General features: G+C 57.8%; 419 protein-coding genes, 5 tRNA genes and 42 pseudogenes (2 of these 466 only partly in view). 236 read left to right on the forward strand and 230 right to left on the reverse strand.

Annotation, left to right across the window (positions count from 1 at the left end; all coding sequences use genetic code 11):
• From AC0V6Z_RS10150 to AC0V6Z_RS10160, 3 genes and pseudogenes are all read left to right on the forward strand, one after another.
• Nucleotides 1–355: pseudogene (locus tag AC0V6Z_RS10150) on the forward strand (beta-ketoacyl-ACP synthase III); it begins 624 nt to the left of the window's first position.
• A 129-nt stretch (nt 356–484) separates the two neighbouring features.
• Nucleotides 485–787, forward strand: a complete 303-nt coding sequence (locus AC0V6Z_RS10155; protein ID WP_472638387.1) for an integration host factor subunit alpha — start codon at nt 485–487, stop codon at nt 785–787.
• A gap of 3 nt (nt 788–790) precedes the next feature.
• Nucleotides 791–1,222 carry a MerR family transcriptional regulator gene (locus AC0V6Z_RS10160; RefSeq protein WP_472638388.1) on the forward strand — a complete coding sequence of 144 codons (432 nt, stop codon included), beginning with the start codon at nt 791–793 and terminating at the stop codon, nt 1,220–1,222.
• Between the two features lie 51 nt (nt 1,223–1,273).
• On the opposite strand, the gene AC0V6Z_RS10165 is transcribed toward AC0V6Z_RS10160, so the two are convergent.
• From AC0V6Z_RS10165 to AC0V6Z_RS10185, 5 genes are all read right to left on the reverse strand, one after another.
• The gene (locus tag AC0V6Z_RS10165) at nt 1,274–4,696 is read right to left on the reverse strand and encodes a chromosome segregation SMC family protein (protein ID WP_472638389.1); all 3,423 of its coding nucleotides are present in this window, start codon (nt 4,694–4,696) and stop codon (nt 1,274–1,276) included.
• On the reverse strand, nt 4,678–5,085 hold the full coding sequence (locus tag AC0V6Z_RS10170; protein WP_472638390.1) for a DsbA family protein: 408 nt from the start codon (nt 5,083–5,085) through the stop codon (nt 4,678–4,680). Before AC0V6Z_RS10170 ends, AC0V6Z_RS10165 begins: the two co-directional genes overlap by 19 nt.
• Nucleotides 5,082–5,477 carry a thioredoxin domain-containing protein gene (locus AC0V6Z_RS10175; RefSeq protein WP_472638391.1) on the reverse strand — a complete coding sequence of 132 codons (396 nt, stop codon included), beginning with the start codon at nt 5,475–5,477 and terminating at the stop codon, nt 5,082–5,084. Before AC0V6Z_RS10175 ends, AC0V6Z_RS10170 begins: the two co-directional genes overlap by 4 nt.
• Before the next feature lie 149 nt (nt 5,478–5,626).
• On the reverse strand, nt 5,627–6,400 hold the full coding sequence (locus AC0V6Z_RS10180; RefSeq protein ID WP_472638392.1) for a DsbA family protein: 774 nt from the start codon (nt 6,398–6,400) through the stop codon (nt 5,627–5,629).
• On the reverse strand, nt 6,397–6,975 hold the full coding sequence (locus AC0V6Z_RS10185; RefSeq protein WP_472638393.1) for a DUF721 domain-containing protein: 579 nt from the start codon (nt 6,973–6,975) through the stop codon (nt 6,397–6,399). Before AC0V6Z_RS10185 ends, AC0V6Z_RS10180 begins: the two co-directional genes overlap by 4 nt.
• Between AC0V6Z_RS10185 and AC0V6Z_RS10190 the strand changes: the two genes are divergently transcribed.
• Complete coding sequence (locus tag AC0V6Z_RS10190) at nt 6,975–8,099, forward strand: A/G-specific adenine glycosylase (protein ID WP_472638394.1); 1,125 nt, start codon at nt 6,975–6,977, stop codon at nt 8,097–8,099. The genes AC0V6Z_RS10185 and AC0V6Z_RS10190 overlap by 1 nt on opposite strands.
• A gap of 13 nt (nt 8,100–8,112) precedes the next feature.
• Here the strand turns inward: AC0V6Z_RS10190 and AC0V6Z_RS10195 are convergent, their stop codons facing one another.
• Nucleotides 8,113–8,334: a hypothetical protein gene (locus AC0V6Z_RS10195; protein ID WP_472638395.1), complete on the reverse strand. Its 222-nt coding sequence runs from the start codon at nt 8,332–8,334 to the stop codon at nt 8,113–8,115.
• 114 nt (nt 8,335–8,448) lie between these two features.
• On the opposite strand from AC0V6Z_RS10195, the gene AC0V6Z_RS10200 reads away from it, so the two are divergent.
• Genes AC0V6Z_RS10200 through AC0V6Z_RS10225 form a run of 6 tightly spaced genes read left to right on the forward strand, consistent with a single transcriptional unit; the run spans nt 8,449 to nt 13,080 of the window.
• Nucleotides 8,449–9,756, forward strand: coding sequence for a serine hydrolase domain-containing protein (locus AC0V6Z_RS10200; RefSeq protein WP_472638396.1), 1,308 nt, complete (start codon nt 8,449–8,451; stop codon nt 9,754–9,756).
• Between the two features lie 5 nt (nt 9,757–9,761).
• Complete coding sequence (gene nudC / locus AC0V6Z_RS10205; RefSeq protein ID WP_472638397.1) at nt 9,762–10,694, forward strand: NAD(+) diphosphatase; 933 nt, start codon at nt 9,762–9,764, stop codon at nt 10,692–10,694.
• Nucleotides 10,691–11,014 carry a DsbA family protein gene (locus AC0V6Z_RS10210; RefSeq protein ID WP_472638398.1) on the forward strand — a complete coding sequence of 108 codons (324 nt, stop codon included), beginning with the start codon at nt 10,691–10,693 and terminating at the stop codon, nt 11,012–11,014. Before nudC ends, AC0V6Z_RS10210 begins: the two co-directional genes overlap by 4 nt.
• Nucleotides 11,011–11,388, forward strand: a complete 378-nt coding sequence (locus AC0V6Z_RS10215) for a DsbA family protein (RefSeq protein WP_472638399.1) — start codon at nt 11,011–11,013, stop codon at nt 11,386–11,388. The genes AC0V6Z_RS10210 and AC0V6Z_RS10215 overlap by 4 nt, the downstream gene beginning before the upstream one ends.
• Nucleotides 11,385–12,191, forward strand: a complete 807-nt coding sequence (locus AC0V6Z_RS10220; protein WP_472638400.1) for an SDR family NAD(P)-dependent oxidoreductase — start codon at nt 11,385–11,387, stop codon at nt 12,189–12,191. The genes AC0V6Z_RS10215 and AC0V6Z_RS10220 overlap by 4 nt, the downstream gene beginning before the upstream one ends.
• 13 nt (nt 12,192–12,204) lie before the next feature.
• A complete protein-coding gene (locus AC0V6Z_RS10225; RefSeq protein ID WP_472638401.1) occupies nt 12,205–13,080 on the forward strand; it encodes a DUF1295 domain-containing protein in 876 nt (291 codons plus the stop codon).
• A gap of 19 nt (nt 13,081–13,099) precedes the next feature.
• Here the strand turns inward: AC0V6Z_RS10225 and AC0V6Z_RS10230 are convergent, their stop codons facing one another.
• Both AC0V6Z_RS10230 and mgtE read right to left on the reverse strand, forming a co-directional pair.
• Entirely contained in the window at nt 13,100–13,495 is a 396-nt protein-coding gene (locus tag AC0V6Z_RS10230; RefSeq protein ID WP_472640890.1) for a DUF1489 family protein, read from the reverse strand.
• A gap of 31 nt (nt 13,496–13,526) precedes the next feature.
• Nucleotides 13,527–14,990: a magnesium transporter gene (mgtE, locus tag AC0V6Z_RS10235; RefSeq protein WP_472638402.1), complete on the reverse strand. Its 1,464-nt coding sequence runs from the start codon at nt 14,988–14,990 to the stop codon at nt 13,527–13,529.
• A gap of 436 nt (nt 14,991–15,426) precedes the next feature.
• On the opposite strand from mgtE, the gene AC0V6Z_RS10240 reads away from it, so the two are divergent.
• From AC0V6Z_RS10240 to AC0V6Z_RS10270, 7 genes are all read left to right on the forward strand, one after another.
• Nucleotides 15,427–15,888 carry a peptidylprolyl isomerase gene (locus tag AC0V6Z_RS10240; protein ID WP_472638403.1) on the forward strand — a complete coding sequence of 154 codons (462 nt, stop codon included), beginning with the start codon at nt 15,427–15,429 and terminating at the stop codon, nt 15,886–15,888.
• Nucleotides 15,889–15,910: 22 nt separating this feature from the next.
• Nucleotides 15,911–16,852: an alpha/beta hydrolase family protein gene (locus tag AC0V6Z_RS10245; protein ID WP_472638404.1), complete on the forward strand. Its 942-nt coding sequence runs from the start codon at nt 15,911–15,913 to the stop codon at nt 16,850–16,852.
• 40 nt (nt 16,853–16,892) lie between these two features.
• The gene (miaB, locus tag AC0V6Z_RS10250) at nt 16,893–18,224 is read left to right on the forward strand and encodes a tRNA (N6-isopentenyl adenosine(37)-C2)-methylthiotransferase MiaB (protein WP_472638405.1); all 1,332 of its coding nucleotides are present in this window, start codon (nt 16,893–16,895) and stop codon (nt 18,222–18,224) included.
• Between the two features lie 139 nt (nt 18,225–18,363).
• On the forward strand, nt 18,364–19,410 hold the full coding sequence (locus AC0V6Z_RS10255; protein ID WP_472638406.1) for a PhoH family protein: 1,047 nt from the start codon (nt 18,364–18,366) through the stop codon (nt 19,408–19,410).
• A gap of 12 nt (nt 19,411–19,422) precedes the next feature.
• Entirely contained in the window at nt 19,423–19,911 is a 489-nt protein-coding gene (gene ybeY / locus AC0V6Z_RS10260) for an rRNA maturation RNase YbeY (RefSeq protein WP_472638407.1), read from the forward strand.
• A 33-nt stretch (nt 19,912–19,944) separates the two neighbouring features.
• Nucleotides 19,945–20,868 (forward strand): hemolysin family protein, encoded by a 924-nt coding sequence (locus AC0V6Z_RS10265; protein WP_472638408.1) that lies wholly within the window; start codon nt 19,945–19,947, stop codon nt 20,866–20,868.
• Between the two features lie 81 nt (nt 20,869–20,949).
• Nucleotides 20,950–21,834, forward strand: a complete 885-nt coding sequence (locus AC0V6Z_RS10270; protein WP_472638409.1) for a LysR substrate-binding domain-containing protein — start codon at nt 20,950–20,952, stop codon at nt 21,832–21,834.
• A 30-nt stretch (nt 21,835–21,864) separates the two neighbouring features.
• On the opposite strand, the pseudogene AC0V6Z_RS10275 reads toward AC0V6Z_RS10270, so the two are convergent.
• The 7 genes and pseudogenes from AC0V6Z_RS10275 to AC0V6Z_RS10305 form a co-directional block, all read right to left on the reverse strand.
• Nucleotides 21,865–22,708 (reverse strand): annotated as a pseudogene (locus AC0V6Z_RS10275) (lysophospholipid acyltransferase family protein).
• A gap of 67 nt (nt 22,709–22,775) precedes the next feature.
• Nucleotides 22,776–23,198, reverse strand: coding sequence for a Fur family transcriptional regulator (locus tag AC0V6Z_RS10280; protein ID WP_472638410.1), 423 nt, complete (start codon nt 23,196–23,198; stop codon nt 22,776–22,778).
• A gap of 219 nt (nt 23,199–23,417) precedes the next feature.
• The gene (locus AC0V6Z_RS10285; protein ID WP_472638411.1) at nt 23,418–23,852 is read right to left on the reverse strand and encodes a Ros/MucR family transcriptional regulator; all 435 of its coding nucleotides are present in this window, start codon (nt 23,850–23,852) and stop codon (nt 23,418–23,420) included.
• A 129-nt stretch (nt 23,853–23,981) separates the two neighbouring features.
• Nucleotides 23,982–24,461 carry a GNAT family N-acetyltransferase gene (locus AC0V6Z_RS10290; RefSeq protein WP_472638412.1) on the reverse strand — a complete coding sequence of 160 codons (480 nt, stop codon included), beginning with the start codon at nt 24,459–24,461 and terminating at the stop codon, nt 23,982–23,984.
• Complete coding sequence (gene tsaB, locus AC0V6Z_RS10295; protein WP_472638413.1) at nt 24,458–25,081, reverse strand: tRNA (adenosine(37)-N6)-threonylcarbamoyltransferase complex dimerization subunit type 1 TsaB; 624 nt, start codon at nt 25,079–25,081, stop codon at nt 24,458–24,460. Before tsaB ends, AC0V6Z_RS10290 begins: the two co-directional genes overlap by 4 nt.
• A 67-nt stretch (nt 25,082–25,148) precedes the next feature.
• Entirely contained in the window at nt 25,149–25,757 is a 609-nt protein-coding gene (locus tag AC0V6Z_RS10300; RefSeq protein WP_472638414.1) for a malonic semialdehyde reductase, read from the reverse strand.
• A 34-nt stretch (nt 25,758–25,791) separates the two neighbouring features.
• Nucleotides 25,792–26,370 (reverse strand): NifU family protein, encoded by a 579-nt coding sequence (locus AC0V6Z_RS10305; RefSeq protein ID WP_472638415.1) that lies wholly within the window; start codon nt 26,368–26,370, stop codon nt 25,792–25,794.
• Between the two features lie 147 nt (nt 26,371–26,517).
• On the opposite strand from AC0V6Z_RS10305, the gene AC0V6Z_RS10310 reads away from it, so the two are divergent.
• From AC0V6Z_RS10310 to AC0V6Z_RS10340, 7 genes and pseudogenes are all read left to right on the forward strand, one after another.
• On the forward strand, nt 26,518–29,574 hold the full coding sequence (locus tag AC0V6Z_RS10310) for a M16 family metallopeptidase (protein WP_472638416.1): 3,057 nt from the start codon (nt 26,518–26,520) through the stop codon (nt 29,572–29,574).
• A gap of 213 nt (nt 29,575–29,787) precedes the next feature.
• Nucleotides 29,788–31,161, forward strand: a complete 1,374-nt coding sequence (locus AC0V6Z_RS10315; protein WP_472640891.1) for a class II 3-deoxy-7-phosphoheptulonate synthase — start codon at nt 29,788–29,790, stop codon at nt 31,159–31,161.
• 196 nt (nt 31,162–31,357) lie between these two features.
• Nucleotides 31,358–32,404 carry a GGDEF domain-containing protein gene (locus AC0V6Z_RS10320; protein WP_472638417.1) on the forward strand — a complete coding sequence of 349 codons (1,047 nt, stop codon included), beginning with the start codon at nt 31,358–31,360 and terminating at the stop codon, nt 32,402–32,404.
• Nucleotides 32,405–32,602: 198 nt separating this feature from the next.
• Nucleotides 32,603–33,828, forward strand: a pseudogene (egtB, locus tag AC0V6Z_RS10325) (ergothioneine biosynthesis protein EgtB).
• 15 nt (nt 33,829–33,843) lie between these two features.
• Nucleotides 33,844–34,830: an L-histidine N(alpha)-methyltransferase gene (gene egtD, locus AC0V6Z_RS10330; protein WP_472638418.1), complete on the forward strand. Its 987-nt coding sequence runs from the start codon at nt 33,844–33,846 to the stop codon at nt 34,828–34,830.
• Between the two features lie 64 nt (nt 34,831–34,894).
• Nucleotides 34,895–35,845, forward strand: coding sequence for an NAD(P)/FAD-dependent oxidoreductase (locus tag AC0V6Z_RS10335; protein WP_472638419.1), 951 nt, complete (start codon nt 34,895–34,897; stop codon nt 35,843–35,845).
• A 67-nt stretch (nt 35,846–35,912) separates the two neighbouring features.
• Entirely contained in the window at nt 35,913–36,590 is a 678-nt protein-coding gene (locus AC0V6Z_RS10340; RefSeq protein ID WP_472638420.1) for a retropepsin-like aspartic protease family protein, read from the forward strand.
• A 71-nt stretch (nt 36,591–36,661) separates the two neighbouring features.
• On the opposite strand, the gene AC0V6Z_RS10345 is transcribed toward AC0V6Z_RS10340, so the two are convergent.
• Nucleotides 36,662–36,736, reverse strand: a tRNA-Gln gene (locus AC0V6Z_RS10345).
• 90 nt (nt 36,737–36,826) lie between these two features.
• Nucleotides 36,827–37,681, reverse strand: a complete 855-nt coding sequence (gene yghU, locus AC0V6Z_RS10350) for a glutathione-dependent disulfide-bond oxidoreductase (protein WP_472638421.1) — start codon at nt 37,679–37,681, stop codon at nt 36,827–36,829.
• A gap of 258 nt (nt 37,682–37,939) precedes the next feature.
• Here yghU and AC0V6Z_RS10355 point away from each other — a divergent pair.
• Nucleotides 37,940–39,987, forward strand: a pseudogene (locus AC0V6Z_RS10355) (NAD(+) synthase).
• A 77-nt stretch (nt 39,988–40,064) separates the two neighbouring features.
• The gene (locus tag AC0V6Z_RS10360) at nt 40,065–42,350 is read left to right on the forward strand and encodes a methyl-accepting chemotaxis protein (RefSeq protein WP_472638422.1); all 2,286 of its coding nucleotides are present in this window, start codon (nt 40,065–40,067) and stop codon (nt 42,348–42,350) included.
• A 79-nt stretch (nt 42,351–42,429) separates the two neighbouring features.
• On the opposite strand, the gene AC0V6Z_RS10365 is transcribed toward AC0V6Z_RS10360, so the two are convergent.
• Nucleotides 42,430–43,023, reverse strand: a complete 594-nt coding sequence (locus AC0V6Z_RS10365; protein ID WP_472638423.1) for an FMN-dependent NADH-azoreductase — start codon at nt 43,021–43,023, stop codon at nt 42,430–42,432.
• 82 nt (nt 43,024–43,105) lie between these two features.
• Nucleotides 43,106–43,820 (reverse strand): annotated as a pseudogene (locus tag AC0V6Z_RS10370) (pirin family protein).
• Nucleotides 43,821–43,974: 154 nt separating this feature from the next.
• On the opposite strand from AC0V6Z_RS10370, the gene AC0V6Z_RS10375 reads away from it, so the two are divergent.
• Complete coding sequence (locus tag AC0V6Z_RS10375) at nt 43,975–44,868, forward strand: LysR family transcriptional regulator (protein WP_472638424.1); 894 nt, start codon at nt 43,975–43,977, stop codon at nt 44,866–44,868.
• A gap of 9 nt (nt 44,869–44,877) precedes the next feature.
• Here AC0V6Z_RS10375 and AC0V6Z_RS10380 read toward each other — a convergent pair whose 3' ends face one another.
• The 3 genes from AC0V6Z_RS10380 to trhO form a co-directional block, all read right to left on the reverse strand.
• On the reverse strand, nt 44,878–45,261 hold the full coding sequence (locus AC0V6Z_RS10380) for a hypothetical protein (RefSeq protein ID WP_472638425.1): 384 nt from the start codon (nt 45,259–45,261) through the stop codon (nt 44,878–44,880).
• A gap of 79 nt (nt 45,262–45,340) precedes the next feature.
• Nucleotides 45,341–45,994: a glutathione S-transferase gene (locus AC0V6Z_RS10385; protein ID WP_472638426.1), complete on the reverse strand. Its 654-nt coding sequence runs from the start codon at nt 45,992–45,994 to the stop codon at nt 45,341–45,343.
• Entirely contained in the window at nt 45,991–47,025 is a 1,035-nt protein-coding gene (gene trhO, locus AC0V6Z_RS10390) for an oxygen-dependent tRNA uridine(34) hydroxylase TrhO (RefSeq protein ID WP_472638427.1), read from the reverse strand. The genes AC0V6Z_RS10385 and trhO overlap by 4 nt, the downstream gene beginning before the upstream one ends.
• A gap of 54 nt (nt 47,026–47,079) precedes the next feature.
• Here trhO and AC0V6Z_RS10395 point away from each other — a divergent pair, with 54 nt between their 5' ends.
• Entirely contained in the window at nt 47,080–47,703 is a 624-nt protein-coding gene (locus AC0V6Z_RS10395; RefSeq protein WP_472638428.1) for a hypothetical protein, read from the forward strand.
• Between the two features lie 21 nt (nt 47,704–47,724).
• Here the strand turns inward: AC0V6Z_RS10395 and AC0V6Z_RS10400 are convergent, their stop codons facing one another.
• The gene (locus AC0V6Z_RS10400; protein ID WP_472638429.1) at nt 47,725–48,816 is read right to left on the reverse strand and encodes a branched-chain amino acid aminotransferase; all 1,092 of its coding nucleotides are present in this window, start codon (nt 48,814–48,816) and stop codon (nt 47,725–47,727) included.
• Nucleotides 48,817–48,950: 134 nt separating this feature from the next.
• Here AC0V6Z_RS10400 and AC0V6Z_RS10405 point away from each other — a divergent pair, with 134 nt between their 5' ends.
• Nucleotides 48,951–49,094, forward strand: coding sequence for a hypothetical protein (locus tag AC0V6Z_RS10405; protein WP_472638430.1), 144 nt, complete (start codon nt 48,951–48,953; stop codon nt 49,092–49,094).
• A gap of 332 nt (nt 49,095–49,426) precedes the next feature.
• Here AC0V6Z_RS10405 and AC0V6Z_RS10410 read toward each other — a convergent pair whose 3' ends face one another.
• Nucleotides 49,427–50,011 carry a hypothetical protein gene (locus AC0V6Z_RS10410; RefSeq protein ID WP_472638431.1) on the reverse strand — a complete coding sequence of 195 codons (585 nt, stop codon included), beginning with the start codon at nt 50,009–50,011 and terminating at the stop codon, nt 49,427–49,429.
• A 34-nt stretch (nt 50,012–50,045) separates the two neighbouring features.
• Between AC0V6Z_RS10410 and AC0V6Z_RS10415 the strand changes: the two genes are divergently transcribed.
• Nucleotides 50,046–50,873: a TlyA family RNA methyltransferase gene (locus AC0V6Z_RS10415; RefSeq protein ID WP_472638432.1), complete on the forward strand. Its 828-nt coding sequence runs from the start codon at nt 50,046–50,048 to the stop codon at nt 50,871–50,873.
• Nucleotides 50,874–50,973: 100 nt separating this feature from the next.
• On the opposite strand, the gene AC0V6Z_RS10420 is transcribed toward AC0V6Z_RS10415, so the two are convergent.
• A complete protein-coding gene (locus tag AC0V6Z_RS10420) occupies nt 50,974–51,558 on the reverse strand; it encodes a DUF6969 family protein (RefSeq protein ID WP_472638433.1) in 585 nt (194 codons plus the stop codon).
• 133 nt (nt 51,559–51,691) lie between these two features.
• Nucleotides 51,692–51,898: a hypothetical protein gene (locus tag AC0V6Z_RS10425; protein WP_472638434.1), complete on the reverse strand. Its 207-nt coding sequence runs from the start codon at nt 51,896–51,898 to the stop codon at nt 51,692–51,694.
• Nucleotides 51,899–52,231: 333 nt separating this feature from the next.
• On the opposite strand from AC0V6Z_RS10425, the gene AC0V6Z_RS10430 reads away from it, so the two are divergent.
• The 8 genes and pseudogenes from AC0V6Z_RS10430 to AC0V6Z_RS10465 all read left to right on the forward strand — a co-directional run bounded on the left by AC0V6Z_RS10430 (nt 52,232) and on the right by AC0V6Z_RS10465 (nt 58,576).
• Entirely contained in the window at nt 52,232–52,879 is a 648-nt protein-coding gene (locus AC0V6Z_RS10430; RefSeq protein WP_472638435.1) for a TspO/MBR family protein, read from the forward strand.
• Between the two features lie 176 nt (nt 52,880–53,055).
• Nucleotides 53,056–53,307 (forward strand): accessory factor UbiK family protein, encoded by a 252-nt coding sequence (locus AC0V6Z_RS10435; protein WP_472638436.1) that lies wholly within the window; start codon nt 53,056–53,058, stop codon nt 53,305–53,307.
• A gap of 90 nt (nt 53,308–53,397) precedes the next feature.
• Nucleotides 53,398–55,083: a S9 family peptidase gene (locus AC0V6Z_RS10440; protein WP_472638437.1), complete on the forward strand. Its 1,686-nt coding sequence runs from the start codon at nt 53,398–53,400 to the stop codon at nt 55,081–55,083.
• Complete coding sequence (locus AC0V6Z_RS10445; RefSeq protein WP_486176477.1) at nt 55,028–55,390, forward strand: alpha/beta hydrolase family protein; 363 nt, start codon at nt 55,028–55,030, stop codon at nt 55,388–55,390. Before AC0V6Z_RS10440 ends, AC0V6Z_RS10445 begins: the two co-directional genes overlap by 56 nt.
• A gap of 28 nt (nt 55,391–55,418) precedes the next feature.
• Complete coding sequence (gene recO, locus AC0V6Z_RS10450) at nt 55,419–56,021, forward strand: DNA repair protein RecO (RefSeq protein ID WP_472638439.1); 603 nt, start codon at nt 55,419–55,421, stop codon at nt 56,019–56,021.
• Between the two features lie 10 nt (nt 56,022–56,031).
• Nucleotides 56,032–57,105 carry a 3-isopropylmalate dehydrogenase gene (leuB, locus tag AC0V6Z_RS10455; RefSeq protein WP_472638440.1) on the forward strand — a complete coding sequence of 358 codons (1,074 nt, stop codon included), beginning with the start codon at nt 56,032–56,034 and terminating at the stop codon, nt 57,103–57,105.
• Nucleotides 57,106–57,126: 21 nt separating this feature from the next.
• Nucleotides 57,127–58,237 (forward strand): annotated as a pseudogene (locus AC0V6Z_RS10460) (glycosyltransferase).
• A 33-nt stretch (nt 58,238–58,270) separates the two neighbouring features.
• The gene (locus AC0V6Z_RS10465; protein ID WP_472638441.1) at nt 58,271–58,576 is read left to right on the forward strand and encodes a GIY-YIG nuclease family protein; all 306 of its coding nucleotides are present in this window, start codon (nt 58,271–58,273) and stop codon (nt 58,574–58,576) included.
• A 106-nt stretch (nt 58,577–58,682) separates the two neighbouring features.
• On the opposite strand, the gene AC0V6Z_RS10470 is transcribed toward AC0V6Z_RS10465, so the two are convergent.
• Nucleotides 58,683–59,900, reverse strand: a complete 1,218-nt coding sequence (locus tag AC0V6Z_RS10470; RefSeq protein WP_472638442.1) for a phospholipid carrier-dependent glycosyltransferase — start codon at nt 59,898–59,900, stop codon at nt 58,683–58,685.
• A 61-nt stretch (nt 59,901–59,961) separates the two neighbouring features.
• Complete coding sequence (locus AC0V6Z_RS10475; RefSeq protein WP_472638443.1) at nt 59,962–60,372, reverse strand: hypothetical protein; 411 nt, start codon at nt 60,370–60,372, stop codon at nt 59,962–59,964.
• 75 nt (nt 60,373–60,447) lie between these two features.
• Here AC0V6Z_RS10475 and AC0V6Z_RS10480 point away from each other — a divergent pair, with 75 nt between their 5' ends.
• The 10 genes and pseudogenes from AC0V6Z_RS10480 (at nt 60,448) to AC0V6Z_RS10525 (ending at nt 69,113) form a co-directional block, all read left to right on the forward strand.
• Nucleotides 60,448–61,008, forward strand: a complete 561-nt coding sequence (locus AC0V6Z_RS10480; protein ID WP_472638444.1) for a TetR/AcrR family transcriptional regulator — start codon at nt 60,448–60,450, stop codon at nt 61,006–61,008.
• 10 nt (nt 61,009–61,018) lie between these two features.
• A pseudogene (locus AC0V6Z_RS10485) lies at nt 61,019–62,237 on the forward strand (trans-sulfuration enzyme family protein).
• 7 nt (nt 62,238–62,244) lie between these two features.
• A complete protein-coding gene (locus tag AC0V6Z_RS10490; RefSeq protein ID WP_472638445.1) occupies nt 62,245–62,373 on the forward strand; it encodes a hypothetical protein in 129 nt (42 codons plus the stop codon).
• A 109-nt stretch (nt 62,374–62,482) separates the two neighbouring features.
• A complete protein-coding gene (locus AC0V6Z_RS10495; RefSeq protein WP_472638446.1) occupies nt 62,483–63,946 on the forward strand; it encodes a SulP family inorganic anion transporter in 1,464 nt (487 codons plus the stop codon).
• A 344-nt stretch (nt 63,947–64,290) separates the two neighbouring features.
• Nucleotides 64,291–64,920, forward strand: coding sequence for a 2-hydroxychromene-2-carboxylate isomerase (locus AC0V6Z_RS10500; RefSeq protein WP_472638447.1), 630 nt, complete (start codon nt 64,291–64,293; stop codon nt 64,918–64,920).
• Between the two features lie 34 nt (nt 64,921–64,954).
• Nucleotides 64,955–66,034 carry a phosphotransferase family protein gene (locus AC0V6Z_RS10505; protein WP_472638448.1) on the forward strand — a complete coding sequence of 360 codons (1,080 nt, stop codon included), beginning with the start codon at nt 64,955–64,957 and terminating at the stop codon, nt 66,032–66,034.
• A 1-nt stretch (nt 66,035) separates the two neighbouring features.
• A complete protein-coding gene (locus AC0V6Z_RS10510; protein ID WP_472638449.1) occupies nt 66,036–67,106 on the forward strand; it encodes an Rv3169 family protein in 1,071 nt (356 codons plus the stop codon).
• 114 nt (nt 67,107–67,220) lie between these two features.
• Nucleotides 67,221–67,625 carry a Co2+/Mg2+ efflux protein ApaG gene (apaG, locus tag AC0V6Z_RS10515; RefSeq protein WP_472638450.1) on the forward strand — a complete coding sequence of 135 codons (405 nt, stop codon included), beginning with the start codon at nt 67,221–67,223 and terminating at the stop codon, nt 67,623–67,625.
• A 74-nt stretch (nt 67,626–67,699) separates the two neighbouring features.
• Nucleotides 67,700–68,496 (forward strand): annotated as a pseudogene (locus tag AC0V6Z_RS10520) (LysR family transcriptional regulator).
• Nucleotides 68,497–68,579: 83 nt separating this feature from the next.
• Nucleotides 68,580–69,113, forward strand: a complete 534-nt coding sequence (locus AC0V6Z_RS10525) for a GNAT family N-acetyltransferase (protein WP_472638451.1) — start codon at nt 68,580–68,582, stop codon at nt 69,111–69,113.
• Here AC0V6Z_RS10525 and AC0V6Z_RS10530 read toward each other — a convergent pair.
• Nucleotides 69,094–70,143 (reverse strand): alcohol dehydrogenase catalytic domain-containing protein, encoded by a 1,050-nt coding sequence (locus tag AC0V6Z_RS10530; RefSeq protein ID WP_472638452.1) that lies wholly within the window; start codon nt 70,141–70,143, stop codon nt 69,094–69,096. The genes AC0V6Z_RS10525 and AC0V6Z_RS10530 overlap by 20 nt on opposite strands.
• Before the next feature lie 221 nt (nt 70,144–70,364).
• Between AC0V6Z_RS10530 and AC0V6Z_RS10535 the strand changes: the two genes are divergently transcribed.
• Both AC0V6Z_RS10535 and AC0V6Z_RS10540 read left to right on the forward strand, forming a co-directional pair.
• Nucleotides 70,365–72,164: an SLC13 family permease gene (locus AC0V6Z_RS10535; protein WP_472638453.1), complete on the forward strand. Its 1,800-nt coding sequence runs from the start codon at nt 70,365–70,367 to the stop codon at nt 72,162–72,164.
• Nucleotides 72,165–72,448: 284 nt separating this feature from the next.
• Nucleotides 72,449–73,735, forward strand: a complete 1,287-nt coding sequence (locus tag AC0V6Z_RS10540) for an amidohydrolase (protein ID WP_472640892.1) — start codon at nt 72,449–72,451, stop codon at nt 73,733–73,735.
• Between the two features lie 223 nt (nt 73,736–73,958).
• Here the strand turns inward: AC0V6Z_RS10540 and AC0V6Z_RS10545 are convergent, their stop codons facing one another.
• Nucleotides 73,959–74,138 (reverse strand): hypothetical protein, encoded by a 180-nt coding sequence (locus AC0V6Z_RS10545; protein ID WP_472638454.1) that lies wholly within the window; start codon nt 74,136–74,138, stop codon nt 73,959–73,961.
• A 22-nt stretch (nt 74,139–74,160) separates the two neighbouring features.
• Nucleotides 74,161–75,760, reverse strand: a pseudogene (locus tag AC0V6Z_RS10550) (isocitrate lyase).
• Between the two features lie 156 nt (nt 75,761–75,916).
• On the opposite strand from AC0V6Z_RS10550, the gene AC0V6Z_RS10555 reads away from it, so the two are divergent.
• From AC0V6Z_RS10555 to AC0V6Z_RS10580, 6 genes are all read left to right on the forward strand, one after another.
• The gene (locus tag AC0V6Z_RS10555) at nt 75,917–77,254 is read left to right on the forward strand and encodes a helix-turn-helix domain-containing protein (RefSeq protein ID WP_472638455.1); all 1,338 of its coding nucleotides are present in this window, start codon (nt 75,917–75,919) and stop codon (nt 77,252–77,254) included.
• Between the two features lie 167 nt (nt 77,255–77,421).
• Complete coding sequence (locus AC0V6Z_RS10560; RefSeq protein WP_472638456.1) at nt 77,422–78,807, forward strand: TIGR03013 family XrtA/PEP-CTERM system glycosyltransferase; 1,386 nt, start codon at nt 77,422–77,424, stop codon at nt 78,805–78,807.
• Entirely contained in the window at nt 78,807–80,939 is a 2,133-nt protein-coding gene (gene prsK, locus AC0V6Z_RS10565) for an XrtA/PEP-CTERM system histidine kinase PrsK (RefSeq protein WP_472638457.1), read from the forward strand. The genes AC0V6Z_RS10560 and prsK overlap by 1 nt, the downstream gene beginning before the upstream one ends.
• The gene (prsR, locus tag AC0V6Z_RS10570; protein ID WP_472638458.1) at nt 80,939–82,303 is read left to right on the forward strand and encodes a PEP-CTERM-box response regulator transcription factor; all 1,365 of its coding nucleotides are present in this window, start codon (nt 80,939–80,941) and stop codon (nt 82,301–82,303) included. Before prsK ends, prsR begins: the two co-directional genes overlap by 1 nt.
• 34 nt (nt 82,304–82,337) lie before the next feature.
• Complete coding sequence (locus AC0V6Z_RS10575) at nt 82,338–83,816, forward strand: tetratricopeptide repeat protein (protein WP_472638459.1); 1,479 nt, start codon at nt 82,338–82,340, stop codon at nt 83,814–83,816.
• Between the two features lie 49 nt (nt 83,817–83,865).
• Entirely contained in the window at nt 83,866–84,840 is a 975-nt protein-coding gene (locus AC0V6Z_RS10580) for a bile acid:sodium symporter family protein (RefSeq protein WP_472638460.1), read from the forward strand.
• On the opposite strand, the gene panB is transcribed toward AC0V6Z_RS10580, so the two are convergent.
• Nucleotides 84,837–85,709 (reverse strand): 3-methyl-2-oxobutanoate hydroxymethyltransferase, encoded by an 873-nt coding sequence (panB, locus tag AC0V6Z_RS10585; protein WP_472638461.1) that lies wholly within the window; start codon nt 85,707–85,709, stop codon nt 84,837–84,839. The two genes, AC0V6Z_RS10580 and panB, sit on opposite strands and share 4 nt — an antisense overlap.
• Before the next feature lie 145 nt (nt 85,710–85,854).
• Between panB and AC0V6Z_RS10590 the strand changes: the two genes are divergently transcribed.
• The 4 genes and pseudogenes from AC0V6Z_RS10590 (at nt 85,855) to AC0V6Z_RS10605 (ending at nt 90,248) form a co-directional block, all read left to right on the forward strand.
• On the forward strand, nt 85,855–87,261 hold the full coding sequence (locus AC0V6Z_RS10590; protein ID WP_472638462.1) for a sodium-dependent transporter: 1,407 nt from the start codon (nt 85,855–85,857) through the stop codon (nt 87,259–87,261).
• A 130-nt stretch (nt 87,262–87,391) separates the two neighbouring features.
• Complete coding sequence (locus AC0V6Z_RS10595; RefSeq protein WP_472638463.1) at nt 87,392–88,267, forward strand: recA-like protein; 876 nt, start codon at nt 87,392–87,394, stop codon at nt 88,265–88,267.
• A pseudogene (locus AC0V6Z_RS10600) lies at nt 88,161–89,808 on the forward strand (DUF6504 family protein). The gene AC0V6Z_RS10595 and the pseudogene AC0V6Z_RS10600 overlap by 107 nt, the downstream one beginning before the upstream one ends.
• A 116-nt stretch (nt 89,809–89,924) precedes the next feature.
• Nucleotides 89,925–90,248: a PilZ domain-containing protein gene (locus tag AC0V6Z_RS10605; RefSeq protein WP_472638464.1), complete on the forward strand. Its 324-nt coding sequence runs from the start codon at nt 89,925–89,927 to the stop codon at nt 90,246–90,248.
• Nucleotides 90,249–90,336: 88 nt separating this feature from the next.
• On the opposite strand, the gene AC0V6Z_RS10610 is transcribed toward AC0V6Z_RS10605, so the two are convergent.
• Nucleotides 90,337–91,062: a carbonic anhydrase gene (locus tag AC0V6Z_RS10610; RefSeq protein ID WP_472638465.1), complete on the reverse strand. Its 726-nt coding sequence runs from the start codon at nt 91,060–91,062 to the stop codon at nt 90,337–90,339.
• 300 nt (nt 91,063–91,362) lie between these two features.
• Between AC0V6Z_RS10610 and AC0V6Z_RS10615 the strand changes: the two genes are divergently transcribed.
• Genes AC0V6Z_RS10615 through AC0V6Z_RS10635 form a run of 5 tightly spaced genes read left to right on the forward strand, consistent with a single transcriptional unit; the run spans nt 91,363 to nt 98,434 of the window.
• Nucleotides 91,363–92,607, forward strand: coding sequence for a putative DNA modification/repair radical SAM protein (locus AC0V6Z_RS10615; protein WP_472638466.1), 1,245 nt, complete (start codon nt 91,363–91,365; stop codon nt 92,605–92,607).
• A complete protein-coding gene (locus AC0V6Z_RS10620) occupies nt 92,604–94,088 on the forward strand; it encodes a UdgX family uracil-DNA binding protein (protein ID WP_472638467.1) in 1,485 nt (494 codons plus the stop codon). The genes AC0V6Z_RS10615 and AC0V6Z_RS10620 overlap by 4 nt, the downstream gene beginning before the upstream one ends.
• Before the next feature lies 1 nt (nt 94,089).
• The gene (locus AC0V6Z_RS10625; protein WP_472638468.1) at nt 94,090–97,683 is read left to right on the forward strand and encodes an error-prone DNA polymerase; all 3,594 of its coding nucleotides are present in this window, start codon (nt 94,090–94,092) and stop codon (nt 97,681–97,683) included.
• A 9-nt stretch (nt 97,684–97,692) separates the two neighbouring features.
• Nucleotides 97,693–98,226, forward strand: a complete 534-nt coding sequence (locus tag AC0V6Z_RS10630) for an extensin family protein (protein ID WP_472638469.1) — start codon at nt 97,693–97,695, stop codon at nt 98,224–98,226.
• Nucleotides 98,171–98,434, forward strand: coding sequence for an extensin-like domain-containing protein (locus tag AC0V6Z_RS10635; RefSeq protein WP_472638470.1), 264 nt, complete (start codon nt 98,171–98,173; stop codon nt 98,432–98,434). Before AC0V6Z_RS10630 ends, AC0V6Z_RS10635 begins: the two co-directional genes overlap by 56 nt.
• Here the strand turns inward: AC0V6Z_RS10635 and phoB are convergent.
• The 9 genes from phoB to recJ all read right to left on the reverse strand — a co-directional run bounded on the left by phoB (nt 98,431) and on the right by recJ (nt 106,719).
• Nucleotides 98,431–99,120, reverse strand: a complete 690-nt coding sequence (phoB, locus tag AC0V6Z_RS10640; protein WP_472638471.1) for a phosphate regulon transcriptional regulator PhoB — start codon at nt 99,118–99,120, stop codon at nt 98,431–98,433. The two genes, AC0V6Z_RS10635 and phoB, sit on opposite strands and share 4 nt — an antisense overlap.
• 99 nt (nt 99,121–99,219) lie before the next feature.
• Nucleotides 99,220–99,888 (reverse strand): phosphate signaling complex protein PhoU, encoded by a 669-nt coding sequence (phoU, locus tag AC0V6Z_RS10645; RefSeq protein WP_472638472.1) that lies wholly within the window; start codon nt 99,886–99,888, stop codon nt 99,220–99,222.
• On the reverse strand, nt 99,889–100,635 hold the full coding sequence (gene pstB / locus AC0V6Z_RS10650) for a phosphate ABC transporter ATP-binding protein PstB (protein ID WP_472640893.1): 747 nt from the start codon (nt 100,633–100,635) through the stop codon (nt 99,889–99,891). It lies immediately after the preceding gene.
• Nucleotides 100,636–100,673: 38 nt separating this feature from the next.
• Nucleotides 100,674–101,939 (reverse strand): phosphate ABC transporter permease PstA, encoded by a 1,266-nt coding sequence (gene pstA / locus AC0V6Z_RS10655; RefSeq protein WP_472638473.1) that lies wholly within the window; start codon nt 101,937–101,939, stop codon nt 100,674–100,676.
• Entirely contained in the window at nt 101,932–103,317 is a 1,386-nt protein-coding gene (gene pstC, locus AC0V6Z_RS10660; RefSeq protein WP_472638474.1) for a phosphate ABC transporter permease subunit PstC, read from the reverse strand. Before pstC ends, pstA begins: the two co-directional genes overlap by 8 nt.
• Nucleotides 103,318–103,406: 89 nt before the next feature.
• Nucleotides 103,407–104,021: a sensor histidine kinase gene (locus AC0V6Z_RS10665; protein ID WP_472638475.1), complete on the reverse strand. Its 615-nt coding sequence runs from the start codon at nt 104,019–104,021 to the stop codon at nt 103,407–103,409.
• Entirely contained in the window at nt 104,002–104,676 is a 675-nt protein-coding gene (locus tag AC0V6Z_RS10670) for a histidine kinase dimerization/phospho-acceptor domain-containing protein (protein WP_472638476.1), read from the reverse strand. Before AC0V6Z_RS10670 ends, AC0V6Z_RS10665 begins: the two co-directional genes overlap by 20 nt.
• A 96-nt stretch (nt 104,677–104,772) precedes the next feature.
• A tRNA-Glu gene (locus AC0V6Z_RS10675) sits at nt 104,773–104,847 on the reverse strand.
• A gap of 84 nt (nt 104,848–104,931) precedes the next feature.
• Nucleotides 104,932–106,719, reverse strand: a complete 1,788-nt coding sequence (gene recJ / locus AC0V6Z_RS10680) for a single-stranded-DNA-specific exonuclease RecJ (protein ID WP_472638477.1) — start codon at nt 106,717–106,719, stop codon at nt 104,932–104,934.
• Nucleotides 106,720–106,801: 82 nt separating this feature from the next.
• On the opposite strand from recJ, the gene AC0V6Z_RS10685 reads away from it, so the two are divergent.
• The 3 genes from AC0V6Z_RS10685 (at nt 106,802) to AC0V6Z_RS10695 (ending at nt 108,743) form a co-directional block, all read left to right on the forward strand.
• Nucleotides 106,802–107,290, forward strand: a complete 489-nt coding sequence (locus tag AC0V6Z_RS10685) for a flavodoxin family protein (RefSeq protein WP_472640894.1) — start codon at nt 106,802–106,804, stop codon at nt 107,288–107,290.
• Nucleotides 107,291–107,491: 201 nt separating this feature from the next.
• The gene (locus tag AC0V6Z_RS10690) at nt 107,492–108,235 is read left to right on the forward strand and encodes a hypothetical protein (protein ID WP_472638478.1); all 744 of its coding nucleotides are present in this window, start codon (nt 107,492–107,494) and stop codon (nt 108,233–108,235) included.
• Between the two features lie 19 nt (nt 108,236–108,254).
• Complete coding sequence (locus AC0V6Z_RS10695; RefSeq protein ID WP_472638479.1) at nt 108,255–108,743, forward strand: AHH domain-containing protein; 489 nt, start codon at nt 108,255–108,257, stop codon at nt 108,741–108,743.
• Between the two features lie 73 nt (nt 108,744–108,816).
• Here AC0V6Z_RS10695 and AC0V6Z_RS10700 read toward each other — a convergent pair.
• Both AC0V6Z_RS10700 and AC0V6Z_RS10705 read right to left on the reverse strand, forming a co-directional pair.
• Nucleotides 108,817–109,802 (reverse strand): annotated as a pseudogene (locus tag AC0V6Z_RS10700) (NAD(P)H-dependent flavin oxidoreductase).
• Nucleotides 109,803–109,947: 145 nt separating this feature from the next.
• Nucleotides 109,948–111,007: pseudogene (locus tag AC0V6Z_RS10705) on the reverse strand (amidohydrolase family protein).
• 311 nt (nt 111,008–111,318) lie between these two features.
• Between AC0V6Z_RS10705 and AC0V6Z_RS10710 the strand changes: the two are divergent.
• Nucleotides 111,319–112,716, forward strand: a complete 1,398-nt coding sequence (locus tag AC0V6Z_RS10710; RefSeq protein WP_472638480.1) for a methyl-accepting chemotaxis protein — start codon at nt 111,319–111,321, stop codon at nt 112,714–112,716.
• Here the strand turns inward: AC0V6Z_RS10710 and AC0V6Z_RS10715 are convergent.
• Together AC0V6Z_RS10715 and leuA are read right to left on the reverse strand one after the other, a co-directional pair.
• Nucleotides 112,705–113,883, reverse strand: a complete 1,179-nt coding sequence (locus AC0V6Z_RS10715) for a serine hydrolase domain-containing protein (RefSeq protein WP_472638481.1) — start codon at nt 113,881–113,883, stop codon at nt 112,705–112,707. The genes AC0V6Z_RS10710 and AC0V6Z_RS10715 overlap by 12 nt on opposite strands.
• Nucleotides 113,884–113,910: 27 nt before the next feature.
• Nucleotides 113,911–115,585, reverse strand: a pseudogene (gene leuA, locus AC0V6Z_RS10720) (2-isopropylmalate synthase).
• 305 nt (nt 115,586–115,890) lie between these two features.
• Between leuA and AC0V6Z_RS10725 the strand changes: the two are divergent.
• On the forward strand, nt 115,891–116,436 hold the full coding sequence (locus AC0V6Z_RS10725; protein WP_472638482.1) for a YHS domain-containing (seleno)protein: 546 nt from the start codon (nt 115,891–115,893) through the stop codon (nt 116,434–116,436).
• A 248-nt stretch (nt 116,437–116,684) separates the two neighbouring features.
• Here the strand turns inward: AC0V6Z_RS10725 and AC0V6Z_RS10730 are convergent, their stop codons facing one another.
• From AC0V6Z_RS10730 to AC0V6Z_RS10740, 3 genes are all read right to left on the reverse strand, one after another.
• Nucleotides 116,685–117,197 (reverse strand): hypothetical protein, encoded by a 513-nt coding sequence (locus tag AC0V6Z_RS10730; RefSeq protein ID WP_472638483.1) that lies wholly within the window; start codon nt 117,195–117,197, stop codon nt 116,685–116,687.
• Between the two features lie 96 nt (nt 117,198–117,293).
• Entirely contained in the window at nt 117,294–118,442 is a 1,149-nt protein-coding gene (locus tag AC0V6Z_RS10735; protein WP_472638484.1) for an alpha-hydroxy acid oxidase, read from the reverse strand.
• Nucleotides 118,442–119,041, reverse strand: coding sequence for a DUF4329 domain-containing protein (locus AC0V6Z_RS10740; RefSeq protein ID WP_472638485.1), 600 nt, complete (start codon nt 119,039–119,041; stop codon nt 118,442–118,444). The genes AC0V6Z_RS10735 and AC0V6Z_RS10740 overlap by 1 nt, the downstream gene beginning before the upstream one ends.
• Nucleotides 119,042–119,344: 303 nt before the next feature.
• Here AC0V6Z_RS10740 and AC0V6Z_RS10745 point away from each other — a divergent pair, with 303 nt between their 5' ends.
• From AC0V6Z_RS10745 to AC0V6Z_RS10755, 3 genes are all read left to right on the forward strand, one after another.
• The gene (locus AC0V6Z_RS10745; protein ID WP_472638486.1) at nt 119,345–119,821 is read left to right on the forward strand and encodes a YHS domain-containing (seleno)protein; all 477 of its coding nucleotides are present in this window, start codon (nt 119,345–119,347) and stop codon (nt 119,819–119,821) included.
• A gap of 509 nt (nt 119,822–120,330) precedes the next feature.
• Nucleotides 120,331–120,549 (forward strand): hypothetical protein, encoded by a 219-nt coding sequence (locus AC0V6Z_RS10750; protein WP_472638487.1) that lies wholly within the window; start codon nt 120,331–120,333, stop codon nt 120,547–120,549.
• Entirely contained in the window at nt 120,485–120,994 is a 510-nt protein-coding gene (locus tag AC0V6Z_RS10755; protein ID WP_472638488.1) for a DUF6969 family protein, read from the forward strand. The genes AC0V6Z_RS10750 and AC0V6Z_RS10755 overlap by 65 nt, the downstream gene beginning before the upstream one ends.
• A gap of 42 nt (nt 120,995–121,036) precedes the next feature.
• Here AC0V6Z_RS10755 and ilvC read toward each other — a convergent pair whose 3' ends face one another.
• The 4 genes and pseudogenes from ilvC to miaA all read right to left on the reverse strand — a co-directional run bounded on the left by ilvC (nt 121,037) and on the right by miaA (nt 125,553).
• Nucleotides 121,037–122,071, reverse strand: a complete 1,035-nt coding sequence (gene ilvC / locus AC0V6Z_RS10760; RefSeq protein ID WP_472638489.1) for a ketol-acid reductoisomerase — start codon at nt 122,069–122,071, stop codon at nt 121,037–121,039.
• 28 nt (nt 122,072–122,099) lie between these two features.
• The gene (gene ilvN, locus AC0V6Z_RS10765) at nt 122,100–122,615 is read right to left on the reverse strand and encodes an acetolactate synthase small subunit (RefSeq protein ID WP_472638490.1); all 516 of its coding nucleotides are present in this window, start codon (nt 122,613–122,615) and stop codon (nt 122,100–122,102) included.
• A 24-nt stretch (nt 122,616–122,639) separates the two neighbouring features.
• A pseudogene (ilvB, locus tag AC0V6Z_RS10770) lies at nt 122,640–124,428 on the reverse strand (biosynthetic-type acetolactate synthase large subunit).
• Between the two features lie 177 nt (nt 124,429–124,605).
• Nucleotides 124,606–125,553 carry a tRNA (adenosine(37)-N6)-dimethylallyltransferase MiaA gene (miaA, locus tag AC0V6Z_RS10775; RefSeq protein ID WP_472638491.1) on the reverse strand — a complete coding sequence of 316 codons (948 nt, stop codon included), beginning with the start codon at nt 125,551–125,553 and terminating at the stop codon, nt 124,606–124,608.
• On the opposite strand from miaA, the gene serB reads away from it, so the two are divergent.
• The gene (gene serB, locus AC0V6Z_RS10780; protein ID WP_472638492.1) at nt 125,546–126,424 is read left to right on the forward strand and encodes a phosphoserine phosphatase SerB; all 879 of its coding nucleotides are present in this window, start codon (nt 125,546–125,548) and stop codon (nt 126,422–126,424) included. The genes miaA and serB overlap by 8 nt on opposite strands.
• Before the next feature lie 161 nt (nt 126,425–126,585).
• Nucleotides 126,586–127,407 (forward strand): Coq4 family protein, encoded by an 822-nt coding sequence (locus tag AC0V6Z_RS10785; protein ID WP_472638493.1) that lies wholly within the window; start codon nt 126,586–126,588, stop codon nt 127,405–127,407.
• On the opposite strand, the gene AC0V6Z_RS10790 is transcribed toward AC0V6Z_RS10785, so the two are convergent.
• Both AC0V6Z_RS10790 and AC0V6Z_RS10795 read right to left on the reverse strand, forming a co-directional pair.
• The gene (locus AC0V6Z_RS10790; RefSeq protein ID WP_472638494.1) at nt 127,404–127,997 is read right to left on the reverse strand and encodes a ferric reductase-like transmembrane domain-containing protein; all 594 of its coding nucleotides are present in this window, start codon (nt 127,995–127,997) and stop codon (nt 127,404–127,406) included. The genes AC0V6Z_RS10785 and AC0V6Z_RS10790 overlap by 4 nt on opposite strands.
• A gap of 22 nt (nt 127,998–128,019) precedes the next feature.
• A pseudogene (locus tag AC0V6Z_RS10795) lies at nt 128,020–128,707 on the reverse strand (nitroreductase family protein).
• A gap of 132 nt (nt 128,708–128,839) precedes the next feature.
• On the opposite strand from AC0V6Z_RS10795, the gene AC0V6Z_RS10800 reads away from it, so the two are divergent.
• On the forward strand, nt 128,840–129,637 hold the full coding sequence (locus tag AC0V6Z_RS10800) for a Coq4 family protein (protein ID WP_472638495.1): 798 nt from the start codon (nt 128,840–128,842) through the stop codon (nt 129,635–129,637).
• Here the strand turns inward: AC0V6Z_RS10800 and AC0V6Z_RS10805 are convergent.
• The 5 genes from AC0V6Z_RS10805 to AC0V6Z_RS10825 all read right to left on the reverse strand — a co-directional run bounded on the left by AC0V6Z_RS10805 (nt 129,634) and on the right by AC0V6Z_RS10825 (nt 134,819).
• Nucleotides 129,634–130,860: a TCR/Tet family MFS transporter gene (locus AC0V6Z_RS10805; RefSeq protein WP_472638496.1), complete on the reverse strand. Its 1,227-nt coding sequence runs from the start codon at nt 130,858–130,860 to the stop codon at nt 129,634–129,636. The genes AC0V6Z_RS10800 and AC0V6Z_RS10805 overlap by 4 nt on opposite strands.
• 1 nt (nt 130,861) lies before the next feature.
• Nucleotides 130,862–131,194, reverse strand: coding sequence for a DUF6122 family protein (locus AC0V6Z_RS10810; RefSeq protein ID WP_472638497.1), 333 nt, complete (start codon nt 131,192–131,194; stop codon nt 130,862–130,864).
• A gap of 238 nt (nt 131,195–131,432) precedes the next feature.
• Nucleotides 131,433–133,694: a phosphoribosylformylglycinamidine synthase subunit PurL gene (gene purL / locus AC0V6Z_RS10815; protein WP_472638498.1), complete on the reverse strand. Its 2,262-nt coding sequence runs from the start codon at nt 133,692–133,694 to the stop codon at nt 131,433–131,435.
• Nucleotides 133,695–133,709: 15 nt separating this feature from the next.
• The gene (locus AC0V6Z_RS10820) at nt 133,710–134,312 is read right to left on the reverse strand and encodes a metal-dependent hydrolase (RefSeq protein ID WP_472638499.1); all 603 of its coding nucleotides are present in this window, start codon (nt 134,310–134,312) and stop codon (nt 133,710–133,712) included.
• A 93-nt stretch (nt 134,313–134,405) separates the two neighbouring features.
• A complete protein-coding gene (locus AC0V6Z_RS10825; RefSeq protein ID WP_472638500.1) occupies nt 134,406–134,819 on the reverse strand; it encodes a DUF2177 family protein in 414 nt (137 codons plus the stop codon).
• 133 nt (nt 134,820–134,952) lie between these two features.
• Between AC0V6Z_RS10825 and AC0V6Z_RS10830 the strand changes: the two genes are divergently transcribed.
• The 9 genes from AC0V6Z_RS10830 (at nt 134,953) to AC0V6Z_RS10870 (ending at nt 141,769) form a co-directional block, all read left to right on the forward strand.
• The gene (locus AC0V6Z_RS10830) at nt 134,953–135,216 is read left to right on the forward strand and encodes an exodeoxyribonuclease VII small subunit (protein ID WP_472638501.1); all 264 of its coding nucleotides are present in this window, start codon (nt 134,953–134,955) and stop codon (nt 135,214–135,216) included.
• Nucleotides 135,206–136,111, forward strand: coding sequence for a polyprenyl synthetase family protein (locus AC0V6Z_RS10835; protein ID WP_472638502.1), 906 nt, complete (start codon nt 135,206–135,208; stop codon nt 136,109–136,111). The genes AC0V6Z_RS10830 and AC0V6Z_RS10835 overlap by 11 nt, the downstream gene beginning before the upstream one ends.
• 2 nt (nt 136,112–136,113) lie before the next feature.
• A complete protein-coding gene (gene coaD, locus AC0V6Z_RS10840; protein ID WP_472638503.1) occupies nt 136,114–136,626 on the forward strand; it encodes a pantetheine-phosphate adenylyltransferase in 513 nt (170 codons plus the stop codon).
• A gap of 123 nt (nt 136,627–136,749) precedes the next feature.
• Nucleotides 136,750–137,478 (forward strand): peptidylprolyl isomerase, encoded by a 729-nt coding sequence (locus AC0V6Z_RS10845; protein WP_472638504.1) that lies wholly within the window; start codon nt 136,750–136,752, stop codon nt 137,476–137,478.
• 56 nt (nt 137,479–137,534) lie between these two features.
• Nucleotides 137,535–138,569, forward strand: coding sequence for a tRNA preQ1(34) S-adenosylmethionine ribosyltransferase-isomerase QueA (gene queA, locus AC0V6Z_RS10850; protein WP_472638505.1), 1,035 nt, complete (start codon nt 137,535–137,537; stop codon nt 138,567–138,569).
• Nucleotides 138,570–138,578: 9 nt separating this feature from the next.
• Nucleotides 138,579–139,526 carry an ABC transporter ATP-binding protein gene (locus AC0V6Z_RS10855; protein ID WP_472640895.1) on the forward strand — a complete coding sequence of 316 codons (948 nt, stop codon included), beginning with the start codon at nt 138,579–138,581 and terminating at the stop codon, nt 139,524–139,526.
• The gene (locus tag AC0V6Z_RS10860; protein WP_472638506.1) at nt 139,523–140,296 is read left to right on the forward strand and encodes an ABC transporter permease; all 774 of its coding nucleotides are present in this window, start codon (nt 139,523–139,525) and stop codon (nt 140,294–140,296) included. Before AC0V6Z_RS10855 ends, AC0V6Z_RS10860 begins: the two co-directional genes overlap by 4 nt.
• A 22-nt stretch (nt 140,297–140,318) precedes the next feature.
• Entirely contained in the window at nt 140,319–141,452 is a 1,134-nt protein-coding gene (gene tgt, locus AC0V6Z_RS10865; RefSeq protein WP_472638507.1) for a tRNA guanosine(34) transglycosylase Tgt, read from the forward strand.
• A complete protein-coding gene (locus tag AC0V6Z_RS10870; protein WP_472638508.1) occupies nt 141,452–141,769 on the forward strand; it encodes a chorismate mutase in 318 nt (105 codons plus the stop codon). The genes tgt and AC0V6Z_RS10870 overlap by 1 nt, the downstream gene beginning before the upstream one ends.
• A 1,152-nt stretch (nt 141,770–142,921) precedes the next feature.
• On the opposite strand, the gene rpsD is transcribed toward AC0V6Z_RS10870, so the two are convergent.
• The 7 genes and pseudogenes from rpsD to AC0V6Z_RS10905 form a co-directional block, all read right to left on the reverse strand.
• On the reverse strand, nt 142,922–143,536 hold the full coding sequence (gene rpsD, locus AC0V6Z_RS10875) for a 30S ribosomal protein S4 (protein WP_472638509.1): 615 nt from the start codon (nt 143,534–143,536) through the stop codon (nt 142,922–142,924).
• Between the two features lie 357 nt (nt 143,537–143,893).
• Entirely contained in the window at nt 143,894–144,280 is a 387-nt protein-coding gene (locus tag AC0V6Z_RS10880; RefSeq protein WP_472638510.1) for a hypothetical protein, read from the reverse strand.
• Between the two features lie 197 nt (nt 144,281–144,477).
• Nucleotides 144,478–145,218 carry an RNA methyltransferase gene (locus tag AC0V6Z_RS10885; protein WP_472638511.1) on the reverse strand — a complete coding sequence of 247 codons (741 nt, stop codon included), beginning with the start codon at nt 145,216–145,218 and terminating at the stop codon, nt 144,478–144,480.
• A gap of 9 nt (nt 145,219–145,227) precedes the next feature.
• Nucleotides 145,228–145,704, reverse strand: a complete 477-nt coding sequence (gene nrdR / locus AC0V6Z_RS10890; protein WP_472638512.1) for a transcriptional regulator NrdR — start codon at nt 145,702–145,704, stop codon at nt 145,228–145,230.
• A gap of 9 nt (nt 145,705–145,713) precedes the next feature.
• Nucleotides 145,714–145,932: a hypothetical protein gene (locus AC0V6Z_RS10895; RefSeq protein WP_472638513.1), complete on the reverse strand. Its 219-nt coding sequence runs from the start codon at nt 145,930–145,932 to the stop codon at nt 145,714–145,716.
• Nucleotides 145,933–145,943: 11 nt separating this feature from the next.
• Nucleotides 145,944–147,254 (reverse strand): serine hydroxymethyltransferase, encoded by a 1,311-nt coding sequence (gene glyA, locus AC0V6Z_RS10900; protein WP_472638514.1) that lies wholly within the window; start codon nt 147,252–147,254, stop codon nt 145,944–145,946.
• Nucleotides 147,251–147,731: pseudogene (locus tag AC0V6Z_RS10905) on the reverse strand (RpiB/LacA/LacB family sugar-phosphate isomerase). Before AC0V6Z_RS10905 ends, glyA begins: the two are co-directional and overlap by 4 nt.
• 165 nt (nt 147,732–147,896) lie before the next feature.
• On the opposite strand from AC0V6Z_RS10905, the gene AC0V6Z_RS10910 reads away from it, so the two are divergent.
• On the forward strand, nt 147,897–148,805 hold the full coding sequence (locus AC0V6Z_RS10910) for a DUF1521 domain-containing protein (protein WP_472638515.1): 909 nt from the start codon (nt 147,897–147,899) through the stop codon (nt 148,803–148,805).
• A 154-nt stretch (nt 148,806–148,959) separates the two neighbouring features.
• A complete protein-coding gene (locus AC0V6Z_RS10915; protein ID WP_472638516.1) occupies nt 148,960–150,642 on the forward strand; it encodes a M20/M25/M40 family metallo-hydrolase in 1,683 nt (560 codons plus the stop codon).
• Nucleotides 150,643–150,655: 13 nt separating this feature from the next.
• Here the strand turns inward: AC0V6Z_RS10915 and AC0V6Z_RS10920 are convergent, their stop codons facing one another.
• The 4 genes from AC0V6Z_RS10920 to AC0V6Z_RS10935 all read right to left on the reverse strand — a co-directional run bounded on the left by AC0V6Z_RS10920 (nt 150,656) and on the right by AC0V6Z_RS10935 (nt 155,714).
• The gene (locus AC0V6Z_RS10920) at nt 150,656–151,174 is read right to left on the reverse strand and encodes a DUF2059 domain-containing protein (protein ID WP_472638517.1); all 519 of its coding nucleotides are present in this window, start codon (nt 151,172–151,174) and stop codon (nt 150,656–150,658) included.
• A gap of 56 nt (nt 151,175–151,230) precedes the next feature.
• On the reverse strand, nt 151,231–153,252 hold the full coding sequence (gene rpoD / locus AC0V6Z_RS10925; RefSeq protein WP_472638518.1) for an RNA polymerase sigma factor RpoD: 2,022 nt from the start codon (nt 153,250–153,252) through the stop codon (nt 151,231–151,233).
• 9 nt (nt 153,253–153,261) lie between these two features.
• A complete protein-coding gene (gene dnaG / locus AC0V6Z_RS10930; RefSeq protein WP_472638519.1) occupies nt 153,262–155,178 on the reverse strand; it encodes a DNA primase in 1,917 nt (638 codons plus the stop codon).
• Between the two features lie 71 nt (nt 155,179–155,249).
• The gene (locus AC0V6Z_RS10935) at nt 155,250–155,714 is read right to left on the reverse strand and encodes a GatB/YqeY domain-containing protein (protein ID WP_472638520.1); all 465 of its coding nucleotides are present in this window, start codon (nt 155,712–155,714) and stop codon (nt 155,250–155,252) included.
• A 158-nt stretch (nt 155,715–155,872) separates the two neighbouring features.
• On the opposite strand from AC0V6Z_RS10935, the gene carA reads away from it, so the two are divergent.
• The 4 genes and pseudogenes from carA to greA all read left to right on the forward strand — a co-directional run bounded on the left by carA (nt 155,873) and on the right by greA (nt 161,648).
• Complete coding sequence (gene carA / locus AC0V6Z_RS10940; protein ID WP_472638521.1) at nt 155,873–157,135, forward strand: glutamine-hydrolyzing carbamoyl-phosphate synthase small subunit; 1,263 nt, start codon at nt 155,873–155,875, stop codon at nt 157,133–157,135.
• Nucleotides 157,132–157,644, forward strand: a complete 513-nt coding sequence (locus tag AC0V6Z_RS10945; protein WP_472638522.1) for a hypothetical protein — start codon at nt 157,132–157,134, stop codon at nt 157,642–157,644. The genes carA and AC0V6Z_RS10945 overlap by 4 nt, the downstream gene beginning before the upstream one ends.
• 59 nt (nt 157,645–157,703) lie before the next feature.
• Nucleotides 157,704–161,058, forward strand: a pseudogene (gene carB, locus AC0V6Z_RS10950) (carbamoyl-phosphate synthase large subunit).
• A 113-nt stretch (nt 161,059–161,171) separates the two neighbouring features.
• Complete coding sequence (greA, locus tag AC0V6Z_RS10955; protein ID WP_472638523.1) at nt 161,172–161,648, forward strand: transcription elongation factor GreA; 477 nt, start codon at nt 161,172–161,174, stop codon at nt 161,646–161,648.
• 20 nt (nt 161,649–161,668) lie between these two features.
• On the opposite strand, the gene AC0V6Z_RS10960 is transcribed toward greA, so the two are convergent.
• The 6 genes from AC0V6Z_RS10960 to AC0V6Z_RS10985 all read right to left on the reverse strand — a co-directional run bounded on the left by AC0V6Z_RS10960 (nt 161,669) and on the right by AC0V6Z_RS10985 (nt 164,712).
• Nucleotides 161,669–162,157, reverse strand: coding sequence for a GNAT family N-acetyltransferase (locus tag AC0V6Z_RS10960; RefSeq protein WP_472638524.1), 489 nt, complete (start codon nt 162,155–162,157; stop codon nt 161,669–161,671).
• 30 nt (nt 162,158–162,187) lie between these two features.
• Complete coding sequence (locus AC0V6Z_RS10965) at nt 162,188–162,418, reverse strand: DUF4170 domain-containing protein (protein ID WP_472638525.1); 231 nt, start codon at nt 162,416–162,418, stop codon at nt 162,188–162,190.
• Nucleotides 162,419–162,535: 117 nt separating this feature from the next.
• Nucleotides 162,536–163,099, reverse strand: coding sequence for a hypothetical protein (locus tag AC0V6Z_RS10970; protein WP_472638526.1), 564 nt, complete (start codon nt 163,097–163,099; stop codon nt 162,536–162,538).
• Nucleotides 163,092–163,544 (reverse strand): hypothetical protein, encoded by a 453-nt coding sequence (locus AC0V6Z_RS10975; protein WP_472638527.1) that lies wholly within the window; start codon nt 163,542–163,544, stop codon nt 163,092–163,094. Before AC0V6Z_RS10975 ends, AC0V6Z_RS10970 begins: the two co-directional genes overlap by 8 nt.
• On the reverse strand, nt 163,541–164,026 hold the full coding sequence (locus AC0V6Z_RS10980; RefSeq protein ID WP_472638528.1) for a phage holin family protein: 486 nt from the start codon (nt 164,024–164,026) through the stop codon (nt 163,541–163,543). Before AC0V6Z_RS10980 ends, AC0V6Z_RS10975 begins: the two co-directional genes overlap by 4 nt.
• A 23-nt stretch (nt 164,027–164,049) precedes the next feature.
• The gene (locus AC0V6Z_RS10985; RefSeq protein ID WP_472638529.1) at nt 164,050–164,712 is read right to left on the reverse strand and encodes a hypothetical protein; all 663 of its coding nucleotides are present in this window, start codon (nt 164,710–164,712) and stop codon (nt 164,050–164,052) included.
• A 170-nt stretch (nt 164,713–164,882) separates the two neighbouring features.
• Between AC0V6Z_RS10985 and eno the strand changes: the two genes are divergently transcribed.
• Nucleotides 164,883–166,169 carry a phosphopyruvate hydratase gene (gene eno / locus AC0V6Z_RS10990; RefSeq protein WP_472638530.1) on the forward strand — a complete coding sequence of 429 codons (1,287 nt, stop codon included), beginning with the start codon at nt 164,883–164,885 and terminating at the stop codon, nt 166,167–166,169.
• Between the two features lie 38 nt (nt 166,170–166,207).
• On the opposite strand, the gene AC0V6Z_RS10995 is transcribed toward eno, so the two are convergent.
• From AC0V6Z_RS10995 to ribB, 5 genes are all read right to left on the reverse strand, one after another.
• The gene (locus tag AC0V6Z_RS10995; RefSeq protein ID WP_472638531.1) at nt 166,208–166,516 is read right to left on the reverse strand and encodes a hypothetical protein; all 309 of its coding nucleotides are present in this window, start codon (nt 166,514–166,516) and stop codon (nt 166,208–166,210) included.
• Nucleotides 166,517–166,731: 215 nt separating this feature from the next.
• Nucleotides 166,732–166,971 carry a hypothetical protein gene (locus AC0V6Z_RS11000; protein WP_472638532.1) on the reverse strand — a complete coding sequence of 80 codons (240 nt, stop codon included), beginning with the start codon at nt 166,969–166,971 and terminating at the stop codon, nt 166,732–166,734.
• Between the two features lie 113 nt (nt 166,972–167,084).
• The gene (locus AC0V6Z_RS11005) at nt 167,085–167,279 is read right to left on the reverse strand and encodes a hypothetical protein (RefSeq protein WP_472638533.1); all 195 of its coding nucleotides are present in this window, start codon (nt 167,277–167,279) and stop codon (nt 167,085–167,087) included.
• Between the two features lie 170 nt (nt 167,280–167,449).
• Nucleotides 167,450–167,872, reverse strand: a complete 423-nt coding sequence (gene ribH / locus AC0V6Z_RS11010) for a 6,7-dimethyl-8-ribityllumazine synthase (RefSeq protein WP_472638534.1) — start codon at nt 167,870–167,872, stop codon at nt 167,450–167,452.
• Nucleotides 167,873–167,877: 5 nt separating this feature from the next.
• Nucleotides 167,878–169,128, reverse strand: coding sequence for a 3,4-dihydroxy-2-butanone-4-phosphate synthase (gene ribB / locus AC0V6Z_RS11015; RefSeq protein ID WP_472638535.1), 1,251 nt, complete (start codon nt 169,126–169,128; stop codon nt 167,878–167,880).
• Between the two features lie 236 nt (nt 169,129–169,364).
• Here ribB and AC0V6Z_RS11020 point away from each other — a divergent pair, with 236 nt between their 5' ends.
• The 11 genes from AC0V6Z_RS11020 to AC0V6Z_RS11070 all read left to right on the forward strand — a co-directional run bounded on the left by AC0V6Z_RS11020 (nt 169,365) and on the right by AC0V6Z_RS11070 (nt 177,373).
• Nucleotides 169,365–170,579: a class I SAM-dependent methyltransferase gene (locus AC0V6Z_RS11020; protein ID WP_472638536.1), complete on the forward strand. Its 1,215-nt coding sequence runs from the start codon at nt 169,365–169,367 to the stop codon at nt 170,577–170,579.
• A complete protein-coding gene (locus AC0V6Z_RS11025) occupies nt 170,576–170,938 on the forward strand; it encodes a hypothetical protein (RefSeq protein ID WP_472638537.1) in 363 nt (120 codons plus the stop codon). Before AC0V6Z_RS11020 ends, AC0V6Z_RS11025 begins: the two co-directional genes overlap by 4 nt.
• A 34-nt stretch (nt 170,939–170,972) precedes the next feature.
• Nucleotides 170,973–171,665, forward strand: coding sequence for a hypothetical protein (locus AC0V6Z_RS11030; protein WP_472638538.1), 693 nt, complete (start codon nt 170,973–170,975; stop codon nt 171,663–171,665).
• A gap of 250 nt (nt 171,666–171,915) precedes the next feature.
• Complete coding sequence (locus AC0V6Z_RS11035; RefSeq protein ID WP_472638539.1) at nt 171,916–172,161, forward strand: DUF1330 domain-containing protein; 246 nt, start codon at nt 171,916–171,918, stop codon at nt 172,159–172,161.
• Nucleotides 172,154–172,633, forward strand: a complete 480-nt coding sequence (locus AC0V6Z_RS11040) for a VOC family protein (protein WP_472638540.1) — start codon at nt 172,154–172,156, stop codon at nt 172,631–172,633. The genes AC0V6Z_RS11035 and AC0V6Z_RS11040 overlap by 8 nt, the downstream gene beginning before the upstream one ends.
• 5 nt (nt 172,634–172,638) lie before the next feature.
• On the forward strand, nt 172,639–173,718 hold the full coding sequence (locus tag AC0V6Z_RS11045) for an NADP-dependent oxidoreductase (protein WP_472638541.1): 1,080 nt from the start codon (nt 172,639–172,641) through the stop codon (nt 173,716–173,718).
• Nucleotides 173,715–174,170 carry a VOC family protein gene (locus AC0V6Z_RS11050; protein ID WP_472638542.1) on the forward strand — a complete coding sequence of 152 codons (456 nt, stop codon included), beginning with the start codon at nt 173,715–173,717 and terminating at the stop codon, nt 174,168–174,170. Before AC0V6Z_RS11045 ends, AC0V6Z_RS11050 begins: the two co-directional genes overlap by 4 nt.
• Nucleotides 174,167–175,525, forward strand: coding sequence for an MFS transporter (locus AC0V6Z_RS11055; RefSeq protein WP_472638543.1), 1,359 nt, complete (start codon nt 174,167–174,169; stop codon nt 175,523–175,525). The genes AC0V6Z_RS11050 and AC0V6Z_RS11055 overlap by 4 nt, the downstream gene beginning before the upstream one ends.
• The gene (locus AC0V6Z_RS11060) at nt 175,522–175,878 is read left to right on the forward strand and encodes a putative sulfate exporter family transporter (RefSeq protein WP_472638544.1); all 357 of its coding nucleotides are present in this window, start codon (nt 175,522–175,524) and stop codon (nt 175,876–175,878) included. Before AC0V6Z_RS11055 ends, AC0V6Z_RS11060 begins: the two co-directional genes overlap by 4 nt.
• Nucleotides 175,878–176,585: a YeiH family protein gene (locus AC0V6Z_RS11065; RefSeq protein WP_472640896.1), complete on the forward strand. Its 708-nt coding sequence runs from the start codon at nt 175,878–175,880 to the stop codon at nt 176,583–176,585. The genes AC0V6Z_RS11060 and AC0V6Z_RS11065 overlap by 1 nt, the downstream gene beginning before the upstream one ends.
• A complete protein-coding gene (locus AC0V6Z_RS11070) occupies nt 176,582–177,373 on the forward strand; it encodes an alpha/beta fold hydrolase (RefSeq protein ID WP_472638545.1) in 792 nt (263 codons plus the stop codon). Before AC0V6Z_RS11065 ends, AC0V6Z_RS11070 begins: the two co-directional genes overlap by 4 nt.
• On the opposite strand, the gene AC0V6Z_RS11075 is transcribed toward AC0V6Z_RS11070, so the two are convergent.
• Nucleotides 177,370–177,846, reverse strand: a complete 477-nt coding sequence (locus tag AC0V6Z_RS11075; protein WP_472638546.1) for an Lrp/AsnC family transcriptional regulator — start codon at nt 177,844–177,846, stop codon at nt 177,370–177,372. The two genes, AC0V6Z_RS11070 and AC0V6Z_RS11075, sit on opposite strands and share 4 nt — an antisense overlap.
• 113 nt (nt 177,847–177,959) lie before the next feature.
• Here AC0V6Z_RS11075 and AC0V6Z_RS11080 point away from each other — a divergent pair, with 113 nt between their 5' ends.
• The gene (locus AC0V6Z_RS11080; RefSeq protein ID WP_472638547.1) at nt 177,960–178,193 is read left to right on the forward strand and encodes a DUF6356 family protein; all 234 of its coding nucleotides are present in this window, start codon (nt 177,960–177,962) and stop codon (nt 178,191–178,193) included.
• A 23-nt stretch (nt 178,194–178,216) separates the two neighbouring features.
• On the opposite strand, the gene AC0V6Z_RS11085 is transcribed toward AC0V6Z_RS11080, so the two are convergent.
• The 9 genes and pseudogenes from AC0V6Z_RS11085 to AC0V6Z_RS11125 all read right to left on the reverse strand — a co-directional run bounded on the left by AC0V6Z_RS11085 (nt 178,217) and on the right by AC0V6Z_RS11125 (nt 184,740).
• Nucleotides 178,217–178,840 (reverse strand): VOC family protein, encoded by a 624-nt coding sequence (locus AC0V6Z_RS11085; protein ID WP_472638548.1) that lies wholly within the window; start codon nt 178,838–178,840, stop codon nt 178,217–178,219.
• A complete protein-coding gene (locus AC0V6Z_RS11090) occupies nt 178,837–180,021 on the reverse strand; it encodes a CaiB/BaiF CoA transferase family protein (RefSeq protein WP_472638549.1) in 1,185 nt (394 codons plus the stop codon). The genes AC0V6Z_RS11085 and AC0V6Z_RS11090 overlap by 4 nt, the downstream gene beginning before the upstream one ends.
• Nucleotides 180,018–180,938, reverse strand: a complete 921-nt coding sequence (locus AC0V6Z_RS11095; RefSeq protein WP_472638550.1) for a hydroxymethylglutaryl-CoA lyase — start codon at nt 180,936–180,938, stop codon at nt 180,018–180,020. The genes AC0V6Z_RS11090 and AC0V6Z_RS11095 overlap by 4 nt, the downstream gene beginning before the upstream one ends.
• Nucleotides 180,935–181,555: a 3-isopropylmalate dehydratase small subunit gene (gene leuD, locus AC0V6Z_RS11100; protein ID WP_472638551.1), complete on the reverse strand. Its 621-nt coding sequence runs from the start codon at nt 181,553–181,555 to the stop codon at nt 180,935–180,937. Before leuD ends, AC0V6Z_RS11095 begins: the two co-directional genes overlap by 4 nt.
• A pseudogene (locus tag AC0V6Z_RS11105) lies at nt 181,552–182,936 on the reverse strand (3-isopropylmalate dehydratase large subunit). Before AC0V6Z_RS11105 ends, leuD begins: the two are co-directional and overlap by 4 nt.
• Before the next feature lie 12 nt (nt 182,937–182,948).
• Entirely contained in the window at nt 182,949–183,464 is a 516-nt protein-coding gene (locus AC0V6Z_RS11110) for a DUF3598 family protein (protein WP_472638552.1), read from the reverse strand.
• Nucleotides 183,461–183,826 (reverse strand): hypothetical protein, encoded by a 366-nt coding sequence (locus tag AC0V6Z_RS11115; RefSeq protein ID WP_472638553.1) that lies wholly within the window; start codon nt 183,824–183,826, stop codon nt 183,461–183,463. The genes AC0V6Z_RS11110 and AC0V6Z_RS11115 overlap by 4 nt, the downstream gene beginning before the upstream one ends.
• A complete protein-coding gene (locus AC0V6Z_RS11120) occupies nt 183,801–184,364 on the reverse strand; it encodes a hypothetical protein (protein ID WP_472638554.1) in 564 nt (187 codons plus the stop codon). Before AC0V6Z_RS11120 ends, AC0V6Z_RS11115 begins: the two co-directional genes overlap by 26 nt.
• Nucleotides 184,336–184,740 carry an alpha/beta fold hydrolase gene (locus AC0V6Z_RS11125; protein ID WP_472638555.1) on the reverse strand — a complete coding sequence of 135 codons (405 nt, stop codon included), beginning with the start codon at nt 184,738–184,740 and terminating at the stop codon, nt 184,336–184,338. The genes AC0V6Z_RS11120 and AC0V6Z_RS11125 overlap by 29 nt, the downstream gene beginning before the upstream one ends.
• Nucleotides 184,741–184,916: 176 nt before the next feature.
• Here AC0V6Z_RS11125 and AC0V6Z_RS11130 point away from each other — a divergent pair, with 176 nt between their 5' ends.
• Genes AC0V6Z_RS11130 through AC0V6Z_RS11145 form a run of 4 tightly spaced genes read left to right on the forward strand, consistent with a single transcriptional unit; the run spans nt 184,917 to nt 188,849 of the window.
• Nucleotides 184,917–185,600, forward strand: coding sequence for an isochorismatase family protein (locus tag AC0V6Z_RS11130; RefSeq protein ID WP_472638556.1), 684 nt, complete (start codon nt 184,917–184,919; stop codon nt 185,598–185,600).
• Complete coding sequence (locus AC0V6Z_RS11135) at nt 185,600–186,496, forward strand: polysaccharide deacetylase family protein (RefSeq protein WP_472638557.1); 897 nt, start codon at nt 185,600–185,602, stop codon at nt 186,494–186,496. Before AC0V6Z_RS11130 ends, AC0V6Z_RS11135 begins: the two co-directional genes overlap by 1 nt.
• The gene (locus AC0V6Z_RS11140; protein WP_472638558.1) at nt 186,496–187,425 is read left to right on the forward strand and encodes a polysaccharide deacetylase family protein; all 930 of its coding nucleotides are present in this window, start codon (nt 186,496–186,498) and stop codon (nt 187,423–187,425) included. Before AC0V6Z_RS11135 ends, AC0V6Z_RS11140 begins: the two co-directional genes overlap by 1 nt.
• The gene (locus tag AC0V6Z_RS11145; protein ID WP_472638559.1) at nt 187,422–188,849 is read left to right on the forward strand and encodes an aldehyde dehydrogenase family protein; all 1,428 of its coding nucleotides are present in this window, start codon (nt 187,422–187,424) and stop codon (nt 188,847–188,849) included. The genes AC0V6Z_RS11140 and AC0V6Z_RS11145 overlap by 4 nt, the downstream gene beginning before the upstream one ends.
• Nucleotides 188,850–188,865: 16 nt before the next feature.
• Here the strand turns inward: AC0V6Z_RS11145 and AC0V6Z_RS11150 are convergent, their stop codons facing one another.
• Both AC0V6Z_RS11150 and AC0V6Z_RS11155 read right to left on the reverse strand, forming a co-directional pair.
• On the reverse strand, nt 188,866–189,588 hold the full coding sequence (locus AC0V6Z_RS11150) for a DUF3108 domain-containing protein (RefSeq protein ID WP_472638560.1): 723 nt from the start codon (nt 189,586–189,588) through the stop codon (nt 188,866–188,868).
• The gene (locus AC0V6Z_RS11155; RefSeq protein WP_472638561.1) at nt 189,588–190,646 is read right to left on the reverse strand and encodes a nitrilase-related carbon-nitrogen hydrolase; all 1,059 of its coding nucleotides are present in this window, start codon (nt 190,644–190,646) and stop codon (nt 189,588–189,590) included. The genes AC0V6Z_RS11150 and AC0V6Z_RS11155 overlap by 1 nt, the downstream gene beginning before the upstream one ends.
• Nucleotides 190,647–190,901: 255 nt before the next feature.
• Between AC0V6Z_RS11155 and AC0V6Z_RS11160 the strand changes: the two genes are divergently transcribed.
• Together AC0V6Z_RS11160 and AC0V6Z_RS11165 are read left to right on the forward strand one after the other, a co-directional pair.
• A complete protein-coding gene (locus AC0V6Z_RS11160; RefSeq protein WP_472638562.1) occupies nt 190,902–191,585 on the forward strand; it encodes a hypothetical protein in 684 nt (227 codons plus the stop codon).
• 132 nt (nt 191,586–191,717) lie between these two features.
• Entirely contained in the window at nt 191,718–194,216 is a 2,499-nt protein-coding gene (locus AC0V6Z_RS11165) for a TonB-dependent receptor (protein WP_472638563.1), read from the forward strand.
• Between the two features lie 256 nt (nt 194,217–194,472).
• Here AC0V6Z_RS11165 and AC0V6Z_RS11170 read toward each other — a convergent pair whose 3' ends face one another.
• Complete coding sequence (locus AC0V6Z_RS11170) at nt 194,473–195,879, reverse strand: flavin monoamine oxidase family protein (protein WP_472638564.1); 1,407 nt, start codon at nt 195,877–195,879, stop codon at nt 194,473–194,475.
• Between the two features lie 5 nt (nt 195,880–195,884).
• The gene (locus tag AC0V6Z_RS11175) at nt 195,885–196,811 is read right to left on the reverse strand and encodes a DUF1838 family protein (protein WP_472638565.1); all 927 of its coding nucleotides are present in this window, start codon (nt 196,809–196,811) and stop codon (nt 195,885–195,887) included.
• Nucleotides 196,812–196,915: 104 nt separating this feature from the next.
• Here AC0V6Z_RS11175 and AC0V6Z_RS11180 point away from each other — a divergent pair, with 104 nt between their 5' ends.
• From AC0V6Z_RS11180 to AC0V6Z_RS11205, 6 genes are read left to right on the forward strand one after another with little or no spacing between them, the layout of a single operon-like run.
• Entirely contained in the window at nt 196,916–197,770 is an 855-nt protein-coding gene (locus AC0V6Z_RS11180; RefSeq protein WP_472638566.1) for an HpcH/HpaI aldolase/citrate lyase family protein, read from the forward strand.
• Nucleotides 197,763–198,272, forward strand: coding sequence for a MaoC family dehydratase (locus AC0V6Z_RS11185; protein ID WP_472638567.1), 510 nt, complete (start codon nt 197,763–197,765; stop codon nt 198,270–198,272). Before AC0V6Z_RS11180 ends, AC0V6Z_RS11185 begins: the two co-directional genes overlap by 8 nt.
• A 23-nt stretch (nt 198,273–198,295) precedes the next feature.
• A complete protein-coding gene (locus AC0V6Z_RS11190) occupies nt 198,296–199,480 on the forward strand; it encodes an acyl-CoA dehydrogenase family protein (protein WP_472638568.1) in 1,185 nt (394 codons plus the stop codon).
• Between the two features lie 10 nt (nt 199,481–199,490).
• Nucleotides 199,491–200,699: a CaiB/BaiF CoA transferase family protein gene (locus tag AC0V6Z_RS11195; RefSeq protein WP_472638569.1), complete on the forward strand. Its 1,209-nt coding sequence runs from the start codon at nt 199,491–199,493 to the stop codon at nt 200,697–200,699.
• Nucleotides 200,700–200,705: 6 nt separating this feature from the next.
• On the forward strand, nt 200,706–201,479 hold the full coding sequence (locus AC0V6Z_RS11200; RefSeq protein ID WP_472638570.1) for a CaiB/BaiF CoA transferase family protein: 774 nt from the start codon (nt 200,706–200,708) through the stop codon (nt 201,477–201,479).
• Nucleotides 201,383–201,787 carry a CoA transferase gene (locus tag AC0V6Z_RS11205; RefSeq protein ID WP_472638571.1) on the forward strand — a complete coding sequence of 135 codons (405 nt, stop codon included), beginning with the start codon at nt 201,383–201,385 and terminating at the stop codon, nt 201,785–201,787. The genes AC0V6Z_RS11200 and AC0V6Z_RS11205 overlap by 97 nt, the downstream gene beginning before the upstream one ends.
• 5 nt (nt 201,788–201,792) lie before the next feature.
• Here the strand turns inward: AC0V6Z_RS11205 and AC0V6Z_RS11210 are convergent, their stop codons facing one another.
• On the reverse strand, nt 201,793–202,188 hold the full coding sequence (locus AC0V6Z_RS11210) for a UTRA domain-containing protein (RefSeq protein WP_472638572.1): 396 nt from the start codon (nt 202,186–202,188) through the stop codon (nt 201,793–201,795).
• Entirely contained in the window at nt 202,181–202,546 is a 366-nt protein-coding gene (locus tag AC0V6Z_RS11215; RefSeq protein ID WP_472638573.1) for a GntR family transcriptional regulator, read from the reverse strand. Before AC0V6Z_RS11215 ends, AC0V6Z_RS11210 begins: the two co-directional genes overlap by 8 nt.
• Before the next feature lie 35 nt (nt 202,547–202,581).
• Here AC0V6Z_RS11215 and AC0V6Z_RS11220 point away from each other — a divergent pair, with 35 nt between their 5' ends.
• The 13 genes and pseudogenes from AC0V6Z_RS11220 to AC0V6Z_RS11280 all read left to right on the forward strand — a co-directional run bounded on the left by AC0V6Z_RS11220 (nt 202,582) and on the right by AC0V6Z_RS11280 (nt 211,741).
• Complete coding sequence (locus AC0V6Z_RS11220) at nt 202,582–203,808, forward strand: MmgE/PrpD family protein (protein ID WP_472638574.1); 1,227 nt, start codon at nt 202,582–202,584, stop codon at nt 203,806–203,808.
• Nucleotides 203,805–204,789 (forward strand): annotated as a pseudogene (locus tag AC0V6Z_RS11225) (MmgE/PrpD family protein). Before AC0V6Z_RS11220 ends, AC0V6Z_RS11225 begins: the two are co-directional and overlap by 4 nt.
• Nucleotides 204,758–205,102 carry an MmgE/PrpD family protein gene (locus AC0V6Z_RS11230; protein ID WP_472638575.1) on the forward strand — a complete coding sequence of 115 codons (345 nt, stop codon included), beginning with the start codon at nt 204,758–204,760 and terminating at the stop codon, nt 205,100–205,102. The pseudogene AC0V6Z_RS11225 and the gene AC0V6Z_RS11230 overlap by 32 nt, the downstream one beginning before the upstream one ends.
• Nucleotides 205,103–206,470, forward strand: a complete 1,368-nt coding sequence (locus tag AC0V6Z_RS11235) for a phenylacetate--CoA ligase family protein (RefSeq protein ID WP_472638576.1) — start codon at nt 205,103–205,105, stop codon at nt 206,468–206,470.
• A 44-nt stretch (nt 206,471–206,514) separates the two neighbouring features.
• Complete coding sequence (locus AC0V6Z_RS11240) at nt 206,515–207,621, forward strand: amidase (protein WP_472638577.1); 1,107 nt, start codon at nt 206,515–206,517, stop codon at nt 207,619–207,621.
• A 10-nt stretch (nt 207,622–207,631) separates the two neighbouring features.
• On the forward strand, nt 207,632–207,940 hold the full coding sequence (locus AC0V6Z_RS11245) for an REDY-like protein HapK (RefSeq protein WP_472638578.1): 309 nt from the start codon (nt 207,632–207,634) through the stop codon (nt 207,938–207,940).
• Between the two features lie 3 nt (nt 207,941–207,943).
• The gene (locus tag AC0V6Z_RS11250) at nt 207,944–208,228 is read left to right on the forward strand and encodes a hypothetical protein (protein ID WP_472638579.1); all 285 of its coding nucleotides are present in this window, start codon (nt 207,944–207,946) and stop codon (nt 208,226–208,228) included.
• The gene (locus AC0V6Z_RS11255) at nt 208,180–208,755 is read left to right on the forward strand and encodes an SDR family NAD(P)-dependent oxidoreductase (protein WP_472640897.1); all 576 of its coding nucleotides are present in this window, start codon (nt 208,180–208,182) and stop codon (nt 208,753–208,755) included. The genes AC0V6Z_RS11250 and AC0V6Z_RS11255 overlap by 49 nt, the downstream gene beginning before the upstream one ends.
• Nucleotides 208,755–209,372, forward strand: a complete 618-nt coding sequence (locus tag AC0V6Z_RS11260) for a polysaccharide deacetylase family protein (protein ID WP_472638580.1) — start codon at nt 208,755–208,757, stop codon at nt 209,370–209,372. Before AC0V6Z_RS11255 ends, AC0V6Z_RS11260 begins: the two co-directional genes overlap by 1 nt.
• Complete coding sequence (locus AC0V6Z_RS11265) at nt 209,369–209,629, forward strand: polysaccharide deacetylase family protein (RefSeq protein ID WP_472638581.1); 261 nt, start codon at nt 209,369–209,371, stop codon at nt 209,627–209,629. Before AC0V6Z_RS11260 ends, AC0V6Z_RS11265 begins: the two co-directional genes overlap by 4 nt.
• Nucleotides 209,626–210,381: an enoyl-CoA hydratase/isomerase family protein gene (locus AC0V6Z_RS11270; RefSeq protein ID WP_472638582.1), complete on the forward strand. Its 756-nt coding sequence runs from the start codon at nt 209,626–209,628 to the stop codon at nt 210,379–210,381. Before AC0V6Z_RS11265 ends, AC0V6Z_RS11270 begins: the two co-directional genes overlap by 4 nt.
• Nucleotides 210,378–211,280 carry a VOC family protein gene (locus AC0V6Z_RS11275; RefSeq protein WP_472638583.1) on the forward strand — a complete coding sequence of 301 codons (903 nt, stop codon included), beginning with the start codon at nt 210,378–210,380 and terminating at the stop codon, nt 211,278–211,280. The genes AC0V6Z_RS11270 and AC0V6Z_RS11275 overlap by 4 nt, the downstream gene beginning before the upstream one ends.
• A 155-nt stretch (nt 211,281–211,435) precedes the next feature.
• On the forward strand, nt 211,436–211,741 hold the full coding sequence (locus AC0V6Z_RS11280; RefSeq protein ID WP_472638584.1) for a YciI family protein: 306 nt from the start codon (nt 211,436–211,438) through the stop codon (nt 211,739–211,741).
• Between the two features lie 19 nt (nt 211,742–211,760).
• Here AC0V6Z_RS11280 and AC0V6Z_RS11285 read toward each other — a convergent pair whose 3' ends face one another.
• The 5 genes from AC0V6Z_RS11285 to AC0V6Z_RS11305 all read right to left on the reverse strand — a co-directional run bounded on the left by AC0V6Z_RS11285 (nt 211,761) and on the right by AC0V6Z_RS11305 (nt 214,157).
• Nucleotides 211,761–212,360, reverse strand: a complete 600-nt coding sequence (locus AC0V6Z_RS11285) for a carboxymuconolactone decarboxylase family protein (RefSeq protein ID WP_472638585.1) — start codon at nt 212,358–212,360, stop codon at nt 211,761–211,763.
• The gene (locus tag AC0V6Z_RS11290; RefSeq protein ID WP_472638586.1) at nt 212,357–213,334 is read right to left on the reverse strand and encodes a quinone oxidoreductase family protein; all 978 of its coding nucleotides are present in this window, start codon (nt 213,332–213,334) and stop codon (nt 212,357–212,359) included. Before AC0V6Z_RS11290 ends, AC0V6Z_RS11285 begins: the two co-directional genes overlap by 4 nt.
• A 6-nt stretch (nt 213,335–213,340) precedes the next feature.
• The gene (locus AC0V6Z_RS11295; protein ID WP_472638587.1) at nt 213,341–213,541 is read right to left on the reverse strand and encodes a hypothetical protein; all 201 of its coding nucleotides are present in this window, start codon (nt 213,539–213,541) and stop codon (nt 213,341–213,343) included.
• 164 nt (nt 213,542–213,705) lie between these two features.
• Nucleotides 213,706–213,981, reverse strand: coding sequence for a hypothetical protein (locus AC0V6Z_RS11300; RefSeq protein WP_472638588.1), 276 nt, complete (start codon nt 213,979–213,981; stop codon nt 213,706–213,708).
• Nucleotides 213,982–214,081: 100 nt separating this feature from the next.
• A tRNA-Lys gene (locus AC0V6Z_RS11305) sits at nt 214,082–214,157 on the reverse strand.
• A gap of 679 nt (nt 214,158–214,836) precedes the next feature.
• Between AC0V6Z_RS11305 and AC0V6Z_RS11310 the strand changes: the two genes are divergently transcribed.
• Nucleotides 214,837–215,562 (forward strand): helix-turn-helix transcriptional regulator, encoded by a 726-nt coding sequence (locus tag AC0V6Z_RS11310; RefSeq protein ID WP_472638589.1) that lies wholly within the window; start codon nt 214,837–214,839, stop codon nt 215,560–215,562.
• A gap of 7 nt (nt 215,563–215,569) precedes the next feature.
• On the opposite strand, the gene rodA is transcribed toward AC0V6Z_RS11310, so the two are convergent.
• From rodA to AC0V6Z_RS11335, 5 genes are read right to left on the reverse strand one after another with little or no spacing between them, the layout of a single operon-like run.
• Nucleotides 215,570–216,697, reverse strand: coding sequence for a rod shape-determining protein RodA (gene rodA / locus AC0V6Z_RS11315; RefSeq protein WP_472638590.1), 1,128 nt, complete (start codon nt 216,695–216,697; stop codon nt 215,570–215,572).
• Complete coding sequence (mrdA, locus tag AC0V6Z_RS11320; protein ID WP_472638591.1) at nt 216,694–218,802, reverse strand: penicillin-binding protein 2; 2,109 nt, start codon at nt 218,800–218,802, stop codon at nt 216,694–216,696. The genes rodA and mrdA overlap by 4 nt, the downstream gene beginning before the upstream one ends.
• Nucleotides 218,802–219,356: a rod shape-determining protein MreD gene (gene mreD / locus AC0V6Z_RS11325; RefSeq protein WP_472638592.1), complete on the reverse strand. Its 555-nt coding sequence runs from the start codon at nt 219,354–219,356 to the stop codon at nt 218,802–218,804. Before mreD ends, mrdA begins: the two co-directional genes overlap by 1 nt.
• Nucleotides 219,356–220,246, reverse strand: a complete 891-nt coding sequence (locus tag AC0V6Z_RS11330; protein WP_472638593.1) for a rod shape-determining protein MreC — start codon at nt 220,244–220,246, stop codon at nt 219,356–219,358. The genes mreD and AC0V6Z_RS11330 overlap by 1 nt, the downstream gene beginning before the upstream one ends.
• A 24-nt stretch (nt 220,247–220,270) precedes the next feature.
• Complete coding sequence (locus tag AC0V6Z_RS11335) at nt 220,271–221,314, reverse strand: rod shape-determining protein (RefSeq protein ID WP_472638594.1); 1,044 nt, start codon at nt 221,312–221,314, stop codon at nt 220,271–220,273.
• 188 nt (nt 221,315–221,502) lie between these two features.
• Between AC0V6Z_RS11335 and mutL the strand changes: the two genes are divergently transcribed.
• Nucleotides 221,503–223,398, forward strand: a complete 1,896-nt coding sequence (mutL, locus tag AC0V6Z_RS11340; protein ID WP_472638595.1) for a DNA mismatch repair endonuclease MutL — start codon at nt 221,503–221,505, stop codon at nt 223,396–223,398.
• Between the two features lie 76 nt (nt 223,399–223,474).
• Complete coding sequence (locus AC0V6Z_RS11345) at nt 223,475–224,626, forward strand: PA14 domain-containing protein (protein ID WP_472638596.1); 1,152 nt, start codon at nt 223,475–223,477, stop codon at nt 224,624–224,626.
• A 21-nt stretch (nt 224,627–224,647) separates the two neighbouring features.
• On the opposite strand, the gene ychF is transcribed toward AC0V6Z_RS11345, so the two are convergent.
• The 9 genes and pseudogenes from ychF to AC0V6Z_RS11390 all read right to left on the reverse strand — a co-directional run bounded on the left by ychF (nt 224,648) and on the right by AC0V6Z_RS11390 (nt 231,830).
• A complete protein-coding gene (gene ychF / locus AC0V6Z_RS11350; RefSeq protein ID WP_472638597.1) occupies nt 224,648–225,748 on the reverse strand; it encodes a redox-regulated ATPase YchF in 1,101 nt (366 codons plus the stop codon).
• An 80-nt stretch (nt 225,749–225,828) separates the two neighbouring features.
• Complete coding sequence (locus AC0V6Z_RS11355; RefSeq protein WP_472638598.1) at nt 225,829–226,821, reverse strand: SDR family oxidoreductase; 993 nt, start codon at nt 226,819–226,821, stop codon at nt 225,829–225,831.
• Between the two features lie 92 nt (nt 226,822–226,913).
• Nucleotides 226,914–227,564, reverse strand: coding sequence for a CPBP family intramembrane glutamic endopeptidase (locus tag AC0V6Z_RS11360; protein ID WP_472638599.1), 651 nt, complete (start codon nt 227,562–227,564; stop codon nt 226,914–226,916).
• On the reverse strand, nt 227,561–228,127 hold the full coding sequence (pth, locus tag AC0V6Z_RS11365) for an aminoacyl-tRNA hydrolase (RefSeq protein WP_472638600.1): 567 nt from the start codon (nt 228,125–228,127) through the stop codon (nt 227,561–227,563). Before pth ends, AC0V6Z_RS11360 begins: the two co-directional genes overlap by 4 nt.
• A gap of 319 nt (nt 228,128–228,446) precedes the next feature.
• Nucleotides 228,447–229,122 (reverse strand): annotated as a pseudogene (locus AC0V6Z_RS11370) (50S ribosomal protein L25/general stress protein Ctc).
• A gap of 161 nt (nt 229,123–229,283) precedes the next feature.
• On the reverse strand, nt 229,284–230,177 hold the full coding sequence (locus AC0V6Z_RS11375) for a TraB/GumN family protein (RefSeq protein ID WP_486176478.1): 894 nt from the start codon (nt 230,175–230,177) through the stop codon (nt 229,284–229,286).
• Nucleotides 230,177–231,127 carry a TraB/GumN family protein gene (locus AC0V6Z_RS11380; RefSeq protein ID WP_472638602.1) on the reverse strand — a complete coding sequence of 317 codons (951 nt, stop codon included), beginning with the start codon at nt 231,125–231,127 and terminating at the stop codon, nt 230,177–230,179. The genes AC0V6Z_RS11375 and AC0V6Z_RS11380 overlap by 1 nt, the downstream gene beginning before the upstream one ends.
• A 93-nt stretch (nt 231,128–231,220) precedes the next feature.
• Nucleotides 231,221–231,649 carry a hypothetical protein gene (locus AC0V6Z_RS11385; RefSeq protein ID WP_472638603.1) on the reverse strand — a complete coding sequence of 143 codons (429 nt, stop codon included), beginning with the start codon at nt 231,647–231,649 and terminating at the stop codon, nt 231,221–231,223.
• Nucleotides 231,636–231,830, reverse strand: coding sequence for a helix-turn-helix transcriptional regulator (locus tag AC0V6Z_RS11390; protein ID WP_472638604.1), 195 nt, complete (start codon nt 231,828–231,830; stop codon nt 231,636–231,638). Before AC0V6Z_RS11390 ends, AC0V6Z_RS11385 begins: the two co-directional genes overlap by 14 nt.
• Before the next feature lie 354 nt (nt 231,831–232,184).
• Between AC0V6Z_RS11390 and AC0V6Z_RS11395 the strand changes: the two genes are divergently transcribed.
• From AC0V6Z_RS11395 to ppdK, 3 genes are all read left to right on the forward strand, one after another.
• Nucleotides 232,185–233,111 carry a glycine--tRNA ligase subunit alpha gene (locus AC0V6Z_RS11395; protein ID WP_472638605.1) on the forward strand — a complete coding sequence of 309 codons (927 nt, stop codon included), beginning with the start codon at nt 232,185–232,187 and terminating at the stop codon, nt 233,109–233,111.
• Entirely contained in the window at nt 233,108–235,189 is a 2,082-nt protein-coding gene (glyS, locus tag AC0V6Z_RS11400) for a glycine--tRNA ligase subunit beta (protein ID WP_472638606.1), read from the forward strand. Before AC0V6Z_RS11395 ends, glyS begins: the two co-directional genes overlap by 4 nt.
• A 61-nt stretch (nt 235,190–235,250) precedes the next feature.
• The gene (gene ppdK / locus AC0V6Z_RS11405; RefSeq protein WP_472638607.1) at nt 235,251–237,938 is read left to right on the forward strand and encodes a pyruvate, phosphate dikinase; all 2,688 of its coding nucleotides are present in this window, start codon (nt 235,251–235,253) and stop codon (nt 237,936–237,938) included.
• On the opposite strand, the gene AC0V6Z_RS11410 is transcribed toward ppdK, so the two are convergent.
• On the reverse strand, nt 237,935–238,684 hold the full coding sequence (locus tag AC0V6Z_RS11410) for a class I SAM-dependent methyltransferase (protein WP_472638608.1): 750 nt from the start codon (nt 238,682–238,684) through the stop codon (nt 237,935–237,937). The two genes, ppdK and AC0V6Z_RS11410, sit on opposite strands and share 4 nt — an antisense overlap.
• A 58-nt stretch (nt 238,685–238,742) precedes the next feature.
• Between AC0V6Z_RS11410 and AC0V6Z_RS11415 the strand changes: the two genes are divergently transcribed.
• The 4 genes from AC0V6Z_RS11415 to AC0V6Z_RS11430 all read left to right on the forward strand — a co-directional run bounded on the left by AC0V6Z_RS11415 (nt 238,743) and on the right by AC0V6Z_RS11430 (nt 242,683).
• Nucleotides 238,743–239,537, forward strand: a complete 795-nt coding sequence (locus AC0V6Z_RS11415; protein ID WP_472638609.1) for a double zinc ribbon domain-containing protein — start codon at nt 238,743–238,745, stop codon at nt 239,535–239,537.
• A gap of 379 nt (nt 239,538–239,916) precedes the next feature.
• Complete coding sequence (gene hisI / locus AC0V6Z_RS11420) at nt 239,917–240,315, forward strand: phosphoribosyl-AMP cyclohydrolase (protein WP_472638610.1); 399 nt, start codon at nt 239,917–239,919, stop codon at nt 240,313–240,315.
• A 45-nt stretch (nt 240,316–240,360) separates the two neighbouring features.
• A complete protein-coding gene (locus AC0V6Z_RS11425) occupies nt 240,361–240,831 on the forward strand; it encodes a MerR family transcriptional regulator (RefSeq protein ID WP_472638611.1) in 471 nt (156 codons plus the stop codon).
• Between the two features lie 46 nt (nt 240,832–240,877).
• Nucleotides 240,878–242,683 carry an acyl-CoA dehydrogenase C-terminal domain-containing protein gene (locus AC0V6Z_RS11430; RefSeq protein WP_472638612.1) on the forward strand — a complete coding sequence of 602 codons (1,806 nt, stop codon included), beginning with the start codon at nt 240,878–240,880 and terminating at the stop codon, nt 242,681–242,683.
• A gap of 63 nt (nt 242,684–242,746) precedes the next feature.
• Here AC0V6Z_RS11430 and AC0V6Z_RS11435 read toward each other — a convergent pair whose 3' ends face one another.
• From AC0V6Z_RS11435 to tyrS, 5 genes are all read right to left on the reverse strand, one after another.
• The gene (locus tag AC0V6Z_RS11435) at nt 242,747–242,932 is read right to left on the reverse strand and encodes a hypothetical protein (RefSeq protein ID WP_472638613.1); all 186 of its coding nucleotides are present in this window, start codon (nt 242,930–242,932) and stop codon (nt 242,747–242,749) included.
• Between the two features lie 80 nt (nt 242,933–243,012).
• A complete protein-coding gene (gene cysK / locus AC0V6Z_RS11440; protein ID WP_472638614.1) occupies nt 243,013–243,930 on the reverse strand; it encodes a cysteine synthase A in 918 nt (305 codons plus the stop codon).
• A gap of 1 nt (nt 243,931) precedes the next feature.
• Nucleotides 243,932–245,167 (reverse strand): MFS transporter, encoded by a 1,236-nt coding sequence (locus tag AC0V6Z_RS11445; RefSeq protein WP_472640898.1) that lies wholly within the window; start codon nt 245,165–245,167, stop codon nt 243,932–243,934.
• Between the two features lie 171 nt (nt 245,168–245,338).
• Entirely contained in the window at nt 245,339–245,647 is a 309-nt protein-coding gene (locus AC0V6Z_RS11450; RefSeq protein WP_472638615.1) for a PilZ domain-containing protein, read from the reverse strand.
• A 147-nt stretch (nt 245,648–245,794) separates the two neighbouring features.
• Nucleotides 245,795–247,024, reverse strand: coding sequence for a tyrosine--tRNA ligase (gene tyrS, locus AC0V6Z_RS11455; RefSeq protein ID WP_472638616.1), 1,230 nt, complete (start codon nt 247,022–247,024; stop codon nt 245,795–245,797).
• 613 nt (nt 247,025–247,637) lie between these two features.
• Between tyrS and AC0V6Z_RS11460 the strand changes: the two genes are divergently transcribed.
• Together AC0V6Z_RS11460 and AC0V6Z_RS11465 are read left to right on the forward strand one after the other, a co-directional pair.
• Nucleotides 247,638–248,840: an exo-beta-N-acetylmuramidase NamZ family protein gene (locus tag AC0V6Z_RS11460; RefSeq protein ID WP_472640899.1), complete on the forward strand. Its 1,203-nt coding sequence runs from the start codon at nt 247,638–247,640 to the stop codon at nt 248,838–248,840.
• 161 nt (nt 248,841–249,001) lie between these two features.
• Nucleotides 249,002–249,886 (forward strand): hypothetical protein, encoded by an 885-nt coding sequence (locus AC0V6Z_RS11465; RefSeq protein ID WP_472638617.1) that lies wholly within the window; start codon nt 249,002–249,004, stop codon nt 249,884–249,886.
• Between the two features lie 65 nt (nt 249,887–249,951).
• Here AC0V6Z_RS11465 and AC0V6Z_RS11470 read toward each other — a convergent pair whose 3' ends face one another.
• A complete protein-coding gene (locus tag AC0V6Z_RS11470) occupies nt 249,952–251,136 on the reverse strand; it encodes a vWA domain-containing protein (RefSeq protein WP_472638618.1) in 1,185 nt (394 codons plus the stop codon).
• A gap of 161 nt (nt 251,137–251,297) precedes the next feature.
• Between AC0V6Z_RS11470 and AC0V6Z_RS11475 the strand changes: the two genes are divergently transcribed.
• Both AC0V6Z_RS11475 and AC0V6Z_RS11480 read left to right on the forward strand, forming a co-directional pair.
• On the forward strand, nt 251,298–251,867 hold the full coding sequence (locus AC0V6Z_RS11475; RefSeq protein ID WP_472638619.1) for a methyl-accepting chemotaxis protein: 570 nt from the start codon (nt 251,298–251,300) through the stop codon (nt 251,865–251,867).
• Nucleotides 251,788–252,699 carry a methyl-accepting chemotaxis protein gene (locus tag AC0V6Z_RS11480; RefSeq protein ID WP_472638620.1) on the forward strand — a complete coding sequence of 304 codons (912 nt, stop codon included), beginning with the start codon at nt 251,788–251,790 and terminating at the stop codon, nt 252,697–252,699. The genes AC0V6Z_RS11475 and AC0V6Z_RS11480 overlap by 80 nt, the downstream gene beginning before the upstream one ends.
• 13 nt (nt 252,700–252,712) lie before the next feature.
• Here the strand turns inward: AC0V6Z_RS11480 and AC0V6Z_RS11485 are convergent, their stop codons facing one another.
• Both AC0V6Z_RS11485 and AC0V6Z_RS11490 read right to left on the reverse strand, forming a co-directional pair.
• Nucleotides 252,713–253,576, reverse strand: coding sequence for an AAA family ATPase (locus AC0V6Z_RS11485; protein WP_472638621.1), 864 nt, complete (start codon nt 253,574–253,576; stop codon nt 252,713–252,715).
• Between the two features lie 127 nt (nt 253,577–253,703).
• Nucleotides 253,704–254,993 (reverse strand): serine hydrolase, encoded by a 1,290-nt coding sequence (locus AC0V6Z_RS11490; protein ID WP_472638622.1) that lies wholly within the window; start codon nt 254,991–254,993, stop codon nt 253,704–253,706.
• 100 nt (nt 254,994–255,093) lie between these two features.
• Between AC0V6Z_RS11490 and AC0V6Z_RS11495 the strand changes: the two genes are divergently transcribed.
• Nucleotides 255,094–256,314 carry a bifunctional alpha/beta hydrolase/OsmC family protein gene (locus AC0V6Z_RS11495; RefSeq protein ID WP_472638623.1) on the forward strand — a complete coding sequence of 407 codons (1,221 nt, stop codon included), beginning with the start codon at nt 255,094–255,096 and terminating at the stop codon, nt 256,312–256,314.
• Here the strand turns inward: AC0V6Z_RS11495 and AC0V6Z_RS11500 are convergent.
• The 3 genes and pseudogenes from AC0V6Z_RS11500 to AC0V6Z_RS11510 all read right to left on the reverse strand — a co-directional run bounded on the left by AC0V6Z_RS11500 (nt 256,311) and on the right by AC0V6Z_RS11510 (nt 259,914).
• Entirely contained in the window at nt 256,311–256,706 is a 396-nt protein-coding gene (locus AC0V6Z_RS11500; protein WP_472638624.1) for a hypothetical protein, read from the reverse strand. The two genes, AC0V6Z_RS11495 and AC0V6Z_RS11500, sit on opposite strands and share 4 nt — an antisense overlap.
• Nucleotides 256,699–258,692, reverse strand: a pseudogene (gene parE, locus AC0V6Z_RS11505) (DNA topoisomerase IV subunit B). The gene AC0V6Z_RS11500 and the pseudogene parE overlap by 8 nt, the downstream one beginning before the upstream one ends.
• 58 nt (nt 258,693–258,750) lie before the next feature.
• Nucleotides 258,751–259,914: a penicillin-binding protein activator gene (locus tag AC0V6Z_RS11510; protein ID WP_472638625.1), complete on the reverse strand. Its 1,164-nt coding sequence runs from the start codon at nt 259,912–259,914 to the stop codon at nt 258,751–258,753.
• Between the two features lie 37 nt (nt 259,915–259,951).
• Between AC0V6Z_RS11510 and rsmI the strand changes: the two genes are divergently transcribed.
• Genes rsmI through AC0V6Z_RS11530 form a run of 4 tightly spaced genes read left to right on the forward strand, consistent with a single transcriptional unit; the run spans nt 259,952 to nt 262,615 of the window.
• Nucleotides 259,952–260,809: a 16S rRNA (cytidine(1402)-2'-O)-methyltransferase gene (rsmI, locus tag AC0V6Z_RS11515; RefSeq protein ID WP_472638626.1), complete on the forward strand. Its 858-nt coding sequence runs from the start codon at nt 259,952–259,954 to the stop codon at nt 260,807–260,809.
• The gene (locus AC0V6Z_RS11520; protein ID WP_472638627.1) at nt 260,806–261,156 is read left to right on the forward strand and encodes a YraN family protein; all 351 of its coding nucleotides are present in this window, start codon (nt 260,806–260,808) and stop codon (nt 261,154–261,156) included. The genes rsmI and AC0V6Z_RS11520 overlap by 4 nt, the downstream gene beginning before the upstream one ends.
• Before the next feature lie 28 nt (nt 261,157–261,184).
• A complete protein-coding gene (gshB, locus tag AC0V6Z_RS11525; RefSeq protein ID WP_472638628.1) occupies nt 261,185–262,135 on the forward strand; it encodes a glutathione synthase in 951 nt (316 codons plus the stop codon).
• Between the two features lie 33 nt (nt 262,136–262,168).
• Nucleotides 262,169–262,615: a hypothetical protein gene (locus tag AC0V6Z_RS11530; RefSeq protein WP_472638629.1), complete on the forward strand. Its 447-nt coding sequence runs from the start codon at nt 262,169–262,171 to the stop codon at nt 262,613–262,615.
• Between the two features lie 16 nt (nt 262,616–262,631).
• On the opposite strand, the gene AC0V6Z_RS11535 is transcribed toward AC0V6Z_RS11530, so the two are convergent.
• Nucleotides 262,632–263,531, reverse strand: a complete 900-nt coding sequence (locus tag AC0V6Z_RS11535) for a tyrosine recombinase XerC (RefSeq protein WP_472638630.1) — start codon at nt 263,529–263,531, stop codon at nt 262,632–262,634.
• Nucleotides 263,528–264,679, reverse strand: coding sequence for a radical SAM family heme chaperone HemW (hemW, locus tag AC0V6Z_RS11540; protein WP_472638631.1), 1,152 nt, complete (start codon nt 264,677–264,679; stop codon nt 263,528–263,530). The genes AC0V6Z_RS11535 and hemW overlap by 4 nt, the downstream gene beginning before the upstream one ends.
• 45 nt (nt 264,680–264,724) lie before the next feature.
• Between hemW and AC0V6Z_RS11545 the strand changes: the two genes are divergently transcribed.
• The gene (locus AC0V6Z_RS11545) at nt 264,725–265,264 is read left to right on the forward strand and encodes a CAP family protein (protein WP_472638632.1); all 540 of its coding nucleotides are present in this window, start codon (nt 264,725–264,727) and stop codon (nt 265,262–265,264) included.
• Between the two features lie 61 nt (nt 265,265–265,325).
• Nucleotides 265,326–265,946 (forward strand): CAP family protein, encoded by a 621-nt coding sequence (locus AC0V6Z_RS11550; protein ID WP_472638633.1) that lies wholly within the window; start codon nt 265,326–265,328, stop codon nt 265,944–265,946.
• A 9-nt stretch (nt 265,947–265,955) separates the two neighbouring features.
• Here AC0V6Z_RS11550 and rdgB read toward each other — a convergent pair whose 3' ends face one another.
• The 3 genes from rdgB to rph are packed head-to-tail and all read right to left on the reverse strand — an operon-like array spanning nt 265,956 to nt 267,818.
• Complete coding sequence (rdgB, locus tag AC0V6Z_RS11555; RefSeq protein WP_472638634.1) at nt 265,956–266,588, reverse strand: RdgB/HAM1 family non-canonical purine NTP pyrophosphatase; 633 nt, start codon at nt 266,586–266,588, stop codon at nt 265,956–265,958.
• Complete coding sequence (locus AC0V6Z_RS11560; RefSeq protein WP_472638635.1) at nt 266,585–267,097, reverse strand: YcxB family protein; 513 nt, start codon at nt 267,095–267,097, stop codon at nt 266,585–266,587. Before AC0V6Z_RS11560 ends, rdgB begins: the two co-directional genes overlap by 4 nt.
• Nucleotides 267,098–267,101: 4 nt before the next feature.
• A complete protein-coding gene (gene rph / locus AC0V6Z_RS11565) occupies nt 267,102–267,818 on the reverse strand; it encodes a ribonuclease PH (protein ID WP_472638636.1) in 717 nt (238 codons plus the stop codon).
• A gap of 111 nt (nt 267,819–267,929) precedes the next feature.
• On the opposite strand from rph, the pseudogene hrcA reads away from it, so the two are divergent.
• The 3 genes and pseudogenes from hrcA to AC0V6Z_RS11580 all read left to right on the forward strand — a co-directional run bounded on the left by hrcA (nt 267,930) and on the right by AC0V6Z_RS11580 (nt 270,011).
• Nucleotides 267,930–268,974 (forward strand): annotated as a pseudogene (hrcA, locus tag AC0V6Z_RS11570) (heat-inducible transcriptional repressor HrcA).
• Between the two features lie 18 nt (nt 268,975–268,992).
• Nucleotides 268,993–269,589 carry a nucleotide exchange factor GrpE gene (gene grpE, locus AC0V6Z_RS11575; RefSeq protein ID WP_472638637.1) on the forward strand — a complete coding sequence of 199 codons (597 nt, stop codon included), beginning with the start codon at nt 268,993–268,995 and terminating at the stop codon, nt 269,587–269,589.
• Nucleotides 269,586–270,011, forward strand: coding sequence for a hypothetical protein (locus AC0V6Z_RS11580; protein ID WP_486176479.1), 426 nt, complete (start codon nt 269,586–269,588; stop codon nt 270,009–270,011). Before grpE ends, AC0V6Z_RS11580 begins: the two co-directional genes overlap by 4 nt.
• Nucleotides 270,012–270,023: 12 nt before the next feature.
• Here AC0V6Z_RS11580 and AC0V6Z_RS11585 read toward each other — a convergent pair whose 3' ends face one another.
• Nucleotides 270,024–270,485: a vgr related protein gene (locus AC0V6Z_RS11585; RefSeq protein ID WP_472638638.1), complete on the reverse strand. Its 462-nt coding sequence runs from the start codon at nt 270,483–270,485 to the stop codon at nt 270,024–270,026.
• 71 nt (nt 270,486–270,556) lie between these two features.
• On the reverse strand, nt 270,557–271,039 hold the full coding sequence (locus AC0V6Z_RS11590; protein ID WP_472640900.1) for a copper chaperone PCu(A)C: 483 nt from the start codon (nt 271,037–271,039) through the stop codon (nt 270,557–270,559).
• Nucleotides 271,040–271,209: 170 nt separating this feature from the next.
• Here AC0V6Z_RS11590 and dnaK point away from each other — a divergent pair, with 170 nt between their 5' ends.
• The 4 genes and pseudogenes from dnaK (at nt 271,210) to AC0V6Z_RS11610 (ending at nt 275,421) form a co-directional block, all read left to right on the forward strand.
• Nucleotides 271,210–273,141, forward strand: a complete 1,932-nt coding sequence (dnaK, locus tag AC0V6Z_RS11595) for a molecular chaperone DnaK (protein WP_472638639.1) — start codon at nt 271,210–271,212, stop codon at nt 273,139–273,141.
• Between the two features lie 87 nt (nt 273,142–273,228).
• Nucleotides 273,229–274,372, forward strand: a pseudogene (gene dnaJ, locus AC0V6Z_RS11600) (molecular chaperone DnaJ).
• Between the two features lie 160 nt (nt 274,373–274,532).
• Nucleotides 274,533–274,679, forward strand: a complete 147-nt coding sequence (locus tag AC0V6Z_RS11605; RefSeq protein WP_472638640.1) for a hypothetical protein — start codon at nt 274,533–274,535, stop codon at nt 274,677–274,679.
• Nucleotides 274,630–275,421: an MBL fold metallo-hydrolase gene (locus AC0V6Z_RS11610; protein ID WP_486176480.1), complete on the forward strand. Its 792-nt coding sequence runs from the start codon at nt 274,630–274,632 to the stop codon at nt 275,419–275,421. Before AC0V6Z_RS11605 ends, AC0V6Z_RS11610 begins: the two co-directional genes overlap by 50 nt.
• A gap of 14 nt (nt 275,422–275,435) precedes the next feature.
• Here the strand turns inward: AC0V6Z_RS11610 and AC0V6Z_RS11615 are convergent, their stop codons facing one another.
• Nucleotides 275,436–277,754 (reverse strand): patatin-like protein, encoded by a 2,319-nt coding sequence (locus AC0V6Z_RS11615; RefSeq protein WP_472638642.1) that lies wholly within the window; start codon nt 277,752–277,754, stop codon nt 275,436–275,438.
• A 71-nt stretch (nt 277,755–277,825) separates the two neighbouring features.
• On the opposite strand from AC0V6Z_RS11615, the gene radA reads away from it, so the two are divergent.
• The 9 genes from radA to rnr all read left to right on the forward strand — a co-directional run bounded on the left by radA (nt 277,826) and on the right by rnr (nt 289,137).
• Nucleotides 277,826–279,193 carry a DNA repair protein RadA gene (radA, locus tag AC0V6Z_RS11620; RefSeq protein WP_472638643.1) on the forward strand — a complete coding sequence of 456 codons (1,368 nt, stop codon included), beginning with the start codon at nt 277,826–277,828 and terminating at the stop codon, nt 279,191–279,193.
• Between the two features lie 12 nt (nt 279,194–279,205).
• Nucleotides 279,206–279,745, forward strand: coding sequence for a CvpA family protein (locus AC0V6Z_RS11625; RefSeq protein ID WP_472638644.1), 540 nt, complete (start codon nt 279,206–279,208; stop codon nt 279,743–279,745).
• Nucleotides 279,745–280,185: an iron-sulfur cluster assembly scaffold protein gene (locus AC0V6Z_RS11630; protein WP_472638645.1), complete on the forward strand. Its 441-nt coding sequence runs from the start codon at nt 279,745–279,747 to the stop codon at nt 280,183–280,185. The genes AC0V6Z_RS11625 and AC0V6Z_RS11630 overlap by 1 nt, the downstream gene beginning before the upstream one ends.
• Before the next feature lie 67 nt (nt 280,186–280,252).
• On the forward strand, nt 280,253–281,926 hold the full coding sequence (locus AC0V6Z_RS11635; protein WP_472640901.1) for an MFS transporter: 1,674 nt from the start codon (nt 280,253–280,255) through the stop codon (nt 281,924–281,926).
• Nucleotides 281,916–282,974 (forward strand): alanine racemase, encoded by a 1,059-nt coding sequence (alr, locus tag AC0V6Z_RS11640; protein ID WP_472640902.1) that lies wholly within the window; start codon nt 281,916–281,918, stop codon nt 282,972–282,974. The genes AC0V6Z_RS11635 and alr overlap by 11 nt, the downstream gene beginning before the upstream one ends.
• Before the next feature lie 73 nt (nt 282,975–283,047).
• Nucleotides 283,048–283,662, forward strand: a complete 615-nt coding sequence (gene phaR, locus AC0V6Z_RS11645) for a polyhydroxyalkanoate synthesis repressor PhaR (protein WP_472638646.1) — start codon at nt 283,048–283,050, stop codon at nt 283,660–283,662.
• Nucleotides 283,663–283,754: 92 nt separating this feature from the next.
• Nucleotides 283,755–285,299: a proline--tRNA ligase gene (proS, locus tag AC0V6Z_RS11650; RefSeq protein WP_472638647.1), complete on the forward strand. Its 1,545-nt coding sequence runs from the start codon at nt 283,755–283,757 to the stop codon at nt 285,297–285,299.
• A 39-nt stretch (nt 285,300–285,338) separates the two neighbouring features.
• On the forward strand, nt 285,339–286,745 hold the full coding sequence (locus AC0V6Z_RS11655) for a M28 family peptidase (RefSeq protein WP_472638648.1): 1,407 nt from the start codon (nt 285,339–285,341) through the stop codon (nt 286,743–286,745).
• 82 nt (nt 286,746–286,827) lie between these two features.
• Nucleotides 286,828–289,137: a ribonuclease R gene (gene rnr / locus AC0V6Z_RS11660; protein ID WP_472638649.1), complete on the forward strand. Its 2,310-nt coding sequence runs from the start codon at nt 286,828–286,830 to the stop codon at nt 289,135–289,137.
• Nucleotides 289,138–289,164: 27 nt separating this feature from the next.
• Here the strand turns inward: rnr and AC0V6Z_RS11665 are convergent, their stop codons facing one another.
• On the reverse strand, nt 289,165–289,614 hold the full coding sequence (locus AC0V6Z_RS11665) for a universal stress protein (RefSeq protein ID WP_472638650.1): 450 nt from the start codon (nt 289,612–289,614) through the stop codon (nt 289,165–289,167).
• A 121-nt stretch (nt 289,615–289,735) separates the two neighbouring features.
• On the opposite strand from AC0V6Z_RS11665, the gene AC0V6Z_RS11670 reads away from it, so the two are divergent.
• Both AC0V6Z_RS11670 and lpdA read left to right on the forward strand, forming a co-directional pair.
• Nucleotides 289,736–291,019, forward strand: coding sequence for a pyruvate dehydrogenase complex dihydrolipoamide acetyltransferase (locus AC0V6Z_RS11670; RefSeq protein ID WP_472638651.1), 1,284 nt, complete (start codon nt 289,736–289,738; stop codon nt 291,017–291,019).
• Nucleotides 291,016–292,425, forward strand: coding sequence for a dihydrolipoyl dehydrogenase (gene lpdA / locus AC0V6Z_RS11675; RefSeq protein WP_472638652.1), 1,410 nt, complete (start codon nt 291,016–291,018; stop codon nt 292,423–292,425). Before AC0V6Z_RS11670 ends, lpdA begins: the two co-directional genes overlap by 4 nt.
• 49 nt (nt 292,426–292,474) lie before the next feature.
• Here the strand turns inward: lpdA and AC0V6Z_RS11680 are convergent.
• Nucleotides 292,475–292,564: transfer RNA gene (locus tag AC0V6Z_RS11680), tRNA-Ser, on the reverse strand.
• Between the two features lie 179 nt (nt 292,565–292,743).
• Here AC0V6Z_RS11680 and AC0V6Z_RS11685 point away from each other — a divergent pair.
• The 9 genes from AC0V6Z_RS11685 to mazG all read left to right on the forward strand — a co-directional run bounded on the left by AC0V6Z_RS11685 (nt 292,744) and on the right by mazG (nt 300,770).
• On the forward strand, nt 292,744–293,790 hold the full coding sequence (locus AC0V6Z_RS11685) for a lytic murein transglycosylase (protein WP_472638653.1): 1,047 nt from the start codon (nt 292,744–292,746) through the stop codon (nt 293,788–293,790).
• A gap of 31 nt (nt 293,791–293,821) precedes the next feature.
• Nucleotides 293,822–295,024 carry a D-alanyl-D-alanine carboxypeptidase family protein gene (locus AC0V6Z_RS11690; protein ID WP_472638654.1) on the forward strand — a complete coding sequence of 401 codons (1,203 nt, stop codon included), beginning with the start codon at nt 293,822–293,824 and terminating at the stop codon, nt 295,022–295,024.
• Nucleotides 295,021–295,671 (forward strand): dTMP kinase, encoded by a 651-nt coding sequence (gene tmk / locus AC0V6Z_RS11695; protein WP_472638655.1) that lies wholly within the window; start codon nt 295,021–295,023, stop codon nt 295,669–295,671. Before AC0V6Z_RS11690 ends, tmk begins: the two co-directional genes overlap by 4 nt.
• A complete protein-coding gene (locus AC0V6Z_RS11700; RefSeq protein WP_472638656.1) occupies nt 295,668–296,630 on the forward strand; it encodes a DNA polymerase III subunit delta' in 963 nt (320 codons plus the stop codon). The genes tmk and AC0V6Z_RS11700 overlap by 4 nt, the downstream gene beginning before the upstream one ends.
• The gene (metG, locus tag AC0V6Z_RS11705) at nt 296,623–298,203 is read left to right on the forward strand and encodes a methionine--tRNA ligase (protein WP_472638657.1); all 1,581 of its coding nucleotides are present in this window, start codon (nt 296,623–296,625) and stop codon (nt 298,201–298,203) included. Before AC0V6Z_RS11700 ends, metG begins: the two co-directional genes overlap by 8 nt.
• Nucleotides 298,203–298,979 carry a TatD family hydrolase gene (locus tag AC0V6Z_RS11710; RefSeq protein WP_472638658.1) on the forward strand — a complete coding sequence of 259 codons (777 nt, stop codon included), beginning with the start codon at nt 298,203–298,205 and terminating at the stop codon, nt 298,977–298,979. Before metG ends, AC0V6Z_RS11710 begins: the two co-directional genes overlap by 1 nt.
• Nucleotides 298,976–299,743 carry an MBL fold metallo-hydrolase gene (locus tag AC0V6Z_RS11715; RefSeq protein WP_472638659.1) on the forward strand — a complete coding sequence of 256 codons (768 nt, stop codon included), beginning with the start codon at nt 298,976–298,978 and terminating at the stop codon, nt 299,741–299,743. The genes AC0V6Z_RS11710 and AC0V6Z_RS11715 overlap by 4 nt, the downstream gene beginning before the upstream one ends.
• On the forward strand, nt 299,740–299,910 hold the full coding sequence (locus AC0V6Z_RS11720) for a hypothetical protein (protein WP_472638660.1): 171 nt from the start codon (nt 299,740–299,742) through the stop codon (nt 299,908–299,910). The genes AC0V6Z_RS11715 and AC0V6Z_RS11720 overlap by 4 nt, the downstream gene beginning before the upstream one ends.
• Before the next feature lie 83 nt (nt 299,911–299,993).
• Nucleotides 299,994–300,770, forward strand: coding sequence for a nucleoside triphosphate pyrophosphohydrolase (mazG, locus tag AC0V6Z_RS11725; protein ID WP_472638661.1), 777 nt, complete (start codon nt 299,994–299,996; stop codon nt 300,768–300,770).
• 6 nt (nt 300,771–300,776) lie between these two features.
• Here the strand turns inward: mazG and hflX are convergent, their stop codons facing one another.
• From hflX to dusB, 7 genes and pseudogenes are all read right to left on the reverse strand, one after another.
• Complete coding sequence (gene hflX / locus AC0V6Z_RS11730; RefSeq protein WP_472638662.1) at nt 300,777–302,045, reverse strand: GTPase HflX; 1,269 nt, start codon at nt 302,043–302,045, stop codon at nt 300,777–300,779.
• A gap of 50 nt (nt 302,046–302,095) precedes the next feature.
• Nucleotides 302,096–302,650: an RNA chaperone Hfq gene (gene hfq / locus AC0V6Z_RS11735; protein WP_472638663.1), complete on the reverse strand. Its 555-nt coding sequence runs from the start codon at nt 302,648–302,650 to the stop codon at nt 302,096–302,098.
• 192 nt (nt 302,651–302,842) lie between these two features.
• A complete protein-coding gene (gene ntrX / locus AC0V6Z_RS11740) occupies nt 302,843–304,231 on the reverse strand; it encodes a nitrogen assimilation response regulator NtrX (protein WP_472638664.1) in 1,389 nt (462 codons plus the stop codon).
• 146 nt (nt 304,232–304,377) lie between these two features.
• The gene (locus tag AC0V6Z_RS11745) at nt 304,378–306,447 is read right to left on the reverse strand and encodes a sensor histidine kinase (protein WP_486176481.1); all 2,070 of its coding nucleotides are present in this window, start codon (nt 306,445–306,447) and stop codon (nt 304,378–304,380) included.
• A gap of 140 nt (nt 306,448–306,587) precedes the next feature.
• A pseudogene (locus tag AC0V6Z_RS11750) lies at nt 306,588–308,001 on the reverse strand (sigma-54-dependent transcriptional regulator).
• Nucleotides 307,998–309,113, reverse strand: a complete 1,116-nt coding sequence (locus AC0V6Z_RS11755; RefSeq protein ID WP_472638666.1) for a two-component system sensor histidine kinase NtrB — start codon at nt 309,111–309,113, stop codon at nt 307,998–308,000. Before AC0V6Z_RS11755 ends, AC0V6Z_RS11750 begins: the two are co-directional and overlap by 4 nt.
• A gap of 2 nt (nt 309,114–309,115) precedes the next feature.
• Nucleotides 309,116–310,132 carry a tRNA dihydrouridine synthase DusB gene (gene dusB, locus AC0V6Z_RS11760; RefSeq protein ID WP_472638667.1) on the reverse strand — a complete coding sequence of 339 codons (1,017 nt, stop codon included), beginning with the start codon at nt 310,130–310,132 and terminating at the stop codon, nt 309,116–309,118.
• Nucleotides 310,133–310,212: 80 nt separating this feature from the next.
• On the opposite strand from dusB, the gene AC0V6Z_RS11765 reads away from it, so the two are divergent.
• Genes AC0V6Z_RS11765 through AC0V6Z_RS11775 form a run of 3 tightly spaced genes read left to right on the forward strand, consistent with a single transcriptional unit; the run spans nt 310,213 to nt 312,452 of the window.
• Nucleotides 310,213–311,370: a bifunctional 2-C-methyl-D-erythritol 4-phosphate cytidylyltransferase/2-C-methyl-D-erythritol 2,4-cyclodiphosphate synthase gene (locus tag AC0V6Z_RS11765; RefSeq protein ID WP_472638668.1), complete on the forward strand. Its 1,158-nt coding sequence runs from the start codon at nt 310,213–310,215 to the stop codon at nt 311,368–311,370.
• Between the two features lie 12 nt (nt 311,371–311,382).
• Nucleotides 311,383–311,955, forward strand: coding sequence for a hypothetical protein (locus tag AC0V6Z_RS11770; RefSeq protein ID WP_472638669.1), 573 nt, complete (start codon nt 311,383–311,385; stop codon nt 311,953–311,955).
• Nucleotides 311,952–312,452, forward strand: a complete 501-nt coding sequence (locus AC0V6Z_RS11775; RefSeq protein ID WP_472638670.1) for a CinA family protein — start codon at nt 311,952–311,954, stop codon at nt 312,450–312,452. The genes AC0V6Z_RS11770 and AC0V6Z_RS11775 overlap by 4 nt, the downstream gene beginning before the upstream one ends.
• Here AC0V6Z_RS11775 and AC0V6Z_RS11780 read toward each other — a convergent pair.
• Nucleotides 312,413–312,874 carry a type II toxin-antitoxin system RatA family toxin gene (locus AC0V6Z_RS11780; RefSeq protein WP_472638671.1) on the reverse strand — a complete coding sequence of 154 codons (462 nt, stop codon included), beginning with the start codon at nt 312,872–312,874 and terminating at the stop codon, nt 312,413–312,415. The genes AC0V6Z_RS11775 and AC0V6Z_RS11780 overlap by 40 nt on opposite strands.
• A pseudogene (gene lipA / locus AC0V6Z_RS11785) lies at nt 312,874–313,840 on the reverse strand (lipoyl synthase). Before lipA ends, AC0V6Z_RS11780 begins: the two are co-directional and overlap by 1 nt.
• Before the next feature lie 111 nt (nt 313,841–313,951).
• Between lipA and AC0V6Z_RS11790 the strand changes: the two are divergent.
• Genes AC0V6Z_RS11790 through AC0V6Z_RS11810 form a run of 5 tightly spaced genes read left to right on the forward strand, consistent with a single transcriptional unit; the run spans nt 313,952 to nt 316,674 of the window.
• On the forward strand, nt 313,952–314,203 hold the full coding sequence (locus tag AC0V6Z_RS11790; RefSeq protein WP_472638672.1) for a sodium-dependent bicarbonate transport family permease: 252 nt from the start codon (nt 313,952–313,954) through the stop codon (nt 314,201–314,203).
• Nucleotides 314,187–314,945 carry a sodium-dependent bicarbonate transport family permease gene (locus AC0V6Z_RS11795; RefSeq protein ID WP_472638673.1) on the forward strand — a complete coding sequence of 253 codons (759 nt, stop codon included), beginning with the start codon at nt 314,187–314,189 and terminating at the stop codon, nt 314,943–314,945. Before AC0V6Z_RS11790 ends, AC0V6Z_RS11795 begins: the two co-directional genes overlap by 17 nt.
• On the forward strand, nt 314,942–315,250 hold the full coding sequence (locus tag AC0V6Z_RS11800; RefSeq protein WP_472638674.1) for a P-II family nitrogen regulator: 309 nt from the start codon (nt 314,942–314,944) through the stop codon (nt 315,248–315,250). Before AC0V6Z_RS11795 ends, AC0V6Z_RS11800 begins: the two co-directional genes overlap by 4 nt.
• Nucleotides 315,250–315,891, forward strand: coding sequence for a carbonic anhydrase (locus AC0V6Z_RS11805; RefSeq protein ID WP_472638675.1), 642 nt, complete (start codon nt 315,250–315,252; stop codon nt 315,889–315,891). The genes AC0V6Z_RS11800 and AC0V6Z_RS11805 overlap by 1 nt, the downstream gene beginning before the upstream one ends.
• A 57-nt stretch (nt 315,892–315,948) precedes the next feature.
• Nucleotides 315,949–316,674, forward strand: a complete 726-nt coding sequence (locus AC0V6Z_RS11810) for an NYN domain-containing protein (RefSeq protein ID WP_472638676.1) — start codon at nt 315,949–315,951, stop codon at nt 316,672–316,674.
• Nucleotides 316,675–316,767: 93 nt separating this feature from the next.
• Here the strand turns inward: AC0V6Z_RS11810 and AC0V6Z_RS11815 are convergent, their stop codons facing one another.
• A complete protein-coding gene (locus tag AC0V6Z_RS11815) occupies nt 316,768–318,147 on the reverse strand; it encodes a hypothetical protein (RefSeq protein ID WP_472638677.1) in 1,380 nt (459 codons plus the stop codon).
• 357 nt (nt 318,148–318,504) lie between these two features.
• On the opposite strand from AC0V6Z_RS11815, the gene gyrA reads away from it, so the two are divergent.
• Complete coding sequence (gene gyrA, locus AC0V6Z_RS11820; RefSeq protein ID WP_472640903.1) at nt 318,505–321,261, forward strand: DNA gyrase subunit A; 2,757 nt, start codon at nt 318,505–318,507, stop codon at nt 321,259–321,261.
• A 108-nt stretch (nt 321,262–321,369) separates the two neighbouring features.
• Here gyrA and AC0V6Z_RS11825 read toward each other — a convergent pair whose 3' ends face one another.
• A complete protein-coding gene (locus tag AC0V6Z_RS11825) occupies nt 321,370–322,056 on the reverse strand; it encodes a lysoplasmalogenase family protein (protein ID WP_472638678.1) in 687 nt (228 codons plus the stop codon).
• Nucleotides 322,057–322,121: 65 nt separating this feature from the next.
• On the opposite strand from AC0V6Z_RS11825, the gene trmFO reads away from it, so the two are divergent.
• Nucleotides 322,122–323,507: a methylenetetrahydrofolate--tRNA-(uracil(54)-C(5))-methyltransferase (FADH(2)-oxidizing) TrmFO gene (gene trmFO / locus AC0V6Z_RS11830; RefSeq protein WP_472640904.1), complete on the forward strand. Its 1,386-nt coding sequence runs from the start codon at nt 322,122–322,124 to the stop codon at nt 323,505–323,507.
• A 7-nt stretch (nt 323,508–323,514) separates the two neighbouring features.
• Here the strand turns inward: trmFO and AC0V6Z_RS11835 are convergent, their stop codons facing one another.
• Both AC0V6Z_RS11835 and AC0V6Z_RS11840 read right to left on the reverse strand, forming a co-directional pair.
• Nucleotides 323,515–323,979 carry a CREC-EF hand family protein gene (locus AC0V6Z_RS11835; protein WP_472638679.1) on the reverse strand — a complete coding sequence of 155 codons (465 nt, stop codon included), beginning with the start codon at nt 323,977–323,979 and terminating at the stop codon, nt 323,515–323,517.
• Nucleotides 323,980–324,025: 46 nt separating this feature from the next.
• Nucleotides 324,026–324,688 (reverse strand): hypothetical protein, encoded by a 663-nt coding sequence (locus tag AC0V6Z_RS11840; protein WP_472638680.1) that lies wholly within the window; start codon nt 324,686–324,688, stop codon nt 324,026–324,028.
• Nucleotides 324,689–324,876: 188 nt separating this feature from the next.
• Here AC0V6Z_RS11840 and AC0V6Z_RS11845 point away from each other — a divergent pair, with 188 nt between their 5' ends.
• The 3 genes from AC0V6Z_RS11845 to AC0V6Z_RS11855 are packed head-to-tail and all read left to right on the forward strand — an operon-like array spanning nt 324,877 to nt 328,300.
• Complete coding sequence (locus tag AC0V6Z_RS11845) at nt 324,877–326,967, forward strand: Tad domain-containing protein (protein WP_472638681.1); 2,091 nt, start codon at nt 324,877–324,879, stop codon at nt 326,965–326,967.
• Complete coding sequence (locus AC0V6Z_RS11850) at nt 326,964–327,581, forward strand: TadE/TadG family type IV pilus assembly protein (RefSeq protein WP_472638682.1); 618 nt, start codon at nt 326,964–326,966, stop codon at nt 327,579–327,581. Before AC0V6Z_RS11845 ends, AC0V6Z_RS11850 begins: the two co-directional genes overlap by 4 nt.
• Nucleotides 327,578–328,300, forward strand: a complete 723-nt coding sequence (locus AC0V6Z_RS11855) for a TadE/TadG family type IV pilus assembly protein (RefSeq protein WP_472638683.1) — start codon at nt 327,578–327,580, stop codon at nt 328,298–328,300. Before AC0V6Z_RS11850 ends, AC0V6Z_RS11855 begins: the two co-directional genes overlap by 4 nt.
• A gap of 84 nt (nt 328,301–328,384) precedes the next feature.
• Here the strand turns inward: AC0V6Z_RS11855 and AC0V6Z_RS11860 are convergent, their stop codons facing one another.
• The 3 genes from AC0V6Z_RS11860 to AC0V6Z_RS11870 form a co-directional block, all read right to left on the reverse strand.
• The gene (locus AC0V6Z_RS11860; protein ID WP_472638684.1) at nt 328,385–329,761 is read right to left on the reverse strand and encodes a pyruvate dehydrogenase complex E1 component subunit beta; all 1,377 of its coding nucleotides are present in this window, start codon (nt 329,759–329,761) and stop codon (nt 328,385–328,387) included.
• On the reverse strand, nt 329,761–330,912 hold the full coding sequence (pdhA, locus tag AC0V6Z_RS11865) for a pyruvate dehydrogenase (acetyl-transferring) E1 component subunit alpha (RefSeq protein ID WP_472640905.1): 1,152 nt from the start codon (nt 330,910–330,912) through the stop codon (nt 329,761–329,763). The genes AC0V6Z_RS11860 and pdhA overlap by 1 nt, the downstream gene beginning before the upstream one ends.
• A 172-nt stretch (nt 330,913–331,084) precedes the next feature.
• Complete coding sequence (locus AC0V6Z_RS11870) at nt 331,085–331,402, reverse strand: FtsB family cell division protein (protein WP_472638685.1); 318 nt, start codon at nt 331,400–331,402, stop codon at nt 331,085–331,087.
• A 249-nt stretch (nt 331,403–331,651) separates the two neighbouring features.
• Between AC0V6Z_RS11870 and AC0V6Z_RS11875 the strand changes: the two genes are divergently transcribed.
• Nucleotides 331,652–332,566, forward strand: a complete 915-nt coding sequence (locus AC0V6Z_RS11875) for a haloalkane dehalogenase (protein ID WP_472638686.1) — start codon at nt 331,652–331,654, stop codon at nt 332,564–332,566.
• Between the two features lie 5 nt (nt 332,567–332,571).
• Here the strand turns inward: AC0V6Z_RS11875 and AC0V6Z_RS11880 are convergent.
• The 4 genes from AC0V6Z_RS11880 to grxC form a co-directional block, all read right to left on the reverse strand.
• A tRNA-Arg gene (locus tag AC0V6Z_RS11880) sits at nt 332,572–332,648 on the reverse strand.
• A gap of 69 nt (nt 332,649–332,717) precedes the next feature.
• Nucleotides 332,718–333,323, reverse strand: coding sequence for a DUF1178 family protein (locus AC0V6Z_RS11885; RefSeq protein WP_472638687.1), 606 nt, complete (start codon nt 333,321–333,323; stop codon nt 332,718–332,720).
• An 8-nt stretch (nt 333,324–333,331) separates the two neighbouring features.
• Complete coding sequence (locus tag AC0V6Z_RS11890; protein ID WP_472638688.1) at nt 333,332–334,150, reverse strand: carbon-nitrogen hydrolase family protein; 819 nt, start codon at nt 334,148–334,150, stop codon at nt 333,332–333,334.
• A 9-nt stretch (nt 334,151–334,159) separates the two neighbouring features.
• Nucleotides 334,160–334,423, reverse strand: coding sequence for a glutaredoxin 3 (grxC, locus tag AC0V6Z_RS11895; RefSeq protein ID WP_472638689.1), 264 nt, complete (start codon nt 334,421–334,423; stop codon nt 334,160–334,162).
• A 208-nt stretch (nt 334,424–334,631) separates the two neighbouring features.
• Here grxC and AC0V6Z_RS11900 point away from each other — a divergent pair, with 208 nt between their 5' ends.
• Nucleotides 334,632–335,108 carry an Hsp20 family protein gene (locus AC0V6Z_RS11900; RefSeq protein ID WP_472638690.1) on the forward strand — a complete coding sequence of 159 codons (477 nt, stop codon included), beginning with the start codon at nt 334,632–334,634 and terminating at the stop codon, nt 335,106–335,108.
• A 360-nt stretch (nt 335,109–335,468) separates the two neighbouring features.
• Here the strand turns inward: AC0V6Z_RS11900 and pyrG are convergent.
• The 3 genes and pseudogenes from pyrG to tpiA all read right to left on the reverse strand — a co-directional run bounded on the left by pyrG (nt 335,469) and on the right by tpiA (nt 338,434).
• Nucleotides 335,469–337,102, reverse strand: a pseudogene (gene pyrG / locus AC0V6Z_RS11905) (CTP synthase).
• Nucleotides 337,103–337,206: 104 nt separating this feature from the next.
• Nucleotides 337,207–337,572 carry a preprotein translocase subunit SecG gene (gene secG / locus AC0V6Z_RS11910; RefSeq protein ID WP_472640906.1) on the reverse strand — a complete coding sequence of 122 codons (366 nt, stop codon included), beginning with the start codon at nt 337,570–337,572 and terminating at the stop codon, nt 337,207–337,209.
• A 100-nt stretch (nt 337,573–337,672) separates the two neighbouring features.
• Nucleotides 337,673–338,434: a triose-phosphate isomerase gene (gene tpiA, locus AC0V6Z_RS11915; RefSeq protein WP_472638691.1), complete on the reverse strand. Its 762-nt coding sequence runs from the start codon at nt 338,432–338,434 to the stop codon at nt 337,673–337,675.
• Between the two features lie 205 nt (nt 338,435–338,639).
• Between tpiA and AC0V6Z_RS11920 the strand changes: the two genes are divergently transcribed.
• From AC0V6Z_RS11920 to lexA, 11 genes and pseudogenes are all read left to right on the forward strand, one after another.
• Entirely contained in the window at nt 338,640–339,812 is a 1,173-nt protein-coding gene (locus tag AC0V6Z_RS11920) for a peptidylprolyl isomerase (protein WP_472638692.1), read from the forward strand.
• The gene (locus AC0V6Z_RS11925) at nt 339,784–340,425 is read left to right on the forward strand and encodes a hypothetical protein (RefSeq protein ID WP_472638693.1); all 642 of its coding nucleotides are present in this window, start codon (nt 339,784–339,786) and stop codon (nt 340,423–340,425) included. Before AC0V6Z_RS11920 ends, AC0V6Z_RS11925 begins: the two co-directional genes overlap by 29 nt.
• 238 nt (nt 340,426–340,663) lie before the next feature.
• The gene (gene trpE, locus AC0V6Z_RS11930; RefSeq protein ID WP_472640907.1) at nt 340,664–342,133 is read left to right on the forward strand and encodes an anthranilate synthase component I; all 1,470 of its coding nucleotides are present in this window, start codon (nt 340,664–340,666) and stop codon (nt 342,131–342,133) included.
• Complete coding sequence (locus AC0V6Z_RS11935) at nt 342,130–342,978, forward strand: phosphodiester glycosidase family protein (protein WP_472638694.1); 849 nt, start codon at nt 342,130–342,132, stop codon at nt 342,976–342,978. Before trpE ends, AC0V6Z_RS11935 begins: the two co-directional genes overlap by 4 nt.
• A gap of 15 nt (nt 342,979–342,993) precedes the next feature.
• Nucleotides 342,994–343,593, forward strand: a complete 600-nt coding sequence (locus AC0V6Z_RS11940) for an anthranilate synthase component II (protein ID WP_472638695.1) — start codon at nt 342,994–342,996, stop codon at nt 343,591–343,593.
• Nucleotides 343,590–344,583, forward strand: a pseudogene (gene trpD, locus AC0V6Z_RS11945) (anthranilate phosphoribosyltransferase). Before AC0V6Z_RS11940 ends, trpD begins: the two are co-directional and overlap by 4 nt.
• 11 nt (nt 344,584–344,594) lie before the next feature.
• On the forward strand, nt 344,595–345,380 hold the full coding sequence (trpC, locus tag AC0V6Z_RS11950) for an indole-3-glycerol phosphate synthase TrpC (RefSeq protein WP_472638696.1): 786 nt from the start codon (nt 344,595–344,597) through the stop codon (nt 345,378–345,380).
• Between the two features lie 215 nt (nt 345,381–345,595).
• Nucleotides 345,596–346,069, forward strand: coding sequence for a cyclic pyranopterin monophosphate synthase MoaC (moaC, locus tag AC0V6Z_RS11955; RefSeq protein ID WP_472638697.1), 474 nt, complete (start codon nt 345,596–345,598; stop codon nt 346,067–346,069).
• Nucleotides 346,066–347,043 (forward strand): molybdopterin molybdotransferase MoeA, encoded by a 978-nt coding sequence (locus tag AC0V6Z_RS11960; protein WP_472638698.1) that lies wholly within the window; start codon nt 346,066–346,068, stop codon nt 347,041–347,043. The genes moaC and AC0V6Z_RS11960 overlap by 4 nt, the downstream gene beginning before the upstream one ends.
• 59 nt (nt 347,044–347,102) lie before the next feature.
• A complete protein-coding gene (locus AC0V6Z_RS11965) occupies nt 347,103–347,267 on the forward strand; it encodes a hypothetical protein (protein ID WP_472638699.1) in 165 nt (54 codons plus the stop codon).
• A gap of 132 nt (nt 347,268–347,399) precedes the next feature.
• Nucleotides 347,400–348,102: pseudogene (gene lexA, locus AC0V6Z_RS11970) on the forward strand (transcriptional repressor LexA).
• A 32-nt stretch (nt 348,103–348,134) separates the two neighbouring features.
• Here lexA and AC0V6Z_RS11975 read toward each other — a convergent pair.
• A complete protein-coding gene (locus AC0V6Z_RS11975) occupies nt 348,135–350,351 on the reverse strand; it encodes a ComEC/Rec2 family competence protein (protein WP_472638700.1) in 2,217 nt (738 codons plus the stop codon).
• Between the two features lie 28 nt (nt 350,352–350,379).
• Here AC0V6Z_RS11975 and gltX point away from each other — a divergent pair.
• From gltX to AC0V6Z_RS11990, 3 genes and pseudogenes are all read left to right on the forward strand, one after another.
• A pseudogene (gltX, locus tag AC0V6Z_RS11980) lies at nt 350,380–351,796 on the forward strand (glutamate--tRNA ligase).
• A gap of 60 nt (nt 351,797–351,856) precedes the next feature.
• Nucleotides 351,857–353,143 carry a citrate synthase gene (locus AC0V6Z_RS11985; RefSeq protein WP_472638701.1) on the forward strand — a complete coding sequence of 429 codons (1,287 nt, stop codon included), beginning with the start codon at nt 351,857–351,859 and terminating at the stop codon, nt 353,141–353,143.
• A 24-nt stretch (nt 353,144–353,167) separates the two neighbouring features.
• Nucleotides 353,168–353,377 carry a hypothetical protein gene (locus AC0V6Z_RS11990; RefSeq protein ID WP_472638702.1) on the forward strand — a complete coding sequence of 70 codons (210 nt, stop codon included), beginning with the start codon at nt 353,168–353,170 and terminating at the stop codon, nt 353,375–353,377.
• 30 nt (nt 353,378–353,407) lie between these two features.
• Here AC0V6Z_RS11990 and AC0V6Z_RS11995 read toward each other — a convergent pair whose 3' ends face one another.
• The 4 genes from AC0V6Z_RS11995 to AC0V6Z_RS12010 all read right to left on the reverse strand — a co-directional run bounded on the left by AC0V6Z_RS11995 (nt 353,408) and on the right by AC0V6Z_RS12010 (nt 357,408).
• Nucleotides 353,408–354,802: a sensor histidine kinase gene (locus AC0V6Z_RS11995; protein ID WP_472638703.1), complete on the reverse strand. Its 1,395-nt coding sequence runs from the start codon at nt 354,800–354,802 to the stop codon at nt 353,408–353,410.
• A 7-nt stretch (nt 354,803–354,809) separates the two neighbouring features.
• On the reverse strand, nt 354,810–355,769 hold the full coding sequence (locus tag AC0V6Z_RS12000; RefSeq protein ID WP_472638704.1) for a hypothetical protein: 960 nt from the start codon (nt 355,767–355,769) through the stop codon (nt 354,810–354,812).
• Nucleotides 355,770–355,809: 40 nt separating this feature from the next.
• A complete protein-coding gene (locus tag AC0V6Z_RS12005; RefSeq protein ID WP_472638705.1) occupies nt 355,810–357,012 on the reverse strand; it encodes a hypothetical protein in 1,203 nt (400 codons plus the stop codon).
• An 87-nt stretch (nt 357,013–357,099) separates the two neighbouring features.
• Nucleotides 357,100–357,408: an Hpt domain-containing protein gene (locus AC0V6Z_RS12010; protein ID WP_472638706.1), complete on the reverse strand. Its 309-nt coding sequence runs from the start codon at nt 357,406–357,408 to the stop codon at nt 357,100–357,102.
• Between the two features lie 70 nt (nt 357,409–357,478).
• Between AC0V6Z_RS12010 and AC0V6Z_RS12015 the strand changes: the two genes are divergently transcribed.
• Genes AC0V6Z_RS12015 through AC0V6Z_RS12025 form a run of 3 tightly spaced genes read left to right on the forward strand, consistent with a single transcriptional unit; the run spans nt 357,479 to nt 360,136 of the window.
• Nucleotides 357,479–358,039 carry a hypothetical protein gene (locus AC0V6Z_RS12015; protein WP_472638707.1) on the forward strand — a complete coding sequence of 187 codons (561 nt, stop codon included), beginning with the start codon at nt 357,479–357,481 and terminating at the stop codon, nt 358,037–358,039.
• On the forward strand, nt 357,981–359,696 hold the full coding sequence (locus tag AC0V6Z_RS12020; protein ID WP_472638708.1) for a coiled-coil domain-containing protein: 1,716 nt from the start codon (nt 357,981–357,983) through the stop codon (nt 359,694–359,696). Before AC0V6Z_RS12015 ends, AC0V6Z_RS12020 begins: the two co-directional genes overlap by 59 nt.
• Nucleotides 359,672–360,136 (forward strand): hypothetical protein, encoded by a 465-nt coding sequence (locus AC0V6Z_RS12025; RefSeq protein ID WP_472638709.1) that lies wholly within the window; start codon nt 359,672–359,674, stop codon nt 360,134–360,136. The genes AC0V6Z_RS12020 and AC0V6Z_RS12025 overlap by 25 nt, the downstream gene beginning before the upstream one ends.
• 31 nt (nt 360,137–360,167) lie before the next feature.
• Here AC0V6Z_RS12025 and AC0V6Z_RS12030 read toward each other — a convergent pair whose 3' ends face one another.
• From AC0V6Z_RS12030 to AC0V6Z_RS12145, 24 genes and pseudogenes are all read right to left on the reverse strand, one after another.
• Nucleotides 360,168–360,452 carry a DUF1467 family protein gene (locus tag AC0V6Z_RS12030; protein WP_472638710.1) on the reverse strand — a complete coding sequence of 95 codons (285 nt, stop codon included), beginning with the start codon at nt 360,450–360,452 and terminating at the stop codon, nt 360,168–360,170.
• A pseudogene (locus AC0V6Z_RS12035) lies at nt 360,452–362,113 on the reverse strand (ribonuclease J). Before AC0V6Z_RS12035 ends, AC0V6Z_RS12030 begins: the two are co-directional and overlap by 1 nt.
• A 10-nt stretch (nt 362,114–362,123) precedes the next feature.
• Nucleotides 362,124–362,901: pseudogene (locus AC0V6Z_RS12040) on the reverse strand (type III pantothenate kinase).
• A gap of 6 nt (nt 362,902–362,907) precedes the next feature.
• Nucleotides 362,908–363,639, reverse strand: coding sequence for a biotin--[acetyl-CoA-carboxylase] ligase (locus tag AC0V6Z_RS12045; RefSeq protein ID WP_472638711.1), 732 nt, complete (start codon nt 363,637–363,639; stop codon nt 362,908–362,910).
• Nucleotides 363,640–363,669: 30 nt separating this feature from the next.
• On the reverse strand, nt 363,670–365,148 hold the full coding sequence (nuoN, locus tag AC0V6Z_RS12050) for an NADH-quinone oxidoreductase subunit NuoN (protein WP_472638712.1): 1,479 nt from the start codon (nt 365,146–365,148) through the stop codon (nt 363,670–363,672).
• Nucleotides 365,148–366,701, reverse strand: a complete 1,554-nt coding sequence (locus AC0V6Z_RS12055) for an NADH-quinone oxidoreductase subunit M (RefSeq protein ID WP_472638713.1) — start codon at nt 366,699–366,701, stop codon at nt 365,148–365,150. Before AC0V6Z_RS12055 ends, nuoN begins: the two co-directional genes overlap by 1 nt.
• Before the next feature lie 15 nt (nt 366,702–366,716).
• Complete coding sequence (gene nuoL, locus AC0V6Z_RS12060; protein WP_472638714.1) at nt 366,717–368,708, reverse strand: NADH-quinone oxidoreductase subunit L; 1,992 nt, start codon at nt 368,706–368,708, stop codon at nt 366,717–366,719.
• A 7-nt stretch (nt 368,709–368,715) separates the two neighbouring features.
• A complete protein-coding gene (gene nuoK / locus AC0V6Z_RS12065; protein ID WP_472638715.1) occupies nt 368,716–369,036 on the reverse strand; it encodes an NADH-quinone oxidoreductase subunit NuoK in 321 nt (106 codons plus the stop codon).
• Nucleotides 369,033–369,656 (reverse strand): NADH-quinone oxidoreductase subunit J, encoded by a 624-nt coding sequence (locus AC0V6Z_RS12070; RefSeq protein ID WP_472638716.1) that lies wholly within the window; start codon nt 369,654–369,656, stop codon nt 369,033–369,035. Before AC0V6Z_RS12070 ends, nuoK begins: the two co-directional genes overlap by 4 nt.
• Before the next feature lie 26 nt (nt 369,657–369,682).
• The gene (gene nuoI, locus AC0V6Z_RS12075) at nt 369,683–370,171 is read right to left on the reverse strand and encodes an NADH-quinone oxidoreductase subunit NuoI (RefSeq protein WP_472638717.1); all 489 of its coding nucleotides are present in this window, start codon (nt 370,169–370,171) and stop codon (nt 369,683–369,685) included.
• Nucleotides 370,168–371,217: an NADH-quinone oxidoreductase subunit NuoH gene (nuoH, locus tag AC0V6Z_RS12080; RefSeq protein ID WP_472638718.1), complete on the reverse strand. Its 1,050-nt coding sequence runs from the start codon at nt 371,215–371,217 to the stop codon at nt 370,168–370,170. Before nuoH ends, nuoI begins: the two co-directional genes overlap by 4 nt.
• Nucleotides 371,218–371,433, reverse strand: coding sequence for a hypothetical protein (locus tag AC0V6Z_RS12085; RefSeq protein ID WP_472638719.1), 216 nt, complete (start codon nt 371,431–371,433; stop codon nt 371,218–371,220).
• Complete coding sequence (nuoG, locus tag AC0V6Z_RS12090; RefSeq protein ID WP_472638720.1) at nt 371,430–373,448, reverse strand: NADH-quinone oxidoreductase subunit NuoG; 2,019 nt, start codon at nt 373,446–373,448, stop codon at nt 371,430–371,432. The genes AC0V6Z_RS12085 and nuoG overlap by 4 nt, the downstream gene beginning before the upstream one ends.
• On the reverse strand, nt 373,448–373,918 hold the full coding sequence (locus AC0V6Z_RS12095) for a hypothetical protein (protein ID WP_472638721.1): 471 nt from the start codon (nt 373,916–373,918) through the stop codon (nt 373,448–373,450). Before AC0V6Z_RS12095 ends, nuoG begins: the two co-directional genes overlap by 1 nt.
• A 148-nt stretch (nt 373,919–374,066) precedes the next feature.
• Nucleotides 374,067–375,359, reverse strand: a complete 1,293-nt coding sequence (gene nuoF / locus AC0V6Z_RS12100; protein WP_472638722.1) for an NADH-quinone oxidoreductase subunit NuoF — start codon at nt 375,357–375,359, stop codon at nt 374,067–374,069.
• Nucleotides 375,349–375,534, reverse strand: coding sequence for a hypothetical protein (locus tag AC0V6Z_RS12105; protein WP_472638723.1), 186 nt, complete (start codon nt 375,532–375,534; stop codon nt 375,349–375,351). The genes nuoF and AC0V6Z_RS12105 overlap by 11 nt, the downstream gene beginning before the upstream one ends.
• A gap of 91 nt (nt 375,535–375,625) precedes the next feature.
• The gene (locus AC0V6Z_RS12110) at nt 375,626–376,294 is read right to left on the reverse strand and encodes a complex I 24 kDa subunit family protein (RefSeq protein ID WP_472638724.1); all 669 of its coding nucleotides are present in this window, start codon (nt 376,292–376,294) and stop codon (nt 375,626–375,628) included.
• Nucleotides 376,287–377,207 (reverse strand): hypothetical protein, encoded by a 921-nt coding sequence (locus AC0V6Z_RS12115; protein ID WP_472638725.1) that lies wholly within the window; start codon nt 377,205–377,207, stop codon nt 376,287–376,289. Before AC0V6Z_RS12115 ends, AC0V6Z_RS12110 begins: the two co-directional genes overlap by 8 nt.
• Nucleotides 377,204–378,421, reverse strand: coding sequence for an NADH-quinone oxidoreductase subunit D (locus AC0V6Z_RS12120; protein ID WP_472638726.1), 1,218 nt, complete (start codon nt 378,419–378,421; stop codon nt 377,204–377,206). Before AC0V6Z_RS12120 ends, AC0V6Z_RS12115 begins: the two co-directional genes overlap by 4 nt.
• A 35-nt stretch (nt 378,422–378,456) precedes the next feature.
• A pseudogene (locus tag AC0V6Z_RS12125) lies at nt 378,457–379,074 on the reverse strand (NADH-quinone oxidoreductase subunit C); the annotation flags it as partial.
• On the reverse strand, nt 379,071–379,646 hold the full coding sequence (locus tag AC0V6Z_RS12130; RefSeq protein ID WP_472638727.1) for a hypothetical protein: 576 nt from the start codon (nt 379,644–379,646) through the stop codon (nt 379,071–379,073). The pseudogene AC0V6Z_RS12125 and the gene AC0V6Z_RS12130, both read right to left, overlap by 4 nt.
• Nucleotides 379,643–380,182, reverse strand: a complete 540-nt coding sequence (locus tag AC0V6Z_RS12135) for a NuoB/complex I 20 kDa subunit family protein (protein ID WP_472640908.1) — start codon at nt 380,180–380,182, stop codon at nt 379,643–379,645. The genes AC0V6Z_RS12130 and AC0V6Z_RS12135 overlap by 4 nt, the downstream gene beginning before the upstream one ends.
• 56 nt (nt 380,183–380,238) lie before the next feature.
• Nucleotides 380,239–380,613, reverse strand: coding sequence for an NADH-quinone oxidoreductase subunit A (locus AC0V6Z_RS12140; protein ID WP_472640909.1), 375 nt, complete (start codon nt 380,611–380,613; stop codon nt 380,239–380,241).
• A 201-nt stretch (nt 380,614–380,814) separates the two neighbouring features.
• Nucleotides 380,815–382,245: a coniferyl aldehyde dehydrogenase gene (locus AC0V6Z_RS12145; RefSeq protein WP_472638728.1), complete on the reverse strand. Its 1,431-nt coding sequence runs from the start codon at nt 382,243–382,245 to the stop codon at nt 380,815–380,817.
• 185 nt (nt 382,246–382,430) lie between these two features.
• Between AC0V6Z_RS12145 and AC0V6Z_RS12150 the strand changes: the two genes are divergently transcribed.
• Together AC0V6Z_RS12150 and AC0V6Z_RS12155 are read left to right on the forward strand one after the other, a co-directional pair.
• Nucleotides 382,431–383,627, forward strand: coding sequence for a thiolase family protein (locus tag AC0V6Z_RS12150; protein ID WP_472638729.1), 1,197 nt, complete (start codon nt 382,431–382,433; stop codon nt 383,625–383,627).
• A complete protein-coding gene (locus AC0V6Z_RS12155) occupies nt 383,627–384,070 on the forward strand; it encodes a hypothetical protein (protein WP_472638730.1) in 444 nt (147 codons plus the stop codon). Before AC0V6Z_RS12150 ends, AC0V6Z_RS12155 begins: the two co-directional genes overlap by 1 nt.
• Before the next feature lie 10 nt (nt 384,071–384,080).
• On the opposite strand, the gene AC0V6Z_RS12160 is transcribed toward AC0V6Z_RS12155, so the two are convergent.
• Nucleotides 384,081–384,563 carry an SH3 domain-containing protein gene (locus AC0V6Z_RS12160; RefSeq protein ID WP_472638731.1) on the reverse strand — a complete coding sequence of 161 codons (483 nt, stop codon included), beginning with the start codon at nt 384,561–384,563 and terminating at the stop codon, nt 384,081–384,083.
• 82 nt (nt 384,564–384,645) lie between these two features.
• Between AC0V6Z_RS12160 and AC0V6Z_RS12165 the strand changes: the two genes are divergently transcribed.
• The 4 genes and pseudogenes from AC0V6Z_RS12165 (at nt 384,646) to AC0V6Z_RS12180 (ending at nt 387,094) form a co-directional block, all read left to right on the forward strand.
• A complete protein-coding gene (locus AC0V6Z_RS12165) occupies nt 384,646–385,668 on the forward strand; it encodes a 2-hydroxyacid dehydrogenase (RefSeq protein WP_472640910.1) in 1,023 nt (340 codons plus the stop codon).
• 62 nt (nt 385,669–385,730) lie between these two features.
• Nucleotides 385,731–386,120: a hypothetical protein gene (locus tag AC0V6Z_RS12170; RefSeq protein ID WP_472638732.1), complete on the forward strand. Its 390-nt coding sequence runs from the start codon at nt 385,731–385,733 to the stop codon at nt 386,118–386,120.
• Nucleotides 386,110–386,739, forward strand: a pseudogene (locus AC0V6Z_RS12175) (ammonium transporter); the annotation flags it as partial. The gene AC0V6Z_RS12170 and the pseudogene AC0V6Z_RS12175, both read left to right, overlap by 11 nt.
• A gap of 109 nt (nt 386,740–386,848) precedes the next feature.
• The gene (locus AC0V6Z_RS12180) at nt 386,849–387,094 is read left to right on the forward strand and encodes a hypothetical protein (protein WP_472638733.1); all 246 of its coding nucleotides are present in this window, start codon (nt 386,849–386,851) and stop codon (nt 387,092–387,094) included.
• Between the two features lie 18 nt (nt 387,095–387,112).
• Here AC0V6Z_RS12180 and AC0V6Z_RS12185 read toward each other — a convergent pair whose 3' ends face one another.
• The 9 genes and pseudogenes from AC0V6Z_RS12185 to AC0V6Z_RS12225 all read right to left on the reverse strand — a co-directional run bounded on the left by AC0V6Z_RS12185 (nt 387,113) and on the right by AC0V6Z_RS12225 (nt 397,023).
• Nucleotides 387,113–388,201 (reverse strand): alpha/beta hydrolase, encoded by a 1,089-nt coding sequence (locus AC0V6Z_RS12185; RefSeq protein WP_472638734.1) that lies wholly within the window; start codon nt 388,199–388,201, stop codon nt 387,113–387,115.
• A gap of 9 nt (nt 388,202–388,210) precedes the next feature.
• The gene (locus AC0V6Z_RS12190) at nt 388,211–388,672 is read right to left on the reverse strand and encodes a GNAT family N-acetyltransferase (RefSeq protein ID WP_472638735.1); all 462 of its coding nucleotides are present in this window, start codon (nt 388,670–388,672) and stop codon (nt 388,211–388,213) included.
• Nucleotides 388,673–388,682: 10 nt separating this feature from the next.
• Nucleotides 388,683–389,439: pseudogene (locus AC0V6Z_RS12195) on the reverse strand (enoyl-ACP reductase FabI).
• A 77-nt stretch (nt 389,440–389,516) separates the two neighbouring features.
• Nucleotides 389,517–390,746, reverse strand: coding sequence for a beta-ketoacyl-ACP synthase I (gene fabB / locus AC0V6Z_RS12200; protein WP_472638736.1), 1,230 nt, complete (start codon nt 390,744–390,746; stop codon nt 389,517–389,519).
• Between the two features lie 25 nt (nt 390,747–390,771).
• On the reverse strand, nt 390,772–391,281 hold the full coding sequence (fabA, locus tag AC0V6Z_RS12205) for a bifunctional 3-hydroxydecanoyl-ACP dehydratase/trans-2-decenoyl-ACP isomerase (protein WP_472638737.1): 510 nt from the start codon (nt 391,279–391,281) through the stop codon (nt 390,772–390,774).
• 256 nt (nt 391,282–391,537) lie between these two features.
• Nucleotides 391,538–392,260: a class I SAM-dependent methyltransferase gene (locus AC0V6Z_RS12210; RefSeq protein WP_472638738.1), complete on the reverse strand. Its 723-nt coding sequence runs from the start codon at nt 392,258–392,260 to the stop codon at nt 391,538–391,540.
• Nucleotides 392,260–393,388 (reverse strand): peptide chain release factor 2 gene (prfB, locus tag AC0V6Z_RS12215; RefSeq protein WP_472638739.1). Its coding sequence is split into 2 segments (ribosomal slippage): nt 392,260–392,646 and nt 392,648–393,388, totalling 1,128 coding nucleotides; the frame shifts between segments, so codons are not numbered across the junction. The genes AC0V6Z_RS12210 and prfB overlap by 1 nt, the downstream gene beginning before the upstream one ends.
• Nucleotides 393,389–393,489: 101 nt before the next feature.
• A complete protein-coding gene (locus AC0V6Z_RS12220) occupies nt 393,490–395,997 on the reverse strand; it encodes a penicillin-binding protein 1A (protein WP_472638740.1) in 2,508 nt (835 codons plus the stop codon).
• 141 nt (nt 395,998–396,138) lie between these two features.
• Complete coding sequence (locus tag AC0V6Z_RS12225; RefSeq protein WP_486176482.1) at nt 396,139–397,023, reverse strand: N-acetylmuramoyl-L-alanine amidase family protein; 885 nt, start codon at nt 397,021–397,023, stop codon at nt 396,139–396,141.
• Nucleotides 397,024–397,480: 457 nt separating this feature from the next.
• Here AC0V6Z_RS12225 and AC0V6Z_RS12230 point away from each other — a divergent pair.
• Nucleotides 397,481–400,224 (forward strand): annotated as a pseudogene (locus AC0V6Z_RS12230) (Rne/Rng family ribonuclease).
• A 60-nt stretch (nt 400,225–400,284) separates the two neighbouring features.
• On the opposite strand, the gene AC0V6Z_RS12235 reads toward AC0V6Z_RS12230, so the two are convergent.
• Together AC0V6Z_RS12235 and AC0V6Z_RS12240 are read right to left on the reverse strand one after the other, a co-directional pair.
• Complete coding sequence (locus tag AC0V6Z_RS12235; protein ID WP_472638742.1) at nt 400,285–400,920, reverse strand: class I SAM-dependent methyltransferase; 636 nt, start codon at nt 400,918–400,920, stop codon at nt 400,285–400,287.
• A 71-nt stretch (nt 400,921–400,991) separates the two neighbouring features.
• Nucleotides 400,992–402,407, reverse strand: coding sequence for a hypothetical protein (locus tag AC0V6Z_RS12240; RefSeq protein WP_472638743.1), 1,416 nt, complete (start codon nt 402,405–402,407; stop codon nt 400,992–400,994).
• A 239-nt stretch (nt 402,408–402,646) separates the two neighbouring features.
• On the opposite strand from AC0V6Z_RS12240, the gene AC0V6Z_RS12245 reads away from it, so the two are divergent.
• From AC0V6Z_RS12245 to AC0V6Z_RS12270, 6 genes and pseudogenes are all read left to right on the forward strand, one after another.
• Nucleotides 402,647–403,666, forward strand: coding sequence for a D-alanine--D-alanine ligase family protein (locus AC0V6Z_RS12245; RefSeq protein WP_472638744.1), 1,020 nt, complete (start codon nt 402,647–402,649; stop codon nt 403,664–403,666).
• Between the two features lie 135 nt (nt 403,667–403,801).
• Nucleotides 403,802–404,347 (forward strand): annotated as a pseudogene (locus AC0V6Z_RS12250) (nucleoside/nucleotide kinase family protein); the annotation flags it as partial.
• A 90-nt stretch (nt 404,348–404,437) separates the two neighbouring features.
• Nucleotides 404,438–404,605 (forward strand): annotated as a pseudogene (locus tag AC0V6Z_RS12255) (FMN-binding negative transcriptional regulator); the annotation flags it as partial.
• A gap of 25 nt (nt 404,606–404,630) precedes the next feature.
• A pseudogene (locus tag AC0V6Z_RS12260) lies at nt 404,631–405,077 on the forward strand (FMN-binding negative transcriptional regulator); the annotation flags it as partial.
• 136 nt (nt 405,078–405,213) lie between these two features.
• Entirely contained in the window at nt 405,214–405,804 is a 591-nt protein-coding gene (locus tag AC0V6Z_RS12265; RefSeq protein WP_472638745.1) for a histidine phosphatase family protein, read from the forward strand.
• A gap of 926 nt (nt 405,805–406,730) precedes the next feature.
• Entirely contained in the window at nt 406,731–407,342 is a 612-nt protein-coding gene (locus AC0V6Z_RS12270) for a hypothetical protein (protein WP_472638746.1), read from the forward strand.
• 265 nt (nt 407,343–407,607) lie between these two features.
• On the opposite strand, the gene AC0V6Z_RS12275 is transcribed toward AC0V6Z_RS12270, so the two are convergent.
• On the reverse strand, nt 407,608–409,302 hold the full coding sequence (locus AC0V6Z_RS12275; protein ID WP_472638747.1) for a bifunctional helix-turn-helix transcriptional regulator/alpha/beta hydrolase: 1,695 nt from the start codon (nt 409,300–409,302) through the stop codon (nt 407,608–407,610).
• A 319-nt stretch (nt 409,303–409,621) separates the two neighbouring features.
• Here AC0V6Z_RS12275 and AC0V6Z_RS12280 point away from each other — a divergent pair, with 319 nt between their 5' ends.
• The 3 genes from AC0V6Z_RS12280 to AC0V6Z_RS12290 all read left to right on the forward strand — a co-directional run bounded on the left by AC0V6Z_RS12280 (nt 409,622) and on the right by AC0V6Z_RS12290 (nt 412,645).
• A complete protein-coding gene (locus tag AC0V6Z_RS12280) occupies nt 409,622–410,344 on the forward strand; it encodes a hypothetical protein (protein ID WP_472638748.1) in 723 nt (240 codons plus the stop codon).
• A complete protein-coding gene (locus tag AC0V6Z_RS12285) occupies nt 410,341–412,314 on the forward strand; it encodes a YadA-like family protein (RefSeq protein ID WP_472638749.1) in 1,974 nt (657 codons plus the stop codon). Before AC0V6Z_RS12280 ends, AC0V6Z_RS12285 begins: the two co-directional genes overlap by 4 nt.
• Nucleotides 412,315–412,378: 64 nt before the next feature.
• Nucleotides 412,379–412,645, forward strand: coding sequence for a hypothetical protein (locus AC0V6Z_RS12290; RefSeq protein WP_486176483.1), 267 nt, complete (start codon nt 412,379–412,381; stop codon nt 412,643–412,645).
• A 358-nt stretch (nt 412,646–413,003) separates the two neighbouring features.
• Here the strand turns inward: AC0V6Z_RS12290 and AC0V6Z_RS12295 are convergent, their stop codons facing one another.
• From AC0V6Z_RS12295 to AC0V6Z_RS12315, 5 genes are all read right to left on the reverse strand, one after another.
• Nucleotides 413,004–413,855 carry a hypothetical protein gene (locus AC0V6Z_RS12295; protein WP_486176484.1) on the reverse strand — a complete coding sequence of 284 codons (852 nt, stop codon included), beginning with the start codon at nt 413,853–413,855 and terminating at the stop codon, nt 413,004–413,006.
• Nucleotides 413,856–413,974: 119 nt separating this feature from the next.
• Nucleotides 413,975–415,216 (reverse strand): serine hydrolase domain-containing protein, encoded by a 1,242-nt coding sequence (locus AC0V6Z_RS12300; protein WP_472638752.1) that lies wholly within the window; start codon nt 415,214–415,216, stop codon nt 413,975–413,977.
• Between the two features lie 172 nt (nt 415,217–415,388).
• Nucleotides 415,389–417,779: an ATP-binding protein gene (locus AC0V6Z_RS12305; protein ID WP_472638753.1), complete on the reverse strand. Its 2,391-nt coding sequence runs from the start codon at nt 417,777–417,779 to the stop codon at nt 415,389–415,391.
• An 8-nt stretch (nt 417,780–417,787) separates the two neighbouring features.
• Nucleotides 417,788–418,105, reverse strand: coding sequence for an ATP-binding protein (locus tag AC0V6Z_RS12310; RefSeq protein WP_472638754.1), 318 nt, complete (start codon nt 418,103–418,105; stop codon nt 417,788–417,790).
• A gap of 316 nt (nt 418,106–418,421) precedes the next feature.
• Nucleotides 418,422–420,350 (reverse strand): S9 family peptidase, encoded by a 1,929-nt coding sequence (locus AC0V6Z_RS12315; protein WP_472638755.1) that lies wholly within the window; start codon nt 420,348–420,350, stop codon nt 418,422–418,424.
• Between the two features lie 1,540 nt (nt 420,351–421,890).
• On the opposite strand from AC0V6Z_RS12315, the gene AC0V6Z_RS12320 reads away from it, so the two are divergent.
• The 4 genes from AC0V6Z_RS12320 to AC0V6Z_RS12335 all read left to right on the forward strand — a co-directional run bounded on the left by AC0V6Z_RS12320 (nt 421,891) and on the right by AC0V6Z_RS12335 (nt 424,254).
• Nucleotides 421,891–422,319: a sterol desaturase family protein gene (locus tag AC0V6Z_RS12320; RefSeq protein WP_472638756.1), complete on the forward strand. Its 429-nt coding sequence runs from the start codon at nt 421,891–421,893 to the stop codon at nt 422,317–422,319.
• Complete coding sequence (locus tag AC0V6Z_RS12325; RefSeq protein ID WP_472640911.1) at nt 422,240–422,521, forward strand: sterol desaturase family protein; 282 nt, start codon at nt 422,240–422,242, stop codon at nt 422,519–422,521. The genes AC0V6Z_RS12320 and AC0V6Z_RS12325 overlap by 80 nt, the downstream gene beginning before the upstream one ends.
• Nucleotides 422,522–422,855: 334 nt before the next feature.
• Nucleotides 422,856–423,032 carry a hypothetical protein gene (locus AC0V6Z_RS12330; protein WP_472638757.1) on the forward strand — a complete coding sequence of 59 codons (177 nt, stop codon included), beginning with the start codon at nt 422,856–422,858 and terminating at the stop codon, nt 423,030–423,032.
• Between the two features lie 202 nt (nt 423,033–423,234).
• Complete coding sequence (locus AC0V6Z_RS12335) at nt 423,235–424,254, forward strand: DCC1-like thiol-disulfide oxidoreductase family protein (protein ID WP_486176485.1); 1,020 nt, start codon at nt 423,235–423,237, stop codon at nt 424,252–424,254.
• Nucleotides 424,255–424,295: 41 nt separating this feature from the next.
• On the opposite strand, the gene AC0V6Z_RS12340 is transcribed toward AC0V6Z_RS12335, so the two are convergent.
• Complete coding sequence (locus tag AC0V6Z_RS12340) at nt 424,296–425,030, reverse strand: SDR family NAD(P)-dependent oxidoreductase (protein ID WP_472638759.1); 735 nt, start codon at nt 425,028–425,030, stop codon at nt 424,296–424,298.
• Between the two features lie 311 nt (nt 425,031–425,341).
• Here AC0V6Z_RS12340 and AC0V6Z_RS12345 point away from each other — a divergent pair, with 311 nt between their 5' ends.
• The 3 genes from AC0V6Z_RS12345 to zapE are packed head-to-tail and all read left to right on the forward strand — an operon-like array spanning nt 425,342 to nt 427,710.
• On the forward strand, nt 425,342–426,121 hold the full coding sequence (locus AC0V6Z_RS12345; protein ID WP_472638760.1) for a succinate dehydrogenase iron-sulfur subunit: 780 nt from the start codon (nt 425,342–425,344) through the stop codon (nt 426,119–426,121).
• Between the two features lie 4 nt (nt 426,122–426,125).
• Nucleotides 426,126–426,584: a PaaI family thioesterase gene (locus AC0V6Z_RS12350; RefSeq protein WP_472638761.1), complete on the forward strand. Its 459-nt coding sequence runs from the start codon at nt 426,126–426,128 to the stop codon at nt 426,582–426,584.
• 19 nt (nt 426,585–426,603) lie between these two features.
• Nucleotides 426,604–427,710: a cell division protein ZapE gene (zapE, locus tag AC0V6Z_RS12355; protein ID WP_472638762.1), complete on the forward strand. Its 1,107-nt coding sequence runs from the start codon at nt 426,604–426,606 to the stop codon at nt 427,708–427,710.
• 7 nt (nt 427,711–427,717) lie between these two features.
• On the opposite strand, the gene AC0V6Z_RS12360 is transcribed toward zapE, so the two are convergent.
• The 13 genes and pseudogenes from AC0V6Z_RS12360 to AC0V6Z_RS12420 form a co-directional block, all read right to left on the reverse strand.
• Nucleotides 427,718–428,641, reverse strand: a complete 924-nt coding sequence (locus AC0V6Z_RS12360; protein ID WP_472638763.1) for a crotonase/enoyl-CoA hydratase family protein — start codon at nt 428,639–428,641, stop codon at nt 427,718–427,720.
• A 203-nt stretch (nt 428,642–428,844) separates the two neighbouring features.
• A complete protein-coding gene (locus AC0V6Z_RS12365; protein WP_472638764.1) occupies nt 428,845–430,743 on the reverse strand; it encodes an XrtA/PEP-CTERM system amidotransferase in 1,899 nt (632 codons plus the stop codon).
• Between the two features lie 12 nt (nt 430,744–430,755).
• Nucleotides 430,756–431,799 carry an exosortase A gene (gene xrtA / locus AC0V6Z_RS12370; RefSeq protein WP_472638765.1) on the reverse strand — a complete coding sequence of 348 codons (1,044 nt, stop codon included), beginning with the start codon at nt 431,797–431,799 and terminating at the stop codon, nt 430,756–430,758.
• Nucleotides 431,789–433,012, reverse strand: coding sequence for a TIGR03087 family PEP-CTERM/XrtA system glycosyltransferase (locus tag AC0V6Z_RS12375; protein WP_472638766.1), 1,224 nt, complete (start codon nt 433,010–433,012; stop codon nt 431,789–431,791). The genes xrtA and AC0V6Z_RS12375 overlap by 11 nt, the downstream gene beginning before the upstream one ends.
• 15 nt (nt 433,013–433,027) lie before the next feature.
• Nucleotides 433,028–434,089 carry a FemAB family XrtA/PEP-CTERM system-associated protein gene (locus AC0V6Z_RS12380; RefSeq protein WP_472638767.1) on the reverse strand — a complete coding sequence of 354 codons (1,062 nt, stop codon included), beginning with the start codon at nt 434,087–434,089 and terminating at the stop codon, nt 433,028–433,030.
• Complete coding sequence (locus AC0V6Z_RS12385) at nt 434,086–434,985, reverse strand: XrtA system polysaccharide deacetylase (RefSeq protein ID WP_472638768.1); 900 nt, start codon at nt 434,983–434,985, stop codon at nt 434,086–434,088. The genes AC0V6Z_RS12380 and AC0V6Z_RS12385 overlap by 4 nt, the downstream gene beginning before the upstream one ends.
• A pseudogene (locus AC0V6Z_RS12390) lies at nt 434,986–436,117 on the reverse strand (XrtA/PEP-CTERM system-associated ATPase). It lies immediately after the preceding gene.
• 16 nt (nt 436,118–436,133) lie between these two features.
• Complete coding sequence (locus tag AC0V6Z_RS12395) at nt 436,134–437,780, reverse strand: TonB-dependent receptor (protein WP_472638769.1); 1,647 nt, start codon at nt 437,778–437,780, stop codon at nt 436,134–436,136.
• Nucleotides 437,780–438,517: a P-loop NTPase gene (locus AC0V6Z_RS12400; protein ID WP_472638770.1), complete on the reverse strand. Its 738-nt coding sequence runs from the start codon at nt 438,515–438,517 to the stop codon at nt 437,780–437,782. Before AC0V6Z_RS12400 ends, AC0V6Z_RS12395 begins: the two co-directional genes overlap by 1 nt.
• A gap of 304 nt (nt 438,518–438,821) precedes the next feature.
• Nucleotides 438,822–440,342 (reverse strand): XrtA system polysaccharide chain length determinant, encoded by a 1,521-nt coding sequence (locus tag AC0V6Z_RS12405; protein ID WP_472638771.1) that lies wholly within the window; start codon nt 440,340–440,342, stop codon nt 438,822–438,824.
• Entirely contained in the window at nt 440,339–440,998 is a 660-nt protein-coding gene (locus AC0V6Z_RS12410) for an XrtA/PEP-CTERM system exopolysaccharide export protein (RefSeq protein WP_472638772.1), read from the reverse strand. Before AC0V6Z_RS12410 ends, AC0V6Z_RS12405 begins: the two co-directional genes overlap by 4 nt.
• A gap of 203 nt (nt 440,999–441,201) precedes the next feature.
• Nucleotides 441,202–442,448 (reverse strand): annotated as a pseudogene (locus AC0V6Z_RS12415) (pyridoxal-dependent decarboxylase, exosortase A system-associated).
• A pseudogene (locus AC0V6Z_RS12420) lies at nt 442,445–443,981 on the reverse strand (acyl-CoA ligase (AMP-forming), exosortase A system-associated). The pseudogenes AC0V6Z_RS12415 and AC0V6Z_RS12420 overlap by 4 nt, the downstream one beginning before the upstream one ends.
• 35 nt (nt 443,982–444,016) lie before the next feature.
• Between AC0V6Z_RS12420 and AC0V6Z_RS12425 the strand changes: the two are divergent.
• From AC0V6Z_RS12425 to AC0V6Z_RS12440, 4 genes are all read left to right on the forward strand, one after another.
• Nucleotides 444,017–444,994, forward strand: coding sequence for a GNAT family N-acetyltransferase (locus AC0V6Z_RS12425; RefSeq protein ID WP_472638773.1), 978 nt, complete (start codon nt 444,017–444,019; stop codon nt 444,992–444,994).
• A 134-nt stretch (nt 444,995–445,128) separates the two neighbouring features.
• On the forward strand, nt 445,129–445,410 hold the full coding sequence (locus AC0V6Z_RS12430) for an acyl carrier protein (RefSeq protein WP_472640912.1): 282 nt from the start codon (nt 445,129–445,131) through the stop codon (nt 445,408–445,410).
• An 8-nt stretch (nt 445,411–445,418) separates the two neighbouring features.
• The gene (locus tag AC0V6Z_RS12435; RefSeq protein WP_472638774.1) at nt 445,419–446,099 is read left to right on the forward strand and encodes a hypothetical protein; all 681 of its coding nucleotides are present in this window, start codon (nt 445,419–445,421) and stop codon (nt 446,097–446,099) included.
• Entirely contained in the window at nt 446,096–446,875 is a 780-nt protein-coding gene (locus tag AC0V6Z_RS12440; protein ID WP_472638775.1) for a hydrolase 1, exosortase A system-associated, read from the forward strand. Before AC0V6Z_RS12435 ends, AC0V6Z_RS12440 begins: the two co-directional genes overlap by 4 nt.
• A 1-nt stretch (nt 446,876) precedes the next feature.
• Here the strand turns inward: AC0V6Z_RS12440 and AC0V6Z_RS12445 are convergent, their stop codons facing one another.
• The 7 genes and pseudogenes from AC0V6Z_RS12445 to AC0V6Z_RS12475 form a co-directional block, all read right to left on the reverse strand.
• Entirely contained in the window at nt 446,877–448,064 is a 1,188-nt protein-coding gene (locus AC0V6Z_RS12445; protein WP_472640913.1) for a class I SAM-dependent RNA methyltransferase, read from the reverse strand.
• Between the two features lie 23 nt (nt 448,065–448,087).
• Entirely contained in the window at nt 448,088–449,482 is a 1,395-nt protein-coding gene (locus AC0V6Z_RS12450) for an NAD(P)H-hydrate dehydratase (RefSeq protein WP_472638776.1), read from the reverse strand.
• On the reverse strand, nt 449,479–449,703 hold the full coding sequence (locus tag AC0V6Z_RS12455; RefSeq protein WP_472638777.1) for a hypothetical protein: 225 nt from the start codon (nt 449,701–449,703) through the stop codon (nt 449,479–449,481). The genes AC0V6Z_RS12450 and AC0V6Z_RS12455 overlap by 4 nt, the downstream gene beginning before the upstream one ends.
• A 131-nt stretch (nt 449,704–449,834) precedes the next feature.
• Nucleotides 449,835–451,557 (reverse strand): annotated as a pseudogene (gene ilvD, locus AC0V6Z_RS12460) (dihydroxy-acid dehydratase).
• Between the two features lie 41 nt (nt 451,558–451,598).
• The gene (locus AC0V6Z_RS12465) at nt 451,599–452,333 is read right to left on the reverse strand and encodes an N-formylglutamate amidohydrolase (protein ID WP_472638778.1); all 735 of its coding nucleotides are present in this window, start codon (nt 452,331–452,333) and stop codon (nt 451,599–451,601) included.
• A complete protein-coding gene (locus AC0V6Z_RS12470; RefSeq protein ID WP_472638779.1) occupies nt 452,330–453,142 on the reverse strand; it encodes a 4-(cytidine 5'-diphospho)-2-C-methyl-D-erythritol kinase in 813 nt (270 codons plus the stop codon). Before AC0V6Z_RS12470 ends, AC0V6Z_RS12465 begins: the two co-directional genes overlap by 4 nt.
• A 376-nt stretch (nt 453,143–453,518) precedes the next feature.
• Nucleotides 453,519–454,411 carry the 3' portion of an electron transfer flavoprotein-ubiquinone oxidoreductase gene (locus tag AC0V6Z_RS12475; protein WP_472638780.1) on the reverse strand. Its footprint extends 754 nt past the window's final position, so 893 of the gene's 1,647 nt are visible here — the last part of the coding sequence; the start codon falls outside the window, past its right edge; its stop codon occupies nt 453,519–453,521.

Here is a 454,411-nt window from a genome sequence, read left to right on the forward strand (position 1 = left end):
ACTGTTGGACATTTGCGTATGAAGGGCCGCGAGGTGTTCCGCCACGCGGTCGTCAATCTGGCCAATGTTTTGCATGAAGTGATTGAAGATGCGGGTATTTCGGCTGACGATATCGATTGGGTTGTCCCGCATCAGGCCAACGCTCGAATCCTTGATGCGACCGCGCGGAAGCTTGGCCTGCTGAGCTGAAAAGATCGTGGTGACGGTTGATCAGCACGCGAATACGTCTGCCGCTTCGGTCCCACTCGCACTGGATACTGCGCGCCGCGACGGCCGGATCAAGACAGGCGATTTGGTCATGTTAGAGGCGATGGGCGGCGGCTTCACCTGGGGCGCTAGCCTGATCCGGATTTAGTCATTCCGGCATTCGACATTTAGACAATGTGCACAATTTTGCAGCAATACTCACCACCAAGTTGCGAAAATTGCGCGATAACTCTACGATAGGCTACGCTTTGTGGTCGCACCTACAAGGAGGATTTGCATGATGCGTTCTGTGGGCACTCTTACCCGCGCCGATCTGGCCGAAACGATTAACCGCCGTATGGGCTTTAGCCGGTCCGAATCGCTCGACATGGTTGAGGCAATTCTCGACAAGATGTGCGGTGCTCTTGCCGATGGTGAGAATGTGAAGATTTCCGGCTTTGGCAGTTTTGTTCTGCGTGACAAGCGCGAACGGATTGGCCGCAATCCCAAGACCGGTGTTGAAGTGCCGATTACGCCGCGCCGCGTAATGACCTTCCGCGCCAGCCAATTGCTGAAAGAGCAAATCGCAAAGGGTGCATAATCGATGACTGACTTTGACGATGGCAAGGACGAAAGTGCGCTTCGAACTATCGGCGAGGTCAGTGATGGATTGGGCATCAAGCCTCACGTGCTGCGTTATTGGGAGCAGCAATTTACAGCTCTCAAACCCCTGAAACGCAGCGGCGGTCGGCGTTATTATCGACCTGAAGACGTTGAATTGGTTGAGAAGATCAATCAGCTCGTCAATGAAGAAGGTTACACGCTGAAAGGCGCACAGGCGGCCTTGCGAGCGAGCAACAGCGCTGGTGGAGATCGGCGGGGCCTTGATCGCCGGGTTGGGGATCGCCGCGCCGATGGTGACGATAGCAGCGAAGGCGGCGGCAGGGCTGCGGCCGCTCCTACCAAGGATTTCAGCGAAGCAATTGCCAAGCTGAAATCGATCCGCGCGCGCCTTGCGACAGCCATCGAAGCTTAGTCTTTGATTGAAGTGTTGCGGCGCTAGCCCGCGCGCTCGAATCTGCTCCGGTTACTCCGCGACCATCAGAGCCGCTTCACCCAGATCTACGCTGACTAGGCGCGAGACGCCTTTTTCCGCCATCGTCACACCGAACAGGCGATGCATCCGGCTCATCGTCACGGCATTGTGAGTAACGATCAGATAGCGCGTTTGGGTGTTCTGAACCATCGAATCGAGCAAGTCGCAGAAGCGCTCAATATTCGCATCATCCAGCGGCGCATCGACCTCGTCGAGCACGCAGATCGGCGCTGGATTCGTCAGGAACAGAGCGAAGATCAGTGCCGTTGCGGTCAGCGCCTGCTCCCCGCCAGACAGCAGCGATAAGGATTGCAAGCGCTTGCCTGGTGGCTGCGCGTAGATCTCCAGGCCGGCCTCCAGCGGATCGTCGCTATCGATCAGAGCCAGATGCGCCTGACCGCCTTCAAACAAGCGGGTGAACAGCTCGCGGAAATGCCCGTCGACCTCTTCAAATGCGGTCCGCAGTCGCTCTCGCCCCTCGCGGTTGAGATTGCCGATCGATCCGCGTAGGCGGTTTACCGCTTCGGTCAATTCCGCTTGTTCTCTGGCGCTGCTGCCATGCTCGGCTTCGAGCTTTTCCAGCTCTTCGGCGGCTACCAGATTGACCGGGCCAATACGCTCGCGGCTGGCGCTGAGGCGCTCCATCTCATTGCCCTCAGCGGTCGCATCGAGCACGGTTTGCGCTTCAAATTCAAACCGTTCGGCCAGCATCGGCGGCGGGCATTGGAACCGCTCTCCAGAGATCCGCGCCATTTCGCCGCGCCGTGCCTCTTGGCTTTCCGCCCGCGCTGCCAGAGTGGCGCGGCCTTCGCGCGCCACCGTCAACGCTTCACCCGCTTCGGCTAGCGCGTTGTCGCAAGTGGACATCGCCGCCTGACATTCCGCTAGCGCCGCCTCGGCCACCGCCAATTCCTCGCCCAGCCGGGTGCGCAGCGCATCACCTTGCTCAATCTCTTCGATCAGAGATGCGGGCTTGTCTGCGAAGACTTTGCGTTCTTGCTCGATCTCTTCAAGCCGACGTCCTGCCTCGGCCATCCGCCGTGCGGCCTCGCCAGAGCGTGCCTCCCAGTTCGCGCGGTCAGCCTGCTGGGCCGCATTGCGTTCGCGCGTGACGGCCAGGCCCTGATCATGCGCAGCGAGCTCGGCCATCGCCGCTTGGACTGCGGAGCGCGCGGCTTCGTGTTTCGCCTGGGCCGCCTCTAGACCCGCGCGGCCAGTGTCGGGTGAAGGCAGGGTGTCGCGTTTTTCCTTGGCGCCGGTCAGATCGCTTTCGGCTGCGCTTGTTTGCTCGCCCAGTTCCGCGCGAGAGCTGGCCAATTCTTCAAGCCGCGCGGCGATCCGTTCTTTGGCGGCCTCGGCCTGGTCAAGACGCCGCAGAGCATGGCGTTCTTCTTCGATGGCACCCGCGATCTCGCGTTCTTGAGCGACCAGGTTAGTTTGCAGCGCCGTCAGTTCCTCGCGTGCGCTGCGTTCGTTGCCCTCTGTCCTTTCCGCGGCATCTCGCAATCCGGGCAATATGCCTTCCAGCTCGGCGAGCCTGTTTGCGGCCTCCAGCTTGGCCGCCTCGGCTGCGCCTTCGCCGCGCGCAACAAATCCGTCCCAGCGGCGCAAATGGCCTGCCTTTGTAACGAGCCATTCGCCGGGATTGAGCGTTCGGCCATCATCTTCGTCCGCCACATGCACAAGAGCGAGGCGCGCGCGCAGTTCTTCCGGGCAATGCGTCAGGTGGTCGATCAGGCTGTCTCTGACTGGCTTTGGCGCGGTGCCGCCAGCCCAGAACCGGCCGTCTTTGCCTGCTTCAGGAGAGCCTAGCGGCGATTTGGAATCGCGGCCCAGAACGGCGGCCATAGCGCGTTCATAACCGCGCTCAACCGCGACCTTCTCCAGTGCCTGCGGCAGGCCAGCGCTGTCTTTGGTGCGCTTGGCCCTTGCATCGCGATCGCGCGCCAGAGCGGAATATTCGCGTTCGATCCCGGCCAATTCTGCTTTCGCCGCTGCAAACGCTGCTGCCGCATCATCGCGCGCTATCTGTAGATCAGACTTGCGGGCCTGGTCGGCTTCCAGCGTCTCGCGCAGCTTCGCAAGCGCCGCCTCTGCTGCAGCGACATCGGCCTTGGCCGTCTCGACTTCGGCCTCTGGATCATTCCCAGAGGTCAGCTCGGCCTGCTGCCGTTCCAACCGCTCGTGCTCGCTCCGCAGGCGTGCAAGCCGGGTCTCCGCCTGCTCGATCGCAGCTTCTGCGACGCGCCATTCCGCCTCGACTCCGGCGTGGTCTGCAGTCGCTTTGGCCAGAGCGAGTTCAGCGGTTCGGCTCGCGCGTTCCGTATCCTCTGATTTTGCTGCCATGGCGGGGCGCAATTCTTCATCCCGTTTGAGCGCAGCATCGCTTGCCGCCATTTCACGGGTCAGGCGCTCCAGAGCATCGGCAGCATCGCTGGTCATCCGATCCGCATCGCCCCGGTCTTCTTCTAGCCGAACACGCTGACGCTCAAGGTCGGCGAGCCGTTGCTCCGCCGCTTCCAGCTTCTCCGCCAGAGCAGCCATGCGGTGACCATGCGCGCTGCTGTCATCACGGCGATCGGCCAGCTCATCACGGGCCTCGGTCAGCTTTGCTGCGGCCTCTGCTTGTGCCTTTTGCGCGATATTGGATCGCTCTTTCGCGGCTGTGACCTTGTCATCCGCGCCCTGAGCCGCTGCACGAGCTTCCTTTGCTGCGTCGGCGGCATCGCGCCAACGTGCGAACAGCAGACGCGCCTCTGCGATCTGTATCTCATCAGTCAGTTTCTTATAGCGTTCGGCCTGCTTCGATTGCCGCCGCAGCGAAGCCATCTGCGTGTCGAGCCCCGCCATCAAGTCTTCGAGTCGGGCAAGGTTTGCTTCGGTCTGGCGCAGCTTGCTCTCGGCATCCTTACGCCGCACGTGCAGGCCGGCGATCCCGGCCGCTTCTTCCAGCATTTGCCTGCGCTCGGTTGGCTTTGCCGCGATCACTTGCGCGATCTTGCCCTGGCTCACCAATGCCGGGGAGTGCGCGCCGGTGGCCGCGTCAGCGAAGGTCAGCGAGACGTCTTTTGCGCGAACGTCGCGGCCATTAACGCGGTAGGCGCTGCCTGCGCCGCGTTCTATCCGGCGGGTGACGATCAGCTCTTCGTTATCATCGTCCGATGCATGTAGAACAACCTCAGCGAAATCTCGCGGCGGGCGCGAGCTCGTGCCCGCGAAGATCACATCTTCCATCCCGCCAGAGCGCATGCTCTTGGGCGAGTTTTCGCCCATTACCCAGCGGATCGCCTCCAGCAGGTTTGATTTGCCGCAGCCATTGGGGCCGACGACGCCGGTTAAGCCGGGTTCGACGCGCAATTCAGCAGGCTCAACAAAGCTCTTAAAACCACTGAGCTTTAGCCTGCTAATCTGCATATGCGGCGTGCCCCCCGGCTATCCCGCTCGATTAACGAGCGCTCGGCGCGTTGCAACGCGGGTTCAAGTTGATCCCAGCTAAGGGCTTCGACCCGGGCGCCGTTCAAGAAGAAAGTCGGCGTGGCATTGACGTTCAGTTCTTCCGATTGCGCGGCGGATGTGTCTGCGATGGCTTGGATCCGGGCGCCATCGGCAAGGCAGGTGCGTGCCTGATCCGCGCTGAGGCCGCGTGCGGAAAAGAAGTCGATCAGGCCAGCGGCCTCTGCGATGCCGATAAAGCGTTGATCCACAGGCATTTGACCAGCAGCCTGATAGGCGGCGTTGTTACCCTGGACATTGCCCATGATGGCGGACAGCGAGGCCCATGCCTGGTCGGCCAGTGGCATCATGTTTTTTTCTGGCCGCAGCGCACCAGAGTGGCGATTGTTAGGTCAACCGGGTCGCGTACCAAATTGCGCATTTCAAAGCTGACCACACCGCTAGTGACGTATTTTTCCTTGAGCGGGACAACGCCGGTTGCGGCGAAGCTCGCGCAGGCACCGCAGGTGTGTGAGGCGAATTCAACCAGTTTCAGCGGAGCCTCAGGATTGCCGACTTGATAGCCGCCTTCTTCGGTTACGACGACGGTGTCGGTCCATGATGTGCCCTCTGGCGCCGGGATCGCGGCAATCGGCTCGCCGGACAGAACATCGTCACTGGCTTCTGTGTCATTGCAGGCAGCGAGCGCCAGCGCCAATGGAGCAGCGCAGCCAAGGGCAAGAATGCGGCGGGAAAAGGTCATGTGTTGGTTGTCCTTAAGTCTTGTCGAGAAGCGTATACGAAGGGGAACAGGCGGAAAAGTCCCCTGAGGGCCACCTGTTCACAAATGTGTGGGTTTGCCGTCAATAGAGGCATTGTAGAGCCTAAATTGTCCCGAAATTACACAATTTGTCAGTCAAAATGGCTTTCGCCCAGTTCAGGCTCTTTGTCAGCGTTAGTTATGGCCTTGAAATGCGCAGTCAGAATAGGCTCCAGCGAACGCCATTCGTGCACATCCTTTTGCAATTCACCGTCGATCGCAAAGCTCGGCGTGCCTTCGATACCAAATTCTGCGGCATCGTCGGCGGTGTTCTGCATCAGTCGCACAGCCATCGCATCGTCGGCCAGACAAGTGTCGACTTCGATCGCGGAATAGCCGCGCTGTTTGATCATCTTGTCGGTCAGGCCAAGCGCGCTCGACATGTTGGCGCGTGCTGCGCGGTCTCCGCGGCCCCAGATCGCCTGCTGAGATTGAGGCGCGCCCGCGGCGCGGGGCAGCCAGTCCCCTTGCGAGCGCATAAACATCGTGTGGTTGCCTTTGAACTTCTCAGGAGCACCGCAGGCGGCCAGCATAGAAATGGTCAGGTCCAGCGCATTGCGAATGTAGGGCCTGATCTCGAACCGCAATTTGCCGGGCGAAATGAAAGCAATGTCGAGCACCGGGTCGCCTTGCTTTGTGAACGTGGCGCAGTGTCCGCAAGTGTAGCTGACGAATTCGCTGAGCAGCGTTTCGGCCTCTGGATTGCCGATGATATGACCATCATCCGTTTGTTCAGCGGCGGTGTGCCACGGCCCTGATCGTGTCTGTGTCTCAGAATTCAGTTCTTGCGCTGTGGCTGGAGTGCTTGTCGCACTCATCGCCAATGCAAAGCCTACGCTAAGGCCAGCAGTCTTAAGCAATTTCACTTTTCGTCTTTCCCATTTTTCTCGCCGTCACTGAGGCTGCGGGCGAGCGATTCCAATACTGTGCGCAGTTCAGGATCGCCAATATCGCGCAGGCTGTCTCCCAATTCCATCGGGATCGGCTTCAGCGATGGCGGCGCTTTCGCAGGCTCTTTGGCATGGGTTGGCTTAACCGCGCCTTGCCGCAGCTTGATGCGAGAGACGGCCTGATATCCGAAAAAGCGGTTCACTCGCTCCATAATTTCCGGGATCACTTGCTGGATCAGCGGAGCATGGGCGGGCATAACCACCAATTGCAAAATGCCGTCCGCTTTCTCGCCTGGCGGGAAACGCAACGCCTCCGGACTGCACACCTTGGCATGATGCGGGCCAACAATCTCTGGCCAGCGGGTGACGACGGAACTTTGTACAAAGCCAAACCGGCGAAAAGCGGTGCGGCCAATTTCCGGCATCAGCTCACCAATTGGCTTTGCGCCCATACCGCGCTTGCGCATGTATTTGCGCCCCGCGGTTTTGCGTGGGGTCTTCGCCGGAGATTTCCCCGGCTTTTCACCGCCTGATGATGCGTCTTTGCTCAATGCCCATTCCGATCTTGCGCAGCCTTTGCCATAGCCTTGGCGTGACTGCTAGCGACAAGCATCAATCTTTCCCGAATGTGGGCGAAATATCTGGCGATTTGCTGGATTGGTACGACACCCATGCGCGCAAGCTGCCGTGGCGCAATCCGCCCGGCGCGGCGCGGCCCAGCGATCCCGCCTGGCCATACCGCGTTTGGCTGTCTGAAGTGATGCTTCAGCAGACGACAGTGGCGGCGGTAAAGCCCTATTTTGCCAAGTTTACCGAGACCTGGCCGAATGTTGAGGCACTTGCCGATGCGAGCGAAGATGACGTCATGGCTGCATGGGCTGGGCTTGGGTATTATTCCCGTGCTCGCAATCTGGTGAAATGCGCAGCCGAGGTCGCTGAGCGTGGTGGATTTCCCAGCACTGAGGCGGAACTGCTCAAATTGCCCGGGCTGGGCGCTTACACAGCAGCGGCGGTTGCAGCGATTGCCTTTGGCGAACGGGCCGTGGTGGTGGATGCTAATGTGGAGCGCGTGACCGCTCGGCTGTTCAATATCACTGAGCCTCTGCCAGCAGCGCGCAAGGCCATTCGCGAGTGCGCGGATCAGATCACGCCGGATACGCGGGCAGGCGACTTCGCGCAGGCGATGATGGATTTGGGATCGAGCCTGTGCACCACGAAAGCGCCAAAGTGCTTGCTGTGTCCACTTGCTGATCATTGCGCCGCGCGAAGGGCCGGGGAACCGGAACGTCTGCCGGTAAAGCCAGCCAAGAAGGCCAAACCAGAGCGCATCGGCACAGCCTATTGGATCGAGCGAGGCGATGGTGATGCGCGCCAAGTTTGGCTCGTCAAACGCGAGGGCATCGGAATGCTCGGGGGAATGCGTTCGCTGCCCGACAACGGCTGGAGCGCTCGCAATGACGGCGATGGCGCGCCGCCGTTGAGCGGCGACTGGCGCGACCTCGGCGCTGTTCGGCATACATTCACGCATGCCCACTTAACCCTGACGCTGGAGCGTTACGAAGGCAGTCAAGCGCCAGTCGGCAAAGGCGAATGGTGGCCGCTTGAGCGCTTGGAAGACGCTGGCCTGCCGACCTTGTTCGCCAAGGCTGCGCGGCTGGCGCTGGCGCAGGACTAAGCCGCCGAAAGGATTAGATAATACCGCCGCCCAGCATCAATCGAAGAGAAGCGATCAGCAGCACAATCAGGCAGAAATTCCGGCCGCTGTCTTTCGATGAAAGCGCGCCGACGACAATCCCGATCACAATCAATGGCAATGCCAGCCAATTGGCCCAACCCAGGAACGGGATCGTGGCTGGTATGACGATGACCAGTGAGAGCAGGCCGATGAGAATAGAAGCAAAATTCAGCATGTGTATTATATGACTATGACACCTTAAAATTTCAAGACCCAAATCAAGTCTTAATTGACCACCTACCTTATCTCGCGCAAACAGCGCGCAATCAAAGTTTGGAGAGACCCCCTCATGGCATTTCGCGAATTTCACTCTGGCCCGACCTCACGCCGGGCCTTGCTGCGCGGCGGCGCTTATCTAGCCGCTGGCAGCGCTCTGGCGACATTGCCGTTTGGCCGGATCGCGTTGGCCCATGACGTAAGTGAGAGCTGGCCGAATGTGTCGGCGATGATCAAGAATTATGTCGATACCCGCAAGGTTGCCAATATGATGGTGACATTCGGCAATGCTCAGGAAGATCACGCGCATACCGTTGGTGGCGGCACTTTGTCTCTGCAAAGCGATAAGCATGTCGATGAAAATTCGCTCTATCGCATCTATTCCATGACCAAGCCGATCACCGGCATGGCGACCATGATGCTGATCGATGAAGGTAAGCTGGGCTTGGACCAGCCGCTGGGTGAAATCCTGCCAGCATTTGCCGATATGCGGGTGCTGAACAATCCCGAGGGCGCGCTTGACGACACGGTGCCCACTGAGCACCCGATCACGATCCGGCACCTGCTGACGCACACAGCGGGCATTGGTTACATCATCACCAGCAAGGGGCCTCTGCTAGAGGCATTTGCCGAGCAAGGCTTGGTTGGCGGACGCGTGAGCCGTTTCCCTATTCCGGGCCTTCCCGAGGTGACACCGGCCCCGAGTCTTGAGGTTTGGGCAGATCGTTTGGCAGAGCTACCGCTGATGGCGCAGCCAGGCAAAAAGTGGATTTACTCCGCCAGTATTGATTTGCTGGGCCGGGTGATTGAGGTTGCCGCTGGCCAGAGTTTTGAGAGCTTCCTGCAAACGCGCATCTTCGATCCGTGCGGTATGACTAGCACCTATTTCACTCTGCCAAAGAGCGAAACGGGCCGGATGACCGATAATTACGGGATCGCGGGCGGTTTCCCCATCCCAATCGATCCGGCGGCCAATTCGATCTATCTCGATGTGCCAACTGTGCCATCGGGCGGGGGCGGACTGATCAGTTCGCCCAAGGATTATGATCGGTTCCAGCGTATGCTACTGGGTATGGGTACACTCGACGGCACCAAGGTCATGAGCGAAGAGGCGGTGCGCATTGGCACTTCGAATCTGCTGCCGGACACGGTCGACACCTCGGATTCGTGGATTGCCGGGGAAGGACACGGCGCGGGCGGCCGCAGCGTGGGCACACAGTTCGGATGGGGCGGGGCGGCCGGTACGCTTGCCAGCGTCGATTTCGGCACGCAAATGCGCGTCGCCTTGTGGACGCAATATATGCCGACCGAAGCCTATCCGATCCGTAAGGAATTCTTGGCCGCACTCGAAGCCGATATGCCAAAAGCGGCAGGCGGTTAAACCGGATGCACAAACCCGTCACCGCGCAGAGCGTTCTCACCACTGGCCCGATTGCTTTTGCAGGTTCGCCGATAGACCGCGCGGATCATATACGGGTCAATAAAGAGGCGCTGGGCGCGCGGATGGATTGGCGCGCGAAGGTGCTGATGCTCGATGGCCTGCTGCCGCAAATTGACGAGATGGGCGGCTTGATGTGGGGCACGCTGGCGGATGTTCCGCAAGAGGCGGAATTGGTGTTCCTCGGCCTGATGGATGACAAGGCTTGCTTCGCCGCTGTGCCAGAACAAGGCGCGACGGGCCCGGCCTATGCCATGCCGCGTGCATGGCAGGCGATCCAGCGACTTTCCCCGCCTGATCTGGCGATTTATGGCGGCGCACGCAGCCTGGTTGACTGGCATGCACGCCACCGCTTCTGCGCCAATTGCGGGCAGCCAACCAGCCCAGCGAAGGGTGGCTGGCAGCGCAATTGCGCACCGACGGACGAAGGCGGCTGCGGCGCGCAACATTTCCCGCGCACGGATCCAGTCACCATCATGCTGGTAGAGAACGAGGGGCGCCTTCTCCTCGGACGTCAGCCTCGGTTCCCGCCGCGCAGTTTCTCTGCACTGGCGGGCTTTGTTGAACCGGGTGAGACCATAGAAGAGGCGGTCGCGCGCGAGGTGCATGAAGAGGCGGGCCTGCGCGTGCGCGATGTCGAATATATCGCGACCCAGCCTTGGCCGTTCCCCAGCCAGTTGATGATCGGATGCTATTCGCAAACCGACGAAACCGAGATCACGCTCGACGTCGAAGAGCTAGAGGAAGCGCGCTGGTTCACCCGCGACGAGGTGGCGCAGGCTTTGGCCAATCCCGGCAGCGAGGAAACCGCGTTTTCCGCGCCGCCGCCCGCCGCGATTGCGCATAGTCTGCTCAAATGGTGGCTGGAGAAGTCGCAATGAGTGCACCGGATCAACTGACCATCGACATCTATTCCGACGTGATGTGCCCCTGGTGCGCGATTGGCTATGGCCAATTGACCAAGGCCTTGGATGAGCTGGGCGGAGAGATCGAGGCGCAAATCCGCTGGCGTCCGTTTGAGCTGAACCCTGACATGCCCGAGACCGGCGAAGATCAAGAGGCACATTTGCAGCGCAAATATCGCCGCTCCGCCGAGGAAGGCGCGAAAATGCGCGGGCAGATGAAAGCAATTGCCGAAGGGGCAGGGGTCTCGCTCACCTATGAGGGCGAGGACGGCGATAATGCGCCGCTGCAGCCATGATGTGGAACACGCGCGCCTGCCACGTGCTGTTGACCTGGGCTTTGGAGCAGGCCGGGCCCAGAGTGCAAACTCAATTGAAGCTGGCTTTGTTTGCGGCCCATTTCAACCACCGTCGCAATTTGTCTGACCGCGGGGTCCTGCTCGATATCGCTGCGAGCGTTGGCCTGCACCGAGAGGCTGCTAAAGCGGCCTTGTGCGACGAGGCGCTGATCGCAGCAGTCGAGGCCGAAGAGCGCCAAGCGTGGGATCTTAACATCTCGGGGGTCCCGGCGATGATCGTGAATGGCAAGTTTATGATCCCCGGCGCGCAGGCTCCGGACGTCTATGTCAATGTTCTGCGCCGAGTGGCGGAGAAATCGCGGGTGGCGGTTTGAGTGATCTTTCGCCCAAGACCGCCGTCATCACCGGCGGGGCTAGCGGCATCGGATTGGCGCTCGCCAAGCGGTTGGCGGGGCAGGGCGCGCAAGTCATCGTCGCCGACCTTCCCGGATCAAAGCTCGACAGTGCCGGTGGCCTCGCAAACGTTACGGCTCGCGGCTGCGACGTATCAGATCTTGCTCAGGTCGACGCGTTAGCGGCAACTGCGTCCGAGCAGTTTGCGACCATTGATTTGGTGATTAACAATGCCGGACAAGGCGGCGTTCATGGGCGATTATGGGAGGTGGAACCAGAGGCGGCACGCGCGCATTTCGATGTCAATTTCTGGGGCATTTGGAATGGCTGCAAAGCATTTGCCCCGCTTCTGGTTGAACAGGGTACACCATCGGCGATTTATAACACGGGCAGCGAAAACAGCTGGTTTTGCGCGGTTAAGCAATCGGCCGCCTATGTCGCGGCAAAACATGCGGTGTTGGGCATGACAGAGAGTCTGCGAGGTGACCTGCCCGATCATGTGCATGCGGGCCTGATCATTCCCGGCTGGGTCTTCACGCCATTGGGGCCAGAACGCTTCATGAAGTACGGAATGGAGGTCGACGATTATGTCGATATCATATTGCCGCAAATCTTTTCTCGCCAACGCTTCGTAACTAGCCACGGATACAATGAGGTTCGCATTGGCGAGCGGATGGACGCATTGCATGAAAGCTATGCCAAATTTGCATTGCCAGCGGACAAAGACGAAAAGCACGACGTGCAATTGATGATGGCGGCGCTTCGAAAGGCTGCTCAAGATTAAAGGAAACCGGGACGTGGGGAAATCTGCAAAGAGCCTGATGGTGACGGGCATTGTGGCTGTCATTGCATTTGGTTTTGCTGCCTTTGCGGGCAGTAATAGTGTCGAGATATTCGGATATTCCGCGTTTTTCCTGTGCGCGATCCTTGCAATGGCGGTGAACTGGCTGGTTTTCATTCCGTCAGCGGCGGTGCAGTCAGACAAGTTTTACGACACCATCGGCGCGGTCACTTACCTTTCGGTAACGGCGTTTGCCTGCTGGGCGGCCTGGCCGCTTGATTGGCGCAGCATTGTGATCGCAGCAATGGTGGCGATCTGGTGCATCCGGTTGGGCAGCTTCCTCTACATCCGCATTCACGCCATGGGGGGGACCGACAGCCGGTTTGAGAAGATCAAGGTCAATCCTGCGCGCTTCCTCGTCGCATGGACGCTGCAGGGCTTGTGGGTTCTGCTAACCGCGTCGGCTGTTCTGGCCGCGATCACGGCAACGGACCGCGCGCCGATTGGCGTGTTCTTCTGGCTGGGCGCCGCGGTTTGGCTGCTCGGCATTACGTTTGAAGCGGTCGCCGATGCGCAAAAGAGTGCGTTTAAGAATGACCCTGCGAACAAGGGCAAGTTCATCAATGTTGGCCTGTGGAAGTGGTCGCGCCATCCCAATTATTTCGGCGAGATCACTTTGTGGACCGGCATCTTGATTATGGCGCTGCCGGTGCTGTCTGGCTGGTCTTGGCTGGTGGTAATATCGCCAATTTTCGTGACGCTATTGCTGACCAAGGTGAGCGGTATCAACCTGCAGAACGCGCAGGCCAAAGAGCGCTGGGGCGATGATCCAGCCTATCAGCAATATCGCAAGAACACGCCCGCGCTGATCCCAAGCCCGCCAAAGGGGTGATGCCCCGGGTTTAAGCCCGTTAAATCAGTCCCAGCCGCTCCAGCTTACCAGCGAGCTTGCCCGGCAACACGTCGCCAGCATCCTCGCCCTCAGCCAGATCGGCGGGTGCGTTCTCTTCTTTGAGATATCGCCAGCCCTGATGCGCGCGTTTGCGTTGTTGGTGGACCCTGATGAGCTTCGCCTCTAGCTCAATGTGCCAGCGCCCATCACCAGTCTCAGAGAAACAAATGATTGGCGAGCGCGCGACCAGCGAATGGTTCAAAATCCAGAACAGTGACCCGCCCACCATTTCCGCATGGCGAGTTGGGCGATATTTTGTAGTTAGCAATTTGGGATTGGGGCTATTCTCATACCAACCGGCGAGGTCGTCCCAGTTTTTCGCGCCGAACGCGATCTTGGTCATATGGAGCGGCATGAAGGCTAAGATAGGGTGCTGAGCGAATTGCTCAAGCGGCTGGCACCAGTCCACTAACAACTGCGAGGCCGAGGAACGCCAAAAAGCCCATTGAGTCGGTGATCATCGTCACAAACACACTGCTCGCGACCGCAGGATCCTGATCAAGCCGTTCGAAAATCACTGGTACCAGCACACCGGCTAGACCCGCGACCACGATATTGATGATCATGGCTGCGGCGATCACTGTGCCCATCATCGGGCTGAACAGGAAGGCAGCGGCAATTCCGATCAGCACGGCGATTGTCGCGCCGTTGAGGATCGCAACGCGAACCTCGCGCCAAACGGTTCGCCAGGTGTTGGCGCGGGTCAGCTGATTGGTCGCAATCGCGCGCACGGCCACGGCCATAGTTTGCGTGCCCGCATTGCCGCCAATGCTCGCCACGATCGGCATCAACACGGCCAGGGCGACCAGTTTCTCAATCGCCGCACCAAAGAATGCAATGATTGCACTCGCGACAATCGCTGTGCCGAGGTTTGCGACCAACCAGCGTACGCGGCTGGAATAGGCCTCTCTGATCGGTTCGTTAATGTCGCCATCGCCCGCGCCGGAGAGCAGCAGAGCGTCCTCGCCGGCTTCTTCAGAGATAATGTGGACGATGTCATCCACCGTCACCTGGCCAACCAGACGCCCGCTTTCATCGACAACAGCGGCGGAAATCAGAGCGTATTTCTGAAACATCAGAGCGACCTCTTCCTGATCTGTCGTTACCGGGATCAGCGTCTGGTCGCGTTTCATCAGATCGGTCAGTTTGATATTGCGCGGAGTCGTGAGGATCCAGTTGAGCGCGCAGGTGCCCACAGGATGGTGGCGCTGATCGACAACGAACACTTCCCAGAAATCGTGCTCCAGATCGCCATTTTTGCGCAGAAAATCAATCAGATCGCCGACCGTCATATGCTCTGGGACCGCCATGAAATGACGGTTCATCAGGCGGCCGGCGGTCTCCTCAGGATAGGACAGCGCGCTGGTAACGGCGGCCTGCGTCTCCGGCTCCAGCTCAGCGATAATGGCGCGCTGGTCGTCCTCGTCCAAATCTTCCAGCAGCTGAACCGCATCATCGGTTTCAAGCTGCTCCGCAATGCTCGCAACCGCTTCCGGCTCGAGCGCCTCCATCATGTCTTCGCGGACGTGATCGTTGAGCTCGGCGACGACCTCGCTCGACATCAGATCGCTCATCGCGCCCGCTAGGCCCTGCCGCTCGTCAGAATCGAATAGTTCGAGCAGGTCGGCGACGTCAGCTGGATGAAGCGGCTCGACCAGTTCGTGTAGAGCGGTGTTGTCTCCGCTTTCAAACGCTTGCCGCACAGAGCGGACGAAGCGCGGCTTCAGCCGGTTTTCTTCATCGTGCCGCTCATCATCGATCCGGTCGTCCGGGCGCGCGCCATCATCGCCGCCATCTTGCGGCAGATCAGCGACCAACAGGTCTTCATCAAGGCGGGGATCATCAGACATTCGCGCAAGGTCCAGGGTCAGGACCCACCATTCGCATGAGCCATGGTGGCTCGTTTCCGGGATGAAATGCGAGGAGGTGACGAGCAAGCCATACCGGGGGCATGGCGGCGCAGGAGCCGCTGAAATGAAGGACTATTCTTTTCTTGAAGCTGCTGACGCAGCAGTTCGCCTGCAAACGGCCACACAGAGTGCTTTACCACATAGCTGCATGGCTGCGTCACTCGCTCGTCCAATAGAATCACTATCGTCCTCCCTCGCTTCTTACCCTGCAGCTATCTGATTAAAGCCATGGCCATGCGCTCAATGGATCCTGACCCTAGGCTGCGTTGCTTCAAAAGCAAGCGTGTAGGGACGGCTGGCCCACCGCTATGCTGGGGGGTGACTCGGTTTCAGATATGCGTATAGCGAGGGCCAAATTCATCAGGAGACACTTTACATGGCCGAAACACTCACATTCACTCTGGACTGCGGCGATGGCAAAACCGGCGATGTCGTCATCAAACTGCGCGCAGACCTGGCACCTGGTCACGTTGAGCGCATTTCTGAACTGGCGGCGGAAGGCTTCTATGACGGCGTCATTTTCCACCGCGTGATTGATGGCTTTATGGCGCAAGGCGGCGACCCAACCGGCACCGGCATGGGCGGCAGCGACAAGCCTGACCTGAAGGCAGAGTTCAACTCAGAACCGCACGTTCGCGGCACCTGCTCTATGGCGCGCTCGCAAATGCCAGACAGCGCGAACAGCCAGTTCTTCATCTGCTTCGGCGACACCGAATTCCTCGACGGGCAATACACCGTCTGGGGCCAAGTGACTGAAGGTATGAACTTTGTCGACGCCCTGCCAAAGGGTGAGCCACCTGCGAGCCCGGGCAAGATCGTCAAAGCGACCGTCGCTTAACCAGCACGAGACAGGAGATCAGGTGACGCTACGCCGTGGAGCACTGGCACTGTTGCTGCTCAGTCTGAGCGGCTGCGTCACCTATCCTAACATCACGCAATCGCGCAGTCCGTGTCGGATGGATCCGGGCGGATGGTGCGGCTTCGTGCGCGAAGCAGCGGAGGTCAGCTACCCTTACGCTTTGGCCGCGACCAATGCCTATGAGGGAGACGATGACACGTTTTCCACATTGGGCGGTTCACTGGTTCGTCTTGAGCGATTGCCTGTCGAAGAAGACGACGGCGATACTGGGTTTGACTATCAGATTTTTGGTCAGTTTAAGCAGCCTCTGAGCAGTGCAGAAGGCGATGCTGGTGGACGCCAGCCCGATGCCTATATCATGGCGTTTCGCGGCACTGACTTTGATGGCCTAGCTGATATTTTCTACGGCACAGTGCGCGACGATCAGCTAGAGCTGGCGCACAAGTATTTTGATCTTGAGCGCGCGCGGTTTGCCGAAGATGCTGAATGGATCGCCACGGGCCATTCGCTCGGCGGAGCTTTGGCAGCAGAAATCTCGATTCGCCACGCGGATGTTAAGGCGTGGATGTTCAACGTCTCGCCATTTTACCGGGGCAAGTCGATGACCAATGATAGCAATCGCACGGTGATCAATGAGCGCGGTGAGGCGCTCAGAAGCCTGCGCAAATTCCGCGCTGCGCCTGCCTCTGACTTGTTTGTGATCAATTGCTGGCCGCAAGCCGGACGCTTTACCAAGCACAAAGTCCGCCCGCTGGCCGACTGCATCACTTGGATCGCTGCTTATGAAAGCAAGGATGCTCTGAGCGTCGTCAAAGCGAACGACGTGCGCAAACCAGCGGTTGAATGCGGGGAAGATGGCAAAGAGCACCCTGGCCCCGGCACCGCGCAAACTGAGCCGTGCGTGCATATTGCCCGCCGTAAAGAAGATGCCGACGACGAGTGATTGAACGCGGGGCGTATTCCCGCTAGACGCGCGGCCAATCATGAAACCGACCAACCCTCCTAAAACGTACCGCGTAAAAAATTTCGGCTGCCAGATGAACGTCTATGATGGCGATCGGATGGGCGAATTGCTGAGCGAGCAGGGCATCACCCGTGCGTCAGAAGGCGAGGACGCTGATCTGGTCGTGCTCAACACCTGCCATATTCGCGAGAAGGCGGCGGAGAAGATCTATTCCGACATTGGCCGCCTGACCAAGGGCAAGACGCAGAAGAAAGCTCCGATGATCGCGGTGGCTGGCTGCGTCGCTCAGGCAGAGGGCGAAGAGATCATGGCGCGCGCGCCGGCGGTGTCCATGGTGGTTGGCCCGCAGGCCTATCACCGCCTGCCAGATATGCTGGACAAGGCCGTCAAGGGCGAACGCGCCACCGACACCGATATGCCCGCGATTGCGAAATTTGGCGCTCTGCCAAAGCGGCGGCGAACCGCGCCCAACGCGTTTCTGACGGTGCAGGAAGGCTGTGATAAGTTCTGCACCTATTGTGTGGTCCCTTATACGCGGGGAGCGGAAATTTCGCGCCCGTTCAGCGATTTAACTGAGGAAGCGCGCAAGCTGGTAGATGCCGGTGCGCGTGAGATCACGCTGCTGGGGCAGAATGTGAACGCTTGGAGCGGTGAGGATGATGCAGGCAGGGCGGTCGGCCTTGCCGGGTTGATCCATGAAATTGCCCGGATCGATGGGTTGGAGCGCATTCGCTACACCACATCGCACCCCAACGATATGGATGATGCGCTGATTGAGGCGCATGGTGAAGTCGAAAAGCTGATGCCCTATCTGCATCTGCCCGTGCAATCGGGCAATGATAGGGTGCTGAAGGCGATGAACCGCTCGCACACGGCAGAGAGCTATCTCAAACTGCTGGAGCGGTTCCGTAAAGTGCGCCCCGACATCGCTCTGTCAGGCGATTTTATCGTTGGGTTTCCCGGCGAAACCGATGCCGAGTTTGAAGACACGCTAAAGCTGGTCGACGAAGTCCGCTACGCGCAGGCTTACAGCTTCAAATATTCGCCGCGGCCCGGAACACCGGCAGCGACCATGGATAATCAGATCGCGAAAGAAGTGATGGAAGAGCGGCTGGCCCGCCTCCAAGATGCGCTCAGCCGGGATCAAATGGCATTTAACGCCGCAAGTGCGGGTAAGACCTGCGATGTCCTCGTCGAGCGTAAGGGCAAGCTGCCCGGCCAATGGCTTGGCAAATCGCCGTGGCTGCAAAGCGTGTGGTTCGAGGGCGATGTGCAAATCGGCGATATGGTCCGCACGCATATCGTCGAAGGCCGACCTAGCTCACTGCGCGGCGAGTTGGTCACGGGATAGCGCATTACCGCGCATACGTGACGCCAGCTCTGTGTTGCACTTGTGCGACTTTCCCCATTGGTCGTGGTGAGCGCGCTTGCCATCGCGCGCATCTGGCTTACTTTCACGACTCAGGCAATTGGCACAGATAAAGGATCCTATGGGCCGCAGACCTTCTGATACAATCGATCCGGCTGCATTGCCCGGTTCCATCAATGCTGATGATGCAGTGGCGGCTGAGGCCCACGGCGCAAAGGCTGAACTGAGCTTCGAAAATCAGTCGCTGCTCGGCCCATTGTTTGGACAATTTGACGCCAATTTGGTGCAGGTCGAAAATCGGTTGAGCGTGATGATCCATGCGCGCGGCGATAAGGTGCTGATCGAAGGGCCAGAGGACAATGTGGCGCGGGCGCGAGAGACGCTGACCACGATGTATGATCGGTTGGCTCAGGGGCAGGAGCTGGATGCGGGCGCGATTGAATCGCTAATTGCGATGTCGCACGAACCTACGCTGGAGGGGATTATCTCAGGCGAAGAGAAGAATACGCCGATCATGATCCGCACCCGGCGTAAGACTATCGTGCCGCGCTCGGCCAATCAGATCCCCTATATGAAGCAGTTGTCGCGTGATGAGCTGATCTTTGCTCTCGGCCCGGCGGGCACGGGCAAGACCTATCTTGCGGTGGCGCAGGCCGTCAGTCAGCTGATCTCTGGCAGCGTCCAGCGCCTGATCCTGTCGCGGCCAGCGGTCGAGGCGGGCGAAAAGCTCGGCTTTCTGCCCGGCGATATGAAGGAAAAAGTCGATCCCTATCTGCGCCCGATTTACGATGCGCTGTATGATTGCATGCCGCCCGAACAGGTGGAGCGCCGGATCGCCAGCGGCGAAATAGAGATTGCGCCGATTGCCTTCATGCGCGGGCGGACTTTGGCCGATGCGTTTGTGATCCTGGATGAGGCACAAAACACGACGCGCGAGCAGATGAAGATGTTCCTCACCCGGTTTGGCCAGAACAGCCGGATGGTGATCTGCGGCGATCCGCGCCAGGTCGATATTCCCGGCGGTGACCGCATGTCCGGCCTGGCCGACGCGGTCGACCGGCTGGAGGGCGTGGACGGCATCGCCGTTACCCGCTTTACCGCAGCGGACGTGGTGCGGCACCCAATCGTGGGCCGCATTGTCGAGGCCTATGAAGGCCCGGGCGCGTAAGCCTGATCCAATATGCAGCTCGACATCGACATTGAAGATTGGCCCGCTGGTGAGTGGGAGGCGCTTGCTGAGCGTGTGGCGGAAGCGGTTCTTGGTCTGACCGAAGAGCTCGCCAATCCGCGCCTCAGCGCAAGCCTATTGTTCACCAATGACGCAGAAGTCCACGCGCTTAATCGCGAATGGCGAGATCGGGACAAGCCGACAAACGTGCTGAGTTTCCCCATGCTAGCGCGGCATGACCTGCTGGCGCTTCCCTCCGAAGGCCCGCCAGAAATGCTCGGCGATCTTGCCCTTGCGCACGAGACCTGCGCGCAGGAAGCGGCGGACAAGGGCATCAGCGTGGAGCATCACACAGCGCATCTGATCACCCATGGCCTGCTGCATCTGGCGGGATATGACCATGAAACATCCGACGAAGATGCCGACTCAATGGAGGCTCTGGAAATTGCAATCCTTGCAAAAATGGGTATCGCAGACCCATATGCTACGCCCAGCACTTAAGGAGCATTCCCGCGAAGGGCCCAAAAACTGACAATGCCCGATTCTCAATCCCCCGCCGGAGACGCGGACAGTAGCAGCGGGCTGTGGGCCCGTTTCCGAAAACTCATCGGCGCCGGCGACGGCGATCGGTCTTTGCGCGCGCAGCTTGAAGAGGCGATCGACGAGCACGAAGACGAGAACCACGATGATGACCGTGAGGACAGCGGCAATAGCAACGGCGATCTCTCGCCGGTTGAGCGCCAGATGCTGCGCAACTTACTCCATTTCAGCGAGCATGACGCCGATGATGTTGCGGTCCCGCGCGGTGAGATCATTGCAGTTGATGCCGCGGTAAGCTGGGAAGAGCTGGTCGCAAGCTTCAGCGAGAACGGGCATTCGCGCATGCCGGTCTACCGCGACACGCTCGATGAAGTGATCGGCATGATCCACATCAAAGACGTCTTTCCGTATTTGGCCAATGGCAAGCAGCCGCCCAAGGATTGGACGACGTTGATGCGTCAGCCGATCTATGTGCCACAAGTGCGCGGCGCGCTCGATGTGCTGGCCGATATGCGCGCGCGGCGCGTCCACCTGGCGATTGTGCTTGATGAATTCTCCGGAACCGACGGCCTCATCACGATTGAGGATTTGGTCGAGGAAATTGTTGGCGACATCGAGGATGAGCACGATGAAACACCAGAGGCGCTGATCGTTGCGATTGGTGAGGGGATGTGGGATTGTGATGCCCGCGCGGAGCTTGATGATGTGGCCGAATTGGTTGACCCTCAGCTCGCCGAGGTTGAGGAATCAGTCGACACTCTGGGCGGGCTGGCCTTTGTACTGGCAGAGCAAGTGCCATCCGTGGGCATGCGGCTGGAACATCCCAGCGGTTGGCGGATTGAAGTAACAGCGGCGGACGAAACGCACGTCAAACGCCTGCGTCTGCACGCCCCAATACGTGAAGAAATAACAAGCTAGCTAAGAATTATTCGCAGTTAGTTCGATTTTTTGCATCTTTTTTGCTGGTCATGCGTAGCTCCTTATAACAAGGAGTTAGACATGCCATCCCGCCGACTACCCCCACTTCGTGCACTCGAAGCCTTCATGCGAACTGTACGCCTTGGTTCTGCCCGTGCCGCCGCCGAAGAGATCGGGCTCAGCCCATCGGCTTTGTCGCGGCGGATTAGCAATCTTGAAGAATTTGTCGGCAAGAAACTGTTCACACGGGCGCGGCAATCGATGCAACTGACCGATGAGGGGCAGGCGTTCTATGAGGCGGTGAACCCGCATCTTGAATCGCTGGCACGCGCGGTTGAAAGCCAGTCCGACAATATCTCGCTGCTGCGCTTGCGGCTCGGCGTGCTGCCTCTGTTTGGCAGCCAGCGCCTGTTCCCAAGACTCGGTGAACTGCGAAAGCGGCACCCTTTGCTGCACATCGACATCGACACAGGGCCCCATTTGGAAGACCGGGTGGGCGACACTCTGGATGCGGCGATCATCCTCTCACGCGGACCGGACACCAGCCTGCATGCGGTGCGGCTTGACCACAATTTGGTGCATGCAATCTGTAGCAAAGAACTTGCTGCAACGATTGGCACAAAGGTCGATCAGGAAGCGCTCGAGAAGCAGACTTTCCTCATCCATAACGAACTGCCCGCGAGCTTCGAAGCGTGGAAGAAAGCGCTGGGCATGGAAGATATGGATCCATCCGCCATCGATCATTACGATTCCGGTCAGCTTATGCTGGAAGCCGCCGCCCAGGGCCTAGGCGTTGCGATCATGCACGATGATCACTTGCGCCGCGCGGCGGACAGCCGCTTGACCGATCTTTACGGCCTCGAGGTTGAAAGCCCGTACAGCTATTGGTTTGTGTGTAAGCCAACGGCGCTGGAGCTTCGCCCGGTGCGTTTGTTCCACGATTGGTTGGTGCGCGCTGGCCTGTAAGGGCGCGTATTTCAGCCGGCGTTGTTCGGTTTAGTCTGCCTTCTCAGTCGGCTTTTCGCCTTGCGCCTCGGCGATCCGTTGTGCCTCTTCTGGCGCTTCGTAACGGATTGGATCGACAGTATGGCGGAAATCGCGCAGCGGCTTGCCCAGTGTCTCCAGTAGCGCTTCTTCAATGCGGCGCCGCGCCTCGGCACCAATCTTCTTACGCCCGCGATAATCCTCTGGACTGAACGGCTCCAGGAAATTGAGCCGCAGCTTGAAGGTGCCGCGCCGTGCCAGCACGCGCTTGGCATTGTTGAGGCCGGTTTCATTGCCGATCCAGCCAATTTCCTCTGCAACCTCGCCGTAGTCCAGCAAAACAGGCTGCACCATGACTCCAGGTGGCGGCGGCTCCAGCACGCTCAGCATGCTTGTCTTGAAAGGCAATAATGATTGTCCATCCGTGGTCGTGCCTTCGGGAAAAACTGTGACCGCCCAATTGTCCGACAAGGCTTCTTTCAGAGCGTTGATCTGCTCTGCCACGCCCATGCGGTGTTCACGTTTTACAAATACGGTTCGATTGAGCGATGCGAGCCAGCCCACGAGAGGGGCTTCGGCCAATTCCGCCTTGGCTACGAATGCCGTTCCGCATGCCCCAGCCATGGAAAGAATGTCGAGCCATGACATGTGGTTTGCAACGTAAAACACATCGCGTTTTAGATGCGTGCCGACCACTTCCACCCGGGCGCCTGATGCCCAGGCGGCGTAGCGCAAAAAATACATCGGAATGGGCGAGCCGTATGCGAAGATGCGCCAAATGTAATGCAGTGGGACGCAAACAATCAGGCCGAGCGGCGAGTAGTATCGCTCGATAAGTGAGCCGCAGCCAGCCCATTGGTGACAGCGGTGTGGTTTCGCCGCGCATTGCGGCCAGGCGGCGCTCCCGATAGAGCGTCTCGCGTTTAGTCGTCACGAGAGAGACGTACCCCGTAAAGCTCCATCCGGTGGTCAACCAGGCGATAGCCCAACCGTTCGGCAATCTGGCGTTGCAACGATTCCACTTCTGGATCAACGAACTCAACCACTTTGCCGGTTTCTACATCGATCAGATGGTCATGATGCGCCTCTGGCACAGGCTCATAGCGCGATCGGCCATCGCCAAAATCGTGCCGGTCAAGAATGCCAGCTTCTTCAAACAGCCTTACCGTGCGGTAGACGGTGGCAATTGATATCTTTGGGTCAATCGCAGATGCGCGTTGGTGCAGCAATTCAACATCGGGATGATCATCGCTTTCCGAAAGGACGCGCGCGATGACGCGACGCTGTTCGGTGATGCGCAACCCTTTTTCCGCGCATAATTGTTCAAGGTCGATCTTTTGCTGCACTTGTTACTCCGCCAGCTGTGCCGCCGCTGTTATTGCTATGTTAGCCGCTATTTGCGCCGTTTCCTATCGGATATACGCGCGGCTAGGACCCGCTTTAAAGTGGGCGGGCGGATTGCTCAAGTCAGGCCGGGATAGGGCGGGTATAACCTTTGACGTGCCCCAATTGGAAACCAAGCGGGCCAGGGCGGAGTAGTCCAACCCAGGCCCGCTTTTGGATCATTACTTCTTGCGCCGACCACGTCCCTTTACAGGCTTGCGGCCGAGACCAATTTTCTTGGCCAGATCACGGCGTGTTTCCGCATAGTTAGGCGCCACCAGCGGATAATCGCCCGGCAGTTCCCAACGCGTCCGATATTCATCAGGTGACATATCGTGTTCTGTCGAAAGGTGCCGCTTAAGCATTTTCATCTTCTTGCCGCAATCGAGGCAAACGATGTGATCTTTCTTAACCGAAGATCGAATTGATACCGCTGGATCAGGGCGCACTTCTTCTGGTGTATCTGGTTCACCAAGACCCGAGAGGGCCGAAAATACGTTTGTGATGAGCGAAGGCACATCATCAACCGACACGTCATTATTGCTCACATGAGCGGCCACGATATCGCTGGTCAGCGTTATCAAAGTTTCCTTCATCTCAATTTCTAGATCTTCCATTAGAGTTCCTCATCTCTTTTTTGTTCGGATTTTTCCGATAAATTCGACATGAACCAGCTCCTGTTACATTGCAACCAATCGAATAGATTGTTCGCAACTAAATCAAGATGAGAAACCTCCAGATCAGCACTAGATTGTGCAGCCGAAAGTAATCGCGTCGACCCGTTCTCCGTTTGTCATACGGTAGTATTTGGGCCGCTCGCCGATCGGTATAAAGCCAAGCTTGCTGTATAGGTGTACCGCCGGATTGCCCCGCCGCATTTCGAGAAAAATCCGCTCTGCACCGCGGTTTTGCGCGGTTCTGAAGAGCTGTTCAATCAGGATTTTGCCAAGGCCGCTGCCGCGATTTTCAGGATGCACTGCGATCAGCAGCAGCTCCTCTTCGCCAGCGGCTGCGCGCGTTAGGACAAAGCCGCAAGGGCGCCGGTCGCCCGCGCTTCCGCCTTCATCCAATATCGTCCCATTCTGGTCCACCAGCAAAGCATGCGTGTTAGGCAAGGTTAGTGCATCGGTGATCTGGCGGCGATTCCATGCCTCGCCGTAAGCTGGGTCAAACGCCGCCTCCATAACGGTCATGATGTGATCGATGAGGCAGGTAGGCGCGTTCATTGCGGCGCTCGCACTGCTTGTGGTTTGGCATCAGGTGCACGGCCATAGATTGGCGAGAGGTCCGTGGTCAGCTGTGTCTCATGTAGCAGGCTCGTCTTGCTGGCATCAGGTAGCAGGTTGAGGGCGCGCTTACCGTCAGAGAACATCGCAGCGAGTTCTTCGGCGCGGTTGCCCACAATCGCGTCATGCTCGCAGGCGAGTTTGGCGGCTTCGGGTGCAAGCGAGCGAACCTCGTCGCAGCCTCCGCCTTGAGCAAAGTTCTGGATAAACCACTCGCCGTGTCCGCCGTTCATGCACACGGTCACACCGCGAAGAGAGGGCTGCCAAGCGCGAACTGCAATTAACGCCATTGTTGGATAGCCGAGCACGTTAGCGCCCCACGCAAAACCGAGCGCGCGGGCGGCGGCAATGCCAATACGCACACCGGTGAAACTGCCTGGGCCAAGCGAGACCAGAATACGCTCCGCTCGGCCTTTGCTTGGCAGGTCAGCAATCATTGGGACCAGACGCTCCGCATGTCCGCGTCCCAGTACAGCATGCTCGTGTGCGAGCAGTTTTGCCCCGTCAAACAGGGCAATTGAGCAGGCTTCACTGGCCGTTTCTATCGCTAGGGTGCGCATGGGATTGCGCGATGCCCTAGAGCTGCGCTGCCTGCAAGTCTTAGAAATTACGGCTCAAATGCAAGCGTCAGACAATTGTGTTGAACTTGCCAAAGTCGGGGCGCGGCGAGCGGTCAAAGATGCTTTCCGGATCGCCATATCCGATCGAGCAAATCCAGTCGGCTTTGACGCGCGGGCTGTTGGCGAAAAACTCCGACGTCACACCTTCTAGATCAACGCCAGACATCGGCCCGCAATCAAGGCCAATCGCGCGGGCCGCCAGCATCAGGTAGGCACCCTGCAGAGCGGAATTGCGCTTTGCCCCGTCGATCCGTCCGGCCTCATCGCCTTCAAACCAGCTTTTCGCATCAGTGTGCGGGAACAGCTCTGGCAAGTGCTCGTGAAAGTCGATGTCATAGCCAATGATGACGCAGGCAGGCGCGTTGATGACCTTTGGCTTGTTATCATCCATCGCATGTTTGGCGAGGCGCGACTTTGCATCATCTGAGGTACACCAGATGAAGCGCGCAGGATGCATATTGGCCGAGGTTGGCGCCATTTTTAGCAGGTCGTGGATCTGATGGATCTGCGCTTCGCTAACCGGCTTCTTTAGCCAATCGTTATAGCTTCGGGCTTCGCCGAACAGTTGGTCGAGTGCGTCATCGCTGAGCACGGTGCCGTGAAATTGCTTGGTCATTTGAGGCTTTCAGTCGGGAGCGGAGAGGGTTGGCTTAAGCTGCGCGCACTTCGGTCACTTCAGGCACATAGTGTTTCAGCAGACCTTCGATCCCTTGTTTTAGGGTTGCGGTGCTGGATGGGCAGCCTGCGCAGGCCCCTTGCAACGTGAGGTAGACAACGCCGTCACTAAATCCGCGATAGGCGATATCACCGCCATCGCCAGCAACCGCTGGACGAACGCGGGTTTCGAGCAGTTCGTTTATTGCGGCGATGATCTCTGCATCTTCTTCTGATTCTTCGACCACATGCTCCACGTCGACGGGAACCGAGATATCGCCAGCCGTCGCGGCATTGAACAGCGGCGCCTCCGACACAAAGTGATCGAGCAGGATGGCCACTACTTGCGATTTCAGCGATCCCCAATTCGCGCCGGGAGCTGCCGTGACGGTGATAAAATCGCTGCCGAAGAACACGTTGATCGTCTCGCCCGTGTCAAAGATCGCTTGGGCAAGCGGGCTGGCCTCTGCCGCCTCTGGGCTTGAAAACTCGCGTGTTCCCGCGGTCATCACTGTGCGACCGGGCAGGAATTTGAGACTGGCGGGGTTCGGGGTCGTTTCGGTTTCTATGAACATGTTGTGGTATTTAGGGTGGCTGCGACGCCGTCACAAGGCGTGGAATCGCGCAAACTCGATAATAAAACCGCGCAAAATGACGCACAATCGCGTCTTATTGTGCAGCATTCACTATCCCTTCACACCATGCTTGCCTATATTCTCCCGATGAACGCGATTTTTCGGGCGCCAAAGGCCCTTTTCCTGCTTGCTGCTTCGGCGGCTTTGACATTACCAGCGACGGCGCAAAACATAGAGCCCAACAGCTCTGGCGAAGCGCCGCCTGCTACGATCAGCGTGCCGAGCGCTGATCCGATCATCCCTCAGCCCAAAAAGCTGCAAGGCGCCGATGAAGTCCCGTGGCTCTATGAAGACAGCAACATTCCGGTCGACCGCGAATGGCTGTTTGGCAAAATGGACAATGGCCTACGCTATGCTGTGCGCAAGAACGGCGTGCCGCCCGGACAGGTGTCGATCCGCGTGCGGGTCGATGCGGGCTCTTTGCACGAGCGCGATTCCGAACAAGGTTATGCGCACTTGCTGGAACACCTGTTGTTTCGTGAGAGCAAATATCTGGGCCAGGCCAAGGCTATCGAAACGTGGCAACGGCTGGGCGCGACCTTTGGCAGTGATGCCAATGCGGAGACCAGCCCGACGCACACTGCCTATAAGCTCGATTTGCCGGGTGTAACCCGCGGGAAACTGGCGGAGAGTTTCAAGCTGCTCTCCGGTATGATCAAATCACCGGTTTTGAGCGATGAGAATGTCGCTGCGGAATTGCCGATTGTGCTGGCGGAAAAGCGCGAGCGCGGCGGCGCGGCGGAGCGTGTGGGCGAGTTCACTCGCTCAGTCCTGTTTGCCGGACAGCGTTTGGCCACTCGCACACCAATTGGCACTGAAGAGACGCTGCGCGGCGCGAACGGAGCCTTCGTCCAGGATTTCTACGACCGTTGGTATCGCCCGGAAAACACTGTGATAGTGGTGGTCGGTGATGCCCCACCAGAGATTTTGGCGGGCCTGATCGAGCAATGGTTTGCCGATTGGGAAGGGACCGGCGAGGCTGGTGTTGCGCCTGATTTCGGCGATCCCGTGCCGCCAGCTGATGCGGCCAGTACGCAAAGCGAAAGTGGCCCCATTGGTGAGATCGGCGTGATGGTGGAGCCTGATCTGCCGCGCAGCCTGACCTATGCTGTGATGCGGCCTTGGCGACAGGTGAAAGACACCATCGTCTATAATGAAGGGCTAATGATCGATGCGATTGCCCAAGCGATCATCAATCGTCGGCTGGAATCGCGTGCGCGCTCTGGCGGCAGCTATCTTTATGCGCAGGTTCAGCAGGACGATGTCTCGCGATCGACCGATGCTACGTTTGTGACATTTGCGCCGCTGTCTGAAGACTGGGATGCCGCGATGACCGATGTGCGCGGCGTGATCGCCGATGCTCTGGAAAGCGGGCCAACGCAGGAAGAGATCGACCGCGAAGTTTCTGAGTTCGATATCGCCTTCGCCAATCAGGTGGAACAACGCACGGTGATCGCCGGATCGAACCTGGCCGACACGTTGATCAACGCGGTCGACATCCGTGAGACCACGGCGTCTCCGGAAGTGGTGCTGGATGTGTTTCGCGGGACCAAGCCGCGCTTTACGTCTGACGAAGTGCTCGCCGCGACCCGCAAGCTGTTCCAAGGTGACGTTGTGCGCGGCATCTATGTAACGCCGTCCGCTGGCGAAGCCGATGAGAGTGCGGTTCGTGTGGCGCTGGAACGCGCCGCGACCAGCGATGGCAGCTCGCGCTTGGCCGCCAGCACTGTGTCGTTTGAGGAGCTTCCCGCAGTGGGTGAGCCGGGCACAATTGCTTCGCGCGCGCCGATTGGCTTACTCGACATTGAGCAAGTCGACTTTGATAATGGCGTTCGCGCGCTGCTGTGGTCCAACAATGCAGAGCCAGGGCGCGTCGTCGTCAAAGTTCGCTTTGGCGCAGGCTACCGTGCATTTGATGAGCAAAGCGCGCCCTATGCCGCATTGGGTACGACCGCATTGGTTGGATCGGGCCTGGGCGAATTGGGTCAGGAAGAGCTGGACCGTCTGGCGACAGGCCGCAAGCTTGGCTTTGAGTTTCAAATCGACGATGCGGTGTTCACGTTCACCGCGCGCACGCGCTCTGCCGATGTGGCCGATCAACTCTATCTGTTCGCTGCAAAGCTGGGCATGCCGCGCTGGGATAAAGACCCCGTGATCCGCGCCCGCGCTGCGGCTCAGCTGGCGTATAACGCCTTTGCCACCAGCCCTAACGGTGTGATCAACCGAGATCTCGAATATCTGCTCACCAATCGCGATCCGCGCTTTGCCACGCCTTCCCCTGATGCGTTGGCTGACCTTACGCCGGAGGGTTTCCGCGAGGTGTGGGAGCCTTTGCTTTCACAAGGGCCGGTTGAGGTTTTGGTTTTCGGTGAATTCGATCGCGATGCGACGGTAGAGGCCTTGCGCACCACCTTTGGCGCGCTCGATGCACGTGATCCGGTACCCGCAGATGTGGCCGCGCGTGTGCCAGAATTCCCAGCTGGCGCTGGCGAAACGACGGTTCTCAACCACCGCGGTGACAAGAACCAGGCAGCCGCCGTGATCGCTTGGCCAAGCGGTGCGGGCGTCCAAAGACTGCGCGAATCTCGCCAGCTTGAAATCCTGATTCAGGTCTTCAACAACCGCTTGCTAGAGGCGATGCGCGAACGCGCGGGCGCCAGCTATGCCCCGCAGATACTTTCCAATTGGCCGACCGATTTGGAGAGCGGCGGGACGATCACGGCCCTTGCGCAATTGCAGCCGCAAGACGTGCCGGTGTTCTTCAGCGAGGCGGATAAGATCGCGCGCGATCTCGTAAACACGCCGCCGACCACTGAAGAGCTGGACCGGGTGACCGAACCGCTACGACAATTGTTCAGCCGTGCATCCACCGGCAACACATTCTGGCTTTATCAGCTCGAAGGCGCGACCACCGATCGCCGCCGGATTGCTCTGCTGCCGAGCCTGCTCAATGACTATTCGCAGACCACCCCGCAGGTTATGCAAGTGCTAGCTGGGCGATATTTTGGACGTCAGCCAGGGTGGCGATTGGCTGTAATCCCCGAGGGCACCGACCTTGCGGTGGCTTTGCCAGTGCCAGCAGGAGAGGGCGCTCCTGCGGCGGTTGTCGCACCCGCTGCGCGCCCTGAGGTGATCGGGCGATAGGCAGTCGTTGACCGCCGTTATGAGCAGTTTTTGACCGAATTCGAGCACCGACCAATCGGTTGAAGCGATCACAGCGACGTGAAATAATGTTGCCGCCTGGGGTATTGCGGCTTTACACCTGTAATGAAGGGGCGGTAACGGCGCTCCGCACAGGCGAGGGTGCAAGGCAGTACGGCCAAGCCATTTGCCATAATTTTGGAAGAAGAATTCGACGTGTCAAACAATTGGTCCCCTGAAAGCTGGAAATCCCACGAAGCAAAGCACTTGCCGAAGTATGAGGATTTGTCAGAGCTTGCTGAGGCAGAGGCGACATTAGCGGCCTATCCGCCGCTTGTTTTCGCTGGGGAGGCGCGCGCGCTAAAATCTGATTTGGCAGACGTTGCCAATGGAAAGGCGTTCCTGCTGCAAGGCGGCGATTGCGCGGAAAGCTTTGCTGAGTTTCACCCGAACAACATCCGCGATACCTTTCGTGCACTGCTACAAATGGCGGTGGTGATGACCTTCGCCAGCAAGCATCCTGTGATCAAGGTCGGGCGGATGGCGGGCCAGTTTGCCAAGCCGCGCTCGTCCGACACAGAGACAGTCGGCGATGTGACTTTGCCGAGCTATTTTGGTGACAACATCAATGGGATCGAATTTGATCCGGTCCAGCGTCGCAATGATCCGGGCCGTATGGTGCGCGCCTATTCTCAGGCTGCGGCAACGCTCAACCTGCTGCGCGCCTTTGCGGGCGGTGGCTATGCCAACCTGCGCCAGGTCCACCAATGGACGCTCGACTTTATGGGGCGTACGCCGTGGACCGATAAGTTCGCACAGATGGCCGACCGAATTGGCGAGTCGCTCGATTTTATGGAGGCATGCGGGGTTGATCCCGCAACGGTCCCGCAATTGCAGGGCACCAGCTTTTACACCAGCCACGAAGGCCTGTTGTTGCCGTATGAGCAAGCGCTCACTCGGCAAGATTCGCTGACTGGTCAATGGTTTGCGACCAGCGCGCACATGCTGTGGATTGGCGACCGCACCCGTTTTCCGGGCAGCGCGCATATCGAATTTGCGCGCGGCATTGGCAATCCGCTGGGCATGAAATGCGGGCCGAGCCTAGAGCCTGATGCTCTTATTGAATTGCTCGACATCTTGAACCCGGCGCGTGAAGCGGGCCGGATCACGCTGATCTCTCGCTTTGGCCACGACAAGGTTACCGAAGGCCTGCCGAAGCTAGTCCGCGCGGTTGAGCGCGAAGGCCACCCAGTGGTGTGGAGCTGTGATCCGATGCACGGCAATGTCGTGAAGTCTGAAACCGGATTTAAAACGCGGCCATTTGATCGCATCCTTACCGAGGTGAAGGGCTTCTTTGACGTACACCGCGCAGAGGGCACGCATCCCGGCGGTATCCATATTGAGATGACGGGTCAGGATGTGACCGAATGCGTCGGTGGCGCCGTGGCAATCACGGATGAGCGCTTGGGCGATCGCTATCACACGCATTGCGATCCGCGCCTAAATGCGGAGCAGTCGTTGGAGCTGGCATTCTTGCTCGCCGAAATGCTCAATCAAGAGATCGTCGGGCGCCAAGCCAACGCAGCGTAGGCGCTTGCCATTCTGATCAGATTTTCGCCGGTTCAGCCGAGGTATCAAGAGTTGTGCTTGCCGCGCTAAGCGTGCTGAGCCGCCGGTTACGTGGAAATCCTGATGCTGCCACAGCGAAGCGGTTGACCCTTACCCGCTAACCCCCCGCGTTTATGGATCGAGGGCACATCACGGGGCTGGCATGCTAGCGGGGGAAGTGGGAAATAACGCGCTTCTTGCCGCCTGCATATTATTGGGTGTGGTCGCGATGGTGTTCGTCGTAGCCACCGTGAATGCACGCCGCGAAACCCGCTTTGCCGCTCGCATTGCCCGCGATCGCGGTGAGCGAATGAGCGAGCTCCTGCGGACAGTGCGCATGGCTGAAAGCATCGCTGATCTTGGTATTTGGCAATATAATCCGGCGAATGGCGTACAACAATGGTCCGATGGCATGCGGGCGCTGTTTGGCATGGCCAAGGATGAAGAATTCATCGATGGCGACGCGGAAACCCTATTGTTCGCCAATGACATCGATCTTGTTGGCCAAGTGGCTGCGCGCAGCAAAGAAATTGGCCCTTACGAGCTGTACTACGATATACACGGCTATGATGGCATGCCGCGCTCGATCTCGGTTCAGGCCTGCAATCTCCAGAATGGCTCTGGCGAGGTAGCGCGCGTTGTCGCCGTGGTCCGCGACGTGACCGATCAGGTTCAGCGCGAACGCAAGCTGGAACGGTCACGTGTGTCTGCCCTGCAGGAGGCCAGCGTTGCTCGAAAGTTGGCAGAGACCGATCCGCTTACCGGGCTGGCCAATCGTCGCCGGGTGATGGCGGTGCTCGACCAACAGGTGGTGCATTCTCAGAAGATCGGCCAGCCGCTTTCACTGATCCTGTTTGACATTGATCACTTTAAATTGGTCAACGACACTCATGGCCATCCGCATGGTGATCGGGTGCTGCAAGAAGTGGCCAAAATCGCCATGGAACAGGCGCGTGAAGGCGATGTTGTTGGCCGGGTCGGAGGTGAGGAATTCGTCTGGATCGTCCCCGGCGCTGACAATACCTATACGCGGATCATTTCCGAACGTTTGCGACTGGCGATTTCCATGGGTACCGCGATTGGTCAGAAGCCCCCGGTAACGGTCAGTGTGGGTTTCACCACCCTTATCTCTGGCGACGCACCGCTTAAACTGTTCGCCCGTGCGGATACGGCGCTGTATGATGCGAAGGGCGCGGGGCGCAACCGCGTGCGTATGGCGGCCTAAGCCAGAGAGCTTGCAACCTATTGTTGCGACCCACACCTTTTAATTTTCACAGGTTTCGGGCATTGCGCCATTGCTGAGCGGTTGGAAACGTTCGCAATTTGGGAGGCGCGCGTGTCGCTGACATCGCCGGATCAGAATTTACGCAAGGCTGAGGCTCGCCCGCCATTGGTCGAGCAATATTGCTCCACCCGGGCATTGATGGAGGCAGTGACCGAGCGTCTGTCGGATGCCGATGCGACTGTGCAGTCGATGGAGGACGCCTCGCTGCGGCGAAATGGCATTTGGCGCACACCAATTGGTTCTGGGAGACTTTCCTGCTGCGTGACTATGCGCCGGGTTACTCGCTCTACAACGAAAACTGGCCTTTCCTGTTCAACTCTTATTATGAGGCGGAGGGGGAGCGGATTGCCCGCTTTTCTCGCGGCGCTTTGTCGCGGCCCACACTAAAGGAAATCCGCGATTGGCGCCGCGCAGTGGACCAAGCGATGGAGCCGCTGATAGCTGATCCAAAGCACGCCGATTTGGTCGCGTTGGGCATCGCGCATGAGCAGCAACATATCGAATTGCTGCTGACCGATATAAAACATGCGCTGTTCCAAAATCCGCTTGGGCCCGCGATGTGGGATGGTTCGCCAGAGGCCGCGATGTCCGCTGGCGGTGCAGGCGGCGTGGCAGATGCAGGCTGGAATGAGCATCCCGGCGGCGTTGCTCTGATCGGACATGATCACCAAGAGAGCGCCGGATTTGTGTTCGACAATGAGGGGCCAAGACACCGCGTATTGCTGGAGCCGTTCGCTATGTCGCGGCGCCTGGTGACAAACCGTCAGTGGGACGAGTTTATCGCCGATGGCGGCTACACCGCCGCATCTTTGTGGCTCTCAGACGGCTGGGCCTGGGCGCACGAGAACGCCATCGCCGCTCCGCTCTATTGGCGGGATCGAGACGGCGCGGCTGAGCATTTCACCCATCAAGGCTGGCAGTCGCGCGATCCGGATGCGCCGGTCACCCATATTTCCTATTTTGAGGCGGATGCCTTTGCCAGTTGGGCGAATATGCGCCTGCCGACGGAATTCGAATGGGAAGCGATTGCGCGCGGCCAGGATGGGGAGGGGAGCGCGCCTGCTCATGATGCCTCGTCCGGTAACCAACTGGACGGTGCCCATGCTCCGGCTCAGTATGGCGGAGAGGCGCTGTTCGGTGATTGCTGGCAATTCACGCGTTCGGCCTATCTGCCGTATCCGCGCTTTGCGCCCGCCACCGGCGCGGTCGGCGAATACAACGGCAAATTCATGAGCGGTCAGTTCGTTCTGAAAGGCGCCAGCTGCGCGACCGTGCGGGGTCATTCGCGCGCGTCCTATCGCAATTTCTTCTACCCGCATCAGCGCTGGCAGTTTACCGGTCTGCGCCTTGCCAAAGATATTTAGTACTGAGGATAGTTGATGAGTTCTCAAGAAGGCATTGCGCTCGTGAACCGCGATGATGATGGGGTCGATACCGCGTTTCGCAGCGATGTTCTGGCCGGACTGTTGCAGCCGCAAAAGGCAATTTCTGCGCGCTGGCTGTATGATGATGCCGGGTCGCAATTGTTCGAAGACATTACTCAGATCCCGGAATATTATCCGACCCGCGCCGAGACTGAGATCTTGCAAAGGCGAGGCGCAGAGTTTGCTGAGCTGATCGGGCCGGGCCGCGCGGTGGTGGAATTTGGCTCAGGCAGCTCGGTGAAAACACCTCTGCTGCTCTCCGCAATTGAGCCCAGCGCCTATGTGCCGCTTGATATCTCGGGCGATTTTTTGCGCGCGGCGGCAGCTGATTTGGCGGCGAAATTTCCTGGTTTGCCGGTGCACCCGGTAGAGGCCGACTTTATGCGGCAGGTTGCACTGCCTGATGCGGTCTCTGGACTGCCGAAGCTTGGCTTTTTTCCTGGTTCGACAATTGGCAATATGGTGCCGCGTACGGCGGTCGATCTGCTGCGCAATATGCGTGAGACATTGGGCGAGGGCGCGCGCCTGCTGATCGGTATGGATCTGATCAAGGATCGCGGGGTCTTGATCGATGCCTATGATGATGCCGCCGGGGTGACGGCGGAGTTCAACCTAAATTTGCTGCTCCGGATTAACCGAGAGCTGGACAGCGATATCCCAACGCAAGCCTTCGCGCATGAGGCGCGCTGGAACGATGACTTTGCGCGTATTGAAATGCATCTGGTCGCGCAAAGCGACCTATCTTTCACGGTATCAGGCAACCGTTTTGCGATGACGCGGGGCGAGACCATCCACACCGAAAACAGCCATAAGTTCAATCGTCGCACGGCGAACATGCTACTGCTGGCCAGTGGATGGGACCCGCAGCAGCGCTGGCTCGATAGTGAGGAGCGTTTCTCGTTGATCCTGGCAGAGGCTAAGCCGCCAAAATCGGCCCCTTAAGCGCTTTCTAACAAGCCCCTCTTTTCCTTCGAAACCGAAAGGCGCGCCCGCGCGTTACCCCGCCATGGCACATTCAATTGAAACCGTCGCAATCATTGGCGCTGGCATGGCTGGGCTTAGCTGCGCTGCGCAATTGGCGGCGGCGGGCAAGCAGGTCATAATCTTTGACAAGGGACGCGGCCCCGGTGGGCGTATGGCCGCCAGACGCGCAGAGATTGCTGGCGAAACGGTCGGCTTTGATCACGGGGCGCAGTTCTTCACCGCACGCGATGCCGCCTTCAAAGAGGCCGTGCGCGAGTGGCAGGAGCTGGGCGTGGCCGCGTCTTGGCCCGCAGCAGGTGACGATGCCTTTGTCGGTACGCCGGGGATGAATGGCCCGATCCGCGCGATGGCCAACGCGTTTGGCGTCGAGTGGGGCATGCGGATTGAACGTCTGCACCGCGACGGTCACTGCTGGAAGCTGGAAGCAGACGGCAAGAGCTTTGTCGCAGACGCGATTGTGTGCGCCGTTCCGGCTGAGCAAGCGAGCGTCCTGCTGTCTGAGGTGGCACCAGAGCTGGCAACGACTGCATCGCAAGTGCAATCCGCGCCGTGCTGGGCCGTGATGGCGGCGTTTGAGCAAAAGCTAGCCATTGAGGCGGACTGCTTGCGCGATCCGGCGGCGGGAATCTCCTGGGCCGCGCGCAATTCGGCAAAGCCCGAAAGAACCGGGCGCGAATGCTGGGTGCTGCACGCCAACCCGGTGCGCAGCCGCGAATTGCTCGACCTGCCTAAGGAGGAGGTGGCCGAGATCTTGCTCGCTGATTTCTTCGCGCAGATCGGGGCTGCACCTGCAAAAGCAATCCATTTGATCGCGCACCGCTGGCTCTATGCGATGGCGCAGCCCGTCGCGGGTGAGCCAGCGCGCTATGACGCGGACAAACGAATTGGCATCTCTGGAGATTATCTGCACAGCCCGCGCGTTGAGGGCGCGTTTCTATCTGGGCGAGCCTTGGCGGCGAAGATGCTCAGCTAGAGGCGCAGGGCGCGCGCATGCGCTCGTTCATGGAAAAGCATGCCAATTGTTCCTATGTGTGGGGGCAATGAGCCTCGATAACCTCTTTTCCAACATTGCTGGCGCGTTCACCGCCATTCCGCGCTCGGAATTGCTGATGCTTGCGGTCGCGGCGGTGATGGCCGGCGTGCTCGGCTCGCTGATGATCCGCCGCGAGGTCGCGTTTGGCAAGTTTGTGCGCGCGGGCAGCACTTTGGTGCTCGTCGGAATTTTGTGCACCGTCATCATTCAACTGTCGCGCTTTGACCCTCGCATCGAAGTGGCCGTGCCGCAGCTTGGCCTGCCTCAGCAAGTGGTGGAGGGCGGGGAGACCCGCGTTCCGATCGGCGAAGATGGGCATTTCTGGTTGCGCGCAGAGCTGAACGGGGTGCCTGCCAACTTTCTGGTTGATACCGGCGCGACGTTGACCGCGATATCGCAGGGCCTGGCAGATCAGGTGGGGATAGAACCGCGCACGGGCGGCCTACCGGTGACGATTGGTACAGCGAACGGGCCGGTCGAGGCAGAGCTAGGCACGATAGACGAGCTGCGCTTTGGCAATGTGGCTGCGCGCGGGCTCGACGTGGTGATCGCGCCCAGTCTGGGCAATACCAATGTGATTGGCATGAACCTGTTGTCGCGGCTCGCATCCTACCGGGTCGATAATCAGACCAATGAGATGATCCTGGAGCCGAACAATCCGCAGGAGCCATTGGAGCTGCGTTGAGACGCTACGCAAATGAACGCGTATCTAGCGCCAAGTGCAGCGCTCAACTTCAACGATTTAGGTAAGGAAAATGGCTGGGGTGGTAGGGATCGAACCTACGAATGCCGCTACCAAAAAGCGGTGCCTTACCACTTGGCCACACCCCAGCAGAGCGCGCTATATAGCGCCGCCATTTTATATGTGAAGGGGCGCAAGGCACATTTTTACCTGTGCGCCCCTTTTGTCGCTTCAGCCAGTCAGATTGCCTTGCCTTCAAAGTCCGCTGCCGAGTGACGCTCTAGCAGCTGCTCATTTTCTTCGCCCCAGACTTTGTTGACGATCCGGCCCCGCTTCACGGCCGGACGAGCGGAAATTTCCTCCACCCAGCGGGCGACATTCTTATACTCATCAATCGATAGGAAGGTCTTGGCTTCATTGTAAATTTTGCCTTCGACGAACGGCGCAAGCCATGGGTAACTGGCCATATCTGCGATGGTGTATTCATTGCCGCCGAGGAAGCGGTTTTCGGCCAGGCGCTGGTCAGCGACATCGAAAATCCGCTTCGTTTCCATGGCATATCGATTGATCGGATATTCGTATTTCTCTGGGGCATAGGCGTAGAAATGGCCAAAACCGCCGCCGATGAACGGGCCGGTTCCAACCTGCCAGAACAGCCAGCTCATCACTTCTGCGCGCGCCGCTGGTTCGGTGGGCAAGAACGCGCCGAATTTCTCCGCGAGATGCACCAGAATGGCTGCCGATTCGAACACGCGGAAAGGTTTGTCGCCGCTCTTGTCCAGTAAGGCAGGGATTTTTGAGTTCGGGTTGATCTCCACAAAGCCGCTGGTGAATTGCACGCCTTCGCCGATGTTCACGGTGTAGGCATCATATTCTGCGCCAGTGTGGCCTGCCTCCAGCAGCTCCTCCAGCATGATTGTTGCCTTCACCCCATTGGGCGTCGCCAGCGAGTACAGCTGAAACGGATTGTCGCCCTGCGGCAATTCCTTCGTTTCGCGCGCACCGGCGGTCGGGCGGTTGATGCTGGCGAAACGCCCGCCATTTTCGCTGTCATTGGTCCAGACTTCTGGCGGGGTGTAGGTGGGATCGGCCATTCTATGTGCTCCTTAGCTGGGAGGGGTGTCGTTCTGACCCGTGCGCTATGAAGTGGGGCATGTTTGCGCCGCGTGCAACCATCGCGAATGCGACAGCGGGTTCATTTTCGCTGCTAGTGAGAATAGCGAAACTTTGCGCACCTTAACCCAGCCGTATCTCTCATGCCTTTGATGCGCGGTGATAAACCGCTAAAGGGTGCGCCAGACACTATCTTGGAGCGTGCCCACGTGACAGCCAGTAGCCATTCTTTTTACGACATGCACAGCCACGGATTTGTGCGGGTGGCGACTTGCACGCCGTGTTCGCGCCCGGCCGATGTGGCTTACAACACCGCTCGGCGTGATCGCCGAGGCGAAGAAGGCGCATGCGCAAAACGTCGATCTGGTAGTCTATCCAGAGCTTACCTTGTCGTCCTATGCGATTGATGATCTGCTGCTTCAGCAGGCTCTGCTGGTGCGAGTGGAAGAAGCGCTGGGCGAGGTGATCCAGGCCTCGCGCGAACTTTCGCCAGTGCTGGTGATTGGCGCGCCCCTGAAACGCGGGGACAAGGTTTACAATTGCGCCGCCGTGATTGCGAATGGCGAATTGCTGGGCGTGATCCCGAAAAGTTATCTGCCTAATTACCGCGAGTTTTATGAGAAGCGTTATTTCTCGCATGGGCGCGGCTGCGAAGATCTATGGATCGCGGTGAACGGAGAGGAAGTGCCATTCGGTACGGATGTGGTCTTTGCCGCCAGCAACCTTCCCGGCTTCACATTCGGCGTGGAAATTTGCGAAGATTTCTGGGCGCCCAATCCTCCGGGTACAATGGCTGCGCTCGCCGGGGCTCAGATCCTGTGTAATCTTTCTGCCTCGCCGATCACCATTGGCCGTGCGGATGATCGCCATTTGCATTGCCGATCCAGCTCTGCCCGGTCGATTTGCGCCTATGTCTATTCGGCCAGCGGTCACGGCGAAAGCACCACCGATCTTGCATGGGATGGGCAGGGCGTGATTTACGAACTGGGCGGGCTGATGGCTGAAAGCACGCGCTTCGATCTGGAACCAGAACTGTGCGTGGTCGATATTGATACTCAGCGGATTGCGGCAGAGCGGGTGCGCAACCAGACCTTTGCCGACGCGGCAGAGGCGCATGGCTGAGCCCGAGGACAGCTATCGCCGGATTGTGTTCGACCATGCTGGTGCCTCAGAAGAAGGCGCTCAGGATAAGGGGCTGATCCGTCCGATACGCCGCTTCCCATTTGTGCCGAACAACGCAAAGACGCTGGACGAGGATTGCTACGAAGCGTTCAACATTCAGGTCGATGCGCTGATGCGGCGGATCACCGCGACGCACGCCAAATCATTGATTATCGGCATTTCCGGCGGGCTTGATAGCACCCATGCTCTGATCGTGGCGGCGAAAGCCTGCGACAGGCTGGGCATGCCGCGCACGGCCATTCGCGGCTACACCATGCCCGGCTTTGCCACCTCTGACAGCACGAAGTCGAACGCCTGGAAGCTGATGGAGGTGATGGAAATCACCGCTGAGGAGATCGACATCAAGCCAGCAGCCACGCGGATGCTGGAGGATATGAAGCACCCGTTTGCGGGCGGTGAGCCGGTCTACGATGTGACGTTTGAGAATGTTCAGGCCGGGCTGCGCACCGATTACCTGTTCCGATTGGCTGGGCAGCATTCCGGCTTTGTCGTCGGAACTGGCGATTTGTCAGAGCTGGCGCTGGGCTGGTGCACATACGGCGTTGGCGATCATATGAGCCATTACGGCGTGAATGCGGGCGTGCCGAAAACGCTGATCCAATATTTGATCCGCTGGACGATCCAGACAGAGCAATTCAGCAATGCGTGCAGCGATGTCTTGGGTGCGGTGCTGGGCACCGAAATCTCGCCAGAGCTGGTTCCAGCGGGCGATGATGGCGCGATCCAAAGCACAGAGGAGCGGATTGGGCCGTATGAACTCAACGACTTTTTCCTGCACCACACCATCCGCTATGGCCAGCGTCCGTCGAAAATCGCGTTTCTGGCCTATCATGCGTGGCGCGATGCGCAGGCGGGCAAATGGCCCGACGGTTTCCCGGAAAGTCGCAAGAACGGATATGACCTTGCCACGATTGCCGGATGGCTTGAGAGTTTCGTCAAACGCTTCTTCGCCTTCAGCCAGTTTAAACGCAGCGCCTTGCCCAATGGGCCAAAGGTCAGCTCGCAAGGTGCATTGTCGCCGCGCGGCGATTGGCGCGCGCCATCGGATGCGGTGGCCGACGTGTGGTTGGAGGATCTCAAAGCCGGGCTTCCCAGCCTGAAATGATGGCTAATTCGCTGTTAACCTGTCTTTAGGCCATCTCGCGTAAAACCCTAAAAAAATAAAAGAAGTTGGGGTGAGACATGGCAATCGAGATATGGCTGGCACTGGCATGCGTGCTGGTCGTCGGAATGCAGATTGGTTTCCTGTTTTTAGAGGCTGGATTTGTCCGCTCTAAGAACAGCATCAACGTGTCGATGAAAAACCTCGCGGACTTCGTCGTGGCTGTCTTGGTGTTCCATATCTTTGGCGCGGCGGTTATGTTCGGTGGCGGTTTTGGCCTCATTGGGTTTGACGCTGGCTTGCTGGGCTATTCGGGCGAAGGCTCGATTACTCTCTTCCTTTTGTTTCAAGCTTTGTTCTGCGGCACTGCGGCGACTATTGTCTCCGGCGCGGTTGCAGAACGCATGCGTTTTTCCGCCTATATTCTGATGACCTTGCCGCTGACGGCGTTGATCTATCCCCTGATCGGTCATTGGGCCTGGGCCAGCTATTTACCTGGCGGCAGCGGGCAGGGGTGGCTGCAACAATTGGGCTTTATCGATTTTGCGGGAGGCAGCGTCGTACACCTTGCCGGCGGCGCAGCGGCACTAGGCATTTTGTTGGTTGTCGGCGCGCGTGATGGCCGCTTTGACCGCGGTGAAGACGATGCCGCCATGCGGGCAATCCATGGCCACAGCCCGATCCTGACCGGCGGCGGCGCGCTGATCCTCTTGGTTGGCTGGCTTGGCTTTAACACCGGTACTTTGGAGCCGGGTAGTGATGATTTTGCGCGTGCTTTGTCCAACACCTTGTTTGCAGGCGCGGCAGGGGCCTGTGCGGCGGCGATCGCGGGATATTACCGCGATGGCTATTACCGCGCCGATAGGATGGTCAACGGCCTGCTTGTTGGTCTGGTCTCAATCACCGCTAGCGCGCCGTATGCGCATTCTCTGGGCGCTATCGGTACGGCTGCCTTGATCGCAGTGGGCAGCGTATTTTTCGCCGATTGGCTGGAACGTAAACACCGCGTCGACGATGCGGTCTATGCAGTCAGCGTGCACGGGTTCGGTGGTTTCTTTGGGACATTGGCGGTTGCCTTTATCGTTCCTGCAGATCGCCTCAGCCACGGCATTGTCACACAGTTCGGCGTGCAATTGCTGGGCGCATTCAGCATCGGTGTTTTCGCCTTTATGGCGATGGGGCTGATCGCAAATGCCATGCACACACGCGGCAAATTGCGCGTACCGCTGGAAGATGAGCGGCGCGGGCTGAACCTGTCGGAACATCGCGCTTTGCTGGGCAATGCAGAGCTTTCACGGACCCTGAATAAGATCAACAGCGGTGAGGCGGATCTCAGCACGCGTCTTGATGTCGATCCGTTTGAAGAGGGCGGCGATATTGCAGGAGAACTGAACGCCTTTCTCGACCGGGTGCAAGCCACCGAGAAAATTGCGGCGGACAAACTGCGCGCTGAGCAAAATGAACTTGCGAGCATGGTGACACAGGAACGCAACCGTGCGGACACCACGACGGAGGTCTTGCGCGAATTTCAGAGAGACTTCGCCGCATTGGTGCAGCAGTTGAATGCCCAGGCGGGTGATCTTGCTGCCGGATCTGAGCGGCTGGCCGCCCATTCGCAGGAATCGGGTGAACAAGTCGATCATGCTAGCGCTCAGGCCGATGCGACGCTAAGCATGGCGGAGCAGATGGCCAAGGGAGCTCAGTTGCTTAGTGAGACCCTGGAATTGGTCGGGACACGTGTTGCCAATGCCAATGAGGCCGCGACACATGCCGATCAGGCGAGCGATCGCGGCGCGCAAATCGCTGGTCAGCTAGAGCTGTCCGCGAAGGAGATCGGCAAGCTGGTAGCAATGATCAAATCGATTTCGGACAAGACCGGATTGCTGGCTCTAAACGCTCGGATCGAGGCGGCGCGCGCGGGCGAAGCGGGCAAGGGCTTCTCCGTAGTGTCGAGCGAAGTGGCGCAATTGTCGAAACAGACTCAGGAAGCCTCCAGCGAAATCTCTACTATCGTTGGTTCGCTGTCAGATCTTATCGGCGAGTCCATTGCGCAATTCCGCGCAATTGATGCCTCGATTGAAACCGTGGGTGAGATGGCCGCGGTTGCGGCAAGCTCAGTTGAACAGCAACGCACGACCAGCGCGGAACTGACGAATTTGATCGAGGGGGTGCGCCGCAAAGCGCTGGATAGCGGCAGTGCCGTGGCGCAAGTGTCAGAGAACTTTGCGCAGGCAAGCCAGACAATTGATAAGATCGACAACAGCTCCGGCCAATTGGAGGCCTTGGCAACGCAGATCGATCGAGAGATTGAGAGCCTGCGCCAGCGTTTTTCAGATGATGGTTTGTCAGCCGAACCAGCTGAGTAACCTGCCAGAGACCTGAACGCAGACGCGCCGGACAACCGCTAAGTCATCCGGCGCGCTTGCTGGTTTCCGGCAGTTTAACTCAGGCACCAATCGTTTCGATATTGGCGTGGGCGGCGGCTATCTTCTCCTCGCCATCCCGGCCCATGACCCCATCGGCCGCTATGATCTGAACATCCGAGATGCCGATGAAACCGAGGAAAACCTTGAACCAAGGGGTCATCAGGTCGAAATCGCTGCCCACTGGCGTGCCACCGGATGCGACCGTGATATAGGCATTCTTACCTTCGAGAAGTCCGACCGGGCCGTTTTCTGTGTATTTGAAAGTGGTCCCGGCGCGGGCGACCAAATCTGCCCAGGCTTTGACCGATGCGGGGACTCCGAAATTGTAGATCGGCACTGCAAAGACGATGGTGTCGGCTGCCTGAAGCTCTTTAATCAGAGTGTCGGCAATGCTGGCAAGCTGCGCCTGTTCCGGCGTGCGGTCAGCCATTGGCGCGAGGTTGGCGGCGAAGCGATCCGCATCGATGAAGGGCAGGTCATTATGGCTAAGGTCGCGGGTGGTCACAATGCTGTCTGTCCCTGTGCTCAGACGCTCGAGCAACTTGTTGCCGAGGCCGCGTGAAATCGATTGGTCGCCTTGGATGCTGGCGGATATGTAAAGAATATTGGTCATTGGAACTCTCCTGAGAAGTGATCTTGCAAGGGAAAAGAAGAGCTGGCCGCTGGGGGAAATTCACGGCCAGCTCTCAAGGAATTTAAGCGGCGTCCACGAGGACAATTTCGCTGTCTTTAAGGGCGGTGATCGTCACCTGGCTGAGCTGGGTGATGGCAACACCGTCACGCGCTTCGGCCTCGACATCCTCGACGCGGACCTTGCCGGTGGCAGGGACCAGATAGAGGTGCCGTGATGGATCAGCGACATTGTAGGTGAGGCTTTCGCCAGCCTTGATCGTCGCGCCCAGCACGCTTGCATTGGTGCGGATCGGAAGCGCGCCATCGTCATTGGCGGCATCGTTTTCTGCCCCGCTTGCAAGGGTCACGAATTTGCCCGCCCGGTCGTCCTTGGGAAAGGGTGCTGCGCCCCAATTGGGGCTGCCGCCGCGCTCGGTCGGGATAATCCAGATTTGGAAGATTTCGGTTTCGACATCCTCGCGGTTGTATTCTGAATGCTGCACGCTGGTTCCAGCGCTCATCACTTGGACATCGTCGAGCCTCTGTGCGGCCCTCATTGCCCATGCTGTCGCGGTGGGTGATCGCGCCTTTGCGGACATAGGTGATGATTTCCATGTCTTCATGCGGGTGAATGGGAAAGCCTGTGCCAGGAGCGATTGTGTCGTCGTTCCAAACCCGAAGGCTGCCCCAATTGACGCGGGCGGGATCGTGATAGCCGCCAAAGGAAAAGTGATGGTGAGCATCCAGCCAACCGTGATTGGCTGCGCCCAGTGAATTGAAGGGACGAAGTTCGATGATAGGTGCGCTCATTGCCTGTCTCCTATTTGTGCCGATCGGTTGATGTTTGGATCAGCATGTTTGCGTTGAGACAGGAGGTAGGCGGTGTTTCGTAATCGTATAAGTGTGATAAAACTTGCCAAAATGTTCGGATTATTTGAACATACTTGTTATTATGCGTTTGGGCGATCCCACTCTTGATCAATTGCGCATCTTCCTGGCTGTGGTGGAAGAGGGCAGCTTTGGCGGCGCGGCGCGGCGGATGGGCCGGGCGGTGTCGGCGATCAGCTATGGCATTGCGCAGCTGGAGGCGCAGCTCGCTGTAAGCCTATTTGCGCGCGAGGGGTCGCGTAAGCCTGTACTGACTGAGGCAGGCAATGGCTTGCTGCCCGAAGCGCGAGCGGTCTCCGACGGCGTTGATGCACTGCTAGCCAAGACGCAAAGCTTGCATGCTGGACTGGAGAGCACGGTTTCGCTGGTGCTTGATGTGATGGTACCCGGTGATGTGACCGCGCGAGTCTTGCGCGATTTTCGCGCTATGTTTCCAACGGTTGCCTTGCGGTTGCAGATAGAGGGGCTGGGCGCGGTGGCGGCTTGCCTGATTGACGCGGAAGTTGATCTGGCTATTGGCGGACCGGTGATCGGCGACCATCCTGATCTCGAACGCCAAGTGATTGGCGGTGTTGATTTAATTCCTGTTGCAGCTCCGAATCATCCGCTCGCTGCGCCCAACATTCAGCCGGGCGAAAGCCGTAAGCACCTCCAATTGGTGCTGGCTGATCGCTCCCCCATGACAGATGGGCGCGAGTTCTCAGTGCTCAGCCCAAAGACCTGGCGGCTGGGTGATCTGGGCGCGAAACACGCTTTGCTGAAAGAGGGGCTGGGCTGGGGCAATATGCCGCGTCACCAAGTCGAGGGCGATATTGCGAGCGGCATTTTGGTGGAGCTCGACCTGCCGGAAAGACCCGGAGACATTTATCCATTCAGCGCTTTATGGCGCCGGGATGCGAGGCCGGGGCCCGCAGCGAGCTGGCTGATTGATGCGTTAAAGCGGCAATTGACTGCTTGATGGATCAGATCAGCGGTTGGCGCGAAGCCAGGTCAGCGCATCAGGCTTGGTAACGAAGAAATCGACATCGAGTCCGCTGCTCAGGCGCTTGTACTGCAAGCGGACCAACGGAGACGCACCCAGAATCGCGACACGCTTAAGCCCTACTTTGTGGGCAAGCAGCAGGTGATCGCGAATGGCTTCTCCCGTCGCTTGGTCTTGCGGCACAAAATCGGTGAAATCGACCAGTGCGTACATGGGAGAACGCGCCTCCATCAATGGGGCAGCTTTTCCGTTCACATCATCGAAGTAACTTTGGAACTGGTCAACTGTCCAAAAGCCACTGATTACCGAATGCAGCTCGCATTGGTCTTCCAACAAAGTGACGGAGTAGAAAGGTTCATTATTTGCCATATGAGCCTCATTTAACCAAGTAAGGTAAAGTTAGAGTAAAAACCCATGCCAACCTTAACTGTTTTGCTAATATGCTGAATCAGCAGACAGGGTTCTCATTTGGCCCGAAACGCGTTGGTTGATCGCCTGCTTTCCAGGGATCAAATTTTGGCATGATGCTCTTGAATATATCAGAGGCGAGATTCGCCTCCAACCATTTCTGCAAATGCGGGACCTGCTGCGTGTCGAACCATTCACGGTCCGTATTGGCGAATTGCCGGATGAATGGGAACAGCGCCATATCGCTGAGCGTGCGGGTGTTGCCGCATAGAAAGGGCTGAGTGGAGAGCCGCGTATCTAGGTCTTGCAGGATCGCGAAGCCCTCTGCGCGGTGATCAACATCGCCTTCCTCATCCTCATAACGCGATGGGTATTTGTAGCGGTCGAGGTGATGCTTAAACGCGCCGTCGTTACGCGCGATCAACGCCGCATCGTCGCCCGCCAGCCATCCCTCTGGATCATTCTTGCCCAGCGCCCAGCGCATGATTTCAATGCTCTCCTCCAGCACCGGACCATCGAACGAGATCAGCACTGGCACGGTCGCCTTGGACGAGATTTCAACCAGGGCTGGCGGCTTATCAGACAGCTTCACCTCGCGCAGGATCACGCCGATTTCCGCCACCCATAGGGCCATTCGCGCGCGCATCGCATAGGGGCAGCGGCGGAAAGAATAGAGGATCGGCGGATGCGTCACTTCGGATCACTTAGCGTATCTGGCGCTAGGCCGCCGGGAAAGTTTGCCTCCCAGCTTTCGCCTGCGTCAAAACCGTCTTCGCCAGCGTCTCTCGCAGCGGTCTCGATCGGTTTGCCAATATGCGCTTCGCCGCGCTGCTTCGCGAGTTCCTTTTGCCGCTGTCGCTCAACATAGCGGGCGCGCTGCTCATCATTGCGAGCATCGATGCAATGCGGGCAGCTGATCCCTTCAGCATAGTCGGGCGAGGCCATTTCCTCCGCGCTCAGCGGATGGCGGCAGGCAAAGCATTGCCCGTATGATCCCAGCTCCAGCCCGTGTTTCACCGCAACACGCTGATCAAATACGAAGCATTCGCCGTGCCACAGGCTTTCGTCCTCTGGCACGTTTTCAAGGTATTTGAGAATGCCGCCCTTGAGGTGATAGACCTCGTCCACGCCTTCGCTGCGCAGGAAACTGGTCGATTTTTCGCAGCGGATGCCGCCCGTGCAATACATCGCGACCTTGGGCGTTTTGCCTTCTCCCAGCAGTTCTTCGCGGCGTTCGCGAAACCATGCGGGAAAATCGCGAAAGCTTGGGGTCTTGGGATCGATCGCACCTTCGAACTGGCCGATGGCGACCTCATAATCATTGCGCGTGTCGATCACGATGGTGTCCGGATCGCTGATCAAATCGTTCCAATCGTTGGGATCGACATAGCGGCCCACGCTGGCGCGCGGATCAATCCCCGGCTCGCCCATGGTGACGATTTCGCGTTTCAACCGCACCTTCATCCGATGAAACGGCATGCTTTCGGCATGGGAGTATTTGACGTCGAACGTCTCGCAATCGGGCAGAGTGCGGATGCGCGCGAGCACAGATTCGATACCTTCCGGCGTGCCAGCGATGGTGCCGTTGACGCCCTCTGGCGCGAGCAGAATGGTACCACGCGTTCCCGCCGCATCGCAAGCCGCCTGCAGCGGTCCCTGCAAGGACGCGGGATCGTCAAAAGGCGCAAAATTATAGAGCGCCGCAACTTGGACATGATTAGGCATGTGGCGTCCTGTAAGCATTGCTAGCATGTACGACAATGGTCTAGCATTAGTGCCATGGCTGCTTTTGCGTTCATGGCGTCTGCATTGCTGACTGCTTCACCAGCAACCGGTAATGGCTGCGACATTTTTCCTCAAGCAGTCCATGAGAGCCGTTCTTACGGGGGGATGTCAGCGAGTTACTTGTGTGATCTTGGGTTTCGGCCACTTTGGCATTCGCTCGCGGAAGATCACATTGAGACGGTGCGATTCAGCTTTCTTCATGGTCATGCAATGTTCGTGCGTGTGGTGGAGATTGAGAAGTATGCGGATGGCTCCGCGCGGCTCTTAGTTGATGGGACAAGCCATCGGAGCAGGGTGCAGCAGCGCAGCTATCGCATTCGCAAGCGTACGCGCAAACTGTCCGCCGAGCAGGTGGCGACCCTCGATAGGCTAATCGAACAATCGAGCACGTTCGATCACGAAATTGGCACATGGGATATCGGCAAGGACACGGATGAAACTACAATTTTTATGCACTGCCAATCGCTCGATCTTGAGCGTGCCAATAGCGATGGATACAGGTTCTCATCAGTCCAGATCGGCTGCAATCAACCCAAGAGTTTGATGCCGTTGATTGAGGAGATCGTTAAACTAGCGAAACTCAAGCAAGTTGGTGAGGGTTCTCGATACTACTATTGAGTGTGGGAAGCAGCGGATGCCTTAAACGCGCTTCACCCAGCCATGCGTGTCGGCCACGCTGCCGCGCTGGATGCCGACCAATTTCTCGCGGATTTTGCTGGTCACCGCACCGGGACCGCCATTTCCGATCACAAATTCGCCATCCGCGCTGTCGACCTTGCCAACCGGGGTAACGACCGCCGCCGTGCCGCAGGCCATCACCTCAACCAGATCGCCGCTGGCCGCATCGCTGCGCCATTGCTGGATCGAATAAGGTTCCTCGCGCAGTTTCAGCCCTTCTTCGCCCAGCAGGGTGATCAGGCTGTTACGGGTGATCCCCGGCAAAATCGTCCCCGTTAGCGGCGGAGTAATCACGCTGCCATCGCGCATCACGAAGAACAGGTTCATGCCGCCCAGTTCCTCGACCCATTTCTTCTCGACCGCATCGAGGAACAAGACTTGATCGTGGCCGCGTTTGAACGCCTCGCCAGTGGGCACCAGGCTGGCGGCGTAATTGCCGCCGGTTTTCGCCGCGCCCGTGCCGCCGGGGGCCGCGCGGGTATAGTCCGACTGCCAGATGCTGACCGCTGGCGAGCCGGATTTGAAGTAATTGCCCGCTGCGCTCAGGATAACGATGAACTTATATTGCTTGGCCGGACGTACGCCTAGAAATGCCTCGGTCGCGAACATGAAGGGGCGGATGTAGAGCGAGCCGCCCTCGACGCTGGGGAACCACTTGGCATCTGCCGCGACTGCTTTGTTCACGGCCTCAAGAAACAGCTCCTCGGGCAATTCAGGCATCGCCATTCGCCGCGCGCTGTCGTTAAACCGCCGCGCGTTTTCCTCTGGGCGGAACAGCGCAAGCTCGCCATCCGCCAAGCGGTAGGCCTTCATCCCTTCGAAGATTTCCTGCGCATAGTGCAGCACGCTGGCTGCTGGATCGAGCGCAATTGGCTCACGCGGGCCAATCCGCGCCGAGTGCCAGCCGCCGCCAACACTGCCTTCTGCGCCCTCGTCATAATCAATCGTGACCATGTGATCGGTGAAGACAGTGCCGAAACCGGGATCAGCGACGGCGGCTTCGCGCGCATCGTCAGCCAGTGGCGAGGGGTGAGGGATTGTGTCAAATTTCATGGTGCGCGGATAGTGTGCCTAGGCGGTTTCGGCAAGAAGGAGTCTTTCGTTTTCGCCCTCAAATGCCGGGCGCGAGGCCTGCGGCCTCGAACCATTCCAAGCCATCGGCATGGCACCAAGCGTCCTTGTATGTAGTGAACGGCTTGGTGACAGAGCACGGTCGCTTTGGCGACCGCAAGGGCGCAGGCCCGTCCGCAGCGGAGTCGAAGACGGCCATAGGCCACCCGATCTTTGATCGTATGAGCGAGGATATCACGATCGCGGATGCTAATGCGTAGACCTAAAACGTGAGAAGGGCAGCGCCGCCTAAGCGGAACTGCCCTTCGCATGGTCAGCGGCCGGAAGTGCCGCTCACAAAGCCTTACTCGGCGTTTGTTTCCGCAAGGGAAATTACCGAATATGCTCCGTAGGGATCTTCACCGACCTCGCTACTGAACCATGAGACATCGGATCACCTCCTTTCGCGCTATTAAGCCAAGACCCGCCGTATCATCGGGGGGCCGAGTACTGCGTTTGCCGCTGAACTCGAGGATCAATCTGAGTCGTTTTGAGCTTGAACACAAGTCTTGTAAAAAACTTTTCCCACGTCAGAATATGCGACCTCGCGAAATCACCTACAATCCTCGATCACGCGGGTCACTTCGGCCCAAGCGGGTAAATAAAGCGCTGGCATACCAGCGGTCTCCAGCGCAAAACGACCCTTTGACAGTGCAATCGCATCGAGCAGTGGATCACGCGGATCAAGCTCGGCGGCGACCAGAGGCTGCCCACTGTTGCGGGTGGTGGCGCGCAAATCGCTGCTGCGTGTTTCGGTGCGAACTCGCATTTGAGCCGCGCTGGCGGCAGGGCCAAACCGGCCAATCCCCACTTTGCGCGTGTCCAGATCGCAGCGAATGATCGCTTGCGCGTTTTCAATGCTGCTGCCGAACAGAGCGAAGGTCTCATTGCGCTCTACAATGTAGCGCCAATTGCCCTGCGTCTGCGGAGCGTCGAGAAAGGCCAATCCAGCGGCCAACGGCGGCAAGGTTGCTGCGGGCTTTGGAGGTTCCGGCAATGGGCTAGGCGCGGGTGCGGGTGTGCTGGTCGTGGCCGGAGCGGATGTTGCGACGCTGGGCGGTTCTGAAGGTGGCACGCAGGCGGCAATGGTAAAACTGAGAGCGACGGCGCCGATGGCATTGAGGTAGATTGCTTTCATGCCGCATCAATGCGCGCTAACGCTGCACGCGTCTATGAAGAAAACGCCGAATTCCGCATCAAATTCATCGCAAACAGGCGAGCCGCCAAGTTTGGGCGATAAAGAGCCTGTGCGTGAAGGCAGAAAACCTAAGAAGCGCCGGGTCGATCACTTGTTGGCCGAGCGCGGTCTGGCGGAAAGCCGCACGCGGGCTCAGGCACTGGTGATGGCGGGTGCGGTGTTTGTCGGCGAGCAGAAGGTGACCAAACCGGGGCAGCAGATTGCCGAGGATGTGGTCCTGGAGGTGCGTGGGCGCGATCATCCCTGGGTCAGCCGCGGCGGGATTAAGCTTGCCCATGCGATTGAGCATTTCGGGATTGATCCGAAAGGTGTGACGGCGATGGATGTTGGGTCATCCACTGGCGGGTTCACCGACGTACTGCTGACGAATGGAGCGGCGCATGTCTTTGCGGTGGACAGCGGGACCAACCAGCTCGCTTGGAAGCTGCGTCAAGACGATCGCGTTACCGTCTATGAGCAGACCAGCGCGCGGGTGCTGACGCCGGATCATATCACTCAGCCGTTTAACTGGGTGGTGTGCGATGCAAGCTTTATTAGCCTTGCCAAAGTGCTGGAGCGGCCGCTGGAATTGGCGGCAAAGGAGTGCCAGTTGGTGGCGTTGATCAAGCCGCAATTTGAGGTCGCTCGCGCCGAAGTGGGTAAGGGCGGGGTGGTGCGCGATGCAGCGCTGCACGCCCGCGTTTGTGACGAGGTTCGCGAATGGCTGGAGCAAGCAGGTTGGAGCATTCAGGGGATCGTCGAAAGCCCGATCACCGGCCCGCAGGGCAATGTCGAATTTCTGGTGAGTGCGAGAAGAAACTAACTGGCTTGGTGGCGCGGCTTGGGCCGAAGGCCCGCAAGGGCGCATGCCCGCCCGCCCGCCGCGGCATCGCACACTGGATGGCGTGCGGAAAACAAAACTTCTACTCTAGATCGAGCGTTGAAATCTTCTCATCAAGGTCAATCGGGATCGAGCTCAAAACTTCGACCCCACAGTTCTTTTCATACCCCTTCATGCCATGTTCGGCGACCAATTCAGCCTGACGGACATCGCGCTGAAGCAGCAGTTCGGCAATCTCTTCGCGGTACAGCGCGACCATGGCTGTGACGAGCCGATTGACCAGCTCATCCTCCTGCGTTTTGTCGACATTATAGAGCTTCAGATGTTTGATCATCGTCTCTGCGGGATAGAGAAATTCGTTGGTGACAAAGCGATTGGTGGTGAACCAAGACATCGGGATGCCATTTGTATCAATCGACAGCGCGACCAAATGGGTCACATGCGCTTTGGCTTTCTCGCCTTCTGGCGGCATCACGGCAACCTGGCTGCCCTTGATCAGCTGATCACGGTGCAGAAACAGGTGGAAATGGCCATGTTCGCCTGCGTCTCGCTGTCCCGGAGCATGCACGTGGTAATACCAACGTGATTTTGTTTTGGCGTCGCGCGCATCCTTATCCGGATAATGTTTCCAGAAATGCACGTTCTCGGCGGGCAGAACACGCGCCATCAACGGCCGCTGTTCGCCTAGCCATCTGCGTGATCGTCTCAATAACGGTGAGGGCAGCTTGCTTAGGTGTCATGATCTCTGTCTAAAAAACAAAGAGACCGGCGACAACCATGTTGTCACCGGCCCACAATGTTTAGCTTTGCTGAGCTGAATTATTCAGCAGCGGCACAGCATGCAGCGGCACAGCAAGACGCTGCACAGCAAGCAGCGGCACAGCAACCTTCAGCCGCACATGCAGATGCTTCACAACCTGCAGCAGCACAGCAGCCAGCGGCACAGCAGCCAGCGGCACAGCAACCAGCAGCACAGCAACCAGCAGCACAGCAGCCAGCAGCTGCACAGCAAGCCACTGCAGTGGTGTCTGCGTCGGTGCTTGCGTCTTCAGCAGGCGCTGAACACGCAGCAGTAGCGATTGAAAGGCCGCCAGCGATCGCCATCATCGATGCGAGTTTGGTCTTTTGCATAAAAATTTTACCTCATTGGGTTGAGCGCCCCACTCCAACGTTCCTCACCGTCGTGCGCTCAAGAATCACGGCAGGAATGTGGCAGGCCTAGCAGATGCTTTTGATGTGTCCCAATGGTTTTGTTGATAATTGGGTAATAAATTGCGCTGAGGCGCGTTTCTTCCCCGACGATTTGCCGCTTCTGCAACCGGGTATGATTGGCGCGCGGCATGGCGATGTGTATCCCGGCTGGCTCTGATCGCACCCGCGAGATCGCGCCGTATTCTGTCCGAATTATGGCCTTTTGCGCGGCTCTCTCGAGGATGGATATGAGTTTTCTCGCTTCCAAAGCGCAATTGCGGGCCAGTTTGCTACGCTGGTCGTTGTTTCTGGTGCCCTTGGTCGTCCTGCTCGGTTTCGTTGCGGGTCAGTTAGGCAGCCCGAACACGGTCTGGTTTCAAGGTCTGACCAAGCCGAGCATTTTCCCTCCACCAGCCGCATTCGGGATCGTATGGACCATCCTCTATATCATGCTAGGCTTTGCCTTGGCTTTGATCGTTAGCTCTTGGGGAGCATATGGCAGGGGCCTCGCAGTCGGCCTGTTTGCGGTGCATTTTGTGCTGAACTTGGCGTGGACGCCGGTCTTTTTCGGCGGTCAGAATATCGTCGGTGGATTGATCGTTCTCAGCCTGGTTTGCGTGACATTGCTGGCGGTGATCTGGGCCTTTTATAGGGTCCGTAAGCTCGCGGCTCTGCTGTTGCTGCCCTATCTTGCCTGGGTCACATTCGCGACCGTGCTCAACTATCAATTCATGGTTGAGAACCCGGATGGCGGGATGTCCGGTGAAAGCGCTGCTGCCCAGCGGATTGAGTTGTAAGCGTTTGATTTCCGCACGCCATCCGGCGTGCGATATCCTCGCTCACGCGATCAAAGATCGCATCGCTGCGGGCAGGCATGCGCCCTTGCGGCTGCTACGCAGCCGAGCTCCGCGACCAAGCTAGACAACTTCACTCTACCCTAGACAAATCCCGCTCGCTTCACCATCTGAAACCCATGCAAAGTGAAAACCCGATCATCGCCGACTTCGTCAAACTCGCAAACAGCGCCGCAGGCACAATGGCGGGCATGACGCGCGAGGCCCGCGAGGGCGCGCGTGAGAAAATGCGTGAGGCCTTGGGCGGGGTTGATTTTGTCAGCCGCGAAGAGTTTGAGACGGTCAAGCTGATGGCGCAAAAGGCGCGCGAGCAGAACGAAGCGCTAGAGGCGCGGATCAAGCAGCTCGAAGCCAAGCTCTCCAAGAAATAATCTGCCCAAAATTTCCGGCCCCGGCGGGATTGCAAGCCAGCGGCGTTCCTTTAAGCCTGCAGGTATTCAACCCGCTATGAAAGGCCGTCCATGCTTCGCACATCTCTCCTTGCCGCCACCGGCGTCATTGCCCTCTTGCCTGCTGCCGTATTGGCGCAAGACGCAGAGGAAAGTTTCGGCGGCGCGAAGGGGGCAGACCTTTCTATCGAAGCAATCGAACCTGACGGTAGCGATGTGTCGATTGGCCGCGCGGGCGAGCATCCGGCGGATATTGCGCGTTATCTGCTCGCAAATGGTCCGGGGGCAGCCAACCTTTCGCCCGATGGTAAAACAATCGCCTTCAGCTGGGATGTAACCGGGCAATCGGAATTGTGGGTGATGCCCGCCAGCGGCGGCGTGCCCAAACAAGTGACCTTTAAGACCGGGGTGAGCGCGCCGGTATGGACGCCCGATGGATCGCGCCTGTTCTATGCCGCCGACCGTGATGGCAATGAGCAGCCGGGCTATTTCACCATCACCCCAGACGGGAAAGAAGAGACCGAAGTTTTGCCAGCGGCGCGCGGCGATTTTCGCGTGTTCGGTGATTTTGCGAGCGATGGCAGCTTTGTCTACGCCTCCACTGCGCGCGGGGCGGGCGTGTTCGACATTTATCGCGGCACTCTGTCTGGTGAGAGCGAGCTGATTGTCGAAAGCGAGCTTGGCCTTATCCCGCAATCCATTTCGCCAGATGGGAAGTATACCGTCGTAACTGAGACGGTGGGCGAGGATGCCGACAACCTCTATCTGCTCGATCTTGCGACCAAGGAAATGACCACGATTTCCAAGCCTCCCGTGGAGGACCGCGCGAGCCATACGATCGGCGGGTTCGACTGGTTGCCGGATTCCAGCAGTGTTGGATTGTCGACCAACAAAGACCGCGAACATGGCGCTTTGAGTGTTTATACGATCGCTGACTCGCAACTGCGCACTGTTGAGCCATCTGAGGCCGATATTGAAAACGTTCAGACGTGCGGTGTGGAGGGTGCAATTGTTGCCTACACCGAAAACCGCGATGGCTTCGATGTTCTGAAACTGCGAAATGCCAACGATGGCGGCGAGCGGTCCGTTCCCAAACTTCCCGAAGGCAAATATTCGCTCGATTGCGAAGGGGATGCCTATCCCAAATTGATGGTGCGGGTGAATGGTTGGCAAACGCCGGGTGAAATATGGATGGTCGACCCGTTGGAAGGGACAGCGGAGAAGGTCTTTGCGGCCAATCTTGCTGGCCTTGATCCAAGCCGGCTGGTGAGGCCGCAAGTGGTGCGTTATCCCGCCCGTGATGGCGTGGAGTTGCAGGGGCTGCTCTATCTACCGGAGGGCGCGAGCACGGGCGAAAACGCGCCGCCGGTCGTCTTCTCTGTGCATGGCGGCCCAACGGCTCAGTCGCAGGCCACCTTTGATGCCGTTGCGCAATATCACGTTGCGCGCGGTGTTGCGGTGTTTGAACCCAATGTGCGCGGCTCAACCGGGCTAGGGCGAACCTATACGACGCTGGACGACCGCGAGAACCGCTTGGATTCGGTGCGCGATCTGGTTGATCTCAAAAACGCTCTGGCCGCCGATGGCTTGATCGATGGCGACCGGGCAGCGGTGATGGGTGGTTCTTATGGCGGCTATGCCGTCAACGCAGTGCTGGCGGAATATCCGGGTGAGTTTGCCGCTCGGCGTCTCTCTGTTTGGCGTGGCGGATTGGGTCACCGCGTTGGAGATCGCCTCGCCTGCACTGAAAGCTTCTGATAAAGTCGAATATGGCGATATCGAAGAGCCACGTTGGCGTGAGTTTTATACCATAAACTCACCCATACGAAAAGCCGATCAGATCAATGTGCCGGTGCTGTACTCGCACGGGGTTATGGACCCCAGGATCGACATTATGGAGACTGAAACCATGGTGAAGACCCTGCGCGCAAACGGTGTGCCAGCGCCCTTCATCCGTATCCCAGACGAAGGTCATGGCTGGCGCAAACTCAGCAATCAACTGTTCTATTTCCGCAAGCAAGCGGAGTTCATCGAGAAACATCTAGGACTGAGCGAGGGGCAGTGACGCCCCGCGCGCTGCCCCGCAGACTTCCATGAATATCAGAGCGCCTGCCATCCTTGTTGCCTCGCGCGCTCATGGGGAAAGCGCCGCGATTGCGCGCATGTTGACCGAGGAGTACGGGCTCGTCGCTGGCTATGTCGCAGGCGGGCGCGGGCGGCGGCTGCGCCCGGTGATGATCCCGGGCAATTCGATTGAGGCGGAGCTGCGCTCAAAATCGGACAACCAATTGCCGTTTGCGCGCATCGAACTGTCAGAAAGCCGCGGGCCGTGGATGACGGAGCCTCTGCCAGCCGCCGCGATCACATGGGTCTGCGCACTGACGGCGACCGCTTTGCCAGAGCGCAATCCTTATCCCAGCCTCTATCAAGCGTTGAATGCGCTGCTGGGCGCGATATGCCACGCGCCATCAGCGCGCGGCTGGCTGTCTGTTCTGGTGACCTATGAGGCTATGTTGCTGCGAGAATTGGGATATGGCGGCGGCAAGCCCGACCCAAGCGGCGATTTGGCCGAGCAAATGGCGCAATTTAAGACGCTTGAAGCGCCGCTTGCGCGATACGTGCTTGCCGAGCGTGACCGCGATGTTATGGCCGCGCGAACGCTGCTTTCAGAGCGGCTGGCCCGGATGATGACGTGAAAGTTTGCTAATGAAGATCGCAGTTTTGCCCGGTGATGGGATTGGCCCAGAGGTGACCAAAGAGGCCTTGCGCGTGCTTGATGCGCTCTCGCTGCCGGGGCTTACCTTGTTTGAAGGTGATATTGGCGCGGTCGCTTACAAGCGCCACGGCCATCCTCTACCCGCAGAGACGCTGGAGATGGCCCGTGCGGCCGATGCGGTGCTGTTTGGCGCAGTGGGTGATCCCTCTTGCGACAGTCTAGAGCGGCATTTGCGCCCGGAGCAGGCGATTTTAGGCCTGCGTAAAGAGCTTGATCTGTTTGCCAATTTGCGCCCAGCCAAGGTGTTTGACGGGCTGGAGGAGCTTTCTCCGCTCGCGCCAGAGCAGGCCGCTGGCTTTGATCTGCTGATCGTTCGCGAGCTGACCGGCGATGTTTATTTCGGCGACAAGGGCGAGCGCGTAAACGACGCGGGCGAGCGTGAGGGGTGGGACATGATGTCTTACTCTGCCAGCGAGGTACGCCGGATCGCCGCCACCGCATGGAGTGCGGCCAAGACGCGCGGCGGGCGCGTGACCAGCGTCGATAAGGCCAATGTATTGGAAACTAGCCGTATTTGGCGCGAAACCGTGCTGGAATATGCCGCGGAGCAGGGAGCCAAAGATGGAAGCAGCATTGCGCTCGATCACATGTATGTCGACAACGCTGCGATGCAGCTCGTCACTGCGCCATCGCAATTTGACGTGATCGTCACCGGTAATCTGTTCGGCGATATTCTGTCCGATCTCGCCAGCGCGGCGGTCGGCTCAATCGGCCTGCTACCCAGCGCTTCGATGGGCTCACGCCAAACAGAACACGGCACGTTCGGCCTGTACGAGCCGATCCATGGCAGCGCGCCCGACATTGCCGGGCAGGGCAAGGCTAATCCGATGGCGACCATCCTGTCAGCGGCGATGATGCTGCGTCATTCCTTCAGGCTGGAGGCAGAGGCGGCGCGGATTGAGGCGGCGGTGGCAAAGGCGGTGGCCGACGGCATTCGCGGCGGCGATTTGGGCGGCTCACACGGCTGCGAAGCGATTGGCAGCGCGATCATCGAGCGGCTTTGAGCGCCCGGGGCTGCGTGCACAATGACCGCCACGTTTGAACTTGCAATTATCCTGCCGACGCTGAACGAGCGCGGCAATCTGGCACCTCTTGTGGAACGGATTGATGCCGCGCTAACTCCAATATTGGGGGCGGGCGGCTGGGAAGTGCTGATTATTGACGATAATAGCGCCGATGGCACGGCGGATGAGGCTCGCGCGATTGCACTGGGCGATGCGCGGGTGCGCGCGATCCAGCGGATTGGCTTAGCGCGGGCTTGCCAGCGCGGCGATCGAGGGGTTTTGCGCCACCGCCTCGCCGTTCGTCGCGGTGATGGATGCCGACCACCAGCATGATCCCGAATTGCTTGGACCTATGCTGGATGCTGTTCGCGGTGGAGAGGCTGATGTGGCGGTCGCTTCACGCTTTGCTCCCGGTGCAAGCACGCAGGACTGGGCAGCGCCGGAACGAGAGCGTCTGTCCGGCTTTGCCAATGCGATGGCCCGGCGTTTGACCGGGGTCGATCTAACCGATCCGATGAGCGGCTATTTCCTGCTACGCAGTGAAACCGCGCGTGCGCTAGTCCCGCGTCTGTCGGGCATTGGTTTCAAGATCCTGCTCGACCTGCTGGCGACCTCTGGCAAGACGCTGAACGTAAAAGAATTTCCGCTGAAATTCGCCAAGCGTCGGGAGGGTGAAAGCAAGCTTGACCGCGCGATCCTGTTCGACTTTTTGGCTGGGCTTTATGACAAGACTTTGGGGCGTGTAATCCCCACCCGTTTTGCGCTGTTCGGCACGGTCGGGGCGCTGGGCGTAATCGTGCATATGGCGGTGCTGGCGCTGTTGCTACTGTGGCTGGAAGAGGCCTTCACCATCGCACAAGCGGGCGCTGTTTTCGTGGCGATGAGCTTCAATTTCTGGCTCAACAATTGGCTGACCTATCGTGATCAGCGGCTGCGTGGGCAGGGCGCGGTGCTGCGCGGATGGCTTGGTTTCTGCGCGACCTGCGCAGTGGGCGCCTTTGCCAATGTCGCGGTGGCGACGCTGCTGGAAAGTCAGGGCATTTATTGGGCGCTCGCCGCGCTCGCCGGGATCCTGATTGGATCGGTGTGGAATTACGCCCTATCCAGCCGGTTCGTCTGGGGAAGGTATTAGCTCGTTGTCATTGCGAGCATAGCGAAGCAATCCATGGACCGCTCCTCAAATTTTCAGCCCGCCGTGTACATAATGGCGAACCACAAGAACGGCACGATCTATACGGGCGTTACCTCGGATCTGCCGAAGCGGGCTTGGGAACATAGCAGCGGAGCGGTCGAAGGCTTCACCAAACGGTATAATTGCAAGCGGCTCGTGTGGTTCGAGCTCCACTCCACCATGGAACATGCGATAATGCGAGAGAAGCAGCTGAAAGCTGGGTCGAGGAAGGCGAAGATTTGGCAGATTGAGGCTTCGAACCCAGACTGGCGAGACCTGTTCTTTGATATTGCCCGCTAGACCGTGGATTGCTTCGCTACGCTCGCAATGACGAGAGGAGGCTATTTTTCATCTCCACCCCTCGATCCAAGTCCAATGGACGAAGCTCATCGGGCCATCGAGCGGGCTAAGCAGTCAAGATCTTGAAAAACAGTGCAAACATCGCCGCGCTGCCGAGCAGAACCCCATAACTCGCCCAGCGAAATTTGCTGCGTGACAGATCGCCGAGCGTCAGGGCCAGCGCGCCGAGCAGGAACAGGCTGGGCATGAAATAATGGTAGTAGAACTGGATTGGCTTGTTCGCGATCAGCCACAGTCCAAGGCTGGCGGCATAGCCAACAACAACCGCGATCTTGGCCCAATTGCGAGTGGTAGCGCCACTGAGCGCGCACCACATAAGCGCGGGCAGGCCAAGCAGCATGGTGAGCGGATTGCCGATCAGCAGCACGCCGCGCTGCGCATTGTCAGTAAACTCGTACAGATACCAAATGCCGCGCGTGTTCAGCGCCCATTGGTCCCACGTGCTTTGATAGGGATGCGGCTGTTTCACCGAGGCTTGCAGCTCAATCATCTCGCGGTGGAGGCCTATCAGGCCCTGCTCGGCCAGCGGCGAATTGAGCAGGCCGTAAGCGGGCAGATAGGTCGCGCTGTAGACGGCGAGCGGGACAATGCCGAGCCACAGGAACGCCTCGGCCAGCGATATGCCCGGCACCGGAATGCCGCGTGTGCTGGTGAGCAGTCGCTGCCGTCCGGCGGATAGACGCGCAGCAAAAAAAGCAATGCCCGGCAGCACCGCAATCGGCACTGCATTCCATTTGGATGCCATCGCCAGGCCTAGAGCCACACCACACATTGCCAGATGCCAACGTCCACGCTCTGCCTCTCTGATCGCGGCGGTGAATTGCCATGCCGCGATGCACAGGAACGCGGCCATAAACACATCCAGCATCGCGATGCGGGCATGGATGAACAAGTGAAATCCGCTGGCGACCAGCACGCCAAAGGCAATCGTGGCAAACCGGTCAAAACTGGCCTGCCACATGGTGCGCATCGCCGCGAACAGCGCCAAAGTGCCCGCGATCATCGGCATGATGCGCCAGCCCAGCGCATTGTCACCAAACAGGGTAATCCCCAGCGCAATCAATTGCTTGCCTAGCAGCGGATGCTCACGATTGAGATAAACGCCGTCTTCCAAAATTGCGCGCGCAGCGGGCAGATAATGGATCTCATCAAACATTGGGCCTGAGGGGATCGTCAGCCGCACCCATGCCAAAGCGGCGAACACAGCCGTGATGCCCAGACAGGCCAGCCATGGGTCGCGCGGATGGGGAGGGGCTTCGCTCATTTCGGAGGAGCGATTAGCGGCGCCCCTCCTCAGCGGCAAGTGTTTGGATCAGCGTAAATTGTTATGAGACATCCGTTTCCGCCTGGCTCTCGAGCCAGAACAGGCGCGCGATCATCGCGAACAAACCGATGCTGGCTGTGCATCCCACAAACAGCGCCCATAGCGGCACGTTCATATCCATCTTGCGAGCGCGCGGTGCAATAAAGAACAATGCAATCATTACGCAGAACACCAAATCCCACCACACCTGAATACCCGTGAGATTGGCCGAGTGGTTCGTCCAGAACATCACAATCCCATCCTGCCAGATCTGTATTGCGGTGAATGCGGCAAATCCGCCCGAGAACATAGCGGCAATGATGGGGCTGCCCAAGATTGGTTTGGCGACAAGGATATAGAGTAACGCCGCAATACCTGGGATCAGTCCGATGATTGTGAGAATTTCGAGCGGGGACATTTCAAGCGGGTTCATAGGTCAATTCTCCGTAGGCGTGTAGCGAGTGCTACATGCGCTTGTAACGCAATGTAGCACTAGCTACAAGGGCTTATGTCAAAACTTATATCCAAGCCGCAAATGTCCAAGGAATCGCTGCTGCCATTGCTGGCGCAGCATATTTTGGAGCACGGCCTCGGCGGGGCCAGCCTGCGCCCCTTGGCGAAGGCGGCAGGCACCAGTGATCGGATGCTGATCTATCATTTTGGCAATAAAGAACAGCTGCTTACCGATGTTCTGGCGCATATTGCCGGGATCTATTCCGCTGCGCTGGATGCCGGAGTAGGCGATGAAAGGGCGGTGACGCGGCAACAATGCGTTGCGCGTATCCTTGCGCAGGGGCGCGAGCCGATGATGCAGCCGTTTATGGCGCTGTGGTGGGAGATCGTGGCGGGCGCGGCGCGTGGCACCCCCGGCTACCGTGAGGCGGCGGAGAGCATGATGGCCGAGCTGCTCAGCTGGCTCGAGACGCAAATGCTGGCCGATGATCCCGACCCTGTGGGCGGGGCGCGATACCTGCTGACCCTGATCGAGGGCAGTTTGATGCTCGGCGTGGTCGGCCATGCGCGCACGGCGCGTGAAGGACTGCTTGCGAGTGACCTCGCGCCAAACTAAGCGTGTCGCCATGAAAAAGACCACTGGAATGGACCGCGCGGCGACGCGCAATTGGCGGCCTGCAACGCGCGCAGTGCGCGGGGGAACCTGGCGCAGCGAGCATGGCGAGACGAGTGAGGCGCTGTTTCTCACCTCTGGCTACACCTATGATGATGCGCAAACGGTGGCGGATCGGTTTGCTTAGCGATGCTGAGGGTATGACCTATTCGCGCTTGCAAAACCCGACCGTGGCGATGCTGGAGGAGCGGATTGCGCTGCTTGAAGGGGCCGAGGCCTGCCGTGCTCAGGCGAGCGGAATGGCGGCGATGACAGCGGCTTTGCTGTGCCAAGTTTCCGCCGGGGATCATGTGGTGGCGGCGCGCGCGGCCTTTGGTTCGTGCCGCTGGCTGGTTGATGAGCTGCTGCCGAAATTCGGGGTTGAAACCAGCGTAATTGACAGCGCGGATGACGCCGCGTGGGAGGCCGCGATCCGGCCGAATACCAAGGTATTCTTCTTTGAGACGCTGACCAATCCGACATTGGATGTGGTTGACCTTAAACATGTTTGCGCTCTGGCAAAGGCGCATGGCATCACTAGCGTGGTCGACAATGCCTTTGCCTCGCCAGCGCTGCAGCGGCCGATGGAATTTGGCGCCGATGTGGTCGCCTACAGCGCGACGAAACTGATGGACGGGCAGGGCCGCGTGCTCGCCGGGGCGATTTGCGGCAGCGAGGAATGGATCAATGAGACGCTAATGCCGTTTCAGCGCAACACCGGCCCGACGATCAGCGCGTTTAACGCCTGGGTTGTGCACAAGGGGCTGGAAACGCTGCAATTGCGGGCGCACAAGCAAAGCGAGCAGGCCGTGGCGCTCGGCGAGTTTCTGGAGCCGCGCATATCGAAGGGCGGTGGGCGCATGTTGCACCCGGGCCTGCCGAGCCATCCGCGCCACAATCTGGCGAAGGCTCAAATGGACGCGACCGGGCCGATCTTCGCCTTTGACGTGGGCACGAGGGCGCGCGCCTTTGCCTTGCTTGATGCGTTGGAACTGATTGATATTTCGAATAATATTGGTGATGCGCGCTCACTGATGTGTCACCCCGCCTCGAGCACCCATGCCGGGATGAGTGAGGAAGGCCGCACGGAAATGGATGTGACCGAAGGGCTGCTGAGGATCAATGTCGGTCTGGAGGATCCAGCCGACCTGATGGAGGATTTGGATCAGGCGCTGGCGGCAGCGGAACTTTAGGCGGCGCGTGCTGCTGAACGATCCGGGCCGCGCCCCGGCCAATCTCGGCCTGCCGCAAACAGCTGTGACCAATGCGGCTCAGACGTACAAAACCACCCGTGAATACGCATTCGTGCGCTTGTGCGTTGCAGCATAAGCACCTAAAGGCGCGGCAATTCAAACGGTGAAGGGGGTCTTCGCCGCACTCAAGCTTTGGAATTCTTTATGGCTGCCGATGCTACTTTCATGGGCAACTTTCGGCGCGATTGGCTGGCTCAGCCGCGCGCAGACATCCTTGCTTAGGCATCGTTGTTGCCCTAGCTCTGATTCCAGAGGCGATCGGTTTCGCCCTGATCGCTGGGGTTGATCCCAGTGTAGGCCTGTATGCCTCAGTTGCGATTGCCATGGTGATTGCGCTGACGGGTGGACGCCCCGGCATGATCTCGGCAGCGACCGCTGCGGTGGCTGTGGTGGTGATCCCGCTGGTGAAGGATTATGGCCCGGAATATCTGTTCGCAGCCACTATCTTGATGGGCATTTTTCAGGGCATTGCGGCCCTGCTGCGGCTTGATCTGTTGATGCAATTCGTCAGCCGTTCGGTCATCACCGGCTTTGTAAACGCGCTTGCGATCCTCATTTTTCTTGCGCAAATTCCTCAGCTTACAGGCGTGGGGTGGGAAACCTATGTGATGGTCGCCGCAGGCCTGGCGATCATTTACGGCTTCCCGCGCATTTCGAAAGCCGTGCCAAGCCCGCTGGTTGCCATCGTCCTGCTGACGGCGGTGACGATCTATTGGAACTTGCCGGTCAATAATGTCGCGGGCGAGGGCAAACTGCCCGAAGGCCTGCCCGTGTTCGCGTTGCCTGATGTCCCGCTCACTTGGGAAACGCTCAAAATCATCGCGCCCTATTCGGCGACTATGGCAGCGGTTGGTCTGCTGGAAAGCCTGCTGACGGCGCAAATTGTCGATGACATGACTCACACCGACAGCAACAAACAGCGCGAGAGCGGCGGCCAAGGGATCGCCAACATCGTGGCCGCCTGTTTCGGCGGGATGGGCGGCTGCGCCATGATCGGCCAGTCGGTGATCAATGTCGCGTCCGGCGGGCGCGGGCGTTTGTCGACCTTTACGGCGGGTGCCTTCCTGCTGTTTCTGCTCACCGTGCTGGGCAGCTATGTCGGCCAGGTGCCAATGCCTGCGCTGGTCGCAGTGATGATTATGGTGTCGATTGGCACGTTCAGCTGGAACTCAATCCCGAATCTGCGCCGCCATCCGCCAAGCAGTTCGGTCGTGATGATCGCGACCGTTGTGGTTGTGGTGTGGACGCATGATCTGGCGCTGGGCGTGCTGATCGGTGTGCTGCTGTCAGGCATTTTCTTCGCTGATAAGGTCCGTAACTTGTTCTCGGTTGAGCGGGTTCGCCGAGAGCACAGCTCTGTCTATGTCGTTACTGGCGAGATATTCTTCGCCAGTGTCGACAAGTTCCAAAATGCGCTTGGCCCGGAAAGCCAGTATGAGGACGCGGCGCATTATGTCGTGGTAGACGTGTCAAAAGCGCATTTCTGGGACATTTCGGCAATTGGCGCACTTGAGAAGGTGGTCGATCGGATGCGCCGCAATGGTCGGCATACCCGGATTGTTGGCCTGAATGCGGCGAGCGCGGACCTGTTCGACAAGTTCGCTCTGGAAGACCGCACTGGCTTGGAGATTGGCCTAGCGCCGCATTGATTTTGTCGCCTCAAGCGCCGGCGCGCGCATCCGCGCGCTTGGCTTTCCTCGCTCACGCGACCTGAAGGTCGCGTCGCTGCGGGCGGGCACAAGGCCCTTGCGACGCCTGCGGCGTCGATCCAGTCCAAAACTAGTGGCTTGGTCGCGGAGCTCGGTCGGCGTCTAGCCGACCGCAAGGGCGACTGCCCGTCCGGAGCGGCGCGGACTTGTCCGCAAGCCGCGAGGATAGCCGAGCGAACGGATGTGAGCGCTGGCGCTTGAAGCCAAACGAAAGACCCCAAGCCTTGCCAAGCAAGTTGTCCCGTGCAACCCATTCTCCCTAACAAGGACGGGAGAAACATCACATGGCAAACCGCGTTGAGCTCACCTTCGATTTTGTCAGCCCCAATGCCTATCTGGTGTGGTGGCCGCTGCGTGAGGTGCTGCGCCGGACCGGGGCAGAGATTGATGTGATCCCGGTCTTTCTCGCAGGAATGCACAAGCTGACCGGCAATGCCCCGCCGTTTATGCGTGATGCCGATGTGAAGGGTAAGAATGAATATGCGATGCTGGAAATGCGGCGTTTCATCGCCAAACATGGCCTGAGCAAGTACCGTATGCACCCGCAATTTCCGTTCAATTCGATCACATTACAGCGCATGCTGTATGCCGCCGATCAGGATGGGCGCGGGGTCCAATTCGTTGATGCCATGCTGAAGGCGATTTGGGAGGAAAACGTCGACTTTACCGACCAAGCTGCCTTGGGTGCGGCATTGAGCGCGGCAGGTTTTGACGCGGCGGATCTGTTTGCGCGCAGCCAAAGCGACGAAGTGAAAGAAGGGCTGGTCCAGAACACCTCGGCAGTGGTTGAGCGCGGTGCGTTCGGCATTCCGACTATGTTCGTTGGCAAAACGGGCGCTGATCCATCCACGTTTGAAATGTTCTTTGGCAAAGAGCGCCTGGACCAAGTCGAAGAAGAATTGGCCAAGGGCTAAGTATGGCATTCTGGATAGTGAGAGAGCGAGCAGTTTGACCAATTTCCCTTCTCATCCCGACGCGGTGACCATCGATTGGCTGAGCGAGCAATTGCGCGGCGCTAGCTGCTTGGATGATGATATTATCGATCGACTCTCGTGGGAGCCTATTGGCACCGGCCAGGTCGGAGATAGCGTGCGGTTCACTCTGCAATGTTCCGGCGGATCGAAAGGGACGACAACGCTTGCAGCCAAGTTCCCCGCTGTTGATCCGAAGAGCCGCAGCACTGCGGTGATGATGGGGCTGTATTCAAAGGAAGTGCATTTCTACCGAGAGTTTGCCAACCAACTGGCTGTGCGCACCCCGAAGGTCGTGGCCGCAGAAATCACGGCGACCGGTGATGACTTCATCCTCTTGTTTGAAGATTTGGGGCTAGCGCGCATTGGCGACCAAATTGCAGGTTGCACAATCGGGGATGCACGTGAAGCGATCCGTCAGGCAGCAGCCATCCATGCGTCTAGCTGGCAGAATGCCGCCATGCTTAACGCTGAGTGGATCCAGCCACCCCCTGAGTTGAACCAGCAGCTTTTGACGATGTATCCGCAGGCTCAGACCGTTTTTCGAGAACGCTATGCAAACGTTCTTGAGCCGGAGTTCATGGAATTGTGCGAACAGCTTTCGCAGGAGAGTGACCGGCTGTTTCATGACGATGCGCCGCCGCAATGCATCGTGCATGGCGATTTCCGGCTCGATAATATGCTCTTTGACATTCAAGGCGGGGCAGAGCCGCTCGCAGTGCTGGATTGGCAAACTGTCACGACCGGTATGGCGATGACAGACATCGGCTATTTCCTTGGCAGCGGGATCGGCAATCACTTGCGCAGCGCCCATGAAGATGAGCTTCTAGATCTCTATCTCACTGAAATGCGAGCACGCGGTGTCGCGCTATCTCGATCTGATATCTGGCACCAATACAGAGTCGGAGCGTTGCACGGGGTAGCTACTTCAGTCTTCAGTGCGGCATTTGTTGAGCGGACGGAGCGCGGCGACGCCAACTTCCTCTCGATGGCACGCGGCGCCTGTGCACTCGCACTCGCTCACGATAGTCTTGCAGCGCTTAAGGAAGGAAACTGAGATGGTTTTGACGCGAGGGGACGAATTTCCGCTGCACCAGACACCGGAACCGATTGCCTATTCGGGCACAGACCGAAATTTCTACGACCGTTATTTCTTTAATGGATATGCGCCCGATGGCAGCGGCTTTTTCGCCCTGGCATTCGGAATATATCCGCATCTCGACATTGCCGATGCCCATCTCAGCTTCATCAGGGGGAACACGCAATATTGCCTCCATGCGAGCTGCGAACTCGGCATGGAGCGCCTGGAGCTTAGGGTTGGTCCGATTGCGATTGAAGTGATTGAGCCGCTTCATCAATTGCGGGTGACGATTGATGAAACCAGTGGGATCGCTGGCGAATTTACGTTTACCGGCCGGGCGTTTCCTATTGAGGAGCCGCGCTTCACCCATCGGATCGGGCCGCGTGCTCTCTTGGACTATACCCGGATGACTCAGAACGGGCGCTATCAAGGGTGGCTCGAAGTTGATGGGGTGCGCGAAGAAATGGCGTCTGGCACATGCGGCACGCGAGACCGCAGTTGGGGCGTTCGCCCGATTGGGGCGCGCGATCCCCAGCCAACGCCGGGCAATCCCATCCCATCCTTCTTCTGGCAATGGACGCCGATCAATTTTGAACATGGCTCGCTGTTCTTCCACGTGAATGCCGATGTTAAGGGGAAGGCTTGGAACAGACGCGCCGCATGGGCGGCAGATGGTGCCGCGATTGACGAACTGGTTGAGGGAGATGGTTTGCTGTCATTCTCAATGCAGGACGGTACGCGCTGGCCAGCAGGTGGCTCTTTGGCGGTTGATGCACTGGGGGCACCCGCGTCGCTTGAGTTCGAACCCATTGGCAGGTTTCAAATGAAGGGTCTCGGCTACACCCACCCAACATGGGGTCATGGCCACCATAGAGGGCCGCTCGACGTTGAACGCGAAGATATCGATTTGGCGGCGATTGATGCTACCGCAATGGAAAATCGGCATGTGCAGATGCTCTGCAAGGTAACTGGTGATGCGGAAGGCATGGGAGTGTTTGAACAGCTGGCAGTGGGTCCGTACGCTCCGCTTGGTCTGAAATTGCCATAAGAGAATTTCACTAGCCCTAAATTGCGGCAATTCGCGATGAATTTGGGATACAGGGGGGATTAAGCGCGTTGGTGCTCTTGTGAAGGGCCTGAGAATCGTTACCTTGAGAGACCTATGAAAGAGCTGTTTCAACACGCTGCAGTGACAGACGGAGTAACCGTCAGGGTCGCTGTGAATTTTCTACCTGAGCAATCGCAGCCGGAGGCGGGCAAGTGGTTCTGGGTCTATCATATCCGGATCGAAAACGGCTCTCACGAGACGCTGCAACTGCGCACCCGACATTGGCGGATCACCGATGCACGCGGCATGGTGAACCATGTCGATGGTGAGGGTGTGGTTGGCGAACAGCCGAAGCTCGCACCGGGCGAAAGCCATGATTATGTCTCGGGCTGCCCGCTGACGACGCCGCATGGCTCGATGGAGGGGTTCTATACCTTCCTGCGCGGTGACGGATCGCCGATCGAAGTGCGCATCCCGTTCTTCCCGCTGGCTGCGCCTGAAACGGCGGATCGTTCCTAGAGGCTTGACCTTAAGCTCTAATTGCGATGCAGCGTATGCTTGCGCAGCCGCAAGCGGCTGGTTAGATCGGCTGGGTGAAACGGACCCATCTCCCCCTCAATGCGCTGCGCGTTTATGATGCAGCGGCGCGGCATCTCTCCTTTACCAGAGCAGCCGACGAACTGGCGGTGACGCCGCAGCGGCGGTAGGTCAGCAAATCCGCGCGCTGGAGGATCATCTCGGCGTGGTGCTGTTCCGCCGGACCAGCAAGGGTCTGGAGCTGACGCCGGAAGGTGAGGCGGGTCTCGATCCGTTGAGAGAAGGGTTCTTGCAATTTGAACAAAGCGTTCAGGCGATGCAGGCGGGCCAGGCCTCTGACCGCTATACCATTGCGGTCCCGCGCGAGTTCTATGCGCAGTGGCTCGCCCCGCGACTGGCCGAATTTCAGGCCGGGGCGGATGGGGTTCAATATATCCTAGTCTCCGACGAAAATGCCGACTTTACAGAGGCAAACCTCGATCTGGCGATCCGCCTGGTCGATGGCCCCGGCGATCTGGAGGGCGCGCAACTGGCCCCGGCTCAGCGGGTGACGGTGGCCGCGCCGAATTGCCGTGATGCATGGATCGATTGGCCGGGAGCATCTCTGCTGGAGGATACAAAGGCATGCATTAAAGCGGGCAATCCGGGTCAGGCGCTCAGCTCAGCCTTGGCGGGCATGGGCCGGACAGTCCTGCCGCTGCCACTGGTGGCGGAGGCGTTGGGCGATGGTCGGCTGGAGGCGTTGGAGGAACCAAGCGAGAGCCAGCGGGCCTATTGGCTGCTCGCGCCGCTGCCGCAATGGCGCCAGAAAAAGGTGAAGGCGTTGGTAAAGCACCTTGCCGATGGCGCTTGATCGGGCCGCAGGTTTTTGGCTTTATGACCTAGCCCGCCTGCGCCCTTGCGGTTTGCGCTGCGAACCGAGATAGAGCTTCTGCCATGACCGAAGTAACTACGCTCACCACAAGCCGTTTCACCATGCGGCCTTTGCGTAAGGCGGATTGTGCCGCGCTATTCCCCACCTTCGCGGATGAGCAGCAGAACCTGTACATGTCGCGCGCGCATTTCACCTCTGAGGCGGAGCTGTGGGGCTGGCTGGCCGATCCTGATTGGAACGGTCGCACATGGATCGCCGAAGACAGCGAAGGCGCGGTTCTAGGCCGGTTTGTCGCCATGCCCGCGCATGAGGATGGCGTGCAGGAAATCGGCTATGTCACGGTGATGCACCGCCAGGGCGAGGGCATCGCCCGCGAATGTATGGAGGCGCTGGTGAAGCACTTGCTACATGAGGGCGTGCGTAAGCTGACTGCAGAAGTGGATGTCGACAACGAGCCGTCGATCCGGCTGCTGGAACGGCTTGGCTTCACCCGTGAGGCGCATTTGCGCGAGCACGAGACGACACATATCGGCCTGCGTGATGTGCTGCTTTATGGACTACTCGCGCAGGACCACGTTACCCAACATCAATCCTGAGTTTCAGCACGCCGTCATCGCGGCTGTCGAAAAGCTTATAAGCCTCAGCGCCTTCGCTCAGGTTGAATTGGTGGCTGAACAGACCGTCTGCCTTCATCCGTCCCGATTGCACCAGGGGCACCAGATGCGGCCACATATTCGTCACATCGCAAATCCCGCCGCGCACGGTGATATTCTTGAACATGATCAGCGGCAGAGGCAGCACATCATCAGGCTCTGGTATGCCCACAAAACTGGCATTCCCACCGCGCGCGGTCAGTGGCAGCACTGTATTGATCGCGCCCTTCGCACCGCTTGCTTCAAACACTGATTGAGCGCCTCGGCCACCAGTGGCCTCCATCACTTGTGCATGCAGCTCAGGTCCGGGGGCGAAGGCGGTGGCGCCCAGTTTCTCCGCCATCGCGCGGCGTGCAGGCACGGGATCAATGGCGATCACCTGGCTCGCCCCCAGCAATAACGCCAGCTCAACCCCGATCAGGCCAATGGGGCCCAGACCAACCACCGCGACACTGCCGCCGGGTTTTGGCTCTGCCCGCATCAGCCCAAAATAGGCAGTCGCCATGCCATCGGTCAGCAGCAGCGCCTGCTCCGTTGTCAGGCCATCGGTGGAGAACAAGGTCGCATCAGCATTGGGCACGTTCACATATTCTGCCTGGCCGCCTTGCAATTCTGTGCTGAGGCCAAAGGCGGTGGATTTACGGCACGATGCGGCATTGCCAGTGCGGCAGGCCGAACAGTGGCCGCAGCCTGTCCCGCCAGCGGCCAGAACTTTGTCGCCGACCTTAAAGCCGTGAACGTCGCCGCCCGCCTCAACAATTTCACCAATGAATTCATGGCCGACACAAAATTTAGGAATATCAGCACTATATTCGGTGTTTCCGATATGTGCGCCGTGATACATATGCAGGTCGCTGCCGCAGATTGAGCAGCTTTCCACCTTTAGAATTACGCTGTTGTCGCTGCGCAATTCCGGGTCGGCATAGCTCTCATAGCGAATGTCTCGCGGTCCGTTGAACACCAGCGCTTGCATTGATTTCTCTCTCCCAGAATTCTGATGGCTTCACCCATTGCTGGATCACCGGATGACCGCAAGGCGGATCATACGGATCGGCCCGCAGCGGTGCGAACTTGCCCGCAAATCGCGAGGATAGCCGAGGCTGCGGATGCAGCCGCTGACGCCTTAAGTCAAAGCAGATATTGCGATTTCGCTTGATATTCTGCGCCACCTTTGGGAATTCACTCGCAACGAACATGCTGTCGCTTCCAACATATCACGCCATGGCCGCCATGGTTCTCACGGTCCTGATGTTTGTTGGCTTTGTCCGCGGGCGGATGTCGATAGAGATCGTCTCGCTGCTGACCATAGCGGTGATCGCGGTTGGCCTGTATTTCTTTCCATTGCCCGGCACACGCGAGATTGACGGCCTGGCCATCGCATTTGGCGGGTTCGGTCATTATGCGCTGATCACGATTTGCGCCCTGATGGTGATGGGCAGGGGCCTTGTCGTCACTGGCGCGTTGGAGCCTGCGGCCCGCGTGTTGGAGCGGGTGTTTAAGTTCAACCTTCAACTGGGTCTATTGGTCTCGCTGTTGATCGTCCTGTTCTTGTCGATGTTCGTCAACAACACGCCGGTACTGGTGTTGATGATCCCGATTTTCGCCGCGCTGGCGGCGCGCGGGGCTTTGCCCACATCCAAAACTCTCATGCCGCTCAACGCAGCGTCGCTGATCGGCGGGCTGGCGACCACAATCGGCACGTCGACCAATATTCTGGTTGTTTCGATCGCGGTTGATCTGGGCATGCGCGAGATGGGCGTGTTTGATTTCACGCCAATTGTGCTTGGTGCTGCCCTGATCGCGCTGCCATATATGTGGCTGGTGATGCCGCGGCTGCTGAAGGACAATAAGGTCGCAGCGGATCAGAATGTGCGGCGGTTCCACACGCGCCTACGCATCGCGGGCGATAGCGATCTGATTGGCAAGGATGTGGCTGATATTCTGCCCAAGCTTCCGGATGGGATCATTTTCCACGGCGAGCAAAAGGGACCAATACAGCCGCAGCAGCGCATCCATATTTCAGGCACGCATGAGGCGCTGGAGGATGCGGTTCGTGAGCTTAAGGGTGAGCTTGCGCCAAATTGGGTGCTCGACCGGATTAAGCGCAGTTCCGCTGCGCTGGGCAGCGATATTCTCGTCTTTGAAATGACGGTGACTGCGGATTCTCGCCTGATCACGCGGACATTGCCATCCTCTGGTATCGCCGATCTTTACGGTGTCGCGGTGCTAGGCATTCATCGTCCAGCACGCGTTCTGGGCGGGCCGGATCAATATTCCGATGGCGGCGATCTGCGCATTACAGAGGGCGACGTGCTGCTCGTGATGGGCATTCAGGAAGATCTGGAGGCGTTTTCGCGCGCGGACAGCCTGCTGATGCTCGATGGCGCACGCGAGATGCCGCGCCGCTCCAAGGCTTTGCTGGCGGCTGCGATCATGGGCTTTTCCGTGTTCACCGCCGCGATTGGGATTTTCCCGATTGCGATCTCCGCGCTCGCAGGCGCGATTTTGATGTTCGTAACCGGCTGCGTGAAATTTGACCGCGTGGGCCGGGCGCTATCTGGGCAAGTGATCGTGCTGGTCGCGGCCAGTATCGCGATTGGCCGGATTATCGATGAAAGCGGCGCTGCCGCCTGGCTAGGCGAGGCCCTGTCATTGGGACTGGTGCTACTGCCGCCCGCTCTGGTGCTGGCCGCGATCATGGCGTTTGTCACGATACTGACCAACTTTGCCTCCAATGCGACCGCCGCAACCGTTGGCACGCCGATTGCCTTTAGCATTGCAGCCCAGCTTGGCCTGCCGCCAGAACCGCTGGTGCTGGCCGTGCTGTTCGGGTGCAACCTGTGTTATGCGACCCCGATTGCCTATCAGACCAATATGCTGATCATGGCGGAGGGGAATTATGACTTCGCCGATTATGTCCGCACTGGCGTCCCGCTGGTGGTGTTGATGGTGGCGACTTTGTCGGTGCTGCTGGCGATCACCTATGGTCTGTAGGATCGGCCGATTGGCGATTTCCTACTGCGGTGAAAATATGCGACACCGCTCGGCATGATTTTGATGAACCTTTTTGCTCAGCGACTGATCGCTTTTTTCGATCAATGGGGCTTGGTTCAATCGAACAGATTTTTGGCCTTAGACTGTGTTCCAGCTGTTCCAAGCGTGCTTCACGCACGGCGAACGGAGTACGGCGGCGATACAATGACACGCACAACGGGAGTGATACGATGGTTCGGGTAATTCGGAAAAGCACGGCGGCCTTGGGGCTGGTACTGGGGGCGATGGCGCTGGCCGTACCGGCGCAGGCGGATGAGCTGCGCGATGCGGTGAACGAGGACATGCCGGGCCTGATGGAGCTCTACAAGGACCTGCACGCCAATCCGGAGCTGTCGTTTCAGGAGTTCGAGACCGCCAAGAAGCTGGCCGCCCGCGCGCGCGACCTTGGCTTTGAGGTGACAGAGGGTGTCGGTCAGACCGGCGTTGTCGCGGTGATGCGCAATGGCGAGGGGCCAACCGTGATGCTGCGCGCGGATATGGACGGCCTGCCCGTGACAGAGCAAACCGGACTACCCTATGCCTCCAAGGCGAAAGGTGTACCGGCCTCTGGCATTGAGAGCGGCCTGATGCATGCCTGCGGACACGATACCCATATGGCGGCCTGGATTGGCGCGGCGCAGCTGCTGGCCGAGCGTAAGGGCGAATGGCAGGGCACTTTGGTGATGATCCTGCAACCGGCGGAAGAGCTGGGGCTGGGGGCGCTGGCGATGCTGGAGGATGGCCTGTTTACCCGCTTTCCAAAGCCTGACTATGTGCTCGGTTTCCACGATGCCGCTGGCGCACCAGCGGGCGCTATCGGCTATGCGAAGGGCTATGCGCTGGCGAACGTCGATAGCGTTGACATCACGGTGAAGGGTGTGGGCGGGCACGGCGCCTATCCGCATACCACCAAAGACCCGATCGTGGTCGCGAGCAGCATTGTGATGCGTTTGCAGACGCTCGTCAGCCGCGAGAAGAACCCGCTTGATCCCGCTGTGGTAACCGTCGGTAGCTTCCTGGCCGGGGCCAAGCACAACATCATCCCTGATGAGGCGAAGCTGCAACTGACGGTGCGCTCTTACGGCGCGGAATCGCGTGCGGCTCTGCTAGAGGGGATTGAGCGGATTGCCAAAGCCGAGGCGATGGCGGCGGGTATGCCGGAGGACCGGATGCCGGTGGTGAGTGTGCAGGATCCGTATCTGCCCTCGACCTACAACACGCCAGAGTTCACCGAGCAGGTGATGGCAGGCTTGTCAGAACGCTTTGGTGAGCGAGTGTTCGAGACCCCGCCAGTGATGGGCGGCGAGGATTTCGGCCAGTTCTATCTAGCTGATCCGGAGAACATCGAGTCGCTGATCTTCTGGGTTGGCGGCGTCCCACAGGATCAATGGGCCAAATCAGAGGCAGGTGAGCTTGAGCTGCCTTCGCTGCATTCGCCGTTCTGGGCGCCTGATGCAGAAGCGGTGATCTCTACCGGCACCGAGGCAATGACGGCGGCGACGCTCGATCTGCTGCCGCGTAAGGGCGGGTGATTGGTGAGGGGGAGAACGCATCGGCCTGCAAGGCCGCAAGGGCGACCGCCCGCAGCGACACGAACGCAGTGAGGGCGGAGCGAGGATAGCCAAGTGAGCGGATGTGAACGCCTGCACCTGAGGCCAACGGACATGCTACGACCGCCGAAGTCCTCTCCCAAACTCCGACGGCCGTAGTCTCCTCCCCAGGAGACTGGTAAACTGGGTGCGCTAAACTGCTTTCCTACTCGGGCGTTGGTGCGTAAGTCCCGAGGCGGTGATGCAACGCGTTGATCTTGGCGAGCTCGTCACGGTCTTCAGTGCTCCGAGCATGGCTTTCGAGCGCACGGCGCAGCAGTTTCATGTCGGCAGTTGAGAGCAGCGCGCGGGCGCGGGCCGGTTCTGGGCTGGTAGTGTCGGTCATTTTCACTCTCCTAGGCTGCTGTTCAAGCAGCCGCGAATTGGTTCATGGTGTTGTCCTTGCCGCCCGCTTTAAGGGCAGCTTCACCGGCGAAGTATTCCTTGTGATCATCGCCGATGTCGGAGCTCAGCCATGTTTTGGTGCTTCACGCAAGCGATGCCTTGACGGATCTCTTCGCGTTGAACGTTCTTGACGTAGCCGAGCATGGCTTGCTCACCGAAGTACTCACGCGCGAGGTTGTCGGTCGACAGCGCCGCCGTGTGATAGGTCGGCAGGGTGATGAGGTGGTGGAAGATGCCAGCACGCTTCGCAGCATCAGACTGGAAGGTGCGGATCTTCTCATCGGCTTCAGCGGCAAGCTCAGTCGTGTCGTAGTCGACACTCATCAGTCTGTCGCGGTCATAGGCAGAGACATCCTTGCCCGCTTCTGACCAGGTATCAAACACCTGCTGGCGGAAGTTCAATGTCCAGTTGAACGAAGGCGAGTTGTTGTAAACCAGCTTTGCGTTCGGGACGACTTCGCGGATCCGGTCCACCATGCCGGCGATTTGCTCAACGTGAGGCTTCTCGGTTTCGATCCATAGCAGGTCCGCACCGGCCTGAAGCGATGTGATACCGTCGAGCACGCAGCGGTCTTCGCCGGTTCCGGCGCGAAATTGGAACAGGTTCGATGGCAGACGCTTGGGACGCAGCAGCTTGCCGCCACGGCTCAAGAAAACGTCGCCATTCTGGATGTTTGCCGGATCGACCTCTTCGCAGTCTAGGAAGGAGTTGTACTGATCACCAAGGTCGCCTTCTTCCTTGGTGTAGGCGATCTGCTTGGTCAGGCCAGCGCCAAGGCTGTCTGTGCGGGCGACGATGATGCCGTCTTCGACGCCCATTTCGAGGAAGGCGTGGCGGCAGGCGCGGATCTTCTGGGCGAAGTCTTCGTGCGGGACAGTAACCTTGCCGTCCTGGTGGCCGCACTGCTTCTCGTCAGAGACCTGGTTTTCGATTTGCAAAGCGCAGGCACCCGCTTCGATCATCTTCTTGGCCAGCAGATAGGTTGCCTCAGCATTGCCGAAGCCAGCGTCAATGTCTGCGATGATCGGAACGACGTGCGTTTCATAATTGTCGATCGCATGCTCAAGACGCTTGGCTTCTACTTCATCGCCAGCTTCGCGCGCTGCATCAAGGGCGCGGAACATGCCGCCTAGCTCACGCGCATCAGCTTGCTTTAAGAAGGTGTAGAGCTCTTCGATCAGCGCCGGAACGCTGGTCTTCTCGTGCATGCTCTGATCGGGCAGAGGGCCAAACTCGCTGCGCAAAGCGGCAACCATCCAGCCTGACAGGTAGAGGTAGCGCTGTTTCGTGCTGCCGAAGTGCTTCTTGATCGAAATCATCTTCTGCTGCGCGATGAAACCGTGCCAGCAGCCGAGTGACTGCGTGTATTGGGTGGGATCCGCGTCATAAGCATCCATATCGGCGCGCATGATTTTCGCAGTGTATTTTGCGATATCAAGTCCAGTGGGGAAGCGGTTTTGGATCGCCATGCGGGCGGTCGCTTCTGCATCAATAGCGTCCCAGCTTGGGCCGTTGGCGTTGATGGTTTGCTGCATTTTTGCGGTGGTTGCTTGATAAGTCATGTCTGTTCTTTCGGCTTCACTATGGGGAGATTTATGCCATTCTATATACCGGACAGAGACACGATTCTCCAGCAAACCTTACAGACAATCGTGTCTGTATCGGCCCAAAGACCGTAAAGCTTGTGTGAGGATGTAAAGTAATTTACAAAGCCTCTTGTGGCTGACAACTCTCTTCTCGCCGGTCCTGCTTTGCGCCGATTGCGTAAGCGTGAGGGCCTGACGCAGGCCGCTATGGCCACCTCGCTTGGTATCTCGCCAAGCTATCTCAATCTTATTGAGCGTAATCAGCGTCCGCTGTCCGCACGTGTGCTGGTGCAGGTGATTGAGCGGTTTGATTTTGATCCGCGCAGCCTGCGCGAAGACGAGGCAATTGGCGGGCTGGATGGCCTTGCGCGCCGCCTCTCCGATGAACGCTTCAGCGATCTTGGGATCGACCGGGAAGAAGTGCAGGAGTTTCTTGCCGCTGCGCCTCAGGCTGCGGCTGCCTTTGCGCGGCTGTTTGATGCAGGCGGCGTTGTGGCGTCGCGCGGCGATGACCCTGACAGGCAGGCCCGCGAGGCGGTGGAGCGCTGGCAGAACCATTTTTCCGACCTTGATCACGCAGCCGAGGATTTGGCCGATCAACTCAGGCTGTCGCGTGCTGAAATCAGCGTGGCTTTGAATGAGCGTTTGCGCGAGCGGCACCGTCTGTCGGTGCGCATTCTGCCAGCTGAGGTGATCCCAGGCCAGGTGGCCTGGCTCGATCTGCATGCGCGCCAGCTGCAATTGTCTGAGATGCTGCCGGGTGCGGCACGGCGGTTTCAAATTGCACGGCAAGTTGGCGTGCTGGAGCAGCGCGAGGCGATTGATGCGGTTGTTGAAGGGGCGGGGCTGACCAGCCGCGAGGCGCGCGATGCCATGCGCAGTGCGGTCAGCGATTATGTCGCTGCCGCCCTGCTGATGCCTTACGGACGCTTTCTGAGAGCGTGTGAGCAGACCGGCTATGATCTTACGGTTTTACAGCGGCGTTTTGCCGTCAACTTTGCGCAGGTTGCCCAGAGGCTCACGACCTTGCAGCGGGTGGGCGAACGGGGCCTGCCTTTCTTCTCTGCGCGGCTTGACCGGTCCGGAGAGCTTGCCGGGTTCAGCGCTGGGGCGAGCGGGGCGATGTTCCCACTGGACGGAGCGCGCTGGCCCGCCTGGGCGCCGTATTCAGCGTTTGAACGCCCGGGTACACTGCTCACCCAGCCGGTGCTGTTCAGCGAAGGCGAGGCGGCGCCCAAGCACTGGTTCACCATTGCACGCACGGTTGATGGCGGCGGCGTCACCTGCTCGGCGCGCCAAGCGATAGTGCTTGGGCTTGAAGCGCGCTTTGCGGGCGAATTGGCACAGGCGCGCGGCGTGTCTTTGGCAGAGGAAGACGCGATACCATTGGGTGTGAATTGCTCGCGCTGCAGCAGGCCGGATTGCTTGACCCCACAGACTACGCGTTTGGCGGCTCAGGCAAGGGTTTGAACCTCCCACAGCTAAGCGTAAATACATAGTGCGTTCTTCACATCTCATTAACCGTGTAGATCGGCTCAAGAGGCGGCTTAGAGCAAGCGCTGTAAAATTTACCGACACTTAAGGTCTCGCGCGTAAAGCCACGCTTGCAATTGCAATTACTGCGAGCTTCGAATCTGATGATCCGCTTGTTTAAGCATTATATCCCCCACGCCGTGCTGCTGCTCGGTCTGCTGGACTTTGCGCTTCTGGTGCTGGCTAGTGAGCTCGCCTGGCAGCTACGAGCCTCGCAGATCGGGATGGATCCAGGGCCTATTGCGGGGCGCTGGTTGCCACTGACGGGCTCAGCCTCCGTGGTATGGATCGCAATGATCTCTGTCGGGGTGTACGGACCCTATGCGCTGCGCAGCCTGCGGTTTGCGGGCGCCAGACTGCTCGTGGCGATCAGCCTTGGTATCATTGCCCTAGCGGTGATCGATTTTGTGCTGGCCGCGGATACCTTCTGGCGTTCCACACTTTTTTACACCATGTGCTTCGCCATCGGCCTGCTGGTGGTGGACCGGATGTTCCTTAACAGCTTCCTTGGCTCGTCGGCCTTTCGCCGCAGGGTGATGGTGCTGGGTGCGGGTGACAGGGCGCAGCGACTGCGTGAGCTGGGTGATAAGCCGGAAACTGGCTTTGCGATCGTCTCCTATATCGCGATGAACGAGCCGGAGCGGGTGGTTGAAGAAGCGATTGCGCGTGAGGCGATCCATGACCTTGGCCGGTTTGTCGAAAACCTGGGCGTGAGCGAAGTTGTGCTCGCCTTGCAGGAACGGCGCAATGCGTTGCCACTCCCGGACCTTTTGCGGATTAAGACCAAGGGTGTGCACGTCAATGATTTCTCTAGCTTCCTGGAACGTGAGACGGGCCGGGTTGATCTGGATACGGTCAATCCCAGCTGGTTGATCTTTTCCGATGGATTTTCCTCTGGGCGAGTGATTTCCGGTGCTTTCAAGCGGTTGTTTGACATTGTTGCCAGTCTTTTGCTGCTTCTACTGACCTTCCCAATCATTGCGATTTTCGCTTTGCTGGTGAAGCTGGATAGCAAAGGACCTGCGTTCTTTAAGCAGGAACGCGTTGGCCTCTATGGCGAGCCGTTTTATCTCATCAAGCTGCGTTCGATGCGCACGGACGCGGAAAAGGACGGCGCGAAATGGGCTGAGGAAAACGATCCACGGGTCACCCGCCTCGGGCGCTTTATCCGCAAGGTTCGGATCGACGAGTTGCCGCAAACCTGGAGCGTTCTGAAAGGCAATATGAGTTTTGTCGGGCCGCGTCCCGAAGTGCCGAAATTTGTTGATGATCTGCAGGAAGAGATCCCGTTTTACGGAGAACGGCATATGGTCAAACCCGGCATTACCGGATGGGCTCAGATCAATTATCCCTACGGCGCATCGACCGAAGACAGCCGTAAGAAGCTCGAATATGATCTTTATTACGCAAAGAACTATACGCCGTTTCTTGATTTAGTGATCCTGTTGCAGACCGTCCGCGTGGTGCTCTGGCCAGAGGGTGCTCGCTAATGGCTGAAGGCGAACTTCTAACTTTGATCAGTTTTGCAGGCTATCTTGCCGGGGCCGTGTGCTGCGCGGTGGCGGCCCTGTGGGCGACCCGCAACGGAGATCGTTCGCGTTCTGACCGTGCGGCTGCGCTCAGCGCTATCGCCTTCACCGGCATTTGGTGCGCATTGGCGGCTGCACAGGGTCCGCTGGAGTCGGCTGTTCGACTGGCGGAGACTGCGCGCAATTGCGCATGGATATTTCTGATATTCCGTCTGTTCGCCAATGATGGGCGCGACGAGAGCCTAAAACCGACCCGGCCCGTGATTATCGCGCTGGCGCTGGTTCAATTGCTGCAGCCTGTGCTGCTGCTGATCGAGGCGCGGGTCGCATCTGAGCCAGAGCTGCTTGATGTGACGTTCGAAGTCAGCGCGGCGCTTAACATGCTTGTCGCGATTGGCGCTCTGGTGCTGCTGCACAACCTATATGTTGGTGCATCAATGGCGGCGCGCCGCGTTTTGCGCTGGAGCGGGGTCGCGCTTACTTGCCTTTGGGGCTACGATCTCAACCTCTACACGATCGCTTATCTCAGCGGTGAGGAACCCGGCCTGCTGCTTGCCCTGAGAGGGGCATTGTCGGGCGTAATGATCGGCGTGCTTGCGCTTGGGGCCAATGCGCGCAGTGCTGATCTGGAATTCCGCCCTTCGCGCGCGGTAACATTCCAGACTCTGTCACTTTTGGTCATCGGTTCCTATCTCGTCCTGATGATCTTTGTGACCAAATCGCTCTCTATGCTGGGCGGAGATTTGGGTCGTGCGACGCAGGTGATCTTTCTGGTCTTCGCAGGTATGGCGGCGGTCTTGTGGTTGCCCTCAGAGCGTGCCCGCGCGTGGCTCAGGGTCATGGCGACGAAGCATCTGTTTCAGCATCGCTATGATTACCGCGAGGAATGGCTGCGTTTCACTCGTACCGTTGGCAGCGCCTCGGTTGGGGCAGGCGCATCAGGCATGCCAAGCTTTCAAGAACGGGCGATCAGGGCGATTGCCGATATCACTGACAGTCCGGGGGGACTGCTGCTCGCGCCCGATGAAGAGGCGCAATTGGAATTGGTGGCGCGCTCCAACTGGCCAACTATCGCGGTGCCAGCCATCGCCGCAGATTATGAGCTTTCAAGCCTGCTTGAGCAGCATAACCACATCCTGGATCTGGATGATGTGCGAGCAGGCAATGACCATTTCGGTGAAGTTGCTTTGGTGCCTGAATGGCTGACTGAGACAGAGGATGTTTGGGCACTCGTCCCGCTTGTCCATTTTGACCGACTGGTTGGCACGATTGTGCTGGCGCGCCCTCGGATCGAGCGGCGTCTCGATTGGGAAGATTACGATCTCCTCAAAGTTGTAGGGCAGCAGCTAGCCAGCTATCTCGCCGAGCAATCAGGCCAACAGGCACTGATGGAGGCAAGCCGGTTTGATGAGTTCAATCGCCGGATCGCCTTCGTGATGCACGATATCAAAAATCTGGCGAGTCAATTATCGTTGCTCGCCCGGAATGCGGAAAAGCACGCGGATAATCCGGATTTTCGGGCAGATATGCTCGTCACTTTGCGCAATTCATCTGACAAGCTCGCAAACCTGCTAGCTCGCCTTGGCCGCTATGGCTCTGGGCAGTCGCAAGAGCGCAGGTCGGTTGATCTCGCTGCAATGGCAAAGGGCCTGGCAAAGCGTTTTGAAGTTACACACCCGCTGCAGCTAACACGGGCTGATCCCGCCGTCGTGATGGCCGATAATGAAGGTTTAGAGCAGGCGATTATGCATCTGATCCAAAACGCGATTGATGCGAGCGATCCGGAAACTCCGATCTACCTCGATGTGTCGAGCGATGGTCTGAATGGTCAATTCGACATCATCGATACCGGCTCTGGCATGTCACCCGGTTTCATCCGCAATGGCCTGTTCAAACCCTTCGTCTCCTCGAAAGAGGGCGGTTTTGGCATCGGTGCATTTGAAGCGCGCGAGATCGTGAAGGCAATGGGCGGGCGCGTGAACGTCGAATCCCGCGAAGGACTGGGCACACGGTTCAGCATCATCCTGCCGCTGCGCGAGGCGGCTGAAATTCTCGCGAAGGAAGAACAACCCAAATCAGGCGAGGTCGCATAATGGCCGATAAGAAACCCACTCTATTGATCGTCGAAGATGACGAGGGCCTGCAGGCTCAACTCAAATGGGCCTATGATGATTTTGAGGTCGTGATTGCTGGCAATCGTGAGGCCGCCATCACGGCGCTGCGCAGCGAAATGCCTGCTGTCGTAACGCTCGATCTTGGCTTGCCGCCTGATCCCGATGGCACGAGCGAAGGCTTTGCCGTGCTCGATGCGATCATGGAGCTGAAGCCCGATACCAAGGTGATTGTGGCAAGCGGCCACGGCGCGCGGGAAAGCGCGCTGCAGGCGATCGAACGCGGCGCATACGATTTTTACCAAAAGCCGGTTGATATTGAAGCGCTCGGCCTGATCGTTCGCCGCGCCTACAACCTGCATTTGATCGAACAAGAGAACCGCCGTCTGGTCGCCAGTGCTGGCGAGGAAAAGACGGTCCTTGGTCGCTTGATCACTGGCGCACCTGAAATGGTGAAAGTCGCACGCACGATTGAGCGGGTGGCGAGCACCAGCGTCTCGGTCATGCTGCTGGGCGCAAGCGGAACTGGCAAAGAGCTGCTCGCGCAAGGGCTGCATGATGCGAGTGATCGTGCGAACGGGCCGTTCGTTGCCATCAATTGCGCAGCGATCCCTGAAAACCTGCTCGAAAGCGAACTGTTCGGGCACGAAAAGGGCGCGTTTACCGGCGCGGTCAAAACCACCGAAGGCAAAATCGAAAGCGCCGATGGCGGTACGCTGTTCCTCGACGAGGTTGGCGATATCCCGCTGCCATTGCAGGTCAAATTGCTACGCTTCTTGCAGGAACGCACGATCGAACGGATTGGCGGACGCAAACAGATTGAGGTGAACACTCGGATCGTTTGCGCCACCCATCAAGACCTAGAGAATATGATTGGCGAGGGCACATTCCGCGAGGACCTGTTCTATCGGCTGGCCGAAATCGTCGTTCGTATCCCGAACCTGGCGGAGCGGCACGGCGATGCCATTCTGCTGGCGAAGGCCTTCCTCAAGCGGTTTTCTGCTGAGATGAACCCAGCGGTCACGGGTTTCGGCCCTGATGCACTGGCCTCGATTGATGCGCATGATTGGCCCGGCAATGTCCGCGAGCTGGAAAACCGGGTGAAGCGCGCGGTCATCATGGCTGATGGAAAACTGGTAAACGCTGAAGACCTCGATTTTGACAGCGGCGAAGAGGAAGATGCCGAAGTGCTGAACCTTAAGGCGGCGCGCGAGCAATCGGACCGCCGGATTATCCGCCATGCTTTGGCGCGCAGCGAGGGCAACATCTCAAGCACGGCCAAACTGCTCGGGATCAGCCGGCCAACTTTGTATGATCTGCTCAAACAATATGATTTGCAGGCCTAAATCTGGCCTCAGATCCCCTGCGCTGGGCTGGCTGTTGGCCGGGTGCGCGCTGGTACTGGGTGGCTGCTCGCTAACTAGCGAGGACGATAGCGCGCCCGCAGAAGCGGCGATCGAGGGCAGCGATGAATTCGTCACTTTGATCAAAGATGCGCGCGCGGCGATGCGCGAAGGTGATCTGCCCCAAGCGGGCGGATTGCTGGATCAAGCTTTCGCAATCGATGCGGAAAATCCCGCACTATGGGTCGCGATCGCTCGTCTGCGTTTTCGCGGCGGAGAGCATTTGCCCGCATTGGAAGCCGCAGAGCGTGCGCTAGAGCTGGGTCCGCAATCATCCTTGGCGCTGCATTTGCGCGCTCAGATGGTGCGCGATGCGCATGGTTTGATAGACGCATTGCCGTGGTTTGAGGCTGCTCATAAGGCGGCTCCTGAAGATGTAGAGATCCTAGCTGATCTGGCGGCAACCTTGGGCGATTTGGGGCGCAATCGCGATATGCTGGCAGCCGTTCGGAACCTTGCGAAAATCGATCCCAAGCATCCAAAGGTGCACTATCTTCAGGCACTGCTGGCTGCGCGTGCTGACAAACCGATCCTGGCGCGCTCTTTGCTTGAACGCAGCGGTATGGTGAGCCGTAATGTCCCAGCCGCATTGCTGCTGGACGGACTGATTGACCTCAATGAAAGTGCCTATGATAGTGCTGCATTGAAACTCAGCGCCTTGGCAGAGCGGCAACCCGGCAACATCCGTCTGTTGGAGCTGGTTGCGCTGGCTCTGCTACGCGGTGAGCGTGAGGCTGAATTGGTTGAGCGCTTTGCCCCGCGCACTGCCTCGCTGGATGCATCGCCCTACCTGCTCGGCATCGTTGGCCGCGCCTATGAGAGGCTGGGTGACCGCGAGGCGGCGGCGCCATTGCTGGAGCGGGCAGCCGAAGGGCGCGTTCGGGGGCTCGTGGTGCTCGGGAGCACAGCCGATGGCAGAGCGGTTTTACCTGCGCCAACTCGGCAGCTGCGCGATATGATCGCACAAAATGATTTGCCAGGAGCCGCGCGGCTCGCCAATTCGCTCCGCCGTCAATTTCCAGGGTCGGCGGATGTGCACTCACTGATTGGGGACGTTGGCCTCGCGGTTAATGATCCAGAGCAAGCGTTGGAGCTTTACCAAGTGGCTGCGCAAATCCGAAGGCCCTGGCCGCTGACCCAGCGGATTATTGCGGCTTACCGAATGACCGGTGATGACCTTGCGGCTGACACTCTGTTGGTGCGGCATCTCGCTGGCGAGCCAAACAATGCTGAGGCGGTGCTGATGCTGGCAGAGCGCAGCGCAGCAGCAGAAGACTGGTTAAGAGTGGCGGTGCTGCTTGACTATGCGATTGATCTGGGCGCGGGCAATGACCCGTATTTGCTCGTCCTAAGGGCGGCTGCTGCGCGCGGGTTGGAGCGTGAAGACGAAAAGCAAGGCTTCGCGGAATTCGCTGAAAGCCTGCGTCCGGGCACGTTTGCGCCGCCAGCAGAGTAAGAGCGCACGCCCCTCGACAAAGGCCAAAGGGGAGGGCAGAGCGCGCGCGATGAAGTCGCGACTATCCTTATTGGCGGATCCGATGATTGCCGTGCTGATCTTGGCTACGATCCTTGCCCTGGTGCTTCCTGCGGCAGGGGCGCTGCGCGAGACCGCTCAGACGGTGTCGAACACAGGCATTTTTGTACTGTTTCTGGTCAATGGCATGCGGATCGCACGCGGCGACATTGCGCGAGGCCTCGCGAATTGGCGCTTCTTCGCGCCGCTGTTCCTATGGGTGTTTGGAGCGATGGCGCTCTCAGGCCTCGGCTTCTCATTGCTCGCGCAATGGGCCTTGCCGCCACTGGTCGCGCTGGGTTTCCTCTATCTCGGCACATTGCCATCCACCATTCAGTCCGCGACCTCTTACACCAGCCTGGCGCGCGGCAATGTCGCCTTGTCTGTGGTCGGTGCGGCGCTCATCAATATTGCCGGTGTGTTTCTGACCGCGCCTTTGTTTGCGGCGCTGGGAGGCGGTAGCGCTGCGGATATTGGCAGCGAGACGATTGTTCGCATCGGCTTGATCCTGATCTTGCCATTTCTGATTGGCCAGGCACTGCAAGGCTGGATGATCGGTTGGCTGAAGGAGCGTAAGGCCCAAGTCGCATGGCTTGACCGGATGGTGATCGGCATTGCGGTCTATGTCGCCTTTTCCGGCGCTGTGGAGCAGGGCCTCGCGACCATGTTCGGCTTTGCTGAGTGGGCCGCATTGCTGGGGTTTGTCATTGCGTTTTTGATCGTCGGCACGGGCGGAGCTTGGCTAACCGGCGGGCTGTTCCGTTATCCCCGGGCAGACCGGATCGCGTTTCTGTTTGCCGGGGCGCAAAAGAGCGTCGCCATCGGCGCGCCTCTCGCCGCGATCTTGTTTCCGCCCGATGCCGCTGGCTTCGTAATCGCGCCGCTGCTGCTCTACCATCTGCTGCAACTGGTCTGCGCTGCGCCCTTGGCCAGCATGCTTGCGGGCCGTCAGGAAGGCGCGGACTAGCTCTTTGGCTGGTAGGTTTGCTCAGCGGTTGGGAAGCTGCGCGCGCGCACTTCCTCGGCATAGGTCGCAACCGTCTTGTCGATCACTTCCGCGATGTTTTCATAGCGTTTGACGAAGCGCGGCACGCGTTCAAACATGCCTAGCATGTCTTCGGTGACAAGCACTTGTCCATCGCATTGTGCGGATGCTCCGATGCCGATCACTGGTACTTCGAGTGACTGGGTCAGCGAAATGGCAATCGGTTCAATCACGCCTTCAACCACGACGGCGAAAGCGCCAGCCTCCTCCAGAGCTTTGCCATCAGTGATAATTTTCTCGTGTTCGTGTTGACTGCGTCCGCGCGCTGCATATCCGCCTAGCACATTCACCGCCTGCGGGGTCAGGCCGACATGGCCCATTACAGGGATCCCTCGGTTGGAGAGGAAAGCGACTGTCTCAGCCATCGCTTCCCCGCCTTCGAGTTTAACAGCGGCGCATCCCGTTTCGGCCATGATCCGGCTGGCTGTGTCAAAGGCTTGCTCTTTTGATGCCTCATAGGAACCAAACGGCATATCGACCACGACGACGCTGTGATAGCTGCCGCGTACAACCGCTGCGCCATGCGCAATCATCATCTCTGGCGTCACTGGCAGGGTGGAATCGAGTCCGTAGATCACCTGGCCCAGCGAATCTCCGACCAGCAGCAGGTCGCAGTGCGTATCCAGCAACTGCCCCTGACGCGCGGTGTATGCGGTCAGCATAACCAGCGGTTCTTTGGTTGTGCCGTCCTTCTTGTGGTCGCGAATGCGCGGCACAGTAAGGCGTTTCCTGGGCTTTGGCGTAGGAGTGGCGCGGCTGGTGCTCGTATCAAGCTGAAATGTAGTCGACATGGCGCTAGTCTCTAGCCGCGCGACGCGGGCTTGGCAAAGCCCGCCGTGGAGCGTTTGTAAGAGGCGTTTACGCCGCCGCAATTTTCTTGCATGACTTGCGCATAACAATTTGCGCCGGATCGGCGCGTGAGAGGGTAATACATACATGGTTGCTTCTTCCGGTTCGAGCGCGCGTGAAGGTTGGTCCTCGCGCACAGCCTTTATTCTGGCCGCAGTGGGGTCGGCTGTTGGCCTTGGAAACATGTGGCGCTTCCCTGCTGAGGCGGGCGAGAATGGCGGCGGGGCCTTCGTTCTGTTCTACATTTTTTGTGTGCTACTTATTGGTCTGCCAGTGTTGCTGTCTGAAGTGCTGGTTGGCCGCCATGGTCAGGCCTCTGCGCCGGAAAGCGTGCGCCGTGTCGCGGCGGATTCCGGAGCTTCGAAAGGCTGGGGCATTATTGGATCGATGGGCGTTTTTGCCGCCTTCCTGATCCTCAGCTTCTACTGCGTCGTGGGCGGTTGGGTGCTCTATTATGTTGGCGTCTTTGCGAGCGATTTGGTGCAAACCGGCCTTGCTGGGGGCGCTTTTGAAGGGCGCGCTGCGAGCGATATTGAAGGGTTGCTTCCCGGACTGTTCGGCAATGGCAGCCTGATGGTTGGGCTCAATCTTGGGTTTTTGGCCCTGACCCTGTTTTTCGTGGCGCGCGGTGTTTCCAGCGGGATTGAGTGGGTGGCGGTATATCTAATGCCGTTGTTCTTCGTGCTGTTTCTGGCGATCACGATCTACGGCGCATTCACCGGCGAGTTCAGCCAAGCTGTGAGCTACCTATTCACCTTCGATTTCTCCAAATTAACCGGCGAAGTCATGTTGGCGGCGGTTGGGCAGGCGTTCTTCTCATTGTCGCTTGGTGTGGCCGGGATGATGACCTATGGCGCCTATGCTAGCCGTGAGACGAACCTGGGCAAAACCTCAGGTATTATTGCGGGCGCAGATACGGCGGTTGCCTTGCTCGCTGGTCTGACAATTTTCCCGATTGTGTTCGCCGCTGGCCTTTCTGCTAGCGCTGGGCCGGGCCTGATGTTCGCATCATTACCAGTGGCGTTTCAGCAGATGCCATTTGGCTCGCTGATCGGCTTATTGTTCTTCATCATGATCTTCTTTGCGGCGCTCACCAGCTCGGTGTCGCTGCTTGAGGCACCGACCGCTTACACGCTTGAGAAATTCAAGCTGCCACGTCCGGTTGCAACCGCCATCGTCGGGGTCGGTGCAGCAGTATTGGGCATCCTCTCGGCCTTGTCCTTCAATGAAATGGCTGATTTCCGGCCACTGGCGTTCATCCCGATCTTTGCAGAGGCGAATTTCTTTGATGCCCTGGATGGTGTGACCGCAAAGCTGTTCATGCCGATAGGCGCGATCCTGACCTGTATCTTTGTTGGCTGGATTGCGGATGCGCGGCTGATTGATGATGAGAACGGGCTGGACGGCCTGCTTCACCAAATCTGGCGCATTCTCGTTCGCTTTGTTTGTCCGATTGTGCTGACCATCATTTTGGCATTCGGCCTGTTTGGCTAAGCACTGGTGATTTTAGGAGGGAGGGCCGCCTGGCTGGCTGTTCTCCCCCATTGCAATCTTTTTAACATTGTGGAACATAATGAGAACAAGTGAGTCGTTCTAAGCGACCCGCTTGGGCAAAGATGTTCCTATGACCAGTGCTGCAAACCCTTCCAGAGCGAACGCGCTCCACAGCTCTTCTGTGGGCACTGCTGTCTCCGGTATCTCTTCGGCGCGCTTGTCGGTTGGAATGGCGGCCTGCGCCGTGCTTAAGCCCGTGAGGGCGAGCGATATCCTCGCGCAATCGCGCCGCCGCGAGGCGCGCTGGCGGCCGGGTCTATTGGCTGCATCACATTCAGAGGTGTTCACCAGCGCTCAGGATGCGAGCGGAGCGGGGGCGGCATTGGCGCTGGCCCGCGATGCTTTGGCGGCTCAGGCAAGGGTGCGGCGCAGCGACCCACTGGCAGAGGTGGATGATCAACGTCAGATCCTGTGGGTGCAAGACCGCGAGGCGATCCGTTTGACTGGGCGGCCTTATGCGCAGGGCTTGCCGCCTGATCTGCGCCGCCGGGTGATCCATGTGGTGGCAAAGAGCGCTCAAGACGCGCTGTTTGCGCTTGAGGAGGGGCTGCGTTGCCGCGATCTTGCATTCGTGATTGGAGAGATCGCTGGCAATCCGCGCGCGCTCGATTTTACCGCATCTCGCCGTCTTAGCCTCACGGCTGAAAAGCATGGAATTCCGCTCTGGCTGGTGCGGCTTGATGCGAGCGCTGACCTGTCCTCTGCGCGCATGCGCTGGCGGGTAGAGGCTGCGCCATCGGCTGCACCGCGCTGGAATGCGGATGCGCCCGGCGATCCAGCCTGGCAGGCGGAATTGTTCCGCGCCCGCATGCATCCCCCCGGAGAATGGATTTTGAGCGATGAGAAAGGAAACCTGCGAGCAACAGAGCCTCGTAAACACCCCGCCGCGGCGGATATTGGCAATTTGGCTCGCCCAACTGTCGGTCGATCGCTGGCGGCGCTGTAACGCGATTACGCGCGGTGAGGATGCAGATGCGGTGCCCACCGCTCTGATTACAGAAACCGCGCATGGCCCACGCATTGATGCGGTCAATGATCTGGGGCGTGCAGCAGGGGCAACCCCTGGCATGATGCTGGCCGATGCCCGCACCTTGTGCCCGGATATTGCGGTTACCCCGTCTGATCCAACTGGAGACCTCGACTTTCTGGAAAAGCTGGCCTTGTGGGCTCAGCGTTGGGGGCCGTGGAGCGCGCTGGACCCGCCCGATGGGGTGCTGGTCGATGTGAGCGGGGCGGCCCATCTGTTTGGCGGAGAGGCCCGGCTGATCGAGGATGTGCACACGGCCTGCGCGGCGCGGGGACTGGCCGCACGAGCTGCTATCGCTCCCACAGCGGGTGCAGCATGGGCGCTGGCGCATTTTGGGGTTAAGATAGGCTATTCTGAGTGTATCCTTGTGCGCCAAGATGACGCGATGCGAATGCTGGCCGATCTGCCGGTTGCTGCCTTGCGTCTCGATCTCGAATGTGCTCACCGTGCTCAGGCGTTTGGGGCTGAAATCTCTGGGTGATCTCGCCGCAATCGCAAAGGGCGGCTCTGGCTTGGATGGCAATGTGAGCGAAGCCTCTGGCCGGGATGCCTTGAAGCGCCGTTTCCGCAGCAAATCGCCCACTGCAAACCCCTTGATCCGGCTCGATCAATTGCTGGGTAAAGTGCCAGAGCCACTGCTCCCTGTGATCGCGCAGACAATGCCGCTGGTCCAGCGGCGTTTGATGGAGCCGATCCGCCATCGCAGCCTGCTGGATCAGGTGCTGTCTGATCTTGCCGCCGATATGGCGCGTGAGTTGGAGGGTAAAGGCGAAGGTGCGCGCAGGCTTGAACTTGGGCTGTGGCGGGTTGATGGCGAAGTGCTGGTGCGAAAGCTTGAATTGGCGGCGGCCACCCGTGATGCAGCGCATATTACCCGGCTGTTCACCAACAAACTTGAGGATGTTGACGCCAGCTTCGGGATTGAGATTGTGCGCCTGCGAGCCAGTTGGTCAGAGCCTCTGGCATTGGGGCAGGGTGACATTGAAATCGCCGCTGAGCAGCATGGCACATCGCTGGCCGCTTGCATTGACCGACTGACGGTACGGCTTGGCCCAGAGGCGGTGCGCAGGCCAGCCGCACGAGCCAGCCACATTCCAGAACGCGCGCAGGTTTGGGTGCCCCCGCTTGATCACCAGTCAGCTTCGCAAGATGTATTAGATTTCTATCATAGGCCATTAAAGATGCTTGATAAAGCAGAGGTCATTTCTGTGCTTTACGCCTCACCTGATGGGTGTCCTCAGCGGTTTCGCTGGCGCGGAAAGGTGCGCGAAGTGGTGCGTGTGGAGGGGCCTGAACGGATTGCGCCAGAGTGGTGGAGAGAGCGCTCCAGCGTGCGTTTGCGTGACTATTACCGGATCGAAGATGCCAAAGGTCAGCGCTATTGGATTTATCGCCACGGCTTGGTCGATGATGGCCGTGGAGGCATGCCTGCATGGTATTTACAGGGGATGTGCGCTTAGCTTCCTGACTGCACAATACCGACCAGGCATGCGCCGCATTAACTGTGTCTGCTACACCCCCTCAGCGCTTCAGTTATTATTCGTTTACGGTTTTTGGCTACTTAGGCAGCATGAATATGCACAGCATCCCTCGTACGGCCGATAGAAAGCCGCTTAGCCTGATGGTCAAGAGCCGCGTTCGCTCGCGCGTGGTGTTCGTTGATCTGATCGACATCTCTGAAGGGGGCTGTAAGATCAAAGCCAAATCTGGTTTTGCAAACATCGGTGACCGAGTGGTGATGAAGGTCGATGGTATTAACGCGCCAATGGGAACCATCGCCTGGATTGAAGGCGAGTTCGCTGGTGTTGCCTTTGAGGGCCAGATGCATGCAGCGATCATTGATCACCTGTGCAAGCAGAACGGCGTAAGCCTGAGCGATTTTGATCCGAGCAAAAAGTAAGCTCACGCACGGCAATTTTACATCGCTAAACACAAAAAGGGGCCAGCATATGAGTGCGGCCCCCTTTCGTTTATGTGCTTGCTAAAACCTACTTAGACGGCGCAACCAGTAGGCGATTGCCGAGTGGTTGAATCGAGCGTGCGGTTGGGCCAAGAATGTTGGTCATCGCTGCGATTTGCTCTGCGCTGGCCGTCATGGTTTGTTCTGCAACGTGCCAGTTTACTCCTTCTGAACATGGCGGCGTGGTTAGCGAACCCATGTAACGGAAAACCGAGAGATCCTCTGGGATCATCTGTGAGGCGTCAACGGTAATGGCTGTGCCATCACCTGATCCAAGCGCGGCTGCGACGTTGTTGAACGCAGGGTTGGCCTGGCCTTCTTCAAACATCACGCCCAGAACGCCCAATTCACCCGTTTCGGTAGCGTGCACGAAGTGTGCAACCAAAGGATAGCGCTTGCCGCTGATCGCGTGTTCTGATGGGGTGTGGAAGTGGACCTGCAATAGGTTGAAGGTCTTGTTGCCCGATTGCATCATTAGGCCAGCCGAGAAATCGAGTTGCAGCTTTTCTTCTGAGATCGCCAGCGTACTAGCGACATCACCGTAATTGGTGGTGACGGTGATATCACCGGTTGCTTTGGCTTCGGCGAGGTCAATTGGCGATTGCATAAGGCCCGCATCGCACAGCGCATATTGACTGTTTTCAAGGCTCCAACGCTCAGGTGCCTCACCATCGCCAAAATTCCAGTCCTTCGCGACTGTAATGGCAGGCACGCTCAGTAGAGCTACTGCGGTGAGAGATGCAAAAAACTTCATCGGTTACTCCCTATTGCAGGACATGTGATACGTCCCGCTAACAATTGGAAACGGCATGAAAGCCGCATGTTACCGTCCGATATTACGGGCAGAATTGCTCGTTAGAAGGGATCGGACTTGTGCAAAATACTCACTACGGATGAGGAGGTTCCCGTATCAGAGTGTTTTTATCTGATTTCTTTCATGAGCTATGGGCCGTATCTTTCAGACATGCACCACTACCCGCTCAATTTAAGGTTGCAAATTCCTCACTATTGTTGAATCCAATTGGAACATATAAGGAACAAAAGGAATGTTCCGATGACCCAAAAATCGCTCTTAGAAAAGCTCGAAATTCTCGCTGATGCGGCGAAATATGATGCCTCTTGCGCGTCTTCGGGTACGGCGAAGAAGAACTCGCTGGACGGCAAAGGGATCGGCTCAACCGAGGGGATGGGCATTTGCCACGCTTATGCGCCAGATGGCCGGTGCATTTCATTGCTCAAAATATTGCTGACCAATCACTGCATTTTCGATTGCCACTACTGCATCAACCGCAAGAGCTCGAATGTGCGGCGCGCGCGCTTCACCCCGCAAGAGGTCGCCGACCTCACGCTCAATTTTTACCGGCGCAATTATATCGAGGGACTGTTCCTCTCATCAGGCATCATCAAAAGCTCCAACCATACGATGGAGCAGATGGTCGAGGCTGCCCGGATCCTGCGCGATGAGTATGATTTTCGCGGCTACATCCACTTAAAGACTATTCCAGAGGCGGATCCAGAGCTGGTGCGTCAGGCGGGGCTTTATGCTGACCGTGTCTCCATCAATGTTGAATTGCCCACGACCAGCGGCCTGACCCGCCTCGCGCCTGATAAAGACGAGCGGCAGATCGAAGGGGCGATCGCCAAGACGAAGAACGACATCATCGAGGCGAAGGATGCGCGCAAACGCTTTCGCCACGCACCGCGTTTTGCCCCGGCGGGCCAATCGACCCAGATGATTGTTGGTGCAGACCGGGCGTCTGATGCGGATATTGTTGGCAAGGCGAGCCGACTTTACGATTCCTTTGGCCTGCGCCGGGTTTATTACAGCGCCTTTTCGCCGATTCCAGATGCCAGCGCAGTTTTACCGCTGCAACGCCCGCCCTTGTTACGAGAGCACCGGCTGTATCAATCCGACTGGCTGATGCGGTTCTATGGCTATGCGCCGGGCGAGGTGTGCGAGGCGACGGACGCGGATGGTAATCTGCCGCTCGATATTGATCCCAAGCTGGCCTGGGCGCTCAAATTTCGTGAGACATTCCCAGTGGATGTGAACCGTGCGGGCAAAGAGATGTTGCTGCGCGTGCCAGGGCTGGGACCGACAGCGGTTCGGCGGATCATTACTGCGCGGCGTCATCGGACCTTGCGGCTTGATGATGTGGCGCGGCTGACCCAGTCAATCGCGAAGGTGCGCCCATTTATCACCGCGCTTGATTGGCGTCCGACGACGCTGACAGACCGGGCGGATTTGCGTAGCCTGCTCGCGCCCAAGCAGGAACAGTTGGAGCTGTTTGCGTCATGAGCGGGCAGGCTCTCTCAACACGGGCACCGTCCGTTGGCGCGCATTACGCGGTGCAATTGCCAGCGCCCGATGATTTTGCGTTTTGGCGGGATCAGGCGCGCACGCTGGTCCAATGCGAGGTGCCGCCAGATAGAGTGTCTTGGGTTGAGCCGGGCGGGACGGGCGATCTGTTTGCCCAAGGTAGCGCGTCTGGGCTGACTGAGCGTCCGCCTGAGCCAGACCGAGATTCCCGGCCAGCGCGGGCGAGCAAGCGGTTTCTGAGCCTGGCGCGCAATGCGGCGCTGCATTCCGATCCAGAACGCTTTGCGCTGCTGTACCGGCTGCTGTGGCGGCTTCAGAGCAATCCGCGCATGATGGAGGACAAGACCGACCTCGATGTGCGCCGGGTGGAGGAGCTTGATAAGTCGGTGCGCCGCGACAGCCATAAAATGCACGCCTTCGTCCGCTTTCGCCAGGTCGAGAATGCCGCGGGCCCAGAGGGAAAAGACGCGCATTATGTCGCCTGGTTTGAGCCTGATCATCATATCGTACGCGCCAATGCGGGCTTTTTCATGCGGCGCTTTGCCAATATGAACTGGTCAATTCTGACCCCGCGCGGATGCCTCCACTGGGATGGCGAGACCATGCGGGAAAGCGGCCCCGCACGGCGCAGCGATGCGCCGGATGATGATCCGGTCGAGGAACTGTGGAAGTCGTATTACGCATCGATCTTCAATCCGGCGCGATTGAAAGTCGGCGCGATGCTGTCTGAAATGCCCAAGAAATACTGGAAGAACATGCCGGAGGCTGCGCTCATTCCCGATTTGATCGCCGGAGCTCAAGCGCGCGAAGCGAGTATGGTTGCGGCTGGTACGCGCGAGGCGCGTGAACGCCCGCGTAACCTCGCTGAGCTTGCTCAGGCGGTTGGCAATTGCCGCGATTGCCCGATCGCCGATTGCGGAACGCGCGCGGTTGTGGGCGAGGGTGCACAGCGCGCGCCGCTCATGATCGTTGGCGAGCAGCCCGGCGATCAGGAAGATCTGGCGGGCAGACCGTTTGTGGGGCCAGCGGGCCAATTGCTGGATGCAGCTTTGGCGCAGGCCGGGATTGATCGCAGCGCAGCCTATGTCACCAATGCGGTGAAGCATTTCAAGTTCGTCCAGCGGGGCAAGCGGCGCATTCACCAGACCCCGACAGCCAAAGAGATCGACACCTGTCGTTGGTGGCTGGAGAGCGAGCGGGGGATCGTGAAACCGCGTATCATACTGGCCTTGGGCGCATCGGCGGCGCGCGGATTGCTAGGCAAGACGGTGAGCCTGAAAACGGCGCGCGGCATTCCCATTACCCTCGAGGATAAGGCGGAGCTGTGGGTCACCGCGCATCCGGCCTATTTGTTGCGCCTAGACGGCGGCGCGCGCGCAGAGCAGGCGGCGTTATTTGCCGCTGATCTGGCGAAAGTGCAGGCGCGCCTAAACGCGTTCACTTCTGGGACGCAGGTATGACATGCCCGACGCACCTCTCACCCCAGACAAACGGACAATTGAGTTCGATCCCGATCTGATCAGTGCGCCAGATCGCGCCGAATTCGTCGAACTCGGATTGGTCAGCTGCTTCAGCTTTCTGCGCGGTGCTTCCGATGCGGTGGACCTCACCATGGCGGCCCGCACGCTCGGCTATGATGCGATCGGGATTGCGGATGTGAACTCTTTCGCTGGAGTGGTGCGGGTGCATAGTGAGGCGAAGACGCTCAAATTACGGCCCGTGATCGGCACGCGCATCGAAACGGTCGAGGGTCTTGCGTTTCTGGCATATCCGAAAAATCGGGCGGCTTACGGGCGTTTGTGCCGCTTGATCAGCGCCGGGCGGATGCGGACGCTCAGCGGTGAGTGGCAAGACAAGGGCGTGTGCGCAATCGACCTTGCGATGCTGGCTGAGCATTCTGAGGATGTGCAACTGATCCTGCTGCCGCCGCGCAATTTGGCGAGCGAATTTACGATAAAGGTGATGAGCAATATTATCCCCTTTCGTCACCCCGAACTTGATCCGGGGACCAGCTGCTTTTCCGGACAGAAAGCAGAGAAAGTGGGGTCCCGGCTCGGAGGCCGGGATGATGAGGTACAAGGTACTTTGCCTGACCTTCTTCCTCATCTCATCACCCAACTCCCCACGCTTGGTCACATCGCTACCAGCTATCTCTATCGCGGTGATGATGTTGCGCGGATTGATCGGTTGGACGCTATGTCGCGGGCCAATGGACTGATGCTGCTTGCCACCAATGATGTGCATTACCACGCACCTCAGCGGCGGCCCTTGCAAGATGTGATGACGGCGATCCGACATAAGGTGAAGGTCGCCGAGGCGGGGCATTTGCTGCACGGCAATGGTGAGCGTTACCTTAAGCCTCCACAAGAGATGCAGCGGCTGTTTGCCCGCTGGCCGCATGCAATCCGTGCCGCACGTGAGGTGGCGGATGCTTGCGAGTTCAGCCTTGATGAACTGCGCTATGAATATCCGGAGGAAATCTATCCGCAGGGCATGACACCGCAAGCGTTCCTCGAAAGCGAGACGCAGTGCGGGGCAGAGCGGCGCTATCCATCCGGCGTGCCTGATGCTGTGCGTCAGACGTTGGAGCGCGAGCTTGCTCTGATCGGTAAGCTTGATCTGGCGCGCTATTTTCTCACCATCAAGGACATCGTCGATTACGCGCGCAGTGTTGACCCGCCGATCCTGTGCCAAGGGCGCGGCAGTGCGGCCAATTCGGCTGTGTGCTTCTGCCTTGGAATCACCAGCGTTGACCCAGCTAAGCATCAGCTCTTGTTTGACCGCTTCATCTCTGAAGAGCGCAAGGAACCACCTGATATTGACGTCGATTTCGAGCATGAACGACGCGAAGAGGTGATCCAATATATCTATAAGAAATATAGCCGCCATCGCGCTGGATTAACCGCTACGGTCATCCACTATCGCCCGCGCATGGCAATCCGCGAGGTTGGCAAGGCGATGGGGCTTTCAGAGGATGTCACCAGTGCGCTCGCTCGTACGGTGTGGGGCGGACATGGGCGCGAGATTGGCGAGGCTCACGTTGAGGAAATCGGCATGACGCTGGATGATCCGCATTTGCGCCGTGTGCTGGCGCTGACTGAGCAGATGATCGGCATGCCTCGCCATCTTTCTCAGCATGTCGGCGGCTTTATCCTCACCGAAGGCGCGCTCACGGAAACGGTTCCGATTGGAAACGGCGCGATGCCGGATCGCAGCTTCATCGAATGGGACAAGGACGATATCGAGGCGCTTGGTATTCTAAAGGTTGATGTGCTGGCGCTGGGGATGCTGACTTGCATCAAGAAATGTCTTGATCTGCTGGAGGATCACCATGGCCGCGCCCTAACGCTGGCCACGGTGCCGCGTGAGGATCCAGAGACCTATGCGATGCTGCGCAAGGGGGATTCGCTGGGTGTGTTTCAGGTTGAAAGCCGCGCGCAGATGAACATGCTGCCGCGCCTGCGCCCGCGCGAGTTTTATGACCTTGTGATCCAGGTCGCGATTGTTCGCCCCGGTCCGATCCAAGGCGATATGGTGCACCCTTACCTGAAGCGCCGCCGGGGCGCAGAACCGGTGCGTATCCCCGCGCCTTCGCCCCAACATGGTCCGCAGGATGAACTTTCCTCTATTTTAGAGCGGACTTTGGGCGTGCCGATCTTTCAGGAACAAGCGATGAAGATCGCATTGGATGCGGCAAAATTTTCATCAACCGAAGCCAACCGATTGCGCAAGGCGATGGCGACCTTCCGCAGCCGCGGCATGGTGCACGAGCTTGAAGATATGATGGTCGGACGGATGGTCGAACGCGGTTATGATGCCGATTTTGCACAGCGCTGCTTCAATCAGATCAAGGGCTTTGGCGAATATGGTTTTCCAGAGAGCCACGCCGCCAGCTTTGCGCATTTGGTCTATGTCTCGAGCTGGCTAAAATGCCATTTCCCCGCAGCCTTTGCTTGCGGTTTGCTCAACTCGCAGCCGATGGGTTTTTATGCTCCGGCTCAGATTGTGCGCGATGCGCGTGAGCATGGCGTTGCGGTGCTGCCCGCTGATGTGAATGACAGCCAATGGGATTGCACGCTTGAGGATAGGGCGGAGCCACCCGCTCTGACGCAAGAGAACGAAACTGGCCGCCTAGACAAGCATATCGCGCTGCGGCTTGGTTTGCGGCAAGTCGATGGCTTTCCAGAGCATGTTGCAGCGCAGCTGATTGCGGCGCGTGAAGAGGGCGGGGCTTTCAAAGATGTCGCAGAGTTGCAGGAGCGCGCTCGCCTTTCGCCTGCGCATGTTGAGCGGCTTGCCAGTGCAGATTGCTTTACCTCGCTTGGCCTTTCGCGCAGGCAGGCCTTGTGGGATGCGCGCAGCCTTATTGCTGCGCCTGATCTCCCCTTGTTCAAGGCTGCGGCCGAGCGGGATGAAGGTGCAGAACGCAGCGCCACTCAATTGCCGAAAATGCCTCTGTCAGAAGAAGTGGTGGCAGATTACCAGACCACGCGCCTCAGCCTAAAAGCGCATCCGATGTCGTTCCTGCGTCCCGGTTTGGCAGAGCGCGGCTTTGTACGGGCCAGCGAACTCAGAGACCGAAAATTCCGCAGCATGGTTCAGGTCGCAGGTGTGGTCTTGATCCGTCAACGACCGGGCAGCGCCAAGGGTGTGTGCTTTATCACGCTGGAGGATGAGACCGGCGTGGTGAACCTGGTCGTATGGCCCGACCTTAAGGAAAAACAGCGCCGTGTGGTGATGGGCGCGCGCTTGATGGAGGTGCGCGGGCGGGTCGAATATGATGATGAGGTGATCCATGTGATCGCGCATCATATGACCGACGCAACAGAGGCTCTGTACGGCCTATCAGACAATATGCTGAACGCTCCTGTCGCGCGGGCGGATCACGTGAACGCCCCTCTGATCAGCCGGAAACCGCCAGCGGAAAAGGCTACGCTGAAAACGCGCGATATGATTGATGATTTGCCGCCCAGCGGGCCCTTTGGTCAAACTCCAAACGTCACGGGCCATCCGCGCAACCACCGGATATTGCCGAAATCGCGCGATTTCCACTAAGGCCTTGATATGCCTCGCAAGCGCAAACTCACTAAAATCAACCGCCGGATCGGGCAATTCCGCAGGGAACGGCGGTTCATCCTGCTTGCGATCCTCGCTGCTGTGCTGTTCGCGGGATTGATATGGCTGAAAGCGCATCCAGAGCACGATCCCACCGCGCCGCTTGATCTGCGCCACCCGATTGGTTGGGCAACGGCGGGCAAGCTGGCGGCGCTGAAGGACGATGTGCCGCAGTGCCGCGCTGTGCTGGAGCGAAGCGCGATCGCCTTTGATACGCTTGCCATCACGGGCGAGGGGGCCTGCGCCCGGCCCGATCGCACACTGCTGAGCGCATTTCCGCTTGCCCCGGATACACCAGCGGTGACTTGCCCCATGGCGACTGGATTGGAGATGTGGCGCGTGCGAAGTGTAGAGCCTGCTGCGGTCGCAATATTGGGCAGTGAGCTTGCCGCAATCGAGCATTTGGGCGCGTTCAATTGCTGCACGGATGCGCGGTGGCAGTTCAAACGCCTGGAGCGAACATGCGACCGCCAATGCAATTGATATTGCGGGGTTTACTCTGGCGGATGGTCGATCAATCAGCGTTCTATACGATTGGCCAGAAGACAGCGATGAAGCGCGTTTTCTGCGAGAAGTTCGTGACGGCGCATGTGGGGTCTTCGCAACCGTCCTATCGCCGGACTACAACGCAGCCCATGCCGATCATCTCCACTTTGACCAAGCTTCGCGCTGGTCGGGCGTGTGCCGCTAGACTGCTTCCATCGCATAACCGGCGGAGCGGACCGTGCGGATCGGATCTTTCGCGCCCTCAACCTCTATGGCTTTGCGCAGTCGGCGGATGTGCACATCGACCGTGCGCAGCTCGATATCCGAGCCTGTGCCCCAAACACCGTCGAGCAATTGGCCGCGGCTAAATACCCGGCCTGGGCTTTCCATAAAGAATTTCAGCAAGCGGTATTCGGTCGGGCCAAGCTGTAGCGATTGGCCGCCACGCATCACCTTATGCGCCACGGGATCGAGCATGATATCGCCGACCTCCACGGTTTCACCGGCCAGAGCAGGGCGAATGCGCCGCATCACCGCAGCCACCCGGGCCAGCAATTCGCGCGGGCTGAACGGCTTGGTCAAATAATCGTCTGCGCCCGTATCCAGCCCGCGAACGCGATCATCCTCAGCCTCGCGGGCGGTCAACATAATGATCGGAACATGGGCGGTCTGCTTATCGCGGCGCAACCTGCGACAAACCTCAATCCCGCTGGTACCCTCAATCATCCAGTCAAGAATTACGAGGTCTGGCACATCTTCGCTCGCGAGCATCAATGCCTCGTCGCCGTCGCTGGTTGAGCGGACGTCATACCCTTCATTCTGGAAACGGTATTCGAGCAGCTCCGACAACGCCGGATCGTCTTCAACCAATAGCAGTTTAGTAGCAGACATGTCCGAGAACCCTCCCGTTCCCAAGGATGCGATACAGCGTTCTATCTGTCACTTTCACTACAACTTCGTGTCAATTACGAAAGTATTGTAAGCTAGCGCCTATTGATCATCGTCAGGCGGATATTCGCCAGTCGCAGCGTAATGCACCATCTCGGCGACATTGGTTGCGTGATCGCCGATCCGTTCCAGATTGCGAGCCACGAACAGCAACTGAGCCGCGCTGGAAATGGTCGCAGGGTTCTCGACCATGTGGCTTACAAGATTACGGAAAATGCTGTTGTAGAAGGCATCAACCTTGGCGTCGGTTGCGATCACTTCGCGGGCCAAGTCTGGGTCTCGCGCAGCGTAAGCGGTCAGCACATCGTGCACCATTTCGCTCGCCACTTCGCCCATGGCTGGCAGCAGGGTGAGCGGTTCAAACCGGTCTTTGCCGTCAATCTCGCCCACGCGCTTGGCGATGTTTTTCGAATAGTCGCCAATGCGCTCCACCACACCTGCAATTTTCAATGCTGCGATCACTTCGCGTAAATCGTCCGCCATTGGTGCGCGCAGCGCGATGATCCGTACAGAGAGCTTGTCCACTTCTGTTTCAAGCGCGTCGATCTTCTTGTCGTTGGCGACCACTTTTTTGGCGATCTCTTGGTCGCCGCGTACCAGAGCATCGAGCGCACCCTGAATGGCGACCTCCGCAAGACCGCCCATCTCGGCGATCAGGCCGCGAAGCCGGGTGATGTCCTCGTCAAAGGCTTTGACTGTATGTTCTGCCATTTAACCGTACCGTCCCGTGATATAGTCCTGAGTGCGCTTTTCTATCGGGTTGGTGAAGATATCGGAAGTCGGCCCGTATTCGACCATTTTGCCCAAGTGGAAAAAGGCGGTGCGTTGAGAAACGCGCGCGGCCTGCTGCATGGAGTGGGTGACGATCACGATCGCATAGCGACCGGATAACTCGTCGATCAGTTCTTCGATTTTGGCTGTCGCGATCGGGTCCAGCGCAGAGCATGGCTCGTCCATCAGGATCACTTCTGGATCGACTGCAATGGCGCGCGCGATGCACAGGCGCTGCTGCTGACCGCCGGAAAGGGCCGTACCAGATTCGTCGAGGCGGTCCTTTACCTCATCCCACAGACCGGCGCGGGTGAGAGACTTTTCGACCACCTCGTCGATGTCGGGCTTCTTTTCCGCTAGGCCGTGAATTTTCGGGCCGTAAGCGATGTTTTCGTAAATCGACTTCGGAAACGGATTTGGTTTTTGAAACACCATGCCGACGCGCGCGCGCAGCTGAACCACGTCCATTGCATTGCCGTGGATGTCTTCGTCTTCCAGTTCAATAGTGCCGGTAACGCGCGCAACCGGAATGGTGTCATTCATGCGGTTGAAACAGCGTAGGAAGGTCGATTTACCGCAACCAGACGGCCCGATGAAGGCCGTGACATAGTCGGGTGAGATATCAATCGACACCTCATCAATGGCTTTTTTCTCGCCGTAATAGACCGACACATCACGCGCGCGCATCTTTGCGTTCGTGTCTACCAATTTCTCGTGAATGACAGTCACCAGGTCTTCTCGAATTTGTTGCGGAGGTAAATGGCGAGGCCGTTCATCAACAGGAGGAACAGCAGAAGCACAATGATAGCCGCACTTGTCCGTTCGACAAAGCCGCGGTCGATTTCATCGGACCAGAGGAAGATTTGCACCGGTAAGACAGTTGCCGGAGAGGTGAATCCATCAGGCGGTGTCGCCACAAACGCGCGCATACCGATCATCAGCAACGGCGCGGTTTCGCCCAGAGCGCGGGCCATGCCGATGATTGTACCAGTCAGCATGCCAGGCAGGGCCAGTGGCAGGACGTGATGGAACACAACCTGGACAGGCGAAGCTCCAATGGCGAGCGCACCGTCGCGGATTGATGGGGGGACCGCCTTAATCGCATTGCGACCCGAAATGACGATCACTGGCATGGTCATCAGCGCCAAGGTCATGCCGCCGATGAGCGGCGCCGATCGCAGGTTCGGGAACAAGGTCAGAAACACGGCAAGGCCGAGCAGGCCAAAGATGATCGACGGTACCGCGGCGAGATTGTTGATCGAAACCTCGATAATGTCGGTCCAGCGGTTTTTTGGCGCATATTCCTCTAGGTAGAGCGCGGCCAATACACCGATGGGAAACGCCAGCAGCAGCGTGATCGTCATCGTCAGGATCGAGCCCTTCAGCGCGCCCCAAATGCCCACCTGTTGCGGGCTAGTCGCGTCGCTGCGGGTCATGAACCCTGCGTCCCAATTCTTTGAAAGCTTACCGTCGCTCACCAGCTGCTGGGCGAGAGCCTGCATTTCGACTGATCCTTCGCCCGATAGGCCAGCGGCAAGGTCAGAGGATGCGGGCAAGTCGAAGGTGTGAGAACCGCGGATCAATGCCGGGTTGCTGATCAGGTCGCTAGCAACGTCGCGCCAAGCTTCATCGCTAATCTCAGACGCACCGGCATCACCAAGTTCGCGTTCAGCATAGAATTCAACAACGGCGCGTAGACCCTGAGTTTCTAGCGATTGAAGCGCGCCTGGTGAACTGAGGGATTGTGCGTCGCCGGTCAGGCCAGCTTCGGCAAAATCAATCGGCACGGCCAGCTCTGCGCGCTGGAAACCGCCAATCCCGTTCAGCAGCATATTGCCGAGCAGGAAGATCAACACCGCGACGGAAAACACAATCGCGCTAAGCCCGAGCGCGCGGAAACGTCGCTCAGAGCGATAGCGTTGCTCGATCCGCTTGGCGAATTCCGGTGTTCGGGTCGGGTGCACCAGTTCTGGGTTGGCGGTATCAGTCATAGGCCTCTCGGAAGCGTTTGACGACGCGAAGAGCGATAAAGTTGAGCGCCAGCGTGACCATGAACAGCACAAAGCCGAGCGCGAAGGCGCTGAGTGTGGCCGGGTGGTCGAAGCTGCCTTCGCCGGTCAGCATTTTGACGATCTGAACGGTAACGGTGGTCATTCGCTCCAGCGGATTGACCGTCAGGTTGGCTGCGGTTGAGGCGGCCATTACAACGATCATTGTCTCGCCAATCGCGCGGCTGACGGCCAGCATCACGCCAGCGACGATGCCGGGTAGAGCAGCGGGAAACAGCACGCGGCGAATGGTCTCTGATTGGGTCGCACCCATTGCGAGGCTGCCATCGCGCATTGCGCTGGGCACGGCGGCGATGGAATCGTCGGCCATGGACGATACGAACGGGATGATCATCACGCCCATCACAACGCCAGCGGCCAGCGCGCTTTCTGTCGAAGCACCGGAAATACCGACTGCGACCGCCATGTCGCGAATAGCCGGAGCGACTGTGAGCGCAGCGAAGTAGCCGTAAACCACAGTCGGTACGCCCGCGAGAATCTCAAGCGCTGGCTTTACCCAGGCGCGCAGTTTCGGGTTGGCATATTGCGTGAGGTAAATCGCGCTCATCAAACCAAGCGGGATTGCGACAATCATGGCGATGATCGCACCGATAAAGATAGTGCCCCAGAACAGCGGAATCGCGCCATAGCGCGTGCCATCGGCTGCTTCGGGACTGCTCATCGGGTCTGGACCCCAGAAAGAACCGAACAGGAAGTCTATTGGTGAGACCATGCCAAAGAAGCGCACCGTCTCAAACACGAGGCTCGCAAAAATGCCGAACGTCGTCAGGATCGCGACTAGTGAGGCGAGCAACAACACGATCATCACCGTTCGCTCCACCCGGGTGCGGGCGCGGAAATCCGGCTTAATCCGCAGGAACGCATAGGCGCCCCCAGCGAAGGCGATCATCACTGTAACGACCAGTCCGATCAGATTGTAATGCGAGATCGCCTCTCGGAATGGCTCGATCAGAGCCTCCGCATCAGAGTTGAACACGCCTTGCGCGCTGCCGGTGGCGACAGCGCGGGCTTCTGACAGGATCGATTCGCGTTGGAATCCAAAGGAAGGGAGGGCCTCTGCGCCGGGCGATGCGAGTACCGTCTGCATCACGAGTTGCGGTGCGAGGAATGACCACAGCGCAACGAACGCCAGCACAGGCAGGGCAACCCAGACGGCGACATACCATGCGTGATAGGTTGGACGCGCGACCAGGCGAACAGTGGCGTCGGATTTCTGGAAGCTCCACGCCTTCGCACGGCCAGCCAGCCATCCGGCAAGGCCGAGGCCAATAGCGATCAGGATGAGCGTAATCGGCGACATTTCTTAGCCCTGTTTACCCCTGAGAATCGCTACAGGATCAGCATCAGTTTGAGTGCCTGCGCCCGCGATGTTGAAGAAATAAGACAAATTCATGACAGCGAATTGGAGGCACCGGACTGGTCTGCTCTGCGCCCTTTGATATCGCTATCTTTTGTGTCCTGTTGCGGTTGATCATTTTCTTGTGTCTCGAGCGGGATTCGCACGATTACCTGAGTGCCTTGACCCAATTCGCTCTCAATTTCGAGCCTTCCGCGATGACGCTCCACAATATGTTTCACAATCGCGAGGCCCAATCCCGTTCCGCCAGAGGCTCGACTGCGCCCTGGATCGGTTCGGTAAAAGCGGCGGGTAAGATGCGGTAAGTGTTCTGGCGGGATGCCTTCGCCAGTGTTTGCGACTCTCAGCCGGGCCTGCTGCATGTCCTTAGAGCGGACAAGATCGACGGATACCGGCCCATCTTCTTCGCCATATTTCATCGCGTTATCCACGAGATTGCGTACCAATTGCTCCAATTGTTGCATATCGCCGCGAATATCGACCGCCTCAAATTCGCCAAGTTGCAGCCGTTCGATCCGCTGCGCGCCTGCCGCGTCGCGCGCTGCTCGAGCTACGATTGGTGCGAGTTCGAGCAGTTCACTTGGTTTGTCATGCTTTTCTGCCTCGATCCGCGAGAGCGACATCAGATCAGCCACCAATGCCTGCATGCGATTGGCCTCGCGCTGGATGGTGCCGAGAAACTTCTGCGGGATCGGCGAGATCGAGAGTTTCGGAGCTCTCGCTGAGCGTCTCAGTATAACCAATGATACCGGCCAGCGGCGTGCGCAGTTCGTGGCTCGCATTGGCGACAAAATCCGTGTGTGCGCGGCTGATATCGGCCTCGGCGGTTTTGTTGATCAGCTCGATCACCGCCAGACTTTCGTCAATCGCTTGACGGTTGATCTGCCAGATGTCCCGCCGCCGCACGAGGCCGCGCACAACCGCTCTACCGCTGCGCCCTTTTGACAGCAGTGAAATAGCCTTTGGTTGGCGAAAAGCCATGCGTGCATCCTGCCCGACCACGTGTTCGCCCAGCATCTTGCGCGCGGTGCGATTGGCGATGGCAATGGTGTTGTTTTCCGTCACTAGGAGAGGCGTTGCCGAGTTTTCGATCAACTTGCGCATGGCGTTTTGGGTCAGCGGCGGTTCGGCCTTTGTGCTGGGCGGATCGGGCGCGGTAGAAGTGGCGAGCACCAAAGACCCCAACCAAACAAGCAAGACGGCGCAGACAACAATGAAGTCCACGCCGAGCAGCAGCAAAGCGACAAACGTCACCAGCGCCAAAAGCGCGCTCACCGGAGGGATTGAGTTCTGGCTGCCCATCGCGATTTCGCCTGTAACCCCAAGCGACTAGCGTGGGAAGGGCGCAGCATCATTTGCGCCGGAAATCGGCGTTTAAACTGTGGTTTTGTAAGGAGGTGGTGACCCCTACGGGAATCGAACCCGTGTTTCAGCCGTGAAAGGGCCGCGTCCTAACCGCTAGACGAAGGGGCCACACTTGTGTGCGAGGCCGCGCATCTAGTGGGGTAGTGGTTGGCGGTCAAGCCTGTAATCGAAGAACTTCGCGGTTTCTGGCAATCAATCGGCAAAGGCGGCGTCTTCGAGGTGCAATTCTGCTGCGGGCCTTGGGCCCCAATCGTCGATCTTCGCGCGCCCGGCGAGATGGAAACGACGGCCTTTTGATCGGTGGATCAGGGTTTGCGCCATTTCGGTTTCCGCCGCGCGAAAGGCGATGGCTTTAAACGATTTGCCATCTTCACCCGCCGCGATCAGGCGCAAATGATCTTTGCCAACAATATCGGCTTTGATGATGCGCACTGGCCCCACGGCCAAACGCGGGGCGGGCCAGCCAACCCCGTAAGGACCAGCCGCTTCCAGCGTCTCGACCAGTTCTGGCGTCAGCCCGCCGGGAGCAACCGACAGATCGAGCTGCATGCGCTGGCCAAGGCGCGCCCGCTCAATATCCTTGGCGAGGCGCGTGTCGAGGAATTCTGTGAAAGCGGGGAGTTTGTCATTCTCGATCGTCAGACCCGCCGCCATCGCATGTCCGCCGCCCGCCACCAGCAGACCTTCTTCACGAGCAGCGATGATCGCCGCGCCCAGATCAACGCCGCTGATTGAGCGGCCCGAGCCTTTGCCTTGCCCCTCTGCCTCATCACGGGCGATTACGATGGCGGGGCGGCCGGTTTTCTCCTTGATGCGCCCGGCGACAATACCGATTACGCCCGGATGCCAGCCATCCCCTGCAAGCACGTGGACCGCATGGTTGTGTTGGCTTTCAAGCTGCCGTTCGGCTTCTTCTTGGACCTCGGCCTCAATGGCGCGGCGTTCTTCATTGAGCTGGCTTAATTGTTCCGCAATGGCGCGCGCTTCCTCTGGATCACGCGTCGTCAGCAGCTTCACACCCAATGTCGACTCGCCAATCCGCCCGCCAGCATTAATCCGCGGGCCAAGCGCAAAGCCAAGATCGCTTGCTTGTGGCGCGCGTTTAAGGCGACTTGCATCCATTAGGGCCGCCATGCCGATCCGCTCGCGGCGGGCCAGAATTTTCAACCCTTGCGCAACGAAAGCGCGATTGAGTCCATGCAGCGCGGCAACATCGGCCACAGTGCCCAGGGCAACCAGATCGAGTAGCGCCATTAGGTCAGGCTCTTTGCGATCTTTGAAATAGCCCTCGCTGCGCAGGTTTCTGACCAGCGCGATAGCTAGTAGGAATGCGACCCCGACGGCGGCTAAATGACCGTGCGCGGCGGCAAGGTCGTTTTCATCCAACCTGTTGGGGTTCACCAAAGCGGTGGTTGGTGGCAATTCGGCGCCGCATTTGTGATGGTCAACGACAATCACATCGATGCCTTCGTCTCGGGCCATACCAAGCGCTTCATACGCCATCGCGCCGCAATCGACGGTAACGATCAGGCTTGATCCTGACCGCGCGAGCTTGACCAAGGCCTCGCCGCTAGGGCCGTATCCCTCCAGCAAGCGGTCAGGAATGTAATATCCTGCCTCAACCCCTAATTCGCGTAGTAGCTGAACCAGCAAGGCGGAGCTTGTTGCTCCGTCCACGTCATAATCGCCGTAAATCGTGATCTGCTCACCGCTTAAGACGGCTTTGGCGATCCGCGAGGCTGCGCTCTCCATGTCGTTAAATTCGGATGGGTCGGGTAAAAACTCGCGCATGGTGGGTTTGGCATGGCGCGATATATCCTCGCGCGCGACACCGCGTGTCAGCAGCAATTGGGTGAGGATGTCGCTCGTCAACGTATTGGCCTCCGCACCCAATTCCATATTGCCGCCGCGCCATTGCCAGGCGCGCTCTGACAGAGACGATGCGACGCCTAAAACGTGAGAGATTGCGAGAGATGCCATGCTGCGAAGCTTAGCCTATTGTTTCGCTGCGTGACAGCGTCGCTGATTGACAATCGACAGCCCGCTCGCTTGTGGTGGCTGGATGGAAAACAATGCTCCGCTTCTCATCATCTGGCACAGCCGCACAGGGGCCAGCGAGGCCATGGCTAAGGCTGTAGCTGATGGGGCAGGCGAGGGCAGTGTACTCATGAAGGCGCAGGATGTGACGAGCGCAGATTTGCTCTCAGCAGGCGGTTACATCTTCGCTTGTCCTGAAAACCTTGCGACGATGAGCGGCGCGATGAAAGAGATGTTTGATGCACATTATTATGATGTGTTCGGACAGATTGAGGGCAGACCTTATGCCAGCATCATTGCCGCTGGATCGGACGGGGAAGGGGCGCAGCGCCAGCTGGATCGGATCGCAACCGGGTGGCGGTTGAAAAGGGTCGCTGATCCGATAATCGTCAACTTCTCAGCTCAGACTCCGCAAGAGATTATTGCAGTAAAACAGGTGCCGCCAGCAGTTTTGGAGCAATCACGCGCGTTGGGCGAGGCATTGTCAGAAGGGTTGCGAATGGGGGTTTTCTGACCAGTTGTTTGGCTTTCCCCTAGCAAAACCAAGACGGGACTCGACGATGACTAAGAATCAGGTCACTATCTTGTTGCAAACGATCTGAAATTTCGCGCCGGGACGAGGAAGGGGGCGGAGATAGTCGATCACGACGGACAAACTGGCTCTCCGGGCCTGTACCTGCTGTTTGCGAAAGGCGAGCGGCCGGATCGTGCCGCCATGAAGGAATTCTTCGCGGCGCAAAACACTGTGCTGTTGTCCCATGATCCCTGTGATGCCTCGCCGCTGCAATTGGTGGGGACGGATCACGTGCACTCAGATAAACCGGCCAGCGCTGCCAATCCTGAGGCACAAGAATATGCCTGGATGGAGCTATTGCGCGAAGGGCTGACCTTCGACCTGGAAGGTATCGCACCTGGCCCGCCATCTGGATTCCCTGAAATTGAGCACCGCTTTGATCTGGAGCAAGCGCCGAACGGATTTCGTTTCGATGCGATGCGAATTTCGGTGGGGCAGCATCTCTCAGGTGGGGAGCGTTCGTTGCCGATTATGCGCGGCATGGTAGGGCTGGCTCGCGATTTGACGCACCATTTTGACGATGTGGAGGCCGTTGTCTGGTCTCCTTCAAAAAGTGCGATTGGCCGCCAGTATTTCGAATCTGTCTCAACTGCATGGATTGGGGGCGGGTCCTTTCCCGCGCTCGGCTTAACGGCCTTTCGCGAGACGATTGACGGGGCGCTGCAGACAGTGGGTCTCGACTATTGGATTGGTCAGGATCTGCGGATTGAGCCGCCTTTGGCCAATGGGAAGGTTTCCGCCACCAGGCTTGGAGTGCGGTTGGTCAATCAATTGATCTTGGTTGGCGGGCTGAGTGAGAGCGAGCGGATTGTCGCGCCAGACGGCAGCCGATTGATCATGCGTCCATCGAAGAATGGAAAATTTGTGAGGGTTTGGCGCGAATAGGAACGGCTGAGGGGGCAACATGCACGGCAATATCGGGCCAGCGCATGCGCCTGCGTTGGCGATACGGCGCGCGGTCATCCCGTTCCGATCGGTCAATCGCCGTAGAGAGCCGGGATACGATGCGGGCCTGCAGCGGCATCATTTGTTGCCCAGGCAATTGCTGCGGCGCGACTGCTTTGGCCATTTGTTCGGCGATGTAAGTCGCACAGCCATTGGCTTTGATGACTTCCGCGCGAACGGCCTTCTGCTCCCATCCAATGAAGACGCGGCGGTTCGCACGGGCATGCCGCTGCATCGGGGGCCGCATCGTCACTACAACGAGATGGTGATCGAGCGCGTTGGCCGGATTGAGCAGAGCTGGGCCGATACCCGCATCCACGATCCAGAGACCGCGTTCATTGAGGCTTTGATGCGTTTGCAATTGCTGCAAAGAGCGCTGCGTACTTATCTGCTTAGCCAAACGCAAGTTGCTGCTCAATCGCAAGGATCCGCTGGGCAGCGGTTATGATTTCACAGAGCTCGATATGATGGCCGAGCAGCTATGGAAGGCGACCTAAGTTTGCTGTCTTTCAGCAAGCCCGTCAGTCGGCCCAGCTTGTGTAGTCCGACTTGGTGAGCAGCGCCGCTTTCGCCGCGTGATACTCCGCCTCAAACTTGCTGACCATGTCCTCAACTGTATCGACCGATTTGATCGCGCCGACGCCTTGTCCAGAGCCCCAGATGTCTTTCCAAGCTTTGGCTTTGGTGTTGCCGCCGCTGCCGAAGTTCATCTTGGACGGGTCACTTTCCGGCAGGTTGTCAGGATCAAGCCCAGCGTTCTCGATCGAGCTGCGTAGGTAGTTGCCGTGCACGCCGGTGAACAGGTTTGAATAGACGATGCCGTCCGCTGATCCCTCAACGATGCCGTCCTTATAGGCTTGGTCAGCATTGGCTTCTTTGGTCGCGATGAAGGCGCTACCCGCATAGCCGAAGTCTGCGCCCATAGCTTGGGCAGCCAGGATCGATGCGCCGTTTGCGATCGAGCCCGACAGAGCGACCAGCCCGTCAAACCATTCACGGATTTCCTGCATCAAGGCGAAGGGTGAGAGCGTGCCAGCATGGCCGCCAGCGCCAGCGGCGACCGGGATCAGACCATCTGCGCCCTTTTCAATCGCCTTCTTGGCAAAGCGGTTGTTGATCACATCGTGCATGGTGATGCCGCCCCAATTGCGCACTGCATCGAAGATCTCTGTCCGCGCGCCGAGCGAGGTGATGACCAGCGGCACTTGCCATTTCTCGCAAGTCGCCATGTCGGCCATGACGCGGTCGTTTGACTTGTGCACGATCTGGTTGACGGCAAACGGCGCAGCTGGCCGGTCTGGGTTCTCGCGGTTGTGCTTGGCCAGCTCTTCGGTGATCTGGTGCAGCCATTCGTCGAGCAGCGTCTGCGGGCGGGCATTCAGCGCTGGGAAGCTGCCGATGATCCCGGCCTTGCACTGAGCGATCACCAGTTCAGGACCAGAAACGATGAACAGGGGGAGCCGATCAGCGGCAAGCGAAGGCGATCAAATGGAGCGGGAAGAGACATCAATTTCTCCGTCAATGCGGTCGTGGTTTCAGGCAGTTAGTCTGCGCTTCTACGCTCAGTCCATAGCGCCGGTTCCCGCCCTGTCGAGCGCCAAGCGCAGTCGGGTCGCGACCAGCCCCCATTGCCGTAACGGAATGTGATGCGATCAAGCGGTAAGAACCTCTTCAATGCCATAGAAGCGCGCTGCATTGCTCGGCATAGAGCGCGGCTTTCTCTTCCGCACTTGCGCCCGCTGTGATCCGCTTGAACGCGTTCCACAGAACCGGGTAGGTCGCGCCCCAGCGATCAACCGGATAGTTGCTTTCGAACATCGCACGCTGCGGTCCAAAGGCCTCAATGCAGGTCTCGATATAGGGCTTCCACATGGCGGCGAGCTCTTCCGATCCCATGCCCGCTGCGGGGCCTTGTTCAGGCATTGCGCAATTGTGCATCGCCAATCCGCCCAGCTTCACCATGACATTGGGGCATTTGCCAAGTTCGATGATATTGCTGCGCCAGATGTCGAAGCGTTCCTCCAGCTTGCCAGTGTAGCTCGCAGTGCCGAGCGGTGTGCCGCAATGGTCAAGGCAGATCGGTTGGTCGGGGAAGGTGCGTGCAAGGTCGATCACATCGGGCAATTGCGGCTCCAGGATCCAGGCGTCGAAGGTGAGCCCGCGTTTCCCAAGCTCAGCAAAGCCTGCGCGGAAGCTCGCATCACGGTAAAGCTCTGGCGGCGCGTGAAACGGAGGGCCGAGCACTTCAGGGTCCGCATCCCAAGCGCCCTGATGGCGGATGCCCTTGAACCGGCTGTTTGCCCGCGTCCCGCCTGCCTCAATCAGAGCATCCAGCACTGGGCCTGCGCCTTCGCCCAGCAGCATGTTGGCATGGCCGATGATGCCCGCACAGGCGCGCAGGGGACCGTAAAGCCCGCTGGCCGATTGCGCCGCAACGCCGTTCACAAACTCAACCTCACCGACCGGCTTCAGGTCTTCGCCCAGCGCCGCATTGTAGAACGCGCCGCATTCCATGAAGACGGTGCCGATGACGTTATGGCCCGTTTGCAGGTCCGCATGCAGTTGATCGAAGGTGTAATACGCCGCATCCACCAGCGTTTCGATGAAGCGATGCCGGGGCTCTGGGAACATCGGCAGCATCGGCCGAAGGTCCCACAGGTGATGATGCGGATCGATGATCGGCAATTCAGGCTCAAGTATCACTTCACTCATTGCATTGTCTCTCCCTTGAGCCTTGGCCCCTTAAGCTAGGCATAGCCACTCCGTTCGCCGCACGCAAAGCACGTTTGGAACAGCTGGAACACAGTCTTAGGTTCAAAAACCAATCGATCACAGCGGCGCCATCTGATCGATTTTTCCGATTAACCCGCTGTGTCCGCACGCATGCCATAATGAACGCTTAGCGCGCCGTGCCAAGGTAGGAAATGCTGCCTTACGTCAATCCGCGTATGACCTGCCAAGATCACCTTTAATCAAACCTTGCGAAGGCTCTGCCCGACAGCAATCGAGCCAGGACCATAGCGATGTATCATACCAAGATTGACCCGGTTAATGCGCGGTTGGCGCGGTTGCAGGTGTATGAAATCGATGATCCTGATAAACCTGTTTACCACCAACTTAGCGACATTTTGAGTGCGGCGGTGTCGCAAACTGCGGCAATCTATGTCGATCAATATGCGAAGGTTATGGGTCTGACCCTAAACGACGAGGGTCGCGAGGCGTATATCGAGGAGGTGACCAGGCATTTGCTGGTGAAATATCACCCGCCTTATGACGAAGCATGGATAAACCGCCGCGAGGATATTGCCGAGCTGGTCTATACCTCACGCACTGACCCTGCGGGGCATCTCGGCGCGCTCAGCGTTTCACAACAGTTTGAATTGCGCACAGTTTTCCAATCTACTGACAACGTCGAAGAAGGCATGTCGCTGGTCACCGAATTGAGCCGCCTGCACACCATGGATGCTGAAATCCTGCTGACCAAAAATCAGCAATGCCGTGAGAATGAACATTACAAATGGGTGGCCAAACAAACGGAAATGTTTCGGGCGGCTGTAAGTGACGCAGTGGAGCGCGCGGCAGAGCAGAGCGAAGAGAGCAATCATAAGGCCGATCAAGCCAGCAATTTGATCCGTGATTTGCGGGCTCTTGCGGATGAGGTTTCGGTTGCGTCGAGTGAATCTGCGGCGGCCATGGGCGATGCCGCCAACACAGCAGGTGGTTTGCGTATGACCCTGGACGATATGACCTGCGAACTTTCCCGCGCGTCACAATCCTTAGCAGCCGCCACGCAAGTTGCGGAGGAAACCCACGAGACCGTCGATGATCTAACCTCGCAAACCGCATCTATCCAATCGATTGCACAGATGATTCAGTCGATCACTTCGCAAACCAGCATTCTGGCGCTGAACGCCCGGATTGAAGCGGCGAGGGCAGGCGAGGCGGGGCGCGGGTTTTCTGTCGTCGCTAGTGAGATCAAAGGCTTATCTGAACAAACCGCCAAAGCGACCGAGGATATCGTTTCGCGATTGGGCGGGATCGAAAAGGCCAGCGACCGCGCACTGAATGCAAACCGGACAATGCACGAAACATTTAGGGCTGTACGAGATGTCACTCAATCGGTCTGTAATGAAGTGACGTTGCAAGGTACAACGGTAACAAAGATCGCGGCAAGCGTTGATGAAACATCACTAAGTGCACGTTCATCCAGCGAAGCAGTGCAGCGCATTCGTGAGCTGGTTGATGGGATCGCCAAAGAGATGACCGCCGCAACCGGTTTGACCAGTGATTTGAAAGCACAAATCTCAAACCTGCAAGCTGGCGCAGATGACTTCTTGCAAAGCCTATCACTCAATGCTGTGCGGGGTGCGTTGAACAAAAGGCGGCGTGAAGGCGGGGCCGCGCTCAAATCAGCGCTCTAACAAGGCGGTGCCGATTGCGCGGTTGAGATCAGCTGCATTGGCCGTATTGCCAAGCGAGACAACCACTCTGCGGGGCTTCTTCGGGGAAGCCGGGCGCGTCATGAAGAGGGCGCGATAACCTGCATTCGCCCCAGTGTGCCAGACATTCGCGATGCCGCCGTTACCATCCGGCGACAGCATAACGCCAAAGCCATAATGTGTGCCGGGCATGAAGTCTGTTTCGGCCTCCGGCGTGAGCATTGCTTTGGCTATCTCTGTGGGGATTGCGCTTTCTTCTCCGGCTGCTGCATCGAGTAAGGCGGCGACGAAACGGGCGTAGTCCTCTGAGGTGGACCATAGACCTGCCGCGGCCTGTTCCGGATAGATGTGCCAGCTGTTTTCGATGGCGCTGAAAATGCCTTGGGTAGGTGCAAATCCTGAATCCGCGCCAACGACAGTCAGAGGCGCGATTTCAGCCTCGATTGTGCGCTGAGCGAATGTGCTCTGCGTCATGCCGAGTGGGCCGAGCAACAGCTCGTCGGCTAGTGTCTCTAAGTTCTGGCCTGTGGTGTCTTCCGCCCATAATTGGGCGACGGTGTAGCCGCCGCCTGAGTAGCGAAATTCGCCTGGAATGCCGTCAAATGTGAGCTGAGATTCGAAAATTCGCGGGGGCGTATCTATGACATCGGCAGTGCTAAGCAGAGCGCTGTTACGGGGATAGCCGGGGTAGCCCGATTGTGATGCGCCGGTTGTGTGGGACAGCAACTGGCGCAAAGTAACCGGTCTGTTGCCGCCTTCGAGTGAGGCAATGTCTACAGAGGTGATCTGCCCGCGTATGTCCTGATCCAGGCTGACGCCTTGCTGCTCAGCCAGGATTAGAATGACGGTAGCGGCGACCGCCTTGGAAAGGCTGGCAACCTGCATCAATCCGCCTTGTTTGGCGCGCCCAAAATAGAGGCTTTGCGGTTCTTCATCTGCATCCAGCACAGTCACGCTCAGCGCAGTGACGCCGAGCTGATCTGCCTCGGCCGCAATGAGTTTTGGAATGTCCTCCAGTCCCGTTTCAACGAGGTTTCGCTCAAATTTGGGATTGAGCGATGGTTCGAAAAGGCTCGCAATGCCAATGCCTGCGACAGGCAGGAGGATGACCGTAAGCACTCCCGCAATCACGATCTTCCATTTCGACATTGCGTTCCCCCGCGCGCCAGTCTTGCCTTACTTGATGGCCGAATTCGCCGCGCTCAGCACAGCGCGAACACTGGCGGTTGAGACGTCTTCGTCAATGCCAACACCCCAGATGGTGCGTCCGCCGCTCTCGCATTGCAGGTAAGCAGCGGCGCGGGCATTGCGGCCAGAACCGAGTGCGTGTTCGGTGTAATCGAGCACTTTGAGGTCGAGGCCGAAATTCTCCTCCAGTGTAGTTAGCACGCTGGAAATCAGGCCGTTGCCGCGCCCGCTGACGCTTTGTTCTTGTCCGGCAACGGTGATTGTCCCGGCGAAGACCCGCGTGCCATCACCTGTGCGGCTTTCCTCATAACGCACCAGCTGAAAATGCTTATTCTCGGTCTGGACATGATAAGTCGCTTTGAACGCATCCCAAATGTCTGCCGCGTTCAGTTCACGGCCCAGCTCATCAGCCATGTTCTGAACATGACGGCTGAAATCAGCCTGCATTTTCTTAGGCAGTTTCAGGCCTTGGTCTTGTTCCAGAACCCATGCGAACCCGCCTTTGCCGCTTTGCGAATTGACCCGAATAACAGCCTCGTAATTGCGGCCCAGATCTGCTGGATCGATCGGCAGATAGGGGACGCGCCAGCTTTCATCATTTTGGGTGCCCCGCGCTTCGAAGCCTTTCTTGATCGCGTCCTGGTGGCTACCGGAAAAGGCGGTGAAGACCAGCTCTCCGCCATAGGGATGGCGTTCGTGCACGGGCAGATCGTTGCAATATTCCACTGTCTCGATCACGCGGTCTATATCAGAAAAATCGAGGCCGGGGTCGATCCCTTGCGTGTACATGTTGAGCGCTACGGTGACGAGGCAGCAATTGCCGGTGCGCTCACCATTGCCGAACAAGCAGCCTTCGACGCGGTCTGCACCAGCCATCAAACCCAGTTCCGCTGCGGCCACGCCGGTGCCGCGGTCATTATGGGTGTGCAGGCTGATCACCGCGCTATCGCGGTTCGGCAGATTCCGACAGAAATACTCAATCTGGTCGGCGTAGATATTGGGCGTTGCCGCCTCGACCGTGGCAGGTAGGTTGAGAATGATTGGATGGTCCGGCGTCGGCGCCAGTACGCCCATCACAGCCTCACACACTTCAATGCTAAAATCCAATTCAGCGGTAGAGAACGTCTCGGGCGAATATTGGAAATGCCAGTCTGTGTCAGGCCGCGCGCCCGCCTCGTCACGCATTACCTTGGCCCCGGCAACGGCAATTTCGCGCACTTCGTCTTTCGACATGCGGAACACGATATCGCGCCATGCGGGCGAAACGGCGTTGTAGAGGTGGACGATCGCTCCGCGTGCGCCAGCCAGACTCTCAAAAGAGGTGCGGATCAAATCCTCTCGGCTTTGCGTCAGCACCTGGACCAGCACGTCTTCGGGGATGCGGTCTGACTTTACGAGGCCTGAGATGAAGTCGAACTCGGTCGCGCCCGCGCTGGGAAAGCCAACCTCGATTTCTTTCACCCCGACCTCAATCAGAAGATCAAAGAAGCGGTTCTTCTTCACCGCATCCATCGGATCGATGATTGACTGATTGCCATCGCGCAGGTCGGTCGACAGCCAGCGCGGAGGGGAGATGATCTGCTGAGCTTAGCCATTGCCGGTCTGGCAGATTGATCTGGGGGAAGGGGTGATATTTTCGCGAAGGCTGGTTGAGCATAGGCATGATGGCGCGGCTTTCGTGTGCTTGTAAGTGCCATTTGGCAGCTGAATTTTACGACTGTTTGGCGGGTTTGTTTGCTTCCCTTGGGCGCTGCGCATGCCCGGCCGGGAGCATACGTCAGGTCACGCCCAAGGGCGCGTAAGTCGTAGGAATAGCTGCGTGCGTGTTCGCGTCATGAATAACTGCATCGCGCAGAATGGCGCGCATGGCAAGTGCCAAGGATTTTTCGTGGGGAATGTAACCGAAGGTTGCATGCTGGCGAACTCAGGGGCATCATGTCGTCAAGGCACACAATAGGAGACTCCCCAATGCGTAAATCACTATTTGCAATTGCTTTATTGGCCACTGTCGCAGCATGCACTGCACCAGCGGAAGAAGTTGAAACCCCCGATGTTGCTGAAGCAACCGAGAATGCTGGCCTGTTCGCCGATCTTGGCGGCGAAGCAGCAAATCCAATCCACACCGCTGCCAAAGGTGATACTCTGGCTGTGAGTGGTTATGACACGGTTAGCTATTTTGAAGGCGACGGTGTTCCTGTCGAAGGCTCAGAGGAATTCACTGTGCGCTACGATGGTTATGACTATCGTTTCGCCAGCGCCGAAAACGCTGAGAAGTTTAAGGCAGAGCCAGCCAAATATGCACCAGCATACGGCGGTTATTGCGCCTGGGCGATCGGCGCGAACGATGCGCTCGCACCGGGTAACCCCAACGTCTATGAAATCGTTGATGGCAAGCTCTACTTGAACTTCAATGAGAGCGTTCAAGAGAATTGGCAAAAGGACATCCCAGGTTTCATCGAAGCTGGCGATGTGAACTATCCAACTCACTCAGCGGATGAGCACTTCACCGACTAAGCGAGACATTCTCGAACATTATGAAGCCCCGTCGGAGTGATCCGGCGGGGTTTTGTGTTTGTGGTTTGATGCATCAGGCTGCCTTTGCCAGCCCACACGCTCCACCCTTCCACCCGGAGCCTACCGGGACACAATCCGGGTGGAAGGGTAGAGGGAGCGGGTGGCGCGGATATATCAATCAGACTGAGAAACTTCGGTCACCCTTGCCGTCGCTGCGTGACCGATCTCTGCTAGATACCCGCTCCCACTCAGCCGCACCGCGCGTCGCGGATCACACCAGTGTTGTCGATCATCACATTGAGGCGTGATGAGGTTGGGTCTGGATTGATAAAGGTCGAACCTGGAATCACGAAGCGCACCTCGTTTTGAGAGCCGACCGCTGCGACAATCTCTGCGCGCGTCGCTTCATCAGCGTTTCGTCCAAGAAACGGTGCGACCGCAGGCGCTCCGCAAATGGAGGCATTGGGATCGCTGGCGGTACCCGGAACAAACGGTCCGGTCGTTCCGCTGACGGGTTCGGAATAGGTGATGCTCGGCTGGATTGATGCCTTTGCGGGCGCTGTGCCATTCTCGCCGTCAATCGCCGTATCAGCTTCCGGATCGCCCGCTGCTTCATCACTCGCCGGTGCAGGGGTGGGCGGTCCCTTAATCCGCGCGGCAAACTCGTCAGCTTGGCTGGTGCCTTGATCCGGCGCTGCACCACCGCACGCCGCAATCACCAGCGTGGATGCAGTCAGGATTGCAAACCTTAGCTTTCTCATGATCGGCCCTATTGATCTTAAATATTCTCGCCCGTGTTCAGGCGCTTTGGACGTTTCGGTTTCGTGACAGGCTGTTATCACGGGGTCAATGCGCGGCTACCTCCAGCGTAGCCGATCCACTGTCAACTGATCCACGCTGGTCACACCCATCAAGCGCATGCCGCGTTCAATTTCATCCTTAAGGATGCCGATGGCGCGCTCGACCCCGTCTTGCCCAGCGGCAGCCAATGCATAAAGATACAGCCGCCCTCCAGATGCCGCGCTCGCACCTGTGCAAACGGCTTTTAGTGCGTGGGTTCCGCGCCGCACGCCGCCATCGCAGATGATCTCAATCTCACCGCCAACCGCATCGACGATCTCACGCAATTGATCAAACGGAGCGCGGCTGCCGTCCAATTGCCGCCCGCCGTGGTTGGAGATCATGATCGCATCCGCCCCGATATCGACTGCGCGCCTTGCATCACCGGCGCTCATCACGCCTTTCAGCACGAATTTGCCGCCCCAATCGCTGCGGATGCGTGCCGCCGTGTCCCAGTCCATCGAGGTGTCGAGCATGGTGTTGAAGTATTCGGCGATGCTCACCGCCTGGCTTGATCCCTCGCTCACATGAGTGTCGAGATTGGGCAGCGAGAACTTCTCGCGCAGTAAATAGTCAAGCGTCCAGCGCGGCCGCGTTGCATAGCTCCAGATGCTGGCTGGGGTGAAGCGAGGAGGGGTGGTGAAGCCGCTGCGCAGGCACCGCTCACGCTTGCCCGACACGATTGTGTCCACCGTCAGCGCCAGTGCATCAAAGCCGGAGGCCTGGCAGCGCTGGATCATGCTGGCGTTCAGGCCCCTATCCTTATGGACATAGAGCTGAAACAGTTTGGGGCCGCTGGTCAGCGCGGCGATTTCCTCAATGCTGCGCGTCGCCAAGCTGGAGATGCCAAACCACAGGCCGAATTTCTCCGCCGCTTTCGCGACTGCTGTTTCCCCCTGCCAATGAAACGCGCGCTGCACGGCGGTGGGGGAGAGCATCAGCGGCAGCGCCGATTTGCGGCCCAGCAAGGTGCAGCTGGTGTCGATCGTCTCCACCCCGGCAAGCACATCAGGCACCAGATCGCAGGCGTCATAGGCGCTGGTGTTGCGTGCCTTGGTCAACTCATCATCGGCGGCGCCGTCAATGTAATCGAACACGGGGAAGGGCAGACGTGCCTTCGCGAGCGTTCGAAAATCCTCGATATTATGACAATCAGACAGCCGCATTAGCAATCAAAGCTCTCATAACTCTGCCGCCGATTGAGCTCCCACACGGTGTAGCTTTCCGCCGGTTGGGCCGCGTCACAGCGGACATAGTTCGGATCGGCGGGCAGGCAGCTTTCGCCGCAGATCATTTCGGTCGCCTCTTCCTGCCAGTCAATATGCCACATCCGGCCGCCGGGCGTCGAAACGTAGCCGTCGATGCGGTCTGCAATGTCGCCTTCCAGATCAATGGTGGAAGGCACCTCGCTGTCATACTCATCATTGTAGCTGCCATGGGTGTGGAACGATGCGACCGCGAATTTCTCTGGATTGGACACCCATTGAAAGCTGCAGGTTGCTGCGTCGCCTTCAAAGATGTCGGACACGCTCAGTTGCCCGTCTTCATCTTCCAGCATCAGCCCGCACAGCTCGCGTTTTTCTTCGAACGATCGGCGTTGCAAATTTGCGAGGGTGGATTTGGCCAGCGAGTCGAGCTGTTCTTGCGACGCGGTCGGCTCGCGAACGGCGTATGGCCCCCGGAATGTATCGGTCGCTGTGCCGAAAACAACCACGACCCAGGCGATGCCGCATGCTGCATAGGCGAGATGGAGGGGTTTTGGCATGCGCATTGTTACCCCCTAAGTGACGGCTCAACTTCTCTTTGTCTAGCAGGGCTTTGCGGCGCGCTCATGCGCAACATTCTTTGGCCGTCGAACGGGCGGATTTCGAAAAATTTCAATTTTTTTTGCGGGCAGTGAAACCAAACGGCCAAACCTTGCGAACTCCATGATGTGCGCGGCCACTGGGCCAAACATCAGATGCCAGAAAGCGAACCGGTCCCCCCTACGGTTCAATTTTTTGACCCTCCCTGTCCCTGGCTCTGAGTCTGGTGGCCGCAGCACAAACAGTATTTTTGGAGAACCCCGATGAAGTTTAAGTATTTAGCAATCGCAGCAGCATTCGCCGCTCCACTCGCACTTGCAATTCCTGCCCAAGCTGATGGCGGCATATTTGTTGGCGTAGAAGGTCAGAGCATCGCAGTTAGCGGTTACGACACGGTCAGCTATTTCCAAGGCAATGGTGTTCCTGTGAAGGGCGATGCCCGTTTCTCAGTTAAGCATGACGGCGCAGAATGGCTCTTTTCCAGCCAAGCCAATGCAAACAAATTCAAAGAAAATCCAGATGCCTATGCACCGCAATATGGTGGCCACTGCGCTTGGGCGATGAGCCGCGGTTCGCTCGCACCAGGTGACCCAACGCTGTACAAAGTTGAAGGCGGCAAGCTGTACCTCAACTTTAACCGCGACGTTCAGCAAACATGGCTCGGCGATATCGCTGGCTTTATTGCCAAGTCTGATCCGGCTTGGAGCAAAATTCCTGAAGGTAAGCGTTTCGGCGATTGAGCCAATCAGGACAACCAATCTCCCACTCGCACTATGACTACCAATCAAATACTCTGACAAAAGGAATATTCTACCATGTCTAGTTCAAAGAACCTCGCCCGCATGTTGATGGTTGCAGGCGGTCTCGCCGTTGCATCGACCGGTGCACCAGCGCTTGCTGATGCGCCATGCGGCCCTCGCACGCAAAGCGCATGCTCGGCCAATCCTTGCCGCGCAGCAAAGAAGGCTAAAAAGGCCAATCCATGCGCAGCAAATCCATGTGCCGCTAACCCGTGCGCCGCGAACCCATGTGCTGCCAATCCATGCGCAGCGAACCCATGTGCCGCTAACCCGTGCGCCGCTAATCCTTGTGCAGCAAACCCCTGCGCAGCCAACCCTTGCGCGCCTAAAGCTTAAGGCGTGCATATAGTGTGGCCGGGGACGCACCCTCCTAGCGCACCCGGTCACATTTGCGTTTGAGAGGTGCCGTCCCTCTGCGGGGGCGGCATCTCGCCATTTGGACCATAACCATGACTGACGGCCTATCGCGCACTCAATACGCTGACATGCTGCTTGCCAGCACAGAGGCGATGTTCGCTGGTGGCGAACCGCTCATGAGCCGACTATTGCCGGAGGATGGCACGGCTGAGCTGTGGGAACACTATCCCGAGGGCGATGTTGTCAATGGTCCGGCTCAGCAGCCGCTATTTCTACCATTGTCACCCGCCTGGCGAACGCGCCGAAGGTGAACATGGCCATTTTCATCTATTCTTTGACCGATCAGCCATGCCCGGCGGCACTGTTCCGCTGATCGCCGCGCCTTTGGCTCCGCGCGATGAACCGCGCGCTGATGTGGTGCATATTGCCGCCTTGGCCATTTCCAACCAAGGGCTGCCGATTCAGTGGTTTGGTACCAATCGCTGGGTCACCGACGAATGGCTATACCCTGCCTACGCTGTGATCGCGATGCTGGATCAGTTCGATCTGCGCGGTCCCAACGGCGACCCATTGGTGAATGAATGGCTGACCGCGATGGTGGGCCTGGCCCGCGAAGACATCGCAGAGGTTCTGCACACCCGTGACGATGTCCTGCGCGAGGCAGATATGCACGGCAGAGTCCACGGTGAAGACCGTGCGGTTGAGATAACCAGCACGGCCCCGATTTCGCTTGAGCGTTTGCTCGAAACTGCGTGAGCTGGCCTAGGCCGCGCGTTCCCGCGCAGCCCCTAGCGGTGCTTAGTTCTTAGACTTATCGACCAGCTTGTTCGCGCTGATCCACGGCATCATTGCGCGCAGCTCCGCTCCGGTCTTTTCGATCGGATGCGCTTCGGCTGCTTTGCGGCTGGCCTTCAACTCTGGCTGACCTGCGCGGTTATCCAACACGAAGTCTTTCACAAACCGGCCTGATTGAATGTCCGCGAGCACTCGCTTCATTTCAGCCTTGGTCTCATCAGTGATGATGCGCGGACCGGTTTTGATATCGCCATATTCCGCGGTGTTGCTGATCGAATAGCGCATGTTGGCGATCCCGCCTTCGTACAGTAGATCGACGATCAGCTTGGTCTCGTGCAGGCATTCGAAATAGGCCATTTCCGGGGCGTATCCAGCCTCGGTCAGGGTCTCAAAACCGGCCTGAATCAGGTGAGTGATCCCGCCGCACAGGACGGCCTGCTCGCCGAACAGGTCGGTCTCGCACTCTTCCTTAAAATTGGTTTCGATCACGCCGCTGCGGCCGCCGCCCATGGCGCTGGCATAGGACAGGGCGAGCGATTTCGCATAGCCATTGCCGCCGCTGCTGGTGCCTTCCTGGTGGACCGCGATCAGGCACGGGACGCCGCCGCCGCGCTCATATTCGCTGCGCACCGTGTGGCCCGGGCCCTTTGGCGCGATCATGATCACGTCGATGTCAGCAGGCGGCTCGATCAAGCCAAAGTGAATGTTGAGACCGTGAGCAAAGGCGAGCGCGCTGCCCGGCTTCATATGGCCCGCCATATCATCGGCCCAGATCGCCGCCTGATGTTCATCCGGCGCCAGCACCATCACAAGGTCAGCCCATTCAGCCGCCTCGGTGTTGTTCATCACTTTGAAGCCAGCGGCCTCTGCCTTGGCCCGCGTGGCGGAGCCTTCGCGCAGCGCCACGGCGACTTCTTTCACGCCGCTGTCGCGCAGGTTTTGCGCATGGGCATGGCCTTGGCTGCCATAGCCGAGGATCGCGACCTTCTTGTTCTGGATCAGATCAAGATCAGCGTCTGCGTCGTAATAGACTTTCATGGATTTCCCTTTGTCTTCAATTCTATATTTAAGAGCCTTCGGCTCCGCGTAGCATTCCCACAATCCCTGAGCGGCCGACCTCTACCAGGCCGAGTTCGCGCATCAGGGCGATGAAACTGTCAATTTTGTCCGGCGCACCTGTCAGCTCAAATACAAAACTTTCGGTGGTGGTGTCGACCACGCTGGCACGGTAGATATCAGCAACGCGCAGGGCCTCAACCCGCGCCTCGCCAGTGCCGGTGACCTTGATGAGCGCAAGCTCGCGCTCAACATGCGGGCCAACGGTGGTGAGGTCGACGACGCCGTGCACCGGTACCAAACGCTCTAGCTGAGCCTCGATCTGATCGATCACTTGCGGCGGGCCATTTGTGACGATCGTGATCCGGCTGATCGCGTGATCGTCCGAAATATCCGCCACAGTCAGGCTGTCGATGTTGTAGCCGCGCGCGGTGAACAGTCCGGTGATCTTGGCCAGAATACCAGGCTCGTTATCGACCGTAACGGTAAGGACGTGCCGTTCGGCATTGTCGTGCGCAATTTTCATGTGACTGTTTCCTTCGCGGCCCGCTTAGACCAGCGCCTTCGCTTCGTCGTCCATGGTGCCTTCATGCGCATCGCCATACAGCAGCATTTCGGTGTGCGCCGCGCCTGACGGGATCATCGGCAGGCAGTTCGCATCCTTGGCGACCATGCAATCGACGATCACCGGACCATCGGTGGCCAGCATCGCTTCAATGCCTGCATCCAATTCGCTTTCCTCGGTGATGCGGATGCCGGTCCAGCCATAGGCTTCGGCCAGCTTCACAAAATCCGGCAGACTGTCGGAATAACTGTTGGAATAACGGCTTTCATAGGTCAGTTCCTGCCACTGGCGGACCATGCCCATATATTCATTGTTGAGGATGAAAATCTTGACCGGTAGGCGGTATTGGCTCGCTGTCCCAAGCTCTTGAATATTCATCTGAATGCTTGCCTCACCGGCAATATCAATCACCAGCGCATTGGGACAGCCAAGCTGCGCGCCAATCGCCGCTGGCATGCCATAACCCATGGTGCCGAGCCCGCCGCTGGTGAGCCACTTGTTCGGCTGTTCAAATCCGAAATATTGCGCCGCCCACATCTGGTGCTGGCCAACCTCAGTGGTGATGATTGGCTCGTGCTTGTGGGTGAGGGCATGCAGCCGCTCGACCGCCCTTTGCGGCATGATGGCGCTGGGATCTTTGGCGGATTTTTCCGGATAGGCGAGGCATTCGCGCGCGCGCCAACCGGCGATCCGCGCTTTCCATTCGCCAAGATCCTTCGGTTTTCGCGCGCCCCAGCTCTCGATCATCTGACCAAGCACTGTGGAACAATCACCAACAATGCCCAGCTCAACTGGGACAACTTTATTGATCGAGCTGCGATCAATATCGATGTGTATCTTCTTGGAATCAGGCGAAAATGCATCAAGTTTGCCAGTGACACGGTCATCAAAGCGCGCGCCGATGCAGACCATAACATCGGCCTTGTTCATCGCCAGATTGGCTTCATACGTGCCGTGCATCCCCAGCATGCCGAGCCAGTCAGGATGCTCAGAAGGAAACGCACCAAGCCCCATCAGGGTTGAGGTGACCGGCGCGCCGGTGATGTCCTGCAATTGACGTAGCAGGCGGGTCGCCTCTGGTCCGGAGTTAATGACACCGCCGCCGGTGTAGAAAATGGGGCGTTCGGCAGCCGCAATCATTTCAACTGCTTCGATCAACTGCTCTGCGGGCGCCGCCATTTGCGGGGTATAGCGGTGCGATGCAGTCAGCTTTGCAGTGATCCTGCGCGATGGCACGGCGATCTGCACATCCTTGGGGATGTCGACCACAACCGGGCCGGGGCGCCCAGTCGTTGCAATGCGAAATGCCTCTTCCAAAACGGACTGAAGCTCCGCCGGGTCTTTGACCAGATAATTATGCTTTGTGCAGTGGCGCGTTATGCCGACAGTGTCCGCCTCTTGAAAGGCATCCGTGCCGATCAGGCCGGTTGGAACCTGGCCCGTGATGACGACCATCGGGATCGAGATCCATATAGGCATCGGCAATCCCAGTGACGGCATTGGTCGCGCCGGGGCCAGAGGTGACCAGAACCACGCCCGGCTTACCAGTGGCGCGGGCATAGCCCTCTGCCGCATGCGCAGCGTCGGCCTCGTGCCGGACCAGGATATGACGCAGGCGTTCATCGCCAAACAGTTCATCGTAAATCGGCAGAACAGCCCCGCCGGGATAGCCGAATACGAACTCAACGCCTTGATCCACCAGGCATTGCGTTAGGATCGCAGCGCCTGATTGCTGATCGGCTTTGAGATTGTCGGGGTGGGGATGGTCCGACACGATTGCTTCCTTCTCGGTCTTGCTTGGCTCAGGCGCGGTTTGCATCCCGGGGCCGACGGCTGATTTCACTCTGCTTGTTTCGACACACGCTTGTATCAATAAACGAGGCCCGGCGCAGCGATAATGCGTCGGGCCTGATGAGAGCCTGCTATGAGTTATAATCTATCGTGTCAACGATTAATAACGTAATAATGATGCGAATATATCAGATATATCAATATTTTTAGACTCAGAACGTGCCCAATCTTGCGGCGATTGGTTGCGGAACCACGTATATTGCCGCTTTGCGTAATTGCGGGTCGCCTGCGCGCCTGCGGCGATCACATCGGGGATCATGATGTGGCCGTGGAGATAATCGGAGATCTCTGGTACGCCGATCGCCCGCATTACAGGCAATCCCAGATCGAGCTTACGCTTAAGCAGAGCCTCAACCTCTTCAATCGCGCCATGTTCCAGCATCAAGCCAAAGCGGCGATCGCAGCGATCATAGAGCCATTCGCGCTGAGGCAGCATCACCAGCGGATGCAGCGTGATATCCTCGGCAATGCCGCCGGTTTTGGCATTGTGCCAATCGCTAAGGGAAGTGCCGGTGGATCGCACCACTTCCAGTGCGCGGGCGATCCGCTGGCTGTCACCAGGGGCCAGCATTAGGGCGCGCTCAGGGTCTTCAATCTGCAATGCGCTGTAGGCGCCCTGCGTGGGCAGAGCGCGCACATGGCGGCGGATTTCCGGGTTGATTTCCGGGATCGGGGCAATGCCCTCCAGCAGGATGTTCATATACATGCCGGTGCCGCCGACCAGGATCGGGACCGCGCCGCTTTCATGGCAATCGGCGATTTCCACGCGCGCTTTGCTGGCCCAATCGGCGGCGGAGCAGGCCCGCGATCCATCCCATGTGCCAAACAGGCGGTGCTCGATGCCCTCCATCTCCTCGGTGCTCGGACGCGCGGATAGCACTTGCAGATCGGCATAGACCTGCGCGCTGTCGGCATTGATCACAATCCCGGTCTTGCCCGCCTCGGCCAGCGCCTTTGCAAGGGCAATTGCAACCGCGCTCTTGCCGCTGGCTGTCGGCCCTGCAATGAGCGCGACTGGATTCAAATCAGGAGTATCACTTTTGCTCATTGCACGGCTGATAGCAGACAACGCGCAGCTTGAAACACGTCTTGTTGAGGGGCCGGAATGGCTGGCTGCAGCGGACGCGGAATTTTCGCTCACTCAGCTGGATGATGACCTGCACGAATTGGAGTGGGGATCGGAAAATGATCCCTCGCTGCTGCCGCGTGTGCTCGACGAGGTGCTAAAGCCTGAGGCCTCCTTGATCAGCGACCAAGGCTTTGAGGTGCCGGACGTGTTCGTCTCCGACATGGATTCCACCATGATTGGGCAGGAATGCATTGATGAGCTGGCGGATTATGCCGGGATCAAGCCTCAGATCGCGGCGATTACAGAGCGCGCAATGCAGGGTGAACTCGATTTTGAAGACGCGCTGCGGGAACGGGTGAAGCTGCTTGCGGGGCTGGATGAGGGCGCAATTGCGCAGTGCCTGGCGGAGCGGATCACGCCCACACCGGGCGCGGCGACATTGGTCGCGACCCTGCTGGAGCAGGATTGCCGCACCGTGTTGGTCACCGGCGGCTTTCATCATTTCGCCGATGCGGTGGCAGAGCAATTGGGTTTCGAACGTGTGGTCGGCAATGTGCTGGAGGTGGAGGGGGGCAAGCTCACCGGGCGTCTCGCTGGGCCAGTCACCGATGCCGAGACGAAAGCGCGGGTGCTGCGCGAAGAGGTCGCAAAGGCAGGGCAGGGCGCGTTCAGCCTGGCTACCGGCGACGGGGCGAATGACATTCCGATGATCCATGCCTCAACCTATGGCTTTGCTTACCGCGCGAAGCCAAAGGCGCGCGCCGCCGCGAATGGGCGAATTGATGACGGAGACCTGACCGCCGTTTTGACCCTGCTCGGCGTGCCACAAGATGAGTGGGTTGAGGGCTGATTGCTGGCCGGTGGGCGTGCGACAGGGTGAGGCCAATGCGGGGCGAGTAACACGCCTTTACAAATCTAGGTCTTGTTTTGGGACTTAAACTACGTTATTTACACTAATGTAAGTAAGCGTCGGTATCATACGAATACCGCAACCCAATAAGGCCCGCACAGATGATCACCACCGCTCTTGAATATGCCCCTGACGGCACCGTCCTACGTCACCCCGACCGTCCGCAGCCGAAATATTCATTGCCCAAGGCCGTGGGGCATTTCCGTAATTTGATGCGGGACAAGGAAGACACGAGCGAGGTTTTCAAGATTTTTGAAGCGTTGCCATCGAAGAATTTTATGCCGCGTGTGCGCTCTCTGATGCTGAGCGATTGGGGCGAGAAATTGCGCGCCAGCGAGCCAAACCTGCCCGATATTCTCGATGATCACGCGGAGCTGCGCAAAACCCCAAAGGGCAGCGTGGCCCATGCCTATTGCGATTTCATGGAGCGTGAAGGGCTGACCGCAGCGGGTCTGGTTGCTGAAAGTGATGCTTTGGGGCGCCCGAAATATAACGATCTCGTTCAGTGGTTTGGCGATCGTTCGCGCGACACACACGATCTCTTCCACGTGCTCACCGGCTATGGCCGCGATGCGTTGGGCGAACAGTGCGTATTGCTATTCACCTATGGCCAAAGCCCCAGTCACGGGCACTTGCTGATCGGCTATGCCGGGGCGCTCAACATCAAAAAGTCGCTCGCGCGTAGCAATGCTCCGGTTCTAGGCGCTGCGCGTCAGGCTCAGCGCACGGGCAAGGGCGCACCAAGGCTGATCGAGCAATCGATCCGCGAGCTGCTGGCGATGGATTTGCATGAAGCGCGCGCGATGCTCAAAATTCCAGAGCCTAGCGTCTACCGTGAATGCCACCGGATTTGGCGCGAAGAGGGGATTGATCCTTACGACATGCTCGCCAGCGAAAACACGCCGGAAGCGGTCGCCGCTTAAGCTGACGACCGCGCGTTCGAATTGCGGCGCCATGCGGCAAATCGAATGCCTGCTGCGGCCAAAGCGACCGCGGTGAAAAACACTCCCTCTAATGCGGTTTCGGGCTGAGTGATCCGACCGGCGTAGCTCTGTAGGAATATAAACCACAGATAGTGGATCCCGGCCCAATGCAATTGCTTCCAACGCTTGCCGAGCAGCTTCATCGCTTTCCGGTTGGACGTAATCGCCATGGCGAACAGCAAGACGTAAGCGAAGCCGCCTCCCAGGATGGCTATCAGCTCCGGCAACTCACCCAAGGTCCGGTAAAGCATCACAATTGCCACCAAATGCACCGTGTGCGTGAGCGCGAAACCCAAACCGATATATTTGCGCTGCCTAAGCAGCTGCTTGGCCCATTGGGCTTTTGTCAGCTGCACAAGTGGGCGCGCAATATAGGCGAGAATCAGCAGAGGAAACCCGACCCTGGCGGTGAAGCGCGTTGCGGCGGACCATTGCTCTTCCGCGCCGTCACCCACCGCAAACCCAGCCGCCATCGCTCCCACCGCGAGGGTAATGGCCAGCCATATGGGGTAGCTCTTGGACATCGTCATTCAGCTTGCATCCTAGCCACCGCTATAGCCAGCTAGCGATCTGGCTCAGCGGCTTTTTCTTCAGCGCATGAGCTGGCACGGTTGCATCCGCGCTGGGCTGACTTAGCCACCACAATCATCAGCGGCTTTTCCCATTCGGGCCGCTCACACGCCTCGCGCAGGAAGCCCATGGGTGATGGCGTATGCGTCAGGGTCGAACAGCCGCCCTCATGCAGCGCCGCGATCAACATTCCGCAGGCGATCCCGACGCTTTCATTGACGTAGTAATTCTGCGTTTTGCCATCCTCCTCGATCCCGCCTTTGCGCTGAGCAAACACGACGATCAAATAGGGTGCGGTTTCCAGAAACGGCTTGTCAGCATCGGTGCCAAGGTCGCTCAAAGCGTCCAGCCATTCATCGCTCGCCTTGGGTTTGTCGCCATCCTCGCCGTAAAACCGCTTTTCCTCTTCCTCCGCTGCGAGGCGGATCGCGCGCTTCTTCTCTGGCGAGGTTACGACGGCGAAATGCCACGGCTGATGATTGGCGCCATTGGGCGCCGTGCCAGCAGCCTCAATCGCGGCCTCGATCACTTCACGCGGCACCGGCTGATCGGAAAAATAGCGGCAGGATCGGCGCTCTTTCAGCCGATCGCGAAGGCTCTGCGCGCGGGCAATCGCCTCCTCAGCGGGCAGGGCGGGCAGGTGATAGGGAACGGTTTCGTGGTCTTTCATGCCCAACCTATTGCGCGTTGGCTCGGCAAAGGAAAGAGGCGAGTGCGCGTGCTACTAACATCAATGTAGGTTGCATTTTGTGAACCTATTTGTCATAAGCTGTGTGCGACTCGAAAAAAGCGGAGCAAACACATGAACTGGCTCGACCTTCCACTGCTGCACCCGGACCGCGATGTTACCGGGTTCCGCCCGATTGCGGCCTTGCGCCATTTTCGCAAACTGGTGGCAGATAAGGAAGACACGAAGCAGGTTTTCCATATCATTGAGGCGTTGAAAGGCCGCAAGGTCCAGGCTCAGGCAGAGGAATTCCTCAAATCACCCAACGCGCGCAATTTTATGCGGCGCGAGAGCATTCTGCCGGTTGCTGACATGCTCGATGATCACAGCCGCTGGGACGATTGCGAACCGAACACCGTCGCGCAGCATTACATCCGCTTTATGAAGCGCGAGGGCCTGACCGCGAATGGTCTGGTTGAGGAAAGCTATGGCTGGCGACCGCGTGAGGAACGCCCGGAGGATCAGGTTGAATGGTATCTGTGCCGCCTGCGCGATACACATGATCTGTTCCACATCCTTACGGGCTATGGCCGCGATGCCCTGGGCGAGGCGGCGCTGCTCGGTTTCAGCTATGAGCAGAACCACAATCTCGGCGTGAAATTCATTGCCTATGCCGCCGCGCGGCAGATCAAGAAGGTGACCGGCACGAAGGCACCGCTCTACGATGCGATCCGCGAAGGGCGCGATCTGGGTAAAGCCGCCGCCACTTTGGCGCATATGGATGTTGAGGCGGTGATGCGCGAAGACATTGATACGGTCCGCACAATGCTCAGCATTGGAGAGCCGGTGATCTATCGCCAATGCCTGGCTCAGCTTGATGCGGAAGGTTTCGCTAAACAGAATCTCGACCTGTCGGAGGTTCAAGCAGCCTAATCATCGATGCGAGAAATCACCCGATACAACACAGCGAGTGAGGCATAGCCCAGGATTGCTGCGAGCAGGAACGGCGCTCCGGGAAAGAACAGCCCCTTATCATCGGCGAAATAGCCAAAAGTCGCTGTCATAATCACTGGTCCGATGATGCTGGTGATGCTCATGGTGCTGGCGACTGCACCCTGCAATTCACCTTGCGCGTCTTCTGAAATCCGTTCGCTCATCATCTGCTGCATCGCGGGGAAGGTTACGCCTGCGACTGTGCCGACAATGATTGCCAAGATAATCATCCAGCTACCAACCGCAAAAGCGGATATCAGATAAGATGGTAGACCGATCAGCAAGCCCACGACGGCCGTGCGTTTTGCGCCAAACCGTTTGATCATTACGCCAGTAAGGCCCGCCTGACTGATGACCAGCAGCACACCATAGAGCGTTGCCCCAAGTCCGATGTCAAGCTCACTCCATTCGAACCGGAAACGCACGTAATATGACCATACCGCCATGGTTGCTTGCGCAGCCATTTGCAGCAGAAAGATGACGCCCAAAAAGCCCAAGACGATTGGCGTCTGCGCCATTTGAATGATCGTGCCCATCGGATTGGCACGGGCGAATGAAAAGGTGCGGCGGCGATCAGCGGGTAAAGTTTCGCGCAGCATGAAAAAGCCGAACACAGCGCCGCCAATTGCTAGAATGGCTGAGGCGACGAAAGGCGCTCTTACCGAATATTCACCCAAAACCCCGCCAATTGCAGGACCGACGACAAAGCCGAATGCACCGGCGCCGCCAAGAATGCCGAACAGCCTTCCGCGATCCTCTGGCCCCGCAACATCGGCAACGCAGGAATTCGCCGCGGCCCAGCTTGCCCCCATGATCCCTGATATGATCCGGCCGATGAACAGCCACCACAGGTCCGGGGCAAGAGCCATGATGATGTAATCGATCCCAAGCAGGAACAGTGTGACAAGCAGGATAGGACGGCGACCATATTGGTCGGACAGCCCGCCGATCACCGGCGCAAACAGGAATTGCATCAGTGCATAAGCAAACAGCAGCCAGCCGCCGATGCTCGCCGTCTGGTCTTCGCTCTGCCCCGTCATGCTTTCAAGTAGGGCGGGCATGACAGGCACAATCAAGCCGATACCCATCATGTCGACAAACACGATGAAGGCGACAAATCCCAAGGTGGATTTGCTAACCGGTTGGCTGTTTCCCCCTGTCATGTCACCACATTTGCATCATACAATCGCCATAGTCGACCGCGAGGTGCCACAAGGCGCCAATGCCGAGCGCGCGAACCCACCACGGCGCTTTGGGCAAAGCAACCATCACCGCATAAAGCCCCGCGCCGACCCAGCCGTGCAGATAGTGAAAACCAATGCTGCAGCGGTTCGGATCAAAGATCGGATCGGCCAGCAGGTGATCGAGATCGATCAGGTTCGCGCTGGCGATCACTAACCCTGCGCGCAACCAATTCTCGCGCCAGATCAGCCAGCCGATTGCAAACGGGACGAGCCAATGACCACCGTAGTGGAGTATGGGTTGGAGGAGGTCCAACTAGTTTCCGATCAGGCTGAGCCTGTCGAAGCCTTGAATTTTCTTATTCGCGAAGGGGCGAGGGAAAGACAGCCCTTCGACAAGCTCAGGGCGAACGGCTTTGAAAGTCACCTCTCCATCCAATCCCTCGGCGTCACCCCGGACTTGATCCGGGGTCCATCCCCATCGCCAGGCTCGCAAAGTGTGTGCTGGCGATGGATGCTGAACCAAGTTTAGCATGACGGGGGATTGGGTTTGTTCACCCCTCCATCCAGTCGCGGAAGAAGCTGGCATGCGCTTTGCGGAGGTCGGTGAGGGGGACGTTGAAGTTTGCATCAAATTCAGAGGCTAACAGCGCGTTGCCATAAGTATTGCCAATCCAGAAGTGTGGCATGGCTGCCTGTTCAGCGAGTTCGACGAACTTGTCGGCAGGTCTTTTGGTTGTTACGATGTACAAGCCTTGCTGTTCTTCAAACATTTGTTTTGCAATGGTATTTACGTCGGGCCATAACATATCGAGCTCCAAGTCGGCCCCTAGGTTGCCCGCAAGCGCCATTTCAGCAATAGCGACTAGAATGCCGCCATCAGATACATCATGCGCTGCAGTTATCGCGTCGTTTTCGATCAATCCGCGAACGAAATCGCCACAAGCTTTCTCATCACTCAAGCGAACTTCAGGCGGAGAACCTGCTTCAACACCCTTAGCTTCTCGTAGCCAAAGAGATTGGTCTAGCTTCGGTTTTGAATTGCGGTCTCGGCCAATGACCCAAATTTGCTCACCCTCACCCTTAAATCCCATCGTCATCATCTTCGAATAATCGTCGATAATGCCGACCCCGCCGATGGCTGGGGTGGGGAGGATTGCGCTGCCGCCGCCGGTTGCCTTGCTTTCGTTATAGAGCGAGACGTTCCCCGAAACGATTGGGAAGTCGAGCGCGCGGCAGGCGTCGCCCATGCCTTCCAGAGCGTGGACGAACTGCGCCATGATCTCGGGGCGCTGCGGGTTCGCAAAGTTCAGGCAATTGGTCACGGCGAGCGGCCGCGCGCCGACCGCGCACAGATTGCGGTACGCCTCAGCAATCGCCTGTTTGCCGCCTTCATATGGGTCGGCATAGACATAGCGCGGGGTGCAATCAGTGGTCAGCGCCAGCGCTTTCTTCGTGCCATGCACGCGCACCACGCCCGCATCGCCGCCCGTTTGCAGCGTGTCGCCCATCACTTGGCTGTCATATTGCTCCGAAATCCAGCGGCGGCTGGCGAGCGCTGGGCTGGCCATCAGCTTCAGCAGGTCAGCGCCAATGTCGGTGCTTTCCGGCACATCTTCCAGCGGCTTGACCTTGGCCCAGGCCTTGTATTCCTCTTTGGAAAGATAGGGCCGCTCATATTCCGGTGCATCGGCGGCCAGCGGGCCGAGAGGAATGTCGCAGACAACTTCGCCGCCCCATTCCAGCACCATATGGCGGGTGTCGGTCACTTCGCCGATCACGGCAAAGTCGAGCTCCCACTTCTTGAAGATTTCAGCCGCCATCTCTTCTTTGCCGGGCTTCAGCACCATGAGCATTCGCTCCTGACTCTCGCTCAGCATCATTTCGTAAGGGGTCATGCCCTCTTCACGGCACGGGACCATATCCATGTTTAGGCGAATGCCCGCCTTGCCATTGGTTGCCATTTCCACGCTGGAGGAGGTGAGGCCCGCGGCCCCCATATCCTGAATGGCGACGATGGCATCGGTTGCCATCAGCTCCAGGCACGCCTCGATCAGCAACTTTTCCGTGAACGGATCGCCAACCTGCACGGTCGGCCGCTTCGCCTCTGCGTCTTCTTCAAAGTCTGCGCTGGCCATGGTCGCACCGTGAATGCCATCGCGCCCGGTCTTTGACCCGACATAGACGATGGGATTGCCGACGCCGGTTGCGGCGGAATAGAAAATCTTATCCGTATCCGCGACGCCGACGGTCATCGCATTGACCAGGATATTGCCGTCATAGGCCGGGTGAAAATTGGTCTCGCCGCATACGGTCGGCACGCCGACGCAATTGCCATATCCGCCAATGCCCGCGACCACACCCTTCACCAGATGCTGCATCTTGGGATGCTCCGGCTGACCAAAGCGCAGCGCGTTGGCGTTCGCCACCGGGCGCGCGCCCATGGTGAAGACATCGCGCAGGATCCCGCCGACGCCGGTTGCCGCGCCTTGATATGGCTCGATATAAGATGGGTGGTTGTGACTCTCCATCTTGAAGATCGCCGCCTGGCCATCGCCAATGTCGATCACGCCCGCGTTCTCACCCGGGCCGCAAATCACCCAAGGAGCTTCGGTCGGCAGTTTCTTCAAATGGAAGCGCGAGCTCTTGTAAGAGCAATGCTCCGACCACATCACGGAAAAGATGCCCAGCTCCACCATATTGGGCACGCGGCCCAGGCTTTTCAGGACCTGTTCGTATTCCTCAGGCGAGAAGCCATGCTGCTCGACAATTTCGGGTGTGATTTCGGGCGCGCTGGCTGGTGATGAATCGCTCATGCACGGCCCTTTAATTCACTCGCTTGGGGCCGCCAAGCCTCCACGCCGAATGTGCCAGCGGTTATGCCCGACCCACCACGCCAGAACCGTGGTAACGGCAAAGGCGATCAGCGCCTGGGCATAGAGTATGATGTTCGCCTCTGTCGGGGTAGGGCCGAACCAATTGATCACCTGCATCAGCAGTAGCACACCCAGCAAGATCAGCGGCGGGCCAATCGGGCCGCGCGTGCGCTTCACATAGATCATGAACGCGCCAATGGTGATCAGCAGCTCCAGCGGCATCGCGATCTGTGGGTAATTCCACAGGCCCAGGCCATACGCCTTTGGCCCGCCAGCGATGGTCATATCCGGTGCATGGGTCAGCCAATCGAGCGCCCAGTGCGACAGGACGACGAAGGCGGCGAGGACCCCGCCAAAGAAATTGCGCTGCCAAATCATCACGATAATCGCGAACACTGCCGCCCATATCGCCGTGCCTAATAAGGAATGCGTGAAGGGCATGTGATAAAGGTCAAACGGCACCATCACCGTCGCGTCCGGGTCGACCCGCATTTTTTCAACGCCCACTATGGCAAGTGCGAAAAAGCCCCAATCGACCAATTGCGCCGCGACAAACAAAGTGCCCAGCCGCGGAGAGCGCGGTGAGATGGCTGCGGCGGCAAGTGCTGAGCGCGAAGTGACCGATAAACATGGGTGCCCCTTATCCCGATTTTACCGCGCGGATTTCTGCGTGAATTTCAACGTGACGAATGCCGCTATAGAGCTAGCCGTGCCGGTTGCAAACGCGCCCCAGATTATATCCAGCACTGTGACATGCGTTGCCCACACCTTGAACACCGCCTGGCTGGTAAGATCAAAGGTGGCATAGCATAATGCGCCCAGCAGTGCGCCATTGAGTGTAGCACTCGCTACTTTACCGCTTTCAAGCGCTGGCTTTACGCCAAACCACACCATGCCTGCGACATAGAGGAAGTAGAACGTGGCCGCCGCGCCTGCATTGATGCTGTCGGCCATCAACTCGCCAATGTTGGGCTGATAAAGGTTCGCTCCCGCCCAATTCAGCCACATCGCATCCAGCACGCCAAATGCGAGCGCCGCCGTGATGTAGGCAATGAACCACTTCATTTGCATTTCCCCGTTTCATGCGCAGCCTTGACCGGGCGCGCCGCGCGGGTCAATGCTCCGCGCTTCGTGAGCCGGGATCAAAACCCGCTTTCTAGTCAATTTGTGGTCCAACGAGGGACAGATCATCGAAAACGTGCCCGAACTTTCCGAAATGAGCTTTGAACAGGCGCTCAGCGCGCTGGAAACCATTGTCCAGCAATTGGAGCGCGGCGATGTTCCGCTCGACGAATCCATCGCCCTGTATGAGCGCGGTGAGAAGCTGCGCGAGGCATGCCAAAAGCGGCTTGATGCGGCGAGCGCGCGGATCGAGAAGATCGTGACCAACCGTGATGGCGCCGCCGCCGGCGACAGAGCCGCTCGACGCGCAGCAATAGGAGCCGCGGCGCGTGGGGGATAAAGCAAGCTTGCTGGCCGATCAGCTAAAGCGTGTTCAAGGCGAGATCGACTCTGTTTTCGATGCGTTTTTGCCTGTGCCCCAGGACACACGCGCCCGGCTGGTTGAGGCGATGCGATACGCCGCAATTGGTGGCGGAAAGCGTGTCCGCCCGCTGTTATTGGTTAGCACAGCGGAATTGTTCGGCGTCGATCGCACGGCGGCCCTGCGCGCAGCCTGCGCGGTTGAGGCTATTCATGTCTATTCGCTGATCCATGATGATCTACCCTGCATGGACGATGATGATCTGCGCCATGGCAAGCCGACTGTGCACAAGGTGTTTGACGAGGCAACCGCGGTGCTCGCGGGCGACGCTTTGCACGCGCTGGCGTTTGAAATTCTGGCCGATCAAGACACTAGCACGGATCCCTTTACCTGCAGCGAGCTGATGATGACGCTGGGCACAGCCAGCGGAATGAAAGGCATGGCGGGCGGTCAGATGATGGATATGGTCGCGGATGATGAAGGGATCGAATACGACCTTCACTCCATCACCCGGCTTCAGCAGCTTAAAACTGGCGCTTTGCTGGCTGCATCGGTGGAGATGGGCGCGATTATGGGCAAGGTCGCCCCGGAAGGGCGCGCGCATTTGCGGGCGTACTCACGCGATATTGGCTTGGCATTTCAGATTGCCGACGATCTGCTCGATGTGAGTGGGGATGAGGCGAAGGCGGGCAAGGCGCTGCGCAAGGATGAAAGCCAAGGTAAGCAGACCTTCGTTACCTTGATGGGCGCGGAGAAGGCCCGTGAACAGGCCAGCGCGCTGGTCGATCAGGCGATTGGTCATCTCGCGAGCTATGGCGAAGAGGCAGAAACGCTGCGGGCGCTTGCCCGCTTTGTGGTTGAGAGGGATCGGTAAACATGAGCGAACGCATCGGAATTTATCCCGGGACCTTTGACCCGATCACTTTGGGCCATGCTGATATTATTCGGCGCGGGGCGAAGCTGGTCGACAAGCTTATCATTGGGGTCACCACCAATCCGTCTAAGAACCCTATGTTCTCGACCGAGGAGCGCTTTGCCATGGTCGAGCGTGAAGTTGTGAATATGGGCGTGAGCAATGTCGAAGTGGTGGGTTTCAACGCGCTGCTCGTCAAATTCGCGCAAAAGCAGGGCGCAAGTGTAATTATCCGCGGATTGCGCGCGGTAGCAGACTTTGAATACGAATATCAGATGGCGGGCATGAACCAGCAACTTGATGACGATATTGAGACCGTGTTCCTGATGGCCGATGTATCGCTCCAGCCAATTGCCTCGAAATTGGTCAAGGAAATTGCGTTATATGGCGGTGATATAACACCTTTTGTCAGTAAAAAAGTGTGTGATGAGGTCAATGCGCGGGTCAAAGAAATCGGCCTGAAGGGCGATTATTAGGCCAATCGCGCTGCCCCGCGCCTGCGCTAAGTTGTCGATGGCGTGTCACTCATTCATTGAAGTGTCAGGCGCGCGTGGTTAAACAGCGTCCAGAACACACAATTGCCCGGAAAAACGACCTTCATGATCTTTCGTAAACTACTCTGCGCCTCCGCTTCGCTTGCGCTGTTTTGTGCGCCTCACGCTGCTTCTGCGCAAGACGCAGAACCCGAAGGTGAGGCACCAGCCGCAGAAAGTGAAGCGCCAGCAGCAGAAGCCGAAGCGCCAGCGGCAGAACGCCGGGTCTTTGGGCCCGTGAGTTTTGATATGAATGAGGATCCCGATAATGTCTGGGTGCTCGATCTGTCGAACGGCGAACGCGTTGCAATCCGGTTGAAGCCGGATTGGGCGCCGAACCATGTTGAGCGGGTCAAAACGCTGACCCGTCAAGGATTTTACGACGGGATCATTTTTCACCGCGTGATTGAGGGCTTTATGGCTCAAGGCGGGGATCCAACGGGCACCGGTCAGGGCGGCTCTGAATTGCCTGATCTCAAGGCAGAATTTAACCCGATGCCGCATGTCCGCGGCAGCCTGGCAATGGCCCGAGCTACCTCAGAAGACAGCGCGAACAGCCAGTTCTTCATCGTATTCTACCCGCGTTTCAGCCTGGATAAGCGCTACACCAACCTAGGTCGCGTGATCAGCAATATGGTCGGCGTCGATGCGATCAATCGGGGCGAGCCGCCAACCGAGCCAACCCGCATTCTTCAGGCCTCGCTGGCCAGCGACAACAAGCCGAAGCCGGCATTGCCAGCACCAGCGGTGGAAGAAGAGATCACTGCGGACGCTCTAAGCGCGCCGATCAGTTAAGAATCTGATCCCGGTTTTGCTTTCCGCAGCGGGCAGGCGCAGCTAAGGCCGCGCGCATGCGCGTTGACCTGTTTGATTTCGACCTTCCGCAAGATCTGATTGCGCTGCGCCCGGTGCGCCCGCGCGATGCTGCGCGCATGCTTGTGGCGCGCGGGGATGAGCCGTTTGCCGATAAAGGCGTTCGCGATCTGCCCAGCCTGCTTAAGGCGGGCGATGTGCTGGTCTTCAACGATACGCGCGTGATCCCGGCTCAGCTGGAGGGGCGGCGCGCGGGCGGTGAAGCCAAGATCGGTGCGACGCTGCACAAGCGGATCGATCTGCGCCGCTGGCAGGCCTTCATCCGCAACGCGAAACGCGTGAAAGAGGGTGATCAACTGGTATTTGGCGGTGGAGTGACCGCCATTGCGGAGGCTCGCCATGCCGATGGCAGCATCACTTTGATGTTCGAAGGCGAGGAACCGGTTGAAGTGCTGCTGGAGCGGGCAGGGCGGATGCCTCTGCCGCCTTATATCGCGGGTAAACGCGGGGTCGATGAGGCTGACCTCAAGGACTATCAAACCATGTTTGCCTCCGAGGATGGCGCAGTTGCTGCGCCCACGGCTTCGCTGCATTTCACGCCTGAGCTCGTCGATGCGATTGATGCGGCGGGGATCGGGCGAGAGACGCTGACCTTGCATGTGGGCGCGGGTACATTTCTGCCAGTGAAGGCTGACGACACCGACGATCATCAAATGCACAGCGAATTTGGCCGGATAGAGGCCGATGTTGCCGAGCGCCTGAACGCCGCGCGCGCGGCTGGCGGGCGGTTGATCGCGGTTGGCACCACCTCTCTGCGGCTGCTCGAAAGCGCGGCGCGGGTGGATGGCCAGATCGAGGCCTTTGCTGGCGACACCGACATCTTCATCACGCCGGGATATGAGTTTCGCGCGGTCGATGGGCTGATGACCAATTTTCACCTGCCAAAATCGACGCTGATGATGCTGGTCAGCGCGCTAATGGGCCGGGACCGTATGATGGCGGTCTATGCCCATGCGATTGAAAACAAATACCGGTTCTACTCTTATGGTGACTCGTCCCTGCTGCTGCCGTAACCAATGGCTATGCATGAACCCATTCTCTCCGTCGCAGGCCTGACCAAGGTTTATTCTGGCGGCGTAAAGGCGCTGGATGATGTTGATCTGGAGATCCGCAAGGGCGAGATTTTCGCTCTGCTTGGGCCAAACGGGGCGGGCAAGACGACGCTGATCGGCGCGGTTTGTGGATTGGTGCGGCCAAGCGGCGGGGTGATCACCGCATTCGGTCATGATCTGTCGCGCGAATGGCGAGCTGCGCGAGCGCGCATTGGCCTGGTTCCGCAAGAGCTTAGCACGGATATGTTCGAGACTGTTGAGCGGGCGGTCAGCTATTCACGCGGCCTGTTTGGCCATCCACCGGACAAAGCGCGCATCCACGAAATCCTGCGCTCGCTCAGCCTCTATGAAAAGCGAAGTGCGCAAATCCGCGAGCTTTCGGGCGGAATGAAGCGCCGCGTTCTGATCGCGAAAGCGCTGGCGCATGAGCCAGAGCTGTTGTTCCTTGATGAACCCACCGCTGGGGTTGATGTCGAGCTGCGCAAAGACATGTGGCAGCAGATTAGCGCTCTGCGAGAACGTGGGACAACGGTTATCCTCACCACTCATTACATCGAAGAGGCGGAGGAAATGGCTGACCGCGTCGGGATCATTCGCGGCGGCAAGATCCTGATGGTGGATGACAAGGCCTCAATGATGAAGCGGCTTGGCCGGACGGAGGCGGTGCTGCAATTGGCCGAGCCGTTGTCTGAATTGCCGCAGAGTATTTCGGCGTTTCCATTGGAGCTGAGCGCGAATGGCCGCGAGCTGTGCTTTCGCGGCGGAGATGGGACAGGCAAGGGCCGCCAACAGGTCGCCGAGCTCACCAAGGCGCTGATCGCGGCGGGAATTGACTTCACTGGTATCGACATCGGTGAAAGCTCGCTGGAGGATATCTTTGTCTCGCTCCTCTCCGATCAGCAGGAGGCCGCGCAATGAGTTTTGGTTTCAACGCGCGCGGTGCTTGGTCGATCTACACTCGCGAATTGATGCGGGCGTTGCGCACGGCATTCCAGTCGATCCTCTCGCCCGTGCTCACCACATCGCTCTATTTCATCGTGTTCGGCACGGTGATCGGCGCACGGATGGAGCCGGTTGACGGGGTCGCTTACGGGGCCTTCATCATTCCCGGACTGCTGATGCTTACCCTGCTGGGGGAAACCACCAGCAATTCGAGTTTTGGTATCTACATGCCGCGATTTACCGGCACGATTTACGAGCTGCTCTCTGCGCCGGTGGGCGTGGCAGAGACGCTGATCGGATTTGTGGGCGCGGCGGCGACCAAGGGGCTGTTGCTAGCGGGCATCATCCTCGTCACCGCGACCTTCTTTGTCGATTACGAGATTAAATATCCGCTGTTTGCCGCGCTCTACATCATGCTGATCGCGGCGAGTTTCTCTCTGTTCGGCTTTATTCTCGGCATTTGGGCGGATGGTTTTGAAAAGCTTGGGATTATCCCGCTGCTCATTCTCACTCCGCTGACGTTCCTGGGGGGCACGTTTTACTCGATTGATGATTTGCCAGAGCCGTGGAATTCGGTCGCATTGGCCAATCCTATCGCCTTTCTGGTCAGCGGGCTGCGCTGGACGTTTTATGGTACCTCGGATGTGCCGATTGCCTTGTCGCTGGATCTAACCCTCGGCTTTTTGGTCATTTGCACGGCAATTATCGCATTCATTTTCAAGACTGGCTGGCGCTTGCGAGAGTGACGCGCTAGGCGCTGCGCGACTTATGACCGAGCGTTTCAAATTCAGCATCGCTGCCACCGATGGCAAGGCGCGAACCGGCAGCATTGAGATGCAGCGCGGCACCATCGCGACGCCTGCGTTCATGCCGGTTGGCACGGCGGCCACCGTGAAGGCAATGAAGCCAGAGAGCGTGCGGGCGCTGGGCGCGGATATTATCCTTGGCAACACCTATCATCTGATGCTGCGTCCGGGCGCGGAGCGGGTGGCGAAACTGGGCGGATTGCACAGCTTCATGAACTGGGATCGCCCGATCCTGACCGATAGCGGCGGCTATCAGGTGATGAGCCTGTCTGACCTGCGCAAGCTGACCGAGGAAGGCGTTGAGTTTCGCAGCCATATTGATGGCTCCAAACACATGCTGACCCCAGAGCGCTCGATGGAAATTCAGCGGCTGCTGGGCAGCGATATTGTGATGGCGTTTGATGAATGCCCGCGCGCAGACCGTCCGCGCGAGGAAATCGCCGCGAGTATGGAGCTTTCCATGCGCTGGGCCAAGCGCAGCCGTGACGGGTTTGATAGCGGCGGCGAGCATGCGGCGCGCTCAGCCCTATTTGGAATTCAGCAGGGCGCTCTCGATGAAGCGCTGCGCAAGATCAGCGCTGAGAAGCTCACTGGCATTGGCTTTGATGGTTACGCGGTCGGCGGTCTGGCCGTGGGCGAGGGGCAAGAGGCGATGTTCGGCGTGCTCGATTATGCACCGGGCCAGCTGCCAGAGGATAAGCCGCGCTATTTGATGGGGGTTGGCAAGCCAGACGATCTGGTGGGTGCGGTGGAACGCGGGATCGATATGTTTGACTGTGTGCTGCCAACCCGCTCTGGCCGCAATGGTCAGGCATTCACCTGGAACGGCGCGATTAACCTGCGCAATGCCCGCTTTGCCGAGGACACCGGACCGCTGGATGAGCGCTGCGAATGCCCGACGTGTAGCACTTATTCGCTGGCCTATTTGCACCATTTGCAAAAATCAGGAGAGATCCTGGGCGCGATGCTGGTGACCGAGCACAATCTTGCCTTTTACCAAAGCTTGATGAAGGCGATGCGCGGTGCCATTGCGGGCGGAACATTCTCTGCCTTCGCCGCTGATTTCCGGCGCGATTATCTGAAAGATCGTAAGTAATGCCCAAGACCCCCGAGGCCAAAGCCCCTGAGGAATGCGCGAGCATGACCGAAGTGCGTGAGGGCGTGGATACGACCGACCGGGAGTTGGTGGCCCTGCTGGAGCGGCGCTTTGGCTATATGCGGGCGGCGGCCCGGATTAAGCCCAGCCGCGATGTGGTGCGTGATGAAGCGCGCAAGGCGAGCGTGATTGCCGCTGCTGTGGCTGAGGCGGAAGCGCGCGGCCTGCCGGGCGATGTCATCGGCGACATTTGGGAGCGTCTGGTCGAAGGTTCGATCGCCTACGAATTTGAGGAATGGGACCGCACGCGGGGCTAGGCGCTACCTATTGCGTTGGAAACGTCCGCTATTGGATCGGAGATAAGTCAGCGATTACGGCTGTTTCTGGGGGTGGAAGCGGACGTTGCCAATTGATGCTCCAGATCGAAAAGTGAACTGGTGATGGCAGTAAGAGCAGCCTATTTGAGCCCGCGCCGGAGCCTTTCGTGGGAGGCAAGTTTGGGATGATGAAGCATATACGTCAGATCGTGACAACGACGCTAGGGTCGTAAGCTACCGCTATCAATTAAGTACGTTGTCCCCGGAGTTCCCGGAACTCTATCTTGCGGGCCACTGGTTCTTACTTGGCCAACTACCATGTGGGGGAACTTGCACAAACAAAAGTTATTGCCGCTGATTCGAATCAATTCCTAGACCCACAAAGTCGAGATCTTCAAAAAGAGGCAAGCATGCTAAGACGCTCGCTGACGGTTTCGTATCAAGAGCAATTTCGATCTGTCTACGTAGATCCTCCTTTGACGAGAAATCGAACAGAAAAACCTTAGCATATTCACGAATGTAGTCGTTCGCGCCCCCTCTTCGACCTCCGACTAGTGAGACCGCATCGAGAAGACATTGTTGTCCGGATGCAAGATTGTCCTCAAAAAGGAAGACTCTCGACGCCACCGCTTTGGAGAGTGGATGCTTATGGTCCTTGAAATGCTCCATATGCTTTCGAGCTTTATCGATGCGGCCTAGACTCAATGCAGAAGCGCAGGCCAATATCTGAGGCCCTACCTCTTCCAGATTTGAATAGTTAGTTCTCGTCATTCGCCGATACTCAAAAAGTCGCGCAAGATTTTGTTTGTCTCATCTAGTCGACCCCCAATATTCTCGATCAGTCTTCGCTCGCGCCGAGAGAAGGCTTGGGCCAGATCGCCTGGTCCAACTTCAATCTCACCACGTCCATTTGTGGTCGTACTAGCAATGTCTACGAGATCGGTTTGCATTGTTCTAGCCGTATGAACATTCAAATCTGAATCGACAAACAAACCATAGGTCGCAAGCTGCGCGTCCCTTTTTGCGGTACAGAAGACGACTTGCGACAGGGCATCGTCGCTGCCGGAAAACCAAGGCCGTATCACAAACAAAAAGGGCGGCCCGCTCCGTTGAAGGAGGGGGCCGCCCTGTTTCGTATGAGATGTTCGCGGATTAGCGCGAGTAGAACTCGACCACGAGGTTTGGTTCCATCGTTACCGGGTAAGGCACTTCGTCGAGCTTCGGTACGCGGGTGAAAGTGATCTTGTCAGTGCCATCAGGCGCAACGTAGTCTGGAATTTCACGCTCTGGCAGGCTTTGCGCCTCGATAACCAGCGCCATTTCCTTGGCTTTTGCGCCGAGGCTGATCACGTCGCCCACATCGCAGCGACGGCTGGCGATGTTACACTTCACGCCGTTCACGAGAATGTGGCCATGGCTGACGATTTGACGGGCGGCAAAGATCGTTGGTGCGAATTTCGCGCGGTAAACGATCATGTCGAGACGGCGCTCAAGCAGGCCGATCAGGTTCTGGCCGGTATCGCCCTTGATCCGGGTCGCATCCTTATAGGTGCTGCGGAACTGCTTCTCAGTGACGTCGCCGTAATAGCCTTTGAGCTTCTGCTTAGCGCGCAGTTGAAGGCCGAAATCGCTCATTTTGCTCTTGCGACGCTGACCGTGCTGGCCGGGACCGTAAGAACGCTTGTTCACTGGAGAGTTTGGACGACCCCAGATGTTTTCACCCATCCGGCGGTCAAGTTTATGCTTCGAGCTGGTACGCTTCGTCATAGATATATCTTTCAAATTGCATGAGCCGCCCCAGTGGCGACCGTTGAACCCGGCATCGCTCCGCTTGAAGATGTCTCAAGCGCGGCTACCGCTTCACCGGGGTGCGGAGCCAATTTGCGAAGGCGCGCGAATAGCAGGAATGGAGGGCGCGTCAAGCCTTTGTCGCAGCGCGCCGTCCCCGTAAATTCAGCGTGATGAGGCTAGGGATCGCGCGGCATTCGGCCGAGTGAGGACAAGACCCCGCGCAAGGTGCGGATTTCAAGGTGTTGTTCTGAATGCGCTTCGCCTCGTCGATGTTGAAATTCAGCACCGTTTCTTGACCATCCCGATCAAAAGAATGCCTAAGATCTAAGGGGCTTATCCACCTGGTCCAAAATCGGTCGTTCCAGTGTTAGGATTCCCGGTAAAGCCACCCGTTCCGGCATTGTCGCCGACTTGTTCAAGCAACAACTGATTCTCTTCTTTCCTCAAAGCCCATTGGTCTGCGGTCATACATGTCCGACTGAATATCCGCGTGCCGGTCTTGCGCTTATTCTTGCAGACCATTTTGTCGCCGGGATCCTCTTCTGCTTCTTCATCTGCTTGTTTGGCTGGAGCGACGTTTGGCGTTATAGCCGGTTCGGTTGTTTCATCGTTGACTGCAGAAGCCTGTTCGCTCTCTTCAGGGACTTCTTGAGCTAAATTCTCACTGGCACCAAACGTAATAACTACCATGCAAGCGACTGCGCAAACATAAATTTTCACAGTTTTTCTCCTGGTGTTGAGGACAGGTCTAAGGTTCAATACGATTACAACGTAACAGAGTTGGTCGCTTGATGACAACAAGATGGGTTCTTGCGGAATTTCGCACCACTTAGTGCAGTGGCTAATATCAGTGCGTTGATCGAGTTAGACCGCTATCAATCATCATCAATGCAAAAGCGACATTGAGCAATTTAGATTTACTTAACTGGTTTTGATCTCTTTTGCAAAGTGGACAAGACCCCGCGCAAGGTGCGGATTTCTAGGTGATTCCACCCCGGCTTGGTCAGTACATTGCGCAAGGTTTGCGCTGTTGCCTCGCGCCGCGGTTCTGGCAGGAAATAGCCCTTTGGCTCCAGCAATTTTTCAAAGTGTGCGACCAATCCGTCGAGCTCTTCTTGCGGGGCAGGGGACAGCAGGTCCTCTTGCGGTGGCTGAGCAAGGCCAGCCTCACTACGCACCACTTTTGACCATTCATAAGCGCACAGGATCACCGCCTGTGCCAGATTAAGCGAGCCAAATTCTGGATTGATCGGCACGGTCAAAATACTGCGCGCCAGGCCAACGTCCTCGGTCGCCAGTCCAGAGGCTTCGCGCCCGAACAGAATGGCGCTGCGCCCGCTCTGGGCCTTGATCTCGCGTGCGGCCTCATCCGGCGTCAAAACCGGCTTTGATACGCCGCGTTTGCGCACCGTAGTGGCGTAGATATTCGCGCAATCGGCCACCGCCTCTTTGGTGGTGGAGAAGACCTGCGCCTGCTCCAGCACGATATCCGCGCCAGCCGCCGTGGGGCCAGCGGCCGGATTGGGCCAGCCATCGCGCGGATCGACCAGGCGCATCTCGGTCAGCCCGAAATTGAGCATTGCGCGCGCGGCATGCCCGATGTTCTCACCCATTTGCGGACGGACAAGGACGATGATGGGTTGGTTGCTGCTGGCCATGCGCGCGGATCAGTCCTGCGCCGCTTCCTGCACGGTGCTGGCAAATTCCTCAAAATCGCGCGCTTCGCTGAAATCGCGGTAGACCGAGGCGAAACGGATATAGGCGACGCTGTCGATCTGCTTCAGCCCCTCCATCACCATTTCACCGATCTTGGCAGAGGGCACCTCGGCATCGCCAGCGGTTTCCACTTGGCGTTGAATGCCGGATACCAGCCGGTCGATCCGGTCCTGTGTCACGCCGCGTTTGCGGCAGGCGAGCGAGACGGAGCGTTCCAGCTTGTCCCGGTCAAACGGCTCACGGCGTTCTTCCTGACCGCCATCGCCCGCTTTGACGATCACGATTTCGCGCAATTGCACGCGTTCAAAAGTGGTAAAGCGCGCGCCGCAGCTGGAGCATTGACGCCGGCGCCGGGTCGCGGTTGCGTCCTCGGTCGGCCGGCTGTCCTTAACCTGGCTGTCGTCGTTCGCGCAAAAGGGGCAGCGCATGGTCTGGGGCTACTTCTTGATACGGTTGTAAAATGCGATACCGGCACCAGCGGTAAGGCCGAGTGGCAGGCTGATCACGGGCAGTATCGCCCCTGCAACCGCGCCGATCGCTGCGCCAGTTAGCACAGGCTTGGTAGAAGGGTGCTTCATCCCTTCCTTGGCCATGCCGGACAGTTCAGACTTGGTGTCTTCAATCCAGTCGGAGCCATCATCTTCCGCGTTACTCATGATCTTGGCCCTCACATGCCTGGATAGACAGGGAAGGCCGCGCACAGCTCGCTGACACGGGTGCGCACGCTTTCTTCGACCTGCGCATCGCCCTCTGGGCCGTTCTTCGAGAGGCCATCGACGACTTCTGCTATCAGCTTGCCCACCGTGCGGAATTCAACCGGGCCAAAGCCGCGCGTCGTGCCTGCTGGTGTGCCAAGGCGGATGCCGCTGGTCACAAATGGCGAGCGTGTGTCGAACGGGATGCCGTTCTTGTTGCAGGTGAGCCAGGCGCGGTCGAGGCCAGCCTCGGCAGCCTTTCCGGTCACGTCTTTGGCCGTCAGATCGACCAACATGGAGTGATTGTCTGTGCCGCCAGAGACGATCCGCAGGCCGTTCTCTTCAAGGCTTGCGGCGAGCGCGCGGGCGTTTTCAACGATCCGGTGCGCGTAGGTTTTGAACTCAGGCTGCAAAGCCTCGCGGAAAGCCACTGCCTTACCGGCCACTACATGCATCAGCGGGCCGCCTTGCAGGCCAGGGAAGACCGCCATGTTCAGCGGCTTGGTCAATTTTTCATCATTCCACAGGAGGATGCCAGAACGCGGACCGCGCAGGCTCTTATGCGTGGTGGAGGTGACGATGTCGCAATGCGGGAAGGGTGATGGGTGCGCGCCGCCCGCGACCAGGCCAGAGATGTGGCTCATATCGCACAGGAGATAGGCGCCGACTTCGTCCGCGATTGCACGGAATGCGGCAAAGTCCCAAGTGCGCGAATAGGCCGTACCTCCGCAAATGATCAGCTTCGGTTTGTGCTCACGCGCGGTCGCTGCAACCGCGTCCATATCGATCAGCTCATCGCCCTCTGTCACGCCGTAGCTGACCGGGTTGAACCATTTTCCACTCATATTGACAGGTGAACCATGGGTCAGGTGCCCGCCAGAATTGAGATCAAGGCCCATAAAGGTGTCGCCTGGCTCTAGCAGAGCGAGAAACACAGCCTGGTTCATCTGGCTGCCGCTGTTTGGTTGAACATTGGCAAAGTTGCAGCCAAACAATTGCTTGGCTCGCTCAATGGCTAATGTTTCGACCTGATCGGCATAGTCACAGCCGCCGTAATAGCGCTTACCGGGATAGCCTTCGGCATATTTGTTGGTGAAGACACTTCCGGTCGCTTCCAGCACTGCGCGGCTCGCTATGTTCTCACTCGCGATCAGCTCAATCTTGTCGCGCTGGCGGGCCAGTTCGCTGGTGACAGCAGCTGAGATTTCCGGGTCAGCGGCGGCGAGGTCATCGTTCCAGAAACCGTCCATCACGGGCAGAACGTCAGAAGGGGCAGTGCTCATTGGTGGGTCTCGATTTGTGTCGTCTGGATGGGCGGTGTGCCAAGTTTGGCAACGCGGCGCTGATGCTTAGCCAGCGGGATCATCAGCGTCGGCGAAATCTGTTTCAAGGAAGGTCGCGATGCAGCTCTTGGCCATTTCGATGCCGGTCAGCCGGGCACCCAGCGCAATGGCATTGGCATCGTTGTGTTCCCGCGCGAGGGCGGCAGACAGCGGCTCTGATACCAGCGCGCAGCGCACGCCGGGATGGCGATTTACGCTGATCGAGATGCCAATACCCGATCCGCATAGGGCGATGCCGCGTTCGACGGTTCTCTCCGCAACGACTTCGGCCAATTTGTAGCCATAATCGGGGTAATCAACACTCTCGCCCGCGGCCGGGCCAAGGTCGGCCACCTCATGACCTTCTTCGATGAGCCATTCGGCGAGTTCCGCTTTCATTTCTGTCGCGGCGTGATCTGATGCAATTGCTATACGCATGAGCGGTGATTTAGGGCCTCGCGCGCCCGATGGCTAGGCCCACTGGGCGGCTTTTCCGGTGGCTTCCCCAAATCTATGCGTTTTGCAGAGGCGATCTACGCGAAACGCAGAGTGCAAGCTGTCCAGCAATGGGGGATAGAGCGCGTGTAATTTAGGGGAATTGCAATGATCAACCCGATTGGCGGCGGCTTGGCCGTCATAACGCGTATGGTGAACCCCCTCCTTCCTGGAGGCGCGGTGCAAATCTCGCCCGATGTCGCTGGGCATTTCCAAGACCCGCTGGGCGCTGGCCGCTTTGCCTCCGCCACCACGCCGGAATTTGTGGTCGCGCGCTGTTATACCGATTGCAGCCCTGGGGCAGACTTCCATCCTCCACCACTGGCCACGCCAAGCTCGACCAGCGGGCATTCTGAGCCTGTGCAAGAATGGGTTGCAAAGACCACCGGGGATGGGCGTGCAGAGCTGCAGTTGGGAGGTGGCTACACCCTCAATTTCGACGAGCGATCCAGCGAGATTGAAGTCTTCAATGCAAACACAAGCGAATACACGAGAATTTGGGGCGATCCGCACATCGATGCTCAAAGTATCCGTGCATTTGATTTTTGGGGGACAACCACATTCAAGCTCGAAAATGGTGCGAAGATCACGATCAAGACCGAGCAATGGGACGGCAATCCCAATGCCTATGTCGCCAGCAAGGTTGTGATCACAAAGGGGCGCAATGCGGTGGTCGTTGACGGCATTAGTCAGAACCAGTTAGGCGACCTTTCACTGGAGGTCTCTAAAAGGGGCTATAGCCTCGATATGAGGCACCGCGATGGATATCTACTGCAGGAGAATGCAAGCGGGGTCGGTTGGAGATCAGAGTTTACTGGTGAGATCGCCACTCAAGACGAGTTGGATGCGACCCGCATTGGCGGCCGTTTTGAGCCTGGGAGCCGCTGGCCTTCTTGGGCGCAAACACTGCCGTTATTCAGCCAATTCCTGATGTTTGAAGGGTTGGTCAATTTCTCTTCAGAGCTTGGTGATGACCCGCAGGATGTACCGGAGCGCAAACCACGAGTCCACTGCTAGGCCGCTTTCTGCATTGCGAATTCTCAACCTGCCTTGGCCGCCAGTTGGCTTCTTAGGCCAGGCATTGTGTAAGCTAAACGCTCGTTGCCCTTGGCTTTTCCCGCAAGATACTGAACAAGCTTGCGCATCGCTTGGAAAAGGCAAGGGGATTTGAATGCGTTGGCTGACTTTGGCTGCGATGGTTGTGATCGGCATCGCTCTCGCGATTTTGGGCACCACGCCGCAATCCCCGGCTAGCATCAGCAGCGATGAGGCGAGCTTTTCTGCCGAGCGGGCGATGGAGCATGTGCGCATTATCGCGGCAGAGCCGCATCCCACAGGTTCCGTCGCCAATGCCAAGGTGCGCAGCTATCTGGTCGCTGAGCTGGAGGCGCTGGGCGCGGAGGTGTCGCTTTCCGAAGGGCCGGTTCCAGAGCGCGCCCGCGCCAGACTGGGTCGATGGAGCGGCGAGGCGCCGCCCGATGCGCTGACCCTGACCAATGTTATTGGCGTTATTCCCGGCCGTGATCGGGCAAAGCCTGCCGTCGCCCTGATGGCGCATCACGATACGGTTTGGGGATCACCCGGTGCCTCTGACGACACGGCGGGTGTTGCGAGCATATTGGAGGCGGTGCGCGCGATCACCAGCCAAGGGACAGTCGAGCGCGATATCATCGTGCTGCTGACTGATGGTGAAGAGGTGGGCCTGCTGGGCGCGCAGCAATTCATCGACGAAAATCCGCTCGCGGATAAAATTGGCGCGATGATCAATCTGGAGGCACGCGGCGGAGGCGGGCGCACGACCCTGTTTCAGACCTCGAAAGACAATAGCGCGGCGATTGAGCTTTATGCAGGTGCCGTCTCACGGCCAGGCGGGTCGTCACTGGCGACCTTCGTATACGAGGTGCTTCCCAACGACACCGACCTGACGCCTGCGTTGGAGCGGCCATATGTGGCCTATAATCTGTCCTTTATAGGCAGGCCGGGCCTGTATCACTCGGCTAAGGCCACGCCGGAAAACCTGGATCAAGGCGCCGTGCAGGATATGGGCGATCAGACGTTGGAGCTGACGCTGGCGCTCGCCAATGCGGATGCGCTGCCAGAGGCGGCGGAGGATCGAACTTTCTTCGACGTGTTCGGCATTTTCCTGCTGCATTATGGCGCGGCCATCGGCTGGGTGCTGCTTGCGCTTGCCGCGGTACTGCAAGTGATTTGCTTGCGAATGAACCAGCCGGGCGGTTGGTGGAGGAGTTTGGCAGCTTCTGCGGTGGTGATCCTGGGCGGCGGGCTCGCGCTTTACACGCTCAATGCGGTTTCGGGGCAGGGGGCTGGCGAGTCGGTTTATTACGATCGACTGGCGGCAATCCCGATGCTGGAGGCGCAGGCGCTGCTGATTTGCATCGCAGCGCTCGCAGTTAGCGCGCCTCTATGGGCTGGGCGGCGCGGCAGCATCGTTGGCATTTTGATCGCTTTGGCGATGCAGATATTCGTGCCAACCACCGCGTTTCTGGTGGTTTGGCCGCTGCTGCTCGCTGGAATTGTCGGGGTGGTGACGGGCCAGTCCGATGGAGCAATTGCGAAAGTGGTCGCGGTGGTTTGCGGCAGTGTGGTGCTTGGATTGATGCTGCAATTCGGGCATCAATTTATGCAAGGTGTTGGGCCGGATGCGCCAATGGTGGTGGCTCTGCTCGCGGCTTTGATGGTGCCGGTGCTTGGCCCAATGATCCCGGCGGTGAATGCGAAACGTTGCTTTATGATCGCGGGGGCATGCTTGGTCGGCGCGCTCGCCATTGCGACCTGGGTGCGGTTTGATCCGGTTGCCGATACGATGCCGATTTACGACTCAATGAATGGATAGGGCGTGTCCCGCCCTATTCGGCGGGATTTGCCCCAGACGTTATCAATTCATCCATCAGTCCGGGCATTTCGGCCACTACGGTTTCCATGGTCTCATCCATGAAATTCTGATTTGCACCGGCAAACGCAGGGTGAGATATAAGGTCCTGCGAACGTTGCATAAATGCCTGGCCACTCGGAGTTGAGACGAATGCAAGGATGTCGCGCAATTCCGGCTCTGAGTAGGTCTCGGCATATGCCATGACCCAGCCATCCATTAGGGCTGGAATGTGGCTGCGCATGATGGCGTCGGTCTTTACAGACAGGCGCTCTTGCCAATCAGCGATAATGCCATTCGCATTTTCATCTGTGATCATGCCGCTCAAAGACTGCATCATCTGACTTTCCATTTGATCAGTGATCGTCTGAAACATTTCGACGCGTGTCTCTTCAGGAAAAGACTTGTCTAGGATGTCAGCGGCGAGGCTCAGCCGCACATCGCCCGTCTCAGATGCAGTTGCGTCGTCACCATTGGGCGCCCCCTGCGCAGCCAATGGCGCCGCCCACAAAACCAGCGGAGCGGCGCACAAGGCAAATCGCTTAAATGGCATCACTGATCCAGGAAAGAGCGCATTTTGCGTGACCGCGAAGGGTGCTTGAGCTTGCGCAGTGCCTTCGCCTCGATTTGCCGGATGCGTTCGCGCGTCACGCTGAACTGCTGACCGACTTCTTCCAAAGTATGGTCGGTGTTCATGCCGATGCCAAAGCGCATCCGCAGCACGCGTTCTTCGCGCGGGGTCAGCGATGCGAGCACGCGGGTGACGGTTTCTTTCAGGTTCGCCTGGATCGCGGCATCCACAGGGATGATCGCGTTTTTGTCTTCGATGAAATCACCCAGATGCGAATCCTCCTCGTCGCCGATTGGCGTTTCGAGGCTGATCGGTTCCTTGGCGATCTTCATCACCTTGCGCACTTTTTCCAGCGGCATGGACAGGCGCGCTGCCATTTCCTCTGGGGTCGGTTCCCGGCCTTCCTCGTGCAGGAATTGACGCGAGGTGCGCACCAGCTTGTTGATCGTCTCGATCATGTGGACCGGAATACGGATCGTGCGCGCTTGGTCCGCGATCGAGCGGGTGATCGCCTGACGGATCCACCAGGTCGCATAGGTGCTGAATTTGTAACCGCGGCGATATTCAAACTTATCAACCGCCTTCATCAGGCCGATGTTACCTTCCTGAATAAGGTCAAGGAATTGCAGGCCGCGATTGGTGTATTTCTTGGCGATAGAGATCACCAGACGAAGGTTGGCTTCCACCATTTCTTTCTTAGCGATACGCGCCTCGCGCTCGCCCTTTTGCACCATGTTCACGATGCGGCGGAATTCCGGCAGAGCCATACCAGTGTTGGCGGCAATATCGGTGATTTCGGTGCGAATTCGCTCAACCGCTGCGCCTTCTTTCTCGACGAAAGCGGCCCATTTCTTGTCCTTTTTCGCGTTCGCCTTGATCCAGCTGTCGTCTAGTTCGTTGCCGACATAGCTTTTCAGGAAATCGATCCGCTTGATCTTGTGACGTTCTGCCAGGCGCAGCATCTGTCCGCCCAGCGCGGTCAGACGGCGGTTGAAGGCATAGAGATTGTCGACCAGGAATTCGATCTTGGTCGCGTGGAACTGCATGCTTTCGACTTCCGCCGTCAGCTCTTCGCCCAGCTTCTCGTACTTGTTCTCTTTGGCCTTCGGGAATTCATTGCCAGCCGCCAGAGTGTCGACCCGCTCAGCCTGAAGTTTCTCAAAGGTTTTGAACAGCTTGGTGATGCGAGCAAAGCGCTCAATCGCGTCGGGTTTAAGCGTGGCTTCCATCTGCGCGAGCGAAAGAGTGTTGTCCTCTTCCTCTTCTTCTTCGCGCTTGGAGCTGCCTTCTTCGCCGTCTTCATCCTCATCGGATGTTTCGTCACTGTCGTCGTCATCATCGTCGCGGATGGTGGGGCCAGCGGTCTCTTCAGAGATTTCGCCGTCGTCATCATCCTCTGCGCCTTCTGCCATTTTGTCAGCAGGCGGCTCTTTGGAAAGCATCGCGTCCAGATCGAGGATCTCGCGCAGCTGCATTTCTTCGTTGTTGAGCGCTTCGGACCAATGGATGATCGCGTGGAATGTGATCGGGCTTTCGCACAGGCCGATAATCATCATGTCGCGGCCAGCTTCGATCCGCTTGGCAATCGCGATCTCGCCTTCGCGGCTGAGCAATTCCACCGCGCCCATTTCGCGCAGGTACATGCGGACCGGATCATCGGTTCGCTCGCCCGTGCCGGTCTTCTTGACCGCTGCAGCAGGCGCTTTTTTGGCGTCTTTCTTCTCGTCGCCGACCTGCATTTCAGCCACTTCGGCTTCTTGCTCAGCCTCGGCCTCGGCCTCTTCATCGTTCTCGACGATTTGAACGCCCATCTCCGACAAAGCGGTTTGGATGTCTTCGATTTGATCCGGGCTCATTTCACCAGACGGCAAAGCTTCATTGAGCTCATCATAGGTGATGTAGCCCTTTTTCTTCGCCTTGGTCATGAGCTTCTTAACTGACGCCTCGTTGAGGTCGATCAGCGGAGCATCTTCTTTATCTTGCGCTTTAGCTTTTGAAGCCATGGATCCCAATTAGTCCGTTCTAAAGTCGCTCGCCGGATCGTCATCCGGCGTCGAGGTTAAATCTGTTGTCGCCGCTTGTGCGGCCTTGCGGCGCCCGAAGGCCTTCAATCTATCATTCAATAAGGTCTGGCTTTGTCGTAACCGGGCTTGCTCAGCCATCGATCCTTCAGGGTCTTCGTCAAACCTAGCGATGGTTGCCAATAGCGCAGCATCCAGCGCAGGTCTTTCGACCAGTAACGACACAGCTTCAGCCAATTCCTCGCTCGCATCACTCGGTGTGGTGCCTTCTCTGAGGAAAGCATAACGACTATCGTCCGGTGGGGCGGGAAGGCCTTGCGCCTCTGATATGGCGTTTGTGCCACCCGAATCAAGCGTTTCCGCAAGTTCGAACAAGGATTCCACCAGATCATTTGTTTTCGGGTCGAGCTGAGCTAGCCGTGTGAGCGCCTCTGAGTGGCGTGAAATCTCGTTTGGATGGCGGACAAGGCCAGCGATTACGGCGCGGGACAGGGCATCGCGCATCCCGCCGGACATGGCGCGTTGTAACTCGCTGCGCGCCTCAGCCGACAGGGTTGGATTGCGCGGTTTGCCAAAGCTTTGCTGTCCGCTGCCGCCTCGCCAATTCGAACCTGATCCGCCGCGCTGCTCCCTCGGCGGGAATGCAAAGGCGGAATAACGATCGAGCAATTCGCGGCGGTAGAGGGCAGCGATGTCGCCGTGCCCTATGGTATCGACATGATCGAGCAGGCGTTTCTTGAGGCCCGCCTTGGCCTCGGGGCTATCTAGCGGCTGCGCATCGCGTTCAAATTGCCACAGAGTTTCCAGCAGGCTGGCAGGCTCGCTCAGCAATTTCTCCATCGCCTGCGGGCCACTTTTCGCGATCAGATCGTCCGGGTCCATCCCGCTAGGCAGACGCACAATATTGAGCGAGCGCCCAGGCGCAAGCATCGGCAGAGCGCGGCCAATTGCACGCATCACCGCCTTTTGCCCCGCATTATCGCCATCAAAGCACAGGGTCGGCACCTCGACCATGCGCCACAGCATTTCCAGTTGCATCTCAGTCAGCGCGGTGCCGAGTGGGGCGACTGCGTCCTCAAACCCAGCCTGCGCCAGCGCGACAACGTCCATATAACCTTCGACCACGATTACTCGGTTCGTTTGCCGAGAGGCGGGGGAGGCACGGTGCAAATTGTAAAGCGTGCGGCCTTTGTCGAACAGCGGGGTGTCCGGCGAATTGAGGTATTTCGCGATGCCATCACGCTTACCCAGAATGCGCCCGCCAAAGGCGATTACCCGTCCGCGAGCGTCCTGTATCGGCAGCATGATCCGCCCTCGGAATCGGTCGTATTTGGTGCCATCATCGGTCGCGATCCGCATACCGGTTTCAACCAGCATCGTTTCATCGAATTTGGATAGCGCTCCCGCCAGTGCTTGCTTGTTTTCCGGCGCATAGCCGAAGCCGAATTCGCGAAGCGTCATTGGTTGCAAGCCCCGGCTTCTAAGATATTCCTTAGCTTCGCGCACCTCTGCGCTCGATCCGCTAAGCAGATTGTCCATGAACCATTGTTGCGCATCGGTGGTCACATCGATCAGGCTGGCGCGCTTTTCCGCCTTCTTCGCCGCGATGGGGTCTGGCGCGGGGACTTCCATCCCGGCCTCGGCGGCCAATTCCTTCACGGCATCCATAAAGCCCATGCCGCGCTGGTCGGTCATCCAGCGGATCACATCGCCATGCGCGCCGCAGCCAAAGCAGTGGTAGAAGCCCTTTTGATCATTGACTGTGAAGCTGGGCGATTTCTCATCGTGAAACGGGCAGCACGCCTTCCATTCACGCCCAGCCTTTTGCAGCTTGTCGGTGCGCATGATGACCGTCGACAGCGTCACACGCGTGCGCAGTTCGTCCAGCCATTGCGGGGAAAGTGCCATATGGAGAAAATGCGCCTAGTCGCCGCTGCAATCAAGCGCGGCTTGTGGAACAATCTGTGCGTGATCGCGGCTTAAGAAAGAGCAGCTTTGACCAGCCCGCTCGCCATTCCGCCATCGAGCAGCGCGCCGTGGCGCTTTTTCAGCTCGCCCATGACCCGGCCCATATCTTTCATGCTGTCTGCGCCAAGCTCTGCTTTGATCGCGGTGATGGCGGCGGCGGTTTCGTCCTTGCTCATCATCGTCGGCAGGAATTCTTCGATAATGCTCAGCTCAGCCTGTTCCTTCGCGGCCAGCTCCGCGCGTCCGCCATCTTCATACATCGTGATCGATTCGCGGCGTTGCTTCGCCATTTTCTGCAGGACAGACGTCACCAGCTCATCATCCGGCGTGTCCTTGCCCGACGTACGCATTTCAATGTCGCGGTCCTTAATCTTGGCCGAGATCTGGCGCAGGGTCGCTGTGCGTTCTTTTTCGCCTGCTTTCATTGCAGTGATCGTGGCCGCCTTAATTGTGTCGCGCATGGTACCTTCAGGCATCGTCTGGGTCTTCTTTTTGTCTAAGCTGTGGATGATTGAGTGTTTGGTCGCGCTCTAACGTGTTTCTGGCCGCTCGCCTAGGTTGACGTGAGGGCTGCGCAGCCCTAGCTGCTGGGTCTTAGCGACATTGCTGGAAACCCACTGACTCGGAGCGCCCTATGGCCGACACCGCATCTTCTCGCGCGCAACCCACTGGCGCGACGGGAGTCCTCGTTCTGGCCGATGGTTCGGTGATCTGGGGACGCGGCTTTGGCGCCGCCGGTGAGAACGTCGGCGAGGTCTGCTTCAACACGGCTATGACCGGCTATCAAGAGGTGATGACCGATCCCAGCTATGCGGCGCAGATCGTGACATTCACGTTCCCACACATCGGGAACGTGGGAACGAACGGCGAAGATATCGAAAGCCGGGTGGAGGGCGCGGTCGGCTGCGTCGTGCGCGAGGATGTGACGGAGCCATCAAACTTTCGCTCCGCCGAACGCTTTACCGAATGGATGACGGCCAATGGCAAGATCGGGCTGGCCGGGGTTGATACCCGCGCGCTGACCCGCCGCATCCGCTTGTCTGGCGCGCCCAATGCCGTGATCGCGCATTCGCCCAGCGGCACGTTCGATATTCCCGCGCTGATCAAGCGCGCGCAGGATTGGACTGGGCTAGAGGGCATGGACCTTGCCAGCCGCGTTTCGCGTGAGGCGCAAGAAAACTGGGAAGGCGGATATTGGCGCCTGGGTAAAGGGTATACGGATGTGAGCCTGCCCAAATCCGTTCGCCCTGAGCCTGTCGAAGGGTCGGATTTGGACGCCGCCCGTACTTCGACAAGCTCAGCACGAACGGCTATTGAAAGGCCGCATGTGGTCGCGATTGATTACGGGGCGAAGGACAACATCTTCCGCAATCTGGTGCGGGCCGGCGCGAAAGTGACCGTGGTGCCCGCGCAGACCTCGCTGGAGGATATTCTCGCGCTGTCACCGGACGGCGTGTTCCTGTCGAACGGCCCGGGCGATCCGGCGGCAACCGGTGAGTTCGCGGTGCCGGTGATCAAGGCTCTGCTGGAGCGTGACATGCCGCTGTTCGGCATTTGTTTGGGCCACCAGATGCTGGCGCTGGCCGCGGGCGCGAAGACGGTGAAGATGCGTCAGGGGCACCGAGGTGCGAACCACCCGGTCCAACGCGTGGGCGAGGGCTGGGGCGAGACGCTGGAGCTGGTCGAGATTACCAGCATGAACCACGGTTTTGCGGTGGATGCCGATAGCCTGCCCGACACGCTGGAGCAGACGCACGTATCGCTGTTCGATGGCTCCAATTGCGGGATCGCGGTGAAGGGCAAAAACGCATTCGGCGTGCAATATCACCCAGAGGCCTCGCCGGGGCCGCAAGACAGCTTCTACCTGTTTGAGAAATTCGTTGGGGGTCTGGGGTGAGATCCGTCGTCTCTCGCTTAACGCTTACGGCCAGCCTCTTGCTGCTCTCTGCCTGCGAAAATCCATTCGCGAACAAGGATTGGCGTGAGGTTGAAGAGACCGCTGAGGAATGCGCTGCGCGTCTTTCTGGCAAGCTTGAAGTGAGGCAATTGCTAGAGGCGGCAGAGGGCCAGGTCGTGCCAACCTATGCCTTCGACATTACCAAGATGGAGCTGATGGCGATTAACGAGATGATCGTTCCCCCCTCCGGTAATTCGCGGGGCTCGCTGCGGACGTCTGCTTTTGGCGCGACCGCGCCGCCTGTTGCCGCCTTTATGGAGCTAAGCGTGACGGAAGACGGCGCGTTCTATTTCGGCGACGACCCCTCGCTTTACCGCGTTCGCGGAAAAGCAGTGTCGGGTGATCAGGTGCTAGCCAGTGGATGCGCCATGCAAAAGCCGGGAATGCGCTTCATCAGTTTCAAGCTTCAGAATTCGCGCGGTGCAAGCGCCGAAGGTGAGGACAATTGATGATCCCCGCCGCCATGTCTCTCCCCTACCACAACCATCCTTTTAAGGGTCACGCCTAGATGCCCAAACGCAGCGACATATCCTCCATCCTCGTCATTGGCGCTGGTCCGATCATTATCGGTCAGGCGTGCGAGTTCGATTATTCGGGCACTCAGGCGATTAAGGCGCTGAAAGAGGAAGGGTACCGGGTCATTCTGGTCAATTCCAATCCGGCCACGATCATGACCGATCCGGAGTTTGCGGACCGGACCTATGTTGAGCCGATCACGCCAGAGATCGTGACCAAGATCATCGAGAAAGAGCGCGCGGCGCATCCCGATGAGACAATGGCCTTGCTGCCGACGATGGGCGGGCAAACCGCGCTCAATTGCGCGCTTGCACTGGATGCCGATGGCACGCTGAAGAAGTTCGGTGTTGAGATGATCGGTGCAAAAGCAGACGCAATCGACAAGGCGGAGAACCGCCAGCGTTTCCGCGATGCGATGGATGCAATCGGGTTGGAAAGTGCGCGCAGCGGCGTCGCCAACACGCTGGAGGAAGCGCGCGAAATTCTGGAGCGAACTGGCCTGCCATCGATTATCCGGCCCAGCTTCACGCTTGGCGGAACGGGCGGCGGCATCGCCTATAACAAGGCGGAGTTTGATAAGATCGTCTCCGAAGGGCTCGATGCATCGCCCACCACGGAGGTGCTGATCGAGGAATCGCTGCTCGGCTGGAAAGAATATGAGATGGAGGTCGTGCGCGACCGCAAGGACAATTGCATCATCATCTGCTCGATCGAGAATGTCGATGCGATGGGCGTGCACACCGGCGACAGCATCACGGTGGCCCCGGCGCTGACACTGACCGACAAAGAATATCAGATTATGCGGACCGCCAGCCTCAATGTGCTGCGCGAGATTGGCGTGGAAACCGGCGGGTCGAACGTGCAATTTGCGGTCAATCCCAAGGATGGCCGCCTGATCGTGATTGAGATGAACCCACGCGTCTCGCGCTCATCCGCACTCGCATCCAAAGCCACTGGCTTCCCGATTGCCCGCGTCGCGGCAAAACTGGCGGTGGGGTACACTCTGGATGAGATCACCAATGAGATCACCGGCGCGACCCCAGCCAGCTTTGAACCGACGATCGACTATGTCGTCACGAAAATCCCGCGCTTTGCCTTTGAGAAATTCAAAGGGTCAGAGGCGAAGCTTTCCACCGCGATGAAATCGGTCGGCGAAGTGATGGCGATTGGCCGCAACTTCCAGGAATCGATGCAGAAGGCACTGCGCGGTCTGGAAACCGGGCTCGACGGGTTCAACCGCGTCCGCGAGTTGGAGGGGGTAAGCCGCGATGTCGTCACCGCGGCGCTCAGCCAGCGCACACCGGACCGCCTGCTGAACGTTGCTCAGGCTATGCGCGAGGGCATGACGCCGGAAGATATTCAGCCGATCACCGGGTATGACATGTGGTTTCTGCGCCAGATTGAGGCGATTGTGGCCGCAGAGAGCGACATTGCTCAGAACGGCTTGCCGCAAGATGCGGACGGTCTGCGTTCTCTGAAGGCCATGGGGTTTTCCGACAAGCGGCTGGCGACTTTGGCGGTGCGTTCCGTCGGCGTGGCAGGCGGCATGGCGGAAACGCAGGCGAAGCGTAGCGGGCTGCTGCATGATGCACTGCAAGCGATGGCGGGGGCAACCAGCGAAGACGAAGTGCGCGCCCTGCGCGAGCGGCTGGGCGTGCGCCCTGTGTTCAAGCGGATCGATAGCTGCGCAGCGGAGTTCGAGGCGATCACGCCTTATATGTACTCGACCTATGAAGCGCCGACCTTCGGAGAGCCAGAGTGCGAGGCGGCCCCATCGGATCGCAAGAAAATTGTGATTCTAGGCGGTGGTCCCAACCGGATCGGGCAGGGGATCGAGTTCGATTATTGCTGCGTCCACGCCTGCTTCGCGCTGGAAGAGGTCGGATATGAGACCATTATGGTCAATTGCAATCCGGAGACCGTTTCGACCGATTACGACACATCGGACCGGCTCTATTTTGAGCCGCTGACTGCGGAAGATGTGCTGGAAATCCTGCAAGTGGAGCAATCCACTGGCGAGCTGGTGGGTGTGATTGTGCAGTTCGGGGGGCAGACGCCGCTGAAGCTTGCTCAAGCGCTCGAAGATGCTGGCATCCCGATCCTTGGTACGTCGCCCGACGCGATTGATCTGGCCGAGGACCGCGAGCGTTTTGCCAAGCTGGTGAACAAGCTCAATCTGAAGCAGCTGTACCAATGGCATTGCGCGCAGCCGCGATGAAGCCGCCGCTGTTGCTGCGCATATTGGCTATCCGGTGCTGCTGCGGCCATCCTATGTGCTGGGCGGGCGGGCGATGGAAATCGTCGATTCCGAGGCGCAGCTTGATGATTACATCAACACCGCCGTCAATGTTTCGGGCGAGAGCCCAGTGCTGATCGATCAATATCTGCGCGATGCTATTGAGTGCGATGTTGACGCTCTGTGTGATGGCGATGAAGTGCGTGTTGCCGCCGTGATGCAGCACATTGAAGAGGCGGGCGTGCACTCTGGCGACAGCGCCTGCACATTGCCTCCATATTCGCTGCCGCCAGAAACGATCGCTGAAATGGAGCGCCAGGCAGAGGCTCTGGCATTTGCACTGGGCGTGCGCGGCCTGATGAACATTCAGTTTGCGGTGAAGCAAGAGGATGACAAGCAAGTCGTCTATCTGATCGAGGTCAATCCGCGTGCCAGCCGCACTGTGCCGTTTGTGGCAAAGGCCATCGGCCAACCGGTGGCGAAGATCGCCGCGCGGGTGATGGCGGGCGAGAAACTGGCAGACTTCCCAGCTTTCCGCCGCGACCTGCCATATATGGCAATCAAAGAGGCGGTGTTCCCATTTGCTCGCTTCCCTGGCGCCGATCCGATCCTGACCCCGGAGATGAAATCGACCGGCGAAGTGATGGGCATCGACACCAATTTCGAGGCCGCCTTCCTCAAATCGCAATTGGGCGCAGGGATGACCCTGCCACGCGAGGGCACTTTGTTCGTCTCGGTCAAAAACAGCGACAAGAGCGTGATCGTGCCTGCTGTGCGGGGCATGATCGACAAGGGGTTCAAAGTTGTCGCGACCGGAGGCACTCAGACATATCTGGCGGAGCAAGGGCTGGCGGTTGAGAAGGTCAATAAAGTCGCAGAAGGCCAGCCGCATATCGTCGATAAAATCATCGATGGTGAGATTGCGCTTATCTTCAACACCACAGAGGGTTGGCAGTCTCTGCGGGACTCCAAATCGATCCGCGCGACCGCTTTGGAAAAGAAGGTTCCCTATTACACAACGGCCACCGCATCGAAGGCGGCGGCGGCCGCAATTGGCGCTGTAAAGCCAAGCCAGCTTGAAGTCCGCGCATTGCAAGACTATTATAGCTGAGTAATACAGCGAAGTTTCCCGACATTTCGATGCAATCTCGCCGCCTCGGCAGAAGCGGTTATGCACGAAATGACCCATAATTTCGGGGGCTTACGCCAATAGAAAGAGACGGAATGGCGACGATGGAAAAAGTTCCAATGCTGGCTGAAGGCTATGAGCGGCTAACCACCGATCTGAAAGCTTTGCGTGATGAACGCCCAAAAATTGTTGATGCGATCGAAGAAGCTCGTGCGCATGGCGATTTGTCCGAGAATGCCGAGTATCACGCTGCGAAAGAGCGTCAGGGCCAGGTTGAAGCCATGATTGGCGACATCGAAAGCAAGGTCAGCCGTGCTCAGATTATCGACCCAGCGACGCTGACCGGAGACAGAATTGTGTTCGGCGCGACCGTCACTTTGCTCGACGATGATGATAAGCCGGTGAAGTATCAGATCGTTGGTGAGACAGAGGCTGATGCCGCAGCGGGACGCATTTCGTTCAGCTCACCTCTCGCGCGGGCGATGATTGGTAAGCAGGTCGAAGACGAGATCGAAGTAACGGTCCCGTCTGGCGACAAGTTCTACCTCGTCAACAAGATCGAATTTATCTGAGCTTCGCGCGTGAGGTCGCTCTAAGTGAGCGGCTTTTCCATGGCGAAATTGTGGATCGGTACGCCGTCTATTTCAAAGTTGCGGCGGTTCTGAACAACGTAACCTGCACGCTCAAACGCGGCGCGGGCGAGCTCGCTAGCCTCGGTGTATAGGCGGGCGGTGCCGTGCTCGCGCGCGTGCTCTTCCGCTGCGCTGAGAACGGCTTCTGCCAGGCCGCATCGCGTATGGTCAGGGTGGCAATAGAGGTGATCAAGGTGTCCGCCGTCCTCCGCTGATATCTCCAGCAGCGAATAGGCTTGAACCATATCATCGGCATCTACGGCGACGAAGATTGCCGCACCTTCGGCTATACGCTCTAGGAAACGTTTGCCGCCTGGCACGCGGTTTACCCAAGCTTCAACCTGCTCTGGCGAATAGGCCCGAGAGCCAATCGACAGGATCGCGGCCTGCATGACCTCCGCAAGCCTATCGGCATCCGCCTCGCGGTACGGGCGTATGGTGTATGTCATTGAGCGTAGCTTTCGCTCGCGCTGGCGGGCTTATGCGTCCGGCGTCAGCAGTTGATGGATCGGCACAAGTACGTATTTCATTTCCGCATCATCTACGGTGCGCTGTGCCTGCGCGCGCCATGCATCTTCGGCGGCATCATAGCTGCTGAAAACGCCGACAACGTGGATGCTTTCCGGGTCAGCAAACTCGATCCCGCGAGGGTCATTCACGCGGCCACCCATTACGAGGTGGAGCTTCTGGCTTGGGGTGGTCTCTTCCATGTTGGGCGCCTTTCCTTGGGGAGCAAGAATATCTCCGCGCCCCTTAAAGCAAGCGTGGCTGGGTGCAAGTCCTGCGCATTAACACCTGGTTTGGTGGGTAGGGTTTCGCAAGAGGGCTCAGCGGGTAACGCGGCCCTTGATGTCTCGCACGGCGCGTTCTGCCTTGCGTGTCGCCCGGCGAGAGATCGCGCGCGTTGTGTCACTGGCACTGCCGACTACATGGCTGGCGTCGCGCTTTAGCTCGCGCGCTTTGGCGGTTCCGGCATCGCTCAGGTCTTCGATCGCATCCTGGCCGTTTTGTGCGGCATCCATCGCGCTATCGATGGCCTTGATCCCATATGCGATCACAGCATCGCCAAGCAGCGAGAGTACCTCGTTGCTGCGCTTTTTGGCACTGGTCAGAGAAGCGGTCTTGATGCTTTCCGCGCCTTTTTTCGCACCGCTGACCGCGCCCTTGGCCGCTTTGCCAGCCGCACGGCGGCCCGGCTTGGTCATCATACCAATCGCAAGGCCCGCTGCGACTGCACCGCCAATAGCCACGGCCGGGTTCTTCTTGATGAACTCGCCCGCTGCGCTCGCCGCCTCCGCCGCATCATCGCCAATGCTGCGTTTTGCATTGCGGCGCTCGCTGGCTTCGATTTTGGCGCGCAGCTCGTCGCGCTTGTCGCCTGTGTCAGTCATTGTCGTCTCCGGATATTGTCTCGCTGAGCGCACCCTCGGGGGAAGGGGCTGCGTCATCTGCGACCTGTTCAGTCTCGGCGATTGCCTCGCCATCATCCAATGTGCCGTGCTTTAAGGCTTCTGCCTCAAGGTTATCCTCGTCTGCTCCATCTTCTTCGCCAGCTCCGATCAGCTCCAGGCCTAGCCCTTCGAGGATCGGGCCGCGTGCAAACCATAGAGCGATGGCGCCAAACAATGCCGCTATAATGCCGCGATTGTCGCTGGCTGTCTCGCCAGCATCGCCCAGCGCATCTTTCGCGCCAGTGCCGATGCGGCGGACGGTGCGCTCTGCCAGACCTTTGCCGGATAGGCCGGTCTTCAGGTGCGTGATGTCATCTTTTAGCGCGGCGAGGGCTGCGTTGCGCAGTTCGCGGTCTTCAAGGAATTGCTCATCCAGCTTGCTCATGCGTCGTCATCGCCCTTGAACAGCGCGACTAGACCCAGAGCATTGCTGCGAACCAGCAGCAGCAAGCCGATCACGCCGAGCAGCAGAACGCCGACGACTATGCTGATTGCGCCCCAGATTGTGACCAACGGCTCCAGTGCGATGACCATGCCGACGGCCAAGGCGATGAACATCAAATGCAGCAGGATAAGCGCCAGGATCGCAAAGACAACTGCACCGCCGATCTTGCGACCGGCCAAGCTTGCACGCCGTTTTTGGAACGCAAGCTCTGCCTCGGCATAGGTGCGGCCGTCATCGATCAGCGCGGCAATCTCTTCGGTTAGAGATTCGCTGAATTCATTGTCATCTGTGTTGTCGGGCAAGGGGGTGTCAGCGTCATCAGACACAGCCTGTCCGTCCACCGGGCTCTGGCCCGCTGGCGCGGCGTCTGGGTGAGAATTCGCATCGTCTCCCAGACGGTTTGGCTGTTCCTCATCGCGCATGCACAGCCCCTAGCAAGCGCAGATTAATCGTTAGAGCCGCGGAACATGCGCGCGATCAGGAAGCCTGCAACGGCGGCCAGACCAACGGCAACGCCGGGACTCTTGCGGACCATTTCGCGGGCATCTTCGCCCAGCTCGTCCACGCTTTTCGCGTCGAGCTTTGCTGAGGCTTCGACCAAGCTTTGAGAGGCTTTGCGCGCATAATCGCCATATTGCTCGCCAAAACGCTCATCAATTTGAGCAGCTGTATCGCCAACCACGCGGCCAACCGATGCGATTGCGTCGCTGGTCGCGGCTTTGCCTTCCGTGGCAAGCTCATTGGCCTTGGTTTTGGCCTGATCGCCGTAAGCTTTGGCATCTGCCACCAAATCGTCACTCTTGTTCATTGCATTCTCCCGATAAGATCCAGCGCGCGTTCCGGCCTCAGCGCGCAGTGCGGCTGCGCCTGCTTTGGCCTCTTCTAGCGCTGCGTTAAAGCGGCTCTTCGCCTCAGTACGGTGCTCGCTGCCAGTTTCAACCGGCACGGTAGGCATTTTCTCAGCTGATTTCGCGGTCGCGCCCGTTTTCTTTGGCGCGGCTTTCTTTGGTGCAGCCTTCTTTGCAGTGGATGCCTTTTTCGCTGGGGTGCGTTTAGCTGGGGCTTTGCCGCTCTTCGCGGTGGGTTTGGTTTTCTTTGCGTCAGCCATTGGTCTGTTTTGATCCTCCAGATACGTATTCACAGCGAATGTATAGGGGCACATTCGCTTCAATAGTCCAACGCGCCTTGCGCGGAATTGATCCGAAGCATAGAGCGCATTTGCTCCCACTATATGGGGGTGTCTTAGTAATATACAACACATTCTCTCCGGAGCAAAACATGACTGCGATTATTGATCTGCACGGCCGCGAAATTCTGGACAGCCGGGGCAACCCAACCGTTGAAGTGGATGTGTTGCTGGACGACGGCAGCTTTGGGCGCGCTGCGGTGCCCTCCGGGGCATCGACGGGCGCCTATGAAGCGGTTGAGCTGAGAGATGGTGATGCGGCGCGTTACAAGGGCAAAGGCGTGCTGAAAGCGGTCGATGCGGTTAACGGCGAAATCGCGGAAATGCTGGACGGCCTGCACGCCGAGGATCAGCGCGATATCGACATGGCGATGATCGCTTTGGACGGCACGGAGAATAAGGGCCGCCTCGGCGCGAACGCAATCCTGGGTGTAAGCTTGGCGGTTGCGAAAGCGGCGGCGAATGCGCGCGGCATGCCACTGTTCTCTTATCTTGGCGGGGTCTCGGCCCACCGCCTGCCGGTGCCGATGATGAACATCATCAATGGCGGCGAGCACGCGGACAATCCGATCGACATTCAGGAATTCATGGTGATGCCAGTTGGCGCGCCAACCCTGGCCGAGGCGGTTCGCTGGGGCTCTGAGATTTTCCACACGCTGAAAAAAGGTCTGGCAGACAAAGGCCTGGCGACATCCGTAGGTGATGAAGGCGGCTTTGCCCCTGATCTGGCGAGCACACGTGCGGCGCTCGATTTCATCATGGCCTCGGTGGAGCAGGCCGGCTTTACCCCTGGCAAAGACGTGGTTCTCGCGCTTGATTGCGCCGCGACTGAATTTTACCGCGATGGCAAATATGAAATCTCCGGCGAGGGCGTGTCGCTCGATGGTCCGGGCATGGCCGACTATCTGGCGAAACTGTGCGCAGACTATCCGATCCGCTCCATCGAAGACGGCATGGACGAGGACGATTTTGACGGCTGGGCGGCTCTGACACAGGCGGTCGGCGACACAGTTCAGCTCGTTGGCGACGATCTGTTCGTGACCAATCCAGAACGCTTGGAAATGGGCATTGCCAAGGGGCTGGCGAACTCCCTGTTGGTGAAGGTCAACCAGATCGGAACGCTCACCGAAACTCTGGCAGCGGTCGATATGGCGCACCGCGCGAGCTACACCTCGGTAATGAGCCACCGTTCTGGTGAAACCGAGGATTCCACCATCGCTGATCTGGCGGTTGCGACCAATTGCGGGCAGATCAAAACTGGCTCATTGGCGCGCTCTGACCGCCTCGCGAAATACAACCAATTGATCCGAATCGAGGAAGAGCTGGGCGCAAGCGCAGACTATGCGGGAATGGGCTGTTTTGGTTCGCTGAGCGCTTAAGCCTGACAGTGACGTGAGGCTGAGCTGATATGCGGTGACTAGGTCGCGCCGCGCTTCATCGCCTCTTCAAAATAGCGATCCATCGCTTTCAATCCGGTGTCGCTCAGCCGCACCAAAATGCGGCGTTGATCCTCTGCGTCTTGTTCGCGCAGAATGAGGCCTTGTTCCGCCAGCACACCAAGCCAGCGCAGCCCGGTGGTGGGTGGAGCAGCGGAGCCAATGCAGGCGCTGGAGACAGAGACGGACTTATCGTCGACATGCGCAACGTATAGGTCGAGCAATATGTCCCACGCAGGCTCTCCAAACAGATCAGGATCGCCGAAGAAGGTGCCGCGTGTGCGCCGCACATCGTACGCCTTGCGCGCCATGAGCGCGTAGCTGCGCCGCCGGGCTGATAAGGTTGCTGGGGCGCTTTGAGGTGCGTCTGAGATCGGGGCAGGGGCTCCCTCATTCCAGGCATCGGCGTTTGTGCTGGCCCTGTCCTCCCCGCCGGTGAGCGAAGCGAAGACCGCTGCCTGATCGCCAGAGCGCAACTGCTCTGCAATGGCGATTAACTGGTCTGCTACGGGTGCAAGGTTACCGTAGCTTGGTTGGGATGCACTCGTTCGGGGATCACTCGATTGATGCTGGTCTGCGGATTGGAGGGGGCACGCTCATCGGTTGCGCTCTGATCGGTCAGAGCATTATCTGTCACATGGTCGTCTGACATGTTGCGGTCTGATAAAGTTGATCTGCGAGCTTCATCCATGGTCAGCTCAGCATAGCCATGGTGAGAGATGTGGAACTCGGCCGAACCAAGCAATCCTCCTTGCACATATGGGCTTGAAGAATGGTTGAACGGTTTGCCCCCGGTCGCCCTGTGTAGCCCTTGCTTCTCTCCATAATGGAGCGGAATAAGTTTGGCTTTACGTGTGATTACGCATGCGGGCGTGTGGGCGGTTTTGGTCCTTCTATTCCTGACATGTAATCCATGCGCAGCTTGGTGATCGCAGCATCAACATGTGCAGCGGCAATAAATGCACCGATCCTGTCCAGATTCGATAGCTGTGCCTCTAGGGTCATGATAATCGGCGCAATCTCAGCCTGGATTGCGTTCTCTTGAGCGGTCAAAACAAATCGATCCCAATTTGAAGGTCATCTACATCGTCCCGCGGACTGCAACACGCGCTGAATTGATGGCTGCCAATTCAACCTAATGCCTTCATAAAATCTACAGAGGGAAACTACGTAGTTTTCGCCCTATAGTTCGAAATTGGCACAGCTTTTTCCCCTTTTTAGTGTCAGCGTGGGAACCTCTGCGTCAGGTCCAGCAGAGCTAGCGCCGCCTTCGCCGCTTCGCCGCCCTTGTCCTTCGCTGCGGGATTGGCGCGCTCCAGCGCTTGTGCTTCGTTCTCGGTAGTGATGATGCCATTGCCGATTGGAATGCCATCCATGGTCAACGCCATAATCGCCCGTGCGCTTTCCCCGGCCACGATCTCAAAGTGATAGGTTTCGCCGCGGATCACCACGCCAATCGCGACAAAGGCGTCATAGCCTCCGCCCTCCACCGCGAGTGCAATCGCGCCTGGGATCTCGAGTGCACCTGGCACAGTGAGCACTTCCGCCTCGTGTCCGGCGGCCTCAATCGCGGCCTTCGCGCCGGTGATCAGCATGTCATTTAGATGCGCATAGAAGCGTGCTTCGACGATCAGAATGCGGGCCATTATCTTTACTCCGGAATGGGATGGTGCCCGACGATGTTCAGGCCGTAACCCTCGATCGCCACGACGTTGGGCTGTGAATTGGATAGCAGTATCATATCGTCAACGCCCAGATCGGCGAGGATTTGTGACCCGATGCCGACGTTGCGATTGGCCTCATCGGCGGTGTATTCGCCGCTTGATCCGACCCGGCCGGTCAGGATCACGATAATGCCAGAGCCATGCTCGCCAATCGCCTGCATCGCGCGTTGCAAGGTGCGTTTACGCGGGCCAGGCTGGCCCAGCACATCGTCAAACACCGAGATCGGGTGAACGCGGGCGATGGTCGGCTCGCCGGGCTGAATGTGGCCCTTTTGCAAGACGTAGGCTTCGTTTTCAGACACGGTGTTGCGATAGGTAATCATGCGCCACTGCCCGCCATAGTCGGAATCGAACGCGCGTTCGTCCAGTCGCTCAACCAGATGGTCATTGCGCATGCGATAAGCGATGAGGTCGCGGATTGTCCCAATCTTCAGGTCATGCTTGCGGGCGAATGTCACCAGATCATCAAGCCGCGCCATCGAGCCATCGTCGTTCATGATTTCGCAAATCACGCCGCTGGGGTTGAGACCTGCAAGGCGTGAAATGTCCACGGCCGCCTCGGTATGGCCAGCACGCACTAGCACGCCGCCATCGCGAGCGGTCAGAGGGAAGACATGGCCAGGCGTGACGATATCGTCCGGACCCTTGGTCGCATCAATCGCAACCGAGACAGTGCGCGCGCGGTCCGCCGCAGAGATGCCGGTGGTCACGCCTTCTTTCGCCTCGATGGAGATCGTGAAAGCGGTCTGCATGCTTTCCTTATTGTTGCGGCTCATTGGCTCCAGACCCAGTTGATCAACCCGCGCCTTGTCTAGTGAGAGGCAGATGAGGCCGCGTCCGTGCGTCGCCATGAAGTTGATCGCGGCGGGTGTCGCCATTTGCGCCGGGATGATCAGATCGCCTTCGTTCTCGCGGTCTTCATCATCGACGAGGATGTACATCTTGCCATTGCGCGCTTCGTCGATGATCTCTTCGATTCCGACCAGAACAGGGCGCTCATCATTGGCATTAAGGAACGCTTCTAATTTGGTCAGCGTCTCCGTGGTGGGATTCCAGTCCTCATCTGCGCAGTCGCGCAGAGTGTTAGCATGGAGGCCAGCGGCGCGGGCGAGGCTGGCTTTGGTCATCTCGCCATTTTCGACGAGTGTGCGAACGCGTGTGATTGTTGATGTGCTCATATCTGCGAGGTATCACATTTCAATGTGATTGCAAACTCTACTATCTGTCTTTGCCTAATCGCTGCGCCCCCGATCAACAATCCGCATCCACACACGATCGACGATATTCTTTGCCTGGGATCAGTGATGAATTTCAAAAACCGAATTCGGTTTTATGCGTTTTCTGTCTATTGAGGCGTTGACAGCCAGAAGAGCTTGCTTCAAATTTGTCCGGACAAATTATTTAGGATCAAAAGATGTCTTCCGATCTGCCGCCCCCTTATACCGCTCTAACACGCCATCCTATGCTGCCGAAGCCTCAGCATGACGAAGCTGCGCGCTTCAATTTCCTCACTCATTTCAATCGTTATGTCTCCGGTGCCATCGGGGCGGGTAACAAGCTGGCCTATGAAAAGCGTGCTTTGCCCTCGTTCCGCGCAGAGCATGGCCGAGATCCAGAGCATCGCTATGAGATCCGCGATGCAATGAATCAGAATGGCTGGCATCGAACATGGTCCGCGTTGAAACGTAATTCGATGGAGATGCGACAACACAATGGCCGTCAGATCGTGCTTCGCCAGATTGATGAACTCAATGCGTTGGCCAGGCAGTATAATGAGCATTCCAATATGCTTGAGCTCGACCCGGCTATTGAGCAACCACACTACCAGACTGCGGTAGATATTCATTGTCAGCCGGGTGGTTATCACAGCGAAGAAGTGCCTGGCGACGTGACGATGGGTGCCAATTATGATGTTGGCCTGTTTGCGACAACGGGTGGCGCGCTTGGCGGACTTAACGATGGCGGTGGGCAGGCCGTTGTTGAATGGGCCAAGAAAGAGCGTCCAGATTGGTCGCCTAAGCGGATTCTAGATATTGGCTGTACCGTTGGTCACAATGCCGTGCCAATTGCACTGGCTTATCCTGATGCAGAGGTCATCGCCATCGACACTGCTGGCGCGAGCCTGCGATATGCGGCGGCTCGTGCAGCCTCGATGGGTGTGACAAACATCAAATTTGTCCAAGCATCTGGCGAGGATTTATCGCGTTGGACTGACGGTCATTTTGACTGGGTGCAAACCACTATGTTCCTGCACGAGCTGTCCGCCAAGGCGATGCCAAAGCTTTTGGCCGAGGCCCACCGTGTGCTCGCGCCAGGCGGCCTGATCTTCCACATTGAACAACCTCAATACTCTGATGAAATGCCCTTGTTCGAGCAGTTCATGCGCGATTGGGACGCCTTTAATAACAACGAGCCTTTCTGGACCGCGATGCACTCGCAAGACCTTAAGCAGGTGATGGCTGAAGCAGGCTTTGATCGCGAAAATCAATTCACGGTCGGTGTTCGCGCCGTAGTCGATCCAGAGATTTTTCCGCCATCTCCTGACGAGGGTGAGGAAGATTTCGGCCGCGCGGCGATCTGGAACGCCTATGGTGCCTGGAAAGGCGAGACGCAGGCGGTTGCAGCATGAACAATGAAGATTTCGACTGGGTCCTTGCGTCCGGACGCCGAGCCAAAGGTAAACGTCCTGAGTATTTTGAGGACCCCGCGCTCGATCGCCTCTATTCCGTTGTGTTCGCTTTGGCCGCTGAAGTTTCCGCTTTGCGTGAACGGCAAGACACGGTTGAGCGCCTCCTTGAAAAGAACGGCTCGCTAACCCGTGAAGACGTTGAAACTTTCATGCCTACACGCGAAGAAGGTGAAGAACGCGGGCTAGCAACAAAGGCATATGTCTCTCGGATTATGCGCGGCTTCCAGCAAGAAGTCGAAGCGATGGAGGCTGAAGATCCGCCAATCATGGAGATCGTGGATCGGCTTTCAAAGAGCTAACTGAGCCAGCAGTCTGCTGCGAACGGGAGGGGAAATGGAATTCTTGGAATTGCACGAGCTTAGCATTCTGCGCTGGGTGCATATTCTGGCCATGGTCTATTGGCTCGGCGGTGAGTGGGGTGTCTTTCAGACCAGCTATCATGTGACGAACCCGGCGTTGTCGCTCGAAGAGCGCAAACGGCATATGGAAACGGCCTATCGCATCGATATTCTCGCACGCACGGGCATTGTTCTGTTGCTCCCGCTCGGGCTGCATATGGGCAAGCTCTTCGGTTTTGTGCCGATGCTCGATGGATCGGGTGTCTGGTGGATGTGGCTCTTCTTCGCGGCATGGCTGGGGATGACCTGGGGGGCCTTCATCAAGCGCGAAACAGATATTGGCGTCAAAATCTCTCGCACAGAAGAATTGCTGCGCTACCCTTTGATCGCAGCTCTCGTGCTGTTCGGTTTGATGGCGCTGAGTGGCAACGGCCCGATTGAGGTGGGTGAGGGAAATCACTGGTATCCAGCCAAAATGATTATGTATGCTTTTGCCCTTTGCATTGGTTTGTTTCTTCGCCTGGTCATGCGGCGTTGGACCGAGCGATTCAGGATACTCGCAATGGGGCCTGACGCAGAGCAGGAGGCAGCACTGGCAAGGGAAATCGGCCAGGCGCGGATCTCTGCGTATATCTATTGGATAACCATCGCGAGCGTGTGTTTCCTGGGCGCGGTGAAACCGTTCTAAGGCATGGTCTCAAGGAGCAAGCTTCGGATTGGCGAACATTGCGCAGAGCAAGCGCTGAGATAATGCTGCGCGTTGCGACAGGCAATTATGGAGCGCTCGATATTCGGGCCACCGATACCAAGGATGCTGGATGCTATCTGCGCGAAAAGACGCGCTGGCCGAAATAGGAGAATTCTGTGCCTGCTTACATGATCGTTACCGCAAAGATCGCTGACCGCGATGCCTTCATTGAAGGTTACGGTGCCACTGCTTGAGCGCACTGGTCGCAAAGTTCGGCGGTAAATATATCCTACGCGGGCCTGGGGCAGAATTGCTTGAAGGTGATTTTGGGGACGGGGCCTCGATGGTTATTTCCGAATGGCCTGACAAGGCCGCGGCCAAGGCATTTTGGGACAGCCCAGAATATGGCGAAGCGAAGAAGCTTCGCGAAGGAATAGCTGATTGTCAGGTGCTGTTGATCGAGGCAGCAAGCATTAAGGATGCGCTCAATGGTTGATATTATAAAGCGGACCACATTGATGGTGCGTGATGCCGACAAGGCAGCAGATTGGTATGAAAACGTACTCGGCATGAAACGCTGGATGGATGTGCCGTTCACATTGTCGGGCAACCAGCTTGCAGCCGGTAGCAAGGGCGATCAGACCCGCCTGATTATTATGCAGGCAGAACACGACACGATTGGCATGATCGGCCTGCTGGAATGGGTCGATCCCAAGCGGACGGATATTCCATCTGAGGTTCCGACAGAGATCGCTTTCGGCAGCCCGGTTTTCGTTGTCGCTGCCGAGGATTGCCGCGCTACGATTGAACGGGCCAGAGCCCATGGATCGCGCATTCATGCTGAACCCAACGACTGGTCGGTTACCGGCGCAGACGGCAAGGTCAAGGACATGGTCGGCGCAAGTTTGTGGGATCTGGACGGCTATTTCTTTGAGGTAAATCAATTGGTGCGAGTGCATGAAGGGTGAGCCATTTGGCGGTCCTTTCTGCCTTTGATGCACATGCGGACCACATCATAGACGATGATGCCAATTATCAATGGCGTATTGCGCACCGGCCGCAAGGCAATGTCGTGCCCGATGATTTTGCCTGGCATGCGGAGCCAATCCCGGAGCCGGGGGAGGGCGAGGTGCTGCTACGCACGCATTATCTCGGCCTGGCCCCGGTTATGCGGTTTTATATGCAAGGAACAGCGCGGACGGGTGATGCCACACTTGGCCCGGGCGATGTGATTCACGGGCGCGGGGTCGCGCAAGTTGTCAAATCGCGTCACCCGGATTGGCGAGAGGGTGAAGTCGTGCAGGGCCAGATCGGCTGGCAAACCTACAAGGTCAGCAAGATGACCCGGCAAGAAAAATTCTTTCGCATGCCGAACAACGGTCTTCCCGCAGCACTGGGAGCAGGCGTTCTCGGGATGACTGGCCTGTCCGCGCATGCAGGTTTGTTCGCTTGCGGCGATCCGCGTGAAGGCGATCGAATGGTCTTGTCTGGTGCCGCAGGCGGGGTTGGTTCAATGGTCAGCCAAATGGCCGCAAATGTGGTTGGCTGCGATGTTGTAGGCATTGCTGGAGGCGCAGAAAAATGCGCCTTTATCCGGGAGCATGGCTGCCGTGCGGCGATCGATTACAAGGCAGACGATATTGAGGCGAAGCTAGATGAACTGCGCGCCGATGGTATCGATCTCTATTTCGACAATGTCGGTGGGGAGACACTGGAGGCGTGTCTTGAACGTCTGCGCATGCATGCCCGCATTGTATTGTGCGGTTCGATCAGCGAATACACCCGTGAAGAGCCGTTCATGCTATCCAACTACACGCGCCTACGTGCAACCGACAGCGTTATGCGGGGCTTCTTCGTCTACAATCACATTGATCGATGGGATCAAGTAATGGGTGACATTGCAGGCTGGGTTGCCGATGGCCGATTGAAACCTGTGCAAGATATCGAAGAGGGTTTTGGCGCTATGCCACGGGCCCTCGCAAATCTCTATTTTGGCGCCAATGTGGGCGTCCAATGCTGCAGCGTACGCGGCGAACCTAAGGAATGGCTATGAGTGACAAACCTCCCGTCCGATTTCAACGCGGCAATTTTGTTGTTGCCGATCTCGACCGCGCACTGACCTTTTACGAAGGGGTGCTGGGTTTTGAGGTTGAGTATCGTTTGGGCGACAATCCGGACAGTTACTCACGGCCCGTCTTTGCCATTCCGACAGAGGCGACGCTTGGCTTCGTTACTCTTAGCCTGCCTAACCAACAACGTGTCATGGCGTTGACTGAGATTAAGGGAATTGTGCTGGAGCCGGTTCCGCATCCGCGCCGCAATGCCATCGTGTTGGAAACACAAGACCCGGACGCTGTGATGGCTGGTGCGCGAGATCTTGGCCTTACGGTCTATGAGGAGGAAGTGCTCAAGACCGGCGATGGCCGTGTGGGCCGGGAGATTGGGATCGTTGATTTCGACGACAATCTAGTCGTGATCTACAAGATTTTGGGAGCCGACGAGTGAGCGCTGAGGCAGTTGCCCAAGATGGAGCAGAAGTGAACGCTGAGGACAAGCCTTACCCCAGTGCCGTTGCTGGCTGGACGCTCGTCGTCCTGCTAACTCTGGCCTATATCTTCAGCTTCGTTGATCGCTATATTCTTGGTTTGCTGATCGAGCCGATAAAGGCCGAGTTTGGATTGTCGGACAGGGCGATTGGTTGGCTCCTGTCTGCCTTCACAATTGTATATGGTTTCGTCGGCATCTTCATGGGATGGATGATTGACCGCGGGCGGCGTACGTGGATTGTCGCTATCGGCATGGCACTGTGGTCGGCGGCCACCGTGGCAACGGGCACCGCGAAAAGCTTCGCTCAGTTGTTTACGGCTCGCATGGGCGTGGGCGTGGGAGAGGCAACACTTAGCCCTGCTACATTCTCAATGATTGGAGACAGTTTTCCGCCGGAAAAACGCGGTAAGCCGATTGCGTTCTATTCGAGTGCACTACCGATAGGAGCGGGGCTTGCTTCACTGCTATCGGGTGCGGTCATCGCCTGGACGGCGGCCAGCGGCACCCAAAGCTTACCGCTGTTTGGTGAGTTGGAACCGTGGCGTTTTACCCTGATTGTCGTTGGCCTGCCGGGGCTGTTTTTTGCGGCTCTGTTCTTCTTCGTTCGCGAACCAATCAGACGCCCTGCTCAAACGAGCGAAGACGTAATTGCCGGAAACGGGATTGCCGATGCGTTCCGATACATCTTTGATAATTTTGCGCTATATTTTGGTTTCGTGATGGTCGTCTGTTGCATGACTGCGATTGCGTATAGTCAAGGGTTTCTTGCCCCGGTTTTTGAGCGGACTTGGGGATGGTCGCCGCAAACTTATGCGACTTTCAATGGCATTGCGTTGCTGATTATCGGTCCGCTCAACATGATGTTGATGGGCACGATTTCAGACAGCTGGACAACTAAGGGGGTTCCCGATGCGGCCTTGCGTTTGATGTATATCGGGTTTTTCATCATGGTTCCAACGGCAGCTTTGCCGATGTTCATGCCCAGCGCTGAGCTGGCCTTCCTGATATTGTGTGTCAACACTGTGGGGATCGGCATCGTCTCGGCAATCGGTGTCACGGCTTTGCTTGTTATCACGCTGGCTCAAATTCGTGGTCAAGTCGTTGCGCTGTATTATCTCGCGATCAGTTGGTTCGGTTCACTCGGTCCGATTATGGTGGGTGAGTTATCGAGCCTTGTGTTCGGGGAGGATGAGTTACGGCTAGCGGTTGCTACTGTGCCATTCATCTTTGCGATTATCCCACTCGCCATGATGCCAATGACAAGGCGGCTTTATGGTGACCAGATCGCCCGCCTCAATGGAAGTGGCCGATGAAACAGAGCACGCCTGATTTTTATGCGGGCGATCTTTTTGGCGAGCTCTATGAACCGCCAGCGACGGCCAAGCTGCATTTCCTTGATTACCTCCCAGGCCTTGCGGCATGCGGGACGGCATCGTTGGCGGCCGCATGGCTGGCGGAGCATTATGGCTTCCCGATCATTTTGCTCGGACTTCTGATCGGGCTTGCCCTAAGCTTTCTAGCTGAGGTCGAACGGACTGCGCCCGGGCTAGATCTTGCTTCGCGTTACCTGTTGCAGGCAGGACTGGTATTGCTTGGCCTGCAAGTAACATTTGCGCAGGTTGCCGAGCTAGGCTGGCTTGCGTTTGCTCGAGCTTGGTGTTGGTGATGATTGTTACCTTTGCCAGTGCAGTGGTGACCGCAAGAGTGCTCGGCGAACAGCGCGAAACTGGTATTCTGGTCGGCGGCGCAACCGCGATTTGCGGAGCCTCTGCCGCGCTTGCTTTGTACGGAGTGATTGGGAAAGATCGGTTGGACCAGACACGCTTTTCCGTCACCCTTGTTGGGGTGGCTGTGGCTAGCGCTATCGCCATGTCGACATACCCAGCGATCGCGCAATCGGTTGGATTGTCTGATGCGCAGGCGGGATTCCTGATCGGCGCATCCGTGCATGATGCGGCACAGGCCATTGGCGGGGGGTACAGTTATAGCGATGCAGCAGGGGCAAGCGCGACCGTGGTAAAGTTGTCGCGCGTGGCAATGCTGGCGCCGATGGTTGCATTGATCGCATGGTGGATCACGCGGACTGGTAACCCCAAAGCAGAGGGAGCAGCAAAACGGGTCGCGCTGCCGTGGTTCATACCCGTCTTCTTCCTTGTGGTGATCGTAAACAGCTTCGTCGCGGTCCCGGATCAGGCAACCGAAGCGTCGCTCAACCTGTCCAAGGGGTGCCTGCTGCTAGCGGTGACCGCCACGGCGATGCGATCCCGCCTGGAGTTGTTGCTGGACGCGGGGTGGAAAACCCTGGCCCCGGTGGTCGTGGCAACTTTGGTGTCTTTCACATTGTCATTCGCTGTGGCAATATTCTTGACATGATTACCTGCGGCTATCGTAATGGGCCAGATGGCCAAATCCATTTCCGTGAGGCGGGAGAGCAAGGGGGCGCTCCGCCTCTGATCTGCTTGCATCCTGCGCCCTTTAGCGGGCTTGCCTTCACCAATATCTTGCCGCACCTGGCGAAAGATCGCCGAGTGATCGCTCCCGATTTCCCGGGGCACGGGGGATCTCATCCTTTCTCAGCTCAAGCATCCATCGATGACTACGCCAAAGCGATGGCCGCTGTGATCAAGTCCTTGTGTGGGGAAGGGCCGGTTGACCTATTCGGATTTCATACGGGCACGTTAGTCGCGACAGAGCTGTCACTGATCGCTCCAGGCATGGTTCGCCGAATGGTGTTGTGTGATGTTCCAGGGTTTCCGTCAGACACACGGAAAAGTTTTCTGGAAAGCAATGGGACACCGCCTAGTTTTACGACTGATTTGTCTTCGTTGGCCCCAGCTTGGGAGCGCGGCGTTATGCGTAGGATCGAAAGCCAGGGGATGGACCGCAGTTTTGCTATGTTTGTAGAACAACTGCGGCACGGTGAGGCGATGAATGCCGGTTTCCATGCCGGTTTCAGCTACCCGTTGGAGGATCGTCTTGCTCGGGTAAGTGGCGATGTCACTGTATTGGCATCGCAATCGGGCCTGCTTGAGGCAACACGCCGCGCGGCAGGTCTAATCCAGGGGGTAAAGCTGGTGGAACGTCTCAACATAACCCGCGCGGTTCTGGACGAAGCGGCTCCTGTAACAGCGAATGCGGTGCTCGCGATCCTGGATAGTTAAGCCGGGCGGGGCAGGGCGGTGATGTGCTTAATCCGTTCCATTGAGAAGCTGGCACTAACGTCGGACAATCCCGGCACCTTTGCGATCAACCGCTGATAGATACGATCATAGTCACCGATATCGCGAACCTGTAGAACCAGCATATAGTCGATGTCGCCTGCCATCCGGTGACATTCAATTATCTCGTCGATTGCTGCGACGCCTTGCGAAAAAAGCTTCAGCCATTCGCTATCATGGCGATTGATGCGGATCGTGACAAACACCGTCGTGCCGAGCCCAATCTTGTCTGGGTTGAGCAGCGCAACCCTACGATCAATTATGCCCGCGTCCTCCATTCGCTTTATACGCCGCCAACACGGATTGGTGGAGAGGCCCACAGCTTCTCCTATGGCGTGAATAGGCTGCGCGCTATCTCGCTGAAGAATCGCGAGAATTGCCCAATCAAGAGAATCAAGTTCTATATTTTTGTCCATATCCATGAAAGAATACCACAAATCAAGCGTAAGAGAGGTAAATTTGGGAAATATTTTTCGGAAAGGTAGCTTATAAGCCTCGGAACGACGGAAATTTTGGAGAAGCCTGAGCCATGAAACGTTTTTTTACCGAGCACCCAGAATCGGTGGGCGAAAACTATTGGCAGCACTTGCGGCATGCTTGCGGGTTCGGCGTTCGAATGATTTTGGGCGGCTTTGCATGCGTGCTTCACGGCTTGCTGCCGTTCCTATTCGTGAAAACGGGTAGCAAACAGATCGAAACGTTGCATGGGAAGATGGTGATCGGCCGCAGCAAACTGCCGCAGCCGATCGACTTTGTTATTTGAGATCGTGATCCTGGCCTGCGCCGTTAGTTCAACAACTGGTTGATCTCGACCGCGACGCCATTGGGCTCAAACACGTTGCATCCCCGCACATTGATATCGGGCCTTCCATCGCGGCCTGGATAGACTTGCAGGCGGGTTGGACCAGTCATGGTCACCCCCTCCAACTTAACCGCCGCCTCACATGTCGCTTCCGCATCATCAGTGTTTACCACCAGAAATGCAGTTCCCGGCGCGAGGCGCTTCGCATATGGCTCGTCATTGCCTTCAAGCACAGGATCGAACGGGTGTAGCAATCCGATCCAGCCGATATACGGATCATTACCGTTGAGCAGCACCAATCGAGCCTTTGCGCCCGGTTCACCAACAGGTAAATTCACGCCCGACAATTCCACAACGGTGTCATAGTTGACTTCGAGGCCCAGCACGTCGCGGTAGAATTCGAGGCTGCGCTCCATATCGCGCACGACGATTGAAGCGCGGCGGATATCAGTGGGGAGGCGTCCATCAATCGCAACCCCCTCCATCGCGCGATTGGCGGCTTGCGCTGATCCTTTCTCTTGCTCTTGCTCTTCCGATTGCGGTGCCGCGTTGCATCCCGCAATCATCGTTGCAACCGTAGCCAATATGGCTAATTTCATCTTTCTCATTGGTTCTTCCCTACTGCTCCGCTTTCAAAAAGCTCAGATATTTTTTCCTGGCTATAACCGAGCCCTGCCAGGACTTCGGCTCGATCCGCACCAGCCTTTGGCAGTTGCTGAGGTGCGCCAATTCGTTTGCCGTTCATTTCCAGCGGAATGGTTGGCAGGCGTACCTCGGTGCCATTGTCGAGCGTCACATCTTCCAGTCCACCCTGATTGAGATGCGGATCGTCAAACATGTCTTCAGGCTTGCCGATTGGCGCGAAGGGAAGGCCGCTGCCATCAAGCTTACCGATCACTTCTGCGGCGGTCATCCCGCCGATCAGAGTGCGGATTTGCGGCAGGATCTGATCGCGGGCCTGAACGCGGGCATTGTTCTCACGCAGTGTCTCATCAGCCCACAGATCATCGAGGCCGAACAGCTTGCAGAATTTCTCCCACAGCGCGTCGGTCACTACGCCGATGAAGACCGGCTCGTCCTTCGTCTCAAACACATCGTAAATCGCCCAGGCGGATACGCGCGCGGGCATCGGGGCGGCGGGCGTGCCGGTGACGGCGTATTGCGCCATATGCTGGCCTACGAGGTAGATCGTCGTTTCAAACAAGCTGGCGGTGACTTTTTGTCCCTTACCAGTGCGGTGGCGTTGCTCCAGCGCAGCAAGAATACCGATCACGCCGAACATTCCGCCAGTCACGTCGATCACGCTGGCGCCAGCGCGGGTTGGCTTGCCCGGCTGACCGGTCATGTAGGCAAGCCCGCCCATCATTTGCGCGACTTCATCCAGCGCGGTGCGGTTTTCATAGGGGCCGGGGAGGAAGCCCTTCTCGCTGCAATAGATTAGACCGGGATTGTCTGCTGAGCATTCCTCATAGCTGAGACCAAGCCGGTCGAGCGCACCTGGGCGGAAGTTTTCGACCAGCACGTCAGCCTTCGCGATCAGGTCTTTGGCAACGGCGATGCCGTCTGCGTTTTTGAGATCAAGGCAGATCGATTGCTTACCGCGATTGTACATCGGGAAATAGCCGGAGCCGGAGCCGATCAAACGGCGTGTGCGGTCTCCGCCAATCGGTTCTACCCTAACGACTTCTGCACCCAATCCAGCCAGAATATGACCCACCGTTGGCCCCATCACCATGTGGGTGAATTCGATAACGGTGATCCCGGCAAGAGGCTGCGGAGAATCGCTCATGCGGCGGCCCTTTCTTTGTAATCCAGCATTGGTCCGGCATCGGGCGTGAAGCCATAGAGCGGCTCGCCCGGCAGTGCCTCTTCGACAATGCTGCGCACTTTGAGCAGCGCCTCCAAATCAATCCCGGTCTTGCAACCCATGGAATTGAGCATCAGCACAAGGTCTTCGGTAACAAGATTGCCGGAGGCGCCGGGGGCGAACGGGCAACCGCCAAGGCCGCCCAGCGAGGAATCAAACGTGGTGATGCCTTCTTCCAGACCCGCGACGACATTGGCGAGGCCCAGCCCGCGCGTGTTGTGCAGATGCAAGGTGGTGAGCATGTCATCGCCGATCGCTGCTTTCACTTTGCGGGTTAGGCGGCGGACCTGTGCAGGATCGGCATAGCCGGTGGTGTCGGACAGGCTGAATTCCATTGCGCCTGCTTCCGCGGCTTGCTCAGCCAGACGCACGACCTGATCTTCGCTGACGGCGCCTTCCATGGTGCAGCCGAATGCCGTGGAGAGGCCGACGGCAAAGTGGATGTCGTGATCTCGGGCGATGGCGGTGGCTGCGCGGATTTCCTCCAACATGGCCGGGTGGTCTTTGCGCACGTTCTTGATCGAATGCGTCTCACTCATCGAAAACGGGATGCTCATGCCATCAACCCCGGCATCGGCAGCAAACTGCGCGCCCTTGGCATTGGGTACGAGGGTGACGACGGTGAGACCGTCGATACCTTTGGCAAAAGCGACAAGCTCTGGCGTGTCGGCCATTTGCGGGAGCAGTTTGGGCGGGACGAAACTACCCACTTCGATTTCCTTGACCCCGGCAGCGGCCTCGGCAGCGATCCAGCGTTTCTTCGCCTCCAGCGGCATGACCCGATCAATCGATTGCAGGCCGTCACGTGGGCCCACTTCGGAGATAAGGATATCGGTCATGTTGAATGCTCCAGATAGATCCACGGGCGCGCGGCTTTGTCGCTGACGGTCCAGTTCGTGATCGCTTGCGCTTGGGTCAAAGTCAGGTCAATCGCATCGAGCCCCTCGGTCAGCATTTGCTTGGCCTCGACATCGATCTCGAAGGAATAAGTGGCATCGCCGCAATCAGCGGTTTGCGCGGCCAGATCGACAATGATCTCGCGCCCGGTCAAGACTGTAAGCACGCTGCGTTCTAACGTGATTGGCAAGACGAAATTGCGGATGCAATTGCCATAGAAAATCGGTGCGAAGCTTTCTGCGATTACTACCTTGATACCGTATTCAGCGAGGGCCCAAACGGCGTGTTCACGGCTCGATCCGCATCCGAAGTTCGCGCCGCATAACAAGATGGAAGCGTCACGAAATTCTGGTTGATTGAGCACGAAATCCGGATTCTCGATGCGCGCATCCGCATCGGAATAACGCCACGGTGCGAACAGCCCGTCGGCGAGGCCAGTGCGGCCGGTGCTGCGCATTTCGCGGCTTGGGATGATCGCATCGGTATCGACATTGTCGCGCAATGCGCCTGCATCCAGCGGGGCTGCAATGCCGGTGAGGGGCTGAGGAAAGGCGCTCATGCGGCGGCTTCCTCTTGGCGCATGTATTCGCGCGGATCAGCGATCGCTCCCGCGAGGGCGCTGGCGGCGACGGTTTCGGGCGAGGCGATGTGTGTCTTGATGCCGGGGCCTTGGCGCCCTTCGAAATTGCGATTGGTGCTGCTGATTGTTCGGCTGCCTTCAGGAAAGCCTTCTCCGCCTGCGTAAAAGCACAAGCTACAGCCGCTCATGCGCCATTCAAAGCCTGCGGCAAGGAACACTTTGTCCAGCCCTTCGGCTTCCGCTTGGCGTTTGACCGAGAGGGAGCCGGGGACAACCATCGCCTTTTTAATCGAGGGCGCAATCGTGCGCCCATCAAGCAGCCGAGCGGCGCGGCGAAGGTCGGAAATTCGGCTGTTTGTGCAACTGCCGATGAAGGCCACATCGATTGGCGTTCCCGCCAATGGCGCGCCAGCATCCAGCCCAGTGTATTCATGCGTACGGGCCGGGCCATGCGGGACCTTGCCATCGACCGGGATCGTGTGTTCGGGACTGGTACCCCAACTAACCATTGGCGCAATTGCGCCCGCGTCGATCACAATCTCTTGATCGAATTCCGCATCCTCATCGCTCTTCAACGCAGCCCAATAGGGATCATCGAAATACGCCGGGGCATAGGTGCGTCCGGCGAGATATTCATAGGTCTTAGTATCAGGCGCGATCAGGCCGGTCATTGCGCTAAACTCGGTTGCCATGTTGCAGAGTGTCATGCGTGCTTCCATGTCGAGTCCGCGCACTGTTTCGCTTAAGCAAATTCCACCACATGACCCGCGCCGCCGCCTGCGCCATATGAAGCGATCAGCGTCAGGATCATATCCTTTGCCGTCACCCCAGATTGCAGCGTCCCATCAAAGGTGACGCGCATCGTCTTGGGCTTTTCCAGTCGCAAAGTGCCGGTGACCATTGCGTGCTCTGCCTCAGACGAACCGATGCCCCATGCGAGCGCGCCGAAGGCCCCTTGTGTGCAAGTGTGACTGTCAGGCGCAACCAGCGTGACACCGGGCAGGACAATGCCCTGCTCAGGCGAGATCACATGGACGATCCCCTGATCGCGGTCGTTGACATCAAACAGAGTGATCCCAGCCGCTCTGCAAGCGGCGCGGGTCTCTGTGATGAAGCCTTCACCGCCTTGCATCAGAGTGCCGTCACCGCGTCCGGGCCTGGTATCGACGATGTGATCCATGACGGCAAAGACACGCGCCGGATCGCGCACTGCACGGTTCATTTCAGCCATGCGCTTAAGCGCCGCTGCCCCGGTGCGCTCGTGCAGGAACACGCGATCAATCGCGATTAAGGTAGAGCCGCCTGCGGTTTGTGCGGCCGCATGCGTTTCCCATATCTTTTCAAACAGCGTGTGTCCCATGATGGCTTTCTATCAGGCGGAAACCGTGGCCTTCATCTCTGCATCAATGGCGCGCCAGTCCTTCGTCACGAAGCTTTCTTGAATTGCCGTGCGTGTTTCAAGCGCGCCGTTGCGGATCCAGTGCCACGTGCGGCAGCGGCTTTGACCATCATCGGAAATTTGGATTTGTTCGTAGAGGTAGAGGGACGGATCGCCAGTGCGCTGCCAGTAAAGCATCATGGTGCGGTTATATTCATCGAGTGGGACCTCTGCAGCCCAGCCCTGGATCAGTTCGTTGTCCCACCAAATGCGACCTTCACGATAAGTCGCTGGGAATTCGCGCACCTCGGTTTTGCCATCCGCCCAAGTGTAGTGATTGGTTTGATGATAGGGGACGTTGTCTTCGCCCGTCATCCGGCACAACAGGCGGCTGGCGTGCTGATCGATCATCTCATCTTGCGCATTGAAATAGGTGTATGTGCCGTCCCAAACGCCTTCGTGACGGGCGAGCAGAGGCATGTTTGCGGAAAACTCAGCGTAAGTCGTCAATTGGGAGCTCCATCATTATCAATCAGTGTTTGGTGCCAGCGACTTGCCGCGTCGCCGGCGCGAATTCGCGCGATGGCGCGGGCGTGAAGGGCGTGTGGTTCCAGTCCGGCAGGATCAAGTGTAGTGGCATGGGCAGCATTGGCTTCATACCAGGGGTCAAAAAACTGCTCAGCGCGGGCCGCCCCCCAGGCGCGTTGCAAATGAAGGCCAAATCGGTCTGGCGTCATGTCCGGGTAAAGTTGAGCGGGGTCGCCTTGTGGCGGATCGGGCCACAGAATTTCGCTGGCGACTAGCGCCTCAGCAGCAGCCTTAATTGTGCCGCGTATGTCTGCAAAATCACTCGATTGTCCATGGCCAGGCACATCGATAGCAATGTCGCTCTGGGCTAAGCTCGGCCATTTCGCCTGCCGGGCCGTGCAGCAACAGTCTACCGCCGCCTGAGGTGGCATCAGCGCGGCGCCAATGGATCAAACCGTCGCCAATTTGCAGCCAACCTTCGTTGTTATCTTCGGCTAGCTGCGGGCATTCTTCATTTCCGGCGTTGGCCAGCAGGAATGCAAGGCTTCGGGTTTGATGGTCATCAGGCGTTGTGACTTTCTCTGCCTTCCAGCCTGCTGGGATATCGCCCAGTCGATCAATATGCGCCTGCAATGGATCGCCATCATAGGCTGTGATCAGACACGGCGGTACGGCAGCGTCGGCGGCTGGTATGTCGCGCGGCGCGCGCAGCACCGCCCCATAACCAGCTTTATAATCATTACCCGCATCGAGCATTTCAGCGACGGCTTGGTTGACGCGCGCAATGTCTGCATGCGCGACCGAAAGTCGCGCCTCTTCACGTCGATCAAACCAGGGGAAGATCCAGCTTTGCTCAAGCATCCGGTTCCATAGCCAGGTCAAGTGCTCGCCATAGTCGGACGGGTGCCATTCGGGCAGATATTGCTCCCCGAAGATCTCGCATCTCTTCCGCCGTCCAGATCGCGTAGCCACCGATCGCGAGGGAGGAGAACAAATCAGGGCGGCGTTTTAAGGCGGTGACCAAGATAATTCCGCCGGAATGAAAACCGTAGGCCGCACACCGCTTCACCCCGAGCACTTGTAGAAATTCCGTCAATGCATCGGCGAAGTCGTCGATTTCAGGATTACCCTGTAGCGGTTCGGATTGACCAAAGCCGGGCGTGTCTGGCGCGATACAGGTGAAGCTGTCGCTCCATTTTTTCATCAGCGCGTCATACTCAGCGCTGGAGCGTGGGCTCTGATGCACCATCAGCAGCATTGGCCCATCGCCGCAACGACGATAGTGTACCCGCCTTGCGGGACGTGATCCTGAGGCGGGGATCGTGAGGATATGGCGCGTTATAACAGTCAATAATTTGTCCGGACAAATTTTACTCGACAAGCCTCTAAGCGTGTTTATTACCGTCTGTCAAAGAGGAATCGAAAGGTATCTTTATGAGCAAACTGATTGGTACCAAGATGGTCGAAGATGGGAAAAGCGCCCGTCAGCTCTTCGAAGAGGTCATGGCCAATCCCGCGCGCAAGAAGTTCGGCTTTGGCGAAAAACTGGCGATTGTGAACGTTGATGTGCAGCAGGCCTACACCCGTACCGACATGTTCAAGACTGCTTATGAGACAGATCCTAAGCAGATCGATTACATTAATCAGATCAGCCGCTTGGCTCGTGCGAAAGGCATGCCGGTAATCTGGAGCCGGGTGGCGTATAAAGGCGATGCGGCGGATGCCGGTGTTTGGGGCACGCGCACCGATACCGAGGACAGCCTGCAGAACATCAAATATGACAGTGAGCGCCACGCCTATGACCCGCGCTGCGACGTTCACCAAGATGACCTACAGTATACCAAGCGGATGCCGAGCAGCTTTTTTGAAAGCCCGCTGGCTAGCTATCTGACCTTTCACAAAGTTGACACGGTTGTTGTGACCGGCGGCTCAACCAGCGGTTGTGTGCGGGCGACAGCGGTGGATTCGCTGTCTTACGGATACCGCACGATTGTCCCGATTGAGACCTGCGCTGACAAACACGCAAGTTATCACTTTGCGAATTTGACCGACCTTCAGTTGAAATATGCCGATGTTGAGCCGGTCCAGGCCGTCATCGATTGGCTGGAGGCGCGCTGATGCATGAAGGCGCGGCCGACCCGGGACTCTACGATTATCACCCCTATAACGCACGACCAAAAATCGCTTGGCCAGAGGGTAAAAGTTGCGCGGTATGGGTCGCGCCCAATCTTGAATATTACGAAATTGATCCGCCTTCGAACCCGCACCGCAAGAGCTGGCCCAAGGCGCATCCTGATGTTGTCGGCTATTCCTATCGCGATCATTCCAACCGGGTCAGCCATTGGCGCATGGCCGATGTGATGAGCCGCCACGGCTTTCCCGGATCGGTCAGCCTGTCGGTCGCTTTGTGCGATCACCATCCCGAAGTCGTCGCGGACGGAGTGGAGCGCGGCTGGGAGTTCTTCAGCCACGGGATTTATAACACGCGCTATTCCTACGGCATGTCAGAGCGCCAAGAACGCGCGATCATTGAAGATTCTATTGAGACGGTTGAGCGCGCAACCGGACAGCGCATCCGCGGTTGGCTCGCACCCGCGTTGACGCATACGCCGCGCACGCTGGATCTGCTGGCGGAATATGATTTCCACTACACGTGTGATCTTTATCATGATGATCAGGTGCAAGAGGTGAAGGTCGCCAAGGGTGCGCTTACCTCAATCCCCTACAGCCTAGAGGTGAACGACCACTATGGTTTCAATGTCTACGGCATGTCAGGCCGCGAATATGCCGATTGCCTGATCCAGCAATATGAGCGTTTGGCCGAGGAAGGCGAGCGGACCGGCTCTGGCACAGTGATGTGCGTGCCGCTGCACGCGTATTTGATTGGGCAGCCGCACCGGATTGGTCCGTTTGAAGAGGCTTTGGCGCATATCGCAGCCGATCACCGCTGTTGGAAAGCGCGCGCTGGCGAGATTGTGGATGCATGGCGAGCGCAAGTGGGGAGGGCCGCGTAATGAGCTTGCCCGATAATTACACCGCCTATCCTCGCCGCGCCGAGGGATATGACCACGATTATTACGGCTGGTCGAACATGCATGACCGCGCGCCTGTTGCATGGCCGGATGGCAAATCGGTTGCGGTGTGGCTGTGTGTCAGCCTCGAATGGTTTCCGATTACGCCAGAGGACAAGCCCTTTCGTGCGCCCGGCCATATGGTCACGCCCTATCCCGATTATCGCCATTACACCGTGCGTGATTACGGCAACCGTGTCGGCGTATTCCGCATGTTGGAGGCGTTTAAGACGGCCGGGGTCAAGGCGAGTTTTGCGGTTAATGCTGCGGTGGCAGAACGCTATGCAGAGCTGATCGAGGCGGTGCTGGCCGATGGTCATGAGATAATTGCGCATTCGACCGATATGAACGGCACGATCACCAGTGATGTGGCGGAAGCCGATGAGCGCTCGCTTATCGCAGACAGCCTTGCACGACTGGAGGCGGCAAGCGGTGTGAAGCCTAAGGGCTGGCTGTCGATTGCTCGCTCGCAAAGCTGGCGCACCGCCGATATACTTGCGGAGCATGGCCTAAGTTACACCTGCGACTGGGTGAATGATGAGCTGCCTTATCGCTTCAAGAATGGGCTGGTGAATCTGCCGCTCAATACAGAGCTGTCCGACCGTATGATCATCGCCACCCAGCAGCACTCCGCAGAGGGCTGGGCGCAGATGATGCGGGATGCGTTCGATTGGCTCGCGGCGGAAGCGTGCGGTACGGCCTATACCAAAGGGGGCGGGCGGATGCTGCCGATCCACATCACGCCCTATATCATCGGTCAGCCATTCCGGATCGGCGCGTTGGAACAATTGCTCGCCGACTTGAGCGGCCGCGCGGAAGCGTGGATCGCGCCAGGGGCAGATATTGTGTCCGTATGGGAAGAACAGCAATGACAATGATGAGCGCGCGCAACCCCCGCACCGGCGAATTGGATTACGAATTCGTCGTCAGCTCGCGAGCTGACATTGCTGCCGAAGCGGCGCGGTTGAGAGCTGCGCAACCCGCATGGGAGGCGCTGGGCCCTGAAGGGCGCGCGCAGGTTTTGTTGCGCTTTGCAGATGCGGTTGAAGCCGCGGCGCCGCAGCTGGCAGAGGCGCTTGCCATCGACACGGGACGCCATGCGATCGCTGCGATTGAGGTGGATGGCCTGGCGCGATCCTTGCGCCGCTGGGCAGAGCGCGGGCCAGCACTGATCGCGGGGTTGGATCGCGAAGCGAAACCGTCTGCTTCGCCTGGCTTCGAAATCCGCGCGGACTATACTGCTTTTCCGCTTTTCGGAGCGATCGCGCCGTGGAATTTCCCGATAGTCTTGAGCCATATTGATGCAGTACCTGCTCTGATGGCTGGCTGCGCTGCGCTTGTGAAACCGTCTGAGGTCACGCCGCGTTTTGTGGAGCCTATGCTGGAGGTGCTCGCTCAGGTGCCAGAGCTCCCGCTCGCTTATGTTATGGGCGGCGCGGACGTTGGCCAGGCCTTGATCGAAGAAGTCGACTATATCTGCTTCACAGGGTCCACTGCGACTGGGAAGAAGGTGGCTGAGGCCGCCGCGCGTCAATTGATCCCGGCCAATCTGGAATTGGGCGGGAAAGATCCAATGATCGTCACCGCCAATGCAGACCCGGAATGGGCCGCGCGCATCGCGCTGCGCAGCTCGATTGTGGCCACGGGGCAGGCATGTCAATCGATCGAACGCATCTTTGTGGCGCGAGAGATCGCCGAGCCATTTCTGGCTGCGCTAGCTGACGCTGCGAAGGCGGTCGAAATCACTTTCCCCGATCCCAGGCAGGGCCATATCGGCCCCTTCATTTTTCCCTCACAAGGGCAAAAAGTGCAGGAGCAGATCGACGATGCCCTTGCCAGGGGCGCCCGAGTTCTTTCCGGCGGACGAGTAGAAAACTTGGACGGGGGCGTTTATTTGCGCCCCACGGTCATGGCCGATGTGTCATCGGATATGGCGGTAATGCAGGAGGAGACATTTGGACCGGTTCTGCCTGTCACTGTCTTTGACGATCTTGAGCAGGCTGTCGTGCAGGCCAACAACACCGACTATGGTCTCTCTGCGGCGGTTCTCGCAGGTTCGACAGCCGAAGCCGCCGAAATCGGCATGCAATTAGAGGCAGGCGCAATTAGCCTTCAAGACGGGGCGCTAACCAGCATGGTCTCGGATGCGACCAACCATTCGCGCAAAGCCTCTGGATTGGGACCAAGCCGGATGGGCGATGAATGCCTGCTGCGATTTTTGCGTCGCCGGGCGATAATTATCCAGACCGGCGAAGCACTACCAATTGATGCATACCGTGAAGGGCAAAATAGTTGAGTAATCTTGCAGTAAACTACCGCTCCAATTCGACCAGTTCGTAGCGGTTCATCATATATCCGTCGATCGATCCATAGACGAGAACGTGATCCTCATCTGCTGTTACCCACATATCGTAATCCGGGTGCCGCGTGCCGCCCATTCCGTCATCGGTTTCATCGACATAGCGAAAATGGTGGCACTGAAATGTCCCCGCCTCCACGCTCTTTTGCTCTTCGCCGACATATTCCATTGCCATCTCAAGCGTGGCAATTTGCGGAGCGGTCGCGCCGCGATGATCGGGTGAGGGGAGGAAGAAGCGAAACTTGCGTTTGTGCGGACCCTTGCTGACATCCATCAGACGCGTGGTGAACCCGTCGCTAACAATCGGATGCGTGCCGAATGCATCGAATTCGCCTGCTTCGCGTGTTTCCGAATTGCGCCCAATTGACGGACCAGAACTCTCGCAAATGATCTGACGACTTCGCTGATCATATTGCATCCATCCTGACCCGAGAAACTTGTCGCCCAACGTCAGATGCACCAGCAAGTTGTGTGGCTTACCATCAGGACCGATGTGATAAGTAATGTCGCGCAGTACGGTGGGATCCGGTTCTTCAATCTCGCATTGTGCACGCATGATCACAGAGCCATCGCCGTGGTGCGAGAAGGCGAACCACTCGCGTCCGCGTTCTTGCCCCTCCATGCCGGGTTTGACGGATGAATAGCGGATTTTCCCGCGGATATTGCGATGCTGCATTAGATCACTCCTGCATTGCTAAGGCGTTCGATTACTTCCTCTTGCGCTCGCTTGAAGTAGTCGCGGTCTGGGATCGCTGGTGAGCCGCTCTCCATCATCCCGTTGGCCCTATGAAATGCCTCTGCGCTGGCGGCATAGGCATCTGCGAATAGGCCAGGGCGCTGGCGGGCGAGCGAATTGAGCATGGCGGGCGTACGGCGAGCCGCACGCAAAGCAGCAAGGTCAATCGCCGCGAATGCCGTGAATGTCTCTCCGTCGCCAGCTTGTGATAATAGTTTGCCGCGGAAGTCGACCACGCGGCTGTTCCCGTCTGCACTGGCGAGCGGTAAGCCAGTGCCCGCAATCCCTGCCGTATTGGCGGAAACGACGTAGGCCATATTTTCAAAAGCGCGCGCTTGTTTGGCAATATCCTTTGGTGTGGCGAGCGGCGATCCGATCTCTGAAGATGAATGCGCGAACACTTCTGCTCCGCGCATGGCCAGCACTCTTGCGATTTCGGGATAGAGAATTTCTTCACTCGCAATTGCCGCTATGCGGCCAATTTCTGTCTCAGCAACAGGAAACACCGCGTCAATGCCATAGCGGTCGAGATAGGCGTCCCATACGTCATGCGGGCTGGGTGCAAACATTGACAACAGGCGACGGTAACGCAGCACAGTGTCTCCGTTTGGTGCGACGAGGAAGCTGGTTTGGAAATAGAATTCGGGAAAGGCCGCATCGCGTTCATAGGCATTGCCCGAAATGAATATGCCTAGTCGCTGTGCGACGCCGCCTAGCGCCTCATATTCTGGACCGCCGGCATCCCACGCAGCCTTGGCCGCAAAATCCGGGAGTGAAATCCGGCCTGGATAGGATGTGAAAAGATATTCGGGCAGGACCGCCAGTCTGACGGGAACCCCGGCATATTGCGCAATAAAGATCGACGAGGTTCTGATCTGTGTCTCGATCTCGCTGATATGCGCCAGCATAGCTGTGCGTGCTGCATCATCATCCAATGGCTCGACCGCGCGTGCGGTCAATTGCATGGCTACGGCGGCATAGGGTGCAGGTGTTGTCATGGTGGCCATCTCTAGCGCCAAATTTGGGTCAAGCGAACCGGGATTCTTTTGCTCACGCGGGTCAAGTGCAACCTTGGCGGCCTTAATGCATTGGATTCGCGAGTGATTCCGGAGGCGACGCTTACTTATGGGGTGGAAAACTTGTCCAGACAACTCTGGTCTGTTGAGTAACTTTCGACTATTTGCATAGGTGAATTTTCCATCTCTTATGCGTGCGTGCTTCCCGGCATGTGCTGGGATTAGGCGGAGTAACCAGTGGACCTTTCGATTACGCCCTACGCAGTTCTCGTATACGTGCATTTGCTTTTGTTTGTGCTCTGGCTTGGCGCCGATGTCGGGGTTTTCCTGCTTGGACAGCACTTTCGCAAACGGACCGAATATTCTTTGGATCAACGGGTCGCGCTGCTCAAACTATTGGTGCTCGTCGATATGACCCCGCGCAGCGCATGGGCGTTGATGGTGCCGCTGTCACTCAGTGTCGTCGACGCCGGGAATTGGTGGGATGTACCACCACTGCTTCTATGGGGTGCGTGGGCAGTGGGATTGTTCTGGCTTTGGCTGGTGTGGGATTCTCACTGGCATGATCAGACCCCACGAGCGGTGCGCAACAGGCGTGTTGAGGGTTGGCTTCGGTGGGTTGTCGGCGCTTTCTACCTTTGGCTTGGAGGGCAGAGCCTATTGCTAGATGCGCCGCTTCAGCCAGACTGGCTGGGTTGGAAAGCATTATTGTTTGGCGCCATTTTTGTGGCCGCCATCATGATTGATGTGACCTTCAAGCCGGTTGGCAAGCAATTGACCGCCGTTCTTGAAGAAGGTTCAAGCGATGCGACGGAGATCCCGTTGCTCAGAACGATGAACAAAACGCGGGTCTGGGTCTGGGCTGTTTACCTGCTGCTTCTTGTCACGGCCTTTCTCGGGAACGTCAAACCGTTGCATTGAGGCAACAGGAATGTGACTCAGGTTGCGCGATCAGGGCGGTGGGTAAATTTGTCTGGACAAATTTGTCTGGACAAATATTCTCTTGATATAGCGCCTAGGGGATTGGGCCTGCTTGTTTAGGGAGAAACGTAAATGAAACGCATGGTGAAGTCTGCTCTGTTGGCAGCGACGATGATCACGCCTGTTGCGGCATTCGCACAAGATAATGATGCCGCTGCTAGTGAAGAAGGCTTTATGGATGGCAACGTCATCATCGTTACCGCACGTAAGAAAGAAGAGACACTTCTCGATGCGCCGTTGGCCGTGTCTGTCCTAGGCCAGGAAGAGCTTGAGCAAGGCGGCTTCACCGACATCACCGAAATCACCAAGGCAACTCCCGGTGCCTTTGTCGAACCGAGCGGTAACAACGTGAACGGTCCAGCGCGTATCAACAGCACGCCTCGGTTTCGCGGTATCTCTGTTTTGAGTGGAGACCGGCTACAGCAGACAGCAACCGTATTCCTTGATGGCGTCTATCTTAGCGGCGGTATTGAGACCATCGGCGTTAACGAACTTCAGCGCGTCGAGGTGATTAAGGGACCGCAATCGAGCCTGTTCGGACGCAATACCTTTGCGGGCGCAATCAACTATGTGACGAAAGACCCAAGCGACGAATTCCGCGCGGATCTCGACTTGACCCTCGCCACACGCGATGAATATCGGATTGCAGGCGGCATCGAAGGGCCAATCCTTGATGGACTGAGTTTTCGTGTCGGCGGTAGCTTTGACACCAAAGACGGTCATTTCGACAATGCTGCAGTAGAAGGCCAGCGACTGGGCGATCAGGAACAATGGTCAGTCAACGGAACGCTGCTGATCGAACCGTCATCGGCCTTTCGCTTGAAACTTCGCGGTTCTTATCAAGAGATTGACGATGGTCCGGCTGCGGCGGCGGCATTTTTCGGTACTGCACAGCACAATTTTGGCGGCTTCCTGATCAATCCTGATGGGTCGGTGGATCTGACCGACAGCAGCCAGCCAGCCTTTGGTTCGCGTACTGAATCTGTGTTTCGTGGCCAAATCACCCAGCCACCATTGGCGGCGATTGGGCAAAACTCTGGGCCGGACGCGGTTGCTCAGTTTCTTGGCTTCTTGGATGATGCACGCTCTGATCCGAGCGATGCAATTTTTGACTTCAAATACAATCCGACGACGGTCGACGATTTTGGCCTGAATCTCGATTCTATTCGCCTCAGTGCGCAGGGCTCAATTGCATTGAGCGACAACATCGAATTCAATTTCCTTGCGGGATATAACGAGGAGCAATTCGGGTTTTATACAGACTTTGATCTCACACCGGATGTTTCGTTCACTAGTTTCTCGGCTCGTGAAACGACCGATCTAACACTGGAAGGGCGGTTCCAAGGGAGCTTCCTGGAGGATCGGCTCACGCTCATCGCTGGCGCGAGTTATGTCGATATCGACATTGAAGAATTGGGGGGCACAGCGAACTTCTTCTCTTTCCCAATCTTCTTTGGGGACATTTTCCGCGAGACCCCGTTTGTCTCTGGTGCGGAGACGATCGGTGTCTTTGGCTTGATCGATTATGAGATCAGTGATCAGTTTTCGATCACACTCGAAGGTCGTTATCAAGAAGACGAGATCTTTGAAGACGAGGCCAATCTGGGGCTTACAGACCCTATTTCGCCAGCGACCATCTCGAACTTTCTGCCACGCGCTACATTGCGGTATCAGCCGTCGAGCCTGACCACCATTTACTTGACCTATAGTGAGGGCAACCTGCCAGGTGGTTTTAATGCGGAAATTGCCCAACTGGATGATGTGCAGCTTGCAGAGCTGGCTGCGCTTGCACCGGATGCGTCCGTTGTATTCGGCGAAGAGAAGTTGCGGAACTACGAGTTTGGGTGGAAGCAACAATCAGCTGATGGACGGATCGCGGTTAATCTCGCGGCGTTTTATATGAGGCGCAGCGACGAGATATTTAACTCGATCGAGGTTGTAACCGATACCACTCCGATGGCTCCAAATCCTCAGCGGACGGTGAACTTCATCTCCAACGGGGCGACGACCGATATTTATGGCGTAGAACTGGATGCAGCTATCCAAATCACCGACCAATTCTCGGTGAAGGGTTCATTCGCCTATATTGATGCGACAATTGCCAGCTTCCCAGAAGGCGCGGGCAGCGGGGATTTCGGCGATATCTTTGGCGCAGATGCCGATATTTCGGGTCAGGAGGCACCACGCTTTCCTCCGATATCACTGTCACTAGGTACGCTGTTTGAAGACAATTTTGACGGGCTGGGTGACATGCTTGATACCTGGTTCATCAGAAGTGATCTGTTCTTCACCGGTGAGTACTTTATCAGCAATGCCAATGTGGCGACTGTCGAACCAGCAACGGATATCAATGTTCGTGCAGGTTTGAGAGGCGAGAACCTTGGTATTGAGTTCTTTGTGACCAATCTCTTGGATGAAGATGCCCCGACTTCTGCACAAAACTTTGCTGATACGAGCTTCGGCACGCGTACCTTGCCAGGCGGTTTCTTCAACTTTGGCCGGGAGGGTGCTCGTGTGATTTTGCGGGATCGCCGTCAGTTCGGCATCCGGTTGAATTACACGTTCCGGTAACGCCGCCTTTGTGTTGTCATAAACGGCAAGAACCTTATCGATGAGGTGCACTAACGCTTGGTTAGCTGCACCTCATCGAACCACATGCCGACCATGGCCGCCGCATTGATGCGACCGTTCGTTATCAATTCTGGTCGCGTTTTGAGGCGGTAAGGTTGAAAGAGATTTTGGGGAGGGCTCAGCATGTCGCTGAGCCCTTTTGCTTTGATAGGTCAATGAACAGTCGGTTTTTAAGACCTGTGTCAGGGATAAAGTTCTAAAGGCGGCCTGCAACCAGATGGGCCGTGCGCTCCCCACTTTCAAGCGCGCCCTCCATACCGCTTGTCGCTTGCGCTAGATGTTCGCCTGCAAAGTGCAGCCGGTGGCCCACCCACTGCGTCGCGGAGGCCAGATCAGCGGCCATACCCGTACCAATATGATGATAGATTCCGCGTGCGTGCGGCGATTTCTGCCAGCTATAAAGCTGCACGTTCTCTAACTGCCCACGCAGCGACGGGCGCATATTTTCGAGCCTTTCGACAATGAGTTTTTCGGCGACATGAGGCGGCAAACGGTCAAGCAGATCGGCACCTGCGCCTGTTGTCCAGAGCTTTAGCATCGCGGGTTCATCGCCCAACACGAAAACTCTTCCGATCAGCGGATCATCCGTCCAAAGCGTATCTGGCATTCCGTCCTCACGCCATGCAGGTCTGCGGGCGCTGATGTAGGCGAAGCTGGCACGCGTATAGGGCAGATCGGCGACCGTTCGGGCCAGGGGCGGCGTTAGGTTGCTAGCGACGGGTATGTGGCGGAGCGCCGAGAATGGGATTGTGCAGATACAATACCGTACGCGGATGGCGTGATCGGAAAGGCGAAGTGTAACACCGCCATTGTCCTCTGCGATCGCCGAAACGAGCGTGTTTTTCCGAACTGGCTCTGTAAGGTTTGCGGCCATTGCTTCAGGCAGACGTTGGGCGCCGCCAACAATTGTCGAAACCGCTCCAACGCCTGCGTGAAAGATTGCCAGCGTCCGCGCCAAATGAAGCTGCGACATTCCTGAAAGGGAGTTACCGTTGAGGTTGGTCTCTATCAAACGCAGCTCTTCTGCGCTTGCGCCTGCTTGCAGCAGCATCTGCCGTATCGATATGTCTTGATCCGCTGGCGCGTTTAGCCAATCGGTGGGAGCGCTGAATTGAGGAAGTTCCCCGAAATAGGCCCTTAAGAGCGTTGCGGGCTCGCTTGCTCTCTTGTCCGCGTTCAGTGTGTTGGCTGAGCTTTCGCTCCAACCGCTGCTTGGTGTGGATGTCCCGTTCACGTGATACAGGTTACCCGGCATCTGGCCGCGGCCTACGCCTGCCCCGGTGCCGGTCTGGCGCGCCACACCCAATTCGTCTGCAACTGCATGCAAACGAGTATAGCCCGCACCGACCTGTATGCCGCCCGCATCAGGCGCACCGGGCAGATCGTCGAGCGTATGAAGCCTGCCGCCAATTCGGTTTTCTGCTTCAACTACGATAACACGGGCACCAGCACGCTCTAGAATGCGCGCTGCGTTAAGTCCGGCAAGGCCAGCACCGATGATCGCGACATCGGCTTGGGTCGTTGCCCAGGCGGCACGCGGGGCAGCCCCCGCAATAATCGCCGCAGAGCTCCCTTTCAGAAAACTGCGACGATCAGCTTGCATTGAACTTAATGCCCGCCAGCGGATTGAGTGTCTCCGCCTACCTCGCGTGCTTGGTCGGTCAGCAGTTTGAATTTGGTCCAAGTCGTCTCGTTAGGGCGAGTGTCATCTTTCGGCGGTGCATTTTCGTAGATCGGATAGTTTTTTCTGATTTCGTTTTTGAGCACGTCGGGCAATTTTTCAAACCCACCAGGCAGTTTTCGGCCCATCGCGTTGAACACCATCTGGCCGGGTCGTCCGCCCATTTCCATCCAAGGTGCCCAACCGGAAATGCGCACCCAGCTGATCATTGGATAGGCAGTGGGTTCGGTAGAATCGAACAATTCATCTTTCAGCGCGGCGAAGTCGAAAATTTCCATCGCATGATATTTGCCACCAACATATTCTTGATAATCGCCAGCCAGCGGATTGGTGTAGAAAAGCGGAACTTCGAACGGCATGAAAACATAGGGCCCCGCTTCACGTAGTGTACTGATGGTGTACGGCGTGCCATCTGTTCCGCGCGGGAAAGTGGGACTGCGGCTATTCACTGGATCATTGTGGATTTGCATCACGGTGACCGTCTTGCCCGTGTACGGATTCTCCCATTTATCGACGACTTCGCCGGTCTGAGGATCTAGCATCAACATGATCTCTCGGCTGATAAGGCGCCAGCCGGTGCCGCGCTCGGCATCCACCACCTCAACACAGCGCCGGATGTTCATTCCTTCGCCTTTGAACAAGAGCTTATCGCGAATGCCAGGCGAGCGTCCGTAGATGTTACCGGACCAATGATAGACGGCTGGCTCATCCGCTGACACGCCGCATTGCAGTCTCTTAGAGATTTCGACAGCGTCTTCGGGAACGGAAGGATCCAGCGTCCGCGCACTCGCGAAAGAGCTTGCGCCAAGCAGCGCCGCAACGCCGATTCCAGTCAAAAAACGATAGATAGCCATAGTTCCGTTCTCCCAAAAACGAAATTTGTCCGGACAAATTTGCATTTCTTGCTTGACTTTAGATTTGTCCGGACAAATTGTGAAGCCACAAAATGGCGCGGACTTTGGCGTCGGCAAAACGGGTTGATGATTCTTTGTTTTCTGCAGCTTCTTTATTGTTTGTTCCCGGCTCCAGGGCTGATCGCTTTGATAAGGCGAAGGCTGGCGGTGCCGATCTGACGGTGATCGATCTTGAAGATGCGGTCGCCGCGGATGACAAAGTGAGCGCGCGAGAGGCGGCTTTGGGACAGATTGCTGAGGACAAGGATGGTTGGGCAATCCGGATCAATCCTGTGCCGACCGTTGCTGGGGTTCGTGATCTTGCGGTGCTGGCCGACACTGAGGCATTGCCTGACACGCTGCTGGTACCGATGGTCGAAAGCGCGGCTGAGGTTGCCGTTATCGCCGGAGTGCTTGGCGATCGCTGTCCTGCGTTGGTACCACTAGTTGAGACGCCAAAGGGTTTGCGTCACGCGCTTGAGATCGCTTCTCATGATGCGGTTGCAGCACTGATGTTTGGCGGCGGCGATTTCTCCGGAGAGCTTGGCGTGGAGCTCGCTTGGGAGCCGCTGCTGACAGCGCGTCAGCAAGTCATTCTGGCCTGCGCAGAGGCGGGCAAGCCCGCAATTGATGTGCCATATATCAAGTTAGATGACGAGACTGGCCTGACGGATGAATGCGCCCGCGCGCAATCGATTGGCTTTGCTGCCAAGGCTGCGATCCATCCGCGCCAACTGCCCGCGATCAAATCTGCCTTTGCGCCCAGCGATGCCGAAGTGGCCGAAGCGCGCGAAGCGTTGGCGGCGTATGAGGCGGGCGGTGGGCGCGCCATTCGATTTAATGGACGGATGCTTGAGGCACCATTTATCAAAAAATACCGCGCGGTGATTGCGCGGCATGAGGAGCAAACAAATGCGTGACGGTGTTATTGAAGTTGCCCCTGGGCGCTTTCGCGAGGTTCAGGGTCGCTACTTCGAAGATTTCGAAGAGGGTCATGTTTACGAACACCGCCCGGGCCGCACGATCACGGATGCGGACAATGTGTGGTTCACGCTGCTGACGATGAACACCCATCCGGCGCATTTTGACTATGAGCTGTCAAAGGATACTGAATTCGGCAAACCACTAGTGGTTAGTCCGTTCACTATTGCACTGATGACTGGCATGAGTGTCTCCGATACCAGTGGTAAGGCGATCGCTAATCTCGGATGGGACGAAGTTCGCATGACCAAGCCCTTGTTCGTGGGTGACACGCTCTATTGCGAGAGCGAAGTGCTGGAAAAACGTGAAAGCAAGAGCCGTCCTGAACAAGGCATCGTGACTTTCAAAACTATCGCCAAGAACCAGCATGGAGACATGGTGAGCCACTACAAACGCACCGTGCTTGTTTGGAAGCGCGGCTTTGGCGGCCTTGACGACTAAATTGACCCCTTAAGGAATTGACCATGGCAACCGCTGCAGTGCTTGAAAATCAAATACGTACCATTGATCCCGATGAAGAACAGGCCTTCATGGACGCGATCGACCGCTGGCTTGAACGGGAAGTCATCCCGGTGATTCAGCATCACGACCACAATGATCTGTGGCCAGAGAAGCTTGTGGAACAGATGGCAGAAATGGGTCTGTTCGGCGCCACGATCGGTCAGGAATATGGGGGCCTGGGCCTGCCAGCGACGACCTATGCCAAGATTGTGATGCGCATTTCCAGCTATTGGATGGCTATCACTGGTATTTTCAATTCTCACCTGATCATGGCGGCTGCGGTCGAGCGGTTCGGCACGCCAGAACAAAAAATGAAATGGCTACCGAAATTTGCGACCGGCGAGATCCGGGGCGGCCTTGCCCTGACTGAGCCAAATGCAGGTACCGATCTTCAGGCGATCCGCACCGTGGCGAAGCGCGATGGCGATGACTACGTGCTCAACGGCACGAAGACGTGGATTTCGAACGCCCTTAATGGTCAGTGCTTCGCAATGCTTGCGAAGACTGATCCGGGTGCCGATCCAAGGTATAAGGGCATGAGCCTGTTCATTGCCGATAAGCGGGATGGGCTGACGACTGGCAAGAAATTTGAGAAACTCGGCTACAAGGCGATCGATTCCGCTGAGCTGGTAATGGAGGACTATCGCATCCCGGCTGATCAATTGATCGGCGGCATTGAAGGTCAGGGTTTCTTCCAGGCAACGGGCGGGCTTGAGCTCGGCCGCATCAATGTGGCCGCGCGCGGTGTTGGGCTAGCCGAGGGATCGCTGCGGCTCGCGACGGAATACGCGCAGCAGCGCGAAACGATGGGCAAACCCATCGCCCAGCATCAGGCAATCCAGTTGAAACTGGGTGAGATGGCAACCCGCGCGCGCGCCGCGCGTCTGCTCACGCTCGATGCCTCCGAAGCTTACGATTCCGGTGAACGCTGCGATATGGAAGCGGGCATGGCGAAATACTTCGCTTCTGAAGCTGCGGTCGAAAACAGCCAAGAGGCGATGCGCGTTTTCGGTGGCTATTCCTACTCGAAGGAATACGACATTGAACGCTTCTATCGCGACAGCATGCTGATGTGCATTGGAGAGGGGACCAACGAAATGCAGCGGATGATTATCGCTAAACAGCACCTCAAAGCGAACCCGGTCTGATCCGGTTCTCATGAGCGTGTCGCTACCCCTAGCCGGATATCGTATAATCAGCGCCGAGCAATATGGTGCTGGTCCATATGGGACGATGCATCTCGCGCAACTTGGCGCGGAAGTGATTAAGATTGAACCACCTAGGAAGGACGGCAAAGGTGGGGGCGATACGGCGCGCGCTGTGGGTCCGCACTTTCTGCAAAAGGGCGAGAGTCTGTATTTTCAGTCGTTCAACCTTAACAAGAAATCGCTGACCCTCGATCTTCGCACTGATGAAGGTCAACAGGTGTTGCGCGAATTGGCCGCGACCAGTCATGCTGTGGCCAACAATATGCGAGGGGACTTACCTGAGAAATTGGGGCTGACCCATGATGCGCTGAAGGATGTTAATCCTGCTATCGTTTGCGCTCATCTGTCGGCTTATGGGCGAGATAATGAGCGTGCGAAATGGCCGGGCTATGACTATCTGATGCAAGCCGAAGCGGGCTATTGTGCGATGACGGGCGAGCCAGGCGGCGAACCGCAGCGGATGGGATTGTCGATGGTTGATTTCATGACCGGTACAATCTTCACAATCGGCCTATTGGCAGCGCTGGTCGACGCGCAGCGAACCGGACAAGGGCGCGATGTCGACACCGATCTGCTGTCGGCGGCGGTGCATCAGACCAGCTATCCGGCGCTATGGTACATGAATGAAGGCGATGAGACCGCTCGTACGCCGCGCAGTGCGCACCCTACGGCGACACCCAGCCAGATGTTCAAGGCATCCGATGGCTGGATGTTTGTGATGTGCCAATTGCCGAAGTTCTGGGACATCCTTGTCGATCGAATTGGCCGCGAAGATTTACGCAATGATTCTCGTTTCACGAGCAATGCCGACCGCTTGGCGAACCGGGAAGTGCTCACTCAACTGCTTGACGATGAATTTTCTAAGCGCCCGATGGCGCATTGGCAGGAATTGCTCGCCGGGTTTGTGCCGGTCGCCCCGGTTTACGAGTTGGGCGACGCGATGGACAACCCATGGCTGAAGACCATCGGAATGCGGGATAGTGTCAACCATCCGGCGCGGGACAATATCCAGATACTCGCCAGCCCGATTAAACTTGATGGCCAGCGCCTTCCCAATCGCGCGGCGCCTCTGCTGGGCGCTGATAGCGACGATATTCTCGGCGAGCTCGGTTATGATGAGGATGCGATTGCTGAGCTGCGCGCTGGCGGGGTTATCTGATCAGCGATGGGCAGGCTTTCGGGAATTACAATTGTCGATCTGACGCAGTTTCTGCCTGGTCCGATGATGACGGTCATGATGGCCGATCATGGCGCACGGGTGATCAAAGTCGAGCCGAAAGCAGGGGACCCTGCGCGAGCTATGGAACCGCGTGAAGCCGGTCATTCCGTGTGGTTCGCCAATCTCAATCGCGGCAAGGAAAGCGTTGTCATCGACCTCAAGAGCGAAGATGGCAAAGCGCAATTGGTGGATCTTTGCCGAGAAGCCGACGTATTCGTCGAAGGCTTTCGCCCAGGTGTCATGAAGCGGTTGGGCTTTGACTATGACAGCGTTAAGGCACTGAAACCCGACATCGTCTACTGCTCCATCTCCGCCTTTGGGCAGGATGGCGCGTTGGCGCATCATCCGGCGCACGACATGGCGGTCCAAGCGCTGGCGGGGTTCCTTTCGGTGAACGATGGCCCCGACGGAACGCCGGTTGTCCCGGGCGCGCCTAGCGCAGACATGGCGGCTGGTCTGACCGCGCTTTCAGCGGTTCTGATGGCGATTGTCGGCCGTGATCGCACGGGGGAGGGCGCCTATATCGATTGCGCGATGTTCGACAGCCTGTTGCCATGGTGTGCGCATACCGCCGGTGGCGCGATCGCAGGCGGGGAAGTCCTGTCTCGCAAAGTCAGCGATCATTGGGCGGAGCTGGCTTCTATCAAGTCTACAACACTAGTGATGGAAAGCACGTTGCGTTGGGAGGACGCGAAATTAAGTTCGCGCGCAACCTGCTGACCGCACTGGGCCGCGAAGACCTGATCATTCATGCCGAACGCGAAGCGGGCGAGCAGGGCGAGTTGATCCAGTTCTTACAGGATACATTTTCGTCCAGGTCGCGCGACGAATGGGTTTCATGGTTCGCGGACAAAGACGTGGCCTTCGCACCGGTCCTCGATTTCCGTGAGGCGCTCGACGAACCACATATTGCCGAACGCGGCCTGCTAGTCGAAGCGTCCGATGGAGCGCATCATATTGCCTCGCCAATTCGTTTTAGTGATGAGCCCTTCATACCCACACCAGTGCCAGGATTGGGCGAAAAATGAGCGTTTCAGCTATCGAGGTCGATGTGCATCGCGTAAGCGAAGCGATCACCGGGGTGATGGCTTACAGAGATCTCATAGACGCTACTCCGCGGGTCAAGATAACATCTGATGATCCGCAGAACAGGCTCCCCCTCATCGATCTCGAGGAAGTTAGCGACGCGGTCATCCGCTGTGATCGCCTGAATGTCTTGCGTCACTCGCCCAATTGTTACGCCGACAATCCGTTCAATCTGACTGAACAATGTTCCCGCCGCCAAATCGAGCTCATCAACAGCGTCGCCGAGTTTTTCGTGAAAATAGGCGTCTGTCACGGCGATCGGCGGCGTGTTGGCGCTTTGCCGCCGCACACCACGGAAGCGGCGCCAAATTCCGTCAGTATCTTCACCAATCTGTTCAGCCACGACCGTGCGGCAGAGTGCCGGAATCACGCTCGGTATATTCAACTTCGCTTTCGCGCGAGTATTGCAGAAGCTCACCAACATTGGACAAGGGTTGATGCAAGGCTCCGCCGCGCGCCGCGGCCGGTTGAACGATTGTGCCCGAGCCATGCTTACGCGCAATCAAACCTTCGTTTTGCAGCCGCTTAAGCGCTTCACGAACTGTAAAACGGCTGACGTCGAACTGGCTGCAAAGGGCTGTTTCGGTTGGAAATTGTTTACCTTCGGCGAATCGTCCGGCGAGGATCGCTTCCCGCAATTCACCAGCTACCTGCATGTAGCGCGGCGTCTTGCTTTTGACGGTAGCGGCGGTTTCGGCCAACGATCTCTCCCAGTCCCTGCGCGGGGTTCAAGGCTTTGAGCGAACCCCATCTTGTGAATCTAGCGCGTAAGCTAGCGCGCATCGTCCCCGATAGCGAGAAAAAGCGTGCGCGCCTCTACCTTCTCGATTGGCTCGCCTGTGTTGCTGGTGCGCGCGATAGTCGGGCTCGCCAGGTGGGCAGCAAGATTTCTGCAAAAGGCTGGGAACGCGCCACATATCTTGGAAATGTGCTGGAGATGGATGATGTCCACCGCGCGGCCTTACTGCACCCCGGCCCCGTGATCTGGCCAGCGGCGATGAGTATCGGCGGCAGTGATATGGACGCGCTGCTTCACGCGGCAGTGCGCGGCTATGAAGCGATGATCGCCATTGGTGCGGCATTCGATGCGAAGCACTATGCGCATTGGCATCCGACAGCGACGATGGGTGTGTTTGGCACGGCCGCCGCCGCAGGTTCGCTGCTCGAGTTTTCACCCGCCCAATATGCGCATGCGCTGGGCAATGCTGGGTCGGTTTCCGGCGGGCTGTGGCATATGCGACATGATGATGTGCTGACCAAGCAGTGGCACATCTATCACGCGGTTCGCACTGGGCGTGATGCAGCGTTGCATGTGCAGCATGGCGCAACCGGTCCGCATGGCATTCTGGAAGGTCCACAAGGATTGTTCGCGGCAATGACCCAGCAGCCTGGAGAACTTGTGTCGAACGGCGCTGGCTGGCTGATCGATGAGGTTAGTTTCAAGCCATTTGCTGCCTGTCGTCATGCTCATCCGGCGATTGATGCAGCGATGGAATTGCGGGCGCTTGGAAAACTTGAGGCGCCCTTTGTTGTTGAAACATTTGGTGATGCACTGACGTTCTGCGACCGGCCCGATCCGCAGACAGAACATGAGGCGAAATTCTCGCTCCAACATGCGGTTGCGGTTGTGGCTGATGGGCGTGAAGCCAGACCAGAAGACTTTACCGAGGCGGCCATTGCTGAGCTATCTGAACTTCGTGCTCAGGTAACTGTGGCCGAAAATTCCGCAATCACAGCCCGCTATCCAGCGCATTTCGGCGCGCGTGTGAATGGGTTTGAACTGGTCGACACTTTAGGTGATCCAGAACGACCTGTTTCCGAAAATCAAATCATTGCCAAGATGCACACGCTGGCGACCTGGGGCGGGCTTTCTGAAGCGGATGCTGACAAAGCGGTTGATCTGGCGTTGCACGGCAATGATGGCGACGCGATCAATACGATGCTGCAGGAGTGGCTGACGTGAGCGCGCCTTCCAAACACACAGCTGATTTGATTAGATTTGCAGCGGCTGAGCATATACTCCCGAAGGATGTCCGCGACGCATCGGTTCGTCTCCTAGGCGATACGCTCGCGATTGGAGCGGCGGCGGTTGATGCGCCGGGTGAACCGGCGATCCTTAGCACAGCACAGAAGTTCGGTAGCGGTGCCGAGGCGCGCTTGTTGGGTACATCGGAGCGTTTGCCTGCGCCCTCCGCAGCGTTCGTCAACGGCTACAGAATTCACTGTCTTGAGTGGGACGCGGTGCACGAACCGGCGGTTGTCCATGCGATGAGCGTAGTGACTGCGGCACTAGGTGCGGCGATCGATAGGCGAGGCGGCTGCGATCCGGAAGAGGCACTGGTCGCGCTTTCCATCGGCGTCGATATCGCCTCTGGCCTGGGATTGAGCGTCGACAGTGCAATGCGCTTTTTCCGACCGGCAGTTTGCGGCGTGATGGGCGCAGCGGTGGCGGTCGCCCGGATTGACGGCGCGCCAATCGACGAAGTATTGGGCCTTGCCTATTCGAGCGCTGCTCGGCACGATGCAGGCGCATGTCGAGGGCAGCGAAACCTTGCCGTTTCAAATTGCCAACGCTGCGCGCGCTGCCGTGACGGCGAGCGATCTTGCTAGGGCTGGCTTCTCTGGCCCTAAAGACCCGCTAGAAGGGCCGTTTGGCTATTACACCCTGTTCGAAGATGGTGATTTGGCACGCTACACGGCAAATCTCGGTAAGGTTTGGCGCATTGCCGAGGTCAGCACCAAACCGTTCCCATCGGGCCGAGCGAGCCACGCAGCTCTGGGTAAGCTCAATGAGCTTGCAATCGATCCTACGCAGATTGCGAAGGTTAATCTGGCCTGCCCGCCGCTGATCAGGCGCTTGGTTGATCGTGCTTATTCCGCTGACATGACGCCGAGCTTGGGCTCGCCTCTGCATGCCTTATCTGGCGGCGCTAATGCTGATTGATGGCCGGGTTGATCCGCGCCGCTTCACTTCGGCCGACATCGCCAATCCAGAACTCGCTGCGATTGCTGCAAAGGTGAGCCTTTCCGACGATGGCACTCGTGATGGCAATGCTCTGTTTCCGCAGTCGCTGACCATCACGCGCAGCGATGGTAGCTCAGAAACGCATTCGGTCGAGCACACGCTCGGCAGCCCGGATAACCCACTTTCGTCCGCCCAGACGCAGGCGAAAATCGATTTCGCGCGTGAGCTGGCGCTAAGCCGATGCCGATGCCCGTACTTTCGACAATCCACTTGCCTATTTCACGGATCCTAAATGACATACCCGACTTACTTTGAAGCGCTCGATCATAAACAGATGCTGGCTGACTATCCCGTCGGTGAAGAGTTCGTTGCGCGCTACAAAAGCATGAGTCGTGATGAGCTGTTCGCGTTGCAGGATGCGCAGTTTAAGAAACTGATGGTCAAAGGTTGGCAGGTGCCGTTTTACCAGCGATTGTGGGGTGCGCAGGGGATTGAGCCGGGCGACATTAAAGGGCTGGCGGATATCACCAAGCTGCCGGTTTACGACAAGACGGACCTCATGGCCTCGATTGCCGAACATGCGCCTTATGGCGATTTTCACGGCATGGGTGATCCGACGGCGCGTCCACCCGTCGTCTTTCACACGACCAGCGGCACAACCGGCAAACCGCAGGTTTTGATGTTCGGGCCAAAGGGGCGCGAGGTCGGAAATTTGCTGGTTGGCCGGATGTACCGCTGGATGGGCCTGCACAGCGATGATGTCGTGCATTCAGTCTATGGCCACGGTATGATCAATGGCGGGCATTACATCCGTGAAAGCGTGACCAAGTTTACCAATTCGATCTTCCTGTCGGCGGGAACCGGCATTGAAACACGCAGCGTCAATCAGGTCCAGCTGATGGCCGATTTCGGTGTCACCTGCGTGGTTGGCTTTGTCGACTATATTCGCAAGCTTGCAGGCACTGCGGAAGAACTGGGTCTGTTCGACAAGATCGATATCAAGATGATTATTGGGCATCTTGGCACCGAAGATCGCCAGGCCACCGAAGATGCGTGGCATGGAGCGAAGGCATATGACTGGTACGGCGTGGGTGATACCGGCTCCATCGCGGGCGAGGGGCCAGACCGGAATGGCATGTATGTGTGGGAAGATGCACAATACCTTGAGCTGCTGGGCGTGGATGACGGCGCGCCGGTTAGTCTCGGTGAGACGGGCGACATGGTCGTCACCTGTCTGTATAAGGACGACATAGCGCCCTGCATCCGCTTCAACACCCACGACATCACGCATGAACTGGATGGGCAGGGCGAGATCGCTTTCAAACGCATCGCGGGCTTCCGCGGACGCAGCGACAATATGGTCAAACTGCGCGGTATTAACGTTTTCCCGCATGCCATCGGGGCAATCATTGAGAACCGTCCGGATCTGACCGGCGAGTATGTTTGCCATCTGACCCGCGATGCAAGCCAGCGCGATTCCATGCGCGTTACCTTGGAGAGCAAGGGCGGGACGGATCAGGCCGCGCTCGCCGAGACATTGAAGCAAGGCCTCGGTGTTGAGGTGGAAATCGCCCTGTGCGAACCGGGTGGGACGGCGGCTGTGACCGAAATCGATAAGCGGCAAAAGCCTTTGCGCCTGATCGATGAGCGCGGGGTATAAGACGGCCACGATGCTCGATCCCTACAACGCCTTTCTGTTTCGCGATGAAAACGCTGCTGGCGGCGAAGGCCCGCTGGCTAGGCGTGACCGTCGGCGTGAAGACGAATATTGCGGTCAAAGGTATGCCGTTTCATGCGGGTATTGGCGCATGGGAAGACCGGCTTGCGGAGGCAGATGCTGAAGTGGTTTCTCGTTTGCGTGCTGCCGGAGCGGCCATCACGGGCGTCCTCAATATGGAAGAGGGCGCGCTGGGCGCGAAGACGGATAATCCGCATTTTGGCCCGACGCAAAACCCGCACCGTGATGGCTTTTCACCGGGCGGCTCATCGGGTGGCAGCGGAGCCGCCGTGGCTGCTGGATTATGCGATATTGCGCTGGGTTCGGACACAATGGGCTCTGTCCGTATCCCGGCGTCGCATTGCGGCGTCTATGGGTTTAAGCCAGCGACCGACCGAGTGAGCCAAGACGGCTTGATCGCTGCCGATGCAACGCTTGACGCGATTGGTCCCTTGGCGCGCGACCTCGATGTGTTGGAGCAGACCTCTCGAGTCATCACCGATTTTGGCGACATCGCGATTGAGGGCACGGGCGCAACCCTGATTGACCATGATGTTGATGTGCATCCTGATGTGCAGACTGCGTTCAAAGCGGCTGTCGCAGCGCTAGACAGCACGCCAAAAGACGTCTCGCTACCGCATAAGCAGAGCCGTATTCGCTTCGCTGGCTTTATTGGCGTTTCAAAGAAAATGGCGAAAGATTTGGCGGGCATTTCCGTCTCAGACAATCTCACCAAGCTCCTTACCTATGGCCCGCGCCGATCAGCCGAGGACTGGGCGGAGGATCAGGTCATTCTCGCCGAAGCACGCGAGGCGGTGCGGATGATCATTGCCGAATACGACTTCCTGATCCTACCAACAGTTCCCAACCCGCCATTTGCCCACAGCGAGGCCGAACCCGCCGCGCAAGCAGACTTCACTTGCCTTGCGAACATTGCCGGTTTGCCTGCGATCAGCATTCCTGCCGGATGGACCAAAGATGGATTGCCCGTTGGTATTCAGATCATTGGAGAGCCGGGATGTGAAGCGGGCTTGTTTGCAATCGCTCGGCAAGTTGATCACAAACTCAGCGCATACCGCGCGCCAAACTCCTAGGAGAGAACCCATGCGTATTATCGTTCCATTCAATCTGAAGCCGGGCACTGATGTTGCCGAATATGAGGAATGGGCAAAGACCAAAGATGTGCCAACGGCGAGCGCATTGGGTTCTGTCAAAAGCTTCACTGTGCACAAGGCGACCGGTTTATTCGGCGATCCAGAAGCGACCCCGCCGTACCAATATTTCGAAGTGCTCGACATCACAGATATGGACGCATTCATCGCGGACGTTTCGGACGAGAAATTTCAGGAAGCCGCCGCACCGTTTCAAGTCTACGCTGATGCGCCGCAATTCATCCTGACCGAGGATCTGTGATCCATGGGCAAGTATTCTGGCAAGACGATAGTCGTCACCGGCTCCGGTAAGCAAAAGGGACTTGGCCAAGGCATCCTTCAGGCCTTCGCCGATGAAGGTGCGAACTGCGTCGTTTCCGACCTGACAATCGATGACGAAGCCGAAGCAGTTGCAGAGGAATTGCGTGGGCGTTCATCTGTTTCGGGGGCAAGGTTGCCACTATCGCCTGTGACGTTTCCAAAGCTGATCAATGCCTGGCGCTGGTCGCCAAGACGATCGAGTATTTCGGCAAAGTCGATGTGTTCGTGAACAACGCCGGGATCGGTTTCTTGATGAAGCCGCTGCTTGAGGTTGATACGGCGAAAGAGTGGGACCAAGTGCTCTCGGTCAATCTCTCCGGCGCGTTCTATTGTACCCAGGCCGCTGCTCGCGCGATGGTGGAGGCGGGCAAAGGTGGCCGCATCATCAACATTGCATCGCAGGCCGCGAAGACCGGCTTTCCGCATCTGCCAGCCTATGTGTCGTCAAAGCATGGCATGGTTGGCCTGACCCGTGCGAGCGCGGTCGAACTGGGCGGCCACGGCATTACGGTAAACGCAGTGTGTCCGAACCATGTCACAACCGGTCTCGGAGCGCAGCAGAACGAGTATTTCTCCAAGCTGCTCGGTTTCGACAATGTTGAGGGCTATCTGGAGAACATGAGCGCGAAAAACCCGATGGGCAGACCTGGCCTGCCATCAGACACCGCCGCCGCTTGCATTTGGCTAGCGAGCGATGACGCATTCTATGTGACCGGCGAAGCGCTCAATGTCTCTGGCGGTGAGGAGATGCACTGATGCCACTCATAGAAGAACGTATGGATATGCCGGGCGGCGCGAAGATGGCACTGAGCGTTGTTGTCAATGTTGAAGAGGGCAGCGAGATGACCATTGCCCGCGGCGATCGCGGGATGGAGCCGGTCGATGAACTGGGCGTTTTCGTGAAGTCGAAGATGCGCAATTACTCAAACGAATCCAATTACCTTTATGGCATTAAAGCGGGCGCGCCGCGCGTCGTGAAATTGCTCAAACGCTATGACATTATGGCGAGTTGGACGGTCGCTGCGCTTAGTCTGGAAAACCACCCAGAGATTGCGGAGGCGATCGTGGAATTGGGGCACGAACCGGTCAGCCATGGTTGGCGCTGGGTGCACCAGTTTAAGATGGATGAGGACCAAGAGCGCGAGTTCATTCGCAAGGCTGTGACAAGCATTGAGAAGACCTGCGGCGTGCGTCCCTATGGCTGGCTCTCGCGCTATCTGCTGACTGACAACACCCGCTGCAGCTGCTGTCCGAGGAGGGCTTCAGCTATCATATGGACGATTACTCCGGCGACGTGCCGTTCTGGGATCGCGAAACCATTCCGGGTAAGCCGATGTGCATCCTGCCTTATCAGCTCGACAGCAATGATATGAAGATGTGGACGGACCCGGCGCTAACACCGCATCAATGGCTGGACTATGCCAAGGCGAACTTTGATCAGGTCTACCGCGAAGGAGAGGAAGGCAATCCAAAGATGATGAGCCTTGGGCTGCATTTGCGGATTATCGGGCGACCGGGCCGGATTTGGGCATTGGAGGAATTCTTTAAACATGTCCGCGCGCATGACGGCGTCTGGGTGACCACTCGCAAAGCGATTGCCGATCACTTCATTGCGGAGAATCCCGCTTGAGCCTGCGCCTCGAATTGGACGGCAATGCTGCGCACCTGCTGATTGATCGCGCTGACAAGCGCAACGCGTTTAACATGGAGATGTGGCAGGCGATGCCTGGTCTGCTTGATCAGGCAGAAAGCAATCCGGATGCGCGCGTGCTGGTGCTGCGTTCGGCGGATGGCGGCGCGTTTTGCGCCGGCGCGGATATCAAGGAATTGCTCGCGAACAAGGATGACGCCGCGTGGCGCGCAGCCAATCAGGCAGCGATCAACACCGTTCAGTACAAGCTGGCCCGGCTCAATATGCCGACGCTTGCGTGGGTAGAGGGTGATTGTGTCGGCGGTGGCTGCGGCCTCGCGCTGGCATGCGATATGCGGCTAGCGAGCGGTGCCGCGCGCTTCGGGATTACGCCAGCCAAGCTTGGTCTTGTCTATCCGTTGCATGACGTAAAGCTGTTGGTTGATCTGGTTGGGCCAGGGCAGACGAGCCGGATGCTGTACACTGGCGCATTGATTGACGCGGCAGAGGCGTTGAGGGTCGGTCTGATTGAGCAGATTACTGATGATCCCGGTGCGCAAATTGAGGCGCTGCTATCGGCGAGTCCGCATTCGATCCGCGAAAGTAAGCGCATGATCCGCTTCGTGCTGGATGGGCAGGCAGAGGAAAGCGAAAAAACCGCAGAGATGTTCGCGCGTGCTTTCACCTTACCCGATTTTGCGGAAGGGACGCAGGCTTTCGTTGAAAAGCGAAAACCGGAGTTCGGAAAATGAGCATCGCGCATGGTACCATTTTAGGTGGCCTTTCGACCGTACCAGACCTTGATCGTGCCTTGGTGGGGTACCGCGACTGCCTCGGCTTGGAATTGGTCGAGCAGGGCAAATTACCTATTGATCTGGCCGCTAGCTGGGGCTGTGCAGGTAATGCGGGTGCGCCCTATGCGGTGCTGCGTCCGACCAGTGGAGCGCCATGCTGGTTCCGACTTGTTGAGCAAGAAAATCATCCCGATTTCAAGCCGACGCGCAGCTATGGCTGGGCCGCGTTCGAATGCACAGTCGAAGATGTTTGGCATTGGCCTGAGGTCGTCGAAGACGCTGGTTTCACGATTGTCGGTCCGCCCAAAAAACTAGAGAATATTGAACCCGCCTTTATCCCGATGCAGGTTCTCGGCACAGGTCAGGAAATGGTCTATCTCAACCAGGTTTTGAGCGATATGCCGGACATTGATCTGCCGCGCGCAGAATCATCGGTTGACCGGATATTCATTGTCGTTCTGGCCACGCCAGACCGTGAGGCAAGTTTGAGCTGGTACAGCCAGAAGCTCGGCCTGGCGCGCGGCGCGGATTACACTTTGCCCTATTCGATGATCAACAATGCATTTGGCTTACCGGCCGATACGCTGACCACGATTACGATGGTCCTGGAAGACCGCATGCCGATTGTCGAGGTTGATGACTATCCATCAGAAACAATCGCAAGACCGAGGATGGAAGGCCATTTGCCTCCGGGAAATGCGCTAGTTAGCTTGGCTGCGCGTGATCTGGATAGCTGCGATGTGGACTGGATCAACCCGCCTGTGCAGCGCGAAGGCGCTCTTTACGAAGGTCGGCGAAGTGCGACGACTATGGGTCGTGGCGGCGAGCTGGTCGAAATGATCGAGGTCGGTGAATGAACGCCGCTACATCCGCTGTATGACGATTGGGTGCAGACCTGACCTGTCACGCTGTTGTATGATCGAGTGATCAGCAATACGGTGCGTTGAAACAACGGTACCGCCGGGCAAGTGATCAACCTTGTCGTCTTTGTGCCACCACAAGAGGAACTTTAGTGCCGCTATTTGCTTTTTACTGCCGCGATGGAGAGCATGGGGCGCGGCTGCGCGACCAGAACTTGACGGCGCACCTCGACCATGTCGAGGCGCATATTGATGACTACGCCGTCGCTGGCCCCCTGAAGCGGGACGAAGAGACGGTTGGGTCTTTGTTGATTATAAAGGCCGCCGACAAAGATGGAGCGCGGCGCAAGTTCGAAGCCGATCCTTACTTTAAAGCAGGCGTGTGGCAATCGATCCGAATGGAGGAATTCTTTGGTTTTGCGGGCGATTGGGTCGGCGGAGCGGCTTGGAAGAAATAAGCGAAAACGTGCTGCGCGTTTAGTCCCGTTTGTGGCGACCAGGATCCCAAACTTCTTCGGTATAGGCCTGGCTCGCGAAGCTGAGTGGCTTTTCCTCAAGCTCTGTCGCTAGTGTGTCGTTCCAGCGGTTTAGAAAACCGAACAAGCTGATCACACCCATAATTTCCAAAATTTGCTGTCTCGAGAAGTGTTTCTCTAGTGTATCGAAGTGCTCATCTGTCGCGGCATTTGGCTGTGTACCGGCCGCCAGCGCCAGATCGAGTGCAGCCCGTTCTGCCTCATTGAAAAGTGGGCTGATTTGATACTCCCAGACGGAGGCGATCTTCTCGGCATCGCCGCCTGCCATCTTTGCCGCGCCGTGAGCCGTGTGGGCCTGGCAATAGCGGCATCCTGCGGCGCCACTGGTGATTGTGGCGACCAATCGCTTCAGAACTGGATCAAGTTCACCTGGCTTATAAATCACGGCAACCAATTGCTGGACTGCGGTCAATAATTCTGGCCAGTGCGCCATGGTGAGCACATCATTAGGTGTGAATCCCATGATTTCCTGAGCATAGGCCAAGCTCTCGCGCGTTCTTTCCGGAAGGTCTTCAATCGCGGCGGGATGGATGCGCGTCATGGCAACAGAATCGTTGAACCAGTGGTTTTGCCTGATTGCAGATCCCGATGCGCCTGAGCAGCATCGGTGAGCGCATAGGTTTGTCCGATTTTCACTGACAGGGCCCCTTTGTCAAACATATCCCACACTCGCGTGGAGCCCGCTTCACGGTCAACCGGATCTTCGTAATAATGGAACAGCATAGGGCGAGTGTTAAACAATGAACCCTTCATCGCCAGCACGCCGACATCAACTTCGCCGACAGGAGCATCGGCATTTCCGTAATTGATGATCAGGCCCATTCTTCCGGTCGCGTCGAGCGAAGTTTCCCACGTTGATCGCCCGATCCCGTCAAAGGTCACGCGCACTCCATCTCCACCGGTGATTTCGCGTGTGCGAGCGGCGGTGTCTTCTTCTTTGTAATAGATTATGTGATGCGCGCCTGCTGCACGGGCGGCATTGGCCTTGGCTTCGGTTGACACCGTCCCGATGACTTCGGCGCCAATATGCTTGAGCCATTGCACCAGCAGGAGGCCGGTGGCGCCAGCCGCAGCATGGACGAGCACTGGCCACCCCGACTGTACCTTGCCGCAGCGCTCAACCAGAAATTCAGTAGTGCACGCTTTTAAGATCGCGGCGGCGGCGGTCTGATCGTCAATGCTCTCGGGTAGGCGGAACAGGTGCTCTGCCCCAATGTTGCGATGCGTAGCATACGCTCCAACAAGAGGGCCGAAGGTTGCCACCCGATCGCCCTCGACGAAGTTCTGGACGTCACCACCAACAGCTACAATCCGCCCTGCGGCCTCCAACCCCAATCCGCTTGGCAGCTCGACTGGATAGATTCCGCGCCGGTGATAGGTGTCGATGTAGTTAAGGCCTATCGCGCCATGCTCAATCGTCACCTCCCCAGGGCCGGGAGCTGGAAGTTCTTCTGTGATCCATTCGATCACTTCCGGGCCGCCGGTTTCGCGAAAAGTAGCGCGAGTTGATTGCATGGCTTTCTATACCCCTTCAATGTTGGTTGGAGTTTCGCTGCAGCTTGCTTGCACCCAGCGCAGATTGATCCCGACAATCTCTGACGTGGTTGCCCCCCAGCTATAGCTGTCGGCTCTCACCTGATCATCGGTGTGGACGTAAAGAACACGCACTGGCTTGTTCGGACTGCCTTTTGCCCAGGTCACATTGCGCAGGCGAATGGTCACGTCAGGAGCAACGCCGTTGCCAGAGACGAAGACGCGCCCGCCCTGATCGAAGCTGTTCAGATTGCGCTCAAACGTCCAATCGTCAGTTCCGTCAGGTTTGCTTGTATACTTTCGTACGGCAACCCAGCATGAAAATGGGATAGCGCGGCGAAGTTCGCTGCCATTTAGCTGCCAACCCCTCCTTCGCGCTGCGAAAGATTGGGAATTGGAGAGTTCGCCCATTCGCTCTGCGCTGCACCATAGGGATCGATCCTGCGCCATTTGCCATTGCTGGCAATTTCCAACCCGGTCCACTCTGGCTTAGCGCGGCCTTCTTCTTCAGCGAAATACTCAGCCTCTGTGTTGCTCCAGATGCCAGGTGCAATACGGTTTTGTCCAAGCGTCGATGTGGCAGAAAAAAGCGCGAGGATGGGCAGGATAAGAACGATCAGTTTGCGCATATCGGAGGCAGCCTACGCCGATATTTTACCAATGGGAAGAGTTGTCCGGACAAATTGTGCCTGTTGGCAAGTCTTGGAAAGATGACAAGTAATGAGGCTTTGGTGGACGCACTAGGGTTCGAACCTAGGACCCGCTGATTAAGAGTCAGCTGCTCTACCAACTGAGCTATGCGTCCATCGGGCTGCTTCGGATATTATCGATGCTGCCAATTTACCGATATTCGAGGCTCTCAAATGAGCAAGGTCGAATCGGCGAAGGCGCTGCGTATAGCGCGCCTATCCGCGAATGGAAGGTGTTTTGGGGTCCTGGACTAATTGCGATAGCTTCCGCTTCGCTTTGTCGGTTAGCTCAATTCGCGATTCAAACTCATCGTGGAGCGCCGAGATGATGGTGACCATCCCATCATCTTGAAGGCGCGCAATAAGATTGAGGGCTGCGCTTTGCGTAAGGCCTGCGACGCGGTGAACCTGACGCAAGTTGGTTGATTGGCCGGAGCACTCGCGGCTGTAGACACCGCTCAATAAGGTGGCGACAGCAGCAACCTCTAACGCATTGTCTGCGTTAGCAAGGCAAAGATCTGATGCGGTTTCGCCTGAGCTACGCCTAAACGGGAGCGCGCGGGCGAAGCGATCGCGCATGCGTATCCGCATACCGAACTCCTTATATTAAAAGCCACGATGCCCCCTGATTTGCTAGCGTCGCACGCAGGCCAATCAGGAGGGCTTTGGATGTAAGCTAGCCCGGAGGGAGTGTTCGGCATGGTGCGACCCGAGGGCCGAAGCGCGGTTGCTTACAGCCTCTCTCTAGGGTTAATTGTCAGGAAGCATAAGTCGCCTGATTGGGGGACATGTGTTATGGCGGACCAAGCAATGCAGAAATATTTCGGTCAAATTGAAAGCTTAGACGACTTTGGGGACGTCGATAACTACATCCGTGCAGTGTGCGAAGGTCAAGGTGCCATCCGCACCAGCTATCATTTTTCGCCGATCTTTGCTGCACCCAATTCAGTCCGCACAGATGTCTATGCCAACGGTTATAGCGAGGCATGGTTGGAGCTTTATGACAAAGAGGATTTTCGGCGGTCAGACCCAATCCCTGCACGAACAATGAAGCATGGGGCAATGCTGACATGGGCCGATGCAATAGCGATGGGACCCAACACGCCGGAGAATGAGACGTATTTTGCAGCTATGCGCGAACATGGCCTTATTCATGGCTTCGGGCTGCCATTGTATGGCCCGCGTGGTCGCAATTCCTATGCCTCGTTCGACTTTGGAAAATCGGTTGATGAGATTGACAATGTTGCATTGGGCATAGTGCGCGGAGCAGCGCAAGCGGCGCATCAACGAGTCTGCGTGCTGCTCGATGCGACGCGCGAAGCACCCGAACTTTCCGGGCGAGAGCGCGAGGTTCTGGAATGGGTGGCACTCGGAAAATCAACCACTTCGATTGCGACGATCTTAGAACTCTCACCGGAAACGGTTAAGACATATGCCAAACGCATTTATGAAAAGCTGGGCACGTCGGATCGGGTCGGGGCAACTGTGAAGGCGCTGAAACTGGGCCTGATCAAAATTTAGTTGAGGTTCAATTTTCCAGTCCGCCGCGCGGCGCATTCCTGTTCCAGCGATTGACCATCATCAGCGCCCCGATACAGATCATATTCGTCATCATGGAAGATCCGCCATGGCTCATGAAGGGCAGGGGGATGCCAACGACGGGCGCCATGCCCATCACCATCATCAAATTCACAGCGATGTAGAAGAAGATTGTTGCAACCATTCCGGCTGCCACCAGACTGGAGAAACGGTCTCGAGAAGTCAGTGCAACGCGCGTTCCCCAGCGCAGGATGATAGCGAAAATACCGATCACGAAGATACCGCCGATGAGGCCCCATTCCTCCGCCATCGTTGCGAAGACAAAGTCCGTGTGCGGCTCCGGAAGGTATTGCAGGTGGCTTTGCGAGCCATTGTTGAACCCTTTGCCAACAATGCCTCCAGAGCCGATTGCGATCTTTGATTGGGCGATGTGATAGCCTGCGCCCAGTGGATCGCTTTCAGGATCGAACAGCGTCATAACCCGGCGTTGCTGATAGTCTTGTAGGCCGAAGAAGAAGGCAAGCGGCGCTGCGATGGCGGCGAGGATGCCTCCGCCAATGAACCACCGCATAGGAAGGCCGACGAGCAGCATGACGACCGCTCCGCCAAAGGCGATGGCAAGCGAGGTGCCGAGGTCTGGCTGCAGCAGCACGAATGCCATCGGGACGGCGATCAGGGCGCCGGGGATCAGGATCGCTCGCCAATCCGTGATCAGGCCAACGGGTAATGAGGCATAGAAGCGGGCAAGGACTATCACGATTACGGGTTTCATGAGCTCAGAGGGCTGGAGAACCATGAAACCGAAATCGATCCAGCGCTGGCTGCCACCACCCACCTGGCCAATCACCTCAACTGCAATCAGCAGCAGTAGGACGCCGATATAGGCGGGATAGGTCATGAATTTCACGAATTCGCGCGGCAAAGAGGCGATAATCGACGCCATCACGAGGAAGACGGAAAAGCGGATCAAGTGGGAGCTTGCGAACGGCCGCATCGAGCCGCCGGCAGCGGAATATAGCACGGCTGCGCCAAATAGTACGAGCAGTAAGAGAGGGATCAGCATGGCCCATGGCTGGCGTGCAATGGGCTCTGGCACGATGCTCCCGGCGCGGCTCATGGTGTGCCCGCCGGTGTTGTTGGCAAAGCAGTGGGCGCAGCTGGACCAATGGTTTGGTTGGGCAGGGGAGTAGGCGCGCCAACCGGAGTGGCTTCCTCACGCGGGGCGACGAAATCCTCTGCAATTTCTTCGGATTGTTGCGCAGCGACTCGGGCCTCTGCCTCAACCTGATCAAAAATATCTTCATCGCGGCGCGGTGCCGCAACCACGGCTTCACCGCGTTCTGCGGCATAGCGGGCGTATTTGTTATCGAGCCTCTGTTGCGCGGTGCCGCCCCACTGTTTTTCCAGCGCGTTGAGCTTTTCCAAGCCCTTCGCCGGATCGAACATGAAGGTCATGACATCGCGCGCTATGGGGTAAGCTGCGCCTGAACCGCCGCCATGCTCGATCACTACTGCTCCCGCATAGCGTGGGTTGTCGAACGGCGCGAAGAAGGTGAACAGACCGTGGTCACGGTACTTCCACGGGCCAGACCGACCATCAGACACGCTCAGCGAGACGACCTGGGCGGTGCCCGTTTTGCCTGCCATTTTGATATCTTCGAACGGCAAACGCCCGCGCCCAGCGGTACCAGGGCCGTTCACAACATCGCTCATCGCCTGGCGCACATAGCGGACGTGATCGTCGGGGAAATCAACCTGGTCGAAACCTTTGGGTGTTGCATCCATTGTGAGGCGCGGCATCACATGGCGACCAGTTGCGAGCCGAGCTGAACTGACCGCGAGTTGCAGCGGACTGGCGAGATAATAGCCCTGACCGATGGAGGCGTTGACCGTGTCGAATGGCTCCCAATCGCGGTCAAACTTGTTCCGCTTCCAATCCGCATTCGGGACAGTACCGTAAAACTGACTGGTGACGGGCAGGGGGAACTCCTCGCCCATGCCAGTGAGCTTCGCCATCTCGGCCACTTTGTCGAAGCCGATCAGCTGCGCGAAATGATAGAAATAGCTATCGCAGCTCTGATAGATCGCCTTGGCCATGTCGACCCGGCCATGATTGCTCCAGCAATTGAAGAAGCGATTTCCGATCCGCCGTCCGCCTGCGCAGGTGATCGCCTCATCCGGAGCAATGCCAGCCTTTAAAAAAGCCATGCAGTGCATCGGCTTTACCGTGGAGCCGGGCGGGTAGAGCCCTTTCAAAACCTTGTTGCGTAGCGGAATGCGTGCATCCTCGCGCAGCATTGCATATTCGACGCTGCCAATGCCGTCAGAGAAGCTGTTGGGATCGAAGCTGGGCATGCTGGCCATGCAGAGCAGATCGCCGGTTGCGCAATCCATCACCACGACGGAGCCAGATTCCAGGCCAATCCGGCGCGCGGCATAATCCTGTAGCGGGCCATCAATGGTGAGGCGCACCGGCGCGCCCTGAATGTCTTCGCGTGTGTCGAGGTCGCGGATAATCCGACCAGAGGCGGTCACTTCGACGCGGCGAGCGCCTGGTTCTCCGCGCAATTCCTGCTCGAACTGTTTTTCCAACCCGTCCTTGCCGATCTTATAGCCGGGCGTGATCAGCAGCGGGTTGCGCTCCTCCTCGTCATATTCCTCGGCATTGGCGGGGCCAACATAGCCGATCAAATGACCCACGCTCGGCCCGGTTGGATAGAACCGAGAGAAGCCGCGCTGAGGCATCACGCCCTGCATATCTGGCAGGCGGACGCTGAGCGCGGCGAATTGCTCGTAGTCCAGGCCGCTGGCGACTTCCACCGGTTGAAACCCGCTGACCGCTGCGACTTTCTGTTTAACGTCGGCAATGCGCGCTGGGGACAGCGAGAGCAGCGCGCCAATCTCATCAATCGTTGTATCGGCATTAACCAAGCGATCTGGGATCAAATCGACCCGGAAGTCTGCGCGATTGGACGCTAGCGGGGCTCCATTTCTATCGAGGATCCATCCGCGGCGCGGCGGGATCAGAGTGAGGTTTACGCGGTTGCTTTCCGACTCGAGCCGGTATTTCTCATTCTCAGCAATCGCGAGATAGCCCATACGCGCAGCCAGCAGAACGCCGATCCCGCCCTGGATTGAACCCACCGCCATGCTGCGCCGGTCGAACGTGTTCTTAAGGGTGGAGGCGCTGACAATCGGTTGGTTGCGGCGGTGCTTCGCCATCAGCCAATCCTCCGCGAACGCGAGAGCCGGTATCTATCGAGCCAAGCAATCATGCGAGATATTATCGGATAGAGCAGGACAGACAGCAAGACTTGCGGCACCGCGGCAATAAGTTGGTGTATCGTTGGGGTAGCGCCGGACACTGCCATTGCCGCAAATATGTACAGAATGATCGCTAAACCCGCGCTGAACCAGTCCTGCCAAAACCCTCGCCATGGGAAGCGGGTTTCAATCATTTCCAGCGCGATCATGGTCAGCGACCACAGCAATACCGCGCTACCAAATGGCTGACCGCTGAACAGATCATCGAGCGCGCCCAGTGGCACGCCAACCCATAACGGTAGCAATCCCGGTCGCATGATCCGCCAAGCAATCAGCACGAGGAAGCCGAGTGGTGGGGCCAGAGGCATCACGTCAGCGAGCAGGACGAATGGCACCAGCGAGCCGATCAGGATCGAGGCGTATGGCACAATGCTGGCGCGCAGCGGTGACTGCGTACGGTTGATCCGGCTACCATATCTGTCTGATCTTGCCGCCGGGCTGTAACGCTCCATTATTCCTCGAGCTCCAGCTCTATTGGGGTGTCTGCGCTCTCCACCGCTTCAGGCTGCCATAGCGGCTCAACCGATACGAAATCAGTGGCGGATGGATCCGCAATCAACCGGGCAATGCCGCCGTCATTGGTTTTCTCGCTCAGGATCGCCACCGCAACGCCAGGCCGGTAATATCCGCCTGCGCCGCTGGTGAGGAAGATATCGCCAACCTCTAATGGATTGATGCCCAGATTAATCAGGCGGATCCTAAGCAATCCGTCACCGCGCCCTTCGGCAAAGGCGACGGTTTCATCGGTCGCACGCCGGACCGGCAATACGCTCTCGCTGTCGGTTAGCAGCAGAATGCGTGAACTGCTGCGTGAGACCTCAAGCACGCGCCCTACGACGCCTCTGGCGCTGCGCACGGACATGCCGATCTCGACACCATCGTTGCGGCCCGCGCCAAGATAGGCGAAGCGGCGACTGCTTGTGGAGCTCGATCCGACCAACCTGGCAACGGCAACGGGTTCGGTTTCTGTGACTGACAGGCCGAGCAATCCCTTAAGGCGGATGTTCTCTTGCTCGACCGCTTCGGCCTCGGCCAAGCGGATGCGGGCGATCTCGACCTCTTCGCGCAAGGCCGTGTTTTGTTGCCCCGCTTGGTAATATGCGGTGATCTTGTCCCAGAAACTGTCGCTGCCGCTGCGCACGAAGGATGCGCCTTCGCCAGCGGGAGCGGCAACATCAGTCGCTGCTCCGCGCAGGTCGGCAAATGCGCCGGGTTGCCAATAGGAGATGACGAGCAGGCCTGCGCCAATCAGCGCGCCGATCCCCGCGAGGAGATAGCCGGTAAAGACCGAATATTGTGCCCTGCGCGAATGGCCCGAGCGCCGGGATGAATTCGGCGCCATGCCTGTTTCTCCCCTTCTGCCTTATTAGGCGGTCATCAGCACGCCGCGATAGATCGGATCTTCCATCGCCCGGCCTGTGCCAACGGCGACGCAAGTCAACGGATCTTCAGCGATCGAGACAGGCAGGCCTGTTTCTTCGCGAAGATGCTCGTCCAAGCGGCGGATTAGAGCGCCGCCACCGGTGAGCACGATGCCTTGGTCGACGATGTCTGCGGCGAGTTCTGGCGCGGTGTTTTCGAGTGCAATCCGCACACCTTCGACGATCGCGCCGATCGGTTCTGACAATGCCTCTGCGACATGCGCCTGATTGATTGTGATTTCTTTCGGCACGCCGTTCACCAGGTCGCGGCCCTTGATAATGATGCTCTCGCCAATGCCGTCTTCCGGAGTGACGGCGATGCCGTAATCCTTCTTGATCCGCTCTGCCGTCGCATCACCTATCAATAGGTTGTGGTGCCGACGAACGTAAGAGACAATGGCTTCGTCCATCTTATCACCGCCGGTGCGAACCGAGGTGGTGTACGCCAGGCCGCGCAGAGACAGCACTGCGACTTCCGTCGTGCCGCCGCCAATATCGACCACCATGGAGCCGACAGGTTCTGTCACCGGCATGTCTGCACCGATCGCCGCGGCCATCGGTTCCAGTATCAGGTGCACCTCAGATGCGCCCGCGTTGGATGCCGCATCGCGGATTGCGCGGCGCTCCACCGATGTAGAGCCAGAAGGCACACAGATCACAATCTCGGGATAGCGGAACAGGTTACGCTTTCCATGCACCTTGCGAATGAAGTGCTTGATCATTTCCTCAGCGATCTCGATGTCGGCAATCACGCCGTCGCGCAGAGGGCGGATCGCCTCAATGCTGTCAGGCGTCTTGCCCATCATCATTTTCGCATCATCACCCACGGCCTTGACGCGCTTGATCCCGTTGATCGTCTCAATGGCAACCACAGATGGTTCGTTCAGGACGATTCCCTGATCCTGAACATAGACCAGTGTGTTCGCGGTGCCCAAGTCAATCGCCATGTTTTGGGAGCCGAATTTGAACAGGTTGGAAAGAAAGCTCATTTTTATCGTTTTTCCGTGGATTTGAGCGCAAATCCCGCAGACCCCCTGCGACGATTTGCACCCAATAATGACAACACCTCATCCGCCTAGCGAATCCGCCGCAAAAACGCCAAAATATTTGTCGACAGCGGGGCACATTTTCCCCGGAGCTCTCGAAATTGCGGCGTGTGGCCGCTAAGATGCGACAAATGCCCCAAAATAAGCCTCGTATCCGTCGCCTGCCGAGCGATCTTGTCAACCGCATCGCTGCTGGTGAGGTGGTGGAACGGCCTGCGGCTGCGCTGAAAGAGCTGGTTGAGAACGCAATTGATGCCGGTTCGTCGCGAATCGCTATCAAGTTAACTGATGGCGGGCTGACCCGGTTTGAGGTCACCGATGATGGCTGCGGCATGGACCCCGAGGGTATGGAATTGGCACTTGAACGCCATGCCACATCCAAGCTGCCGGATGATGCGATTGAACAAGTCGCGACTTTGGGTTTTCGTGGGGAGGCGCTGCCTTCAATTGCCAGTGTAGCAAAACTGACTTTGGAAAGCCGCCCGCATGATGCGGATCGCCCTTCGACAAGCTCAGGACAGGGCTGGCGTCGGGTGGTCGATCATGGTGAACTGGTCGAAGATGCGCCTGCTGCCTTGCCGCCTGGCACGCGGGTTCGCGTCGAGCAATTGTTTGCCAAGGTTCCGGCGCGGCGCAAGTTTCTGCGCACCGCGCGCAGCGAGTATATTGCCTGCCTCGATGTGGTGCGCCGCCTTGCCATGGCGCGGCCTGACATTGCCTTTACGCTTGAGCAAAGCGCCAATGGCAAAGACCGCCGTGTGCTAGCAACCCAGACGGATGAGCCGCTGGCTGACCGGGTGGCTCAGATTGTCGCGCGTGAGCTGAAGGACAATGCGGTTGCGATTGATCTCACCCGCGAGACGCCAGGCGGCACGATGCGCCTGGCTGGGCTCGCCGGATTGCCGACCTACAATCGCGGTGTCGCTGATCATCAATATCTCTTCGTGAATGGCCGCCCGGTAAAGGATCGCCTGCTGGTGGGTGCGGTTCGCGGTGCCTATTCCGACATGCTGGCGCGTGATCGCCACGCTGTCCTCGCGCTGTTCCTTGATTTGCCGTCAGAGGAAGTGGATGTGAACGTCCACCCCGCAAAGACCGAGGTTCGCTTCCGCGATGCGGCAGCGGTACGCGGGTTTATAGTTTCCGGCCTGCGTCAGGCCTTGGCAACAGGTGACCGGCGCAGCGCGCAAGGGCCAGACCGCGCGGCAATGGAGCGCTGGCAAGCGGAACCGATCGCGCCAGAGCCTAGGCCTGCGCTGCGATCAATTTTTGAGGGCCGGGATTGGACATCTTCCAACCCCGGGTCGCAGCATCGCGTCTCAGAGCCGCGATTGCCCGATTGGCAGGCACAAGTGCTGGAGGGCGGAACCGAAGCGCTACCGACCGGCCGCGCGCATGAGGCGGCTCCGATTGCCGAGGAAGAGCGCGAATATCCGCTTGGCATTGCGCGGGGACAGGTGGCCAACACCTACATTGTTGCAGAGAGCAAAGATGGGTTGGTACTGGTCGATCAACATGCCGCGCATGAGCGGCTGGTGCTGGAACGCCTGAGGGCTGCCGGGGCAGGGGAGGCGACCGCCCGCGCGCAGGCTTTGCTGGTGCCGGACGTTGTCGAGCTGGACGAAGTGGATTGCGACCGGCTGGAGGCTGCGGCGGAAGGGTTCGCGCGCTTTGGCCTAGCGATTGAGCGGTTTGGTCCGTCGGCCATGCTGGTCCGCTCAATCCCACATGCGCTGGGCGGCGCGAACTCGGATAAGCTGCTGCGCGATCTGGCCGATGACATTGCGAAACACGGGGTTGATAAGGACGCAGGCGCGCTGCTGCTGTCTGAACGGCTCGAATATGTGCTGGCGACAATGGCATGCCACGGATCGGTGCGGGCTGGGCGAGTGCTATCCGTGCCGGAGATGAACGCACTGTTGCGCGAAATGGAGGCAACGCCCAGATCGGGTCAATGCAATCATGGCCGTCCGACTTGGGTAAAGCTCGATATGGAAGATGTCGAGAAACTGTTCGGTCGGCATTGAGGGGGCAATATTATTCAGACTGTTTTGTCGTCTTCTGAACGGATGCGTTAATTAAAGCGAAGGCAATCCAAGACTATTGCGTGCATTCGACGATTCGAGTGAGGCCATGTACCGCTTTCTGCTTCTTGTTACTGCTTTAGCAATCGGGGTGGCAGGATCACTGGAGTTATTGGGTGGCGAACCAAACGGTGTTCAGCGAGACATCGCCCTTCACGAAGAGGCGGATGAGTGGGATCAAACTCATACAACCCTTCCTGCAACGGTCTTCCCACCGCATACACCAGGTAGCAGTTGGAGCGGCAAGATCAATCCATCGGGTGCCGTGTTTGAGGACGGCTTTCGAGTCTTCTATTTTGACCGTACCAAAAAGCCGTCTCGGACCATTGAAAGGCATGTCGACTCTATCGCGGTAAATTACTCGTGGAGTGAGCTTCACAACATAAAGTCCGAGAACTTCGCCGCATACTGGGTGGGAATGCTCCATTTGCAACAGGCAGTGACCAAGAGGATAACTCTACGGCAAGGATGGTCCAAGGCACGTCTCTTCATAAACGGGAAGCTAGTTTATGAAGGTGGAGACACCCATTCTTTCCTTCATGACTTTGATGCCGGAGATCATCTGATTGAAGTCGACTACATAAACGAGTGGCACACAACTGACTTCGAAGTGACTCTATCTGATGGGATACCCTTAAGCACGCGTCTCGATATCGCAGTTAGTCTGCAAAAAGCAGGCTTTTCCGAAGCTACTCTCCATTATGTTTCTACTTACAGTGAGACTGAAGGCGGCGGATCGCTGATCGAGGTGCCAAAGAGTGATAAGCCAGCAATTCTGTGGCTGGACTCGTATGACCCTGTACAATGGGACATCCGCGGAGAGACAGAAATCGCAGCAGTTATCCTTGCTAGCTTGCAGCCGGGTTCGTCTATCAAAGGAGGAATTTCCGACAATGTTTTCATGACCAGTGAATATTATGGAGTTCGGTCATGGACTTCCAGCGATTGTCATTGTCTCGGCGGAGGTAGAGCGTTTCATTGTGAGAACAAAAAAGGGATTGTCGATGTCTCGAAATCGTTCGAGCAGTTGTTTGCGAAGCCACTAACGAGCTTTTCTGTCGGCAAGGAGGGCAGTGGTCGCTCTTTAACGAAGTTGAATGACGACGTGTGGACTGAGATAAATCGCTTGGAAAGTGCAGTTTCTCAGCAAGAAAGAGAGTGTGAAAGCTAGATAGAGTTAGTTTTCAGATGGCTAAACATTAAACTTAAACAGCATGATATCGCCGTCCTGCACGTCGTAATCCTTGCCTTCTTGACGCATTTTTCCCGCTTCTTTTGCGCCCGCTTCACCGTTCAGCTCGATATAGTCTGAGTAGGCAATCGTCTCAGCGCGGATGAAGCCCTTTTCAAAATCCGTATGGATTTCGCCTGCGGCCTGCGGGGCTTTCGCACCCGATGGGAAGGTCCAGGCGCGCGACTCTTTCGGCCCTGCGGTGAAGAAGGTTTGCAGGCCCAGCAGCGTGTAGCCAGCGCGGATAACCCGGGCGAGGCCGCTTTCTTCCAGACCCAGCTCGGTGAGATATTCGCTGCGATCTTCCATCGGCATGGCGACGAGTTCCGCTTCGATTGCGGCGGAGACGACCACCGCTTGCGCGCCTTCAGCCTCGGCCTTAGCAAAGACTGCTGCGGACAGATCATTACCGCTGGACGCTTCGTCTTCCGCGACATTGCAGACGTACAGAACAGGCTTTGCAGTGAGCAATTGTGCTTGCTCAAACAATGCGGCTTCCTCGTCATCCTTCGGTTCAGTCAGGCGCGCTGGCTTGCCATCTTTTAGCAAATCGAGCGCTTGGCCCAGAACGCTGGCGAGCGCCTTAGCATCCTTGTCACCGCTGGTCGCGCGGCGTTTCGCGTTCTCAACTCTCTTTTCCAGGCTCTCAAGATCGGCCAGCATCAGCTCGGTCTCGACCACTTCGGCGTCCGCAATCGGATCAACCTTATTGGCAACGTGTTGAATATCGTCATCTTCAAAACAGCGCAGCACATGCACAATTGCATCAACCTCGCGGATATTGCCGAGGAATTGATTGCCCAGACCTTCGCCTTGGCTCGCGCCTTTCACCAGGCCCGCAATGTCTACAAAGGCGAGCTGGGTCGGAATCACTTTGGCGCTCTTCGCGATGGCCGCGATCTTATCCAAGCGATCATCCGGCACAGCAACTTGGCCTACATTGGGCTCAATAGTGCAAAACGGATAGTTGGCCGCCTGCGCAGCTTGCGTCTCAGTAAGAGCGTTGAAGAGGGTCGACTTGCCGACATTCGGCAGGCCCACGATCCCACATTGGAAACCCATTGTAATTCTCGCTTAGGTCAAGGAATTTGCGCTCCCTTAGCGGGCGGGCGTGTCTATTGCCAGCCCAGCGAGCGCGGCGGTCAGACGTTGTGAACCGCCTTGATCCATGGGCCAAAGGGTGATGCGCCAAGCCAGCCGACCTGAACCTCTGCCGCGACGTTGTTGATCGCGATTTGTGGCTTGGCACCCGGATGCACTTCTTTGCGAAGCGGGCGCGTGCCAGCGGGCATGGCGATAATCTCTGCAATGGCGTTCGGCACATCCATCGGGTCGGTCGTACCGCCGCCGGTTCGCTTGCCCAGCGGTTCGATAAGAGCGGGATAGCCAGAGGTATGCTTCTCATCGGCGCGTTCGAGAAGTGCGACGCTGTTCTTGTTGGAATTGGACCAGATCATTGTTGGATAGCCGCCCGGTTGGATCACGCTAACCTCAATACCGTGCGGAACCAGCTCGTAAGCGAGCGCTTCGCTCATGGCTTCGAGCGCGAATTTCGTCGGCGAATATTGGCCAAAGCTAGGGGCGATCACACGGCCGAGCTGAGATGTGATATTGACTATGAGGCCAGATTTCTTTGCGCGCATCGCGGGCAGTACTGCGCGCGCCATGCGGTGCGGACCGAAGACATTGGTGTCGAAAATCAGCTGGGTTGCTTCCATGTCCTGAATTTCGATTGGGCCGCCGAATGACATTCCGGCATTGTTGACTAGCACATCGAGCGCGCCGCCAGCGATGCGTTCTGCTTCGGCGACGCCGGTTGCGACTTGGGCATCGTCCGTCACGTCAATTTCTATCACGTGTAGGTCGAGTTCTTCGGATTTGGCGAGTTGGCGCAGCTCATCCGCTTCGGTCCGGGGCAGATTGCGCATAGTCGCGAACACTTTCGCACCTTGGCGAGCGAAATCCTCCGCCATCAACCGGCCAAATCCGGTCGAGCAACCTGTGATCAGCATGCTTTTGCCAGACATATCAGACTTTGCGGTGAGGGCGTCTTCTTGAGCGAGGCTTGCCGTCGCGGTGAGTGCGGTAGTTGCGGCGGCGCCTGCGAGCAGGGAGCGACGAGTAACTTGGGTCATGATGTGGCCTCCAATTTCATTGAACCAACGCGTGGGCGCGACAGGGTTCCCGAGTGAGTTTACTTTGTTCTTTATTACGGGTGCTGCGTGATCTAACCCGCAGCAGGCTCTTGGTCAGCCGATCCCGTGTCTTGTGGCGACTCAAACAATTGCAAGCGGTGCATTTCTCTCTGCAGGAACCAGATGGCGTAAACGTCGTAAAGAGCGTGGCCGATCATCACGGCGAGCAAACTGCCGCTCCAGATGTAGAAAAGGCCGAACAAGGCTCCAATCGCGAAAATAATGGCAGCGATCAGCGGTTTGGCAAAGTGGATGAGCGCAAAGATCAGGCTAGCAAAGATGATAGCCAGAGGCAGCGACACATAATCGCTCATCAATGTCTGCAGGCCGCCGCGAAACAACGCCTCTTCACCCACGCCTGCGCAAATCGAAAAGAAGATGATCACTGGCATCGAAAGTCGCTTTTCGAGGAACGCGAAGTTCTTTGATTGAAGCCGTGTGAGCTTCTCAGCAAGTTGAGGGAAGCCATGAAAGATGGCTGCCGCCACGGCGATCATTGCGAGGCCGAGGCCAATTCCCAAGACGATTTGCTGAAAGTCGACTGTCACAAATCCGGTTAGAGGGCGATCAGATATCCACCATAGCAGCAAACCGATCGCGACAAATAAGGAAGCTTGAGCGCCGAGAGATTTGCAAATGTCAGCGACTGACATCTTTCGCATCTCTTCATAGGGATTGCTCATTGCTGGCGCATCGCAATCTCGCTCATGAAGCGCGGTTCATCGCCGTTGGCGAGCCATTCCGCCTCGCCTCCGACAGCACCCAGCATCGTGACAAGGTCGTCTTGCTCAACCTTGGCGTAGTTCCCAAGCACATAGCCTGAGACACGATCTTTGTGGCCCGGATGACCAATGCCGAGGCGCACGCGGCGGAAATCTGCACCCAGATGTTTGTCGATAGAGCGCAGGCCATTGTGCCCGGCGGTACCGCCGCCTTGTTTCACCTTAACCTTAAAGGGCGCGAGGTCGAGTTCATCATGAAAGACCGTGAGAGCGTCGAGGTCCAGCTTGTAGAACCGCATCGCCTCGCCAACACTCCGGCCGCTTTCATTCATGAAGGTTGCCGGTTTGAGCAGCAGAATACGCTGGGCACCGATCCGCCCTTCTTGAACCCAGCCCTGAAACTTCTTTTGGACCGGTCCAAAGCTGTGCATTTCGGCCAGCACATCGCACGCCATGAAGCCGACATTGTGCCGGTGCATGGTGTATTTCGGTCCGGGATTTCCAAGGCCAACCCAAAGCTGCATCGTTTTCCTTTAGCAGGCTTCGCCTGCCCCTCAAGCGCCAGCGTTTACATCCGTTCACTTGGCTTCCCTCGCATAAGCTCGGGCGGCCGGTCGGCCTTGCGGTCCGCTAGTCGCGAACCGGATCATCGCATGCCGCTTAGCGTGTGTCGGGCCTAAGACCCGCAAGCGTGACCACGCGCCCGCAGCGATGCGCCTGAAAGGCGCGTGAGCGAGGAAATCGCATGCCCGGATGGGCGTGCGGAACACAATAACGCAAAACGGCGGACTGGTTTCCCAGCCCGCCTCCTTGGTGATTAGATCTGTAAAGGACTGGCGCGACTTACTCGCCGCTGTCCTCGCCACCTTCGGCTGCTTCTTCGCCGCCTTCGGTTGCTTCACCTTCTTCGCCCTCGACCTCTTCATCTTCGGCGCTCTCTGATTTCTTGAGAGCTGATGGAGCGACGAGCGTCGCGATGGTGTAGTCACGATCGGTGATCGCGCTTTCGCTACCAGCTGGCAGTTGCACTTCGCTGATGTGGATCGAATCGCCGACTTCTTTGCCGGTCACATCGATTTCAATCTCGCTTGGAATCTTGTCAGATTCGCAAACCAGGTCGAGCTCGTGTCGGACCACGTTAAGAACGCCGCCCTTCTTAAGGCCAGGCGATTCTTCTTCATTGGTGAAGATAACCGGAATGGCGACTTCGATTTTTGCATCCTTGGAAAGGCGGAGGAAGTCGACATGCGTCGGACGGTCACTGACCGGATGCAGGGCTACGTCCTTCGGCAGGGTGCGGACACTCTTACCATTAACATCGATGTTCACGATCGAGTTCATGAATTGGCCAGTCATCATTTGACGGACCAGTTCTTTTTCTTCGATGTGGATCGTGGTTGGTTCTTCTTTGCCGCCGTAAATAACGGCGGGGATGCGGCCTTCGCGGCGTAGTGCACGGGAGGCTCCCTTGCCTGCCCGTTCGCGTGCCTCGGCTAAGCAGTGTCAGAGCGTCGCTCATAATCGTCTACCTTTCAAATGCGGATAAAGTTTCAAAATCTTCGCGCGCCACGCCTCCAGGGATGACCATGACGGGTGAAGAGGGCGCGCCTTAGGGCGTGCGTGCTGCCTTGGCAAGCGTTTTGGCGGGGGCTGTGACGCCTCTGACCTGAGCAGCGAGAGCTAATGCAGCGGCGTTATTGTATAGCCGCTTGCCTTCAGCATGGCTGGCAAGCCATCTGGCCCGACCAGGTGAGCGGCACCAACGGCGACGAGTGGCCGGTCATCGCCTGCCAGCATCGTCTCTAGCTGTTTCGCCCAATCCCGATTGCGCCCGACCAGCAAAGCCTCGCGCAGTTCCGAGTCGGCCATGATGCCGGTTTCGGTCGCGTCGATCAAAGTCGCTGTGTCGCCGGTTAGCCAAGCATTGCGCAGGCGCGCCGGATCGGCCTGAAGCTGCTTTGCCTCTGTAATAATGCCGGAAAGCAGGTCGCGTTGGTCCTGTTCCGGCAGGCTGTCAAAGATGCGTAGCTGCGCGATTGCGCCTTCGAACTCTCGAACCGTGCGACCCTCAAAATCGCGTACCACCGCGCGGTCAACGCCGTTTGCCGGATCGCCTTGCGCGCCGACTTGAGCCAGTTGTAGCGCGGCGGCCCATGTCTCGGTTGACCCGAATTGCGCCGCAGAGAAGTTTGACTTCGATATGAGGTCGAACAGGGCAGGGCGCTTGTCTTCGCTGACCCGCATGGCGAGGTCCGGTAGGCCCGGTGTGTAGGCTAGCTGCGCAAAGACTGCGGCAATTGTTTCGTTGTCTTCCAGATTGGCGACCTCCACAACGACCAAGTCAGCCGCATCAATAGCCGCCCTGATCTCCGGTGTGCGCCAATTCGTGCCATCGGGAAGGGCATGGATCGTGCCGAGCATCCAGCCCTCAGTTTCACCCTCTGCATTGGTGATTTCGAACAGTGGTGGAGATGCTTCGTCAGAAGCAGGAGCGACTGGGTCAGAGCCGCATCCGGCGAGCGCCAGCAAAGCTGCCAATGGCGCAGCAATGCGGACGCTCACCAAACGATACATTATTGGATGCGAGCGGAGACGATACCGCGTTCTTCGAGATAATCCTGAACACTTTTCTCACCGGCAAGGTGACCTGCACCCACCGCGATGAACAGAGTGCCAGGGGTTTCCATGCGGCTCTCAATCCAATCGGCCCAGTTGCGGTTGCGAGCGTAAAGCAATTGCTCAGCCAATTCTGGATCGCTCAGGCCTTCGTTCATCAGCTCAGCCAATCCGTCGGCGTCCCCGGCAACCCATTCAGCGACCATTTTGTCGAGGAACGGTTTGACCTGGTCGACACCCTCAGCAGCCTCCATCAAGAATTCGATTTGCGAAGCCTGCGGCAGTCCATCGAAAATACCGAATTGGAATTCAATCGTTTCAAGCGCTTCGGTCTTCTTGTCGCCAGCCTTTTCGAGCAGTACGTTTTCAACGCCTGCATCGGGTGAATAGCCCTGCTGGATGAGCGGCAATGTCGCGAGCGTGATGCCCGCAAACCATGGCTCAACTTGATCGAAGGCAGCAGCAGGTGCGCCAAGTTTTGCCAGAGAGGCTTCGTAAACAGTGGTTTGCTCTTCGCTTAGTAGCGACCGCAATGTGGTGCCAGCGGGTAGGAGTGCTTTGGAAACGACCAATTGCTGGATCGCGGCCTCGGTGTCTGGACCCATGTCGATTTCGGTGACGATGGTGTCGGACGATGTCAGTGCTTTTGAAATAACGCCATCATACCATTCCAGCTCTTTCGGCAGGGCATGGACGGTGCCGAACAGATAGATCGTGGTGTCCTCATCAGAGACCGACCATAGCGCCGGGCCAGAGCCGGTGTCGTCAGCGATTTCCAGTTCTGATGCGGGCACTTTGGTGTCCGGAACGGGAGAGGGTAGAGTTTGCGTTTGAGCGCAAGCGGTCGTTCCGGCGAACAGAGTAATAGGGGCGAGGGCAGCCGTGACTGTGCGGGAGAAGTATTTCATATTACGTTCCTAGATAGAGAAAGTTGATTGGAAGGGAATGGGCAATTTTGCCCATGAAGAATTTGATCGTGCAGCGCGACTGTCGTGCCTGCTTCAGGCATATTTGCGGTAGAACCACACGGCGGTCCAAACGACGCAGACGATCAGGAAAACGATCATTGGTTGCTGCTCTGGCACCCAGCCAGCCCGAGCGGCCAGCCACCATGTTGGCACCATGAAAAGGTACAGATGCACGGCAACCATTGCGCCTTCGCGGTAGGCAGCGGCTTCATGCTCATCGACGGCCCGCCACCAAAGCCAGCTTATCCAAGGCACTACAATCAGCCATACAACGATCCCGATACCAGCTACCGCGGATGAGACTGGGTTGTTGGAGAATAGGATATCCATGCTGCCATCGCCTATTGCTCCAAAATATATGCCGAGCACAAATCCCACGGCCAAGGCAATCCAGAGAAGATTGCGTGCCTTACGAATTTTGGGTGACATGGGAACCGAGGTTTCTCGTTCATTTTTGGTCATCGAAAATCTCCTCGATTTGCATTTCAAATAGGCGCGCGATCCGGAATGCGAGCGGGAGTGAAGGGTCGTGCTTGCCGGTCTCGATGGCGTTGACTGCCTGGCGCGACACGTCGAGATGAAGCGCCAGTTCGGCCTGGCTCCAATCTCGCTCAGCGCGCAGCACTTTCAGCCTGTTGTTCATGAGGTAAAACTCCATTGGCTCAGATGCTTATTGCAAGACGAGCACGACTGTAGTGGTGATATGACCTAGGCCATAACCCGCTAGCACGAATGTCATCGTTGCAAGAAATGCAGCGATCTTTTCCATATGATTATGATATTTAAGCACTCAAAAATCCTGTCGTTAGTTCATGACTAAACGTCAGGTATGCATGACTATATGTCGTGATTTGCTGACTATGTCAAGATAACTTGACATTTTGTTTTGGATAGTTGACTTTATTTGGCGTAGACCCCGCTTTTGGATGGGCAGTTATGCTCCCGTGCTGCGCTGCGGCATTGACGCTGGTTAGGGCATCCGCCAAAGCCTGCCGCCATGACTACCCAGCTTCCTCAGGGCGATCCCCAAAGAGATCCCACGCGCTCGTTTCAAGACATGATTCTGACGCTGCATGATTTTTGGAGCGCCAATGGCTGCGTTATCCTGCAGCCTTATGATATGCGGATGGGCGCGGGCACGTTTCACACCGCAACAACTTTGCGCGCTCTTGGGCCAGAGCCATGGAACGCGGCCTTTGTTCAGCCGTGTCGCCGCCCAACCGATGGCCGCTATGGCGAGAATCCCAACCGCCTGCAGCATTATTATCAATATCAGGTCATCCTGAAGCCTTCGCCGAGTGACATTCAAGAACTCTATCTTGAGAGCCTGCGCCAGATCGGAATCGACCCGTTGAAGCATGACATCCGCTTCGTTGAGGATGATTGGGAATCGCCTACACTCGGCGCGTGGGGTTTGGGCTGGGAAGTGTGGTGTGACGGGATGGAAGTCACCCAATTTACCTATTTCCAGCAAATGGGCGGCTTCGACTGCAAGCCTGTGGCGGGTGAGCTCACTTACGGGCTTGAACGTCTTGCCATGTATATCCAGGGCGTCGACAGCGTTTATGATCTCGCGTTCAACCAGGACGGCGTTTCCTACGGCGATGTGTTTCTCGAAAATGAGAAACAGATGTCGAAATGGAATTTTGAGGTCGCCGACACAGACGCACTGTTTGACTTGTTCAACAAAGCAGAGGCGGAATGCCAAAATGCCCTCGCGGCCCAAGTGCCGATCGCTGCCTATGAACAAGCGGTTGAGGCAAGCCATATCTTCAACCTGTTGCAAGCACGCGGCGTGATCAGCGTGCAGGAACGCGCCAGCTATATGGCCCGCGTGCGCGATCTCGCGCGCGGATCATGCGAGGCGCATATGGAGAAAGAAGCCGCGGGCTGGGCGGAGAAATATCCGGAGTGGTCGAAATGAGCGATTTTCTCCTGGAGCTCCGCAGCGAAGAAATCCCAGCGCGCATGCAGAAGGGCGCCCGCGCTGAACTGGAAAAGCTGTTCCACCGCGAGCTGGGCGCCGCTGGGGTTTCCGTCGGTGAGCTGACCATCTGGTCGACCCCGCGCAGGCTCGCGCTGATCGCGCGTGGCCTTCCGATCGCAACGGAGGCGGTGCGCGAAGAGGCCAAGGGCCCGCCGGAAGGCGCGCCGGATCAGGCGGTCGATGGTTTCTGCCGCAAGAACGGCGTGACGCGCGACCAATTGGAAGTGCGCGAGGTCAAAGGCCGCAACACCTATTTTGCCGTGATCCAAAAGCCGGGACAGGCGGTCGCTGATCTGCTGTCTGCGGCGATCCCGGCGATCATTCGCGATTTCTCTTGGCCGAAGTCTCAGCGTTGGGGCGCGGCCTCAATTTCGACTGAGAGCCTCAAATGGGTTCGCCCTCTGTCTGGCATTATCGCTCTGCTCGATGGCGAGATCGTGCCGTGCGAAGTTGATGGGATTGTCAGTGGCCGTGAAACCACGGGGCACCGTTTCCATTCTGCTGGGGCAATTACGATTGAAGACGCCGATGATTACGCTGCCAAGCTGCGCGATGCCCATGTAATCGTCGATCATGTTGAGCGTGAATCGATGGTGCGCGAAGGCGCGAAAGCGGCTGCTGAAGCGGCTGGTCTGAAACTCGTCGAAGACGAAGGTCTGGTCGTCGAAAACGCTGGGCTGACCGAATGGCCAGTGCCGCTGCTTGGGCGGTTTGAGGATGATTTCCTCGACGTGCCGCCAGAGACGATCCAGCTGACCGCGCGGGTGAACCAGAAATATTTCGTGTGCGAGGATGCGCACGGCAAACTCGCCAACGCCTTTATCTGCACGGCCAATATTGAGGCGGAAGACCCCGCCGTGGTGGTCGATGGCAATCGCAAGGTTCTGGCCGCGCGGCTGGCCGATGCGCGCTTCTTTTGGGAATTGGATCAGAAGAAAACGCTGGCCGAGCACGCCAAGGGGCTGGAGCGGATTACGTTCCACGAGAAGCTCGGGACGGTCGCCGATAAGGTCGACCGTGTGGCGAAACTGGCGCGCTGGCTGTGCGAAGAGGGGATTGTCAAAGGCGATCCCGACCTCGCCGAGCAAGCCGCGCGTTTGTGTAAGGCGGACCTTGTGACCGAAATGGTCGGCGAGTTTCCCGAACTGCAAGGTCTGATGGGCGGCTATTACGCCGCGAAAGAAGGCCTGCCTCAAGAGGTCTCCGATGCGATCCGCGATCACTACAAGCCGGTGGGACAGGTCGACGAGGTTCCAACTGCGTCGGTGACGGTGGCGGTGAGTTTGGCGGATAAGCTGGATACGCTGGTCGGCTTTTTCCTCGCTGGAGAACCGCCAACGGGCTCTAAAGATCCGTTCGCTCTTCGCCGTGCTGCTCTTGGAGTAATAGGAACCATCCAAGCGAATGAACTTAGGTCACCTTTGGGGCGTGCCATTGACCACGTTTCTAAGCATGTATGGGCACAGTCGATTGGCAAGAAACTGGGTGCCGAAACTGACATTGGTCGCCGTCATGAACTCCTCGATTTCTTAGCGGACCGCCTCAAAGTCCAACAACGCGAAGCAGGTATCCGCCACGATCTGATAGATGCGGTGTTTGCGCTTGGCGGCGAAGACGATCTCGTCCGCCTGCTTGCTCGCGTGAAAGCGCTCCAAGCCTTCGTCGAAACCGAAGACGGCACAAACCTGCTCGCTGGCTACAAGCGCGCGGCGAATATCCTGAAGAAGGAAGAGTGGGAAAGCGGGGCCTCTAATCCATCCCCTGAGCCCGCCGAAAAGGCCTTGATCGACGCGCTTGATGTCGCGAGCCCTAAAGCCGCCAGTGCCATCGAAAGCGAAGACTTCGCAGCGGCCATGTCCGCTCTCGCTACATTGCGCGCGCCGATCGACCGGTTCTTCGAAGATGTGATTGTCAACGCCGATGATCCGCAAGTGCGCTCTGCGCGCCTAGATCTGCTCGCTCGGTTCCGCGATGCGGTGCACAAGGTCGCTGATTTCAGCCGGATCGAAGGATAATGTCTCTCCCCAGGACAAGCCTATAATTGTCCAATTTCGCTGCCAAGAAGGTACAAGTAACGTGAACACGGTTTATCCATTTGGCGGAAACGCCGCTCACGATGATGCCCGTCAAAAAGACAAGACCGTCACTGGCGGCAAGGGCGCCAATTTGGCGGAGATGGCGGCGATTGGCCTGCCTGTCCCTCCTGGTTTCACGATCACCACCGAGGAATGCGTTCGCTATCTGCAAGAAGGCGCGGACCCTTCGACATCGCTCAGGACAGGTTTTTCCGATGATCTGCGCGCGAACGTAGCAAAAGCGCTGGCGCATATTGAAAACGCGGTGGGCAAGAGCTTTGGCGATGCGAGCGATCCCTTGCTCGTCTCGGTCCGATCCGGTGCGCGGGTGAGTATGCCGGGCATGATGGACACGGTGCTCAACCTTGGTCTCAATGACGATACGGTTGAGGGGCTGGCTAAGACTTCTGGAGACGAGCGGTTTGCCTGGGACAGCTATCGCCGGTTTGTGCAAATGTATTCCGACGTGGTGCTGGGCGTGGATCACGGCCTGTTCGAAGAAGCGCTGGAAATCTGCAAGGAAGACAATGGCTTTTACGCTGACACTGAACTGAGTGCGGATGATTGGCGCGCCTTGGTGAGCGAATATAAGGGCATCGTCGAGAGCGAGCACGGCAAGCCATTTCCGCAAGATGTCGCAGAGCAGCTGTGGGGCGCTATCGCAGCTGTTTTCGACAGTTGGGATGCGGACCGGGCGAAGGTTTATCGCCGTCTCAATGATATTCCCAGCGATTGGGGCACTGCCGTCAATGTGCAGGCGATGGTGTTCGGCAATATGGGTGAGACCAGCGCGACCGGCGTGGCCTTTACTCGCGATCCGGCAACGGGCGAGCGCGCCTATTACGGCGAATACCTGATCAATGCTCAGGGTGAGGACGTGGTCGCGGGCATTCGCACGCCGCAATATCTCACTAAGGCCGCCCGCGACGCAGCGGGCGCAAAACCGCTCTCGATGGAGGAGGCGATGCCGGACGCATATGGCGAGCTGGCGCGCGTGTTTGACCTGCTCGAAGGCCATTACCGTGACATGCAGGACATCGAGTTTACCGTGGAGCGCGGCAAGCTGTGGATGCTGCAAACGCGCAGCGGCAAGCGGACCGCCAAGGCGGCGCTAAAAATGGCGGTCGAGATGGTCGGCGAAGGGTTGATCGATCAGAAAACAGCGATCCTGCGGGTTGACCCGATGGCGCTCGACCAGCTGCTGCACCCGACGCTGGATCCCGATGCGCCGCGCAATGTGATGACCACTGGCTTGCCGGCCTCTCCGGGTGCGGCGGCGGGCAAGATTGTGCTCGATGCCGACACGGCGGAGCAATGGTCTGGTCGCGGTGAAAAAGTCGTTCTGGTACGGGTTGAGACCAGCCCAGAGGACATTCACGGCATGCACGCGGCGCAGGGTATTCTGACCGCTCGCGGCGGGATGACGAGCCACGCGGCGGTTGTCGCGCGCGGCATGGGGCGCCCTTGCGTCTCGGGTGCAAACGGCGTTTCGATTGACCTTGCCTCGAGCAGCTTGCGGATCGGCAATGAGGAGCTGAAAGAGGGCGACGAAATCACCCTCGACGGCGCCAACGGCCAGGTGATGCTAGGTATTGTCCCGACGATTGAGCCAGAGCTGGTCGGTGACTTTGGCACTCTGATGGAATGGGCGGACAGCCACCGCCGGATGCGCGTGCGCACCAATGCCGAAACGCCAGCGGACTGCAAAATGGCGCGGCAATTTGGCGCAGAGGGCATTGGCCTGTGCCGTACAGAGCATATGTTCTTCGACGCGGGCCGGATAAGCGCGGTTCGGCAGATGATCTTGGCTGAAGATGAGGCTGGACGGCGCGGCGCTCTGGAGAAGCTGCTACCGGAACAACGCGCTGACTTTACCGCGATTTTCGAGGTGATGACGGGCCTGCCGTGTACGATTAGACTGCTCGATCCACCGCTGCACGAATTCCTGCCGCATGGTGATGCGGAGTTTGCAGATCTTGCCGATGCGACCGGACTGGGTGTCGATCACCTCAAACGCCGTGCCGGTGAACTGCATGAGTTCAACCCGATGCTGGGCCACCGTGGTTGTCGTCTGGGGATCACCTATCCTGAGATCTATGAGATGCAGGCGCGCGCGATCTTCGAGGCGGTTTGCGACGTTCAGGCCTTAAGCGGCGAAGCGCCTCTGCCCGAGATCATGGTGCCTTTGGTGGCGACCCGCAAAGAGCTGGCGATTTTGCGCGAACTGATTGATCGGACTGCCGAAGAAGTGTTCGCCGAAAAGGGTGCGCGCGTGGAGTATCTCGTCGGCACGATGATCGAGCTGCCGCGCGCTGCCTTGATGGCGGGCGAAATCGCGCATGAGGGCGCATTCTTCAGCTTCGGTACGAACGATCTGACCCAAACAACCTTGGGCGTGTCGCGCGACGATTCTGCACGTTTTCTCGCGCCTTATGTTGATAAGGGCATTTTTGCTCGCGATCCGTTCGTCAGCCTCGATGTTGACGGCGTTGGTCAGTTGGTCGAACTGGCAGCAGAGCGGGGCAGGGCCACACGCGCTGACATTAAGCTCGGCATCTGCGGCGAGCATGGCGGTGATCCGGCGAGCATCGCATTCTGCGAAGAAGTCGGGCTCGATTACGTTTCCGCATCGCCATACCGCGTGCCAATCGCCCGGTTGGCAGCGGCGCAATCGGCGCTGCAGGACTAACGCCAACCAGTAAGGGTTAGCAGTTCGAAGGTTTCAGTGACGCGGCCTTCGCTGTCTTTCATCGCTTCGAACGCGTCTTGGGCGCGGGCGAGGGCGCTGCGCGTCAATGGCGGCGGCGCATCGGCCAGTACGTTGGTTAGGGCCTGTTCGCGCAGATCAGCGATCAAACGGCCCAGGCTGCGATAACTGACGTCCAGCGTGTGGCTATCAACGACCTGACGTTTGAAGCCAGCTCGTTCGAGCAGGCCGGTTGCAGCGCGGCTGTCAATCTGAGGATGGACGCGCGCAGCCGGACGGTCTCTGTCTGCTGTCATCATAATCTGGCGCAGCGCGGGTAGGCTGCCAGCACCGACCACCTGCGCAAACAAGATACCGCCGTCGGCCAAGGCATTGCGATAATGCAGCAGCGCGCCGGGCAGATCATTGACCGTGTCGAGCCGATTTAGGCTGATGATGAGATCAAGGTCCGAGTGGCCGCTCGGTTGCTCTTCATCATGTAAGGGCAGGGCGGCGAGATCGGCGCCCAATCGGCGTAAGTCGGCCGAAAGTTCGCCCGTGACCTCCCCGATCACCAGCGCGTGCGACGGCTCAAGCCGCATAAAGCCAATACGCTCGATGCAGTCCCGCTCCAGCTCCTCCGCCAGCCAGCGCGCGGCCCCATCAGCCTGTGCCAAGCTGAATGCGCGCGCTGCTCTTGCCTCGCGCCGTGTTTTTGAAAAGATCGTTGGAACTTGGCGTGTCTGCATAACCGGCGCTGCCCTGCCGTGCTTGCCACCACAGTGCAAGCCATGCGACACTTTGCGCATGGGTTTGGGTGCGCATATCGCCGAAGGGCTGAAGCCCGTGGTAGACTTGGTCTATCCACCGCGTTGCCCGCTATGCGGCGATGCAATCGCTGATCAAGGCGGGGTTTGCAGCGCGTGCTGGGGCGATCTGGTCATTCCGGGAGAACCCTCCTGCAAAACCTGCGGCAGGCCGTTTGGCTCTGACCAAATGGATGAAGAGGCGCTGTGCGCACCGTGCATGGCCGACCCGCCTAAGCATTCCGGGATTGTTGCGGCCACGGTCTACAATGACGCTTCGCGCAAGCTGATTTTGACCTTCAAGCATGGCGGCAAGATTTCGCTCGTGGGTCTACTTGGCCGATTGCTGGCTGCACGGCTTCCTGATCCGGAGGAAGGTGGCGATGCGCCGCCATTGTTGATTCCGGTTCCGCTGCATCGCTGGCGGCTATGGCAACGCGGCTTCAACCAATCGGGGCTATTGGCCAGCCAACTAGCCAAGCAGGGCAAAGGCGAATTTCTGGTCGATGGATTGGTCCGGCGCAAGCGGACGCCAAGCCTAGGCGGCCTCGGCGCGAAGGAGCGGCGCAGGACCCTGTCTGGTGCGATTGCGATTCGGGAATCGCGTAGGGCGGCGATCAAGGGGCGCGATGTAATTCTTGTCGATGATGTCCTCACCAGCGGAGCGACCAGCGATGCCTGCGTCAGCGTGTTGCTGAAAGCGGGCGCTCGTTCGGTGACGATTGCGTGTTTTGCCCGCGTTGTAGACAGCGAATTCGATGCGTCGCTCTACCGCATTACCGCGACTGGAGCTTAACAAAAAAGAAGCCGAAAAACACAACGCCCGAGGCCATTACGACCCCGGGCGCCACGTGACGAAAAAATGCGGACCCGCTCTTAAAGAGCTCAGGCAGCCACCCCCTAACTTGGCTACCAGGATCCAATCCCTCATCGTTCGAACTGTCTCTCGCCAACACCCCGCGGCCAGCAGAGAAACAGTTACCCCCTGAACCTGGCATTCTTATGACGCCGGTATCCGGTGGACAGGCCCGCTAAGGCCTGCTGAGAAGCTTTGTCTCATTGGAGTCTTAATTCGCAAAGGTCGAAACCGCTGGCTGGTGGATTTTGCGTAGGCTCTGTGGTTATCGTGCAACAAGCCATCGCATTAACAGCCCCATTCACCGAAGGATTAACCATTGAATAACAATTTTGGCCGCGATGACGCGGCGGAAAAGCAGGATCGCGAGCGGGGTAGTGCGCTCCTACCCAAGTTTGATGATCGCGGTTTGTTAAGCGCAGTTGTTACCGATTCGGCCAGCGGTGAAGTCTTGATGGTCGCCTTTATGAACGCCGAGGCTTTGGACAAAACGATGGAAACGGGCCGTGCGCATTTTTGGTCACGCTCGCGCCAGAACCTTTGGATGAAGGGTGAGACCTCTGGCAATGTCCTGAAAGTCCAAGAGATGCTGGTGGACTGCGATCAAGATGCGATTGTGCTGAAGGTTCAACCAGTCGGGCCGACTTGTCATACCGGCGCGCGCAGCTGTTTCTACCGCCGGATTGAGGGCGGCGAATTGATCGATACTTCTCGTTAAGGTCAATACTTGACGCTCACGTAAAGGTAAGGTAGGTAATGGTGCATGGCTACAGCACACGCACAATCATCTTCCCGTAAAGCCGACGCTTCGGACGAAGCAGGCCAACGCCGCAATGGTGCGCATCTCGATCGCCCCGATAAGCATGAGCGTGAACAGTTCTCGATCTCTGATCTGACCAGCGAATTTGAGTGCACTGCACGCGCGCTACGCTTTTATGAGGATGAGGGGCTTATCTCTCCGGCTCGCGTCGGCCTGACCCGGGTCTATTCAAAGCGAGACCGCGCGCGGCTTGCCTGGATTATGCGGGCAAAGAACGTCGGGTTCAGTCTGACCGAAATTCGTGAGATGATCGATCTGTATGATCTCGACGATGGCCGCGTTGAACAGCGGCGCGTTACGATTGAGAAGTGCCGCACGCATATTGCAAAATTGAAAAGCCAGAGGGCCGACATCGATTCCTCGATCAAGGAACTCACCGATTTTGTGGCCGAGATTGAAAAGCTCGATCTTTGACCGCCTAACCCCCTGAATACTCAACACTCCACTAAGGGATCTAGTGATGCCAACCTACACCGCTCCAACCCGCGAGACCCGCTTCATCATCAGCGAAATGCTCGACCTCGCGAGCTACGGCAATCTGCCGGGCTTTGAGAATGCGACGCCTGACATGATCGACACGGTTGTGAATGAAGCCGGGAAGTTTTGTTCAGAAGTTCTCGCGCCGCTTAACCAGATTGGCGACGAGCAAGGTTGCACCCGCCACGAAGATGGCTCTGTGACCACGCCTGATGGTTTCAAAGAAGCGTATGAGGCGCTGGTTGAGAGTGGTTGGACGACTCTGACCGGCCCTGAAGAGTTTGGCGGTCAGGAATTGCCGCATGTTCTGGGCTTTGCGTTCGAGGAATATATTGGCACTGCTAACCAGGCATTTGCGATGTACCCCGGCCTGACGGGCGGCGCGACTGCAGCTCTTTTGGCAGTCGGCTCTCAAGAGCAGAAGGAGATGTACGCGCCAAAGATGATCTCTGGCGAATGGTCCGGCACTATGAACCTGACGGAGCCACATTGCGGCACCGACCTTGGCATGATCCGAACGAAGGCTGAGCCGAAGGGCGATGGCTCTTATGCGATCACTGGCACCAAGATTTTCATCTCAGCAGGCGAGCACGACCTAACCAGCAACATCATTCACTTAGTGCTGGCGAAGACACCAGGCGCCCCAGACAGTTCAAAGGGTATCTCGCTTTTCGTGGTGCCTAAGTTCATCGTTGATGAGAACGGCGAGCCGGGCGAGCGCAATGGCGTATCCTGCGGCTCTATTGAGAAGAAGATGGGCATTCATGGCAATGCGACCTGCGTTCTCAATTATGATGGCGCCACCGGTTGGATGCTGGGCGAAGAGAACAAAGGTCTCGCGGCCATGTTCGTGATGATGAACGCAGCGCGTCTCGGCGTTGGTATGCAGGGCCTCGCCCAAGCAGAAGTCGCCTATCAAAACGCTGTCACCTATGCGCTGGATCGCCGCCAGGGCCGCGCTCTGACTGGTCCAGCGGACACTGACGCTCAGGCTGATCCGATCTTTGTCCACCCGGACGTTCGCCGGATGCTGATGGATGCGAAAGTCTTCAACGAGAGCATGCGTGCACTGTGCCTCTGGGGCGCTTTGCAAGTGGACCTGACGCACAAGGCGCAAACCGAAGAAGACCGCCAGCTGGCGGATGACCTCATCGGTCTGATGACCCCGGTTATCAAAGGCTATGGCACCGACAAGGGGTATGACATCGCCAACAACATGCAGCAGGTCTATGGCGGCCATGGCTATGTGACCGAGTGGGGCATGGAGCAATTTGTCCGCGATAGCCGGATTGCGATGATCTACGAAGGCACCAATGGCGTGCAGGCGATGGACCTTTGCGGCCGTAAGCTTGCATCAAAAGGCGGCCGTGCGGTTCAAGCGTTCTTCGCAATGATCGACGAAGAGATTGCCTCTGCGAAAAACTCGCCTGAATTGGCCGACGTTGCGACTAAGCTTGAAAAGGCGCTGGGTGAGCAGAAAGCCGCGACCATGTGGTTCATGCAAAACGCGATGGCGAATCCGAATCATCTTGGTGCTGGTGCGCATCATTACATGCACATCATGGGCATTGTGACGCTGGGCTTTATGTGGCTGAAAATGGGTAAGACTGCGCTTCAGCAACTTGCTACGGACACCGAAGACCGCGCGTTCTACGAAGCCAAGCTGACCTCAGCGGCTTACTACGCTGAACGCTTCCTGCCTGATGCGGGCGCGCTGCGCCGCAAGTTGGAAGCTGGCTCTGACAATATGATGAAACTGTCAGCAGATGCGTTCGCGACAGCGGCGTAACGCCAAACATAATCGTCACGTGAAAAGGCCCGAGAGCGCAAACTCTCGGGCCTTTTTCGTGTCTCAGTTGGAACCTGCTCCGGCCATAACTTTCTCAGCCACTTCCTCAATCGAACCGGTGACGAGCAGCGGGCTGCCCCCGACCATCCCGACATTGGTTTGGCCATTTTCACCAGTGCGCAGCCAAGCGATATTGTTTGCGACAACCAAGTAATTGCCACCGCGCGATTCGAGTAAGACGAATTTCATATCAGTATCTCCAGACCGCGCTTGTGATGAAGCGATAAGGTCAAGATCAGATTAAACTCGCGGCCTCGATAGAGGCGTTATTACACTGGCAGGAAGTCGGGCACGGAGAGATAGCGCTCACCCGTATCATAGTTAAAACCAAGCACGCGTGTGCCAGCATCCAGCTCTGGCAGCTTTTTGGCGATCGCAGCCAAGGTTGCTCCGCTGGAGATGCCGATCAGCATGCCTTCTTCAGCCGCCGCGCGGCGAGCCATTTCACGGGCGTCCTCCGCGTCAACCGGGATGGCACCATCGATCGCGTCAGTGTGCAAATTGCCTGGGATGAAGCCTGCACCAATGCCCTGGATCGGGTGTGGGCCGGGCTGGCCGCCATTGATCACGGGCGAAAGCTCTGGCTCAACTCCGTAAGCCTTAAATCCGCTCCAGTGCTTCTTGAGTTCCTCTGCGCAGCCGGTCAGGTGACCACCGGTGCCAACGCCGGTGATCATCACATCAATCGGACTGTCTGCAAAATCGGTGAGGATTTCCTTCGCCGTCGTGCGGGCATGGACTGCAACATTGGCTGGGTTCTCAAACTGCGAAGGCATCCAAGCACCGTCGGTGCTCTCTACGATTTCGGTCGCGCGCTCAATCGCGCCCTTCATGCCCTTTTCCTTAGGAGTGAGGTCAAAAGTCGCGCCGTATGCAAGCATCAAGCGGCGTCGCTCAATCGACATGCTCTCTGGCATGACCAGCACCAGTTTGTAGCCTTTGACCGCAGCGACCATTGCCAGGCCAATGCCGGTATTGCCGCTGGTCGGCTCAACGATTGTGCCGCCTGGCGCGAGCTTGCCTGATTGCTCAGCGTCTTCAACCATGGCCAGGGCGATACGATCCTTGATCGAGCCGCCTGGATTGCTGCGCTCTGACTTCAGCCAAACTTCATGATTGGGGAACAGTCGCGACAGGCGAATATGCGGGGTATTGCCAATCGTCTCTAGGATGTTTGCAGCTTTCATCTCAGGCCTCCTGATGTTTTTCTGTAGGGGAATTCGTTTCTGACGGTGTGTCTAGCATGTCTTCTGGCGGATCGAAGCTCTTAGTCATCCGCAACACTGGAAATATTCGGCTCCACAGCCCAACGGTTACAATCGCGCCAATACCGCCTGCCACTACGGCGGCAACCGGACCAACTGCGCTGGCGAGGAAACCGGAGAATGCGTCCCCACCCTCGTTGGAGGCGCTAATCGTCAGTAGTGACGCAGACGACACTCGGCCGCGTTTGTCATCAGGTGTGTGCAGCTGGATCAGTGATTGCCGGATGTAGACGCTGAACATGTCCGCTGCGCCAACAATGACCAGCATAGTTAGGCTCAGCGGCATCGAGGTCGACAGTCCAAAGACAATCGTGGCGAGGCCGAACACGGCGACGGCCCACAGCATTTTTGGGCCGACATTGGTCTTAAGCGGGCGGAACGAAAACCACAGAGCTGTAACCGCTGCGCCAACAGCGGGGGCCGCGGCGAGGAAGCCCAGTCCAACCTCGCCCGCGTTCAGGATGTCGCGCGCATAGACCGGAAAAAGCGCGGTTGCTCCCGCAAGAAACACGGCAAATAGGTCGAGCGTGATCGCGCCGAGCACCATCTTGTTGCGTACAACATAGGACACACCATCAATAATCGCGCCGATCGGACGCTGGTCTTTGCGGGTCGCAGGCTGCGGAACTTTGCCAATGATGGAGAGCGCGATCAGCGAGACTGCAAACAGTGCGCATGCGGCGAAATAGGGCAGGGCGGGTCCCGCACGGTACAATACGCCGCCAATGGCTGGGCCGATGATCATGCCAACCTGCCATGCGATGGATGACAAAGCGATTGCCGTCGGCAGCAGCGCTTTTGGTACAAGATTGGGGGCAAGCGCTGACAGGGCTGGTCCTGCAAACCCGCGTGCTATTCCCAAAAGAACCGCGATTGAGAAAAGGACGGGGAGCGTGATCGCGCCGCTCCAGGTGAACCAGGCAAGGGCGGCGGCGCACGCAAATTGCAACAGCACGGTCAATTGCCCAAGGCGCCGCCTGTCAAACCGGTCCGCCGCTAGACCCGTAAACGGTGTCAGTACGAATAATGGCAGGAATTGAAACAGGCCGATAAGCGCAAGCTGACCAGAGGCCTCGGCTATGCTCATTCCGGCATCGCGCGCGATATTATACGTCTGCCAGCCAATGATCAGCAGCATGGCGTATTGCGCCAGCGTCATTGCAAAGCGGCTGACCCAATAGGCGCGGAAATTGTGGACCCGAAATGGGTGGTTGGGGATTTTGTCAGTATCGCTCACGCACGGCCAATGGCAGGCGCATCATGGCCTGCCAAGGTGCGAGAGCTATTTGTTGTGACGCTGCCCGGCTAAACCAGCCGTACGAGCGAGTGACTACCGTTTGCGGCGCAGGCGCGGATTGGGCTGAAGCGCGTCAATGATATCGACGAAATCGTCGATCCGAATGATGCGCTCAAACTGAAAGCCTGCCCGTTCTTCGTGGATCCAGATCAAATAGGCTTCGATCCGGCCAACAATTGGCAAGCGGATGATCACCCGATCACCGCGATTGAGATTGCCGCTCGCGTCATCGACCATAAAGCCGTGCGCGGACAGGTTAGATACGTGTAATTCTAGGTCGCCGTGCGCAAAGTGCTCCACAATCACTGGGAAATCCACCGGGTGACGTGCAGCTCGACGCATATCAGTGACGCTCAGATCTCGCTCCGGCTGACACAGTTCTCGACCCTCCATTATTGTGCGAGTGACAACTCTAATGGCTGGAAAAGGCTGATAATTGGTAAAGCTGGCGAAATAGAGCGGCGAAAAGACCTGTCGCGAAGGCGCGAATTAGCGGGTGATCAGCCCATGCTTCTTCTTGCCGAGGCTCAATTTCACCGTCTCACCATCCGCTGGCGCGACGAGGAAACCGGGCTCTGTGATTGCTGCATCGTCGATCTTCACTGCGCCCTCGGCGATCTTGCGTTTCGCCTCACCATTGGAGGCGGTGAAACCGATTTCGGTTAGCACTGCGCCGATCCGCATACCGTCTGCGCCCACCGCCAATGACGGCAGGTCTTCGCCCGTGCCGCCGCCAGCGAAGGTCTCCTTCGCTGTGGCTTCGGCCGCTTTGGCGGCCTCATCGCCTCGGACCAACTTGGTAACTTCGTTTGCCAGCACAACCTTGGCATGGTTGATCTCTGCGCCTTCCAGCGCTTCGAGCTTCGCGATCTCATCCAGCGGCAGATCCGTGAATAATTTCAGGAACCGGCCCACATCGCGGTCATCGCAATTGCGCCAATATTGCCAGAAGTCATAGGCGGGCAATTGATCTTCGTTGAGCCAGACAGCTCCCGATGCGGTCTTACCCATCTTCGCGCCATCCGCCGTTGTCAGCAGCGGCGTTGTTAGACCGTAGAGCTCATGGCCTTCCATCCGGCGCGACAATTCCATGCCGTTGACGATATTGCCCCATTGATCGCTACCGCCCATTTGCAGGCGGCATTCGTAACGGCGCGTTAGCTCCAGGAAGTCATAGGCCTGGAGGATCATGTAGTTGAATTCCAGGAACGTGAGCGGCTGCTCCCGGTCAAGACGCAAGCGGACCGAATCAAAGGTCAGCATCCGGTTGATCGTGAAGTGCGGCCCGACATCGCGTAGCAATTCGACATAGCCTAGCTTTGACAGCCATTCGTCATTATCGACCATTACAGCGTCGCTTGGTCCGTCGCCGAATGTCAGCAATCGCTCAAATACCGTGCGGATCGAGGTGATATTGTCCTGAATTGTTTCCCCGGTCAGCAGCTTGCGGCTTTCGTCCTTTCCGGAAGGATCGCCGACCTTGGTTGTTCCACCACCCATAACAACAATTGGCTTGTGGCCCGTCTGTTGGAGGCGGCGCAGCATCATTATCTGAACCAGACTGCCTACGTGCAGACTTGGCGCGGTCGCATCAAAGCCGATATATCCTGGCACGACCTGCTTGGTCGCGAGCTGATCAAGCGCACCGCTGTCGGTGACTTGGTGGATGTAGCCGCGTTTGTCGAGCAGCTGGAGCAGATCAGATTCGTATTCTTTCATGATGGCGAGCGCTTAACAGCGTGAGCAGCGGCGGGAAAGTCATGAATGGCCATTGCCTGACGGTGGCTGCTCGGCAATAGCAAGTGCCATGCAACCACTTATGCTTCATCAGACATGCGAGCTTGGACCTATCAAGGCGGTAACGGCGCAGATTACGCCCACGGCCGGGGGCTGTGATGCGGAATTTCGCTTTGACGGGACGATTGGTGGGATCAAAGTGCCTCAGCACGCCGCACCAGAGCGCAAAGACTTCCTGTGGAAGACGACCTGCTTTGAGATTTTCTGGCAGCCGATTGGCGGCACATACTACCGCGAGTTCAATCTCTCGCCATCATCGCGCTGGGCGGCGTATGATTTTGACGATTTTCGTGAGGGCACTCGTGATGCTCCGGTGGATGCGATTGCCGTGTCATGCTCGCACAGCGACAATGAACTGGTGTTAAAGGCCAGCATTGCCGCTGAATTGCCCGGCCCAGCGCAGGTCGCACTGAACGCCATCGTTGAGCACAATGACGGGACCATTCAGTTCTGGGCGCTGGCATTCCCACCGGGCAAACCGGAATTCCACAGCGAGGCCTGCCGAGCAAATGGTGGTGGAGATCGAAAGATGAGCGTGAACTTCGGAATTGATCGCCTGTTGGCAGACAAGCAATTGCTCGGCGCTTTAGAGGGCAAACGCGTCGCTTTGGTAGCGCACCCGGCCAGTGTCACCGCTGATCTAACCCATTCGCTCGATGCGCTGATCGCCGCTGGAGTGAATGTGACCAGCGCCTTTGGCCCGCAGCATGGCCTGAAAGGCGATAAGCAGGACAATATGGTGGAGACGGTGGATGAGACCGATCCGCAATATGGCATTCCTGTGTTCTCGCTATATGGCGAGGTGCGCCGTCCAAGCGGTCAAATGATGTCGAGCGCGGATGTCTTTCTGTTTGATCTTCAGGATCTTGGTTGCCGTATTTATACCTTTGTTACGACGTTGCTTTACCTGCTGGAAGAGGCGGCCAAGGGCGGGAAAGGGGTCTGGGTGCTTGATCGTCCTAACCCTGCCGGTCGTCCGGTGGAGGGCACTTTGCTTGTGCCCGGGCATGAGAGCTTCGTCGGAGCAGCGCCTATGCCGATGCGCCACGGGCTGACCCTGGGCGAGATGGGACATTGGTTCATCGCCCACTTCGGCCTTGATGTGGACTACCGCGTGGTAGCGATGGAGGGGTGGGAGCCAAGCGGTGAGGGGCATGGCTGGCCCACGTCCCGGATCTGGATCAATCCTTCGCCCAATGCCGCCAATGTTAACATGGCTCGGGCCTATGCGGGCACGGTGATGATCGAAGGCGCCACTGTGTCAGAGGGCCGCGGAACCACGCGGCCATTGGAGGTGTTGTTCGGCGCGCCAAACATTGATGCAAAGGCTGTGCTGGCGGAGATGCACGGCCTCCAGCCTGATTGGCTTCAGGGATGCGCTCTGCGGGATTGTTGGTTTGAGCCGACCTTCCACAAGCACACAGGAAAGCTGTGTAACGCTTTGATGATCCATGCAGAAAGCCCGCATTACGATCATGATATGTTTAAGCCGTGGCGTCTTCAGGCGCTTGCCTTCAAGGCGATCCGCAGCCTCTATCCTGACTATGAATTGTGGCGCGGGACTGACTTCAAATATGAATACACCAATGACGTGCTAGCCATTGATGTGATCAATGGTGGGCCATCTCTGCGCGAGTGGGTTGACGACGCAACCGCGCGGCCAAGCGATCTCGACGCGCTGGCGTCAAACGACGAGGCGGCGTGGGTGCAGACCGTGAGGGAGCATTTGCTTTATTGAGGAGCGTCCGCTTTTGGGGGTGGAAGCGGACTATCGGCTTCAAAATCTATTGTTCTTGCTCGAACTTCGCGTCGCGCGTAGCTCAAACTGCCTCATCGAAAAACGAGATTGTTTGACCAGGGAGTGACTTATATCTTCTCACTCTGCTATCAAGATATTCTATGGATGCAGAGCCAAGGACTATCGCACTGAGCGACGCAAACTATAAATGGCTCAGTGAGGCATTTGGCTATGGGGCTAGCTCCGCATTTGGCGCAGCTTCGAACTTACTAACACTGTATCGAAACCACCTCTCAGCCGGAGGAGATATTGATATCAGGCCCGAAACTGAGAACTTAAAAGTCGATTCTGCAATTGATTTCGACCTCTGGGTATACAAGAATTTTTCTTTTCTCGAAGGTGCCTCGGAATATCCGAGAGAAGATTTTTTTGGCGACTTGCCAGAACTCGCGTCAAATCGCGTTAGTAACAAATTTGACGAATCTCGTTTTTCCGAAGAGTCCTTCTCGTATGCGACGAGCATAACAAGCCAAGATGTTGAGAGCCGATGCTCCGTCAATGCTGTTCTTCAAACTTTGTCTCTTTTGAACTTAGGCACAAATCATGAAGCGAGTTACTGCCTTACCGGTCTGGAAAAGACGGGGTCGCTACAAACTGATTTAGAACATCATTTTTGCGGCCTTGTTGATGATTGCGACTCAGATTGGTTTGTAAGAACAGAAAGATGTGATGGAGATTGGGAGGAGCTAATTGCAAAATCGGCTCAAACCTGGTTTTTCGGACAAGAATTCTCGCCGAAAGTCGATAGTGAGAAGTCGAGCGCAATTGTTGACGCTTTTTTGTGTCAATTGCGTAGCAAAACCCGCGCATCGTTATGTTTTCGGCTTAATGTCCGCCCCCTTTGTTTTACGAGAGTTTCTGGGAAGACTTCGTGCTTGAAGGCAGTGATCGACGATGGCTGTTGCACTTCGGATTCTCAGATTGAAAAAATTGAGTTGCGGGCCGTCTGGTTTCAGCAAAGATCGCTTATTTCCAATTCTTGGTAGATAGATACTGCCTTCGTACGTGGCCCGGCGAACGTTTACCTTTGGGGCGTGAGCTGACATCAGGACTAGTGGCCCTGTTTGCGGCTCAGTTCGCGAGTTGCGTCGTCCAGACCGTCCAACGTCAGCGGGTACATCCGGTCATTCACCAGTTGCTTCAGCATCTTGGTTGACTGCGAATAACCCCACTGTTTTTCGGGAACGGGGTTCAGCCAGACGGTCGCCGGATAGGTATTGGTCACCCGGTTCATCCAGATCGCGCCAGCTTCTTCATTCATATGCTCAACGCTGCCGCCTGCATGGGTGATTTCATACGGGCTCATTGCTGCATCACCGACAAAGATCACTTTGTAATCATGGCCGAATTTGTGCAGTACATCCCAGGTCTTCGTGCGTTCCTGCCAGCGGCGTGAATTGTCTTTCCACACCCCTTCATAAAGGCAGTTGTGAAAGTAGAAGAATTCCAGGTTCTTGAACTCTGAGGAGGCCGCGCTGAACAGCTCCTCACACAGCTTGATAAAGGGATCCATCGACCCGCCAACATCAAGGAACAACAGCAATTTCACCGCATTGTGCCGTTCGGGGCGCATGTGAATGTCGAGCCAGCCTTGCTTTGCGGTGCCATCAATGGTTGCATCCAGATCAAGCTCATCCGCTACGCCTTCGCGTGCAAAGCGGCGCAGGCGGCGCAGCGCCATCTTGATGTTGCGTGTGCCCAGCTCTTTGGTGTTGTCGAGGTTCTGAAACTCGCGCTTTTCCCATACCTTGATTGCGCGCTTGTGCTTGCTCTCGCCGCCGATCCGCACGCCTTCGGGGTTGTAGCCTGAATTACCGAATGGTGAGGTGCCGCCTGTGCCGATGAACTTGTTTCCGCCTTGGTGGCGCTTTTCCTGCTCTTCCAGACGTTTTTTCAGCGTGTCCATGATCTCGTCCCAATCGCCGAGGGATTTGATCTTTTCCATCTCTTCCTCGTTGAGGAATTTCTCAGCCACAGCTTTCAACCAGTCCTCCGGAATATCGACCGGGTTTTGACCGTAATCGGACAGAATGCCTTTGAAGACCTTGTTGAACACCTGATCAAAGCGATCGATCAACCCTTCGTCCTTAACGAAGGTCGCGCGGCTGAGGTAGTAAAAGGCCTCAGGCGTTTGCTCGATCACATCCTTGTCGAGCGCCTCCAGCAAGGTGAGGTGCTCTTTGAAACTGGCCGAAATCCCAGCCTCACGAAGTTCGTCGACGAAGTTGAAAAACATGGGCAAAGCTCTAACTGGACTGATCCTCAAGCGCTAGCCCTCAATCTCTGACTGCTGCCTTTACTGGCTATAGTTATTAGCGCTTTCTCGGCCTCCTTAAGTCTTCGCTAACCATCACTGGTTACGAGTGCGTTGGACAAAGGATCGGGGACCCGGCGGCTATGAAGTCAATTGAAATTGATAAGACAAATGCGGCGTCGCTAAACGCTATTCCAGAAAGCTGTGCGGCAGTAACCGTCGGCTGCACTGACGTGGCTGGCGTTGTTGCGGAAGTAATCCGTTCGTCTGAGGCTTTGCGCGAAGAGCATGAGGCTTTGCGTGGCACCGTTAGCGCGCTTGAAGCTGACCAAGCGAAGGTCTCAGAGGCAAGCGACGAGGCCCGTCTGCTTTCGGAGCGAGCGATTGAGCGCTTGGGCGAGGGCACATCGCTGATCCGTTCTTCTTTAGGGCAAATCAACGCCGTGCTCGAACTGGTCGACACACTCGGGCAACACGTAACAGGTTTTGCGGCAGCAATGGATCAGGTTAGGCGCAGCGCGCAAGACATTGATCAAATTGCTGAAACTACCAACATTTTGGCGTTGAATGCTACGATTGAGGCGATGCGAGTCGAGCGAAGCTGGCCGCACATTTGCCGTTGTGGCGGGCGAGGTGAAAAGCCTTGCCAACGACACGCGCAGAGCCACCGAGGAAATTTCGCAAACCATCGATACACTGGGTGCAGAAGCTAGCGTGGTTATCGGCCAAATCGAAGAAGGCTCGCTGGCCAGCGGAGAGGCCAAAGCATCCGTATCGCGCATCGAGACGACCATCAGTAGCGTTGGCGAACTGGTTGAGGAAGTCGATAAACAAAACGACGTCATTGCGCGTTCGACCGGGACTATAAGCGGCCATGTGGCCTCAGTTCAGGACGTGCTCGAGCGATATGACAATGCAACGCGTAAGAATGAAGGCCAACTCCAAGACGCGCATGAGCGCATGGGAGAGTTGGAAATAACAGCAAGCGAAATGTTCGATAGCATAGTTAAGGCAGGGCTGAGTCCTGAAGACACCGCTATGGTCGTAAAGGCTCAAGGCTTGGCGACAAAGTTACTGGAGCTTACCGAAGAGGCTCTCAGCGATGGTGAGCTAACGATGGATCAGCTATTTGACCAAGAGTACAAAGAGGTTCCAGGCACCAATCCGCAACTTTACCGAACTTCGTTCAGCGATTGGGCCGACGCCAATTGGCGCCCGATCAACGACACGCTCTACGATGAACCGGGCGCGGTAATCATGTGTTCTCAGGCCGATATGAACGGCTTCTTGCCGACGCATATTACAGCGTGGTCACGCGAGCCGAAAGGCGAACTTGCCCATGATACAAAGTATTGCCGCAATGGTCGCAAAATCCTTGAGACGATCGACCATAAGGCAAAGGCCAGCAATGCGCCGTATATGATGGCAATTTATCGCCAAGAAGGCGATGGTAAGACCTATCGCGTTATCCGCAATGTCTATGTGCCATTGGTGATTAAAGGGCGCCGATGGGGCGATCTAGAGCTGCCCTACACGTTCGATTGACAAGGTTCGAGTGTTAGCTGGGGTTGCGCCGCGCCATAAAGGCCAGTCGTTCAAACATCATCACGTCTTGCTCATTCTTGAGCAGTGCACCGTGCAGCGGCGGGATGGCACTGTTCGGATTGGCATCCTGCAGCGTTTCTAGCGGCATATCTTCGTTCATCAGCAGTTTCAGCCAATCGAGCAGCTCACTGGTTGATGGTTTTTTCTTGAGGCCGGGCACTTCGCGCAGCTCATAGAAGATATCCATCGCCTTTTTGACGAGCGTTTTTTGGATTCCGGGATAATGCACGTCGATGATCGACTGCATCGTGTCGCGGTCTGGGAACTTGATATAGTGGAAGAAACAGCGACGCAGGAACGCGTCTGGCAATTCCTTCTCGTTGTTTGAGGTGATGACAACGATTGGGCGCTCTTTAGCCGCCACGCGCTCTTGCGTTTCGTAGACGTCGAAGCTCATCCGATCGAGCTCTTGCAAGAGATCGTTTGGAAATTCGATGTCGGCCTTATCGATCTCGTCGATCAACAAAACTGGCAGCTGCTCAGAGGTAAAGGCCTCCCACAATTTGCCTTTTTTGATGTAATTGCGGATGTCATGGACCCGCTCTTCGCCCAGTTGGCCATCACGCAACCGTGCAACCGCATCATATTCATACAGGCCCTGCTGAGCCTTTGTGGTCGATTTCACATTCCACTCAATCAACGGCGCGCCAATGGCCTTAGCAATCTCATGCGCCAATACGGTTTTGCCTGTGCCAGGTTCACCTTTGACCAGCAGAGGACGGCGCAAAGTTACCGCAGCATCCACCGCAACTTTCAGATCATCGGTGGCGATGTAATCATTGGTGCCTTCAAAGCGCTGCTGCGTCGTGTCGGTCATGGGTTTTCCTGTAAATCTCAAATGGCAACTGAATTTAACGCGAGCGTTAAGGTCGATCCGTTCGGGTGGCAAGGGTGACGCTACGTAAGCTCGCGCTCAAATTGGAGGTCTGTTCGGGGCGACTGCTTTAGCGGGGTAGGGCGAGGATGCGCTGCGCGATCAGCTCTAGCTTGCTGTTTTCAAGTGCAGCATCCGGGTTATTCCAGCTGAGTATGAGGACATGCTCGTTGCCACTGAAATCAGTGAGCAGCCAGGTAAGGTTGAGGACGCCGGGCTCCGATCCGCCCTTATATCCAACGTAAGCCCAATCTTCGCGCACACTGGCTCGCACCGATGGATTGATACCCATAATTGAAAACGCCGTATAATCGGTCACTCTATTCATATGATGGAACAATTTGCGCAGATCATTGGCGCTCGCGAACCATTCAACATCCAGTGCGACCGGACCATCCGCAAAAGCGGAGTTAACGTCATCAGCGGTCACGGACACCACGTCAATTTCTCGCAACATAGCCAACTTGCGCTCAATGCTGGTTTCCGCTCGGTAAGCTTCTAAGACTTCACGCGGGCCGCCCTTCAAAGCAAACAGTTCTAGAGTGGTTAAAATCGGATTGGCTTTGGCGGTGTCGCTGTGGCCGCTTTCTTCTAGCAGCTTGGCAATGCGATCCCTGCCGAGCACGTGTATCAGTTCGTCTGTCGCGGTATTGTCGCTGATTGAGATCATCATACCAGCAAGTGTATGTAACGTTACTGGACCGCCTTGAGGCCAGTCTTGCATCATGCCGCTAGGAAAGCTCTCTCGGCTTAGCGATACGACGTCGTCCCAGCTGCGCTTTTCCGCCTCAATATCCTCGGCGAGGGCCGCCAAGACATAGAGTTTAAATGTAGATCCAATCGCGAATTGATTATCAGGATTGATCGAGAGTTTGGGGACGCCGCCGTTGAGCGGACCATAATAAGCGCCAACTTTACCCGGCAGTGCTGCAAGATCAGCCTCGATTTTCGCGAAACTGTCATCGATTGCATCAAATTCGCGTAATAATAGGCCTTCGATTTTGTGCGGCTCAATTGGACTCAGAACCAAAGTGCCTTTTCCAATCGCCCGTTCGAAGCGGATCGCGATGTTTGCGGTGAACTCACCGGTCGGTTCAATGCTCTCAACAACGACGGCTGCGCCAAATTGCGACGTGAGCTGCTGCGTCACAACATTGAATTGTGCAGGAGGGACTGCGACCAAAAATTGCTGCCCGAAAACATCTTCAGCCGCTTTTTCTTGCTTTAGCAAAGCGATCACATCCTGTGTCCGTATTTTTAGCGGCTCGGACACAGCCGTCTCGTTATCATTGGCGTCTTGCGCAAAAGCGGCGCTGGGGATGAGTAGGAGCGAAAGGGCGAGTACGAGGATTCTAAGCATGAAATGTGTTGTGCATCGCGCCATGATCCTCTGCAAGGCGTAACCAAATGGCGAAGGTGCGCTAATAGCTCTACAAGCATCACCCATAGGAGGGACCACAATGCCGACAGAGACACTTTCGATCACGACCACCACTGGACACAGCCTGGATGGAGCGCTGGAAATGCCAACTGGCCTGGTCAGGGGCGCTGCGGTCTTTGCGCATTGCTTCACCTGCACCAAGAAGAGCCGCGCCGCGATTAGTGTCGCGCGCGCATTGGCCGCGCAAGGCATTGCGACGCTGAGGTTCGACTTTACCGGGCTTGGTGGGAGCGAAGGCGAATTTGGCCGCGCTGGCTTTGCTACGGATATCGCTGATCTCGTTTCCGTTGCTGGCGCTTTGCGGGCGCGCTTCAATGCTCCGCTACTATTGGTTGGACATAGTCTTGGTGGAGCGGCGGTGCTGGCCGCCGCGCATGAGCTGGGCGCGGAGAACGTAGCTGCTATCGCGACGATTGGCGCGCCTTCGGATGTCCCGCATGTGCTGCACATCATCAAAGGCGATCACGATGCGATTCGCGCGGACGGTGAGGGGCCAGTGACAATTGGCGGGCAAAGCTTTTCGGTCAGTCGGGAGTTTCTAGAACGAACGGAATCGGTCAAGCTGCTCGAACTGGTGAAGGAGCTGAGGCTCCCCTATCTGGCATTACACTCGCCAATCGACACAATCGTGGGTGTAGAGCACGCGGCGGCTCTGTTTCAGGCTGCCTATCACCCAAAGAGTTTCATTAGTCTGGACGATGCCGACCACCTGTTGACCAAGGGAGAAGATGCCGAATATGCCGCTGCAGCGATCGCTTCATGGGCGAAGCGATACCTCAAAAGTTGCGGCGAAACTGAGCTGCCAGAAGCAGGCGTCTTGGTGAAGTCTGGCCATGGCAAGTTCGGAACCGAGGTGTTCACCACCAGCCATCGCTTGGTGGCCGATGAACCGCGCAGCTATGGCGGTGATGACAGCGGCCCAACGCCGTATGATTTGCTCAACGCTGCGCTGGGTACTTGCACCGCCATGACGATGAAAATGTACGCTGACCGAAAGGGATGGCCGGTAGAGAGCTACCAAGTGCATGTGACCCATGAACGCGATCATGCGGACGACTGTGATCATTGTGAGGAAGAGGGAGAGGGTGCGAAAATCCAGGCGCTCAATCGCTCAATTACGGTGCTAGGTAATGAATTGACGGATGATCAACGCGCGAAGATTATTGAGATCGCCGACAAATGCCCTGTGCACCGAACGTTAGAGGGACATTTGCATATCCATACCGAGATGGCGGATTAGAGGCGCGATGACGCCGTCAGCGCTACCAGCGCAAACTGCACGATGAGCAGCACGATGGTGGCGGCCTTCCATCCGGTCGCGGCGTCCTTCATCCCCCGGTCCCATGTCCATGCGCCAATCGCTCCGGTGGCAATGGCTGCACCAGCGATGGTGAAATATCCGCTTTTGCTGATCAGCAGCATGAAGATTGCGAACATGACGATTGATTGCAGCAGGAATGCCGCCGCAAACCAGGCGATGGGAATGGGTCTGTAGACCGCATCGGGAATGTGCCAATCAGGCAAAGCGCTGTCCGGGCGCGAAATACGGCGGTCGCCCGCCATGATGTCTTCCTCGCGCGGGTTTGGATATTTTTTTGGTGCATCGTCAGGCGGGGGCTGATCGTCAGGCATCAATCGCCTCGCGATCGACCTCACCAGCGCGGTTCTGGATGAAGTTGAAGCGGTGCTCTGGATTGCGCCCCATCAATTGATCGACGACCTCTTTCACGGCTGCGCGATCTTCAAATTCTTGCGGCAGGGTAATGCGGATAAGGCTGCGCGTGTCAGGATCCATAGTGGTCTCGCGAAGTTGTTGAGGGTTCATCTCGCCAAGACCCTTAAACCGACCAACCTCAACCTTTTTGCCTTTGAAAACCGTCTCTTCCAGCTGTGCGCGGTGCGCATCATCATTGGCATAGCGGCTCTCTTTGCCAGCAGTCAGCTTATAGAGCGGTGGCTTGGCCAGGAACAGGTGGCCCTTTTTCACAATGTCCGACATTTCCTGAAAGAAGAACGTCATGAGCAGGGTCGCAATGTGCGCGCCATCAACGTCCGCATCGGTCATGATGATTACGCGGTCGTAACGAAGATTTTCCGCGTCACAATCTTTGCGCGTGCCGCAACCGAGCGCGAGTGAGAGATCAGCGATCTCCTGATTAGCCCGGATCTTATCCGCTGTAGCGGATGCTACATTCAGGATCTTGCCGCGGATTGGCAGAATCGCCTGCGTCTTGCGATTGCGCGCCTGTTTCGCGCTGCCACCGGCCGAGATCGCCCTCAACGATAAACAGCTCGGTTTCTTTGTCGCCTTCGCCCGAACAATCGGTCAGCTTACCGGGTAGCCGCAGCTTTTTGGCATTGGTCGCGGTTTTGCGCTTGATCTCGCGCTCTTGCTTGCGGCGCAGGCGCTCATCCATGCGCTCCATAACCTCGCCAAGCAGGGCCTTACCCCGGTCCATATTGTCGGTGAGGAAGTGGTCGAAATGGTCGCGCACCGCGTTCTCAACGAAGCGTGCCGCCTCTGGCGAAGTCAGTCGGTCCTTCGTTTGCGACTGAAACGATGGATCGCGGATAAAGACGCTGAGCATCACCTCGCCGCCAGTCATCACGTCATCGGCGCTGATGTCTTTGGCCTTCTTCGTGCCAGTCAGCTCACCAAAGGCGCGCAAGCCCTTGGTCAGAGCAGCCCTGAGGCCTTGCTCATGCGTTCCGCCATCCGGTGTTGGAACAGTGTTACAATACCAGCTGGTCGATCCATCGGAATAAAGCGGCCATGCGATCGCCCATTCGACGCGCCCTTGCGAGGTGCCGCTGTCGTCCTCGGGAAAGTCTTGATTGCCGGTAAAGGCCTGCGCGGTCACGCATTCCCGCGCGCCGACTTGCTCTGCCAGGTGATCAGCGAGACCTCCCGGGAACTTGAATGTCGCTTCCTCGGGCACGTCTTCGGACGCGAGGCTGGGCGCGCATTTCCAACGGATTTCGACGCCCGCAAACAGATAGGCTTTGGAGCGAGCTAGCTTGAACAGCCGTTGCGGTTTGAATTTACGATCGCCAAAGATCTCTTCATCGGGCGTGAAGCTGACCTGAGTTCCGCGCCGATTGGGCGTTGCGCCCAGGTTCTCGATTTTCCCGAGGGTTTGGCCCTTGGAAAATTCCTGTGCGAACAATTGCTTGTCACGCGCAACTTCGACGCGGGTGTGCGATGACAATGCGTTGACGACGCTGACGCCAACCCCGTGCAGACCGCCGCTGGTTGCATAGGCCTTACCGGAGAATTTACCGCCGGAGTGAAGCGTCGAAAGGATCACCTCAAGCGTGGATTTGCCCGGGAACTTGGGGTGCTCATCGACAGGTATGCCGCGGCCATTGTCACCGATGGTCAGGCGATTGCCTTCCTCCAGGCGCACTTCGATACGGTTGGCGTGGCCCGCAACGGCTTCGTCCATCGAGTTATCGAGCACTTCGGCGGCAAGGTGATGCAGCGCGCGGTCATCCGTGCCGCCAATATACATCCCCGGTCGCATGGCGCACCGGCTCCAGCCCTTCGAGCACCTCAATTGAGGAGGAGTCGTAATCGCCGCTCGTTGACGGAGTACCTTCAAACAGATCATCTGACATGCGTAAGGCTATAGGCTCGGCAGAGAGCCGCTAACAAGCAGGTGGCTATACGTTTTGCTCAGTCCTCGAAGCGTTGGGGCGCCTGATCCACGATTACAACGCTGTTGCCGCGCACCTCGCGCACTTCCATCGCACGTTCGACCACGCCGTTACGCTGGAATCGGAACGGGCCATCCAGACCCAGGAAGCCGCCGCGATCACGCAATTGCCGCTCAGGGAACTGGCTGCCAACGCGCCAATCGCGCGCCACTCTTAGTGTTAGCAGAACCGCATCATAACCCAGGGTAGAGATCCGGTATGGCTTTGAGCCAAAGCGACTCTCATAGCTTTCGGTAAAGCGCCTATACCGACCGTCAGATACCGCAGAGAACAATGCACCCCGCATTGCGCCGGATCGGGTGAGGGCGGTTTCACCGCTCCACAGTTCCGTGCCAAGGATGCGGGAGTTTACGCCGTTTTCTTTCTTAAGCTCACCAGCGGCCTGAACCGAAAGCCTCGCGCCTTCTCCCAGCAACACCGTGTCATAGCCGCCAGCATCGCGCAGGCGCTGGGCCGCACTGACGATAGAGGTGTTTCCGCGTGAATAGCGCTGACTTGTGGTTAGCGATCCGCCAAAATCACGCAGAGCATTGCTCAGCGCGCTCAAGGAACGATCGCCGTAGTCACTGTTCGACAAAAGAGCGGCAAATCGCGTTGCGCCTTGATTGCGCGCATATCGCACACTGCGGCGGATCGATTGCTCTGGAATGTGCCCCATTACAAACACATCAGGACTCGCGACGTTGGTGTCGTTTGAGAATGAGATCGTCGTCACGCCCGCTGGGCGCGCCTGAGCCTGCACGCTTGCCACATTTTCGGACATCAATGGGCCGAGGATCAGGCGGTTGCCGTCGGCAATCGCTCTCCGAGCCGCCGCGCCTGCGCCCTGCGAAGTGTCATAGGTCGTGATCCGCAGATTGTTCGCATTGGTATCGAGCAAAGCCATGGTGGTCGCATTCGCCAGCGACTGACCAACGGCGCCTGTGCTGCCTGACATGGGAACAAGCAGGGCAATCCGGTGACGGGTCGCATCCGTTGGCAAAGCGGTCGCGCTTGGCTCCGTCGATGGACCCGGGTCAGTGGTGGTGGTTGGCCCCGTCTTGGGGATCACCTGACACCCGCCGAGCAAAGCAGCAGCGCCCGCAATCACCAGAGTGCGCCGATTAAACCAATTACGCTTCATACTTGCCGACCCCTGTTGGCTGTTCCAAAGAGCCTGGGTGACTGACCCGCACTCTTCATCGCCTGTATCAAAAACACTTGAGCAGGGCCTCTACATTGTAGCAACTCCGATTGGCAATCTCGGCGATATAACGCTCCGTGCTGTCGACATTTTGCAACGTTGTGATGTGATTGCCTGTGAGGACACGCGGGTCACGGGCAAGCTGTTGTCACATCTTGGCATCTCGAAACGAATGCGGCGTTATGATGATCACAGCGATGAGGGGGCGAGGCGCGAGCTTATCGATGCGGCGCGCACTGGCTCTGTGGCGCTGGTGAGCGATGCGGGTACTCCGCTGGTTTCTGACCCAGGCTTTCGGCTGGTGCGCGATGCAAGAGAGGCAGATGTAGCGGTTACTACGCTGCCCGGAGCTTGCGCAGCGATCGCGGGACTGACGCTGGCGGGCCTGCCCAATGATCGTTTCCTGTTCGCGGGATTCCTACCCGTGAAGCAGAAGGCGCGCGGGGAAGTGCTGCAAGAACTCGGCGCGGTGAACACGACGCTGATTTTCTATGAGACCGGGCCTCGGCTGGTCAAAAGCCTAGATGCCATCGCCTTAGATATGCCTGATCGGCAGGTCGCTGTCGCCCGGGAGCTGACCAAGCTGCATGAGGAATGCAGGGTGGGGACCGCGTCAGAGCTCGCGGCTCATTACACCGACCATCCACCCAAAGGGGAAATTGTGCTGCTCATCGGCCCTCCATCAGGGGATGCGCCAGTCGGCGATCCTGACGAGCTGCTGAGAGAAGCGCTGGAAACCATGAGCCCCAGCAAGGCGGCGGGACAAGTGGCCAAGGCAAGCGGGTTGGACCGCAAGACGCTTTATGCCCGCGCAGTGGAGCTCAAGGCGCAATGAAGCGTCAGATCGCGGAAAAGAGTGGCCGCGATGGCGAATTACGGGCGGCCATGTGGCTGCGCCTGAAGGGGTGGCAGGTCCTGGGGCAAAGGGTGAAGACGCCGCGCGGAGAGATCGACCTCATCGCTCGCAAGGGTGCGCTTGTCGCCTTTACGGAGGTGAAATGGCGCAAGAAGAAAGCTGATCTCGACTACGCGATCGATGAAAGGCGTCTAACCCGCGTTGCCGCCGCCGCTGAATGCGTTGCTCATGAATACCTGCGCGAGGGCGATGATATGCGAATTGACGTTATCCTCCTTGCACCGGGCAGCATGCCTCGCCACATCACCAATGCTTGGATGCCGTAGACTGGCACCCGCCTTGAAAGGATTATTGATGAGTCTTCGCATCGCTGTTCAGATGGACCCTATTGAAAACATCAACATTAAGGGCGACTCCAGTTTTGCGCTGATGCTGGCCGCGCAAGAGCGCGGGCACTCGATCTATGAGTATCACGTTGAGAGCCTGACGCTGGATGCGAACGACCGCCTGTTTGCTGAGTGTGCGCCGGTGACGGTGCAGCGGGTCGAGGGCGATCATTTCACCAAAGGCGCAGCGGAGCGGCTGGACCTTGGCAAGGACATCGACGTGATCCTGATGCGGCAGGACCCGCCGTTTCACATGGGCTATATCACCGCGACCCATCTGCTGGAGCGGATTGGCAAAGAGACCCTCGTGGTCAATGATCCTGCGAATGTTCGCAATTCGCCTGAAAAGGTCATGGTACTCGACTACCGCCGGTTTATGCCGCCGACCCTGATCACGCGCTCCCCAGACGAGGTGAAGCGCTTTATGGCTGAGCATGGTGCCGTGGTGGTCAAGCCAATCCACGGCAATGGCGGCAAAGCGATCTTCCGCGTGCCAGCCGATGGAGACAATCTCACCGCCCTATTTGAGGTGTTCAACCAGACCTGGCCAGAGCCGCATATGGTCCAACCTTTCCTCCCTGAGGTGGCGGAAGGCGACAAGCGTATCGTGCTGGTCGATGGCGAAGTTGCGGGTGCAATCAACCGGATACCGGGCGAGGGCGAGTTTCGCTCTAATCTCGCAATGGGCGGCAGCGCAGAGAAGACGGGCTTGACCGAACGCGAGCAAGAGATTTGCGATGCGATGGGGCCAGAGCTCAAGCGGTTGGGCCTTACATTTGTCGGAATCGATGTGATCGGCGGCAAATGGCTGACTGAGATTAATGTGACTTCGCCGACGGGCATTGTGGCCATCGATGTGTTTAATGGCACGGATACGGCTGGGATGATCTGGGACGCGATTGAGGGGCGGTTGGGGTGATCCAATTTCCCTGTCTCTCAAAGGAGCACATTCGTGATGCGACTTCTTGAACGATTGCTTGGCTCAAAGGGGCAACTTCAATCGCCCACCGAAAAACTGGAGTCCGAGGGCGAATTCTTCAACAGTCTTTGCGCAGCCACAGTTGATTCCGTTGGCCGGTCTGACGTCACAATCCTGCTTTATGTTGAGATGCACGACGATTATTTCGACACGTGTGTGAGATATTCTCGACCCAACGATCCGCATTTCAGAGGTGTTTTCCCGAGTGATCGTCTGACCCGCTGTCTAAGTGAGATGCAGCAATTTCTTCAAACTCAGGAGTTCGTAAAGCGCTGGACAGCGATGGAGTACTTCATCGATGGTGGGCGGTTTAACGTGTCACTATCCTATGATGCGGTCGATGAGCAGCTCGCCTTTTGGGAACGAACACCTCCGATCATTGATAAGTATTTTCCGGGAAAGACATTCAGCAATGAGTAGTGCGTTTCCCAACAGTTCAACCCTTTTTCGCCCTTGGATGCGCCCCTCGATAAGTCTCCAGCAGGCTCGCAGCGTCGACCTTGGTGTATATTTGCGTAGACCCCAGTGACGCATGTCCCAGCAGCTCCTGCAAACTCCGCAAATCCACTCCCGCTCCTAACAAATGCGTCGCAAATGAGTGTCGCAGAGCATGCGGAGTTGCGGTATCGGGCAATCCCAATGCCCGCCGCGCCTTTGCCATCGCTTTTTGTACCATGCCGGGGGACAGCGGGCCGCCCTTTGCTCCTCGGAATAGCGCTTCGCTCGGCTCGGCCTTCCACGGGCAAAGCTCTGCATAGCGCGCCACCGCTGCTCTGGTGATCGGCAGGATCGGCACGATCCGTTGCTTTCCGCCTTTGCCGGTGACTTGCAGGGTCTCGCCCAACACCGCATCGGACCATGTCAGCGACAAGGCTTCTGCGATGCGCAGGCCCGATCCATACATCAGCAGCAGCACCGCGCGGTCACGCGCGCCGATCCAATCCTCATCAGGCATGCCCGCGACTAGGTCGGCGATATTGACCGCTTCGTCGGGGGTAACGGGGCGGGGCAGGCCTTTCTTGGTGCGCGGGCCGCGTAGGCGAGGGGCGGATGGATCGGGATCGCCGGTCTGCGCCCGGGCGAAGGTGATGAACGCCTTGAGCGCGGATAGCTCGCGCGCTGTGCTGGCGTTGGAGAGGCCATCAGTGCGGCGTGCAGCGAGGTGCGCGCGCAGGTCATGCGCCTCCAATCCGGCAACGCCATCCCAATCCGTCAGATTGCGCGCCTTCAGCAGTCGTTCCGCTGCAGAGCAATAGGCGCGCACCGTGTGCGGACTGCGCCTCCGTCCTTCGGCCAGATGATGGCGCCACTCAGACAGAAGATCGTGCAGGCTCACGCGTCCACCAGACTGTCGGCCACCACTTCGCCAAGCAGCGCGTCGAGCAATGGCAAGCCCGCTTGCGTCACGCCGATTGCGCCATCACACCACCACATCAGGCCAAGGTCGCAGTTTCGGGCCAATCCGCGCGGATCGATTAATTGCGCCTCTTCCAATTCGAAGCGCGCCGACAACGCGCCAAGGTCGATCCCCTCGATCAGGCGCAGCCCCATTAGCAGCGCTTCTGCGGCCTGATCTCTCGGTCGAAGCGCCTGTTTGTCCGCTATGCCGTGCCGTTGCTCACTGACCGCGCGAAGGAAGTTTTCCGGCTTCTTGTGCCGTGTTGTCGCCATTCCGCCGCGCCGACCATGGGCGCCGGGGCCGATGCCGCAATAATCCTGATAACGCCAATAGGTCAGGTTATGGCGGCTCTCCTCACCCAGTCGCGCGTGATTGCTGATTTCATAGGTGGGCAGGCCAGCCTTGCCAGTCAGCTGTTGCGTGATCGTGAAGAGCTCAGCCGCAGCATCGTCATCTAACGGCGTGAAGGTCCCCCGGCGCACATCGCTGGCAAAGCGCGTGCCGGGCTCAATTGTGAGTTGATAGAGCGAGAGGTGTGTGGTGCCGAGCGCCAGCGCGCGGGCAAGCTGCGCCTCCCACAATTCTGGTGTGTGATCGGGCAGAGCGTAGATTAGGTCAAAGCTGACCCGCTCAAAATGCTCTTGCGCGGTGGCGAGCGCGGCTAGCGCTTCGTCTGCGCCATGTAGTCGCCCGAGCCATTGTAAACTTTCGTCTTCAAGCGATTGAACACCCAGCGAAACGCGATTGATCCCGGCGTTTGCCAAGGCCGAAAAATTGCTCGCTTCGACGGAGGAAGGGTTGGCCTCCAAGGTAATTTCAATTTCAGGGACGAACCCCCACAATTGCTCTGCCTCGGCCAGCAGCGCGGCGACCAGTTCAGGCGGCATCAGCGAAGGGGTCCCTCCGCCGAAAAAGATCGATGTCAACGGCTCTCCGCCAGCCAGTTTCGCCTCAAAGCGCATATCAGCGAGCAATGCTGCCTGCCATAGCTGGACGTCCACGCTGGCGCGGACATGCGAGTTGAAATCGCAATAGGGGCATTTCTTCGCGCAGAAGGGCCAGTGGATGTAAAGAGCACGCGCCATCGCTTCTTTCAGCCTTTGTTAAAGGCTCTAAGTCAAGGTTGGAACATGCGTTTCAGCGTGAAAATCTTTGGGTGTCTGGCCCTTCTTGCGAATGTGAGCGCGCCAAGCGCGTTTGCGCAGGAACGCCAGAATACCGCAGCGCAGGCAGACAGGTTCGCCAGTGAATTGTTGCAAGCGCACAACGTAGAACGCTCAGAATTCGGTGTGCGACCGCTCTCGTGGTCGCCGCAATTGGCTGATGAGGCTCGGGAATGGGCCAACCAGCTCGCGCGCAGGGGGGTGATGCAGCACGCGTCTCTGGATCAGCGCCAGGGCCGGGGCGAGAACCTTTGGATGGGGACCGCTGGCTACTTCAGTCTCAGCGCAATGATCGGCTATTTCGCAGAGGAAAAGCGGCACTTTAGGCCCGGCACGTTCCCGAATGTCTCACGCACAGGCAATTGGGCCGATGTCGGTCACTACACGCAGATGGTCTGGGCCGAGACACGCGAAGTCGGCTGCGGAATCGCGCATGGCAGAGGCAATGAGTTCCTGGTGTGCCGATATTGGCCCGCAGGAAACACATATGGCCGCAAGGTGGGTTGAGCGTTGCAAGCGCTTTGGGGAAGGTCGATTAATGTTCAAGATTTCTAAAACATGCAGCAAAATGATCGCGCCAGTCGCGATCATCCTCGTTGCGTCTGGCTGCGGCGGCGGCGAGAGCGGTTCTTCACCGAGCACTAACACGGCTGCGACAGGCGGAACGTCGTCGTCACCGCCGCCTGCTCCTCCCCCGCCACCGCCTCCTCCACCGCCGCCACCAACCGGCGGCACGCAAACGACGCGTCAGGACGATATGCTTCGGGTGATGCTGGCGGAACACAATGACGCGCGCCAGGAAGTCGGCGTTGCGCCGATGACCTTGGACGATGACTTGAGCCGCCAAGCGCTTGCTTATGCTGAAGAACTCGCCCGCACGGGTCGCTTCGAGCACAGCACCAGCGCCTCGCGCCCCAATCAGGGCGAGAACCTATGGGCAGGCACCGAGGGGGCATTCACTTACGAAGTGATGGCGGATGGTTGGATCAGCGAAAAGCAATTCTACATCCACGATCGCTTCCCCTATGTCAGCAATACGGGCGATTGGACCGACGTCGGTCACTACACCCAGATCATTTGGGCAAACTCAACAGAACTTGGATGCGGGGTCGCTACCGGTTCGGGCCGCGACTACCTCGTCTGCCGTTATTCGCCGCCGGGCAATGTCTCAGGGCAATTTGCCTACTGATCCCTCTGGTCAGGCGCCGAACTGATCTGCGACGAGCTTGGCAAAGGCATCGGCACGGTGGCTGATGCTGTGTTTTTCTGCTGGATCGATCTCGGCAAAAGTTTCGTCGCCTTCGCGTGAGGAGGGCAGGAACACTGGGTCATAGCCAAAGCCCATTTCGCCTCGTGGAGGCCAGGTTAGGCTGCCCGGGCATTTGCCTTCATAAACCACGTGTTGACCATCGGGCCATGCGATGGCGAGCACGCAGTGGAAGGCTGCGCTTCGGTCAACATCCGCTCCCTGCTGTGCCAGCAATCCTTCGACTTTGCCCATGGCCATGTACCAATCGCGGCCAGGATCGCCTTCAAACCATTGCCTCTCCGCCCAATCGGCGGTGTAGATCCCAGGCCGTCCATCCAATGCGTCCACGGACAGGCCGCTATCGTCAGCAAGGGCGGCCAGACCTGATGCTTCAGCCGCAGCCCGCGCTTTGATCAAAGCGTTTTCAGTGAACGTTTTGCCAGTCTCGGGCGGCTCTGGCAGGCCAAGCGATCCGGCCGAGATGCACTTCATCCCATAAGGATCGAGTAGTGCCGAAATCTCTTTCAGCTTACCCGCATTGTGCGTTGCAATTACGAGCGATCCAGAGCCAAGTTTGGTCATTTTCGGCGCTTTCCCTTTGTAACAAGGCCGGATGCAATCAATCGCTCGCGTGCGAAGTCAATGATCTCCTTACCTACCTGATCCTTGGGCAGAATATAAGCGAGCTGGCTGTTCAAATACATTGCGAACAATTCATCTTGCTCGTTCCATCTGACGATCTGTGTCCATTTGGCGTCCACATGCGCCGATGGTTGGACAAGTAAAAAACCTGCCTCATCCAAGGTCAGATCGACATGCTCTTTTATCAAAGCATAGTCGGCCCAGGCCTTCTTCGCTTGTCGTGGGAACAGGATAAAACGTATGCACAGTAAGGTGGCCGTTCCACCAAGCATAATGCAGATCATTGCGGTCAGCGCAGCGACCCAATCTTCAAAGACAAACACCAGAATGCCCAAGATGACAACTATCGCCGCTATAACTGCAAGCGCGCGCGGCAGATTGCTGGTAAAATTTAGCTTCCAGAATGCGAGCTGTAATTCTTCCGAGATTGAATAGCGAACCGGACCCATTGGTTTATGCGCCGGTCGCCTTCAATTGCTCTGCAAAAATGCCATCGCAGCCGATGTTCGCGAGACGGAGCAGGCGCAGCAGGCCTTCTTCATCATAGGTGGCGCCCTCTGCAGTCGCCTGAACCTCGGCGATTTGTCCGCCTGAGATCAGCACGAAGTTCGCATCCGCGTCCGCATCGCTATCCTCTGGGTAATCGAGGTCGAGGACTGGTGTGCCCTTGTAGATGCCGCAAGAGATCGCTGCGACCTGTGCGGTGATCGGGTCTTCCTTGATATCGCCGGATGCGATCAAGCCATTGACCGCCAGGCGCAGGGCAACCCATGCGCCAGAAATTGACGCTGTGCGCGTGCCGCCGTCGGCCTGGATCACGTCGCAATCCAAGGTGATTTGCCGCTCGCCGAGTTTCTTAAGGTCGACCACAGCGCGCAAAGAGCGCCCGATAAGCCTCTGAATTTCTTGAGTCCGGCCCGTTTGCTTGCCGCGAGCTGCCTCGCGAGAGCCCCGTGTGTGCGTCGCGCGCGGTAGCATCGAATATTCACCGGTGACCCAGCCTTCGCCCTTGCCGCGCAGCCATGGCGGAATACGTTCTTCGACACTGGCCGTGCACAGCACGCGGGTGTCGCCAAAGCTGATGAGGCAAGACCCTTCTGCGTGTTTGGTAAAGCCGGTTTCGATAGTGATTGCGCGCATTTCGTCAGGCGCGCGGCCAGATGGTCGCATGATGTTTTCCTATGTTCGATCTCGCTTGGTCGCCGGTTTGGCGGGACAAAAGAGTGGCGGCAAGGGCACGGCCGGGCTTGGCTCGGGATAGTTTCACGTTAAATAGCACGCATGGCCTCACCACCAATTTCAGAAATGACCGATCGGGCGCGCGAGATTTTTCGCCGTGTGGTGGAAGGCTATATGAATAATGGCCAGCCGGTTGGTTCGAAAACGCTGTCGGGCGACAGTGGCCTGAACCTTTCGCTCAGCCTCCATCCGCTCGGTATTGGCTGATCTGGAGAGTGTGGGGCTACTTGCCGCGCCCCATACCAGCGCGGGGCGATTACCCACCGATATCGGCCTCAGATTGTTTGTCGATGGTATGATGCAGGTCGCTGAACCAACAGCAGAAGAGCGCGCGCAGATAGAACAGCGGCTCGGCGAACCTGGGCCGGTGGAGCAAGCGCTGGAGCAGGCAAGCTCTGTGCTGTCAGACCTATCGGGCGCTGCTGGCATGGTCATGGTGCCCACACGCGAGCAGCAATTGGCGCAGTTCAATCTTGTGGATCTGGGTCAAGGTAGAGCCCTGGCTGTCCTAGTCGGTGAGGATGGCGGGGTCGAAAACCGGGTTTTGGAGCTCGGTGGGGCAGTGTCTGCAAGCGCGCTGGAGGCAGCGACCAATTACATCACCGCGCGGCTTTCAGGCAGGACGCTGAGCGATGCGGCCGCGGCGATGCGACAAGAGATCAAAACCGGACAGTCTCAACTTGATGACGCGAGCAAAGATCTGGTTGAGCGCGGGTTGGCCGTTTGGAGCGAAGACACAGAGGAACGCCCCGTCCTGATCGTGCGCGGTGCGTCCAATCTGCTGGATGATGCGGCGATGGAGGACATAGACCGTGTCCGCTCGCTGCTTGACGACCTAGAGAACAAACAGTCAGTTGCCGCTTTGCTTGATAATGCGCGCGAGGCTGAGGCAACCCGCATTTTTATCGGCAGCGAGAACCGCCTGTTTGGGCTTTCGGGCTCTTCCGTCATAGCCTCGCCCTATCGCGACAGAGAGGGAAGGGTGGTTGGAGTTCTGGGTGTGATTGGGCCGACGCGGTTGAATTACGCGCGCGTGGTCCCCATGGTGGATTTAACAGCCCGTTCTTTGGGCAAACTCATTGCATAATTTGGACACAAGACGACGATGATCGACAATGATAAGCCGCACGACGAAGCGGCAGAAGCAGAACTGAAAGGCGTGCCGGAGGAGTTTCTTGACGATCCTGAGGCTCAAGATGCTGAGGGCGGTGAAGAAGATGATTTTAGCGAGGCGCTGGAATCGCTTCGCCGTGATCTGGAAGAATCCAAGCAAGAGACGTTGTATGCCAAGGCGGAGACGCAAAATGTGCGCCGCCGGATGGAGAAAGACGTCGGCGATGCGCGCGCCTATGCCGCGACCGGCTTTGCACGTGACGTTTTGAGCGTGGCGGACAATCTCTCCCGCGCGATTGAGGCCATCCCTGAGAGCCTGCGCGAAGATGAGAAGATGAAAGGCCTGGTAACCGGTATTGAGGCCACTCAGCGGGAGTTAGAGAAGGTCTTCAAAAGTCACGGCATTGAGCGTGTAGCTGCGGTTGGTTTGCCGCTTGATCCGAATCAGCACCAGGCGATGCTTGAGGTGCCCAGCGATGAGCACGAGCCGGGCACAATCATTCAGGAAATGCAAGCAGGTTGGATGATCAAAGACCGCTTGCTGCGTCCGGCCATGGTTGGCGTAGCTAAGAAGCCGGAGGAGGTATGACACGAGACTTTGAGCTTGCACGCATTGCGGTTGTTCGAGAGTGCCGTGAGACGGGTCATGATACTCTTGGCTATGCGTGGTCCAATCGCATTTATCCTTATTTAGATGACTCTCGGATATCAGAACTCTTCAAAGCTGACTTTCTGATCACAGAGGGCCAAGTTAAGAAGGTTTGTGATTACTTGGACAAACATGAGGACAACCCGGATCACCTTGGCTTCTACTCAATTGAGGGACATTTCGGAGGTAAGCATGGAGGTGTCCTTGATCGCGGCACACTGATGGCGATTTGTCGCTACATATTCTTGTGCGGCCGCTTTGGTAGTGTTTGGGAGCATGTGACCAAGAATGGAGTAGGTCCTGTAGAGTCGAAGAGCATTGCGGCAGAGTTTAACCGGTCGTTCGACCTTAGCTCTCTTTGATGTCAGCTGTATTTAACCCGGCAGAGTCGCACCCGGAAACCGGACTAAGCCATCATAGGCTGACTTGTCGGCCACGCCTGTAACGCGCACGCCCTGCCGCATCCAAAATGCGTGCTTTACGATCTCTGCCTGCTGCTCAATGCCATAAGAGGCGAAGGGCTGGCCGGGTTTGAGCGTGTAATCATAGCGGCAGAAGGGGTGGCGATTCAGCAGCAAATACCAATCGCCGCGCGTTTGGGTTTGCCAGACATGAGTGAGCTCGTGGATCAGCAACCCTTGCCGGATTAACCCTTCGTCTGAGAAATCATCGCAATAGGCTGCACCATCGGGATGAAAATGCAGATGTCCGCGCGGGGCCATGGTGACTTTACGCGGTTGAAAGGGAAACCACTTGCGGCGCCTGATGCGCACCGCTTCATAGTCAATCGCGGTTCCAAATACGGTCTTTGCAATTCCAATTTCACCCGGCGTCAAAGTGCGTTCGCCGCCGACCGGGCAGGCCGGGACGAGCGCGTGATTTTGAGCCGTGGGTGAGGGGTTTTCGCTCAGCGTTCTTCGCCCGCCGCGCGCACTTCAGCTTCGAACTTGTGCCGCTTACCACCTGAAATTTTGAGCATTACTTCGGCGGTTCCGCCTGCCTGAAGGCTCTCATCCAGTTCAAATGCCATGACGTGCTTTGCGCCAGGTTCGAACGCAATTTCGGTGCCATTGGTGAGCGGAACAGGTCCCGCCTCGGCCATGGTCATCTTGAAATCATATTCCATCATATCGTGAACAGTTGCGCTCTTCGCGCCTGTCACCTCTGCCCCGCTGACCGCGATCCCGCGATCCCCATCATAGCTGAGGTTGAAATAGACCGCCGCGGGGTTGCCGGACACTGGCGGAAGCACAAGGCGCGCATCCGAAATCGTGATCCCTTCAATTGTATCGACCGGCTCTGGGGCAGGTGCCTCTTCTCCGCAGGCCGCTACGCCCAGGCAGGCCGCCAAAGTGATGCCGCGTAGAAAGGCAGACGATGTTTGTGTCATTTTCACGTTGTAGTCCCCTTGTTGGATGGTGCGAAAAGTAGGCGCATCCATCCCTTGTGCCAAGCAAAACCGCACCTATATCCCGCCTACAAACGAGTTGCCAAACGGTTCCGCCAATTCTGGGGAGCACCACAGGCAACGTCCAACAACCTGAAATGGATGGGGAAATAATGGGTAAAGTAATCGGCATCGACCTCGGCACCACCAACTCGTGTGTGGCTGTAATGGACGGGGGCAAGCCTAAAGTTATTGAAAATTCTGAAGGCGCGCGCACCACGCCTTCTATTGTCGCCTTTACCAAGGATAGCGAACGTCTGATCGGCCAACCGGCCAAGCGTCAGGCTGTTACCAATCCCGACAACACTCTGTTCGCGATTAAGCGCCTGATCGGTCGCCGCTTCGACGACCCGTTGACGAAGAAAGATATGGGCCTGGTCCCGTATGATATCGTCAAAGGCAAAAATGGCGACGCATGGGTAAAGGCGGGCGATGAAGATTATTCGCCAAGCCAAGTTTCCGCTTTCATCCTGCAAAAGATGAAAGAAACCGCTGAGAGTTATCTCGGTGAGACCGTGGAACAGGCCGTTATTACCGTTCCTGCATACTTTAACGATGCTCAGCGTCAGGCGACGAAAGACGCCGGTCAAATCGCTGGTCTTGAAGTGCTACGGATCATCAACGAACCAACCGCTGCGGCGCTCGCCTATGGCATGGACAAGAACGACGGCAAGACGATCGCTGTTTATGACCTTGGTGGCGGTACGTTTGACGTATCTGTGCTCGAAATTGGCGACGGCGTATTCGAAGTGAAGTCGACCAACGGCGACACGTTCCTCGGTGGTGAAGATTTCGACAGTGCGATTGTCGAATGGCTCGCCAGCGAGTTTGAAAAGAAAGAGAACATGGACCTGCGCAAGGACAAGCTTGCGCTCCAACGTCTGAAAGAAGCTGCTGAAAAGGCCAAGATTGAGCTTTCCAGTTCGGCTACGACCGAAATCAACCTGCCGTTTATTACGGCGCGTATGGATGGCGGATCAAGCACGCCGCTGCACTTGGTCGAAACACTCAGCCGATCTGACCTTGAAAAGCTGGTTGGCGATCTGATCAAGCGCACGCTTGAGCCGTGTAAGAAGGCTCTGGCCGATGCGGGCGTGTCGAAAGATGACATCGACGAAGTGATCTTGGTTGGCGGTATGACACGCATGCCGAAAGTTCGCGAAGTGGTTGAAGGTTTCTTCGAAGCGAAGCCGCACACCGGCGTGAACCCAGACGAAGTTGTTGCCATGGGCGCGGCCATCCAGGCGGGCGTTCTGCAAGGCGACGTTAAAGACGTGCTGCTGCTCGACGTGACGCCATTGTCGCTCGGCATCGAAACTCTGGGCGGTGTCTTCACCCGGATGATTGATCGCAACACGACGATTCCGACCAAGAAGACGCAGACCTATTCGACCGCTGAAGACAATCAGAATGCGGTGACCATTCGCGTGTTCCAGGGCGAGCGCGAAATGGCGGCGGATAACAAGATGCTGGGTCAGTTTGATCTGGTTGGCATTCCGCCTGCGCCGCGGGGCGTTCCGCAGGTTGAGGTGACCTTTGACATTGACGCGAACGGTATCGTGAATGTCTCTGCTAAGGACAAAGGTACCGGCAAAGAACAGACGATCAAGATCCAGGCATCGGGCGGACTGTCCGACAATGATATTGATCAGATGGTTCAAGACGCTGAGAAATTTGCTGAAGAAGACAAGAAACGCCGGGCCTCTGCGGAAGCTCGCAACCAAGCCGACAGTCTTGTTCACGCGACCGAAAAGCAGCTCGAAGAGCACGGCGATAAGGTTGACGCGGATACCAAGTCTGCGGTGGAAACCGCCCTTGGCGAAGCGAAAACCGCGCTGGAAGGCGATGATGTTGATGAGATCAACGCCAAGTCTCAGGCTTTGACCGAAGCGGCCATGAAAATGGGTCAGCAAATCTACGAGAAAGAGCAGGCTGAAGGTGCGGCCGGTGACGGCGGCGACGGCGATGCTTCTTCGGATGCGTCAGACGACGAAGACGTTGTCGATGCGGAATTCTCCGAAGTGGACGAAGACAACAAGGACTGATGTCCTCATGAAAAACTATCCTGCCGTTAGTGTGGTCCACCAAAGGCCTGCGCTGACGGCAGCTAGGTTTTAGGGACCAAGGTCACCATGGCTGCTACCCAATTAGATTATTACCAATTGCTCGAGGTCGCTCGCGATGCCGACGGCAGCGTGCTTAAAAGTGCGTATCGCAAGCTGGCGATGAAGTTTCACCCCGATCGCAACCCAGGCGATGGGGAAGCAGAGGCGAAGTTCAAAGCGATTGGCGAGGCCTATGAAGTCCTCAAAGACCCGCAAAAGCGCGCGGCCTATGATCGCTATGGTCACGAGGCATTCCAGCAAGGGATGAACGGCGGCGGGGGCGGCTTTGGCGGCGGGCGCGGTCAGGCCGACTTCGGCGATATTGGCGATATTTTTGAGACCATCTTTGGCAGTGCCTTTGGCGGGGCTGCAGGTGGCTAAGCAACAAACTCGGCGCGGCGCCGATCTGCGCTATGACATGCAGGTTTCCCTCGAAGAGGCATTCCACGGCAAATCGACCGAGATTGAGATCGAAGTCTCTCAAGCCTGCGACACCTGTGATGGTTCGGGCGCGGCGCCCGGCACCAGCGAGCGGCAGTGCAATTTGTGCCACGGGCACGGATCTGTGCGGGCAAAGCAGGGTCTGTTCGTCGTTGAGCGGCCTTGCCCAACCTGCAGCGGCCGTGGCGCGGTTCTAGAGGAACCATGCGGTTCGTGCCGCGGGGAAGGGCGTGTTGATCGCGCTCAGGCCCTGTCAGTGGAAATTCCACCTGGCGTTGATACTGGCACGCGTATCAGGCTGTCGGGCAAGGGTGAGGCGGGCGCTCGCGGTGCCCCTCCCGGTGATCTCTACATTTTTGTGCACGTAACCCCGCATGAGCTGTTCCAGCGCGAGGGCACCACTTTGGCAACTCGCGTTCCAGTCAGCTTTACGACGGCGGCTCTGGGTGGATGTGTTGAGATACCTGACCTTGATGGCTCAACCAATTCGGTCGACATCCCAACTGGCATTCAATCGGGCAAGCAATTGCGCGTGCGCGGGGCCGGTATGCCAGTCCTGCAAGGGCGCGGGCGCGGCGATCTGGTGGTAGAGATTGCGGTGGAAACACCGACGAAGCTCAGCCGCAAGCAAAAGGACATTCTCGAGGAGTTTCGTGAGACCGAAACCGGCGATGAATGCCCTGAAAGCCGCAGCTTTTTCTCCAAGTTGAAAGATGCCTTTGGCGGGTGAGGCGGCGTCTGGCACTGCCTTCTGAGACAGAGCCAGATAGCATCAGCCTCGTTGCACTGAATAGCGACTCACTGTCGCATTTGACGCTGCCTAAGGCTCGCTTAGTCAACTCGACAACCGTGCGGCTTATGGCTATTTCGCAGGCGACTGGAGAAGAATTATGAACCGTTTCGCCGTTTTTGCCCTCGCTGCTGTAACCCCATTGCTGGCCGTTCCCAGCTATGCTCAGCGCAGTCTTGATGACGTGGAAATCACCGTTGAAGAGATCGCACCTGGTGTGGCGGTTCTGTTCGGCGCTAAGCGGTAATATCGGGGTCAGTTACGGCGACGATGCGACGGTCATGATTGATGATCAGTTCGCACCGCTGTCTGAAAAGATTGAAGCCGCTGTGGCCGGGCTTGGCGCGACCCCGGTGAAATATGTCGTCAACACGCATTGGCACGGCGATCACACCGGCGGGAATGAGAACTTCGGCAAGACTGGCGCGACAATTTTCGCGCACGATAACGTTCGTGTCCGCATGGCTGACCCGTCGCTATCCGGTCGTGATGGAGAGCCAGCCCCAGATGTTGCTCTGCCAGTTGTGACTTATGGTCAGGGGCTCCGCTTCCATCTCAATGACGACACCATCAACCTGGCTTACTTGGGTGGCGGCCACACCGATGGCGACAGCGTGGTAATGTGGGACAAGGCAAATGTCGTTCACATGGGCGATCTCTACTTCAACATTCCGGGCTACCCATTTGTTGACACCCGCTCTGGCGGCAGCGTTTACAACCTCATGTCCACGCTCGATCTCGTGATTGCGATGATCGATGATGAGACGAAGGTTATTCCGGGCCACGGTGGCATGTCGAACAAAGCCGAAATGGTCGCCTATCGCGCAATGATCGGCGAGGCAGTGTCCCGCGTCGAAGCGCTCAATGAAGCTGGCAAGACGCTGGAAGAAACGGTCGCGGCCAAACCGCTGGCTGGCTTTGATCGCGGCGAGGGCTTTATCAGCGATGACGCATTCGTGACCGCTATCTGGAACAGCATCGAAGGCTAAGCGAGCGCTTGGCCTTACGCAAAGCGTGCGAGGATCTCGTCCCTTAGCCCGCGCAGCAAATGCTCGCGGCATCTGCCAACCTCCAATTCCTCGTCAATAATGGCGAGGAATGCGGAGCGTTTGGCTGAACGGACAGCTTCGGGTTTCATCCCGGCATCGACCGTTGATGCGATCAGATCGATCATGCGCTCCGCCCCATGTAAGCGGCCCCAGACATAGTCGTTTTCGCGGTAAGACCGGCTGAAGAACGCACCGAAGTTATAGAACTCAATGCCGCGCAATGTCGCCCGCGTGCCGCCCTCTCGAATGGAGCGCGCATCATCGGGAGAAATTCGATCGACCTTTACGGGGTTGTATTCGGTCAGACCTTCGTTTTGGAGCAGGGGCAGGGTGGCCACGTCATAGAACGGGAAGCCAAGATAGGTCAGCAGCATCCGCCGCTTTAGGTTCTTGGGCATTTGCGCCAGCGCGTCTGCAAAAATCCGCTCCGCTTCCAGATCGGTTTCGGGCAACAGGCGCTGCTCAGCAAGATAATCCAGCAAGGCACCCGGATCCTTCAAGGCGTTCCGCGCATAGCCAGCGAACTCGTCGCTCAGCCCAGAGATATCGTCGGCGGAGAAATAGAGCGCGAGAATGTCGTAGATTTTCTCTCTCGCGATATCGAGCGCATCGTCCGGTATCTCTGGATCGGTTTCCCAATCACGCGCCAGCCTGCGTGCGAGCAGGCGCAATCGTCGAATGCGAAAACCGATGTCGTGCGCCCGGAAGAATTGGATCGCTGCTTCACTTGCGCCGCCACAGCCGTCGGATAAGTCACTTAACCCGCGACGCTCCAATTCGCGGCGCATTGCAGCAGCAATCGGCATGCTGTCTGCCAGAGACAATTCGGGCGCCGCCTCAAGAGTGAGTTCTGCCAGACGGTCAATAATCCCGCTGAACTTGGTTTGAGCATAGGCTTGAAACGCATAGCCGGATCGCTCAGCCGCCGCCTGCTGCGCTTTCGCGCGCCAATTGTGCAGACGCTTTGGGCTGGGACTGTCGAGGAAGAACGTCATTCCGAACAATTTTTCTACCGCGCGATCGATCTCTGGCCGCAGGCCCAGGACGATCCGGCTCAACCTCTCCGCATCGCGGGATTGCTGCTCAATCCGTTCCAGATTGTCTCTGATCGGCTGTTCGCGTGGGATGGTCGATAAAGAACCGAAAATCGCGCCGAAAAAGCCGATTGGCGAATCGTGATTTTCGTTGACCGACCCAACTCGATCAGGGCGCGGATCAATGTAGACAAACCGGCGGTCAACCTCCCGCTGCGCCGGGCGCCCATGCAGCGCCTTGATCGCGCCGCCGAACGGAGCATTGACCAGAACGGAGCCATCAATCAGCGACACGCCGTCCTGCGTTCCGTCACGCATATGGACAGGCATGATCCGGTTGAGGAAGCTTGCACGGGATGTCCAATCGATCCCCTTGCGCTGTGCCAAGCGATCAATCTCCGCCAGTTGCAGCGGCGGGAAGGCTCCCGGAAAGCTCGCCGTCGCACGGGCTGCCAGCACCAGCTCAAGCGGATTGGTAAGCCCTTCGCTGCTCGCCGCCGGGGTGCTCGCGCGCAGGCTGATCGGAGTGCGATGCTCGGTTTCTTCAACAATCGGCGGACTGTTGAGGCGCAGCATCTCTACATGACCACGAAAGTCGGTGGTGGTGACAAACAGATCGATCGGATGCCCGGGGGGCAGCAAAGGATCACCGCGCTCGCCCAGTCGCATGCCCTCCAGCGCTTCAAACAGCAGGCTGGAGAATTTGTCGCCAGAAAATGGCGGGCTGAACCATCGACCACGGACAAGGCGAGAGACCTTTTGTCGCACTTCAGTCCGGGTCTCTGGCGAGACGCTCTCGCTAACGGCGTTGCCAGGACGGCTGAGCACCCACTCTGCAATCGGCTGAGCCCAGATTTTGGCATAGCGCCACATCGGCTGCGCTTTGGGATCGGTCAGCTCTTCGACATCAGCGGTTTTGAGCCAAAGGTCGGTAAGCGGTTCAAGCGAATGCCCAGAATGGATCGCCTGAGCCAGAAACACAGCATTGATCCCGCCAGCGCTCGCCCCGGTAAGAATGTCAGGCATCACGCGTAGACGGAGCGAGTAATCGCGCTCAATCTCGCGCAGCAAATCGCAATAGACCTTGGCGACGCCGCTGCATGGTGCCTCGCGATTGGCATGGAACGCTCGGCTAGCGCGCGCCAGATGCCAGATCTCTTTGGTGACACCATGCATATACACTGCAAGGCTGACACCGCCGTAGCAGACTAGAGCGAGACGAAGTTCTTTTTGCCGCATGAGAATCGTGATGACGTGGAAAGTCGGGAATGGCAATTGCGTTCCGCAAATGTTCCGTCTACGAAATTGGGATGGCAAAGACCAAACGGCGATATGTATGTGGTGCATGCGGCTCAGTTTCGCACCGCTGGCAGGGGCAATGTCCCGATTGTTCTGAATGGAACACGATGACGGAGGACGCACCGGCAACGGTGTTCTCGCAGAAACACGATCTTTCGCGCGGCGGGCGAGCTTTGGAATTCGTGCCGCTTGATGGCCCCGCGCAATTGCCTCAGCGACGGCCGACCGGTCTCGCAGAGTTTGACCGTGCGCTGGGCGGCGGCCTTGTGCCAGGCTCAGCTGTGCTGATGAGCGGTGATCCCGGCATCGGAAAATCCACTTTGCTGATCCAAACGGCGGCCACAATCGCGCGCTCTAATGGCGATGTGGTTTATGTCAGCGGAGAGGAAGCCGCCGGGCAGGTGCGCCTTCGCGCTGCGCGCTTGGGAATTGCTGATGCACCGATCCGGCTCGCGTCAGAAACATCGGTGCGCGATATTCTGACCACATTGGGTGCAGGCGATCCGCCCGCCTTGCTGGTAATCGATCTGATACAAACGATGCATTCCGACACAATCGAAGGCGCGCCAGGAACGGTCAGTCAGGTGCGCGGATGTGCGCTCGAACTGATCCGTTATGCCAAGGAAAATGGCACGGCGCTGGTGCTGGTCGGGCACGTCACCAAAGACGGCAACATCGCTGGCCCGCGCGTGCTGGAGCACATGGTCGATGTGGTAATGAGCTTTGAGGGAGAACGCAGCCATCAATACCGGATCCTGCGCGCGCTAAAGAACCGTTTCGGAGCGGTCGATGAGATCGGTGTCTTTGCAATGGCGAATGAAGGGCTGGAAGAGGTGACGAACCCTTCTATGCTGTTTCTGTCCGGGCGGGACCAACCGCTTGCAGGCAGCGCTGTCTTTCCCGCCCTGGAAGGCACAAGGCCCGTCTTGGTTGAGATACAGGCACTGATTGTCAGGTTGCAATCGGGCGCCACACCGCGCCGTGCGGTGGTTGGCTGGGACAATGGCAGGCTGGCGATGCTGCTCGCTGTGCTCGAATCGCGCTGCGGCCTCAATTTCTCCTCGGCTGAGGTGTATCTTAATATCGCTGGTGGGTACCGACTGGCTGATCCCGCTGCTGATTTGGCAGTCGCAGCGGCTTTGATGTCAGCGCTCGCCGATAAGCCGCTACCTGACAAAGCGGTGTGGTTCGGCGAAGTATCGCTGGCTGGGGAAATTCGCCCGGTTTCTCATGGTGATCTGCGTCTTAGAGAGGCCGTGAAACTGGGATTTGCGAGAGGCTATGGCCCGTCCGATAAAAAGCTCGGCTCATCTAAGCTCAATTATCACGGTTTGGGACAACTTTCGAACCTCGTTGACCAAGTGGTTGGGACGGAATAATTCACCATACCGATGGCTATATTTGACATAATCGTGCTCATAATCGTGGGAGTTGCCGCGATTGGTGGTTTCATGCGGGGCCTGGTGCAGGAGGTCCTCTCGCTGGCGGCTTGGATGCTATCCGCCTTTGCGATTTACTATTTGCATGCGCCGCTAACCAATGGCCTTCGCGATTTCGTCGATGCCGATCCGGCAACGCCGATCCTCGCCTTCGCGCTTCTGCTGCTTATCCCCTATGCGGCGATGAAAGTGATTGCGAATAATGTGGGTGAGGCATCACGCAATTCCATTCTGGGCCCGATTGATCGTGTGCTCGGCTTTGGCTTTGGCGCGGTCAAGGGTGCGTTGATCGTCGTTTTTGCATTCTCTGTTCTGGCGCTTGGTTTCGACACAGTTTGGGGCTTCAAGGGCCGCCCGACTTGGATCACGACTGCGCGGACATATCCGGCAGCTGACGCGTTCTCCCGGCAATTGGTGTCCGCCATTGCGGAACGGCGCGCGAAGCTCTCCGACGAAGCTGAGGCTGCTGACGAAGCCAGTCTGATCGAGTGATGGACCGATTGTGGCTAAGCGTAAAGGCAAACAAGCTTTATACGCCGCAATTGCTCGGCCTGGCTGCATCACTTGCCAATTACCCTCTAGGTAATGCGTCTCAATTCATTGGCGACGCGCGTTCGCGTACCTGCGGCAGTTCAATTGAACTGGCGATCGACTGCCGGGAGGACGGGGCGATTTCGCGGATCGGCATGCAAGTGACTGCCTGCGCTATCGGACAGGCCTCTGCTGCAATCGTGGCCGCTGATGTCCAGGGGCGCAGCGCAGCCGATATCATCACCAAAACGCATGAGGTTGAGCAGTGGTTAAGTGGTGGTGCGGACATGCCGGATTGGCCGGGTTTTGATGCTTTGACGCCAGCTTTGGAGCATCCGGCACGGCACGGTGCGTTGATGCTCGTGTGGAAGGCTGCGAGTAACGCGCTTTCCTCTCGGTAAACGAGCAGCTAGTGCTACCGGATAAGGCCAAGAGAAATTGGCCAGTCAGAAGAGGATCACGGGGCTTATGGTCGATGCGGAAGCGCTAAAGCAGCGCGAGCCAAGCGAGAAAGAAATCAAACTGGTGATCGGTGCGAGCAGCGCCGGAACCATCTTTGAATGGTATGATTTCTTTATCTACGGCACGCTTGCTTACATCCTGAAGGATGCGTTTTACGACGTGAATGACCCGACGCTGGCATTGCTGCTGGTGTGGTCCACCTTCGCGCTGGGCTTTGCCTTCCGCCCGATTGGCGCAATTCTGTTTGGATTTCTCGGCGATAGACTAGGGCGCAAATACACGTTCCTTGTGACTGTCACTTTGATGGGTATTGCGACCGCTGGCGTCGGGCTAATCCCCACGGTCGATACGCTCAAAGAGAGCTATGGTGAGCAATATGTGATCATTGCCCCGATCATCGTCATTTTCCTGCGCGTGTTGCAGGGCCTCGCCTTGGGCGGTGAATATGGCGGTGCGGCGATTTATGTTGCTGAACACGCGCCTCCTGAAAAGCGCGGTTTCTACACCAGTTTCATCCAGGCGAGTGTGGCAGGGGGCTTTGTGCTGTCCATCATCGTCGTCTTGCTGTGTCGCTGGATCATCCCGGAAGAAGCCTTCGCGGATTGGGGCTGGCGAGTGCCATTCCTGCTGTCGATTATCCTGCTTGGGATTTCGCTGTGGATGCGCCTCAAACTGTCTGAGAGCCCCGTGTTCCAGGCGATGAAGGAATCGGGTGAAACCTCTGGCAATCCGTTCATTGAGAGCTTTACTTATCCGGGCAACAAGAAGCGTATCTTTGTCGCACTGTTCGGTGTCAGCGGGATCCTGACGACCATCTGGTACACTGCATTCTTTTCAAGCCTGTCCTTCCTTAAGGGGAATATGCGGCTCGATGAGGGGACGGTGGAAGTCATCCTGCTGATCGCCGGACTTCTTTCACTCGGCCTCTATCTCATCGTTGGCAAATGGTCGGATACGGTCGGGCGCAAGAAGCCGATCATCATCGGTGCCTTGGCGACGTTGGTGACGCTGTTCCCGATCTTCTGGTTCATGGGCAGCCTGGCCAACCCGGGTCTTGCCGAAGCGGCTGAACGCACGCCTGTTGTTGTGAGCGGCGATCAATGCGTGACCGATCCGTTCGCCGAATTGTTTGACCGCGAACAGACGCCCTGCGGCAAAATCTTGAGCAGCCTGACCGGCAGCGGCGTGTCCTACACGCTTCAACCGGGCGGCGATCTTGGTATCACCGTTGGCGGCGAACCGGTTGCCATCGCGCCTGAGTGGCTCGAAGAAACGGAAGAGGGTGCGGCTTCGCGGACAACTGGTTTGCAAGAGGCGCTGACCAAGTCAGGGTTCGACTTCTCGCGGCAGGTTCCGCCGTTGATCAACATCGTGGGTATCATCGCTGCGCTGCTCGCTCTCGGCGTTCTGTCAGCGCTGACCTATGGCTCGGTCGCGGCGCTGCTGTCAGAGATGTTCCCGCCGCGCATCCGCTACAGCTCGATGTCGATCCCTTATCACATTGGGGCTGGTTATCTTGGCGGGTTCCTGCCTCTGATCGCCGGGGTGATCGTTGCCAGCACGGGCAACATCTACTCTGGGCTTTGGTACACTTGGATCGTTGTGGCCTTTGGGCTCGTCGTAGCTTGGTGGGGCCTGCCGTCCGGGCCTCCGCGTGACTTCACCGACGATGTCGGTTGATTCTGCGCCAACAAGTCTTCGCCTGCGGATTGATCATGCGGCATTGATCAGCAATTGGCGCGCGTTGGATGCCATGTCTGGTGATGCCTCTGCTGGCGCGGCGGTGAAAGCCGATTGCTATGGGCTAGGTGTTGAACGCTGCGTTCCGACGCTTCGCGATGCCGGTGCGGAGAAGTTCTTCGTCGCGCATTGGAGCGAGGTCGAAGCGGTCGCGCATCACGTGCATGCCAGCGATGTTGCGGTTTTGCATGGCCCGATGACAGAACAAGATGTGGCTTACGCCAAGGCGAGCGGAGCCGTGCCGGTCATCAATTCGCTCGAGCAGGCACGACGTTGGAACGAAGCCGGCGGTGGCCGCTGCCACCTGATGGTCGATACCGGGATCAACCGGCTTGGCATTGCACCTTCTGAGGTTGGCGATGAGGCCATCAAAGAGCTCCATGTCGATGTGCTAATGTCGCACCTCGCTTGCGCCGATGAAAACAGCGAAATGAATGCGCAGCAATTGGCGCGCTTTCGCGAGGTGCAGGCACATGTCGATTGGAATTCTCTAAGCCTAGCCAACAGCGCCGGGATTGCGTTGGGCAGCGATTATGCCTTTGATCTGACGCGGCCAGGTCTTGCCTTATACGGTGGAATTGCGCGGCAAGAACTCGCAGGCGCCATCAAACAGGTCGCATTTCCAGAGACCGCAATCATCCAGACGCGCGAGTTAAAGGTGGGTGATGCCGTTGGCTATAATGGCGAATTCATCGCGTCCCGTGATATGCGGGTGGGCACCGTCTCGCTGGGTTATGCCGATGGCTTCCTGCGCAGTTGGGGCAATGTGGATGGCCGCAGCGGTACGCATTTGTCCCACGCTGAAACGCCTTTGCCGCTGCTCGGGAAAGTCTCGATGGATATGGTGGTGGTTGACCTATGCGCGGCACCAAGCCTGAGCGAGGGCGACTGGCTGTCTGTGCCATATGAACTGCAAAATGCTGCGCAGCAAAGCGGCCTTTCACAGTATGAATTGCTGACCATTCTGGGACAACGTTTCGGATCCTAGAAACGTTCATGTTGCGCTGCACATTGTGCAGATGCTAAGCGCGCTGCAACGCAAAATTCATGGGATCCAAATAATGGCAGGCAAGTCCAAAGCCGCAAAATCAGGTTCACGCAAGACTGGCGAAGCGGGTGATGCGATCATCATCAAGAAATACGCCAATCGGCGGCTCTACAACACCAGTTCATCAAGCTATATTACGCTCGATGATCTTGCCGGAATGGTCCGCGACAATGTTGAATTTCAGGTGCTTGATGCAAAGTCGGGCGATGACATAACCCACTCGATTCTGACCCAGATCATCATGGATGAAGAGGCCAATGGCGAGCAGATGCTGCCGGTGAGTTTCCTGCGCCAACTGATTGGCATGTACGGCAATTCCATGCAGGCGATGGTGCCGTCTTACCTTGAGGCTAGCATGGCCAATTTTCGTGATAACCAAACCAAGATTCGCGAGGCCTTTGAGAAAGGCATGTCGAACAATCCGATTTCGGCCATCCACGAAACCAATATGGCTATGATGCGTGCTGCGGCTGATGCTCTAATTCCGGGCGTTGCAAACAAGCGCAAGTCCGCCGCGCCGAAAGCCGCCGCAGGCGCGGCATCTGGTGCAAGCAGCAATGGTGAGATTGATGCACTGCGCGAACAAATGGCAGCGATGCAAAAGAAACTTGATGAGTTGAGCAAATAGCCCTGCGACCATTTGCGAATTGCGCGCAGCGGGCGTAGCGCTACCGCTCGATCAACCCAACACCCGCTCTAAGATTTTGAGAGAGACCCGCCGTGTCTAACATCCGCCACGCTCTAAATGTGAAGCGCGAAGACGACTTCGCCAAATGGTATCAAACCGTCATTGCCGAGGCTGATTTGGCCGAAGAATCCGGAGTGCGCGGCTGCATGGTGATCAAGCCATGGGGTTACGGCATTTGGGAGCGTATACAGCGTCTTCTCGATGATCGGATCAAAGCCGCTGGCGTGCAAAACTGTTATTTCCCGCTGTTCATCCCGCTCAAGAATTTTGAGCGTGAGGCGGAGCATGTTGACGGCTTTGCGAAGGAAATGGCGGTTGTCACGCACCACCGTTTGATCGCCGATGGTGAGGGCGGATTGGTACCCGATCCTGAGGCGAAATTGGAAGAGCCGCTGGTGGTTCGGCCAACCTCAGAGACGATCTTTGGCGATGCGATGGCGCGCTGGATCCAAAGCTGGCGCAACCTGCCACTACTCACAAACCAATGGGCCAACGTTGTGCGCTGGGAAATGCGCACGCGGATGTTCCTGCGCACCAGCGAGTTTCTCTGGCAGGAGGGGCACACCGCCCACGAAAATCAGGAGCAAGCCAAAGAAGAAACGCACCGCGCGCTGGAAATGTACCGTGCCTGTGCTGAGGAAGATCTGGCTATGCCGGTGATCGCTGGCGAGAAGCCGGAGAACGAGCGTTTCCCCGGAGCGGTAGAGACCTGGTCGATCGAGGCGATGATGCAGGACGGCAAAGCCCTGCAAGCGGGCACGTCGCATTATCTCGGCACCAATTTTGCAGAAGCTGCGAATATCCAGTTTCAGGATCGCGAGGGCACTCAGCAATATTGCCACACCACCAGCTGGGGCGTTTCGACCCGCATGGTTGGCGGCGTGATTATGACGCACGGAGACGATGATGGCCTGCGTGTGCCCCCCGCGATTGCACCGCATCAAGTGATCATCCTGCCTATGTTGCGCGACAAACCAGAGGATGAGGCGCTGCTCCAATATTGCCGCGAGCTCTATGGCCAGCTGACCGCGCAAAGCGCGCTGGGTGAGAAGACACGAATCTGGCTCGACACTGTGCCTGGCAAAGCGACAGCCAAGCGTTGGGATTGGGTGCGCAAAGGCGCGCCGGTTATCATCGAGGTCGGCGGACGTGATATGGAAGCGGGCGTGGTCAGCCTGCTGCGCCGTGACAAAATGTGGAACCCAGTGAATGGCAAGGTCGCCTTTGCTGCGCCGAAACGCGAGGATGTCGCGGGCCAGATTGGCGCGATGCTGGAAGACATCCAGGCTAACCTCTTCAACGAGGCGCGCGAGCGGCGCGATGCGAATATCACCCGCGGGATCAGCGAATGGGCTGACGTGGCCAGCCACTTTGCCAAAGGCGGAAAATATCCGGGTTGGGTCGAGGTGCAGTGGTCAAAGTCAAGTGGGGACGCTTTGGAAAAGGTAGTCGAGCGCTTAAAAGAGCACAAACTCACCTTTCGCAATGTCCCGCGCGGCAGCGATGCAGCAGACGGCACCTGCATCTTCACAGGTGAGCCTGCAGTCGAGCGAATTCTGGTGGCGCGCGCTTACTAGAGCTTGCGCGCGCTCGCATGTCGCGGCAAACATTGCGGCATGATCAAAAAACTCGCTATTCTCGCCTCGCTAGTTGCTGCGCCACTGGCAGCTGATGACCATGTTCCAGCCGCGACTGACGACAGTCTCGCTGCTCAGGTTTCCGAACAGCGCCTGCGCGCCGATATGGACATCATTGTCGGGTTTGGCACGCGGCATACCTTGTCGTCTCAAACCGATCCGAAGCGCGGAATTGGCGCGGCGGTCAATTGGGCGCTGGATGAGTTTCGCCGGATTGGGATGGGCTGCGATGACTGCCTGGAGGTTCAATCGGTTGAGCGTGTTATCGAGTCCGATGGGCGGCGCATCCCTCAACCAACCTTGGTGCGAAATGCGGTTGCGATTCAGCGCGGGACGGAACGCCCCAATGAAGTAATCATCGTGCAGGGCCATTATGACAGCCGGGTCACCGATCCGCTCAATGGCACTGACGATGCGCCGGGCGCGAATGACGATGGCTCTGGCAGCGTGATGATCCTGGAGGCCTCCCGTATCCTGTCCAAGCAGCAATATCCCTCGACCATTATTTACGCGCTACTGACCGGTGAGGAGCAAGGCCTCTATGGCGCGCGGATCCTCGCCGATTGGGTGGAGGAACAGGGCATGACCGTAAAGGCCGTGCTCAACAACGATATGATCGGCAATTCTTGCGGGTCAGACGGAGTGTGCGACGCGAAACATGTGCGCGTATTCTCCGAAGGACCACGTGCCGATTCCACTGAGCAGCTGCGTGCAAGACAGCGCCGTTTTGGCGGTGAGAATGACATGCCGGGACGTAATCTTGCCCGTTGGCTCGGTAATCTCGCTCAGGCCAATCCTGACGGCATGCAAGTGCGCCAGATCTGGCGGACAGACCGTATGGGCCGGGGCGGTGATCAAATCCCGTTTCTCGATAAGGGCTATCCAGCGATCCGCATTGCGGTCTCTGTCGAAGATTATGAGCATCAGCATCAGGACCTGCGCACCGAGAACGGCATCAAATATGGTGATACGGTTGACGAGATCGACTTTGATTATCTGACCCGCTCTTCGCAGTTTAATGTGCGCGCGCTTCACCGTCTGGCAAAGGCGCCGATGCCGCCAGCGGTCACCGCCGATGCGGCGGTGCGGGTGGATACGGCGCTGGAATGGGACGCGGTTCCCGGGGCGGATCGCTATGTGATCAAGGCCCGCCGTACCGACGAATCCTATTGGCGTGGCGTTTTGCCGAATGGCACCAAGGGTGAGGATATCCGCAGCGCTATCCCCGCAACCGATGCTCCCAAGATTGAGCTGGCCGTTCCTCTGCGCGGCGATGACTGGCTGCTGGGCGTGGCCGCTTGCACAGGCAGCTATTGCTCACCTGTTTCCAGCGCAGTCCCCGGCGGAGCATTTGCGCCGGTGGCGAAAGCCGCTGATAACGATTAGAGACCGCTCGTCCTGAGCTTGTCGAAGGGCGAGCCCAGTCAAGTGTTTGTACGTCGACAGGCTCAGCACGAACGGATTTCTCATGGCCAAAAGACAAATGAAACGCCCCGCAGGCCTGCCGAGTGCGAAGCAGGTGCTGGAGTTTATTCAGACTGCCCACGGCCCCACAGGCAAGCGGGAGATCGCAAAGGCGTTTGGCCTGAAAGGGCAGGAGAAGATCGCGCTTAAGCGGCTGCTTAAGGATATGGCCGAAGAAGGCCTGATCGACGGCAAAAAGACCGCTTACCACCGGATGGGAGGTGTGCCGAAAGTCACGGTTCTGAAGGTCGTCGACATCGAAGACGGCGAAGCGATCGCGATCCCGGAGAACTGGGCAGCCGATGCGCCGGATAAGCCGCCGCGTCTAACGGTCAAAGAGATGAAAGGTGGGCGCGGTGCAAAAGGCATGCCTGCGCTCAAACGCGGCGACCGGGTGCTGTCCCGCGCCGAAGAAACCGATACTGGATGGATTGCCCATCCGATGAAGAAATTGCCCGCGCGCAGCGAAGGTCTGCTCGGCGTGGTGGAGCTCGATGGTCGCGGCAAGGCATGGTTGGCACCGGTCGACAAACGCATCCGCAATTCGTCTCCCATCGCCGATGTAGGCGAAGCGGAAGAGGGGCAGTTGGTCCTGTGTGAGCGGGTGGGCCGCTCTGAACGCGCGGGCGTTAAAGTTGTCGAAGTGATCGGCGACCCGCTCGCCCCGAAAAGCTTCAGCCTGATCGCGATTGCCAAGCACGGCATCCCGCAAACATTCCCAGAAGAGACATTGGCAGAGGCGCAAACCGCGACTGAGCTGAATTTGTCAGAGGAAAAGCGCGAAGACCTGCGTGATCTGCCCATCGTAGCAATCGATCCGGTCGATGCGCGCGATCACGATGATGCCATCTGGGCGGAACCGGACGGTGAGGGCGGTTTCAGGGCGCTCGTCGCGATTGCTGACGTATCCTATTATGTCCGCCCGGGCAGCGCGCTCGACAAAGAAGCGCGAAAGCGCGGCAATTCGATCTACTTCCCGGACCGGGTGGTGCCGATGCTGCCAGAGATTTTGAGCGCAGATGTCTGTTCCCTGCGCGAAGGAGAAGATCGTGCGGCCATGGCGTGCCATCTTCGGATCAATTCCAAGGGCAAAATCACCAGCCATCGCTTCACCCGCGCGATTGTCCGCATCCATCACAATATCGCCTATGAAGATGCGCAGGCGGCGGTGGACGGCGACAACACGCCGGACTTTCTCGTCAATCTGTGGGGCGCATGGAAGGCGCTCGCCGCCGCGCGCGCTGCGCGTGATCCACTGGATCTTGACCTGCCAGAGCGGCGGGTAGTGCTCAATGAGCAAGGTCAGATCGAAGAGATCGCTGTGCGTGAGCGGCTCGATGCTCACCGCGTGGTCGAAGATTTTATGATTGCGGCCAATGTCGCTGCGGCTCAGGCGCTGGAGGCGAAGACCTCTCCTTTGGTTTACCGCGTGCATGAGACGCCAAGCCGGGAAAAACTGATCGCGCTGCGCGATTATCTGGAGACGTTCGGACAAAAGCTCGCGCTGGGCCAGGTGATCACGCCGAGCCTTTTTAACCGCATGCTCAAAGATGTGAGCGATGAGGACGAAAAAGCACAGGTGATGGAGGCCGTCCTGCGCACTCAGATGCAGGCCTATTACGGCCCGGCCAATTCGGGACACTTTGGCCTGGCACTCGGGTCTTACGCGCATTTCACATCGCCCATTCGCCGCTATGCCGATCTGCTCGTGCACCGCGCTTTGGTGGATGCGTATAAGTTGGAACAGCCGAAGCCAAAGGTGCCTTTGCCGGAAAAAAGCGGGCTGTCAGAGCGCGACCGCGATAATCTGCAACAGATCACCGATGCAATCAGCCAGACAGAGCGCAGGGCGATGGAGGCGGAACGCGATACAATTGATCGCTATGTCGCCGCTTGGCTATCCGGCAGAGTTGGCGAGAACTTTGAAACCCGCATTACAGGCGTTCAAGGCTTTGGCTTCTTTGCCACAATCGTTGGCCTTGGCGGTGATGGTCTGGTGCCCGTTTCCACTTTGAGGGCAGAACATTTCCGCTATGAAGAAGCAGCGCAATCTCTGGTGGGTGAGGACAGCGGCACCAGCTATTCGCCCGGTGACAAGTTGACGCTACAACTGGCGGAGGCGAATGCGCTGACCGGGGCGCTGAAATTCGTGCCTGTGGATGCCGATGGTCAAGCGATTGAGCCGCGCGGGAACCGGCCGCCGCCGCGCCGGGGCAAGCCGAGCTATAAAAAGGGTCCACCGAAAAAGGGGAAATACACCGCTGGCAAACGCGGTCGCCCTGGTAATATCCGCCATCAGGGGCGGCGCAAATAGGCGCGGTAGACCTGCGCTAGTCCGCCATCACGCTTCGTGATCGCTGCTGGTTTCGTCGTAATCGTTCGGGATGACATAGAGCGGGCAGGGCAGATCGCCCGCATGCGCTGAAAAGTGCGTGACCAGCGGGCCTGGATTGCCGCTCGCCGCGCCCAGCACCAGTGCAGCGACTTCCTTATGGTTTTTCAAAAAATCGCTGACGATTGACTGGTTGTTGCCAATCTTGACCGAGATCGTCGGCATGATTCCGCTTTCCGCCAGCAGATTTCCGCCGATCCCATTGGCCAGCATTTCTGCCCGGTCATGCGCCTCTTGCTCAATGGTGTCCTGCACCGCGCCAAATGCGCTAACGTTTTGCTGCGCGACCAGCGCCAGGATGTGCACCGCGCCTTTCACAGCGACAGCGCGCCGCGCGGCATATCGCAATGCGGCCCGCGCCTCTTCGCTTTCGTCCATCACAACCAGGAATGTACGCATATTCTTCGCTCCCCTGAAGGCAGCTATCCTTTCAAATGGTTTCGTATGCAAGGCCTTGCCCGAAGCGGCCGAATTCGTCACACGGGCAAAACAACACCAGCGACGAGGATTTGACCGCTCCATGGCCGTAGAAATCAAGATGCCCGCTCTCTCTCCAACAATGGAGGAGGGGACGCTTGCCAAATGGTTGGTGAAGGTCGGCGACACTGTGAACTCTGGCGAGATCATGGCCGAGATTGAGACCGACAAGGCGACGATGGAATTTGAAGCCGTCGATGAAGGGACGATTGCTGCAATTCTGGTCGAGGAAGGCAGCGAGAACGTTGCAGTCGGCACAGTCATCGCGATGCTGGCGGAAGAGGGCGAAGATATTGGCGATGTGAGCGCACCAAGTGCTGCGCCTGCGCCTGCGCCTGGCGCTCCGGCAGAGCCCGAGCCAGTTACTGAGGCGCCTGCTGGGGCTCCGGCACCAGCGCCTGCGCCTGCACCAAAATCTGCGCCATCATCATCGGAAGGGCGGATTGTTGCCTCTCCTCTGGCAAAGCGCATTGCTGAGCAAAAGGGTGTGGACCTCTCGCAGATCACCGGCTCTGGTCCCAATGGCCGGATCGTGAAAGCAGATGTTGAAAGTTCCAGTGCCACCGCGGCGCCCGCGGCAAGCGCGGCTGCATCGGCGCCGACTCCCACGCCGTCCATGGCACCGGAAGATGGCGGCGCGCCCTACACCGAGGCGAAGCTCAACAATGTTCGCAAGGTCATTGCTCGCCGCCTGACCGAGGCGAAGCAGCAAATCCCGCATATCTATCTGACCGTCGATGTTCAGCTCGATGCCCTGCTGAAACTGCGAAAGGAACTTAACGCATCGCTGGAGGCGGATGGAGTGAAACTCTCCGTCAACGATCTGATCATCAAGGCGCTGGCGCGCTCGCTACAACGCGAGCCGCAATGCAATGTCAGCTTCCAGGGCGAAGTCATGCACGAGTACAGCCGTCAGGATATTTCTGTTGCGGTGGCTGCGCCTTCCGGTTTGATCACGCCGGTGATCCGCGATGCCGGGCGCAAGGGGCTCGCCGAAATCTCAACCGAGATGAAGGAGCTGGCAGGCAAGGCGCGCGATGGCAAGCTGATGCCGCATGAATATCAGGGCGGCACGGCCTCGCTTTCGAACCTTGGCATGTTCGGCACGAAGCATTTTGATGCCGTGATCAACCCTCCGCAGGGGATGATCCTGGCCGTCGGCGCGGGCGAACAACGCCCCGCGGTTGTTGACGGCGCGCTTGGCATCGCGACCGTAATGACTGTGACGGGCAGCTTTGATCACCGCGCCATTGACGGCGTGGACGGGGCGAAATTACTGGCTCAGTTCCAAAGCCTGATCGAGAATCCAATGGGGCTGGTGGTATGAGCGCTTCCTACGACGTAATTGTTCTTGGCTCTGGCCCCGGCGGCTATGTGGCGGCGATCCGCTGCGCGCAGCTGGGCCTCAAAACGGCGATTGTTGAGCGTGAGAACCTCGGCGGCATCTGCCTTAATTGGGGCTGTATCCCGACCAAGGCATTGCTGCGCTCGGCAGAGATATTCCACTACATGCAGAATGCGGGCGATTATGGCCTGAAGGCGCAAGGCATTGAGGCCGATTTGGAAGCCGTGGTGAAGCGCAGCCGCGGCGTCGCAAAGCAGCTCAATCAGGGCATTGGCCACCTGATGAAAAAGAACAAGATCACCATCCATATGGGCGAGGGCAAGCTGACCGGGGCGACCAGCCTCACGGTGAAGGGCGATAAGGGCGAAGAGAAGCTCTCTGCCAAGCACGTGATCGTAGCCACCGGCGCGCGGGCGCGCGACCTGCCGTTTGCACCCGCCGATGGGAAGCGCGTGTGGACCTATCGTCACGCAATGACTCCGCCCGAAATGCCGAGCAAGCTGCTGGTGATTGGATCGGGCGCGATCGGGATCGAATTTGCGAGCTTTTACAACGATATGGGCGCGGATGTGACCGTGGTCGAAATGCTTGACCGGATCGTGCCGGTTGAGGATGCAGATGTCTCCACTTTCCTCGAAAAATCGCTCGCCAAACAAGGTATCAAAGTGATGACCGGCGCCGGGGTCGATGAATTGAAGGTCGGCGCCAAAGGCGTCACCGCGACGATCAAGGACAAGGCTGGCAAAGCATCGACCACCGAATTCAGTCATGTGATCACCGCCATCGGAATTCAGCCCAATACGGAGAATATCGGGCTGGAGAAGCTGGCGGAAATGGACCGCGGCTTCATTCAGATCGATCCGTTTGGCCGCACCAAGACTAAAGGCATTTGGGCGATTGGTGATTGCACCCCTGGCCCATGGCTTGCGCATAAGGCCAGCCACGAGGGCGTGAGCTGCGCTGAGGCCATTGCTCAAGAACTGGGCAATTCGGATGTTCACCCGCACCCGCTTGATCGCAGCAACATTCCGGGCTGCACCTATTGCCACCCACAAATCGCCAGCGTCGGCATGACTGAGGCGGCGGCGAAGGAGGCAGGACATAAGGTTCGCGTCGGCAATTTCCCCTTTATCGGCAATGGCAAAGCCATCGCGCTGGGCGAAGCGGAAGGTTTCATCAAAACCGTGTTTGATGCGGGCACAGGCGAGCTGCTGGGCGCGCATATGATCGGTGCAGAAGTGACTGAGCTGATCCAGGGTTATACCGTGGGCAAGACCTTGGAGACGACCGAGCAGGAACTGATGCAGACGGTCTTCCCGCATCCGACCTTGTCCGAAATGATGCACGAAAGCGTGCTCGATGCCTATGGCCGCGCGCTGCATTTTTAGAGCCAGCCGCTAAACGCAAAAAGGCCCCACAAAAGTGGAGCCTTTTAAATGGCGGACAGTCAGGGATTCGAACCCTGGAAGGGCTTGCACCCTTGCCGGTTTTCAAGACCGGTGCATTCGACCACTCTGCCAACTGTCCGCGCGGGGATGCTCGCTAGCGACTGAATTCGCTGTTGTCACCCATAAAGGTCAGCCAAAAACACTAAAACGTCGAAACACGCGTTCTAAACGGCGTCTGGCGCATTTTTTCGTGAAGTCTGTCGATTAGATCGCATTCGATAATTGGCAATTCATGTTGACTGTGAGAATAACTCGCTCATGGCTTTGAACAAACTTGCGATCACCGCCGCCGCTTTCATGACGGCCCTCGGCACCTCTTCGGCGTCTACCCCTGCCACCGCGCAGCAGAGCAGCTCCACGACCCAGTCCTTCGGGGCCTATATGGAAACGCTAAAAGCGCGCGCGCGGGCAGAAGGTGTCAGCGAGGCGACGATCCGGCGCATGACGAGCGGCTTGACGCCCAATGACCGGGTGATCCGGCTTGATCGCGGACAACCAGGCAGCCCGACACGGCGCGGCTATCCAGCGCTCGCGCCCTATATTTCAAAGCATGTAAACCCGACCCGCATTGCCGGGGGACGGCGCGTGTTTGGTGAAAATCGCACAACCCTGCGCCGGATTGAGGCCGAATACGGCGTGCCAGCGCAAATCATGGTGGCGATTTTCGGGCATGAAACCAGCTATGGCCGGATCCGCGGCAATTTTGACCTGTCGCGCAGCCTCGCAACGCTTGCATGGGAGGGGCGCCGCCGCGAACTCTTCTCTGGCGAATGGGTCGCGCTGATGAAGGTGGCTGACAAAGGTTATTCACGGCAGCAATTGGTCGGCAGCTATGCCGGGGCCTTTGGCAATCCGCAGTTCTTGCCCTCGGTCTATCTACGCCTTGCAGAGGATGGCGACGGCGATGGCCGGGCGAATATCTTCTCTAACCGCGCAGACACGTTTGCCTCGATTGCGAATTATTTCAAAGACGCCGGATGGCGCACCGGTCAGCCATGGGGCGTGCGTGCGCGCGTGCCGAGCGGTTTCAACGTCGATGCCTATAAGACGAAGCTGCGCGCGCCGGTTTGCCCGCGTGTCCATGAACGTCATAGCCAGTGGAAGACGGTGCGCGAATGGCGCGAGCTGGGCGTTCAGCCTCAGCGTCCGCTGGCGGATGATACGCTCGCCTCGCTGTTCCAACCCGATGGCCCAGGACGGCCCGCATGGCTACTCACCAGCAATTACCGGGTGATCCTGGAGTACAATTGTTCCAATTATTACGCGATGAGCGTTGGGCTGCTGGCTGACGAGATCGTGAACTAAACCGCGCGGCGTCTCGCCAAGGCGAAAGGCTGTGGTTATAGCTGCGCTGGTGAGTGTCAGCGTCCCAAATTTGCAAGCTAAAGCCCGGATCGCGGCGGCTTTTCTAGCCGTACTATGCGCCCCGAGCGCTGTGTTCGGGCAAAGCGCGCTTTTACCTGCGGTTCCAACCGACAGCGAAGCGCCAATAGCGCTGTTGGTGGATATCACCAGCGGGCAGGTCCTCCATGCGCGCGACGAAAACCGCCGCTTTGTTCCCGCATCTATGACCAAGGCGATGACCACCTTTCTCGCCTTTGAACTGATGGAGGAGGGGGTGCTCCAGCCAGATAAGGTTTTCACCATTCGCCCAGAGACTTGGCGTGAGTGGAACGGCAAGGGTTCGACCATGTGGCTGCCCGCTGATGCGCGCATTCGGGTCGATGAATTGTTGACCGGGATCACGACGGTCTCGGCCAATGATGGCTCCATCGTTTTGGCAGAGGGGCACGCGGGATCGGTTGCCGCCTGGACGACGCTGATGAATGAAAAGGCGCTGTCGATCGGGATGACGAACAGCCGCTTTGGCACGCCCAATGGCTGGCCGGATGAGGGCAAGACCTTCACGACAGCGCGTGATCTGGTGACACTGGGCGCGGCGCTGACATCGCAGCATCCGCAGAAACACGCGCGTTTCATTGGCCGCAGACAGTTCACCTATAATGGCATAACGCAAAGCAATCGCGATCCCTTGGTCGGGTCGTTTGAAGGCGGGGACGGGATCAAGACCGGCTACACCAACGAATCCGGCTTTGGCTTTCTCGGCACAGCCAAACGTGATGGTCAGCGGCTCGTAATGGTGATTGGCGGAGTCAGCAGCCAAAGCGGGCGGGCGCGGCTAGCCAAGAGCTATCTCGAATGGGGTTTTTCCGCGTTCGACAGCCGCCGCGTTGTTGGCGGCGATAAGCAGGTCGGATTTGCGCGGGTGCAAAATGGCACAAGCCGCCGGGTCGCTCTGGTCACGGACGGTCCAGTGTTCGTGAACGTGCCGAAAGGTCAATCGCCAGAGGTTTCGGTGGCGATTACCTATGACGGGCCGCTGCGCGCGCCTATCGCCGCTGGTGAGCAGGTGGCGAGCCTACAGATTTCGGTCGAAGGTATGGAGCCTGCCAATGTGCCCTTACTTGCAAAAGAAGACGTGGCCGAGGCTGGCGTGTTTGACCGGTTGATCAATGGGTTAACGGGGTGGTTGCCATGAGCGGCGGTGTTGGAAACGGCCGCTTCATAGCCTTTGAAGGCGGCGAAGGGGCGGGCAAATCAACTCAGGCGCGAATGCTCGCCGAAACCTTGGGGGCGCGCGGGATCGAAGCGGTCCTAACCCGCGAACCGGGCGGTACGTCGGGGGCAGAGGCCATCCGCAATCTGCTGCTCGATCCACCTGGAGAGGGCTGGGGCGCTGAGGCAGAGGCGCTGTTGTTCGCCGCCGCGCGCGCAGACCATGTCGCCCGCGTAATCCGCCCAGCGGTGGAGCGCGGCGCATGGGTGATTTGCGACCGATTTGTCGATTCAAGCCGCGCCTATCAGGGCGGGGCAGGACATGTCGGCGATGAGGCGGTGCAAGAACTCCACCAAATCGGCAGCGGCGGCTTGCGCCCAGACCTCACCATCCTGGTTGAAATTGACGAGGCGCGCATGTTGGAACGCTTGGCCGAGCGGGACGGCAATGCAAGCGACGCGATTGGCGGGCGCAGCCGCGACTATCACCGCGCTGTGGCAGATGCGTTTCGCGCTCTCGCGGTAAGCGACCCCAGCGGATTTGCAGTGATCGACGGCGACGGCTCACCCGAAGACGTTCAAACCCGTGTCCTCGCGGCTCTTCAGCCATTGCTGAGCGCTTCTGCATGAATTGGCCCAATCATGATGGCCCGTGGCGGCAATGGCGCGATGCCTTGACCAGCGAGCGGATGCACCATGGCTGGCTGCTTGCGGGAAAAAGCGGGCTTGGCAAACATGACTTCGCATTGGCCGCCGCGCGCGAGCTCGTCGATGAAACGGGCGTGCCGCAGCCTGCGGGCGAGCATCCGGATATCATCACGCTCAGTCACCTGCCCAAGGACGATAAGGAAGAGAAGAAGCGCGAGGAAGGCAAGCCCTACCAAACCAAGCGCAACATCTCTGTCGCGCAGATCCGCGCTATGCAAAAGCGGCTGAACACTCGGCCAACATTGGGATCCCGGCGCGCAATCATCGTCGATCCGGCGGATGATATGGAGACCTCGGCTTCCAACGCTCTGCTCAAAAGCCTAGAGGAACCGCCGCAGGGCACGTTTTTCCTGCTCGTGACGCACCGTCCATCGCGGCTTTTGCCGACCATCCGTTCGCGCTGCCGCATCATGCGCTTTCCTGTGCTGAACGCTCGCCAGATGGAGGAAATGCTCAGCCAGCAATCAGGAGAGACCAATCCGGCGGCATTGGAGGCGGCGCGGCTCGCCAGTGGCGGCTCCTACGGCGCAGCATTGCGTTTTATGGACCAAGACCTCGCACCGATTGCGGCCAGCATTGGCGGATTGCTGCGTGAAGGCGACCCGCAGTTTACGGGGCGGGGCGAGCTTGCGCGCTTGATTGGTGGCCGCCCAGACCGCGAACGATTGCAATCGGTGCTTGAGTTGGCGCAGGCCATCACTGCGCAAGCGGCACGCACCGCCGATCCGGTTCAGCGCTTGGCTCTGATCGACGCGCACGGAGAACTCGTCGCTCTCGCGGGACAGGCGCCGACCTTCAACTATGACGCCGGCCTTCTGGCGATGGAGATCGGAACCTTGCTTGTCTCCGCCTCCGGCGCTAGCGCACGCCCCAATGTCTGAACCTCAAAACACCGATCCGTTTTACGTCACCACCGCGATCAGCTATCCCAATGGGCGGCCGCATATTGGCCATGCCTATGAGGCGATTGCTGCCGATGTAATCGCGCGTTTCCAGCGCTTGCAGGGGCGCGATGTGCGGTTCCAAACGGGCACGGACGAGCATGGTCTCAAAATGGCGCGCAAGGCCGAGGAGCAAGGCCGTACCGCGCGCGAGCTTGCGGATGAAATGTCCGGCTATTTCCAGGACATGTGCGACGCGCTGAATGTGAAATATGATCGTTTTATCCGCACGGTTGAAGACGATCATCACCGCGCGAGCCAAGCCATTTGGCAGGCGATGGAGGCCAAGGGCGACCTTTACCTCGACCGCTATGAAGGATGGTATTCGGTCCGCGACGAGGCCTATTACGACGAAAGCGAGCTGAAAGAGGGCGAGGGGGGCGAAAAGCTATCTCCCCAAGGCACTCCCGTCGAATGGACCGTTGAGGAAAGCTGGTTTTTCCGCCTGTCGAAATATCAGGACCAACTGCTTGATCTGCTGCGTACGCCGGGCTTTTTGGAGCCTGCAAGCTGGCGCAATGAAATGATCGCATTTGTCGAAGGCGGCCTGCGCGATCTCTCCGTCAGCCGCACCAGCTTTAATTGGGGCGTGAAAGTGCCCGGTTCAGACAATCATGTGATGTATGTCTGGGTCGATGCGCTCACCAATTATCTTACCGGGCTCGGCTATCCGGATAAGACCGGCGATTATGCAAAGTACTGGCCCGCCGATCTGCACCTGATCGGCAAAGATATTGTCCGCTTCCATACGATCTATTGGCCTGCGTTCCTGATGAGCGCTGACCTGCCGACGCCTAAGCGGGTGTTTGGCCACGGCTTTTTGCTGGCTCGCGGCGGCGAGAAGATGAGTAAGAGTGCAGGGAACGTCGTCGATCCGATTGAATTGGCTGAGACTTTCGGTGTGGAGCCGCTGCGCTATTTTCTGCTGCGCGAGGTCGCCTTTGGCCAGGATGGCAGCTATTCACCCGAGGCGATTGTGAACCGCGCCAATGCGGAACTCGCCAATTCCTTCGGCAATCTGGCACAGCGAACGCTTTCCATGATCGCGAAGAATATGGATGGGGCGTTGGAGAATGTCGCTCTCACTCAGGCTGATGAGGCGCTGCTGTCGCAGGTGAGGGCAGCGGCCACGGATGGCTTGCCAAATGCGTTCCATGATCTGGCGTTCTCGGTCGGTATCGAAGAGTGGATCAAGGCAGTTTACGCCTGCAATCAATATGTTGATGACCAAGCACCATGGACTCTGCGCAAGACGGACCCAGAGCGGATGAAGGCCGTGCTGCTCACATTGTTCATGGCGCTGCGCGATCTGGGCATTGCGATCCAAGCTGTCGTCCCGGAAAAGGCCGCTGCGCTGCTCGATCAGCTGGGTATTCCAGCGGATGAGCGCGCCTATGCAAACCTGAGCGATACACACTGGTATATGCGCCTTGTTGAAAGCGGCTTTACCGTGGGCAAGCCCACGCCGATTTTCCCGCGGCTCGAACTGCCAGAGGGTGAGGGGGCCGAATAATGCTCGTCGATAGCCATTGCCACCTTGAATATAAGGGCGTGATTGAGGACCAGCAGGGCGTCCTGGAGCGTGCGCGCGGCGCCGGAATTGGCGCTTTTCTCAACATCTCGACCAAAAAAAGCGAATGGGATCAGGTGGTTGGTACCGCCAATCGTGAGGCGGACGTATTCGCCAGCGTCGGCATCCATCCGCACGAGGCGGACAAGCATGGTGATCTAACCCGTGCAGAATTACTCGCCGCGACGGACAACCCCAATGTCATCGGCATCGGGGAAACGGGCCTCGATTACTATTACGAGCATTCCGACCGCGAGACGCAAAAGCGCTTGTTCCGCATGCATATCGATGTCGCGCGCGAGGTTCAGTTGCCGGTGATCATTCACACTCGCGATGCGGAAGAAGATACGTTGGAAATCCTCGCGGACGAGATGGAGAAGGGCGCGTTTCCGGCACTGATCCATTGCTTCACAGCCTCGGCGGAGTTTGGGCAGAAGGTGCTCGATCTGGGCCTGTCGATCTCGATCTCCGGCATCGTAACATTCAAGAACGCCAAGGACTTACAGGCCGTGGTTAAGGATGTGCCGTCGGACCGCTTGCTGGTTGAAACAGACAGCCCATTTCTGGCGCCAGTACCGCATCGTGGACGCTCATGCGAGCCAGCTTTCGTCGCCGACACTGCGCGGTTTGTGGCGGAGCTGAGAGGCCAAGAACTCTCAGAATTGGCGGCGCAAACCACCGCGAATTTCAAACAATTGTTCAGCAAGGCGACACTGTGAAGGTCATCATGCTTGGATCGGGGACCTCGACTGGTGTTCCGCGAATTGGCGATGATTGGGGCGATTGCGACCCGAATGAGCCGAAAAACCGGCGCACTCGTGTCTCGATTGTGGTTGAGAGCAATGATGGATCGCGCGTGTTGGTCGACACCTCCACTGATCTGCGCGCGCAATTGCTGGCGAACAAGATTGGCAAAGTCGATGCGGTGTTCTGGACCCACGATCATGCCGATCACTGTCACGGGATCGATGATCTGCGTGTGATGCGCTATGGCCGGGCCGCGCCGATACCGGGCTTTGCCGGCGAAGACACCGCGCGGCAGCTGCGCCAACGCTTTGGCTATGTGTTTGCTGGGCAAGAAGGTTATCCAACCATCGCGAAGCTGGAAACGCTGGATAACATCCGAATGGCGGCAGGTTTTGGCGTGGAATGGTGCCAGATGGAGCACGGGCCTGGCGAAACCACCGGTTATCGGTTTGAAGCGGACGGTAAATCAATCGCTTACGCAACGGACTTTAGCGCGATCTCGGATGAAATGGTTGAGCTGTATGAAGACGTCGATATCCTGGTGAGTGATTGTTTGCGGCGCGATCCGCATCCAACGCATGCCAATCTGGCGATGGCATTGGAGCTGGCCGAGCGTTGCGGCGCGAAGAAATTGGTGCTGAGCCATCTTGATAAGAGCATGGATTATCAGACGCTGGTTGATGAGACGCCGGATCATGTGGTGGTCGGCTATGATGGATTGGAGCTTGTCGCATGAGTGAAATGGCGGTTCTACAGATTGTTTCGGCGATCGGTTGGCTGGTCTTGGTTGGCAGCGCTTATGCGTCTTACCAAAAGGACTGGGGTAAGACGGCGCAGCAGGCGCTGACATGGGTCGCGATCTTTGGTGGAGCGTTTCTGTTGGTGAGTCTAATCCGAGGTTGAGGGGCATCTGAGGGCACTGGCAAGCGTTCCTTGATTTAACATAATATATATTATCAATCTTACATTACGGAATAGCGGGTCCCATGAGCGATACTCCCCCATCCAGCCAAATCGACCGATTGCTCGGGATAATGGCGCGGTTGCGCGATCCAGAGACCGGCTGTGAATGGGATGTCGCGCAAACCTTCAAGACAATCGCGCCGTACACGATCGAGGAAGCCTACGAAGTTGCCGATGCAATTGAGCGTGCGGATACGGACGAGCTGCGCGGTGAACTTGGCGATTTGCTGCTCCAGGTCGTGTTTCATGCGCGCATGGCGGAGGAAGACGGCGAGTTTGCCTTTGAGGATGTCGCGCGGTCCATTTCCGACAAGATGGAAGCCCGTCATCCGCATATCTTTGGCGGCGAAGACGGAACCATGGGGGAAACCCGCTGGGAGAACCTGAAAGAAGCCGAACGTAGCGAAAAAGGCGAAACGAGCGCGATGGACGGCGTTGCTTTGGCGCTGCCAGCGCTGATGCGGGCGCAAAAACTGCAAAAGCGCGCCGCGCGCACTGGTTTTGACTGGCCAGACACCGCTGGACCTGCGGCGAAGGTAAACGAGGAAATGCAAGAGCTTGAGGCTGCATCCTCCGATATTCACAAGGCCGAAGAAGCTGGTGATCTACTGTTCGCGGCGGTGAATTACGTCCGCGCGCATGGGATCAGCGCTGAAGATGCCCTGCGTGCGGCCAATGCCAAGTTTGAGCGGCGGTTTCGCAGCATGGAAGCGCTGAGCGAAGGTGCATTTGCTGAGCTGTCGCTCGATGAGCAAGAGCAGCTGTGGCAACGGGTAAAACGGAACGAAACGTCCGATTAAACCGCTCTAAAGCGTCTCGTACTGCCCCAATTCCTTGGGATTGAGCCGTACCGTCAACGCTCTTAAGGGGCCGGTGTCCCCTTCCCCAGCATCGCTTTCATCCACCACATCGCCATGCGCATGCAGCCAAGCGATCCGCCGTCCATCACTGGCAGGCAATGTCACGGTGATGACTTGCGCCTTGGACGTCAGCATATCGGCGACGATGGTGAGGAGCTCTTCGACGCCTTCGCCGTTAATCGCTGAAATCACTGCGCAATCATCATGCGCCTCGGCGGTTGTGCGCAGCTCCCCGGCGCGCTCTGGCTCTGCCAGATCAATCTTGTTCCAAACCTCCAGAATCGGAATATCGCTGGCGCCCGTGATCGGCTCAACCACGCCTAGCTCGCCGAGTACGTCCATCACCTGTTTCTTTTGAGCCTGATGGGCGGGATTGGCCATATCGCGCACATGCAGGATGATGTCTGCGCCGGTAACCTCTTCCAAGGTGGCGCGGAATGCCGCGACCAACTGCGTCGGTAGGTCAGAGATGAAGCCGACCGTGTCTGACAGAATCGCCTTTTCCACACCGGGCATGCTGATTGCGCGCATGGTCGGATCAAGCGTGGCGAACAAAAAGTCTTCCGCCATCACCTCTGCGCCGGTCAAGCGATTGAAAAGCGTGGATTTCCCGGCGTTGGTATAGCCGACGAGCGCGATGATGGGCCACGGCGCCCTTCCCCGCCGGTCGCGGTGCAATTGCCGTGTCTTGCGCACTTGCTCCAGCTCGCGTCGCAATCGGCCCATGCGCTGGCGGATCATCCGCCTATCGGCCTCAATCTGGGTCTCACCCGGACCGCCGAGGAAGCCGAAACCGCCGCGTTGCCGCTCCAGGTGGGTCCAGCTGCGCACCAGTCGGCTCTGCTGATAGTCCAAATGGGCAAGCTCAACCTGCAGGCGGCCTTCCGCCGTTGCCGCGCGCTCGCCAAAGATTTCAAGGATCAAACCCGTGCGGTCGATCACCTTGCGTTTGAGTCGATCCTCAAGATTGCGCTGTTGGATCGGCGTCAGAGCGCCATCAACCACAACCAATTCCGCCTCGTGCAGCTCACACCAAGCGGCGATATTCTGCACCTGACCAGAGCCAAACAACGTGTTCGGTTGCATCTGGCGAATGGGCAGGATCTCGGAATGGGCGATCACCACACCAATCGCTAGCGCGAGGCCTTGCGCCTCTTCGAGCCGTTCCGGCGCGTCGAGATCGTATTTGAGCGTGCGGATATCCGGGCATAGCACCAGGGCCCGCGCCCCGCGGGTTACCTCATCCTGCAGATCATCATCAAAGCTCAGCTGTCGAACTCTTCGCCATCATCGCTGAGATCAATCGGCCCGGCGGGCTGAATGGTTGAAACAGCGTGCTTATAGGCCAATTGCACGGCACCATCACGTTCCAGCAGCATGCAGAACAGATCGTAGGATGCGATGCGGCCTTGCAGCATCACGCCGTTTACCAGGAACATGGTGACCTGCACCTCAGCCTCGCTCACGCGGCTGAGGAAGATATCCTGCAGCAGACGCTGTCGCTTATTCCCGGCACGGATCTGAAACTGATCGGCGTCCATATCCTGGCCCGGCATGATCGTAGAGATTGCGTGCTTATAGACCAATTGCGATTGCCCATCACGGCGCAGCAGGATGGAGAAATTGTCAAACCACGTGACAATACCCTGCAGTTTTACGCCCTTGACCAGAAACATCGTCACAGGAATCTTGTTCTTGCGCAGCATGTTAAGGAACACATCTTGTAGATTGGCCTGCTTGCCATCTTTTGCCGCTGCTTTGCCTGCTGGCTCAGCCGGTTCGCTGCGGGGGCGTGGGGAGAGAGTTCGCCCATCGGACATTTTTATGCTCCTATTGTTTTTGGCGGCCGGTTTGTCCGGTCCGCAATCTGGCCGGGGGATAGCCCACCCATCCCTCATGCCGTTTCACCGATAACATGGCGATTGCTTTGCCTTGGGGCAATGGCTGAATTTTATGCAAGTTTCGTGTTAATCGGCGCGAGTGGCCGGTTGGACGAAAAAAGCCTGGAAGTTCTAGCCTTTGCGCGCGGTTTCGCGCCGTTCGGCCATGCCGAGCAGCTTCAGCTTGCGGTGCAAGGCAGAGCGTTCCATCCCGATAAAAGTTGCCGTTTTTGAGATATTTCCGGAAAAACGCCTGATCTGAATGGTCAGATATTCGCGCTCGAAACTTTCGCGCGCCTCGCGCAGCGGAACGCCCATCATGGCTGAGAAGCCCTGACCGGAGGCGGAAAGCTTTCCGCCTGTGATTTCCGAAGGCAGCATGTCTGTTTCGACCACCGTTAGCTTTTCACGCGGTGTCATGATGATGGTGCGTTCTACAACATTGCGCAATTGGCGAACATTGCCGGGCCAATCATAGGCCTGAAGCGCGCCCATTGCCTCTTCAGAGATTTGCGGCGGCGCGATCCCTTGATCGGTCGAATAGCGGGTGAAGAAATGCTCCGCTAGCGCGGGTATATCGTCGCGTCGCTCTGCCAGAGACGGAATGGTGATCGGCACCACGTTGAGGCGGTAGAACAGGTCTTCGCGAAACCGTTTCTCTTCCATTTCAAGCGCAAGATCGCGCGAACTGGCAGACACAACGCGCACATCCACGCCGATTTGGCGCGTGCCCCCTACCCTCACGAAGCTTTGTTCCGTGAGGACGCGCAAAATGCGCGCCTGGGTAGACATCGGCATGTCGGCGATCTCATCGAGGAACAGAGTTCCGCCGTCGGCCAACTCGAGCAGGCCGGGTTGAACCAGCTTGCCGTTGGATTCCTCGCCAAACAATTCGCGCTCAAAGCGCTCTGACGTGATGCGGGCAGAATTGACCGTGACAAAGGCGCTTTCTGCGCGCGGGCTCCAGGAATGAAGCAGGCGCGCGGCGACCTCTTTCCCCGCTCCTGCAGGGCCGGAAATCAGCACCCTGCTGCCAGTATTGGCAACCCGTTTCAGGGTCGCGCGAACCGTGTTGATGGCGGAAGAATTGCCCGTGAACTCTGCGCCCTCTGCTGTGCCTTCGCGCAGCCGTGAATTTTCGCGGCGCAGACGTTCGGTCTCGGTCGCGCGCTCGACCAGCAGCAGCAAGCGTTCGGCCTCAAATGGCTTCTCAATGAAGTCCATTGCCCCGCGGCTGACCGCGGATACGGCGGTGTCGATATTGCCGTGGCCAGAGAAGATGATGACTGGCAGATCAGGCTCTCGCAATTTGATTGCATCGAGCAATTCCAACCCGTCCATCTCGCTGCCATGCAGCCAGACATCGAGCAAAATCAGGCTTGGGCGGCGCTCATCAATGGCGGCCAGCGCGCCGGTGCTGTCGGCGGCGGTGCGGCATTCATAACCTTCATCGCCGAGCACTCCGGCGACCAGCTCGCGAATATCACGTTCATCATCAACAACCAGGATTTCAATAGCCATTGTTGGCTTCTCCCTGCGGTATTTGTGGGGGCATTTGGGGGGACGGGATTGGGGCGATTTGCACGGGCATTATGCAGGCTCGCTTTCGGTCACCTGCGGATCGCGCGCAAAGCGCAATTGCACGCGGGTGCCGCCGCTGGGTGCGCTTAGGCAAAGCTCATATCGCCGCCATGCTCGTCGACGATCTTATTGACGATCGCGAGGCCCAGGCCAGTGCCCTTCTCGCGGGTGGTCATATAGGGTTCGGTGATACGTTCGCGCTCTTGCGGCAGGCCAATGCCATTGTCCTCTACCGTGATCGTGAAGGTTGCCTCATCGCTGGCCAGTTCAACCGTCACCTGACCTTGGAAATCGGGGCCTGCATCGGTTCTGCGTGTTTCCACTGCTTCCACCGCATTCTTCAGGATGTTTGTCATGGCCTGGCCAACCTGATGCCGGTCGCAACTGAGGGTCTTATGCAAAATATCTTCGCGCATCAGTTGATCATAGTTGAGTTGAAAGTTGACCCATGGGTGGGCAACATCCTGCAAAAACAGCGACTGTCGCACCAGGTCGAGCGCGTCTTCATTGCGAAACACCGGCTTTGGCAGGCGCGCAAAGGATGAAAATTCATCGACCATTTTGCGCAGGTCGCCCACTTGGCGCACGATTGTGCTGGTCAACTCGTCAAACAGCTCACCATCGTTCTCTATCTGCTTACGATAGCGGCGTTTTAGCCGTTCGGTCGCGAGTTGAATGGGTGTGAGCGGGTTCTTGATCTCATGGGCGATGCGGCGCGCAACATCGGACCAAGCGGCCTGACGTTGATCGAGCAGTTGGCGAGTAATGTCTTCAAATGTGATCACATGGCCGCGCATCCCGGGCGCAATTTTGACGGCCAGCGTCAGCAGCTCTGATCCTTTGGCATGGGTGACCAGGCCGCGTTCTTTACCTTCGCGCAGGATTGCGCAGATCTCTGGCGATAGTTCTGACATCGAACTGCCAGTCAAATCGGTGTCCGTGTCGTCGGCGAGCAGGGCCTGCGCTGAATTGTTCATCAGCATCACGCGGCTCTCATCGTCGACGGAAATGACGCCTGCGCTCACTGATTCCAGCACCGCCTCGGTGAACATCCGCCGATCATCAATCTGGCGATTGGCGTTCATCAGATCGTCGGTCTGCTTTTCCAGCTGCGATGTCATCCTGTTGAACGCGCGGTTCAGCAGGCCGATCTCATCCGCTCCGGTACGCCCTTCCACCCTAAGTGCGAAGTTGCCCTGCCCCACTTTGCGAGCGGCGCCGACCAGATCAGTCAATGGCTCAACCTGACGGTCGGCAAAGCGCAGCGCGAACCAGATGGCGAGGCCCACCAGCAGCAGGCTGACCACCACGAGTGCGAGGTTGAACCGCAATTGCAGAGTGCGTGCGTCCGCTGTCAGCGCATTATAGCTGGCGGCAACAGATTGCGCCTTCTCCCAGTAAACAAAGGAATCTTCCTCGGATGTCCGGGCGTTGTAGAGGTAGATGCCGCTATCGCGGTCGATCGGTGCAAGCGCCACAATCCGCTCAGGACTGCCTTGCACGACCACAAATTCACCTGCGTCGAGCCGCGACAACACCTCTTGGCTGAAGGCGAGCGGGCTGTTGTCCTCCATCAGATTCATGATGGCCGCTGTTCTCAGCGTGTTGTCATCAAGCCTTTGCAACACTGCGCTCTCGGAGATCTCGCGGGCCTGCGCCTGATAGGCGTAGCGGTCGGCGAAGCCATCGTCGGCGATAGAAATGCGCTCAAGGATGAAGCGCATATCGCTGGCCATGGCGATGGTTTCTTCTTCAACGTCGCGTTGGTTTTGGTCGTAGTAATTCTGCGCCAACTCATTGGCGTTGCGCATCAGGCCTCTGGAATCGTCGCTGAACCAGAAATCGACGCCCGATTGGAACAGGAATGCGGCAAAACCTGATACGAGCAGCGTCGGTATCGCCGCGATCAGCGAGAAGAAGAACACGAGGCGGACGTGCAGGCGCGCAGTGCTGCCTGCGGCGCGCCTCAGCGCAAGCCGCCTGCCGATTAAGACCAGCAGAGCCATCGCCGGAACCAATGTCGCCATCAACAGCAGCGAAACCTGCAAGCTGGGAAGCAGTTCGTCTTCTTGAGGGGCGCTGGAATAGGCGAACCATGTGGCCCACAAAGCAACGATTAGAGTGATTGCCGAGAGAGCTTCGAGCCAAGCGAACATATTGGCACGCCGCGAACGAACGACGAGCCGCCGCCACCAGCGCGGGGAGCGCTGAATTGATGTTGCTATCGCCGTATCCATCGTTGCGACTTTACAACGCCAGTGTTGCTCAATTGCAAGGCTAAACTGTGGCGATTGCGTTAAAGCGGTCTTGTAAAGCGGTCAGGTTCAATCTCAAGATCACCGATGCGCTTGCGCAAAGTGTTGCGATTGATCCCCAACAACTTTGACGCGCGCAGTTGATTGCCGCCTGTTTCAGCCAACGCATGTTCGATCAATGGCTTTTCAAAAGCGGCCAAGGCGCTGTGATAGAGCGCGCCGTTTTGCGGATTATTCTCCGCCAGCCATTGCTCCAGTGCGCCAGCAAATCCGCTCGGTGCGCCCTCCCCGCCCGGCTGTGTCTCCGCACCGATAATGTCAGTCAGGCTCGCGCTGTCGATCAGGTCATCGCGCGCCATCAACGCCAGTCGGTAGACAACATTGCGCAGCTCACGGACATTGCCGCGCCAATTGCGCGCCTGCAGCATTTCAACCGCCTCTGGAGCCAATTGCCGTCGTGGCAGGCCATCTTCGCCCGCCTGAGCGAGGAAATGCTGGGACAATACCTCGATGTCTTCACGTCTCTCCCGCAAAGGCGGGAGCTCAATCGGCACCACGTTGAGCCGGTAGAACAGGTCTTCGCGGAAGTTCCCAGCGGCGATCATAGGGGCAAGGTCGCGGTTGGTCGCAGCGATAATGCGAACGTCGACCGCGATTTCCTGCCGTCCGCCAACGCGGCGTATCTGGCCCGATTGGAGTGCGCGCAGCAGGCGGGTTTGCGCCTCTGCCGGCATGTCGCCAATCTCGTCCAGAAACAGGGTGCCACCATTGGCCTGCTCGAATTTACCAATGGCCTGAGCGATCGCGCCGGTGAAAGCGCCCCTTTCATGCCCGAACAGCTCGCTTTCAATGAGGTCGGCCGGGATCGCGCCAGCGTTCACTGCAACAAACGGCCCTGTGCGGCGCGAGCCAAGCTCATGGATCGCCTCGGCGACCAATTCCTTGCCCGTTCCGCTTTCGCCGGTGACCAGTACGGTGAGATCATTGCGCAGGACGCGCGTGATCATCCGGTACACGCCCTGCATTGCCTGGCTGCGCCCGACCAGAGGCATGCCATCGCCTTCCATTTCTGGCGCGGCGGCGGTCTTGCTGCGTTGGTCGCGCGGCCTGACGCACGGCCTGAACCAGCTCGTCCAGGTCGAATGGCTTGGGGAAGTATTCAAACGCCTCGCTGTCGCTCGCCCGCACGGCGGTATCGAGGGTGTTTTGCGCCGAAAGTACGATCACTGGCATGTCCGGCGCACGCGATTTTACTTCGTGCATGGAGGCAAGCCCGTCGCCATCCTCCAGCATCACGTCGGTGCACATCACCAGGTATTCGCCCGCATCAAGCAGCCGGTTCCGGTCCGCTATGCTGGCACAGCGATCAATCTGAAAGCCTTCGTCTTCCAGCGCCGCGATAATGACAGTGGCGATCGCCCCATCATCTTCGACCAACAGGACTTTGCCGCTCATGCCGCCGCTCCCTTCGCGCCAGGTTTGACCTGGCGCAGATGCATGCGGAAATGGGTCAATCCGGCGCGGGCATCGCGCTCATGACCGATCCGGCCCTGCATATCACGCACTAGCTTGCGCACGAGGGCAAGGCCCAGCCCCTGCCCGGATTTCTTGGAAGAAACGAAGGGTTCAAACACGTGATCACGCAGAGCCTCATCAATGCCTGGTCCGCTGTCGCTGACGGTGATCTCAATCGGCAGGCGGACCGCGCGGCCCATGCGGATAGCATTAAAGGCAAGGCCGCTCACAAACCGCGTCTGAACGATGATGCGAGGGTTTTCATGATCCTGCGCAGCATCGCGGGCATTGGAGATCAGATTGATGAGCACCTGCTCTAGGGTGTCTTGATTGGCCAGCACCGGCGGCAAAGAGGGATCGAACTCTTCGATGATCTCCACCCCATTGCTGCCCGCGGCGCGCACGGTGGCAATGGCAGATCGGATCGCTTCATGCGGGTTACAGGGCGCCACCGGGTCCGATTGTTTGCTGCCCAATTGCTGCATCCGATCGATCAGGCGCGCAATCCGGTCCACTTCGTCGGTAATCATCCGGGCTAGCGATTTGTCTGCATGCGGCAGTTTGCGCGCGGCGAGCTGCCCTGCCCCGCGAATGGCAGCGAGAGGGTTCTTGATCTCATGCGCCAGGATCGCTGGTCCGCCCAGTGTCGCTTCGCTCTGCTCGTCGCGGCCAGTGTCGTCACGCGCGCTTTCCGACAGTGTGATGACCCGCCAGCCAGGATGCTGTGTCAACGGCGAAATCGTCAGGTTCACGCGCTTTTCTGCGCGGTTAACACGCAAGGTCACGTCGCGCGCAACAACCGCCTCCTGCGAGGTGCGGATATGGTTGAGCACGCGCGTATCGAGCAATTCGGCAACCGCACGCACGGAGCGTCCGACCAGTCGCTTTGCGCTTTGTCCCAGTAGGTTTTCAGCCGCGTGATTGACCTCTGCAATGCGCGCATCGGGATCGACCAGGACGACCGCAAAGATCAATCCGCCGATCTGCGAGGCAGCATCGGGCTTGCTGCTATGGTCTGTGACGGGGTCTTGGGAAGGCTGCGTGCCCGCCATGTTCATGCCGCTCTGCGCCGCAGGAACGGCTCGTAAAAGCGCTCAATCTCGCCCAGTACCTGCTTGGGGTCATCGATGAAATTGGCCTTGTTCCGGAACTCCGCTGAGCCGTGCATCCCCTTGGTGTACCAACCGATATGCTTGCGCGCGACCTTGCTACCAACCTCGCTGCCGTAATGGTCGAGCATGCGTTCATAGTGCTCAACAAGTGTCTCATATTGTTCGTCAAAGCTGGGGCTGTCGAGCGCTTCACCGGTCTTCCACCAATGCATCACTTGGCCCAGCAGCCACGGCTTCCCGTATGCACCGCGGCCAATCATCAACCCGTCTGCCCCGGACTGCTCAAGCGCGGTCGCGGCATCATCGATGGTGCAAATGTCGCCATTGACGATGACAGGAATGGAGACGGCATCTTTCACCTTGCGGATGAAAGACCAATCGGCGCTGCCCTTGTACATCTGATTGCGAGTGCGCCCGTGAACGGTGATCATCTTCACCCCGAGATCCTCGGCAATCCGAGCCATTTCCGGGGCGTTGAGGCTATCGTGATCCCAGCCCATTCGCATCTTCACGGTCACCGGCACATCGACAGCTTTGACCGTGGCCTCCATCAGCTTCGTTGCCAGCGGCACTTCACGCATCAGCGCGCTGCCCGCCATACCATTGGTGACTTTGCGCACGGGGCAGCCGAAATTGATGTCGATAATGGACGCGCCGCGATCTTCGTTGAGTTTCGCCGACTCCCCCATGCTTTCCGGGTCGCATCCGACCAACTGCATGGAAACGGGCTCTTCAATCGGATCCCAGGCTGCCTTTTGGATGGATTGGCGGGTTTCGCGGATCGCCGCTTGGCTAGCGATCATCTCGGTCACATTCAGGCCAGAGCCATAGCGCCGGACTAGTGTGCGGAATGGCATATCGGTGACGCCGGTCATTGGCGCGAGCAGCACTGGGCTGTCGATCTGGACGGGGCCGATTTGAATGGGCTTAAGGGCCGGAGGAGGTGGAAGCGCGGTCATATTCGTAATTGTGCCTAAAATTTGGGCAGCGCATAGTGGATTGCGCAAAATCCGTCCAGACCTTAAGCGCGCTGGACCGTATGAGTGATGAATCCGCCCTCCCCCAATTTGCTGCGATTGTTGTTGCCGCTGGCAAGGGCCTGCGCGCGGGCGGCGAATTGCCGAAACAGTTTCGCAGGTTTCGCGGAAAACCACTGATCCGGCATTCGGTTGAGGTTTTGGCCGCCGCGGGGGCCGAACCAATCGTTGCAGTCCTGGCCGATGGCACGCGCGACATGGCAGAAGAGGCGCTAAGCGGCATTGGCGGGATCGAATTCGTCGGCGGAGGTGCCACTCGGCAGGAATCGGTCGCCAATGGGCTGGAGGCGCTGGCTGCGACGTCGCCGCAGACCGTGCTGATCCATGATGCCGCGCGCCCCGACCTGCCCAGCGAGGTGATCCGCCGCCTGCTAGAGGCGCTGCAGACCCATCCGGGCGCCATTCCGGCGCTGCCTGTGGTTGATAGCCTCGCGTTGGCAGGCGATGGTGATGTGATGGTAGGCAAAGCGGATCGTGAGGCCTTGCGGCGGGTGCAAACCCCGCAAGCGTTCCGCTATGCCAATATCCTCGCCGCGCACCGAGAATGGAATGGCGAGAGAACCGCGGGCGACGATGCGCAAGTCCTGACAGAGCATGGTGGCAGCATCGCTTTGATTCACGGCGATGAACGGCTCAAAAAGATCACATTTGCAGAGGATTTCATGACCGCACATTCGGCACCATTCAGGGTAGGTCAGGGTTTTGATGTCCATCGTCTGGTCGAAGGCGAGGAATTATGGCTGTGCGGCGTACAAATACCCCATGACAAAGGATTATCCGGCCACAGCGACGCCGATGTCGCTTTGCATGCGATCACCGATGCTGTTCTCGGCGCGATTGGTGACGGGGATATTGGCACGCATTTCCCACCCAGCGACCCGCAATGGGCCGGAGCGCGCTCTGCGCAGTTTCTGGAACATGCGGTTAAATTGGCGGCGGAGGCGGGCTTTGCGCTTGGCAATATTGACCTCACCCTCATTTGCGAGGCACCCAAGATTGGCCCGCACCGCCCGGCCATGCGAGCAGCGGTGAGTGCGATGACTGGCCTGGAAGAAAACGCCATTAGTATCAAAGCAACCACGACCGAGAGGCTGGGCTTTACCGGACGCGGCGAAGGTATAGCGGCGCAGGCCATCATCAGCCTGTATGCGAGCGCTTAGAAGGACAAACATATGAAACGCACATTCACCAAAGCTGCCGCATTTGCGCTGGCCAGCGGGGCATTGATGCAGGCTCAGGTTGTGCAGGCTCAGGCGCAAGCCGCCTGCATCGATCAAGCGGACCTCAGCGATGCTGCGATTTACGCAATGCCACTCGTCAGCCAGGCGCTCGATCGGACCTGCGCAAATGAACTGTCGCCTGATGGTTTTTGGGCCACTGAAGGCGCCGCCTTCACGGCGAAGTTTGCTGGCCTGCAAGAACGCAGCTGGCCCGGCATGTCACGGATATTCGGTGTGTTTATGGAAAAGTCGATGGTGAAAGAAAGCGGTGATGCGAACCCATTGACCGGAATTCTCAACTCGAATGATCCAGAGGGCATGAGTGTTTTTCGACCTCTGATTGATGCCGTTTTGGTTGAGCAGATTGCGGGATCAATCAAAACGGCGGACTGCAAAAAAGTTGAGCGCGGCATGTCTCTGGTTGCGCCTTTGCCGCCGGAAAACATCGGCGCGCTGGTCGGCTTTATTGCCGATATGGCTGACCTCAAAGAACCCGATGTCTGCCCATATACGGGTGACGAATGACCAACAGCCTGCTGCCCGATGATATCACCGCGCTGGCGCAGCGTGTTGTCGATGAGAACAAGGCCGCTGGCCGCGTCCTGTCGCTCGCTGAAAGCTGTACCGGCGGGCTGGTGGCCGCGGCGCTTACGGAGATTCCCGGCTCGTCTACGGTGCTCGATCGCGGTTTTGTGACCTATTCGAACGAGGCCAAGATGGAATCGCTCGATGTGGCGCAGGATATCATCGAAACCTTTGGCGCGGTTTCCATCGCCTGCGTTTGGGCCATGGCTCAGGGCGCATTGAAAAATTCCAACGCGGATTGCGCAGTCGCGATCAGCGGCGTTGCCGACCCGGGCGGCGGAACCCAGTTAAAGCCGGTTGGAACGGTCGTATTCGCGCGCGCTATCCGCAATTCGGATGGTGAGCCAGAGGGCGAGTTAAAACACTTTGATGTGAAAGATCGTGCCGCGATCCGCCATCAGGCGGCGCTGGTTGCGCTGGAGCTGCTGCTGCCGTAAAGCGCGGCTGCGCGCTGTTCAAAAGCCTCCACCATGCGGCGAAATGCGCGGTCAAAATACTGTCCAGCTATCGCCTCGAACATACGGTTTTTAAAGGTGAAATCGACAGAGAAATCGATCTCGCAGCCGCCATCGTCCAGCGCGCGGAATGCCCAGGTGTTGTCGAGGTCTTTAAGCGGGCCGTCCATGTAATGCACATCGATCAGCCTCGCGCGCTCCTTGTGAACGCGCGAGGTAAAACTCTCGCGCAGGCTTTTGAACCCGACCACCATATCGGCGACCATTTCAGTTTCGCTGTCGGATCGCACCCGGGTGGCGATAACCCAGGGCAGAAACTCACGATATCGGCCTACATCCGCGACCAGATCAAACATCTGCTCCGCGCTGTATGGTAATCTGCGAGTTTCGCGAATTCCCGGCATCAGATTTTGAGCGTATCCGCTTGCCGTGCAGCCTGCTTTGCAAATTTTGCTGCCCTTGCCGCCTTCATTTCAGCGAAATCTTCGCCAGCGTGATAGCTGGAGCGGGTCAGCGGGGTGGAGGCAACCTGCAAGAAACCCTTCGCCCGCGCGATTGAGCCATAGGCGCCAAACGCCTTCGGCGTGACGAATTCCTCAACCGCGGCATGTTTCGGCGTGGGTTGGAGGTATTGACCCATGGTCATGAAGTCCACATCCGCGCTGCGCATGTCGTCCATCACCTGGTGCACTTCGAGACGCTGCTCACCCAGCCCCAGCATGATGCCGGATTTGGTGAAGATCATTGGATCGTGGGACTTGACCTCTTCAAGCAGGCGCAGCGAGGCGTAATAGCGCGCGCCGGGGCGAATGGTCGGGTACAGGCGCGGCACAGTCTCGAGGTTGTGGTTGTAAACATCGGGGCTGAGCGGCACAAATTGCCTCCACCGCCGGGCGCATTTTACCGCGGAAATCAGGGGTGAGGATTTCAATCGTGGTGTCCGGCGTGGTCCGGCGCAAAGCCTCGATCACCTTCACAAACTGTGATGCACCGCCATCGGGCAAATCATCGCGGTCGACGCTGGTGATGACGATATGTTCAAGCCCCATCTCGGCAGCGGCAATCGCGGTATGCTCTGGCTCCATCGGGTCGACCGCGCGCGGCATCCCGGTTTTCACATTGCAGAACGCGCAGGCGCGCGTGCACACATCACCCAGGATCATGACGGTTGCGTGCTTCTTGCTCCAGCATTCGCCGATATTGGGGCACGCGGCCTCTTCACACACGGTATTGAGGTTAAGCTCCCGCATCATGCGGCGCGTCTCTTGATACCCCTCGCTCACAGGCGCGCGAACACGGATCCAATCCGGTTTGCGCTGGCGCGGTGGGCGTTCTGGGGTCTTGCCGGGTGTGTTCGCTAGGTCGTTCATGCCTGCCCACTTAGGCAATGCAATGCGCCTTCGCAATGGTCCGAAATGCCTGTGTATGGCCAATGCAACCTGGCTTGTGAGAATTGCATGTCGCCTCTAGGCCGTAGCGTCATGGATGCAGCCACTCTCCAGACGTTTACTTCGCCCGTCGTGCTGTTCTTTGTGCTCGGATTGCTTGCTGCTTTTGCGCGCTCCGACCTCGCCATTCCAGAGGCGATTGCCAAGGGTATGTCGCTCTATCTGATGGCGGCCATTGGCCTAAAGGGCGGCGTTGCTGTCTCCAAATCCGGGATCGATCTCGACCGTCTTGATCGCCTTGGCCCTGGGTATTGCGGCCAGTTTCCTGATGCCTTTCATCGCTAATATCGCGCTGAAAGGGTTTGCAAAGCTGGACCGGATCAATGCCGGTGCAGTCGCGGCGCATTATGGCTCTGTCAGTGTGGTCACGTTTGTGACAGCGGTTGAGATATTTGAGGCGCAGGGGAAACCGCCGGGCGGCTATATGGTCGCGGTGATGGCGGCGATGGAAACGCCGGCGATCCTCACTGGCCTGCTGCTGGCACGCGGGCTGGGATCGAAAGACGGCCAGAAGACTAGCGACATGCTGCACGAGGTGTTCTTCAACGCATCGGTTGTCTTGCTGCTTGGCGCCTTTGCGATTGGTATGATTGCGGGTGCTGAAGGTTTTGGCGATGTCGCGCCGTTTTTTGAAGCTGGATTTAAGGGTGTGCTTTGCCTGTTTCTACTCGACATGGGTCTGATCGCGGCGCGGCGGATGATGGATGCCCGCGCAATTACGTGGAGGCTGGCGGTGATTGCGATTGGCCTACCGCTGTTCAATGGTTCGATTGGCACAGCTGTGGCCGCCGTCTGCGGGCTCGATGTTGGCTCGGCTGCGGCGCTTGGCGTGCTTTGTGCCAGTGCCAGCTACATCGCGGTGCCAGCCGCCATGCGGCTTGCCCTGCCAGAGGCAGATCCTGGCATTTACCTCACTATGTCGCTGTCAATCACTTTCCCGTTTAACATCCTGATCAATATCGGCTTGATTAGCATTATGGCGAGCGCTCTAACAGGTGATCCGGGCAGCGTAGGAGCAATTCCATGATTGAAACGGTCATTCGCAAACGGATTGAAATCCTCACTGATACCGCACTGGCCAAACGCGTGACCGATGCGGTTGATAAGGCTGGTATAACCGGTTGGACCGTTATCCCGGTCAGCTCTGGCAAGGGGCGAGAGGGGCGCTGGCGTGAAGAGCGTGTGATGGGCACAGATAAGGTCTTTGTTTTGACAATTGCGGCTGAGGAAAAGGCGCAGGCCCTTGCCGAAGACCTCGCCCCGGAGCTGACTAAATACGGCTTCCTCCTCTCTATGTGGGATGTAGAAGTTATTCGAGGGGAGCGTTTCTGATGCCTGAATTTGCTGAATTACTCGAAGGCTATAAGCGCTTTCGCAAAGACATTTATCCACGCCAACAGGCCCGGTTTGACCAAACCGTCGCCGAGGGTCAGCATCCCAAGTTGATGATTATTAGCTGTTCAGACAGCCGGGTCGATCCAGCGCAGATTTTTGACGTGGATCCCGGCGATATCTTCGTATTGCGCAATGTCGCTGCGCTTGTCCCGCCATTTGAAAAGGCCACCGCCCAACCCGAAGCGCCAGCCGCAATCGAGTTCGCAGTCAGAATGCTCGAAGTGAAGCAGGTTGTTGTGATGGGGCATGGCAAATGTGGCGGCTGTAAGGCCGCACTCGCGCATTCTTTTGACAACACAGAGCCGGGCAATGGAGGCTTGCTGTCGGGTTGGCTGGAGCATCTTAGCGAACCGGCCGAAGCGGTTGACCGAGCGTTGGGCCGTGAAGGGGAAGGCGCGGAATATGCGATGGAACTCGCGGCGGTCCGGCAAAGTCTTGCCAACCTGCGGTCGTATCCATTCGTCAAAGAAGCCGAGGACGCCGGACAATTGAAATTGCGCGGTGCACACTTCACCATTCCCGATGGCGTATTGCATTCGCTGGACGAGGAAACGGGCGATTTTGAAGCGCTCGCGTAAACAGCAAAGCGGATTCAGCGCTTGTGCGCTTTGCGTCCGGCCGCCATTTATGCGTGCATGTCTAATACAGAACTGAAAAACATCGCTCTGCTGATTGATGCAGACAACACCACGCCGCAGGGCATTGACCCTGTGCTGACCGTTATGGCCGAACTGGGCCAGGTCAACATTCGCCGCGCCTATGGCAATTTCGCCAAGGATAACCTTGCGCGCTGGGACAAGATCACCAACAAATTTGGCATCCGTCCGCAACAGCAATTTGACGTGTCAAAAGGCAAAAATGCGACCGATATGGCGATGACGATCGATGCGATCGATCTGCTCAATCAGGGTAAGGTTGATGGCTTTGGCATCATGACCTCTGACAGCGATTTTACCCCGCTGGTCACGCGCCTACGCCAGGATGGCATCCTTGTTTACGGCTTTGGCGAGGCGAAGACGCCCGAGGCGTTTAAATCGGTTTGCACCCGCTTCATCGATATCAAACAGCTGATCGACACCTATGCCGCCGACAAATCGGGTGACAGCAAGCCAGCCGACACGAAGGCTGGCGAACCGCTCGACGACGACCTGTTGGAATTGATTACCGCGGCCTATTCCGAGGCGTCACGTGATGAGGAAGGTTTTGCGCGGCTACAGCAGGTTGGACAAATTGCGGGCAACCGCTCCAGCTTTGATGTGCGAAATTACGGCTTTAAGAGCCTTAGCGAGCTGTTTTCCTCACTCGATAGTTTCAAGGTGAAGCGCCAGGACAAGCAGGTCTATGTGAAGCGCTTGCGCTAGCGGCACGGCAAATCCAGGCCATTTACTCCAAACAAATGGGGCGCCGGGATTTCTCCCAGCGCCCCATTTCTGCGTTGATAATCCTGCGCGGGACTAACCGCCCGTAGCGGGCGCCTCAAGCGTGTCCGCTGGAGCAGCAGTTGCAGCAGCAGGTGCAGGTGACGATTTCTGACCAGCATAGGCGGCCCACAATTGAGCGATCGGCTTGCGCTGGCCTTGAACCTTGGCGAAGCTTTCCTTCGCTGCCTCGTACTGGCCGAGACCAGCTTGTGCGATGCCGAGGCGGGTTAGCGTTTCCGCCGTATCAACTCCGGGCATACCCAGCGTCTTTTGGAAGAACTCAGCGGCCTTGGCGTGCTCACCATAGCTCAGAAACGTGTCGCCAGCGGCTTTGACCGTACGCAAACCAGCACCTGCGGCGCGGGCGTCACGCTCAAGCGCAGGTAAATCAGAACGGTCTGATGCAATCCGGTTCTTGGCGATTTCAAACGAGTCGGCGACATAAATATCGTCGCGGCTCACAACGCCACTGGAGTAACCTTCCTCAATAAGGTCAGCCACTTCCTTTGGCAGCAAGCGGGCATCCGCCGCTTCGATATATTCAATGTAATCCTGCTTGTTCTGGAGCGATTTCACCTTGTGCCCCAACCGCATAAGGTCAAGCATCTCGCCGCCTTGATAATCGCTCAGATTACGGGTTAGGTTAATCGCATCGCGCCAGCTGGTTTCAGACGGATAATCGGCAATCCAAGCCGTTGCGATATCATAAACTTCCGGAACGATTTCATTGTTATAGGCCACAGTCAGGCCGCGACGATACCACTGCTCTTGAACCGCCTCGCCAGCCGCTTTTTTGTTGGCGATCGCATTGTTGAGATAAGCCAGGCCGTCGCGGTAGCTTTCTTCGGAGAAAAAGCTCTCGGCCATGGCGATCTGTAAGTCAGCTTTGGTGACTGTGTCTGTGGTGAAATTGTTGTCGATGGCTGCCTGCAGGTAAGTCCTGGCTTCGGCAAACTGGCTTTGGGCATTCCTCAATTGATAGGCGATGAAATTGAAGCGTCCGACATTTGCTGCTTCGACTTTGCCGCTAGCCAGCATCATTTCCATGCCCTGGATCTGCAGCGAACGATCGGTCGTTTTTGCACCTGCATTATAAATCAAACCGCCAGCGGCGATTTGCTCGTCGGGCGACACAGACACAGATGCCAAGGAAACCAGTTGAGGTTTGAGCGCGGCAATGTCAGTGCCTTCTGTATTCACTTGGGCGTTGAGAGGCTGATAGGCCGCGATAAATGCCTCAGAATACTGCGCCTTCTCTTCTTTCTTTTTCTTCTTTTTCTTTTTGTCCTGCGCATAGGCAGTGTCCGCGAACGCGGTCGTACCGACTATGGCGGTGCCCGTTGCCAGAGCAATCGCGAGTGCGAAGTGTGATCCGGTCTTTTTACGAGCGCTGCCCATGTTAAAAATCCGCATGTGGTCTCTCCTGAAACAATTTAGGGTGAAGCGCGTGCTATCGCGCTGATGATTCATCTCTGACCAACGCCATTAACGCAGGCGGGCAGATTTGCAATTCTGGCTTAGCTCATGGCGCCTGAATGGCCTTTGAATGGTTCTTTACTTGCGCCGAAATGAGACGCGCTTGCCTCCCCGTGCCTCTTACCAGTGTCAGGTGTGGAAAACCGGGCGTTTGGGCCTGCTTGTTGGCTTTCCCAGGTGGCGGAATGCGGTGCCGAGGCGTAAGCTCCAAGGCTTCTAAATACCTGATACGGCAACCACAGAAATGGCCCAACATTGAGCGACGATAGCGAAACCCTAACGCCCCCGGCCCCAATGGAAGAATTTGAGCGCATCGACATCGTCGATGAGATGAAGACGAGCTATCTCGATTACGCGATGAGCGTGATCGTCAGCCGCGCTTTGCCAGATGTGCGCGACGGGTTGAAACCGGTGCACCGTCGCATTCTCTACGCCAGCCAAGAAGGCGGCTTTGTCGCTGGTAAGCCCTATCGCAAGAGCGCCAAGATCGTTGGCGACGTGATGGGCAATTATCACCCGCACGGGGACAGCGCGATTTATGATGCGCTGGCTCGCATGACCCAGGATTGGTCGATGCGCGTGCCGTTGATCGATGGTCAGGGCAATTTCGGTTCTATGGATCCGGATCCACCCGCCAGCATGCGTTACACCGAGGCGCGGCTTGCTCGTGTCTCGAACATGCTGCTCGACGATCTTGATAAAGACACCGTTGATTTTGCAGACAATTATGATGGCTCCACGCAGGAACCCCAGGTTCTGCCTGCACGCTTCCCCAATCTGCTGGTCAATGGCGCGGGCGGGATCGCGGTCGGTATGGCGACCAATGTGCCGCCTCATAACCTTGGTGAGGTGATCGACGCTTGTTTTGCCTTTATGGACAATCCGGCGATCACGACCGAGGAACTAATCGAATATGTCCCCGGCCCTGACTTTCCCACCGCACCGCTGATCCTCGGCGCGAGCGGGGCGAAATCGGCCTACACCACTGGGCGTGGCTCGATCCTGATGCGTTGTCGCCATGAGATTGAGACTAAGCGCGGCGATCGTGAGAGCATTGTGCTCACCTCGATCCCCTATCAGGTCGGCAAATCTGGCTTGGTGGAGAAAATCGCAGAGGCCGCCAAGGATAAGCGAATTGAGGGCATTTCTGATATTCGAGATGAAAGCTCACGCGAGGGCGTGAGAGTTGTCGTTGATCTGAAACGCGATGCGAGTGCTGAGGTCGTACTCAACCAGATGTGGCGCTACACCCCTGCCCAGTCGTCTTTCCCGGCCAATATGCTGGCCATTCGCGGCGGCCGCCCAGAGACGCTGACGCTGCGCGATATCATTCAGGCGTTCATCAGTTTCCGCGAGGAAGTGATCACGCGCCGTACCAAGTTTGAGCTTAATAAGGCGCGTGAACGAGCACACCTGTTGCTCGGCCTGGTGGTTGCGGTGTCGAACCTTGATGAGGTTGTGGCGATGATCCGCGGGGCGCCCAACCCGGCGGCTGCGCGTGAGAAATTGCTCGCAAAAGAATGGCCTATTGGTGACATCGCGCAATATATCCAACTGGTTGAGGCGATTGAACCAACCGCTGATCAGGAAGGTGGAACCTATTCGCTGTCTGAGAAGCAGGTTCGCGCGATCCTGGAGCTGCGCCTGCACCGCCTCACTGCATTGGGCCGTGATGAGATCGGCGATGAGCTGAAAGAGCTAGCCGACAAGATCGAAGGCTTCCTTGCGATCCTTGCCGACCGGGTGAAACTCTACGCGGTTATGCGCGAAGAGCTGGAAGAAGTGCGCGCGACCTATGCGACGCCGCGCGTTTCCGAAATCGCGCCTGCTTGGGATGGTCTCGATGACGAAGACTTGATCGAGCGCGATGAGATGGTCGTCACCGTTACGCACGATGGCTATATCAAGCGGACTCCGCTTTCCACTTTCCGCGCGCAAAATCGCGGCGGCAAAGGCCGGGCGGGCATGTCGACCAAGGATGCAGATGCGATCTCGGAGATGTTCGTCACCTCGACACACAATCCGGTGCTGTTCTTCTCCACCTCAGGCAAGGTTTACCGGCTTAAGGTCTGGAAGCTGCCCGAAGGCGGTCCGGCGACGCGCGGGCGGCCGATCGTCAATCTGCTGCCATCGCTGGATGATGGTGAAACGATCCGTACTGTTCTGCCGCTGCCAGAAGATGAAGACAGTTGGGAGGCGCTATCCGTTGTGTTCGCCACGGCCAAGGGTCGCGTGCGCCGCAACTCCATGGGATCATTCACCAATATCCCGTCGAACGGTAAGTTCGCAATGAAGTTTGACGCCGAAAGCGATGATAAGCTGATCGGCGTTGCTCTTCTCAATGCGACTGACGATGTCCTGCTCGCCTCTCGCCAGGGTAAGGCAATCCGCTTTGCCGGTATGGATGTGCGTGAGTTTACCTCTCGCACCTCTACCGGTGTGCGCGGCATGAACCTGAAGCCGGATGACGAGGTCGTATCGCTCTCAATCCTTGGGGCAACGGGGACCACGGCAGAAGAACGCGAGCAATATCTCAAGTTTGCGCCGTGGAAGGCTGATAGAGAGGGCTCTCCTGAGCTGAGTGAGGAACGCTTTGCGGAGCTCGAAGAGAAACAGCAATTTATCCTGACCGTCTGCGCCAATGGTTATGGCAAGATCTCCAGCGCCTATGAATACCGTCGGATCGGACGCGGCGGCCAAGGCCTGGCGAATATCGACAATATCGCCCGCAACGGCCCGGTTGTGGCGAGTTTCCCCGTGTCCTCCGGCGAGCAATTGATGCTCGTCACGGATCAGGCGAAGCTTATCCGCATCGGCCTCAACACCCTGCGCGTACTAGGACGCAACACCGCCGGTGTGCGCTTGTTCGACGTTGGCAAGGGAGAGACCATTGTCAGCGCAGTGAAAATTGACGAGACAGAAGAGCCTGAGGATGCGGCGGAAGAAGCGGTTACTGAGGAAATGGCCGATCGCCGAGGCGGTGATGATGAAACTGCGCCGCACACCCCGCCACAGAGCGACGATGACATCGGTGAAGACCCGCCGGAATAAGGCAATTCAGTGAGTGATGGGCCAGGTGAGCAAATGCTTGCTTGGCCCTTTCTCTCGGTAGTGCTCGCTTTTGGGCTGCTTAAACACCCCAGCCTCGCCCTCCTCCGCCTAAGGTGCCTTTGGCAAGTCGCCACGGAGGGTTTGAACCACGCCAGTCGCGATCAGGAATTGGCCCAGGTAATAGAGCGGCCAGATCGCCACATCGGGTACGGATCCCAGATCGATGCTGCCCATACGGCTGAAGATCAGCATATCGGATAGCACGAATAGCACGGCTCCGATCCCAACGCGGTAGCGGGAGAAACGGCTGATCCAAGCAGAACCCGCCATTGCGCCAAGCCCCAGACCATAGAGGGCCACAAGCGGGTCTCTCGCAATGAAATAGGAGATCGCGGGCACGCCAATAAGTAAAGCGGCGGCACACAGTTTTTGACTAAATACGGTTTTCTCCCGCCGATTGCGCAGGAACAGGGCAATCGCGGTCAGATGCGCGGCAAAGAACACCGCGCCGCCTGCTGTGAAGCTCAGCTCAATCGCCATATCCGCGCCTGCGCATAGGGCCAGAAACACAATGACCAGCGCGGCATCCACGCTTTGTTCAACCTCACGAGTACGGCGCATTGCATAGAGCGCCAGAAAGCCGACCCCGGCCCCTTTCAGCGCAATCAGCCACACGCCGCCGATGGGATTGTTCCATAGGAAGTAATAGGCCATTGCCGCCGCCAGACTGAGCAACAGCCACGGGCGATGCGCCACAAGTGCGGGATGTGAAGAATTTGCTGCGTCTTTTGCCATTGTGAACCCCTATTTGCGCTTCTTGGACTTGAAGTGTGGGGCGTGCAAGCACTAGGTCCGTGCGTATGAAATTACACGATGTTCACATAATCGGCGGCGGTCTCGCAGGCAGCGAGGCGGCCTGGCAATTGGCTCAGCGCGGGGTGCGCGTGCGCCTGTCTGAAATGCGCGGCGCGCCCGAGGATAAGGGCGGCGAAATGACGCCTGCGCACCAAACCGATGGCCTGGCAGAGCTGGTGTGTTCCAATTCGTTCCGCTCTGACGATGATACGAAGAATGCGGTTGGCCTGCTCCACCATGAAATGCGGTCGATGGACAGCATTGTGATGCGCGCCGGAGAGGTCGCCCGCGTGCCAGCTGGCAGCGCCATGGCGGTGGACCGCGACGTCTTTTCCGCCGAGGTGCAAAAGGCACTGAGCGAGCATCCCAATATCGAGATTGTTCGGGAACGGGTCGATGCCCTGCCCGATAGCGGAATGACGATTGTCGCCACCGGACCGCTTACTGCGCAATCGCTCGCGCAGAGCATTGTGAAGGCGACAGGAGAAGAGCGGCTGGCATTCTTCGACGCAATTGCGCCGATTGTTCACCGCGACAGCATCGATATGGACATCTGCTGGGTTCAATCGCGTTGGAACAAGACGACATCTGCTTCCAATGAAGGTGGCGATTACATAAATTGCCCGATGACGAAGGAGCAATATCTCGCCTTCCATCAGGGGCTTGTCGACGGCGATAAAACCGAATTCCAGGAATGGGAGAAGGATACGCCCTATTTTGATGGCTGTATGCCAATCGAGGTGATGGCGGCGCGCGGGGTCGATACCTTGCGCTTTGGCCCGATGAAGCCGGTTGGGCTCGATAATCCACGCGATGTGACCGAGGAATTCCCGCAAGGCCGCTGGCCCTATGCGGTGGTTCAGTTGAGGCAGGACAACAAGCTGGGCACCTTGTGGAACATAGTCGGCTTTCAGACGAAGCTGAAATATGGCGCTCAGGTGGAGCTGTTCCGCACCATTCCTGGCCTGGAAAACGCGGAATTTGCCCGCTTAGGCGGGCTGCATCGCAACACTTTCCTGAATTCGCCAATGGTCCTCGACCGTCAGTTGCGTCTGAAGGCAGCGCCGCATATCCGCTTTGCCGGTCAGGTTACTGGGTGTGAAGGCTATGTCGAAAGCTCTGCTGTTGGCCTGATCGCGGGCATGATGGCGGCGGAAGAGCTGGCCGGGCGGGATTGGTCCCCTCCCCCGGCTGCATCAGCAATCGGCGCTTTGTTAAGCCATATTACCGGCGATGCAGAGGCGGATACGTTCCAGCCGATGAATGTGAATTTTGGCCTGTTCCCGCCGTTGCATGAGGTGGGCAAGAAGCAGCGTAAGGAAGCCTATACCAATCGGGCGAAGGCGGAACTGGCGGAATGGCTCAAGGCTGGTGAACCAGTCCCGGCCTAGCCGCTCGCTAGCAGCGGCAGGTTGGCCGACGGGTCGACCGTTTTGGGGCGGTGGTTGCGAATTCGGCCGTGGTCAGCTGGCCATTGCCATCCGCATCCGCACCCTCAAAACGTTTTGAGGTTGTCACTGCCCATTCCTCAAAAGTCAGCAGATTGTTACCATCCTGATCCAGTTTCCGAAACGCGTCTGAGCGGGTGGAGAGCATTTCATTGCGAGTGATAATCCGGTCGCGATTGCGATCATAACGGAAGAACCGCCGTTCTTCTTTGGTCAGCTCGCTTGCCTCTGGCGGCGCGGGGCCGGTGAGATCTCCCGGATCGGCCTCTGGCAAGACATCTGGCGCAGGCGCGGTTTCTTCTGGTTCAGGCGGCGGCGGCGCATTTTCCTCTATCTGAGCGCGGCCTTGCCACCAAAACGTGCCAACACCGGCCATGATCAAGCCAAGAAACGCCCCGAGAACTACTTGCCGCATGGCCCCCTCCCCATGAATTGCACTGAAGCGATGACGCTAGCGTGTTTTACTTACCAAGCAAAGCGGCACGAAAGGCGGTGAAGCCAGCGCCGCGCCCCTCCATTAGCGGGCGTCCATCATTTGCAATGGCACGCCGTCCCAAAGCAGAAAGCACTGCGAGGCCTTTAAAAGAATTCAGTTTTTCAGGTTTTTGAGCGCACAAGCGCTGACCCATATTGAGGAGAATGTAGCGCTCGGTATCTGAATGGACCTTGGCCGCGAGGTCGGCGATCGCCCAGATTTGGGCCGCAAGGTTAACGTGTCTGTATGTCTTATGCTCCGGCGAAACCCGCGCAAAGGCGCAAAGGGCCTCAGCGCGCGCATCCACGAATTTCTGAGCTTCGACCTCGGGCAGCGGCGGATCGGTAAGCAAATGCTCCCAACCGTTAACAAGATCACGCAAAGCGACCTCTTCCCCCACCCAAGTCTCCCCAATTGCATCGAGCACAGAGTCTCCTTGAGGGCGCAGCGAGCGTTCCTGCTCCAGCATCTCACGCCACCACGACAGGCGCATTTGCGCCAGCATAGGCTCGGTTGCCTTGCCGATAATCCGTGCAAGCCTTTGATCAAGAGCAAATAAAGTGCGTAATCGAGGGCGCATCACCGCCGGTGTATGCGCCAGAGCCAGTTCAATCTCACTGGTCAGAGTGTCGGTTTCAATTGTGTCCACGAACCCTGCGCTAGCGCCAAAGACGCGGCTTTTACACCTCTTTTATGGCCTGACTTTATCCAGCAAAATCATGGTTAAGCACAATCCGCGTATTCACTCGAAATTTACCATGCACGTTGAGATTGCGATTACCTAGTGCCGCTATGTCAGCCCTACACACGTGTTTTCTCGCAAGGATATCGAAAGTCATGGGCAAGCCATCGTTCTTCAGGGCACTAGCAAAAGACCCAACAGCGAATACCATCGTCATCTCCGCAGTCGCGATGATACCATTGGTTGGTATGGTTGGCGGCGCTGTTGATGCCAGCCGGTACTATATGACGACAACGCGCCTTCAGGCCGCGTGCGACGCAGGCGCTCTCGCCGCTCGCCGCGCGATGCTAGATGATGATTTTGAGCCCACGGTTCATGGTGTTGTTGGCACGAAATTCTTTGAGCAAAACTATTCAGACGGATTGTTCGGTCTAGAGAACCTCAATCACACTTACACGTCCAATGGCGATGGTGAAGTGACAGGGGCCGCGAGTGGTCAATTGCCGCCGAGCTTAATGCAGGTGTTCGGGTTTGGTGACTTTGACATTTCGGTCGACTGTTCTGCTGAGATCAACATTTCCAACACAGACATCATGTTCGTTTTGGACGTTACCGGTTCGATGCAATGCGATATTGTTGAAGTGATTGGCGCCAATGGTGAGATCGAAATCGATGCAGACGGCAACCCTGTCCTTACCGAAGAGTGTAACAATGTATCCTATCCTGGTGCTGGTTCTACTGTCAGGACGCAGTCAAAGCTTGCCAACTTACAAGAGGCCACGAAGAACTTTTACGATACGGTGGAGGATGCAACCTCTAGTCGTGCGCAGGTCCGCTATGGGTTTGTGCCTTACTCCAGCGGCGTAAACGTGGGTACGTCCTTGGATGACGAATGGATGGCGGCAAGTCACACTTATCAGTCACGGTCACCAGAATTCGATATCCGTTGGGATCAAGTGAGCCTTAACAATAACGATATTTATAATCGTGGTCCCGAAACGTTTGCTTTTTTCAACCGAGTGGCATCTGGTTTCGTGTCTGAAACGAGGTGCGCAGAGGCAGTACCTGAGTTCGTTGATGAACCTATTGATGAATTCGTCGTAAACAATTCGCTGGATATCAGCTCAGGTTCCGTTGATAGTCAATCGGTCTCTGGGAACTTCCGTACCACGTTGGGCAGCGGCGCGACCATTACGCTAAGGCGAGGTGAACCTGGCTACACATACGCTGCTAACGGCTTTTGTGAAGTTGGTTACGAAGTTTATGATAGGTCCGCCGAGACTGATTATACGCTCGTTGAAGAGCAAACACGAACTTTCTTGCGATACGCCTATGCCGAACGTGAATTTGACCTCACTACGCTATACGATGATGATCGCTTCACAGTGGACACCGGACTGAGTGGCGCCGATGAGGTGCATGTCTGGAATGGCTGCGTAGAAGAGGCCGGGACCGACGAAGGACAGGCCAACTTCGATACCGTGCCCGCCAATGCATTCGATCTCAATATTGATTTGGTCCCTGGTGCTGACGATGATGAACGTTGGAAGCCACAGCTACCAAGCTTGGTGTATTATCGCTATGTCGATGGTGTGGTTGCCGCGACCGGCTACAACCCAACGAATGATACAGATGGATCAGCTTTTTGGCGCCGTGACGGCGAGTTGCGGTCGACACAAGATAAACAGGGTCCACTGGACTATGAGACTGCAAATGGTTGGTACTACTGTCCAAACGCTGCGCAGCCTTTAGCGGACCTTAATGAAGAGGATTTCGACGACTACGTCGACGATCTTCGCGCTTGGGGCGCTACTTATCACGACTTCGGTATGCTCTGGGGTGGTAGATTTGTTTCACCTGACGGTATTTTCTCAGCGACAAACGCTACTGCACCTAATGGAGATGCAATCTCGCGCCACATCGTATTTATGACTGATGGTGCCCAGGCGACAAGCCAGACTAGTTATGGTCTCTATGGCCTGGAATGGTGGGACCGCCGAGTTACGTCAGACGGTACCACGACGCAAATGGCGGCGAATCATGCTGCGCGTTTTCAGGCAGCGTGCCGTGCAGCTCGAAACAAAAACATTTCTGTTTGGGTCGTTGCCTTTGGTACAGACCTAACTCAGAATCTGGAAGATTGCGCAACACCAGGCCGCGCATTTTCGGCCAGTGACTCTGATGCTCTAGAAATCGCGTTTCAGGAAATTGCCCAGCAGATTGCAGCATTGAGGCTCACGGAATGATCAACTCTATCAAGAAAATGCCGTTTGGAAACAAGCGCGGTTTAGTGCTTGATGAAAAGGGTGCGACTTTGGTCGAGTTCGGCTTTGTCGCACCCATCCTGATCGTCTTGGTTATGGGTATTTTCGATATGGCCCACACGCAATATACCTCGGCATTGATCAATGGTGAGATGCAGAGAGCCGGACGTGATCTCACGCTAGAAAGCGCTGGTAGTCAGCAGTCTACAATCGACAACCGAGTGATTGCTGCGGTTTCGAAAGTCGCACCGAATACGGCCACTGTCACATTGGAAAAACTGTCACACTTTGACTTCTCAGACATCGGTCAGCCTGAAGAATTCACTGACGATAACAATGACGGTATTTGCAATGATGGTGAGCCATTTGAAGATGCAAATAACAACGGTCAGTGGGATGCAGACCGAGGTCAGGCAGGGATCGGTGGAGCACGTGATGCTGTCCTTTACACGGCTACCGTCACTTACCCGCGTGTCTTCCCAATGGTCAGCCTTATCGGCCTTGATGAAGAGATTTCTTTGAGAACCGCAACGGTACTGCGAAACCAGCCGTTCTCGCAACAGAACCGGACACTCCTAGTTGGGAATTGTACATGATCGCCAGTTCGAAAAAGGTGCTCAGAGCACTAAAACTCGGTGCAGCTCGCCTTCCATTGTTGCGCGATGATACGTCTGGATTAGCGCTGACGGAATTTGCGTACACGATGCCAATCGTGCTTTCGCTTGGCATGGTCGGCACGGAGCTGGCTTACTATTCGATAACTCATATGCGCCTTAGCCAGGTGGCAATGCAGGTTGCTGATAACGCATCACGCGTTGGTGAAGCCGGGGTTTTGGAAGAGCGTCGAGTATTTGAAAGTGACATCAACGATGTTTTTATCGGCGCGTACAAGCTTGGCGGCGGTCTTAATGTTCTTGATAACGGACGGGTGATCCTCTCGAGCCTTCAAGAATATGATCCAGATCCCGCAAATGGTGTCGTAGAATCCAGTCAGTTCATTGCATGGCAGCGGTGCAAGGGAACGGCGTTGTACGATTCTAGCTTCGGGGTTGAAGGAGATGGAGCATCAAGTTCGGATTTCCCGGGCATGGGAGAACCGGGTAAAGAAATTCAGGCAAGCCCGGGTACGGCAGTTATGTTTGTCGAAGTCGTGTATGACTATGATGGACTGACGCCATTTACCGAGTTTATTCCTAACAGTGCTATCCGTTATACGGCAGCCTTCAATATTCGCGATGCGCGTGACCTTACACAGCTATATCCGAATACGCCTGCCGTGACGGCATCAACGTGCGACGTGTACGACGCATTCTAAGCGTTCGACGGAATACAATACGAGAAGGGGGCTGAGCCGCATTCGTGCAGTTCAGCCCCCTTTCGTGCGTAGGTTATTTGCGCCTTAGTCGGCGTAGCAGACCTTCTTGGCGGCCTCGACGATGGAGCCAGCATTGATGAGCGCCAGTTCCTCTAGGTTCGCGGCGTAAGGCAGCGGAACGTCCTCGTTGCACACTCGCAGGACCGGCGCATCGAGATCATCGAAGCCTTCCTCCATACAGATCGCCTGAATTTCAGACGCGATCGAGCATGTTGGCCAGCCCTCTTCCGCCACGATCAGGCGATTGGTTTTCGCCAGGCTCGTCAGAACCGCCTGCTTGTCGAGCGGACGCAAAGTGCGCAGATCGATGACTTCGGCGTCGATCCCCTCGCCCGCCAATTCTTCAGCCGCCTCAAGCGCGAGGCCAACGCCGATGGAATAGCTGACGATGGTCACGTCAGAGCCCTCACGCATGATCCGTGCCTTGCCGATGGGTAGGACATGATCATCAAGGTCTGGGACATCAAAGCTGCGACCGTAAACCAGCTCGTTTTCGAGGAACACGACCGGATCTTCACTGCGGATGGCGGCCTTCATCAGGCCTTTCGCATCGGCGCTGTCATAGGGCGCGATCACGATTAACCCAGGGACGCTCGCATACCATGGGCCATAGTTCTGGCTGTGCTGAGCGCCAACGCGGCTAGCCGCGCCATTCGGGCCGCGGAAGACAATCGGACAGCGCATCTGCCCGCCTGACATATAGTTGGTCTTCGCGGCGGAATTAATGATGTGGTCAATCGCTTGCATCGCGAAGTTGAACGTCATGAATTCAACAATTGGACGCAGTCCGCCCATCGCTGCGCCGGTGCCGATGCCGGCAAAGCCGTATTCGGTAATCGGCGTATCGATCACGCGCTTTGGACCGAACTCGTCGAGCAAGCCCTGCGTGACCTTATAGGCGCCCTGATATTCGGCGACCTCCTCGCCCATCACGAACACACGTTCATCGCGGCGCATTTCTTCCGCCATGCCATCACGCAGGGCTTCGCGCACGGCGGTGCTGGTAAAGCTGGTGCCTTCAGGGATTTCCGGATCGTGTGCGGGCGCAGACGGGGCTGGTTTTTCAGCTACAGGCTTTGGTGCTTGCTCTGGAACTGCTGCCGGTTCGGCAGCGGCCACTGGGGCCGGATCAGGCGCGCTGGCGTCACTGGCATCCTCGCCCTCGCCCGTAATCATCGCGATTATAGTACCAACGGCCACATCCTCTGTGCCTTCAGCGATCATGATCTTGGACAATACGCCCTCATCAATCGCTTCAAACTCCATCGTCGCCTTGTCGGTTTCGATCTCGGCAATGATATCGCCGGGCTCAATCGTGTCGCCTTCAGCCTTCAGCCATTTGGCGAGCGTGCCCTGCTCCATAGTTGGCGACAGTGCCGGCATTTTTAGCTCAATACCCATTAGTAGTTCTCCACCAGAACATCGGTGTAGAGCTCGCTTGCCTCTGGTTCGGGCGAAGTCTCTGCAAAATCAGCAGCTTCGGCAACGACCTTGCGAATGCCTTTGTCGACGGCTTTGAGGTCGTCCTCCGACTTGCCGCCTTCGATCAAAGTCTTCTTCAAGCGTTCGATCGGGTCGTGCGTGTCGCGTTGTTCCTGCACTTCTTCTCGGGTCCGATATTTGGCCGGATCAGACATTGAATGCCCGCGATAGCGATAGGTATTTAGCTCCATCAGGACCGGGCCCTTGCCCTCACGCACATGCTTGAACGCAACCTCGGCTGCGGCGCGCACTTCGAGCACGTCCATGCCGTTCACCTCCATGCCGGGGATGCGGAACGCCGTACCGCGGCGGTGAAATCGAGTTTCCGCTGAACTGCGAGAACTTGCCGTGCCCATCGCATATTGGTTGTCCTCAACCACGAATACGATTGGCAGGTTCCACAGGGCCGCCATGTTGAAGGTTTCATAGACCTGGCCTTGGTTGGCCGCGCCATCGCCAAAGTAAGCGAGGCACAGCCCGCCATCTTCGTTGTATTTGTGCGCCAGCGCGAGCCCGCCGCCCAGCGCAACCTGTGCGCCGACGATGCCGTGCCCGCCATAAAATTTGTGCTCGGTGCTGAACATGTGCATCGAGCCGCCCTTCCCTTTGGAAATGCCCGCTTCGCGCCCGGTCAGCTCTGCCATGATCACCTTCGGATCAATTCCATAGGCCAGCATGTGCCCGTGATCGCGGTATCCGGTGATCACGCTGTCACGATCATTGTCGAGCGCGCTTTGTAGGCCAATCGCCACCGCTTCCTGGCCAATGTACAGGTGGCAGAAGCCGCCGATCAGGCCGAGGCCATAAAGCTGGCCTGCCTTCTCTTCAAAGCGGCGGATCAGCAGCATCTGCTCATAGAATTTGAGCATTTGTTCTGGCGTGGCGTTGAAGCGCTTTTGTTCCTCAAATTCAGCCTGCAAAGAGCGCAGGATGAAATCGGAATCGTCAGACGGTGTCGCCGCGTCGCCGGTACTCACGGCCTTCGCTTTGGTCTTACTCTGTTTTGCAGGAGCATTCGTTTTCGAGGGCTGTTTAGCCAATGCGTTTTTCCTTTGATTGGCCGCGCGCATAGTGCCGCCATTGGGGAGAAGATTGCTCACGCGCTATAATCGTGTTTTCGGGCAAGACGCAACGTAAAGCAGACCATTTCTTGGTCAAATTCGTCTCAGCATACGTATGTGAAAGGCGCGCGCTGGGTAGCTTGATTGTAGAGCAAAAGCCCAAAGGTGGCCGCTCAGGCCATCACTCGTCTTCGACGGTGATCACCACCTCATCAGGGTGCACAACATTCATATTGCGGCGGAGCAATTCGCCCACCAGATCAGGATCGGCCGCACCGGGATCGAGTAGGCTCACGCGATTGCGCAAATCATCCCGCTCTGCCGATAGCATCGCGATTTGCGCCCGGCGCTGGTCCAACAGGTTGGCGTTTTCATTCCAGGCGAGCAAGCCGGTTGGCCCAGCAATAGCTAGCGCGGTGAGCACAAGCAGCACGAGCAGAGCCAAGCCTTGCTTGGCCTGATCCGCTGGCAATTGCTGAAGTTTTCCCCGACGTTCCATAAGTCTTACAGAATCATAGTTAACTGCGGTGTTCAAGCACAAAACGACAGACACGGTCATAAATGTGACTTTAATTGACCACTTGCGCCAAATTGCCGCATTTACAGCTCCAAACAAGCGGACTTTGATTGGGCATGAAGCCACATTGGGCAGTGTACCTTGGTGGACCCGGCGTCGCGCAATAACCCAGATTGTGGCTGCTGATCGCGGCTCTCTATGATACCCAACGGGGATAGAGGAGACCCGCTGATGCAAATTCTGTCCCACGATCCCGCCCGCTTTGCTAACCTGCCCGATTTTCCGTTTGCTGAGAATTGGTGCGACATCGATCTGGGCGATGAGCATTCCGGACGGATGCATTACCTCGATGAAGGAGCCAAGGACGCCCCGCCCGTGCTGTTGTTTCATGGCGAGCCGAGCTGGAGCTATCTCTACCGCAAGATGATCCCAGTTTTGGTGGATGCGGGGTTTCGCTGTCTGGCTCCGGATCTAATCGGGTTCGGCAAAAGCGATAAACCGGATGACATCGGATTCTACACTTACCAGCGGCACATGGATTGGCTGGGCCAATGGCGCGCCGCAGTCGTGCCTCAAACTGCCGCCCTGTTCTGTCAGGATTGGGGCGGATTGCTGGGCCTGCGCATGGTTGGCGAGGCGCCTGACAGTTTCGCCTGCGTCGTGGCCAGCAACACTTTCCTGCCCACCGGCGGCACTCCCTCACCCGCGTTTCTGGCGTGGCGCGAATTTGCCAAGGCCTCGCCTGACTTCCAAATCGGCGAGCTGCTCCAACGCGCGACTGCGACAGAGCGGACCACCGCAGAAGTCGCCGCCTATGATGCACCCTTCCCCGATGAGCCGAGCAAGGCAGGCGCGCGTGCATTCCCTCAGCTCGTCCCGGTAGAAGACGGCATGGCCGGGATCGCAGAGAACACTGCTGCTTGGGAGGGACTAAGCGCCTTCGATAAGCCGTTCCTCACGCTGTTTGGCGAAGATGATCCGGTAACAGGCGGGCTTGGCGATGCGCTGACCGCGCGGATTGCGGGGGCCAAGGATCAGCCACACGCGATGCTCGCCACATGCGGGCATTTCTGCCAGGAAGACCGCCCGGTTGAGCTGGCGCAAGGCGTGATCGATACCGCGAAAAAGGCAGCTTTTCTGATCTGAGATGGTGGTGACCCCGGCGTGATTCGAACACGCGGCCCCCAGATTAGGAATCTGGTGCTCTATCCGGCTGAGCTACGGGGCCCCGCAAAGGCAAATAGCAGCGTTTACTGTTAGCGCAATATCGCGCTTAGCGCCGAGGGGCTCAGTTCACTCAATTCAGTTTTTCTGGTGGTGCAACCGGGAATGGCAGCGGCGCAATTGGCACGCCTTCCTCGGCTAGTGACTTGGCCTCTTCAAGGCTCGCCTGGCCGTGGATCGGAGCCTCATCGCGCTCGCCATAATGCATTTCGCGGCTTTGCTCGGCGAACTTACTGCCGACCCACGTGCTATCCTTGAGCGCCTTTTCCTGAGCCTTTGCTAGCTTCGCGATCGCCGATTTCATCTCTGCGGTCATCGGCGTGTTGGACAGCTGCCCGCCTTTGGCAGGAACAGCCGGAGCGTCAGGCGTCTTGATCAGATCGGAAGACAGTTTGGCGGTGTCGCCTATGTCAGACGCATCTGATTTCTTGGTTTTAGTAGCAGCCTGAGACGCGGCTTCAAAAGCATCCTTTACCGCTTCGGCCTTTTTCGCATCACTGCGCGCGCTGTTCCCTTTTACTGGAACTGCCGGAGCCATTGGCGCTTTGGCTACACGCGAGGTTCCGCATTCAGGACAGGCCACATAGCCTGCCTCGCTTTGGCCCAGAAAGTCGCTGGACGAACGGAACCATCCCTCAAAACGGTGGCCGCTTTCACAATGGAGGTCAAAGACGATCATAATGCGCCCTAATTGGCGATTTCCTGCTTATTGGCAAGGCTGGGCAGCTGGCCGCGCACTTCTTTGATCCGGTCTAGATCAATGTCGCAAAAGCCTAGCCCCGGCCCCTCGCCGCCCATATCGAGCAGCACTTCACCCCAGGGGTCGATCACCAGACTGTGGCCGTAGGTCTCGCGGCCGTCCTCGTGACTCCCGACCTGCGCAGCAGCGATGACGAAAGCCTGAGCCTCGATCGCGCGAGCACGCAGCAGAACATGCCAATGCGCCTTGCCAGTGGGCACGGTGAAAGCGGCAGGCACCGCGATAGCTTCGCATCGGCGCTGTCCCAGAGCCTCGAACAGAGCGGGAAAGCGCATGTCATAACAGATGGTCAGGCCGAGCGTGCCCAGTGGCGTATCGGGAACGGTGACGACTTCGCGGCCCGCCTGATAGGCAGCGCTCTCACGCCAGTGTTCACCCGATGCCAACTGAACATCGAACATGTGAATCTTGTCATAACATGCGATCTCACCGTATGCAGCTGAGAAGTACACGCTTCGGTTAGCCCATTTCCCATCGTTCATTTCAATCGGAAGTGAACCGAGCGCGATGTCGATACCAGTAAAGTCAGCGAGCTCTGACAGATGCAGCATGGTCTGCCTGCCCTGATCGCCTTCAATCGACGGTGCAGCGCGCTTTCGGTTACGATCAAGCAGAGTCGACATCTCTGGCGTAAACAGCACTCTTGCGCCTTCGTTTACCGCTTGCCCTGCAGCGTCCACAATCGCATCCAGGTTAGCCCTGACGTCAATCCCAGACGTCATCTGCAAGACAGCAATTTTGGGCATCAGCTGCGCTTAGCCCGCAAGCAGCGCGTCAAGCTGACCCGAGCGATCGAGCGCTGCCAAATCGTCAGAGCCGCCTACATGCAGATCACCGATGAAGATTTGCGGCACGGTGCGCGCATTCGGCGCGCGTTCCAGCATCTCTGCCTTCTTTGAGCCGCCCATGGAGATATCAAACTCGTTAAATTCCGCGCCCTTGCTCTTTAGCAAATTCTTGGCGCGAACGCAGAATGGGCAAGTGAATTTGGAATAGATGTCGATATTAGGTTGGGTCATTAAAAACTCTTCTTTTCTTATTTAAGCGACTGAAAGTGCATCTGTTTTATCCGATTCACTGCCTCTTGAAAGGCACTGTATGGCACCCTAGATATGTTCTGTCAGCACGATCCGCCAGCCTTGGGGATTATTGCTGGCGCAATTGGGTGCTGCATTCGGCAGGCCCGCTTTGAAAATACAGATTGCTCAAACACGAGGATTTGAAATTATGTCACGTCTAGATTTTACCCCTTATCGCCGGACCACCGTTGGCTTTGACCACTTGTTCGACCTGCTCGAAAGCCAGGCTCGTAGCAATTCCAGCGATAATTACCCCCCGTTTAACATCGCCCGCAGCAGTGAAGACAATTACCGCATCACGCTGGCGATTGCAGGCTTCCGCCCGGAAGACATTGAGATCACGGCTCAGCAAAACCTGCTAACCGTTCAGGGCAAAAAACGCGAGGAAACTCAGGAAGCGACTGAGATGTTGCATGTTGGCATCGCCAATCGCGGGTTTGAACGCCGTTTCGAACTCGCCGATCACGTCCGCGTAGAGCGCGCTGATCTGGCTGATGGCCTGCTGGTGATTGATCTGGTGCGCGAAGTGCCAGAGGCGATGAAGCCGAAAAAGATCGCAGTGAACGGCGCGGCCACTCTGACCGCTGTTCCTGATGCATCAGAGGATGATGCGAACGCAGCCTAAGCTGTTCGCTTCATCAGTTCACAAACTTTGAGAAAAATGTGGGGGCGGACCGTTAAAAGTCCGCCCCCGCGACATTTGCCGCCTCTAGCAAGGCTTACCGTCTGGGTCGCAGAAGACGGTGAGACTCGCGTCGAGCAGTGCACAGGCCATGAACGGCCCGCTATTTGCAAAAGGCGAGTTGCCCCCAACCACCTGTTGAAGCCGTTAGGCTCCTTACCGCGTCGGTAAGGGTAAACTTGCAATTGGTGCAAGGTCATTTTTGTAGGGCTTTAAGAACACTACAAAATTAGGTTTCACTTATTGAACTGAAGGCGGAATTCACCACGATTCGCCCCATTGATGATCATCGCCAGGCTCGGCTTAGACGAGGCGTGATTGCTCTAAAGCGGCTGAGATAAAGCCTGCAAACAAGGGGTGCGGATCAAATGGCCGCGACTTCAGTTCCGGGTGGAATTGCACACCAACGAACCATGGGTGGTCGGGCCGCTCCACGATCTCGGGCAGCAAGCCATCGGGCGACATGCCTGAGAACACGAGCCCCCCTGCTCCAGCGGTTTGATGTAAGCGCCATTGACCTCGTAACGGTGGCGGTGGCGCTCAGAGATTTCCTCAGCACCCCCGTAGATGCGCGAGACGTGGCTGTTCGCGCCAAGCTTTGCATCATAAGCGCCGAGCCGCATTGTGCCGCCCAGATCACCGCCATCTTCGCGGGTTTGCAGGCCTTCTTCGGTCATCCATTCGGTGATAATGCCGACCACTGGCTCGCTGGTTTCGCCAAACTCGGTCGAGGACGCGGCGTCGATACCGGCATCACGTACGCCTTCGACGCAGGCCATTTGCATGCCGAGGCAGATGCCAAAGAAGGGAACATTGCGTTCGCGCGCGAAGCGGACGCTGGCAATCTTGCCCTCGCTACCGCGCTCGCCAAATCCGCCGGGTACCAAAATGCCGTGCAACGGCTCCAGCTTGGCGATGATTTCGTCTTCATCACCTTCGAAGATTTCTGCATCAATCCACTTGATGTTGACCTTGACCCGGTTGGCCATGCCGCCGTGGACCAGCGCCTCGTTGAGGCTCTTATAGGCGTCTTGCAGGCCGACATATTTGCCGATCACGCCGATCGTCACTTCTCCTTCCGGGTTGAAGTAGCGGTCCGTTACGTCGTGCCATTGTGACAGATCAGGCTCTGGCGCATCGGTGATGCCAAAGCCGCGCAGCACCTCTGCATCAAGCCCTTGCTCGTGATATTGCAGTGGGACGGAATAGATCGAGGGCGCATCAAGCGCCGGGATCACCGATTCCATCCGCACATTGCAGAAATTGGCAATTTTACGCCGCTCACCATCGGGCAAAGGATGCTCGCAGCGGCACAGCAGCACGTCAGGCTTGATCCCGAGGCTCGCGAGTTCGCGCACAGAGTGCTGCGTCGGCTTGGTCTTCAGCTCGCCCGCCGCCGCAATGTAAGGCACCAATGTCACGTGCACGCTCAGCGTTTGCAGCGGCTCCAGATCATTCCTGAGCTGCCGGATCGCCTCCATAAACGGTAGCGATTCGATATCGCCCACCGTTCCGCCAATCTCGCACAGGATAAAATCGAGATCGTCCTGATCATCCAGAGCGAATTGCTTAATCGCGTCGGTCACATGCGGGATCACCTGCACGGTCGCGCCAAGGTAATCGCCCCGGCGTTCCTTCGTGATGATATCGCGGTAGACCCGACCAGAGGTGATATTGTCGCTTTGCCGCGCAGAAACGCCGGTAAAGCGTTCGTAATGGCCAAGATCGAGGTCTGTTTCGGCCCCGTCATCGGTCACATAGACTTCGCCGTGTTGATACGGGCTCATCGTGCCAGGATCGACGTTGAGATACGGATCAAACTTGCGAATGCGCACCTTGTAGCCGCGCGCCTGCAGCAATGCTGCAAGGCTAGCTGCCATGAGACCTTTTCCGAGCGAGGAGACCACGCCGCCGGTTATGAATATGTACCGCGCCATGGGAGTTGGGGATTAAGCCTCGAAGTGGATTCGTGGCAAGCGAATTGCGCACTCAAAAGTGCGCCCATCCACAGCCATCACAAAATGTTACGGAATTGTCGCGCTTATTCAGCCGCGAGTGGGTCTTCTTCGCCAGTCGGCTCGACAGTCGCAGGTGCCGCGCCAGCTGCGCCGCCCGTGCTGAGCGGATCAGCGGCAGGAACATCGCGGTCGATGGTCGTGCTGATGTCGCTGCCGCCGGTTGCATCCACGGCCACAGCCGCGAGTGCGATGGATAGAGCAACGAAAGTCACCGCCAGCCATTTGGTCGCGCGGGTTAGAAAATCAGCCGCACCGCGAGCACCCAAAGCGCCGCCAGGGTTACCACCGCCGCCAATGCCCAGGCCACCACCCTCTGAACGCTGCATCAGGACCACGCCAACCAGCGCGGCGGCGACAATCGCCTGAACAACAGTGAGAAACAGAAAAATCGACGACATGAGCTGATCAAAACCTATCTGAATGAAACCGCCATTTAGGTGCGCAGCGGCGCGCGCACAAGTCTGATTACCCGGTAAGGGGCATCAGGCCCTATCCCTCGACCGTATCTCCAGCGGCCAAAGCGATGTTCATAAACGTCTCTGCGGTCAGGCTGGCCCCACCTACCAGTGCGCCGCCAACCTCTGGCGTGCCGAGGATTTCTCCAGCGTTTTCAGGTTTAACTGAGCCGCCGTAAAGCACGCGGACTTCCGCACCTTGTTCTTTCCCATAGGTTTCGATGAGCAGATTACGGATCATCGCATGCATGGTGGCAATATCATCCACGGTTGCGGTTTTGCCGGTGCCAATCGCCCAGATCGGTTCATAAGCGACGGTGACTTTTTCCCCAGCATCCTTAAGTTTCGGCAAGGAAGCCTGCAATTGACCAGCGACGAAGGCCTCTGCTTCTCCTGCCTCGCGGGTTTCCAGCGTCTCTCCGCAGCAGATGATCACGCGCAGTCCGCCTTCGAGCGCGGCGTCCGCTTTCTCGCGCACCTGCTCGTTCGTCTCGCTGTAGCCCTGGCGGCGTTCGCTGTGACCCAGAATTACAAACTTGGCCCCGGCGTCGGCGATCATCGGCACTGAGATGTCACCAGTGTGCGCGCCATCCGGGTTGGGTGAGCAATCCTGCGCCCCGACCCAGATCTGCTCTACCTCGCGGTGAACCGCATGGATCAGCGTGTATGGCGGGGCCAAAGCGACCTCTACCTTCATGTGCCGCTGAGCGGCCCGGTCAACCGCACGCGCTTCTGAAAGCATGGCGCGAGTGCCGTTCATTTTCCAATTTCCGACGATGTAAGGCCGCTGGGCCATAATAAAATCCTGCGCCAATATTATGCGTTATTCGAATCTCGCCCCATACTTAGGAGCAGGGGGCCGCGTCCGCTAGCGGAGGAAAGTGATCCAGTCAAAACGCATCGTGGACTGTTGCCGCGAGGTCGCAGGGCCGATAAAGCCGAACCAGCTTTCCGCTTACTAGCGGTGTTAGTCCCCTAATGACTTGGGAATTAAAGACCAGATGATTTCGTTCTTTCGCAGATTCTTTCAATCGAAAATCGGCCTCGGCCTGACCTTGGCGTTCCTAGTGCTCATTGCTTTCGCTTTTGCGAGCGGTGATGTGGCCAATAACAACACCTTTGGCGGGGTCGTAAACGATGACCGGATTGCGGTGGTTGGCGATGACCGGATCGACACCTCGGAATTGAGCCAATTGGCCAATTCTGCGCTGCGTCAGGTGCGCGAGCAAAGCCCGACCACGACGATGCCGATGTTTATTGAGCAAGGCGGCCTTGAAGAGGTTTTGGACCAGTTGATCGATCGCTATGCGATTGCGGGATACGCCGAGAAATACGGCCTGCGCGCGGGGACAAACCTGGTGAATAGCGAGATTCTTCAGATCCCGGCGTTTCGCGGGGCGACCGGCGAATTTGACGAATCTGTCTATCAGAATGCGCTCCGCTCTCAGAACCTGACTGACGCGGTATTGCGCCGCGATTTGGCAGATGGTCTGCTGGCACAGCAATTGCTGGTTCCATCGATCGGCACGCCGCAAATGCCAAGCAGCATTGCTCGCCGTTACACCGCATTGCTGCGTGAACGCCGCAAAGGCACCATCGCACTTATCCCCAGCACATCATTTGCGCCGGAAGGTGATCCAACCGACGCGCAGATTAGCGCATTTTTCGAAGAGAATCGGACGCGCTATATACAGCCTGAGCGCCGCACGGTCCGCTATGCGACCTTTAGCGAGGCCGATATCAATACACGGATCGAGCCGACAACGGCGGAGATTGCCGCACGTTATGAACGTGATGCCGATCAATATGCTGCGGTTGAGACGCGCACTATCAGCTCCTTCTTTGTGCCGACACAGGATGCGGCCAATGCGATTCGCGATGCTGTTCGCTCTGGGACTTCGTTAGAGGCGGCGGCGCGCAATGCCGGCTTTTCTGTCTCTGCCAGCGAAGGCCAGACCGAAAGCGCCCTTGCCTCTGCCACCAGCAGCGCAGTTGCCACAGCAGTCTTTGCGACCCCACGCGGGCAATTGGCAGAGCCAGCGCGCAGTTCGCTGGGTTGGTACGTCGCCCGCGTCGATGGTGTCACCAACACGCCGAGCACGCAGTCTGGCCGATGCGACGCCAGAGATTACAGAGCGCCTGACGGTGGAAAAACGCGCCGCAGCCCTGTCTGATTTCAGTGCGCGGATCGAGGAACAGGTGGATGACGGCACATCGCTATCCAATGTGGCCGACGAATTTGGCCTGACATTACAAACCACCCCTGCCCTCACCGCCGATGGTCGCGTGTTTGGTAGCGAAGAAGGCGCGACCGCGCCGCCAGAGCTTCAGGCTGCGCTCGCCACTGCCTTCGATATGGAGGAAGGTGAACCGCAATTGGCCGAGGTTGTTCGCGGCCAAGTGTTCATTGTGTTTGAAGTGCCAGAGGTCACAGAAAGCTCCGTTGCGGCTCTTGCGGACATTCGCCAGCGCGTTGAGTTCGATTGGCGCTTGTTCGAAGGGCACAGCGCGGCGCAAGCTGCGGCGGACCGCATTCTCGAACGGATGCGCGGCGAAGGCACTTTGGTCGAAGCGGTGAATGCGGAGGAAACCAGCCTGCCTCCGATCCAGACGATTGATCTTGGGCGTACCGAATTGCTGCAACAGCAGCAACGCCCTGCCCCGCCGCTCGCCTTGCTGTTCAGCATGGCGGAAGGCACGACGAAACGCCTTGAAGGCGCGAGATCGTCTTGGCTGGTTTGTGGTCGATCTGGAGGATATCAGCACCGACGAAGTGGCGGACGATGATCCCTTGTTGCAAGCGACCCTTACTCAAATGGGCCCGGCGATTTCGACCGAATATGCCGAACAATTGACCGCAGCGATGCGCGAAGAGCTGGGCGTGGACCGCAACGAAGACGCGATCGAGGCGGTGCGCAAGCAGCTCGCCGCAGCGAAACCTAAGCGCGCCGCCATTGCTGTGAGTGGTGCCCCCGAAAATGCGAGGCTTGCGGTTGATTTGCTGCGGGCAGGAAAGCCTGCCTTGGTGTGGCGGCGGATTATCGCGGATAGCGATACGCCGGTTGGCGCTGCTCAGCGTCTGATAGAGCCGGGGCGCGGCGACTTCCTGCTCGAATCGGTTGAGGGCGGCGAGATTCGCGGGCGATACAGCCTGCTGGGCCTCGATCCTGATCTGGTGTTTCGCGGCGATGGCGAGACGGCGGCGGTGAATCGCAAATGGCGCAATGACCGCGAGGCGTTTGAGCCGTGCAGCGGCGATGCGATGACGGAGCTGCGCGCACTTGCGCAGGCTTGCCGGATTGATGTGCCAGAGGAATTGCCGCCAGCGCTCGCCTGTCTGGTCGGCTATTTCGGCTATGAAACGATTGGTTTGGTTGAAGCCTTGCCGCGCGCACCAGACAGCGAGCTTGAGCTGCCGGACATGCTGTTTGTGCGGCCGACCATTATTCTGGTGTTCGATAGCCTGAGCGACAGCCTCTATTGCGTTGCGCCGATCTGGTCCAAAGATGTGGGCGCGGATGATCTGAATGGCGCGATTGCGCGCGCTGGCGAGCGGATTGACGAGACCTTGAGCAAGCTTTCGCAGCGGCGCCCCGCCCCGGCTCGCATGAACGAGGCCGCCGAGCCTGAGCTGTCACCAGTGATGGCCGCGGCGGATTATAAGGCGATGGTCGCCCGGGCGAAGGACTACATCACAGCAGGCGATATTTTTCAGGTCGTGCTGGCTCAGCGATTCACCTGCCCGTTTGAACTGCCTCCGTTGGAGCTTTACCGCGCTCTGCGCCGGGTGAACCCATCGCCGTTCCTATATTTCCTCGACCTGCCGGGCTTTGCCATTGTTGGCTCCAGCCCCGAAATCCTCGTGCGGGTGCGCGATGATGCGAGCGGCAAGAAAGAGGTCACCATTCGTCCAATCGCTGGCACCAGGCCGCGCGGCAAGGACGCTGCACAGGATAAGGCCAATGAGGCCAGCCTGCTGGTTGATCCGAAAGAACTGGCAGAGCATCTCATGCTGCTTGACCTGGGGCGCAATGATGTGGGCCGGGTGGCCGCGCGCAGTAGCGTGGAGGTGACCGATAGCTTCACGATTGAGCGCTACAGCCATGTGATGCACATTGTCAGCAATGTGGTTGGCGAGCTGGCGGACGATAAAGACGCGCTCGATGCGCTGTTTGCGGGCTTTCCAGCGGGCACGGTGTCCGGCGCGCCTAAAATCCGGGCATGCGAGATCATCGCTGAGCTGGAGCCGGAAACGCGCGGTGCCTATGCCGGAGCGGTAGGCTATTTCGCGCCCGATGGATCGGTCGATTCGTGCATTGTCTTGCGCACGGCCGTGGTGAAGGATGGAATGATGCATGTGCAGGCTGGCGCCGGGATCGTCGCCGATAGCGATCCAGACTATGAACTCGCAGAATGCGGCGCGAAGGCGGGCGCTTTGATTGCCGCCGCGCGCGAAGCTGTGCGGGTCGCAGGCGAGCCGGGGTTTGGCCAATGAAGCGCTTGCCCATTATCCTCGCCGCGATGTTCACTATCGCCGCCTGTCAGGAACAGCCTGCGGGCGAGCCTGTGACCAGGGCCGCGATAGGCGATCATTCCGATATGCCCGCCCCAGAAATCGTGGAAGAGGCCGAAGAGGCTGTGCCTGAGGCGGAAGAAACCCCAGCGGTTGCCTCGGTCTGTAAATCCGCCACATTCGAGGGCGTGCGCCTGACCCATTGCGTTGCGGACCCGGCAAAGCACCGCATTCGCACCGCTCTCGGCCCCAGCGGCGGCGCGGCCTACGGCTCGCTTAGCGCCTTTGCCCGCAGCATTGATCACAGCACCGTCGCCTTTGCAGTGAACGGCGGGATGTACGGCGATAACGGCCAACCGATCGGCTATTACGTCCAAGGCGGCGACCGGATCAAAGAACTCAACCGCTCTGATGGCTCAGGCAATTTCCACCTGAAACCCAATGGCGTGTTCTACGGCACTGGTGGATCATGGCGTATCCGCACCTCTGACAGCTTCTTTTCAAACGTACGCGACCGCCCGCAATTCGGGACGCAATCCGGCCCGATGCTGGTGATCGACGGAAAGCTGCACCCGGAAATCGCGGAAAACGGCCCAAGCCGGGCGATCCGCAACGGGGTCGGCATTGATAAGGATGGTAAGGCGCATTTCGTGCGCTCAGAGGCGCCGCTCAGCTTTGGTCAACTCGCCCGGTTTTACCGTGATGAGCTAAACGTGCCTGATGCGCTTTATCTCGATGGTCAGGTCTCCTCCCTGTGGGATCCGGCGAGCGAGCGGCTCGACAGCCGCACCGGGCTTGGCCCGATCATCGCTGTTACCAATCGCTGATCCGGGGATGCAGGCATGATACTCGTCATCGACAATTACGACAGCTTCACCTTTAATCTGGTCCATTACCTAATGGAGCTCGGCGCGGATGTGCGGGTGGAGCGCAATGACGCGATGAGCGCGCGTGAAGCGATCGCTACAAATGCCAGTGGCTTTCTGATTTCACCTGGCCCGCGCACTCCGGATGAGGCGGGCATCAGCCTCGACCTGGTCGCGGCCTGTGCGGACGCTGAAAAGCCCTTGCTGGGCGTATGCCTTGGCCACCAAAGCATCGGCCAGCATTTCGGCGGGAAAGTGGTGCGCGGCGGATTGATGCACGGCAAAACCTCGCCCGTCACCCATGATGCGACCGGCGTGTTCGCTGGCCTGCCCTCGCCGTTTAACGCCACACGCTATCACAGTCTGGTCGTCGAGCAGGAACCCACTGGCCTCATCGCCAACGCCCATAGCGAGACACCCGGCCTCGACGGCGCGGCCGTAATGGGTTTCCGCCACGAAAGCCTACCGATCCACGGCGTTCAATTTCACCCAGAAAGCATTGCGACCGAGCATGGCCATGATCTGCTCGCCAATTTCATGACGCTTTGCGGATTGCCAACGAAGGAGCTCGCATGAAAACGCTACCGCTAGCCGTACCCCATATGAGCGAAGCCGAAGCCGAAGAGGTGTTCGGATGGATTCTGGATGGGGAAGCCAGCGAGGCGGAAATCGAGCGGTTCTTGCTCGCGATGACGGATCGCAGTGAAACCGCAGAAGAAATCGCAGGAGCTGCGCGGGCGTTAAGGGCGCGGCTGATCCCGGTTGATGGGCCTGATAATGCCATCGACGTCTGCGGGACCGGAGGCGATGGTCACCACACGCTCAACGTGTCGACCGCTGTCGGCTTGGTTGTCGCCTCTTGCGGCGTGCCCGTGGCGCGCCACGGCAACCGCGCGATCTCGTCCAAAGCGGGCGTGGCCGATACGTTGGAAGTGCTCGGCCTCGACATGAAAGTCGCGGGCGAAACGGCTGAAAAAACGCTTGCTGAAATTGGCATCTGCTTTCTGTTCGCGCCCAATCATCACCCGGCGATGGGACGCATCCAACCGATCCGCAAGAAACTGGGCCGCAGAACGATCTTCAACCTTATGGGGCCGCTCTCCAATCCCGTCGGCGTCAAACGGCAGCTGATCGGGATTGCGCGCCCTGGCTATGTGCCGATCTATGGTGATGCGACCGCGCGCTTGGGCACAGAGCGCACCTTGATCGTATCTGGCGATGAAGGACTCGATGAATTGAGCCTCGCTGGCGGCAATGAAGTCGCTGACGTGACGGGAAGCGATTTTAGCATGAAGCGCGTCGATGCTCGGCGCTGCGGGGCTAGACCACGCACCGCTGGAAGCGATCCGTGGCGGCGACCCGCAGCATAATGCGAAGGCACTCGCCGCTCTGCTTGACGGAGAGAAAAGCGCCTATCGCGATACGGTGATGTTCAACACCGCAGCGGCGCTTATCGTCGCGGGCAAGACCGACGATTGGGGCATTGGCGCTGAAATGGCGGCAGAGGCGCTGGACAGCGGCAAGGCGAAACAATTGCTTGCCCGCTGGATCGAATTGGTGAAGTAGGCTCCGGCACCATGAACAAACTCGAAGAAATTTGCGCCACAAAGTGCCGCGAAGTGAATGCGCGAAAAGCCGCCATTTCTCTTGCTGATCTGGAAAGAAGGGCGAGCGAACAAACCCCGGTACGCGGATTTGAATCGCAACTGCGCCAAGCGAGCAAATCCGGCTTTGGTCTGATCGCGGAGGTCAAAAAGGCCTCGCCCTCCAAGGGCGTTATCCGCGAGGATTTTCGCCCGGCGGACCATGCGCGCGATTATGAGATTGGCGGTGCGACTTGCCTATCAGTGCTCACCGATATGCCCTATTTTCAGGGGCATGAAGATTTTCTGATTGAGGCGCGAAACGCCTGCAAACTGCCCGCGCTCCGGAAGGATTTTATGGTTGATCCATGGCAATGCGTCGAGGCCCGGTCCATCGGAGCAGATGCGATCCTGATCATCGTCGCGGCGCTAGAAGACGCCCAGATGCAGGAAATCGAGGCGGCAGCGCGTGAGCATGACATGGATGTGCTGGTCGAAGTGCACGATGAGGCAGAGATGGAACGCGCGCATTTGCTCAAATCGCTTTTGGTGGGTGTGAACAATCGGGACCTCAAGACTTTCACCACCGATCTGGCTTCAACAGAGCGGCTTGCTCCGCTCGCCCCGGAAGGCGCTTTGATCGTTGGCGAAAGCGGGATCAACAGCCATGAGGACTGCACCCGGCTCGCGCGTGCGGGCGTGCGCAATTTTCTGGTTGGGGAAAGCCTGATGCGGGCGGATGATGTGGCGGCGGCGACGCGGAAATTGCTCAACGGATAGGCGGCTTCTGTACAGGGCCTGTCCTACATCTCTCAAAGCTGGCAGAAGATAGGTATGGCTTTTTCGACGAAGTGCAGATCCGGCGCGGCTCAATCGTATCTATCGATAAATTCGATCAATAGCGGCGCCTGTGATCGATTGGTTTTAAACCCCTGGACTGTGTTCCAGGTGTTCCAAACGTGCTCTACGCACGATGAAGCGAAGGGAGCGAAGCGATGAGCAAGCTGACCCATCTCGGCGAAGATGGCGCTGCCCGAATGGTTGACATCGGCGGCAAGGCCGCGAGCGAACGCGTCGCCATCGCCTCTGGCCGCATCGCGATGAACGCAGAGACGCTAGCCGCCGTGCGCGATGGCAACGCGCCCAAGGGCGATGTGCTGGGCACCGCACGGATTGCCGGGATCATGGCGGCGAAACGCACGGGCGATCTGATCCCTTTGTGCCATCCGCTGGCGCTGGACGCGGTGGAGCTCGACTTCACCTTCGAAGAAGACGCGATCCGGGCGACCGCTCGCGCCTCGCTTACTGGCAAAACCGGTGTTGAGATGGAGGCGATGGTCGCGGTGTCGACCGCGCTGCTCACGATCTACGACATGGCCAAGGCGGTCGATAAGGGCATGGTGATCGGCGAGGTCCGATTGATCGAGAAACGCGGGGGCAAGAGCGGGCATTGGAAGGTTGAGCTTTGAGCGCATTGCTGACCTTGGAAGACGCTCAGGCTCAGCTGCTGGAGCTCGCGCCGCAGATGGCAACGTGCGAGTTGCCTGCTGAGGAGGCGCTGGGGCGCTACTTAGCGGAGGATCTCAACGCTCGGCGCACTCAGCCACCGGCCGATCTGTCGGCTATGGATGGCTATGCGATTGCTGGTGATGGCCCTTGGGAGCGTGTGGGAGAGGGCCGTGCAGGAGCGCCGTTCGCAGGTGCACTGTCCAATGGCGAATGTGTGCGGATATCGACCGGGGCACATATGCCAGAGGGCGCGGACCGCGTTTTGATCCAGGAAAACGCCGATGTGGACGGCGCGCTGGTGACCGCCAGCGAGACGCCCCCGCCCGGCAAGCATGTGCGGATGCAGGGCTTCGACTTTGCTGAAAGTGACACGGTCATGCGCGCGGGAACCCGCATCGGGCCAGGGCAACTCGCGCTCGCGCTATCCGCAGGCCACGGGCGGCTCATGGTACGCGATGCTCCGCGCGTTGCCGTGCTCGACAGCGGTGACGAGCTGGCTGCAGATCCAGAGCAATGCGGAGCTGACCAGATCCCTGCGAGCAATGGCGCGATGATCGCCAGCATGCTGCGCCCGCTGGGGTGTGATGTGGCGCGGATAGGCCCAGTGGCGGACGACCACAGCGCTTTGGCAGACGCATTGGCCCGGGCGGAGGATGCGGATATCCTCATTACCTCCGGCGGCGCATCGGTGGGTGACCATGATCTGATCCAGCCTGCACTGGAGGCGTGGGGCGCACAAATCGCGTTCTGGAAAGTCGCGATCAAGCCAGGCAAGCCGTTGATGGTGGCGACGCGGGCGCGAGCAGATGGGACGCGTCAGGTAATCCTAGGCCTGCCAGGCAATCCCGTCTCCAGCTTCGTAACGTGCTTCCTGTTTGCGCTGCCTTTGGTGCGTGCGGCCATGGGCGCTGCTGCCCCCTTCCCTCGGAGCTGACGCTACCCCTAGCGGAGGACCTGCCAGCGATTGGCAAACGGCGTGAGTTCCTGCGCGCTGTGCACGATGGCCGTACGGTGCACCGGGCTGGCTCTCAAGACTCCAGCGCGCTAGCGGCCTTAGCGGCCGCGAATTGCCTTATCGTGCGGCGGGAAGGCGCGGATGCGGCGAGCGCAGGAGAGTTCGTGACCGCATTAACCCTCGAAAATGGCGGCATTGCGTGACTCGCTGGCTTGACTCGGCAAACGAAGTTTCCTAATTGTTCCGTATTCGTTCACGTTATTGGTGCGCGAAATGGTCCCTCGCCACCCTAATCGGCGCTGGGGCGATCGACCTGTTTTAGGGAGACTATCGTAATGCTGACGGCAAAGCAGCACGAATTGATCCGCTTTATCCAAGAGCGGCTTGAAGAGACGGGAATTTCCCCCTCTTTTGAAGAAATGAAGGAAGCGCTCGATCTAAAGAGCAAGTCGGGTGTGCACCGGCTGATTTCGGCTTTGGAGGAGCGCGGCTTCATCCGGCGTCTGCCCAATCGGGCGCGCGCATTGGAGGTCATTAAGCAACCTGAGGATGCAACGCCTGCTCTGCGCGCTGCCGCTGCTGCGGCCAATGATGTGGTCTCTCGGGCGACATCCATGCCCAGCGCGAATGACACCAGTCCGGAGCCTGCGAATGACGTGATCGAGGTGCCATTGCATGGCCGGATTGCGGCAGGCGCTCCGATTGAGGCGTTGGAGGGGCAGAGTAGCCTTCCAGTGCCGCATGGCATTGCTGGGACCGGGTGAGCATTATGCGCTTGAGGTGTCTGGCGATTCGATGATCGAGGCTGGCATCTTCGACGGCGACTTTGCGCTGGTTAAGCGTACGGATGCGGCGCGGGATGGTGAAATCGTGGTGGCCCTCGTCCACGGCGAGGAAGCCACGCTCAAATACCTCCACCGCGACAGCGGAACCGTGCGACTTGATCCGGCTAATGCCGCCTATGATGCGCAGGTCTATCAGCCGGGCGAAGTGCAGGTTCAGGGTAAGCTCGCGGGCCTTCTGCGGCGCTACCATTGAGTTTCATGTGAATAGGTGGCGCGGGTGGCTGGCTAGTCGTCAGCTTTCCCGCGCCACCACCCATGCTGGCCCTGAGTGCTTGCGACACTGGTGATCCGCTCAACTGACAGATCGAGAGCTAACCCGCCATGCTCCTGCAGGAAACTGCGATCGGCCTTGAGCCATTTGGGCTTGCAAGACCACGGCAGATAGCGGTCAGCCACGACGATATCGGCTCTTGCGCAGGCTGCGGCCAGTGCGCGCTCTTCGATCAGCTCCCGATTGCGTGCCATCAGTATGGTCCAGTCGCGGCCACCGCGTTCAATCTGGAGCAGGCAGAACTCGGTTGAACACCGCGCGCCGGGCCATTCCGCCATCGGAATGGGATCGGCAGAAACGCTTGCCAATTCGAGCAGATTGTCGCGCGCATAGGACGACCGTGAATTGCGCAGCGACAACAGCGTGTCATCCATGGTCACCCCTACATGGCGGCCATCACGCCCAATCAGGACATCAGGGATCGGCGTCACCATCAGCATTACCGAAGCCGTCGCAACCGGCGCAAACCCGAGCAATCGCGCACGGCCATTCCATAGGGCGAGCCAAAGAGCACCAATCACAAACAGCGCGATGGTGAGTCTGCTCATCTGCGGCATCAGCTTAACCGAACCGGGTTGACTGGATGTCCAATGCGCAATCGCAAGCAGTAGTTCGAGCGAGCGTTCCACCAGCCACCAAGCAGGCGCGCCAAGGCCGATCAGATCAAGGAACAAGGCGAAGGCGATGAGTGGCATAGAGATGAAGGTCACCAATGGGATTGCGACTACATTGGCAAAAGCGCCGTAGACCCCTGCCCTGTGGAAATGGAACAGGACGATCGGCATCAGCGCAATCTCGATTACCAGTCCGGTGATGAACAGCATGATGACCCGTCGTCCGACGTGCCGCAGCCACGTCTCCTCCCGTGCTGCCAGGAAAGCGCGAACCGGCGCGGAACTTGAGAGGGCAACAATCGCGATTACGGCGGAGAAACTCATCTGAAAGCTTGGGCCAACCACCGATTCCGGCCAGAGCAGCATGACGAAGATAGCTGCCATCGCCACCATTCTGAGCGACAACGCATCGCGGCCCATGGCCAGCGCGATCAGCACTAGCATCGCCGCAACACAGCTGCGCACCGTAGGAACCTCTGCCCCCGTGAGCAGCGTGTAGCCAACCCCTGCGAGCGCCCCTGCCCCGGCCGCGAGAATCGGCAAACGCACGCGCAGCGCCACTACGGGAAACAGAGCTAGCAATTTCAGGGTCACCAAATAGGCTGCCGCGATCACCGCGCTGACATGGAGCCCGCTGATCGAGAGCAAGTGGGTTAGGCCCGCATCGCGCATCGCGATTTCGTCGGCCTCGGCAATCCCGCCTCTGTCGCCGCTCGCAAAAGCCGCCGCAATCGTGCCCGCTGAGCCATCCACCCGTTCGCGAACGTGGGCGGAGAGCACGCGCTGAACCTTTGGGATAGCGCCAGTGTCACGCTTGCCCTCCATCAACTCGATCTCACCGACTAAGCTGCCAGTGGCGGCTAAGCCCTGAAACCAGGCGGCTCTGGCAAAGTCATAGGAACCCGGCAACATCGGCGAGGCTGGCGGCATCAATCGCGCCCTCAGTCGCACCACCGATCCCTCGGTCAGGCCGGACACGACCTTGTCCTGCGGCACATTGATCCTGATCTTGCGGCTCTCGCCATTTTCCGCATCTCGTATGGCCAGGACCAATCGGATCCGTTCGCGAGAGGGTTGATCTTCGCGTTCGAGGACAAGGCCTTGCACGCGCTCAACAATTGGGCGTTCAATTGGCTCCGCGCCGACCAGTTCTGAACGCATCCAGATGGTCGCAATCCCAGCGGCAAAGACCAGTCCGACGGTAATCATCGTCTGCCTCAACAAAACGCGGTCCTCGACCCCGCGCCAGATTGCGGCCCCCGCGATTGCCAACAGCAATCCAAACCCGATCCCCACCGCCCATTGCAGCGGCGAGCTAAGGTCGAACCATGATAGAATACCGCCCGCGAACAGCACGGCGATCCACGGCGCGCGGTCGAAACCGGACCCAGCCAAAAAACCTTCAATTTTGGAGGCTATGCCGGGGCCAATGCTGGACCCAATACTGGACAAAGTCGGGGCCTTGCGCCAATGGCGCTGCACTGCAACATCACTGGCATTGGGGCTTTCACCAGCTCCGCCGCCAATCGGCACATTTGGCGCCCCCTCTTGGCCCATGTGCAACTTGAAAAGGAATTCACTGGCTATGGCAAGCGAAAGCGCAAAAGCGATTGTTACCCGCTTTGCCCCCTCGCCTACGGGCTTTTTGCATATTGGCGGCGCGCGTACGGCCTTGTTCAACTGGCTTTACGCCCGTCATCACGGCGGTAAGGCCTTGCTGCGGATTGAGGATACAGATCGCAAGCGCTCCACTCAGGAAGCGATTGATGCGATCATCGACGGGCTCGATTGGCTTGGTCTCGATTATGATGATGCGCCGGTATTCCAATCTCAGCGCGCGGATCGACACGCAGAGGTGGCGCACAAACTGCTGGATGCGGGCTATGCCTATAAGTGCTTTGCGACGCCCGATGAACTTGAGGCCATGCGTGCTGAGCAGCGCGAGAAGAAGCTGCCTATGCGCTATGATGGGCGCTGGCGCGACCGTGATCCATCCGAAGCGCCGGAAGGGGCGCCTTACGTAGTTCGTCTGAAGACGCCGCAATCGGGCGAGGCGACCATTGCTGACCAGGTTCAAGGTTCCGTCTCGGTCAAGAACGAAGAGCTCGATGATTACATCATCCTGCGGGCTGATGGCACGCCGACCTATATGCTGGCTGTGGTCGTTGACGATCACGATATGGGCGTGACCCATGTGATCCGTGGAGACGATCACCTGAACAACGCGTTTCGGCAACTGCCAATCTATCATGCAATGGACATTGTTGAGGGCGATTGGCTGGAGCTAAGCATATGCTCACATTCCCCTGATCCATGGATCGGATGGGGCAAAACTGTCCAAGCGTCACGGTGCGCTGGGGGTTGAAGCCTACCGTGATGAAATGGGCATCCTGCCAGACGCCCTGTTCAATTACCTGCTCCGGCTTGGCTGGGCACATGGCGACCGCGAAGAGATCGCCCGGGCAGAGGCGATCGAGCTGTTTGATCTCGCTGGCGTTGGAAAAAGCCCCTCTCGCTTCGATCTGAAGAAGCTGGAAAACCTCAATGGCCACTACATTCGCGAAGCGGATGATGCGATGCTGGCCAAATTGGCGATGGGCCGGATGGAAGACGGCGCGGATATGGAGCTTTTGACCAAAGCCATGCCCGTGCTTAAAGTGCGGGCAAAGAATATTGATGAACTGGCTGAAGGCGCTGGATTTTTGTTTGCGCAGCGCCCGCTGGAGATGACCGAGAAAGCGGCAAAATCGCTCGACGCGGATGGCAAGGCGCGGCTTTCGCTTGTTGTGCAAGCATTATCGCAGGAAAATCACTGGACAAGTGAGGCCCTCGAAGCCACTACGAAGGCACTGGCTGAGGCCCACGAGCTGGGCTTTGGCAAGCTCGCGCAGCCTATGCGTGCAGCTCTCACCGGAACGATGAATTCGCCCGGTATTTTCGACGTTCTGGTCCTGTTGGGACGGGAAGAAGCTTTGGCGCGATTGAACGCGCAAGCTGCCTGAGGCCGAGGGCTGGCAAAGCTGGCGGTCAATGGTGGCACAATAGAATTGAGGAGATAGGTTTTGGCAGACAAGCAGGCAAAGCTCGAGCTGGGCGGGGAAACCTACGATTTCCCTGTGCTCGAAGGCAGCACGGGGCCCGATGTTATCGACATCCGCAAACTGTACGGCCAAACGGGCGCGTTCACGTTTGATCCTGGCTATAAGTCAACCGCAAGCTGTGAAAGCGCGCTGACCTATATCGACGGGAATGAAGGCGTACTGCTGCACCGCGGCTATCCCATCGGCCAACTGGCCGAACATTCCAGCTTTATGGAAGTCTCCTATCTCCTACTCAATGGTGAGCTGCCCAATGCCGCCGAGATGGAAGAGTTCAATTACACGATCACGCGGCACACCATGCTGCACGATCAGCTACGCCAGTTTGTTCAGGGTTTCCGCCGCGATGCACACCCGATGGCGATTATGTGCGGCGTCGTTGGCGCTCTGTCTGCATTCTATCACGACAGCACCGACATCTCAGATCCAGAGCACCGCACGATCAGCTCACACCGCCTGATCGCGAAAATGCCCACAATTGCAGCGATGGCGTACAAATACGCCGTCGGTCAGCCTTTCATGCAGCCGAAGAACGACCTCAGCTACACTGGCAACTTCCTGCGCATGACCTTTGGCGTTCCGGCCGAGGAATATGAGGTGCACCCAGCGATCGAAAAAGCGATGGATCGTATCTTCATCCTGCATGCCGATCACGAGCAAAACGCCTCAACATCAACAGTGCGTCTGGCCGGTTCTTCGGGCGCAAACCCGTTCGCCTGTATCGCAGCAGGCATCGCCTGTCTGTGGGGCCCGGCACATGGCGGCGCCAACGAAGCGGCGCTCAACATGCTGCAGGAAATCGGCTCGCCTGACCGTATCCCGCATTATATCGAGCGCGCGAAGGACAAGAACGATCCGTTCCGCCTGATGGGCTTTGGCCACCGAGTCTATAAGAACTACGATCCGCGCGCGACTGTGATGCAGCAGACTTTGCGTGAAGTGTTTGAAGCGCTGAACGTCACTGACCCTGTGTTCGAGACGGCTCTTCAACTTGAAGAACTCGCGTTAAACGACGATTATTTCAAGGAAAAGAAGCTGTTCCCGAATGTGGACTTCTATTCCGGCATCATCCTGTCGTCGATCGGTTTCCCGACCACTATGTTCACCGCCCTGTTTGCGCTTGCGCGCACCGTTGGGTGGGTGGCGCAGTGGAACGAAATGATCTCCGATCCAGGCCAGGTCATTGGCCGTCCGCGTCAACTTTACACTGGCCCGACGACCCGCGACTACGTGCCGCTGGACAAACGCTAAGCGAGATAGAGGAGCGCGGCATCAATGGGACGCACTATCGCGAGATTGGTGCTCCAGGTGTTTGGTGCCGCGCTCGTTTTCTCAGGCGGAATGTGGGCTTTGCAGGGCGCTAGCGTGCTGAACTGGCCCGAAGACAGCTTCATGCTCGCAAAGCGCGAATGGGCGCTTTACGGTCTCATCACACTACTGATTGGTGCGCTGCTGCTGTGGACGGCTGAGCGCATTCGCAGGTAACGGCTCTGCTGCGAGCGCGCCTGATATTCTCTATTTTGACTTCGGCAAGCTCAACGTGAAGCGTGCGCCCTCACCCGCTTGGCTTTCCAGCGACAAATCACCGTCCATTGCCAGCGCCAGACGCCGTGAGATGTAGAGACCGAGGCCCGAACCACCATCATTCTCCCGGCCAAGTCGTTCAAATTTATCAAAAACCTGCGTTGTTTGCGCTGCTGCGACACCGGGACCCTGATCGGCCACCGTGACGCTGGCGTGGTCCGGTTGCTTGTCATTATCATCGACACTGACTGTAATCGTACTGCTGTCGGGTGAATAAATGATCGCATTGCCTATCAGGTTGATCAGAACCTGAAGCACACGGCGAAACTCGCCAATGACGACCAGTTTGGAGCCTTCGCCAGGCAAGGCCAGCGTGATGTTGCGTGCCTGCGCCTTCACGCCGAGTATGCCGGCTGCGCGCCGTGCCGCATCGACCAGATCGACCTTCTCGCGCGCAACCTTGAAACCCTCGCTTTCGACCACTTGCAGGTCGGCGAGATCTTCCAGCATCGCGTTGAGGTGCTTGCCAGCTGAAGCGACATTGCCGGCGTATTCGGCATATTCATCGCGCAATGGGCCGACGAGCTTGGATCTGATCGTCTCCGCATTGGCGATCACCCGCGCGATCGGCTGACGCAAAGCAGGGGTCAGCGCACTGCCGATCAGCTCCATATGTGCGTCCTCGCGCGTTTTTCCGCCGCCTGCGGCGACAACTTCGGTGACCAGCGGCTCATCAGAGGTCAGCAGCAGCTCAAACCCACGCGGAGCCTCTGCTGCTGGGCCAAGCGGGATCAGGCGCGCACGCCAATGGCGCTGAGACCCGGGAACAGTGCATGCTGCTCCGTCCAGTAGGCGCCAGTGTAGCGGTTGATGGTGCGCCACGCCTTCCAACGCGATATAGTCCGTCCAGTTTTTACCGGGATCACTGCTGACCGTGTTCTCCAGTTCCCCGGCATCACTCGCGGCCGCACTCAGCAATTGGACATTCTGCTTGCGATCAAGCCGCGCCGTGATCTCTGCGGTAGCGCGGTCGATGGCATCAAGCCGCTTGGCCAGCTTTGCTTCGCTGTCAGGACGTGCCTCTCGCCGGTGCCAGTTCTCGATCAGGATTTCGCACCCACCGCCAGCATCGCCAGCCAGTGGATGGATCCGGACAAAGCCAGAGACCATGTCTTCGCCGTCAAAGGCGTTGAATTCGCGCGCCAGGCGTAGGCCAAATGTCCGGCCCTGACGCACCAACTCCAGCAACTCTGGAACAGCCAGCACGCCCGGCAAAGCGCCACCGCAGCGGGCGTGCAGGTCCGCCAGCGGCTCATCAGCCGACAGCAACCGATCTTGACCATCGGTCAGGCCCCGCGCGGCCAACAAGGTGTCGCTGCTACTCATCGTCCGTTTAGGTCGTTCCGCTCATCACTGCGCTTGAATCAGCGCGTATTGCCCCATGCCCTAGCAGGGTTTGCGCGCGATCGGGGAGCAAATCATCGAATCCGCCGGGCAATTGCTGGTCAGGATGCAGTAGAGCAAATTGACGCTCAATTTCCCGCTCAATCATGCCTGCCGCGCGCAGTCCCAGCGCGAGGCGAGCGGATTGACGTTCATGACAAGACAGTACCGCCAGTTCGCGTGCTTGGCGCGTGAGCGTGCCCAAGGCGGTTGCGAACAGGGCAAATCCCGCATGTTCGAGCTCCAGTGATGCCCTCGCCCCGCCCCGCATGGCCGAGACCAAGCGTGAGAGCAGCCCAACCCGCGTCGCGCCTTCGTCATAGGCTGCCTTTAGCTGATCCGTTCCAGCACGTGTTGCGGCGATTTCAGCCTTGCTCACGGTGTTCTCTGGTGCCTTTGCCCAATTGTGCAGTAGGCTCTGAAATAGCTCTGCAGGCAGCTCCGTCAGGGGCAAGTGCATCCGCTTTTGATATTGTACAAAGCGTGACTGCGCCGCCATGGCCGCCATCGCGAGCTCGGCAACGTCGCTGCTTTCGGATGCGATCAATTCTTGCGTCAAGGGGGTAAGGACCTGATCCAAAGCGACTTTGCGTTCCAATCGCTCGGCCAAATGGCCTTCCATCGCCGACGCATAGCAATGGCTCAAAATCGCGCTGTCGCTGGCGAGTGCAGCGGAGAGATCATCTGCCTCGTTCGGGTCGAAATCTGGCGTCTTGGAGCTGAGCAATTGGCTTGCCATGTGGCTTAGCATACCGCGCAATTTCGCAACGATAGCTTCACTAACCAATGATCCGCCAGATCCAGAAAGCATATGCGCAAGAACGGGCGTGACGCCGCTCAATGCGGTGTCACCACGCGCCAATTCATCCCTCAGGATGGTTTCGATCGCGGTGTGCGCGGATCTTTCCATCGTGGCTTTGCCCCCGTTGCCCGCCTCTCAGCATGCAGTGTTACTCGCGCGTCGTTTCAGCTTTCTGAAGACGCAGCAAAGCATGCGCTAAAGCGCCTAGCGCAAGAACGGCAATCCCCGCTGTCAGCTGTCCGAAAATGGCACATGTCCCGAGGACTGCGAGCTGGAGCGCCCGGTCGCTCCAAAAAGGGCGCCAATGGGCGCCTTGAGTGGCTGATGCGAGGTGGAGCAGGCCTATCGCCAGCAGGGGCAAAACGAGTGTTGAGCCAGCGGTCTCCATCCCGCCATACATGCCAAGGCACAGCGCGAAAGCGATAAGAATATCGCGCAAACCACTTATAAAACGCGATTGTTTGGCGCCTTCAACATACCCATAGAGCGCCGATTTGAGCCGCGTTCCCGCATCAGAGAAGGCCAAGGCCAAGGCTCCGAATGCTCCAGCGAACAAACCGCCCACGGAATGATCAAGCCAAGTTGTCCCAACCATGGTGACCATGCTTGCGATCCCGATGGTGGCGGAAATTGTCGGCCCGCGCTCCAATCCGGCGGGTGCAGTTTTTGCGGCGAGCAACGCTGCTGCAGCTTGCGACGGGCCCGTCCATGGCACGCTTTGCGCACTGCGCTCAATGAGAGCGACCTGACGCTTCTGCAGCCCCTCCGCATCAGTTGCGAGCAGTAATCCGCCGCCATTCAGGCTCTCTGCATCCACAGAAACGCTCTTTTCGCCTGCTTGCAGCGCCAATCGCAGCAACATCGACATCGTTTCGCCATCACCGGGCAGATCAGCGAGCTTTTCCGCCAATCTGCCGGGCACAATCGCCAGCCCGGCCCAGGCACGTTCCGCGTCAATCCGTTCAAAGTCACCGGCATGCTCTTGGGCTAAACTGCTGCTAGCGGGAATGGTCGCGATCATGCGACCTTGCTGATTGAGCGATGCCGCAGCTTTTGGCTCCATCACGAGGCCATCCAGTATCATCACCAGGTCCTGATCCGCTGTTATCAGTCCAACCAGTTGCAAAGGGCCTTTAATCGCGTGGAATTGTACCCCGGCGGTCTCTGCCTCGTGCTGAATATTGAGAATTTCAGTCCCTGGCGCATCACACAGGCAGATTACCCGTTCACACCCAAGCGCTCTGACAAGATCAAATTGCCATGCCAGCAAGCTGCGGCCAGCAAGCGGAAGGAACGCACGAATGTCGCCCGTCTCTGTGCGTTTCAGCGCGGCTAATAAGGCGGTACGCACGACTAATCACCTCCGAATGCCTTCCGGGGGTAATGCCATTGGGCGCGCTATGCCAAGCGGCGGCATCGCGCTTTTACCGATAATCTTTTAGCGCTGTTGTCCGGAAACCTGCGCCAGAACGTCTTCAATCGCGCGGATCGCGGCGGGTTCACCGGGGGCGCTTACCAAAGCATCTTCTGCTGCATTCAGCAGCTCTTCTGCGTGAAAGCTGGCGGCCAATCCTTTGAGGCGCATGGCGGCAACGTGCCAATTGCCGTCGCAGCGAGAGCGTTTTAGCAGGTCAAGCTGCCGATGGGCGCTCTCAATCAGAGCTTTACGCAGTTCACCCCGCAAAGCCGGATCATCACCGGCTGCGGCCGCTAGTGTTGCATCAAGAGCACCATTTTCATACGCCATATGCCTCGCTTTATCGTGAGAGAGTTAATGCGGGGTTTATCCTTTGTGGTTGTGTGGTATTTAACCATGCATGTCTGGCGAACCACATATCCGGGCCGTAGGGTCCGAAGCCGCGCAGGACGCGCTTAAGCAAACCGTCGAAGGCGAAGAGCTGGAGACCAACCTCGAAGCCGAGGATAGGGCCGATTTATCGGACGACTTCAGCGAAGAATATTTGCTGGAGGAAGAGGAATATGCCCCGCCCCGCCCGCGTTTTGGCTGGCTCGTGCCGACCCTGGCGATCGCGGCTATTGCGACATGGACCGGATTTTATATCTGGGCTTTGCGCGGCGAACTTCTTAACGTTTCTAGCACGCCGCAGCAATGGACCAAGTGGATCATTGATTGGTCTGTGCCGGTTCTATTGATCGGGATTGCATGGCTGGTGGCAATGCGCAATTCGAGCCGGGAAGCACGCCGGTTTGCCGATACGGCTGCGATGCTTTCCGCCGAATCTGCTGAGCTTGAAACCCGTCTTGGTGTGGTAAACCGCGAGCTGAGCCTCGCACGCGAATTTTTGGGAAGCCAGTCGCGTGAGCTGGATCTCGCTGGGCCGAATTGCCAGCGAACGGATATCTACTCACGCAGATGAGCTGCAAACGCTGATCCAGAAGAATGGCAAGCAAGTCGACCGGATTGGTAATGCAAGCGACACAGCGCTCGCCAATATGAGCCGCCTGCGCGACGATTTGCCGGTTATCGCGACATCGGCGCGAGATGTCTCCAACCAGGTTGGGAACGCTGGGCGTACCGCGAGCGACCAGTTGGAAAAGTTGATTGCCGGATTTGATCGCCTCAACGACTTTGGCAAGGCCAGTGAACAGCAGGTCAAAGCGCTGAGCGACAAGGTTGATGAGACTTTGACCGGGTTCGAGGCGCAAATGGCGCAGATCGAAGAGCAGACCGCCGCGCGCTTTGCCGTTCTCAATGAGAAGACCGATGCCTATCGCACCGAGCTCGACAACCGCGAAGTGGGCGCGCTTGCGGCCATGCGTCAACGGGCGGATCACCTGCGCGAAGGCTTGTCTGAGTTGGACGGCGACTTTGCCGAGCAAGAAGAGAAGTCGCTGACGACGCTGAAGGCCCGGATTGCGCTGCTACGCGGTGAAGGTGAGGCATTGGCCGCCAGCCTGCGCGAAGCAGAAGCGGAATCACTGGATGCCCTGCGCAAATCGAAAGACCAATTGCGCGATGAAATCACCGAGGTCGTCCAGAACCTGGAAGAACTCGATGCCAAGGCCGCACGCGCCGCGACCGAGCGGTTCACAGGTTTGAATGCCGAGGCAAGCCGGTTTGAACAAACTCTCGCTCAACGCGATCTATCCTTTGCCGAAAACATGGCCAAGCGTCAGGACGATTTTGACACGCGTGAAGCGCAGGCAACCGAAGTGTTGGCGCAGCGTTTGGCGGAGCTCGACGAGACCCTGTCTGAACGGCGTGAGGCTCAGATCGCCGAGGCGGAGAAACTGGTAAGCCACGGTCAGGATATGGCCGAAAAGCTCGACCAACTTAGTAGCCTGTTTGTGAATATCACTGAGCAAGGCGACAGTGCGCGTGCCAGCGTGGACGCCGGGCTAGCGACGTTGGGTGAGCAATTGGCGGGCAATCGCACTGAGCTGGCTGAAACAGAGCAACAAATCGTTTCTCTGACGGAAGGGGGCATACGCCTGCTTGAAATCATCCAATCGGGTGCGAAGCAAGCGCGCGAAGACTTTGCGCAAGCGGTTGAAGCGTCATCTGAGCAATTGTCTGAGGTTGAAAACCGCACCTTCATGCTGAGCAAGAGCATGGGCGAGACGACCCAGCATGGCGATGCCCTCGCCTGCCATCTGGAAACAGCGCAGGCGCACATAAGCGAAACTGACAGCTCGATTGAGGCGCTTCATATCAAGCTGGGTGAGCAGACAGAGGATACTATCGCGAAACTCCAAGGTCTTCGCGGCGGATTGGCGAAACTTTCGGATGAGAGCAATGCGCTGTCTGGTGAGACACAGCAGCAGCTACGAGAGGCTATTATCTCGCTCGAGGTGGCAACGCACTCTGCCTTCGCCACCATCGAAGACGGCGCGCGCGATCGGATTGGCGCGCTGGCTCAGAACATGGGCGCTGAAGCTGTCGCGACATTGGAGAATACGCTGCGCAGCGAGAGCATGGAGGCGGTTGGCCGGTTGGAAGAGACCGCAGCGCAGGCCTCTAGCAGCCGAGCCGCGAAGCTGCGGTGCAATTGCGTGATCAGCTGTCAAAGGTGAACGAGCTGACCGGCAATCTTGAACAGCGCGTGACGCGCGCCCGCGAGCTGGCCGAGGAACAGGCCAACAATGATTTCTCGCGCCGCATGGCTCTCATCACAGACAGCCTCAATTCCAATGCGATTGATATCACAACGGCGCTATCCACCGATGTGACCGACACCGCTTGGGAGGCCTATCTGAAAGGGGATCGCGGGATATTCACGCGCCGCGCCGTGCGGATCATCGACAATGGTGAAGCGCGCGAGATCGCAGAGCTGTATCAGTCAGACGACGTGTTCCGGGGCAATGTCAGCCGGTACATCCACGACTTTGAGGCGATGCTGCGATCGCTGCTGTCCACGCGCGATGGCAATGCGCTGGGCGTGACCGTGCTGGGCTCTGACATGGGCAAGCTCTATGTCTTGCTGGCTCAGGCGATTGAGCGGCTGCGCAACTGATCTCAGCTGTCAGCAGCGGGTGGGAGCGGATTTACCGCTGAGTTTGCTCAGGCGGCTCTGGGAAGATGTTCATATCGTCTGGGCCGATCCAGCCATATTCGTAGTTGAGCACGAATAGCACCGTCATAACGCTGGAGATGATGGTCGCCCGGATCAGCAGTTTCCCGGGACGGAAATTGGCCGGTGCGCTTTCTGCCTGCCCAGGAATGCGGGCCTCGCCGACCTCATCATGTGTGCGAATGCCAAATGGCAGCATCATGAAGGCTGTCATCACCCAGAACAGCAAGTAAATCGCAGCAATCGAAGCCCACTGCATCAGCGCGCGCCTTTGCCGTCCAATCCGGGCAGGATTATGCGCACTTGTGGGCGTTTGCCAGACCAGCGCTGCGCTGCGCGGCGCGTTGCGAGCCGGGCAGCCTCTGAAATCTCAGCAATATCGCGGCCTTTGAGTTTGCGCACTGCTTTCATCACGTCGGCCTTCGCCTCGGCGATAAAGTCCGGCATATCCTCGTCTAGCGGCAGGCCGAGTGCTTCAATCTCGGATTCACCATTCGGCGCAAGAACCACGAAGATTACACCTTCACGCGCGAGCCGCTGCAGCGCATGACAATCGCATCGCCATCAGCGGGCGCGATGATATCCCCATCAAGAACGAGGCGGCCATTGCGCACCTCGGCGAGCTTACCCGGTTCGCCGGGAGCCAAGCGGACGATGTCGCCATTGGCCTGCACGATGTTGTGCGGAATTCCATTGTCTTTGCCGACCCGCGCCTGCTCCATCATGTGGCGCATTTCGCCGTGTACGGGCACCAGCACTTCGGGACGAATCCAACTGTAAAGCGCTTCCAGTTCAGGCCTGCCAGGGTGGCCAGAGACGTGGATCTCGCTCTGACGGTCGGTCACCATCGTGATACCGCGCCGTGCGAGCTGGTTTTGTACCTTGCCAATCGCGATCTCATTGCCGGGTATCTGGCGGCTTGAAAATAGCACGACATCGCCGCTGGTGAGCGAGATCGGGTGGTTCTCATCCGCTACCCGAGAGAGGGCCGCGCGAGGCTCCCCCTGCCCGCCGGTTGCCAGGATTAGGACTTCGCCGCGCGGCAGGCTCATCGCCGTGTTCCAATCGACCGTCTCGGGGAAATCCTGAAGATAGCCATTGTCCTGAGAGACCTCGATAATGCGGTCGAGCGAACGCCCAGCGACGCACAATTGCCGACCGGTTTCGCGGGCGACATCGCCCAACGTCTGGAGCCGCGCCACGTTTGAGGCGAAGGTCGTTACCATCACCCGCTTGCCAGTGTGTTTCGCGACCTCCTCCATCAGGCCGCGATACACGCCGCCCTCTGAGCCGCTGGGATTCGGATTGAAGACATTGGTCGAGATCGCAAACCAGGGCGAGCACGCCCTCATCGCCCATCGCTTTCAGCTCTTCCTCAGTGGTCGGTTCACCGATGATCGGCTCTTCGTCGAGCTTCCAATCGCCGGTGTGAAATATTCGTCCGTGTGGGGTATCGATCAGTAGGGCGTTGCCCTCTGCAATCGAGTGCGCCAGCGGGACATAGGTGATGTCGAACGGGCCGAGCGAGATTTGGCCGTGGTCTTCCTCGATAATGTTGAGCTCAACCTGACCGGTCAGCCCAGCTTCTTCCAACTTGCGAGCCACCAAATCGGCGGTGAACGGCGTTGCATAGAGCGGTACGCCCAACTCGCCGGCGAAATAGGGGACCGCGCCAATATGGTCCTCATGCGCGTGGGTCAGCACAATGCCGAGCAGGTCTTTGGTACGTTCCTCGATAAACTCAAGATCGGCGAAGACCAGGTCGAGACCGGGATATTCATTGCCGGAAAAGGTCATGCCTAGGTCCACCATCAGCCACTTGCCTTTGCAGCCGTAGAGGTTGACATTCATGCCAATTTCGCCGGACCCGCCCAGAGCCAGAAACAGCAGTTCGTCTTCAGGAGTGAAGTTCTTTTTCACGTAAGGTCTATTAGCTCTCAGCTTGCTCGGCGAGGATCGCCAAGCCTTGAATGGTTAGATCTGCATCGACGTAGTCGAAGATGTCAGTCGCATCGTCAAACAGGATTGCGAGGCCGCCGGTTGCGACCACTTTGGCTGGGCGGCCTATCTCTGCGCGCATACGCTCAACAATGCCCTCCATCATCGCGACATAGCCCCAGAACACACCGATCAGCATCTGGTCCTCTGTGTTGCGGCCAATAACGCTGCGGCTGTCGGGCGCGCGGATCGCGATACGGGGGAGCTTTGCCGTTTTGCCAACCAATGCATCAAGCGACAGATTGATCCCCGGCGCGATTGAGCCGCCCTTGTATGCGCCATTGAAATCGATCGCTTCAAACTTGGTCGCAGTGCCAAAGTCGATGACGATCAAATCGCCGCCATATTTTGCATGCGCAGCGACGATGTTGAGCGCGCGGTCTGCGCCGAGCGAACTGGGCTGATCGACATCGATCTCAAAACGCCAAGCGGCTTCGCCCTTGCTAGGCGAACAGTGGTGTGATCTTGAAATACTTCTGCGCCAGAACGGTGAGGTTGTGGTCGGCGCGCGGTACGACGCTGGCGAAGATGATTTGAGTGACCTCTTCGCGCGCAACGCCTTCGATCTCCAGCAATTGGAGCAGCCACACTGCATATTCATCGCCGGTTCGACGCGGGTCGGTCGCGATGCGCCAGCGTGCACGCACATCCTGCCCGTCGAACAGAGCAAAGACGACATTGGTGTTTCCGACATCGGCGGCGAGCAACATGGGCGGTTATCCTTGAGCAATCATGGAGACGTCGCCTGCGTGAATAGTGCGCATCGCCCCATTCTCCAAACGTAGCAGCAAAGCGCCTTCACTATCGAGGCCAGCGAACTCGCCGGTAACCGGGCTTTCATCGCCAGGCGTTAGCGACAGCCTTGAACCGATTGGGTGTGCGCGGCCAGTCCAATCATCGAGTGTTGCGGAAAGGCCAGCGTTGCGCCAGCGCGCCAACCGCGCATCGAAGCTCTCTGCCAGAATGGAGAGCACCAACTCGGCACTGCCGCCGTGCTTGCCATTTTCATAAACTATAGATGTGGTTTTGCGATCCGGCATTTCTGGCGCGTGGCAGACATTTATGCCGATGCCCACGACGATGGTATCGCCGCTGCGTTCGAGCAAAACGCCAGAGATTTTTGCGCCATCCACCAGCACGTCATTGGGCCATTTGAGGATGATGGGAGCATTCGGCAGCAGGCTGCGCTCCAGCGTATCGAACACGGCCAAGGCAGTGACGAAGCTGAGCGTGTGCGGGGCAGGATCACCCTCGCCGATGGTCACCACGGTGCTGCAAAACAGATTGCCATTGGGACTTTCCCATTTGCGCCCCAACCGCCCTCGCCCGCCGGTTTGACGCTCGGCTCTTAGCCAGTAACCTTCGGACAAAGCCTCGCCGTGCTGCAAACGCATGAGCAGATCGGCATTGGTCGATCCGGTCTCGGCAATGGTTTCAATATTGGTCAAGGGCGTCGCTGCTGAGCTTCCTCTGCCGCGTTACCCGACTAGAAACAGAGCTTCGGCAGCCTTGTTTGCCAGATCGGTGATCGACGGGGTCAGCAGATAGCCAAGCGGCGAGATGATCAAAGTGGTGATGATCAGGACAATCCAGTGCGACAGGTCGCTCTTGCCCTTCACCAGTCCCACTTCATCATCGAAGAACATGACCTTCACGAACTTGATGTAGTAGAACGCGCCGATCACGCTGGCGGCAATCGCGATTGCACCAAAGGCGACGAGGCCCGCCTCAACGGTGGCCTGAAAGATCACGAACTTGCCGTAGAAACCGAGCAGCGGCGGGATGCCAGCCAGACTGAACATCAGAGCTGCGAGGCACCATGCGATGACAGGTTGGGTGCTGTTGAGGCCTTTGATATCGTCAAAGGTCTCGTACAAAGTGCCGTCTTCGCCGCGCAGCATCAGCAGGGCGACAAAGCTGCCCAGTGACATGGCGACATAGATGAGGAGGTAGACCATCATCGCGCTCGCCCCGGCGGCGTTGGCCACTGCGAGACCCAGCAGGATAAAGCCAACATTGTTGATCGAAGAATAGGCTAGCAGACGTTTCAAATTGTTCTGACCGATCGCACCCAATGCGCCGACGATGATTGACGCCAGAGCGACAAACATAACGATCTGACGCCACGCGTCGGATTGCTCGCCGAACACCTCCAAAGTGACCCGCGCGGTCAGCGCCACGGCGGCAACCTTTGGCGCGGTGGCGAAGAATGCAGTGACGGGCGTTGGCGCGCCCTCATACACATCCGGGGTCCACATGTGGAATGGGACAGCGGCGATCTTAAAAGCAAGGCCAGCGAGCACAAATACGAGGCCGAACAAAGCGCCTGTTGCCAGCTCCCCAGACAAACCAGCGCGAACCGCGCCAAATTCTGTGCTGCCAGAGAAGCCATAGAGCAGGCTCATACCGTACAGCAGGATGCCGGATGCCAGCGCGCCGAGCACGAAGTACTTCAGGCCCGCCTCAGACGAGCGACCATCATTTCGCAGCACCGATGCCAGGACATAGGCGGCCAGACTGTTGAGCTCCAGACCGAGGTACAGGGTCATGAAATCACTGGCCGAGACCATAATGCTCATGCCGAGTACGGCGAACAGCACGAGGATCGGATATTCCGCGCGCATTCCGCTTTCATTGCCATTGTTGGCGGTCGCGAAATAGGCTGGCGCAATCATCAGACAGCCGATGGCTGCGAGATAGATCATCGCCTTCGCAAACAGGGCAAAGGCATCGGCCCGCATCAAAGTGCCAAAGGCATAGGTGTCGAGGCCCATAACCCCGCTGTGGAGGCCAGGTACCAGCATGAAGCCAGCGCCAAACAGAGTGGCCGCCGCGAGGATAGCGATCGGCCGCGCCATCTTGTCACCGCCAAAGGCCGCAACCAGCAACAGGATCAGGCCAGAGGCCGTCAGCAGCAATTCAGGCGCAATCAGCGCGAAGGAAGTTGCGTAGTCCATCAGTGGGCGCCCTCACCCTCTCCATGTTCTGGTTCTGGCACCGCATTGGCGGCGGCCTCACGCGGCGGACCGGCTTGAAGCTGGCTGTCGCCCTCTGGTGCAGCCGAAGCGAGCCGTGCGTCCAGCGTCGCGATATCTGCGCGCATGGGCGCAAGGAAACTCTCTGGATAAACGCCCATCCACAGCACGACGGCGGCGATTGGTGCCAGCATGGCCCACTCGCGCTTATCGAGGTCGAGCATGGCGGCGGCGTCTGCATTCTTCTGATCGCCAAAGGCCACGCGGCGGTAGAGATACAGCATGTAGCCCGCACCCAGAATGATGCCCGTGGTGCAGATCAGCGCGACCCAGGTCGACACCTGATAAATGCCTGCAAGCGAGAGGAACTCACCCACAAAGCCACTCGTGCCCGGCAGACCAATGCTGGCCATAGTGAACAGCAGGAAGAACAGCGCGTAATACGGCATGTTGATCGAAAGCCCGCCGTAACGGTCAATCTCTCGCGTGTGTAGCCGGTCGTAGATCACGCCAACACACAGGAACAATGCGCCGGAGACCAGCCCGTGGCTGAGCATCACGATCATCGCGCCTTCGAGGCCCTGAATGTTGAAGGCGAATAGACCGACTGTCACAATCGCCATGTGGGCAACCGATGAATAGGCAATCAGCTTCTTCATATCGTGCTGCACCAGCGCCACGAGCGAGGTGTAAACCACCGCGACCATCGACAAGGCGAACACCAGCCACGCAAGCTGAGCGCTGGCATCTGGGAACATCGGCAGGCTGAAACGGATGAAGCCATAGCCGCCCAGTTTAAGCAAAACACCGGCAAGGATCACGGAGCCCGCCGTGGGTGCCTGAACGTGTGCATCGGGTAGCCAGGTGTGCACTGGCCACATCGGCATCTTCACCGCGAAGCTGGCGAAGAACGCCAGCCACAGCCACGTCTGCGCGCCAACCGGGAAGTCATATTGCATCAGCGTCGGGATGTCTGACGTGCCGGCCTCTGCCACCATCCAGAACATTGCGATCAGCATCAAAACCGAGCCGAGCAGCGTGTAGAGGAAGAACTTATAGCTAGCGTAGATGCGGTTATCGCCGCCCCACACGCCGATGATCAGATACATCGGGATCAGGCCAGCTTCGAAGAAGATGTAGAACAGGAACAGATCCTGCGCCGCAAACACGCCGATCATCAACACTTCCATAAACAGGAAGGCGGCCATGTATTCACCGACGCGTTTCTGGATCGCGGTCCAGCTGGCCATGATGCAGATCGGCATCAGGAACACACTGAGCATGATCAGCATCAAGGCGATGCCGTCGATCCCAAGTGCGTATTTGAAACCTGCAAACAGGTCTGCGCTTTCCGCGAACTGCCATTGCGGGCCGCCGATTTCGTAATTGGCCCACAGCAGCACGCCGAGCGCGAAGGTGACCAAAGTGCCAATCAGAGCGAGCCAGCGCGCCGCATTTGCGCCGACGAAGAAGCATCCAATGCCTGCGGCCAATGGCACAAGCATCATGAGCGAGAGAATTGGGAAGCCGTCCATTATTCCATGCCCCCCTTAGAACAAGACCCATGTCACAGCGGCCACCAGCCCCAGCAACATGATCAATGCGTAAGTGTAGAGATAGCCCGACTGGATCGTCTTGGCTGCGACCGAGCTGCGCTCAACCACCCATGCGGCCCCATTTGGACCAAAGCGATCGATTGTGCCGATATCGCCCAGTTTCCAGAATTGACGGCCAAACCAGAACGCTGGCTTGACGAAGATCGCGTCATAGAGCTCGTCGAAATACCACTTGTTGTAAACGAAGCGGTGGAGCCACGGGAACGCGGCGACGAACTTCGCCGGAATGTCTGGCTTCGCGATATAAGCGACGTAGGCACCGACAAAGCCAATGATCATTACGATCAAGGCTGAGTACTTCACCCAATATGGAACGGCGTGCATCGCGCTCATCAGGTTTTCATTGTAGAAGATAGAGCCAGCCCAGAACGCTGCATCGTCGAGGAAGCTTGGCGCAAATGCCTGGCCAGCAGCAACTGCGCCAATGGTGAGAAGACCAAGCGGGATCAGCATCGTGATCGGGCTTTCATGCGGGTGATACCCGCCGGTTGTGTCTTCGCCAGCCTCAGCAGGTGTCTTGTGGACGGTATGCTGAATATGCTCGCTCTCAATCCAGCGCGGTTTGCCCCAGAAGGTAAGGAACATCAGACGCCAGCTATAAAAGCTCGTCAGCAGTGCTGCGACAACGCCAAGCCAGAAGGCAGTGACCGAAACCTCTGTACCGCGCGCAAAGGCAACCTCCAGCACGGCGTCTTTCGACCAGAAGTCGGCAAAGCCGACACCCAAGTGATAGACGCCAAGGCCAGTGATCGCGAGCGTACCGGCCATCATTGCCCAGAAGGTGATCGGAATGTGTTTCCGAAGACCGCCATAATAGCGCATGTCCTGTTCGTGATGCATTGCGTGGATCACGCTGCCCGCACCCAGGAACAACAGCGCTTTAAAGAACGCGTGTGTGAACAGGTGGAACATCGCGACATTGTAAGCGCCAACGCCAGCAGCAAAGAACATATACCCGAGCTGAGAGCAGGTCGAATACGCAATAACGCGCTTGATGTCCCACTGTGTCGTACCGATGGTGGCCGCGAAGAAACATGTCGCTGCGCCCACAACGGTCACAATCATCAGCGCGGTCGGAGCCGTCTCGAACAATGGCGAGAGGCGGCACAACATGAACACGCCAGCGGTCACCATGGTTGCGGCGTGGATCAGCGCGGAAACGGGAGTTGGCCCTTCCATAGCATCCGGCAACCAGGTGTGCAGCAGCAGCTGTGCCGACTTACCCATCGCACCCACAAATAGCAGGATCGCAATAATATCCATCGTGTAGAGCCGCATGCCGAGGAAGCCGATGCTCGATCCGCTCATCGCGGGCGCGGCGGCCAAAATCTCTGGAATCGATGTGGTTTGGAACACCAGATAAATGCCGAAGATACCCAGCATAAAGCCAAGGTCACCGACGCGGTTCACCACAAAGGCTTTGATCGCAGCGGCACCAGCGGTTGGTTTCTTAAACCAGAAACCGATCAGCAGGTAACTCGCCAGGCCCACCCCTTCCCAGCCAAAGAACATTTGGACAAGGTTGTTGGCGGTCACCAGCATCAACATCGCGAAGGTGAACAGCGAGAGATAGGCGAAGAAGCGCGGCTGATCCGGATCTTCCTCCATATAACCCCAGCTGTAGAGGTGCACGAGCGCGGATACGGTGTTGATGACGACCAGCATCACTGCGGTCAGCGCATCGACGCGCAGGGCCCAGTCGAACGTCATATCGCCCGAACGAACCCAATCGAGCACGTGGACAACCTCAGCCTCTGCGGAGCCGCTGAGGAAGGCGAGGAAGATCGGCCAGCTAAGCGCGGCTGAAATGAACAGCGCGCCAGTGGTGATCGACTTTGCTGCGGCATTGCCGAGCATGCGGTTGCCCAGTCCAGCGATGATAGCTGCCAGTAATGGCAGGAATACAATGATCAGTATCGAATGCATGGACCGATTATCCCTTCATCCGATTGACGTCATCAACCGCGATGGTCCCGCGGTTGCGGAAATAAATCACCAGGATCGCAAGGCCAATTGCGGCCTCCGCAGCGGCTACAGTTAGCACCAGCATGGCAAAGACCTGGCCAGTGAGATCGTTCATGAACGCGCTGAACGCCACCAAATTGATGTTTACTGCGAGCAGGATCAGCTCGACTGACATCAGGATCACGATCACGTTTTTGCGATTGAGGAAGATCCCCAGCACGCCCAGCACGAACAGGATCGCGCCGACGACGAGGAAATGCTCGATACCAATTCCGCCTAAGTCGCTCATAGCTCGACCCCCTCGCCCGTATTCGGGTTCTTCATAACTGTCGCCTCTTCAGGGCGGCGGCTGATTTGCTTGCCGATGTCCTGGCGTCCGCGCGCGCCAGGCTTGGCCTCGCGGTGGGTCAGTACAATCGCGCCGATCATTGCGACCAGCAGGATGATACCGGCAACCTCAAACAGAACGATATATTTGCCATAGAGCAACGTACCGATGGCCTCGATATTGCTCGCGCCCATCGCCGCCTGGCCCGTTCCATCTGGTGTGCCCAGCGTCAGCCCGCCTGCTTGATAGGCACCAATGCCCAGGAACAGCTCCGCCAACAGGATCGCAGCGATTGCCAGACCGAATGGGAAATTGCGGATAAAGCCTGCGCGCATCGCGGCCATATCGATGTCCAGCATCATGACCACGAACAGGAACAGCACCGCGACCGCGCCGACATAAACGATCACCAGCAGCGCCGCGATAAACTCCGCCCCGACCAGCACCATCAGGCCCGCCGCATTGAAGAATGCCAGGATGAGCCACAGCACAGAATGCACCGGGTTGCGCGCCATGATGACCATGACGGCGCTCGCCACGACTAGGCTGGCGAAGAGATAAAAGGCTAAGGTCTGGATCATGGCGTTATCGGCTTTCCGGGCGGCCCCTAGCGATAGGGCGCATCGGCTTCAAGGTTTGCGGCGATTGCGCGCTCCCACTTGTCCCCGTTGGCCAGCAATTTGTCTTTGTCATAGAGTAGTTCTTCGCGCGTTTCGGTCGCATATTCGAAGTTTGGCCCCTCCACCACGGCATCCACTGGGCAGGCTTCTTGGCAGAAGCCGCAGTAGATGCATTTGGTCATGTCGATGTCATAGCGCGTGGTGCGGCGGCTGCCGTCGTCACGCGGTTCGCTTTCAATCGTGATCGCTTGCGCCGGGCAAACGGCCTCGCACAGCTTGCATGCGATGCAGCGCTCTTCGCCATTGGGATAACGGCGCAAGGCGTGCTCCCCGCGAAAACGCGGGCTCAGCGGGTTCTTTTCGAACGGATAATTGATCGTCACCTTGGGCTTGAAGAAATACTTCAAGGTCAGCGCATGCGCTTTCAGAAATTCCCATAGGGTGAAGGATTTGATGAGTTGGGTGACTGAGGTCATTTTACAAAGTGTCCCGTGGCCATAAGGTAGCCTGAGATCAGCGCAACAAACAGCAGGCTCATCGGCAGGAAGACCTTCCAGCCCAGACGCATCAGCTGGTCATAGCGGTAACGCGGTACGGTCGCCCAGATCCAGCTGAACATGAAGAAGAACATGAAGGTCTTCAGCAGGAACCACACGATCCCCGGCACATAATACAGCGGTGCCCATTCAATCGGCGGCAACCAACCGCCCATGAATAGCAGCGTGCACAACGAGCACATCAGCAGGATGTTGGCATATTCACCCAGCCAAAACAGCGCGAAGCTCATTGAACTGTATTCGGTCTGATAGCCTGCAACCAGCTCCGATTCCGCTTCGGTCAGGTCAAACGGCGCTCGCGCAGTCTCTGCCAAGGCAGAGATGAAGAACACCACAAACATTGGGAACAGCAGCGGGTTGATGAAAAAGCCGTTGATCACGCCCAGTCCGTGCCCGCGCTGAGCCTCGACAATGCCGGTCATGTTGAACGTGCCCGCATAGAGCACGACACAGACCAGCACGAAGCCGATCGAGACCTCGTAAGAGATCATTTGCGCGGCGGCGCGCATCGCGGAGAAGAACGGATATTTGGAGTTGCTCGCCCACCCGCTCATCACGACGCCGTAAACGCCCAGTGAGCTGATCGCGAGGACATAGAGCAGCCCGACATTGATGTCGGCCAGCACCACGCCTGCGTCGAACGGGATTACCGCCCACGCGGCCAGCGCCACGGTAAAGGTGATGATCGGCGCGAGCAGGAAGATGCCCTTGTTCGCCGCGCTGGGGATGATGGTTTCCTGCAGGAAGACTTTCAGGCCGTCCGCAAAACTTTGCAGCAAGCCAAATGGGCCAACCACATTGGGGCCGCGCCGCAGCATGATCGCGCCCAGCACTTTGCGGTCGACATAGATCACCATGGCCACGGCCAGCATCAATGGTAGCGATATGAGCAATACGCCCGCAACGGTCGCAACACCCCATGCCCACTCATAGGACATGCCAAGAGATTGGAAGAATTCGGTCATTTACTCTCCCCCTCCATCGCCGCCACCGGAGTCGCCGCCGAAGCTATAATCGTTCCCATATCCATAGCCATCGGGATTGCCGTATCCGCTATCCTTCCATGCTTCGGCATCAGACTCGATTTTCTTCTCTGTCATCCAGAGAGATAACCGGACAAGGCCAAAGACCAATCCGCCCGCAGTGGCCACAGCCGCAAGCACTGTTAGAACGACCATCATTCCGCCGCCTCCCGAACATCTTCATCGTGGAGCAGTTCCGCAGAGCATTGCTGCATCACGTCGCTGGCCCGCGCGATGGGGTTGGTGAGGTAGAAGTCGGCAATCGGATAGCTCTCGATCAGGCCTTCTGCTTTGGCTTTGCTGTCCGCTTTCGGAAGAGCGCCGTAATCGGCCAGGCCTTCTTCGCCCAGCGCGGGCACTTCCGCAATCATCTTGGCTTGCAGCTCCGCAAAGCTGTCAAACCCGACATTCACCTTCAGAGCATCTGCAAGTGCACGCAGGATCGTCCAATCCTCGCGGGCATCACCCGGCGCGAACACAGCCTTTTCGGCGAATTGCACCCGGCCCTCTGTGTTGACGTAGGTGCCGTCCTTCTCAGCATAGCTCGCGGCGGGCAGAATGATGTCCGCCATATGCGCGCCTTTGTCGCCGTGGTGGCCGATATAGACCTTGAGGCTGTCCGCGAACGGCTCGTGGTTCATCTCATCCGCGCCGAGTGACAGCACCACTTTAGGCGCCGCCTTCGCGAGATCCGCCATGCCGCCCGGCACAGTGAAATCGAGCATCAAAGAACCCATGCGCGCCGCCGACATGTGCAGCACGTTAAAGCCGTTCCAATCGCCCGTGACGAGTTTGAACTTCTCGACCAGTTTCAGTGCTGGGCCCAAGGCCCCCTTCGCCAAAGCTGCGCCGCCCAGGATCACCGCCGGGCGCTCTGCCGCCTTCATCGCGTCGCCCAAAGCCTTGGGGATACGGTTCAGCACAGACAGATCGCTGCCCAGGAAGGTCGCGGGATAGGTGGTTTCCCATTCCGGGCCGATCACATAGACCTTTGCCCCGCCCTTCACCGCCTTGCGCAGGCGAGCGTTAAGCAAAGCCGCTTCCCAGCGGACATGGCTGCCCACGATCAGGATGCAATCCGCGGTCTCGATCCCAGCCAGAGTGGAGTTGAAATTGACCGCTGCGATGTTTGACACATCGTAAGTCATGCCGGTCTGGCGAGCTTCGGTTAGGTCCGATCCGCTGGCTTTCAGCAGAGCCTTGGCTGCGAACATGGTTTCGCAATCGACCATATCGCCTGCGACGGCCGCGATGCTGCTCGGTGCGCCCTTGAGCTGCTTTGCGATGGCCTTAAACGCCTCGTCCCAGCTTGCCTCGGCCAGCTTGCCGCGTTTGCGCATAAACACCTTGTCGAGGCGGCGCTTGGTAAGACCGTCGACCTGATAGCGGCCCTTGTCCGACAGCCATTCCTCGTTGACGTCATCATTGACGCGCGGCAGCGCCCGCATGACTTCACGGCCCTTCGAATGCAGCGAGATGTTGGCGCCAATCGCGTCCGACACATCAATGCTGAGCGTGCGTTTCAATTCCCACGGACGGGCCTCAAACGCATAGGGGCGCGACGTCAGAGCGCCGACCGGACACAGGTCGATGACATTCGCGGATAGCTCGTGGCTGGCGGCCTGTTCCAAATAGGTTGTGATCTGCATGTCCTCGCCGCGGTACAGCGCGCCGATTTCATCTACGCCTGCGATCTCTTCAGAGAAGCGCACGCAGCGGGTGCAGTGAATGCAGCGGGTCATGATCGTCTTGATCAGCGGGCCCATATATTTCTCGGTCACAGCGCGCTTGTTCTCACGCTCGTAACGCGAGCCGCCGCGTCCGTATGCAACGGCTTGGTCTTGCAAGTCGCACTCGCCGCCTTGGTCGCAAATCGGGCAATCGAGCGGGTGGTTGATGAGCAGAAACTCCATCACCCCTTCGCGCGCCTTTTTGACCATTGGCGTGTCGGTGCGGATTTCCTGACCTTCGCTGGTCGGGAGCGCGCAGGACGCCTGAGGCTTCGGCGGCCCCGGCTTCACTTCGACCAGACACATGCGGCAATTACCCGCAATGCTGAGGCGCTCGTGATAGCAGAAACGCGGAATTTCCTTACCGGCAAGCTCTGCCGCCTGAAGGACAGTTGCGCCTTCGGGGACTTCGATTTCTTCGCCGTCTACGGTTACCTTAGGCATTATTCAGCTGCCTCATCTCGATGTATCCTCGTAATATCGAAGCCGGGATCAAGACAACAAACATCGTCGAAATTGATCTCATCGGTTAGCGTAGACAAAGAGTAACGGCTTGCAGACATCCGCGATAATTGTTCCCAATCTGATGCGGCTTCACCTGTTTCAATGTCGCTAAGCGGGAAGTAACACGCTGATCCCCCACGGACCGTTGCACCAAAGCTATTTTGAGAATCGAAATCGAGTGCAATGCCCCTCATTCCGGGATTAGGAGCGATGTCCGCAATCGCCTCAGAAACCGAACCGCCACCCATTGCATCGGCGAGAATTTCTTTGCTGACGGGCGTATCCACCACTGCAAAAGAGATCCGTTCATAGCTTGATGGACTCTTCAGTGTCTCCAAAACAAACGCCTCGCATTGCGCGAGGCCGGGATTCTGAAATTCCTCAGCGTAACTGCATGCAGTAAGGCTCATGGAGGACAAGCCAGCTAGTAAAATGGATAATGGCTTCACTCCGCGCCCCCTACCGCTAGCCCGTCATGCTGAACTTGTTTCAGCATAACCTGCACAAAGACGCTATTATCCTGAAACGAGTTCAGGATGACGCTGGACTGTGAATGACTCACTCCGCCGCCTCCGCGAATTGTGCGTTGTGCTCGTGGATGCGTTTTTCCAGCTCTGGGCGGAAGTGACGGATCAGGCCTTGGATCGGCCAGGCCGCCGCATCGCCAAGCGCGCAGATCGTGTGGCCTTCCACCTGCTTGGTCACCTCTTGCAGCATATCGATTTCTTCAATCGCGGCATCGCCTGTGCGTAGCCGCTCCATCATGCGCCACATCCAGCCAGTGCCCTCGCGGCATGGCGTGCATTGGCCGCAGCTCTCATGCTTGTAGAAATAGCTGAGACGCGAGATCGCGCGGACGATGTCGGTGGATTTATCCATCACAATGACTGCCGCTGTGCCCAGGCCTGAACCAAGTTCTTTCAGCCCGTCAAAATCCATCGGCGCACTGCGAATTTGTTCTGCTGGCACCAAAGGAACAGACGAACCGCCCGGAATCACCGCGAGCAGATTGTCCCAACCGCCGGTAATGCCGCCGCAATGCTTCTCGATCAGCTCCTCAAACGGGATGCTCATCTCTTCTTCGACGACGCAAGGGCGCTCTACATGGCCGCTGATCTGGAACAGCTTGGTCCCGTGATTGTTCTCACGCCCGAAGGAATTGAACCACGATGCCCCCCGCCGAAGGATCGTCGGCACGACCGCGATACTCTCAACATTGTTGACCGTGGTGGGGCAGCCATAGAGGCCCGCGCCCGCTGGGAAAGGAGGCTTCAGCCGGGGTTGCCCTTTCTTCCCTTCAAGACTTTCAATCATCGCAGTTTCTTCGCCGCAGATATAGGCGCCTGCGCCGCGGTGCATGAAGACGTCAAAGTCATAGCCAGAGCCGCTGGCATTCTTGCCGATCAGTCCAGCGTCATTGGCCTCGTCGATTGCCTTTTGCAGGGTCTCGGCCTCGCGAATGTACTCTCCGCGAATGTAGATATAGGCCGCGCGGGCCCGCATGGCGAAGCCAGCGATCAATGCGCCTTCGATCAGCTTGTGCGGATCGTGGCGGATAATCTCGCGGTCTTTGCAGCTGCCCGGCTCAGATTCGTCGGCGTTGATGACGAGGAAGCTTGGACGGCCGTCTTTACTTTCCTTCGGCATGAACGACCATTTGAGACCGGTTGGGAAGCCTGCCCCGCCCCGTCCGCGCAGGCCCGATTCCTTCATCTCATCGATGATCGCATCATTGCCGCGCTGGATCAGCGCCTTAGTGTTGTCCCAATCGCCGCGCGCCTGCGCCGCCTTCAGGCTCCAATCCTGGAAGCCATAGACATTGGTGAAGATGCGGTCCTTATCAGCCAGCATCGGTCAAATCCTTCTTTTTCGCCATCTTTAGCTGCCGCAAAGCCAGCATCTGAAATGCAAGGCCCGCGGCCATCAATATGATGCCAGTCGTCCGCTCGCCGGTCGCAGACAGATACGCGCCCGCGCCAAAGCCGCCGAGGCCGGCAATTGTGTATACGAGCGTGGCGCCGTTCACTGTTCGTCGTCCATGTCTTTGCCATTGGCGAGCGCGAACGCGACTACGCCAAGGGCCAAAGCGACCACGCCGAGAGCAATCCAGATTGCCATCACCACTCACCCCGGTAATCGTGGTTGGCATCGACCATATCGGTGAGGTTGCTCAGCGCATTTGCCGGCTCTGACGTGTGGCGGCCGGGTTCCTGCGTGCCGGTCTTGGGTTGCTCCCCCTTGGCCAGCGCATCCAGCACCGTGTCGAGGCGTTCTGGTGTCAGATCTTCGAAATTGTCATCGTTGATCTGGACCATTGGGGCAGTTGCGCAATTGCCCATGCATTCCACCTCGGTCAGGGTCCAAAGGCCATCCTCGGAGACCTTGCCGAACTCCATCCCACGCTTCTTACAAGCGGAGATGATGTTATCCGACCCGCGCAGCATGCACGGCGTCGTGCCGCACACCTGTACGTGATATTTCCCGACGGGCTTCATGTTGTACATGAAATAGAAGGTCGCGACCTCAAGCACGCGGATCACCGGCACATCGATATATTTCGCGACATATTCGATCACGGGCAGCGGCAACCAACCCTGCGTCTCAGTCTCCTCGCCAACCTGACGCTGAGCGAGATCGAGCAGTGGCATTACCGCCGATTTCTGCCGCCCATCCGGGTATTTGGCGATATGGTAGTCCGCCTTTTTGCGGTTCTCTTTCGTCCATTCGAAAGAGCCCCAGCGTGCGCGGAGTTCCGGCGTATCAGGTGCGGGTGTACGATCAGCCATTAGTCTTTGCCCTCCTATTGGCTTCGACCATCTTTTCCTGCGTCTGATAGCGGAACCAGTAAATCAAATACCCCCAATCACTGGCTCCAGGGTCTCTGATGTTCATATGCGCCTCAAGCTGCTTTCCCGGCTCCTCATAATACCACGTGCAATTGGCTAGTCGCTCTGTTGGTTCCGTTTTACAAAACCAATGGGTGGGTTGGCCGAGTTCAGCATGAATAAAGCCAACAGCTTGTTTGAGCACATCGTCCGCCTCTTCTTTCGATCGACCTAGATCCCACACTTTCTCGACATATCGTTGCTCCAAATGCGGATCAAAAAAGGCGAATGTTAGCTCTCTGTAGGCACCATGTCCCAGTGCGAAAGCCGACAGATCTTGTCTTGCAAGCCCTTCTGCGAATCTATCGGCAAACTTTAACCGCTCGTCATGTTGCTTCGTATTTCGCTCTGCCAGCCATGCTCGACCTGATTCCGATAACGGCGCGATGGGGGGTGGCGGGACCGAGAACGAGGTGAATTTGCGCTCAAGTTCCTGAAATTCTGATTTAAAAAAGATGTCGGCCATCACGACGGTTCTTCCCGATTTTTCGGGGACTAACCTGCCTCGATATTTCTTTTTGCCGCATTTCCACTCATACAAATAAAAATCATAGTCCCGGAAACGGTCGCGCTCGATCTCTTTGGCCTTGCAACCTGAAAGTGCAGAAAAAACCTCGCCTCTTTCTCCAAACTGCTTCGTGAAAAACTGCATTGGCTCCACTGCTGACACCAACCATTTAAGCTCAGCAATATTGTTAGCTTGAAGCGCAGCAATAGTGGCCTCTACAATTGGGCTGTCCACAGGCTCTGGCCTTTCGGCAAACGCTGGGACACCGGCAAAGATGCCGACAACAAAAGCAACTAACAGCCTCACCGGTCGCACTCCCCGAAAACCACATCGATTGCGCCAAGAATGGCGGTCGCGTCGGGCAGCATGTGGCCTTTGCTCATCATATCCATCGCTTGCAGGTGGCTGAACGCGGTTGGGCGGATCTTGCAACGGTATGGCTTGTTGCTGCCATCGCTGACGAGATAGACGCCAAACTCGCCCTTCGGGCTTTCAGTGGCGACGTAAACCTCGCCCTCCGGCACGTGAAAGCCCTCAGTGTAGAGCTTAAAGTGGTGGATCAGGCTTTCCATCGATTGTTTCATCTCACCGCGTTTTGGCGGGGAAACCTTGCCGTCCTGGCTCGCAATCGGCCCTTCGGGGATTTCGGCAAGGCATTGCTTGATGATCTTGGCGCTTTCATAGACTTCTTTCACGCGCACCATAAACCGGTCATAACAATCGGAATTGGTACCGACAGGAATGTCGAACTCCATCCGGTCATAGACATCGTAGGGCTGCGATTTGCGCAGGTCCCACGGGATGCCAGCGGCGCGGATCATCGGCCCGGAAAAGCCCCATGCAATCGCATCATCGCGGCTGACCACGGCGATATCGACATTGCGCTGTTTAAAGATGCGGTTGTCGAGCACCAGGCTCATCGCGTCGCCAAACAATTCCGGCAGGCGATTGTCGATCCAATTGCCCATATCGACGAGCAATTTCTCAGGCACATCCTGATGTACGCCGCCGGGGCGGAACCAGGCAGAGTGCATGCGCGCGCCCGATGCCCGTTCGAAGAAGTTGAGGCAATCCTCGCGCAGCTCAAACACCCACAGGTTCGGCGTCATCGCGCCGACATCCATCACGTGCGCGCCAATGTTGAGCATGTGGTTGCAGATGCGTGTAAGCTCCGCAAACATCACCCGCAGATATTGCGCGCGTTCTGGCACTTCGATGTTGAGCAGCTTCTCAATTGCCAGCACGTATGAGTGCTCTTGGCAAAGCGGAGAGCAATAATCCAAGCGGTCAAAATACGGCAGCGCTTGCAGATAAGTCTTATGCTCGATCAGCTTTTCGGTGCCGCGGTGGAGCAAGCCAACATGCGGGTCGACCCGCTCGATCACTTCGCCGTCCAGCTCCATAATCATGCGCAGCACGCCGTGCGCCGCAGGGTGCTGAGGCCCGAAATTGATCGTGTAATTGGTGATGACATCGCCGTCAGTGGTCGGCGATTCTTCGATTTGTATGCCGTGGCTCATGATTTTTTCTCCGCGGCCTTTTTATCCGCGTCGCCACCTTCCGCCTTTTCATCACCGGGAAGGACATACTCCGCGCCTTCCCATGGTGAGAGGAAGTCGAAGGTCCGCATGTCCTGCGCCAGCTTTACCGGCTCATAGACAACGCGTTTTTCGTCCTCGGAATAGCGCAGCTCGGTATAGCCGGTCATCGGGAAGTCCTTGCGGAACGGATGCCCTTCAAAGCCATAATCGGTGAGGATGCGGCGCAGATCTGGGTTGTCGGCGAACTTCACGCCGTACATGTCGAAGACTTCGCGCTCCAACCAGCCAGCATTCGGCCACAGGTCGGTGATCGATGGAACAGCGGTCGCCTCGTCGGTGGACAGCTTGACCATGATCCGGTGGTTCTTGGTCAGCGAGAGCAGCATGTAGACGACCTCAAACCGCTCTGCGCGGTCGGGATAGTCGACCCCTGCGATTTCCATCATCTGTTGATAGGCATGATCGTGACGCAGGCTGCGCAGCACATCGACAATGCTGTCACGCGCCACGGTGAGGATGATCTCACCGTGTTTTTCTTCGCCAGAAATGACGGATTTGCCGAGCGCCTTGGTCAGCGCATCAAGCACACCTTCGTTCGAGGCGATTTTCGGGGCGGAATGGACGACGGTCATGGTGCTACGACCTCATCTGCGAACTCAATTGATGCAATGAAGCGCTCAACAAGAAGCCTTCGCGACGCTTCGGGGTATTCTTCAGTGATTTCACCACCGACTACGCTCAAGAGGACTTTGTTATGTGCGACTTCGACGAACCCGCTCTGCGCAAGATAGTCGGTGCGAGCTTCCATATTTGTGAATGCGCGCCGCCCATCGACTGTGCGGGCAGCGGCATCATGAAGTTGGCTCTCTTCCTTGCGAATATCCTCGGTAATCAGATCGAAGAGCGAGGTATCGCCAAGTTCGGCCAACGGAACTTCGACGATCCCAGCGAACATGAGGGTTTCGCCTTGAAGGCACATCACTCGCGCTTCTGGTCCGATTGGCACCGGCAGTATGCTGGCGTCCTTTGTCATTGCCTGAAACGCCAAAGTTTCCTCAGCGCTGCACGGTGTTTTGACTGAAAAAGCCTCGTCAGGAGATTGAAAACGCGACCAATCATCGCCCGCGACGCCGTCATTCGCGACGGCCACCCCATAGAGCGAGGCGAGCGCTCCGAGGCCCAAAATCATAGATTTGAAACTCATCGCACAATCGTCCCGGTGCGGCGGATTTTGCGCTGCAATTGCATCACACCGTAAAGCAGAGCTTCTGCCGTCGGAGGACAACCGGGCACGTAGATATCAACCGGAACAATCCGATCGCATCCGCGCACGACGCTGTATGAATAGTGGTAATAGCCGCCGCCGTTGGCGCAGCTGCCCATCGAAATCACATATTTCGGGTCCGACATCTGGTCATAGACCTTGCGCAGGGCCGGAGCCATCTTGTTGCACAGGGTTCCAGCGACGATCATCACGTCTGATTGGCGCGGTGAGGCTCGTGGGGCGATGCCGAACCGCTCCATATCATAGCGCGGCATGTTCACATGGATCATCTCAACCGCGCAGCATGCGAGGCCGAATGTCATCCACCACAGCGAGCCGGTGCGCGCCCATTGGAACAGATCTTCGGTCGAGGTGACCAGAAAACCCTTGTCGTTCACTTCGGTTTGGAGTGCGTTGAAGTAATCCGCATCAGGCTGACGCACTTCGCCGCTTTGCGCAGTCGGCAATCCGTTCATCGGCTTACCAGCGGCGTCCAGGATCGGGCTGCCCGGGGTGATGTTTGCTGAAGTGCTCATTCCCAGTCCAGAGCCCCCTTCTTCCATTCGTACGTGAGGCCAATCGCCAAAATGCCTAAGAAGGTCATCATTCCGATCCAACCGACCCAGCCCGTCTCGCCTAGGCTGACCGCCCAAGGGAACAGGAAGGCCGCCTCAAGGTCGAAGATGATGAAGCTGATTGCGACCAGATAAAAGCGCACATCAAACTGGCTGCGTGCGTCCTCAAATGCGGGAAAGCCGCACTCATATTCAGACAGCTTTTCCGCGTCCGGGTTGTGTGCCCCGGTAAGGCGTGAGACGCCCATCGGCAGAAATACAAAAAGGCACGATAAGCCAAAGGCTATGGCGATGAAAATCAGTATCGGTAGATACTGGCTAAGGTCGACCACGATAAAGTCCAGACGGTGATTAATCCCAGGGGGTCGCTTAGGCCTCTCGCGCACGCCGCGCAAGCCCGCGAATCAGGCATTTCCTGCATCATTTGATGAGACTAGGTAAACCACCTGATTCCGCGGCTTTGCGGCGGATGGAAGCACTCCTAGAACGGTCTTCGCGGAAACATACCGTTTAATGCCGCGCAGTTTTCCCCATCACTTCATCATCCCAGCGGCAGCTTTCTGACTGGCTTTTCCATAAGGCGGTTTAAACCCGCCCAGTTTGGCAATGTCGATCTTGGGCTGGTGATAGACGGCGCGCGCGTGGCTGAATTCCTTAAAGCCTTCGACCGCGTGATAGCTGCCCATGCCGGATGGCCCGACCCCGCCGAATGGCAAATCCTCCATCGAAACATGAAAGATAACGTCATTGGTGGTGACACCGCCAGAGATCGTCCGGGTCAGCACGCGTTCCTGCTCGTCGGTGTCTTGGCCAAAGTAATAGAGGCCCAAGGGACGGTCATTTTCATTCACATAATCAACGGCATCGTCGACGGTTTTATACGTCTTTACGGGCAGGACGGGTCCGAAGATCTCTTCCTGCATCGCTTCCATCTGGTCAGTCACGTTCTTCAGGATCGTTAGCGGCATTTTGCGTTGGTTGGCCGAACCAAAATCTTCATCGCCTGGATTAACCTCGATCACCTCTGCGCCTTTGTCGCGTGCATCGGCGACCATGCCTTGCAGCCGCTCAAAATGACGATCGCTGACGATGGAGGCGTAATCATCATTTTCGAGCAGGGTTGGATACATATTGGTGACGCCGTCAGAGACGCCTTGGATTGCCTCGTCCTGCTTATCCTGCGGGACATACATATAATCAGGTGCGAGACATATCTGGCCTGCGTTCATCATTTTACCCAGAGCAATGCGCTCACCCGCTTTGGCAAAGTCGGCGCTCTTACCCATGATAACAGGCGATTTTCCGCCCAGCTCCAGCGTGACTGGCACGAGGTTCTTTGACGCAGCCTCCATCACTCGGCGCCCGGTTGCTGTGGAACCGGTGAAGACCAGATGATCAAAGGGTAACTCGGAAAATGCAGCGGCGACTTCTGGTCCGCCGGTGATTACCGCCACTTCATCGGGTGTGAAATATTCATCGACCAGTTCCGCCATCAACAGGGACGTACGCTCTGTAAATTCGCTCGGCTTGATCATCGCGCGGTTGCCCGCCGCCAGAACCTGCATCAACGGCGAGAATGCGAGATTTACCGGGAAATTCCATGGGCTAAGAATGCCAACCACGCCCTTTGGCTCATAGCGAATTTCAGCCTTCGCGCCGAGCAGCCCCAATGGAAATTGCACGGGGCGCTTTTCCGATTTGGCCCATTTATCCATGTTTTTGAGCGCATGTTTGCCCGCGCCAACTGTGCCCGCAATATCGGTGATCATCGATTGATCGACGGAGCGATTGCCGAAATCCGCGCTCATCGCCTTGCACAGGTTTTCGCTGTGATCTTTCAGCAGAGCCATGGCTCGCTTAATCCGGTCTTTGCGCATGTTCATGCTTTCCGGTCGGGATGCGGTAAAGGCCTCACGCTGGCGCTTTAGAATGGCGTCCAATTCTACTTTGCGGTCATCGGCCATAGGGTTCTCTCCAGAAATACGTTTTGATTTGCCATGCTTGTCGCCAAAAATTCGCAATATGACAAGCAGTATTGGGCCGTGACCTCACCTTGAAACTGCACATTGCCAATGCCGCAGCGCAGCATTACATCGCCCAAGACATTATCCAGTGAAACAAATTACAGATTTTAGCCAAGGAACCCCGCATGGCCCAGTTTTCCGCCAATGATCCGATTGTCATCCTTTCTTATGCTCGTACGCCAATGGGCGGAATGCAGGGCGCATTGGCTGATGTTTCAGCGACGGATCTTGGCGCCACGGCAGTCAAGGCAGCGGTGGAGCGTTCCGGCGTGAACGGTGAAGATTTTGACCGAGCCTATATGGGCTGCGTCCTACCCGCTGGTCTGGGGCAGGCCCCTGCCCGCCAGGCCGCGATTAAAGCTGGCCTGCCGAAAACCGTGCAAGCAACCACGGTGAACAAAGTTTGCGGCTCTGGCATGCAGACAGTGATCATGGGCAGCGAGGCTCTGGCATCAGGCACGATCGACATGGTGGTTGCCGACGGGATGGAGAGCATGACCAATGCACCGTACCTGCTGAAGAAGCATCGTTCTGGTGCGCGCCTTGGCCATGACACGACCTATGATCACATGTTCCTCGACGGGCTGGAAGATGCCTATGAAGAAGGCCGGGCGATGGGCACTTTCGCGCAGGACACGGCGAACGATTATCAAATGACGCGCGAGGAGATGGATGAATATTCCGTCGAAAGCCTGCGCCGCGCTAATGCTGCGATTGAAAGCGGCGCGTTTGCGGACGAAGTCGTGCCGGTGACGTTCAAGACACGCAAGGGCGATGTTACCGTCGACACCGACGAAGCGCCTGGCAAGGGGCGCCCGGACAAGATCCCGCAATTGCGCGCAGCTTTCGCCAAAGACGGCACGATCACGGCGGCAACCTCCAGTTCAATCTCTGATGGCGCGGCCGCAGTCGTTTTGACACGCGAAAGCGTGGCGGCGGAAAAGGGCGCGACGCCAGTTGCAAAGATCGTTGCCATGGCGGCCCATGCGCGCGAACCGAAGGATTTCACGATCGCGCCGATTGGAGCAATTGAAAAAGTGCTCGCCAATGCAGGCTGGTCGGTTGACGATGTTGAGCTGTGGGAAGTGAACGAAGCGTTTGCTTGTGTGGCGATGTTCGCAATGCGCGACCTCGGCATTGATCACGCAAAGATCAATGTGAACGGCGGCGGCACAGCCCTGGGTCATCCCATTGGCGCCAGCGGCACCCGGATCATTGTGACGCTGCTCAATGCATTGAAACAGCAGGGGAAAACTAAAGGTGTCGCCAGCCTATGCATCGGTGGCGGCGAAGCAACCGCTGTTGCGGTTGAGATCGTCTGATGCAATTTCGCCGAGCCGCCGCCTGTCTTGCTCTTCCAGCGCTGATCGCGCTTGGCGCTTGCGGAGAAACGGCGACCGGCAGCGATGGCGATGCAGAGGTCAGCGGTGAGGCAGTGGACGCCCCTGCCCGCGCTGAAGCCGCCGATGGCCCAGGTTTTGTTATGGTCCCTGGCCTCTATGCCATTGGCAGCAATGGCACGATCTACGCCAAGACGAAGCTTGAGCCGGACGGAACCTACATCGACTACAACCCGCAGAATGTCCGAGTTGGTAGCGGAACATGGGACGTCGATGGCGCGTCGTTCTGTTTCAATCCGCGCGGTGAGGATGGTGAAGCGCGTGAGCAGCGTTGCTGGGATAATGGCGCGGCAAATGCTGACGGCAGCTTCACCACGACATTGTCAGACGGCAGCGAAAGCTATGAGATTACCCCGTTGAAATAGAGCAGGGCGCTCAGGGCGCGCCGGTGCCCCACAGGCGGTCTTCCGGTGCCCACCCCGTACGTCCGGCAATATCAAGCTCGCACCAGCCAGCCTCGCAATTCCCCAGTCTGCCGACATTGCCCGGCATGGCGCGCCATCTGAGCGCGGACGTGGCGCTGGCTGATGCACGCAGGTCAACCGGCCCCTCGCCAATGATCATGGCGGTGCGCGCGGCGCTTAGGAGGCTGCGCGTGACCCATCCTTGCTGCCCATCCGGATCTTCAATCAGGCGCCAGCCTTCGCGTAGGCGGATGACTTTGATCGGCAGACCTTTGCGTTTGTAGACCCATTCAATCGGGTAATCGACGCTCGGCCCGACCCGCATATTAACCCGCTCAGAATCGATCGAAGCCCAATATGGCGTCTCGCGGTCCTGCGCATAAAGCGGCGCGCCAAGCGGCGCTAAAGCGAGCAGGCCCAACACGGCCAAGACAGAGACAACAAATCGTTTCATAACAGATCCATCCATAGCTTCATTGGATACGCGGCTTCAAGCGCGCTTGACCTGTGCGCCCACAAGCCATTAGCGCTAGATGATGCCAAATGAACCTGCGCAGACCCAGCGCCGCAATGCGCGCGAGATGAAAGTGGTGGTGACCCGCCAGTTAATGCCTTCTGTAGAGGCGCGGATGAGCGAGTTGTTCGATTGTCAGCTCAACACCACTGACGAGCCGATGAGCCGCGAGGCTTTGATCGCAGCGATGAAAAGCTGCGACGTGCTGGTTCCCACCGTTACAGACAGAATTGATGCGGATATGATCGCAGAGGCAGGCGAGCAGTTGGGCCTGATTGCGAGCTTTGGCGCAGGGATCGAGCATATTGATCTGGCCGCTGCGGCAGCGCGCAAGATCTTCGTCACCAACACGCCGGGTGTTTTTACCGACGACACCGCCGATATTGCGATGGCAGGCATTATCGGAGTGCCACGGCGCATTCGCGAAGGCACAGCACTGGTTCGGCGCGGCGAGTGGACCGGATGGGCGCCATCGGGCCTGCTGGGGCGTAAGCTTGGCGGAAAGACACTGGGAATCGTCGGCATGGGCCGCATTGGCCAGGCGGTTGCGCACCGGGCACGCGCTTTTGGCTTGTCGATTCTCTATCACAACCGAAAGCCCTTGCCTGAAGCGATCGAGAGCATGCTGGGCGCGAACTATGCGGAAAGCCTGGATGATCTGCTGAGCGCGGCTGACATCGTCACATTGCACAGCCCGCTGACCGATGAGACACGTAATATGCTCGATGCTCGCCGCTTTGCTTTGATGAAACCTGGTTCGTGCATCATCAACACGGCCCGCGGCGAGTTAATAGACCAAGAAGCGCTGATCGACGTACTGGAAAGTGGACATCTCGCGGGTGCGGGTCTTGATGTTTACCCAGAGGAGCCGAAGGTTGATGAGCGTCTCATCAGAAGCCCCAATGTCATGACACTGCCCCATATTGGCAGCGCAACGGCGGAGGGCCGCGAAGCCTCTGGAGAGAAGGTGATCGCCAATATCCGCTTTTGGGCCGATGGACACCGCCCACCAGATCAAGTGCTAGAGGCACTGATCGCGGGGTAAGTTGCATTAATGCCATTGATATTGAACGCTGTTTGAAACAAAGCGCGTGCAAAGGGATTAATTTGAGCAATGACCGCATGACTGCGCGGCATTGGGGGGACATAACAATGCTGCGCACCGCGCTTTCACTCATTATTGCTGCGGGCCTTGCCGCGCCGCTTTCTGCTCAAGATGCGGTTCAAGAGGTGGCGCCTGCTATCGCGGTGCCTGATACTGGCGACACCGCATGGATATTGGCCTCCGCAGCGTTCGTGCTGCTGATGACATTGCCAGGCCTTGCGCTGTTCTACGGTGGCCTCGTGCGCTCCAAAAACCTGCTGTCGGTTGTCTTGCAATGCGGCGCGATTGCCGCCGCTGCTTCGGTGCTGTGGGTGATCGCTCAGCTACACCATCGCCTTTGGCCCGGTTACAACAGGCTGGATGGGCGGTGGCAACGCGTTAATGTTCGATAATCTGGGTACGGTGCGTGAAGGCACTTTGGTGCCCGAAAGCACATTTGCGCTGTTCCAGATGACTTTTGCGGTGATCACTCCTGCCCTGATGGTGGGCGCGTGGGTAGAGCGCGCTCGGTTTGCCTGGGTGCTGGCGTTTTGCGCGCTATGGGGCCTCGTCGTCTACGCGCCAGTTGCGCATTGGCTATGGGGCGGCGGATGGCTGGCAAGCCAATTTGGAACGCTCGACTTTGCGGGCGGCCTAGTGGTGCACACCACCGCTGGCGTTTCTGCGCTGCTGGTTGCGATGCTGCTGGGCAAGCGCGACGGTTTCCCTAAGAAGCTGATGTTGCCCCATGCTCCGGCGCTAACGATGGTGGGTGCGGCTCTGCTGTGGGTGGGCTGGTTCGGATTTAACGGCGGCTCTGCCCTGGGCGCGAATGACAACGCCTCTTCCGCCATCATCAACACACATATTGCCGCAAGTGCAGCCGCGCTCACGTGGCTGCTTGTTGAGCGGCTTGCGCTGGGTAAGCCGACCACGATTGGTTGGGCAACGGGCGCGATTGCTGGCTTGGCCACGATCACACCGGCGGCGGTGTTTGTCTCGCCTGGCGCAGCGATCCTGTTCGGCGTGGCCGGTTCAATGGTTTGTTACGGCGCGATCCAGCTGATCAAGCTGAAATGGCACATTGACGATCTCGCTCGACGTATTTGCGGTTCACGGTGTGGGCGGTCTGCTGGGCACTATGTTGCTGGCTGTCTTCCTGGCACCAGAGCTTGGCGGAACGGGGTATTTCCCGGGAATGGACATGGGCAGCCAATTGTTTGCGCAATTTGTTGGGATTGGCGCGGTCGCGTTGTGGAGTGCGATTGGCACAGCGATCTTGGCGTTGATGGTCTCGGCTTTCTTCCCGATGCGGGTCAAACAGGACGAGGAAATCGAAGGTCTTGATGTGGCCAGCCACGGTGAGCGCGCCTGGGATATTGAATAAGGCCCAATCGGAGAGCGGTTAGAGTGCGTCTAAGGCGCGGCTGATCTTCACCCATTCCGATTTGATATGGTCGTGCATGATGACGCGCGGCCGTGCCTGGGTTTCGGGTGTCTTGCGGCTTGCGAGCACTCGTTCCAGCACGAATTCCTCAGGCCACCCGGCCCACTCGCCCGCAGGGTCTAACAGGTTGAACGAGAACGCTGGCTCCACCTCGCAGCGATAGATCGTCTCCAGCTCTTCCTTGGAATAGCCTGCCTCAGTGATCATCTCAGCGATGCGAAAATAGTGATGCTCGTCGAGCTCCGTGTCGAGGAAAGTGTCTGACAGCACCGACCATACAGGGAGCCGTCGAGCGATCTCTTCGTCCGTCAGAACTGGCAGCTGAGCCAAGGCTAGTGCAGAAGGAGCACCGTCACGCATTTCCTCGCGCAGAATACCCACCACCTCGCGTATGGCCCGGCGCGATGTGGCGAGCTCCAAATGCTTATAGGGCAGCTCAATCCTCAGGTCTGATTGCTCCGGCGTTCCGGCGGTGCACTCAGGATGGATCACACCGTCCCTGCTTGACCAAATCGCGAGCGTGCGAACTGGCGGCTTGTCCGACAAATCCTCCTCAAACGGCGGATTATCCACGCTGTGATCGTTCATTGCCTCATACAGACGCCAGGCATTATTTGCTCGGCTGTCGCCTGAAAACGGCGATCCCAAGGTGACAGCAAGGTCGATATGATGCGGCAAGCGATGCGCTAGCAGCCGCGCGTATAGCCCGCCAAGGCTCCAGCCAATCACGATGATCTTTTGTGAGGCTTGATCAGACAGTCTTGCAACGTGATCTTCCACGGCCGTGATGCGCGCTGGCGTCACCTTGGTGTTGAGACCATTTTCCCAGCCATGCGCGTCAAACCCGGCCTGCCGCAGGTTCGCGATGAGCAGGGCGGTTGCGGCATTGTTGGAAAGCATGCCGGGAATGACCAGAGCGGTCTTACCATTGGCAAACGGCTCCATCTGATCGGCTGAACGCAGCGGTGCAACCAATACCTTGGGCAGAGCCAAAAGCTCGCTTGCTAGGCTCAAAAAGCTGGGGCGTGGAGGTTTAACTTCGTTCAATGGACGCCCTCACCCGGCACGTAAAGACAAAGCATAAAACTTGTTGAAGTCACTTGGCGTGTAACCGGCAAAGGCCTCGCAAGGCACAAACCCGAAGTTCTTGTAGAGTCCAACTGCTGCCTCGAAAACTCCGCCATCGCCTGTCTCTAGTTTGATTTGCGGGAAACCCAATTCCCGGGCGCGGCTGATCAAGTGCTCCAACATAGCTTTGCCCGCGCCCTTCCCTCGGGCATCGGGATGGGCCCGCATCGATTTAATCTCGCCAAAGCCATCATGCTGTTTCAGTGCCCCGATTGATAATAGAGCTTCGCCTTCCCACGCCGCAAAAACCTCTATTTCCGGGGCTTTCAAGCCAGATAGGTCGAGAACATGGCACGTGCCAAGCGGAGAGAATTGTTCCATCTCACTATGATGCAATTCGAGTAGCGCGATGACTTCCGGTTCGCTCAGGTCTGTAGAACGAATGATCATCACTTGCCGATCATAAATTGTCGAGCTGTGGCATGCCCAGAACATGGAAGCCGCCATCCACATGGATGATCTCTCCGGTGGTGTATGCGCCTGCATCGCTGCACAAATAGACCGCCGTTCCGCCCACCGCTTCCAACGTAGCGTTGCTGCGCATGGGCGCATTGGTATCGGAGTGTCTGTAGGTCCTGCGTGCGCCGCCAATTGCGGACATGGCCAGCGTTTTCATCGGGCCGGGGCTGATCGTGTTTACGCGGATGCCCTCTGGGCCAAGATCATCGGCTAGATATCGCACGGCCGATTCCAGCGCGGCTTTTGCGACGCCCATGACGTTGTAGTTGGGCGTAACACGGCTTGAACCCATATAGCTGAGCGTCAGGATCGTTCCGCCATTCTCGACCATCATCGGATGCGCACGGCGCGCAACCTCGATCAGGCTGTAGGCAGAGATATCCATGCAGTTTTTAAAGTTGTCGCGTGACGTATCAAGGAAACGCCCGGCCAGTTCCGACTTGTCGGAATAGGCAATGGCATGGACGACGAAATCGAGCGTGCCCCAGCGTTCCTGCAATGCGGCAAAGGCCGCATCAAGCGAGGCGTCATCGGTCACATCAACATCTAGCATGACATCCGAACCGACGCTCTGCGCTAGCGGTTCCAACCGCTTACCAAATCCCTCACCCTGATACGTGAAAGCCAGCTCAGCGTCGAGCCTCTGCGCAGGCTTTTGCAATACCCCAGGCGATTGAGCGATCATTCGCGACGCCCATCACAAGTCCGCGTTTTCCTGCAAGGACGCCCATGCTCATGTCACCTCAATTTTGGCAGCAAATCCTGCGTTAAATTCTCAACCGTGAAATTTCGACATCAGCATCGAACCATTGGTGCCGCCAAATCCGAAGCTATTGGTCATCACGGTATCAAGCCCGGCATTTTCGACCAATTGCGTAGCGATCTCTTCCGGTTTCAACGCCGGATCGAGGGTTTCCACATTGATCGAAGGAATGATAAAGTCATGTTCGAGAGCGAGCAGGCAATAAATCGCCTCTTGCGCGCCTGTTGCCCCTTGGCTGTGGCCGGTCATCGACTTGGTTGAGCTGACCGGTGGAGTTGAGCCCTCCCCAAACACGCGGCGAACCGCCTCGATTTCGCCAACATCACCCACCGGCGTGGATGTGCCGTGCGCGTTGATATAGCTGACTTTGCGCTCTTCATTCAGCGTTTTGATCGCACCGCGCATCGCCCGCTCTCCGCCCTCACCTGATGGCGCGACCATGTCCGCACCATCAGAAGTGGCACAGAACCCGGTGACTTCGGCGTAAATCTTTGCCCCGCGTGCCTGCGCATGTTCGAGGCTTTCCAAAACAACCATCGCGCCGCCACCACCAATCACAAACCCATCGCGGTCTGCGTCAAAGGCGCGGGAGGCACGCTCCGGAGTGTCGTTATACTTGCTCGACATCGCGCCCATCGCGTCAAACAGGCAGGATAATGTCCAGTCCAGCTCTTCGCCGCCGCCGCCAAACATCACGTCTTGCTGGCCCAGTGCGATCTGTTGAGCGGCCATGCCGATGCAATGCAGCGAGGTGGAACAGGCGGAAGTGATCGAGAAGTTCATGCCCTTGATCTGATAAGCCGTCGCCAAGTTGGCACTGACCGTGGAGGACATCGTCTTAGGCACCGCGAATGGGCCAATACGCTTGGTTGAGCCGTTCTTGAGCACAGTCTGATGCGCCGTCAGCATGGCAGAGGTCGACGGTCCGCCTGACCCAGCGATCACTCCGGTCATGGGGTTGATAACGTCTTTCTCTTCCAGACCAGCATCGGCGATGGCTTGCCCCATCGCGATATGAGCATAGGCCGCGCCCGGCCCCATAAAACGCAGGGTGCGCTTGTCGACGTGCTCTTTCACATCGAGATCCACCGAACCCGCTATTTGAGAACGAAAGCCATGTTCGGCCATGTCCTCATTGAAACTGATGCCGGATTTGCCCGCTTTCAGCGAGGCCAGCACTTCTGCTTGATTGGTGCCAATCGAGGAAACGATCCCCAGTCCGGTAATGACAACGCGACGCATGATATTCCCCTATCGTCTCTGGCCCTTAGGCCTCTGAGAGCGCAACTTTCATATCTTTAACTTGATAGATGACCTCACCATCGGCCTCTACCCGGCCATCGGCCACACCCATCGTCAAACGCCGGGATTGCATCGCCTTGGTGAAATCCACGAAATAGGTGAGTTTCTTGCGGTCAGGCCGGACCATGCCGGTTAGCTTCACTTCGCCCACGCCAAGCGCATAGCCGCGTCCTTGCCAACCGCGCCAACCGAGATTGAAACCCGTCAGTTGCCATAGGCCATCCAGGCCAAGGCAGCCGGGCATTATCGGATTGCCGGGAAAATGGCAGTCAAAGAACCAAAGGTCTGGTTTTATATCAAATTCAGCCACCACATGACCCTTGCCATGTTCCCCGCCATCGCCCGAGATCTCCGTAATCCGATCCATCATCAGCATCGGAGGTTCCGGCAATTGCGCATTACCTGGGCCGAACAATTCGCCCCGTGCGCATTTAAGCAGATCTTCACGGTCAAAGCTGGTTGGAAAATCTGTCATCCTTGGCGGTACTCCTGACCTTGTGGCATTGTGATCGCGGCAGCGCGTAGCACCCCACCTTGTTGATTTAAAGAGCGCAAGGCCACCGGACCGATGCTTGCATGAAGTTCGCAGGATCAATCGGCGCAGCTAGCGCGGCGGATCGGCTCCAGTCCCCTAATCAATGAAAGCTCCCCAGCGAGTTTGCCCCCGCGCTTTTCATGATTGTGTTTAGGTTCCCGCATGGTGCAACACAATGTCACATTTGGGCTGTGCCCTATTTTTTGTTCAGGCTGCAGGCTGTTATCTTACCCGGTTCTGGCCGCGTATCTGCCCGCTCAAAGCGCGCGAAATAGCCTTTGATGTCTGGCTTTTCCAGAAATTCCATGAGTCGGTATCCCGCCGCATCAAACTCACAAAACAGCAATTTTGGCGGCATGCCGTGGCGGTCGGTCGGTCGGTCAGCGTCGACAACGATCACCTGACCGCCTTCGGCCAGCGCAGGCCACAGCCGCCACAGGAACGCATAGGGTTCGCTGACTTCGTGATACATGTGAACCAAAAAGATGCGGTCAAAGCTGCTGCCCGGTAGTTGTGGATCGTCAACTTCACCAAGCTTGATCGAAATGTTTTCCAGCCGTTCCTGCTCAACCCGGCGGCCCAGCCGTTCCAAGGCATCGCGATCAATATCCTGAGCCAGCACCCGGCCGGCGTCCCCAACACGCTCAGCCAAGCGGACGGTGTAATAGCCCTCGCCCGCGCCGATATCGGCGACCGTCATACCTTCGCCAATATTGGCAAGGTCCATGACTTTTTGCGCCTCACCGCGATTATCCCGGGCGTCTTCGTTGGAAAACTGGTTTGAGGTGATGGTTGAGACCGGGCGATCAGGCAGCGGAAACTCAAGCGCGCTTTCGGGCCTGTCGCTTTGCTCGGCCTGCGGCATACATCCGGCCAATGTCGCCGCTGCTCCTAGGATAAACGCAATCGAAATCCGCATTATTCGACGTCTTCCACATCCACTGTCTCACCGGTCACCCGCTGAGCGAGAGCGGCAGAGATGTACGGATCAAGCGCGCCGTCCAGCACATCGTCTGGCGAGCTTGAGGTGACGCCAGTGCGCAGGTCTTTGACCATCTGATACGGTTGCAGGACATATGAACGGATTTGGTGGCCCCAGCCAATGTCGCTTTTCTCTTGGTATTCGCCAGAGGCAACCGCTTCGCGCTCCGCCATCTCGCGCTCAAACAGCCGCGCCTTCAGCATATTCATCGCGGTCGCGCGGTTCTTATGCTGGCTGCGGTCGTTTTGGCTGGCGACCACGATGCCTGTCGGTTGGTGCGTGATCCGCACTGCGCTGTCCGTGGTGTTGACGTGTTGTCCGCTCGGCACCTGATGCGCGGTAGGTGTCGATCTTCAGGTCGCCCTCATTTATCTCCACCTCGAAATCATCGTCGATGACGGGATAGACCCAGACCGAGCTGAAGGATGTGTGGCGGCGCGCGCTGCTATCATACGGGCTGATCCGCACCAGGCGGTGAACACCGCTTTCGGTTTTGGCATAGCCATAGGCGTTCTCGCCTTTGACCAGCAGGGTAGCGGATTTGATACCAGCGGTTTCACCCGCCTGATATTCCACCGTTTCAATTTTGAACCCGCGCCGCTCTGCCCAGCGGCCATACATGCGAAACAGCATCTCGGCCCAGTCCTGGCTTTCGGTGCCGCCTGCGCCCGCGTGAATTTCGATATACGTGTCATTGCCGTCTGCTTCGCCAGACAGCAGCGCCTGAACCTTGTCCGCATCGGCCCGATCGGCGAGCTTCTCCAGGCTCTTCAGACCATCATTGATGATGTCCTCTTCGCTCTCGGCCTCGCCCATCTCAATGAACTCGATAGCGTCGCCCATTTCAGACGAGATATCGCGCACCGTTGCAACTGCGGTTTCGAGCGTCTTTTGCTCACGGCTGACGGCTTGCGCTTCCTTGGGATTGTCCCACAGGCTGGGGTCCTGGACGCGAGCATTCAGCTCATCCAGGCGCCGCAAAGCACGCTCCCAATCGAGCGACAGGCGCACCAGATCAAGCGCAGCTTCAATCCGGTCGATATTGGCTTGCGCTTCTGCGCGCATGGCAAATCCTTTGCGGTGGTTTGGAAGGCCCCGATTAACGGGCGGGCCGCGATTGTAAAGTTTGAGCGGGAGTGACGGCGGTGGTTTGAGCGGAGGCGCCGCTAATACAGCCCGCCTTGATCCTCGACAAAGTCCTCGACTTCGCCATCGCTGGATTCAGTAGCCTGGCTGGCGCTGCCGCGAGCGGATTTGATCAGTTCCAGGATCTCATCACGCTTGGCCGCGATCTCATCGGCGCGGGTCGAACGCTCTGGTTCAGTGTCCGGCTTAAACGCTTCCCAGATGATGGCAGAGCGCTTGTCATTGGTGGGCCATCCATCGAGCACGCGTTTGCCCGAGCGGCGGTCTACCCTGACCATACGCACTCCTGCTGGCGCGATTGCAGGAAGGTCAGACCATTTGTCGCGCGATTCGCGGATCAGCGTCTTGATGATCGGTGCCGCTATCGTTCCACCTTGAGCGTAGCCGCCCATATTGCGCGGGGTATCAAACCCGACATAAGCGCCCGCGATCAGCTCCTGCGTGCCGCCGATAAACCAAACATCCTTTGGTCCGGTGGTCGTGCCGGTCTTACCAAACAGCGGCAGACCCAGATCGTTGAGAACTGTCGCGGTGCCGCGATCAACTACACCTTTCAGCATGTGCATTGTCTGGAACGCGGTCCGAGCGTCCATCGCTTGCTCACCCTTTAGACCAAAGCGCGGCATCGGCTTGCCATCCCATTTCGGCATGTTGCAGCCATCGCATTTGCGATTGTCCGCGCGGTAAATCACCTTGCCATCGCGGTCTTGCACATAGTCGATGACGGTTGGATCATTCAGGCGTCCGTGATTGGCCAGCGCCGCATAGGCCGCAACCATTTTCATTACTGTGGATTCGCCCGCGCCCAAGGCAAAGGCGGGATAGGGATCGTAACTGCCGATGCCCAAATCCTGGATCTGCTGAACGACATTGTCCATCCCGGCAGTCATGCCGATCTGCACCGTCATAATGTTCTGCGATTGCTCCAAGCCATAGCGCAGAGGAAACTCGCCTGCGCGTCCGCCGCGAATGCACTTTTCGCCCAGGCGGCGGCCCTGATAATAGCAATAGCGCGAGTTATCGATTTCGGTCGATGGGGTCATGCCGTGGTCGAGGCCGGTGGCATAGACAAAGGGCTTGATCGTTGAGCCCGGCTGACGCTCTGCTTGGGTCGCGCGGTTAAAGTCTGACAGGCGATAATCGAACCCGCCCTGCATAGCGAGCACCCGGCCATATTGCGCGTTTTGAACCACCAGGCCGCCTTGAGCGTGCGGAATGGCCTTTACACGAAAGCCATTGCCGCTGGGCACAACGGCGATCACGTCACCTGCTTTGAGCGCGTTTGGTAGACTGCTCAGCGATTTCTCTTCGCCATCGGAAAAGCCGATAGTCGCGCTGGATCCGCTGCGGTTTGTGACCACACCGACGCGCCAGTTTTCATAATTAACGCTGATGTTGGAACTAGCGAGCTGACTGTCCCACGCGCCATCATCGAAGTTGATGGTCGCAATCGGTCCGCTCCAACCCCGGCTGCCGTGATAGCGCACAAGGCCTTGGCGCAAAGCTTTGCGCGCGGCATCCTGTATCTCTGGATCGAGCGAGGTTCGCACCCACAGACCGCCAGCATAGACGCTGTTCTCACCGTCCTCGGCGCTCTCGCCAAAATCAGAAATGAGCTTGCGCCGGACTTCTTCGAGGAAATAGCCCGCATCGACCGAACGCTGGCTGCGTTGGCGCACCAGGCCGAGTGGCTGTGCTTTGGCTACGGTCTCTTGCTCAGCAGTGATGAAGCCGTTTTCTTCCATCTGCGAGAGAACGAAATCGCGCCGTTCCAGCGCGCGCTCTTCATTGGCCGCGCGTCCATAGCGCTCTGGCGCCTTTGGCAGGATCGCAAGGAACGCCATTTGGTGCAATTCCAGATCGACCACATCGCGGTCAAAATAGGCACGGCTTGCCGCCTGGACGCCGAAGCTGCGGCGACCCAGAGGAATCTCATTGAGATAAAGCTCGAGGATTTCCTCTTTGCTCATCACCCCTTCGATGCGGCTCGCGAGGATCATTTCCTTTAGTTTACGCGTAACGGAGTATTCGTCGCCCAGCAGCAGGTTCTTTGCCACCTGCTGAGTGATAGTGGAGCCGCCGACCGCGCGGTCGCCAGAGCCAAGCTTGCTGACATAGTCGAACACAGCATTGGCTGTGCCGGTTATGTCGACGCCGCCATGCGAGAAGAAGGTTTTATCTTCGGCGGAAAGATAAGCCTCAACCAGCTTTTCCGGGAAGTCGGGATATTGCAGCTGAACGCGGCGTTCGCGGGCATAGGAATGGACAATCTCGCCATCGATCCCGCGCACCACCGTGGGTAGCGGGGTCTCATAATCGAGCAGACCCTCTGCATCGGGTAGGTCGCGCGCCAGAAACACCCAGCCAGCAACCCAGGCGAGCAGCATCACGATCAGGCCGAAAGCGCCCAGCTTAAACAGTAGGCTCGATTTCCATTTCGCCTTGAACCATCCGCTAGCCGCGCTCAGGTCTCTGCCCAGGCGATAACGGAAATATTCGAGCGATGTCTGTTGGGTGGACTCAGTCATAGTTGCGTGTGTCTTAGCATGAGTGATTTTGCGGGCGCTAGCGCCTTGTGCCTGATTATCCGATGAACCTGCGGCTTGTCGTCGAATTGCATCAGCAGATGATTGGTGGACGCGGTTTCAGCAAATGGTTGGTGGACGCGGTTATCGTTCCGCTCTGCGCGCGAAGTATATGCGGATCGCGCGAGCCAAAACGCGGGCATAAGTCGCGCGGCCTTCTGCTGTGGTTAGACGCGCACGGTCAGCCTGATTGGTAACAAAGCCGCTTTCAAACAAAACTGAAGGCACATCTGGCGCCCTTAATACAGCCAATGCGGCGGAGCGTTGAGGCGTGCTGACAAAGGCGAGCTCTCCATCGCCCTCACGTATGATCAGCGAGGCGAGATCGGCTGAGCTATCCTGTGTCTGCTGCTGCGACAATTCCACCAGGATCGCGCTTACTTCTTCGCTTTGTCCCTCAATGGTGAGGCCATTCACGCGGTCGGCGTCGTTCTCTCGCGCAGCAAAGCGAGCGGCGGCTTCGCTCGATGCCTCTGACGACAAGGTGTAAATGCTCGCACCAGAGACATCGGTCGTCCCTCCGGCGGAATCGGCGTGGATCGAGACGAACAGGTCGGCATTCAATTGCCGCGCAATTTCTGGCCGGTCGCCCAGCGGAACAATGCTGTCATCACTACGGGTCATGGCCACTCTGATCCCGCCATCGGCCAGCAATTGGTCGCGCAACTCCAGGGCTATTGCGAGTGTCACATCTTTCTCACGCACAACTTGCCCGTCCGGGGTTTCACCCACCGCGCCGGGGTCACGCCCGCCATGCCCCGCATCGATAACGATCAGCGGGCGGGTCAGATCATCCGGACCGGTGATATCTGGAAGGACTACTGGTCCGCCCTCCCCAGCCAGGCTGATCCGCTGCACATAGTCGCGGCCCAATTGCGGGACAGGTATCTTCACACCCGCCGCTATCGCCCCGCCCACCAGCAAGGCCGGCAGCAGGATAACCATCAGGATCAGCGTGCGTAGTGACATATCCATAATGGCGTAGTGTGTTGTGATAGGAGAACGCAATATGGTTGCGGGGTCTAACCCACGATGCTAACAGGATTTCATCGAAAAATTGGTCGGCGCGGTGGGAAAGCCCCGGTGCGACTCGCCAATTTGTTCTCGACGCCTGGGCAGAACCCTTTTGCCAAGGCCACTTAACAGGTTGATGCAGTGACGAGACGCTTCTCCTCGCAATTCCAGTCGCAGCGCCCAGCGCTGGCGACGGTTTGTGCGAGCCGAAACGGGGGCCAAATGTTTGGTCAATCCCGCACTCTCTTCACAGCAGACACGTTCATCAAATCCCGTGCAATTGGTGCTCGGGGATCCGATAAATCGACCGGCTCTAGCAATGTCTTCCAAGACATTTGGCGAGCCGTTTCATCATACAAATTGCGTTTTATGAGCGGCCACCGAGCCGCCATAGGCGCGTGGAGACAACATAATGGCAACGCGCATGCTAATCGATGCGCGCCACTCGGAAGAGACCCGGGTGGCGGTACTAAAAGGCAACCGGATTGAGGAGTTCGACTTTGAATCTGCCGAACACAAGCAGATCAAAGGCAATATTTATCTAGCCAAAGTTACCCGGGTAGAACCCTCGCTACAGGCGGCATTTGTCGACTTTGGCGGCAATCGGCACGGCTTCCTCGCCTTTAGCGAAATTCACCCTGACTATTACCAGATTCCTCAGGATGATCGGGAGCGCTTGCTCGCCGAAGAAGCGGAGGCCGCCGAAGAAGAGGCGCGTTTGCGCGCTGAGGAAGAGGAAGAAGGCAACGTCCCCGGCGAAGAATACGATGCCGATGAGGAATCCGCCGAAGGCCTTGCAGAAGATCTTGCCGAAGACGGCATGGAAGAGATCGACACCTCAGAAAAAGATAAAGTCGCAACCATCGAAGAAGGCACCGTCGATGGCGATGACGACGATGATGAGGACGACAGCTCAGACGATGACGCCGAGGATGGCGAGACATCTGATGAGGAAAGCTCCGACGAAGACGACAAGCCGCGCCGCGGCCGCCGTGGACGCGGACGTGGCCGCCGACGTCAGGGCGGAAAAGGCGACAATAAGAAGAGCCGCAGCCGGGCGAAAGAAGTCGACGAAGTGCGCGCCAAGCGTATGGCGCTGCGCCGCCGCTACAAAATTCAGGACGTTATTCAACGCCGCCAGGTAATCCTGGTTCAGGTGGTGAAGGAAGAGCGCGGGAACAAGGGTGCTGCCCTCACCTCCTATCTCAGCCTCGCGGGCCGTTACACCGTGCTGATGCCGAACAGCTCGCATGGCGGCGGGATCAGCCGCAAGATCAATTCTTCGTCTGACCGTAAGCGATTGAAGCAGGTCGTCTCTGACCTCTCGCTGCCTAAGACAATGGGCCTGATCGTCCGGACCGCCGGCATCAGCCGTACCAAGACCGAGATAAAGCGTGACTTTGATTACCTTGCGCGCCTGTGGGACGAGATCCGTCAAAAGACGCTGTCCTCCACCGCACCGTCGCTGGTCCATTCAGACAGCGACCTGATCAAGCGGGCGATCCGCGACATCTACAATCGTGAGATTGAAGAAGTGATCGTTGAGGGCGAGGAAGGCTATAAATCAGCCAAGAGCTTCATGAAGATGCTCATGCCCAGCCACGCGCGCCGGGTAAAAGCCTATTCCGATCCGGTTCCACTGTTCCAGCGTTACGGCGCAGAGGACCAGCTGAGGGCGATGTATGATCCCGTGGTTCAGCTCAAATCGGGCGGCTATCTGGTCATCAACCCGACCGAGGCCTTGGTCTCGATCGACATCAACTCTGGCCGTTCGACTAAAGAGCACGGCATTGAGCAAACCGCCGTTGCTACCAACCTGGAGGCAGCGCGCGAGATCGCCCGTCAATTGCGCCTGCGCGATATGGCCGGTCTGGTTGTGATCGACTTCATCGACATGGAATACAATTCCAACGTCCGCAAAGTTGAAAAGCAGATGAAGGAAGCTCTGAAGAGCGACCGCGCCCGTATCCAAGTGGGCCGCATCTCAGGCTTTGGCTTGATGGAAATGAGCCGTCAGCGTCTGCGCACTGGCGTGCTTGAGGCGACAACCCGCGAGTGCCCGCATTGTGATGGCACTGGCTTGGTTCGAACCGCTTCTTCTGCTGGCCTGTCTGCGCTTCGGATTATCGAAGATGAGGCGGCCAAGGGCAAAGGCACGATCATCCGCCTGTCCGCCAGCACGGAGGCAGCGGTTTACCTGCTCAACGCCAAACGCAGCGACCTGGCTGAGATTGAAGACCGTTACGGCGTAAATGTTGAAGTCGTCCCAGAAGGCGAAGACGAAGGGGCGAAGATGAGCGTAGCCAGTGCTGGCCCGCGCCCAACCCACGCACCTAAGTTTGAGCCCATCGTCGATGAAGATGACGATGATGATCTGCCGGAAGAAAGCTTCGACGAAGACGAAGACGATGATGACGCGCCAAAGAAGAAGCGCCGTCGCCGCTGCGGCGTGGTGGTAGGGGCCGCAACAAGAACCGTGACGAAAATCGCGGTGATGATGCAGCCAATGACGACAGTGAAGATGGCGAAGATCGCGATGGCGGTCGTGAAGCCTCAAACGATGATGATGGCGAAGACAAGCCAAAGCGTCGCCGCCGTCGTGGCGGCCGCGGTCGTCGCCGTAAGGAAGGTGACAACGCAGCTGAGGAAGCATCAGAGGGCGTAGAAGCAGGCTCAGACCAAGCGGAAGCGGTACAAGCTGGCGATGCTGCTGCTGAAGAAGCGCCTGCTGAAGAAAAGCCGAAGCGCAAGCGAGCTTCGCGGGCCAAGAAGAAGACCGAACCAGAAGCAGAGGCCGATACGACTGCGTCGAAAGAAGACGCTCCTGCCGAAGAAGCGGCTGAAGCAAAGCCGAAGCGCAAGCGGGCATCCCGGGCGAAAAAGAAGCCTGAGGAAACCGCAGAAGTGACGGATGCTCCTGAGGCAGATGCTGAGGAAGCGCCTCCCAAGAAAAAGGCACCTGCCAAGAAGAAGGCTCCGGCCAAACCGCGTGCTAAGAAAAAGCCTGCGGCGAAGGCTGACACTGAGGCATCAGCCAGCGAGACGGCGCCTGCCAAGGCCAAAGCTGACGCGGCGCCTGAGAACGCTGCTGAGGAAACGCCAGCCGCTGGTGGCAAACCAAAGCGTGGCTGGTGGCAGCGGACATTTGGCGAATAACTTCACCCTAGCTGACTGAGGTCAGTCATATGGCGACAATCCTGAGCCGGAGGCGTTTTATTACATCCCCGGCTTGCGCGCCACGCCCCATTCGTTCCACATCGCAAACTTGGGAGCCTTCGGCAGATAGCCCTGCCCGTGCGGCTCCACATCAAAGCCTGCCCCGCGCAGGGCCGAACCGATAGGCCGCGTCAGATGACATCCACCGGCAAGTCTCTTCCAAATCGGCTCAATCCGATCCTGCCATTTGGCAACATCGGGATCGGGCGCACGCCCATGCTCCAGAAACAGCACTTGCCCGCCCGGCCTCAAGACGCGGCGCATTTCCGACATAACCTGAGCGGGGCTTTCGACCGTACACAGGGTGAATGTGCACACGACATTGTCGAACGATCGGTCGGCAAAGGGAATAGCCTCGCCCACCCCTTCGCGAATATCAGCGGGCCAGCCTTTGGCCTCCGCAGCGGCTCTTGCCTGGTCCAGCAGCGCGCCATGCGGATCGATCCCGGCAAAGCTAGTGACGGCACCGCGATCATAAAACTGATGGTTTAGTCCGCCGCCGCAGCCCAGCTCAAACACATCACCGCGAGCGAGCGGCACCACCTTTGAGCGGCGTTTCATCACTTGGCCTTGCGCACAGGCAAATCCGACGAGGCGCGGCATAATATGCGCATCATACCATTCTTGAACAGCCATCGGCACCCTCCCAAGACCAACAGGCCAGTAGTGTACCGCAGTTTTGTCAAAAGCCAATCATGCGCCGACGATTAGGCGAATGTAAGTGTTTTTTCCTGCAATTTCTCCGCGATGAGCCCAAGGTCGCTGGCGAGTTGGTGCTCGATCTCGTCTGCATTCATGGCGGCCCATGCGCTCATGATCGGCATGGATAGGCCGACCCGCAATGTCCCGCCCCACCCGCCATCTTGCCGTACGCATTTGACCGGTTGGCCCAAACGCACGCCATCATGCGCGAGCTCTTTGTGCAGCGCCTGCGCGTCATCGAAGGTTCGCAGGCCCGGCAACATGCTAACATCCAGGGTTGCCAATGTACGCATTTCAATTGGCAGGTTGAGCGATGCACCCTCGGAAGAGGTGAAGTTGGGCAACACACGCTTCACGCCAAGCGGCTCGATAATTTCAGCCTGAAGCACCGTGTCAAACGCTGCAATCATCATCTCGACCTGGCCAGGGGTAATTCGTTGAAACCGTTCCAGTTCAAACACGGCGGCCTCTAAACGTAGGGCGAGCGAGCGGTTCTGCCCCTCGCCCAGCCTATCCACACCCGGCCAATTCTCTGGAAATTCCGCCCGGTTAAATATTTGCGCAAACCCTTTGGGGAGCGGCGCTGCTCGCGCCGCCATGGCGGAAGGTATCAAGGCGAAGCCATTGAACGGCGGCGCGCCCATGAACTTCGATCCGGTCAAGAGAACAATGCACCCCCGCTCAACGTAGGCGGCAATCGCAGCGCTGGTGATGCGTGCCTGGCAGGCGTCAACGACGAAGGTTGCATGCTCGCCGTAGCGCGCCTTTAGACCGTCAAGGTCGGTGAGGTCAGGCAGCACAAGCCCGGTCTTTGAACCATGGACGATGTGTACCAGAGCATGACGATCAGAGGATTTCGCAAGCTCAATCTCGCTCGCGAGGCTTTGGGCAATTTCCGCGCTAGAGCAAGCGACACCTTCGGTGCAGCGCACCGGCACATCGACCAGGCTGATTGAGCCACAACCCACGACATCCTCTCGCGGGGTCGATGGAATGCCTAGCGCCGTGGCCTCTGCAAAATATCGACCATGGGCGGAGTGGATACAGCCGCTGCCAATCTCATCTGCGCCAAGCAGGACATTGTGGATCCCTCCCGCTGCGCGGCCATGTACGCTGGCCAGTGCGACATATTCCAGATCGGTGCCCGAGGCTGCGAACACAATCTCGCTCTCGGACGATAAGGAATAAGCGGCTTTGATCCGCCGCCTCAGGCCGTCCAGCTGATCCGCATATCCCACGCGATCCTGCGCCGCCTCCAACATCAGGAGATGCGCAAATGCCGGCCCTGAGATATCGCTGACGGTCGAGGAGGAATAAGCCACCACATCGCGCGGATAGGGCGCCGAATGGTACTTATTGAGGCCATTATCGGCTCGCAAGGTGATCCGCTCGTCCCCTCCAGAGGACAGAGCGCTGACCAAAGCGTCACAAGCTGGCGATCGATCAAGCCCGTTTTCGGGTCTGTTATATGTTATCTTTGTAATGAGCGACCATTCCCGCAGGTTATTAAACGCGACCCGGCGTTGCTATATTCATCCCCATAAGCGATGGGAAGTGCATGCGCGCCGGACCGGTTGATTACCCGGGTAAGTTTTCTGCTGGCGCCGCCCGTCTTACCGCCGTAAACGCGCGGCTCCATACCGTTGCTAGGCATGAAAACATGACAGACACGCTCACCCCTTTGCGCATTCCCGATGAGGTTAAAAAGGGCGCGCATATCCTGTTCCTTGCAAAGAATGCACTGTGGGAGGGTGAGATACACCCTGAGGATGGCAACCATGCCATGTATCACCGCGAGATGCGCGAGGTGCTTGAGGGCCTTGGGCTGAAGCTGACCATTACGCAGACCTTCGATATTCTATTCGACCCGCCAAAGGACGTGGATTTCGTCTTTCCGCTGCTCAACCGCGCAGGGTTTTTCAATTCGGAGATGCTGGTGCCGCTGTTGTGTGAGCGCGCTGGCATTCCCTATCTTGGGGCCAGCCCGATCCTGCGCGGTCTTTCCGATGACAAGCATCTGGCAAAGCGCGCAGCCGTGGATGCCGGGGTCCCAACCGCGCCGTGGACGATTTTCCGCAAAGGCGCCCCGATTGAACAAGCAAAATGCCTCAAGGCGGATCGCTATGTGATTAAACCCAATGCGTCTTCGGCCAGCTGGGGCGTGGGTGACGCGCGCGATTGGGCGGGTGTGAAGGCAGCGGTTGAGCGCATCCACAATGACGATAGCAATGGCGGACAGGATGCGATTGTCGAGCCGTTCCTCGACGGCAGTGACGTTGAAGTGGCAGTCGTTACCATCAATGGCGAGCCGCAAATCCTGCCCATGATGATCTTTCGCCAGGCTGATCCGTCGCATCTGCGCACCTATCAGGAAAAGCGCGATCTGGTCGACCGTAGCCAGAAATATGCGCTCGAGCATTTTGACCACCCAGAACTCACCGCAAAGATTGCGGAGCTGACCAAGCGTTGCTGGGAAGAATATCGCCCGTTTGATTATGGCCGTTTCGAATTCCGAGTGAACGAGGATACGGGCGAAATCACCTTCCTGGAACTCAACCTCAATTGCAATCTGTGGTCGCAAAAGGTCTTTGGCCGCGCGGCTGAGCTGGCTGGGTGGAGCCAGGAAGACCTGATCGAAACAATAATTGCCGAGGGCCTGCGCCGGAATGGGATCGTCTGACTCTAGCCCAATGTCGGACGTAGCATTGCCGATCATCTATTGCCGGGTATTGCGATAATCATTTGCTGCGACATATTGCGCGAATGAGCATCAAGGGATTTGCAATAGTTACGGGAATGCTCGGCCGCTGGGAAGACGGCGATCGGGCGGCTTATCGCAAATTCATTTGGTTGGCCCTTCCTCGACAAGGACGACATACTGGAAGCTGAATTCAATAAGTTTTCGGCAGTTGATTTGCCTCTTCGACAACGCCTGAGCCGGGAAAGCGATGAGGTTTTTGCAAATCAAGCCAAAGCATTGCCGTCGGGTGTCTTAGTGTCATTTTGGCGTCCGAGGGACCTCTCTGTCTCCTACGGAACCGCGACAGATTGGATCGCTGAACTTCACGCCCCTATTGTGGAGCTTCACTGCAAGTGTGAACCTGATGTGGCCCGAGAACGGTTTCTAAAAAGGCAACGTCACCAAGGTCATAACGATGAGCTGCGAGTTGATAGTCTGACGCAGCAGTTTGATGAGCTAGCAGCTCTTGGCCCGCTGAACCTTGACCCTTGCGTAACTATCGACACCACTCATTCGGACGATATCGCTGCTCTTGCCCATGAAGCAATCAGAGAAATGCGAGAGCTCCTGTGCTCATCGTTCGAACCTGGGGTGAGTAAGTGGGATACACTGAACCCCTGATTATACCCACAAGCCTTTCAGAATATGGGTGAAGTCCTTCCAACGGTGCCGAAATTTACTAGTCCAGCAATAGATGCCCAGAGGTCTCCGATGTACATTCCAAAGCCATTTGAAGAAACGCGATTGGACGTGTTGCATGGGCTGATCAGACAGCACCCACTTGGCACATGGGTCAGCTCGGGTCAGGTAGGTCTAAATGTCGACCATATACCTTTCATCCTAGATGCCTCTGAGGGGGCAGTTGGTACTCTGTATGGTCATGTAGCCAGAGCGAGATCCTGTTTGGAAGGAAGGCTCGGCGCAAACGCAGCATGTCGTGATTTTTCGTGGACCACAGGCTTACATTACACCCAATTGGTACCCCAGCAAAAAGGAGCACGGCCGGGCCGTACCGACATGGAACTACGCGACTGTGGCGATCCACGGGAATCCTAAATTTATCGAAGACCGTCAATGGTTAGAAGAGCATTTAGGTGCGCTGAGCGAGCAGCATGAACGCACACAGTCAATGCCATGGTCGTTAGACGATGCTCCTGAAAACTTCTTGGACAAGCTACTCCAGGGGGTGATTGGCGTGGAGATTCCGATCTCGAGAATAGAAGGCAAATGGAAAACAAACCAAACTAGTACCGAAGGCGACAAGAAGGGGGTGATCTCAGGATTGCTCGAAGACGGAAGTGAAGAAGCGCGAGCTATGGCACTGCTTGTGCAGCAAACTCTGCAAAATTAGAGCTTCCCTTGCCAAGACCAGCTTCCTGCCGGATCAAGCGAAAGTCGCTCATCTTATGACCCCTCACGTTATGGTTTCACAGCTGCGATAGGAGCCGTCTTGCCGCGTACAAAAGATTTGGCCATATCGCCCGACAATGTGTGAAGTTTTTCTCATTCGTCACGGCCAAACCGAATGGAACTCATCCGGCCGATTTCAAGGCAAACTGGACTCCGCTCTTACCGAACTTGGGCTTATGCAGGCGCGAGCAATCGGCGAACGGCTTGCCGAAATCGGTACGAAGATAGACACCTTTGTTGCCAGCCCGCTTGGCAGAACTCGCCAAACCGCAGAAATCATTCAAAATTGCGGCGATTTTCCGAAAACACAATTCGACAAGCGACTTGAGGAAGTTTCAACCGGTTCGTGGGATGGTTTAACCCATATCGATATTGAGGCTCGCTGGTCGGGAATCTTGGATGGCTCCACTCCATTCGATTGGTATTTTCGCTCGCCTGATGGAGAGAGTTATGATGCTGCGCGTCAACGCGCGACCAAGTGGCTAGCCGATACGAATGGATCAGTAATCGCCGTTTCCCATGGTCTATTCAGTCGTATTATTCGAGGCGTCTACCTCGATCTATCGAAGGAAGAAACTCTCGAACTTCCCGTCCCTCAAGATGTAATTTGGCGCATGTCTGATGGAGACTTAGAAGCAATACCATCACGAACTTACACGAGAAAATAAGAGCTTACTCGCTCTTTTAGAGGTTTGGAACGGCCGCCGCCCCGTCTTTGAGCGGTCGCGGGCCACAACTGAGGCCAATGCCAAGAGCCAGTGCGATTTTCCCTTCTAGTTGATTGAACGGATCAACTTTGAGATCATTCTAAGACTTAGGCTTTGCAGTGGGAAGCTTTCAATACTGAAATTGGATGATGTTCCGATAGTTGTTAATAAAGAGCATATCCACCTTGAGAACATTTGAACAATGAGAAGAATTTGAGTTTCTCTTATTGGGGAGGCGAAATGGCGAATAGAATAGAATAGGATTGGTGCGGGCTGCGCTTGGCAATGACTAGGGGAAGCGCAAGCTTTTTCGATCGAAGGATTGTAGAGTTGAGTCCTGCTTGTTTGTTAGCGCAGGCATTATAGCGTCGTCCATTTTCCTTCCGTCTGATGCGAGAGCACAGGCGTCTTCGTACCCAGTTACACCGCAGACCATTAGCGCTTGTGCCGTTGATTCTGTTATCTTTGAGGAAACATTCGATGATCGAAGCAATGGGGGCTGGCGCGCCTATGCAAATTCGCAGAATGCAGCAAATCCACCGATAGCTTTTTCGTCGCTGACAAATAACGTGAGCAACGTCGATGGAACACAAACCGACGTCACTATAGATGCGACGTTGAATGCGGGAAATGGCGTTGCCAGCCCCTCAGGCGGAGCATTCGTGAGCGCTTTCGATGCCGCTGGAAACTCGACCTTTTGGGTGCGAGAGGGGGTGGCGATTTGTCTGCCGCGGCAGGCGGCGCGGTCTATTTGGAAAAGTGGAATTGGCGACGAAACGTTGCGAGTGGTTCGATTGGAATATCGGGCAGGATTTCATCATTCAAGGAGTAGATCGTAGGCTATTTTACACTGCATCTGATCAAACGGATCTGCTTGAAAGCGGGCAATGGGAAACGATCCAAACCCGCGCCTGCAACCCGGGCCAGGCTGGTTCGTTATGGCAGATGCAAACCGCAACACCAATCGCCGTTACCGGTTCGGAGGCGCCATTAGCGTTGCCACTCAAGCAGACTTTGATGCGGTGCTGCCTAATGTTGTGACATTGGGTGCGCTTGTCGAAGGGATTGGGTCATTCAACTTTGGAGATCCAACAACCGCTCCAACGGCCGGAGTGGCTGAAAGATATGCGCTTGACACGGTTCGAGTGGTCACTTGTGGAGCGTCTACAGCGATTGCCGATCTGGCGATTACCAAGACCAATACGCCGGGAGTTAATGGCGAAGCGGATCAAGCAGATGATACTGTAACCTCTGGCTCTACAACAACATATACGGTCGTTGTGACGAACAATGGCCCTGATGCCGTGACTGGTGTTGTGGTGACGGACGTGGTTGGCTCAGGGCTCACTTGTACTGCAACTGATCCTGTTGCGATTACCGGAGACGGAGTTCCTACTGGCAGTTGGGAAATCGCAGATCTGACCGGGCCAGGGATTGCCTTGGGAACACTGAACAATGGTCAATCAACAACGCTGACATATTCCTGCTCAGTCAATTAGAGGCGGTGGTTAGGTAAACAGGACATTGATTACAGTTTGGATCCAGCCCTTGGATCGCTCAATAGTTTTGTCTAATCCGCTCGTCCCAATCAGCTATTGAGTTGCGGTTAAGCCTAGGTCGAATGCACGCATCGGCTGAGTTGGCTGGGTGGAGCCAGAACGGAGTTGTTTGATCTCTAGTGTATCCGTTTGAGGCTAGTATCGGACTTCTTTAGAGGCCTGGAACAGCTGTTTACGCTCCGTTTGCTCCCGCTCATGTTCATGTTCATCGTTCATGGCGACGGTTTCGGCAATTCTCTTGTCGCTGCAAAAAGGCCCCATGCGGGCTCACAGAAACCAGGTCGAGCAAGCGGGCGATAAACAACTCTGGAGTTTGGTATGGTAGGAGCTCTCCAGCGCCGGGGACAATTTCTGCAGTTACCATTTCGCCAAGCATGCTGATATCGACTAGGTCTTCATCGGCAAATTGCTCAACATCAAAAGGCATTAGGAAATGCGTTGGGATATTTAGATCCTCCATCCAGTCTTGAATGCAACTGGTCCCAACCATGCATTGCATTTTCACAAATCCCTTAGGACCTTGGTTCGCTAAATGTTGACAGGCAGGTCGCAAAAGTGCCTGCGTCTCAGGATCGCGGATCGATTTTCGATCAGCCTCAAGGCTGTTGAACGAACGATTAAGGAAGAAATCAGGCCCCTCCTGCATCATGCGCCGGAAACCGATGCCGCAGATCAACTCGAACAATCTTGGTGCCACTCTTGCCAAATTGGCGAGCGTTCGCTGGTTCATGGGAAGCCGGTGCAGTCGTTCTTTGTTAAGGTTCCAATTCACGCCAATCGACAAATGAGCGCGAAACAAATCCGGTCTGATGCTGGCTGCACGGCTTAAACAAATATGTCCAGCATAGCTGGCCAGCCCTGCGATCTGGCGCAGTCCAAGATGATCGCACAGTTCAATGATTGCTTTCGCGCCATCTTCAAGCAGTGGTTTGTTCAAGAACTCACTATTCCCGTGCCCTGGCAACGAAATGGTGATCAATTTTAAACCATGCTCCTGCAAAGCTTCGCGGACCGGGCTATGGAGCAGAAAATAGGGTATGCCCCCGTGGACATATAGGATTGGAAGGCCGTTTTCGACTCCGGTCCAGTTGTAAGCCAATGCGCGGCCATCTTTGCACCGCATGACTCTTTCGTTCCCGCTGGGATCAGCATAAGCAAGATGTCCGATACTTCGTTCTGTATTTGCTCGCGCGCAAACCAATCCCAGCATACGGATCAGTTCGACTTTTGAGCGAACCTCTGTTTTAGCAAAGATGCTCTTAAGTTGGGTCCTTATGGTCTGGCGTTCTACCCCGCGCGTTTCAGAAATTGCATCAATCTCGCGCAGTTGAAACAGAAGGCGGCAAATCTCAGTTTCGGCATGGCTAAGGCCGAAAGCTTGAGATAGATTTTTGCTGACCATTGCAGGCCAATCCATTTCAAGCGACCGCACGATGGTATAACTTCCATCGTGCTGGTCTGTTTCCAATGGGAATACTTCCGCTATGCTTTCTCGGCCGGTGGCATCGACAATCCACACTATCGCATAGCTAGAATTGCTTCCGGTGGAACTGCGATTGAGGATCATCTCAAAACTCTGCTTGGAATCTGCGCGGATCCAGTCACGGCCAACTGGCATGCCCTGATAGACGCCAAAAAATTCCCCTGCTTCAGGCCCTAGTAACGCCACAATCCCTTGCGGCGAGATCGCCATGGATGGCGCAGGTATAGATCGAACCGCCGCGTCTAGCGGATCCTCAACTGTCAAATTGACATCGTCGACCAATAATTGTTCGATATCGCCCAATTGCCGCGCCAAGACACGGTCAACCAGCTTGTTACCTAGTCCTTTTTTCGCAGCTTTGGTGAGTTTGCGGTCCCACGCCTGGAGCAGGTGTTCATAGCTTTCAGAATGCGTCAATGACCGCCAAGACGCCGAGATTATATCTAGATCGATCTCTCGGTCAGACGGCACGTCGGCGCTCGGTTCATGCGCTTCTGGCAAGTTTTTTCACTTTCGAATGTTTTTGACCCATTTGGGGTATGACAGCATCGAAAGGTTCATGCAAACCCTTGTCCTACAAGGGGTTTGCTGGGGCTTGCCGCATTTCTGGTATCACGAAACGGCACGCTTTCGCGTGCCCAATGTCATGCATGAAATCCAAGTCAAACCTCAGAGCATCCATGCGTGCCACGCCAGCCCAAGCGCGCAGGCCAAATATGATTTGAGGAGAAATGACTTGAATACACAACTTTCAAAAGCGACGCTCTTTGTCGGAACCACGTTGAGCGCAGGGGTCGCCGGAGCTTTGTTGATGGTTCCTCAGCCAGCCCTAGCGGATGACTGCCTGCTAGACCGTAACGACAACGGGATTGTCGATGCCGACGCGACAGACAATGATGGCGGTGCAAATTCGAACAATGACAACAATGCGCTTGCCTGCGGCGTAGGCGCAAGCGCAACCGGCGCAAATGGGGCCACGGCGATTGGTAATGATGCCGATGCATCTGGCGAAGCGGCAACGGCGCTTGGCGAAGACGCAGAAGCAACAGCGAGCGAGTCCACCGCACTAGGCGAACAAGCCACCGCAAGCGGCATCGGAGCAGTAGCAGTCGGTAGCGGCACGAGTGCCGCAGGGACCGGCAGCGTTGCGATTGGCGGGGACATCACTACGGGCGGCGGCACCGATGCAGCATCCACCACCGGCAGCATGGCGGTGGCCGTGGGCGCAAGTTCAACGGCGGAAGCAAATGCAACTGCTGTGGGATCTGCCAGTTCTGCCACGGGATTTAACAGCACAGCCATCGGGAGAGGCGCCAATGCCACCATGACTGGCAGCACGGCCTTGGGACTTAGCTCTAGTGCGACTGGCGGATCGGGCACCGCACTTGGCGCAAGCTCTAGTGCAGCAGGGGGCGCAAGCACTGCAGTCGGTCTTGGGGCAAATGCCGCAGCGGATTGAACAGCTCGGCATTTGGGAATGGTGCGACTTCCGCTGGTGAAAGCAGTCTTGCTCTTGGGGATGGCGCAGATGCTTCAGCCGACGACAGTGTTGCTGTGGGCAGAGGAGCTGCGGCGGCAGGTGGAAACAGCATCGCAATTGGCGTACCTGAATTCATTGGCGGCACGACCGGAGCGCAAGCGAGCGAGAGCAATACAATTGCCATTGGAACAGGGGCTATGGCCACGGATTTCTCAGCGATAGCAATTGGTGCAGGCTCAGAAGCAACGGGTGACCGCAGCTTGGCAATTGGCCGGGATGCATCTGCAAGCACAATCGGCGCGGTTGGGATTGGTTTTTCAAATGCCAGTGGTGGAAACTCTATTGCAATTAAGGGTAACTCTGAAGGTGTTCAGTCAGTTGCGATTGGATCGGCGGCAAGGGCCCGTGAAGATCAGGCAGTAGCTATTGGCAGCCGAGCAGATGGTGCCGGTGTGGGCGCAATTGCCATCGGCGGAGACGGTGATGATGCCAGCGTGATCGGCGCGGAGGCAACAGGCGAGGACAGCATCGCTATTGGCCGTGATACGTCTGCCGCTGGTTCCAGCTCAATCGCTTTTGGCGAAAACGCGTTTGCTGTGGGGAATAACGGAGTTGCGATTGGAGCGAACTCCGGGGCAAATGGCACCGATGGCACTTCTGTAGGGGTAGGTACACGAGCAGATGGAATAAGAAGTGCTGCTTTAGGCAGGCAGGCAGACGCAGCTGGCGATAATTCCGTTGCGATCGGATCGTTCTCAGATGCATTCCGTTCTGGAGGTATTGCGATTGGAGGCGACAATGACCCTGATGGATTTGTACAAGGCGCTCTTGCTTTCGACATGAATGATATAGCTATCGGCGCGGACTCCCGAGCTAGAGGAGGCAATGCGATCGCTTTGGGCAGTGCGGCGGAAACAACTATGACCGGCGCCATCGCGATCGGCGGTGATGGTGGGGATGCTGATGAAAATGGCGCACAGGCGACGGGTATTGCGTCGATTGCTCTTGGTGTGGATTCTGTTGCGAGCAGTCAGGACGCGAGTGCTGTGGGGTCGGGTACGATTGCGATTGGTCAGGAGGCGTCTGTGTTTGGCGCAAGGGCGCGGACCAATGGCGCTTTGGCTACGGCTGTGGGTGCGCGCTCGGTCGCGACTTCGAACGGGACGTCGGCTTTTGGGACGGGTTCTCAAGCGCGGTCGCTCAATGCGACCGCAATCGGCAACTCAGCCCGCGTTGAGGGCGCTTTCTCGACCGGCATTGGGACTAGTGTGAACATCGCTGCGACAGCCAACTCAGCGGCTGCGGTTGGTTTTCAAGCCAATGTCAGCGGCAGCGCGGGTACAGCGGTGGGCAGCTCAAGCGAGGTGACCGCGCAATTTGGTACAGCGGTTGGCCGGGAAGCGAGCGTTACGCACAACAATTCGACCGCAGTTGGCTTTCAGGCAGCGTCCACTGCGAACAATCAGGTTGCGCTGGGCGGAGATGGATCATCAGTGCGGATTGGCGACATTGATGCGAGTACAGCGGCGCAGGTTGGCCCCGTGGATGCAGTGACCGTCGACGCGAATGGCACGCTTGGCCGCCAGAGCGTTGCCACCGCCGCCTCAGTCGACAATGTCCGCCGCGCCCTCAACACCGTTTCACAAGTGGGAACCGCCCAGTTCGATGCGCTGTCAGGAAGGGTGAACACTTTGTTCGACCTCACCAGCACAATTGACCGCGATGCACAGCGGGGCATTGCTTCCATCGCTGCGCAAGCCTCTCCGCACTTCCCAAGTGCAGCGGGTAAAACCAGCTATGCCAGCAATGTCGCGACGTACCGCGGCGAAGTTGGTTTCTCCGCTGGACTGATGCATCGGTTCGAAGGCGACTTCGCCATCACCGCAGGGGTAACCTACGCAGGCGGCAACTCCACCAGCGTGCGGGCAGGCATCGCAGGAGAGTTTTGAGGCGAGTGAAGATTGGTACTGGGAAGCGGACCACAAGGGTGGATGCTTCCCCGCAGGCCTGACGGTGTTCTTCAATACCAAGTTCGCTGAATGCAACGGGATAAGATCAAAGGCCATCGGTGACGAGAGCTTCAGTTTTTCCGTATTGTTTCAAGGCTTTGCGAATGAACTTGAAAGCCACTGTTTTATCCCGTTTCTTAGTGACATAACTATCCAGCACTTCGCCTTCGTGATTGACAGCGCTCCACAGGTAATGCGTCTCGCCATTGATTCTGACGAACAAGATTACCGAGGTGTCAGCGCCAATGGCGAAAGCCTTTCATCTGACTGATCCTGTGGCGCCGAATGTCCGCAGCAAACTACGGGCCAAACCGGTTCCACCAAACCCGAACCGTTTCATAACAAATGTCGATACCGCGCTCGAAGAATAATCCTCGACGTTCCGCAGACTGAATGGAAAGTGCACATGCATCATAACAACTACGCGCACGATCTCAGACGATTAGCTAAAACGTGCCAATGGGCTGGTCGATTTTGCGACAAATAAGCACTAAAACACCCTCACCTCACCACCTCAATCTGCAACTGGTACAGTTAGTCTGACAAGGCAACGACAGCGAGGCAAAAGGTGACCACCATCGCCGGGTCGCAACACGCGATGGTGGTCGCCGCCCCCATTTAGGTGACGATTAATCTCGACGACGTCGCACGAAAATCGTCATCCATTTATCGCGGTTTCGCTCAATATCGATCAACTGGAAGCCATCGCTCCGCGCCCCGGTAAGGCGGTTCGCCAGTTGCCGATCATTCAGAGCTGTGAAGACGCGCGCTTCGCGAACGCCGTCCTGGCGTAATGTCATTTCGAACCGTGTGCCCGGCCTCATGTATAGCGGCCACCCTCCTGAAGGGCTGAAGACACGGGCGGCATCAGCCAAATACTCAGCCTGGGTGGGTTTCCAACGCGAGGTGCGATGTTCGGCGCGCGGACGCACAAAGATGGCCGCAACTTTCTGGTTGTTGAACCCGCTTGCTTCGTGGTCGACCAACACCATCGATCCATCACGAACTCTTTGCCGGAATTCTTTATTGAAACGCCTACCTTCGATTTCGGAAAAAGATGCCCAAGCCAAGTTCTCCCGATTCTCGATCCATAGCCCCGCATAAAAGACCTCGTTGGCACCGCCCTGGCCTCCAGGGTTAGAGACACGTTTGGTGAGCGCTTCAATGTCCGTCGGTCGGTAATCTCTATCGCGATTGGTACGCCAAAGATCATCGTAGACTTCTTTTCGCACGCCTCCGACAATATCCCAGCCGCGTTTGTCAGGATTGGGCGCGGAGATAAGATGAAAACGTAGGCAGCGTTTATTGAGGCTCGTGCACTGCACGATGTTTTCCATCTCGATATCGATCACAATTCGGTCGCTTTCGCGAAGGGTAATGGCAAAAGCCTCCAGGTCATCACCTGTTATGTTACGGTGTAGATTGTTACGCCCATCGATAAAGGGTTGCAGGTAACCTTCCGCCTGCGCGGGCGTGGCCAATGGGGTGAGCAAGACCAACCCGAGCATGGCCAGAGTGCAGGCGCGTAATTTCGATCGAACTGTCATGGCGAATTCCTCTTTCACGGAGCGCGAATTGTTTTCTGGTATGTCGGACAACTTCAACCGCTGATGCGCCGCGGCGCGTTTTTAGTCGCGGCCACATATGCGTTGAAAAGTGCCCGTGCGAGGTCGCCTGACGAGATTTCGTCACTATTCGAAACCGCCACGCCATAGCGCCGACCAGGCAATTTGATCACGACGGCCGATGCACCTCTGAATGATCCTCCGTGAAAGACCCAGTTACGCTTCCCCGTTTCGGCGAGGAAGGTCGTGTCAGCGATGATCCGATTGAATACCAACCGGTCGTCAATGTTGGCAGGTGAAGTCATCCGCCTTCGAATGCCTCGACCGACCAGTGTATTGGTGAAACCCATTTGCCTGGCGAACCGCGCTAGCTGGCGAGCACTCATGTAATAACTGCCCTGCGGGTTGCAGGTTTCGGGTTCAACAAAGCCGCCGACCTGATCGCCGAGTGACGAGTAATATTTGGCAAATTTATCTGGGCCGCGGTCTCGCGCAGGATTGCAAGTCGGGATGGCTCCGCGGAAAACAGTATCGAAAAACTGCGTGTACATGAATGCCGTGTAAAGGAACCGGTAAGCGGGTTCGATCGCTCTGCCGTAGGCCGCACCGGACTTGTCTGCGTGAGCCTGATCGATAGATGCTGCCTGGTCCGGAAAGGCAATGCGCGGGATGACGAAGCGCAGGACCGAGATGTTGCAATTGTCGTACTTACGGTTTGTCCCCGGCGCTTGCGCACCACGCGATAGGCCATAGTCGATGTTGATCCAGCCGTCGGGGACCGGCGCACCGCCGTCGCAATAGCCGACATCTCCCGGGGCACGATTGAGGCCCGATTTGTGCATCAATAGCGTACGTAGAGTCACCCCAGTCAGTCGCGCGCTATAGGCCTGCTTCATCTTTTGTGGTAGGAAGTCAGCAAGCGGTGCATCAAGCTGCTGGTTTACCGAACCATCCGCTATCGGTTTTTCCCGCAGCAAGTATAGCAGCCCAGTACCACTTATCAGCTTACTCACTGAGCCGATATGGCTAGCCGTTCGAACCGTCATGCGGACATTGCCGTCACCCGGTTTCTGTGCCCAGCCATCCGCTCCTTCGGCGAGGATGTTGACCGGCCCTGTCAGCACGAAGGCATAGCCAACCGTGTTTCCGCGCAGGCGGTCATGCATTGCAGTTTCAAATCGTTCTCGATTTAGTGGAGGGATCTCTTGAGCGTATACGGGCATGCCGCTGGGCACAGCGATGGCCAGAGATAGCGCGGCACGGAGCATCATTTTCATTTCGGTCTCCCCCAAAACACGGCATTCGCGTTCTCACGCCATTCCATAAGTGGTGAAGATCAGGATATTGGCGCGCTTGGATGCGTCATCGGGGCAGCTACCCATTCTTCGAAAATGCCTTACCTAAATTTCGCGAGGGTAGCTGCGAAGTCTCAGTGCATGGCCGAAGTCATTATTCAGGTTCACCAATGATCCATGGCTCGTCGCGCAACTTCAGCAACACACCGAGTCGGTTTTCCAGCTCGAGTTTCTGCAGAATTGCTGAAACGTGATGTTCGACTGTGCGTTGTGAGCGAGACATCTCCTCGGCGATCTGAGCGTTGCTAAGTCCTTTGGCAAGGTGCTCAAGCACGATCATTTCCTTGGCTGTTAAGCCAAAAGCGTTCTCGCGAGCTGCACTGTAGGGGCCACGCGGCAGAGTAACATCCTCTCGCCCGATTCCGCGATGCTCAAGCAATTCAATTAATCGCTTGGTCGCACCCTTTGCGCCCTGCCGGTTCAGCGCCGCCAGACCTGAGGATACTGTCTCCGCACTATTCGAAAGGCCAAAGCAAACATTGGCAAGGTAGTCCGCACCCAGCCTCGCGAACTGCATGCCGGCCTCACCATAGTTGCCCTGAATGGCTGATCCGAAAGGTGTCTCGTCCGCGCTGCTGGCATGCTTTGGAGGCGTCCCAGTCAGATCGCACCAGAAATTGTATTCGGCGCGGCCCCACAGGCTGAAACACGACTGCTCGATCCGATCCAGACCACTTACAGCTTGTGTGGCGAGATTTTCTGAATCGGTAAGCCAGGCCTGCTCCAGCATCGCTATCAAGATCGGGATGCAATACTGCACCTCACCAGTTGCCAGCGCATCCTTATATGCCTTTTGAAGTGTCGAAGCAGCGTCGTCATGCGCACTTCGCACGTATAGCCGAGCCAACATGATCCTGGCTGGCAGTTTCATAAGCAATGTCTGCCCTGGCGTTCCGATTACTGAACGGCAGATTTCTTCGACCTCGTCGAGCCGCCCTTGCTCCAAACGGAGTTGGGCTTTGCGGCCGAGCAGATAAAAGGTCCAGCTATCGAGTTCGTGCTCGGTATCAAACTTGATCCCTCGCTCCAGCGTCGACTCAGCAATGTCCAACCTGCGCATGTCAACCGCGTATTCTGAGAGGTTGGTGAAGACCCGCGCTGCGTCTTCGTGAAGATCATGTATCAGCGCAAGGTCGAGGCTTTTCTCAAGATCTACAATCCCTTGCTCATCGCCAAGGAACATGCGCGCCGTGCCAATATTGTTGAGCGCATGAACTTCCACTTCAGGAATTGGTTTGCCCTCGATTACGGCGAGTGCGCGCTGTCCCCAGTCGATTGCTGCATCCATCCGGCTAGCCAGCATGTGGATTTGGGAACGCATTGAGTAGGCCAGCGCAAGGGCACCCTTGTTTTCAAGCCGTTCGAGCAGTTGAATAGCGTCGTCGAGATAGCGACTCGCCTGGGTCGCCTCACCGCGATACCAGTGAAGACGCGAAAGGTGCCGCAGATTGTCGGCGATACGCTCATCATCTCCGAGCACCCGCCACATGGTCAATGCATGGCGGCGGGCCTCGATGACACGATCATCGATCCGGTGGGCGATTGCAGCTTCGTAGGCCCAGCTTTCATAGAGCCGTGCGGCCTCTTCCGGTTTCGCCTCATCAACATATTCGAGTGCGGCCTCCAAATAGTCGGCCGCTTCTTTGTGCGCACCAAGCAGCGCAGCTTTCTCCGCGGCAATCGGGGCAAATTTCAGCACCATTTTAGCATCGACTGCGCCGCGAGCATGATGAAGCAGCTCGCCAGCATCATGGTTTTTGGAGTTTTCGAGGATGAAGGCGAGATGTTTGCGATGAAGATTCCGGAGTTCGATAGACGAACAGCGATTGCAAGTAGCGAGCCGAGCCAGCTCATGGCGGAACCGAAGGCGCCCATCTTCCAACTCGATCAAGATCGAGAGGTCGAGGCAGTCACGCAGCAGCTCTTGATAGTCGTTGATCCAGCCACAATGCAGGTCAGGCACGATGTGCACGGGTATTATGCTTAAAGCTTCAAGCAGCCTGATCTGTTGACTGGAGAGTCGCGCAAGCCGCCCATTGACTGCGTCTTGAACCGACGCAGGAACTTGCCGATGGCCATCTTTGCTCGCAAGAATCTCAGAAAGGAAAAACGGGTTCCCATTCGTTACCGAAAGCAGCTTCTCAGGATCGCGCCCGCTATTGTCGGCCATCCTCGTAACGGCGGCGAGCGAAAGTGATTGGAGTTCGATCCGGTCTGTCTGATCGCTAGGAATGTCCCCTAAAACGCGCAGTAAGGGGTGATCACGGCTCAGCTCATCATTGCGAAAACTAACGATCATTAAGACGCTGCACATGGTGATCCGGCGCCCGAGAAATCGGATAAAATCGAGCGTACCAATGTCCGCCCAATGCACATCTTCGATGATTAGAACGACCGGATGCTCGCTATGGGACAACTTGGACAGAATCCGAGAGAACAAGGCTGTGCCGCCAGAATTCTGCCAATCATCGCCCAATTCGACCATCAAGGCTGCTATGTCGTGTACCGGGCCAAGCGGCCGCGGAGTGAACAAAGCGTCGCACATGCCCCAGATGAACCGACAGCCCCCGCGTGGCGTGCCGCGAATTCTCGAAGCAAAGCTGTTTTGCCTATTCCAGCCTCGCCGCTCACCGCCACTACGCGGCCGCCTGCATCAGAGGCCCCCAAGAGGGCAGCCAAGCGTGAAAGTTCGATGTCGCGTTCAGCAAGCATTTTGTCAGTTTGCCGAAATGGAGGACCGGCGACCAGCTTCATCTGAAAAAATGGGTAGTGGGCGGCGAAAATTGGGTGAGCGGGCTTTCGATCACCCATTTCCGAACGGTAGCTCGCTCGCGTGATCGAGACAGCTCCATTCGTGCGAAAGTTGGTTACAGAATACCGCCTTTGGCAATCGCAGCTCTTAGTGGAACGTGGGGGCTTGATAACCTAATGAAGCGACCTTCCGCAGTGTTCTCGCCTGTCTAAAACGCTGCATGAGGTGCTCCCCTCATCGGACCAGTAAGTGGGAATTTTCCGCATGGTCTCGGGTGATGAGCCAAAACGTAGCAGCGGGCTAGGTGGTTTTGCTCTCGATTTGCGGCTCATACCACGCTTCTAACCTCGCCTGCCACGTTAGTCTGATAAGGCCTCAGCGCCCGATGTGCTGATCCAAAAAGTTGAGATAGGCTTCGGAGGCTTCGACGCGGTTTTCCTTCTTGCGGAAACCATGGCCTTCATCCTCGAAAAGGACGTACTCTACGTCAACGCCATTCGCTTTAACCGCAGCAACCAATTCGTCGCTTTCAACCTGCAGAACCCGCGGATCATTCGCCCCCTGCACGACAAGCATCGGCTTTACGATATTGGAGGCATGGAACAGTGGTGAGATTTTCCGCAGGCGCTCCTCATCCGTCTCTGGATCTCCCAATTCATCCAACAAAGCCTTGCGGTTAGCGCCCCACCATGGTGGGATTGACTTAATCGTGCGGACCCAATTGGTTACGCCAAAAATGTTTACCCCAGCGTCGAATACTTCCGGTTCAAAGGCCAGTGCGGCGGCAACCATGTAGCCGCCGTAAGATCCGCCCATGATCGCAATGCGATCATCTGCAATCCAGTCCTTGTTCTGAAGATAATTTTTGGAGGCGACCACATCGCCTAAATCGGCGTCGCCATGGCGCTTATCATCCATGTGGAAGAAGGTTTTGCCATAGCCCGACGAACCACGATTGTTGATCGCATAAACGGCATAGCCGTTGTTCACCAAATGCTGAATCGTGGGGTTATATCCACGCCGACTCTGGCCGCCAGGACCGCCATGAACCCAGACGATAGCCGGGGCCGGATTATCCGCACTTGCGCCGTTTGGACGATAGAGCACACCAGGAATTTCAACCCCGTCGTAACTCTCAAATCGTCCGATCGAAGCGGTGACGAGGTCTGCTTCGTCAATCGCCGGGTTCAGCGCGCTGGTCAGACGCTTCGCTTGGCCTGAGGCCAAGTCAGCGACATAGAGATCAGAAGGCGATGTATCCGATGATACGGTAAATGCGATCTGGCTTTCTGCTTCGTTAAAGCGGATGCTGCCTAAATTGCCTTCGGGAATCCCACTGAGCTCAACCACCTGGCCCGTCGTTTGATCAAGAAGAGTCAATTGCGTGAGGGCATCAGCATTCACCGCGCTAACCCGGTAGCGACCCGAGCGCGAATAGCTGACGAAGCTGACATCCCAATCTGCTTTTAGATACGGTGCAGTTTCCCCACTGGTCAGATCATAAGTCCATGCTTGATTGAATTCGCCATGCTCGTTGGTTGCGAAGGTCAGTTTCGAGCTGTCTCGGGTAAAGCCATAGCTGCCATAGCTAATATTGCCCTCGTGTTCGGTGATCAACTTCGGTTCGGTGCCCGCTGCCAAATCGACCAGAAACAGGTCGCTATCTGCGCTCGAATTGTTGCGTGACAGGACCATCCAGCGCCCATCATCCGACACGCCACCAGGAAAGAAGTTGCCCGGATTCTCAAACAGCAGTTCACGCGAGTAATCATCCGCGTCATAGACGTAGACATCGAAGGCTTGTGGGTCGCGCTCATTCGTGGCGATGTAGAAGGAGGTGTCGTCTCCGCTCCATCCGGCAAAGCTTGCAGTAAGGCCTTCACCTGGAGTGAGATCACGCACCGTACCATCAAGTTCGCGGAGATAGACGTGGTTCAGCTCGTTACCGCCACTGTCCGAACTGTAAATCACGCGATTATCGTTCGGAAACAGCGAGCTTGCGAAAATCGCGTTTGTGGTTGAATTGGTAAGTGCTACCGGTTCACCGCCCGACACAGGCAGCAGATAGGCGTTGAACACGCCTGAACTATCCGAATTGATCAAGACATTCGCGCCATCAGATGTGAACACATGTCCGCCAGAAGAGCCAAGGCCAAAGGACGTGGAATCGAAGAACTGCTGCGCATTGTATGTCTCGTTTTCGCGCTCAACCGTAGACTGTTCAGTGCGGTCCTCATTCGAAAGGGCAGGTGCGCTCAGCGCCAGCAACGACGCGGCTGTTGCCCACTTGAGTGTATTGAGCATCTGTTGTCTCCCAAAGGTGAGGGCGCGGTGCGCCTGAACTTTCCGATCGTAAGAGCCTACCAATCCTTCGCGCAAGAGCAAGAGCAAGAGCACGCATATTCCGATGCCGGCTTGAATGGTAATTTTGGCCGTTAGCGGAACGTCCTCTCTTGATCCGATGGCGTAGTTTAGCAGTCGACCAGCAAAAACGATCCAATTACTGATATTGGTCAATTCATCGATTGTTGAGGCACATTGTTGATGCAGGATGGAGGTTTTTTGCCCTTAAGTTTTCCGTAGGCCTGCCGGATGAGAGAGCGTGGTTGTGCATAGAACGCTCTTGCTTGGTGCACCTTCAATGTACCGTTTGTTTAGTGAAATGTTCGATTGGAGCGCCTAAATAGGGCGGGGAAATACGCACAAAGTACTGCTCAAATACTTAATAATGGGCGCCTCTGCTGGCGCGATCAGTCCAGCGGCAACGAGCGCTGCCAATGCCCAGCCGAGCACAGAGACCTCCATTTACGACACGCTTGGCCGACTGGTTAATGTTGAGACAAGCGGCGGGCAGAATAACACTGAGAAACGGGTTATCTGTTACGATAAAGCGGGCAATAGAACCGAGCACAAGGCAGCCTCGGGCTCGACTCCATCAACGTGTCCGTCTCCGCGACCACCTTCGAGCAATTGGTTGAGTGACCTTGAGTGAAACAGTCCTGTCGACAGGGCTTAAGCCCAATTTACCGACATGCGTACCCGTAGCATCCATCCTACTAGTCCCTTATTCATTTGGATAGTTCAGGAATTAAGATGACCGTCAAGTTTAGCAACCTCATTCGATGCGCGCTCTTTCCTCTACTCACAGCATCTAAGGCGAGTATTTCCTTAGCCCAATCTCCAAATAGCATAACACCCTCCGATCAAAGTGTACGCTCGCCTGACCAGGTCGATATGCGTAATGGGTTCTTTCAGCACGGGCGTGTTGATGCAGCTATCGGACCAATGAAAATGGCGATGGTCTTGCCTTGATCCGAAGACATACCTCCTATGATTACAGCAGGAAGGGCATAAACAATCTGCTCCGATCTGGCCTTTCTACACCCATTGCGCGCATGCGTACGAAACTGGTTCGTGAAGCACTCCTTTTATGACCCAATACCTTTTGCGTAATTGGGGGAATTACATCTTGCTGTTCCCAAAATACGCTTGAGCGACCGCTCACGCCCCAAATGAACTATTGAACTGCGGTTAAACCCTAGGTTGAATGCTCGCATTGGCTGGGTGGAGCCAGAAAGACCTCGTCGAAACAATAGTCGCTGAGGGCCTGCGCCAGAATGGGATCGCCTGAAGGTCAGAACTTATTAGTTGTTACAGCGAAACGCCATGCACTTGAAAATTTGGAATCCAAATTTCTTCAATTTTTAATTTTCCGCACTACCTTATAGGTGTGGGGATCGTTGTAACTGTAATTAGCTTAGCTATTTTCATGCTTTGCGCGGAGCTCTTGGCCAAAGGCAGGGTCTGGCCACGCGTATCTCGCTGGTGGGTTCGTGCGTTTGCTTTGAACGCAGTACAAGTCGCGATGGTTTTCGTGGCTGGCCTGACATGGGACAAATGGCTCGCAGATTGGTCGGTTTGGAATGCCGGAGCCGCTTTTGGTGAAACCGGCGGGGCGATTTTCGGCTATCTCGCGATCACATTCATCTATTATTGGTGGCACAGAGCGCGGCATCAAGTGCCGTTTCTTTGGCGTACCTTTCATCAGATCCACCACAGCCCGCAACGGCTCGAGATCATAACCAGCTTTTACAAACATCCGCTCGAAATCTTCGTGAACAGCCGGCTTATCGAGTTTTATATTGTATGTTCTATGCGGCCTCGGGCCGCAGGCAGCGGTCTATGCGATCCTTCTGACCGGGATCGCGGAGTTATTCTATCATTGGAATGTGAAGACGCCCTATTGGATTGGTTTCATCTTTCAGCGGCCTGAGAGCCACTGTGTCCATCACAAGCAGGGGTGGCATCGCCAAAACTTCTCTGATTTGCCCATCTGGGATATGATTTTTGGGACATTTCACAACCCCAAGAAATTTGATGACGCGTGCGGTTTCTCAGAAGACCGTGAACTGCTGCTTGGGCCAATGCTACTTGGTGTGGATGTTCATAAAGCAAGTAAGGACGATGCAAAGTGAGCGTGCTTAAAACAGCTTTCCCACCAATTTTCCTGATTTCTCTTGGCTGCGTTCAGATGGCTAAGCGATCTTTTCGGATTGCAGGCGGTAAAGGCTGTTGGTGCAGCTTCTGTGGCATCTCCAGCGCCTAAGGTTTTCACGGCGCACGAAGGGTTCGAAACATATTCGTCAAAGTTCATCCTGTCATGGAGAAATCGTCAGGGTGTAGCGCAAGAATTAGTGCTGACACCTCAGAATTATTCTGGCGTACGCGGGCCGTATAATCGCCGAAATGCATATGGGGCTGCCCTGTCGTATGCACCGGTGCTCAATTCGAACGACCTAAGCTTAGCCAATGCTCAATGCCGCGATAAGCCACACATTTTGTGGCAATTCGTCAGCCCTTGAAGAGCTAGGGGTCGACCGGACGGATGTGACCGGACCATTCACCTTTCGCCTTGTTCCGCGTCAGAAACTGCCATCCGACCATCCATGGAAACTCGAATACAGCGTGAACTGCGATGTCAAATAGTTGGACTGGCGGACAGTACAGTGTTTTTCGGGCACTGCTCGGGGTCTATCTATTTGTCCATTTTGCCTATCTTGCGTTCTGGGCTCCGGACATATTTTCATCCGCTGGAATGCTACCCGATGCTGGTCTAAGCCCGCTCATTATCGCGTTCCCTAACGTACTGCGGTTTGTCGATAGCCCAATGTTCGTAACCGCTTTGTGCGTGGCGGCGGCGCTTGCTTCGGTTTTCTTCGCGGTGGGTAAGTGGGATAAGCTTGCAGCCATTTTCATGTGGGTCGTCCTGGCCAGTTTCCTCGGCCGCAATCCGCTCATTTCAAACCCTGCCATGCCTTATGTTGGCTGGATGCTATTGGCTCATTTGTTTGTAATGGCCGCGCCATATTTATCTTGGCCAGCACGCGGTCGCCCTGATCCAGGCGGTCGATGGACGTTGCACCGCGGCGTGTTTCTGGCCGGATGGGTCGTGCTAGCACTGACGTACAGCTACAGCGGCTACACAAAATTACTGAGCCCCAGCTGGGTGTCCGGCGAGAATGTCCAATATGTGCTCGACAACCCGCTCGCCCGTGATTGGATTCTCCGGGATATCTTGCTCGCGGTGCCTGCGATTGTTCTCAAGCTTCTGACTTGGTTTATTCTCATCATTGAATTGCTGTTTGCGCCTTTGGCATTGATCAAGAAGTTTCGTCCTTGGATTTGGAGCGGAATGCTGTTCGTTCAATTCGGTTTTGCATTTTTGCTGAATTTTCCAGATCTCACGATCGCAATGCTGCTGTTCCATCTGTTCACATTCAACCCGGCATGGTTGGCGCCGAAACCGCTAAATGGGGCTGTTCTGCATTTTGATGGCTCCTGTGCTCTTTGCCATGGAACTGTCCGTTTTCTGCTGGCCGAGGAAACGCAATCCCAGTTGAAGTTTGCCGCTTTGCAAAGTGGATTGCTGGAAGCTGAGATTGGTCCAGATGCGGTGAGCGCGTTGGGTGATACGGTTGTTTTACGGACACGAGATGGTCAAGACCTGAGCAAGGCGAGCGCCATAATCTACTTGCTCAAACACCTTGGCGGGCTCTGGCGTTTGTTTGGGTGGACGTTTGGATTGTTCCCAAAGTGGTTTGCGAATTCTGCTTATGAATTCGTCGGGAAGCACCGTTATCGTTGGTTCGGAACAAAGACTGATTTTTGCCCCCTCGTCTCAAGCGACATCCAAACAAGGTTTCTTTGACGCGGCCTAGACCTTAGGCTGAGCATCCTAAATTGCTCCGCTCAAGCCCTAATTTCCTCGCCCTGCCAATCGAAGACATGGCCGCTGTGTGACGCGTCCAGGCCGCTGAGGACATTGAGCAGATGTGCAGCGGACTTCGCCGGATCGAACAATTGTCCTTCCGGCAGGCCCTTTTGAAACGGCTCTGACAAGGCGCTATCCACTGTGCCTGGGTGAAGGCCGACGACGATGCTGTCCTTATGCGTGCGAGCCATTTCTAGCGCGAAGTTCTTAAGCAGCATATTGAGCGCGGCCTTCGATGCCCGGTAGCTGTGCCATCCGCCCAGCCCGTTGTCCGAGATTGAGCCTACCCTTGCAGAGAGCGCCGTGAACACGCCCCGCCCCTCTCGCGGAAGCAGCGGCAACAAGTGCTTTGCAATTATCGCTGGGCCGATGGTGTTGAGCGCGAGCACCTCTGCCATGGTCGCGGTATCCAGGCGTTTATAGGTCCGCTCTGGCCCGCGCCCATCCGCCAAGGTCAGCACGCCGGTGGCGACGATGACCATCTGAGGCGGAGCGTCTCGCATCATGCCGGCGGCATCGGCAATGCTGGCCTCATCCCGAAGGTCAAATGCAAAGGGGATGATGCCCTCGCCCATGAGCTCCCGGCCCGCGCGTGATCCGGCATAGATCTGCTGTGCACCCCCTTGCGCCAGCGCCTCGCATAGAGCGCGGCCGATCCCTCCACTCGCGCCGAAGACGGCGGCGGTGGCTGGCCAAGCGGCGGAGCCTCTCAAATTGCTGTGTCCTACATCGCTCATGCGAGGTAAAAGGCGGCAATGGCTTGTAAGTTCCACCCATCCCGCAAATTGCTGATCGAATACCTCGATCAATCAGGCATTTTTGATCGATTGCTTTTCATGTTCTGGACTGTGTTCCAGGTGTTCCAAGCGTGGCCTAGTAGCGACAAAGCGTTGAGCCTGCCCGGTGTGATCGGCCCCGGTGATCGTTACTCAACAATTGTGGCTATACTCGCAACAAAGCGTGTCTTGCCCTCGCGCGCTAAGGCGTTAGATAGGTGTCACAACGCAATGGGATCAGATTTGTAATGGCGACTTTCACGCTTCCTAAGAATTCAAAGATCAGCAAGCAGGGCAAAGTGTACAAGGCCGATGGTGGCCGCGCGAAGTCGTTCAAGATCTATCGCTATGATCCCGATAGCGGCGACAATCCGCGCTATGACAAGTTTGAGATCGATCTCGACAATTGCGGTCCGATGGTTCTCGACGCTCTGTTCAAGATCAAGAACGAGGTTGATCCCACCCTCACCTTCCGACGCTCTTGCCGCGAGGGGATCTGCGGATCCTGCGCGATGAACATGAATGGCAAGAATGGGCTGGCCTGCACGACCGCGATTGAAGACCTGAAGGGTGAGGTTCGCATCACCCCTCTGCCACATATGGATGTGATCAAGGACTTGGTTCCGGACTTCACGCACTTCTACGCGCAATATGCCTCAATTCGCCCATGGCTTCAGACGGTTACGCCGACGCCCTCGGGCAAGGAGCGCCTGCAAACGCCGCAGCAGCGCGAGCAATTGGATGGCCTTTATGAGTGCATTCTGTGCGCTTGCTGCTCGACCAGCTGCCCGAGCTATTGGTGGAATTCGGACAAGTTCCTAGGCCCTGCGATCCTGCTTCAGGCCTATCGCTGGCTCGCGGATAGCCGCGATGAGATGACCGGTGAGCGGCTCGATCAGTTGGAGGATCCATTCCGCCTGTACCGCTGTCACACTATCATGAACTGTGCCAATGTCTGCCCGAAAGGCCTCTCGCCAGCGAAGGCGATCGCAGAGACCAAGAAGATGATGGCAGAGCGCGAAATCTGATCCGGTGGCGTTAGACGACGAGGTATTCGAGCATACCCCCGATCCTGACAATCCAGGTTGGAATCACTGGAACCTGAAAGACCAGACGCTGTTCAATGGCGCGGTGATGGGAAAGCTCATCACCCGGCCGGAGGGGGATAAGTGCCGCCTGCGGATGTTCCCGGAACGGCGGCATGAGAACCTGCAAGGTATCATCCATGGCGCGGTAACGCTCAGCCTGATCGATATCTCCATGTTCACGACCATGCATGTTGTGGGCAGTGGTAATGCTGGCCCTTCTGTGACCCTGGAGCTTTCCACACAGTTCGTGGGCGGCGGCGACCCTAAGCGGCCGCTCGATGCGGTGACGGAGATAGTACGCGAAACGGGCCGCATGCTGTTCGTGCGCGGTCAGATCGTGCAGGACTATGATGTGGTCGCGAGCTATTCCGGCATTGTGCGCAAGATGAAGCCGCGCGCATGACCCACGCTGAGTAAGATCGATGCTGGCGCGTTACGAACGTCTGATTGCCAATGGCGAACTACGGCCGGATCCGGACCAGAGGCGTGCGGCGGAGCAGCTTGATCGGCTGCAGAAGGACTTGGAGGCGGAGACCTCTGGCGGATTGCTGGCTCAGCTATTCGGCGCAAAGAAGGTTCGGCCGCAAGGCGTCTACATGGTCGGCGGGGTTGGTCGGGGCAAGTCGATGCTGATGGATCTGTTCCATGATCAACTGTCGATCACGGAAAAGCGGCGGGTCCACTTCCATGCCTTTATGCAAGAGGTTCATGCCGAGCTGAGAGAGGCGCGCAAGACCGAGAGCGGAGATCCTATTCCCGTGGTGGCAGAACGGCTTGCAGCCCACCTTCGCTGTCTGGCCTTTGATGAGATGGTGGTGAATAACTCGGCCGATGCGATGATCATGAGCCGCCTGTTCGCGCAGATCATCAACCAACAGAATGTGGCGATTGTGACGACGTCAAACCGGCCTCCGCAAGACCTGTACAAGGATGGCCTAAATCGGGAGCACTTCCTGCCGTTCATCGACTTGATCGAGGCCGAGCTGGATGTTGTCAGCCTTAACGGCCCGACTGACTACCGGCTTGATCGGATTGGCGATCTGAAGACGTGGTACACGCCTATAGGCGAAGTGGCGACCGACGCGGTGCGAGAGGTGTTCTTCCGCCTAACGGACTTTGCGCCTGAGGATGCCGAACATGTGCCGTCACAGGAGCTGGAGGTGAGCGGTAAGCGCACAATCCATGTGCCCAAGTCCTTGAAAGGGGTTGGCGTGTTCAGTTTCAAGCGCCTTTGCATAGAGGCACGCGGCGCGCCAGATTACCTTGCCATAGCCCGCAACTTCCACACAGTGATTATCGTTGCCATCCCGCAAATGGGGCCAGAAATGCGCAATGAAGCCGCGAGGTTTGTGACCCTGATCGACGCGCTTTACGAGCACAAGGTGAAGCTGTTCGCCACCGCTGCAACCGTGCCAGATGCTTTATATCAGGCCGGTGACGGCAGTTTTGAATTTGAGCGCACGGCTAGTCGCCTGCAAGAAATGCAGAGCGATGAGTATCTAGCTCTCGGACATGGAGCCGAGGGATAGCAGGAGCTCATGCGGCGGCGATGCGCTCGGCCAGTCGCTCTTGCGCCGTCGTAAGCCGGTTCATCACCTTCAGGTCCTGTTCGCGCAGCTCTAGCGCGGTGTCCGCCCACAATTCCGTGATGCGGTTGAGCTCTGCCAGTTGGAGGTTCCAGACCTCCTTTGTGGCCCGCCGAGAACCAACCAGCCCAGCGTGGCGACGTTCCGACTTCTTGATGAAATCGCGCGTTGCATTCACCCCATCTCCAGGCTCAGCCAGTTGATGAACGATCCCCATCTCGTACATTTGCTCTGCAGTGTAGGTCTCGTTCGACATGATAAGGCGTTCGGCCATCGCGCTGCCGATCTTGCGTGACAGCAATGCGTGGGCGCCCATCCCGGGAAACAGGCCGAACATCACCTCTGGCAAGCCAAATGTCGCAGTTCTTTCAGCAATTATGTAGTCGAACGACAGAAGCGCCTCGAACCCGCCGCCTAGCGCCGCACCCTGCACCATGCCGATGGTCAGCATGGGAATATCAAGCGCTTCGATATTGCGGTGCAGAATCGCGCAGCAGCGGTGGCCATAGTTAACCAAGCCGTCGCGATCACGCTCTCGGATCAACCTTTGGAAAAGAGCGAGATCCCCGCCAAAGCAGAAGACGTCGGATGAACGACTGCCGAGCACAAGGTAACGCAAAGGGACCTTACCCGGTCCAAAACCGAGTGCAATCAGACGTTGCCATTCTTCAAAATCATCTAGCATCGCTCGCGTAAAGCTTGGGCGATCGGCCGGATTCATATAGCTCCACAGCGTGCTCGACGTATCATCGTACATCGCATCTATTTCACTGAGTTTAAACAACTCTTCTGGAATCGCAGCATGCAATGCGCTTTCCACGAACAACTCATCGTCGTCCGTAAAAGGTATTGCCCTGCTTGCCCCGCTATCCATTTTCGAACTGCTCCAAATACCACTAAGGCGAAGCTTCGATCTTTTATTCACTCCATTGAGCTGGATCGCCGATTTACTCCGATATGAAACGATCTAGGCGCGGCTATGCTTCAAGTGCAAATGCTAATTTGCGAATACAACATGTATTTACGTTTCAGTTTGGGTCACCGCATGGTTAATCGGTGCCAGCTTGTTAGCCAGTGTTATCCGCTAACGCCTAGCTGGACCATTGACTTTTCCAGCATCAGCAATTGCCATAATATTCTGGAGTTGTCCGATCGCCCTGCAATGTGTGCTTCAGCCAAGTCAGCCACGTGCTTGCGATCAAACCAGCCCGATTGAGCTAGCTGAGAGCTTGAGGCGATCGCCCGCGCAGAACTGGCTAATGGCCCGCGCAGCCAATCGGCAATGGGTGTCACGAAACCTTGCTTTTGCCGATAGAGTATATCGCTCGGCAAATAGCGCTCCATGCATTTCTTAAGCAGGTACTTACCGGTCGATCCGCGCACTCGCATTTTCTCTGGCAGGCGGGCCGCAAATTCAATCAATCGGTGGTCAAGTAATGGCTCCCGCGCCTCCAGACTAACGGCCATGCTGGTGCGGTCGACTTTGGTCAAAATATCCCCAGAAAGCCAAAATTTAAGGTCCGCATATTGCGCCCGGTCGAGCCCGCTGCGCGCTGGGGCGTGCCTCATCAGGGCGATTAGATCATCTTCGCCGCGATAACCCTGAAGCTCGCTGGCGAAGCCTGAATCGTACAGAGCCCCTCTTTGTTCAAACGTGTTTACGGAAAGCCCGCGTGCATAGCCCGCCTCACCACCTCCAGCGAGTGCTAGCAGTGTGGATTTGGCGCGGAATGGCCGCGGTGCCCAATCCGCCTTTGGCCACACCCGCCCAAGCGTGCCAAACACGGGTTCACGCAGGCCAGATGGCAGAATCGAGCGCACACGCTCTTCATGATGGTGGAATACTTGCCTGCGGTATCCGGCAAATGCTTCATCTGCGCCGTCGCCAGAAAGGGCAACGGTGACTTTCTCACGCGCCAGCTCGCAGACCCGCCATGTCGGCAATGCGGACGCATCGGCAAAAGGCTCGTCGAACATGCCCACCAGCGCATCGACCGCGCCAAAATCATCTTGCCCGACCGTGCGAGCCTCATGGTCGGTGCCGAACTTCTCTGCGACCGTTTGTGCGTAACTTGTTTCGTCGAGTGCCGCGACATCAAACCCTATCGAGCAGGTTCGCACAGGCTCCGCGCTGACTTCACTCATCAAAGCGACAACGCTGGAGGAATCGACACCGCCCGACAGGAACGCACCCAACGGCACGTCGGCGACCATGCGCGATTGCACCGCCTCGCGCATCAAATGGACCAATTGCGCAGACAGGTCTGCCTCGGACCCGCGCACGCGCTCTTCAAAACTGATATCCCACCAACATTTTGGCGCGCTGATCGGCTGACCATGTTCGAGCAACATGAAATGACCCGCAGCAAGTTTTTCAACCCCGGCTAGGATTGAGCGGCTGTCTGGCACATAGCCCCATGTAAGGTAGTCATCGAGCGCTTGCGGGTTCAGCCGACGCCGCAGCAATGGGTGGGCGAGCAAGCCCTTCAGTTCTGATCCAAAGGCAAGGCTCCCATCGCTCAAACGTGCGAGGAACAGCGGTTTTACGCCGAGCCGATCGCGGGCCAGAAACAGGCTGCGCTTGTCCAAATCATAGATCGCGAAGGCGAACATGCCATTGAAACGCGAAAGGCAATCCGGTCCCCAACGTTGCCATGCGGCGAGAATGACCTCGGTATCACCAGAGGTTTTGAACCGCGCACCGGATTGTTCCAGCTCACGGCGCAACTCGCGGTAATTGTAGATCTCGCCGTTGAAACTGATAACCGCGCGGCCATCGACGCTGGGCATGGGCTGCGGAGAGCCTTCGAGGTCGATGATCGAGAGGCGGCGATGCCCCAGCCCTATTCCAGGAGCGGTCCAAACACCGGCTCCATCCGGGCCGCGGTGAATGAGCGCATCACACATCCGCTCAACCCGCGCAGGGTCCACGGGTTTGGGCGTTTCCGCATGAAAAATTCCGGCAATCCCGCACATATGTCGAGCCGCCTAGCCGATTGGAGTGGTAATGGCGACAGCCGGGATCAGTGCAGCTACAATTCCTGAGAGTGCGGCCAGAACGATGACGCCGATCAGGATCGCCGTGTGGCTGGTGTTGAAGCGCTCAAGCTGGCCAATCCAAGGCATTGCGCTCAACTCTTCTGAGGTGAAACCAGCATCCTCAGGCTCGCGCTCGAAAAATCTCCATGCACCTGCGAGCATGATCACCAGAACGATTGCGAAGAATATCCAACCATAGAAGATGTGATCGAATCCCTCGGCAAATTCGACGCCCTGGTTCTGGGCGATGTAGATTGTGCCCCACGCCCGGACCCCATTGGCTAGGATTGGGACGATGATAGCGGCCAGCATGAAAGCCGCGCGGCGGCTCCAACTGGTGAATTGGGTGAAGCAGATCAGCACCGCCAGAGTGACCATGGCGACGAGAAATTTCACGCCGGAACACGCCTCTGCAACGATGAACAGACCGACGGGTGTATCGATGTAAATACCGTCAATCTCGGCAGGCACTCCGCTGGCAAGCGTTAGCCAGATCGCAATCTCAGCGGTGATCATTTGCAGAGGCGGAATAATCTCATCGCCAAAGGGCACAAGGAAGGCCATCATCGCCAATGGCAGGACGAGCAGCATGGAAATGCGCGGGCCGATGATTGCGATTGCTGCTGCGATCATTGCGCCAACAGCGCCCGCCTGAGCAAACAGGTTGATCCCGGTGGCGCGGCCCAGTGCCCACAGCGCTAACGATGCTGCAACCAGGCCGAGGCCAGGCACCCAGCCCTTAGGTGCCGCGATGGTGACCTCATCGCGCCTCAACCAGACGAGCCAACCGACGATGACAGGCACCAGCAGTATGTGATTGTAGGTATCGATGTTCCACCATTGGTGCAGCATCTCACCCCATTCGCGGGCCGCCAATACGACGAGCGCGGTGACCACCAATGCCAAAATCACAAGCGGTTGCTTCCACACGCTTGGCACATGGTCGCCCAAGCTTTGTTGACGCCAATCCTGCGTGAGCTTCTCAGGCTGCATTGCACGCCTCACTCGCTGGTGAAACCAAATTGCCAAGCGGTTCCAGCATGGCATTCCACGCGTGGCGGTCTAGCACGAATTGTCGCGCTGAGGCTCCAAGGTCGAACAATGCATCTGGATCGGACAAGGCCGTCTCGATCCGGGCGGCCATCTGTTTTGGGTCAGCAGGTGCCACCAGCCAATGCTCCCCGTCGTGCGCGGCAATACCGGTCGCAGCCTCCTGTGTGAGGACCACCGGTTTGGCCATCGCCATCGCTTCTAGAACTTTGTTCTGCACCCCGCGCGCAATCAGTAGCGGCGCGAGCACGAAGTCTGCCGCCGCGATGAAGGGTTTGACGTCAGGCACCTCGCCCCAAATGGTTAGGCCCGGTGTATCGGCATGGGTTAGTAAACGCGCGGTAGGATTGCGGCCCACGATGTGACATTCGGCCTCGGGATACTTGGTCCGGAGAACCGGCAGCAATTGCTCAATGACCCATTCCGCCGCTTGCTCATTAGGTCGATAATCCATCTGCCCAGTGAAGACGAAATGCGGCCCCTCGCCAGCTCGCAGTTCCGCATGAGGCTCGCTCGCGCTGGGGTCAAAGGCGGCGGCATCAATGCCATTGCCAATTACCTGGACGGTCACGCGCGATGGGTCTTTCAGCCTGCTGCGATATAGCTCAGCCTCGTTTTCGCTGATCAGAATGGTTGCATTGGCCCGCGCGCCAAGGCGCTCTTCTTCCTCTGCTAGCAGGCGCCCTTCCCGCGTATTCAGCCAGACGCGCTCGCCAGCTTCGGCATAGCCCTCAAACTTGACGCTATCGACATCGCATAGGTCGATCACCACTCTGCCTGCGAAGCTATCAGGCACATATTGCCCCATTTGTCCGGAAAAAATGACGATTGTGTCGATGGGATGCCTGGCGAGGGTTTGCTGTATCCAGCTTTCCAAACGCGCGCTGTGAAAGGCGGTGAGGCTGACGGGTTTACCGGTCAGCACGGCTTCAACCCCGGCGAGCGTCAAAGGCTTACGTCGATCCATCACACATTGCGATGCAGCGATTGCATCGACCTCTGCCACGGCTGCTCGATCCTCAGCATTCTCAGCAAAGCAACCCACATGGACTGGGGCAATTTGCGCCAGCCTTCTCAGCAAATGGTGCGCGCGGATCTTGTCCCCGCGATTGGGCGGGAATGGAACGCGGTGCGCCAGAAATAAGATTTCCCCCATCAGTCTGCCCGATCCCTAGGCCAACCCGCGCGCGATCCACGGACCGATCGCATTGGCGAGCGGCAGCGGCAGCCTCTTCCAAAGCTCAATCTTGCGCGAATAAGCCTCGCTTGTCGGGTCAACATCGCGGGGTTCAACGCCCGGCGCATGCCAATGGGCATAGGTGAGCGGCGCAGGCTCAAAGCCCCAGTTCTTCTTGAAATTGTAGGGACCGCTGCTTGTTTTGGAGCGGCCAAAGTCGAAGTGCGACATGCCAAGCGAACGCGCGTGGCACATCAGTTTGTAATACATCAGCTCATTGGCGCGTAGGGATCGTGCAGCGAAGGTTCCCCCGCCCCAAAATGGCATGACCCCACCCTCGTGACAGAAGGACAGGACGCTGGAGACGGGCTCCTCACCTGAATAGACCGTGAGGATATCGGCGGTGTCAGGAAACGCCTCAATCATCGCCTTGAACAGCGCCTTGGGAAACACCGGCGTGCCGAGATTGCGGACGCTCTCGCTGTACACCGCGTAATGCGCCGCCAAATCGCGGTCTGAGCGGCCAATGCGCACGTCTAAGCTGCCTTTGAGACCCTTGCGCACCTCTGCCCTCGCCTTGCGCGGAATGGCGAGCAATTGCGCCTCATCGTCCTCTGCCAGCTCAGCGATGAAACCGGCGTGCTTGTCGCTCACACCGTTCCAACCATTGGGAACAACACCTCCGCGCAGCTCCACACTAGCAACCGAATTTCTAATCGCATGATCTTGTGCTGCGCCAGCAAGCGCCTGAGTCGCCTCCTGGGTCTCGGCAAGGATACCGCCGCCCACGCCGAAACCGCTGGAGACCATAGCCCGCCCAAACAAGGCCGAATGCGCATCGGTGAGCGGCAGCCATCCGGTGATGACGCCCATCTGCTGAGTGACAAAACCGCAGGCCTTCTGACCAGTCCCTGCTTCAACCGCTTTCAGCCATGTCGGGCGATGAAACAGACTCGCCTTATGCTCGCGCACAAACCCCTCAACCCGCTCCAGCATTCGGGCATCGGAGAAGTCCACTTGCGAGACGGTGATTGGCAGTTTCACGGGCGCGTTCATGGGGTCAGATCAACGGCCCGTGAGGCTTCGCGCAAAGCGATCATATCCATCCGTGCCCATCGGAACTCATGCACCAATTCGCCGAGCTTACCCGCCATTTTATCGAGATTGGTGTAATGGCGCAGCTTTGATCGCATCGGCGCATTGCCCACGCGCGGTTGATCGGGGTCAATTTCCCACGGATGAAAATAGAACACCGCCGGGCGTTTTTCGCGGCGGTTCACTTGCCGGATTGCCCAGCGTGAAAAGGCATAGGGCAGCACGCGGAAGAACCCGCCGCCGCCCGCAGCCACGCGGCGACCGCCGAGGATCGCTGTAGTGACTGGTATCTCGATCATGTCCGACCAAGGGATCGGCTTAAAGGCAAAACGCGGCGCCTCTGGCCAGCCATAATGGTCGTGCGCAATCGGTGCGACGCTGGAGGAATAGGTGTAGCCCTGCTCCGCCAGTTCCATGAACGCCCACGGTGTGCGCTGATCTATTGAAAAACTTGGCGCGCGGTAGCCGGTAACCTTGGTGCCAGAGCAATCCTGCAAGATATCCCGCGCCAGCTTTAGGTCGGCGGCAAATTTCTCGCGAGTGAACGTGAACACGCGGGCATGATCATAGCCGTGGCTGGCGATTTCGTGGCCCGCATCTGCAATCCGCTTGATCATTTGCGGGTGGCGTTTTGCCACCCAACCTAATGTAAAGAACGTGCCGTGCACGTCGGCTTCGGCAAACAGGTCTAGGATGCGATAGACATTGTCTTCGACACGGGTTTTGATCCCGTCCCATTCGCCGCGCTCGATCACATCTTCGAACGCGCCGACCTGAAACCAGTCTTCAACATCAACGGACAGCCCGTTGACGACCTGAGCCTTCACATCCCTGGAGAAATTCGGCGCGACGTTCATTTACGCGGCCTCGCGCGATGCATCTTCCTCAAGCCATTCAATCAGCATGCCAACGACATGACGGAACGATTGCTCTTGTTCCTCAAGCCGGCTTTCGATGCGGTTGATCGCCTCGCTCACCTCTGGGTCCATTTCCATCGGTTCCGCGTGGGAGCCTGCGTTTTGCAGTTCGCCGATCGCGGCCTCTAGTTTTGAAGTGCGCTGATCACGCTCCGCCAGCAATGCTGCGACTTCGGGCGCAGGCACCGCGTCAATCGCCGTTTCTGCAACGGATGCAGATGTAGTTACTTGAGCGGGAATATCGCGAGCACCCTTTGAGGTGTCCGCCAGCATTTCCTCACAAACGGCCTCTACCATTGCGGTGGTTAGGTCACTTTGCTCTTCGATCGCACTCAGCAATAGCATCCGGTTCATGATCTGGTTTACGCGGCGCGGAATACCATCCGTTGCCTCGTAAACTGCGCTCAGAACCTCGGCACTGATGGCTGGATTACCCTGCCACCCAACATGCTCGAGCCGGTGGTTGATATAGGCTTCAACCTCTTCCTCATCGAGCGCTTCCAAGTGATGCGAAGCGATTACACGCTGGCGCAGTTGATCGAGATCGGGATGGCTGGCGACTGTGGTGCGGAATTCCGGCTGCCCCAGCAGCAGGCTTTGCAGCAGCGGGTGCGAACCCAGTTGGAAGTTGGACAGCATGCGCAGCTCTTCCAATGCGCCAACGGGCAAGTTCTGACATTCGTCGACGATCAGCAGACAACGCCGACCGGCGCGCGCTTCGTCCTGAAGGAAGCTCTCAATCGCGCCCAAGGCGCCTGCCTTGTCACGGCCTGAGACTTCGATGCCAAAGCTTTGCGCGGCCACATGGATCAGCTCTTCGCCGTCCAGCGCACTGGTGACGACCTGGCCAACCGTCAGCGCCTCTGGGTCGATCTCGCTGCATCAAATGCGCGACCAATGTCGATTTACCAGCGCCAACCTCGCCGGTGATGACGATGAAGCCCTCGCCCTGGTTCAAGCCATAGCCGAGATAGGACAGAGCCTTCTTGTGACTCGCGCTCTCGAAATAGAACTCGGGATCAGGGGTCAGCTGAAATGGGCGAGAATTGAAGCCATAAAATTGTTCGTACATCGTCAGGGTGTCCGGATCAGAAGTCGTAACGCAGGCCGAGCAGCGCCGTTGCAAAGGCAAAGTCATCAGCCGACAAGTCGGAGTCGAGATAGTCCACGGCGACCGCCGCACGGGCCGACAGTTTACCGGTAAGCGAGCGGCTGTAAGCAGCAGACGCGCCGTAACCGGTCACATTGCCGTCGACCCCGTCACCGCGGCCAAACCAATTGACGTAGCCATTGACGGCGAGGTTCGCATTGCTGCCGATTGGACGGTTTAGCGAGCTTCTTACGAAGTAACTTTCATCCGTCACACCGTCCGCGGTGGCCAAAATGGTACCTGGCGCCGCGATGAAGCGGCGGTTGTCATAACCAGCAGCGATGGCCGCGTTGAGGCGGCCAATCTGGCGCTGATAGGCGACTTGTCCGCCGCGGCTGCGGAAGGCTGCTGAACGAACCGAGCCGAATAGGCCAGCACAGCCAGTTCCGCTTTCCCCGCCAACACAGCCGCCAAAATCACCGGTCAACGAGTTACGAATGGCCGAGAATTCGGTTGGCAATGCGGCCAGTGAATTGGTGAGCGATCCGCCAAAGCCGCTGACCGCATCATAGACTGAGATGCTCAGCTGGCTGCGACTATCAGGGACAAAGGTGAAGTTGCCGTAATATGTGGTTGAATCGTAACGACGGCCAACGGTCGCGGCGAGCGATGTGCGGCTGCTAGGACGCCACAGAACGCCGACGTCCCAGATGAAGCCATCAATGTCGAAGGCGAGTTGGCGCGGAGCGCTGGTGTCGGTCACCAGACGGCCATCAGAACCAATGACGGGATCGCCATTTATGTCGCGCACGGCATCGCGGCTCGACACTTCGACATCCTCGTAACCAACGCCGCCAACAACCGAGAGATTGCTGGTGATCGGCACGGTCACATCGGCGCGCACATAGGTATCGCGAACGCGTTGATCGAGGTTGGAAATGTCTTCCTGAAAGTAGCCTCCGCCGACGCCAATGCCGACGGGCAAAGGCTCGCCAGGGCGCGTGGCAGCACGCAATTGCGCATTATAGGTGACACTGTCGTCAAACACATCGGCGATCGCGCCAGACGGCGTGACGATCGCGTCGTTCGCCTCAAGCCGGGTGTAGCCCACCCGAGCAGAGCCAGTCACGTCGACCGCGCCAACGCGGGTTGCCAATGTTGGCCCGACATAACCACTGTAGATTTGGCTCTCGGCATCGTCTTGTACCAATGGGTTGGAAGTGATCCCGCCGGATCCATCGATCCGCGTGCGGCTTGCCAAGGCACCTGCATCCAATGTCAAAGCGCGAGGGATGATCGAGAGATATCCGCGAGCAACCCCGCTGAAAGTGTCGGAATCAATGCCATCGGACGCGCCGTAGCCAATGTTACGCTCATATCGCAGCGATAGCGAACCACCGCTGTTACGGCCTGCTGCGGAAACATCCACACCGGCAGCCACCTGAGTAAAGGTCAGCACGTCATCGCCGGGCGATAGCTCCGCCGAGAGGACCTGTGACACCTCGATGTACGGTTGCACAGCGACCCGTGGGCCATCCGATACACCTGTATCGCCAGTATCATCCTGGGCCTGCGCATGAGCGGGCGCGGCGGCAACGATTGCTGCCAGCCCCACCAACAAAGCTGCTCTGAGAACTTTAGTCACTATCTTTCCCCTTGCGCGCCATAATTGCCAAATTGGCGTCCTGACGGGCTGAATTGTGCTGCATTGAGCAACAGTTTGATGTCGACACAGGCCGACAGCAGCTGCTGCGCATCTTCAAGCGCGGCACGGCTTGTTTCATCGGCGCGGGCGACCAGCAAAACCTGGCCAACATGAGCGGCGAGCTCGGCTGCTGCGGAGGCAGCAAGCGCGGGCGGTGTATCGAAAATGACAATCCGGTTTGGTGCGCCTTGGGTCAGGCGTGCGAGCACATCGCCCGTCCTCGCGCTGGCCAAATATTCGGCGGCATTGGAATTGCGGCTGCCCGCAGACAACACGAAAAGGTTGTCGATGTCTGTTTTGACCGCGAGGGTCTCTGGCTCAAGGCTGGGATCGGCCAAGGCATCCATCAAACCCTTGCCCGGTTCAAAGCCCAAGCGTGCCGGAATGCTTGGTTTGATGACATCGGCATCGACCAGCAGAACTTCGAGATCACGCTCGGCCGCCAAAGCAATTGCCAGGTTGAGCGCACAATAGGTCTTGCCCTCGCCCGGATGCGGAGATGAGACCAAAATTTGCTGCGCTTTGGATGATCCGCCTGCACGGGCATCGGCAAGCAGCTCGCGTTTGACGATGCGAAACTCTTCGAGCAGCTCGCTGACGCCATCCTCGGGCACGACCAGTCCAGCATCGCGCAGATGATCGCGCGAGATAGGCTGGTGCGTGCTGTTTAAAGCCACGGCTTGCGGAGCAGCTTTCGCTTACTCAGGCGTTGGAGCTGTTGGTGGAGGCTGCTGGACTGTTTGTACTGCCGGTGCTGGCGCCGGGGTCGCTACTGGGGCAGGAGCGTTTTGAACAGCGGGCTGCGCAGCAATCGGTCTCCGAACGCGCTTTTCGCCTTCTGGCAGGCGTACGGGAGGCTTCGCAGGTGCCAGTGCATCCAGACCAAAAGTGTCGTTAGCACGCTCAAACAGAGACGGTTTCCCGTTCACTTTCGTCGCTCCTTCGCGTGAAATCTTGCTGTGCTCTGTCATCTCAGCCCCCTCACGCAACCGCGCCGACTGAGACAAATTCAATGCCCAGCAAAATTACGAACACACTGAACAACCCAGCGGTTGCCCCAGCGAATTGCTTGAACCGTTTGGCGCGCAGCTCTTGCGCGGCCTCAGATACGGTCATCGAAATTGAACCGATCACGGGCAGATCAAGCGCGCGCTCCAGTTTCTTCGGCGTGGCGAAGGTCGAACGTAGCTGGCTGAGCGCATAAGCGGCCCCTGCCCCCGCTGCGAGGCCGACAAACAACACACCAAGCAGTAACAAAGGACGATTGGGCGCAGCCGGGCCTTGCGGCACAACAGGTGGATCAGTCAGCTGGAATTTGAATTGGCTGGTGTTGTCTTCCACTTCGCCGCGGGTGCGCAGCTCTTCGCGGTCTTGCAGCAGCTTTTCGTAGTTCTGTTGCAGCACTTCATAATCGCGGCTGATCCGGTTGGCTTCGGCAGCAACCTCTGGCTCAGCGGCTTGGCTGCCCATCAGCGCAGCAATATCAGATTGGATCGCGGCGCGCCGTGATTGCAGCGATTCGACGCTGGCCTGACGATCCGCACGGATCGAAATCAGCGAAGTGTAGGCTGGGTTTGGAGTACCGCCAGAGGCGTTCGGGCCTTGGGCAGCAACTTGACGCGTCAGAATTTGAACCTGCCGAGTTGTCGCCACCACATCGGGATGCTCATCGGTTAGCCCGCGCGAACGCAGCTCTGCCAATTGTGCTTGAGCGCCAGATAGGGCGGCGCGAGGACCACCAGTGCCCGGTGTGTCAATCGTGCGCGGCGTACCGGCCAATTGCCCGTTGATCGCAGCCAAAGCGCTTTCCGCCGCGGCAAGATCAGCTTCGATTCCGCGCGCCTCTGTCCGTGACTGCTGAAGGCGGGTCACAAGCGTGCTCGAACCACCGATCAGGTCGGGGTATTGCGCTTCAAAGGCGAGACGGCGCTGTTCGGCCGCTTCCAGCTCGCGCTTGCGCTCTTCGAGTTGTTCATTGATCTTTGTGACCGCGCCAGAGACTTGTGCTCGGCTGCCCGCGACATGCTCGTCGCGCAGAATATCGATCAGTTTTTGCACCACGTCGCGCGCCAGAACGGCGTTTTCGGCGTCGGACAGATCGCCCTTGCCAACCGTCGCGGTGATTTCAAACAGGTTGTCCTGCTCGCTGGTGACCGTCACCTTTTCATCAAGGTTTTTGATCTCTGTCTCGAGCGCAGAGCGTTCTGTGATGTTCTCACCCAAACGCGTTGATTTAATAACCTTTTCAAGGTTCACCGCGCTTGCCAATGTTTGCCGGACACGGCGGATTTCTTCGCGCCCATCGCCGGCAATACCCAGTTGCTCTGACAATACATCGTCGACATCGACATAGATGCGCGCCTTGGCCTCATAGGAGTTGGGGATCATCGCGACCACCAACCACCCGAGCAGGCAAACGCCCCAGGCGACGGCGAGCGCCAGCCACCGGCGGTGCCATACCGAGTAAAGCGCTGTGCGCAGCTCTTCAAAAATCTCGCTCATGCGCGGCGCGGGTCCTTAAAGGTGCTCTCAGGGATGATGATCACATCGCCTGGGTTCAGGGTTACGTTTGCTGCGCTGTCGCCTTTTTTAAGCAAGTCCTTGAGGCGCAGGCGGTATTCAACCTGTTCGCCGCTCTCGCGGTCCAAACGGATCAGCTTTGCACGGTTGCCAGCAGCAAATTCGCTGAGGCCGCCCACCGCGATCATCGCGTCAAGCACGGTCATGTTCGCCCGGTAAGGCAACGATGCTGGCTGTTCAGTAGAACCCACGATGCGGATTTGCTGGTTAAACGTGCCGGAAAACTCATTGACGATTACCGATACGATCGGCTGTTCAATGTACTGCGCGAGTTGATCGCGAATATCGTTCTGCAATTCGGTGGCGGTTTTGCCCACGGCAGGCAGATCGCGAACCAAGGGAATCGTGATCCGGCCATCTGGGCGAACCTGAATTTCCTCAGCGCTCAGCTCTGGATTGCGCCAAACGTGGATGGTGATTTGATCGAGCGGTCCGATAACATATTCTTCGCTCGGCCCCTCTTCCGTTGTTGCAAAGCTGGCTGGAGGCAGTTCTTGCCCCGCACCGCCACAACCGGCGAGCAGCGAAATTGCAACAACAGATCCCACGATGCGGGAAAGCGAAAAAGAGGTCTTCATTGGTACGTATCCTTGCCTGGGTCGGCGGGATCAGCACCTGCTACAGGAGCGACCTGAAGCACTGGACCCGCGAATGACCCGAACTCTCTCGCTCATATTGGTGAACATTGTGTTAGTAATAACGCCTGTTTTGGCCCCCTATCCCGTTTCGGGACAGCGGTTTGCCAAACTTTAAACGCGCATAATTGCGTGGTTTTCAGCTCTTAAACGAGCATTTCCGCCGCAGGTCCATGGCCAAGGAACGCGCTGGGGCTGGCGCTCGCTCCGTACGCTCCAGCACAAAACACAGCGACCAAATCGCCAACATCTGCGCGCGGCAGGCCAGCTTTGTCGGCCAGTCGGTCTAGCGGGGTGCAGAGGCAGCCGACCACATTGACGATATCGTCCGCCGAGCGCATCGTAACGATTGGCGATGGCAACCGGATAATTGCGGCGTACAACCGTTCCGAAATTACCGGATGCGGCAAGTTGGTGATGCAGTCCGCCATCGGTGACCAGATAGGTTGTGCCGTGGCTAACCTTGCGGTCTATCACCCGCGTCAGATAAACACCGGACTCGCCAACGAGATAGCGCCCAAGCTCAAGACACAGCTCTGTATCTTGCAACACCGCCGGGAGGTTCGCCACATACTCATGCAGAGCAGCGCCGACCGCAGACAAGTCCAACGCATCATCATTGGGGAAATAGGGAATACCAAATCCGCCGCCCATATTGAGCTTTGGCAGAAGTTCTCCAATCGCGTCTGACAATTTTGCTGCCAAATTCAGCACATTGCCCTGCGCTTCTATAATTGCCTCGGCGCTCAAGGCCTGACTGCCTGTAAAAATATGCAGGCCGCGCCACTCAGCGCCCGCTGCGATCACTTCGCGCGCCAGAACGGGCACCTTGTCTGCGTCAACGCCAAATTGCTTGGCGCCTCCGCCCATCTTCATACCGGAGCCTTTCAGCTCAAAATCTGGATTCACGCGCAGAGCCATGCGAGGAGCTTTGCCCAGTTTCTCGCCGATGGCGAGGGAGCGGTGCGCCTCCCCTTCAGACTCGCAATTGAGCGTGACTCCTGCAGAAATGGCAGCTTCCAGCTCGTCATCACGTTTGCCCGGACCGGCGAAGCTGACACGCGCCGGATCAATTCTGGCGGCATTGGTCATGGCAAGCTCACCAGAGGAGGCGATGTCAAAACCATCGACCAAAGCCTCCATATGCGCGATCACAGGGGCATAGGGATTGGCTTTGACCGCATAGTTGATGCCGATGCGCGCCGAGCAGAGCAGCGCGCAGCTCTGCGACCCGCGTATTGAGGCGATCTCTCGAATAGACGAACAGCGGCGTCTTACCCGCCTGTGCTGCCCATTCGCTCGCCCGCTTACCGCCAATGGCCAGTTCGCCCTCAAGTGCCGCAAACCCTGCTGGAATTGGCCCAAGTGCCTTGGTCTTATCGAGGGATGTCATTGGCTTAACTCCCTTAACAGGGCCGTGCGATCAATCTTCCCATTGGGATTGATCGGCATCGCATCGCGCCAATGGATCGTCTGAGGTTGCATGAAATTCGGAAGCTCCCGCTTGAGCCTTTTAACCAGATCTTTGTGCGACGCCTCGCTTTCGGTCCCGCGCACCACGAGATGTACTGCATGGCCAAGACGCTCGTCTGGCAGACCAAGCGCAACCGCCTCTTGCACCTGATCACAGGCGATCGCGGCTTCTTCTATTTCTGCGGGACTGATCCGGTTGCTGAGCGCTTTTGATCATCGCATCGCGCCGACCGACGAAATAGAGCAAACCATCTTCGTCCCGTCGAACTCGATCGCCGGAGAACACCGCTGTCCCGCCATAGCGCGATTGACGCGGCGCAGGCTTGAATCGCTTAGCGGTGCGCTCTGGGTCTTGCCAATATCCTTGCGCGACCAGTGGTCCGCAGTGAACCAGCTCACCCTCCTCACCGGGTTCAGCGACTTCCCCCGCATCATTGACGACAAGAATTTCTGCGAAAGGAATGGCCTTACCCATTGAAGTTGGGTGCGAATCGACCAATGCCGGATCAAGAAAGGTTGAGCGAAACGCCTCGGTCAGGCCATACATCGGATAGAGATCTGCATCGGGGAATATCCGGCGCAGATCACTGACCAACTCAGTGGTGAGTGCGCCGCCACTATTGGTCATCCGTCGCATGGAAATGGTGGCCTCTGGTGTCCACTCCAGTTCGGTGAGCTGAACCCACAGTGGTGGCACAGCGGCCAGGGTGGTGATCTGATGCTTGGCGCAGGCCTTCATCACGTCGCGCGGAAACAGGAAGTCGAGCGGGACAATACAACCGCCCGCATGCCACGTTGAAAGCAGTTGATTCTGCCCGTAATCAAAGCTCAATGGTAGGACCGACAAAGTTACATCATCGCCTGCCATTTTGAGATAATCGGCGACGCTAACCGCGCCGAGCCACAGGTTCGCGTGACTCAGAACCACGCCCTTGGGCCGCCCCGTCGAGCCACTGGTGTAGAGAATAGCTACAAGCTCGCTCGGATCGGCTTTGGACGGACCAAGCGGCGTATCATGTGTGGTCGCCGTAGACAGCGCCTCATTTTCCTCCATCGCGGCGCAGGAAGCTATTAAATTGCTGGCTTCAAGCGATTTAAGCCGTGCAGCATTAGCAATCAGCAAGCTCGCCCCGCTATCTGCTAAGATGTGCGCCGCCTGCGCACGTTTTAGCAGCGGATTGATCGGCACATGCACCAGGCCCGCCCTCGCCGCCGCCAATGGCAGAAGACAGGTCAGCTCGCCCTTTGCCGCCCAGCTCGCTACACGAGCGCCTTTCTCTGGCACAATGCTCTTAAGCCATCCCGCCAAGACAGCGACACGCTGTCTTAACTCCTCATGGTTAAACGTCCGGTCACGAAGCACCAGAGCAGGCGCATCAGCGCGGCCACATTCCACGCCGCGTTCGGCAATGTGGTCGAGCGGTTTGGCTGTCTCGTCTAAGGTGCTTGGCATGACAATTTCCGAAGGGACACGATCGAGTGATCACCGTGAGTTACCATGATACCGTTAACGTCTTGCATGACCTATGTCATCAAGCGGATGATGGCGCGGTGACCTCGCCATTTGAGCGCGCGGAATGGTTTGGTCTCTTGGCTGAAACCGGTCTTAAGCCGCTGATCGTGATTGCGAAAGAAGGTGATCGCAGCGCAGCCTTGGCCCTAAAAGCAGGCACAGGCCACCTCACTCCAATGCGTAATTGGTACAACTTCACGTGGCGCGAACTGGCTCCGCCTGGTGATCTTGGCGACCGTCTGCTGCTGGAAATTGCGCGCAACCTAAAGACGCGCGGCCACCGCGTAACGCTGGAGCCTGTACCCGACGAAAATGGCTCGGCCACTCGGCTTGCAAAGGCATTCAAGGCTGCCGGGTGGAGCGTTGTGAGCGAGGCATGCGACCTCAACCACATATTGAAGGTTAATGGGCGCAGTTTTGCGGAGTATTGGGCCGAGCGGCCTGGCAAGATGCGCACGACGCTGAAGCGTAAGGCGAAAAAGGTGCGCACCCAGATCCTCGACACGTTCGATGAGGCTGCATGGGACAATTATGAGGCAATTTACGCCGCCAGTTGGAAGCCTGAGGAAGACGAACCCGCGATGCTGCGTAAATTTGCACACGCTGAGGGAGCCGAAAGGCGCTTACGCGTAGGCCTTGCCTATGAAGGCGAGACGGCGGTCGCTGCACAATGCTGGACGGTTGAAAATGGCCGTGCATACATCCACAAGCTCGCGCATCTAGAGAGTCATAAGCATCTCTCCGCAGGCACCACATTGACTGCTGCCTTGTTTGAACGGGTCATCGACCAGGACCACGTCCAATTGGTCGATTTTGGAACCGGTGATCAGCCTTACAAAGCGGATTGGATGGGCGAGACCCGCCATCGCTACCGAATTGATTGCCTCGATCCGCGCCAGCCCAAGGCCTGGCCTGCACTGGCCAAGCGGCTCATTCGTCAAACCACCGGGTGACTTGCGAAGCGAGAGGTGCAGAGCTAAGGCGAGCGCCCGTATCAGTAGAAACTCGCGAAATTCCGGGAAACGAGGGGCGCATGAGTAGCAATCCGGTCACCGACAATTCGGCAACCGCATCAGAGCAGACGGATATGTCGGGCCTCGGCAAAAGCCGTGCGGCGATTGACCGTGATCTCAAGGCGATCATCGCCGATGTGCTGGGGTTGGACGCTGAGAGCGTGAACGAATTCACACCGGAAACCGGCCTGTTTGGCGACTTGCCAGAACTCGATTCGATGGCGGTTGCTGGCCTGCTGACCGAGATGGAAGACAGGCTCGACATTGTTATCGAGGATGACGACGTCGATGGTGAAATGCTTGAAACCTATGGCGGGCTGCTCGCCTTTGCCGAGGCCAAGATCATCGAAGGCTGATCGGGCGCGTGCTCACCCACTGGCCCTGCCCGCATCCAAGCGGCAAAATCTCAGAAGAAATGCTGGCGAAATTTGAGCATGCTGGGCGCCCGTGCGTTCTTGTGATCCCGCCGCTATTCGACGAACACAACAAGTTCCGCAGGCAAATCATTGAAGTGATGCGTTTACTCAATGATCTGGAGATTGGTTCAGCCATGCCCGATCTGCCCGGTTGGAACGAGAGCACTGCCCCATTAGCAGAGCAGAGCATGAGCGCATGGCAGGCGGCGATGGGCGCCGCTGCAAACCATTGCGAGGCGACCCATGTGCTGACCTTTCGGGCGGGCGTTATGTTTGCGCCGCCCAGCCTTCCAGGTTGGGCCTATGTCCCGCAAACGGGCGCAAAGCAGCTGCGCAGTATGATCCGCGCGCAAGTGATCGCCGCTCGCGAAGCTGGGGCCGATGAAAGCTCCGACACATTGATGCAAAGCGGGCGCGAAAGCGGCATGGTCCTGGCAGGCTGGGATTTGGGCGCACAATTGGTGCGCGAATTGGAGCAGGCGGATGAAGTTTCCATAGGTAGCCTGACCGAAATCACGCAAAGCGTATTAGGTGGACGCGGACTATGGCTGCGCGCCGAACCGGATGAGGACCCGGAACAGGCCGCCGCTCTTGCCACGCTGCTTGCTGAAGAACTGGCCGCGCCATGACCCGGCTGCATATGGATTATGGCTGCGGAACGCTCAAATGTGCGGGCACGTTAGACACCGCGCCCGGCACAACGGGCCTGTTGATCGTCAGCGGCGGCAATGAAATTCGCGCGGGCGCATTTTCCAGCCAGGCGCGCTTAGCGGCAGAGATTGCTAAGGCAGGCTTTCCCGTGTTCCGCTTTGACCGGCGCGGGATCGGGGATAGCGAGGGTGAAAATCGCGGTTTCCGCAAATCAGAACAAGATATTCGCACTGCCATCGAAGCCTTTCGAGCAATAGCGCCGCAGGTTGAGCGGATCATTGCCTTTGGCAATTGCGATGCAGCCTCGGCCCTAATGCTGGCAAACGGTGCGGGTTGTGACGGTTTGATCCTGTCCAACCCCTGGACGATTGAAGGCAACGAAGCGACGGATTTGCCCCCACCCGATGCGATCCGCGCTCGTTACGCTGAAAAACTCAAAAACCCGCGCGAGATTATACGCTTTCTGCGTGGCGGCGTTGATCTGCGAAAGTTGGCGCGCGGGTTGACTGGATCACTGCGTTCAGCGCCTGAGCCGACAAGTTTGGCTGCCGAAATGCAGGCCGGACTTGCTGGCTTTTCCGGCCAGGTACGCATTCTGCTCGCTAGCAGCGACCGCACGGCCCAGGCTTTTGCCGCCAATTGGGTAGCAGATGACCCCCGGATTGCGACCTGTGAAGGCGCAGGACATTCCTATGTTGAGGCGCATGCTGCCGACTGGCTGCGCGCCCAGATACTTGCTGGACTGCGCGCCTAACCTACTCCCGAGTAAACAGGCTCACCAACTCGACATGTGTTGACCAGCGGAACTGCCCCACCGGGCGCAGTTTCTCCAGTGTGAACCCCGCTTCGACTAAGCGTGCGGCATCACGTGCCCAACTTGATGGGTTGCAGCTGACGTAGACGACCCGTTCAATCGTGCTTTGCGCGATTTGGCCGATTTGTTCGCGTGCACCGGCCCTCGGCGGATCAAGCAAAACGGCAGCGAACTTGCTGATTTCCTTAGCGTCGAGCGGGTTTCGAAAGAGGTCGCGGTGCATCGCATGAACCTCTCGCTGACCGCGCACGGCAGCAGATTTGCAAGCCAGATGAGCCGCTTGATCCGCCTCTACGGCCAAGACCTTTCGCCCCTGCGCCAAGCCAAAGGCAAATGTGCCGAGGCCAGAGAACAGATCAGCGACCACGCCGCAACCCTCCAGCCAATCCGACGCATCGCTGAGCATGCGCGCCTCCGCATCGCGGGTCGCTTGCAGAAAAGCGCCCGCCGGCATGGGCACGGGCAGACCCGATAATGTGACGCTGATGGGTTGAGGCTCCCACACGGTTTCAGCGCCGTATCCCTGATCTATCGAAAGCCGGGCAAGGCCTTGATCGCGCGCGAAATCGAGTGCCGCCTCTGTCGCCTCCAACCCTTCCAAAGTGATATTGGTGAGGCTGCAATCAGCGCCCTGATCGCTCCAGGCGAGTGCGATATCGACCGGAGCCTTGCTCCCATGCTCGGCGATAAAGGCGCGCAATGGCACGATCATCGCCGTCAGTTCAGGGAGCAGAACCGGGCATTCCTTGAGATCTACGATCTTATGCGATCCTGCCTCGCGAAAGCCGAGTAATGCCCGCCGATGCTTGCGTAAGGCATGCAATGTTGCGCGGCGGCGGCTTTGCGGCGGTGAGAGATGCACTGGCATCAGCTCGCGGGGCTCCAGCCCCTGCCCCTCGGCCGCATTGGCCACTCGGGAGCGCACGAATTCCATCAAGGTCTCTTCATCGGCATGCTGCAATTGGCACCCGCCGCAGCGGTCAAAATGCTGGCAAGGTGGAGTAACGTGATGCGGGCCGCGCGTGACAGTGCCATCATTGGCGACTATGTCTCCAGGCAACGCACCCGGTGCATGGCGGCCGTCTGCGCTCGCTCCATCGCCCTTGGCCGCTAGCCTGACGATCTCCATTGCCTCAGAATCACTCAAACTTTTCACTCACACGCTTCACTCATTGCCCCGCTGACGGCATCGGCCAGATCATCCGCCGTAAATGCCGCGCCGCACATACGCGCAGCCGCGCCGTGAAGCCACACTGCTTCGCAGGCCGCAGTGAATGCATCGCGGCCTGTTGCCATTCGGCTGACCGCGATCCCTGCGAGCACATCGCCCGTTCCCGCTACTGACAGCCAGCTAGAGGCAGGCGGTGCCAACGCCAAACGGCCATCAGGTGCGGCGATCACTGTCTCTGGGCCTTTGGCTAGGATCACCATGCCGCTTGCCGCTGCAACAGCCTGAGCGCGGTCTTGGCGCCCTTCTGCGATCACAGCGAACGTCTGACACAGAGCGTCCAGTTCCCCATGGTGCGGGGTCGCCAGGACATAGGTGCAATCATCAATCAGATGCACCGGCAAGATTCTCAGAGCGTCGGCGTCGAGGACCAAGTCACAACCATGTTTGCAGGCTGTTTCTAGGTCTTTGATCGCGCCCTCGTGACGACCCAATCCTGGCCCGATCAACATCGCCTTTATCCGCTTGTCGTCCAGCGCCACCTTGAGTGGCATCGGATCGACCACCAATCCGGCGGGGGCACCAGCCAAGGGTTCCTGGTTGAACAGTCGCACCAATCCCGCCCCCGCGCGCATTGCGGCTTTGCTCGCAAGCAGCGCGGCGCCTGGCATGTCCCCGGCAACGATCGCGCACATTCCGCGGGTGTATTTATGGGCGTCGCTTGCCGGAGCTTTAATGGCCGGGCGGCCAACCAATTGAGCCGCGCCCTCGACCGCCGAAATGCCAATCGGCACCAGCAGTTTTTGTCCCATCGCCTCACGGGCTGGCAACCGCCAATGCGCGAATTTCCAAGCGCCCAATGCCAACGTAATATCATAACTGGGAAGCGATTGAGCTAGGACCGCACCCGCATCGGAGTGCACTCCGGATGGTAGATCGACCGCAATCCTGAAATCGTGGCGCTCTGCCAAATCGCGCAGCAGCAACGCATGTTCGGCTGAAAGCTCTCGCGATAAGCCGGAGCCGAACAGACAGTCGACGAAGACGCTACCCTCCGCGGTGCCGCCGGATGTGAGTATTTCGCCTTTGAAACCAGCGCGGGCGTTCTTGGCAGCATCAGTGGTCGGGGTGAGCGGTGCCACCACCGTCACCTGCAAACCCGTTTGACGCAAAATCTCTGCGATTACGTACCCATCGCCGCCATTGTTGCCTGGCCCGCACAGCACGGTCACCGCCCTGCCCGCAGCAATACGCCGGACCCATTCCGCCGCGCCGCCAGCAGCGACAGCCATTAATTCATCAACACTTACACCAGTATCGAAAATCGCCTGCTCAGCGGCCTGCATTTGCGCGGCAGTGAGAACTTGGCGATCGCTCACTCTGGTGCGCTGGCCAGCATCTCCGCTGGAATCAAATAGCGATCTTCGCCGATTGCGAATTCGCGCACCTTGGCCGGATCAAGGCTGCGATCCTTGAGCATATCTGCCCCGTCCATCGCGGCAAGATCGCCGGTGGCTGCATCATGTTTGACCCGGCGAAACCCGCCATCAGGGTGGTGGATCAGGAAGAACGCGCCGCTCTCATCCGCGGCCTGCTCCAAAGTGCAGACGGCGGAATAATCCGCGCCCGGGCCTATCGCGCAATCAACATCGCTGCCTTGCGGTGTGCTCGGCAGGCTCTGCGCCGCACCCGGCGAGCACGCCGCTCGTGAGGAGTGCGATCAGCCCAGCGTTAGATATCCGCAAATACATGAGTTTCCTTTGCTGCTCCGGGATGAGTGAGCGCGCCTTTGCTAGCAGGACCGACATTCTGAGCATAGCGCCACAATGCGCCAGCCTGATAATCATTGGTGCGTGGCTGCCAGGCCTTGCGCCGCTCGGCCAGCAGGTCCTCGCCGACATTGAGATCGATCGTGCCGTTCTCCGCATCGATCACGATCTCGTCGCCATCTTCAACCAAGGCGATTGGTCCACAATCCGCCGCCTCTGGTCCGACATGGCCGATGCAGAAGCCCCGTGTTGCGCCGGAGAAACGGCCATCGGTGATGAGCGCGACTTTCTCGCCCATTCCCTGCCCATAAAGCGCCGCAGTGGTGGAGAGCATTTCGCGCATGCCCGGCCCGCCCTTTGGCCCTTCATAGCGGATGATGATCACGCTGCCCTCAGCAATATCACGCGCCTCAACGGCGGCGAAGGCGTCTTCCTCGCAATCGAAAACGCGCGCAGAGCCGGTGAATTGCAACCGCTCCATCCCCGCGACCTTCACAATTGCGCCATCGGGAGCAAGCGATCCTTTCAAGCCTACGACGCCGCCCGTAGGGGTGATTGGCTTGGCTACCTCGTAAAACACCTTCTGATCGGGGTTCCAGGTGACCTCCTCGATATTCTCGCCCAGGGTCTTACCGGTCACGGTCATCGGGTTGGGGTTTAGGAAACCGCCATCGAGCAGGGTTTTCATGCCCATGTAGATACCACCCGCTTCATGCATGTCCTTGGCGACATATTGCCCGCCAGGCTGCAGGTCGGCGATGTAAGGCGTTGATTTAAATATCTCCGCGACATCGAACAGGTCGAATACAATGCCCGCTTCACTAGCCATCGCTGGCAGATGCAGCGCCGCATTGGTCGAACCACCAGTCGCCGCCACCACACGTGCTGCATTCTCAAACGCTTCCCGTGTGCAAATGTCGCGGGGTCGCAAATTCAGCTCCAACAGGTTCATCACCTGGACACCCGCAGCCCGCGCAATTTCTTCGCGCGATTTATACGGAGCTTAGCGTCATATTGCTGTTTGGCAGGGACAATCCTATCGCCTCGCCGACGCAGGCCATGGTGTTGGCGGTGAATTGTCCGCCGCAAGCTCCGTGGCCGGGACAAGCGACCTTTTCCAGCGCGATCAATTCTTTGAGCGGGCAATTTCCCGCTGCGTATTGCCCAACGGCCTCGAACACATCCTTAACATTCACATCTTTGCCGTGGTGCGTGCCGGGCAGGATGGAGCCACCATAAACAAAGATGCTCGGCACATTGAGGCGCAGCATCGACATCATCATGCCAGGCAGGCTCTTGTCGCAGCCAGCAAAGCCAACCAGCGCGTCATAACAATGCCCGCGCACGGAGACCTCGACCGAATCTGCGATAATCTCACGGCTGATCAGAGAGCTTTTCATGCCCTGATGACCCATCGCAATGCCATCGGTAACTGTGATCGTGTTGAAACGGCGCGGCGTTCCGCCGTTCTCGATCACGCCCTCGCGGCAAATATTCGCCTGCGGATCGAGCGTGGTGTTGCACGGCGCGCTGTCATTACCCGCGCTCGCAATCGCCACGAATGGTCGCGCGATCTCTTCTTCGCTCATCCCCATTGCATAGTAATAAGAACGGTGCGGGGCACGCTCTGGCCCTACCGAGACATGACGACTGGGAAGTTTCGTTTTATCGAAGCGCGAAGACATAATATTTCTCAAATTGAAGCTCTGGTGAAGCTCCACTGCCGTTAGTCGAGCGCGAGTGCAACCCTTCCGCACACATCTGCAATCATTGCTGCCCAGCGTGACTGCTCCACGCGGGTCGCGATCAGGTCTTGGCGGACCTCGATTGCGCAGTAATAGCGGCCATGCGTCTCGGCGTGGCGATTCATCGTCGCGTTGAGTTCACGCCCGGAGTAAGGCTCGTTATCGCCGACGTTTAGGCCCTGCTCGCCGAACAGGCGGATTGCATGGCGCGCCGCGCGGTCATCCTGATTATACAGCAGCGCGATCTCCCACGGGCGGTCTTCGGCGCGCGATTCCAGCTGCGGCGTGAAACTGTGCAGCGAAATGATCAGCTTGGGAGCAGCTTCATCGAGCCATGTGCCGAACGCGGCGTGATAGGGCCTGTGAAACCGGTTGAGCCGCCCTTCCACGTCGGCGCCAATATTGCCTGGGATCAGGTGACCGTCGCTTTCGGTTGGCACGACGCCGGGATGGTCTTCTTCGCGGTGCAGGTCGGTGACGAGGCGGCTGACGGTGGCCAGATGCGCTGCGATACCATGCTCGCGGGCCATGCGAACCGCCACTCCGTGCACGCCAATGTCGATGGCAATGTGCTTTTCTAGCAGGGCATCCGGAATACCGAGCGGCACGTCGTCTGGCACAAAATTGGAGGCATGATCGGCAACGCAGACGATCCCGCCGCGTATCGGCTCTCCCATTTGGCGGAAGGGATTCTCGTCAATCCTGGGAGAGATCATCTCAGCTTGCCCGCCAATTGCCACCAATCGGGGTGGCTTTGTGTGATTGCCGCCTGCGCCGCATCGCGTGCGGCATCGCTATCGTAGAGCGCAAAACACGTCGCGCCAGAGCCGGACATGCGGGTGAGCCAAGCGTCGGTGGCCTCGAGCGCGCCCAAGACGGCACCGATGGCTGGGCAGATGCTGATCGCTGGCTGGGACAGGTCATTGCGGCCAGCCAGAGCGATTTCGCGCGCTGTTTCTGAGGGCAAAGCGCCTCGATCGACCCTGTCCCAAGCTTGAAAGACAGGGCCGGTTGATAGGGGCACCCGCGGATTAACGAGCAGGACGGGCGTTCCGGTCAGATCGCTGTCGATTGGTTCAAGCTGCGTGCCAGTGCCCCGGCCCACCACCGTCTCACTGCGCACGCAGCATGGTACATCCGCGCCAAGCTTTGCGGCGCGCTGCATCCAATCATCCGGCAGACCATGCGTTTGCTCCACAATGCGGAACAGTGCACCCGCATCGGCAGAGCCTCCGCCCAGGCCAGCGGCGACGGGAAGGTTCTTCTCCAGCGTGATAGCAAGACCCCCTGCGCGCGGCAGCAGGCCAAGAGTCTTCGCCACGAGATTATCCATCGGATTGTCGATCCCGCCCGCGAATTCGCCGATTGTTTGGACGCTGTCCTGCTCAGCGGCGCGAGCGCTCAGCGTGTCGCCCGTATCGACAAAGGCGAACAACGTCTCAAGCTCGTGATAGCCATCCTCGCGCCGCGCGCGGACATGCAGCGCGAGGTTGATCTTGGCGTAGGCGGTTTCTGAAAGAACCAATTTACTGTCCTCGTCATTGCGAGCGAAGCGAAGCAATCCAGAGTATTCCGGCGAGGAGGCCCTGGATTGCCGCGTCGCCTGCGGCTCCTCGCAATGACGAAGCAAGCTGCTTGGGTCGAAGTTAGAAAAGGCGGATTACGCCCCAAACTATCGCAGCGATTCCCAAGATCACCCAGACCCACCCGCCACGAGCGGCAGCCTTAGTTGTTTGCTCAGGCTCAACGCGATACTGCATGATCGCCATCCAGCCGCTAAAGATAACAAACAACCCGACGAGCACCAAAACACCCGAACCAAGAATTGAAAGCATCGCCCTACCCCAATGTCAGAAACTATAGATCGTTAGTCTGAGCTCTTCGCCCGATCCAACACATCCCTACATATTCGGATAGTTCGGACCGCCGCCACCTTCTGGTGTGACCCAGTTGATGTTCTGGTTCGGGTCTTTGATATCGCAGGTTTTGCAGTGGACGCAGTTTTGCGAGTTGATCTGGAATTTGGGCTCCTTGCCCTCTTCCTCGATCCACTCATAGACGCCCGCCGGGCAGTACCGGTTTGACGGACCGCCGAAGACGTCAAATTCGCTCGCCTTTTGCAGGTCGGTATCGCCCAATTGCAGGTGCACCGGTTGGTCCTCTGCGTGGTTGGTGAAGCTGAAGGCGACATTGGTCAGGCGGTCAAAGCTGATCACGCCATCGGGCTTCGGATAGTCGATCTTAGGATAGAGATCCGCGCGCCCGATCATAGTGTAGTCGGCATGGTGCTTCATGCTGATCGGCAGGCCAATCTTGAGCGTGCGCATCCACATGTCGATCCCGCCCAGAATAGTGCCGAGATCATCGCCATATTTGGCAACGGCAGGCTCCGCATTCTGAACCTTCTTAAGTTCGTCCGCAATCCAACTGGAACGGACAGCGGGTTCATAACCTTGAAGCTCTGGCTGGCTTTCGTGCCCTTCGATCTCTGCGGCGATGGCCTCCGCGCACAGCATCCCGCTCTTCATGGCGGTGTGGCTGCCCTTGATGCGGGGTACGTTTACAAAGCCAGCTGCACAGCCAATCAACGCGCCGCCTGGGAAGGCGAGCTTTGGCACCGACTGCCAACCGCCTTCGTTGATGACGCGCGCACCGTAAGCAACGCGGCTGCCGCCTTCGAGGATCGCCTTGATCTCCGGATGCATCTTCCAACGCTGAAATTCCTGATAGGGCGAAACCCACGGGTTCTTGTAATCAAGCGCGGTGACAAAGCCGATCGCAACTTGATTGTTCG

This window comes from Erythrobacter sp. SN6-5 (assembly GCF_057364945.1).

Excerpts from the sequence above, each read along its gene's own strand:
- AC0V6Z_RS10155 (WP_472638387.1), top strand. The coding sequence starts at position 485 with ATGATGCGTTCTGTGGGCACTCTTACCCGCGCCGATCTGGCCGAAACG.
- AC0V6Z_RS10160 (WP_472638388.1), top strand. The coding sequence starts at position 791 with ATGACTGACTTTGACGATGGCAAGGACGAAAGTGCGCTTCGAACTATC.
- AC0V6Z_RS10165 (WP_472638389.1), bottom strand. The coding sequence starts at position 4,696 with ATGCAGATTAGCAGGCTAAAGCTCAGTGGTTTTAAGAGCTTTGTTGAG.
- AC0V6Z_RS10170 (WP_472638390.1), bottom strand. The coding sequence starts at position 5,085 with ATGATGCCACTGGCCGACCAGGCATGGGCCTCGCTGTCCGCCATCATG.
- AC0V6Z_RS10175 (WP_472638391.1), bottom strand. The coding sequence starts at position 5,477 with ATGACCTTTTCCCGCCGCATTCTTGCCCTTGGCTGCGCTGCTCCATTG.
- AC0V6Z_RS10190 (WP_472638394.1), top strand. The coding sequence starts at position 6,975 with ATGCCCATTCCGATCTTGCGCAGCCTTTGCCATAGCCTTGGCGTGACT.
- AC0V6Z_RS10195 (WP_472638395.1), bottom strand. The coding sequence starts at position 8,334 with ATGCTGAATTTTGCTTCTATTCTCATCGGCCTGCTCTCACTGGTCATC.
- AC0V6Z_RS10200 (WP_472638396.1), top strand. The coding sequence starts at position 8,449 with ATGGCATTTCGCGAATTTCACTCTGGCCCGACCTCACGCCGGGCCTTG.
- nudC (WP_472638397.1), top strand. The coding sequence starts at position 9,762 with ATGCACAAACCCGTCACCGCGCAGAGCGTTCTCACCACTGGCCCGATT.
- AC0V6Z_RS10210 (WP_472638398.1), top strand. The coding sequence starts at position 10,691 with ATGAGTGCACCGGATCAACTGACCATCGACATCTATTCCGACGTGATG.
- AC0V6Z_RS10215 (WP_472638399.1), top strand. The coding sequence starts at position 11,011 with ATGATGTGGAACACGCGCGCCTGCCACGTGCTGTTGACCTGGGCTTTG.
- AC0V6Z_RS10230 (WP_472640890.1), bottom strand. The coding sequence starts at position 13,495 with ATGCCGCTCCATATGACCAAGATCGCGTTCGGCGCGAAAAACTGGGAC.
- mgtE (WP_472638402.1), bottom strand. The coding sequence starts at position 14,990 with ATGTCTGATGATCCCCGCCTTGATGAAGACCTGTTGGTCGCTGATCTG.
- AC0V6Z_RS10240 (WP_472638403.1), top strand. The coding sequence starts at position 15,427 with ATGGCCGAAACACTCACATTCACTCTGGACTGCGGCGATGGCAAAACC.
- miaB (WP_472638405.1), top strand. The coding sequence starts at position 16,893 with ATGAAACCGACCAACCCTCCTAAAACGTACCGCGTAAAAAATTTCGGC.
- AC0V6Z_RS10255 (WP_472638406.1), top strand. The coding sequence starts at position 18,364 with ATGGGCCGCAGACCTTCTGATACAATCGATCCGGCTGCATTGCCCGGT.
- ybeY (WP_472638407.1), top strand. The coding sequence starts at position 19,423 with ATGCAGCTCGACATCGACATTGAAGATTGGCCCGCTGGTGAGTGGGAG.
- AC0V6Z_RS10265 (WP_472638408.1), top strand. The coding sequence starts at position 19,945 with ATGCCCGATTCTCAATCCCCCGCCGGAGACGCGGACAGTAGCAGCGGG.
- AC0V6Z_RS10270 (WP_472638409.1), top strand. The coding sequence starts at position 20,950 with ATGCCATCCCGCCGACTACCCCCACTTCGTGCACTCGAAGCCTTCATG.
- AC0V6Z_RS10285 (WP_472638411.1), bottom strand. The coding sequence starts at position 23,852 with ATGGAAGATCTAGAAATTGAGATGAAGGAAACTTTGATAACGCTGACC.
- AC0V6Z_RS10290 (WP_472638412.1), bottom strand. The coding sequence starts at position 24,461 with ATGAACGCGCCTACCTGCCTCATCGATCACATCATGACCGTTATGGAG.
- tsaB (WP_472638413.1), bottom strand. The coding sequence starts at position 25,081 with ATGCGCACCCTAGCGATAGAAACGGCCAGTGAAGCCTGCTCAATTGCC.
- AC0V6Z_RS10300 (WP_472638414.1), bottom strand. The coding sequence starts at position 25,757 with ATGACCAAGCAATTTCACGGCACCGTGCTCAGCGATGACGCACTCGAC.
- AC0V6Z_RS10305 (WP_472638415.1), bottom strand. The coding sequence starts at position 26,370 with ATGTTCATAGAAACCGAAACGACCCCGAACCCCGCCAGTCTCAAATTC.
- AC0V6Z_RS10310 (WP_472638416.1), top strand. The coding sequence starts at position 26,518 with ATGAACGCGATTTTTCGGGCGCCAAAGGCCCTTTTCCTGCTTGCTGCT.
- egtD (WP_472638418.1), top strand. The coding sequence starts at position 33,844 with ATGAGTTCTCAAGAAGGCATTGCGCTCGTGAACCGCGATGATGATGGG.
- AC0V6Z_RS10335 (WP_472638419.1), top strand. The coding sequence starts at position 34,895 with ATGGCACATTCAATTGAAACCGTCGCAATCATTGGCGCTGGCATGGCT.
- AC0V6Z_RS10340 (WP_472638420.1), top strand. The coding sequence starts at position 35,913 with ATGAGCCTCGATAACCTCTTTTCCAACATTGCTGGCGCGTTCACCGCC.
- yghU (WP_472638421.1), bottom strand. The coding sequence starts at position 37,681 with ATGGCCGATCCCACCTACACCCCGCCAGAAGTCTGGACCAATGACAGC.
- AC0V6Z_RS10360 (WP_472638422.1), top strand. The coding sequence starts at position 40,065 with ATGGCAATCGAGATATGGCTGGCACTGGCATGCGTGCTGGTCGTCGGA.
- AC0V6Z_RS10365 (WP_472638423.1), bottom strand. The coding sequence starts at position 43,023 with ATGACCAATATTCTTTACATATCCGCCAGCATCCAAGGCGACCAATCG.
- AC0V6Z_RS10375 (WP_472638424.1), top strand. The coding sequence starts at position 43,975 with ATGCGTTTGGGCGATCCCACTCTTGATCAATTGCGCATCTTCCTGGCT.
- AC0V6Z_RS10380 (WP_472638425.1), bottom strand. The coding sequence starts at position 45,261 with ATGGCAAATAATGAACCTTTCTACTCCGTCACTTTGTTGGAAGACCAA.
- trhO (WP_472638427.1), bottom strand. The coding sequence starts at position 47,025 with ATGCCTAATCATGTCCAAGTTGCGGCGCTCTATAATTTTGCGCCTTTT.
- AC0V6Z_RS10395 (WP_472638428.1), top strand. The coding sequence starts at position 47,080 with ATGGCTGCTTTTGCGTTCATGGCGTCTGCATTGCTGACTGCTTCACCA.
- AC0V6Z_RS10400 (WP_472638429.1), bottom strand. The coding sequence starts at position 48,816 with ATGAAATTTGACACAATCCCTCACCCCTCGCCACTGGCTGACGATGCG.
- AC0V6Z_RS10410 (WP_472638431.1), bottom strand. The coding sequence starts at position 50,011 with ATGAAAGCAATCTACCTCAATGCCATCGGCGCCGTCGCTCTCAGTTTT.
- AC0V6Z_RS10415 (WP_472638432.1), top strand. The coding sequence starts at position 50,046 with ATGAAGAAAACGCCGAATTCCGCATCAAATTCATCGCAAACAGGCGAG.
- AC0V6Z_RS10420 (WP_472638433.1), bottom strand. The coding sequence starts at position 51,558 with ATGGCGCGTGTTCTGCCCGCCGAGAACGTGCATTTCTGGAAACATTAT.
- AC0V6Z_RS10430 (WP_472638435.1), top strand. The coding sequence starts at position 52,232 with ATGGCGATGTGTATCCCGGCTGGCTCTGATCGCACCCGCGAGATCGCG.
- AC0V6Z_RS10435 (WP_472638436.1), top strand. The coding sequence starts at position 53,056 with ATGCAAAGTGAAAACCCGATCATCGCCGACTTCGTCAAACTCGCAAAC.
- AC0V6Z_RS10440 (WP_472638437.1), top strand. The coding sequence starts at position 53,398 with ATGCTTCGCACATCTCTCCTTGCCGCCACCGGCGTCATTGCCCTCTTG.
- recO (WP_472638439.1), top strand. The coding sequence starts at position 55,419 with ATGAATATCAGAGCGCCTGCCATCCTTGTTGCCTCGCGCGCTCATGGG.
- leuB (WP_472638440.1), top strand. The coding sequence starts at position 56,032 with ATGAAGATCGCAGTTTTGCCCGGTGATGGGATTGGCCCAGAGGTGACC.
- AC0V6Z_RS10465 (WP_472638441.1), top strand. The coding sequence starts at position 58,271 with ATGGACCGCTCCTCAAATTTTCAGCCCGCCGTGTACATAATGGCGAAC.
- AC0V6Z_RS10470 (WP_472638442.1), bottom strand. The coding sequence starts at position 59,900 with ATGAGCGAAGCCCCTCCCCATCCGCGCGACCCATGGCTGGCCTGTCTG.
- AC0V6Z_RS10475 (WP_472638443.1), bottom strand. The coding sequence starts at position 60,372 with ATGAACCCGCTTGAAATGTCCCCGCTCGAAATTCTCACAATCATCGGA.
- AC0V6Z_RS10480 (WP_472638444.1), top strand. The coding sequence starts at position 60,448 with ATGTCAAAACTTATATCCAAGCCGCAAATGTCCAAGGAATCGCTGCTG.
- AC0V6Z_RS10500 (WP_472638447.1), top strand. The coding sequence starts at position 64,291 with ATGGCAAACCGCGTTGAGCTCACCTTCGATTTTGTCAGCCCCAATGCC.
- AC0V6Z_RS10510 (WP_472638449.1), top strand. The coding sequence starts at position 66,036 with ATGGTTTTGACGCGAGGGGACGAATTTCCGCTGCACCAGACACCGGAA.
- apaG (WP_472638450.1), top strand. The coding sequence starts at position 67,221 with ATGAAAGAGCTGTTTCAACACGCTGCAGTGACAGACGGAGTAACCGTC.
- AC0V6Z_RS10525 (WP_472638451.1), top strand. The coding sequence starts at position 68,580 with ATGACCGAAGTAACTACGCTCACCACAAGCCGTTTCACCATGCGGCCT.
- AC0V6Z_RS10530 (WP_472638452.1), bottom strand. The coding sequence starts at position 70,143 with ATGCAAGCGCTGGTGTTCAACGGACCGCGAGACATTCGCTATGAGAGC.
- AC0V6Z_RS10535 (WP_472638453.1), top strand. The coding sequence starts at position 70,365 with ATGCTGTCGCTTCCAACATATCACGCCATGGCCGCCATGGTTCTCACG.
- AC0V6Z_RS10540 (WP_472640892.1), top strand. The coding sequence starts at position 72,449 with ATGGCGCTGGCCGTACCGGCGCAGGCGGATGAGCTGCGCGATGCGGTG.
- AC0V6Z_RS10545 (WP_472638454.1), bottom strand. The coding sequence starts at position 74,138 with ATGACCGACACTACCAGCCCAGAACCGGCCCGCGCCCGCGCGCTGCTC.
- AC0V6Z_RS10560 (WP_472638456.1), top strand. The coding sequence starts at position 77,422 with ATGATCCGCTTGTTTAAGCATTATATCCCCCACGCCGTGCTGCTGCTC.
- prsK (WP_472638457.1), top strand. The coding sequence starts at position 78,807 with ATGGCTGAAGGCGAACTTCTAACTTTGATCAGTTTTGCAGGCTATCTT.
- prsR (WP_472638458.1), top strand. The coding sequence starts at position 80,939 with ATGGCCGATAAGAAACCCACTCTATTGATCGTCGAAGATGACGAGGGC.
- AC0V6Z_RS10580 (WP_472638460.1), top strand. The coding sequence starts at position 83,866 with ATGAAGTCGCGACTATCCTTATTGGCGGATCCGATGATTGCCGTGCTG.
- panB (WP_472638461.1), bottom strand. The coding sequence starts at position 85,709 with ATGTCGACTACATTTCAGCTTGATACGAGCACCAGCCGCGCCACTCCT.
- AC0V6Z_RS10590 (WP_472638462.1), top strand. The coding sequence starts at position 85,855 with ATGGTTGCTTCTTCCGGTTCGAGCGCGCGTGAAGGTTGGTCCTCGCGC.
- AC0V6Z_RS10595 (WP_472638463.1), top strand. The coding sequence starts at position 87,392 with ATGACCAGTGCTGCAAACCCTTCCAGAGCGAACGCGCTCCACAGCTCT.
- AC0V6Z_RS10605 (WP_472638464.1), top strand. The coding sequence starts at position 89,925 with ATGCACAGCATCCCTCGTACGGCCGATAGAAAGCCGCTTAGCCTGATG.
- AC0V6Z_RS10610 (WP_472638465.1), bottom strand. The coding sequence starts at position 91,062 with ATGAAGTTTTTTGCATCTCTCACCGCAGTAGCTCTACTGAGCGTGCCT.
- AC0V6Z_RS10615 (WP_472638466.1), top strand. The coding sequence starts at position 91,363 with ATGACCCAAAAATCGCTCTTAGAAAAGCTCGAAATTCTCGCTGATGCG.
- AC0V6Z_RS10620 (WP_472638467.1), top strand. The coding sequence starts at position 92,604 with ATGAGCGGGCAGGCTCTCTCAACACGGGCACCGTCCGTTGGCGCGCAT.
- AC0V6Z_RS10625 (WP_472638468.1), top strand. The coding sequence starts at position 94,090 with ATGCCCGACGCACCTCTCACCCCAGACAAACGGACAATTGAGTTCGAT.
- AC0V6Z_RS10630 (WP_472638469.1), top strand. The coding sequence starts at position 97,693 with ATGCCTCGCAAGCGCAAACTCACTAAAATCAACCGCCGGATCGGGCAA.
- AC0V6Z_RS10635 (WP_472638470.1), top strand. The coding sequence starts at position 98,171 with ATGCGCGGTGGCAGTTCAAACGCCTGGAGCGAACATGCGACCGCCAAT.
- phoB (WP_472638471.1), bottom strand. The coding sequence starts at position 99,120 with ATGTCTGCTACTAAACTGCTATTGGTTGAAGACGATCCGGCGTTGTCG.
- phoU (WP_472638472.1), bottom strand. The coding sequence starts at position 99,888 with ATGGCAGAACATACAGTCAAAGCCTTTGACGAGGACATCACCCGGCTT.
- pstB (WP_472640893.1), bottom strand. The coding sequence starts at position 100,635 with ATGCGCGCGCGTGATGTGTCGGTCTATTACGGCGAGAAAAAAGCCATT.
- pstA (WP_472638473.1), bottom strand. The coding sequence starts at position 101,939 with ATGACTGATACCGCCAACCCAGAACTGGTGCACCCGACCCGAACACCG.
- pstC (WP_472638474.1), bottom strand. The coding sequence starts at position 103,317 with ATGTCGCCGATTACGCTCATCCTGATCGCTATTGGCCTCGGCCTTGCC.
- AC0V6Z_RS10665 (WP_472638475.1), bottom strand. The coding sequence starts at position 104,021 with ATGCAGGCATTGGTGGCTGATCTGATGTCGCTCTCGCGGATCGAGGCA.
- AC0V6Z_RS10670 (WP_472638476.1), bottom strand. The coding sequence starts at position 104,676 with ATGGGCAGCCAGAACTCAATCCCTCCGGTGAGCGCGCTTTTGGCGCTG.
- recJ (WP_472638477.1), bottom strand. The coding sequence starts at position 106,719 with ATGGCATCTCTCGCAATCTCTCACGTTTTAGGCGTCGCATCGTCTCTG.
- AC0V6Z_RS10685 (WP_472640894.1), top strand. The coding sequence starts at position 106,802 with ATGGAAAACAATGCTCCGCTTCTCATCATCTGGCACAGCCGCACAGGG.
- AC0V6Z_RS10690 (WP_472638478.1), top strand. The coding sequence starts at position 107,492 with ATGAAGGAATTCTTCGCGGCGCAAAACACTGTGCTGTTGTCCCATGAT.
- AC0V6Z_RS10695 (WP_472638479.1), top strand. The coding sequence starts at position 108,255 with ATGCACGGCAATATCGGGCCAGCGCATGCGCCTGCGTTGGCGATACGG.
- AC0V6Z_RS10710 (WP_472638480.1), top strand. The coding sequence starts at position 111,319 with ATGTATCATACCAAGATTGACCCGGTTAATGCGCGGTTGGCGCGGTTG.
- AC0V6Z_RS10715 (WP_472638481.1), bottom strand. The coding sequence starts at position 113,883 with ATGTCGAAATGGAAGATCGTGATTGCGGGAGTGCTTACGGTCATCCTC.
- AC0V6Z_RS10725 (WP_472638482.1), top strand. The coding sequence starts at position 115,891 with ATGCGTAAATCACTATTTGCAATTGCTTTATTGGCCACTGTCGCAGCA.
- AC0V6Z_RS10730 (WP_472638483.1), bottom strand. The coding sequence starts at position 117,197 with ATGAGAAAGCTAAGGTTTGCAATCCTGACTGCATCCACGCTGGTGATT.
- AC0V6Z_RS10735 (WP_472638484.1), bottom strand. The coding sequence starts at position 118,442 with ATGCGGCTGTCTGATTGTCATAATATCGAGGATTTTCGAACGCTCGCG.
- AC0V6Z_RS10740 (WP_472638485.1), bottom strand. The coding sequence starts at position 119,041 with ATGCCAAAACCCCTCCATCTCGCCTATGCAGCATGCGGCATCGCCTGG.
- AC0V6Z_RS10745 (WP_472638486.1), top strand. The coding sequence starts at position 119,345 with ATGAAGTTTAAGTATTTAGCAATCGCAGCAGCATTCGCCGCTCCACTC.
- AC0V6Z_RS10750 (WP_472638487.1), top strand. The coding sequence starts at position 120,331 with ATGACTGACGGCCTATCGCGCACTCAATACGCTGACATGCTGCTTGCC.
- AC0V6Z_RS10755 (WP_472638488.1), top strand. The coding sequence starts at position 120,485 with ATGGTCCGGCTCAGCAGCCGCTATTTCTACCATTGTCACCCGCCTGGC.
- ilvC (WP_472638489.1), bottom strand. The coding sequence starts at position 122,071 with ATGAAAGTCTATTACGACGCAGACGCTGATCTTGATCTGATCCAGAAC.
- ilvN (WP_472638490.1), bottom strand. The coding sequence starts at position 122,615 with ATGAAAATTGCGCACGACAATGCCGAACGGCACGTCCTTACCGTTACG.
- miaA (WP_472638491.1), bottom strand. The coding sequence starts at position 125,553 with ATGAGCAAAAGTGATACTCCTGATTTGAATCCAGTCGCGCTCATTGCA.
- AC0V6Z_RS10785 (WP_472638493.1), top strand. The coding sequence starts at position 126,586 with ATGATCACCACCGCTCTTGAATATGCCCCTGACGGCACCGTCCTACGT.
- AC0V6Z_RS10790 (WP_472638494.1), bottom strand. The coding sequence starts at position 127,997 with ATGACGATGTCCAAGAGCTACCCCATATGGCTGGCCATTACCCTCGCG.
- AC0V6Z_RS10800 (WP_472638495.1), top strand. The coding sequence starts at position 128,840 with ATGAACTGGCTCGACCTTCCACTGCTGCACCCGGACCGCGATGTTACC.
- AC0V6Z_RS10805 (WP_472638496.1), bottom strand. The coding sequence starts at position 130,860 with ATGACAGGGGGAAACAGCCAACCGGTTAGCAAATCCACCTTGGGATTT.
- purL (WP_472638498.1), bottom strand. The coding sequence starts at position 133,694 with ATGAGCGATTCATCACCAGCCAGCGCGCCCGAAATCACACCCGAAATT.
- AC0V6Z_RS10825 (WP_472638500.1), bottom strand. The coding sequence starts at position 134,819 with ATGAAGTGGTTCATTGCCTACATCACGGCGGCGCTCGCATTTGGCGTG.
- coaD (WP_472638503.1), top strand. The coding sequence starts at position 136,114 with ATGAGCGAACGCATCGGAATTTATCCCGGGACCTTTGACCCGATCACT.
- AC0V6Z_RS10845 (WP_472638504.1), top strand. The coding sequence starts at position 136,750 with ATGATCTTTCGTAAACTACTCTGCGCCTCCGCTTCGCTTGCGCTGTTT.
- queA (WP_472638505.1), top strand. The coding sequence starts at position 137,535 with ATGCGCGTTGACCTGTTTGATTTCGACCTTCCGCAAGATCTGATTGCG.
- AC0V6Z_RS10855 (WP_472640895.1), top strand. The coding sequence starts at position 138,579 with ATGCATGAACCCATTCTCTCCGTCGCAGGCCTGACCAAGGTTTATTCT.
- AC0V6Z_RS10860 (WP_472638506.1), top strand. The coding sequence starts at position 139,523 with ATGAGTTTTGGTTTCAACGCGCGCGGTGCTTGGTCGATCTACACTCGC.
- tgt (WP_472638507.1), top strand. The coding sequence starts at position 140,319 with ATGACCGAGCGTTTCAAATTCAGCATCGCTGCCACCGATGGCAAGGCG.
- AC0V6Z_RS10870 (WP_472638508.1), top strand. The coding sequence starts at position 141,452 with ATGCCCAAGACCCCCGAGGCCAAAGCCCCTGAGGAATGCGCGAGCATG.
- rpsD (WP_472638509.1), bottom strand. The coding sequence starts at position 143,536 with ATGACGAAGCGTACCAGCTCGAAGCATAAACTTGACCGCCGGATGGGT.
- AC0V6Z_RS10885 (WP_472638511.1), bottom strand. The coding sequence starts at position 145,218 with ATGGCCAGCAGCAACCAACCCATCATCGTCCTTGTCCGTCCGCAAATG.
- nrdR (WP_472638512.1), bottom strand. The coding sequence starts at position 145,704 with ATGCGCTGCCCCTTTTGCGCGAACGACGACAGCCAGGTTAAGGACAGC.
- AC0V6Z_RS10895 (WP_472638513.1), bottom strand. The coding sequence starts at position 145,932 with ATGAGTAACGCGGAAGATGATGGCTCCGACTGGATTGAAGACACCAAG.
- glyA (WP_472638514.1), bottom strand. The coding sequence starts at position 147,254 with ATGAGCACTGCCCCTTCTGACGTTCTGCCCGTGATGGACGGTTTCTGG.
- AC0V6Z_RS10910 (WP_472638515.1), top strand. The coding sequence starts at position 147,897 with ATGATCAACCCGATTGGCGGCGGCTTGGCCGTCATAACGCGTATGGTG.
- AC0V6Z_RS10915 (WP_472638516.1), top strand. The coding sequence starts at position 148,960 with ATGCGTTGGCTGACTTTGGCTGCGATGGTTGTGATCGGCATCGCTCTC.
- rpoD (WP_472638518.1), bottom strand. The coding sequence starts at position 153,252 with ATGGCTTCAAAAGCTAAAGCGCAAGATAAAGAAGATGCTCCGCTGATC.
- dnaG (WP_472638519.1), bottom strand. The coding sequence starts at position 155,178 with ATGGCACTTTCCCCGCAATGGCTGGACGAACTGCGCACGCGTGTGACG.
- AC0V6Z_RS10935 (WP_472638520.1), bottom strand. The coding sequence starts at position 155,714 with ATGCCTGAAGGTACCATGCGCGACACAATTAAGGCGGCCACGATCACT.
- carA (WP_472638521.1), top strand. The coding sequence starts at position 155,873 with ATGGCCGACACCGCATCTTCTCGCGCGCAACCCACTGGCGCGACGGGA.
- greA (WP_472638523.1), top strand. The coding sequence starts at position 161,172 with ATGGCGACGATGGAAAAAGTTCCAATGCTGGCTGAAGGCTATGAGCGG.
- AC0V6Z_RS10960 (WP_472638524.1), bottom strand. The coding sequence starts at position 162,157 with ATGACATACACCATACGCCCGTACCGCGAGGCGGATGCCGATAGGCTT.
- AC0V6Z_RS10965 (WP_472638525.1), bottom strand. The coding sequence starts at position 162,418 with ATGGAAGAGACCACCCCAAGCCAGAAGCTCCACCTCGTAATGGGTGGC.
- AC0V6Z_RS10970 (WP_472638526.1), bottom strand. The coding sequence starts at position 163,099 with ATGACTGACACAGGCGACAAGCGCGACGAGCTGCGCGCCAAAATCGAA.
- AC0V6Z_RS10975 (WP_472638527.1), bottom strand. The coding sequence starts at position 163,544 with ATGAGCAAGCTGGATGAGCAATTCCTTGAAGACCGCGAACTGCGCAAC.
- AC0V6Z_RS10980 (WP_472638528.1), bottom strand. The coding sequence starts at position 164,026 with ATGCGCGATGAGGAACAGCCAAACCGTCTGGGAGACGATGCGAATTCT.
- AC0V6Z_RS10985 (WP_472638529.1), bottom strand. The coding sequence starts at position 164,712 with ATGGCTGACGCAAAGAAAACCAAACCCACCGCGAAGAGCGGCAAAGCC.
- eno (WP_472638530.1), top strand. The coding sequence starts at position 164,883 with ATGACTGCGATTATTGATCTGCACGGCCGCGAAATTCTGGACAGCCGG.
- ribH (WP_472638534.1), bottom strand. The coding sequence starts at position 167,872 with ATGGCCCGCATTCTGATCGTCGAAGCACGCTTCTATGCGCATCTAAAT.
- ribB (WP_472638535.1), bottom strand. The coding sequence starts at position 169,128 with ATGAGCACATCAACAATCACACGCGTTCGCACACTCGTCGAAAATGGC.
- AC0V6Z_RS11020 (WP_472638536.1), top strand. The coding sequence starts at position 169,365 with ATGTCTTCCGATCTGCCGCCCCCTTATACCGCTCTAACACGCCATCCT.
- AC0V6Z_RS11025 (WP_472638537.1), top strand. The coding sequence starts at position 170,576 with ATGAACAATGAAGATTTCGACTGGGTCCTTGCGTCCGGACGCCGAGCC.
- AC0V6Z_RS11030 (WP_472638538.1), top strand. The coding sequence starts at position 170,973 with ATGGAATTCTTGGAATTGCACGAGCTTAGCATTCTGCGCTGGGTGCAT.
- AC0V6Z_RS11040 (WP_472638540.1), top strand. The coding sequence starts at position 172,154 with ATGGTTGATATTATAAAGCGGACCACATTGATGGTGCGTGATGCCGAC.
- AC0V6Z_RS11050 (WP_472638542.1), top strand. The coding sequence starts at position 173,715 with ATGAGTGACAAACCTCCCGTCCGATTTCAACGCGGCAATTTTGTTGTT.
- AC0V6Z_RS11060 (WP_472638544.1), top strand. The coding sequence starts at position 175,522 with ATGAAACAGAGCACGCCTGATTTTTATGCGGGCGATCTTTTTGGCGAG.
- AC0V6Z_RS11065 (WP_472640896.1), top strand. The coding sequence starts at position 175,878 with ATGATTGTTACCTTTGCCAGTGCAGTGGTGACCGCAAGAGTGCTCGGC.
- AC0V6Z_RS11070 (WP_472638545.1), top strand. The coding sequence starts at position 176,582 with ATGATTACCTGCGGCTATCGTAATGGGCCAGATGGCCAAATCCATTTC.
- AC0V6Z_RS11075 (WP_472638546.1), bottom strand. The coding sequence starts at position 177,846 with ATGGACAAAAATATAGAACTTGATTCTCTTGATTGGGCAATTCTCGCG.
- AC0V6Z_RS11080 (WP_472638547.1), top strand. The coding sequence starts at position 177,960 with ATGAAACGTTTTTTTACCGAGCACCCAGAATCGGTGGGCGAAAACTAT.
- AC0V6Z_RS11085 (WP_472638548.1), bottom strand. The coding sequence starts at position 178,840 with ATGAGAAAGATGAAATTAGCCATATTGGCTACGGTTGCAACGATGATT.
- AC0V6Z_RS11090 (WP_472638549.1), bottom strand. The coding sequence starts at position 180,021 with ATGAGCGATTCTCCGCAGCCTCTTGCCGGGATCACCGTTATCGAATTC.
- AC0V6Z_RS11095 (WP_472638550.1), bottom strand. The coding sequence starts at position 180,938 with ATGACCGATATCCTTATCTCCGAAGTGGGCCCACGTGACGGCCTGCAA.
- leuD (WP_472638551.1), bottom strand. The coding sequence starts at position 181,555 with ATGAGCGCCTTTCCTCAGCCCCTCACCGGCATTGCAGCCCCGCTGGAT.
- AC0V6Z_RS11125 (WP_472638555.1), bottom strand. The coding sequence starts at position 184,740 with ATGCTGCTGATGGTGCATCAGAGCCCACGCTCCAGCGCTGAGTATGAC.
- AC0V6Z_RS11130 (WP_472638556.1), top strand. The coding sequence starts at position 184,917 with ATGAGCAAACTGATTGGTACCAAGATGGTCGAAGATGGGAAAAGCGCC.
- AC0V6Z_RS11135 (WP_472638557.1), top strand. The coding sequence starts at position 185,600 with ATGCATGAAGGCGCGGCCGACCCGGGACTCTACGATTATCACCCCTAT.
- AC0V6Z_RS11140 (WP_472638558.1), top strand. The coding sequence starts at position 186,496 with ATGAGCTTGCCCGATAATTACACCGCCTATCCTCGCCGCGCCGAGGGA.
- AC0V6Z_RS11145 (WP_472638559.1), top strand. The coding sequence starts at position 187,422 with ATGACAATGATGAGCGCGCGCAACCCCCGCACCGGCGAATTGGATTAC.
- AC0V6Z_RS11150 (WP_472638560.1), bottom strand. The coding sequence starts at position 189,588 with ATGCAGCATCGCAATATCCGCGGGAAAATCCGCTATTCATCCGTCAAA.
- AC0V6Z_RS11155 (WP_472638561.1), bottom strand. The coding sequence starts at position 190,646 with ATGACAACACCTGCACCCTATGCCGCCGTAGCCATGCAATTGACCGCA.
- AC0V6Z_RS11165 (WP_472638563.1), top strand. The coding sequence starts at position 191,718 with ATGAAACGCATGGTGAAGTCTGCTCTGTTGGCAGCGACGATGATCACG.
- AC0V6Z_RS11170 (WP_472638564.1), bottom strand. The coding sequence starts at position 195,879 with ATGCAAGCTGATCGTCGCAGTTTTCTGAAAGGGAGCTCTGCGGCGATT.
- AC0V6Z_RS11175 (WP_472638565.1), bottom strand. The coding sequence starts at position 196,811 with ATGGCTATCTATCGTTTTTTGACTGGAATCGGCGTTGCGGCGCTGCTT.
- AC0V6Z_RS11185 (WP_472638567.1), top strand. The coding sequence starts at position 197,763 with ATGCGTGACGGTGTTATTGAAGTTGCCCCTGGGCGCTTTCGCGAGGTT.
- AC0V6Z_RS11190 (WP_472638568.1), top strand. The coding sequence starts at position 198,296 with ATGGCAACCGCTGCAGTGCTTGAAAATCAAATACGTACCATTGATCCC.
- AC0V6Z_RS11195 (WP_472638569.1), top strand. The coding sequence starts at position 199,491 with ATGAGCGTGTCGCTACCCCTAGCCGGATATCGTATAATCAGCGCCGAG.
- AC0V6Z_RS11200 (WP_472638570.1), top strand. The coding sequence starts at position 200,706 with ATGGGCAGGCTTTCGGGAATTACAATTGTCGATCTGACGCAGTTTCTG.
- AC0V6Z_RS11230 (WP_472638575.1), top strand. The coding sequence starts at position 204,758 with ATGCCTTATCTGGCGGCGCTAATGCTGATTGATGGCCGGGTTGATCCG.
- AC0V6Z_RS11235 (WP_472638576.1), top strand. The coding sequence starts at position 205,103 with ATGACATACCCGACTTACTTTGAAGCGCTCGATCATAAACAGATGCTG.
- AC0V6Z_RS11240 (WP_472638577.1), top strand. The coding sequence starts at position 206,515 with ATGAAAACGCTGCTGGCGGCGAAGGCCCGCTGGCTAGGCGTGACCGTC.
- AC0V6Z_RS11245 (WP_472638578.1), top strand. The coding sequence starts at position 207,632 with ATGCGTATTATCGTTCCATTCAATCTGAAGCCGGGCACTGATGTTGCC.
- AC0V6Z_RS11250 (WP_472638579.1), top strand. The coding sequence starts at position 207,944 with ATGGGCAAGTATTCTGGCAAGACGATAGTCGTCACCGGCTCCGGTAAG.
- AC0V6Z_RS11260 (WP_472638580.1), top strand. The coding sequence starts at position 208,755 with ATGCCACTCATAGAAGAACGTATGGATATGCCGGGCGGCGCGAAGATG.
- AC0V6Z_RS11265 (WP_472638581.1), top strand. The coding sequence starts at position 209,369 with ATGAAGATGTGGACGGACCCGGCGCTAACACCGCATCAATGGCTGGAC.
- AC0V6Z_RS11275 (WP_472638583.1), top strand. The coding sequence starts at position 210,378 with ATGAGCATCGCGCATGGTACCATTTTAGGTGGCCTTTCGACCGTACCA.
- AC0V6Z_RS11285 (WP_472638585.1), bottom strand. The coding sequence starts at position 212,360 with ATGACGCGCATCCATCCCGCCGCGATTGAAGACCTTCCGGAAAGAACG.
- AC0V6Z_RS11290 (WP_472638586.1), bottom strand. The coding sequence starts at position 213,334 with ATGCAATCAACTCGCGCTACTTTTCGCGAAACCGGCGGCCCGGAAGTG.
- AC0V6Z_RS11300 (WP_472638588.1), bottom strand. The coding sequence starts at position 213,981 with ATGCGCAAACTGATCGTTCTTATCCTGCCCATCCTCGCGCTTTTTTCT.
- AC0V6Z_RS11310 (WP_472638589.1), top strand. The coding sequence starts at position 214,837 with ATGGCGGACCAAGCAATGCAGAAATATTTCGGTCAAATTGAAAGCTTA.
- rodA (WP_472638590.1), bottom strand. The coding sequence starts at position 216,697 with ATGAGCCGCGCCGGGAGCATCGTGCCAGAGCCCATTGCACGCCAGCCA.
- mrdA (WP_472638591.1), bottom strand. The coding sequence starts at position 218,802 with ATGGCGAAGCACCGCCGCAACCAACCGATTGTCAGCGCCTCCACCCTT.
- mreD (WP_472638592.1), bottom strand. The coding sequence starts at position 219,356 with ATGGAGCGTTACAGCCCGGCGGCAAGATCAGACAGATATGGTAGCCGG.
- AC0V6Z_RS11330 (WP_472638593.1), bottom strand. The coding sequence starts at position 220,246 with ATGGCGCCGAATTCATCCCGGCGCTCGGGCCATTCGCGCAGGGCACAA.
- AC0V6Z_RS11335 (WP_472638594.1), bottom strand. The coding sequence starts at position 221,314 with ATGAGCTTTCTTTCCAACCTGTTCAAATTCGGCTCCCAAAACATGGCG.
- mutL (WP_472638595.1), top strand. The coding sequence starts at position 221,503 with ATGCCCCAAAATAAGCCTCGTATCCGTCGCCTGCCGAGCGATCTTGTC.
- ychF (WP_472638597.1), bottom strand. The coding sequence starts at position 225,748 with ATGGGTTTCCAATGTGGGATCGTGGGCCTGCCGAATGTCGGCAAGTCG.
- AC0V6Z_RS11355 (WP_472638598.1), bottom strand. The coding sequence starts at position 226,821 with ATGACCCAAGTTACTCGTCGCTCCCTGCTCGCAGGCGCCGCCGCAACT.
- AC0V6Z_RS11360 (WP_472638599.1), bottom strand. The coding sequence starts at position 227,564 with ATGAGCAATCCCTATGAAGAGATGCGAAAGATGTCAGTCGCTGACATT.
- pth (WP_472638600.1), bottom strand. The coding sequence starts at position 228,127 with ATGCAGCTTTGGGTTGGCCTTGGAAATCCCGGACCGAAATACACCATG.
- AC0V6Z_RS11375 (WP_486176478.1), bottom strand. The coding sequence starts at position 230,177 with ATGTATCGTTTGGTGAGCGTCCGCATTGCTGCGCCATTGGCAGCTTTG.
- AC0V6Z_RS11380 (WP_472638602.1), bottom strand. The coding sequence starts at position 231,127 with ATGAAATACTTCTCCCGCACAGTCACGGCTGCCCTCGCCCCTATTACT.
- AC0V6Z_RS11385 (WP_472638603.1), bottom strand. The coding sequence starts at position 231,649 with ATGACCAAAAATGAACGAGAAACCTCGGTTCCCATGTCACCCAAAATT.
- AC0V6Z_RS11390 (WP_472638604.1), bottom strand. The coding sequence starts at position 231,830 with ATGAACAACAGGCTGAAAGTGCTGCGCGCTGAGCGAGATTGGAGCCAG.
- AC0V6Z_RS11395 (WP_472638605.1), top strand. The coding sequence starts at position 232,185 with ATGACTACCCAGCTTCCTCAGGGCGATCCCCAAAGAGATCCCACGCGC.
- glyS (WP_472638606.1), top strand. The coding sequence starts at position 233,108 with ATGAGCGATTTTCTCCTGGAGCTCCGCAGCGAAGAAATCCCAGCGCGC.
- AC0V6Z_RS11410 (WP_472638608.1), bottom strand. The coding sequence starts at position 238,684 with ATGCAGACACGCCAAGTTCCAACGATCTTTTCAAAAACACGGCGCGAG.
- AC0V6Z_RS11415 (WP_472638609.1), top strand. The coding sequence starts at position 238,743 with ATGGGTTTGGGTGCGCATATCGCCGAAGGGCTGAAGCCCGTGGTAGAC.
- AC0V6Z_RS11425 (WP_472638611.1), top strand. The coding sequence starts at position 240,361 with ATGGCTACAGCACACGCACAATCATCTTCCCGTAAAGCCGACGCTTCG.
- AC0V6Z_RS11430 (WP_472638612.1), top strand. The coding sequence starts at position 240,878 with ATGCCAACCTACACCGCTCCAACCCGCGAGACCCGCTTCATCATCAGC.
- AC0V6Z_RS11435 (WP_472638613.1), bottom strand. The coding sequence starts at position 242,932 with ATGAAATTCGTCTTACTCGAATCGCGCGGTGGCAATTACTTGGTTGTC.
- cysK (WP_472638614.1), bottom strand. The coding sequence starts at position 243,930 with ATGAAAGCTGCAAACATCCTAGAGACGATTGGCAATACCCCGCATATT.
- AC0V6Z_RS11445 (WP_472640898.1), bottom strand. The coding sequence starts at position 245,167 with ATGACGCTGGCGCAATACGCCATGCTGCTGATCATTGGCTGGCAGACG.
- AC0V6Z_RS11450 (WP_472638615.1), bottom strand. The coding sequence starts at position 245,647 with ATGCGTCGAGCTGCACGTCACCCGGTGGATTTCCCAGTGATTGTGGAG.
- tyrS (WP_472638616.1), bottom strand. The coding sequence starts at position 247,024 with ATGAAAGAATACGAATCTGATCTGCTCCAGCTGCTCGACAAACGCGGC.
- AC0V6Z_RS11465 (WP_472638617.1), top strand. The coding sequence starts at position 249,002 with ATGGATGCAGAGCCAAGGACTATCGCACTGAGCGACGCAAACTATAAA.
- AC0V6Z_RS11470 (WP_472638618.1), bottom strand. The coding sequence starts at position 251,136 with ATGTTTTTCAACTTCGTCGACGAACTTCGTGAGGCTGGGATTTCGGCC.
- AC0V6Z_RS11475 (WP_472638619.1), top strand. The coding sequence starts at position 251,298 with ATGAAGTCAATTGAAATTGATAAGACAAATGCGGCGTCGCTAAACGCT.
- AC0V6Z_RS11485 (WP_472638621.1), bottom strand. The coding sequence starts at position 253,576 with ATGACCGACACGACGCAGCAGCGCTTTGAAGGCACCAATGATTACATC.
- AC0V6Z_RS11490 (WP_472638622.1), bottom strand. The coding sequence starts at position 254,993 with ATGCTTAGAATCCTCGTACTCGCCCTTTCGCTCCTACTCATCCCCAGC.
- AC0V6Z_RS11495 (WP_472638623.1), top strand. The coding sequence starts at position 255,094 with ATGCCGACAGAGACACTTTCGATCACGACCACCACTGGACACAGCCTG.
- AC0V6Z_RS11500 (WP_472638624.1), bottom strand. The coding sequence starts at position 256,706 with ATGCCTGACGATCAGCCCCCGCCTGACGATGCACCAAAAAAATATCCA.
- AC0V6Z_RS11510 (WP_472638625.1), bottom strand. The coding sequence starts at position 259,914 with ATGAAGCGTAATTGGTTTAATCGGCGCACTCTGGTGATTGCGGGCGCT.
- AC0V6Z_RS11520 (WP_472638627.1), top strand. The coding sequence starts at position 260,806 with ATGAAGCGTCAGATCGCGGAAAAGAGTGGCCGCGATGGCGAATTACGG.
- gshB (WP_472638628.1), top strand. The coding sequence starts at position 261,185 with ATGAGTCTTCGCATCGCTGTTCAGATGGACCCTATTGAAAACATCAAC.
- hemW (WP_472638631.1), bottom strand. The coding sequence starts at position 264,679 with ATGGCGCGTGCTCTTTACATCCACTGGCCCTTCTGCGCGAAGAAATGC.
- AC0V6Z_RS11545 (WP_472638632.1), top strand. The coding sequence starts at position 264,725 with ATGCGTTTCAGCGTGAAAATCTTTGGGTGTCTGGCCCTTCTTGCGAAT.
- AC0V6Z_RS11550 (WP_472638633.1), top strand. The coding sequence starts at position 265,326 with ATGATCGCGCCAGTCGCGATCATCCTCGTTGCGTCTGGCTGCGGCGGC.
- rdgB (WP_472638634.1), bottom strand. The coding sequence starts at position 266,588 with ATGACCAAACTTGGCTCTGGATCGCTCGTAATTGCAACGCACAATGCG.
- AC0V6Z_RS11560 (WP_472638635.1), bottom strand. The coding sequence starts at position 267,097 with ATGGGTCCGGTTCGCTATTCAATCTCGGAAGAATTACAGCTCGCATTC.
- rph (WP_472638636.1), bottom strand. The coding sequence starts at position 267,818 with ATGCGACCATCTGGCCGCGCGCCTGACGAAATGCGCGCAATCACTATC.
- grpE (WP_472638637.1), top strand. The coding sequence starts at position 268,993 with ATGATCGACAATGATAAGCCGCACGACGAAGCGGCAGAAGCAGAACTG.
- AC0V6Z_RS11580 (WP_486176479.1), top strand. The coding sequence starts at position 269,586 with ATGACACGAGACTTTGAGCTTGCACGCATTGCGGTTGTTCGAGAGTGC.
- AC0V6Z_RS11590 (WP_472640900.1), bottom strand. The coding sequence starts at position 271,039 with ATGACACAAACATCGTCTGCCTTTCTACGCGGCATCACTTTGGCGGCC.
- dnaK (WP_472638639.1), top strand. The coding sequence starts at position 271,210 with ATGGGTAAAGTAATCGGCATCGACCTCGGCACCACCAACTCGTGTGTG.
- AC0V6Z_RS11605 (WP_472638640.1), top strand. The coding sequence starts at position 274,533 with ATGAACCGTTTCGCCGTTTTTGCCCTCGCTGCTGTAACCCCATTGCTG.
- AC0V6Z_RS11615 (WP_472638642.1), bottom strand. The coding sequence starts at position 277,754 with ATGCGGCAAAAAGAACTTCGTCTCGCTCTAGTCTGCTACGGCGGTGTC.
- radA (WP_472638643.1), top strand. The coding sequence starts at position 277,826 with ATGGCAAAGACCAAACGGCGATATGTATGTGGTGCATGCGGCTCAGTT.
- AC0V6Z_RS11625 (WP_472638644.1), top strand. The coding sequence starts at position 279,206 with ATGGCTATATTTGACATAATCGTGCTCATAATCGTGGGAGTTGCCGCG.
- AC0V6Z_RS11630 (WP_472638645.1), top strand. The coding sequence starts at position 279,745 with ATGGACCGATTGTGGCTAAGCGTAAAGGCAAACAAGCTTTATACGCCG.
- AC0V6Z_RS11635 (WP_472640901.1), top strand. The coding sequence starts at position 280,253 with ATGGTCGATGCGGAAGCGCTAAAGCAGCGCGAGCCAAGCGAGAAAGAA.
- alr (WP_472640902.1), top strand. The coding sequence starts at position 281,916 with ATGTCGGTTGATTCTGCGCCAACAAGTCTTCGCCTGCGGATTGATCAT.
- phaR (WP_472638646.1), top strand. The coding sequence starts at position 283,048 with ATGGCAGGCAAGTCCAAAGCCGCAAAATCAGGTTCACGCAAGACTGGC.
- AC0V6Z_RS11655 (WP_472638648.1), top strand. The coding sequence starts at position 285,339 with ATGATCAAAAAACTCGCTATTCTCGCCTCGCTAGTTGCTGCGCCACTG.
- rnr (WP_472638649.1), top strand. The coding sequence starts at position 286,828 with ATGGCCAAAAGACAAATGAAACGCCCCGCAGGCCTGCCGAGTGCGAAG.
- AC0V6Z_RS11665 (WP_472638650.1), bottom strand. The coding sequence starts at position 289,614 with ATGCGTACATTCCTGGTTGTGATGGACGAAAGCGAAGAGGCGCGGGCC.
- AC0V6Z_RS11670 (WP_472638651.1), top strand. The coding sequence starts at position 289,736 with ATGGCCGTAGAAATCAAGATGCCCGCTCTCTCTCCAACAATGGAGGAG.
- lpdA (WP_472638652.1), top strand. The coding sequence starts at position 291,016 with ATGAGCGCTTCCTACGACGTAATTGTTCTTGGCTCTGGCCCCGGCGGC.
- AC0V6Z_RS11685 (WP_472638653.1), top strand. The coding sequence starts at position 292,744 with ATGGCTTTGAACAAACTTGCGATCACCGCCGCCGCTTTCATGACGGCC.
- tmk (WP_472638655.1), top strand. The coding sequence starts at position 295,021 with ATGAGCGGCGGTGTTGGAAACGGCCGCTTCATAGCCTTTGAAGGCGGC.
- AC0V6Z_RS11700 (WP_472638656.1), top strand. The coding sequence starts at position 295,668 with ATGAATTGGCCCAATCATGATGGCCCGTGGCGGCAATGGCGCGATGCC.
- metG (WP_472638657.1), top strand. The coding sequence starts at position 296,623 with ATGTCTGAACCTCAAAACACCGATCCGTTTTACGTCACCACCGCGATC.
- AC0V6Z_RS11710 (WP_472638658.1), top strand. The coding sequence starts at position 298,203 with ATGCTCGTCGATAGCCATTGCCACCTTGAATATAAGGGCGTGATTGAG.
- AC0V6Z_RS11720 (WP_472638660.1), top strand. The coding sequence starts at position 299,740 with ATGAGTGAAATGGCGGTTCTACAGATTGTTTCGGCGATCGGTTGGCTG.
- mazG (WP_472638661.1), top strand. The coding sequence starts at position 299,994 with ATGAGCGATACTCCCCCATCCAGCCAAATCGACCGATTGCTCGGGATA.
- hfq (WP_472638663.1), bottom strand. The coding sequence starts at position 302,650 with ATGTCCGATGGGCGAACTCTCTCCCCACGCCCCCGCAGCGAACCGGCT.
- ntrX (WP_472638664.1), bottom strand. The coding sequence starts at position 304,231 with ATGGCTATTGAAATCCTGGTTGTTGATGATGAACGTGATATTCGCGAG.
- AC0V6Z_RS11745 (WP_486176481.1), bottom strand. The coding sequence starts at position 306,447 with ATGTTCGCTTGGCTCGAAGCTCTCTCGGCAATCACTCTAATCGTTGCT.
- AC0V6Z_RS11755 (WP_472638666.1), bottom strand. The coding sequence starts at position 309,113 with ATGGCGGGCACGCAGCCTTCCCAAGACCCCGTCACAGACCATAGCAGC.
- dusB (WP_472638667.1), bottom strand. The coding sequence starts at position 310,132 with ATGACCGCGCTTCCACCTCCTCCGGCCCTTAAGCCCATTCAAATCGGC.
- AC0V6Z_RS11765 (WP_472638668.1), top strand. The coding sequence starts at position 310,213 with ATGAGTGATGAATCCGCCCTCCCCCAATTTGCTGCGATTGTTGTTGCC.
- AC0V6Z_RS11770 (WP_472638669.1), top strand. The coding sequence starts at position 311,383 with ATGAAACGCACATTCACCAAAGCTGCCGCATTTGCGCTGGCCAGCGGG.
- AC0V6Z_RS11775 (WP_472638670.1), top strand. The coding sequence starts at position 311,952 with ATGACCAACAGCCTGCTGCCCGATGATATCACCGCGCTGGCGCAGCGT.
- AC0V6Z_RS11780 (WP_472638671.1), bottom strand. The coding sequence starts at position 312,874 with ATGCCGGGAATTCGCGAAACTCGCAGATTACCATACAGCGCGGAGCAG.
- AC0V6Z_RS11790 (WP_472638672.1), top strand. The coding sequence starts at position 313,952 with ATGGATGCAGCCACTCTCCAGACGTTTACTTCGCCCGTCGTGCTGTTC.
- AC0V6Z_RS11795 (WP_472638673.1), top strand. The coding sequence starts at position 314,187 with ATGCCTTTCATCGCTAATATCGCGCTGAAAGGGTTTGCAAAGCTGGAC.
- AC0V6Z_RS11800 (WP_472638674.1), top strand. The coding sequence starts at position 314,942 with ATGATTGAAACGGTCATTCGCAAACGGATTGAAATCCTCACTGATACC.
- AC0V6Z_RS11805 (WP_472638675.1), top strand. The coding sequence starts at position 315,250 with ATGCCTGAATTTGCTGAATTACTCGAAGGCTATAAGCGCTTTCGCAAA.
- AC0V6Z_RS11810 (WP_472638676.1), top strand. The coding sequence starts at position 315,949 with ATGTCTAATACAGAACTGAAAAACATCGCTCTGCTGATTGATGCAGAC.
- AC0V6Z_RS11815 (WP_472638677.1), bottom strand. The coding sequence starts at position 318,147 with ATGCGGATTTTTAACATGGGCAGCGCTCGTAAAAAGACCGGATCACAC.
- gyrA (WP_472640903.1), top strand. The coding sequence starts at position 318,505 with ATGGAAGAATTTGAGCGCATCGACATCGTCGATGAGATGAAGACGAGC.
- AC0V6Z_RS11825 (WP_472638678.1), bottom strand. The coding sequence starts at position 322,056 with ATGGCAAAAGACGCAGCAAATTCTTCACATCCCGCACTTGTGGCGCAT.
- trmFO (WP_472640904.1), top strand. The coding sequence starts at position 322,122 with ATGAAATTACACGATGTTCACATAATCGGCGGCGGTCTCGCAGGCAGC.
- AC0V6Z_RS11835 (WP_472638679.1), bottom strand. The coding sequence starts at position 323,979 with ATGCGGCAAGTAGTTCTCGGGGCGTTTCTTGGCTTGATCATGGCCGGT.
- AC0V6Z_RS11845 (WP_472638681.1), top strand. The coding sequence starts at position 324,877 with ATGGGCAAGCCATCGTTCTTCAGGGCACTAGCAAAAGACCCAACAGCG.
- AC0V6Z_RS11850 (WP_472638682.1), top strand. The coding sequence starts at position 326,964 with ATGATCAACTCTATCAAGAAAATGCCGTTTGGAAACAAGCGCGGTTTA.
- AC0V6Z_RS11855 (WP_472638683.1), top strand. The coding sequence starts at position 327,578 with ATGATCGCCAGTTCGAAAAAGGTGCTCAGAGCACTAAAACTCGGTGCA.
- AC0V6Z_RS11860 (WP_472638684.1), bottom strand. The coding sequence starts at position 329,761 with ATGGGTATTGAGCTAAAAATGCCGGCACTGTCGCCAACTATGGAGCAG.
- pdhA (WP_472640905.1), bottom strand. The coding sequence starts at position 330,912 with ATGCGCGCGGCCAATCAAAGGAAAAACGCATTGGCTAAACAGCCCTCG.
- AC0V6Z_RS11870 (WP_472638685.1), bottom strand. The coding sequence starts at position 331,402 with ATGGAACGTCGGGGAAAACTTCAGCAATTGCCAGCGGATCAGGCCAAG.
- AC0V6Z_RS11875 (WP_472638686.1), top strand. The coding sequence starts at position 331,652 with ATGCAAATTCTGTCCCACGATCCCGCCCGCTTTGCTAACCTGCCCGAT.
- AC0V6Z_RS11885 (WP_472638687.1), bottom strand. The coding sequence starts at position 333,323 with ATGATCGTCTTTGACCTCCATTGTGAAAGCGGCCACCGTTTTGAGGGA.
- AC0V6Z_RS11890 (WP_472638688.1), bottom strand. The coding sequence starts at position 334,150 with ATGCCCAAAATTGCTGTCTTGCAGATGACGTCTGGGATTGACGTCAGG.
- grxC (WP_472638689.1), bottom strand. The coding sequence starts at position 334,423 with ATGACCCAACCTAATATCGACATCTATTCCAAATTCACTTGCCCATTC.
- AC0V6Z_RS11900 (WP_472638690.1), top strand. The coding sequence starts at position 334,632 with ATGTCACGTCTAGATTTTACCCCTTATCGCCGGACCACCGTTGGCTTT.
- tpiA (WP_472638691.1), bottom strand. The coding sequence starts at position 338,434 with ATGGCCCAGCGGCCTTACATCGTCGGAAATTGGAAAATGAACGGCACT.
- AC0V6Z_RS11920 (WP_472638692.1), top strand. The coding sequence starts at position 338,640 with ATGATTTCGTTCTTTCGCAGATTCTTTCAATCGAAAATCGGCCTCGGC.
- AC0V6Z_RS11935 (WP_472638694.1), top strand. The coding sequence starts at position 342,130 with ATGAAGCGCTTGCCCATTATCCTCGCCGCGATGTTCACTATCGCCGCC.
- AC0V6Z_RS11940 (WP_472638695.1), top strand. The coding sequence starts at position 342,994 with ATGATACTCGTCATCGACAATTACGACAGCTTCACCTTTAATCTGGTC.
- trpC (WP_472638696.1), top strand. The coding sequence starts at position 344,595 with ATGAACAAACTCGAAGAAATTTGCGCCACAAAGTGCCGCGAAGTGAAT.
- moaC (WP_472638697.1), top strand. The coding sequence starts at position 345,596 with ATGAGCAAGCTGACCCATCTCGGCGAAGATGGCGCTGCCCGAATGGTT.
- AC0V6Z_RS11975 (WP_472638700.1), bottom strand. The coding sequence starts at position 350,351 with ATGGGCCAAGAGGGGGCGCCAAATGTGCCGATTGGCGGCGGAGCTGGT.
- AC0V6Z_RS11990 (WP_472638702.1), top strand. The coding sequence starts at position 353,168 with ATGGGACGCACTATCGCGAGATTGGTGCTCCAGGTGTTTGGTGCCGCG.
- AC0V6Z_RS11995 (WP_472638703.1), bottom strand. The coding sequence starts at position 354,802 with ATGAGTAGCAGCGACACCTTGTTGGCCGCGCGGGGCCTGACCGATGGT.
- AC0V6Z_RS12000 (WP_472638704.1), bottom strand. The coding sequence starts at position 355,769 with ATGGAAAGATCCGCGCACACCGCGATCGAAACCATCCTGAGGGATGAA.
- AC0V6Z_RS12010 (WP_472638706.1), bottom strand. The coding sequence starts at position 357,408 with ATGGCGTATGAAAATGGTGCTCTTGATGCAACACTAGCGGCCGCAGCC.
- AC0V6Z_RS12015 (WP_472638707.1), top strand. The coding sequence starts at position 357,479 with ATGTCTGGCGAACCACATATCCGGGCCGTAGGGTCCGAAGCCGCGCAG.
- AC0V6Z_RS12030 (WP_472638710.1), bottom strand. The coding sequence starts at position 360,452 with ATGCAGTGGGCTTCGATTGCTGCGATTTACTTGCTGTTCTGGGTGATG.
- nuoN (WP_472638712.1), bottom strand. The coding sequence starts at position 365,148 with ATGGACTACGCAACTTCCTTCGCGCTGATTGCGCCTGAATTGCTGCTG.
- AC0V6Z_RS12055 (WP_472638713.1), bottom strand. The coding sequence starts at position 366,701 with ATGGACGGCTTCCCAATTCTCTCGCTCATGATGCTTGTGCCATTGGCC.
- nuoL (WP_472638714.1), bottom strand. The coding sequence starts at position 368,708 with ATGCATTCGATACTGATCATTGTATTCCTGCCATTACTGGCAGCTATC.
- nuoK (WP_472638715.1), bottom strand. The coding sequence starts at position 369,036 with ATGAGCGACTTAGGCGGAATTGGTATCGAGCATTTCCTCGTCGTCGGC.
- AC0V6Z_RS12070 (WP_472638716.1), bottom strand. The coding sequence starts at position 369,656 with ATGATCCAGACCTTAGCCTTTTATCTCTTCGCCAGCCTAGTCGTGGCG.
- nuoI (WP_472638717.1), bottom strand. The coding sequence starts at position 370,171 with ATGACCTCAGTCACCCAACTCATCAAATCCTTCACCCTATGGGAATTT.
- nuoH (WP_472638718.1), bottom strand. The coding sequence starts at position 371,217 with ATGACCGAATTCTTCCAATCTCTTGGCATGTCCTATGAGTGGGCATGG.
- AC0V6Z_RS12085 (WP_472638719.1), bottom strand. The coding sequence starts at position 371,433 with ATGATGGTCGTTCTAACAGTGCTTGCGGCTGTGGCCACTGCGGGCGGA.
- nuoG (WP_472638720.1), bottom strand. The coding sequence starts at position 373,448 with ATGCCTAAGGTAACCGTAGACGGCGAAGAAATCGAAGTCCCCGAAGGC.
- AC0V6Z_RS12095 (WP_472638721.1), bottom strand. The coding sequence starts at position 373,918 with ATGAGCCTTACTGCATGCAGTTACGCTGAGGAATTTCAGAATCCCGGC.
- nuoF (WP_472638722.1), bottom strand. The coding sequence starts at position 375,359 with ATGCTGGCTGATAAGGACCGCATCTTCACCAATGTCTATGGCTTCCAG.
- AC0V6Z_RS12110 (WP_472638724.1), bottom strand. The coding sequence starts at position 376,294 with ATGGCTGATCGTACACCCGCACCTGATACGCCGGAACTCCGCGCACGC.
- AC0V6Z_RS12120 (WP_472638726.1), bottom strand. The coding sequence starts at position 378,421 with ATGAGCCACGGCATACAAATCGAAGAATCGCCGACCACTGACGGCGAT.
- AC0V6Z_RS12130 (WP_472638727.1), bottom strand. The coding sequence starts at position 379,646 with ATGAGTTTCAAATCTATGATTTTGGGCCTCGGAGCGCTCGCCTCGCTC.
- AC0V6Z_RS12135 (WP_472640908.1), bottom strand. The coding sequence starts at position 380,182 with ATGAACGGATTGCCGACTGCGCAAAGCGGCGAAGTGCGTCAGCCTGAT.
- AC0V6Z_RS12145 (WP_472638728.1), bottom strand. The coding sequence starts at position 382,245 with ATGGCCGATGACCGCAAAGTAGAATTGGACGCCATTCTAAAGCGCCAG.
- AC0V6Z_RS12150 (WP_472638729.1), top strand. The coding sequence starts at position 382,431 with ATGGCCCAGTTTTCCGCCAATGATCCGATTGTCATCCTTTCTTATGCT.
- AC0V6Z_RS12155 (WP_472638730.1), top strand. The coding sequence starts at position 383,627 with ATGCAATTTCGCCGAGCCGCCGCCTGTCTTGCTCTTCCAGCGCTGATC.
- AC0V6Z_RS12160 (WP_472638731.1), bottom strand. The coding sequence starts at position 384,563 with ATGAAACGATTTGTTGTCTCTGTCTTGGCCGTGTTGGGCCTGCTCGCT.
- AC0V6Z_RS12165 (WP_472640910.1), top strand. The coding sequence starts at position 384,646 with ATGCCAAATGAACCTGCGCAGACCCAGCGCCGCAATGCGCGCGAGATG.
- AC0V6Z_RS12180 (WP_472638733.1), top strand. The coding sequence starts at position 386,849 with ATGTTGCTGGCTGTCTTCCTGGCACCAGAGCTTGGCGGAACGGGGTAT.
- AC0V6Z_RS12190 (WP_472638735.1), bottom strand. The coding sequence starts at position 388,672 with ATGATCATTCGTTCTACAGACCTGAGCGAACCGGAAGTCATCGCGCTA.
- fabB (WP_472638736.1), bottom strand. The coding sequence starts at position 390,746 with ATGCGTCGCGTTGTCATTACCGGACTGGGGATCGTTTCCTCGATTGGC.
- fabA (WP_472638737.1), bottom strand. The coding sequence starts at position 391,281 with ATGACAGATTTTCCAACCAGCTTTGACCGTGAAGATCTGCTTAAATGC.
- AC0V6Z_RS12210 (WP_472638738.1), bottom strand. The coding sequence starts at position 392,260 with ATGCGGATTTCGATTGCGTTTATCCTAGGAGCAGCGGCGACATTGGCC.
- AC0V6Z_RS12220 (WP_472638740.1), bottom strand. The coding sequence starts at position 395,997 with ATGACTGAGTCCACCCAACAGACATCGCTCGAATATTTCCGTTATCGC.
- AC0V6Z_RS12225 (WP_486176482.1), bottom strand. The coding sequence starts at position 397,023 with ATGTCACTACGCACGCTGATCCTGATGGTTATCCTGCTGCCGGCCTTG.
- AC0V6Z_RS12235 (WP_472638742.1), bottom strand. The coding sequence starts at position 400,920 with ATGGCTGTTCAAGAATGGTATGATGCGCATATTATGCCGCGCCTCGTC.
- AC0V6Z_RS12245 (WP_472638744.1), top strand. The coding sequence starts at position 402,647 with ATGACAGACACGCTCACCCCTTTGCGCATTCCCGATGAGGTTAAAAAG.
- AC0V6Z_RS12265 (WP_472638745.1), top strand. The coding sequence starts at position 405,214 with ATGTGTGAAGTTTTTCTCATTCGTCACGGCCAAACCGAATGGAACTCA.
- AC0V6Z_RS12270 (WP_472638746.1), top strand. The coding sequence starts at position 406,731 with ATGGGAAACGATCCAAACCCGCGCCTGCAACCCGGGCCAGGCTGGTTC.
- AC0V6Z_RS12300 (WP_472638752.1), bottom strand. The coding sequence starts at position 415,216 with ATGAAAATGATGCTCCGTGCCGCGCTATCTCTGGCCATCGCTGTGCCC.
- AC0V6Z_RS12305 (WP_472638753.1), bottom strand. The coding sequence starts at position 417,779 with ATGGTCGAATTGGGCGATGATTGGCAGAATTCTGGCGGCACAGCCTTG.
- AC0V6Z_RS12310 (WP_472638754.1), bottom strand. The coding sequence starts at position 418,105 with ATGGGTGATCGAAAGCCCGCTCACCCAATTTTCGCCGCCCACTACCCA.
- AC0V6Z_RS12315 (WP_472638755.1), bottom strand. The coding sequence starts at position 420,350 with ATGCTCAATACACTCAAGTGGGCAACAGCCGCGTCGTTGCTGGCGCTG.
- AC0V6Z_RS12330 (WP_472638757.1), top strand. The coding sequence starts at position 422,856 with ATGCTCAATGCCGCGATAAGCCACACATTTTGTGGCAATTCGTCAGCC.
- AC0V6Z_RS12345 (WP_472638760.1), top strand. The coding sequence starts at position 425,342 with ATGGCGACTTTCACGCTTCCTAAGAATTCAAAGATCAGCAAGCAGGGC.
- zapE (WP_472638762.1), top strand. The coding sequence starts at position 426,604 with ATGCTGGCGCGTTACGAACGTCTGATTGCCAATGGCGAACTACGGCCG.
- AC0V6Z_RS12360 (WP_472638763.1), bottom strand. The coding sequence starts at position 428,641 with ATGGATAGCGGGGCAAGCAGGGCAATACCTTTTACGGACGACGATGAG.
- AC0V6Z_RS12365 (WP_472638764.1), bottom strand. The coding sequence starts at position 430,743 with ATGTGCGGGATTGCCGGAATTTTTCATGCGGAAACGCCCAAACCCGTG.
- xrtA (WP_472638765.1), bottom strand. The coding sequence starts at position 431,799 with ATGCAGCCTGAGAAGCTCACGCAGGATTGGCGTCAACAAAGCTTGGGC.
- AC0V6Z_RS12375 (WP_472638766.1), bottom strand. The coding sequence starts at position 433,012 with ATGGGGGAAATCTTATTTCTGGCGCACCGCGTTCCATTCCCGCCCAAT.
- AC0V6Z_RS12380 (WP_472638767.1), bottom strand. The coding sequence starts at position 434,089 with ATGAACGCGCCCGTGAAACTGCCAATCACCGTCTCGCAAGTGGACTTC.
- AC0V6Z_RS12385 (WP_472638768.1), bottom strand. The coding sequence starts at position 434,985 with ATGAACGTCGCGCCGAATTTCTCCAGGGATGTGAAGGCTCAGGTCGTC.
- AC0V6Z_RS12405 (WP_472638771.1), bottom strand. The coding sequence starts at position 440,342 with ATGAGCGAGATTTTTGAAGAGCTGCGCACAGCGCTTTACTCGGTATGG.
- AC0V6Z_RS12410 (WP_472638772.1), bottom strand. The coding sequence starts at position 440,998 with ATGAAGACCTCTTTTTCGCTTTCCCGCATCGTGGGATCTGTTGTTGCA.
- AC0V6Z_RS12430 (WP_472640912.1), top strand. The coding sequence starts at position 445,129 with ATGTCGGGCCTCGGCAAAAGCCGTGCGGCGATTGACCGTGATCTCAAG.
- AC0V6Z_RS12440 (WP_472638775.1), top strand. The coding sequence starts at position 446,096 with ATGACCCGGCTGCATATGGATTATGGCTGCGGAACGCTCAAATGTGCG.
- AC0V6Z_RS12445 (WP_472640913.1), bottom strand. The coding sequence starts at position 448,064 with ATGGAGATCGTCAGGCTAGCGGCCAAGGGCGATGGAGCGAGCGCAGAC.
- AC0V6Z_RS12465 (WP_472638778.1), bottom strand. The coding sequence starts at position 452,333 with ATGATCTCTCCCAGGATTGACGAGAATCCCTTCCGCCAAATGGGAGAG.